The sequence below is a fragment of the Nocardia sp. NPDC058244 genome (genome assembly GCF_042882065.1).
Taxonomy (GTDB): Bacteria; Actinomycetota; Actinomycetes; order Mycobacteriales; family Mycobacteriaceae; genus Nocardia.
Map to the genome: position 1 here is coordinate 25,740 of NZ_JBHVWX010000008.1, position 456,643 is coordinate 482,382.

A 456,643-nucleotide genomic window follows, 5' to 3' on the forward strand; every position below is an offset into this window, starting at 1 on the left:
ACCCTCTCCCCCGACACCGGACCGCCCCTCCCCGCGGCCGAAGCGGGGGCCCCGCGGTCCTCCACCCCGCCACCCGGCTCCCGGCGCGCGCAGCCCCCCCCCCCCTTCCGGCTGTCGGATCGGTGCTCGACCAGGTCGTCAGCGCCGTCGGGCTGAATTGCCGACGACCGGGACGAACCGTTCGATCAGGCGACCTGGAGGGTGAGGGTCGGGTACCCGGTCGCCCCGTCCGGGACGACATCCTGCTCGACCGCGGTCTGCGGCACCCCGGTGTTGTCGATGGCGCGGGCGCGGATGGTGTGCGGCCCGGTGGTGGCGTCCCAGTCGTAGACCCACTGGCGCCACGTGTCGATCGAGACTTCGGTCGACAGGCGGGCTGGCCGCCAGTCGCCGTTGTCGATCTGCACCTCGACGCCGGTGATGCCGCGGTGCTGGGCCCAGGCGACGCCCGCGATCGTGGTGCGGCCCTGCGGAATCCGGCCGCGCCCGCGGGGGGTGTCGATCCGGGTGCCGGTCTTGATCGGGCCCTGCGCCGACCACCCGCGCCGCGTCCAGTAGGCGGTGGCCTTGTCGAATCGCGTCACCTCGAGCTCGGTGACCCACTTGGTGGCCGAGACGTATCCGTAGAGGCCGGGCACCACCAGTCGCGCCGGATAGCCGTGCTGGACCGGCAGCGGAGCGCCGTTCATCCCGATCGCCAGCAGCGCGTCACGGCCGTCGGTGAGCGCGGCCAGCGGACTGCCCGCCGTCCAGCCGTCCTTGCTGTGCGAGAGCACCATGTCGGCGTCGGGGTGCGGGCCCGCTTCAGCGAGCAGTTCGTCGAGGCGGTAGCCGAGCCAGCGGGCATTGCCGATCAGGTCGCCGTTGATCGGATTGGACACGCAGGCCAGCGTCACCAGGTGTTCCACCGGCGTGCGGCGCGCGAGATCGTCCCAGGTGAGCCGGATTTCGCGGTCGACCATGCCGTGGATGCGCAACGACCAATCCGCGGTGGACACCTGGGGAAGGATCAGCGCGGTATCGATCCGGTAGAAATCGTCGGCCGGGGTCAGATACGACGTGAGTCCGGGCACGCGCAGGTCCGCGTCGGCGGGAAGTTCGGGTAGCGGCGTTGCGGGACCGGGCAACTCGACGGTGGACCGCTCGGCCGTCACATCTGTCCGCGCACCGCCGAGCAACCTCCCGGCGAGCCCGGCGCCGATGGCCATCACCCCGGTCGCGGCGATCCCGCCCAGCACCCGCCGCCGCCCGGCGGTCACCGCCGACTGGTCCGGTGCACCGACCGGCGATTCGCCGCTGCCGAGCGCCGTATCTGCGGGTCCCACGCCACGCCCCGGTCCCGGGTGCACGCCCGTCGACGCGGGTGGTGATGGCATGGCATCGATGCGCCGGGTGAGCCCTCGCAACGCGAGAATCCCTGCCGCGGTGCCGATCAGCGCGGGCAGGGCACCGCTGACTCCGCCGATCCGCCCGGCTCCGATCACCGCCGCGACCACCCCGAAGACCGCGAACACGATCGATCCGGCCGGCCGGGTGACCCGCTCGAGCCACCCGGCCAGACCGGCGACCAGCACCGCCACCACGCCCATGCATACGAACAGCACGGTCTTGTCGTTGCGGCCGAAGCTCTGGATCGCCCACTCGCGCAGGCCGTCCGGCGTGTGGTCGACGACGGTCGCGCCGAGCGCGTACGCGGGCGCGCTGCCCGCACCGGTGAACACCGCGACCAGTTCGGCCACGCCGAGGACCAGCGCGGCCGCCGCGATTCCGGCCGCTACCCGCAACAACGCCATGTCAGCGAGCCTACGTCGCCGAGACCGATCTGTGACGACGGAACAGCTGTCCTCGGCCGACGGTGAAAACTACACTCCGTAGTAGAACTGAATCCGTCCTCGGCAGGAGGCTCCCATGCCCGAGACCACAGCACCCGAGACCACCCTGCGCGCGGCCACCGCCGTGTTCGCCGTCGCCCTCGTCGTCCACGGCGCCGACCATCTCCGCCGGGGGATGGACGCCACCTCGGCCCTGGTCAACGCGCTCGGCACACTGCAACTCCTGGCGGCCCTGCTCGTCGTCGTCCTGGTGTTCCGGCGGCACTCCGCGGCCCCGCTGGCCGCGGTGATCGTCGGCTTCGCCAGCGCGGCGGGCTTTTTCGTCGTGCACCTGCTGCCGGACTGGTTCGGCCCGCTCAGCGACAGCTTCGTCAACGCGCCGGCCGACGCGAACGTCACCGGGTTCTCCTGGTTCGCGGCCCTGTTCGAGATCGCCGCCGATCTCGCGGTGGGTCTGGCCGGACTGCGCGTCCTGCGCGAACGGTCCGCGGCCGTCGCCTGAAACGCCGGAAGGCCGGCTGCGCGAACGCAACCGGCCTTCCGGACGAGACGGGGACTACGAGTAGATCTTGTCGACCTCGCCCGCGTACTGCTTCATGACGACGGCGCGCTTGAGCGACATCTTCGGGGTGAGCTCGCCACCCTCCTGGGTCCAGTCGACCGGGAGGATGCGGATCTTCTTGATCGCCTCGGCCTTGGAGACCTTCTTGTTGGTCTCGTCGACCGCGGCCTGCACCTCGGCGACCAGCGTCGGGTTCTCGATCAGGCTCTCGATCGCGGTGTCGGCGGCGACGCCGTTGCGCTCCTTCCAGCCCGGCAGTGCCTCCGGGTCGAGGGTGATGAGCGCGCCGATGAAGGGCTGGCCGTCACCGACGACCATGACCTGGCTGATCAGCGGGTGCGCGCGCAGGGAGTCCTCGAGCACGGCGGGGGAGACGTTCTTGCCGCCCGCGGTGACCAGGATTTCCTTTTTGCGGCCGGTGATGGTGATGAAGCCGTCGGCGTCGATGGCGCCCAGGTCACCGGTCTTGAACCAGCCGTCCTCGAAGGACTCGGCGGTGGCCTCCGGGTTGCCCCAGTAGCCGTCGAACACGACCGAGCCCTTGAGCAGCAGCTCGCCGTCCTCGGCGATCTTGGCCGCGTGGCCCTGGATCGGGCGACCCACCGAACCGACCCGGATGAACTGCGGGGTGTTCACGCTGAACGCGGCGGTGGTCTCGGTCAGGCCGTAGCCTTCGTAGATGGTGACGCCGACGCCACGGAAGAAGTGGCCAAGGCGCGCGCCCAGCGGGCCGCCACCGGACACGGCGGCCAGGCACTGACCACCGAGCGCGGCGCGCAGCTTGCTGTAGACGAGCTTGTCGAAGACGAAGTGCTTCAGCTTCAGGATCAGGTCGGGGCCGCCCTTTTCGAGCGCCTCGCTGTAGGCGATGGCGGTGTCGGCGGCGGCGTCGAAGATCTTGCCCTTGCCGCCGTCGTGCGCCTTCTGCTTGGCCGAGTTGTAGACCTTCTCGAACACGCGCGGCACCGAGAGGATGAAGTCCGGCTTGAACTCGCCGAACTGCTCCACCAGGGTCGTCCAGTCCGAGCTGTGCCGGATGGTCACCTTGGAGTCGAAGGCGATCAGCGCGACCGCGCGGGCGAACACGTGCGCCAGCGGCAGGAACAGCAGGGTCTTCTGGCCCTCGGAGACGAAAGCGGCCAGCTCGATGCCGCCCGAGCGCGACTCCGCGTACAGGTTCGCGTGGGTCAGCTGGACGCCCTTGGGCTTGCCCGTGGTGCCCGAGGTGTAGATCAGGGTGGCGGGCGAGGCCGCGCCGACCTGCTTGCGGCGCTCGTGCACGACGGTGTCGTCGAGGTCGGCGCCACGCTCGGTGAGCTGCTCGATCGCGCCCTTGTCGATCTGCAGGGTCTCGGCCAGCGCGGGCAGCGACCCGGCTTCGATCTCGTCGATCGTGGCGCGGTGCTTGTCGTTCTCGACGACCAGCAGCTTGGTCTCGGAGTCCTGCAGGATCCACTTGGCCTGCTCGGCGGCCGAGCTGTCGTAGATCGCGACGGTGACGCCACCGGCGGCCCAGATCGCGAAGTCCAGCAGGGTCCACTCATAGCGAGTGGCTGCCATGATGGCGACGCGGTCGCCGAGTTCGATGCCGGAGGCGATCAGGCCCTTGGCGACGCCGGTGACGGCCTTCTCGAACTGCTTCGCCGTGACGTCGTTCCAGCCGCCGCTGCCGTTCGGGACGTTGAACAACACCGTGTTCGGCGTCTCCGCGGCGAAGCGGAAGACGTTGTCGGAATTGTTCGCATCGTCCGGGATGGTGTAGGAAGCCGGAACTTCGAACTCTCGCATCAGTGCCCTTCCAGTGGGTTCTACTCGCCAGTAATCTACGACACGTTCGGGCGGGCCGCGATATCGCCGTCCGAAAATCCTGTCACCAGGACTTATCGTAAATCGTCGATCGAAACTGGCTGGATTGCTTCTCGCAGGAATTCTGCGAGTTCGCTGAGTGCCAGCGCTGCCTCGGTGACCAGCGCGGCCTGCAGTTGCGCGACATGCCAGAGGCCGCGGGTTTCGGTGAAGCGGACGTGCACACCCGCGCCACGCAGGGCCGAGACGAGCTGACAGCACTGATCGTGTAACAGTTCGCTCACATCGGCCTGCACGTAGGTGGGAGGCAGTCCGATGAGGTTTCCGGTGAGCGGAGCGTAGCCCGCATCGGTTGCGGCGCCGTCGCCGAGGTAGTAGGCGGCGCACGCCTGCGACCACGCCCGGTTGATCACCAGGTCGCGGCTGCGACTCGGCACCTGGGTGGGGTCGACCCAGGGCGCGATGAGGCCAAGCGCGGCGGGTGTCATCTGGTGCCGCTCGCGCAGTCGCTGGGCCAGCGCGAGCGCCAGGCCGCCGCCCGCCGAGTCACCGGCGAGGCAGATCTGATCGGGCCGGTAGCCGACGTTCTCCACCAGATCGAGGAACGCCGCTTCGGCGTCGTCGAGGCCCGCGGGCAGCGGATGCTCCGGGGCGAGGCGGTAGTCCAGCGAGTACACCGCGCAGGAACTGTCCCTGGCCAGCCGCGCGACCAGCGAGCGGTGGGTGGCCAGCGACCCGACGACGTACCCGCCGCCGTGCAGGTACAGGATCGCGCCCGCGGCGCGCTCCGGCGGGACCGCCCTGGTCAGCGAACCGGGGATGGCGGTCTCGGCGATGACCCGCTCGGCCGGGCGGCCGCCGAGCTGCAGATGCTGCACGACGGAACCGTCGGGCATCGGCTGCAGCACGGAGGCCACGTCGAGCAGGGTGCGCTGCACCGCCACCGGCAGCCGCGCGTTGAGCGTGACCCGGAAGATCGGATCCAGCACCGCACGGGCGATCGGCAGCGGGATGGTGAACTCGCGCATGGCGTTTCCTAGTCGCGTCAGTGCGGCATGAAGCGGCCGTTGACGACGGCCGAGATCCGGTTGTACCCCGACGCCAGGAAGCGCACGCTCACGTCGAGCACCTTGGCCTCCCAGCCGATCAGCACGCGCGCGTGACCCTTGCGCACACCCTCGGTGATGGTCTGCGCGGCCATCTCCGGGCTGTGGATCGCCAGGTACTTGTCGAACAGCGAGGCGGTGTTGGCGCCGTCGATGCCCTCGGCGTAGGTGGCGTTGCGGGCCACGGCGGTCTTGATGCCGCCGGGGTGCACACAGGTGACCTTGACCGGCGCCTTGGAGATCTTCATCTCCTGGTACAGCGCCTCGGTGAAGCCGCGCACCGCGAACTTGGCCGAGTTGTAGGCCGCCTGGCCGGGCACGGTGACCAGGCCGAACAGGCTCGACACATTGACGACGTGGCCGTCACCGGACTCGATCAGCATCGGCAGGAACGCCTTGGTGCCGTTGACGACGCCCCAGAAATCGACGTCCATGATGCGTTCGATGTCTTTGAAGTCGGTCTTGACCACGTCACCGTGGTAGGCGATGCCCGCGTTGTTGTAGATCTGGTGCACGACACCGAAGTGCGCCTTCACCGAGTCGGCGTAGAGCAGGAACGCCTCGCGCTCGGCGACATTGAGCCGGTCGGCCTTGACCTGCGCGCCCAGTCCCTCGACGATGCGCACGGTCTCGGCCAGGCCCTCGGCGTCGATGTCGGACAGCGCCAGCTTGGCGCCGCGCCGGGCCAGGTTCTCGGCCAGCGCCCGGCCGATGCCGGAGCCCGCGCCCGTGATCACACAGACTTTGTTCGTGAAGTAAGCATCATTGCTCACTGTGCTGCCACCACTTTCAGTTCGGTGTCGGAGTCGGTCGAAGAAGTCGTGTCGTAGGCAGCGACATCGAAATTCTTGGTCAGCCTACGGAACTGGAAGGTGAAATCGGGCCACAGCGTGGTGTTGTTGCCGTGCTTGTCCAGGTACCAGCTGGCGCAGCCGCCGTTCATCCAGACGCTGTCGGCCATCTTCGCCTGCAGCTCGGCGTTGTACTCGCGGACCGCGTCCTTGCGGACCTCGACGGTGCGCAGGCCCTGCTTGTCGATGGTGGCCAGCGCGTCGGCGACGTAGTTGATCTGCGACTCGATCATGAACACCATCGAGGTGTGGCCGAGGCCGACGTTCGGGCCGAGCAGGAAGAACATGTTCGGGAAGTTCTCGATGGTCGAGCCCTTGTAGCCGCGCTGGCCGACCTCGTCGAACTGCTCGGACAGGGTCTGCCCGGTGCGCCCGGTGATGGTCTCGAAGGCGGGGGAGTCGGTGACGTGGAAGCCGGTGGCCACGATCAGTGCGTCGATCTCGCGCTCGGTGCCGTCCTTGGTGACGATCGAGCCGGCCTTGACCTCGGTGATGCCCTCGGTGATCACCTCGACGTTGTCGCGGTCGATCGCCGGGTAGTACTCGTTGGAGATCAGCATGCGCTTGCAGCCGATGCGGTAGTTCGGGGTGACCTTGGCCCGCTTGACCGGGTCGCGGACCTCGGCCAGCAGCTTGCCGCGCGAGATGGTCTCGAAGATCTTCATCAGCGCGGGGTACTTGGCCAGGCCGACGACCTGGGTCTCGCGGGCGGCGTAGATGGCCGCGCGGGACAGGCGCTGCACGCCGGGAATGTACTTGAACGCCAGGCGTTCCGGCAGGAAGTACGGGCGATCCATGCGCGGCAGCAGCCACGGCGCGGTGCGCTGGTAGAGGTCGAGGTGGGCGACCTTGCTCGCGATGGCGGGCACGATCTGGATGGCCGAGGCGCCGGTGCCGATCACCGCGACGCGCTTGCCCGCGAGCTCGACGTCGTGGTCCCAGCGGGCCGAGTGGAAGATCTCGCCCTTGAACTCGTTGATGCCCTTGATGTCGGGCAGCGACGGCTCACACAGGGCGCCGACCGCGGAGACCACGGTGTCGGCGGTGAAGTCGCCCCTACTGGTGGTGATCTCCCAGCGCGCGGTCTCGGCGTTCCAGCGCATACCGAGCACATCGCAGTCGAACAGGTGCTTGTCCAGCACATTGTTCTTCTCGGCGACGCCCCGGATGTAGGCCTGGATCTCGCCCTGCTTGGAGAACGAGCGCGACCAGTCGGGGTTCAGCGCGAACGAGTAGGAGTACAGGTGCGACGGCACGTCGCACGCGGCGCCGGGGTAGGTGTTGTCCCGCCAGGTACCGCCGACATCGCTGCCGCGCTCCAGGACGAGGAAATCCTCGGCGCCCTGCTGGCGCAGCCGGATGGCCATTCCGAGGCCCGCGAACCCACTGCCGACGATGATCGTCTTGATGTGGCGGGCGCCGCGGTCGGCGACAACTTTGTCTGTAACCTTGCGACTCATGTAATGCAGACTACGTTCTTATTGAGCGGGAGTCAACAGCTATTGAATCAGATTCAGTAGCGTTAGGATGATTGACGTGAGTATCACGAGTGCGGGAGCGGCCAAGCGGGTTCGTCTCAGCCCCGAGGAGCGGCGGCTGCAGCTGATCACCCTCGGTGCCGAGATGCTGGCCGAGCGATCGCTCGAGGACATCTCGGTCGACGACATCGCCAAGCAGGCGGGCATCTCACGCGGGCTGCTGTTCCACTACTTCGCCTCCAAGCAGGAGTTCCACGAGGCGATCGCCCGTCACGTGAGCGCCGAGTTCTTCGCCGCCGTCACGCCCAACCGCGAGCTCTCGCTGTTCGACATGCTGCGCGACTCGATCGAGCGCTTCGTCGACTACGCCACCGAGCACTCCGCGTCCTACCGCTCCGTGCTGCGCGGACCCGCGAGCATCGCCCCCGACCTGGTCGACTACGTCAACGAAACCCGCGGCGCCATCGCCGATCTCATCGTCGGCGAACTCCCACTCCCGCCCGACGACCCCGACCTCGCCCGCCTCACCCTGGCCATCCGCGGCTGGATCGCCTTCGTCGAGGAAACAATCCTCACCTGGATGACCGAAAAGCCCATCACCCGAGAACAATTGGTCGACCTACTCGTCGAATCCCTCCCCGCTCTTGCCTTGAGCCCCGCCCTCATCGCGGCACTGCAGGGCTGAGCCGCCGCCATTCGGTTCTGTCCGACCGCTATCACTGCGCCCTCCGTCGGACCGCGTTCAGCCGTCAGTTCCTCGCTTCATCTCCGAATGTCACTATCGTCTGGTCGTTTCGAACCTTCACCCACACGTGCATCGTGCTGCGGTCGAGCCCCCAGCCCTCTCGGCGGGTTCCGCTCCACCAGTCGAGATCCTCGACGAAGGCCAGTTGCCACTCATCCGCATTACGGAGATGTCGGACCATCATCTCTGCGACTTCACGAGCAGGTGCATCGTCTGTGCTCCCGATCTGGAACTCCCGATCGCACGACGTCGAGGAGCTACCGTACCGGCAGCCCATGTCGGTGTCCGCAACGATCGTTAGTCCCGGTGGGAGGGAAGGGAGTACGTCGCTGGGCGGCACCGCAGAACGTTCCCCGCCCAATACGACGACCATCATAAAGGTCACCGCCAGGGCGGCGAGGCAGTACGCGCATCCCAGGGCAAGGCCAACGATTCTCGATCTGGACCGCCGACCGCCGACGCTTGCGTCGGCAACAAATCCAGCAATCAATACCGCGACGTGAATCACAATCAGCAGGACCAGAGTCGTGGTCGCCAATTCTGTAAACAGCCAGTCCTTCGCAACGGCGAATTCTGTCACCGCGATGAGAACAAGAATCGCGCCGACGCCGAGCCCGAGTCGAAGCGTGCGTACCACCAGTAGCCAGCACAGCGGCGCGATCAGGAAAACAAGGGCAAGAATTATCGAATTCACCGGTAGGCCCCCGTTCCGCGCAGAATTGTATCCGCCAATGCGAAAGTTCCGCCAGGTTTTACCGTGCTGTAGCCGTGTTCGATCTCGGTACCGGAAAAGGTGTCGCCCTCTGCAACCGATCGCGAGCGGTCCACGACGCCCAGTGCGTTGTAGCTGGAGCTCAGGAATTGGTTCAAGGGCTGGCTCGCCCGGACATCGGCAGTTGCATGCGACGCTGCATCGTCAGTCAACAGCTTCAAGTTATAGGCCGTAGCCTTCAGTGCCAAGTCGTTGTTTCCAACAAGGTCCGACCATTCCTGGCCCTCGAACTGTGATGGATACTTCTCTTTCACTTGATTGAACTGAATTTCCTTCATGTTTGTCAAGCCGATCGAGTTTCCTACTCCATCGGGGCGGCCCTCCTGCCATTCCCTGAGATCGGTAGTATCCTTTCGGAACTCGTCATACATTGTTCCTGCGCCGATGCCGCCCTCTCTTGGATGATAGGTCGACGGACCGCCTGACAAGTCCTCGTAGAACGTACTGCCGAGTCCTGACCGCAGGGGTGCACCCTCCTGTAGCGCCATCGCAAGAACCAACCGGGGATCGACACCCGCCTCGTTGCCGTACTGCACCGCGAGCATCGCCCAGGTCTTCATCTGCGGGCCGTAGGCATCCAGCGCACTGAGGTCGACAGCAGTCAAAGTCGGCGGTGGAGTGTTCCAGGTGGCCATGTTGTCCAGATCGTCGATCAGACGCGTATTCGAATCCTGATCGCCGGTCTCGATGAGTAGCGGTAGTTCGCTCAGGGCTTTCAGCCTCGTGAGGCTGTTCAAGGCATTCGGGTCGACGAATCCTTGGTTCCCGACGCCGATCGATGCCAACGTGGCGAATAATGTTGTTCCGCGTGCCGAGGTATCGAGAAGTCCCTCAGCGTCGGTTACCTCAGTCGTGGTCAATTTCGCAGCAACATCTATGTTGACCGTGGTGTTGTCCGACGTTGTGGTTATTTGGGCATCGGGATGATCGGGGAATGCGCTGGCAGCGGCGGAGGCGAGGCGAGCCCTCGCGTCGATGAGATTGTCGCAATGGGCTTGAATCGCGGTTCCGATAGTTAGTGCGACCACTCGGATCTGCTCGACACCCACACGAAGCACTGCTAGTGCCTCCTGGATATCGGGCGCCTCTGGTGCCTGCACACCAGTGAACGAATCGTGGACTGCCTGCAGGGCCGCACCCGCGCCCACCAACTCGACACTGTTGGCAAATCTATGCCACGTGGTGCCGGCTGCAGCGAGTGCATCGGAGCGACCGTTCGGTGTGCCCCGCCGTGAGTGCACGCCCTCGCCCGCAGATGTAATCACCATGCCCGGACCGTTGTCGGCGATTGCGACGGGGATCTCCGGGAAAACTGCGGACCCACCTGTGTCAACGCCGCGACGGACCGGATGCGACGGGGCGGCGCCTTTGTCCGGATTCAGGTTCGCGTTGTATTCGGCTACATCCCAGTTGTATCCGGCCGAATTTAGGATCACGCCGAAATGACTGACCGCGACGGAATAGGTCTGCGTGACCGTGCGCAGTTCGGTGGCATGCATGTAGTACGCGGTACACCAGGCAACCACCGCCGGGTAGTTGCCACCCATTCCGGCAGTGGACGCCAGTCCTGGAGCCAGGTCTCGCGTGACAGCGGTGCCGATCTCATCGGCCAGGATCGAGAGCTTCTTTGCCGCCTCGTAGTACACGTTGGCGTCCACCGCCAAGGCCGAGCCCGGTGGAGCCATCAGATACCCCCTCGGAGCATGCGGACATTGACGTCTACCGCCGCGGTGTAGTGGCCGTGTGCGGCATTGGCCCCGGCGCTCATGTCGCGGATACCCTCAGCGAATTCGCGAGCACCGGTTACCCACTCCTCGTGTGCTACCCGGTAGGCTTCGGCGGCCACGCCCTCCCACCCTGTGCCCACCAACCCGGCTACCTTGTCGTCGATGACGTCCAGGTGGTCCGCGACAAAGCCTGCGAGACCGGCTAGCTTGCTGACGATCTGGTCGAGATGGTCGAGGTCGACCTTGAATTCCGCTGCCACGGAGACTCCTAGAGATCCAAGCTGAAGTTTCGGAGCAGCTCCGAGTTGGACTCGTCGCGCTGGGTGTAGGTCTCGGCCGTGACGCCGAGCTTCTCGGCCATCGTGGTGAGAGCGGCGATGATCATCAGGCCGCCTTCGCGAGTCTCGGACCAGCCGGTGGCGAAAGTGCTTGCCGCGGTGCCTGCCCAACTCCCGCCCGCGCAGGAGTCGACTTCACCGCTGGCCATGTCGAGGGCTTGACGCAGGGTGTCGGCGATGCCATAGACATAGTTGCCGACGTCGCGGACGCTGGCGGGAACCACTGTCATGGCCCCGTTCTCTCCCCCCGGGGTGCTCATGATCTCGATGCTATCGCGGGCGGAACGAATCTGCCGAATCGACCTCCGCCGCAACTTTCATCCCAACGAGTGACTGAATTATGCAGCGGTGCAACAGTTTTAGGATGTGAGGCCCTGCGGTGGCGGTTTGCGGGCGGTTTCTGCCGGTTGGCAGGTCGAGGCCTTTCTGTTGTTTCATCCCCCGGCGGCTGTTTGGGGTGAACGCGAGGTCGACTCATTCGGTGGATCAGTCGGAGGTCTTGGGGCGGGCTCGGAAGTGGGCTCGTTCGCCCTGTTTGCCGAAGAGGCTGAGGAATTCGACGGGGTGGTTGTCGGCGGCGCCGAACCAGTGGGGGATGTGGGTGTCGAATTCGGCGGCTTCGCCGGGGGTGAGGACGATGTCGTTGTCGCCGAGGATCAGGCGCAGGCGGCCGTTGAGGACGTAGAGCCATTCGTAGCCCTCGTGGACCTGGGGTTCCTCGGGGCGGTTGCGGGCGTTGGGGGCGATGATCATCTTGAAGGCCTGGATGCCGCCCGCGCGTTTGGTGAGCGGGAGCATGGTCATGCCGTGGCGGGTGACCGGGCGCAGGTGGATGCGCGGGTCGCCGGTGGGTGGGGCGTCGACGAGTTCGTCGAGGGTGACGCCGTGGGCTTTGGCCAGGGGGAGCAGCAGCTCCAGGGTGGGTTTGCGGTCGCCCGATTCCAGGCGCGACAGGGTGCTCACCGAGATGCCGGTTTCGGCCGACAGGTCGGCGAGGGTGGTCCGGCGCCGTTTGCGCAGGTCGCGCAGGCGGGGGCCGACCGAATCGAGGGTCTGTTCGAGGTCGTCCATGCTCTCCAGTTTGCCACGGCGGCAAATTTCGTTGCCAGTTTCCGGGCCTGGCGGCACTGTGGTCGGCGAAGGAGGTCGAGATGACAGAGTTGAACGACACCTACGACGTGGTGGTGATCGGTGGTGGCGCCGCCGGACTGAACGGGGCGCTGATGCTGGCCCGCTCCCGGCGATCCGTCGTCGTGATCGACGCGGGGTCGCCCCGCAACGCCCCGGCCGAGGGGGTGCACGGTTTGCTGGCGCGGGACGGGATGCCGCCCGCCGAACTGCTCGAGATCGGGCGGGCCGAGGTGCGGGGATACGGCGGACAGGTGGTGCCCGGCGCGGTCGTCGCGGTCGAGCGAGTCGACGCGGATGCGGTTCCTCCGGGGCCTCGCGACGGCGGGTCGGACGGCGCCGGACCGGCGGCGGTGCCGGAGTCGTTCCGGGTCACGCTGGATGGCGGGCGCACGGTGCTCGCGCGCCGTGTCCTCGTCGCGACCGGCCTCTCCGACGAACTCCCCGATATCCCCGGTCTGCGCGAACAGTGGGGCCACGGTGTCCTGCACTGCCCGTACTGCCACGGCTGGGAGGTGCGTGACCAGCGCATCGCCATCCTGGCGGGCGGACCGATGTCGGTGCACCAGGCGCTGCTGTTCAGTCAGCTCAGCGACGACATCGTCTTCCTGACCCACACGGCTGCCCCGCTGAGTGACGAGGACGCGGAAAAGCTTGCCGCGCGCGACATCCGGATCGTCGACGGCGTGGTCGCCGAGGTGCTGTCGGCCGCGGGCACGCTCACCGGCGTCCGCCTGGTTGACGGCACCGTGCTCGACCGCGACGCGCTGGTCGTCGGCCCGCGCATGAACACCCGCGCCACCTTCCTCACCGGCCTCGGCCTGGCTCCGCAACCGCATCCGTCCGGCGCGGGCGACCACATTCCCGCCGACCCCGTCGGCCGCACCACCGTCCCGGGCGTCTGGATCGCGGGCAATGCCACCGATCCGTCCGCCCAGGTCGGCGCGGCCGCGGCGGCGGGCGCCATGGCGGGCGCGCAGATCAACGCCGAACTGGTGATGGCGGAGACCGCTACCGCCGTCGCCGAACTCCGCGCCCGGAAAGCAGGGGCGGCCGTTTGAGGCAACGCCCTCGGCGCGCCCGCGCTGAGGGCGGACCGGCGCTGTCCATGCAGGTGGCGCGAACCCGGCGTGCTGATCATCGATCGTCGCGTGCCGATGGCCGACGTACCGTCCCGAAGATGTCGACCGCCGGAATCCACCATGACCGCAGGCGCGTCTCGGTGCCGTTCGCGATCGAGCGGGTATCACCCGCGTCGCCGATCCGATCGGTCTGAGCGTTCGCCGCGCGAGACCGTGGCGGATCAGCGGGCGGTGACGGCCGCGTCGATCGCCGAGTGCAGGACTGTGCGGGCGTGCTCGGGGGTGATCTGGCCGAGAGTGGCGTGCAGGGCCAGGCCGTCGAGCAGGGCCAGCAGCGTATCGGCGGCGGTGCTCGGATCGGGGTGGTCGGGGAGCAGGGTGGCGATGTGGTCGCGGAAGGCGCGCCCGTTGGTGGCCAGGGTGTCGGCGACCTGGGGGCGGACTGAGGCGAAGGCCAGGTAGCCGATCAGGGTGCGGGCGTCGGCGGTGGTGTCGGGGTCGGTGGGGAGCAGGGCGGTCAGGAGATGGCGCAGGTCGGGGTCGGGGCCCGCGGTGTCGATCCGGGCGGCGATTCGCTGGGCGATGGTGCCCGCCGCGAACTCCATCATCGCGTCTTTGCTGGGGAAATAGTGCTGCACCTGGCCCGGTGAGACGCCGGCCTCGGCGGCGACGTGGCGCAGGCTGATCGCCTCCAGCCCGTCGCGCGCGAGCAGGCGCATGACGGCGTCGCTGATCGTCGCCCGGCGCGAGCTGTGGTCCACCCGTTTCGGCATGTGCCCATCTTTTCACAATGCAGTCGTATTGCTATCGAGGCCCCACGCTCTTTACAATGCAGTTGTATTGCGAAAGGGGGCATCATGAACCTCGTCATCCGGCTGGGACGCCGATTCGTCCAGCTCGAAATCGACATCTGGGTGAGCCTCGCGCGGGCCGTCGCGCGCAGGCCCGACCTCGCGGGTGGAACGCCGATTCGCTACGCGGGGGCGATGTCGGCCGTGCTGTGGGCGTTCATCGTGGTCAGCGCGGTGGAGGTGCCGGCGGTGCACCTGATCATCCCGTGGGCGCCGGTGCGGATCGTGGCGCTGGCGCTCGGTGTCTGGGGACTGTTGTGGATGCTCGGCATGCTGGCCGCGCACCACATGTACCCGCACGTGCTCGACGCGGATCGGCTCCGCGTGCGCTACCTGCGCCGCACCGGCTTCGACATTCCGCTGCACCTCGTCGCCGCGGTCCGCCGCGATCTCCGCGCCCACGACGACTCGAAGACGGTGCAGCTCGTCGGTTCCGACCTGCTCGTTCTCCCGGTCGGCAGCTCGACGAATGTGCGCGTGGAACTCACCGCGCCGCAGCGCTTCTCGACACCGCAGGGCGAGGTGACGGTGCGCGCCGTCGGCTTCTGGGCCGACGACCCGGCCGCCGCGGTCGCGGCGATCCGGGCGGCGGTCCCGAGTGAGCGCACCGGAGCCGCCTGAGCACCGTCAGCCGGGGATCGGCGCGTCGTCGGGGAACCGCCGGACCACCTCGATGGTGCCGACGATCTGGCGGTTGAACTCCGCGAGATCCTCGGCCGGAATCCAGTATTCGAGGATGTCGCGCCCACCCGCCTGCCGCACCTCGTAGTTGTCGAGGTAGTCGGTGCGGACGTCGAAGCGCGTCACATAGCCCGCGCCGGAGGCGGGGACGTTCCAGTCACGGGCGATCAGGATCGCGTAATCCTCGCTGAGGACCGGGTAGAAGATCGGCTGATCGGGCAACCGGGGCGGCCAGGCCAGCCACCCGGAGGCGGCGACCAGGGCCAGCTCCTCGGGACCGGTCGGCCGCCACAGGGTCGTCGTGCGCATCGTTCCTCCTTGTCGAGGAACGCACGGTAGCCGGGCGGGCGGATCGCGGGCCAGTGGTTATTCGACTGTCGGTGCGAAGGATTCGAGGCCGGTGACGCGGAGCAGTTCCAGGGCGGACGCGGTGGGGGTGCCGGGGGCGGCGGAGTAGATGAGAACCGTCTGGCCGGAGTCGGGGACGAGCATGGTGTCGCAGTCCAGGGTGAGGGTGCCCAGGTCCGGGTGGATGATGGTCTTGGTGAGGGCGTTGAGCGAGCCGGATCGCCCGGTGCGCCAGAGCTGATCGAAATATTCGCTGCCGGTGCGTAGTTCGGTGATCAGCCGGGTGAGGTCCGGGTCGTCGGGGTAGTCGGCCTTGGTGGCGCGCAGCGAGCCGACGCAGGCGGCGGCCGTGTCCTCGGCGCGGTCGGGCGACAGGACGATCCGCGTCGGCGCCGTCCCGAGGAAGCGCTGCCACAAGATATTGCGCTGCGCGGGCGGATACGCGGAGAAGTCACCGAACAGGGCGGCCGACGGCGGGTTCCAGGCCAGCACATCGGATTTGGCGGACAGCACCATCACCGGCAGATCGGTGAGCCGGTCGAGCAGGCGTTGCACGCTGGGGCGGATGAGCATCGGGATGCGGCCCGCCTGCGGCGGTTCGGAACCGGCGAGCCGGAAGACGAGATCGCGGTCGGCGTCGGGCAGTCGCAGGGCTCTGGTCAGCGCGCCGAGCACCTGGCTGGACGGTTTGGGGCCGCGCCCCTGTTCGAGCCGGACGATGTAGTCGACGCTGACGCCGGCCAGACTCGCGACCTCCTCGCGCCGCAACCCGGGCACCTGCCTGCGCGATCCGGCGGGCAGGCCCGCATCGGCCGGGGTGAGCCGGGATCGCGCGCTGCGCAGGACCGCCGCCAATTCCGCTCTGTCCACGTTCTCCATGGTGCCGCAGGTCTTCGGGCTCGGGGTGGTACCGCGAATCCCACCCGGGTCGCCGGTCCTGGCGTCGTAGGCCCTGGTATCGCCCGTCCTATGGCTCGCCGGCACTGGAGCGCGGCCGGTCACCGCGCGAATCTGGGTGCATGACGAAGACGATCGCCCTGGTCACCGGGGCCAACAAGGGGCTGGGCCTGGAGGCGGTCCGCAGGCTGGCCGGGGCGGGCTGGCAGGTATATCTGGGCGCGCGCGACACCGCCCGGGGCGAAGCGGCGGCCGCCGAACTCGGCGCGGCCGGGCTCGACGTCCGGTTCGTCGCGCTGGATGTGACCTCCGACGACTCGGTCTCCGCCGCCGCGGACACGGTGGAAACCGAGGCGGGCCGGCTGGACGTGCTGATCAACAACGCGGGCATCGGCGGCCCGGCCACCGCGCCCGGCGAGACCCGTCCCGACGAACTGCGGGAAGTGTTCGAGACCAATGTGTTCGGACCGATCCGGGTGACCCATGCCTTCCTCCCGCTGCTGCGCCGCGCGGAGAACCCGCGGATCGTGATGGTCTCCAGCGGGGTCGGCTCGATCGCCACCGTCACCGACCCGCAGTGGGCGGGTCTGCTGCCGCCCGCGCTCGGGTACCCGACCACCAAGGCCGCGCTGAACATGATCACCACCATGTACGCCGCCGACCTGACCGGCATGCGCGTCAATGCCGTGAACCCCGGCTACACCGCGACCGACCTCAACGGGCACAGTGGGTTCCAGACCCTCACCGAGGGCACCGACGCTGTCGTCGAGCTGGCCTCAGTGCCCCGCGATGGCGTCACCGGCGGTTTCTTCGACCGGACGGGCACCACGCCGTGGTGAGAACCGGTGCCCTGCTGGCGGCTGTGCTCGCCGCGTTGGGCATCATCGGATATCTACTGAGAACGGAGAACGCGGTGGCGCAACACCATTCCGAAACTGTCCTGTCGATCGGCCTGCATCCCGGCGCCGTCGACTACACCCGCTACCCGGGGCTCGATCAAGCGACGCTCACCGCGCGGATCGCGGCGGGCGAGGCGGCCCTGCGGGACGCCGGATTCGACCTCGTGAGCTGCCAGGTGCCCGCCGACCCGGATGCCGCTGAGTCGGTGTTACGCGCATGCGTGGCGGGCGGGGACTTCGGCGTGGCGATGATCGGCGCCGGGGTGCGGATGGCTCCCGAGCACACCCTGCTGTTCGAGCGGCTGATCAATGTCGCCGCCGAGCTCGCCCCGGGAATCCGGTTCTGCTTCAACACGTCTCCGGAGACGACGATCGACGCGTTGCGTCGGTGGGTGCGGCCGAGCTGAGCGCCGACGCGTTCTACTTGTGGCCGCCGCCGTGGTCGTGGCCGCCGCAGGTGTCGGTCCGGCGGCCGTCGGTGGCGCTCGCCTGGCCCGCGCCGTGGCCCTCGAGCGCGGCGAACGGACCGCACTGGTGCGGGGCGATCCACACGTGCACCATCGGATTGCCCGCACCGGGATTGATCGAGTTGGGCGGGCAGTTGCCCGCCGCGTCGGTGACACCGGCGACGACGGGGCCGTTGTCGCCCGCCTTCCAGCACAGGTTGTCGTGGACGTGCCACTGCATCAGCGAACCGCCGAACTCGGTCAGCGCGGGGTCGTCGATCTTCTTGCCGTTGGCGATGTACATGGCCGAGACCAGGGTGCGGTTCTGACCGTCGACCCGGTAGACCAGCGACTCCGGGTGGGCCGCGTCGAGGAAGTTGCCGTCGCGGATGTAGCCGGTGTTGATGTAGTGCTCGTAGCCGGTGGCGGAGTCGCCGATCGAGCGGTAGCCCAGCGCGCCGACGGTCGTGACGTCGGCGAAGGCGGGCAGGCCGTCGAGGGTGCTGCGGATCAGGTTGGTGGCGCGCAGCTGCTGGTCGGCGGTCACCCCGGGCACGCCGGACAGGTCGATCGGCTGGGTGGGGTCGAACGGGCGCGGCCAGGCGGTGCCGGTGTCGTGATCGCCGTGCTCCTCGCCCGCGGCGTGGGTGTGCTCGCCGCCGGTGTCGCCGTGACTGTGTACGTGGCCGACACCGTTGAGCATCGCCGCGAGCGCGAGGACACCCACCGCGCTCGCGGCGATCCCCGACCTCAGTGGGGGCAGGGTGGCGGTAGGACGGAGCAGGCCGATGGCACCGGCGAGCACGGCCAGCGCGCCCAGCGCCGCGCACACGGTGTCGGCCACCTGTGGCGCCTCCGCGGTCAGCCCGGTGATCCACGGAATATCGGCGAACCGCGTGAACGCCCAGACCGCCGCCGCGAAGCCGTTCACCGCCAGCATCGCCGCCACGACGGGCTTGCGCGCGCTGAGCAGCACCGCCACGCCGGTCGCGCACTGGAGCGCGGCCAGCACCACCATCAACCGCGCCAGCGTGGCGTGCTCGGTGTGCATCCCCGCGGCCAGGAAGTGCACCGCTCCCGCCCCGACCGACGCGATCCCGCCGACCAGCAGGTATCCGTTCCGTCCGCTCGTCATGCCCGCTCCTGTCCCAGTCCTTCGCGGCGGACACTACCCCGACGACGTGATGCGGCACTGGCGTACCACTGAGAGAACTCTGTGGGCCGCCGCCGGTTGGCATACCGCCGGATTGGCCACTGGCGGGGTTGTGTGCTTAGCTGCACGGTTCCGAATTTCGGAATCCATTCCACGAGGGGATCTTTCGAATGAGTTTCATGGGTAAGGCCGGCGTCGCCGTCGCGGCGTTGGGTCTTGCGGCCGGGTCGGTACTGGGTGCCGGTTCGGCGAACGCGGCGGGCGATCTGTTCGGCGCGATCGGGTTCAGCTCGCAGAAGTGGGAGAGCTGGTCCGCGGCGAACTGGGACAGCGCGGAGGGCGCCCGGGCCGCCGTGATCGACAGTTGCGTCGCCGCGGGCGGCGAGGACTGCGGTGTGATGACCACCTGGGCCAACGGGTGCGGCGCGCTGGTGTGGAACGAAGAGGGCTGGGTCGCGGCCGCCTCGGGCCCCAACCGCAGTGAGGCCATCCGCAAGGCCATCGACCGCCTGTCCGACGGTGTCCCGATCGCCCGGCTGGCCAACTTCGGCTCCTCGGACCTCAGCGGCACCCAGGTCATCGACGTGGTCTGCACCCGCAACGCGGGCTGACCACCGGCAGCGGCGCCGTTGCCATATCGAGACCATTACGATGGGTAACGAACTATGGGCGAGTCGCGAAATCCGTTGCATGAGTCTGAAAAGCACACAAGGTCAACGGGTTTCGGTTCGGGTCGGGGTGGCCGCCGCAGCGGCCGTTGCCGCGCTCGTCGGGTTCAGTGGTCCGGCGGCGGCCCTGCCGTCGGACCAGATCGTCCAGTTCAACCCGACCCTCGCCAGGCTTCCGGGGAACGGCTGCGCGGCCATCATCAACGCCGAGACGGTCCCGCAGCCGCAGGCCGGGCAGCTCGGCGTCCGCGTGAAAATCGTCCAGACCGGGCAGAACTGCGAGGTGTATCGCGTCTCGGTGCGGTGGAAGAACCTCGACACCGGCGTCGCGAACGCCCAGTCCCACAAGGTCGACAGCAACGGCGATCTCGAACACGCCCCCGACAATGTGATCGTCGGCATGGGCATGGCCCCCGGTGTCGGCCGCGTCGAAGCGACCATCGTGGCGACCACCGACACCTATCCCAATCATCATGATCTGGAACAGCTCTCGGGCAAGGCCTGGATCACTCTCAACGGCTAGCCGAAACACCGACAGGGGCGGATCCACCCGGATCCGCCCCTGTCGGCATCGATTACGGGATCGATCCCGGCCGACTGCTCAGCATCCGACCCTGATGAAGAGCTGCCTCGTCTGGCCGGAATCGTGGACCACGACCCATCTGGTCGGGCTCTGGTTCAGCTCCACCAGGTGTTCGTTCCCGGCGTCATTCGCCAGCAGCTGCGCCTCGCCGATGTTGTCGCTCCAGGTTTGGCGCCAATACTTGGGGACTCCCGGTTCGAACTTGTTCAGCTGCGACCGCTGCTTGAATTCCGGGACCTCGCTCCCGGATATCTCGACAACCGCATCCAGGAGCGTGTCACCAAAGGTCGCGTTCTCGTGGAACCAGATCACTTTCGCGTCCTCCGGGAACACGAACTCTCCGCAGGACGCCAGGCTTGTCAAGTCATCGGAGTCACCGCTGGAACAGCCGACGACCAGCCCGACCAGCAGACACGCCAAGCCGCTCGAGTAGCTGCGCTGACGCGCGACCCGGCTCACAGCGTTCCGCTCCAGTGCTGCAGGGCGGATTCACCCCTGGATTTGAATGCGCGCGCCCACCCCGCCTCTTCCAGCTGCCGCGCTTCGTTGTTGATGGTCTTGGCGGGATTGATGTTGATCAGGTGATCGCCTTTGAGATCGAAGTTGTAGTAGTCGTAGACATAGATCCGGTAGTCCATCTCCGCCCGGAGGCTGCCGTCGTCGGCCTGGTGGACCGTGGTGTCGGTGCCCACGGCGACGTCGAAGTGCCCAAGGGCATTCGCCAGGTCGTCGTCATCGCCGATCTCGACGTTGCCGATCCAGCCGGCGGGCGTGATTTCCCTCGTCACTCCGATGCGGGGATCCGCCCGCGCCAGATCTTTCACCTCATCCAGGCTGGCGGCCGCCGCCCGCTGCACGGCGCTCGTTTTGACGATCTTGCGGATCTCGGCGCTGTCGAATCGGTAGTTGTGGTCGGGACCCTCGTCACGCATGTAGGTCCGCAGCAGCTTCGGTGCGAGGTCGTAGCCGAACGAATCCCAGGCCACCAGAACGGCCGTGAGATCGGTTCGTGCCAATGTCGCTGCCACCTTGCTCATGACTCCGGTGTCCGAACCGTAGATTGCCCGGTTGCTCGGCAGTTCCCGGTCTTCAGGCGGATGCAATGCTGTTCTCCCACCACACGTTGTTGTCGAGTCCGTATCGCCGCACACCCACGTCGGCGGCCACTTTGTCCGGGATCTCGAACTCGGCCGCATCGTAGGTCGGCTTCGCCCGACCCGGCGAGTAGTCGATCGCCTGGGAGATTCGCTCCACCGCCGTGGCTATCGCATCTCGTCTCGCGTTCGCCGATGTCTTCATCGCGTCGACGGCGGCAACGATGTCCGTTCGGAACGATTCGCGCATCGGTCCGTTGATCATCAGGGCCCAATGCGACAGCGGGAGGGTGATATCCAGAAAGGTCATCGGCTGTGTGAGGTCGTTGCTGAGCCCTATCGCCTGGTTGGAGACCAGGCGCTCCAGGTAGGCACCGCCGTTGCGGACGATCTTCGACGTCGCGTCCAGGTCGTCACTGCGCGTCGAGATCGCCTGCCCGAGGGCGGTCGCACTCGACGCGAAAGCCTCGGCCGCCGTTCCGATCCAGGTGGACTGCAGCCAGCCGAGTCCTCCGGAGAGGTTCTGTGACGACACGAAGTCGTTGATACCGAGTTGGCAGATCCGATCGCCGAGTGGCTGCAATACCTCCCAGTCCGCGGCCAGCGGGTTCAGGTAGTCCGCAGCGGGTTTGATACCGATCGCCTCGCTCAGCTTGTCGTCATAGGGCGAGAGAACCTCTATGCCGCTGTTCACCAGCTGCCGAACCGTGAACTGGGCATCATCGGTCGCCGTGAGCGTCGGCAGTTGCAGTCCGGCGAATCTGTTCACCGCCCCGGGGTCGCCCGAGACGCTCACCGCCTCATCGGCACTCACCGCGGAAATCGCCTGTGCCGAGGTGGTGTCCGTTGTCAGGTACTGGGTTCCGGCCGTGGCGAGAGCGGAGCCGAAGGTGCTCAGGCTCGACAGATCCTGTCCGTGGGATGACGACAGGGTGGTCTGCAATTTCTCGAACGACGGCGCCAGGGTGGACAGCAGTCCGGCGGTACCGGCGGGGATCGAGAAAGTCGACAGCAGGCGCGAGGCATTCGACGAGAAGTTGGTGCCGAGGTCTTCCAGGTCCAGCCGGAATCCGGCGAGGCTACCCAATTGGACCGAGAAGTCGTTCACCGCAGCTCCCACTGGCGGAAGGCGGGATTCGCATCGAGCATCACGAAATAACTCTCCCCCCAAGATGATTCGTCGATGGCATACTACCGGGCCGCGTGCAGAGCTGGGATCTACCCGGACCGGTATGGAAACGGCCGACGCCGGGCGGATCGTGTGGATCCACCCGGCGTCGGCCGTTGTGTGCGAGGAACTACGCGGTCGGCTCGAAGGCCTCGGCGATGATCTCGGCCTGTTCCACGGCGTGCACCTTCGACGAGCCCGAGGACGGGGCCGACATGGCGCGGCGCGAGATGCGGCGGAGCTTGCCGAGGCGCTCGGGGAGGACCTCGGGGAGGTTGAGGCCGAAGAACGGCCAGGCGCCCTGGTTGGCCGGCTCCTCCTGGACCCAGACGATGTCGGTCGCGTTGGGGTACTTGGCCAGTGCCTCGTTGAGGCGGTACGTCGGGATCGGGTACAGCTGTTCGATCCGGACGATGGCCACGTCCTCGCGCTTCTGCTTCGCCTTCTCGGCGGCCAGCTCGTAGTAGAGCTTGCCCGAGGTCAGCAGGATGCGCTTGACCTTGGTGGTGTCGCCGACGCCCTGCTCGTAGGTGGGCTCGTCGAACACCGAGCGGAACTTCGACTCGGTGAAGTCCTTGATGTCGGAGACCACGGCCTTGTTGCGCAGCATCGACTTCGGGGTGAAGACGATCAGCGGACGACGGATGCCGTCGAGCGCGTGGCGGCGCAGCAGATGGAAGTAGTTCGCCGGGGTGGACGGCACCGCGACGGTCATCGAACCCTCCGCGCACAGCTGCAGGAAGCGCTCGATGCGGCCCGAGGTGTGGTCGGGGCCCTGGCCCTCGTGGCCGTGCGGCAGCAGCAGCACCACGTCGGAGAGCTGGCCCCACTTGGCCTCACCGGAGGAGATGAACTCGTCGATGATCGACTGCGCGCCGTTGACGAAGTCACCGAACTGGGCTTCCCACAGCACCAGGGCGTTCGGGTTGCCCAGCGAGTAGCCGTATTCGAAGCCGACGGCGGCGTATTCGCTCAGCGCCGAGTCGTGCACCGCGAACCAGCCCGGCTTGTCCGAACCGATGTTGTGCAGCGGGGTGTACTCGTCGGCGTTGAGCCGGTCGATGATGACCGCGTGCCGCTGGGTGAAGGTGCCGCGGCGCGAGTCCTGACCGGTCAGGCGCACGTCGTGGCCCTGGTCGATCAGCGTGCCGAAGGCCAGCAGCTCGGCGAAGGCCCAGTCGACCTTGCCCTCGTAGGCCATCTCGCGGCGCTTCTCCAGCACCGGCTTGACGCGCGGGTGCACGTTGAAGCCGTCCGGCGGGGTGTTGAACGCGTCGCCGATGCGCTGCAGGACCGACTTGTCGACCGCGGTCTGCACGGTCGCGGGCACCTTCTGGTCGTCCTCGACGGACTCCGACGGCTCCGGAACGTACTTCTCCAGCTCGCGGACCTCGTTGAACACGCGCTCCAGCTGACCCTGGTAGTCACGCAGCGCGTCCTCGGCCTCCTTCATGGAGATGTCGCCACGGCCGATCAGCGATTCGGTGTAGGCCTTGCGGACCGAACGCTTGGTGTCGATGACGTCGTACATCTCCGGCTGGGTCATCGAGGGGTCGTCGCCCTCGTTGTGCCCGCGGCGGCGGTAGCAGACGAGGTCGATGACGACGTCCTTGCGGAACTTCTGCCGGAAGTCGACCGCCAGGCGCGCGACCCAGTCGCAGGCCTCCGGGTCGTCACCGTTGACATGGAAGATCGGCGCGCCGATGAACTTCGCGATGTCGGTGGAGTACTCGGTGGAGCGGCTGTTCTCCGGCGCGGTGGTGAAGCCGATCTGGTTGTTCACCACGATGTGGATGGTGCCGCCGACGCGGTAGCCGCGCAGGCCACCCAGGTTCAGCGTCTCGGCGACCACGCCCTGACCGGCGAACGCGGCGTCACCGTGCAGCATCAGCGGCATGACCGAGAAGCCCTCGGGGCCGTCGCCCTTGTTCAGCAGGTCCTGCTTGGCGCGCACGAGGCCCTCGAGGACGGGGTCGACCGCCTCCAGGTGCGAGGGGTTCGCGGTGAGCGACACCTCGATCTCGTTGTCGCCGAACATCTGCAGGTACTGGCCCTGCGCGCCGAGGTGGTACTTCACGTCGCCGGAGCCGTGGGTGGCCGCCGGGTTCATGTTGCCCTCGAACTCGGTGAAGATCTTCGAGTACGGCTTGCCGACGATGTTGGCCAGCACGTTGAGGCGGCCGCGGTGCGGCATGCCGATGACGACCTCGTCGAGCGCGTGCTCGGCGCACTGGTCGATGGTGGCGTCCATCATCGGGATGACGGCCTCGGCGCCCTCGAGCGAGAAGCGCTTCTGACCGACGTACTTGGTCTGCAGGAACGTCTCGAACGCCTCGGCGGCGTTGAGGCGGTTCAGGATGTACTTCTGCTGGGCGACCGTCGGCTTGACGTGCTTCTGCTCGACCCGCTCCTGGATCCACTTGAGCTGATCGGTCTCGAGGATGTGGGTGTATTCCACACCGACGTGGCGGCAGTAGGCGTCGCGCAGGATCGACAGCACGTCGCGCAGCTTCATCCGCTCCTGACCGTGGAAGCCTGCGACGTTGAAGGTGCGGTCGAGGTCCCACAGCGTGAGCCCGTGCTCGGTGACGTCGAGGTCGGGGTGGCTGCGGAACTTGTCCTTGACCAGGCGCAGCGGGTCGGTGTCGGCCATCAGGTGACCGCGGTTGCGGTAGGCCGCGATCATCTCGAGCACGCGGGCGCTCTTGTCGACGCCGCGCTCGCTGATGTCCTTGCGCCAGCGGACCGGCTCGTACGGCACGCCGAGGCCGTGGAAGATCTCGTCGTAGAACTCGTCGGAGATCAGCAGGTTGTGGATGGTGCGCAGGAAGTCGCCGGACTCGGCGCCCTGGATGATGCGGTGGTCGTAGGTCGAGGTCAGCGTCATCAGCTTGCCGACGCCGATATCGGCGATCCGCTCGTCGCTCATGCCCTGGAACTCGGCCGGGTACTCCATCGCGCCGGCACCGATGATCGCGCCCTGGCCCGGCATCAGGCGCGGCACCGAGTGCACGGTGCCGATGGTGCCCGGGTTGGTCAGCGAGATGGTGACGCCGGCGAAGTCGTCGGTGGTGAGCTTGCCCTCGCGGGCGCGGCGGACGACGTCCTCGTAGGCGGTGTGGAACTGGCCGAAGCTCATGTCCTCGGTGCCCTTGATGGCCGCGACGGCCAGCGAGCGGTTGCCGTCCTTGCCGACGAGGTCGATCGCCAGGCCCAGGTTGGTGTGCGCCGGGGTGACCGAGTTCGGCTTCCCGTCGATCTCGGCGAAGTGCCGGTTCAGGTTCGGGAACGCCTTGACCGCCTGCACGATCGCGTAGCCGAGCAGGTGGGTGAAGGAGATCTTGCCGCCGCGGGTGCGGGCCAGGTGGTTGTTGATCACCAGGCGGTTGTCGATCATCAGCTTGGCCGGGATCGCGCGCACCGAGGTCGCGGTGGGGATCGTCAGCGAGGCCGACATGTTCTTCGCGATGGCGGCGGCCGGGCCGCGCAGCACCTTGGTCTCGTCGGCGACGGCGGCGGCCTTGGGCGCGGCGGTGGCCGGTGCGTTCGACACCGGGGCAGGTGTGGTCTGCGGTGCGCGCACGGTCGCGGGAGCGGGCTTGGGGGCCGGCGCCGGAGCCGGCGGCGGGGGCGCCACGGCGGGCTTGGCGGCGGCGGGCGCGGGAGCCGCGGCCGGCGGGGGTGTCGCAGCGGCGGCGGGAGCCGGAGCCTGGCTGTTACCTGATTCGGTGCCGACCTCCGGAGTGTAATCCGCGAGGAACTCGTGCCAACTGGCGTCGACCGAGGATGGGTCCTGTTTGAACTTCTGATACATCTCGTCGACTAGCCACTGGTTCTGTCCGAACTGGGAAGTTGAGCTGCTCACAGCTGGTGTTCGCCTCATTTCGTTCTTCGCGCTGCGACGTTTGTGACGTGCCCGGCAGGGGTATCAGCGGATGGCTGCCGATGCGCCCTCACCGAGCATATGCCCAGCGGCATACCCGTGTTGCGACTGACCCGATCTCCCCGGGTGCTACCGGTCACGCGCCGACAGTATTCCCTCGGCTTCGGCACCCGCCGCCCAGAGTCGCGCGTAACGTCCGCCCCGGGCCAGCAGTTCCTGCGGCGTGCCGAATTCGACGACCCGGCCGTGCTCGACCACGCCGACGAGGTCGGCCCGCGCCGCGGTGGCCAGCCGGTGCGCGACCACGACGGTGGTCCGGCCGCGCGCCAGCGATCGGCTCGCTACCAGCACCGATGCATCGGTCGCCGGATCCAGGGTGGAGGTCGCCTCGTCGAGCAGGAGCAGGTCGGGATCGACCAGTTCGGCCCGCGCGAGGGCGATCAGCTGACGCTGTCCGGCGGACAGTCCGCGCCCTCTTTCACCGACCGGTTGGTTCATTTTCTGCGGCAATCCGTCGATCATCCGCGCCGCGCCGACGGTGGCGGCCGCGGTGCCGATGTCCACTGCCGTGGCGAAAGGTTGCCCGAATGCAATGTTGCTCGCGACGTCGCCGGTGAACAGGTGAGCTTCCTGGGGCACAATTCCCAGCCGGCCGCGGAAGTCGGTGAGCACAAATTTACGTAAATCGACCCCGTCGACGCGGATCGAGCCCGCCGCGGGGTCGGCCGGGAGGTCGTAGAGCCGGGCCAGCAGCTTCACGATCGTCGATTTGCCCGCGCCGGTCGCGCCGACGAGCGCGAGCGTCGCGCCCGCCGGGACGGTGAAGGAGACGCCGTCGAGCGCGGGGGCGGCGGCGCCGGGGTAGCGGAAGCGCACGTCGTCGAAGACGATCGCGCCGTCGAGCCGGTCGACGGGTACCGCGTCCGGCGGATCGGGCGCGATCGAGGACTCGGTGCGCAACAGGTCGCCGATCCGGCGCAGGCCGACTCTTGCCTGCTGATAGCCGTCGAACACCTGCGACAGCTCCTGGATCGGGCCGAACAGCAGGCCCAGATACAGCACGAAGGCGACCAGCGTGCCGGTCGTGGTCCGGCCCTCGGCGACGGCGTTCGCGCCGAGGTACACCACGACGGCCAGGGCGAGGTCGGCCCAGGCCAGCCCGAAGGAGAAGTAGGCGGCGATGGCGCGCTGGGCGCGGACGCGGGCGTCGCGGTAGCGGTGCGAGTACTCGGCGAAGCGGCGCGCGGCGCCGGGCTCGCTGCGCGCGGCCTGCACCGCGCGCAGGCCCGCGATGTTCTCCTGGAAATCGGCGTTGACCACCGACACCCGCTCGCGGGAGACGGTGTAGGCCGAGGAGGACACCCGGCGGAACGCGAGCGTGGCCAGCAGCATGGGCGGCACCGTGGCCAGCACGATCAGCGCCAGACCCGCGTCGATGAAGACCAGGCCGACGGCGACGCCGACCAGGGTGATCAGCCCGACCAGGCCGGTGGCGACGCCGGTCTGCAGGAACGTCGAGAGAGCGTCGACGTCGGTGGTCATCCTGGTCATGATCCGGCCGGACAGTTCGCGCTCGTAGTAATCGAGGCCGAGGCGCTGTAGGTGCGCGTAGCTGCGCACCCGCAGGCCGAACAGCACGCGTTCGCCGGTGCGCGCGGTGAGCACGGTGACGGCGGCGCCGACGATCAGCCCGGTCAGCACCAGCCCGATCCCGACGACGCCCGCGATCGCGAGCGCGGTGCCGTCGCCCGCGGTGACGCCGGTGTCGATGGCATAGCGGACCAGCGGCGGGAAGGCGACGCCGATCAGCGCGTCGACGGTGAGCAGGAGCATCACCGCGCAGACCAGGCCGCGCACCGGACGCAGCAGCGCGCGCAGCCCGAAGTCGGGTTGTGGTGCGCGCAGGTCGCCGGGCAGACCGGGGTGCTCGGTGGCCGGGGGCAGCGCGTCGACGGCGGCGCGCAGCTCGGGCGTCTCGCTGAGGTCGGTGGCCGCCGCGGCCATCGACCGTGGGCGGCCGCCGTCGGGGCGGTTCGTGGTGGGGGAGGGCGCGGTGGGCAGGGCAGCGCCCAGCGGCGCGGGCAGCCGGATGACCCGGTCGGCCTGGGCCAGCGTGGACTCGCGGTGGGCCAGGATCAGCGTCGTCCGGCCGCCGGGATCGGGCAGCCTGCGGAAGATCTCCGCCTCGGTGACGGCGTCGACCGCGGAGGTGGCGTCGTCGAGCACCAGCACGCGGGGCCGGGTGAGCAGGGCCCTGGCCAGGGCGATGCGCTGGCGCTGCCCGCCGGACAGGGTGAGGCCGCGCTCGCCGATGACGGTGTCGTAGCCGTCGGGGAGTTCGGCGATGAACTCGTCCGCGGCGGCGGCCGTCGCGGCGGCCCTGATCTCGGCGTCGGTGGCCTCGGGGCGGCCGAGGGCGATATTGGCGGCGATGGTGTCGGAGAACAGGAACGGATCGTCGAAGACCACGCCGAGCGCGCCGCGCAGTTCGTCGGCGCGCAGGTCGGCCAGGTCGACCCGGGTGCCATCGGTGCCGACCAGGCTGATCCGGCCCGCGTCGGGCGCGTAGAAGCGGGGCAGCAGCAGCGACAGCGTCGACTTGCCCGATCCGGCCGGACCGATGACGGCTACCGTCTCGCCCGGCCGCACGGTGAGGTCCAATGCGTGGAGCACCGGTTGGTCGGCTGCGAAGCCGAAGCTCACCGCGTCGAATTCGATGCCGAGCGGGCCGGTCGGCAGGGTGACCGGCTTGTCGGGGTCGACCAGCACCGGCGCGGCGTCGATGACCTGGAAGACCCGGTCGACGGCGGCCTCGGTGAGCTGGCCCATGATCACCACCGAGGTGATCGTGCGCGCCGAGGAGGTCATGGTGGCCAGGTAGGCGGTGAACGCCAGGAAGGTGCCGACGCCGATCGCGCCGTGCCTGGCCAGCACGCCGCCGACGATGATCACCGCGACCAGCCCCGCCTGCGGCAGCGCCGAGACCACCGGGGCGAACCCGGCATTGATCCGGGCGGCGCGCAGGCGTTCGGCGAACAGGCGGCGGCCGTGCTCCTCGAGCACGTCGACCATCCGGGCCTCCTGCCCGAACCCCTTCACCACCCGCACCCCGGTGACGGTCTGCTCGACGTGTTCGGCGAGGTCGGCGGCGCGCTGCTGGGCCGACCAGGTCGCCGCGTACAGCCGGGGCCGCACCCGCAGCACGATCACCGCCATCGCGGGCGCGACCAGCAGCGCGGCCAGGGCCAGCGGGGGGCTCAGCCACACCATCACCACGGCCGAGAGCACGAACTGCAAGACCGCGAGGCCCGACCACGGGACCATCGCCAGCAGGCCCTGCACCAGCTGGAGATCGGTGATCGAGCGCGACACCACCTGGCCGGTGCGGATCGCGTCCTGCCCCGCGCCGTCGAGCCGTTGCAGCGCGGCCAGCAGCGACACCCGCAGGCTGTGCTGCACCTCGAGCGACAGCTTGCCCGCCCAGAGTCTGCGCGCGAAGGTGGCGACGAACCGGCCGACCGCGAGCAGGGCGAGCAGCGCCGCGGCACTGCCGATGACCGAGGTATCGCCAGCGACCGCCGCGTCGACGGCGCGTTTGGTCGCCAGCGGCGCGGCGATCGAGACGACCGCACCGGCGAGCACCGCGGCGGTGATACCCGCGAGCAGCCGGGGATGATCCAGGCTCAGGCGCCAGAGTCTGCGGATCCAGCCCGGTTCGGTGGCTGCCACCGGGCCTACAGGTCGCGGGTGCGCAGGTCCCACCAGCCCGCGGCGCCGATCGCGGCGGTCCACAGCAACAGGACCACCAGGGCGGCGGGCGTCGGCGCGAAGACCTCGGCCTCGGCGAACGAGCCAGCGCTGACGCCGGCGACCGTGGCGGAGACCGGCAGCAGGGTGGCGAAGCCGCCCGCGCCGAAGCCCTTGACCACCACCCAGATCAGCGGTTCCAGAATGAAGGCCCACCCCAGCACCAGCCAGACCGCGCCGCTGAACGTCCGCAGCAGCAGGCCGAGGCCGGCGCCGATCACCGCCCAGCACAGGGCGACCAGCAGACCGGCGCCGAGCACCTCCGTCAGCTGCCAGCCGAACTCGAATTTGCCGCGTCCGGCCACCAGCAGGGCCAGCAGGCTCGCCACCTCGGCGGCCAGCGCCACGGCGAAGGCGAACGCCGCGGTGGCGGCGAACTTGGCGACGACCAGGCGGGTCCGGTCGGGCGCGAACAGCACGGTCAGCGCCATGGTCTTGCGCCGGTACTCCCCGCCGGTGGCGGCGATGCCGAGCAGGGCCGCCACCACGAACACCGCGGCCAGCCCGAGATACAGCCCGATGGTCGCGGCGCCGGTGGCGGGCTGACCCTTCGGATCGGCAGGCCCGGACATCAGCGCGGTGATCAGCGTGCCGACGAGCGCGAGCGCCACGGGCGCGGCGAGCAACAGCCGGGCCGGGCGCACGGCGACGACCTTGCGCGCCTCGGACTCGATGCCGGGCAGGAGATCGGCGGGCAGCACTGCGGTCATCGTGGCATCCCATACGAGGTCGGCGCCGGGGCGAACGCGGCGGGATTCGCGTGCGGCGCCGGCACGGTGTGCCGGTGGCCGCGGGGTTTGGTCAGCGAGGCGAGGACCCGGTCGGGATGGATCGGATCGGCGACGATGCTGCCGATCCGCACCTGCGCGGCCTCGGCGACCTCGCGGAGGGTGGCCTCGCTCGCCTCGGCGACGGCCAGCCTGCCGTCGGGCCGCATCACCGCGTCGGTGTAGCCCCGCGCGGCCAGCGCGGTGGCCAGCGCGATCGAGGGCGAGGCGGCGACGACGAGCCGGTCCGGATGGCCGCGGCGCAGCTTGGCCGGGGTGCCCTGCCAGACGACCGCGCCCTCGCTCAGCACGACCAGCTGATCGGCCGTCGCCACCACATCGGCCAGCTTGTCGGCGCTGACCAGCGCCGTGCCGCCGCGGGCGGTGTGCCCGCGCAGCAGTTCGTGCAGCCAGCCGCGTTCCCTGCCGTCGGCGCCGGTGAACGGGTCGTCGAGCACCAGCAGCGGGGGATCGGCCAGCAGCGCGGTGCCCAGTGCCAGCCGGGTCTGCTGACCGGGCTGCAATCGCGCGATCGGGGTATCGGCGACCGTGGCCAGCCCGGTTTCGGCGAGCACCGCCGCGATCCGCCGCCGGGATGCCCCCGCGACCGGCGCGTAGCAGCGCAGATGATCGTGCACCGTGCGCGCCGGATGCAGGCCGCGTGGGCTCAGCACCGCGCCGACGGCGCCCGGCACGTCGATCTCGACGGTGCCGGTGGTCGGCTTCTGCACGCCGAGCACCATCCGCAGCACCGTCGACTTGCCTGCCCCGGTGGGACCGACGAGCGCGGTGACCGACCCGGCGGGCACCGCGAAGCCGACCTCGTGCACGGCGCTGACCAGCTCGAACTGCTTGCCGACACCGCGCAGTCGCACAGCGTCGCCGCGGCGCGCGCTCACTGGTTCTTCGCTATGGGGGCGTCGATCGCGGGCAGCGGATCGGCCTCGACGACCGGGTGCAGCGGGGACGGCCAGAACGCGGGCGCCGGCCCGAAAGCCTTGCGCGCGTTGTCGATCGTCACCTTGCCCAGCGCCCGGTTACCCGCGCCACCGATGGCGGCGCCGATGCCGGCGGGCAGGATCTTGCCCGCCATGAGCGCGGCGCGCTTGGTGATGAAGCGCTTGATGAACTGCTGCAGCAGCCGGTTGTTGATCGAGGCGATCCCCGGCACCTTGTTCGCCAGCGTGCCCGCCCAGTTCTTGGACGACGTGCCGAGCCCCTTCTGCACGATCGCCATGCCCGCGTCGCCGAGGACGACGGCGAGCACCAGCGCCCGGCGGGCCTCCTTGTCCTCCGGCTCGATGCCGTGGACATAGGCCCTGGCCAAGGTGAACAGGGCGGAGGCCTCCATGAAGAACGCGGTCTCCGCGCTGATCGCGCCGAGGGCGGCCAGCGTGCCGACGCCGGGCACCGCCGCGGTCGCGCCGACCGCCGCGCCGCTGCCGGTGACGGCTAGCAGATACTGCTTCTCCAGCCGCTCCACGAGCTGGGCCGGACTCTCACCGGGATGACGCTCGCGGAGAAAGGCGACGTATTTGCGCACCGCGGGTGCCTGCAGCTTGGACCCCGTGTCGAGCACATCGACCACGGCCTTCTCGATCGCTTTGTTGAACACGGCGTTGTCCTCCTCATCGCCTGACGAAACGAACTGTAGGGCACCGCGGTCCCCGACAGCTCATCATGCCAACGAGCGCCGACACCCCGTCGGTTCCATGATGTGGGCGCGATCTCCGTGCTGGTCCTCGCGCGGGAGCTGGTTCTAGTCTGACCGGATGAGCGCAACGCAGCCGACCCGTTTGATCCGCGACTTCACCGCAGACGGTGCCGAGATCGCGACGATCACCATCGCCCACCCGCCGTTGAACCTGTTCGACCGCCGGCTCATCGACTCGCTGATCGCCGATATCGCCGCCGTGGGCAAGCAGCCGCCGCGCGCGGTGCTGATCCGCGCCGAGGGCAAGGTCGTCTCGGGCGGCGTGGACGTGAACATCTTCGACGGGCTCACCGTCGAGGAGGGCGCCCGCCTCTGGAACGACCTGTTCGCCCAGATCATCCACCCGATCGAGGCCCTGCCGTGCCCGGTGGTCTTCGCCGCCCACGGCCTCACCCTCACCGCGGCCTTCGAGATCGCGCTGGCCTGCGACTTCATCCTGGCCGCGCCCAAGGCCAAGTTCGGGCTGGTCGAGACGGTCGTCGGGCTGACGCCGTCGATGGGCGGCCCGCAGCGGCTGGCCGAACGCGCGGGCTCGGGCCGCGCCCGCGAGTTCGTGATGACCGGTGACCTCTACGACGCCGCCACGATGGCCGAGTGGGGCGTGGTCAACGCGGTGCACGACGATGTCGAGGCCGCCGCCGCGGCGCTGGTCGCGCGCCTGGCCGCCGGCCCGACCCGCGCGCACGCGGCGACCAAGCAGATCATCGAGGCGTGGCGTTCCGGCGGTGTGGCGCACGCGGATTCGGTGACGCCGGATATCTCGGGCGAGCTGTTCGCGACCGCCGACCTGCGCGGCGCGGTGCGCAGTTTCCTGGAGATCGGCCCGGGTAAGGCGACCTATCGCGGCGAATGAGCGCGCCGAGTGCCTGACAGCTGTGTGATCCACGTCATATAGTCACAGGTGCGGTGCTGCATCGACGTACGTGGAGGTCCGGATGGGTCAGAGCGAGCACGAGGGCGCGACCATCATCGAGTTCCCTGCCAACGGTGCGGCCGGGCGGCTGACCAGGGGGTCCGACGGGATCCTGCGCTACGGCGACCTCAGCCCGGCCCTCACCGAACTGCTCGATCTGCGGGTGCACGCGTTCACCGGCCGGGAGGCGGTCGTCGAAGTGGGCGGGCCGCGGCTGACCTATCGCGAACTGTGGCACAGCGCCTCCCGGATCGCCGGTGGGCTGCAGGACCGGGGCATCGGCTACGGCGACCGCGTCGCGGTACACATGCCGACGAGCGCCCGCTGGGTGCAGGCGTTCCTCGGCGCGCTGCTCTCCGGCGCGGTCCCGGTGCTCGTCCCCGATTCGCTGCCGGTCGCGGTGGCGCAGCGGGTGATCGCCGACAGCAGCGCCGACTTCGTGCTCGGTCCCGACGGCCCGCTGCCCGACAGCGCCGCCTATATCGATGACGGTGCGGCACTGGATGATCCGGCGCTGCTCTGTTACACCGGCACGGCCGCCCGGCGGCCGGTGCCGACCGGCGTCGAGCTGACCAACGAGAACCTGCTCTCGGCGGTGTCCTCGGTGATCGGCGCGCTCGACCTGCCCGCCGAGGGCCTGCGCAACCTGGTGCTGCTGCCGCTGGCGCACGCCAGCGGGTGTGTCGACCAGTTGCTGCCCACCTTCGCGGTCGGCGGCACGGTGGTGCTCGCGCCCGGTGCGCCCAGCCTCGCCGATGTGCTCGACACCGAGCGCATCGACACCGTCTCGGGCACTCCGCGCATCTTCGCCGGCCTGCTCCCCGAACTCGCCGCGCGCAGGGTGGGCGCGGGGGTGCGGCGGATCAGCAAGGCCTGTCACCGGTCCGAACGCGCCGCCGCGGCCGCCCCGGCCACGCTGACGGCGGCGCTGCGCGACCTGTTCCCGGCGGCCAGGCAGTGGTCGGTCTGGGGCGCGACGGAGACCAGCGGCATCGGCCTGATGGTCGACGACACCGACCTCGCCGAATCCGCGTCCACCCTCGGATTCGCTTTCGGCGGGACGGAATTGGCCCTGTCCGGGCCGCAGGCGAGCGCGGGCCGCGGCGAATTGCTGTGCCGCGGCCCGAATGTCAGCAGGCGCTACTGGAACGATCCCGATGCCTCGGTCGCCCGGTTCAGCGGAAGCTGGTTCCACACCGGCAATCTGGTGAGCATCGAGGACAACGGTCTGGTCCGCGCGGTGCTGCCGGTGCGGCAGCGCCGCGTCAGCGGGCTGTAGCTCAGCGCAGCCGGGTGCGCAGCGCCGCGCGCAGCTCGCCGGTGAGGCCGATCGCGCTCAGGTAGCCCTCGGTGTCGCCGTAGGTCTCGCGCACGGTGCGGTCGGCGGTGCGCAGGTAGTCCTCCTGCACGCCGAGCAGGTCGGCCGACAGGGCAGCGCCGTCGGCGATCTTCGGCTCCAGCAGCCGCCGCAGCGGTTCGACGGCGGCGTTGCTGGCCAGGTAGTCGGTGTAGACGTCGTCCTCGGTGACGTCCACCGCGCGCAGCAGCGTGGCCACCGCCCAGCCGGTGCGGTCCTTGCCCGCCGCGCAGTGCACCAGCGCCGCGCCGTCGCCCTCGGCGACGGAGGTGGCCAGCCGGGTGATCGCGGCGTGCGCCTCCGGCATCACCGGGAACTGCCGGTAGACCTCGAGCATGTGGGTGCGCGCCGAGACGGTCTCGGCCTCGTGCGGCGGTGCCTCGCCCATCCGCGAGTCGAACGGGGTGACGTGCAGCCGGACGCCCGCGGGCAGGATGTCGTGGCCGATGTGGTCGATCTCGGCCAGGCCGCGCAGATCGTGCACATCGGTGACGCGCAGTCCGCGCAGGGTGTCGTGCCCTTTCGCGTCGAGACCGCTCAACTGGGCCGAGCGCAGCAGCACACCGGGCCGGATCGTCGAACCGTCGGTGGTGCGCAGCCCGCCCACATCGCGGAAATTGAAGGTGCCGCTGAGGGCGAACTGATCGGCAGGAGGCGAAAGAGTCACCCGTCCAGGTTATCGACGGTTCCGCCGGACCCGCGATGGAGTTCGCGGATCCGACACGCACTGTGTTGTGTCCGTTTCGCCGGGTGCCACTGTGCCGTCGCCCACACGCACCGGGGCCTACCTGCGATGACTTGTACACTCGACCAGTGCGCGGATGATGGCATGGGGGTGGCGTCTGCGGTGAATGTGAACTATTCAAGCCGTATGGTCGGTTTTACAAAAGGTCGCATTCGGATAACAAAACAATCTTTCAGTCTGAAAAGGACGGCTGAATCAGTTCGTGAATCCAGAAAACCTTCTAAGATCGAGCTCGCTGGATAGGTTGATCCGTACCCGGTCGGTCTCTCCACTCGCTCGCATCGCCGCGGGCAGCGAAATTTGTTGCCGAGGAGTTGTCGTTGAGCGCCAGTCGTGAACTAACCGAGACATTGCTCCGGCCCGCCGTCTGCGAGGCCGTGGAGCACGCCGCCGCGAATTCGGACGCCACCGGCGTGCGGGCGCTGCGCATGTTGCTGCACGCGGGCATGAGTGCCTACTGGCCGCTGGTGAAGGCCGAGCCCGATCGCCAGATCGCCGCCTACGACGCCGCGTTGCAGACCCTGCGGCACCGGTGGTCGGACACCGGTGACGCCATCGGTGACCCGACCGCGACCGCGCTGTTCCGGCAGATGGACGACGAGGCCATCGCCTTCCTCGGGCTGTGCGCCCGGCTCTCGGGTACCCAGTGGCTGGAGCCGCTCGACTCGGTCGCCACCTACATCGTCTCGGTGCTCTACGGCGCGGTGCTGCGCTGGCTCGCCGACGGCAACGACGAGACCACCCTGGTGGTCATCGACGACCTGGTCGGCTGCCTGACGCTCAAGGCCGTCGAAGTCTGACCCCGCCGATACTGGACGACTGACCAAATAGGTGGTTCAGTAGTCGAGTGACCCAGACGACATCGCTGCACCATCTGCACGCGGCGACCGCCGAGCTCGATCCGCCGCTGGCCGCGGTCGACCTCGCCGCGCTCGACGCCAACGCCGCCGATCTGGTCCGCCGCGCGAACGGCGTCGCGGTCCGGGTCGCCAGCAAATCCGTGCGCTGCCGCGCCGTGCTCGAACGCGTGCTCGGCGACGGCCTCACCGCACAGGGCGGCTTCGCCGGCATCATGGCCTATTCGCTGCGGGAGGCCATCTGGCTGGTCCGCCTCGGCGCCCGCGACGTCCTGCTCGGCTATCCGGTGGCCGACCGCGCCGCGCTGGCCGAGCTCGCCGCGTCCCCCGAACTGCTGGCCGCGATCACCCTGATGATCGACGACGTCGCCCAGCTCGAACTCACCCGCGCCGCCCTCGGCACCGATCTGGTCCATCCCCGGATCTGCCTCGACGTCGACGCCGCCCTGCGGATCGGCCCGCTGCACCTGGGCACCCGGCGTTCCCCGGTGCGCAGCCCCGAGCAGGCCGCCGAGCTGGCCGCCGAGGCGCGCAGGCGTGGCTTCGACGTGGTCGGCGTGATGACCTACGAGGCCCAGATCGCCGGCCTGCCCGACACCAACCCCGCGGTGCGGGTGGTCAAGCGGTTGTCCGCCGCCGAGATCGGCCGCAGGCGCTCCCGGGTGCTCGACGCGGTGCGCATGGTCACCGGTCCGCTGGAGATCGTGAACAGCGGTGGCACCGGCTCGATCGAGGTCTCGATCACCGACCCGGAGGTCACCGAGGTGACCGCGGGGTCCGGGCTGTACGTGCCGACGCTGTTCGACCACTACCGCTCGTTCACCCCGCGCCCCGCGCTGTTCTTCGCGACCCCGGTGCTGCGCAAGCCCACCCCGAGCATCGCCACCGTCTTCGCCGGCGGCTACATCGCCTCCGGTCCAGCCGGCCCGAGCCGGGTGCCGCTGCCGGTGTGGCCCGCGGGCCTGAAGCTGCTCGGCGCCGAGGGCGCGGGCGAGGTGCAGACCCCGCTGGCCGGTGGCGCCGAGCTCGAGATCGGCGATCGCGTCTGGTTCCGGCACGCCAAGGCGGGCGAGCTGTGCGAGCGCTTCGACCGGATCCACCTGGTCGACGAGGCGGGTGCGCGCACCACCGTGCCGACCTACCGCGGCGAAGGTCAGTGCTTCGGCTGATCGGTGAGCAGCGCGCGGACCTCGTCGTCGGCGAGCTGGTGGAAGTCGCGATAGGCCATCCCGACCCCGCCCAGGTCGGCGGGCGTCCACAGGCAGACCAGCTCGTCGCACTCGCGGCGCACCCGCCGCGCGGCCTCGGGCGAGGACACCGGCATCGCGACGATGACCCGGTCCGGATGCCGGGCCCTGGCCACCCGGCACGCGGCCACCACGGTCGCCCCGGTCGCCATGCCGTCGTCGACGATCATCACCACCCGCCCGGCCAAGGGGACCGGGTCGCCGGTGCGCAGCTCGCGCTGCCTGCGCGCCAGTTCGATCCGCTCGGCCCGCTCGACCTCGTCGAAGGCCTCCTGCGTCACCCCGCTGCGGTCGATGACATCGCGATTGACCACCAGCACGCCACCCTCGCCGAGCGCGCCCATCGCCAGCTCCGGCTGCCAGGGCAGGCCCAGCTTGCGGACCAGCAGGATGTCGAGTTCACCGCCGACGACAGCGCAGACCCCGGCCGCCACCGGAACACCACCGCGCGGCAGCCCGAGCACCAGTGGGCGCGGGGCCCGCAGGTGCTCCAGGGCCTTGCCGAGGACGCGGCCCGCCGCTGCCCGATCGGGGTAGACCACGTCTGTAAACGCTACTCCGCGGCGGGCTCCGGCGATACGCGCTCGGTGATGGCGAACCGGCGCAGCGACAGGCTCGGATTGGCCGTGCGCACCCGGGCCAGATGCGCCGGGTCGATCGCGGCGGTGAGCACGCCGGGTTCGTCGCCCAGTTCGGCCAGCACCACGCCCGCCGGGTCGACGATCATCGACGCGCCAGCCCCGCGCGGCAGGCACTGGTCGGCGGCCGCCACGTAGATGGTGTTCTCGATCGCGCGGGCGCGCAGCAGCGTGGTCCACTGGTCGACCTTCGCCGGGCCGGGGATCCACTGCGCGGGCAGCAGCAACACCTGGGCGCCCGCCGCCGCGACACGCCGACATCCCTCCGGGAAACGCAGATCGAAACAGGTCTGCATGCCGAACATCACACCGTCGACGGTGAAGGTGGCCGGCGCGACGAGCGGACCGGCCTCGACCACGTCGGATTCCAGGTGCCCGAACGCGTCGTAGAGATGCACCTTCCGGTACACCGCGACGCGCGCGCCGTCGGGCCCGTGGGCGACGAGGGTATTGCTGATCCGGGTCGCTTCCGGCGCCGTCCGCTCGACCACGCCGGCGACCAGATACACCCCGAATTCGGCTGCGAGCGCGCTCAGTCCGGTGGTGAACGGGCCGTCGAGCGGCTCGGCGATCGCCACCACCCGCTCGTCCAGCCGGGTCACCGCAAACATCGAGTATTCGGGGGCGAGGACCACCTTCGCGCCCGCCGCGGCGGCCGTGCGCAGGTGCTCGCGCAGGGCCGCGAGGTTGGCGGCCGGGTCGGTCCGGGGAGCGAATTGGACGACCGCGATCGGCACCGCGTCCGGTGCCGGTTCCTGATGCGCTGACCCGTTCTGCAGTTGCATAGGTCTCACCGTATTCACCCGGTGGCCAGGACAGCTACCGTCAGGCAGTAAACTCCTGGTCAATGAGTACCAATGAGGTCGACAGCGTTCCTGCCGACGACGACAGGCACGAAGACGGCCCGACCTTCGCCGATCTCGGGATCGATGACCGCGTCCTCGCGGCCATCGCCGATGTGGGCTACGAGTCGCCGTCCCCGATCCAGGCGGCGACCATCCCTCCGCTGCTCCAGGGCGCGGACGTGGTCGGCCTCGCGCAGACCGGTACCGGCAAGACCGCGGCCTTCGCGATCCCGATCCTGATGGGTCTGGACACCGCGCAGAAGAAGCCGAGCGCGCTGGTGCTCGCGCCGACGCGTGAGCTCGCCATCCAGGTCGCCGAGGCCTTCGGCAAGTACTCCGCGCACATCCCCGGGCTGCACGTGCTGCCCATCTACGGCGGCCAGAGCTACGGCGTGCAGCTGTCGGGTCTGCGCCGCGGCGCGCACGTGGTCGTCGGCACGCCCGGCCGCGTGATCGATCACCTGGAGAAGGGCACGCTCGACCTGTCGCAGCTGCGCTACCTGGTGCTCGACGAGGCCGACGAGATGCTCAAGATGGGCTTCCAGGAAGACGTGGAGCGCATCCTGCGCGATACGCCCAACGACAAGCAGGTCGCGCTGTTCTCGGCGACCATGCCGGGCGCGATCCGCAAGATCTCCAAGCAGTACCTGAACGATCCGGTCGAGATCACGGTCAAGTCCAAGACCCAGACCAACACCAACATCACCCAGCGCTACGTGCAGGTCTCGCACCAGCGCAAGCTCGACGCCCTCACCCGCGTGCTCGAGGTCGAGGACTTCGAGGCGATGATCATCTTCGTCCGCACCAAGCAGGCCACCGAGGAGCTGGCCGAGAAGCTGCGCTCGCGTGGTTTCTCCGCCGCGGCGATCAACGGCGACATCGCGCAGAACCAGCGTGAGCGCACCATCGGCCAGCTGAAGTCGGGCGCGCTCGACATCCTGGTCGCCACCGACGTGGCCGCCCGCGGTCTCGACGTGGAGCGCATCTCGCACGTGGTGAACTACGACATCCCGCACGACACCGAGTCCTACGTGCACCGCATCGGCCGCACCGGCCGCGCGGGCCGTTCGGGTCAGGCGCTGCTGTTCGTCGCGCCGCGCGAGCGGCATCTGCTCAAGTCGATCGAGCGCGCCACCCGGCACCCGCTGATCGAGATGCAGCTGCCCAGCGTCGACGACGTCAACGCGACCCGCGTGTCCAAGTTCGGCGACATGATCACCGAGAACCTGTCCTCGGACAATGTGGCGCTGTTCCGCAAGCTGATCGAGGACTACGAGGCCGAGCACAACACGCCGCTGGTCGACATCGCGGCGGCGCTGGCGGTCGGCGGCTTCGACGGTGACAACTTCTTCATGGAGGCCGAGCCGGAGCCCGCGCCGCGTCGTGAGCGCGATCGGGATCGGGACCGGGAGCGTGCCCCGCGTCGCTTCGACGACGAGGACCGCGCTCCCCGTGGTCCGTCGTTCTCTCGCGAGAGCGGCCAGGAACTGGCGACCTACCGGATCAGCGTCGGCAAGCGGCACCGCGTGGTGCCGGGCGCGATCGTCGGCGCCATCGCCAACGAGGGCGGCCTGCGCCGCAGCGACTTCGGGCACATCAGCATCCGGCCCGATTACAGCCTCGTCGAGCTGCCTGCCAACCTGCCGCACGAGACGCTGGAAGCCTTGCGCCGCACCAGGATCAGCGGCGTGCTGATCCAGCTGCAGCCCGATCAGGGTCCGCCCGCGCAGCGGCTGGCCTCGCGGGGCCCGCGCCGCGATCGCGACGCGCGGCCGCGGACCGAACGGCGCAAGCCGCGGTTCTGACGCCGGGGGCGCTCGCCGGACCCGGCGAGGCCACACCCGTCGCAACTGCTCGACATGTCCGCGGGTAGCGCCCTGGTCGCCCGCGGCGCTGGTTAAGGTGTTTGCCGTCGGGTGTGCGTGAACACAGGAGGGCCGCGGTTGTTCGTGTCCGGTGATCGGGTGATCGGTGCCGTCGGCGATCTCGTGCGCGCGGCGGACTGTGAGTTCGCGCTGCTTCGCGCCCTCGACGCGGCCATCGGCAACCTCCCCGGCACGCCGGACGCCGCGGTCCCCGTCGTCCGTGCCGCCGAGGTGGCGCCGGAGTTGCTGCGGCACTTCGGCGACGCCCTGATCCGCGTCCCGTCGCCCGAACTCCCCGGCGCCACTCCCGCCGCCCGGATCGCCGCACTCACCGCCGCCGCCGAGCGGACCACGGCGGCCCTGCGCGACGGGGCCGCCGCCATCCTCGGCGCGGTCTTCTTCGACGGCCGCTTCGCCTGCGGCGCCGACCTGCTGGTCCGCGATCCGGGCACCGGGCACTACACGCAGCACATCGCCGTCGGGTCCGCGACGGTGGGCCTGTCCGCGTCGTCGGGGGCCGGAGCGGTGGGCCTGTCCGCATCGTCGGGGTCCGGAGCGGTCGGCCTGCCCGTGTCGCCGCAGGCCGCAGCGGTCGATCTGCCCGCATCGTTGGGGGCCGGTCGGGGGCCGGGCGTTGTCGTCGAGTCCGGTGATCGCGCCACGAGTGGGTTCGTGGGGCCGGAGCCGGGCGAGTTCGCGGCATGTCGTGGGGGCCCGGTGACGCCGGGTGTCCCTGTCGGCCTTGCGGAGTCGGCTGAGTACGGCGAGGCGGCACCGGAGTCCGGTCCGGTCGTTGTCGATCACGAGGCGTCGGCCGAGCTCGATGGCGCGTCGGTGGATTCCGGGGCGACGGTGGGCGCTGCCGCGCCGGTCTCTGTGCCCACGGAGGACTTCCGTGCGTTGCGGCGCGAGTTGGCCGCGGGGCGTACGCCCTTCGAACGGGCGACGGCGTCGGTCGGGACGGCCGAGGTCGACGGTGCGCGGGCGGTGTTGCGGGCGCGGCTCGCGTTCGCGGCGTGCGGTGCCGCGCTCGCCGGGGCGGGCGTCGGCGTCGACCCGTCGGCGTACCTGTGGACCGAGGCGGGTGCCCGGCGGATGCGAACCGACGAGCTGGCGCGGGTGTATCCGGCTCGGCGGGCGCGGGTGGAGCGGATCGTCGAGGAGAAGCTGACCGAACTGCTGCCGGTGCAGTGGGGCGACCCCCGCTACCTCGCGTGCGGACGCTGCGCGACCTGCCGGGTCGCCGCGTCCACCGCCCGGGACCTGTTGCTGGTGGCGGGAATCCGCCCCACCCAGCGGGCCCGGCTCCGCGAGGCGGGTGTGCTCACGATCGACCGCCTCGCCACCACGACCACGCCGATCACCGGCCTCGCCCCCCGCACCGTGACCGCCCTGCGCCGCCAGGCCGAGATCCAGCTGGAGCGTGAGCGCACCGGCGAACCCACCTTCGCCCTCCGCGACGTCGCCGCCCTGGGCGCCCTCCCCGCCCCCGGCCACGGCGATCTCGCACTGATCGTCGACCTGGACCAGCACGGCACCGTCACCGCCGTAGAACTGTCCGACGCGCGCTCCGTCGTCTACCGCAGCGTGGTCACCGACCCGCCCGCGGCGGCGTTCGGCCGATGTGTGCCCGCCGCACCGTTCATCGCACGCGGAATCTCCGACACGGCATCCGGTGATTACCCGACCGCCACGCCGACCGCTGGGCCCGGGTTCTCCGGCGACCCGTCCGCGACGAGCGGCGGTCCCGGCCACACCCCTACCGACCTGTCCGCACCGCATCGGCCGACGGTGGAGCGCGCCGAGGTGACAAGCGCAGGGCACGCCACCGGCGCCGTGCCGACCGCGCGGCCCGGGACCGCGGCCGACGTGGCCGACCCGAGCTACGGTGCCCGCCAAGCGGTTACCGGTCTGCACGCAGCGCACCGACCGATCGGTGACCGTGCCGAGGTGGCATCCGCCGCCACCGGCCCCTCGGCCGCCGACGTCCTCGACGAACTGCTCGACATCATCGGCGAGCACCGCGCGGTCGACCCGGATGTGCGCGTGTACCACTACGGTTCGGCAGTCCGGACCGCGCTGCTGGACTGGGCCGGTCGGCTCGGCGTCGGCGCCGACCTGCTCGACGAACTGCTGGCCGACGGCGCGCTGTTCGACCTCGCGCCCATCGTGCGCACCGCCCTGCTGATCGGCGAACAGTCCTATGACATCGCGGGTCTGGCCGGATTGTTCCCGGCCGTGGAGAGCCGGGCCACGACCGTGCTCGCCCTGCGGGATTGGCTGCTGGCCCGCGCCGACGACGCCGGGGTGGCGGTGCCGGGGACCCGTTTCGCGGTCGCGGAGGCCGACGTCCCGCCGTCCTTGCGGCCGGGTTCGCTCGAGGCGGCGCTCACCGAATTCGCGGCGGCCGCCGACGGCGACGCCGCCCGCGCGGCGGCGCTGACCGCCGCGATCCTCGGCTACCACCGTCGGGAACGTCAGCCGCGCTGGTGGGCTCACATCGACCGGCTCGGCCACCCCGTCGGCGAATGGGCCGACGCGCCGGGCGTGCTCGTCGCGGAGTGGGGCACCGTCGACACCAAATGGCATCGCACCCCGCTGCTTCCGACGATGCGGCGCTACTTGACCCTCACCGGCAGGCTCGGCACCGGCGCGACGCTCACCCCCGGCACCCAGATGGTCACCATCTACGACGGCGCCGCCGCGGCGGGCATGACCCAGACCCTCGGCCGCCGCGCCACCGCCACGGCCACCGTCCTCGGCTGCGCCGTCGACGCGAACTTCGACGACACCGTCCGGCTCGAGGAACTGCTGCCCGCGGGCTGCCCGCCCTACGACGACCTGCCCGCGGCCATCGCCCCCGGCCCGCCCGACGGCGAGGCCGAAATCGAAGCGGCCCTGGAATTCACGGCGCAGGACCTGCTCGTGACCCTGCCCGAGGTGCCCGAGAACGCCGTCTACGACCTGCTGCTGCGCCGCGCGCCCCGCCTGCGCGACGGGCTGGACCTGCCGCAGGTGCACGGCGATATCGCCGCCGCCCTGGCGAGCGCGGTCGGCGCGCTGGACGCCTCCTATCTGGCCGTGCACGGCCCGCCCGGCACCGGCAAGACCGGCATCACCGGTCGCGCGATCGAACGGCTGGTCACCCGGCACCGGTGGCGGATCGGGGTGGTCGCGCAGTCGCACGCGGTGATCGAGCGGATCTTCGACGCCGTCGTCGAGGCCGGGCTGCTGCCCGAGCTGGTGGCCAAGAAGGATGTCGCCTCGGTCGGCCCGGAATGGTCGGCGATCGATGCCGAGCGGTACCCGCGCTTCCTCGACAACGCGGTCAATGGGTGCGTGATCGGCGGCACCACCGCCGATTTCGTCGACGAGACGCTGATCGCGCCCGGCGCCCTCGACCTGCTGGTGATCGCCGACGCGGGCGCGAGCTCGCTGGCCGACACCGTCGCCGTGGCGGTGAGCGCGCGCAATCTGCTGCTGATCGGTGATCCGGTGCCCGCGCGGGCGCTGGCCGCGCATCCGGAACCGGTGCAGGTCTCGGCGCTGGAGTGGCTGTGCGAGGGCGCGGCCACCCTGCCCGCCGAGCGCGGCTACTTCCTCGACCGCACCTGGCGGATGCATCCCGCGGTGTGCGAGCCGGTGTCGGCGAGCTGCTACGCGGGCAGGCTGCGGGCCAGCGAGACCATCACCCTGGCCCGGGATCTGGCAGGCATCGCGCCGGGCGTGAGCACCGTGCTCGTCGACCATCGCGGCAGCGCCACCGAATCCGACGCCGAGGCGCGCGAGGTGGTGCGCCGGGTGCGCGCCCTGCTCGGCGAGACCTGGACCTCGGGCGGGCGCGCCCGCAAGCTGCATCCGCACGACGTGTTCGTCGTCGCGCCCTACGCGGCGCAGGTGGCGCGCATCCGAACCCTGCTGGCGCGCGCCAAGATCGAGGACGTCCTCGTCGGCACCCCCGACCGGTTCCGTGGCCGGGAAGCCGCCGTCGTCCTGCTCTCGATGACCACCTCCACCCCCGCCGACGCACCCTTCGGCATGCGAGCGCTGCTGTCGCGCACCGTGATCCACGCGACGCTGTGCCGCGCGATGTGGAAGGCCATCGTCATCCGCTCCCCGCTGCTCACCGAGTACCTCCCCGACAGCCAGGAAGAGCTGACGGCGCTCGCCGAATTCCTCCGTCTGGACTGAGCGCGGCGTGACCGGCCGATCCGCGCGCGGCCGCTCGCGGCGACCGACCTACGCGTTGCGCAGCAGCCTGCGCAGCCAGTCGGCGGCGAGTTCCGGAGTGACGGGGGCGATGTCGACCCGGTGGGCGGTGTGCACCAGGTAGCGGCCGTCGCCGGTGACATCGATCCAGGACAGCACGCCCGACGGGGTGCGATCGTCACCCGCGGCCACCAGGATCTGCCCGATGCCCTCGCGGGGGCGTTGCAGCAACCTGCGGACGCGGGCCGCGTCGGAGGGACCGGCGACGGGGGCGGTGACCAGGTCGCGGCTGTCCTCGACCACGCGGGCGGTGAGGGCAGACAGCGGCGGGCCGGTGCCGGTCTTGCCGACGGGCATCCGCGCGAACACCTGGGCGGCGAACCGCCGCGTGCTGCCGACCTGGACATGGACCGAGCCGCCCCGGTCCTCGGTGCGGCCCGGTTCCTGCACGGCCAGCACCGCCACGTCGTGGGTGACGGCTCCGAGCATCCGGACCGGCGCGACGGCCCGGCCGCACACCTCGACGCGGATCTCCGGCTCGGCCAGCACCCGCAGCGCCGCCGACAGATCGGCGTCGAGGGTGCGCGCGCACCAGGCGTCGAGGGCGGGCTGGGCGGCGTCGCGTTCGGCGGTGTCGCGGGCCGAGGCGCGCACGGCGAGCGGATAGGGGATCCGGTCGCCGTCGGTGCGCGCCCAGGCCAGCGCGAACTGATCCGGCGTGAGGTGCCAGTTCACCCCCGCTCGGTCCACTCACCGAGCACGGCGGGACTGGTCGGCTCCATCTTGCCGATCAGCGCGTTCACTTCGTCGGCGGGCTCGAGGTAGGTCGGTTCCTCGTCGAGGAACCGCAGGAACTCGTCGTCGTCCTCCTCGTCGTCGGCCTGCGGCACCGGCGGCCGCTGACCGTTCGGCGGCCGGGTCGTGTCGGAGGCGACCATGGCGCCGCCGAGCAGGCCACCCATGGCGCCCGCGGTCATGCCCGCCGTCGCGTCGCCACTCGCCGCGACGGCGTCCTGGCGGCTCTCGGTGGACGCCGAGGCGGTGTCGGTGCTCGCGGCGAGGGTGGCGTCCTCGTCCGGTGTCGGGCCGTCGTGCGTTGCCGCGGTGGACGTCTCGTCGTCCGGCCGGCCGGCGGGCCTGCGCCGGACGCGCGGGTCGGCCGAGGGCAGGTATCCGGCCGGTGTCACCGGCGCGGCGGACGACGGGCCGCCCGGCACGGCGTTCGCGGCGCCGACGGTCGCCGGTGCCACGGGCGCGCCCTGGGCGCCCGCCGCGGTGGTTGTCGTCGTGGCCGTTCCGGCCGCGACGGTCTGCGCGCCGCTGCCGCCACCCGTGTGCACGAAGGCCGTGGTGGTCCCGTTCCCGCCGCCCGCACCGGCGGTCGTCGCGTCGGACACGGCCGGGTCGGTCGTGGCCGCGCCTGCCGAGACGACGGGCACGGCGGCGGACGGCACACCGGCGACGCCGTTCGACGCGACAGCGGGATCGGCGGCCCCCGGCTCCGTGGTGATCTCGGGGAAGGACGGCACGCCCGACCCGGTCGGCACGAAGGCGCCCCCGTAGATCGTCTCCATCGCCCGCACCGCGTCGAGCCGGGCGTTCTCGGCCCGTCGCACGATCGCGGCATTGTCGGTGGCCTGCTGCGAATCCAGCAGCGCGGCCGCCGGATCCGGCTGGGCGCCATCGGGTTCGGTGACGGCGGCGCGCACCGATTCGGCGGCGTCGCCCGCCTGACCGAGCCGGACGCCCACCGCGGTCAGCACATCGGCGATCCGCCTGCCCGCCTGCTCGAAGTCGCGCACCGCGTCGATCGCCCGCTGCGCGGCGCTGCCGCGCCAGCCGTCGGCGATGGCGGCGCCGATCTCGCCGTGCGCGTTCTCGACCTCGTCACCGAGCGCGGTCGAGGTGGTCAGGAACAGCTCGCCCGCGGCGGACAGCGCCGCCGGATCGAGTTGCCGGACGGCCTGATGGATCTCGGCGTGCGAGAGGTTGTCGAACACCTCGACGACGGCGGCGTAGTCGGGATCGGTGCCGGGCACGCGGCCGGAGATGCTACGCATGCTCGGTCTCCTGCTTCGCGATGGACGCGGCCAGCGCCTGATCGCTGTCCTGATAGGCCGTGCCCGCGGCCCGGAAGACCGCCGCCAGCGCCCGTGCGGTGCTCGCGTAGGCCCGCAGCTGGGTGAGCGCGTCGGCGGCCTTGCCCTCGAATCCGGTGCGCAGCGCGGCGCCCGAGGGCAGCCCGCCGAAACCGGGGATCACCTCGGCCCCGCCGAGGACGAGCAGCTGGGCGTCCACCGCGTCGGCCAGGCGCTCGTAGCGCTGGGCGCAGCGTTCCGGCGCGCCGTCGGCGACCAGCAGGCCGTCGATCCACAGTCCGCCCTCGTCCACGGCCTGGCCGAGTGCCGCCGTATCCGGCAGCCCTGTTCGATTCGGTTGCACTGTTCCCCCTTCGTCGTTCATCGCGCCGTGGCGAGTACCCACTGCGCGATATCGGCCGCCACGCGCTGCTGCACCGGTTCGTGCAACAGGTCGTGTCCCGCGTCGGCGTACTCGCGCAAATCTACCGATCCGTGCCGTGCTGTCCATAGCCGGATCGCATCGATCGGCGCCCGCCGGTCGTCGGCGCCGTGCACCGCCAGCACCCGCAGACGCGGGTCCGGCGCGATCTCGGTGGCCCGGCGCGGCGTCCCGCAGACGACCAGCCCGGCCAGCTCTCCGGGACGCTCGGCGGCGACGGTGAGCGCGGTGATCGCGCCCAGCGAATGGCCCATCAGCACCGGCGCCGCGCCGCCCGCCGCGGCGACCTCGGCGAGCAGCCCACCGGCGTCGGCGGCCAGCTCGGCGACGGTGCCCGGCGCGGCCGGATCGCCTTCGCTCAGGCCCTGACCGGCGGTGTCCAGCGTCCACAGCTCGATCCCGGTGGGGCGCAGCAGATCGGCGAAGCGGTGGTAGTGCCCGCTGTGCTGGCCGGTGCCCGGCAGCAGCACCAGCGTCGCGGCGACACCCGGCACCGGCCACCGCCGGTAGTGCAGGCGGCCACGGGCGCTGTCGAAGTAGGGCATCGACCGATTATGACCGCCGAGCGAATTGTCGTGCGCGACAGGATCAGTGCGTTCCGGCCCGCGTTGTGCACGATGCGTGGTATCGGTGCGGTGTGGACACCCCACTACCCGTTGGTAGCCGTTAGACTTTCGCGCGTCGAACTGCGTCCACAGAGTCGAGGTCTGCCATGTCGTTCCGTCGTTGCGTCGCCCACGTCGTCGTCGGCGCCGCCGTCGTGACCACCGCCTCGCTCGGCACGGGCACCGCGGGCGCGGCGCCGATCGCCGAGTGCGGCCGGGCCAGCCAGGACGTCGCGATCCGCTCGAGCGTGCCGCTGCTGGACTGGTCGGAGAACTTCGGGCTCGACAGCGACGGGAACCTGTGGGTCGCCCGGGTCATGCGCGGCGAGGTGCAGCGCTACGACCGCGAGGGCAGACTGACCGCCACCGTCGCGGTGCCTGCGCCCGGCGCGGTTCGGCTCGGCCCCGACGGGCTGCTCTACGTCGTCACCGGGAACTCGCCGCTGTCCGGCACCGGCGGGATCGTCCGCTTCGATCCCGCGGCCACCGCGCCGGTGCCCGCCACCTTCGCCACCGGCTTCACCCAGCCCAACGGCGCCGCCTTCGACACCGACGGCAATCTCTACGTCACCGCGGGCAACGGCGTGCACCGCCTGCGCCGCGACGGCAGCGAGGACATGGACTGGTGGTCCGCGGTCAAGGTCGACGGGCCCAACGGCATTGTCGTCGCCGGTGATTCGGTCTACGTCACCGCCAACTTCGTCGCCACCGGCGGCACGCCGGTCGGCCGGGTGCTGCGGCTGTCGCGCTCGAATCCCGCCGACAGCGTCACCGTCGCCGACCTGACCTCCTTCGGCACCCTGCCCGATTTCGTCGACGACCTGGTCGTGCGCGACGGCGCCCTCTACGTCACCACCCTGGCCGGACACCTCGTCCGCGTCGATCCCAAGACCGGCGCCTCCTGCACCGTCGTCGCGACGCAACCACTCACCGCGGTCGTCGCCGACCCCGCCGATTCGACCGCGTTGCTGGCCGGCTCCGAGGAAGGCACCGTGCTGCGCATCCGCCCGGTCGGCTAGGCGACACCGACAGCCTCCGGGGCCCGAGGCGTTGCTGCGGGTTCGTCGCGCGGATCAGCCGCCGACAGTGAGCGCCGACGGCGGGTTCTGCGGCGCGGGGGCCGGTGTGGTGCGCGGTGCCTCGGCGGGCGCGGGAGCCGGTGCGGGAGCGGGGGTCTCCGGGGCGGGCGCCTGCGAGCGCGGCGCGCCCGAGGACTCACCCGAGCCGGGGCTGGTGGCCTGCGGTTCGGGAGCGGGCGGCGCGGCGGGCGCCTCGGTGGCCTGGACCGGCAGATCCGGGACGACGAACGTGCCGACGGTCGGCGTCATCACGCAGCGCGCGCCCGGGTAGTCGATGGTGCCCCACATCGACGCGATCACGGTGCCCGCGCCGCTGTGCACCGTCTTCGACAGCGACGGCAGCTGGAACTCGGTGAGATCGTCGAGCGGGACGATGCCGCTCTGGCCGGTGTTCACGTTCACCCAGGCCACGCTCAGGCCCGAGGCCAGCGCGAAGCCGGTGTGCCGCGGGCTGGCGCTGAACCGGATGTCGCCGGGGGCCATGCTGGTCTCGGTGCGCGGGCCGGGGCCCTCGAAGGTGGCGGCGGCGATGATCGTGGTGATCGGGCCGTTGCTGCCGCAGCCGAAGGTCGGCGCCGCGTAGGTGAAGGGGATGAACTGGGCCGAGATGTCGCGCAGCCGGTCGGCGCCGACGATCTTGGTGAAGCTGTCCAGCGCGCCGACGCCCGCCTTGGCGGAGTCGTCCGTCCCGGCGATCTCGGACAGGTGGCCGATGCCTTCGTCGAGCGGGGTGGGGTTCGCACTCGCGGGTGTGGCCAGCAGTGCCAGCGCGCCGATGCTCGCCGCGGTGACCGCCGCTGCCCTGCCTGCGATGGTTCTGCCGTTCACCCGTGACTCCTTGGGATGCTCGAGTCCGGTTCCCCGGCTCGTCTGGCAACGTACCAGGTCGGCGGTGGGGTCGCCGAGCCACCGGCGGGGCGCGGCGCCACGGGGGCTGAGCACGGGTGGGTGTGATGTAGTCGACACTGGCGTTTACTCGGGGGTAAGTTTTTCTCGACGGCTACCAACCACGCTGGGAGACCCGGATGAAGTTAGCCCTTTCCTCTGACGAGGTCGCCTTCCGCGACGAGCTCCGGCATTTCTACAAGACCGAGATTCCGGTCGAGATCCGTGACCGCGTCAAATACGGCCACGAGCTGTCCCGCGACGACATCGTCACCGCCAACAAGATCCTCAATGACCATGGTCTGGCCGTGCCGAACTGGCCGGTGGCCTGGGGCGGCAAGGACTGGACGCCGATGCAGCGCCACCTGTGGCTCGACGAGATGCAGCTGGCCTCGGTGCCAGAGCCGCTCACCTTCAACGCCTCGATGGTCGGCCCGGTGATCGCCCAGTTCGGCTCCGAGGAACTCAAGCAGCGCTTCCTGCCGCCGACCGCCGCGCTCGACATCTGGTGGTGCCAGGGCTTCTCCGAGCCCGACGCCGGATCCGACCTGGCCTCGCTGCGCACCACCGCGGTCCGTGACGGCGATTCCTACATCGTCAACGGCCAGAAGATCTGGACCACGCTCGGTCAGTACGCCGACTGGATCTTCTGCCTGGTACGCACCGACCCGAACGCGCCCAAGAAGCAGGCGGGCATCTCCTTCCTGCTCTTCGACGTGAAGTCGCCAGGTGTCACCATGCGCCCGATCAAGCTGATCGACGGCAGCTACGAGGTGAACGAGGTCTTCTTCGAGAACGTCCGGGTGCCCGCCGATCAGCTGGTCGGCGAGGAGAACCAGGGCTGGACCTATGCCAAGTTCCTGCTCGGCAACGAGCGCACCAGCATCACCGGCGTCGGCAAGACCAAGGTCAAGATCGGGCTCGCGAAAGACTATGCGCGCCAGACCAGGACCGGCCACGGCACGCTGCTGGAGGACCCGGTGTTCGCGGCTCGCGTCGCCGAGCTGGAGAACGAGCTGCTCGCCCTGGAACTCACCCAGCTGCGGGTGGTGTCCAATTCCGCCGACGGCAAGCCGAACCCGGCCTCCTCGGTGCTGAAGCTGCGCGGTTCCGAGCTCCAGCAGGCGGCCACCGAACTGTTGCTCGACATCGCCGGCGCCGACGCGCTGCCGGTCGACGCCGACGGCATCGCCTCGCCCGCCTGGGCCCAGCACACCGGGCCCGGCTATCTGAACTACCGCAAGGTCACCATCTATGGAGGCTCGAGCGAGGTCCAGCGCTCGATCGTGTCCTCCACGATCCTCGGATTGTGAGGCGCTGACATGGATCTCGAACTCACCGAAGAACAGACGATGCTGCGCGACACCGTGCGTGAGCTGCTGCACCGGTTCTACGACGGGGAAGCGCTGGCCAAGGCGGGCGAGACCGACCCCGGCTGGAACCGCACGGTGTGGAAGCAGCTCGCCGATCTGGGCGTGCTCGGCCTGACCATCGACGAGGACGACGGCGGCGTCGGCGCCACCCCCGTCGAGGCGATGCTGGTGCAGGAGGAGCTCGGTCGCGCGCTCGCCCCTGAGCCGGTGCTCGACGCGGTGGTGATCCCGGCCGAGCTGCTGAAGCTGACCGGCAGCGCCGAGCAGCGCGCCCGGCTGCTGCCTGCGCTGGCCGCGGGCGAGCGACTGCTGGCCTTCGCACACGCCGAGCCCGGACAGCGCTGGCCGTCGACCGAGATCACCACGGCCGCCACCGCACAGGGCGACGGGTACACGCTGACCGGCGTCAAGAACCCGGTGCTGCGCGGCGATGTCGCCGACGAGCTGATCGTCAGCGCGGTGCTGCCCGGCGGCGGCACCGGCCTGCTCCTGGTCGACCCGGCCGGGACCGGGGTGACCAAGCGCGCCTACCGGACCTTCGACGGCAGGCGCGGCGCCCAGTTCGACTTCGACGGCGCCGCCGGGGAACTGCTGGGCGACACCGTCGACGCGGCCGAGCAGATCGCGCTGGTGCAGGGCTACGCGCAGGCGGCGCTGTGCGCGGAGTCGGTCGGGGCGATGGAGATCGCGCTGGCCCTGACCACCGATTACCTCAAGACCCGCAAGCAGTTCGGCGTCACGCTGTCGAAGTTCCAGACGCTGACCCAGCGGGCCGCGGACTGCTACGTCTCCCTCGAGCTGGCCCGCAGCATGAGCTTGTTCGCGACGGCGGCGCTGGCCGACGGCGGCAACGATCCGGTGGTGGCGTCGCGGGCGCGGTTGCAGGTCGGCAAGTCGGCCGAGCACATCGGGCAGGAGGCGATCCAGATGCACGGCGGCATCGGCGTCACTGCGGAATATCCGGTGAGCCACTACGTCGCCCGGCTCACCGCGATCGGGCAGACGCTCGGCGGGGCGCTGGAGCACCGGCGGATTCTGGCCGACCGGGTCGGCAGCTACGACCTGCCGGAGCTGTAGCGCGACGATGCCGACGGTGCGTGCCCCGCTGGGGTGCGCACCGTCGCCGTGTCAGCGCTCGTCGTCGGTCGTGGTCGGGGCGACGGTGGTGGTCTCCGCCTCGGCGGTGGCCGCCGGTGTGGGGGTGGCCGGGGTGATCGGCGCGGTGGTGGTGTTGTCGTGGGAATGCGTCGTCGGGTAGTCCGTCTCGGCGGCTTCCTCGTCGTCGACCGTCGGCCGGATCCGCGGCGGGGTGGTGAGGGTCGGGATCGGCCGGGTGGTGGTGCTGCGCGGCGTGGTCGTGTGATCCTCGGCGGTGGTCGCGGGCGGGCGGGATTCGGTCGTCGGATCCGCCGGCCTGGACTCGCTGGTCGGCTCGCCCTCGGCGGGCGTCTCCGACGGCGAGGTCTCGGTGGAACTGAGGCTGAACGGTTTCCGCGGCGACATGTAGGGGGCGATGCGCCAGCTGGGGGAGGGCGGGATCGAGATCCGGGTCGTCGTGGACGTGGTCTCCTCGGCGATCCTGGCCGGCGCGGCGGCCAGATCGGCGTTCAGCGGCGGCGGCGGAACGTAGACATCCTGCTGTCCGACACCGCAGGCACCGATGATGATCAGTCCGAGCGATACCGCGCCGACAGCGATTGCCGGACCTACGAGCTTGGTCCTGCTGTCATCCATCGCGTGCACTCCTCGTCGGCTTCGAGTCGCCTCACAGTAGTGCAGGTCGGGGCAAACAGCCTATCTTAAACACTATTGATTCAGATATCGGATTGATTTCTTCAGCGTGTCGCGGGGACGTGTCGCGCGCGATCGGCGTCGCCGAGTCGTAGCGTGTGTGAGCAAAGTTACGCATGAGACGCCCGGAACGAACCCCGACGCGCGAGGTCTGCGCGAAGCAAGAATCTGATCGGCGTCATCGAGGAGAATCTGATGGGAGCTTACTCGACACCCCGGCTGGAAACCGCGGCGGCGAACGGTGATTCGGCCGCCGTGGCAAATGTTCAGCACGCACTGTCGAACCCACCGGGCAATCGCGCTTTCGCGGTCGTCGCCCGGGTCTTGGGCTGGTTGTTCTTCGTCGGCGGCCTCGTCGGCGCCGGGCTCGGCATCGCCGGCCTGCACGTGGAGATCACCGTCGCGGGCCTGATCCTGGCCTGCACCGCGGGGCTCATCCTGCTGAAGCTGCGCACCGATCGGGACGCGCGCGAAAAGGACTGAGTAGCGGAAGAATTCAGCTGCGATCGACCCCGCCACGGCCTACCGTCGGCAGGGTGCGTATCGACATCACCGGCGACGCCGCCCACTTCCTGGCCGACGCGGAGAGTTTTCTTCGTCAAGACCCCTTGCGGCATACGGTGATCGCCACCGCCGTCGCCAACGCTCTCGGCGGCCGGGCCGGAACCGCGGCCACTCGATTCCTGATGGTGCGAGAGGACGCGGGTCTGGTCGCCGGTGTCGCCACGACCGCGTTCGGCGGCCGGATCTACCTGGGCGAGTTGCCCGCGCACAGCATTCCAGCCGTGGCCGACGCCTTTCTCGCGGCAGGACCGCCGCCGACCAGCGTCGAAGGTGTGCGCGCCGACGCGGAGGCGTTCGGGGCGCGTGTGGTCGGCAAGAACCGGTGGCGTCAGCGCGGAGTCGTACTCCGCCCGCCTGTTCCGTCTCGGGACGTTGACCGTGCCCGAGGCGGCGGGCAAGCCGCGCCTGGCCACCGTGGACGATCTCCCGGTCTGCCGAGACTTCATCGATGCCTTCTGCGTCGAGATCGGTGAGCCGCGGCCCTTCGACGAGGAGGCCGCGCGACGCCGGATCGACGCCGGATTCTGGTGGCTGTGGGAGCACGAGGGGGTGCCCGCCGCGTTCGTCGCCCGGCAGAGCGAAACCCTCGGCTGGGCCAGGATCGGGCCGGTCTACACGCCTCCGCAACTGCGCGGCAACGGCTTCGCCAGCGCTCTGACCGCCACTGTCTCCCAGGTGGTTCGCGCCGAGGGCACGGACGTCTGCCTGTTCACCGATCTGGCCAACCCGACGTCGAACAAGATCTACCAGGCGATCGGCTACGAACCGGTGCGCGACTTCGTGCACTACACGCTGACTGCGGCGGGCTAGGGCCTGACACTCACCCCGGCGGGCGAGCGCCTGACTCACCCCAGTGGGCGAGGGCCTGCACCGGCCGCGCTCCCGGCGAAACCTGTGCCCACGCCCCAACGCCCGCGAACGTATCGGTGACGGCTCAGGTCAGTGGCGCGGTGTGCCACCACTCCAGCATCTGCGCCTCGTCGGCGATGAACCCCCGGCTGTACATGAGCATCGCGGCGCGCGCCGGGTCGGCGTCGAACCGGGTGACCATGCGCGGGGACCGCGCCTGGCTGCCCTGGAGGACGAAGTTCGTGTAGCTGTGCCCGGTGTGCGTCGCGGCGCGGGCGTCGTTGGCGGGCAGCGACGCGATCGCCTGCTTCGCCTGGTCGGCGGAGGGGTAGAGGAAGAACTCGTAGGTCGCCTTGTTGCCGCCGCCGAAGCAGTGCCACATGACCACCCAGTCGCCCATGTCGGCATCGTCGCTGTCGCGGCTGGCGGTGGTGCGGTCGTAGGCGAAGCAGCCCGCGTTGCCCAGCCCGGAACCGGCGTGCACCAGGTTGTTCGCGCTGGTCTGCGGGAGCATGCGCGGGAACTGGTCGCTGAGCTGCGCGGCGTTCGCGCCGATCACCCTGCGATCGCTGGTCGTCGGTGTCGTGCTCGACGGGCGCTGGGTGACGACGGTGGTGGGCGCGACCGTGGTCGGCGCGATCGACTCGGTCGACTCGACGGGCGGCGCGCCCGACGTCTTGTCCTCGGGACTCCGCAGGACGCCCACGATCATCCAGATCACCAGCCCGAGCAGAACGATCAGCGCGACCCACCCCACCGGTGACGCCTGCCAGCGAGAATCCCGCTTCCGGCCGAGATAGTCGTCGGCCACCTTCGACCGAGCCCCCGCGCCCCGCGACGACCCGCCGTCCCGCGGCCGCTCGGCTGTCCTGCTCGGCGCGCCACCCTGCCACGAACCCTGCGGCATCCCCGCAGCAGGCGATGGTTGCCCACTCGCCCATACCGGCTGCTGGTTACCGGGTGACGAGGAGTGCTGCGCCCCTGGCCATGACTGCTGCGCACCAGGCCACGACGGCTGCTGGAGGCCGGGCGACGACTGCTGCCCGCTCACCCACGCCGGTTGCTGGACGCCGGGCGACGAGGAGTGCTGCGCTCCAGGCCAGGACTGCTGGGGGAGCCCGGGCGAGGAAGCCTGCTGCGCGCCCGGCCAAGCCTGATGGGCTCCGGGCCCTCCCGGGTTCGGGATGCCCGGAGCGGACGGCTGCTGCGCGTCGGTCCATGCGGTCTGGGGGATACCCGGCGAGGACGACTGCTCCACGCCGGGCCAGGACGGCTGCTGGATGCCGGGCGAGGACGGCTGCTGCGCGCCGGGCCATCCCGCCTGCGGAATCCCCGGGGAGGAGGACTGTTGTGCCTCAGGCCAGGTCGGCTGCGGAATCCCCGGCGAGGACGGCTGCCCGCCGCCCGGCCACGACGGATTGCCCAGTCCAGCAGTCGAGTTCGATCCGCCCGTCCCACTCGCGGCGATCGGCAACCCCGGCGCCGGGGTGAACGGCGAGTTCGGCGGATACGTCCTGGTCTGGGCCGAGGCCGGGAACCGCTGTCCCGTACCGGGACCGGCCAGCGCCTGTCCGGCGGCCGCGGCGAATTCGGCGCAGGTGGCGAAACGCTCGTCCGGCCGCTTGGCCATGCCGCGGGCGATCACCGCGTCCAGTGCCGCGGGCAGCTCGGCGCGCAGCGCGCTGGCGCGGGGCGGCGGCTGTTGCAGGTGGCCCTGGATCACCGTGACCGGGTTGCTCGCGTCGAACGGCGTTGTCCCGGTGAGCAGCCGGTACAGGGTGCAGGCCAGCGAGTACTGGTCGGCGCGGCCGTCCAGGGCGATGCCGGAGAGCTGTTCGGGCGAGGCGAACGCCAGGGTGGCGGTGAAGGTGCCGGTCTGGGTGAGCTTGGCGGCGTTGTCGTCGTGCAGGCGCGCGATGCCGAAGTCGGTGAGGTAGACGCGTTCGGTGTCGTCGACCGGTTCGATCAGGATGTTCGCCGGTTTCACGTCGCGGTGCAGCACGCTGCGGCTGTGCGCGAAGTCCAGCGCCGCCGCGGTCTCGGCGACGATGCGCACCGCCCGCGCCGGATCGACCGGGGCGGGCAGCGAGGCCGCGTCGGCGCCGTCGATGTAGCGCATCGAGATCCACAGCTGGTTGTTCTCGACGCCACGGTCGTAGACGGTGACGATGTTCGGATGTTCCAGCTGCGCGACCAGGTCGGCCTCGCGTTCGAACCTGGCCCGGATCTCGGTGTCGTCGAACAGCTCCCGGTTCAGCAGCTTCATCGCGGTGCGCCGGGGCAGGCGCGGATGCCGCGCCAGATACACCGAGCCCATGCCGCCGCGGCCGAGCAACCGCTCGATGGTGTATCCGGCAAAGACGTCGTCCCGGTCGAGCATCGACATCAGTTGAGCGGGGCCGAACGCCACCAGCGCAGCACCTCGTCGGCCTTGCCGTAGCCGTCGGTGAACATCAGGAACTGCGCGCGATCGGGGTCACCGGTGAACTGGGTGATGATCTTGTTCCCGTTGTCGGTGTACTTGTAGTTGGTGTACTGCTTGCCGCCGTTGGTATCCACCGACTTGGTGTTGGTCGGCAGGCCGCTGATCACCGCCTGCACATCGGCGGCCGAGTTGTAGACATAGATCCGGTAGAACGGATCGTTGCCGCCGCTGCCGCCGCCGTCGTAGCAGCGCCACTGCCAGGCCCAGGAGCCGAAATCGGGGTCACCGTCGTTGGGCGATGGCGTGTAGCTGGAATCGGTCTCCCAGCAGGAGGCCCCGTTGTAGCCGATGTCGCCGTCGACGTTCGCCGGCACCATCCGGCCGAACTCGGCGCTGATCGCGTCGGCGTTCGGGGTGACGTGCTTGCCCGCCGACGCGCTGGTCGTCGTGGTGGAGCCGCCGCCCGAATCGTCGCCGCTGACCGCGATACCGATGCCGACCAGCAGCGCGAGCACCACGACCACGGCGACGACGATGCCGACGATCAGGCCGGTGTTCGACTTCGACGGCGGTCGCGGACCCTGCGGGTACTGGGCGAAGTTGTTCGTCGGCGGACGCGGCGGTCCGGGCGGCGTGGGGTACTGCGGCCGGGACTGCTGGGTGTACGGGTGCTGTGTCGCGGCGCCACCGGTCAGCGGCGCGGGCGACTGGTTGGCCATCGGACCGGCCGTCATCGGACCCGCGGTCATCGGACCGGCCGTCATCGGGCCGCCGGTCATCGGGCCCGGCGCCGCGGTGCCCATCGGACCGCCGGTCATCGGGCCCTGTCCGGCAAGCGGATACGGCGATCCGGTCTGCGGGATCGCGCCGCCGGTGGTCGGGCGCGGACCGCCGGTCACCGGGATCGCGCCGCCCGTGGTCGGGCGCGGGCCGACGATCGGCAGCGCGGGCGCGCTCGGGTTGTTGAGCGCGGTGATCGCGGCGTTCGCGAAGTCCGAACAGGAGTCGAAACGGTCGTCGGGCCGCTTGGCCATGGCCTTGGCCAGCACGCTGTCGAGGGCGTAGGACAGGCCGGGCCGCACGCTGCTCAGCGGCGGCGGCGGTTGCTGCAGGTGGCCCTGGATGACCGCGGCCGGATTGGTGGCGGTGAACGGGCCCGACCCGGTGAACAGCCAGAACAGCGTGCAGGCCAGCGAGTACTGGTCGGAGCGGTGGTCCAGCGCGGCGCCGGTCAACTGCTCGGGCGAGGCGTAGGCCAGGGTCGCGGTGAAGGTACCGGTCTGGGTGAGATGACCGGTGTCGTCGCGCAGCCGGGCGATGCCGAAGTCGGTGAGGTAGACCCGTTCGCCGCGGCCCGCGCCCGAGCGGGCGAGCAGGATGTTGGCCGGTTTCACGTCGCGGTGCAGCACGCCCATGCCGTGCGCGTAGTCCAGGGCGTCGGCGGTCTCCTTGACGATCTGCAGCGCGCGGGCGGGCGGCAGGGTCTGCGGGTCCACCGAGGCGGCGTCGATGCCGTCGATGAACTGCATCGAGATCCACAACTGCTCGTCGTCGAGACCGCGGTCGTAGACGGTGACGATGTTCGGGTGATCCAGGCGCGAGACCAGGTCCGCCTCCCGTTCGAACCGCGCCCGCACCTCCTGATCGAAGAACATCTCGCGATTGAGCAACTTCAGTGCCGTCATCCGCGGCAGGCGCGGGTGCTTGGCCAGATAGACCGAACCCATGCCACCCCGGCCGAGCTGCCGTTCGATGACGTAGCCGGCGAAGACATCTCCGTTGGCCAGCATGTCTGCTCCACTTCCCGCCGTGCGCCGGGACCCACCAGCGCACGCGCGTACAGCAAGAAAGCCGCGGCCGGGTGGCCCGCCACGGGAAAATTCAACGAAACCTTAGCAGTCGGTGACCGCGCGGACGGTGGCCAGCGAAGCGACCGACCAGGACGCCCCGATCACGGTGGTCGCCGTGGTTGTGGCGGCACGATGTAGCCGGGATGGTTACGGCCACCGGGGAAATCGATGGTGCCCGGCCGCTGGGTGCCGCGCCGCGGCGGGATGGCGGTGTTGCCGGTCGTCGGGCGCGGTGCGTGCGGATACGGCTGCGCGGGTGTCGCCGGTCGCGGCACCTGCGTGTGCGGCTGAGCCGGCGTGGTCGGCGGCGCCTGACGATAGGGCTGCGGCGGCGTGGCCGGGCGCGAATACGGCTGTTGCGGATACGGTTCGCGGGCACGCAGCACCACCCCGGTCGCCGTCTGTTGGTGCCGCTGGTGCTGCCACGGGCCGGGCACCGCGAACAGCGCGGCCCTGGCGGCACCGGCGAACTCCGCGCAGCTGTCGTAGCGCGCTCCCGGCTGCTTGGCGGTGGCCCTGGCCAGCACGGTGTCCAGGGTCGACGGCAGATCGGGGCGCAGGCTGCGCAGCGGCGGCACCGGCTTGCTCATGTGCGCCTGGATCACCGCGGCCGGATTCGGGCCGGGGAACGGCACCGAGCCGGTCAGCATCCAGAACAGGGTGCAGGCCAGCGAGTACTGGTCGGCGCGGTGATCCAGCGGCGCGCCCGCGAGATGCTCGGGCGCCGCGTAGGCCAGGGTGGCGGTGATACTGCCCGCCGAGGACAGCGTCGTCTCGCTGTCGCGCACGGCCGCGATGCCGAAATCGGTGAGCACCACCCGCTCCGGGCGTCCGATCGGCGGCTTGGCGAGCAGGATGTTGGCCGGTTTCACATCCCGGTGCAGTACCCCGCTCGCGTGCGCGAAATCCAGCGCGGTCGCCGTCTCGGCGGCGATCTGCACCGCGCGGCCGGGCGTCAGCACGTTGACGTCGGCGGTCGCCACGTCGGTGCCCGCCACGAACTGCATGGAGATCCACAGCTGGTCGTCGTCGTTGCCGCGGTCGTAGACGTTGACGATGTTCGGGTGCTCGAGCTGGGCGACCAGGTCGGCCTCGCGTTCGAAACGGTGGCGGATCTCGTCGTCGGCGGACAGGTCGCGGCTGAGCAGCTTGAGCGCGGTGAGCCGAGGCAGGCGGGGGTGCCGGGCCAGGTAGACCACGCCCATCCCGCCGTAGCCGAGCACGCGCCGGATCGTGTACCCGGCGAACACGTCGCCTTTGCGCAACACCGCGAAGTCACCCCCTCCAGGGCAGAGCACCCGTCGAAATTCTACCGATGTATCTCCCGACGCCCCCGCTTCGCAACATCCGCCGATGCTGTCGGTGCCGCGGTTTAGGGTGACGTCATGCGCATTGGAGCACACGTTCGCGACGAGAGCGATCCGATCGGCTTCGGCGAGAAGCTCGGCGCCGAGGTCATCCAGCTGTTCGTGGTCGATCCGCAGAGCTGGGACAAACCGCAGCCGCACCCGAAGGCCGCCGAGATCCTGGCCAGCCCGATCGATGTGGTCGTGCACTCGTCCTATCAGATCAACGTGGCCAGCCTGAACAACCGGCTGCGGATGCCCTCGCGCAACGCGGTGGCCCAGCAGGCGAAGGCCGCCGCCGAGCTCGGTGCGTTCGGCCTGGTCGTGCACGGCGGACACGTGCGCTCCGACGCCGAGCTCGATACCGGAATCGACAACTGGCGCAAGCTGTTCGAACGTCAGCAGGACAAGGGCGGCTTCGCGGTGCCGATCCTGATCGAGAACACCGCGGGCGGCAATCACGCGATGGCCAGGCACTTCGACTCGATCGCCCGGCTCTGGGACGCGGTCGGCGACTACGGCGCCGGCTTCTGCCTCGACACCTGCCACGCCTGGGCGGGCGGTGAGGAACTGGTCGGCGTCGTCGAGCGGATCAAGGCCATCACCGGCCGCATCGACCTGGTCCACCTGAACTCCTCGCGCGACGAGTTCGACTCCGGCGCCGACCGGCACGCCAATTTCGCCGACGGCACCATCGACCCGCAGCTGCTGGCCGAGGTCTGCCGCACGGCGGGCGCCCCGGTCATCCTGGAGACCCCGGCCGAGGGAGTCGCCGAGGACCTCGCCTACCTGCGGGAGAACCTGGGCTGACGGTTCCGATCACCCGGAGGGAAAACCTGTCTGCCGAACGGAATTCGCGGTGTGCTGGAGGCATACCAACCGTTCCACGACGACAGAGGTGATCTCCCATGACGGTCGACCACGCCACCCCCACCACCCTGACGGTGACCAAGCTCGGCGCCCACATCGGCGCCCAGGTGGACGGCGTCCGTCTGGGGGGTGACCTGGACGCGGCGACCGTCGCGACGATCCGGTGCGCGCTCAACGAGCACAAGGTCATCTTCTTCCGCGGCCAGCAGCACCTCACCGAGGACGGCCAGCACGAGTTCGCGCAGCTGCTCGGCAGCCCGACGACGCCGCACCCCACGGTGACGTCGCACGGCGTCAAGAGCCTGGCCATCGATTCCGAGACCGGCCGCGCCAACTCCTGGCACACCGATGTCACCTTCGTCGACCGCATCCCGAAGGCGTCCATCCTGCGCGCGGAGTACCTACCGAGCTACGGCGGCTCGACCACCTGGGCCTCCACCGTCGCGGCCTACGAGTCGCTGCCCGAACCGCTGAAGGCGCTCGCCGAGAACCTGCGCGCCGTGCACACCAACGTCTACGACTACGCCGCCCGCAATGTCGAGCCGCTGCGCCCGAAGACCGCGGAGTACCGCGCGGAGTTCCAGTCCACCTACTACGAGACCGAGCACCCGGTGGTGCGCGTGCACCCGGAGACCGGCGAGCGCGCGCTGCTGCTCGGCCACTTCGTGAAGAACTTCGTCGGCCTGTCCACCAGCGAATCGCAGGCGCTGTTCCGCCTGTTCCAGGACCGCGTCACCCGCCTGGAGAACACCACCCGCTGGACCTGGTCCGACGGCGACGTCGCCATCTGGGACAACCGCGCCACCCAGCACTACGCCATCGACGACTACGACAACCAGCCCCGCCGCCTGACCCGCATCACCCTCGCCGGCGACATCCCGGTCGGCGTCGACGGCAAGCCCAGCACCGTCCTCGAAGGCAACGCCGAGCACTACTCCATCGTCGAGGAACCGGAACTCCTCGCCAGCTGACCACGGGGAGGGGGGTGACCGGAGTGATCTCGCGAGGACATGGGTAACTCCCCGACCACCTCCCCGCCGTGGTGCACACGACGCGAGCCCGACCACCAACTGCCGAGCTCCCGGACGACACGCTAAGGTCGCGGGGTGGCGGAACAGAATATTCGGCCGTTGGACGGTGTGCGCGTCCTGGAACTCGGCAACTATGTCGCCGCTCCCACCGCCGGTCGCATTCTGGGCGACTTCGGCGCCGAGGTGATCAAGGTGGAGCGCCCGGGAACGGGCGACGAGTTACGCAACTGGCGGCTCTACGGCGGCGACACCTCCATGCTGTATCGCACGGTCAACCGCAACAAGAAGTCGATCGTGCTCGACCTGCGCACCGAGGCGGGCCGGGCGATCGTGCTCGACCTGCTGCGGCACTGCGACGTGCTGCTGGAGAACTTCCGGCCCGGCATGCTGGAGAAATGGGGCCTGGGGCCCGAGGTGCTCGAGGAGGTGAACCCGAAGCTGGTCATCACCCGGATCTCCGCCTACGGCCAGACCGGCCCGATGGCCGCGCGCCCCGGGTTCGCCGCCGTCGCCGAGGCCGTGGGCGGCCTGCGCGAACTCGTCGGCGACCCCGACCGCCCGCCGGTGCGGGTGGGGGTGTCGATCGGCGACTCGATCGCGGGCATCTACGCCGCCTTCGGCACCGTGATGGCGCTGTTCCAGCGTGAGCGGGTCAGCGGCCCGGTGCCGCAGCCCGAGCGGATCATCGACGTCGCGCTCAACGAGTCGATCCTGTCGGTGATGGAATCGCTGGTCCCCGACCACCTCGCCTACGGCATCAACCGGGAGCGGGTCGGCGGCCGGATGGAGGGCATCGCGCCCAGCAACGCCTACCCGACCAGCGACGGCTACAGCATCATCATCGGCGGTAACGGCGACGCCATCTTCCAGCGCTACATGCAGGTCATCGGGCGTCCCGACCTGGCGGCCGATCCCGAGCTCGCCGACAACGCGGGTCGCTGGCGCAATCGGGAACGCCTGGACGCCTCGATCGCGGAGTGGACGGTCGAGCACACCCGCGACGAGGCGCTGAAGATCCTCGACGAGGCGGCCATCCCGTGCGGCCCGATCTACACCGCCGCCGACATCGTGGCCGACGAGCAGTACCGCGCACGCAATATGATCCAGTCGTTCCCCGTCGACGTGGGCGAGCCCGAACCCAAGCAGGTGGGGTTCCCCGGCATCGTCCCGGTGATCGGGGGACAGTCGCTGCCGATTCGCAATGTCGGCCCCGACCTCGGCGAACACACCGCCCAGGTGCTCGGCGAGCTGCTCGGGATGACGCAAGACGAGATCGACGCGCTGGAGGCATCGTGAGCAGGCGAGTACACGGCAGACGCCGCCCACCGGTGCGCAGCAAGTGGGAACAGCGTGGCCCCGGCCATGTGCGCCCGACCGTGCATCCGACGCCGGCCAGCGTCGGTGACAAGCCGTGCGGCGGGGTCATGTGTGTGCCCGCTCAGGAACCGGACCAGCGGCGATGACCGCGCCGCTGCTGCGTGATGTCACCCTGCGCGACGGATTGCAGCTGACCGGCAAGGTGCTGCCGACCGAGCAGAAGATCGACGTCGTCCGGCGGCTGCTGGCCGCGGGCGTGCCCGCGCTGGAGATCGGCTCGATGGCCCGGCCGGATCTGGTGCCGCCGATGGCCAACTCGCTCGAGCTGATCGCCGCGCTCACCCCCGACGAGCTGGCGAAATGCTGGGTCTGGGTGGCCACGCCGCGGCACATCGAGAAGGCGGCCGCGGCGGGCGCCCGCAATTTCCAGTACTGCTTCTCGGCGTCGGACGCGCACAACAGGGCCAATATCGGCCGCGACACCGAGGCGTCGGTGGCCGCGATGCCCGACGCGATCCGGCTGACGCGCGAGGCGGGTGGCGAGATCCAGCTGTGCCTGGCCACCAGCTTCACCTGTCCGTTCGACGGTCCGGTCGATCCCGAACGGGTGCTCGGCATCGCCCGCGACCCGCGCACCGAGGGCGCCGCCGACATCGTCCTGGCCGACACCCTCGGCCAGGCGCACCCCGGCCAGGTGAGCGCGCTGGTGACGGCCGTCCGCGACACCACCCCGGCGCGCCGCATCGTCTTCCACGGCCACGACACCTGGGGCATGGGCGTGGCCAACACCCTCGCCGCCGTCGCGGCGGGCGCCACCATGGTCGACGGCGCGCTCGGTGGTCTCGGCGGCTGTCCGTTCGCGCCCGGCGCGAGCGGCAACACCGCGTCCGAGGACATCCTGTTCGCCACCAGGCCGGACTGGTTCACCCCGGCGTCGCTGGCGAGCCTGGTCGGCCTCACCGAGGAGCTGCTCGCCGACCTCGGCGAACCGAATCGCTCCCGCGCCGCCGAGGGCGCGCGGTCGGAGGCGGCGGCGTTCGAGTGGGTCATCCGGTAGGTATCGGGGGGATCCCGGATGGCGCGGTTTCCGGCGGACAGACAGACTGGACACCATGACTTCGCACGCCATGGGCACCGAGGCCGTCGACGCGGCGGCCGACACCGAGATCGCGGCCGCCGCACAAGACCTGGTCAAGCTGTACGGATCGGGAGACACCCAGGTCACAGCCCTGGATGGAGTGTCGGCGAACTTCGCCAAGGGTGAGTTCACCGCGATCATGGGCCCCTCCGGTTCGGGCAAGTCCACGCTCATGCACTGCCTGGCCGGGCTCGACAGCGCCAGCGCGGGCCAGGTCCGCATCGGTGACACCGCGTTGACCGGGCTGTCGGACAAGCAGATGACCGCGCTGCGCCGCGATCGCATCGGTTTCGTGTTCCAGGCGTTCAACCTGGTGCCCACGCTGACGGCGCTGGAGAACATCACGCTGCCGCTCGACATCGCCGGCCGCAAGGCCGACCAGGAGTGGCTCGACACCGTCGTCAAGCGCCTCGGCCTCGGCGACCGGCTCGACCACCGGCCCTCCGAGCTGTCCGGCGGTCAGCAGCAGCGCGTCGCGTGCGCGCGCGCCCTGGTCGGGAAGCCGGAGATCATCTTCGGCGACGAGCCGACCGGCAACCTGGACTCGCACTCCTCCGGTGAGGTGCTCTCGATCCTGCGCGCCTCGGTCGACGAGTTCGGCCAGACCGTCGTGATCGTCACCCACGATCCGCGCGCGGCCGCCTACGCCGATCGCGTCGTGTTCCTCGCCGACGGCCGGATCGTCGACGAACTGCGCGATCCGACCCAGGATTCCATCCTCGACCGGATGAAGGCGCTGGAGACCAAGTGAGCACGAATCCCATGCGCAAGGTCGCCTTGCGCAATCTCGCCGCGCACAAGGTGCGCCTGGCCCTGACCCTGCTGTCGGTGGTGCTCGGCACCGCCTTCATCTCCGGGTCGTTCGTCTTCACCGACACCCTGCAGCGCACCTTCGACGGCATCTTCGAGGGCCAGGCCCAGGGCGTCGACGTGCGCGTCGGCCCCAAGGACCCGCAGTCGCTGGGCCTGCCGACCAATATCGTCGACGCGCTGGCCAAGACCGAGGGCGTCGACCGGGTCGCCCCGGCCGTCAACGGCCCGGTGGTGCTGCTCGAACCCGACGGCAAGAAGGCCGTGCAGACCGGTGGCGCGCCGAGTTTCGGCCTGTCCTACCTGCCGCCGGAGCAGTCGGTCGAGGAACCCAACACTTTCGTCGCCGGTGGGCCGCCCGCTCAGTCGGGCGAGATCGCGCTCAACACCAGCGGTGCCGAGAAGGCCGGGCTGAAGGTCGGCGACAAGACCAAGGTGCTGGTCCCGTCCAAGGGCGACCCGTTCGAGGTGACGCTGACCGGTATCTACGAGATGCCCGGCACCGAGGGCGGCGGCGTGGTCGCGGTGATGTTCACCGAGCCGCAGGGCCGCAAGCTGTTCACCGACGGCTCGCACGTCGCCTACGCCGATATCGCGGCGTCGCCGGGCGTCTCGGCCGACGACCTGCGCGACAAGCTCGCCGCCGGCCTGCCCAACTACAAGGTGCAGAACGCCGACGAGGTCCGCGAGGACATGAAGAAGCAGGTCTCCGAGGCCCTCACCTTCATCAACTACTTCCTGCTCGCCTTCGGCGCGATCGCGCTGATCGTCGGCACGTTCATCATCTACAACACCTTCTCGATGATCGTCGCCCAGCGCCTGCGTGAGCTGGCGCTGCTGCGGGCGATCGGCGCGAGCCGTCAGCAGGTGGGCCGCTCGGTGGTCGTCGAGGCCGTGGTGATCGGTGTGATCGGCAGCGTGCTCGGCCTGATCGCGGGCATCGGGCTCGCGTTCGGTCTGTCCGCCCTGCTCAACGCCTTCGACCTGGGCCTGCCCACCGGATCGCTGACGGTGCTGCCGCGCACCGCGATCGTGGCGCTGCTGGTGGGCCTCATCGTCACCGTCGCCAGTGCCTACGCGCCCGCCCGGCGGGCCGCGAAGGTGCCGCCGGTGGAGGCCATGCGGTCCGAATTCGCCAGTGCCGGTGACTCGCTGCGCATTCGCACGGTGATCGGCGCGGTCATGGCCGTCGCCGGTGGCGTACTCGTGTACCTCGGCGCCCAGGGCACCGGCAAGAGCGCCGCGGTGACCGTCGGTATCGGAGCGCTCGGCCTGATCCTGGCCGTCCTGCTCGCCGCGCCCGCGCTGTCGCGGCCGATGGTGCTCGTGCTCGGCGTGCTCACCCGCCCGTTCGGCGCGATCGGCCAGATGGCCCGCAACAACGCCGTGCGCAACCCGCGCCGCACCGCCGCCACCGCGTTCGCGCTGACGCTGGGCCTGATGCTGGTCTCGGCGATCGGCATCCTCGGCGCCTCCGCGAAGACCAGCGTCAGCGTGCTGATCGACAAGGGCGTCGAGGCCGAATACGTGCTCGCCGGTCCGCAGATGATCGGTGTGCCGATCGGCGCGGTCGACGCCGTGCGCACCGAGGTGCCCGGTGTCAGCGATGTCACCGGTATCCGGGTGGTCGCCTTCAAGGTCGGCAAGGAACAGATCGGCGCCACCTCCCCGGACGGCCCGATCGACCCGGTGATGAACATCGACCTGCTCAGCGGCTCCACCACCATCGCCCCGAACGGGCTGCTCGTCGATGAGAAGGAAGCCACCGATCGCGGCTGGAAGGTCGGCGACAAGGTCGGCATCACCAGCCTGGACAACAAGCAGCTCGAGCTGACCGTCGGCGGCATCTTCGCCAACTCGCCGCTGCTCGGCCCGATGGTCGTCGACCCCGGCGTCTACGAACAGCTGATGCCGCAGAGCCTGCGCACCAACATCTACGTGCTGGTGAAGGCGGCGCCCGGCACCGATCTCACCGCCATGCGGGCGAATCTGGAGAAGGCCACCGAACCGTTCGTCGTCGTGCAGGTGCAGGACGCCGAGCAGTTCAAGGGCGCCCAGGGCAAGCAGATCAACACCCTGCTCGCCATCCTCTACGGCCTGCTCGCCCTGGCCGTGGTGATCGCGGTGCTCGGCATCATCAACACGCTGGCCCTGTCGGTGGTCGAACGCCGTCGCGAGATCGGCATGCTGCGCGCCGTCGGCACCCAGCGTTCCCAGGTCCGTCGCACGATCTACCTGGAATCCATGCTGATCGCCATCTTCGGCGCCATCGTCGGCCTGGTCCTCGGCATCGCCCTCGGCGTCGGCTTCCTGCGCACCCTGCGCGACCTTGGCATCGACCAGATCACCATCCCGTGGTCGCAACTGGTCACCGTCCTGATCGCCTCCGGCGTCGTCGGCGTCCTTGCCGCCGTCTGGCCCGGCGTCCGCGCCGCCCGCACACCCCCACTGGCCGCCATCGCGGACCTGTAGGAGTCGTAGTCGCTTCGGCCCCCGGTGGATTCGTTCCATCGGGGGCCGTTGGTGTTCCCGGGGACCGGCTCGGGCCGCGAGTGGGCGGGCCGAAGCGGCGTTGTCGTGGTGGCGGTGGACGGGCTAGGCCGGGTAGCGGTCGAACCAGTCCGGGGTGGGCTGGCCGTGGTCGTCCTGTGGTGGGGTGAGGCCGAATTCGGTGCAGTAGTCGGTGGCGAGGCGGTCCAGGGCGGCGCGGGCGTCGACGGTGTCGGACCAGCGGTGGGGGAGGGCGGTGCGGCCGTAGCGGGCGCCGAGGAGGCTGCCCGCGATCGAGCCGGTGGCGTCGCTGTCGCCGGAGTGGTTGACCGACATCAGGAGTCCGGCGCGGACGATGTCGTGGGCGGCGCCGCCCCGGAATTCCGCGGCGAGCACGGCGAATACGGCGATGGCCAGTGCCTCGGGGCCGACCCAGCCCTGGCCGAGGGATTCGACCTCCTCGGGGGTCGGTCCGCGGCCGGTGCGCGCGGTCGCCTCGGCCAGTGCGACCGCCGCGTCCAGGGCGGCCGAGGTTTCCTCGTGCTCGGGATAGGTCGCCAGTTCGGCCCGGGCGCGGGCGAGCGCCGTCGTGGTGTCGTTTCCGCGGGCGAGCTGATAGATCAGCGCCGACAGGGTGCCCGCAGGCAGCCAGCCGCTGGGATGGCCGTGTGTCAGTGCGGCCGCGTCACAACCCAATTCGAAGATCGCCCCGGTGGCCGCGCCGGAACGATCTGCGGCGTACCCGAATCCACACGGTGCCGCGCGCATCACCGCACCGCTGCCCTTGGACTGGTTGATCGGCTGACGGCGGGTGCCCAGCGGGGCGGTCGGCGCGCGGCGCGCCGCGGCCTGCCGCAATGCCGTGTACACCGAATTCGCCACGCCCCGTTGCTCGATCAGTTCGGGATGGCCGCTGAGTGAACTGTGCAGCGCGAACGGCTGGTCGGGCAGGTCGACCACCTGGCCGCGCAGCCAGACGAGCATGCCCTGCTGGAGCAGGCCCATGGTGGCCCCGCCGATGCCTTTGGCCCTGGCCCGCACCGAGCCGCGGATCAACGCCTCCACGGTGAACGCGGTCAGCTGCGTCTCCTCGGAGATCCGCAGTGGATCGGCGTCGGTGAGGCCGTCCGGACCGTACTGGTCCCGGATCTGGCGCAGGGTCCTGGTCTCGATCGGGGCCCCGAGCGCGTCACCGACCGCACCGCCGATCAGGCAACCGTGCACCGCGTTCAGCCACACCGATCCCGCGCTCGCCACGGCGTCGCTGCTGCGGTGCGTGTGTTCGCGTCGGGGGGCCTGCTGTTCGGGGTCGTGCCGACCGGGAACCGGTGTGCGCGAGGTGGCGCCGGGGTGTCGCGCCGGGTGCCGGATGTCGATCCGCGGTCGGCCGTCCGCGGAGGTCGCGCCGCGTGCGGTCGGCTCGGACCGGCGGGCCGCCTCCGCTGCGGCGTTCCGCCGGGCCTGCGGCGCATCGGTGTGGGCCACCGGTCCGGCGCCACGGCCACGGACGTCGGTGCCGGATCGGTGGTCCGGCGCGTGACCCGTGGACGGGGCGGTCCGGGGCGTGGCCGAGGATCCGCCCGGCACGGCAGCTCCTCGGCGCGTGAGGGATTCGGTGAGGGCGGCCGCGAAATCGGCGCAGGTGGGGAAGCGCCGCGCCGGGTCCTTGGCCATCGCCTTGGCCAGGACCGCGTCGACCGCGGGCGACAAGGTGGACCGCCGGGTGCTGGCCCGCGGGGGCACGGCGTTGAGATGGCCGAGCATGACGGTCGCCGGGTTGGGGGCGTCGTAGGGGCCGCTGCCGGTGAGCAGCCGGAAGACGGTGCACGCCAGGGAGTACTGGTCGCCGCGGCCGTCCAGGGGCGCGCTGCTGAGTTGTTCGGGGGAGGCGTAGGCGATGGTGGCGGTGAACTGGCCGGTGCGGGTGAGGCCGCCGGTGTCGTCGAGGAGTTTCGCGATGCCGAAATCGGTGAGCAGGACGCGTTCGTCGAAGCCCGCGCCGACCCCGGCGGTGCGCGAGAGCAGGATGTTGGCCGGCTTCACGTCGCGGTGCAGCACGCCCTGGCGGTGCGCGTAGTCCAGCGCGCTCGCGGTCTGGGTGACGACCTGGGCGATCCGCTCGCTCCCGAACTGCGGCACCGGAACCGCCGCCGCGTCGACGCCGTCGACGAACTGCATGGCGATCCACAGCCGGTCCTCGTCCACGCCGCGGTCGTAGACGGTGATGATGTTCGGATGGTCCAGCTGCGCGACCAGATCCGCTTCCCGCTCGAACCTGGTCCGGATCTCGAAGTCGGTGAACAGGTCGCGGTGCATGAGCTTGAGCGCGGTCAGCCGGGGCAGCCGCCGGTCGCGGGCCGCGTACACCGCGCCCATCCCCCCGCGCCCCAGCTCCCGCTCGATGACGAACCCCGCGAACACCTCCCCGCGCCGCAACATCGCCTCACCCCGTTCACCGAACCCGATCGCTTCGCAGCCTAGCGAAACTCGCGGTGCTACACGGCGGGAGTGTTGGTGTCGGCCCAGTGCGTGAGGTCGCCGCGGTCCAGGGCGACCGCCAGCAGATCGGGGAATTTGTCCGGCGTGCAGGCGAAGGCGGGGATGCCGAGCGCGGCCAGCGCGGCGGCGTTGTCGTGGTCGTAGGCGGGCGCGCCCTCGTCCGACAGTGCCAGCAGGACCACCACCTGGACGCCGGCCTCCTTCATCGCGTTGCAGCGGCGCAGCATCTCCTCGCGCACGCCGCCCTCGTAGAGATCGGAGATGAGCACGAACAGGCTGTCGGTGGGCCGGGTGATCAGCGTCTGCGCGTAGGCGATGGCGCGGTTGATGTCGGTGCCGCCGCCGAGCTGGGTGCCGAACAGGACGTCGACCGGGTCGCTGAGCTGGTCGGTGAGGTCGACGACCTCGGTGTCGAACACCACCAGCGAGGTCTTCAGCGAGCGCATCGAGGCCAGCACCGCCCCGAACACCGAGGCGTAGACGACGCTGGCCGCCATCGAGCCGGATTGGTCGATGGCCAGCACCACATCGCGCTGGATCGACTGCGCCTTGCGCCCGTAACCGACCAGCCGCTCCGGCACCACCGTGCGGTGCTCGGGCAGATAGTTGGCGAGGTTCTTGCGGATGGTCCGGTCGAAGTCGATATCGCGCAGTTTCGGGCGGTGGGTGCGGGCCGAGCGATTGATCGCGCCGGTGACCGCGGCGACGGTCTTGGCGGCGATGCGCTGCTCGATCTCGCGCACCACCTTCTCGACCACCATCCGGGCGGTGGCCTTCGTGGTCTCCGGCATCACCCGGTTCAACCCCAGCAGCGTGCCCACCAGGTGTACGTCGGGCTCCACCGATTCCAGCAGTTCGGGTTCGAGCAGCAGCTGGGTGAGGTTCAGCCGCTGCACGGCGTCGCGCTGCATCACCTCGACCACGGTCGCGGGGAAGTAGGTGCGGATGTCGCCGAGCCAGCGCGCCACGCGCGGTGCCGAACCGCCGAGTCCGCCGGACCTCTTCGTCGATCCACCTGCCTCACCGGTGTTGTAGAGGGCGCCGAGGGCCTGGTCCATGGCCTGGTCGGGGCCGGAGGACAAGCCGCCGAGCTGTTCCTCCGCGGCCTGGCCGAGGACGAGTCGCCAACGGCGAGAAGGACTGTCGTCGATGTCGGTCATGGCTGGTGCTCCTGGTGATCGAGCGGCTCGGGTCGGCGAAGTGGGCGGGTGATCATCCGGCGGCGCTCAGGATCGCGGTGGCGGCGCGGAGGGCGGACTGTCCACGGACCGGGTCGACAGCCGTGGGGCCCGCGTGAGTGGTGGCGGTCGAGCCCTTGTCGCGCAGGGCCTGGCCGATGGCGCGGCGCTCCCCGGATTCGAAGGAACCGAAGGTGCGGCGCAGCAGCGGCAGGGTGGCGACGAACTGGTCCTCGGTGAGTTCGCGGAGCCACTCGTCGATGCGGCGCAACAACTCCCGATCGTGGACGAGGAGCAGGCCGCGCCCGCCGAGGAAGCCGTCGATCCAGGCGGCCTTGGCGGCGGGGGTGTTGCCGACGGACAGGGCGGCGGCCAGGCGGCGGGCCGAGTCGGCGTCGTCGATGCGTTCGGCGTCGCACAGCAGGCGGACCGCGCGGCCGCTGATCGCGCCGTGCACGTCGTCGCGGTCGGCGATGCGCTGGAGGGTGGCCAGCCATTCGGTGGTGGTGTGGTCGTCGTCGCGGGTGCTGATCGCGGTGTGCGCGGCATCGATTTGAGCGCGCAACGCCTCGGCCGCGTCGGTGTCGAGGCCGGTGACCGCGCCGGGCAGCCCGGCGCAGATCCGCACCAGCAGGCCGTCGGCGACATGGGCCAGCGCCTTGGTGTCGGTGCCGCGGACGTCGCCGTAGCGCAGGGTCCTGGTCAGGCCGGGCAGCGCGCCCAGCAGGTGGGTGACGTCGTGGTCGAGGGCGGCGGTCGCTTCCAGCCGGGTGATCAGGCCGTCGGTGGCGCCGCCCAGATCGGCCAGCAGCGCGGTCTCCAGCGCGCCGGCGAGTTCGGCGACGGTGACCCCGTCGCGGCTCGCGGTGTCGAGGATCTTCGCCTCGGCGGCGGTGCGCAGCGTGGTGCCCCAGACCGCGGCCTCGACGATGCGGACCTCGAATTCCGGTTCCCAGCGCAGGGTCCAGGTCTCCCGGAAGGTGCCGGTGTTGCGGACCTCGCCGACGGTCGGCGTGCCCCAGTCGACGCCGAGCAGCCGCAGCCGGTGCAGCAGGTGCGAGCGTTCGACATCGCGCTCCTTGCGCAGGTCCAGATCGACCGTGCGGGCGAGGGCTTCCTGCTTGAGCCGCAGGGTCTTGCTCCGCGCCCGCAGATCCGCCGCCAGCGGCACGGTCGGGGTGTCCTCGGGGACGCCGCCGAGGGTCTCGCCGACGACGAGTTCGTCGATCACCAGCCGCAGCATGGTCTCGTCGCCACCGCACATCACCGAGCGCACGGCCTCGGTCACCTCGGACAATCCGGCCAGCGGGCGCCCGCGCAGCGCGGCCAGCGTGTCGGCCAGGCGCACCGACTCGATGATGTGCGCGCTCGACACCGGCAGATCGTGCGCCCGCAGCACGCCGGCGACCTTCGTCAGCCACCGCGCCACCGGTCGCTCGGTCTCGGTGAACAGATGGTGATACCAGCCCGGCGAGGTGACACCGGCCCCGTACCCCGAGCCCGCCGCCAGCCGCGAATGCGTCCACGGCACCCAGGTCAGCGCGGTCTTGATCTTCGGCAAGCCCTTGAGCAGCCGTGCGTCCGGTGCGGCCGGTCCGAGCGCCCCGTCCAGCGCGGGCGCGTGCCAGGCGCCGCACACCACGGCCAGCCGCTTCGCCCCGTCCTTGAGGGTCTGCCGCATCACCTGTCGCATGTACGCCTCGCGCCGCAGGGTGTGCTGATCGACGACCAGCGGTGCGAACGCGGGATCCTCGGGACCTGCGGGAAGGGGAGCGCCCGATCCGGGCGAAAGGACGTCCGGTGATTCCACTGTGGCCGGGGCAGGCGGCGGCGAATCATCGCGCAGGGCGGACATCGCCTCGGTGATCGCGTCGAAAGCCGCGCTGTCCGGCACGGATTCGACGACGGAGTCCCACCAGCGTTCCGCGTCGTCGTAGCCCGCCGCCGACGCGAGGGCGGCCAGCGGGTCGGTGCGATCGCCGCGCGAGTCGTCGTCGGCGGCCAGCACAGTCGCGGCGGGGAGATCGCAGAAACGCACTGGCACGGTGTGTTCGGCGCCGTAGCGCATGGCCTGCCACTCCGGGGAGAACACCGCGAACGGCCAGAAGGCCGCGCGGGCGGGGGAATCCGGGACGTAGGCCAGCAGGGCGACCGGCGGACGCATGGTGTCGGCGGCGACGAAGCCGACGAGGGGGTCGGCGTCGGCGGGGCCTTCGATGAGGATGGCGTCGGGGCGGAAATCCTCGAGCGCCTGGCGCAGCGATCGGGCCGAACCCGGCCCGTGGTGGCGGATGCCGAAGACCCGCGTCACCGCGGCGTCCTCCGCGCCGGTGGGTGGCCGTCGGCCCGGGTCCGGGTCGGGCGTCGTGTCGGCCGAGACGCTCGTGTCGTCGGTCTGTCGATTCATCGAAAACCCCATGTGTGCGGTCTGTTCCGTCCTCCCCGTCGGCCCGGCGTCAGTGCGAGATCTCGCGGCAGGCGCGGTAGAAGTCGGCCCAGTCCGGACGTTCGCGCACCACGGCCTCGAGGTATTCGGTCCAGATCACCGAGTCGGCGACCGGGTCCTTGATCACCGAACCGAGGACGGCACCCGCGATATCGGAGGCCCGCAGCACGCCGTCACCGAAGTGCGCGGACAGGGCGAGCCCGTTGGTGATCACCGAGATGGCCTCGGCGGTGGACAGGGTGCCCGAGGGCGACTTGAGCTTGGTGCGGCCGTCGGCGGTGATCCCGGAGCGCAGTTCGCGGAAGACCCGCACCACCCGGCGGACCTCCTCGGCCGCGGCGGGCACGGTCGGCAGTTCCAGTGCGGCGCCGAGCTGTTCGACCCGCCTGCTGACGATGGCGACCTCGGAATCCTCGTCGGCGGGCAGCGGCAGCACCACGGTGTTGAAGCGGCGGCGCAGCGCCGAGGACAGGTCGTTCACGCCGCGGTCGCGATCGTTGGCCGTGGCGATCACGTTGAAACCCTTGGCCGCCTGCACTTCCGCGCCCAGCTCTGGCACCGGCAGGGTCTTCTCGGACAGGATGGTGATCAGCGCGTCCTGCACGTCGGACGGGATGCGGGTCAGCTCTTCGATGCGGGCGATGGCCCCGGTCCGCATGGCCGTCATCACCGGCGAGGCGACCAGCGCGGCGTCACTTGGCCCCTCGGCCAGCAGCCTGGCGTAGTTCCAGCCGTACCGGATCGCCTCCTCGGCGGTCCCCGAGGTGCCCTGCACCAGCAGCGTCGACTCCCCGCTGATGGCGGCCGAGAGATGTTCCGACACCCAGGTTTTCGCGGTGCCGGGCACCCCGAGCAGCAGCAGGGCGCGATCGGTGGCCAGCGTCGCCACGGCCACCTCCATCAACCGTCGCGGCCCGACGTACTTGGGCGTGATGACGGTGCCGTCGTCGAGCGTGCCACCCAGGACATAGGTGACGACCGCCCACGGCGAGAGCCGCCAGGACGGCGGCCGCGGCCGATCGTCGACGCGCGCCAGGGCGGCCAGCTCGTCGGCGAAGGCCTGTTCGGCATGCGGACGCAGCAGGGTGGTTGCCGGTTCGGTGGTGGTCATCGCAGCTCCTCGAGCATGGTCGCGCGGTCGGTGAGGTGGTGGGCGAGTCGGTGGAAGGCCTGTTGCCAGGCGGGGTCGTCGGTGCTGTCGGCGAGCGCGGTGACGCGCTCGGCCAGGTCGACGGGCAGGTGGACGCCCGCCGCGGTGATCAGGGCCCGGTCGGCGTAGACGCCGGCGTTCGCATGGGCCTGGCGGGAGGTCGTGCGGGCGCGTTCGCCGAGCAGGCGCACGACGTGGTCGGCGACCGGGCGCGGCCAGGGATGGTCGAGGCCGGGCAGGATCGCGTGCAGTTCGGTGAGCTGGTGGGCGTCGAGGTCGAGGACGTGCTCGATCCGGTCGGTGGCGTCGAGCAGGGTGAACAGTTCGCGGCGGCGCAGCACGGCCTGTTCGGTCGGGGTGGCGTTGGCGAACAGCGCACGGGCCCAGGTGGTGTCGCGCTGGGCGAGGGCGGCGTCGACCCAGCCGTCGACGATCGCCTTGGCGTAGCGCGGCGGCAGGGTCAGGGTCAGCGCGGCGGTCGCGGTGGCCGCTCCGGTGGCGCCGACGAGCGGTTCCCACGCGGTCAGCGGGGTCGCCGCGATCGCCTGGTGCAGGGTCTTCAGCGTGGAGTCGGGGGTGTCCCAGCGCAGGGTGGCCTGGTCGGTGCCGTCGGTGATGCCGTCGCGCCTGGCCTGCGCGTCGACCGCAGCGGGCACCGTGACCTCGACGGTGCCGTCGGCGTCGACGCGCAGCCACGCCGACACCAGCGCCGCCATCCGCTGCCCGAGCGCCGACCCGGGCAGCCGGGCCAGCAGACCTGCCGCGGTGCGCCGGACGTCGCCGCGGCGGTCGTCGAGTGCGCGCTCGAGCAGCGGCTCGTCGGCGAGACTCGACCCGTCGGCGAGGAGCGCGAGCAACTCGGCCTTGATCGGGCCCGATTCCTTGGCCCACGCGGCACCGAGCACCTCGAGCGCGGCGGCGGGATCGGTGTGGCGCAGGCGCGCCAGCCAATCCTTGCGCTCGCCGGGCGCGCCGAACAGCCAGACATCCTGTGCCCCGGGTGTTCCGGTGACCTCCTCGGGCGCGGTCCGCTCGACCCGATCCACCGGGAACGAGTCGAGCAGCGTCGACCACGCCGGGTTCCGCGCCGCCAGCCACCGGCCACGCCGACCGGCCAGCCGCAGCAGCGGCCCGCGCAGCTGGACATCGGCGGCCGCGGTGAGCGCCTGCACGCACAGCACATCCGGCAGCCGGTAGTCGAACGGCGCGGCGGCGGTGAACCATTCGGGCAGGAACGCGGACTTCTCGGCGAGCAGGCGGCTGAGGCGCTCGGCGGCCTGCCGGGGCAGCAGCGGGCGCGCGTCGTCGGGCGCGGGGTCCGGCTTCGGCGCGGTGCCCGGCATCCGGCCGCCGCGCAGGTAGAGGTCCTGGAGGGCGGCCGCGTCGAGCAGCCGGACCGCTGGTTCGCCGGAGCGCTGCGGCACCACCGCCGTCACGGCGTCGGCCAGCTGGACGCCGTCGGCGCTGCGTCGGGCCGTGCCGAGCAGCGCGACCGAAACCAGTTCGGCCAGTTCTGGAGTCGGCGCCGACTGGGTGGGGAACTCGGTCTCCAGATCGGTGACCTCGCCCGCGCTGAACACCGAGACCGGATCGAACCCGTCGGCGCGCCACTCACCGGTGACCGTCACCGGATGACCGCCCGCCACCGCGAACAACCGCCACGGCCGCACTCCGGCGGGCAGCGGCAGCGCGGCGCCCTCGGCGTCGACGAGCTGCCAGCCGTGCTCGTCGAGCACCGGCACCACGTCGGCCAGCAGGGCGGGCCAGGCCCGCAGCCACGGGTCCTCGCCCAGGGCCGAGGCGTAGGCGTCGAGCGCGTCGCCGATGGTGACGCCGCCGATCGCGGGCACGGTGGTGAACGGTGCGGGGACGCCGTGCCGGGCGCCCCACTGCACGCGCAACGGCGCGGCGCCGGGGTAGTAGTGGAGATCGGCGTCGACCTCGTGGCCGGGCGCGGGGACCTCGCCGGTGAAATTCGGTGTGCCGAAGGAATGTTCGATCAGGACGGCCCAGCGCCCGCTGCCGCGGCCGCGCAGCCAGGTGCGCCGGGTGTGCAGGCGCTCCTCCTCGCTGACCCGCATGCCGAGGACCAGCCAGCGGTCCCGCACCGCGGGCTCGGCCAGCACGGTCTCGGCCTGGGTCGGATAGCCGACATGGGTGCGGATGCCCGCCCGCAGCGGCTCCGGGACGGCATCGATGGTGCGATGGGCCAGCACCAGCAGATGCAGCCGGGCGTACTCGCGCAGCAGCAGCTCGGGCCAGTGCTCGGTGGTCACCACGGCGGCGGGCAGGCGGCGCAGCGTCGCCGCGACGCCGGGCGCCTGGGCATCGACCATGCGGGCGGCGATCGCCTCGTACGCGGCGAACGAGCGGTCGGTCTGGGCCAGCCCGGTCCGGATCTGGTCGGTGAGCCACACCTCCAGCTCGGTCAGGCCCGCCGAGACCCTGGCCCGCCGTTGCTCGACGGTCGCCGGCGACGGTGTGGCGGCGGCCTTGGCCCTGGGTGGTGCCGCCGCCTTGGCCGCCCGGCCCGCCAGCCACTCCGCGGCGAACTCCGCGGGCGCGTCCTGCGCAAGCACCGCGCCGCCGGACCAGCTCAGCAGCAGCGACAGCGCGTGCTTGCACGGAAACTTGCGGCTCGGGCACGAGCACTTGTACGCGGGGCCGGCCAGGTCGACGATCGTCTGATAGGGCTTGGACCCGCTGCCCTGGCACAGACCCCACACCGCACTGCCCGCGCTGCCGGTCGCGCGCCAGCGACCGGCCAGCTTGCGCGCGGCAGCCAGTGAGCTCGCGTCCGGCGCGAGTGCGCGGACCTGGTCCTCGGTCCACGGCGCCTGTTGGTCGGTCATCGCCTTCCCCCGTTCTCTCCTCGCCGAAATATCTACCGCAGGGGACCGACAACTGCCGTTCACGTCGGCGAATCTCGGCGGAAGACGCTGCCGCTCCGGCAGATTCGTGCGGTTGGACTTGCTGCCTGCGGAAAAGTCTGGCATTCTGACCTGTTCGGCTCGCCCGGACCGCCCACGTCGCTCATCGCAGCGTAGCGCGGGTGTGAACACCTCATCGAGCTGCCCGCCGGGGTGGGCGAGGGGTGGACATCGAGGGGCCCGCCGTGGCACCACGATGGCCATTCCACTCCCGCGGGCAGATTCGCTGGGGCACTGCGCATCCCCTGGGCGAACGCTCCGCGATCAGGTAGCGTTTGCCGAGGAGGATCACGTGGGCCGGGCAGATCGGCCGCCGCGGTGCGTGCGGCCGCGAAGGGGGATGTCGCAGAAGTGTGCTCGGATCGCATCGCCGAGGTGGTCGCGCGCGAGCTCGCCGCCGACCCCGCCGTGGAGGGGCGGGTCGCCGAGTGCGTGCTGGCAGCCCTCGCCGAGGCCGACGGTGATCGAGCCGCACCCGATTCCGGTGATACCGGGGTCTTCCTGCGCTCGATCACCGTGCACGGCTTCCGCGGCATCGGGCCGACGGCCACGCTGCGCCTGAACCCAGGACCGGGGCTGACCTTGGTCGTCGGGCGCAACGGCAGCGGCAAGTCCAGCTTCGCCGAGGCCGCCGAATTCGCGCTCACCGGCGGCAACCGGCGCTGGGACGGCCGCTCGACCGCGTGGCGCGAAGGCTGGCGCAACCTGCACGAACCCGACCTCGCCCGGATCGAGGTCGACCTGCTCACGGCGGGCGAGGAGGCCGAGCTCACGGTCGCCACGCACTGGGCGCCCGGCAGCGAACTGGGCGAGGCGCAGTGGACCGAGCGCCGCGGCACGGACCGGACCGTGACCATCGACCCGCGCAGCAGGCGCGGTCGGCTGGACCTGTACCGGCCCTTCCTGTCCTACAGCGAGCTCGGCGCCCTGGTCGACGGCAAGCCCAGCGACCTGTTCGACGCGCTGCACCGCCTGCTCGGCCTCGACGAACTGGCCGCCGCCGCCGAACACATCCGCCTGCGCAAGCTGGAACTCGAGCGCGCCGTCAAGGATTCGCGGCAGTCCCGCACCGATCTGCTCGCCGAGCTCGCCGACGTCGACGACGCGCGCGCCCGCCACGTCGCCGACCTGCTCCGCGTCCCGGACCCCGATCTCGACGCGGTGGCCGCCGCGGTCGCCGGTTCGGTGCTCGGGCCCGACGGACCCGACGGGCTGCGGGCCATCCTGCGCCTCACGCTGCCCGACCCGGCACAGGTGGCCGCGGCGGTCGATCGCCTCGCCGAGGCCGCCGCCGCGTTGTCGCGCCACGCCACCACCGACGCCGAGTCCGACCTGCGCGTCCTCGAACTGCTCACCCGCGCCCGCGAACACGTCACCGCGAGCGGCGCCTGCCCCTGCCCGCTCTGCGGCCGCGGCGACCTCGACACCGCCTGGCTGGCCGCCGCCGACGCCGAAATCGACCAGCGCGAAACGCAACTCGCCGCACTCCGCTCGGCCCGCGCGGAGTGCGATGCCGCGTTGGCCGCCGCTCGCGCGCTCACGTCGCGGGTACCCCTCGAGCTCGGCGCCGCGCAGCCGACACCGGTCGCTTCCGCGTCGATCGTCGGCGGCGAAACCACCTCGGGCAGCGGCGCTGTGCCGGTAGACACCGCCGCCTTCGGCGAAAGTGCCGCACCGGACGGCGGGGCCGAGTCTGGCGGCCGGGCTGTGTCGGAAAGTGTGGCCACGCCTGGAGGTGGGGCCGCGCTGGGCGGTGCCGCCGTGGTCGGTGGTGGGACTGCGTCGAGCGTCGGGCAGACGAGCGGTGGGGCGGGTCTGATCAGGCGGCACCTGTCGGCGGTGCATGCACTCTGGACGGTGTGGGCCGGGCTCGGCGAGGCGGAACACGATGACGAGTTTTCGCAGCGTCTGGGTGACACCTACGCCGAGTTGAGCGCCGAACTCGCTGCTCTGCAACGTGATACGAGCACCGAGCTCGATCGCCTCGACTCCGTGTGGTCACCGCTCGTGCCGCGCATTCTCGCCTGGCTCGATCCCGCCCGCGCGGTGTCCGCCGACGCGGGCGAGCTGCGGGTGGTGAAGCGGGCGGCCGACTGGCTCAAGTCGGCGACCGCGACGATTCGCGGCGAGCGGATGCGCCCGCTGGAGAGCACCGCGCGGTGGGTGTGGAGCACGCTGCGACAGCAGAGCAATGTGGAACTCGGCGCGATCCGGTTGCAGGGCAGCGCGGGCACCGCGCGGCGGGTGCTGCTGGATGTGACCGTCGACGAGGTGGACGGCGCCGCGCTCGGCGTGATGAGCCAGGGTGAGCTGCACGCGCTCGGGCTGTCGCTGTTCCTGCCACGAGCGACGATGTCGCACAGTCCGTTCCGCTTCGTGATGATCGACGATCCGGTGCAGGCGATGGACCCGGCGAAGGTCGACGGCCTGGCCAGGGTGCTCGCCGAGGTGGCGACCACCCGGCAGGTGGTGGTGTTCACCCACGACGAGCGCCTGGCCGAGGCGGTGCGAAGGATGCAGCTCGACGCCACCGTGCTCGAGGTGCAGCGCCGGGAACGTTCCGTGGTCGAGGTGCGGGTGACCGGCGACCCGGTGCGCCGCTACCTCGACGACGCCCGCTCGCTGCTGCGCACCCCGCAGCTGCCGCCCGCCATCGCCGACGAACTCGTCGCCACCTGCTGCCGCTCCGCGATCGAGGCGGCGGGGCTGGCGAAGGCCCGCCAGGAACTGCTCGCCACCGGCCTCGATCACGCCGAAGTGGAACGGAGGGTGCGCAACGCCCACACCACCCGCGCCATGATCACCCTGGCGATCATGGGCCCCGGCGCCCGCGTCGACGACCTGAACAAGCACCTGAGCGCGGTCGGCGGCCGCTGGCTGGTCGGCGTGCTGCGCGACGCCACCGCGGGCGCGCATGTGCCGATCGATCGGCCGATGCGGGAATTGATCAGCGACACCGAACGATTCATCGCCTGGCTGCGCGCCCACGAGCCCGCCGCGGTCCGCTCATGAGCCGCGATACAGGTGGTCGGCGCTCGCGGTCCCGCCGGGGCGGCGGCGCGACGGTGGTGCGCCCGTGAACCGGCGGAGCAGGCCGCGACGGCCCAGGTACACCCCGCGTCCCTCGGTGGCCGAGCGCCTGGAGGCGGCCGAGAACCTGCTGTCCGGCGACGTCTCCGACGCGGGCGGGGTGTGGTCGCGGGCGGTCGCGTGGATTCTGCGGCTCGCGCTCGAGCAGGCCGTCGACGAACTGTGGGCACAGATCGCCCCCGAACTCATGCGCTGCCCGATGCGGGCCCAGCTCCTCGCCCTGCGCGTGTACGCGGGGCCGGAGACCGCGGGCCAGGTCGGCGCGCTGTGGGCCGCGCTGTCCCGCGCGGCCCATCATCTCGACTACGAGATGGCGCCCAGCGTGACCGACCTGCGGCGCTGGCGCGATCAGACCGGTGACCTCGCGCGGACGCTGGAACTGGTCCCGCTCGCGCACCAGCCGTTCGGCTGATCCCGCGTGGGCGCCGCCGGTCCCGACCCGGCAGGATGACCGGCATGGGTGAAGCGAAACCGTGTCCGTGCCGCCGCGGCGAACCGTTCGACGACTGCTGCGGACCGATCCTGGCAGGCACCCGGCCCGCGCCCACCGCCGAGACCCTCATGCGCTCGCGCTACACCGCCTATGTCGTCGGCGACGTCGACTACCTGCTGCGTTCCTGGCATCCGAACACCCGGCCCGCCGAGCTCGAGCTCGACCCGACACAGCGGTGGCTGTTCCTGGAGATCGTCGGCACCCAGCGCGGCGGGCCGTTCGACGACAACGGCACCGTCGAGTTCATCGCCCACTACAAGGTGGACGGCGTCCGCGACGCGATGCACGAGAACAGCACTTTCGTCCGGGTCGACGGCGCGTGGGTCTACCTCGACGGCACGTTCAGCGCCTGAGTCGCCCCTGGTGGATACTGGCCCCGTGCCCAGGATCGCGATCGAATACTGCACCCAATGCCGCTGGCTGCTGCGCGCGAGCTGGATGGCCCAGGAACTGCTGACCACCTTCGCCACCGACCTCGGTGAGGTCGCCCTGGTGCCCGGTCAGGGCGGCATCTTCCGGATCACCCTCGACGGTGAACAGCTGTGGGAGCGCAAGGCCGACGGCGGCTTCCCCGACATCGCCGTCCTCAAGCAGCGCGTGCGCGACCGCATCGATCCCGACCGCGACCTCGGCCACGTCGACCGCCGCGACTGAATCAGGCGAACAGCACCGCGGCCGCGATCGCGAGCCCGAAGATCACCGCGGGCGGTCCGGCATGGTTCAGATCGTGGTGGGTGGCGTGCGCGAGGAGCGCCAGCGCGAAGTACGCCACCAGCCCGAGCGCCGTCGCCAGGCCCAGCGGCGTCCACCAGAGGCCGACGATCAGCCCGAGCGCGGCGGCCAGCAGCACGGCCGCGAGGATCGGCAGCCGTCGGCGTTCGACGCCGACCCTGGCGTAGGCCTCGACGACCTCGGGCCTGCCGGACAGTTTCGCGCGGGCGGAGTAGACGAGCAGGGCGGCCAGCACCAGGGCGACCGCGATACGCGCGACGGTCATGACGCGCCTTCTTCCGCGAGGGGATCGGTCCCCCTCGATTCTACGAACCCGCGGCGATCAGCGGACGGCTCCGCGGGTCAGCAGCAACCGCCGCCACCACAGCACCCGCCACCGGCGGGGCGCGGCGCGGCCACCGGCGCGGGGGCCGACCCGCGGCCGACGGTGCCGAAGGTGGTGAGCAGTTTGACCGTGTCGTCGTGGCCCGCCGGGCAGGCGGCCGGGTCCGCGGCCTGCGCCATCGGCCGGTTCACCTCGAACGTGTCGCCGCAGGAGCGGCACCGGAAGCTGTAGTTCGGCATCGGCACAGTGTAGGCGGGCGCTTGCGATCACCGTGCGCCGAAGCCTTCGCCCGGCACGGGTGGCTCCGTAGCCTCATCGGTCAGCGGTGACGGCGAGGTGGCACATGACGAACAGCAGCGCGGGGGCAGTGTTGCGGGCGGTGCTCGAACTGGGGCCCGCGCCGCGCAGCGTCGTGGCGCGGCGGGCCGGGGTGTCGCCCGCGACGGTGACCTGGCAGAGCAAGGCCCTGCTCGCGGCGGGGCTCCTGGTCGAGCTGCCGGAGACGGCGGGACCGGCCGGGGTCGGTCGGCCGCACAGCCCGATCGCGCTCGACGCCGCCGGGAACGTGGTGCTGGCACTGCACATCGCGGCCGCGCAGATCACCGTCGCCGTGGTCGACATCGCCGGGACCGTGCTGTCGAGCGAGCAGGTGCCGCACCGGACGCACGCGCCCTACGACATCCTCGACACCGCGATCGACCGGGTGCGCGCCGTCGCGGCGGGCCTGCCCGACGGGCTGCGGGTGCGTGGCCTCGGGGTGGCGATCGGCGGCCGGGTCGACACCACCACCGGTTCGGTCGTCGACCACTCCTACCTGCGCTGGCGGGATGTGCCGGTGCGCGAATACCTGGCCGCGCGAACGGGTTTGCCGACCAGCGTGGACAGCCACACCAGGGCGCTGGCGCACGTCGAGCAGCTCTACGGGCACCTGCGCGGCACGACGAGTTCGATCGTGCTGTTCGTCGGCAATGTCATCGACGCGGCGATCGCGGTGCACGGCCGGGTGCACTACGGCCCGCACTCCGGGGCCGGTTCGATCGCCCGATTACTCGGCGCGACCGCCGGATCCGCGTTCGCCCTCGATGATTTCGGCGACCACGCCCTGCTGGCCAGGGCGGTGCGCGCCGGGCGGGTCGACAGCATGGCCGAGCTGGTGGCGGCCGCCGCGGCGGGCGGACCGGAACGGGCGTACTTCCTCGAACGGGCGACGGCGATGGGCGAAGTGGCGGCCGCGCTCATCGATCTGCTCGATCCCGAGGCCCTGGTGCTGGTCGACCGGGGCCTCGGCACGGTGCCCGGGGTCCGCGAAGCCTACGACGACGCGGTGCGCGCCCACTCGCTCATCGGTGCCGACCCGGCGGAGGTGGTGTGCGAATCCGCCTTCACCGGACAGGTTCTGGCGATGTCGGCGGCCGGCGTCGTGCTCCACGAATTGTTCCGTGAACCGCTGACCTCGGTGGTCGCCGACGCGGTTTGATTCGTGGTTATTTTAAGGCAGTCGAATATTGACCGGAACGGACGGCTGCGGCGACAGTTGTCGTATGAACAAAATGCAGTGTTGTCGCGCATCGAATTCGCTCGCCGACATTACTTCGATTCGATCCGGGAAATCATCTTGCGTAAGAATATTCGACGAATAGCACTGCTCGCCGCCGCCGCGTCGCTGCTGGCGGTGTCGTGCGCCACCGACGACGGCGACGGGGCCGCGCTGACCGCCGCGCTGCCGACCACGGTGCCGCCCGGTGTGGCGCTGACCGTCTCCGCCAATACCGCCAAGGTGGCGCTGACCGCCTCCGGTGAACTCGGCAAGCTGCCGTTCACGGTGTCGTCTTGGCCCGCGGTCTCGGCGGGACCCGATGTCATCCAGGCCTTCCGCGGCGGTTCGCTGGATCTGGCCACCAATGCCGGGATTCCGCCGATCCACGCGCACGCCACCGGGCTCGACGCCAAGATCGTCGGCGTCAAGGTCAGGGAGACGCCGCTGTACAAGCTGGCCACCGCGCCCGGCACCGCGATCACGGGCCTGAACGACCTGCGCGGCAAGAAGATCGCCTTCTCCCCCGGGCAGGCGCAGGGCGTTGTCGTGCTGCGTACCCTCGCGGCGGCGGGTATCCGTACCGACGAGGTGCAGCTGGTGGAGATCAACGGACCCCAGTTCCTCACGGCGTTGCAGGGCAAGCAGATCGACGTCGCCCCGCTGGGCGAGCCGACGCTGACCAAGTACCTCGACAAGTACGCGTCGGAAGGCGCCCGGGCGGTGGCCACGCCCGCCGTCGACGCGCTGAGCGTGCTGTGGGCGCCGACCAGCATTCTCCGCGACGACAGCAAGGCCGCCGCGATCGCCGAATTCGTGAAATTCTGGGCGCGCGGGGAAGTGTGGGCCTGGGAGCATCCCGAAGAATGGATCGACGCCTACTACGTGAAGGACCAGTCGGTCACCGAGGCCGACGGCCGCCGCATTCTCTCGACCGTCGAAAAGCCGTATTTCCCGGATAATTGGGACGCGGCGATCGCCTGGGAGCAGCAGACCATCGACCTGGTCACCGGGGCCGGCTACTTCGGCACGCCGTTCGCGGCCGCCGACCTGTTCGACCGGCGCTTCGAGAAGCTGGCCGCCGGCGCCGTCCCCGGTCCGTATCGCACCAAGGGGGCGCAATGACCATCGCACTGACCCGCGCGGCCGTCCCCGTCGCCGCGCCGCGCGAGGACGGCTTCGTCGACCGCAGGGCGCTGCGCAGGCTGGGTCTGCGCAAGGCGATTCCGGCCGCGCGCCTGCTCGGCGTGGTCCTGCTGCTCGCCGCCTGGACGGCGGGCGCCTGGTCGGGGCTGCTCGACCAGCGCAAACTGGCGGCGCCGTGGACGGTGCTGCAGACCGGCTGGGAACTGCTCGTCGACGGTCCGCTGCTGTCGCACCTGGGTGTCTCGTTGCAGCGCGCGGTGCTCGGCCTGGTCATCGGTGTCGCCGTCGGGACCGTGCTGGCGCTGGTCTCCGGGCTCTCGCGGCTCGGCGAGTCGCTGGTCGACGGACCGGTGCAGCTCAAGCGGGCGATCCCGACGCTGGGCCTGATCCCGCTGATGATCCTGTGGCTGGGCATCGGCGAGGAGTTCAAGGTCGTGCTGATCACCCTCGGCGTGATCGTCACCATGTACATCCAGACCCACGCCTCGCTCACCACGATCGATCAGAAACTGGTGGAACTGTCGGAGGTGCAGGGGGTGTCGCGGGCGACGTTCATCCGTCGCGTGGTGATTCCCGGCTCGCTGCCCGGCTTCTTCCTCGGCCTGCGGCTGTCGGTGACCGGTGCCTGGCTGGCGCTGATCGTCGTCGAATCCGTCAATGCCACCGACGGTCTCGGCAAGATGATGTCCAACGCGCAGAACTACGGGCAGGCCGACGTGATCCTGGTCGGCCTCGCGGTGTACGGCGCCTTCGGCCTGCTCTCGGATTCGGCGATCCGGGCGCTCGAGCGAAAGGTGCTGTCATGGCGGCGCACGATCGCGGGGTGAGCGCGGCCGCCGGGGTCACCGTGCGCGCGCTGACCCGCCGCTTCGGCGAGCGCACCGTGCTCGACGAGATCGACCTGACCATTCCGGCGGGTCAGTTCGTCGCCCTGCTCGGGCGCAGCGGTTCGGGCAAGAGCACGCTGCTGCGCGCGCTGGCCGGACTCGACTACGACGTGGCGGGCGAGGGCTCGCTGCGGGTGCCCGCGAAAACCTCGGTGGTGTTCCAGGATTCGCGTCTGCTGCCCTGGCAGCGGGTCCTGCCCAACGTCCTGTACGGACAGCCCAGGTCACGCAAGGAGGCCGGGGTCAAGGTGCTCGACGAGGTCGGCCTGGCCGGGCGGGAGAACGCCTGGCCCGGCGAGCTCTCCGGCGGTGAGCAGCAACGGGTCTCGCTGGCGCGCTCCCTGGTCGGCGAGCCCGACCTGCTGCTCGCCGACGAACCCTTCGGCGCGCTCGACGCGCTCACCCGGATCAAGATGCACGCCCTGCTGCGCGATCTCATCCGCAGGCACCGGCCCACCGTCCTGCTGGTCACCCACGACGTCGACGAAGCCGTCGCGCTGGCCGACCGGGTGATCGTGCTCGACGACGGCCGCCTCACCGTGGACATCCCGGTCGAGCTGCCCGCCGAGCGCGATCCCAGCCTGCCCGCATTCCAGCACATCCGCCGCACCCTGCTCGCCGCACTCGGCGTCGCGCCCGTCGCGGTCTGAAAGGTCTTCCCATGTCGAAACAACTGCACCTCAATGCCTTCCTGATGTCGGTCGGCCATCACGAGGCGGCCTGGCGGCTGCCCGAGAGCGATCCGCACGCGCACACCGACATCGACTACTACGTCCGGCTGGCCAAGACCGCCGAGCGCGGCAAGCTCGACTCGATCTTCTTCGCCGACAGCCCGGTCCTGATGGGCGATCCGGGGCGCAGGCCCAGCGGCAAGCTGGAGCCGACCGTCATCCTCACCGCCGTGGCCGTGCAGACCAGCCGGATCGGGCTCATCGCCACGGCCTCGACCAGCTACAACGACCCCTACAACCTGGCCCGCCGGTTCGCCTCGGTGGACTGGGCGAGCAAGGGCAGGGCGGGCTGGAACATCGTCACCACCGCGGGCGCCGACGCGGCCCGCAACTTCGGTCTCGACGACACCCCCGACCACAAGCTGCGCTACGACAAGGCCGCCGAATTCGTCGACGTCGCGACGAAGCTGTGGGACAGCTGGGACGACGACGCCGTCCTGGCCGACAAGGAACTCGGCATCCACACCGACGCGTCCAAGGTGCGCAAGATCCTGCACCACGGCGAGTTCTTCCGGGTCGACGGCCCGCTCAACGTGCCGCGCTCGCCGCAGGCGTATCCGCTGCTGGTGCAGGCGGGTTCGTCGGAGGACGGCAAGGAGTTCGCCGCCCGTTACGCCGAGGCCGTGTTCACCGCGCAGCAGACCCTCGACGACGCCAAGGCCTTCTACGCCGATCTCAAGGCGCGCACCGTCGCCGCCGGCCGCGACCCGGAGACCATCAAGATCCTGCCCGGCATCGTCCCGATCATCGGCGACACCGAGGAACAGGCGCGCGCACTCGACGACGAACTGGCTCGGCTGATCTCGCCCGAGTACGCGCGCAAGCAACTCGCCGCGCACTTCAAGCTGCCCATCGACCAGCTCGACCTGGACAGCGAACTGCCCGAGGACCTGCCCACCGAGGACGACATCCAGGGCTCCAAGAGCCGCTTCACCCTGATCGTGAATCTGGCTCGGCGCGAACGGCTCACGCTGCGCGAGCTGATCGCCCGCCTCGGCGGCGGCCGCGGGCACCACACCTTCGCGGGCACCGCGGTGCAGGTGGCCGACGCCATCGAAGACTGGTTCCGGCAGGGCGCGGCCGACGGGTTCAACATCATGCCCGCCGTGCTCCCGTCGGGGCTGGAGCGCTTCGTCGACGAGGTGGTCCCGATCCTGCAGGAGCGCGGCCTGTTCCGCACCGAGTACACCGAGACCACCCTGCGTGGTCACTACGGCCTGGCCAGGCCCGCCAACCGATTCGACCAGCAGGCGGACGCGCTCGTGGCCGCCCGATGAGAACGGACTGGATCCGCTACCTGGTCGGCCGCTGTCTCGAGCACCGGCGGCTGGTGATCGTCAGCTACACCGGCGCGCTGGCGGCGGCGCTGCTCACCGCGGCGCTGCCGCTGGTCGTGCGCCATGTGGTCGACACGCTCAGCGCCACGGCGGCCTCGGTGGCGCCGTGGGTCGCGGTGCTGCTGGTGCTCGGGGCGGCCCGGTTCGGTTCGTCCTACGCGCGCCGGGTCGCCTCCTCGGAACTGTCGCTCGGGGTGCAGCACGACCTGCGCCGCGACCTGTTCGCCGCGCTGCTGCGGCTGAACGGGCGCGAGCAGGCGCAGCTGCGCACCGGGCAGGTGGTGAGCCGGGCGATCACCGATGTGACGCTGATCCAGATGTTCCTCCAGCTCATCCCGATGATCGCGGGCAATGTCGCGCTGCTGGTCGCGGTGCTGGTCCTGATGACGGTGATGTCGCCCGCGCTCACCGTGATCGCGCTGCTCGTGCTGCCGGGGCTGTGGATCGTCACCCGGCGCAGCCAGCGCCAGCTCTTCCCGGCCAACTGGGACGCCCAGGCCCGCGCCGCCGAGGTGGCGATGCGGGTGGAGGCCGCGGTGGCCGGGGTGCGGGTGGTCAAGGGCTTCGGTCAGGAGCGGCACGAGCTCGACCAGCTCGGTGACAGCGCGCGCGATCTGTACCGGTCGCGGTTGCGGGTCGCCCGGATCACCAGCCGGTTCACCCCGGTCGTGCAGGCGGTGCCCGCCGCCGGTCAGGCGCTGATCCTGGTCGTCGGCGGGTTGCTCGCGCTGCGCCAGGCCATCACGCTCGGCACGTTCCTCGCGTTCATGACGTATCTGAGCGCGTTCGTCGGCCCGGTGCGCCAGTTCTCGATGCTGCTCACGGTGAGTCAGCAGGGCAAGGCCTCGCTGGACCGGGTGCGCGAGGTGATCGAGGCGCCGGGTTCCGACGTGCCCGTCCCCGGCACCGTGACGGCGGACGCCGGGCCGCCACCGGGCGTCGAGTTCCGCTCGGTCCGTTTCGGTTTCGGGGACACCCCGATCCTGGACGGTCTCGACCTGACGATCGGCTCCGGCGAGACCGTCGCCATCGCGGGCGGGGCGGGCAGCGGCAAATCGATCCTGGTGTCGCTGCTGCCCGCGCTGCTCGAACCCGACGCGGGCGCCGTCCTGTTCGACGGTGTCGATCTGCGCGCGCTGCCCGATCCGCGGGCGCGGGTGGCGATGGTCTTCGAGGACACGCACCTGATGGCCGACACCATCCGGGCCAACGTCGCCTACGGCAGGCCGGCGGCGAGCGACGACCAGGTCCGGCACGCCCTGTACCTCGCCGCCGCCGACGAGTTCGTCGCCGCGCTGCCGCAGGGCATCGAGACCACCATCGGCGAACGCGGTCAACGACTCTCGGGCGGCCAGCGCCAGCGCATCGCGCTCGCCCGCGCCCTGCTCACCGACGCTCCCGTCCTCGTGCTCGACGACGCCACCTCCGCTATCGACGCCCAGGTGGAGGAGCTGATCTACCAGCGCATCGGCGCGGAGCTGCGCCAGCGCACGACGATCGTCGTCGCCCACCGGCTCTCGACGCTCGCGCTGGCGGACCGGGTGGCCGTGCTCGACGGCGGCCGCGTCGCCGAGCTCGGGACGCTGCGCGAACTCCAGCACTCCGGCGAACTGTTCCGCGCCCTGTTCACCCCGCCCGAGGTCGTCGGCATCGGCGCCGACCCGCACCGCGACACCCCGCGCGAGGCCACCGCGGAACTGTGGGTGGCCCCCGAGGTCGACGAGGACGACGACCGCACCATGGAACACCTGGCCAAGGCGTTCGCGCGCCGGTCGGCGGGCGCGCCCGCGGGTCCGGGCGGGCCGGGCGGCGGGATGATGGCGAGCGCGCCGCCGACCGGTGACGTCGTCGCCCTGCTGGACCAGCTGCCGCCGGTCTCGGGCGAACCGGAGGTCGACCGGTCCTTCTCGCACACCCCCGACACCGCGTTCTCGCTGCCCCGGCTGCTGCGGCCGTTCACCTGGCCGCTGCTGGCCGGGCTCGGCCTGGTCGGGCTCGACGCGCTCGCGCAGGTGCTGATCCCGTTCCTGGTGCGCTACGGCATCGACCACGGCGTGCTGGCCGGGGCCCGCGACGTGGTGCTCGGCGCCGCCGCGCTGGCGATCGTCGTCGTGGTGGTGGACTGGGGGATCAGTGTCGCCCAGGTGCGGGTCACCGGGCGGGTGGGCGAGCGGCTGCTCTACGGGCTGCGCCTGAAGACCTTCGCCCACCTGCAACGCCTCGGCCTGCAGTACTACGAGCGCGAGCTCGGCGGCCGGATCATGACCAGGATGACCACCGACGTGGACGGCCTGTCGGCGTTCCTGCAGACCGGCCTGGCCACCGCGCTCACCAGCACCGTCACCATCGCGGGTGTGGTCGCGGCGCTGCTGGTGATCGACGCCGGGCTGGCCCTGGTGGTGCTGGCGCTGCTGCCGATCCTGGCGGTCGCCACGGTGGCCTTCCGGCGCGCCTCGGTGCCCGCCTACAACCTGGCCAGGGAGCGGGTCAGCGCGGTCAACGCCTACCTGCAGGAGAACGTCGACAACATCACCGTCACCCAGGCGTTCCGCCGGGAAGCGGTGAACCAGGCCGAGTTCGAGCGGCGTTCGTGGGCCTACCGCGACGCCCGGTTGCGCTCGCAGGTGCTGATGGCGGTGTTCTTCCCGTGCATCGAGCTCATGTCGGTGATCGCCACCGCCGCGGTGCTCGCGGTCGGGGTGCACCAGGTGCGCGACGACCTGCTCACCGCGGGCACGCTGATCGCGTTCCTGCTCTACATCGAGCTGCTGTTCGCCCCGATCCAGCAGCTGTCACAGGTGTTCGACAGCTACCAGCAGGCGGTGGTCGGCGTCGACCGCATCGGCGAGCTGCTGCGCACCCCGGTCGACACCCCCGAGGCCGAGGACCCGCTCCCGGTCACCCGGCTCGACGGCGCGATCGAGCTGCGCGCGGTGAGCTTCGGCTACGCCGCGCGCGAGCGCACCGTGCTCGACGGGCTCGACCTGCGGATCGCGCCGGGCCAGAAGGTCGCGCTGGTCGGGGAGACCGGCGCGGGGAAGTCGACGCTGGTGAAGCTGCTCGCCCGGTTCTACGACCCGACCGGCGGCGCGGTCCTCGTCGACGGCGTGGACATCCGCCGGTTCCGGCTGCGCGACTACCGCAAGCGGCTCGGCGTCGTGCCGCAGGAGCCATTCCTGTTCGGTGACACCGTGCGCGAGGCCATCGCCTACGGCAATCCGGGGGCGGCACCGGCCGAGATCGAGTGGGCCGCACGGGCGGTCGGCGCGCACGAGATGATCGCGGCGCTCGACCACGGCTACCACCAGTCCATCGGCGCGCACGGCCGCAGCCTGTCGGCGGGCCAGCGTCAGCTGCTCGCGCTGGCCAGGGCCCAGCTGATCGACCCGGACATCCTGATCCTGGACGAGGCGACCGCCTCGCTGGATCTGGCCACCGAGGCGCGGGTGCGCGCCGCGGTGGACGTGCTGACGGCGGGCCGCACCACGATCGTCGTCGCGCATCGGCTCGCGACCGCCGCCGACGCCGATCTGATCGCGGTGGTCGGCGGGGGGAAGCTGGTGGAGGTCGGCACCCATGCCGAGTTGCTCGCCGCCGACGGTCCCTACCGGCGGCTGTGGGCCGCCTATGTCGGCGACGAAGCGCAGCGTATTTCCAGCTAACCGGACGCGGTGTCGGCGGCTGCCCGGACGGGGATCTCCGGGCAGCGGCCGATATCGCTCTCGCCGGGGCCGGAGCGGGCGGCGGACGTGGCCGAATCCACATCGTGACCGCCGGGTGGCCCGCTGAGAAGCGGATTCGGTGTGTTCCGCGGGGTAACTGTTACCTGTCGGAATGGTGCGTTGGGAGGCTGACCGGGGCAGACGCACGTACTCTCGTAAGGAGTCACCAGGTGCTGCGGCCTGCGGGAGCAAATACACAGGCACCCGTCGGGTCGCGCCGGCTAGGAGGTGTGCGATGAGCATTCAGTCCGATCTCGGCCCCGACGTGCGGACGCACGAGGCCGAACCGCTGGCTCGCACGGAGTACGGAACGGTCAGCGGCGCCTGGGACGGGCCGATCGCGGTCTGGCGCAGCGTTCCCTACGCCGCCGCGCCGGCCGGACCCGACCGCTTCTCGCCGCCGCGGCCGCCGCGCGCCTGGGACGGCGTGCGCGATTGCGTCGTCTTCGGTGACATCGCCCCGCAGGCGATGGGCGCGATGGTGCCCGTCGACTCCGATCTGGCGATGGGCGAGGACTGTCTCTGGGTCAACGTCTGGTCGCCGCGCCCCGAGCCGAGCGACGACGCGCCGCGCCCGGTGATGGTGTGGCTGCACGGCGGCGCCTACTGCCTCGGCACCGCGGCGCAGACCATCTACGACGGGCGCAAACTGGCCGAGGCCGGTGACGTGGTCGTCGTCTCGGTCAACTACCGGATCGGTGTGCTCGGCTTCCTCGACCTGTCCTCGTTCGGCACGCCGTTCACCCCGAACCTCGGCCTGCGCGATCAGCTGGCGGCGCTGGCCTGGGTGCGCGACAACATCGCCGCGTTCGGCGGCGACCCGGACAATGTCACGGTCTTCGGTGAGTCCTCGGGCGCGGGCTGCGTCACGGCGCTGCTCACCTCGCCGGCGGCGGCCGGGCTGTTCCACAAGGCGATCGCCCAGAGTCCGCCCGCCACCACGGTCTTCGGGCAGGAACGCGCGGCCGTCGTCGCGCAGCGCTACCTGGAACTGCTCGAACTCGGCCCCGGCGAGACGGATCGGCTGCTGGACCTGCCGATCGAGCGGCTCGTCGAGGTGGGCGCGGTGCTGCTCGACGAGGTGCCGATCAACGAACCGGGCAGGCTCGCGGCGGCGCCCGTCGTCGACGGTGATCTGTTGCCCGGCTACCCGATCGACCTTTTCCAGCAGGGGCGTTCGCATCGGGTGCCGCTGCTGATCGGGACCAACCGGGACGAGGCCTCGCTGTTCCGGGTGCTGCGCTCGCCGATCATGCCGGTGACACCCGACGCGGTGAACGCGATGCTGCGCGATGTCGCGGCCTCGCATCCGGAGATGTCGCCCGAGCGGATCGCCGAGATCACCTCCGCCTACCCGGATTTGACGAAAACCCGTGGGGCGCTGGCCATGTCGACCGACGCGGCCTTCCGGATGCCCGCCGCCTGGGTCGCCGAGGGCCACGCCCAGCACTCGCCGACCTGGATGTATCGCTTCGACTACGCGACGCCGATGCTGAAGGCCGCCCGGGTCGGCGCCGGGCACGCCACCGAATTGCCGTATGTCTTCGGCAATTTCGGCACGCTGAACCACGATCCGACCTTCTGGCTCGGCGGCCGCAAGGCCTCGGTCGCGGTCTCGGGTCGGATGCAGCGCCGCTGGCTGGCCTTCGCCGAACACGGTGTCCCCGCGGCCATCGACGGTTCCAAGCACTGGCCCCACTATCGCCCGTCCGCCCGCACCACCCTGCTCATCGACACCATCGACCGCGTCGTCGACAACCCCGACGCCGACCTGCACACCGCCTGGGGCGACCAGGCGGTCGGCTTCAGCTAGGCGAGCAGCCCCAGGATCGGCGCGCCGAGCGCGCCCAGCCAGTGGGCGAGGGCGGTGAGCGGTCCGGCCACGGCGGTCGCCGCGCCCGCGACCACCGTGGCGGCCTGGGCGATCCGGGTCAGCCGCGCGGAGATCTGTTCGCGGTCGGGCTGCGGCCGGGCGAGTTCACGCTGGACCGCGGCCGCGTCGTCGGCGGCGCGGTCCATGCCGAGCCGCCGCAGGGTGGCCTCGAGTTCGACGGCGAAGTCGACGGTCTGGGTGGCGGTGAAGCTGCCGTGCTGACCGCCGTGGATGGTTTGGTCGCCGGCGACGTTGTTGATGTTGCCCTGCTGCGAGCCGATATTGAAGACCACGAGATTTTCCCCTTATCTGACGAACGGTGAGTTCCACGCGTGCCGTGGGTCCCGGTCGACCTTGCGGACGCGGGCGGCCGCGACGATCCACATGATCAGGCCGATGATCAGCAGGAACTGACCGACGAAGGCCACCGCGAAGCAGATCAACCCGGCGGGCATGCCGAGGCTCGTGTCGGGGCCGAAGAACAGCATCCCGTCGGGCGGCCCCGCGCTCGCGTCGCCGAACGTGTCGTTCAGCTCGCTGATTCCGTCGATCAGGAAGTACGCGTAGCCGATGCCGCCGCCGACCAGCATGAACAGGCCGATCCAGAACACCCAGCGCGCCTTGGTCCTGGATGCCGCGACCGCGCGCAGGAAACTCTCGCGCTGCTCGATATAGCTGTTGATCTGATCGCGCCCGACATTGTTGATCTGGTGCCCGGTCTGCCGCCCCACCGTGAAGGTGACCGGGTCCGGCGGTGGCCTGCGCACGGCCGAACTCGGCATCGTCACGGTGGGCGGCCCCTGCTCGAAGCGCGCGTCGACATTGCCGAAGGTGAGGATGTCGCCGTCGCGCAGCGGGCGCAGACCCGCGATCAGCTCACCGTCGACCCTGGTGCCGTTGGCGGAACCGAGGTCTTCCACGGTGGCGCGACCGGCGGTGAGATCGATGGCCGCGTGCGCGGCGCTGAGATAGCGGTCGTCGAGGCGCAGGTCCGCCCGCGCGCCGCGGCCGATCAACTGCCGTCCAGCGGTGAGCGGCAGAACAGTACCCGCCAGTTCCTGCGGGTGGAGGATGACGAGCCTCTCCATACCGCGAATGTTCGCAGGGTCGAGAACCGCCACGCCCGCGTACTTCACTACCTGTTTTCGGACGACGAAGGGCCGCTACCGGATGTTCGGTAGCGGCCCTTCGCGCGATCGTTCAGACGTCGGTGGAGAAGCGGATGCCGCCGTCGGGGATCTCCACGCCCGGCCACACCCTGGCCCCGCGCAGCAGTTCACAGCGGGCGCCGATATTGGCGCCGTCGCCGATCACGCCGTCGCGGACCAGCGCGCGCGGACCGATCCGGGCGCCGAAGCCGACGATGGAGCGTTCGACGGTCGCGCCCGCTTCGACGATCGCGCCGTCGAAGATGACCGCGCCGTCCAGGCGGGCACCGGCACCGATCTCGGCACCGCGGCCGACCACGGTGCCGCCGATGAGCAGCGCGCCAGGGGCGACGCCCGCACCGGGATGCACCAGCGACTCACCCCGCTGGCCCGGCAGCGCGGGCGAGGGGGCGATGCCGCGGACTAGGTCGGCCGAGCCGCGCACGAAGTCCTCGGGGGTGCCCATATCGCGCCAGTAGGAGGCGTCGACGTGGCCCTGCACCCGCGCGCCCTCGGCCAGCAGCGCGGGGAAGACCTCGCGCTCGACCGAGACCGGGCGACCGGTCGGGATCTTCTCGATGTACTCGCGGCGGAACACGTAGCAGCCCGCGTTGATCTGGTCGGTCGGCGGATCCTGGGTCTTCTCCAGGAACGCGGTGACCCGGCCGTCGGCGTCGGTCGGCACGCAGCCGAAGGCGCGCGGGTCGCTGACCCGGACCAGGTGCAGGGTGACGTCGGCGTTGGTCGACTCGTGGGTGTCGAGGATCGCGCCCAGATCGGTGCCGCCCAGGACGTCGCCGTTGAACACCATGACGTTGTCCGCGCGCAGCTTGGGCAGCACGTTGCGGATACCGCCGCCGGTGCCGAGCGGCTCGGTCTCGGTGACGTACTCGAGCTCGAGCCCCAGTTCGGAGCCGTCACCGAAGTGCTCTTCGAACACCTCGGCCTTGAACGAGGTACCCAGCACCACGTGGGTGATCCCGGCCTCGGCGATGCGGGCCAGCAGGTGGGTCAGGAACGGCAGCCCGGCCGTCGGCAGCATCGGCTTGGGCGCCGAGAGGGTGAGCGGACGCAGCCGCGTGCCCTGTCCGCCGACGAGGATGACCGCGTCGGTGCCTGAGTTGCCTGCCATCGAGTTTCCCCTGTTCACAGTGACGGCGCCCACGTCAGGCGCCGGTGCGCGCTTTCTCGCGCAGCGCCGATCGAACCGCAATCCGGGAGCGAACCGCAAGTCCGGCGCGCAGTGCGCCCCGCAACGGCGCCTGCCACCAGTGCGGATGCCGGTCGGCCTGGAAGCGGTAGGCGCTGGCGTGGTGGGCGGGCAGCATCAGTTCGGGATGCTTGCCCGCGGCGTGGCCCTTGGCGTGGGTCACCTCGGCGTCGGGGACGAACACATTGTGCCAGCCCGCCTTGCCCATGCGGTCACCGAAGTCGACGTCCTCCATGTACATGAAGTAGCGCGAGTCGAAGCCGTCGATGGTGTCGAAGGCGGCCCGGCGCACCAGCAGGCAGGAGCCGGACAGCCAGCCGACCACCCGCTCGGAGATCTCCTCGTTCTCCTGCCGGTAGCGCACCGACCAGGGGTTCTTCGGCCAGATCGTGCCCAGGATGGCGTGGCCTGCGCCGTCGGCGAGGCCGGGGACCCGGCGCGCGGACGGGTAGACGCTGCCGTCGGGCTCACGGACCATCGGCCCGAACGCGCCTGCCCGTGGCCAGCGCTGGGCGGCCGCGAGCATCTTGTCGATGGAATCGACGCCCCACCGGATGTCCGGGTTGGCCAGGATCACGAACTCGATCGCCGGGTCGATCTCGGCGACGGCCCGGTTGATGGCGCCGCCGTAGCCGATGTTGCCGCCGGTCCGCAGCAGCCGCACGTGCGAGTTGGCCTCGGCGACGAGCTCGGGCACGCCGTCGGTCGAGCCGTTGTCGGCCAGGATCACCTGCGGCTTCTCGCTGGTGGCGTCGGCCAGGGTGGTGATGAAGTGCTCGAGGTGCTCGCCCGGTGAATAAGTCACCGTGACGACGGCAAGGCCCGCAGGGGCCGCGGAATCGGCTGCGTTCACGACTGGGCAGCCTAGTCGGACAGACGCCGGAGTGCGTCGGCTAGTGCGGAACGCCAAGGCCGCAACGGGGTGAGACCGGCCGCGTCCCACGCCGCGGGGGACAGCACCGAATAGGACGGTCGCGGTGCGGGTCTGGGAAAGGCGCTCGAATCGCACGGCAGTACCCGCGCCGGATCCGCCCCGACCTCGGTGAAGACGGCGACGGCCAGATCGAACCAGGTGGCGGTGCCGGAATTGGTGGCGTGCAGCACCCGCGGCGCATCGGGCCGGGTGCTCAGTTCGAGCAGCGCGGCCGCGAGATCGGCGGCGCTGGTGGGGGAGCCGAGCTGGTCGTCGACCACGGTGACGGTCTCGCGTTCGCGTTCCAGCCTGCGCATGGTCGCGACGAAATCCCCCTCGACACCGGAGTACACCCAGGCGGTGCGCACGACCTGCGCGTCGGGGCTCAGCTCCAGCACCGCCCGCTCGCCGGCCAGCTTCGACTGGCCGTAGACCGTCGCCGGTCCGGTGCGGTCGTCCGGTTCGTAGGGCGTGCTCGCGGTGCCGGGGAAGACGTAGTCGGTGGACACGTGGATCAGCCGGGCGCCCGCCGCGGCGCAGGCGGCGGCCAGCACGGCGGGGCCGGTGGCATTGGCGGCGAAGGCGGCGTCGCGATCGGATTCGGCGGCGTCGACCGCGGTGTAGGCGGCGCAGTTGAGCACCACCGCGCCCGGGCGCAGGACGGCGTCGACGGCCGCGCGATCGGTGATATCGAGCTCGGCCCTGCCGTAGCCCGACGACGCGGGCGCGAGCCGCAGGATCTCTCGCCCCAGCAGGCCACGCGCTCCGGTTACGATCAGCCGGGAGGGGACGGGGAAATCGGGGTTCACGCGGCCAGTCTGGCACGCCGGAACACCTGCGGTTCGGCGTGACTGTGGTAACTGTTGGTTAGCCTGTGATGGCCGGTTTCGGTGGACGAGCCCAGGCACACGAGATGGTGGGGTTTGCCGGGGATTCGGAGCCGAGCGCGGAGTTCGTCGAGAGGATCACGAGTGCGAGAGTCGACACGACCACCCACGGTCGCCACCCAGACCGGTGCCGGTCCGGTGCAGGTGATGGTGGCGATCGCGGCGGTGCTGGTGCTCGCCCTCACCGGATTCGCGTGGCGCAGTGTCGACAATCTGATCGCCAATATCGATCGCATCGGTGGCCTCGGGCTCGGCGGCGGCCGCGACGGCGCGGTCGACATCCTGCTCGTCGGCGTCGACAGCCGCACCGACGCGCACGGCAACCCGCTGACCTCGGCCGAGCGCGCGATGCTGCACGCGGGCGACGAGGTGGGCACCAATACCGACACCATCGTGCTGATCCGGGTGCCCAACGACGGCCGCTCGGCCACCGCGATCTCGATCCCGCGCGACTCCTACGTCGACGTGCCCGGCCAGGGCAAGGCCAAGATCAACTCCGCCTACGGCTCCACCAAGGAGGCCGAACGCGCCAAGCTGCTGGCCAAGGGCAGCTCCGAGGCCGACGCCGAACGCGAGTCGACCAAGTCGGGCAGGCAGGCGCTGATCAAGTCGGTGGCCTCGCTCACCGGCATCACCGTCGACCACTACGCCGAGGTCAGTCTGCTCGGCTTCGTGCTGCTCACCGATGCCGTCGGCGGGGTCGAGGTGTGCCTGAACAACGCGGTCGACGAATGGATGTCGGGCGCGGACTTCCCGGCCGGACAGCAGCGTCTGGACGGGCAGCAGGCGCTGAGTTTCGTGCGCCAGCGGCACGGGCTGCCGCGCGGTGACATCGATCGCATCGTGCGTCAGCAGGTGTTCATGGCCCAGCTGGTCGGCCAGCTGCTCAATGCCAAGATCCTGGCGAATCCGGGCAAGCTCGGCGAGATCAGCGAGGCGGTCGGGCGCACGGTGGTGCTCGACGAGGACTGGGACGTGCTGGCCTTCCTGCAGCAGCTCAAGGATCTGTCCGGCGGCAAGGTGGAATTCGAGACCATCCCGGTCGCCGACCTCAACAGCATGACCTCGGCGGGCGAATCGGTGGTCCGGGTCGAGCCGAAGGCGGTGCAGGACTACGTCGCCGGGCTCGTCGGTGAGGAGAAGAAGGGCGGCGGCGACGCGCCGAAGCTCGACCCGTCGACGGTGACGGTGAGCGTGTTCAACGCGGGCGGCAAGGCCGGGCTGGCGGCCAAGGTGTCGAGCGCGTTGACCGGCAAGGGTTTCCGCGAGGGCCTGGTGGGCAATTACTCCGGAGGCAGCGTGAGTTCGAGCCGGGTGCTCGCCGCGGACACCGGGGATCCGAAGGCCGCGGCGGTGGCCGAGGCACTGGGCGGTCTCACCGTGGTCGCGGATCCGTCACTGTCGGCGGATACCGTGAGCGTGGTGCTGGCGAGCGACTATTCTGGTCCGGGCTCGGCCGCGGCAGGCATGTTCGATTTCGACGGAACATCCTCGGCGACCGCGACGCCAGTACCGCCAGCCCCGCCGATCGACGCAGGCCAGAACGGACCGAAATGCGTGAACTGACCCATGCGTGAGCCGAACTCGACCCTCACCGACGTCCTCCTCGACCCGATTCTCGAACGCGACCCGGCCGGTCCGCGCGTCACCTGGTACGACGACGCCACCGGCGCCCGCATCGAGCTGTCGGGTCTGACGCTGGCCAACTGGGCCGCCAAGACCGCCAATCTGCTGCGCGACGAGTTCGCGCTCAGTCCCGGCGCCAGGGTCGCGGTGCTGCTGCCCGCGCACTGGCAGACCGCGGCCGTGCTGCTCGGCTGCTGGTGGGCGGGCACCGAGGTGGTGCTCACCCCCGATCCCGACGCCGACCTCGCCCTGGTCACCCCCGACCGGCTCGACGACGCCGACGGCGTCGACGAGGTGGCGGTGCTGTCGCTGGACGCGATGGGCACCCCGGTGCGCGATGTCCCGGTCGGCGTCACCGATTTCGCGACCGCGGTACGCGTGCACGGCGACCAGTTCCTGCCTGGTGGCTTCCGGGCCGCGCTCGACGGACGCTCGGTGGGCGAGGTACTCGCCGAGGCCAGGAAGTCGGCGGCGCTCCAGGGAATCTCCGCCGGCGATCGGGTGCTGTCGAGCGCGCCGTGGGAGACCGTGACCGAGCTGATCGACGGCTACATCGCCGTGCTGTACGCCGGTGCCTCGCTGGTCCAGGTCGTCAATCCCGACCCGGCCGCCGTGGAGCATCGGGCCACCACCGAGCGGGTCACCGTCCGGCGCTGACCCGGGTCGCGTCTCCTACCCAGGTATAGGTCGATCTCCGACTGGAACACGTTCCGCCGGCGTGCCGGTAGCCGTACGGTGGAGGCATCCATTCGGCAGAGCGGCAGGGGTGGCGATGAACGCGCAGTACTGGTTGCGATGGTCGGCCGAGCACGGAGCGCCACGGGCGGTCCTGCGCTGGCAGGTGCGTAAGGGTGACCCGTTCGCCATCCTGCTCAGTGGACAGCGCGGCCTGCACGACCCCTACCCGCTGATCGACGAACTGCGCGCGCCCGGCGGACTGCTGCGAACCCCGCTGTCCTACGCGGCCTTCGACCACGGCCAGGTGCGGGCCATCCTGCGCGACACCCGATTCGGCGTGCGGCAGGCACTCGGCGGCGATCTGCCGGGACCGTGGCGCAAGCTGGCCGCGCTGGTCACGCTGCCGCCCAACCCGGTCGAGCCGCCGTCGATGCTGGTCCTCGATCCGCCCGAGCACACCAGGATGCGCAAGCCGGTGGCCTCGGCGTTCACCCCGCGCGCCATCGCCCGGCTGCGGGATCGGGTGGAGGTGGTCACCGCCGAACTGCTCGACGCGATGCCCGCGCACGGATCGGTCGACCTGATCACCGATTTCGCCGCCAGGGTGCCGATCGCGATCATCGCCGACATGCTCGGCTTCCCCGCCGCCGACCGCGACCTGTTCCTGCGCTGGGGCGACCGGGTGACGCCGCTGCTCGACATCGGCACCTCGTGGCGCACCTACCGGGGCGCGATGGTCGCGATCGAATCGATGGACGACTACCTGGCCGCCCACATCGCCCAGCTGCGCCGCGACCCCGGCGAGGACATCCTCTCGACCCTGGTCCGCTCCGGCGACCTGGACCTGCGCGAACTCCAGGCGGGCGCGAGCCTGCTGATGGGCGCCGGTTTCGAGACCACCGTCAACCTGATCGGCAACGCCATCGCGGCGCTGTCGGCCAACCCCGATCAGCTCGCGCTCGCCCAAGCCGATCCCGACCGCTGGTCCGACGTGGTGGAGGAGACCCTGCGCTTCGATCCGCCGGTGCAGACCACCGCGCGCCAGGCGCTCGAGGACGTCGAGATCGACGGCGTCACGGTGCGGGAGGGCCACACGGTCATCCTGTCGCTGGCGGGTGCCAACCGCGATCCCGCCGTCTTCGCCGACCCGCATCGCTTCGACATCGATCGCCCCAACCTGCGCGAACACGTCGCCTTCAGCAGCGGCATCCACGCCTGCCTCGGCGCCAGCCTGGCCAGGATGGAAGCCGTGCACGCGTTGCGCGCGCTCTACACCCGCTACCCGAACCTGCGGCTGCGCGAGGCGCCGGTGCGGCGAAACCTGTTCACCCTGCACGGTTTCGAGCACATGCCGGTCGACCTCGGTCCGGTCGCGCGTACCCCGGCACCCGACGATCTGGCGGGCGCCGCACACCTGTCGTGATCCCGGTGCGGGCCGGGTGACCGCGACGGGCAGGTGCTCGAGCTCCGTCGGCCGTCGACGCCCGACCGCGTGAACGTGCCCGGCCTACGCGCCCGCGCGCCAGCGGTAGCGGGTCTTGGGGCGGCCCGCGCGGCCGTAATCGGCTCGGCGCTCTGCCAATCCGTCGTCGGCGAGCTTCTCCAGGTAGCGCCACGCGGTGATGCGGGAGACGCCGACGGCCGCGGCGGCATCGGTCGCGGTGATGCCGGACTCGGCCGAGCGCACGGCCCGCGAGACCTCCTCGAGCGTGTGCTGCACCACGCCCTTCGGCGCGCCGGCCCGCTGGTCCGCGGTGCGCAGGGCGCCGAGAGCGCGGTCGATGTCGTACTGCGACAGGGCGGCCTCGCCCGCGGGGAGCGCGGTGTCGAAATCGCGGTAGCGCTCCAGCTTCTCGCGGAACGCGGCGAAGGTGAACGGCTTGAGCAGATACAGCACCACGCCGTGCGCCACGGCATTGCGCACCATGGTCAGTTCGCGGGCGGAGGTGATCGCGATGACGTCCGGCCGCGGTTCCAGACCGTTGAGCGCGGCGGCCACCTCGAGTCCGCTGATGTCGGGCAGGCCGATGTCCATCAGCACCAGGTGGAACGGATTGCCGTCCGCGATCGCCTCGGCGGCCAGGGTGAGCGCGTCGCGACCGGTGTGCGCGACGCCGCCGGTGACGAACCCGTCGAGCCGCTCGAGATAGGCCCGGTGGGCCTGGGCGATCAACGGCTCGTCCTCGACGATCAGGACCCGGATCATGTCTTCTCCCTCAGCGGAATGCGAACGTTGACCGCGCTGTGTGGTGCGGCCGTGGTGGTGATGGCGCCGCCGTGCCGATCGACGAGGCGGTGCACGAGTGCCAGGCCGAGTCCGGCGTGGTCGGTCTTGGTGGTGTAGCCGCGTTCGGCGGCCCGCGAGAACATCTGCGCCGACATGCCGGGTCCGCTGTCGGCGACCCGGACCACCAGCTCGCCGTCGCAGTGGAACACCGACACCTCGACCCGCTTGTCGACGGTGCCCGCCGCGGCGTCGATCGCGTTGTCGACCAGGTTGCCGACCAGCGTCACCGTCTCCTGCGCCGAGAGCGGATCGGTGGAGTCCAGCGCGGTGTCCTCGCTGATCGCCAGGCTCACCCCGCGCTCGGCGGCCTGGTCGACCTTGCCCAGCAGCAGCGCGGCCAGTGCCGCGTCCCCGACGGCGGACAGCAGCCGGTCGATCAGGACCTGCGAGAGCTGCAACTCCGCGGTGGCGAAGGCGACGGCCTCCTCCGGGCGGCCCAGCTCGACCATGGTCACCACGGTGTGCAGCTTGTTGGCCGCCTCGTGCGCCTGCGCCCGCAGCGACTCGGCGAACCCGCGCACCGAGTCGAGCTCGCCGAGCACCGCGCGCAGTTCGGTCTGATCGCGGATGGTCAGCACGGTGCCGATCGGGCGGCCCTCCCAGCTGACCACGTCCTGGTTGACCAGCAGCACCCGGTCGGTGGTCACGTGCGTCTCGTCGCGCACCACGCCCCAGCGCATCTGCTGCAGCGAGGTCGGCAGGTCGGTGCGGTGCACCGGGCCGTCGGGCAGGTCGAGCAGGGTGCGCGCCTGATCGTTGACCACCTCGGCGGGCCCCGGCGCGGTGCCGAACACCACCAGGCCCTCGTGTACCGAGTGCAGGACAGCGTCGTGGTGCTCGTAGAGCGCGCGCAGCTCGTCGGGGGCAAGGCCGTGGGTCTGGCGGCGCAGTCTGCGGCTGATCAGGAACGACGAGCACGCGGCCAGCGCGAGCCCGGCCGCGGAGACGCCGAGGATCACCGGCACCTGCGAGGCCACCTGGGTGCCGATCCTGGCCCTGGTGACCCCGGCCGAGACCAGTGCGACCACCCGGCCGCTGTCGTAGACCGGGGTGACCGCGCGGATCGACGGTCCGAGCGACCCGGTGAAGGTCTCGGTGAGCGTCTGCCCGGCCAGGGCCGCGTCGATGCTGCCGGTGAACGGTTTGCCGATCATGTCGGGATTGGTGTGGGTGTAGCGGGTGCGATCCGGCGCCATCACCACGATGAAGTCCATGCCGGTGTCGACGCGGATGCGCTCGGTGGTGGGTTGCAGCAGTCCGCTGGGGTAGGGCGAGTTGACCGCGGCCAGCGTCGACGGTGCGCGCGCCACGGTCACGGCCACGTCGCGGACCTGCAGTTCGGTGGCCACGTCGTGGTCGTGGCGGGCGTCGAGGACCGCCAGGATGGTCCCGGTCCCGATCATGAGGGCCAGCACCACCAGTTGCCAGACGAAGGCCTGCCCGGCGAGCGACAGCCGCACTCGTCGCATCTTGCCCTCCGACCTCGTCTTGAACGTTATGCACCAAATGTGATGGGAGTCACAGTGGTTCCGGATGATTGTGCGCCATGAGCACAACCGCCGCACCATCGCGGAAACGCGACCATACCCATTGGCTGTACATCGCGGTGATCTTCGCGGTCCTTGCGGGCATCCTGGTCGGCCGGCTGGCGCCGGAATTCGGTCAGTCGCTGGCGCCGCTGGGCACCCTGTTCGTGAACCTGATCAAGATGATGATCGCACCCGTCATCTTCTGCACGATCGTCCTGGGCATCGGATCGGTGCGCGCGGCCGCCACCGTCGGCAAGGTCGGTGGCCTGGCCATCGCCTATTTCCTGGCGATGTCGACGGTCGCGCTCGGCATCGGGCTCGTCGTCGGGAACCTGATCGAGCCGGGCACCGGACTGGGCGCGAGCACCGCGGGCGCGGGCGCGAAGTACGCCGAGCAGGCGCACGGCGCGGGTGGCACCTGGGACTTCATCCAGGCCATCGTGCCGACGACGCTGGTGTCGTCGCTGACCGCGGGCAGCGTGCTGCAGGCGCTGTTCGTCGCGCTGCTGGTCGGGTTCGCGGTGCAGGCGATGGGGGAGGCGGGCGCGCCGATCCTGCGGGTGGTCGCGCTCGGGCAGAAGCTGGTGTTCCGGATCCTGTCGATGATCCTGTGGCTGGCCCCGATCGGCGCGTTCGGCGCGATCGCCAACGTGGTGGGCCGCACCGGCTGGTCGGCGGTGGTGCAGCTGGCGACGCTGATGATCGCGTTCTACCTGACCTGCCTGGTGTTCGTCTTCGGCGTGCTCGGGGTGGTGCTGCGACTGGTCTCGGGGGTGTCGATCCTGAAGCTGTGCCGGTACCTGGCGCGCGAGTACCTGCTGATCGTGGCGACCTCGTCCTCGGAGTCGGCGCTGCCGCGGCTGGTGGCGAAGATGGAGCACGCGGGCGTGGAGCGCACGACGGTGGGTGTGGTTGTGCCGACCGGTTATTCGTTCAATCTCGACGGCACCGCGATCTACCTGACCATGGCCTCGATCTTCATCGCCGACGCGATGGGCAAGCCGCTGAGCCTGGGGGAGCAGATCGGCCTGCTGCTGTTCATGATCATCGCGTCCAAGGGCGCCGCGGGGGTCACCGGCGCCGGCCTGGCCACGCTCGCCGGTGGCCTGCAGAGTCACCGTCCGGAACTGCTCGACGGTGTCGGCCTGATCGTCGGAATCGACCGCTTCATGTCCGAAGCCCGTGCGCTGACGAACTTCTCGGGCAACGCGGTCGCCACCCTGCTCATCGGCACCTGGACCAAGACCGTCGACGCCGACCGCGCCCGCCGCGTCCTCGATCGCGAACTGCCCTTCGACGAGGAGACGATGGTCGACGATCATCCGGTCGACCTCGCGAAACCGGCGCCGAAACCCGTTCCGGTGTCGTGACCGACGCGAAAGGCCCCGCGGTGCTCGCGGGGCCTTCCGGTGGGCGTTCGATCAGGCGCGCGCCCACTTGTCCGGGTTCAGGTGGTACTGCACCAGGGCGGTGGCGTGCCCGTGGCCGAGACCGTGCTCGGTCTTGAGCCAGGTCACCAGCGCCGCGTGCTTGGTCTCCGTGGCCGCGCCGAGGAGGGTCAGCCACTCGTCGACGGTGCGGCCGTACTTGGCCTCGATGGTGGGGAAGTAGGACGCGGGGCCGTGCGGTGCGTTCGCCATGGTGGTTCCTCCTCGGTGGTTGCTCGTTGTCGGTGAAGACGGTGGGGCGGCGCGGAATTCATCGCGGAGTGACCGGCGTCACGCCGCGACGGCGACCCGCTGGTCGACGGTGGTGGTGCCGGTGCGGTGCTCGCGGAGCAGCAGTCCGCCGGCCAGGGCGACGAGCACGGCCGTGAAGCCGTGGATGCCGAAGGCGGCGGCGGGGGAGCCGTCCCAGCTCAGCACCGTGAGCATGTCGCCGGCCGGGATCAGGGCCAGCACCAGCATCGTGATGCCGAGCGCGAAGCGCTGGCGGGTGGCCAGTAGCGCGATGATCAGGAGGCCGCTGACGGTATCGCGCACGCCCTTGAGATTCAGGAAGGCCACCGCGTCGCCCTGGGGCCAGGTGGGCAGGCCGAAGCCGGTGGCGATGGTCTCCGGGGTGATCAGGTAGCTCAGGCCGATGTAGAGGATGAACGCCGCGCCGAGTGCGGAGAGGGCGGTGGCGGTGCGCGAGACGGTCATGGTGTGCTCCTGGGTCTGTTCCACGTTGCTCTGAAATCTAGCGTTGCTAGGTGATGGGAGAACGATAGCGTGCGCCCCGCTCTTTTGTCTAGCGTTGCTAGAATTTCGAGCATGAGCACGCAAACCCGTAGGGAACGTGAACGCGCCCAGCGACATCAGCAGATCATCGACACGGCCAGGGAGCTGGCCGAGGCGGAGGGCTGGGACGCGGTCACCATCCGCAAACTGGCCGACCGCATCGAGTACAGCCAGCCGGTGCTCTACAGCCACTTCGCCAACAAGGCCGCCATCGTCGGCGCCGTCGCTCTGCAGGGCTGCGTGGAACTGGCCGAGCAGGTGCGCCTGGCCAGGGAGAGCGCGACCGACCGCACCGAGATGTTCGACAAGGTCGCCCGCGCCTACCTCGACTTCGCCGCCGCCAACCCGGCCCGCTACGACGCGATCTTCGTGCTCACCACCGATCTCACCTTCGGCCTGGACGCCCCGCAGCCGCTGCGCGACGCCTTCGCCGGCCTCGAGGCGATGTTCAGCTCGGGCGCCGAGGGTGACGAACTCGGCGCGCGCACCGAGGTGGCCTGGGCTTCCATGCACGGCATCGCCACGCTGGAACGCAGCGGCAGGCTGCGCCCGGAACTGCGCGAGCGGCGGATCGCCCTGCTGGTCGAGAGCTGGGCCGCGTTCGCCTGAGGTGACCGACGACTCGTCGGCGGCGGTCCGCGCGCCGCGTAGGTTGGAGTCGACGGCGCAGGTCGCCCGCGGCGACCGAGGGCGAAGGGACAGCGGATGGCTGAGGTCGTGGTAGTCGGGTCGGGGCCCAACGGCTTGGCCGCGGCGGTGATCGCGGCGCGCGCCGGGCTCTCGGTGCGGGTGCTCGAGGCTCAGGAACAGCCGGGCGGCGGGTCACGGACCGCCGAGCTCACCCTGCCGGGCTTCCACCACGACATCTGCGCGGGCGCCCATCCGATGGCGTTGGCCTCGCCCTTCTTTCGCGCCTTCGACCTCCCGGCGCACGGCGTCGACCTGCTGACCCCCACCATCTCCTACGCGCACCCGCTCGACGGCGGCAGCGCCGGGTTGGCGTGGCGCAACCTCGAATCCACGATCGCCGATCTGGGTCGCGACGGCCCGGCCTGGCGCGCGCTGTTCGGTCCGCTGGTCGAGCACTGGCCCGACGTGGTCGACCTGGCCATGTCGGATCTGCGGCATCCGCCGACCCGGATTCCCACCGCCGTCCGCTTCGGCCTGCGCCTGCTCGAACAGGGATCGCCCCTGTGGAACAACCGCTTCCACGACGAGGTCGCGCCCGCGCTACTGACCGGCGTGGCCGCCCACGCGATCACCCCGCCGCGCGCGCTGCCCGCGGTCGGCGCCGCCCTGCTGCTCGGCACCCTGGCCCACGCGGGCGGCTGGGTGATTCCGCGCGGTGGCAGCCAGGCGATCCCGAACGCGCTGATCGCTGAGCTGGAACGGCTCGGCGGCGAGATCGTCACCGGACACCGGGTCGACGACTTCGCCGAACTGGCGCGGGCGCGTGCCGTGCTGTTCGACACCTCGCCCGCCGAACTCCTGCGCATCGCCGGGGATCGCCTGCCCTCGCGGTATCGCGAGCGCCTGGGCCGGTTCCGCTACGGCGGGGCCGCCTGCAAGGTCGACTTCGCGCTGTCGGGTCCGGTGCCGTGGACCGCGCCGGGCTGCGAGCTGGCGGGCACCCTGCACCTGGTCGGTACCCGCGCCGAGGCGATGCGCGCCGAACGCCGCGTCGCCGCGGGCGAATTCGCGGAGCGACCGTATGTGCTGGCGATCCAGCCCGGCGTCGTCGACCCCACCCGGGCCCCCGAGGGCAAGCACACCTTCTACACCTACGCCCACGTCCCCAACGGCTCCGACCGCGACATCAGCGAGACCGTGATCGCCCAGGTCGAGCGGTTCGCCCCCGGCTTCCGCGAGCTGATCCTGGCGAAACACGTGACCCCGGCGGCCTTCATGCCCGCGCACAACGCCAACTACGTCGGCGGCGACATCTCCGCGGGCGCGATGACCCTGCGCCAGACCGCCTTCCGCCCGCTGGCCCGCTGGAACCCGTACGCGACCCCGATCCCCGGCACCTACCTGTGCTCGTCGTCGACCCCACCCGGCCCCGGCGTGCACGGCATGCCCGGCCTGCACGCCGCCCGCCACCTGCTACGCACCCGCTTCGGCATCGTCACCGACCCCCTCGACCTCCTGCGCGGCGCGGCCCCCGCCTACCACTGAATCAGGGTGTCGCGCGGACCGATTCGGGCCGGAAGACGTCGGGTTCCAGGTAGACGGTGCAGACGTGCGGCGCTGCCACCCGGATGCGGTGGTCGGCGTCGTCGATGGCCGCACCCACCTCGCTGATGTCGAGCCCGGGGCGCATCGCGATCTTGGCGTTCACCAGCAGATCCTCCGGACCCAGGTACTGGGTCTGGATCCGGACGACCCGCACGATGCGGGGATCGGCGAGCAGGGCGCCGCGCATCGCGGTGTCCTCCTTGGCCGTGGCGCCCTCGCCGATGAGCAGGCTCTTGGTCTCGACGATCAGCACGATCGCGTTCACGCCGAGCAGCAGGCCGATCAACAGGGTGCCGATGCCGTCCCACACCCCGTTGCCGGTGAGCATCGTCAGGCTCACCCCGGCCAGCGCGAATACCAGGCCGATCAGCGCGCCCAGGTCCTCGAGCAGCACCACCGGCAGCTCGGGATTGCGGGTGGTGCGGATGAAATGCCACCAGCCGCGCTCGCCCTTCAACGGCGCGGACTGCTTGCGCGCGGTGCGGAAACTGAAGCCCTCGAGCACCATCGACACCAGCAGGATCACGATCGCGACCGACGGCGACTCGATCCCGTGCGGGGACATGATCTTGTGGATCGCCTCGTTCACCGCGAACAGCGAGCCCATGGTGAACAGCACCAGCGCGACGACGAACGAATAGAAGTACCGGTTGCGCGAATACCCGAACGGGTGCAGCGTGTCCGGATCCCGGCCCGCCCGATGCTGCCCGACCAGCAGCAGCGCCTCGTTGGCGGTGTCGGCCACCGAGTGCACGGCCTCGGCGAGCATCGACGACGAGCCGGTGATGAACGCGCCGATGAACTTCGCGGTCATGATGCCCGCGTTCGCCGCCAGCGCGGCGACGATCGCGATCTTGCTCTCTCCACCGGCCATGGCACCGAACCGTACCCGCTCGACCGCGCCGGACCACTCCGGCGCGAGGACGTGTCGACCGACGCGAATCGCCGCCGTCCCGGGCGGGACGACGGCGATTCGGTACGCCGGACGGATCAGACGGACTGGGTCCGGTACAGATCGGGCTCCAGGTAGATCAGCCGCGCGGTGGGCACCGCGGCGCGCACCCGCACCTCGGCGGAGTCGATGGCCTCGGCGATGTCGGCGATATCGAGATCCGGCGCGATCGCGACCTTGGCGGCGACCAGCATCTCCTCCGGGCCCAGGTACTCGGTCTTGAGGTGGATCACCGAGGTGATCTTCGCGCCGTCGACCAGGTTGGCGCGGATGGCGTCGTCCTGCTCCGGGGTCGCGCCCTCGCCGATCAGCAGGCTCTTCATCTCCACGATCAGCACGACCGCGATGACGCCGAGCAGCACACCGATGGCCAGGGTGCCGATGCCGTCGAAGATCGGATCATCGGTGACCATGGTCAGGCCGACCGCGCCGAACGCGATCACCAGACCGATGAGCGCGCCGGTGTCCTCGAGCAGCACCACCGGCAGCTCGGGGCTGCGCGAGTTGCGGATGAACCGCCACCAGCTGGCGTCGCCCTTGAGCGGCCTGGACTCGCGGACCGCGGTGATGAAACTGAAGGTCTCCAAGCCGATCGCGATGCCGAGGATGACGATCGCGACGATCGGCTGACTCAGCTCCTCGGGATGCTGGATCTTGTGGATGCCCTCGTAGATCGCGTACACCGAGCCGAGGGTGAACAGCACCAGGGCGACGACGAAGGAGTAGAAGTAGCGATTGCGCCCGTACCCGAACTGATGCAGCTCGTCGGCGTCCTTGGCCGCCGCGCGCTGACCGAACAGCAGCAGACCCTGGTTGGCCGTGTCGGCGACCGAGTGCACCGCCTCCGCCATCATCGACGCCGATCCGGTGATCGCCGCGCCGACGAACTTCGACACCGCGATTCCCGCGTTGGCCGTCAACGCGGCGATGATCGCCTTCTTGCCACCACCAGCCGACATACCCGGCCCGCCCTTCTCTCCGCTGTACACGCTTGTGCCCGCAACAGCCTAAGGGGAGGGGCGTGAAAAGTGCGCTTCGGTGTCAGTTCCCGGCGCCGACGCAGGCGCTGAACAGCTGCGCGGCCCCGCCGATCGCGCGGGCCTTGATCTCGGTGTCGGCCGCGGAGATCCACGCCGCGCTGCCGCACGCGATGGTGAGCGCGCGCCCGTTCTGGGACAGCTCGACGGTGCCCTCGGTGCACAGCACGATGCCGGGCCCGGCGTCGGCCAGCGCCACCGGCTCGGCGTCGGCGGACAGATCGAACCGGCACAGCGCGAACTCCGGTGCGGGCGTGCGATACCGGACGCCACCGTCGGCACCGAGCTCCGGTTCGATCACCGGCAGGTCGATCGGCTCGAAGTCGAGCACCCGCAGCAGTTCCGGCACGTCGACGTGCTTGGGGGTGAGGCCGCCGCGCAACACGTTGTCGGAGTTGGCCATGATCTCCACGCCGACGCCACGCAGGTAGGCGTGCAGGTTGCCCGCGTCGAGGTAGAGGGCCTGGCCCGGCTCGAGCGTCAGCCGGTTCAGCAGCAGCGCGGCCAGCACGCCCGCGTCGCCGGGGTAGGCCTCGGCCAGCTCCAGCGCGGTGCGCACCTCGGCGGTGAAGGCGCGATCGCCCTTGCCGGACAGGTAGCGCACGCAGCCCTCGAGCACCGCGGGCAGCAGCGCCGACAGCGCCGCCGCCGGCAGCGTGATCCAGGTGGTGAACAGGGTACGCAGCCCGGCCGAATCGGGCTGGGCGGCAAGCAGTTCGCCGTAGATGTTGAGGCCGGGCACGTCCAGGGCGCGCAGCAGGTCGACGGTGCGGTGCGGGTCGCGGAATCCGGCCAGCGCCTCGAACCGGCCCAGCGCCACCACGAGTTCGGGCTTGTGGCTGTCGTCGCGGTAGTTGCGCATGGGCGAGTCCAGCGGGACCCCGGTGCGGTTCTCCCGTTCGAAGCCGGCCCGCGCCTGCGCCGAGCTGGGGTGGGCCTGCAGCGACAGCGGTTCCTCGGCGGCGAGGATCTTCAGCAGGAACGGCAGCCGGGTGCCGAAGGTGTCGGCGACGGCGCCCAGTTCCCGCGCCGGATCGGCGGCGACGACCTCGAGCAACGAGCGGGTGCCGTCGGCGACCTTCACGTGGGCCGGGTCGGCGGGATGGGCGCCGAACCACAGTTCGGCTTCCGGATGCGCCGACGGCACCGGCCGACCGCACAGCTGAGCGAGCGCGGTGCGCGATCCCCAGGCGTAGGAACGCAGCGCACCAACGAGTTCCTGCACTAGTAGCGTCCCCCGTCGTGGTATGGGTCCGGGCCGGGCGCGGCCGGGCCGCGCGCCCCCGTCAGCCGGAGGTAGGCAGCGGCCATGTCAAGGCGCAAGGCCAGCACCGCCAGCTGCTCGATCTCGCTGCCGTGTCCGCCCCCTGCGGCGGAGGTGGCGGCGGCGCTGTCCGTGGTCGGGGCCGACCCCGGCTCGGCCAGCTGGGTCTGCAGCACGTCGACGTCGGCGTGCACCAGATCGGCGTCGACGAGCCCGCCGCCGACACCGTCGAACACCGCCAGCTTGCGCCGCGCGGCGGCCTGATCGGGATGCACGCTCAGCGCGAGCACCCGCACCCGGTCGACCGGGGCCGGACCGTCGAGTTCCTCGTCGTGGAAGAGCGGATCGAAACCCGGTGCGGCGCCACCGGCCGCCTCGGCCAGCCGCCCGACGGCGGCGACCGTGTCGGCCAGATCGGCGGCCGCGGCGAGCCTGCCCGCCGACTGCAGCAGCACCTCGGCGCCGTGCCCGGCCAGCTCGACCGCCGCGGGGGAATCCCCGGCGAGGACGACGCCGACCCCGTGCATCCGCGCGGCCAGCGTCTTGGCCGGATTGTGGAAGACCTCGTTGTGCGGGCCGTCGCGCAGCGCCTCGGCGTCGAGCATGTCGGCGAGTTCGGTCAGGTCGGGGGTGGCGGGCACGCTGCGCTGGGCGTCGACCCCGCGCAGCACCGCGATGCCGACGGCGAGGAACCGCAGCAGCCGGTTGTGGTCGAGGACGGGCACGCGCGGTTCGAGCACGGTCGCGCGACCGGCGGCCACCGCGCGCAGCGGACCCTCGTTGGGCGCGGCGACGATGACCTCGGCACTGCGGCGCAGCGCGCGGTCGACGGCATCGATCAGGCGCGGGTCGCCCGCGTCGTCGCCGGCCACCAGCACCACGTCGAGCGGACCGACCCACGGCGGCAGCGCGGTGACGGGCACGATCGGCAGCCCGGCCCGGTCACCGAGGGTGGCGACCAGCAGGCCGGCGGCGCGGGCCGCCCGGCCCGAACCGGAGACGAGGACCAGGCTGCGCGGACGCAGCTCGGCGAGGCGTTCGGTGAGCGAGGTCTCGGCCACCGCCGCGGCCGTGGCGCGGACCTGCGCGCCGCCCGAAGCCGCCGAACGCAAGGCGCCGCCGGTATCGGCCGCCTCCAGCGACGCGGCATCGTCGAGGTCGAATACGGGTGTGCCAGCGATCATCGCCGATCCCACCTCCCCTCATCGCGCTGTGTCGTCTGCCGGCGAGCCGTCGGCGAATACCAGGTCTGTGATTCCACTATTCCAGTCGGCACCGGTACTGGTTTCATTTTCCCAGTCAGGCGCGGACGATGCTCAGAATCTCGGTCACGAGTGCGTTTACTTCGGCCTGCGATCCGGCTTCGACGTTGAGTCGAAGCAGCGGTTCGGTATTCGAGGCGCGCAGATTGAACCAGGCGTGGTCGCCGAGGTCGACGGTGACGCCGTCGAGGCGGTCCACCGAGACGGTCCGGTCGGCGAACGCGGCGAGCACCGCGGCGGTGCGCTCGGCGGCGTCGGCCACGGTCGAGTTGATCTCGCCGGAGGCCGCGTAGACGTCGTAGGCGGCCATCAGCTCCGAGACCGGACGCTGACCCTCACCGAGGGCGGCCAGCACGTGCAGCGCGGCCAGCATGCCCGAATCGGCACCCCAGAAATCGCGGAAGTAGTAGTGCGCGGAGTGCTCGCCACCGAAGACCGCGCCCTCCGACGCCATCTCCTGCTTGATGAACGAGTGACCCACCCGGGTGCGCACCGGCTTGCCGCCCAGCTCCTCCACCAGCTCGGGCACCGCGCGCGAGGTGATCAGGTTGTGGATGATCGTCGCGCCCGGCTCCTTGGCGAGCTCACGCTGGGCCACCAGCGCGGTGATCGCGGACGGGGAGACCGGCTCGCCGCGCTCGTCGACGACGAAGCAGCGGTCGGCGTCGCCGTCGAAGGCCAAACCGATGTCGGCGCCGCTGCGGCGCACCAGCTCCTGCAGGTCGACCAGGTTCTTCGGGTCGAGCGGGTTGGCCTCGTGGTTGGGGAACGAGCCGTCGAGTTCGAAGTACAGCGGCACGACGGTGACCGGGCCGAGCGTGCCGAGGACGGCGGGCACGGTGTGGCCGCCCATGCCGTTGCCCGCGTCGACCGCGATGGTCAGCGGGCGGATGTCGTCGAGGTCGACCAGCTCGCGCAGGAAGCTCGCGTAGTCGGCCAGCAGGTCGGTGCTCGTCTCGGTGCCGGGCGTGCCGTCGAAGGCGGGCACGCCGGCGACGATCTCGGCCGCGATGGTGGCCAACCCGGTGTCCTGGCCGACCGGCAGCGCGTTCGCGCGGCACAGCTTGATGCCGTTGTAGCGGGCCGGATTGTGGCTGGCGGTGAACATGGCGCCGGGGCAGCCGAGCTTGCCCGAGGCGAAGTAGAGCTGGTCGGTCGAGGCCAGGCCGATGTGCACCACGTCAAGGCCCTGGGCCCGCACGCCCGCGGCGAAGGCCGCCGACAGTTCGGGGGAGGACTCGCGCATGTCGTGGCCGATCACGACCCGGGTCGCGCCTTCGGCGCGCATCAGCCGGGCGAAGGAGGCGCCGACATCCCCGACGAATCCTGCATCGATCTGTTCGCCCACTACCCCGCGGACGTCATAAGCCTTGATCACGGCGTTCACGAGTTCGCCAGAGCGCGCGACAGTCGTCATGGTTCTCACCCTAGTGGTGCGCGCCCGGCGGTTCCGCATGTACCTGGGCGCGGGGACGGTGACCAGCGGATTTCCGGTCCGGTTTCGCGAGGAGCGGACGGCCTACGGGTCGGGGAGGACGCGCAGATGGCCGCGGCGGCCGGTCCGCGTGGTGCGCGGCGGCGGGGTCGAGCTGTCGCGGTAGCCGGGCTGATCGGCGTCGGCGGGGCGGCGGCGCAGGCCCGCTTCGCGCACGGCCTCGGCCAGTGCGGTCAGATCGTCGTCGTCGGGTGTGCTCGAGGAGAATCCGCCTTCGTGGCGCACCAGTTCCCAGCCCTTGGGGGCGGTGATGCGGCAGGCGTGGGTCTCGCACAGATCCCAGGAGTGCGGTTCGGCGACGGTGGCCAGTGGTCCGACGACGGCGGTCGAGTCGGAGTACACATACGTCAGCGTCGCTACAGCCGGGTTCTTGCAGCCGGGTCGGCAGCAACGACGCATGGGGATCACGACGTCGAGATTAGCCCTCCGGCCCGCAAAAGTGGATACGGACACGCGGTGATACGTCCCGTTATCGGCGGGTCGTTATTCGGGCTCGGGATCGATCAGGTCCGGGTCGACGCCGAGATAGGTGGCGATCTGCTGGACGAGGACCTCGCGCAGCAGCTCCACGAGATCGTCCGGATCGGCGGCGCGCAGTTCCAGCGGCTTGCGGAACAGCACCACCCTGGCGCGGGTGGCCGCGCCGTGCCGGTCGACGCCCGCGGGGATCAACCGCGACAGCGGCACCGGCCCGTCGGCCACCACCTCGTCCGGCCAGGTGACCGAATCAGGGTGCAGCGGACGGATTTTCGGTACATCGTCGACGGCGATGTCGAGCTTGGTGAGGCGATCGTGCCAGCGGGTGTCCAGCGGGGCGAAGGCCTCGAGCACCAGCCGGTCGAATTTCTGCCCCCTCGTGCGCCACGCGGGAACGGTGGGCGGGAGCATGGGTCCACGGACACCACGGCCGCGGCGGGTCACCGAGCGGGCGGTGGGCGCCGGGGTATGACGCCGGGAACGTGCCATGGGAGTCGTCCACCTTTCTCGCGTGCACTTGGTCGTGCCCGTCGAGCCTGGGGACGGCGCGACTACTGGGCGTGCGCCCGAAGCACCGACGTACTGCGCCTGCGTGCTCCGGGCTGGAGCCTCAGAGTCTACTTTCGAACATTCTCTCAGCCGATTCCGCGCTTCAGCCTGCGACGCTCTCGTTCCGAGAGACCGCCCCAGATACCGAAACGTTCGTCGTGCGCCAGTGCGTATTCCAGGCACTGATCGCGCACCTCGCAGCCCAGGCAGATGCGCTTGGCCTCGCGGGTCGAGCCGCCCTTCTCGGGGAAGAACGCCTCGGGGTCTGTCTGAGCGCACAGAGCGCGCTCCTGCCACTGCTCTTCGATGGACTCGAACATCTCGTCGAAGCCCGTCACGACCAGACTCAGCCGGGGGGCCGCGACTTCGCTTACCACGTCCGGTTCCGGCCAGCTCGTGTCGGCGCAGACAGCGTGAGCTGCGCCTGCTGTGGAATCGGTCGGCGAGACCATGTCTTCGGTCATCGTTCCGCCTCCTCACTATGTGTTAGCGCAGAAAGATTCTTTCCGCCGGGCCAACGCGGACCCCGACGGCCGAACACCGCGATGTAGTCTCGCGGGCTTCCCCGAACCTGTCTTCCGGCGAGCCAACACCCTCTCGCAAACGCCCCCGCGCTATGCCCTATCGCGGTGACCGGAATGACATGTCTGTGATTAGACACGCCGCACTCGCCGGTGGTCAACCCGCCGTCACCCTTCCGTTACACTCCGCACCCGCCTTTCGTTTTGATCTTGTTATGTGCTGTGGCAAATGACCAGCAACTTTGCCGTAATTCGCCGCGAAATCAATCGGCAACCCCCACCGCTTAGGCTGTGACCCTGTGACTGCACAACACGCGGTGCGCGAGCCCAAGATCGCCGTTCTGGTCGGCGGCGTCGGCGGTGCACGGTTCCTGCAAGGCGTCAGGCAGCTGCTGCCCGACGCCGACATCTCCGCCATCGTCAACGTCGGCGACGACGTCTGGATGCACGGGCTTCGCATCTGTCCCGACCTCGACACCTGCATGTACACCCTCGGTGGCGGCATCGACCCCGAGCGGGGGTGGGGCCACGCGAACGAGACCTGGCACGCGAAAGAGGAGCTGGCGAAGTACAACGCCCAGCCCGATTGGTTCGGCCTCGGCGATCGCGATATCGCCACCCATCTCATCCGCACCGAGATGCTGCGCGCCGGATATCCGCTGTCCGCGGTCACCGAGGCGCTGTGCAATCGGTGGCAGCCGGGCGTGCGCCTGATTCCGGCTACCGACGATCGCTGTGAAACCCACGTGGTCGTCAGCGATCCCGACAACGCCGGCGAACGTCGCGCGATCCACTTCCAGGAATGGTGGGTGCGCTACCGCGCGGCGCTCCCGACGCACGGATTCGCCTCGATCGGTGCCGAACAGGCCGCCCCGGCCCCGGATGTGACCGAAATCATAGCGTCCGCCGACGCCGTGTTGCTGGCCCCGTCGAACCCCGTCGTGAGCATCGGCGCGATCCTCGCCGTGCCCGGGATCAGGGGCGCGTTGCGCACCACCGAGGCCAAGGTCATCGGCCTGTCGCCGGTGATCGACGGAAAGCCGTTGCGCGGCATGGCCGATGAGTGCCTGTCGGTGATCGGCGTGGAATCCACCGCCGAGGCGATCGGGCGGCACTACGGCGCCCGCTCGGCCACCGGCATCCTCGACGGCTGGCTGGTGCACTCCACCGACACCGCCGACGTGCCCGGCGTCGAGGTGCGCAGCGTGCCGCTCCTGATGACCGACCCCGAGGCCACGGCCGAGATGGCCCGCGCCGCACTGGAATTGGCGGGAGTGAAGCCGTGAGCGTACTGCCCGACCACGCGGCCGACGAGCTGCGCATCCTGCCGGTGACCGGCCTGCCGGAGTTCCGGCCCGGCGACGACGTCGCCGAACACCTTGCCGCACAGGCGCCGTGGCTGGCCGACGGCGACGTCGTCGTGGTCACCAGCAAGATCGTCTCCAAGGCCGAGGGTCGCATCGTCGCCGCGCCGACCGATCCGGAGGAGCGCGACACCGCCCGCCGCAAGCTGGTCGACGACGAGGCGGTGCGGGTGCTCGCCCGCAAGGGCCGCACCCTCATCACCGAGAACCGGCTCGGCATCGTGCAGGCCGCGTCCGGCGTCGACGGTTCGAACGTGGCCGAGGGCGAACTGGTGCTGCTGCCGACCGATCCCGACGCCAGTGCCAAGTCGCTGCGGGCCGCGCTGGCCCAGCGGCTCGGGGTGAACGTGGCCGTGGTCATCACCGACACCATGGGCCGGGCCTGGCGCAACGGCCAGATCGACGCCGCGATCGGCGCGGCCGGGCTGCGCGTACTGCACGACTACGCGGGCGCGGTCGACGGCCAGGGCAACGAACTGCATGTCACCCAGGTGGCCGTCGCCGACGAACTCGCCGCCGCCGCCGATCTGGTCAAGGGCAAGCTCGGCGGCGTCCCGGTCGCGGTGGTGCGCGGCCTGGTGACCGACGACGACGGATCGAGCGCGGCGGCGCTGCTGCGCGGCGGCATCGACGACCTGTTCTGGCTCGGCACCGCCGAGGCGATCGAGATGGGCCGCAAAGAGGCTGTGCCGCTGCGGCGTTCGGTCCGTGCCTTCGCCGACGAGCCGGTCGACCCGGAACGGATCAGGGCCGCCGTCGCGGTCGGGCTGACGGCGCCCGCACCGCATCACACCCGTCCGGTGCGCTTCGTCTGGCTGCGCAAGCCGAAGCTGCGCGCCCAGCTGCTCGAGGCGATGGCCGAGCAGTGGCGGGCCGATCTGGCCGCCGACGGGCTCGACCCCGAGCGGGTGGAGCGCCGGGTCGCGCGCGGGCGCATCCTGTTCGACGCCCCCGAGGTGATCATCCCGTTCTGCGTGCCCGACGGCGCGCACGACTATCCCGACGCCCGCCGCCAGGCCGCCGAACAGACCATGTTCACGGTCGCGGTCGGCGCCGCGGTGCAGGGCCTGCTGGTGGCACTCGCCGCCGACGGCCTCGGCAGCTGCTGGATCGGGTCGACGATCTTCGCCCCCGAGCTGGTCCGCGAGACCCTGGGCCTGGACGAGGACTGGATGCCGTTGGGCGCCATCGCGATCGGTGTGCCGCTCGACGAACCCGCGCCGAGGACGGTCGGCTCGCCGGGCGCGGGCCTGGTCGAACTGTGAGCGCGGAGTCGCTGCACGCCTCGGCCACCGAGCTGCTCACCGACTGGCAGCCGGAGTCCGGCCAGGACCGGTCGCTGCGTGAGGCGATGCTGGCGTTTCTCGGTTCGGCGCCGCGTGGGTGCCTGCGCGAGCACGCGCCGGGGCACATCACCGCCTCGGCGATCGTGCTCTCGCACGACCGCAGCGAGATCCTGCTGACCCTGCATCCGCGGGTGGGCCGCTGGATCCAGCTCGGCGGGCACTGCGAGCCGGGGGACGAGACGGTCGCCGACGCCGCGCTGCGCGAGGCGGTGGAGGAGTCGGGCATCACGGACCTGCGGCTGACGCCGGGTCTGTACGGCGCGCAGGCGCACCCGATCACCTGCTCGCTCGGGGTGCCGACGCGGCACCTGGACCTGCTGTTCGAGATCGTCGCGCCGCCGGGCGCGGTGCCCGTTCGCAGCGCCGAGTCGACGGATCTGCGGTGGTGGCCGGTGGCCGGGCTACCGGCCGGCGCCGATGTCCTGCTGGTGGGCGTATAGGACCCTGAATAGGTCTCCGACCTGCGATGACAGCGATCGTGCCCAGGTGGGCACGGTCGCTGTTCCGTTATCCGACTGTTGCAGCTTTACAAATCTGCGAATTTGTCTAGACGCCGGACAAATCGGGACCTATCGTCTGTGACAGAGAGTTACGCACATCACAGGTGTGAGGTGTGTCGCAGGATGGAGACGACGATGTCGACAGATGCCAACGCGTCCGAACAGCGGGTGGCGCCCCCGCAGTGGCGCGATTCCAAGCGCTATCTCTGGTTGTGGGGCCTGTTCGCCCCGACCGGGTTGTTCACGATCGCGATCCCCCTGATCTGGGGACTCAACCAGCTCGGCTGGCACCGCCTGGCCGAAGTGCCGTTCTGGCTCGGACCGGTGCTGGTGTACATCGTGATCCCGATCGCGGACCTGTTCTTCGGGCCCGACGGCGACAATCCGCCGGACGAGGTGATGGAGTACCTGGAGAACGACAAGTACTACCGCTACCTGACCTACCTGTACCTGCCGTTCCAGTACGCCTCGCTGATCTTCGCCTGCTACATCATCACCGCGCCGAACCTGCACTGGCTCGGCTTCCCCGGCGGGGCCAACGTGGTGGACAAGATCGGCATCGCGATCAGCGTCGGCATGATCGGTGGCATCGGCATCAACACCGCGCACGAACTCGGCCACAAGAAGGTCGAGCTGGAGCGCTGGCTCGCGCGCATCGCGCTGGCGCAGTCGTTCTACGGGCACTTCTACATCGAGCACAACCGCGGGCACCACGTCCGCGTCGCCACCCCCGAGGATCCGGCCAGCGCCCGCATCGGCGAGACGTTCTGGTCGTTCTGGCCGCGCACGGTGTGGGGCAGCTTCCGCTCGGCCTGGCATCTGGAGAAGGAGCGCCTGCACCGGCTGGGCAAGAGCCCGTGGACACTGCGCAACGACGTGCTCAACGCCTGGGCGATGTCGGTGGTGTTGTGGCTCGGTCTGATCGCGGTGTTCGGCATCGAGGTGCTGCCGTATCTGATCCTGCAGGCCGTCGTCGGGTTCAGCCTGCTCGAGTCGGTGAACTACCTCGAGCACTACGGCCTGGTCCGGCAGAAGACGGCGACCGGGCGCTACGAGCGGCCCGCGCCCGAGCACAGCTGGAACAGCGACCACATCGTCACCAACATCTTCCTGTACCACCTGCAGCGGCACAGCGACCACCACGCGTACCCCACCCGCCGCTATCAGACGCTGCGCAGCTGGGACGGTGCGCCCAACCTGCCCAGCGGCTACGCGAGCATGATCCTGATCGCCTATTTCCCGCCCATCTGGCGCAGGGTGATGGACAAGCGCGTGCTCGCGCACTACGCGGGCGACGTCACCCGCGCCAATATCGAACCGAAGCATCGCGGGCGGGTGCTCGCCCGGTACGGACAGGAGAATCCGGCATGAGTGCGTACCGCTGCCCGGTCTGTGATTATGTCTACGACGAAACGAAAGGAGCCCCGCGAGAGGGATTTCCGGCCGGCACGCCCTGGGCGTCGGTTCCCGACGACTGGTGCTGTCCGGACTGCGGGGTGCGGGAGAAGATCGACTTCGAGGCGGTAGGAGTATCGCGGTGACCGAGTACAAGCTCTACCAGTGTGTGCAGTGCGGGTTCGAATACGACGAGGCGCAGGGCTGGCCCGATGACAACATCGCCCCCGGCACCAAGTGGGAGGACATCCCGGACAACTGGACCTGCCCCGACTGCGGCGCGGCCAAGTCCGACTTCTTCATGGTCGAGATCGAACGTTCGTGAGCGTCGCGGGCACGCCGCGTACCGGATCGCGCATCCCGTACCAGGAGGCCGCGCGGGAATTGCTGCGCAGCTCCGTCCTGGACGGGATGCGCGAACTGCTCACCGAGCGTGATTGGTCCAAGATCACGCTCGGTGACGTCGCGGCGCGCGCCGGCGTCAGCAGGCAGACGCTCTACAACGAGTTCGGATCGCGCGCCGGTCTGTCGCAGGCCTACGCGCTGCGGCTGGCCGACGAACTCGTCGACCATGTGCGCGAGGCGCTCGACGACAATGTCGGCGACGCCCGCGCCGCCATCCGGGTCGGCATGACCGGGTTCTTCCTGTCGGCCGCGGCCGACCCGCTGGTGCGCTCGCTGCTGGCCGGGGAGATGAAGCCGGACCTGCTGCGGCTGATCACCCTCGACGCGGGCCCCCTGCTCGAACACGCCACCGCGCGGTTGGGCGTGGTGTTCCAGCGCAGCTGGGTCGACGCCACCGACGCGGAGGCCGATGTGCTCGCGCACGCCCTGGTGCGGATCGCGCTGAGCTACATCCCGAACCCGCCGGTGCCGGAGCGGGACGCGCCCGCCGAGATGAGCGCGCTGCTGAGTCCGTACGTCGAAGCGATCGTGCAGGTACGCGGCATCCGGGCACCGCTCGGTGACGGCGATCACTCCGGTGTCTGATCGGCTCTGATTCGCCACCGTGTAACCGTCACCACGTTTGGCGGCGTGACTCTGTGTAACGCGCCTACGGTCTGTCAGTATTCACATCGGTCGGCGATTAGTTTTTTTACAGCGGAGCGTGCGTGCAAACGGTTGGCAAACCGGGGGGATTTCGTGATCCCAAACGGTATCTATGGGCCTTGGGCTTGATCGCTCCCGCGTCGGCACTGTTGCCCTCCCAGCTCGTGTACCACACGAAGGCCGAAGTGCTCTGGTGGATCGGGCCGGTGATCGTGCTCATCGCCATTCCGGTGCTGGACTGGATCGTCGGCGAGGACGGCAACAATCCGCGCGACGAGGACTACGAAGCGCTCTCTTCCGACCGGTACTACCGGTGGTGCACCTACCTGTTCCTGCCCGTGCAGCTGATCGGTCTGGTGATCGCCTGCGCGATGTGGGCTGGCGACGATCTGGACGTCGTCGACAAGCTCGGGCTGGCCGCCACCGTCGGCTTCGTCAGCGGGATCGGCATCAACGCCGCCCACGAATTGGGGCACCGGGTCGAGAGTGCTGAAAGATTGCTGTCGAAGATCGCGCTCGCCCAGTCCGGGTACGGGCACTTCTTCGTCGAGCACAATCGCGGCCATCACGCCCGGGTCGCGACCCCTGAGGATCCGGCCAGCGCCCGGCTGGGGGAGTCGCTGTGGGAGTTCTTGCCGCGCAGTGTGATCGGCGGCTTCCGCTCCGCCATCCAGCTCGAGCGAGCCCGGCTGGCCAGGCAGGGCCGGGGCTGGTGGAGCACCAAGAACAACATCCTGCAGGCGTGGTCGATGAGCGCGGTGCTGTTCGGTTCGCTGCTGCTGGCGTTCGGGCCCGCGATCGCGCCCTGGCTGGTCCTGCAGGCCGTCATCGGCTTCGGACTGCTGGAGGCCGTGAACTACGTCGAGCACTACGGACTGCTGCGCGCCCGCAAGCCCAACGGCCGCTGGGAACGCTGCTCCCCGCGTGACAGCTGGAACAGCGACCGCCTGGTCACCAACATCTTCCTGTTCCATCTGCAGCGCCACAGCGACCATCACGCCAACCCCGGCCGCCGCTATCAGACCCTGCGTTCCACCGAGGAATCGCCGCAGCTGCCCGCCGGCTACGCCACGATGCTGCTGCTGGCGGCGGTGCCGCCGCTGTGGCGCGCGGTGATGGACCCCAAGGTGGCCGCCCATTACGGCGGCGATCTGTCGCTGGCCAATGTCGCGCCGCCCAAGGAGCGGCGTTTGCTGGCCCGATACCGCGCCGCGGCCTGACCGCCGCCCGCCGAGGACCGGGAAACGGGCGGGCGCGCACGCGGTAGCCTTGCCTCGGTACTGACTACCAGGAGAGGCTGATGACGACCTCAGAACTTCCCGCGCGCACCGAGCTGACCGCTGACGTTCGCAACGGCATCGATTACAAGGTGGCAGATCTCTCGCTGGCCGAATTCGGCCGCAAGGAGATCCGCCTCGCCGAGCACGAGATGCCCGGCCTGATGGCTCTGCGCCGCGAATACCACGATGTGCAGCCGCTGAAGGGCGCGCGCATCTCCGGATCGCTGCACATGACGGTGCAGACCGCCGTCCTGATCGAAACGCTCGTCGCTCTGGGCGCGCAGGTGCGCTGGGCTTCGTGCAACATCTTCTCCACCCAGGATCACGCGGCCGCGGCCATCGTCGTCGGGCCCAACGGCACCGTCGACGAGCCCAAGGGCACCCCCGTCTTCGCCTGGAAGGGCGAGACGCTGGAGGAGTACTGGTGGGCCGCCGAGCAGATGCTCACCTGGCCGGGCGAGCCCGCCAACATGATTCTCGACGACGGTGGCGACGCGACCATGCTCGTGCTGCGCGGCGCGCAGTTCGAGAAGGCCGGCGTGGTGCCGCCCGAGGACGCCGACCACTCGGCCGAGTACAAGGTGTTCCTCAACCTGCTGCGCGAGAGCCTCGAGGCCGACAAGACCAAGTGGAGTGTCATCGCCGACGCGGTCAAGGGCGTCACCGAGGAGACCACCACCGGCGTGTTGCGGCTGTACCAGTTCGCCGCCGCGGGTGAGCTGGTGTTCCCGGCGATCAACGTCAACGACTCGGTCACCAAGTCGAAGTTCGACAACAAGTACGGCACCCGCCACTCGCTGATCGACGGCATCAACCGCGGCACCGACGTGCTCATCGGTGGCAAGAAGGTGCTGATCTGCGGCTACGGCGACGTCGGCAAGGGCTGCGCGGAGTCGCTGGCTGGCCAGGGCGCGCGCGTGCAGGTCACCGAGATCGACCCGATCAACGCCCTGCAGGCGCTGATGGACGGCTACGACGTGGTCACCGTGGAGCAGGCGATCGGCCAGGCCGACATCGTCATCACCTCGACGGGCAACAAGGACATCATCACCCTCGAGCACATGAAGGCGATGAAGGACCAGGCCATCCTCGGCAACATCGGTCACTTCGACAACGAGATCGATATGGCCGCGCTGGAGCGCTCGGGCGCCCACCGCCTCGAGATCAAGCCGCAGGTCGACCTGTGGACCTTCGACTCGGGCAAGGCGATCATCGTGCTGTCGGAGGGTCGCCTGCTGAACCTGGGCAACGCCACCGGCCACCCCTCGTTCGTCATGTCGAACAGCTTCTCCAACCAGGTCATCGCGCAGATCGAGCTGTGGACCAAGCCGGAGGAGTACGACAACGAGGTCTACCGGCTGCCCAAGCACCTGGACGAGAAGGTCGCGCGCATCCACGTCGAGGCACTCGGCGGCACGCTGACCAAGCTCACCAAGGACCAGGCCGAGTACATCGGCGTGGACGTGGAGGGCCCGTACAAGCCGGAGCACTACCGCTACTGAGCCGCTGAACGAACGATGGCCCGTCGACCTGATGGTCGGCGGGCCACCGTCGTGTTCGGGGGGATCAGACCAGCAGCAGGCAGACCGGCAGCGGGATGACGGCTTCCAGGAGGGCGCAGGCGGCGAGTTCGGCCGCGGAGCCCGCCGCGGCGGAGCCCGCCTCGGCCGAGCCGCTGAGCAGGGCGGCCGAGCCGCTGCGCGCGTGGTCGCCGCGGCCGATGGGGTCGGCCGTCGGCGCGGCGGTCGCGACGCCGGAGCCCGCGAGGGCGATGCCGAGCGCGGCGGCGGCCACGGCGGCGCGGAGAACGGTTCGGTTGAGCATGATGACTCCTGGATCGAGCGGCCCGGCGCGGGCGCTGGGTTGGCGTGCGCCCCGGTAGCCCGGACGGAGCCGATCCGCCGAGGACTCTGGAATGAGACCACTTCAGACCGTTGCCGGGAGGTGAAACGGGTAATCCGGTCGCCATCGGCCCGGCGCGTCGGACGACACAGCGCTCGGGCGCCCGGCTCGTCGTCGCGCCGCGGCGGTCGCCGGTGATTCCGGGGTGGGGCCTGCGCGGTTCGCCGCCCCCGGCCGGGTAATCTCACCGCTCATGGGCGTGCTGATTGCGGTGGAAGGCCTCGACGGCGCCGGTAAACGGACGCTGATCGACGGGCTGATCGACGAATTGTCGGGAAAGGGGCTGCGGGCGGGCCGCCTGGCCTTTCCGCAATACGGCCGATCGATCCACGCCGATCTGGCCGCCGAGGCCCTGCGCGGCGGGCACGGCGACCTCGCCGAGTCGATCAACGCGATGGCGATCATGTTCGCCCTCGACCGCGCCGACGCGAGCGCGGAGCTGTCGAACCTGTTGGACGCCAACGACATCGTCGTCCTGGACCGCTGGGTGGCCTCCAACGCCGCCTACTCCGCGGCCAGGGCCGGGCAGGACGCCGACGGTGAAATCGTGGCCTGGGTGGGCGATCTGGAGTTCGGCAGGCTGGCCCTGCCGGTCCCGGACCTCACCGTCCTGATCGACCTTCCCACCGAGGTCGCGGCCGAACGTGCCCGCCGCCGTGGTGAACTCGACACCGCCCGCGCCCTGGACGCCTACGAGCGCGACGGCGGCCTGCAGCACCGCACCGGGGAGGTCTATCGTGAGCTGGCCGACCGCGACTGGTTCGGTCGCTGGTGGACATACCGATCCGATGACGATAGGCCCGCCCTACTCACCCTCTGCTCGGAAATCTTTGCCGGATAAGGTTGGATACGCGACGGGTTCACATCATTAATGGCGTGGCAGCCCGATCCTGGCCTGGGAGATGACAACATAGGACTATGAAGCCCAAGATTCTGGTCGTCGACGACGATATGGCACTCGCTGAGATGCTGACCATCGTCTTGCGCGGGGAAGGGTTCGACCCGCACGTGGTCGGCGACGGCACGCAGGCCCTGTCGGCGGTGCGGGAGATCCGCCCCGACCTGGTGTTGCTGGACCTGATGCTGCCCGGGATGAACGGCATCGACGTATGCCGTGTGCTCCGGGCCGATTCCGGCGTTCCGATCGTGATGCTCACCGCCAAGACCGACACGGTCGACGTGGTGCTCGGTCTGGAGTCCGGTGCCGACGATTACATCGTCAAGCCGTTCAAGCCGAAGGAACTCGTCGCCCGGGTGCGCGCGCGGCTGCGCCGTACCGAGGACGAGCCCGCCGAGCTGCTCTCGATCGCCGACATCGTCATCGATGTGCCCGCGCACAAGGTGACCCGCGGCGGCGCGCAGATCTCGCTCACCCCGCTGGAGTTCGACCTGCTGGTCGCGCTCGCGCGCAAGCCGCGCCAGGTGTTCACCCGTGAGGTGCTGCTCGAACAGGTCTGGGGCTACCGGCACGCCGCCGATACCCGCCTGGTCAACGTGCACGTGCAGCGACTACGCGCCAAGGTCGAGAAGGATCCGGAGAACCCGGAGATCGTGCTGACCGTCCGCGGAGTCGGCTACAAGGCCGGACCGCCGTGATCGGTACCTGTGAGGCGCCGCTGTGACCGACGGTCGACCTGCCGGTACAGCGTCAGCGCCTCCAGCGCACGACGGACGTGCGCACACCTTCGTCACGCAGTTGCGGCGATGGGCGGCCCCGGTCATGGCCTGGTTCCAGGCTGTCGGGACCGCGCTGGGCCATCTCTGGCGCCGGTCGCTGCAGCTGCGTGTCATCGTGTCCACGCTGACCCTCTCGCTCATCGTGATCACGATCCTCGGTGTCGTGCTCACCGGTCAGATCACCGACCGGCTGCTCGAGGCCAAGATCAACGCCGCCGTCGAGGAGATGGATCGTGCCCGCAGCACGATCGAGGGCAAGCTCTCCGGCGTGCACGACGCGAACAGTCAGCAGCAACAGCTCGCCGACGCCCGCGCCGCGCTGTCCAGCCGTGGCGGCACCGGCCAGTCCAGCGGCGCCGCCGGTAGTTTCGACTCGGCGCTGGCGATGGTCGGCGGCACGCCACCGCAGGAACTCACCACCGGCCCCATCTCGGAGGTGCCGCAGGAGCTGCGCCGCTTCGTCCAGCGCAACCAGGTCTCCTACCAGTTCACCACCGTCGCCGACCCGGACGGCTATCGCGGGCGCGCGCTGATCATCGGCAGCCCGAGCGCCGAGGTCGCGACCCTGGAGATCTACCTCATCTTCCCGCTGGCCAGCGAGGAAGCGAGCTTGTCGCTGATGCGCGGCACGATGCTCATCGGCGGCGTGGTGCTGCTGGTGCTGCTCGCCGCGATCACCGCGCTGGTGACCAGGCAGGTGGTGCTGCCGATCCGGTCGGCGGCGCGGATCGCCGGTCGCTTCGCCGACGGCAGGCTCAAGGAACGCATGCTGGTGCGCGGCGAGGACGACATGGCCCGCCTCGCGCAGGCGTTCAACGAGATGGCCGAGAGCCTGTCCAACCAGATCACCCAGCTGGAGGAATTCGGCAATCTGCAACGCCGGTTCACCTCCGACGTCAGCCACGAGCTGCGCACCCCGCTGACCACGGTGCGCATGGCCGCCGACCTCATCCACGGCTCCAGCGACGATCTCGATCCGGCGCTGGCCCGCAGCTCCGAGCTGCTGGTCAACGAGCTGGATCGGTTCGAGGGCCTGCTCAACGACCTGCTCGAGATCTCCCGGCACGACGCCGGTGTGGCCGAGCTGCAGGTGGAATCGCTCGACATGCGGATGTGCGCGCGGGCGGCGATCTCCACGGTGCGGCACCTGGCCAAAGAGGCCGGGGTCGAGGTCGTCATCGATCTGCCCGAGGAGCCGGTCGTCGCCGAGGTCGACCCCCGTCGCGTCGAGCGCGTGCTGCGCAACCTGCTCGCCAACGCGATCGACCACAGCGAGGGCAAGCCGGTGCTGATCCGGATGCGCGGCGACGGCGAGGCCAACGCGGTCGCGACCGTCGTGCGCGATCAGGGTGTCGGTCTGCGGCCGGGTGAGGAGAAGCTCGTCTTCAACCGGTTCTGGCGCTCGGACCCGTCGCGGGTGCGGCGCTCCGGCGGCACCGGACTCGGCCTGTCGATCAGCGTCGAGGACGCCAATCTGCACGAAGGCAGGCTGGAGGCGTGGGGCGATCCCGGCGTCGGCGCCAGCTTCCGGCTGCTGCTGCCGATGGTGCGCGGCCGCAAACTGGGCGCGAGCCCGCTGGCCCTGGAACCGATGCTGCGCAAGGTCCCCGCGCTCCCCGAGGCCGAGCCCGAACCGGTCGAGCCCGAACCCGGCGACGGCGAGTCGACCGAGCCGGGCGACCTCCGGACCGAGCCGACGGGTCCGAGCGCGATCCAGACCGAACCCGCGGGGTCGCCCGCGATCCACCAGGATCCGGCGGACTCCGGCGCGATCCGGACCGAGCCAAGCGGCTCGGCAGTGAGTCCGGCCGACCCGGGCGAGACCGGTGCCACCGAGGGAATGCACACCGAGCCCGGCGGAGGGGCAGACTCGAAGGCAGCACCCGTGGACACCGACGCGCCGCCCGCGTCGAATGGGCTAGCCGGCGCCGACGACCAGCCGATGTCCACCGAGACCGGAGACCGACAGTCATGACGAACGTGCGGGGTGAGCGCTGGGGGCGGCGGGCCGCCGCGCTGGTCGCGGCCGTGCTGGCCGGCGTGCTGGTGCTGAGCGGGTGCGCCAGCCTGCCGGAGTCCTCGGCGCCGCAGGCCCTCGGCACGATCAACCGCGCGCCGACCTCGGAGGGCCCGCCGCCGCCGACCTCCGGCCGCGACCCCGACCTGCTGGTCGGCGACTTCCTGGCGGCCAGCGCCGACCCGGCCAACCGGCACGCCGCGGCCCGCCAGTACATGGCCGCCGACACCGCGGGCGAATGGAACGACGAGGCGGGCATCACCATCGTCGATCGCCCCGACACCCTGCGCGAATCGCGGTCCGGCGACAAGGCCAGCTACGTGATCCGCGCCCGCAAGGTCGGCGAGCTGGCCGGGGACGGCAGCTACCGGGCGGTCGAGGGCACGCTCGAGAACAAGATCGAGATGAGCAAGATCGACGGCGAGTGGCGGATCACCGAGCTGCCCGACGGCGTCGTCATGGACTCCACCGCGTTCGACAAGTCCTATCGCCGCTACGTCCTGCAGTACGTCGATCCGGGCAGTTCCGTGCTGGTCCCGGACCCGCGCTGGATCTCGGTGCCGCGCGCCCAGCTGACCGAGCGGCTGGTCGGCATGCTCGGCGCGGGCGCGCAGTCGGCGATCGCGCCGGTGGTGCGCAATCAGCTCGCGCAGCCGGTGACCGTGCGCGGCCCGATCACCAAGGCCAGCAACGAGCCGGGCGAGGTCGGCATCGGCATCGGCGGCGTCCGCATCGATTTCGCCGGGATCGGCCAGCTCGGGCCGAAGGAGCGCGAACTGCTCGCCGCGCAGGTGGTGATGACCCTGTCCGGCGCCGACATCCTCGGCCCGTACGTGCTGCTCGCCGACGGTAAACCGCTCGACGACCGGTACGCCAACGGCTGGTCCGTCGCCGACCTCGACCAGTACAGCGCGTCGGCCCCCGGCCAGAACCGGATCGGCCTGCACGCCCTGCGCGACGGCACGCTGGTGCAGGTGACCCCGGATGGCATCGTCACCCCGAGTGGTTCCTTCGGCGAGGCGACCAATCTGCAGTCGGTCGGCATCTCCGCCGACGGCCAGTTCGTCGCCGCCGTCGCCGACACCGGCAGGCCCGCGCCCGAACCCGGCCGCACCCTGCTGATCGGCAACTACGGCGCCAAGGCCTTCGCCGTCGCCGAGGGCGCCACCATCGCGCGCCCGTCGTGGACCTCCGACGGCGGCGCCGCCTGGACGGTGCTCGACGGCGACCACGTCATCCGGGCGGTCACCGATCGCGCCACCGGCAACGTCTCGGTCCAGGACGTCGACACCACGGCCCTGTTCGAGGGCTCGGGATCGCCGCGTCCGCCGATCAGCGAGGTCGTGGTCTCGCGCACCGGTGTGCGGGCGGCGCTGATCGCCGACGGCCGGGTCTACGTCGCGGTCGTCGAACGCAGGCCAGACGGCAAGTACGCGCTCACCTCGCCGGTGCCGCTCGCGCTCGGGCTGAGCAGTCGCGCGGTCTCGTTGAGCTGGGTCACCGGCGACACGATCATGGTGGCGCGCGAGGGCAACGTCGACCCGGTCTTCACCGTCTCCATCGACGGGTCCCAGTTCTCCGCGGTGACCTCGCAGAACCTGACCCCGCCCGTGCGGGTGGTGACGGCCGCGCCCGCCACCCAGTACGTCGCCGACTCCCGTGCCGTTCTGCAACTGCAGACTGCCGACCCGGCCCGCAACGACCGCTTCTGGCGCGAGGTGCCCGGCCTGACCGGCGAACGCGTCGTCCCGGTGCTGCCCGGCTGAGTTGTCGGTGGGTGCTGTGATACTCACCCGCTATGAGAGCCCTGCTCGATCTGGTGCTGCCCGTCCACTGCGGTGGCTGCGCGACGGCCGGTGCCGCCTGGTGCCCCGGCTGCGCGGCCGAGCTGAGCCGGGCCCCGGTGCGGGTCCGTCCGCGCACCGATCCCGGCGTCCCGTGCTGGGCGCTTGGCCCCTATCGCGGTGCGGGACGCCGCGCCGTACTGGCGGCCAAGGAGCACGGCAGGCGCGACCTGGCCGCGCCACTCGGCCTGGCCCTGGCGCTCGCCCTCGACCGCCTGCGGGCCCCTGATCGCCCGCTGGTACTCGTCCCGGCGCCGACCCGCGCCGCGGCCGCGCGGCGCCGCGGCGGCGACCCGGTGGCGCGCGCGACGGACGCCGCCACGCGGTGGCTGATCGATAGCCGGAGCGTGCCGCTGCTGCGGATGCGGCGCGGCGTGCGCGACTCGGTGGGGTTGACGACACGCGAGCGTGCCCACAATCTGCGCGACAAGATCATGACGGTGACCCAGCTCGCCGACCCGGCCGTCATCGCGGCGAATGCCGAGGTAGTCGTGGTCGACGACGTTCTCACCACCGGGGCGACTGTCACCGAATCGGTACGCGTTCTTAGTCGAATCGGCGTACTTCCGTGCGCGGTTTTGGTGACCTGCGCGGCTTGACTCCGCGAAATTTGCGTGAACAGTGGCGCACTTGCCCGTGGCGGACTAGCGTCGCGGACACACACCGAACGACAAGTTTGGGAGGTGGCGCCGCGGACATCTGGTGCCGAGCGATTCCCGATCGGCACAGCTCAATCCCGCCGCACTCGCTTCTCGTGTGCGGCCATATCCGGGAGGTACGCGTGACGACTTCTTCACGGGCATCAGTGCGAGACGCTGACCCCACGGCACTGGCCGACAGTGCTGCCGACTCGACCGAGAGCCCGCACGCCGAAGTGGTGGTCTCCGGTCGGAATGTCGAAGTCCCCGACCACTATCGAATCTACGTGGCGGAGAAGCTCGCTCGGCTCGAGCGCTTCGATCCGTCGATATTCCTCTTCGATGTGGAACTTTTCCACGAACGCAACCGTCGTCAACGCAAGGCCTGTCAGCGCGTGGAGATCACCGCGCGCGGCCGTGGTCCGATCGTGCGCGCGGAAGCCTGTGCAGACAGCTTCTACGCCGCGCTGGAATCGGCCACCCAGAAGATCGAGAGCCGACTGCGCCGCACCAAAGACAAGCGGCGCGTGGTGCACTACGGCGACAAGACGCCGGTCTCGGTCGCGCAGGCCACCGCCACGCTGGTGGACGAATCCCTGTTCGCCGCGCCGAACGGCGCCGCCGCGCACGCCCATGCCGAGGAACCCGAGCATGAGGAAGGCCCCGGCCACATCGTGCGCACCAAGGTGCACACCGCCACGCCGATGTCGGTGGACGACGCGCTCTACCAGATGGAACTGGTCGGGCACGACTTCTTCCTGTTCCACGATCGCGAGACCGACCGACCTTCGGTCGTCTACCGCAGACACGCCTTCGATTACGGCCTGATCCGACTGGCCTGACACCAACGCCGATCCGGGCACCCGCCGCAGCGGGTGCCCGGATCGTGTTCAGTCACCGAAGGTTTCGTGGTGCACGGCCTCGGCGAGCGCGCGACCCGATCGCCACCCGAACCGTTCCAGGTCGGGGACCCGCTGGAACTCGCGCACCGGCCCGACACACAGCCAGGCCACCGGCTTGATCCCCGCGGGCAGCTCGACCAGCTCGCGCAGGAACTCCGGATCGTAGAACGACACCCAGCCCACGCCGACCCGCTCCGCGGTCGCCGCCAGCCACAGGTTCTGGATCGCCAGCACCGTCGAGTACACGCCGGTCTCCGGCACCGTCGCCCGGCCCAGGATCTGCGGTCCACCGCGCCGGTCGTCGTGGGTGACCACGACGCCGGTGCCGCTCTCGACGATCCCGTCGATCTTGATCGGCTCGAAGGTCTCGGCGCGCTCGGCGGGCAGCGCGTCACGGAACTCGACCCGCTTGTCCGCGACGTGGTCGGCGAAGCGGCGCAACGTGTCGGGCTTGCGGACCACGACGAAGTCCCACGGCTGGGAGTTGCCGACGCTGGGCGCGCGATGGGCGGCGTCCAGGATCCGCCACAGGGTGTCGTCGTCGACGAGCTCGCCGGTGAACTCGGCGCGCACATCACGGCGCAGGCGGATCGCGTCGTAGACGCTCAACTGGTCGGCACACACGCCGACCAGTCAACCGCAGCCGGTCAGGCCACCGAGCGGCGGGCCAGCTTGCGCCCGGCGGCCAGCGCGGTGCGCAGGCCACGGCGACGGCCCGTCACCGGGTCGACGGTGGTGACGGCGTTGCCGCCGAACAGCTTCTCCGACTTGGTTTCCGGCGCGTCGTCGGTGGTGTGGCGCAGGTACTTGTTGGGCAGCGACAGCTTGAGGATCGTGCGCCACGACTTGAAGTACTGCACCGGCAGCGACCCGGTGGTGTAGGGCAGGTCGTACTTCTCGGCCAGCTCGCGCACCCGCACGGCGATGGCGGCGTAGTGGTTGCTCGGCAGGTCGGGGAACAGGTGGTGCTCGATCTGGTGGCTGAGGTTGCCGGTCATGAAGTGCATGACCTTGCCGCCGGAGATGTTGGCGCTGCCCAGCATCTGGCGCAGGTACCACTCGCCCTGCGTCTCGTTCTCGATGTCGGCCTTGGTGAACTTCTCCGCGCCGTCGGGGAAGTGACCGCAGAAGATCACCGCGTTGGTCCACACATTGCGCACCACGTTGGCCGCCATGTTGGCGGTCAGCGTGCTGAAGAACGACGGGCCGGTGAGCAGCGGGAAGATCAGGTAGTCCTTGGCGGCCTGCTTGCCGATCTTCTTGAGCACCAGCTTGCGGTCGGCGTCGAACTGCTGCCACTCGGGCGAGTCCTTGGCCCACTTCTTCTTGGCGACCTTGCCCAGTTCCAGGTGCTGGATCGCGACGCCGTACTCGAACAGCATCTGCAGCAGCAGGTTGTAGATCGGGTTGCCCAGGTAGAACGGCATCCAGCGCTGATCGCGGGTGACGCGCAGCAGGCCGTAGCCGATGTCGTCGTCCATGCCCAGGACGTTGGTGTACTTGTGGTGCAGGAAGTTGTGGGTGATCTTCCAGTGCGCCGACGGGCCCGCGTTGTCCCATTCCCACGAGGTGGAGTGGACTTCCGGATCGTTCATCCAGTCCCACTGCCCGTGCATGACGTTGTGCCCGATCTCCATGTTCTCGATGATCTTGGCGGTGCCGAGCAGGGCGACGCCGGCCAGCCAGGCCGGGGGCAGGAAGCTGGCGAACAGCACGGTACGACCGCTGATCTCCAGTGCCCGCTGTAGGCGGATGACGTTGCGGATGTAGCGCGCGTCGGCAGCCCCCCGCGAAGATTCGATTTCGCGGCGGATCGCGTCGAACTCAGCACCGAGAGCTTCGACATCCGCGGCGGTGAGGTGCGCGTATTCCTTGACATCCGAGATCGCCATGCCGGTTACACTACCGTAGGTTACGAGAGCGTAGGTTGGCGATTTCGGGCCCTGATTGTGTGAAACGTCCTATTGCTAAATCGAAACTGAGATGTTATCTCAGCCGCGGCGCGCCTTACGCTTGGCCGCGCGGTCGCGCAGCGCGCCCCGCTCGTGCTTGGCCCGCTCACCGAGCGCGCGCTTGGCCTCGCGCAACGCCAGCTTCTCCTGCCGCGCCCGCGCCTTCAGCGTCGCCTTGGCCTCGCGCAGGACTTCCTTCTCGTGCCGCGCCTTGATCTCCAGCGAGACCTTCGCGTCGTGCAGCGCCGAGCGCAGGCCGAAGCGCTTGCCGGTCTCCGGATCGACCCGCAGCGCGTCGGGCAGCGAGATGCCGGTGAACTTGCGCTCCGAGGACGTCTCGGGGGCGTCGTCGGCCGTGCGCTTCAGGAAGCGGTCCGGCAGGGCCAGCTTGTGGATGGTCCGGAAGGCCAGCAGGTACTGCTTGCCCAGCGAGCCGGTGGTGTAGGGCAGGTCGTACTTGTCGCACAGCTCGCGCACCCGCACCGCGACCTCGGGGTACCGGTTGCTCGGCAGATCGGGGAACAGGTGGTGCTCGATCTGGTAGCAGAGGTTGCCGCTCATGAAGGCCATCACCGGACCGGCCTTGAAGTTGGCGCTGCCCAGCATCTGCCGCAGGTACCACTCGCCCTGGGTCTCACCGTCGAGCTGCTCGATGGTGAACTTCTCCGCGCCGTCGGGGAAGTGCCCGCAGAAGATCACCGCGTAGGCCCACAGGTTGCGGACCAGGTTGGCGGTGGTGTTGGCCTTCAGCGTCGACTTCCAGGCCGGGCCGGTCAGCGCCGGGTACAGCACGAAGTCCTTGACGACCTGACGGCCGGCCTTGCGGGCGAAGTCCTTGTTCGGCTCGGAGAGCACCTGCTTGGCCGGAATGCCCGCCAGCTCCTTCTCGATGCCGAGGTCGTGCAGCGCGATGCCCCACTCGAAGGTGGCGGCCAGCAGCAGATTCGCCGCGGGCTGCACCAGATGCTTGGGGTGCCAGGCCTCGTCGCGGGTCATCCGCAGGATGCCGAAGCCGAGGTCCTCGTCCTTGCCCAGGACGTTGGTGTAGGTGTGGTGGGAGTAGTTGTGCGCCCGGCGCCACTGCGCCGAGGTCCCGGTCATGTCCCACTCCCAGCTGGTGGAGTGGATCTCCGGATCGTTCATCCAGTCCCACTGCCCGTGGCTGACGTTGTGCCCGAGCTCCATGTTCTCGATGATCTTGGCCACCGACAGCAGCGCCGTGCCGCCGAGCCAGGCCCAGCGGTTGCGGCTGCCGAACAGCACCGCGCGGCCCGCCACCTCGAGCGCGCGCTGGGCGGCGATGGTGCGACGGATGTACTTCGCGTCGCGCTCGCCGCGGGAGGTCTCCACCGAACGGCGGATCGAATCGAGTTCTTTCCCCAGGGTTTCGATGTCGGCCGCCGTGAGATGGGCGAAGGCCTGGATATCGGTGATGGCCACCGGGGTCCTCTCTGTCGGTTGGCGGCTGGTCGCTCAGATATGGAGGCGGGCCGAGAACGGCGGCTGTGCCGCGTTCCCGGCCCCGGGGTTGCGCCGGTCGGCGCGAGGTAGGCCGAGACCAGCCGCTGCCGGCCATTCATATGGCCGACGCATGACTCCGAGGGTACCTGCTGTCCGAAGTGCGCGGGACGCTCAGATGTCGAGCGTGCAGTCACCCGCCGCGGCGGAGATGCAGGTCTGCACCTTGTCGCCGGGCTGACGTTCGTCACCGTTGCGCAGGTCGCGGGCGTGTCCGGCGGACAGCGTGACCACGCAGGTCTGGCAGATGCCCATGCGGCAGCCGAACGGCAGCTGCACGCCGACCGACTCGCCCGCCTCGAGCAGGCTGGTCGCGCCGTCGGCGGTGATGGTCCGGCCGGTGGTGCCGAAGGTCACGGTGCCGCCCTCGCCGATCGCCGACCGCTCCACCTCGAAGCGCTCGACGTGCAGCTTCTCCGGGATTCCCGCTGCCTTCCAATGGTGTTCGATCGCGTCGAGCATCGGGGCCGGGCCGCACGCCCAGGTCTCGCGCTCCCGCCAATCCGGGTAGAGCTCGTCCAGGCTCGCCAGCGAGAACAGGCCCTGCGCGTCGGTCAGCTGCAGGTGCGAGACGAAGCTCGGGTGCTTGTCGTGCAGCGCCCGCAGCTCGGCCCCGAACATCACGTCGGCGTCGGTCGGCGCCGAGTGCACGTGCACCACATCGGTCACACCGTCGCGCCGGTCCATCGTCCGCAGCATCGACATCACCGGGGTGATGCCGCTGCCCGCGGTGAGGAAGAGCACCTTCGCCGGCGGCGGCTCCGGCAGCACGAACCCGCCCTGCGGCGCGGCCAGGCGCACGATCGTGCCCTCGGCCACCCCGTTGACCAGGTGGCTGGACAGCTTGCCCTCCGGCATCGCCTTCACCGCGATGGAGATGAGCCGCTTGCCGCCCTCGCCGGTCCAGTCCGGCGGACAGGTCAGCGAGTAGGACCGCCAGTTCCAGCGGCCGTCGATCAGGATGCCGATGCCGATGTACTGACCCGGCTGGTACTTGAAGTCGAAGCCCCAGCCCGGCTTGATCACCAGGGTCGCCGAGTCGGCGGTCTCCTTCTGCACCTCGACGATCCGCCCGCGCAGCTCCCTGGCCGACCACAGCGGGTTGGCCAGGTGCAGGTAGTCGTCGGGGAGCAGGGGAGTGGTCACCCGGGCCACCGCGCCTCGCAGCACGTTGAGCTTGCCGCCGCGGTCGCCGACCTGCGCGGCCGGTGCTTCGAGCCATTCCCGGAACTTGTTCATGACCATGCTTGCCGTTGTCTCCCTGTCCTGCCGTCGAGCCGCGGTGGGGCAGCTCGCTCGCAGCCAGGTTACGGCATCGTAGGTTCGGCGGCAGTGGCAGCGGCGCTCGAGGCGCTGATCAGGGAGATGTCACAGCAGATCGAGCAGGAACGGCAGTTCCTGGGTGGCGTACCAGGCGAGCTGATGGTCCTCGGCGTCACCCAGGACGAACTCGGCGTCGGTATCGCCCAGATCGGCGGCGTCGATGACGTCGACGGCCTTGGCGACCTGCGGCTCGGCCTCGGCCAGGTCGACGTGCACCGATGCCACCTGGTCGTAGGTGATCGGCCCGGCCAGCTTCACCACCGCGTCGTCCAGGTCCGGCCGCAGCTTCGCGCCGGTGACGTCGGCCGCGATCACCGCGCGCCGGTAGACCGGGCTGCCAGGGGCGGCCGCCTCGCCCGCGGCGTCCTCGTCCGCGTCGTCGAGGCCGTCGCGTTCGCCGGCGAGCAGCCGCAGCGACGCCCTGGCCGCCTCCTGCATCGCGACCTCGGCCAGCTCGTCGTCGTCGCCCGCGGCGTAGGCCTCGCGCAGCGCGGGGGTCACCGCGAACGCCGTCGCGCCGAGCGGGAACACCTCGCGCTCGGCGACGAGCCTGCGCAGCATCGGGATCGTCGCCGGGATGTAGACGCGCAGCTTGCCGTTCTCAGATACAGGCACCGAGCAACTCCTCCATCGATTCGTGCACCGACGCGGCCAGGACGTCGATGTCGGCCATGGCGTCGCGGTCGGCGTTGAGTCCGTAGAAGACCTGACCGTCGTACGAGGTGAGCCCGAAACTCAACGTCTGATTGCGCAGCAGCGGCGATACCGGATACATCTCCAGCATGCGCGCCCCGCCGATGTACATCGCGGTCTGTGGTCCCGGCGCGTTGGTGATCACCAGGTTGAACGTGTTGTCGGCGAAGGTACTCGCCGCGCGCACGCTCATCGCGTGCAGGCTGGCCGGAGCGAACCCGGCCAGGTGGACCAGCGTGCGGGCGCGCACACCGCGCCGCTGCCTGCCGGTGGCTTCGGTGGCGTGCGAGATGTGCGACAGGCGCATCACCGGATTCGGCTCGCCCACCGGCAGATCGATCAGGAACGAGGAGACCTCGCTGGCCGGGGTCGGCTGGTCGCCGCCGTCGACGTAGACCGACATCGGCACCACGGCCCGCAGGTTGTCCGACTCGACCAGGGCCTCGTTGCGTGAGAGCAGCCAGTTGCGCAGCGCTCCGGTGACCACGGCGAGCACCGTGTCGTTGATCGAGCAGTCGAAATGGCGGCGGATGGTTCGGTAGTCCTCCAGATCGGTGCGCACCACGTCGAACCGCCTGCTGCGCGAGGTCCTGGCGTTGAGCGGGCTGTCGGCGACCCCCGAGGTCGCCGCGCGCACCGCGTTGGCCGCCGCCTTCACCGCCATCCTGGTGCCGCGGACCAGCCCGAACGCGTTCGATCCGGCGTCGCGGGCGACCTCGTAGGCCTCGCGTGGCTGCGCGGCCAGCTGGGACAGCGCGCCCGCCAGCAGCTCCACGTCGGTGGGTTCGCGCGGGGCCCGCCACGCGTCGTCGGCCAGGTCGCGCGGCAGCGGGCTGTTGTCGAGGATCACGTGCCCGATCTCGAGCGCGGTGTCACCGTCGACGAGCGCCGAATGCGATTTGGTGAACACCGCGCTGCGCCCGTCGGCCAGGCCCTCGATGAGATACATCTCCCACAGCGGCCGTCCCTGATCCAGCGGCCGCGAGGCGAGCCGGGCGACCAGGTCGTAGAGCTGTTCGTCGCTGCCCGGACCGGGCAGCGCGGAGCGGCGGATGTGATAGCTGATGTCGAAGCGGCTGTCCTCCACCCACACCGGCCTGCCGAGGGCGAGCGGGATCTCGCGGACCTTGCGGCGGTAGCGCGGCACCAGGGGCAGCCGGGATTCGACCAGGTCGATGAGGCCGTCGTAGTCGAGGACCTGGCCGGTGGCGCCGGGTTCGGTGTTCTGGAGGATCGCGAGGGAGCCGATGTGGATCGGGTTGCTGCTCGACTCGAGCCGGTAGAACGACGCGTCCTGCGGCGTCAGTCTCGTGATCACGCGCTCCGATACTCCTTCCGGTGCCGTATCGCGCAGATCTGGCACGTGCCTCATCCTACGTCACCGTAGGTGAATCGCGGTGCCGGGCAACGAGCCTCATCGGCAGGTGTGACCTGGGCCGATGGCATCGCCCGGTACACCGGGCACGGGTACTCCCGGCCGGGTACGGTGGTCTGCGGACTACGATGGCCCATAACACCGTGGCTCACTAGCCGAACACACTCCGACCAGAGGACTGACGAGACCCGTGCCTGCGCTGACACTGACGAGGTTGCTACGGATTGGTGAAGGTCGCATGGTCAAGCGCCTGTCGAACCTCGCCGACGAGGTCATCGCGTACGGCGAGGAGATCGAGCAGCTGACCGACGACGAGCTGCGCGCCAAGACCGCCGAGTTCAAGCAGCGCTTCGCCGAGGGCGAGACCCTCGACGACCTGCTGCTCGAGGCGTTCGCGGTGGCTCGGGAGGCCTCCTGGCGAGTGCTGAACCAGAAGCACTACAAGGTGCAGATCATGGGCGGCGCCTCGCTGCACCTGGGCAACATCTCGGAGATGAAGACCGGTGAGGGCAAGACCCTGACCTGTGTGCTCCCCGCGTACCTGAACGCGATCTCCGGCGAGGGCGTGCACGTCGTCACCGTCAACGACTACCTCGCCAAGCGTGACGCCGAGTGGATGGGCCGCGTGCACCGCTTCCTCGGGCTCGAGGTGGGCGTGATCCTCGGCGGCATGACCCCGGCCGAGCGCCGCGTCGCCTACCACGCCGACGTCACCTACGGCACCAACAACGAGTTCGGCTTCGACTACCTGCGCGACAACATGACCCACTCGCTGGACGATCTCGTCCAGCGCGGCCACAACTTCGCCGTGGTCGACGAGGTCGACTCCATCCTCATCGACGAGGCCCGTACCCCGCTGATCATCTCGGGCCCGGCCGACGCGTCGTCCAAGTGGTACGCCGAGTTCGCGCGCATCGCGCCGCTGCTGAAGAAGGACGTCCACTACGAGGTGGACATCAAGAAGCGCACCATCGGTGTGCACGAGGCGGGCGTGGAGTTCGTCGAGGACCAGCTCGGCATCGACAACCTCTACGAGGCCGCGAACTCCCCGCTGGTGAGCTACCTGAACAACGCCATCAAGGCCAAGGAGCTCTACACCCGCGACAAGGACTACATCGTCCGCGACGGCGAAGTGATCATCGTCGACGAGTTCACCGGCCGCATCCTGGTCGGCCGCCGCTACAACGAGGGCATGCATCAGGCGATCGAGGCCAAGGAGAAGGTCGAGATCCAGCCGGAGAACCAGACGCTGGCCACGATCACCCTGCAGAACTACTTCCGCCTCTACAACAAGCTGTCCGGCATGACCGGTACCGCCGAGACCGAGGCCGCCGAGCTGCACTCGATCTACAGCCTCGGCGTGGTCCCGATCCCCACGAACAAGCCGATGGTCCGCAAGGACCAGGCCGACCTGATCTACAAGTCGGAGGAGGCCAAGTTCGCCGCCGTCGTCGACGACGTGGTGGAGCGGCACGAGAAGGGCCAGCCGGTCCTGATCGGTACCACCAGCGTCGAGCGCTCGGAGTACCTGTCCAAGCAGTTCACCAAGCGCGGTGTGGCGCACTCGGTGCTGAACGCGAAGTTCCACGAGCAGGAAGCGCAGATCATCGCCGAGGCCGGCCGGCCCGGCGCGGTCACCGTCGCCACCAACATGGCCGGTCGTGGTACCGACATCGTGCTCGGCGGCAACGCCGACATCATCGCCGACATCCTGCTGCGCAAGCAGGGCCTGGACCCGGTGCACACCCCCGACGAGTACGAGGCCGCCTGGCACTCCGCCCTCGATCAGGTCAAGGAGCAGACCGCGGCCGACGCCGAGGCCGTCCGCGACGCCGGTGGTCTGTACGTGCTCGGCACCGAGCGCCACGAGTCGCGGCGCATCGACAACCAGCTGCGCGGCCGCTCCGGCCGTCAGGGCGACCCGGGCGAGTCCCGGTTCTACCTGTCGCTGGGTGACGAGCTGATGCGCCGCTTCAACGGCGCCGCGCTCGAGGCCATCATGACCAGGCTGAACCTGCCCGACGACGTGCCGATCGAGGCGAAGATGGTCTCCAAGGCCATCAAGAGCGCCCAGACCCAGGTCGAGCAGCAGAACTTCGAGATCCGCAAGAACGTCTTGAAGTACGACGAGGTGATGAACCAGCAGCGCACCGTCATCTACGGCGAGCGCAACCGGATCCTGCGTGGCGAGGACATGGAGGGTCAGGTACAGAACATGATCACCGATGTCGTCGCGGCCTATGTCGACGGCGCCACCGCCGAGGGCTACATCGAGGACTGGGACCTGGACAAGCTGTGGGGCGCCCTCAAGACGCTCTACCCGGTCACCCTCGACCACAAGGAACTGGCGGGCGAGACCAGCACCGGCGACGCGGGCGAACTCACTCGCGACGAGCTGCGCGAGGCCCTGCTCGACGACGCGCACACCGCCTACGAGAAGCGCGAGCAGGAGATCGACGGCCTCGCCGGCGAGGGCGCGATGCGCAACCTGGAGCGCCAGGTCCTGCTCTCGGTCCTGGACCGCAAGTGGCGCGAGCACCTCTACGAGATGGACTACCTCAAGGAGGGCATCGGCCTGCGCGCGATGGCCCAGCGCGACCCGCTGGTCGAGTACCAGCGCGAGGGCTTCGACATGTTCGCCGCGATGCTGGACGGTCTGAAGGAGGAGTCGGTCGGCTTCCTGTTCAACCTCCAGGTCGAGGTCCAGCAGCCCCAGCCCGAAGGCGTCTCGGTCGGCGCCGGTCTGCGTTCCCCGGTCGGCGCCCGCCCCCAGGACGCCCCCACCGAAACCCAGGCCCCGCCCGCCCTGCGCGCCAAGGGCATCACCGATCAGGCCCCCCGCGGCCTGAACTACTCGGGCCCCGCCGAAGACGGCCGCGCCGAATCCCATTCCGACGCCCAGGAATACGGCGGCCAGCAGCCCGGAACCCGCCGCGAGCGCCGCGAAGCCGCCCGCGCCGAAACCAAGGGCAAGCGCCGCCGCTGACGCACCACTGATCAAGACGACCGAGGCCCCCGCACACCGCGGGGGCCTCGATTGTTTCCGGTTCGACGATGACGACCGTCGGTGCCCGGTGGGGCTCAGCCGGTTGGGGCGGACGATCCGGCGGTGCCGGGGGTGCTCGGTTTGGTGACCGAGGGGACGGCCGAGCCGGTTCCGCTCTTCGGGGCGGTCGGGACGGGTGTCTTCGTGCCGGTGCCGGTGGGGGAGCCGGTGCCGGTGACGGTGGGGGAGTCGGTGCCGGAGGCGATCCCGGTGGGGATCGGGCCGACGGTGAGGGAGCGGGCCCTGGCTCGCCAGTCGGCGGGGAGGTCGCCCTTGGCGGAGGTGGCGACGGTGTAGGTGTCGCCCTTGTTGTCGCGGGCGGCGAAGAGGGTGGCGGACTTGCCGGCGCGGTTGTAGACCGAGAGGGCGGCGCTGTCGATGTGCTGGCCGGCCAGGTCGGGGGAGCCGATCTTGAACAGCGACATCTTGCCGGTGCCCTCGCTGCCGGTGAACAGGCACAGGTAGCCGGTGGGGCAGCGGTCGTAGCCGGTGCAGCCGCCGGTCTTGTCACACCAGTTCTGGGTGACGCTGGTGAAGGTGTTGGCGCTGACTTTCGTTGTCTCGGTGCCCTTTCCGTTGTCCAGGATCACCGGGAGCTCCTCGTCGGGATTCTCGCCGAACCGGTCGAGCAGATAGGTGCACGCCTGGGAGAGCGCGATGCCGGTGGCCGCGACGACGAGCGCCGCGGTCACCGTCACGCCGGCCCTGAGCTTCAGCGCGACCACTTCGACGACCGGAACCACCATCTCGCACACGACTTCTTTGGCCGTCTCGGTCGCCTCGTCGCCCTTGCATCCGACGATGCCGAACCCGACCACGACCGCGAGCACTACCGCCACCAGCTTCTGCACGGCGTCAGAATGCGCGTGGATTACCCACTCGTGCAAGGAAATTCACGGTCACGTGTCCCGCGCCCGGGCGTGGCCACCCTTGCTCAGCCGAACGAAAGATCAGCGGCACACGGCCACACCGATCGCCGCACCCTGCCGGTCGAACCACTCGGCGAGTTCCGCGCCGTGCACCAGCCGGGGCTCGTCGGCGCCGATATCGATCGCGCCGTCGATCGCGCCGCTCGCGCCGGTGAGATCGGCGCCGGCCAGCCGGGCCCGATCGAAGTTCGCGCGGTCGAGCCGGCAGCCCCGCAGACTCGCGCCACGGAAATCGCTGTCGCCGAAGCTCGCCCGGCGCAGATCGGCGCCGCCGAGGTCGGCGTCGCGGAAATCGGAGGCGGCGAAATCGGCCTTCATCAGGCGCGCGCCGGTGAGCCGAGCCGCGCGCAGCACGCAGTCGCGGGCTTGCGCGGTGCCGAGGTCGGCGCCGGTCAGGTCGGCCCCGGATAGGTCGGTGGCGAGCATCCAGGCGCCGTAGAGGTCGGTGTCGACCAGCCGGGCGCCGGTCAGCCTCGCCTCGCCGAGCTCGGCGCCACCGAGGTCGAGCCCCGACAGATCACTGCCTGCGAGGTCGAGGCCCCACCCGTTGAACAGCATCTCGGTGGTGCGCGGCGCGGCCGGGTCGGCGGGGAGCTGGTCGAGATAGTGCGCGAGAACCGTCCGCGCGTCCGGGTCGGTGGGCCACCTGGGCACCGCGTGCAAATCGCCTTTCGGCCGGCGCCGCCAGAACATCATGAGAAGTATTTACACCCTGCGGTTCTCGCGCGGGAACCGTCCGGTCACGAACGTGGATCAGCTGGCCCGATGGATGGGGTGGACCCGCGACAGCGCCCGTTTGGCCTCGGCGAGCGAGATCAGCTGATCCTCGTCGTCGATCTCGGCGACGGCGGCCTCGGCCCATTCCCGCAGCAATGTCGACACGCCGACGCGACGCTCGTCGGCCAGGGTTTTCAGCCGGGAGTGCAGGCCCAGCGGCAACCGGATGGAGGTGGTCACCATGATGTCCTCGTTGGCGGGCAGGCGGGGTGGCGCTTCGGCGGCCGCGTCGGAGAAGCTCAGCCGATCCATGAAGTCGGCGAGCTCTTCCTTGCTCGATGGATAGTCCTGATCGCTCATGACTCGGTCCCACTTTCCCACTGCTCGAACTGCGCCAGCTCCTCGGCGCGCATCGCTCGTGCGCCGATGATCACCCACGTCCAGTCGTCGCGCTGTCGTGTGACCACGATCAGCGGGCGTCCGGCCGTGGTGCGCCCCCACACCGTCAGGACGGACACCTGGCCGTCGAAGGCCGGGCGTGGCCACCGTCGTGACGCTGCGAGGACCTGCCGAACCTCGCTGGGTTCGACGCCGATCAGGTGAGCGATCGCCCAATCAGGCCACTCGAAACCCATAGGTCCATAATACGCACGTAGTAACAGCCTGTGAAAGCACTGAGCATCCCGGCCGGATCGGTGGGTAGATTCGCTGGGTGTTGACCATCAGCCGACTGGTCGCCGATCCCGCGCTCGGCCTGCGGATCGTGACGCCGGAACTCACCGATCGCCTGGCCGCCGAGATCCGCTGGCTGCACACCACCGAGCTGCCCGACCCGTCGCCCTACGTGCGCCCCGGCGAGCTGGTGCTGACCAACGGGTTGTGGCAGCCGCACGTGCCCGCGGCGCGCTTCGTCGACGCGCTGGCCGGGGCGGGTGCGGCCGGTCTGGTCTTCGGGCTGACCGCGCAGACTCCGGTGCTGCCCGCGGAGCTCGTCGACCTGTGCCGCGAGCGCGACCTGCCCCTGATCGAGCTGTGTATCGGGGTGCCGTTCGCCGCGCTCACCCGCGCCGCCGCCGGCATCCAGAACGAAGTCCTGCAGGCCGAGCTGACCGCCACGGTGCGCCGGGGCGACGCGCTGGCCACCGCCCTGTCGCGGGGCAGCGGTGCGGCGGGCGTCCTCGAAATCCTGCGTGGCGAGACGGAATTGCCGCTGCTGGTGGTCGATCGGCGGGGCCGCTGCCTGGCCGCCATCGGCTGTGAGCCGACCGCCGAGCAGATCCGCGCGGCCGCCGCCGCGCTCACCCGCACGCCGCCGCCGCTCGAGGTGAACCTGCTCGGATCGGGACCGTCGGCGCTCTACCTCGTCGAGGGCGCGATGGGGGAGATCGACGCCGGGCTCTACTGCCTGGAACCGGCGGCGACGCTGACCGCCGCCGACCGGGAGGCCCTCGACCAGGCGGCCCGCTTCCTGAGCCTCGAGGTCGCCAAACAGCAAGCGGTGCAAGCGATCGAGGCCCGCTTCGCCGCCGAGCTGCTCGAGATGATCCTGTCCGGCCCCGGTCGCGACGACGAGGTGCGCAGGCGATTGCGGGCCTACGGCGTGCCGTCGGACGGACCGCTCGCGGTCTTCGCGCTCGCCGGCGAGGACGTCTCGCTCGACGACATCGCCGACGCGGCGGGCACCGTGTTCGCCACGCACGGCATCCCGGTGTTCACCGCCGCGGGCAGCCGCGATGTGGTGGCGGTGTGCCCGTGGCCGGGCGCCGCCGACGAACCGGCCCGCTTCGCCGCCGAGCTCTCCGGCGAGGTCGCCCGCCGCGCGGCGGCCGCCCGCGTCGTCATCGGCGTGGGCGACATCGCCGCCACCGCGGCGGGGCTGCGTGAGCCGCTGGTCCGGGCGCGGGAGGTCTGCCAGGTACTGCGCGCGCAGACCGGTCCGGACACCGCGACCTTCGCCGACATCGCCACCCACCGGATGCTGCTCGGCCTGCTCGATGCCCGGGTGCTGGAGCGTTTCGCCGGACAGGTGCTCGGCGCTTTGCGCGCGCACGACGCCCGCGCGCGCACCGAACTGGAGCACACCCTGCGCGTCTTCCTCGTCAACGACGGACAGTGGGGCGTCACGGCGGCGGCGCTGCACGTGCACGTCAACACCCTGCGCAACCGGATGGCCAGGATCACGGAGCTGACCGGCCGCGATGTGCACCGGCTCGCCGACACCGTCGACCTGTTCCTGGCGTTCGCGGCCGACCCTCAGCCGGGATAGACCGCCGGATCCACGTCGTAGGTGGGCAGCGGCCGCACCGGCGTCGCGGCGTCGGCGCCGGCCCAGGCCGCCACGTCCCGGCAGCGCGCGAACGTCACGTCCCCACAGTCCTGCGCGTAGCGGATCAGGGTGCGCAGGGCCAGCATCCGGCCCGGCCGCCCGGTGAGGAAGGGGTGCATGCACACGTTGAACAGGCACCGGTAGTGCCGCATCCCGTCCAGTTCGGCCCGCCACATCCGCTCGACCTTGTCCGGCGACTCGATGACCGACCCGATCCGCGGCTCCGGCAGATACGCGTACTGCTCCCAGTCGTCGAGCGACCAGTGCACCGGCAGTTCCACCACCGGCGCGGGCGCGCCCGGCACCAGGTACGGCCGGTCGTCACCCATCAGCGAGGAGTCGTAGGTCAGTCCGTATTCGGCCACCAGCGCGAGGGTTTCGCGGCTGGCGCTCCACATCGCCGCCCGGTGTCCGGCGATCTCGATGCCCTGGGCCGCGAAGACCTCCAGTGCCCGAACGAAATCCGCGCGCTCGGCGCCCGGCGGCAGCGAGGTGGGCGCCCGATGGCTGTAGGAGTGGTGGGCGACCTCGTGGCCGCGATCGACGATCGCGGCGGCCAGTCCAGGACGCCGCTCCGCCACCCAGCCGGGCACGAAGAACGTCGCGGGCACGGCCAGCTCGTCGAGCAGGTCGAGGATCCGTGGCACGCCGACATCGGGTCCGTAGGACTGGTGCGACATCACCATCGGGTGCTCGGCGTAGCGCCCGCCCTCGGCGAGGATCGGCGTTTCCGCGTCGACGTCGAAGGTCAGGGTCGCGACGGCGGCCGCGCCACGGGTCCACGACGTCATCGGCGTGCGCGCCAGGCCGCCGCGGTGTCCAGGTTCGCCATGGGGTGCAGCATCTCACGGTCGAAGGGGTCGAGCGGTCGTCCGGTCTCGACCCGGCGCGGCAGGTCGGGGTTGGCGAGCGCGCCCGTGCCGAGCGAGAGCAGATCGGCGTGCCCGCCGGTGAGGACATCGGCGGCCTGGGGCAGCGCGTGCATGCCGCCGTTGGCGATCACCGGTTTACCGGTCACCTCGCGGGCGAGCTGGGTGATCGTCGTGCCGTCGGCCAGGCGCGCGGTCTCCAGGAAGTTCCGGCCCTCGCTGGCGATGTGCAGGTAGGTCGCCTCGGCCAGCGCGCCGAAGATCACCCGCGCGTCGTCCGCGCCGCCGGGCCAGCGGTAGGTGAAGTCGTTGACCTTGGTCTGCGACAGCCGCACGCCGACCGGCAGTTCGCCCACCGCCGCGCGGACCGCGTCCAGTACGTGGACGTGCAGCCGGACCCGGTCGCGCACCGGGCCGCCGTACTCGTCGGTGCGCAGATTGGTGTAGCCGGTGAGGAATTGGTCGAGCAGGTAGCCGTTGGCCCCGTGGATCTCGACGCCGTCGAACCCGGCGGCCTTCGCGTTCGCGGCCGCGGCGGCGAAACCGGCGATCACCTCGTCGATATCGCGGGCGGTCATCTCCCTCGGCGCGCTCCACGGACCGCCGACACCGCCGTAGTCGGCCATCATCCGTCCCGGCGGCGCGACCGCCGACGGTCCGATCGTCCCGTTGCCGTAGGAGTTGCCCTGGGAGATGGCGCCGGCGTGCATCAGCTGGGCGACGATCGGCACGCCTTCGGCGTGCACCGCGTCCACCACCGTCCGCCACCCGGCGACGTGCGCGTCGGTGACCAAGCCGGGCTGACCGTGGTAGCCCTGGCTGTGCGCGGCGTCGGGGTAGATGCCCTCGGTGGTGATCAGGCCGAAGCCGCCCGCGGCGAATTCGCGGTAGTACCCGGCCATCTGCGCGGTTGGGGTGCCGTCGGCGGTGGCCGAGATCCGGGTCATCGGAGCGACGGTGAAGCGGTTGCGCAGGCGCAGGGTGCCGAGATCGAACGGGGCGAGGGCGGGATGGGCGAGGTCGGTGGTGGTCATCGGTTCTTCTCCTCGGTGGTCAGGACGGTCAGGGACAGCGGGCTCGGGCCCGCCCCGTTGATGACGTTGTGGTCCTGCGGACAGGACGAGACGACGACGAGACACGGCATCTCGGCGCGCAGGGTGATCGCGTCGCCGGGCCGGGTCGGGGCGGCCAGCCAGGACAGCGCGCCGTCGGCGGCGACGGGGATCCGCATGAACACGTTGATCGGCTGCGGGATGTGCGCCGGCGCCGGATGTCCCCGCTCGGCCAGCGCCCGGATCAGGTTCTCCGCACAGCTGGCGTGGCCCGGATCGCCGTATGCCGCATAGCGTTCCGGGTCGCAGGCGGCGATCAGCATGTCGTGGTCACCGGGGGAGGTGTCGGCGAGGTAGGTGAGGATCGGGCGGCGCCGGTTGGTCACGAACGCCTCGCCCAGCGCCGGGAACAGGCGGCTGGTGTGGGTGCGGGTGTGCGCGGCGCTGTGCTGCTCGGTGAGGTCGTCGGCGTGGTAGGCGAAGACGTCACCGACCTGGCCACCGGCGATATCGGTGATCCGCAGGCGGTCGCCGGTCCGCAGCAGCACCGACCTGGCCTGCCTGGCCGGCACCAGCACCGGCTCGGGGTAGCTCGTCGTTGTCATGCCGTTCAGTCAACCGGTGGGCGGACCTCGGGTGCTATGGAGATATCACCACTGTCTTGCGGCTCGAATAGATGTTTCGCCATGCCCTGGGTGATCGCGGTCGCGATAGCGTGCGGTGGTCCGTTCCATCGATGCCGAGGAGTGCCGCGCATGGCCACCGCTCTCGTCACGGCCCGTGCCGTCGCCACCGGCGAAACCACCGCGACAGCCGTGACCGAAGCCGCGATCGATCGTGTGCGACAGCCTGATTCGGCCGCGGTCCTGATGACGGTCACCGGTGAGCGCGCCCGCCTCCAGGCCGCGGCGAGTGATCGCCGCGCCGCGCGTGGACTCCGGCGCGGTGCCCTCGACGGTGTGCCGATCGTGTGGAAGGACCTGTTCGACGTCCAGGGCACCGTCACGACCTGCGGTTCGGCCAGCCACCAGCACGACGAGCCCGCCGCCGTCGACAGCCTGATCGTGCGCCGGGCGCACGACCGCGGCCTGATCACCGTCGGCAAGACCACCCTGAGCGAGTTCGCCTTCTCCGGCCTCGGCATCAACACCCGGTTCGGTACCCCCGCCAACCCCCTGGCCCCCGACATGATCCCCGGCGGATCGTCCGCCGGATCAGCCGTCGCCGTCGCCCGCGGCCTGGTTCCCCTCGCGGTCGGCACCGACACCTCCGGCTCGGTCCGCATTCCCGCCGCCCTCTGCGGCATCGTCGGATTCCGTGCCAGCCCAGGACGATACGGCCCGCACGACTTCGCCCCGCTGTCGCCGACCCTCGACAGCATCGGCCTCTTCGCCACCACCGTCACCGACATCGCGGCCCTCGACGAACTACTGCTGCCGCCGGGCTCCCGGCCGTCGATCCGACCCGTGCCGTCCGGCGGGCCACGATTCGTCGTGCCGACCGGCGAATGGACCGAGGACCTCGCGCCACCGATCGCCGACGACTTCGCCCGCACCGTCGCCCGGTTGCGCGCGGCGGGCGCGACCGTCGTGGTGCGCGGATTCCCTTCCCTCCGCGCGGCCCAGCGACTGCTGGACGACCACGGCACGATCGTCGGCGCCGAGGCCTATCGCCTGCACAGCCACCGGCTGCGCTCGACGATGCCGATCGAGCCCGCGACCCGCCGCCGTCTCGAAGGCAATGCCGACACGGCGACCACCATCGCCCCGGTGTACGCCGCGCTGCCCGGCCTGCGCGCCGAGTTCGCCGCCGAGCTGGGCGATGCGACGCTGCTCTGCCCGCCGATCCGCCACCTGCCGCCACGCATCCCCGACCTGCTCGCCGACCAGCACACCTACGACACCGCCAACGCGGCGCTCCTGCGCACCACGATGCTGCTCAGCTACCTCGGCACCTGCGGGATCGGCCTGCCCACCGCACTCGGGCGCCCCGGCCATGCCGCTCTGTTGTCCAAGCCCGCCGGTGAGGACAGCGCACTGCTCACCGACGCCACCTGGACCGAGCGAGTCCTGCACCCGCATCGGGCCGAACGCCGAGATCTGGATAGCTGTTAGCGACCGCGTCTGCCCATCGAACGGAGCTGCGGCCGTACTCTCGAACGAGTGCGTGTGGAACGTGGCGCACGCGGGTCCGGGTGAAGTGTGGAGGAGGACGGCGTGAGGGTGCGCGACGGCGAGATCGATCGTCCGCTGTCGCCGTCGGAGCGCTGGTTCTGGCTGGTCGATCAACTGTCCCCGGCCAATTGCGTGGTCCGGCTGCGGGTGCGTGGGCCGATCGGCGCGTATCGCCTGGAGGAGGCCGCGACCGCGGTGGTCGCCGAATTCCCGCTGCTGCGGGTGGTCGTCGCGCCGGGACCTCGGTTCGTGCCCGCCGCCGACCCGCATCTGCCGGTCCTGCACCGCATCGTCGACGATCCGGACGAGTGGCACGCCGTCTTCGACGAGCAGCTCGTCACCCCGGTCGACCTCGCGACCGCGCCGGGCAGACTCATCGATCTGGCGTGGCGCCCAGGCACTTCCGACGAGCTGCACGACCTGATCCTGGTCTTCTCGCACGTGCTGATCGACGGCCGCTCGATGGCCGCCCTCGGCTCGCGCCTGCTCGCCGTCGCCTTCGGCGCCGCCGCGCCCGACACCGTCCGGACCCCGATCCCGGCCGCCGACGACCTGATCCCGTCCGCGCACACCGGCCTGCTCCGGTGCCTGCGCACCAACCTCGCCGGCCAGCTCACCGCGACCTTCCGGCGCGCCGTCGGCATCCCCGGCACCCCGCCGCCGTTGCCCGCCCGCCGCACCCGCACCGTGCTCCGCACCGTCGAGGGCGACGAGCTCGCCGCGCTCCGCACCCGCTGTCAGCGCGCGGGCGTCACCGTCAACGCCGCGCTGGCCGCCGCCCTCGCCCAGGCGCTGGGCGCACTGAACCGTCCCCGCGGCTCCGGCATCGCCGCGATCGGCATCCCGGTCGACCTGCGCTCCCGCCTGGCGCCACCACCCGCCGACGACGAGCCGGGCATGTTCACCGCCGTGGTTCCCACGTTCGTGCCCTTCGGCCCGGCCGACTCCCTCTGGGACGCCGCGCGAACCGCCGGATCCCAACTGGCCCACCGCCTCGACCGGCACGCCGACCTCAGCGCCCTGGCCGCCATCCGCTACGGCTGCCCGCGCTCCCTCGAATCCGGCAGGCGCGCGGTCGAGCTCGTCGACCGCCGCGCCCCCTGGAACGTCACCCTGAGCAACCTCGGCCGCCTCACCGCCCCCGAAACCCCCGAGCCCCTCCCGATCACGGCCCTCACCGTCGCGGGCACCAACTCCTGCGCCAGCGCCCTCACCGTCGCCGTCGCCACCCTGGACACGACGATGTCGATCACTTTCTGCTACGTCGACACCCTGCTCCCACGCCCCACCATCGAATCCCTCGCCGACCACACCCACACCGCCCTGACCCGCTGAGCTAGCCCAGGTGGGCGCGTAGCTGGTCGCGGAGGGTGGCGCGGTCGGGTTTGTTGGTGCGGCCGCTGACCGGGATCTTGTCGACGATGACGATGTCGTCGGGGACGGCGGTGGTGTCGATGAGGTGGGGGAGGCGGGTGCGGAGCAGGGTCGCGATATCGCCGGCGCCGGGGTCGGGGACGACGGCGAGGACGATGCGTTCGTCGCCGATCTCGTCGGGCAGGCCGACCATGATCGCCTCGCGCACCCCGGCGATCGCGGTGATCACCGGTTCGTACAGGCCGGGGTAGATATTGGTCTTGCCGCGGATCATCATGTCCTTCTTGCGGCCGGTGAGCACGAGCTGCTCGCCGTCCCAGCGGGCCAGATCACCGGTGGGGACCTCGGTCAGCGGCTCGGCGCCGAGGTAGCCGCGGCACAGGTTCGGGCCGGCCAGGACGAGTTCGCCGTCCGCGGCGATGCGCGCCCGCACCCCGGGGACGGGCGCGCCGAGCAGGTCGCCCTCGTGCGCGAGCTTGGCCACATCGTTGGTGACGGCGACCGGCAGGATCTCGGTCATGCCGTAGATCGCCAGGAACTCGGTGCTGGGCAACGACTTCCGTGCCCGCCGCAGCAGCGCCGAGGTGACGGGCGCCCCACCGAGGGCGACCTGGCGCAGGTAGGTGGGCGCGGTGATCGCACCGGCCTCGAGCGCGTCGAGCGCGGCGGCCAGATCGGCGGGGGTGTAGAAGGCGTGGGTGGCGCTGCGCAAGCCGTGGGTGAAGCGCACCGGATCGATGTGGGTGCCGAACCGCGGATACGGCGGCATCGCCCAGCGCGCGCCCGCCATCAGCGCGGGCAGCCCCATCATCAGCTGCTCGGTGTGCAGGAACGCGCCGGGGGCCAGGCTGGTCCGGCCGCCCATCGCGGCCAGCCCCGCACCGAGCGAAGCACGGGTGTGCACCACGGCTTTCGGGTCGTCGGTGGTGCCGGAGGTGAACACGATCAAGGCCGCCGCGTCGGGATCGGCGGGTACCGTCGACGACCCGGCCGCCCGACCGGTGAAGCGGCGCAGGGGAATCGAGCCGGCGGGCACGCCGGGCAGCCACGCGCCGCTGTGGATGTGCCGCACCTCCAGCGCGCCGAAGCGCGGCAGGCTGAGCCCGCGCTTGCGCCCGAATCCCGCGAGCGGCCCGCTCACCGCGTACAGCAGCGATTCGGTGGCCGCCCAGGAGGGTTCGACCAGCGCCACCCGCTGGGCGAACAGGTCGGGACCGATGCCGGGGTCGACGAACACGATCGTGCCGCCCGCCGCGATCACCCCGAAGATCAAGGTCACCGAGGCCACGCTCGGACGGATCGAGAACAGCATCCGATCGCCGGGCGCGAACCCGGCCGCGCCCAGATTGGCCGCGACCCGGTCGACGGTGTCGACGAGCTCACGATAGGTCAGCGCGCGCTGCCCGACCGTGCCCAGCGCCGAGGCGTCGGGAATGCGATCGGCCTGCATCGCCAGGTGGGCGAGGAAATCGGCGGTCATCGGATATCGACGATGTCGGGCCGGTAGCGGTGATCGGCGTACCAGGCCAGCGTCTTGCGGATGCCCCACGCCCGCACCCGCCGGTTCGAGCCGTACACCCGGACATCACGGCGCAGGCCGTAGTCGGTGGTGATCGTGCGCACCGCGTTGACCAGGGCCCGGTCCTCGTGCAGGTCCTCGATGGCGGTGCGCGGGAATCCTCCTGCGGCCGTGTACAACTCGGCGGTGATCGCCATATTGCAGCCCGGCGTCATCACGTACGGTCCGAGATATTTCGGATCGCGATTGCCCGAGCGCACCTTGCCGAAGGCCGAGGCCACCTCCAACGCGACCCGGATGATCGTGCGGTCCCGCCAGGAGACTCCTTCGTCGGTCCGGGGGATCAGCTGCCCGCTGATCAGCCGCAACCCCGCGTCGAACCCGGCGTTGATCCGCTCGATCCAGTCCGGCGCCGGCAGGCAGTCGGCGTCGGTGCGGGCCAGCCGCGTCGCGCCCTGGGCGATCGCGTACCGCATGCCGGTGTCGGCGGCGGCCCCGGTGCCCTTCTGGGCTTCGCTGATCACCTCGATGACGGGCACCGGATGCGCGGCGGCGAAGGCCCGCACGATGCCGGCGGTCCCGTCGCTGGAATCGTTGTCGACCACGACCACCCGGAAATCGGTATCGCGTTGCGCGGCAATGGCGTTCAGGGTCGCGCCGATCCCGCGCGCCTCGTCGAAGGCGGGGATCACCACCCACAGGCCGCCGCTCACAGGTCGGCCACCAGCCGGTCGAGCCCACCGGTCTCGGTGACCCACGCGTGGAAGCGATCCAGCCCCTCCGCGAACGGCACGGTCGGCTGGTAACCGAGGTCGCGTTCGGCGCGGGTGAGGTCGTAGGTCGCCGACCGGGTGACCAGCGCGACAGCGTAGCGCGACAGCGGCGGCGTCCAGCGCTGCGCGACCGCCGGAATCCGCCACACCGTCTCGATCGTCGCGAGCGCCCCGCCGAGCACCGGCGCGGGCACGACGACACTCGGCGGGGCCAGCCCGAATCGCCGCGCCACCGCGGCCATCGTCGGCCACACCGCCACCGGCTCGGCATCGGCGACGAAATAGGCACGCCCGCCGATCTTCTCGGCTTCCAGCGCCAGTTCCACGGCCCGCACCAGATGGTCGATGTAGCACAGCGACGCGCGCACCTCGCGGCCGCCGGACAGGTCGGGCAGGCGGCCCGCCCGCAACTTCGCCAGGATCTGCGCGATCGGACCGCGGCGGTCCCCCGGGCCCCAGACGGCCCGTGGCCGCAGCGAGCACGTCGTGAACGTCGGGGTATCGGCCGCCAGCACCAGCTGTTCGGCCACCGCCTTGGTCTCGCAGTAGCTGTTGAGGAAGCGGGCCGGATACGGGGTCGTCTCGTCGATCTCCAGCTGATCGCCGCCGTCGGGCGCCATCAGCGCGCTGGGACTGCCGATGAAGACGAACCGTTCGGCACCCGCCGCGGCGGCCTCCTGCATCAGCCGGTCCGTCCCGGCGACATTCACCGCGAAGAACTCCGCCGGGCGTCCGAACTCGCCGAGCAGGGCCGCGGCGTGCACGACGGCCCGCACCCCGGTGACCGCGCGGGCCAGCGCCGCCGTGTCCGCGAGATCGGCCACCGCCACCTCGGCGCCCGCCGGGGCGCTCGACGGCTCGCGCACCATCGCCCTGACCGGCACGCCACGCGCCAGCAGCGCGCGCACGATCGCCCCGCCGACGAACCCGCTCGCCCCCGTCACCAGCACAGTCATCGCGTCACCCTACGGCGCGGACGCGGCGGGCCCGCCGGGACGCACCGGTCCCGGTGGTCGTTCGCCGCGGCCGACGCCGGGCTCACCGAGTGGCCTCGCCCAGTGTCTTCCACCAGGTCGCGCCGAGCAGCATCGTCATCGCGGCGGCCCGGCCGGGCCCGATTCCGTGCTCGGCGGCCACCTTGCGCGCGGCCGGGATCTGGGCGAGGTGCGCGCCGACGCTGAGCGCCAGGTCGATCCAGAACGCGAGCTTCGCCAGCCGGGACCGGAACGGCCGCACGATCCCGAGGACCACGTAGGCCCAGCCGAGCACCGGGACCGTCCGCAGGGCGAACACGGTCGCCTTGCTCGGGGCCTGCGCCGTCGTCGCGCGATGGCGCGCCTGAGTCTGCTGCGGTGCCGTCACCGTCCACCTCTCCCTGTTTCCGTTCGCTGTCGACACGGCGTGCGTGGTCATCACCGCACCCCCGGCCCACGGTAGGTCACGGCCGCGGCGGTCGGCCCGCCGTCGGCGGCGACGAACAGCAGCGGCCGGTCGACGAGCCCGGCGTCCCGCGCCGCCACGTAGGCGGCGGTGAGCGCGGAGGTGTGCGCGTCACCGGCGAAATCATCGGTGATCACGGTGCCGATGCCGAGTTCGGCGGCCAGCTCGGCGGCGAACTCGGGGGTCGGCCTGCCGCACACCAGGACCACCCGCGCCGCGTCGAGATCGTCGGCCGCCAGGGCTTCGCGCGCCGCGACCGCCGCGTGCTCGACGAGTTCGGCGGTGCCGGTGCCGAGTTCGACGGTCAGGGCCGAGCGCCCGGTCGCGCCCATCGCCGACAGCGTCACGTAGCCCTGCGGATCGGGCAGCGCGTCACCGGCGCTCACGTGCACGCCGCCGAAACCGGATGCGGCGGAGGAGTTCTCGAGCACGAGCGCCGCGCCGACCGGCTCGAACGGGAAGTCCGCGTCCGCCCGCATCGACGGATGCGCGTCACCGGAGACGACGACCACGTGTCCGGTGGGCAGATCGGCCAGCAGCGAGGTGGCCACGCCGACGGCGTTGACCAGGCCGCACGCGCCGTTCATCAGGTCGAACGACAGGCAGGGCACGTCACCGGGCCGGTACTCCAGGCCGATGCCTGCCGCCTGCTGGATGAGCGCGGCCACCGCCGGTTCGACGAGGTTCGCGTCGCGATAGACCCCGACATTGATCAGCGCGTCGACCTGTTCCGGCGGACACCCGGCCGCGGTCAGCGCCGCGCCGGCGGCGGCGGCCGCCTGACCCACCGAGCTGACGCCACCGGTCTGTGTGACGGCCGAAGAAATGATGATTCCCATACTGTCCTATACCCGCAGATCGCCGATTGTCACCGACAAGAACCCGGCGACCACCCCGGACGCGGCGGGCACCAGCAGCACCTTGGACCCCGGGGCGATCAGGCCCTGCCGCAGCGCGTCGTGCAGCACCACGAAGTGCGAGGTCGACGCGGTGTTGCCGTAGCGATCCAGCACGGCCAGCTTCGGCGGCATCGGGGAGTCGAACTCGCGCTCGGCGATCTTGTCGATCAATTCCACGGCGGGACCGCTGAATTGGTGATGGATCAGGTAGTCGTAGCCCTCGGCGGCGAAGTCGGAGCCACGGGCGGCGAGGAATTCGCGCTGCCGCGAGGTCCACAGCAGGTACCTGGACTCGTTGTGCATCGCGCGATTGTCGGTGTAGAGCGCGACGCCGGGACCCTGGTCGCTCGGCATGCCGAGGCACAGTTTCGCGAAGGCGGCGCTGGTGTTGAGCTCCACGTAGTCCAGGCCGGGGCCGTCGGTGGCGTCGAGGATCACGGCCGCGCCCGCGTCACCGACGGTGAGCGAGGCGAACTGCGGGTCGTACTTCTGCGCGATCTCGCGCACCGCGGTGTCGGAGATCGGGGTGATGCACTCGCCGGAGACCACCAGGCCCCTGCGGACCGCGCCGGAGCGAATCATCCGGTCCAGCAACAGGACTCCGGTCATCATCCCCGCGCACGCGTTGGACACGTCGAAGTGGATCGCCCGGTGCGCGCCGAGCGCGGAGCGCAGCATCAGCGCGAAGGACGGCTCGAGGCAGAAGTCCTCGCCGCGGGTGCGGGTGATCGAGCAGGAGATGATCACATCCAGCTCGGCGGCCGCGTACCGGGAATTCGCCAGTGCCTCGCGCGCGGCGGCGAGGGCGATGCTGAACGAATCCTCCGGCCTGCCCTCGGCGTCGACGCCGCGCACCCGCCGCGCCGCCACCCCGCTGACCTTCTCCAGATCCAGCGGCGCGTCGATGGCCAGTTGGCTCATCAGCTCGGCCGTGGTCACCTCGCGGGCGGGTAGATACGCGCCGACGGCCTCGATTGTGGATTTCACCATGTGCTTGTTCACTTCCGAATATCGCGCGATGCACCGTCCTCCATCAACGCATCTCGCCGATCCTAGTCACAGACCTTCACTATTCGGTCACGCTCAACTAGATTGTGCCGGGGTGTGGAGTGCTGCCCGACGCCATGAACTCACCCTACTCGCCGCAGGTCAGCCCTGGTTGCCCGGCGTGCTGCTGCTGGGCCGGATCGCGCGCCCGATCCGCAAGGTCCCCAAACTCGGCTGGTTCGTTGCCGATCCGCTGGTCGCGCGCCAGATCTACAACGACAGCACGCACTTCAGCATCGTCTCCGAGGGCGCCGCCGGGCACTGGTGGGCGCAGGTCATCGGCGACTGGGTCGAGGACCTGTTCGAAGGACCCGGCCACACCGAGCTGCGGACCAAGGTGCGCGACCTGTTCACCCTCACCCACACCGATGCGCTCGTGCAGCGTGTCATCGGTCCTGACCTGCGGGATCTGCGCGATCGGCTGGCCGAGGGCGAGACCGTCGACATCGCCGCGCGCGCCCAGATCCTGGTCGGGCGCAGTGTGTCCGACCTGGTCGGGATGCGTCCGGAGGACATCGCCGCGGCGATCGGCGGCGACCCCACCGATGACCTGGACGCGCTGTTCCTGCGGCTGTTCCATCACGTCGAGGAGCTGGTCAACCTCGGTTTCGGCACCATGGCCTCGACCACGCTCGACCCCGTGGCGGTGGCCCGCGCCAAGGAGCTGGCCGGGCAGCTGGCTGTCAATGTCCCTTCCGCCTACGCGCGCGCGGACCCGGACACCACGCTGGGGCGCTGCCGCGAACTCGGTCTCGACGTCGAGCACGCGGCCGGGCTGGCCATCCTGATGGCCGTGGCGGGCACCGACACCCTGGCCAGCGCCATGACCAGGATGGTCGCGATCATGCACGACACCGGCGAGCACCGGGCCCTGCTCGCCGCGCCCGAGCGGCTGCCCGACGCGGTGCGCGAGACGCTGCGGGTGACCAGTCCGGCCTACCTGGTCGGGCGCTCGGTCACCGCCGACGTGCGCGTCGCCGACCGTGAGCTGCGGGCCGGCGAGCACGTCAAGATCCTGACCTGGACGATCAACAACGCGGTCGGCGAGTTCAGCGTGCACCGCGACTACGTTCCCGAAACCCGCCAGCTCTGGTTCGGCGGCGGGCGCCATCTGTGTCTGGGCGCCCAGCTCGTCCACTCCGAGCTGACCGCGTTGCTCGCGGCGCTCACCGCGGCGGGCAGGCCGTGGGAGATCGTCGAGCGCCGCTACCGGCGCAAGGTCTTCATCCCCACCTACGAGACGCTGCGCATCCGGCTCGCGGACTGACGACAGCACGAAGACCCCGTCCGGTGGACGGGGTCTTCGCGGTGGGTACTACTGGTTTTCCGGGGCGTTGATCCGGTTGCTGAAGCCGATGCCGATCGCGATCGCGGCGGGCACACCGGTGATCACCAGGCCGGCGGCGGCGCCCAGCGGGATGCCGACCGCGCCACCGGCGAGGCAGCCGGCGATACCGGTCGCGCCACCGAGGGCGAGCACCGGGATGCCCAGGAGCAGGCCGCCCGCGGCGCCGATCGCGCAGCCCGCGACGCCACCGACGAGGGTGCCGACCAGGGTGCCGATGGCGGTGACGATGCCGAACTGGGTGGCGGCGGCGCTCACGGCGTCGTCGAAGGCGTCCTGCCGGACGACGTCCTTGAGCAGGGTCGACGGCCGGGCCGAGGCCGCCTCGGTGCGCGGGGTGAGCACGGCGCGGGTGCCGTCGATGGCGGCGTCGATCGGGTACTCGAGGTCGTTGAGCGTGTACGCGAGCGGGAACCCGACCACGACATTGCCCTGCTCGTCGCGGACCTGGAACTGGCCGTTCTCGCTGGCCAGCGAGCCCGCGTCGGTCTCGACGACGACCGAGTCGCCCTCGATGCCGGTCTTCCAGTTGATGCCGGGCAGCACCTGGTTCACGCCCTGGCTCACCCCGTCGAGGAAGGCGGGAACGGGCGCCGGGGCGGGCGCGGCGTGCGAGGTACCGGTGGCGATACCGAGCGCGGCGATGACAAGTGCGGAGGTTGCGGCAACCTTGCGGATCTTCATGAATGCAGTCTTTCCCTCAATGGCAATGCTCCCGGAGGAGCGCAGGCCCTCGATCGAGCACCCATGAACAAGTGTCCAACTCAATGTTGCTGAGATGTAACTTAAAATGTCATAAGAACCCAAAACGGACAGTGATCTGCGTCATCGTCCGTGAATGCCGTTTGCCGAGTGGAACTTTCATTCGGAATTTGTCATCGTGATCTGGAACACGTCATTGTCGGACGTGCTGCACCGCCGCCGGAACGAGCTGGAGCCGCCGCGAGAGATCGGAGGCGAAGACCTGCTCGGGATCGGCCAGGTCGCGCACCCGCCGCCATTCGGCCAGGCGGGGGTACATCGCCGCGATCGTCTCCGGCGCGGTCCGCGAGTCCTTGGCGAAGTACAGCCGCCCGCCCGCGCCCAGCACCCGCTCGTCGAGCTCCCGGCAGAACCGGTCGAGACCGGCGGCGATGGGGAAGTCCAAGCTCAGCATGTATCCGGGGTGCGGCCAGGACAGCGGCGCCGGGTTGCTCGGGCCCATCCGCTTGAACACGTTGAGGAACGAGTGGTGCCCCGACTCGGCGATGGCCTGCACCGCGCGGGCGAGCTGCTGCTCGGCGCCGAACGGCATCGAGAACTGGTACTGCAGGAAGCCGCGCCTGCCGTAGGCGCGATTCCATTCGCCGAGCAGATCCAGCGGGTGATAGAACTGCGTCAGATTCTGGATCCGGCCGCGCGCTCGCCGCGGGAACATGCGATGCGCCGCCTCGGCCGCGATGCGCGTCGTGACGCTGTTGACCATCCCGTTCGGAAAGATATCGGGCACGGTGAACAATTGTGGTGCATCGAAATTCAACGGTTTGCTGCGGAGTTTCACCGGCAGTTGGTCCAGCGTCGCGAGCGAACCACGGCTGAACCCGGCGCGGCCGAGTTTCGCGCCGGTGGAGATGGTGTCCGGCACCGACATCGAATAGTCGTAGCCGTCGTCGGACCCGCCGGTCAGCAGCGCCATCGTCTCGTCGAGATCGCGGGTGCGGTCGTTGTCGACGAAGAAGTACGCGGTCTCGGTGTGCTTCAACCGGATTCGCGCCCCGGTGACGATGCCGGTCAGCCCCATGCCGCCGACGGTCGCCCAGAACAGCTCGGACTCGAGACCCGTCGGCGTCAGCGTCCGCACCGAACCGTCGGCGGTGAGCAGGTCCAGCGACACCACGTGATTGCCGAAGCTGCCCTGCGAATGATGGTTCTTGCCATGGATATCCGACCCGATGGCCCCGCCGACCGTCACCTGCCGGGTGCCGGGCAGCACCGGAACCCAGAGTCCGTGCGGCAGCGCGCGCCGCATCAGGGTGTCGAGGCTGACCCCGGCGTCGACGTCGACGATCCCACTGTCGGGATCGATGCTGTGGATACGGTCCAGAGCGGTCATATCGACAACCAGCCCGCCGCCGTTCTGCGCCGGATCGCCGTAACTGCGGCCCAGCCCGCGCGCGATCACCCCGCGCGGGCACGCCGTGCGCACCCGCTCGGCGATCACGCCGAGATCAGCTGTGCGCAATACCTCGGCGACGGTAGGCGCGGTGCGTCCCCACCCACTCAGACTGCGCTGCTCGGTCTCGGAGTTCCCCTGCGTGAAAGTCACGGGAGCACACGCTAAGCCGCGTTGCTGAGGACAGCCTGAGGCTTCAGTGTCGACTATCCGTGATGCGTGCCCACGCATCCCGGACTGACGACAGCGCGGTCTCCGCGCTTGTCTGTAGTCGAGTCTGTCCGGCCGGCTGCGAGTTCCAGTCACGCTCGTCCGGCGCTCGATCGAACAGTCGTCGGGCTGGGAGGCGGTTGATCGGACCATGCCTTTGGTACAACCGCCCCGCGACACTGTCGATCGCGCCGATTTTGTTCAACGCCCAGAGCGTGGTGCGCGCCGGTCATGCCGGAGTTCGGTGGGTCATGCTGGTCTGCCACGTGCGGACAGCAACTCCAGTCGAGGACTAAACTGAACGCCGTCATGGGAGAGCCACGCACACTGGACGGATCGCCGGTCGAGCTCGGTCGGCGGGCGATCGGCGACGTCGAAATCGCCGCCTGGGCCCAGCGATTCGACCTGCTCTCCGACCCGAACCGCCTGGAGATCCTGCTGTGCCTGCACCGCACCCCCGGCATCAGCGTCGGTGAACTGGCCGCCGCCATCGGCCGCACCGAGAACGCGATCTCCCAGGCCCTGCGCGTCCTGCGCCAGGAAGGCTGCGTCGCCTCCAGTCGCGAAGGCCGCACGGTCACCAATCGCCTGACCGACCCGATCATCCACGAAATCCTGCACACCATCGGCGCCAAACACGCCTGACGCCGACGGTGAGAAGTGCGGTAGCTCAGGGGAATTCGGCGACAACCTGGTAGAGGGCGGGGTTGGCGCTCGCGACTTGGCGGGCCTGGTCGACCGACGCGACGACGGTGGGGTTCAGACCGGCGGCCTCGCAGGCCTCGGCGCTGTCCCAGTGCGCGACATTCACCAGCTGGAAGCGGGAGTCGGGCAGCAGCGCGCGGTGCAGGCGGACGTCACGGAAGCCGGGGGCGGTGCGCATCAGGGCGACGCGCTCGCGCCACTGGGCGACGAAGGCGTCGACGTCGGCGGCGGGGACTTCGATGACATTGATGAAGGTGACACCCTGGTCGGTCATGTCGATTCTCTCTTTCAGCTCGCGGATCCGGGGCGGACGATCATGAGGACGACGACCGCCGTCCAGAGCAGGTTGTAGATGCCGGCCAGCATCGACAGCGTCTTCAGGCGGCTGCCCGCGTCGGGGGTGTCGAGGGCCTGGCGCTGGAGTGGGTGGATCTGCACCGCGAGTAGGCCGCCCGCGATGGCGGTGGTGATCATGGCGACGGTGATCCAGATTTCGTTCATCCGGCCCTGGAGGGTGGCCAGGACGATGCCGATCACCGGGACGATGATCGCGAGTTTGGCGTAGTTGCCGGTGATCCGGTGCAGGGCGACCGCCACCGAGCGGCTGCGCACCGAATCGGGATCGGGGCCGCCCGCCGCGACCGGGGCGTAGCGGGGGAACAGGCTGGTCGCGACCGCCGAGCCCCCGACGAAGACGATGCCCGCGACCACGTGCACGGACAGCAAGAGATGTTCCACCTGTCGACTCCCTCCGACCTTCAATGTGGCTGAAGCTTAGCTCGAGTTTCAACAACATTGAAGGTCGGCTGGGTCACGTCCGGTGGGAACGCTGGTCAGGCGGGCGACGCGCCGGTGAACGCGGCGACGATGGCCGCGCCGACGCGCCGTTGAATCGGGTCGGCGTCGGGTCCGAAGAGCTGAGTGTCGACCTGGGTCACCACTTTTCGCGCCTCACCGAGCAGCCGGGTGCCCGCCTCGGTGAGCTCGATCGCCGAGGCCGATCCGGCGCGCGCGGTGCGGTCCTGCACCAGCCCGGCCGCGACCAGCGACTTCACCGCGGTGTGCACGCTCTGCACGCTCGTCCCCGACATCCGCGCCAGCTCGCTGAACGACGCCCCCGGCACGCCGTTGATGTGCCCGAGGAGCCCGAGCCTGGCGACCGTGAGGTCCAGCGGCGCCAGCCCGGCGCTCAGTTCGGCCTCGACCCGGCGCGACAGCGTGATCACCAGGATGGTCGGGCTCATCGCCGGTGGCCGGGGGCGCGGGTTCTCGGTGGTCACCCGGTCATTTTCGCGTACGCGCCCGCGCCCGGCGGGGACAGGCCGGGCGCGGGCGCGCCGGATCAGATGCCGGAGCGGATCATGCCCTTGCAGCGCATGAGGAATTCGGCCAGGTAGCCGTCGTGCGGGACACCGGGCCGCAGCCAGGTGGTGGGATTGTCGCCGATGTACAGATTGGTGATGGTCGGCTCGGTCAGCAGGGCGTCGACCAGATCCGCGCGGGTGGTCATCGCCGTCAGCACCAGCGTGTCCCGCAGGGGCGCGATGCCGTCCGCGGGCTGCCACGGCCCCACCCAGACGCACGGGAAGGCCAGTTCGACCCCGAGCTGCGGCGCGGTCGCGGTGTCGACCAGGTGCACGGCCGGGCGCAGCACCGCACCGCCGGAGGGGAGTTCGTCGACGATGGTGTCGCCGCCGAGCAGCGGTGTCGCCGTGCCCGCGACCTCGTGCAGGTACTCGTCGATCGCGGTCACCGTCGGCAGCGGCTGCACGGTGAGGATGGCGTCGGGATGGTCGGCGGGCAGGCTCGGGATGCGCTCCAGGCGCTCGGCCAGCGCGCGGGCCACCGGTTCCGGGTCGCCTTCGACCAGCACCCCGGTGGTGCAGGTGCAGGCGGTACCGCCCAGATGACTTACCGAGTCGGCGATCACGTCGATCCGCTCCCGCCAGTCCACGTCGGCCGTGATCAGGATCTTGGACCGGCCGGGGCCCTGGGTGAGCACCCGCGAGCTCGTGCCGTACTTGTCGACCACGTCCTGACCGCCGTAGACGATCGCGTAGTCGGCCTCGGCGATGATCACGTCGGCGGCGGCGTAGTCGGTGGGCAGCAGGGTGATCGTCGCGGGCGGGAACCCCGCCATCCGCAGCGCGCTCACCAGGCGGAACGCAGTGAACGGCTCGCGTGCCGAGGGCCGGACGACGACCTTGTAGCCCAGCGCCAGCGCCTCCGGCCAGAGCCCGTGCACCGCCGGGGTGTTGCCCGCCGCGTGCACCGCGAACACGTCGCCCTTGCGGACCCACACCCCCGCGCCCTCGCGGGTGCGCTCGTCGGACCATTCCGCGACGGCGCCCTGCGGCATCGCCGAAGCCAGTGTGTCGGTTTGCGAGCGCAGGACCTCGGCGACCCACTCGGCCGACTGGCGCACCACCTGCTGGGGCACCCCGGACACGGTCGAGACGATCCGGATGTACTCCTCGGGATCGAGCCCGCCGATGGTGGCGGTGGTGAACAGCTCGGCGGCCTTCGCCATGAGCGCGAAGCGTTCGGCGGCCGGGACGGTGGGCGCCGCCCGCATGGCGGTGATCGCGCGCCGCACGAACAGGGCCGGAACCTGGCCCAGCTCACCGACTTCGGTGCCGTCCAGCGCGGTGATCGGAATGCGCTGCCTGGCGTGGTAGGCGCCGGCGGGGCCGAGGGCGTCGATCTCGATCATCAGTACACCCCCTCGATGACGGACTTGTCGGCGAAGGTCTGCACCGGCCGCACATCGGCGACCGCGCAGCCGAGCGTGCCCGGCGCGGGTTCGGCGCGCAGCGCGGTGTCGCGCTCCAGATTGTTCGGCAGCAGCGCGTATTTGGTGAGGTGGTTCATCACGACCTGGCCGCGCTCGCCGTCGGCGACGTCGTCACCGGTGGCCGGATCGACCACCCGGAACGCGATGTAGGGGCTCGGCGTGTCGAACACGGCCAGCCCGTCCGCGCGCTCGACATCGCGCTCGCGCGACATGCCGAGGATGGTGGTGCTGCCGTAGAGGCCCTTGAGCGGGATGCCGGGAAAGACCTCCTGCCGCAGGATGTCCCTGGTATCGGCGTCCATGTGCGCGCCGCTCCAGCACAGGAACTTCACCTGCTTGCGGACCGCGTCGACCAGCTCCTCGCGCCGGGCCAGCCGCTCGAGCAGCGGCGGGGTCGCGATCAGGATGCCCACCGACTGGGTGGTCAGGATGGCGGCGGCCTGGTCGATCAGGTGCTCGGCGTAGCGGTCGGCGCCGTCGGTGTCACCGGAGCCGATCAGGTGCTTGATCCAGCGCGGATCCAGGTCGACGGTGAACTTCACGCCGTGGTGCCTGCGGGCGCGCCGGGACGCGAACTCCCCGAACATGTGTGGGCCGCTGGGCGCGATGGCCAGGGTGTTCGTGGTCCCGAGGTCGGCGTAGTGGTGCTCGTCCCAGGACAGCGCGAACTCCATCCAGCGCTCGAACATCACGAACCGCTTCGGCGCGCCGGTGGTCCCGCCGCTCTCGAAGATCCCGGCGATCTCCCGATCCGCGCCGCGCAGCCCGCGCGGGATCAGATCCTCCACCGCGACGTCGCGGAACTCGTCGATCACGTTGGGGAACAGGCGCAGATCGTCGAAGGTCCGCACGTCGGTCCGTGGATCGAAGTCGAGCCCGGCGGCCCGCCGTAACCAGTACGGACTCCCGGTGTCGGCACCGAAATGCCAGCTCATCAAGGCCTGGACGTAGTCGTCGGGATCGATGTCGACAGCGTCCAGGTCGAGGATGTCGGAACACATGGCACGGCCTCCGAGGCTCGCAAAAAATGGGCGTTTTGCGAGGTTCATCGTTCCGCGCCGGAGGCCGTGCGAGCCCACGGCGGCGCCCACGTCGATCAGACGATAGGAACGTCCATGGTCCGCCGGTGGATCAGGCGGGGAGGGCGGGGATCGTGCGGGCGTGGGTGATCTCGGGGGAGACCGTGACGATGTCGCAGGCGGCGAGTAACCGGTGGGGGAGGTCGGCGCCCAGGTGGGTGAGGTCGGGGGTGACCACGGCGGCGGCCTCGGTGGTGGTCACCACGTCGAGCAGGCGGCCGAGCGGATCCATGGTGCGGTCGCTGAAGACGACGGTCTTGGTGAAGCGGTAGCCGAGTCGTTCGGCTAGGGAACGGATCTGCGTTTCGTCCCAGGATTGGGCGACACCCGAGATGTCGCGGCGCAGATAACCGATCGCCGGTGGCTTCATGGGGGAGACGCTACCGGCGCCGGGTGTCCGTTGCCGGGAACGCGAACCAACGTGAGTCGAATTCGCAATCTGAATGAGACTCATTTCGGATTTCGATCCGCCGGGGTGTCACTGCGTGATCTACTGCTCGCCAACTCGGGCGATGGAACGCCTCGACGAAGATGTCGAGGGCGCCCGGTGTACGTGGGAGACAACGATGGTGGACAGAAGAGTGCAGCGGGTAGCCGGTTCGATGGCCGCGTTCGCGGTGGCGGCCGGATTCGCGGTGGCGGCGATGCCCGCGACGGCCTCGGCCGCGCCGGGAACGATCACCTGGAACGACGGGAACAGCAAGTTCACCCGGACGGTGTCCAACACCAACCCGGTCGTCGGCGACACCGTGACCGTGACGACGAAGTTCGAGCGCACCGGCATCCCGGTCGAATACATCTACAACATCAAGGACCTGCACCCGGCGTGCCTGACCCCGGTCGCGGGCTCGGCCAAGATGGGCGGTGACCAGGTCCAGCTCGACACCTCGTCCTCGGACTGGGTGCGCGCCGAATTCGGCATCACCAAGTACCCGGTGTACCCGAACATCGAGCCGAAGTCGCAGACCTTCGAGGTGCAGTACAAGGTGGGCGTGAACTGCGCCCGCGACACCCCGCTGCCGACCTCCATGCACTACGGCGGCTCGCTCGGCGACGGCACCTACCAGGGCAAGGGCCCGAACATCACGGTGTCCAGCGACGCCGTGTCGAGCACCGTGCTCACCGACGTGACCGGCGCGCAGGTCGGCAAGGCCGTCACGCTGGAGGCCAGCGTCTCGCCCGCGGCGGCGGGCGGCACCGTCCAGTTCAAGGCGGGCGACAACGTCCTCGGCGACATCCCGGTCGCCGCGAACGGCAAGGCCACGATCGTGTGGACGCCGGGCGCCGCGGGCGCCTACACCATCGGCGCGACGTTCTCCGGCCGCAGCGGCGTGGCCAGCTCGTCGACCACCAAGGTGGTCACCGTGGCCGATGTGCCGACCGATCCCGGCCCGGGTGACGGCGGCGGTACCGGCACCGGATCCTTCGGGTTCTGAGCACCCCTCCCCGGCACGGAATCGGTTGCTACCAGGTCTCGTTCGAGATCAGCGCGGTCAGCAGCTGACGAATCGCGGCGACCCGCCGCTCCGTGCCGGGGAGCTGGTCCAGCGCGCACTCCGGATCGGCGGGCGGACCCAGGTGGGTGCAGCCGCGCGGACAGTCCTCGATGGCGTCGGCCAGGTCGGTGAACGAGGCGATGACGTCGTCGGGCGTGATGTGGGCCAGCCCGAACGACCGCACGCCGGGGGTGTCGATCACCCAGCCACCCGCGGGCAGCGGGAGGGCCACCGACTGGGTGGACGTGTGCTTGCCCTTGCCCACCCCGGACACCTCGCCAACGGCCCGATAGGCATCGGGCACAAGACGATTCACCATCGTCGACTTGCCGACCCCGGAATGCCCGATCAGGGCGGTGAGCCGGTCGTCGAGCAGCTCCAGCACCGGCTCGATCGGATCGTCGATCCCGGCGTAGAGGATCTTCAGGTCCAGGCCATCGAAGGCGGTCGCGAATTCGGATTCGGCGACCAGATCGCGTTTGGTGAGCACCAGGATCGGTTCCAGCCCACCGGCGTACGCGGCCACCATGGCCCGCTCGACGAAACCGGTGCGCGGCGGCGGATCAGCCAGCGCGACCACGATGAACAACTGCTCGGCGTTGGCGACGACGATCCGCTCGAACGGATCGGTGTCGTCGGCGGTGCGCCGCAGCACGGTGCCCCGCTCGGCGACCCGCACGATCCGGGCGAGCGTGTCGGGCTTGCCGGTGAGATCGCCGACGACGTCGACCTGGTCGCCGACCACGATCGGGGTGCGGCCGAGTTCCCTGGCCCGCATGGCGACGATGCGCCGGTCGGCGTCACCGTCGAGCACACAGCCCCAGCGACCGCGGTCCACCGAGACCACCATGGCGGCCTCGGCGTCGTTGTGCTGCGGACGGGTCTTGGTGCGCGGACGCGAGGCCTTGCCCGGGCGGACCCGGACATCGGATTCGTCGTAGCTGGCTGCGGTACGGCCGCGGCGGCTCAGCGCGCCGCTCCCTCACCCGATAGGGCGGGGTCGAGCATCTGCTCCCACAGGGTGACGAAGGTCGGCAGCGTCTTGGCCGTCGTCCCGATGTCCTCGATCTCCACGCCGGGCACCCGCAGGCCCAGAATCGCGCCCGCGGTGGCCATCCGGTGGTCGGCGTAGGAGTGCCACTGTCCGCCGTGCAGCGGGGCGGGCACGATCTCGAGGCCGTCCTCGGTCTCGGTGACATCGCCACCGAGGCGGTTGATCTCGGTGGACAGCGCCGCGAGCCGGTCGGTCTCGTGGCCGCGCAGGTGCGCGATGCCGCGCAGGTGCGAGGGCGAGTCGGCCAGGGCGGCCAGCGCCGCCACGGTCGGGGTGAGCTCGCCGACGTCGTGCAGGTCGATGTCGATGCCGGCCAGGCGGCCGGGGCCGCGCACGGTGAGCACGCCGTCGAAGATGCGCGCCTCGGCGCCCATCCGGACCAGGATCTCGCGGATCACGTCACCGGGCTGGGTGGTGCCGCGCGGCCACATCGGGATGCTCACCTCGCCGCCGGTGACCGCCGCCGCGGCCAGGAACGGGGTGGCGTTGGACAGATCGGGCTCGATCTCCCAGTCGACCGCGCGGATCGGGCCCGGCTCCACGGTCCAGGTCTGCGCGCTGCGCGAGTCGGCGGGGGTGTGCACGGTCACGTCGGCGCGGCGCAGCATCTCCACCGTCATCTCGATGTGCGGCATGGACGGCAGCTGCTTGCCGTCGTGGTGGACGGTGATGCCCTCGTCGAAGCGGGCCGCCGAGAGCAGCAGACCGGAGACGAACTGCGAGGAGCCCGAGGCGTCGATGGTGACCGCGCCGCCGCGCAGGCTGCCGGTGCCGTGGACGACGAACGGCAGCGCGTCGCCGTCGACGTCGAGACCGAGCTTGCGCAGGGCGTCGAGGATGGTGGTCAGCGGGCGGGTCTTGGCCTGCTCGTCACCGAAGAAGGCGACGTCGCCGGTCGCCAGCGCGGCGGCGGGCGGCAGGAACCGCATGATGGTGCCCGCCAGGCCGCAGTCGACGGCGGCACTGCGCAGCGGCGCCGGGGTGACCTCGAGCGTCTCGGCGTCGCCGAGGATCTCGGTGCCCAGGCTCTGCAGCGCCTTGATCATCAGGTCGGTGTCGCGGCTGCGCAGCGCACCGGTGAGGGTGGACGGGCCATCGGCCAGTGCGGCCAGGATGAGCGCGCGATTGGTGATGGATTTCGAACCGGGCAGGGTCACGGTCGCGTGGACGGGGACCTCGATATGGGGCGCTGGCCAGAAACTCACCCGCCCATCTTCGCGCATGTGCGGTCCGGACACACGGGTGGTGTGGAATTCGGTGTGGTCGCGTCGCCGCCGGGTGTCGGTCCCCGGTGAGACGATGGCCGTATGTGCGGACGATATGCGACGACCACGAATCCGGGTCGGCTGGCGGCCGAACTCGACGCGATCGACGAGACCGATCTCGACGCGGACCAGCAGGAATCGGCGGTCAGCTACAACGTGGCCCCGACCAGTCAGGTGCTGACCGTGGTGGAGCGCCACGAGCACGGCGCCCCCGACGACGACCCGGCGCTGCGGGTCCGGCGCATGCGCTGGGGCCTGATCCCGGCCTGGACGAAGGCGGGCGAGCCCGGCAAGCCCGCCAAGGGCAAGCCGCTGTTCAACGCCCGCGCCGACCGGGCGGTCACCGCGCCGTCGTTCCGCGACGCCGCCAAGCACAAGCGCTGCCTGGTGCCGATGGACGGCTGGTACGAATGGCTGGTCGAATCCGCCCCGACGGAGAAGGGCAAGGCCGTCAAGCAGCCGTACTACATGGCGCACGCGGACGGGTCGCGGCTCTACATGGCCGGGCTGTGGTCGGTGTGGCGCGATCGGGACGTGCCCGACGCCGCGCCGCTGCTGTCGTGCACGATCCTCACCACCGACGCCATCGGTGACCTGGCGAAGATCCACGACCGGATGCCGCTGCCGATGCCGCGCGAGCACTGGGACGCCTGGCTCGATCCCGACCACCCGGCGCCGGCCGAGCTGCTCGCCGGTGCCTCGCCCGCCGAGGTGGCGGCGATCGTGGCGCGGCCGGTGTCGACCCTGGTCAACAGCGTGCGCAACAACGGGCCCGAGCTGCTCGACCCCGCCGCGGACGTGCCGAGCCTGTTCTAGTCCGGAGACGGAAAACGGCGGGGCCGGGCCGGCGCGCGCCGATCCGGCCCCGCCGTGTGCATCGTCAGAACTTGCACTTCACCGCGTCGGTGGCGATGTTCAAGCCGCACTTGACGATTCCGGTGGCCAGATCGATCAGCACGGTGGCGACCCCGCCGCCGAGCTTCTCCGCTTTCTCGGCCTTCTCGTCCTTCTCGGGCGCGGCCTGGGGGGAGTTCTTGGTGGTGCCGGGACCGTTGAGCGGGAAGTCGCTCGGGTCGGTCGGCGCGGACGGGGCCACCGGCGGGATCGCGGTGACGGGCGGGGCGAAGGCGACAGCGCCGAAGGTTAGGACAAGAGCACCGGACAGGGTGGCGATCGTCGAACGAGCGGACATTTCTCGCATCACATCCTCGGGTCGAATCGGTCGTACCGGGCGCGGACTGCGTCGCAGTGAATTCGGAACGAAACGCCGATCGGATGGCCGCGCGCCGCGCTAGGCGGTGATCGGGGCCGTGACGGCGGCCGCCGCGCGCACCAGGTCGGCCGGTGCCAGCTCGATCTCGAGGCCCCGCTTGCCCGCGCTGCACAGCACCCGGTCCCAGTCCAGCGCCGAGGCGTCGACGACGGTCGGCAGCTTCTTGCGCTGGCCCAGCGGGGAGACGCCACCGAGGACGTAGCCCGTGGTGCGCTCGGCCTTGGTCTTGTCGGCCATGCCCGCCTTCGGCGCGCCCAGCGCCGCGGCGGCCGCCTTCAGCGAGAGTTTGGCCGGTACCGGCAGCACCGCGACGGCCAGCGCGCCGGTCGACAGTTCGATCACCAGCGTCTTGAAGATCTGCGCGGCCGCGACGCCCAGTTCGCCGCCGAGCGCGTCGACGGCCTCGTCGCCGAAGGACTCCGCCCGCGGATCGTGGGCGTAGGCGTGGACCCGGTGGGCGATGCCCGCACCGGTGAGGACCTTGATCGCGGGAGTCGACGCGGCTGCCATGAGCGTCACCCTAACCACGCGGGTGCCCCGCTGGGCAAACACATTTCCGCCGGCCCGGGAACACGGATGCGGGGGTGCCTGTTGCACACAAGTGACAAGCCCACCCGCCGCCGAACTCGCGAAGGAGAGATAGTGACACTGCTGCTCGAGGAGCGTCCTGTCTCGCCGCAGGGTGCGCGATTGCCTTTCGAATCCGTGGTGCCGGTAGATTCGGCTACTACGGCGATCGAAGGGATTGGTGTGACGAGCGACGATGACGTGGTGCCTGCCGAGGCGTCCGGCTCGGAAGTCGACGAAGCCGAGCTGGCTGCGCGGTTCGAGCGCGATGCGCTCCCGATGCTGGATCAGCTCTACGGCGCCGCTCTGCGCATGACCAGGAACCCGGCCGATGCCGAGGACCTGGTGCAGGAGACGTACGTGAAGGCGTTCCAGGGGTTCAAGTCCTTCAAGGAGGGCACCAACCTGCGGGCCTGGCTCTACCGGATCCTGACCAATACCTACATCAACTCCTACCGCAAGAAACAGCGCCAGCCCGCGCAGTACCCGACCGACGAGATCACCGACTGGCAGCTCGCGGCCACCGCCGAGCACTCCTCGACGGGCCTGCGCTCGGCCGAGGTGGAGGCGCTCGACGCCCTGCCCGACGACGAGATCAAGGCCGCGCTGCAGCAGTTGCCGGAGGAGTTCCGGATGGCGGTGTATTACGCCGATGTCGAGGGTTTCCCGTATAAGGAAATCGCCGACATCATGGGCACCCCGATCGGTACCGTGATGTCCCGGCTGCACCGCGGCCGCAAGCAGCTCAAGGGTTTGCTCGCCGACGTGGCGCGCGAACGTGGATTCGACCGTGGGGAACGCCAGGAGGTTACGAAGTGAGCGACCCCGACATGGAGATGGACTGCACGGCGGTACTGGCCGACGTGTGGCTCATGCTCGACGGCGAATGCGATCAGGCCACCCGGGACCGGCTCCAGGAGCACATGGACCACTGCAGTCCGTGCATCGAGGCCTACGGCATCGAGGAGAAGATCAAGGGCCTGCTCAGCCGCAAATGTGGTGGTGAGCACGCTCCGGAGGGGCTGCGCGACCGGCTCAAGCTGGAGATCCACCGGTCGATCACGGTCACCAGGATCGAGACCACCGAGGGCTGAACGCCCGGGTCAGGACACAGAAAAGGGGCACCCGACGGGTGCCCCTTTTCTGTACTCCGAGCGCAGCTCAGGAGTTGGGCCGCTTGCCGTGGTTGGCTGCGTTGCCCTTGCGGCTGCGCTTCTTACGTCCACGCTTACCCATAGGTAGCTCCCTTCTCTGGGTCCTCCCCGCCGGAGCGCGGAGCACGATCTGATCGACAGCCATTGTTTCATGTGTGATTGGCTGTAGCTTCGGCGGATACGGCCATCGCGAATCGCGGTGGCCGAACGACTAGTGAACGGGGTGCCATGCCTGAAGAAGTGCGCGCGGAGATGGTCTCGACCGTGCTCGCTGTCGAGGTCGCGGTGGGCGAGCATGTGCGGGTCGATCAGACCCTGGTGCTGCTCGAGTCCATGAAGATGGAGATCCCGGTGCTCACCGAGGTCGAAGGTGACGTCACCTCGATCGATGTGGCGCCCGGACAGGTCCTCCAGGCGGGCGACCTGATCGCCACCATCGCCTGACCCGCACCCGGAAGCGAAGCGTAGATCCACCGTGGCAACTCTGAGCGAGTTACTGGCCGAACACACCGACCTACCCGGCATCGCCGTCGACCATCTGCAGCGGGTGGTGGGTGACTGGCAGTTGCTCGCCGACCTCTCGTTCTCGGACCTGCTGCTGTGGGTCGGCGCCGGACCGGTCGCCGAGGGCGCCGACGTCGTGTGCGTCGCCCAGATCCGCCCGACGACGGCACCGACGGTGCACCTGGACGACAAGGTCAGCACCACGGCCTCCCGGACCGACTTCCCACAGGTCTTCGACGCCCTGCTGACCGGCGAGACGGCGCGGACCGACAGCGAGGTCGAGGTCAGCGCGGTCTATCACCCCAGCCCGGTGCACGCGATCCGGGAGGCGATCCCGGTGCGCTGCGGCGAGGACGTGATCGCGGTGCTGAGCCGCGACTCCGATCTGCAGCGGTCCCGGGTCCGCAGCACGCTGGAGACGGCGTACGTCTCCTGCGCCGACGACCTGTGCCAGATGATCGCCGACGGCAGTTTCCCCACCCCGGAGGACCGTGCGGCGACGCACTCCAGCCCGCGCGCCGGCGACGGCTTCATCCGGCTCGACACCGAGGGCATCGTCGTCTACGCGAGCCCGAACGCGCTCTCGGCGTATCACCGGATGGGCATGCAGGCCGACCTGGTCGGCCAGGATCTCGCCGTCACCACCCGCTCGCTGATCACCGACCCGTTCGACGCGCAGGAAGTGGTGGCCGACATCCAGGCCGCGCTGGCCGGGCGCACCGGCCGCCGGATGGAGGTCGAGGCGCGCGGCGCGACCGTGCTGCTGCGCACGCTGGTGCTGCGGCCGGGCGGCGAACTGGCCGGGCCCGCGGTGCTCGTGCGCGACGTCACCGAGGTGAAGCGGCGCGACCGCGCGCTGCTGAGCAAGGACGCGACGATCCGCGAGATCCACCATCGGGTGAAGAACAATCTGCAGACCGTGGCGGCGCTGCTGCGCTTGCAGGCGCGCCGCACCGAGAACCCGGAAGCCCAAGTGGCGCTGACGGAATCGGTGCGCCGGGTGACCAGTATCGCCTCGGTGCACGAGATGCTGTCGATGTCGGTGGACGAAGAGGTCGACCTCGACGAGGTCGTGGACCGGCTGCTGCCGATCATGGCCGATGTGGCCACGGTGCACACCGCGCGGATCAAGGTCCGCCGGGCGGGCTCGCTCGGGGTGTTCTCCGCCGAGCGGGCGACCCCGCTGGTGATGGTGCTGACCGAACTGGTGCAGAACGCGATCGAGCACGCCTTCGACGCGGGGCAGAACGGTACCGTGACGATTCGGTCGGAACGGTCGGCCCGCTGGCTCGACGTGATCATCAGCGACGACGGCCGTGGCCTGCCCGCGGGGTTCAGTCTGGAGGGTTCCGACCGCCTGGGCCTGCAGATCGTGCGGACCCTGGTGACCTCGGAACTCGGTGGTTCGATCGGTCTGCATCCCGGTGCCGACGTGGGCACCGACGCGGTGCTGCGGGTCCCGCTGGGCCGCCGCTCCGGACGATAGGAAGTCCGAAAACCGCTGTAGGGCAACAATAAACCCGGCACCGCGAGGTGCCGGGTTCTCACATGCGTTACCGGGCCGGGCTGAATGGCCCGGCAACGCCTCCTTCGTCGACTAGACGGAGGTACGCGTACGGGTGCGCGCGTTGCGCCGCTTGAGCGCGCGACGCTCGTCTTCGCTCATTCCACCCCACACGCCGGCATCCTGTCCGGACTTCAGGGCCCACGACAGGCAATCGGCAGTGACGGGGCAGCGGGCGCAGACCAGCTTGGCATCGGCAATCTGCGCGAGCGCAGGACCACTGTTACCCACCGGGAAGAACAGCTCGGGGTCCTCGTCGCGACAGATGGCCTTGTGGCGCCAGTCCATTCCTCTGCTCCTTTGCGCGGGCGCCACAAAGGGCACCTCTGGTTAGTGGATCGTTCACTTGTGCGACTCGAATGTTTCCGCACGGTTGCTTGTGAATGCTTTCACGAACACCGTAGATGTCAATAGGTGTCCGGCGCACCGTGGGGGAGATCACGCTCTAAGGTGCCCGCAGGGGGAACCCGCCCGGTCCTTTGTACTCGCGTCTCCTGGTTTTCGCAGCGCAACCGGGAGATTTTTCCGCGTGTCCGGAGCTCAGGAGGGCTTGGGCGCCACCACATCGAGGATGCCGGGCACCGATGTGAAATGCACCATCTTGCGTTTTCCGATGAAGTCGCCATCGATTTGCAGGCCGATCTCCTCGGGCGTCTCGATGTGCACGGACGGCACGTCGTCGACCCGGAAAAGCGTGTCCGACTTGGGGTTTCCATTCTCGGCCAGCAACTGTCTGGCAAGCAGCAGGGTGCGGGTCACACTCATCGAACGGACCGCGAACACCCCGAGGCCGGATTCGAAGGTCGTGCCGGGATTGGTGCGAATCGGGCGGTCCTCGAGATAGGTCCACGGACTCGAATTCGTGACGAAGGCGTAATACACCTCATCGACCGGATCGTGTCCCGGGACCTCGACGGTGACGCGCGGATCCTCGCGCCGGGCGCGGAAGAACTGGCGCACCGTGGTCCGCAGATAGCGGGCGGGCGTGGCCTTGCGGCCCTTCGCCCTGGCGACATCGATCGCCTCGCACACATCGGCGTCCAGACCGACGCCCGCGCTGAAAGTGAACCACCGATCGTCGGCCAGCCCGAGCCCGATCCGGCGGTCCGCGTCGCGGCCGAGCAGATCGATGAGCTGGTTGGTAGCGGTGACCGGATCGGGGGAGATGCCGAGGGCGCGGGCGAAGACGTTGGCCGAGCCGCCGGGGATGATGCCGAGGCGCGGTCGCCAGACCTGATCGTCGCCCACCTGGGGCACCGGCAGGAAGCCGTTGATGGTCTCGTTGACCGTCCCATCGCCACCGTGCACGACGATCAGGTCCATCTCCTGCGTGGATGCCCACTGGGCCAGTTCGGCCGCGTGGCCGCGATGCTGGGTGTGCGCAACGGTCAGCTGGGTCCGGCTCTCCAGGGCATGGGCGAGCAGATCCCGGGTCGCCGGGGTGGTCGAGGTGGCATTCGGGTTGACGATGAGCAGCGTCCGCACGATGTCGAGGGTAATGGGAGGGCGTGAACACCCGGCGCGCGCCGGGCCACCACGACAGCTCGTCGTAGGCTGGGGGCCGTGGCGGAGCAGGACGTGACAGACAGCGGCGAACAGCGTGACGGCGAACCGGTGCCGACCGGCATTCCGGCGTCGATCCGGGTGGCGGGCGCCCTGGTGACCCTCGAGGGTCTGGCCGGCGTCGGCACCGCGGTCGTGCTGGTGGTGCGCGCGCTGACCGGCCACGACCAGTCGGTGGCCAGCGGCGTCGGCACCGCGATGTGGTTCGGCGTGCTGTTCGGTGGCGTGCTCGCCGCGGGCATCGGCCTGCTGCGCGGCAAGCGCTGGGGGCGCGCGATCGCCGTCATCGCCCAGGTGCTGCTGCTGCCGGTCGCGTGGTCGCTGCTGACCGACTCGCACCAGCCGCTGTGGGGCACCCTGCTGGCGATCATCTCGCTCGGCGGCCTGGCCGCGCTGTTCGCCCCCGCGTCGAGCCGGTTCATGGCACAGGACTACGGCGAGCTCCCCGACCCCGAGCACAGGGACGCGTAGCACTCAGGCTGACCCTGAGCAGCGGGACGCGTAGCGCTCAGCCCGTCGCCGCGCGCAGTGCCGCCCGGCACAGGTGGTCGGCCCTGCGGGTGGTCTCCGGTTGCCGGAAGCCCCGGGTGAGGGCGAGCACCTGCGCGCAGGCGGTGTCGAGGTCGATCAGATGGCCGACCGAGACGAACAGCGGCTTCACCTCGTCGCGGGTCCGCAACGCGCGCCCGACCACCTCGCCGTCGATGGTGACGTCGGTGGCGTCGCCGCGGCGCGGGCCGGGTTCGGTGTACTCGCCCCACACCGATTTGGCGACACCGATGGTGGGAATTCCGGCCAGCAATCCGACGTGACAGGCCAGCCCGAAACGGCGCGGATGCGCGCGGCCCTGGGCGTCGCAGACGAGCAGATCCGGGGTGCCGGTGAGTTTCTCCAGGGCCGCGACGGTGGCCGGGAGTTCCCGGAACGCGAGCAATCCCGGCACATAGGGAAATGTCGAGATTCCGTGCGCCACCGCGGATTCCACCGGTTCCAGGGTGGCGATATCGAGAATTACCGCCGCGGTCGCGACGGTGCCGTCCTCGGCGTAGGCCGAATCAATTCCCGCGGCGGTCGAGAAACGCGCCGGCTCGGGGTTTTCCGCGCGCACCAGCGGGCGCAGTTCGTCCTGGAGCGCGGTCGCCTCCTCGGGCGTGCGCGGCCAGGCGCGGGGCGCGTCGATCCGCACGGCTCAGCGCACGGTCGCGGCCAGCGCCGACAGTTCGTCGCCGGCGAGCCGGTAGCCGATCCACTCGTCCTGCGGTGCGGCGCCGAGAGCTTCGTAGAACGCGATCGACGGTGTGTTCCAGGTGAGCACCGACCACGACACCCGGCTGTACCCGTGCGCGACCGCCTCGGCCGCCAGCGCGGCGACCAGCGCGCGCCCGAGCCCGGTGCCGCGCGTCTCCGGCCGCACGTACAGATCCTCCAGATAGATCCCGTGCACCCCGTCCCAGGTGGAGTAGTTCAGGAACCAGATCGCGCACCCGACCACCACCCCGTCGAGCTCGGCGACATGGGCGAACAGCGCTGGCGCGGGCCCGAACAGCGCGGTATCGAGCTGTTCGACGGTCAGCGTGCACTCCGCGGGCGCCTTCTCGTACTCGGCCAGCTCGTGCACGAGCTCGACCATCGTGGCGACATCGGCGGGGGTGGCGCGGCGCACGCTCATCGGGCGGCTCCTTCGATGGGTTCGGTGCGGGTGGTGAGGTTGTGGCCCCAGACGGTGTGGGCGTCGTGGTCGTAGCCGAGTTCGGTGATCGCGCCGGTCGACAGGGCGAAGCGGCGGCCCTCGGTGACGGCGAATTCGGCCCAGCGGGCGATCAGGACGCGGGAGAAGTGGCCGTGGCCGACCAGGACGACATCGCGGTCGGCCAGTACCGGTTCGACCCGGGCCAGGACCCGGTCGGCCCGTGCGCCCACCTGCTCGGCGTTCTCGCCGCCGGGGACGGGGGCGGTCCACACCGTCCAGCCGGGCACGGTGTCGCGGATCTGGACGGTCGTCAGGCCCTCGTAGTCGCCGTAGTCCCATTCGGCGAGGTCGTCGTCGATCGCGGCGTGCGTGAGCCCGGCCAGTTCGGCGGTCTGCCTGGCGCGCAGGCGGGGGCTGGTGAAGACCAGCGGATCGCGCAGGTCGAGCGATTTCAGTACCAGTCCGGCCGAGCGCGCCTGGGCCTCGCCGAGCGGGGTCAGCGGCAGATCGGTGTGGCTGGTGTGCCGTCGCTGACTGGACCAGGTGGTTTCGCCGTGGCGCAGCAGGACCAGCCGGACGTCGGAAGTGGACATGGGTCCATCATGGCAGGCGCCGCCACGGCGGCAGCGTCAGCCGAGGGCGTAGAGCTGTCCGCCGCGCCGTTCGAAGACCGTCGGGCCGAGGACCGCGGTGGAGATGGTGTCGCCCTGGTAGTCGGTGCGCTGCAGCGGGATGCGGGCGACCGTCTCGCCGTTGGCGGTGTCCACCGCGATCAGCCCGTCGGCGACCGGGACGAGCAGCCTGCCCGCCATCAGCGCGGGCGTGCCGAGCGCGTCGCGGACCGTCCAGACCGGCTGTAAAGTGTTCGCGCTCAGGGCGATCAGGCTGTCGCCGGTGAAGACGTAGATCGCCGAACCGAGCCGGGTCACGGTGGTCGTGCGCGGGTTCCACGGCGCGGCCAGCTGGTGCACCGCGATCTCGTTGCCGGTGCCGTCGTGCACGGCGATCCGGGCGGGCAGGCCGAGGCCGGTCGCCGTCGCCGGGGTGGGCGGGTAGTAGACGGCGGTCTTGTTGTCCGACACCGCGATCACGCGGACCTCGGGGGAGTCCGCGCCGGGCGCGGTGAGCACCCGCGAGCCGTACTCCTCCGGGTCGGTCGATTCCTTCGGCGCCGGATTGAGCACGGTCAGCCGGGCGGTCATGTCGGCGGGGCAGCGCTCGAGCACCGACAGGCGCGAGGAACTCGACGCGGCCGAGGTCAGCGCGCAGCCGGTGCGCGGCTGGGTGTTCGGGTTCACCGGGGCGTCGACGTAGCCGAACTCGAGGGTGCGCACCAGGTCCGAGCGCCACATCTCCAGCCGGTCGGGACCGAGGGCCAGCAGGTAGGTGCCGTCGCCGGTGACCCGGATCTCGTCGTCCATGTAGCTGCTGCGCGCCACCTTGCGCGCGCCGGTGTCGGACTCGAGCATGGTGGTCTGGCTGCAACCGCGCTGATCGCGATAGGTGGCGATGACGGTGCCGAACTGGGACTCCACCGCACACAGCGGCATGTCGCGGCGATACCACCACAGCTGCTCGCCGCTCACCGGGTCCCGGCCGCTGACGGTGCCCGCGTCGCCGGTCACCACGACATTGCCGGAGGTCAGGGCCCGGCTGCTCGCCGTGTCGGCCGCGTGCCAGCGTTCGCTGAGGGTGGCGGGGAGTTGCGTCGCCGCGGTCACCGTCGGCGCGGGCGAGGCCGCGGTGACCGAATCGGTCCCGGTGGCGTCGGCCCGCGCCCACACCACGATCGCCGCCAGCACGAGGGTGACGGCGATCGCTGCTGCGGCAAAGATATCGGCGCGCGTCCGCCGCTCGGGTGCGAGCACACAGGCGAGTGTATTCGGCGTGCCATGGCACCCGAGTCCACCACCCCTGGTGGCCTGCTCGCGTATGCGGCGCCGTCGTCCGCGCGCAGGTGCCTGACCAGGAGCCCGGCGGGCACGTCGACCGCTCCGGTCCCGAAGGGGGAGAGGGGCGCTCGGCGTGGCGTGCGCGCCGGGCATCCAGGTCGGCGGGCTGCCGGGGGTGAGTCCGGCCGGGGTGACAGGCGAAGACGCGACCGCCCCCGGCCCGTGCGGGCAGGGGGCGGTCGAGGTGTTTCCGCGTCAGGCGTCGACGGTCACCGGGCTGTCGGCCGTCGCCGGGCTGTCGGCGGCGGATTCGGCCGGCTTGCGCCGACGACGGCGCCTGGCGGGCTTGGCGTCGGCGGGCGCGTCACCGGAGGTGGCGGACTCGGCGGCGGTGTCGCCGGACGTGGCCGACTCGGTGGGTGTGTCGCCCGTGGTGGCCGGAGCCGCCTCGGTGGCGGTCGCCTCGCCCGACTCGGCGGGCTTGCGGCGACGGCGGCGACGGCGGGCGGGCTTGTCGCCCTCGGCGTCGTCGGCCGGGGCCGACTCGTCGGCGGCGGTGTCGGACGTGGCCGACTCGGTGGCCGGGGCATCGGCCTTGCCGCCCCTGGTGCGGCGACGGCTCCTGGTCGACTTGGGCCGCTCGGTGCGCTCCTCGACGACGTCGCCCTCCTCGCGGACCGGCTTCGGCTTGCGGATGACGCCGGTGACGCCCTCCGGGATGCCGAGATCGGTGTAGAGGTGCGGCGAGCGCGAGTAGGTCTCGGCCGGGTCGGGGATGCCGAGGCCCAGCGCCTTGTCGATCGACTCCCAGCGATGCAGCTCGTCCCAGTCGATCAGGGTGATCGCGACACCGGTGCGGCCGGCGCGGCCGGTGCGGCCGATCCGGTGCACGTAGGTCTTCTCGTCCTCGGGGCACTGGTAGTTGATGACGTGGGTGACGTCGTCGATGTCGATACCGCGCGCGGCGACATCGGTGGCGACGAGCACGTCGATGCTGCCCTTGCGGAACTTGGTCAGCGCCTTCTCGCGGGCGATCTGGCCCAGGTCGCCGTGCACGGCGCCGACCGCGAAACCGCGCTCGGCCAGGTCGTCGGCCACCTTCTGCGCGGTCCGCTTGGTGCGGGTGAAGATCATCGTGGCGCCGCGGCTCTCGGCCTGCAGCACGCGCGCGACCAGCTCGCTCTTGTCCAGCGCGTGCGCGCGGTAGACGAACTGCGCGGTGCGATCGTGCACCGCCGAGTCGCTGGCCTCCTCGGCCCTGATGTGGGTCGGGCGGGTGAGGAAGGTGCGGGCCAGGGTGATGATCGGGCCCGGCATGGTCGCCGAGAACAGCATGGTCTGGCGGGCGTCGGGGACCATCGACAGGATGCGCTCGATGTCGGGCAGGAAGCCCAGGTCGAGCATCTCGTCGGCCTCGTCCAGGACCAGCACGCCGATCTTGCCGAGGATCAGGTGGTTCTGGTTGGCCAGATCGAGCAGGCGGCCGGGGGTGCCGACGACCACGTCGACGCCGTCGCGCAGCGCGGCGATCTGGGTGTCGTACGGGCGGCCACCGTAGATGGCGGCGACCTTCAGCGGGCCCTGGTGGTTGGTCAGGTACTTGCTCGCGTTCTCCAGGTCCTTGGTGACCTGGATGCACAGCTCGCGCGTCGGCACGATGACCAGGGCGCGCGGGGTGCCGTCGAGCGGGGTGGTGCCGGTGTCGGCGGTGGCGATGCGGTGCAGCAGCGGCACACCGAAACCGAAGGTCTTGCCCATGCCGGTGCGGGCCTGACCGATGAGATCCTCGCCGGCCAGCGCCAGCGGCAGGGTCAGTTCCTGAATCGCGAAGGTGCGTTCGATCCCGATCTCGCCGAGCGCGCGCACGATTTCTTCGCGCACGCCCAATTCGGCGAAACTCGGCGGGATGTGGGTGTTGTCCAGTTCGGCCGTCAGGAGAGTGTCGGTCAAACCGGGTTCCTGTTCGACAGTGATCTTGCTCAGGGTTCGTGCCTTCCTCGTCATTGCATCTCGCACGCACGAGGTGGGGCGGGCCGGTCGGCCCGCGACGACCACATATCCGCCTGTGATATTCACCGGGCCTGCACCGAGCGCTATCGCGTCATCGGCGCGGCACATCGGTGATGCGGATTCGGTGCGCGCACATTTTCCGTGGACATCGCCGCCGTCCGCCCGCGCTGAACGCCGGTGGAGCGCAGCGCCCGCGAGAGCGGGAGAGTCGCGCCCGCAGGGTCTGCCGGGGCGAGGAAACTAGCGTTGTCCACGGAGATTGTAGCGTGATATTCTTCGCAGCCCGAATTTCGGCTCGGCGCACAGTGCCGCGAATACCGGTGCGACGTCACATTCTCGTGGTCCCACCCTGTGTCACAGCACAATTCGACGGCCGCGATTTCGCGCGTGTCTGTCACGTGTAACAGAACTCACTTGGTACCGCCGGTACCGTGTGTGAGACATTCTTGACGTGAGCATCACCGAGACCGTCACCATCGCCGCGCGCAACGCGTGGGCGCTGAGCTTCGGCGGAGGCATCGAAGCGCCGGCCCCGGCCCCCTCGACCGTGCTGTGGGACGAACCGCATCGTCTGCTGCGCCGCTACGAATCCGAATCGCCCTCGGCCACATCGGATTCCGCGGTGCTGCTGGTGCCGCCGCTGGCCGCGCCCGCGACCTGCTTCGACCTGCGCCCGGACCAGAGCCTGGCCCGCCACCTGGTCTCGACCGGCCGGTCCACCTACCTCGTCGACTACGGCGACATCTCCTTCGCCGATCGCCGGATGGGCTTCGAGGACTGGGTCACCGACATCCTGCCCGAGGCGATCCTGCGCACCAGCGCCGATCGCGGCGGTGCTCCCGTCGACCTGGTCGGCTGGTCCATCGGCGGCGTGTTCGCCCTGCTCACCGCGGCCGCGAACCCGGAACTGCCGATCCGCTCGGTGACCGGCGTCGGCTCGCCGCTGGACTACAACAAGATGCTCGGCATGCCGCAGTTGCGCGCGGTCGCGAGCATCACCGGCGGCCAGGCCACCACCGCGCTGGTGCGCGCCGCGGGCGGCATCCCCGCGCCGCTGGTCAAGATCGGCTACCGGCTCGCCGCCTTCGAGCGGGAGCTGGCGCGGCCGATGTTCCTGGCGAACAACATCACCCGCACCGAGACGCTGGCCAAGATGGAATCCATCGACCGGTTCCAGGCCGCCATGCCCGGCTACCCCGGCCGCTTCTACGGTCAGATCTGGGGCCGGTTCATCCTGGCCAACGACATCGGCCGGGGCAGGCTCCAGCTGCGGGACCGGGTCATCGAACTCGCCGATGTGCGGGTGCCGGTGCTGCTGGTCGGCGGCACGTCCGATGTCATCACGCCCAAGGCCGCCGTCGAGGCGGGCCTGCGCACTCTCACCGGATCGCCGTCGGTCACCTACGAGGTCGCGCCGGGCAGTCATCTCGGCATCCTGGCCGGGCCGGACGCCCGCCACACCACCTGGACCTACCTCGACAAGTTCCTGGCGGAGCGCGACTGATCATCGATCGGGACTAAGGTTGATACCCATGGGAGCACAGACCTCTGCCGCGCCGGATGTTGTCTCGACCGAACCGCTCGCCGCGGATCACCCGGGGGTGACCGAGCTGTACGCGGTCGTCGCCTACGGCGAGATCTCCGCGTTCTACCGGCTGGCCGAAGAGGCCAAGCTGGCGCCGTCGCTGCGCGGCCGGGTGGCCGTCGCCAAGATGGCCGCCGCCGAGCTGGCGCACTTCGAAACCCTCGAGTCGGCGCTGGCCGCGCGGGGCGCCGATCCCGAGGCCTCGATGGCGCAGTACCAGGGCGCGCTGGACTCCTACCACGCCTCCACCGACCCCTCGACCTGGCTCGAGTCGATGGTGAAGTTCTACGTCGGTGACGGTCTGGCCGCCGACTTCTACTCCGAGATCGTCGGCGTGCTCCCCGCCGAGGTCGCCGACGTGGTGCGCGACGTGCTCGCCGAGACCGGCCACTCCCAGTTCGTGGTCGACGAGGTGCGCAGCGCGGTGGCGGCCAGCCGCTCCGAGCGCGACCGCCTCACCCTGTGGGGCCGCAGGCTCCTCGGCGAGGCGATCACCCAGGCGCAGTACGTGATGGCCCAGCGCGACGAGCTGGCCGAGCTGGTGCTGGCCGCGACCGGTGACCTCAACGGCATCGCCACCCTGTTCGACCGGATGCAGGAGCGTCACGCCGCCCGCATGGCCGAACTCGGCTTGTAGGTACTACTCGCCGACGGCGTGGCCCGGCACGAGGCGCAGTTCCGGTGCGCGGGCCGCTGCCTCGCGCGGCAGCCAGATGACGACCTGTTGATCGCGCTCGGCCGCCAGGGTCTGCACCGTGAACGTGAGGGTGCCGCGCACCGGGTGTTCGAAGCCGAGCAGGGTGGGCACGTCCTCGGCGAGGCGGTGCGGCTGCCAGCGGCGGGCGAATTCCGGCTCGGTGCACAGGTGGGCGATGATCCCGGCCACCCGCTCGTCCTCGGGCCTGCGCAGCCGGGTCCTGGCGAGCTGGTCGGCCAGGTGATCGGCGAGCTGGGCCCAGTCGGTCACCGTGACGCGGGCCTGCGCGTGCCGGAAGGTCCACACGGCCAGATTCACCTGGTCGGGATCGTCGAGCAGGCCGATCGGGCCGACCAGATCCGCCCACGCGCTGTTCCAGGCCAGCACATTGGCGCGCGGGCCGAGCACGAACGCGGGCGTCGGCGTCATCGCGTCGACGACCCCGCGCAGCGCGGCGGGTACCTGATCGAGCTCCGGGTCGAACGCGGTGCTCGGGCAGCGGGCTTCGGCGCTGCTGGTCAGGGCCAGCCAGCCGAAGTGCGCGCGCTCGGTGTCGTTGAAGCGCAGCGCCGTGGCCAGCGCGTCGACGACCGCCATCGACGGATTGCTGTCGCGCCCCTGCTCGAGCCGGGCCAGATAGTCGGCGCTGACGCCGGCCAGCACCGCCACCTCCTCGCGCCGCAGGCCGGGGGTGCGCCGCCGGCCGCCGCCGGGCAGGCCGACGTCCTCGGGTCGCAGCTCGGCCCGGCGCGCGACCAGAAGTTCCGCGAACGCCGACCGGGCATGCTGCCGATCTGTCATGTCTTCGCCTGCCATGTCTCGATGGTGCCCGGTCCCCGCTCTCGCAGCCACGCCCTGCGGGGTCCAGGATAAGCGCGGTCTGGTTAGCGGACCATGGTCCGGTCAGGGTGGAGGCATGACTTCCTCGACACAGACCCAGCAGCTCAGGACCGGATCGTGGGCGCTGGACACCCACCACTCCTCGGTCTCGTTCACCGTGCGCCACCTCGGGATCGCCAAGGTGCGCGGCGGCTTCACCAGCTTCGAGACCGAGTTCGTGGTCGACGAAGCGGGCGCGGCCACCATCGGTGCCACCATCGCCCTCGACTCGTTCGACACCGGCAACGCCGACCGTGACGCCCACATCCGCGCCGCCGACTTCCTCGACGTCGCCAACCGCCCGACCCTCACCTTCCGCGCCACCGCGCCGGTGCGCGTCGCCGAGTCCTTCACCGTCGCGGGCGAGGCCACCCTCGGCACCGTCACCCAGCCGGTCACCCTCGACGTCGAGTGGGGCGGCGTCGCCGACTTCCCCGACGGCACCCGGCACGCCGGCTTCTCCGCCACCGGCGCGATCAAGCGCACCGACTTCGGCGTCGGCGTCCCGATGCCGGGCATGCTGTCGGACACCGTGAAGATCGAGCTGGAGATCGAACTGATCGAGCCGGCCTGATCCCGTTCGCTCAGAGCGCAGGCGGGCATGGCACCCGCATCGGCCGCCTGCATTAGCCTGGAGTCGACAACACAGGACTCTTACGTTCGGAGGTTTGGCCGTGGAGGTCAAGATCGGTATTTCGGATAGCCCGCGCGAGCTCGTCATCAACAGCGCGCAGAGCCCTGACGAGATCGAGGCGCTGGTCTCCGAGGCGCTGAGCGGCGCGAGCGGTGTGGTCTCGCTGACCGACGAGAAGGGCCGTAAGTTCCTGATCCAGTCGGCGAAGGTCGCCTACGTGGAGATCGGCTCGCCCGCGACCGGCCGCGTCGGCTTCGCCACGGTCTGAAAGTTCTTGACACCGAAAAGCCCCGCACCGGATTCCGGTGCGGGGCTTTTCTGGTCTGGATGTCACCCGATCGGGTGCAGCGGGACGTGCTTGAGGCCGCCCCAGGCCAGGGCCACGGTGGTGTCGACCGCTTCGTCCTTGGGGATCGGGCGGTCGGCCTCGAGCCAGTAGCGAGCGGTGAACTGGCTGGCGCCGACCAAGCCGACGGCCAGGATGCGGGCCCGGTAGGGATCGAGACCGGAGTCGTGGGCGACGAGGTCGAAGACGGCGTCCACACACGCCTCGGTGGCCTGCTCGACCCGGCGCTGCACCTGCGGCTCGCTGGTCAGGTCGGATTCGAAGACGAGGCGGAAGCCCTGCATCTCGTTGTCGACGAAGTCGAAGTACGCGGCGACCGCGGCCCGCACGCGCTGCTTGTTGTCGGTGGTGGAGCGCAGCGCCTGGCGCACGCTCGACACCAGGATGTCGACATAGTTCTGCAGCACCGCCAGATAGAGCTCCAGCTTGCTCGCGAAGTGCTGGTAGAGCACCGGCTTGCTGACGCCTGCCACCTGCGAGATCTCGTCCATGCCCGCGGCGTGGTAGCCACGCTGGACGAACACTTCGCTGGCCGCGAGCAGCAGTTGCTGGCGTCGCTCGTCACGGGGCAGCCGGGTGCCGCGCTTGGCCGGGACCGTTTCCGGCACCGATCGGCGCGAGGTCATGCGGTCCACGAGGTCTGTCATCTCGGCTCTCTTTGTCGTTTACCCCGGCCCAGGGGTGCGGTCCGGTATCCCACGAACGATACCCGCACGGTGTTCCCATCAAGTTTCGCCCTGGAAATGTAGTACCAGTCCGCGGGGTTCGCCGGGCCGTAACCGCGTGATCTCCTGCGGCCGCCGCGAAGCCGGGGTTGCGCACTGTGAGAATCTGGTGGGGTGACCGACCGACCGGAACGACCATCCGGCGGCGGGCGCGATGTCGCTCGCCCCACGCAACCCACCGAGTCCGGTTCTGTGACGTCGGCGCCAGAAGGGCGAGAACTCCAGGTCTACGACCCGCTCGGGCTGTATCAGCCCGCCGACAAGTCGCGGCAGCCACTGCGCGCCCGCTGGAACCCCACCGACACCGACAGCGGCCGTCCGCGCAGCCCGCAGCGGGAGGCGAAGAAGCAGAGCGCGATCGGCCGGTTCGTGCGCCGCTACGGCTGGCGGGCCTACGCGCTGCCGGTGTTGCTGGCCGTCACCGTGCTCGTCGTCGTCGACGCCGTGCGCGCGGGCCCGATGCCCGCCGCGGTCGAACCCGGGTTCGGCGCGCTGAGCCCGAAGGTCGCCCAGTCCGGCATCATCGGCGCCCCGCCCGGTGACGGGAAGTTCCCCGCCGATCTGCCGCTGGGCGCGCTGCCCGAGGGCGGCGAGTACGTCGATCGCGCGGCGGGCACCTGGCATGTGGTGCCCGGCACCAGCCCCCAGGTCGGCACCGGCACCGAGCGGGTGTTCCGCTACACCGTCGAGGTCGAGGACGGTATAGACACCGGCCCGTTCGGTGGTGACGCCGCGGTGGCCAAGATGGTGGAGACCACCCTGGCCAACCCGAAGAGCTGGACCCACGACCCGCGCTTCGGTTTCCAGCGCGTCGACACCGGGGAACCCGACTTCCGGCTCTCGCTCACCTCCCGCGAGAGCACTCGCGCCGCGTGCGGATTCGAGATCCCGATCGACTCCTCCTGTTACAACGCCGATATCGACCGCGTGGTGCTCTCGGAGGTGCGCTGGGTGCGCGGTGCGCTGGCCTTCGACGGCGACATCGGCTCCTACCGGCAGTACCAGATCAACCACGAGGTCGGCCACGCCATCGGCTACCACGGCCACCAGCCCTGCGAGACCGACGGCGGCCTCGCGCCGATCATGATGCAGCAGACCTTCGGCACCAAGAACAACGACATCGCCCTGCTCGACCCGCACGGTGTGGTGCCCGCCGACGGCAAGACCTGCCGCTTCAACCCCTGGCCGTACCCGAGGGGGTGAGGGCCCCGGCGATGCGCGACCATAGACGGGAAGAACCCCGCGGCCGGCGATGTTGTCACCATTGCCAACCCGCACGGTTTTCGCCATAGATACAGGAGCTCTGACGTGTCATTCAACGGGTCCCTGCCGCCGCTCGTCGAGCCGGCCGCGGAACTGACCAAGGACGAGGTCGCTCGCTACAGCAGGCACCTGATCATCCCCGATCTGGGCGTCGACGGTCAGAAGCGCCTGAAGAACGCCAAGGTGCTCGTGATCGGCGCGGGTGGTCTCGGTTCGCCCGCGCTGCTGTACCTGGCCGCGGCCGGGGTCGGCACCCTCGGCATCGTCGAGTTCGACGAGGTCGACATGTCGAACCTGCAGCGCCAGATCATTCACGGCGAGTCCGATATCGGCCGGTCGAAGGCCGACAGCGCCCGCGATTCGATCCGCGAGATCAACTCCGGGATCGACGTGCGGCTGCACAAGATCCGGCTGGAGCCGGACAACGCGGTCGAGCTGTTCCGCGAGTACGACCTGATCGTCGACGGCACCGACAACTTCGCCACCCGCTACCTGGTCAACGACGCCGCCGTGCTCGCGGGCAAGCCCTATGTGTGGGGCTCGATCTACCGCTTCGAGGGCCAGGTCTCGGTGTTCTGGGAGGACGCCCCCGACGGCCGCGGCATCAACTACCGCGACCTGTACCCGGAGGCCCCGCCGCCGGGCATGGTCCCCTCCTGCGCCGAGGGCGGCGTGCTCGGCGTGCTGTGCGCGTCGATCGGTTCGGTGATGGTGACCGAGGCGATCAAGCTGATCACCGGCATCGGTGAGACGCTGCTCGGCCGCCTGATGGTCTACGACGCACTGGACATGAACTACCGCACCATCAAGCTGCGCCGCGATCCGGAGCGTCAGCCGATCACCGAGCTGATCGACTACGAGGCGTTCTGCGGTGTGGTCTCGGAAGAGGGTGTGGCCGCCGCGGCCGGGTCGACGATCACCGCCGCCGAGCTGAAGGATCTGCTCGACGCGGACAAGGTCGAGCTGATCGACGTGCGCGAGCCGGTCGAGTGGGACATCGTCCACATCGACGGCGCGACGCTGATCCCCAAGGACCGCATCCTGTCCGGTGAGGCGCTGGCCGAACTGCCTCAGAACAAGCCGATCGTGTTGCACTGCAAGACCGGTATCCGCTCGGCCGAGGCGCTGGCGGCGCTCAAGCGCGCCGGTTTCGCCGACGCCACGCACCTGCAGGGCGGCGTCGTGGCCTGGGCCAAGCAGGTCGATCCGTCGCTGCCGGTCTACTGATCCGGTAACTGCGCTGTTGCCGACCTCGCCGAAGATTGCGGCGAGGTCGCAAAGTGGAGTGTGCCAGCGTGCCTTAGGGCTCGGGCGGTAGCCGCGGGGTTACGGTACGGCCGTGACCTCAGTCGAACCTCCCGAGCATGTGCGGGCCACATTCGGGCTTCGCGAAGTGACACCGGTCTCCCTCGGTGACTGGGACGGTGGCTGGCGGCTGGGTGACGTGGTGCTGAGTCCGGTGGCCGATCACGCGCGGGCCGCGTGGTCGGCGAAGGTCCGCGAGACGCTGGCGGTCGACGGTCTGCGGGTGGCGCGCCCGGTGCGCGCCACCGACGGCCGGTACGTGGTGTCCGGCTGGCGCGCCGACACCTTCGTCGACGGCGCGCCGGAGCCGCGGCACGACGAGGTGGTGTCGGTGTCGCTGCGATTACACAAGGCGACAGCGCCCTTGGAGCGTCCGCGTTTCCTGGTGCAGCCGCCGGTCGCGCCGTGGGTCGACGTCGACGTGTTCGTCGCCGCCGACCGGGCCGCCTGGGAGTCGGTGCCGCTGCGCAGCTTGCGCGCGGGCGGCGTCCCGATCGCCGCGACTCCCGACGGGCAGCGCAGCCTGGAACTGATCGGTCAGCTGGCCACCCTGCGCAAGCCGGTGCGCGGACCCGATCAGCTCGTGCACGGCGATCTCTTCGGCACCGTCCTGTTCGCCGGGGCGCACACGCCCGGCCTGACCGACATCACCCCGTACTGGCGTCCGGCCGCCTGGGCCGCCGGGGTGGTCGTCGTCGACGCGCTGGCCTGGGGCGGTGGCGACGACGGCCTGCTCGACCGCTGGGCCAGCCTGCCGGAATGGCCGCAGATGTTGTTGCGCGCCTTGATCTTCCGGCTGGCCGTGCACGCCTTGCACCCGCGTTCCACCCCGGAGGCGTTTCCCGGCCTGGCCCGCACGGCCGACATGGTCCGTTTGGCGTTGTAAGGGCGAATTGCGCCGATAGTGACCGATGGGTCTGATGTGGTTTCAAATCCGTTGAGACCCAACGTTTCCTGGGATATCCCGTGCTATCTTCATCGAGCATCGCCGCCATGTGTCCTGCGCCGGACCGGGGGACCCGTGCGGCCCGTCACGAGCGGTGAGGATTGCTGCGGGTGAGAATCCAGCCCAGACAACAGATTCTGGATATTTGGAGCGCCATGCTCTCGGCCTGCTACCGGGACGAGAAATGGCATTGGGACGGAGTCCTCGGCGCCAATTCGATCAGTGATTCCGAACAGCTGCTGTGCCTGCTGTATCCGGCCACCGAGATCGAGAGTTTCGCGCTGGACCGCCCCGAGGCGATGTCCGACGACGTCAGGGTCGTCCTCGAGGCGTTCGGCGGCCAGGCCAGGATCGGCATCACGGTGCTCGGCCTGGTCGAGGAGTACCTGGCCCGCAACACCGATCCCGACGGCCTGCCCCGCTTCGACGCGGGCAGCTACCTGCGCGCCACCGGCGACACCGAGCCGACACCCGCCCAGCACGCGCTGGAGGTGGTGGACGGCTACTCCATGTCGGTGACGCTGTGCATCGCCGCGCTCGGCTTCGCCCGGGTCTTCGACCGCTGGGCGCGCACCGAGCGGCGCAAGGACATCAGCGCCAGGATCGCCGAGCTCAGTGGCGGATTGAGTACCCGGCTGACCGCCGCGATGACGGGCCTGGTGCGCAGTTTCGTGGTCAACACGGCCTCGCCGCGCTCACCCTCGGGCAAGGCGATGCTCGGGATGCTCAACCAGTCGGGGCAGCCGGAGAAGGTAGTCGTCGACGCCGTCGCCCGCAGCCTCGATCGCGTGCGCGCCCGGCTGCGCAACGACGTCACGCTGGGCCGGGCGCCGGAATCCGAACTCGACGACGAGGATCTGCTCTTCGAGTGCGGCTGGAGCTGGGGCGTGGTGCAGGGCGCCGACCCGGTCGACTTCGTCCCCGACGCCATCGGTTCCAGCATCGGCTACGCCGACCCGAGGCCCTACCTCTACTTCACCATCACCGCGCTCGACGGCATCAACGACGTGCTCTCCCAGCGCACCAGAGAGCTCGACCTGCTCGACGACACCCAGTACCGCCTGGCCGAGGCGCTGCGCATCCGCTGGGACATCACCCAGCGCTACTGGGCGACGGTCGCCCGCTTCGGCAGCGGCACCTGGCCGCTGGAGGACATCCCGTGGCGGACCTCCGACGGCGAGGAGTCGGACTACTTCTCCCTCATCGTGTCCGCGGTGCTGATCCAGGAACTGGTGGCCCGCACCGCCTCCGACGACGACCTCACCCGCGCGATCGGCATCTTCGACGAACTGGCCCGCCGCGGCCGGATCATCCGCCGACCCACCCAGGACGACCCGTCCCTGGCCCTGCACCACCCCGGCGTGCGGATGACACTGCGCGGCAGCGAACTCGTCGACGGCGGCGGTTCCCGGCTGGAGTGGATCGCCTCGGACTTCGCGCCGGTGCTGCTCAAGCGCAGCCTGCAGGCGGCCCGCCTGTCCGGCAACATCACCGCCCGCGACCGGCTGATGGAACTGGCCAAGAAGGTGATGGACCACCTGGACCTGCGGATGATCACCGACGGTGACGCCGCGGGCCTGTGGGACGATCCCGGCGCGGCCTTCGGCGCCGCCGCCAGGGCGGGTCAGACGCTCCCGTCCTGGTACATGACCGAGCGCGTGATCGAATGCCTGGTCACCGCGGACCGCACCTACCGGGAGGCGCCGCTGCGCTCCCCGGCGATGGTGGTGCGCGCCGTCGAACTGCTCAACGAGGCCGAGCACCTGCTCAATCAGGAGATGCTCAATGTCAGCGTCGAGGACACCTCGGCCAACCGGATCGCGCTCGACGGCGTCGAGCAGCAGCTGGCCAGGGCCCGCGACGTGGTGAATCTGCAACCGGGAACGGCGTTCACGCTCGCCTCGGCGGCCCTGATCGAACTGGACCGGCTCGCCTACGCTCGTCTCGACGCGATGAGGAGCACGTGACCCCATGATCGTTTTCGCCACCTCGGACAAGGGCGGCACCGGACGGTCGGTGACCAGTTGCAACCTGGCCTACCGGCTGGGCCTGCGCGGGATCAGCACGGCCTATCTCGACTTCGACTTCGGCTCACCGACCGCGGGCGCGCTGTTCGAGATCAGCGCGGTCGAGCGGGGCACCGCCTCCGGCAGCGGTCTGCACTCGTATCTGCGCGGCCACAACAGCCTGCCGCAGCGCATCGACGTGCGGGCCAACACCAATCGGGATGCCCTGCGCAGCCAGCGATCCCGGGGCGGCAAGCTGGTCCTGCTGCCCGGCGACGAGGGCGGCGGCGAGGCCATGTCGGCCAACGACGCGCATGTCGTGCGCCGCTGCCGCGAACTGCTGCTCGATCTGGACAGCACCTACAAGGTGGTGATCGTCGACCTGAGCGCGGGCCGGTCGGTGGCCATGCAGATCGCGCTGGAAGCGACTCGCCCCCAGGACATGCCGGACAAGGAGGTGTGCTGGCTGGTCTACCACCGCTGGACCCGGCAGCACCTGATGGCCGCGCAGGGGCTGGTGCACGGGCCCAAGGGCCTGCTGAAGACCGGGGTCGAACTCGGCTACGCCCCCGACGACCTGCTGGCCCGGATCCGCTTCGTCCGCACCGCCGTTCCGCGCGTCACCGACGAGCACGCGGCCAGCGGCGGCCCCCAGGCGGCGTGGCTGCTCAAGCAGAACGACGCGTTGCGTTCGCTGGCGGCCGAGTACCGGCTCGGCGCGGGCGCGTTGCTGGGGGAGACGCCGGTCGAGCCCGTGTTGCAGTGGCGGGAGCAGATCGTGCTCGACGCGGATGTGAACGCGGGCATCGCCAATCGCGCCACCGTCGACGCCTTCGAGGAACTGGCGCGGCGGCTGTGGGATCGCGCGACCTGGGTGCGGGTGTAACCGCGGGAAAACGCCCGCTCGGGCACAATGCGCGCAATCGCGACATAACTTGCGAAAGGGACTGGGGGAGGGGAAAATTCGATGGGCGTGTCCGATCGATGGGCGCGCCGTCGTGATGGCTAGAATCGCCACGATTCTATCCGGACGGGTTGACGAGGGGCTGTGGTTGTGGGTGGCGCCGTCTACGCCGAGTCGACGGCGTCAGTGCGTGTCGAGGATGTACCGCTGTCGCATGTGTCCATCGAGGTCGGGCACTTCTACATGTCGGACCTGCTCAACGGCGAAGCGACGATCGCGGCCCAGTTCGGGCGGGTGGCACCGCTGCTCGAGGCCTTCACCGAGATCGCCAGGCAGGACTTCGCCGAGGCCGCCGGTGGCGCCTCGCGGGTGCGGGTGAGTACCTGCTTCCTGCTCGACGACTACTTCCAGACCGACGCCGATCCCCGCCGGATCGTGCCGAAACTGCTGCGCATCGCCGAGGAATGCGGCGTCCGGATCGACTACCTGGCCAGCGAGGCCGGGTGCAGCCGGTATCTGCGCCGTCAGCACGACGAGCCGCGGATTCCGCTGGCGCAGATGGTCGCCGACGCGATCGTGGCCGAACCGGCGCCGGGCAGCACCGGGCGCAGGCCACCGACCGCGGAGTCGGGCTGGCTGTGCAACGGCGAGCGGTCCAGCGATCACGAGCCGGGTCACGCCATGGAGGTGAACTACCGGCCGCCGGTGGAGTTCGCCGCGCGCAACCACAACATCTTCCTCGACGTCGAGATGTGGCGCGATCGTGGCGCGGGCCAGGAGGTGCTCTGGTCGTGCCCGTTCCTGGCCTCGGTCTGGCAGCTGCTGCGCCTGGGCATGCTCCGCTACGAGGGCAAGGCCATCGTCGATGCCGAGTACTGGCCGCCGGGGCACGAATGGCCTGCGCGCTGGGCGGATTTCCCGAGCGTGATCCGGTTGCAGGAGCGGGCGGCGCCGTTCGCCGCGTTCCGCTCGCTGTCGCTGCTGCCGCAGCGGTACGTGGGCATCGAGCACGCGGTGCGGATGATCCTCGACCACGTCCAGCCCGACCCCGCCGTCGTCGGGCTGCTCACCCGCCGCGCGAGCGAACAGGGGATCGCGATGACCGACGACGTCACCGACCGGCTCTCGCATTTCTTCCTCAGCAGCCTGTAGATCCGATGCCGTCACCAGCGCATACGGGCTACGCTGCAGCAATGCATCTCAGCGGTGGACCGCTGGCGCTCCTTGGCGAAGTGCGCACCGGGCTGCTGCCGGAGTCGGCGGCGTTGAGCCGAGGGTCGGCGGCGGAATTGCTGACTCTCGTGCGGGGCCGACGCGTGCAGTCGCGGGAACGTCCGGTGAGCTGGGCGCAGTCGCCGGTGATCTCCGAGGGCGTCGACTGCCGGCTCGCCACCCCGGCGCGGGGCCGGGTGCGGGCGGTCGGGACGGTCGCGGCCCACGCCGTGGTGCTGGGCGGGCGGATCCTGCAGAGCTCGGCGACGGCCACCGTGACCGCCGGGGAGGGCACCCATCGGCGCAGCTGGGGTCACTACCTGGGCCGGATCGGCATCGTCGAGATCCTCACCCGGATACCGCCGGACATCAGCACCCAGCTGGTCGACGGTTTCCTCGGTGCCGGGGACGCGACGACGGCCACCCTGGACCCCGGCGCGATCGCGGCCCGGCTGCACATGCGGGTCCGCACCGATCCGATGCTGAACCAGAAGCCGCCGATCCAGACCAGCGCGTCGCGGCTGCGGTGGGCCGCGCGGGTGGAGCGCGGGCAGGCGCCGAGCATGTCGTTCGTCCTGCTCGACGACGAGACCAGGCTGGCCTCGGTGGTGGTCGGCGACGAGGCGGAACTGGCGATGGTGCAGGCCTTCTGCGAGGACCTGGCCATGCACGACTGGCTGCTGACGGTGCTCACCGAGGTCATCGACGAGGCCGAGATGGCCGAGCTCTCGCGCAGTTCGCCCGCCCAGGTACTCACCCCGCTGCTGGAGCACCTGGTGCACCTGTGGTTGCCCGGCGCCTTCACCCCGGCGCCGTTGCGCGGCCTGTGGACGGGTCTGGAGGCCGAACCCGGCTTCACCGTGCAGTGGAATTCCCGGATCGGGCAGCTGCGCGACCGGGTCGCGGTGGCGACGCTGGGCGCGCTCACCCGCAGCCAGTCACGCTGGTGATCACAGCCGGAACAGCTGCCGCACCAGCAGCGCGAAGAACACCGAGGTCGACACGATGCCCGCGTACGACTCCACGATCAGGGTGGCCTGCGCGAACGAGCCCAGCTTCGGCAGATCGTCGGTGCCCACCGGATTCAGGAAGTTCAGCAGCCCCACCCGCACGGCGGTGTTGACGCCGATCCCGGTGCTCGACAGGTAGAAGACCCCGACGAACAGCGCGATCTCCACCGCGATCCAGGCCAGCAGCAGGAACGGCCGATAGCCGTAGCCGCACAGCAGGTCCGAGGTCATTCCGGGCAGCCGCCGCCAGCGCGGGCTGCGCGCTCTGGTCTTGGCGCGCGCCATGTTCAGCCCGCACCGGTCCTGCCCGCGCGGGTTCTCTGTGGTGGTGTGCAGGCGATAGGCCTGCCGGTAGGCGAGCGCGGCGTGCGCGGGCAGCTTGTGCGCCGAGAGCTGTTCGCCGAGTTCCTCGTACACCTCGGCGAGCAGGATCGACTGGGTGCGGCTCAGCCGCAGCGGGCCGCGGAATTCGACCTCGGCGGCGAACAGCGCGGTGAGCACGGTCTCGCAGGACAGCTCGCGTCCGGCGTTGTCGAGCACGTCGGGATCGGCGTCGCGATACAGGTGGGCGAAGACCAGGCTGTCGCCGACGCGGCGGGTCGAGGGCGGAACGTAGTCGGCGAGGAACTGCTCGACCCGGTGATTGAGTTCGTCGAGCAGGGCGTATTCGTCGGCCGGTCCTGGTGCGCGCAGGAAATCGGCGACGACGTCGGCGAAAGCGCTGGCGTGCCTGCGGATCAGGGTGGTCTTGGAGGCGACGAAGTCGCCGAGCCGATCGTGTTCGGCGTAGTCGGTCATCCCTCGTCGACCGGCCCACGGTCCTTGTACCACCGGCGATCGGTGGGATCGGCGCTCGGCCAATCGGGAACGATGCGGTGCACCAGCAGATCTCGTGGTTCCCCCGCGCCGAAGTACTGGTCCTCGTAACCCGCCCAGACGAAACCGGAGTTCTTGTACAGCGTCGCCGCGGGCACATTCGACGGGCGCACCGTGATGAAGACGGCGTCGACCTGCGACGAACGGCACTGCGCGACAGCCAGATCCAGGAGTGAGCGGCCGAGACCCCGGCCCTGATAGCCCGCCGAGACGGCCAGGCCGATCAGCCAGGCCGTGCTGCGGCCGACCGCCACCATTGCGTACCCGCAAATCGAACCTGCCAGATCGGCGACCAGCCAATGCGATCCGTGGATATCGAACAATTGCCGAATGGCGAAATACGGATAGGCCAGTGGCATGAATTCGTGCGATTCGAGCTCGGCGATGGCGGCCAGATCGTCGACGGTGGCGGATCGGAATCGTAGCTCTGCCTGCTCGTTCGAGATGTTCAATACCGCTCACCTCTGCCGCCCCGGTGCAAGTCTGAACTCCAGGGTAAGCGCAGATCGGTGATCGCGGCCACAACCACGGCCGAAAAGTGTTGGCACACAGCCGAAAGCCACGTTCGGTGAGGGGAGCCGAACGTGGCTTTCGGGGTCTCGCTGGGTGGATCAGACGCTGGCGTAGGCCAGCGAGGGCGCCCGGTCGGTGGCGAAGTTGGTGCGCAGGTAGCACCACCAGGTGACCGCCGCCATCACCAGGAACACCGCGGCGTAGGCCCAGAAGGCGGGGGCCATGGTCTTGAGGTGGACGTTGGACAGGCGCAGCGCCTGCTGGACGACGAAGCCACCCGCGGCGCCGACCGCGCCGATGACACCGATGGCGGCGCCGGCCTGGCGCTTGGCCGAGATGGCGGCCTCGGCGATGTCGATGCCGTGCTCGGAGGCGTACTTCTTGGCGGTCGCGTTGAAGATCGACGGGATCATCCGGTAGGTGGAACCGTTGCCGATGCCGGCCAGCACGAACAGCGCCAGGAAGGACGCCAGGTAGAGCGGGAAGCTCTTCAGGTCCACCGCGAGGACGATGAACGCGGCCGCGATCGACATGCCGCCGAAGACGTAGACGGTGATCTTGGCGCCGCCGCCGATCTTGTCGGAGACCCAGCCGCCGAACGGACGGCTGAACGAACCGACCAGCGCGCCGAGGAAGGCGAGGTTACCGAGGGTGGTGATCCAGCCGATCTTGGCCAGGTCGGGGAAGGTGGCCTTGATCAGGGTCGGGAAGGCGAAGGAGAAGCCGATGAACGAACCGAAGGTGCCGATGTAGAGGAAGGCCATGATCCAGGTGTGCCGGTTGGTCAGGGCCAGCTTGTAGGACTTGCCGTCGGACTTCGCCTCGGCGATGGAGTCCATGAAGTACAGCGCGCCGACGGTGGCGACCGCGATGAACGGCAGCCAGAACAGCACCGCCAGGGTGATGCCGAAGCGGAAACCGCCCGCGTCCTTGGCCATGATGTGGGTGCCGAAGGTGATCAGCAGCGGCACGATCAGCTGGGTCTGCGCGACGCCGAGGTTGCCGCCCGCGGCGTTGAGGCCCAGCGCGGCGCCCTTCTTGCCCTCGGGGAAGAAGAACGAGATGTTGGCCATCGACGACGAGAAGTTACCGCCACCGACACCGGCCAGCGAGGCCAGCACGAGGAAGACCCACATCGGGGTGCCGGGCTGGTTGACGAAGTAGAGGATGCCCAGGGTCGGGATGAACAGCATCGCCGCGCTGAACGCGGTGAAGGCGCGGCCACCGAACTTCGGGACGGCGAAGGTGTACGGGATGCGCAGCGCGGCGCCGACCAGGGTCGGGATGGAGGTCAGCAGCAGGGCGTTGCTGACCGCGGTCGGGTTGCCCTTGCCCAGTCCGGCCAGGAACTCGAAGCCGGCCGAGCCCATGGCGGTGACGATGGAGCCCCAGATCACCCAGATGCTGAAGCCCAGGTTCTCCGCGAAGACCGAGAACCAGAGGTTCTTGCGGGCGGTCTGCTTGCCGCCGGCTTCCCAGAACTCCGGATTATCCGGGTTCCACTGGGTCAGCCAGCGGCCCTTCTTCTGATATTCGAAGGACGGGGATTCCGTCTCCTGGCCGGTGGCGGCGATTGCGGTCATCGGCTTCCTCTCGATCGGGCTCGATAGAAGCGCATCGACTTTCGTGGCGTTCGATGCGCTTCTTGCGGGGTCGAGATAAAGGTAGAAGCCGGTTGTTGCGTGACAATGGCCTCAGGTGACGTTCCAGCCAACTCACGCTCACCGCCGAAATCGCGGGTCGGTGACCGGCCGGAAACCTGGATGTAGAAGAGCCGCCGGTTCGCTTTTCTCAGCGATCCGGGTACTCGGCGATGAGCGAGCCGAGGAAGCAGCGCGTCGCCTGCATCGCCTTGTCGGCGTCGCCGTCGATCACGGCCTGCACGAGTTCGGCGTGCTCGGTGTCGTAGGCGTCGTCGGAGCGGGCGGTGCGCGCGTGGATCACGTGCTCGATGATCGGCAGCAGCGAATCGTAGAACTCCAGGTATACCGCGTTGTGGCTGGCGACGACGATCGCACGGTGTAGTTCCACGTCGGCGGCGATGGCGACCGGGTCGGGTTCGGTCCAGTTGCGGTTGCTGCGCTCGGCGAGCAGGCGGCGCAGCGTGGCGATGTCGGCGTCGTCGCGGCGGCGGGCGGCCAGGCCCGCGGCGGTGGTGTCGAGCGCCTGCCGCAGTTCGAGGATGTCGCGCTCCTCGGCGTCGGCGAAGTACTTGCCCAGGGTGCCGCCGACCTCGGAGGTGGCGATCACATAGGTGCCCGAGCCCTGGCGGCGTTCGAGCATGCCCGCGTGCACGAGGGCCTGGACGCCTTCGCGGACGGTGTTGCGCCCGGTCCCGGTGAGCTCGGTGAGTTCGGGTTCCGTGGGGATCCGTTGGCCCACTGGCCAACGGCCGGAACGGATCTCGGCCCGAAGCTGTTCGGTGACCTGAGCGATGAGGCTGGTTCGCCGGACGGGTTGCACGTCAGCCAGGGTACTTGCCCGCCTCTCCGCGTACTTTGGCCAGACTCAGCGGCGGGGAGATGGACATTGCTCACAGTCGCTTGGCATTGGTCATCGGGTCATCCTATGATTTTGCGGTGCCGCCACTCCATGAATCCGCTACCGCCCCCCATCTGCGCGACCGCGAGCCGGAGGTCGTGGTCGACGGGGGTCGGGTCAGTCGTCGATCGTTGGTCGAGGGGCGGCTGCTGGTTCTCGCGGCGATCATCATGTCGGCCCTCACCCTGCGAGCCGCGGTGACCGCGTTCAGTCCGCTGGCGGAGGAGATCGGCGCGGACATCGGGTACGGGACGGCGATCGTCGGGGTGTTCGGCATGCTGCCGACCGCGATGTTCGGCCTCGCCGGGCTGGTCGCGCCGCTGCTGGTGCGCCGGTACGGGCTCGAGCGCACGGTGCTGCTGGCGATGCTGCTGGCCGGGGCCGGGTCGCTGGTGCGCGCGTTCGCGGGTGGTACCGGGGAACTGCTCGGGTTCTCCGCGGTGGTGCTGCTCGGCATGGGCATCGGCAATGTGGTGATCCCGCCGCTGGTGAAGCGGTATTTCGCCGATCAGCTGGCTGCGATCAGCTCCCTCTACATCGTGATGGTGCAGCTGAGTACCGTCGTGCCCGCGTTCGTCGCCGTGCCGCTGGCGCAGGACCACGGCTGGCGGATCTCGATGGGGGTGTGGGCGCTGGTCGGCTTCGCCGCCGCGGTGCCGTGGGTGTTCGTGCTGCGCGACCGCAAGGGCCGCGACCGGCACGACGTCACCGCCCTGCCCGCCGAATCGTCAACGGCCACAGGCAAAGTGTGGCGTTCGCCGGTGGCCTGGGGGATGGCCGCGATGTTCGGCATGACCTCGCTGACCACCTACGCCATGTTCGCCTGGCTGCCCAAGATCCTGTCCGACGCGGGCGCGAGCGCCGGCTTCGGCGGCAGCATGGTCGGCCTGTTCGCGCTCATGGGCCTCATTCCCGCGCTGGGCGCGCCGACCGTGGTCTCGCGGATGCGTAATCCGTTCCCCGTCGTGGTGGGCTGCATGGTGCTGTTCGTCATCGCCTTCGCCGGTCTGCTGATCGCGCCCATGGGCGCCCCGGTGCTGTGGGTGGTGCTGCTGGGGCTGGGTCCGAGCACCTTCCCGATGGCGCTGACGCTGATCAACCTGCGTACCCGCACCCCGCGGGGGTCGGCGGCGCTGTCCGGGTTCACCCAGGGCGTCGGCTACGCGGTGGCCTGCGTCGGACCGTTGCTGTTCGGCATGCTGCACACCTGGACCGGCGGCTGGGCGGTCCCGTTCGGCATGCTCCTGGTCGCCCTGGGCGTGCTGCTGGCGGGTGCCTGGCAGGCGTGCAAGCCGCGCATGCTCGAAGACACCTGGAATTGAGCCGGGAAATCTCACCGCTCGAGTTGCGCGCGTGTGCGTCGAGGGTAATGCTGTGTACGTCACACCCTCACGGGTGATTCCGACGATTTCTGGCCGCTTCCTTACCTGCGGAAATCGTTGTGTCACACGCCGGAAACAAAAGGGCCGATCTCACGCGCTCTGAGCGGCGTAGGTGAGAAACCGTTGATTCGCGCGACATTTCCCGCAGCATTCCGGCAATACCCATTTCCTACCGTTGGGCCATCGCACTTTTGGGAGGCCCAACTTGAGCACGCTGAAGCGTAACCACGACATCGAGCACTGGGATGCCGAAGATGTCGCGGCCTGGGAGGCCGGCGGCAAGGACATTGCCAAGCGCAACCTGATCTGGTCGGTCTTCGCCGAGCACATCGGGTTCTCGGTGTGGTCGATCTGGTCGGTGATGGTGCTGTTCATGCCCGCCGACAAGTTCGGCATCGACCCGGCGGGCAAGTTCTTCCTGGTCGCGTTGCCCACCCTGGTCGGCGGGTTCCTGCGGATCCCCTACACCGTGGCCACCGCCCGCTTCGGCGGTCGCAACTGGACGATCTTCAGCGCGCTGCTGCTGGTGGTCCCGCTGCTGCTGACGCTGTACTTCGTCACCCAGCCGGGCACCTCGTACACGACCTTCCTGGTCGTGGCCGCGTTCGCCGGCATCGGTGGCGGCAACTTCGCCTCGTCGATGACCAACATCAACGCCTTCTACCCGCAGCGGCTCAAGGGCTGGGCGCTGGGCATGAACGCGGGCGGCGGCAATATCGGTGTCCCGGTGATCCAGCTGCTGGGCCTGCTGGTGCTGGTCACCCTCGGCGGCGACTACGCCTACCTCATCTGCGCGATCTACCTGGTCCTCGTCGGTGTCACCGCGGTCGGCGCGGCGCTGTACATGGACAACCTGACCAACCAGCAGGCCGACCTGTCCTCCATGGGCAAGGCCCTGAAGGTGCCGCAGTCCTGGGCGATCGCCTTCCTCTACATCGGCACCTTCGGTTCGTTCATCGGCTACAGCTTCGCCTTCGGCCAGATCCTGCAGATCAGCTTCAAGGCCGGTGGCGACACCGCCGCCCAGGCCGCCGTGCACGCCGCCTCGATCGCCTTCATCGGCCCGCTGCTCGGTTCGCTGGCCCGCCCCTACGGCGGCAAGATGGCCGACCGGATCGGCGGCAGCAGGGTCGCGCTCGGCACCTTCGGCGCCATGATGGCCGCCGCGCTGATCGTGATCGCCGCCTCGACGATGGCCGACCGCAACAACGGGGTCGCCTCCGGCGCCACCATGGCCCTGCTGGTCGTCGGCTTCATCGCCCTGTTCGTGCTCTCCGGTTTCGGCAACGGCGCCGTCACCAAGATCATCCCGTCGGTGTTCGAGGCCAAGTCCAAGAGCCTGCCGCTCCCGCGGGCCGAGCAGGCCGCCTGGTCGCAGAACGCCGGCGGCGCGCTGATCGGCTTCGTCGGCGCGATCGGCTCCCTCGGCGGCGTCGGCATCAACATGGTGCTGCGCAGCTCCTACGCCAGCACCTCCTCGGCCACCACCGCGTTCTGGGTGTTCCTCGCCTTCTACGTGGTCTGCGCGGCCGTCACCTGGACGGTGTTCCTGCGCCGTCCCCGCCTGTCCACCGTGCCTGCCGACTCCGATGTCGTGGTCGAGGCCGAGTCCCTGGTCCTCGAGGCCGAAAACAACGCTTCGTCGGCCACTACGTCGGCTCGCTGACTACCCGACCACAACCAAGGAGGTCACTCTCATGAACAGCACTCGCAAGACAGTGGTCGTGGTCGGCCACGGCATGGTCGGTCACCGCTTCGTCGAGGCCCTGCGCTCGCGCGACGAGGCAGGCGAATGGCAGGTCGTCATCCTCTCCGAGGAGAAGCTGCCCGCCTACGACCGCGTCGGCCTGTCCTACTACGTCGGCAGCTGGAAGGCCGAGGAGCTGGCGCTGCCCGGTAACACCTACGACGGCGACGCCCTGGTCGACCTGCGGCTGGGCCAGCGCGGCGAGTCGATCGACACCGCGGCCAAGACCGTCACCAGCTCCAACGGCGACGTCATCGCCTACGACGCGCTGGTCATGGCCACCGGTTCGTACCCGTTCGTCCCGCCGGTGCCCGGTCACGACCTGCCCGAGTGCTTCGTCTACCGCACCATCGACGACCTCGACGGCATCCGCGCCGCCGCCGACGCGGCCGGTCCCGGCGCGCACGGCGTCGTCGTCGGTGGCGGTCTGCTCGGCCTGGAGGCCGCCAACGCGCTGCGGCTGATGGGCATGACCCCGCACGTCATCGAGTACAACGACCGCCTGATGCCCGCCCAGGTCGACGCCGGTGGTGGCGCGATCCTGGAGAAGCTGGTCACCGACATCGGCCTCAACGTGCACACCGGCGTCGGCACCGCCAAGATCGTCTCGATCGAGGAGGAGGGGGCCAACAACGTCACCCTGCACCTGTCGGACGAGTCGGAGATCCACGCCTCGCTGGTGGTGTTCTCGGCCGGCATCCGCCCGCACGACGCGCTGGCCAAGGCCGCTGGCCTGGAGATCGGCGCCCGCGGCGGCATCCTCACCGATGTCACCCTGCAGACCTCGGACCCGAGCGTCTACGCGATCGGTGAGTGCGCCGCGATCGAGGGCATCTGCTACGGCCTGGTCGCCCCCGGATACACCACCGCCGAGATCGTCGCCGACCGGCTGCTCGGTGGCGCGGGCGAGTTCCCCGGCGCCGACATGTCCACCAAGCTGAAGCTGATGGGTGTCGACGTCGCCTCCTTCGGTGACGCGCACGGCACCACCGAGGGCGCGCTCGAGGTCGTGCTGCACGACGCGGCCAAGGGCACCTACGCCAAGCTGGTCGTCTCCGACGACGCGCAGACCCTGCTCGGCGGCATCCTGGTCGGTGACGCCAGCCAGTACGCGGCCCTGCGCCCGCTGGTCGGCCGCCCGCTGCCCGCCGACGCCGCCGCGCTGATCTCGCCCGCGGGCGCCGAGCTGGGCGCCGACGCGCTGCCCGACGACGCCCAGATCTGCTCCTGCAACAACGTCAGCAAGGGCGCGATCTGTGGCGCCATCGCCGACGGCGCCTGCGACATCCCCGGCATCAAGAGCTGCACCAACGCCGGCACCTCCTGCGGTGGCTGTGTGCCGATGATCAAGAAGCTGCTCGAGCAGTCCGGCGTGGAGATGTCCAAGGCGCTGTGCGAGCACTTCAGCCAGTCGCGCGCCGAGCTGTTCCAGGTCGTGCAGGTCACCGGCATCCGCACCTTCTCCGAGCTGATCGCCAAGCACGGCAAGGGCACCGGCTGCGACATCTGCAAGCCGACTGTCGCCTCGATCCTGGCCTCGACCTCGAGCGATCACATCCTCGACGGTGAGCAGGCGGCGCTGCAGGACACCAACGACCACTTCCTGGCCAACATGCAGAAGAACGGCACCTACTCGGTGGTGCCGCGGATGCCCGGTGGTGAGGTCACCGCCGAGCAGCTGATTGTCATCGGCGAGGTCGCCAAGGAGTTCGACCTCTACGTCAAGGTCACCGGTGGCCAGCGCATCGACCTGTTCGGCGCGACCGTGGAGCAGCTGCCGCTGATCTGGAAGCGCCTGGTCGACGCCGGGATGGAGTCGGGCCACGCGTACGGCAAGTCACTGCGCACCGTCAAGAGCTGCGTCGGTTCCACCTGGTGCCGCTACGGCCAGCAGGACTCGGTCGGCATGGCCGTGCTGCTGGAGAAGCGCTACCGCGGCCTGCGCTCGCCGCACAAGCTGAAGCTGGCCGTCTCGGGCTGCGCCCGCGAGTGCGCCGAGGCCCGCGGCAAGGACGTCGGCGTGATCGCCACCGAGCACGGCTGGAACCTCTACGTCGGCGGCAACGGTGGTCTGACCCCGAAGCACGCGGTGCTGCTGGCCGGCGACCTCGACGACGAGACGCTGATCCGCTACATCGACCGCTACCTGATGTTCTACATCCGCACCGCCGACCGCCTGCAGCGCACCGCGCCCTGGCAGGAGGCGCTCGAGGGCGGCATCGAGTACCTGAAGGCCGTCGTGTGCGACGACAGCCTCGGCATCGCCGACGACCTGGAGGCCGCGATGGCCAAGCACGTCGACGGCTACAAGGACGAGTGGGCCGCCGTGCTCGAGGACGAGAACAAGCTCTCGCGCTTCGTCTCCTTCGTCAACGCCCCTGACGAAGCCGACCCGACCATCTCGTTCGACGACAGCGGCGAGCGCAAGGTACCAGTGCTCCTCGGCCTGCCCGGCATGCCCGCCGGTGTTGGCTCCGACACAGCAGCAGCCGGGAAATAGGCGCTTAACCCTGCGGAAACAGGGCGCCTGTACCAATAGGTAAGGCGTTCGGAGGAGGAACCGACGATGACCGTTATCGACACACCCACCATCACCACGGAGACGGCGACCTGGACTCAGGCGTGCCGGCTCGACTTCCTGATCCCGGGCCGCGGCGTTGCTGTCCTGCTCCGGGGCGGCAGGCAGGCCGCCCTGTTCCTACTCACGGACGGCACGCTCGCCGCCGTCGGCAACATCGATCCGTTCGGCCGGGCCGCGGTGATGTCACGCGGCATCGTCGGTGATCGCGGTGGGGTCCCCGTCGTCGCGTCGCCGTTGCTCAAGCAGGCCTTCTCGCTGATCGACGGTCGCTGTCTCGACGACGCGACCAAGTCCCTGCCGGTCTACGCCGTCCAGCTCGACGGTGGCGTCGTCTCGGTATCCAACGAGCCGGTGCAGGTCTCGGCCCTCGAATCCTCGGACGGCTGATTCCATGACCTCTCCCACCGACACCGGCCCCGGTCTGGCCGGCTTCACCATCGGCGTCACCGCCGCGCGCCGCGCCGAGGAATTCGGCACCCTGCTCACCCGCAAGGGCGCGACCGTGGTGTCCGCCCCCGCGATCCGCATCATCCCGCTGGCCGACGACACCGAGCTCGAGCGCGTCACCGAGCTGTTGATCGCCGATCCGCCGCAGATCACCGTCGCGACCACCGGCATCGGCTTCCGCGGCTGGATGGAAGCGGCCGAGGGCTGGGGCCTGGCCGAGACGCTGCGCGACACGCTCGCCTCGACCCGGATGCTGGCCCGCGGCCCCAAGGCCAAGGGCGCCATCCGCGCCGCCGAGCTGCGCGAGGAATGGTCGCCTGCCTCGGAGTCCTCGGCCGAGGTGCTCGATCACCTGCTCGCCGAGGGCGTCGAAGGCGTCCGCATCGCGGTGCAGCTGCACGGCGCGACCACCGAGTGGGAGCCGGTTCCCGACTTCTGCGAGGTGCTGCGCTGCGCGGGCGCCGATGTGGTTCCGGTCCCGGTGTACCGGTGGGAGCCGCCCGCCGATCGTGGCCCGATGGACGCCATGATCGAGTCGATCATCTCCGGCAGCCTCGACTGCGTCACCTTCACCAGCGCTCCGGCGGTGGCGTCGATGCTGATGCGGGCCAAGGAGACCGGCCTGCTCGAGTCCGTGCTGCACGCGCTGCGCGGGCGGGTGCTCGCGGCCTGCGTCGGCCCGATCACCGCCGCGCCGCTGGAGGAACTCGGCGTGCCGACCACCATGCCGGGCCGCGCGCGGCTCGGTGCGCTGGCCCGCCACGTCGCCGAGGAACTGCCGCGCCGGGCGAGCCGGATCTACGCGGCCGGTCATCTGATCAGCGTGCGCGGTGGCTGCGTCGTCGTCGACGGTGAGGTGCGCCAGCTGGCGCCCGCGCCGATGGCGCTGATGCGGTCGCTGGCCCGGCAGCCCGGCCGGGTGGTGTCCCGCGAGGACCTGCTCTCGGCCCTGCCCGGCGGTGGCGACGACACCCACGCGGTGGAGACCGCGATCGCCCGGCTGCGCGCCGGCCTCGGCACGCCCAAGGCGATCCAGACCGTGGTCAAGCGCGGCTACCGGCTCGCGCTCGACGCCGCGGACTGCTCCGACACCCCCGTGAGCAGGCCGCCGGTGCAGCCGCCGCATCAGGCCGGCATCGGCACGCCCGCCCGGTCGCCGCGACCGGCGCAACCGATCGGCGTCTGGTGAGCACCGCGCGGCCGGGTGAGCCGGCCCTGGTGCTCGTCGCGCACGGCACCCGCAGCGCGCGCGGCGTGGAGATGATCGCCGCGCTCGCCGACGCGGTGGCCGCCGAACTCGGCGCCGCGGTTTCGGGGCGCGGCGCCGACGGCACCGAAGCCGAGGGCGCGGCGCCCAACGCCGCGCTGCGCACCGCCTTCGTCGACGTGCTCGGCCCGTCGCCGTCGGAGGTGCTGCGCGACCTCGACGGCCCGGCCGTCGTGGTGCCCGCGTTCCTGGCCTCGGGCTACCACGTCTACCAGGACGTGCCGCGCGAGGTCGACGAGAGCGGGCACACCGAGGTCGCGGTGACCGCGGCCATGGGCCCCGATCCGGCGCTGACCCGGATCATGGCGGTGCGCCTTCGCGCCGCGGGCTGGCGTCCCGGTGACGCGGTGGTCTTCGCCGCCGCGGGATCGTCGGACGCGCGGGCCCGCCAGGACGTCCGCCGGGCGGCGGGCATGCTCGCCGAGCAGCTCGGCGTTCCGGTGCGGATCGCCTACGTCGCGACCGGCGCGCCGCGCGTGCCCGAGGTCGTCGCCGAACTGCGGGAAGCGGGTGCGGGTCGGGTCTTCATCGCCTCCTACCTGCTGGCCCACGGCCTGTTCCACCAGCGCCTGCACGACGCGGGCGCCGACGGTGTCGCAGAGCCGATCGGTGTGCACCCCGCGGTGGTCCGGCTGATCGCCGACCGATACCGCACGGCCGCACGGGAACTCGTCCGCGCCCGGGTGCGCTGACCGGGTCCGTTCCAGCCCGCGCCGAGGTGCGTCGCCGCCGCGCGCGACGGCTCACACGGGCCGGACGTGCGTTGTCGCTGTCCGGTGAGGGCGGGTTCCGACGACTAGAGTTGGGCCCGACTTCACAGGAGGGGGCACCGTGCCAGATTCGTCGGCGGATCACGACGGTCCGCGACCAGAGCAGGACGAGCTGACGTCGTATCCCGACGCGGTTCCGCAGGCACCGGCCAACCCCGGCGCGGCGGTACCACCTCCGAGCGGCGCCGGGGGACCCGTGCCCTACCCGAATCCGGCCGTGCCGCCGCCGAGTACTGGGGCGTCGTACCCGCCGCCCTATCCGGGTGCGGCGGGGGCGCCCTACCCGAATCCGGCCACACCGTCGCCCTACCCGGGAGCGGGGGAAGTGCCCTACCCGAATTCGGCTACACCCCTGCCCTATCCGGGCGTGGCGGGGGAGCCCTATCCGAATCCAGCTGCGCCCCAGCCATTTTCGAACGCCTCAGGGCAACCCGAGGCGCCCTACGCGCAGGCCGGGTCGAACGGCCCGACGCCCTACGCGCAGGCCGCCCCCGGTGGGCAAGCGCCTCATCCACAGGATGCACCCGGTGGGCAGGCGCCGTATCCGCATGCGGTGCCCGGCGGACAGGCTGCGTACCCGCTGCCTGTGCCCGGCGGACCGGCTGCGTACCCGCCGCCTGTGCCCGGTGGGCAGGCTGCGTACCCGCTGCCTGTGCCCGGTGGGCAGGCGCCGTATCCCTCGGCGACGCCCTATCCGGCGGCCGCGCCGGTCGACGCGGGGCCGAAAGTGGTTCCGCAGAATGTGCAGATCGCGTTCTACGTGATGCTGGCGGGCGCGGTGGTGACCGTGCTCAGCGCCGCCTACATGCTGACCACCATCGACAAGATCCGCTCCGACGCGCTGGACGCGTCGGGCGGGGTGTTCCGCGGCGACGACCTGGACGTCCTCGTGTACGCGGGCCTCGCGGGCGGCATCCTGACCTCGCTGGTGACGACGGGGCTGTGGGTGTGGATGGCCTTCGCCTGCCGGGCGGGCAAGAACTGGGCCCGGATCACCGGCACGGTGTTCTTCGGCCTCAATGTGCTGTCCTCGGCGGTCAGCGTGATCAGCGCGCTGGCCACCGGAACCGGCGCCGACCCGCAATCGCTGGCCTTCACCGTGGTCCTCGTGCTCATCGGTCTGGCCGCGGTCGTCCTGCTCTGGAACCCCCGGTCCGCTGCCTTCTTCGCCAAGGCTCCGCCGCCGGGGTATCAGCCCTACCCGCCTACCGGGCCGTGGTGAAGTTCGCCCGGTAGGTGCTCGGGGGGACGCCGAGCTGGCGGATCATGTGCTGTCGCAACGACTCCGCCGACCCGATCCCGCTGTGCCTGGCCACCTGGTCGATCGGCAGCGACGTCGACTCGAGCAGCTCCCTGGCCCGGTGCAGACGCTGGTGCAGCAGCCATTTCTGCGGACTGAGCCCGGTCTCCTCGTGGAAGCGCCGGGTCAGCGTGCGCACGCTCGTGGTGGCGTGCGCGGCGAGGTCGCGCAGCGACAGGGGAGTGTCGAGCCGGGTCAGCGCCCAGGCGCGGGTGGCCGAGAGCGAGAGGTCGTCGTCCGGCGGGAGCGGGGTGTCGACGAACTGGGCCTGACCGCCGGGGCGCACCGGCGTCACCACGGCGGCGCGGGCCGCCTCGTTGGCGACGGTGGCGCCGTAGTCCCGGCGGATCAGGTGCAGGCACAGGTCGATTCCGGCGGCCGCGCCCGCCGAGGTGGTGACCGGGCCGTCCTCGACGAACAGCGCGTCGGTGCGCACCCGAACTCCCGGATGCGCACCGGCCAGTTCGTCGGCCAGCGCCCAGTGCGTGGTGGCGGTGCGCCCCTCGAGCAGCCCCGCCTGGGCCAGCACGAAGGCGCCGCTACAGATCGAGGTGACCAGGGTGCCCCGCTCGGCGGCGGCGCGCAGTGCGGCCAGGATGGCCGGATCGGCGCCGGTCCGCGCGCCGGTACTGGGCACGATCACCGTGTCGGCCGAGGCCAGCACCTCGAGTCCGTGCGGGATCACCACGTCGAACCCGCCCGAGTTCGCGAGCACCACACCGGGTTCGGCGGTGCACACCAGCACCCGGTAGCCCGGCGCCCCGTCGATGGTCACCGATTCCATCAGTGATCCCGGCATGGCCAGATCGAAGGACTTCACCGGGGGCACGGCGACGACGGCGACAGTCTTCATGGCCTGATCCTTGGGATAGCTGGCATTCCGGCCACTAGTCTAGCCCGCCCGCGCCCGGCATCGTTGACTTCGCGCCCGGCGAACCGTCGCCGGATCGCGCGAAAGCTCCTGCTGGGAAAGGGAATTCACATGACCGAGCATGTCGTGATCGGTCGCGGGGCCACCGCGTCCGCGACCGCGCTCTCGTTCGCCGAGTCCGGTGACCGGGTGACGATGATCAGCCGCGGCGGCCTCGGTCCCGAGCACCCCGGGATCGACCGCGTCGCCCTCGACGCCACCGACACCACCGCGCTGATCGAGCACGCCACCGGCGCCGCGACGGTGTTCAACCTCGCCATGCCCGCGTATCACACCTGGCCGGAAACCGTTCCGCCGCTGTTCGGTTCGATCCGGGCGGCCGCCGAAGCCACCGGCGCGAACCTGGTGATGATGGGCAATCTCTACGGCTACGGCCCCGTCGACGGCGTCGTCGACGAGACGACCCCGCTGGCTGCCACCGGCAGCAAGGGCGAGGTCAGGGCCAGGATGTGGACCGAGGCGCTGGCCGCGCACGAGGCGGGCAGGCTGCGCGTCACCGAGGTGCGCGCCGGTCAGTTCCTCGGCGCGGGCGCGGTCTCGGTCTTCTCCCTGCTGGTGCAACCCGCCGTGCTGGCGGGGGCGCGGGCCCGGGTGCCGCAGGCGCTGGACCTGGCGCATTCGTTCACCGCGATCGATGACGCCGCGGCCGCGCTGGTCGCCGTCGCCCGCGACGACCGCGCGTGGGGCCGGGCCTGGCACGCGCCGATGCTCACCACCACGGTGCGCACGGTCGCGAGCAGGCTGGCGGCGCTGGCCGGTGCGCCCGAGCCCGACCTCGCCGTGCTCACCGACGCCGAGATCACCGAGCTCGCGCAGGGCGATCCGTTCTGGGGCGAGCTGTTCGAGACCGCGCACATGTCGCACCGCGAGTTCGTTGCCGACGATTCCGCCCTGCTCGCCACCTTCGGCGTCACCGCTTCCGCGCTCGACGACGTACTGCGCGCGGTCCTGCCCTCGGGTGCTTCGAGCACCGCGAAAGCGGGGATGCCCTAGGTTTGCCAGCGCCGCACGCGGAGGCGGACACGGGCCGGTCAATGCCGCATATCGGCTGTTCGGTAGGGCATGCTCGGAATATGCGTCGGCTCCTGTGCTGTGTGCTCGTCCTGCTCGGCTGTGGATTCGTGATCGCGCCGCCCGCGTCGGCCGAACCGGGAATCATCGACGTCCGGCCGCTCGGTGGCAGGCAGTACGAAGTGGTCGTGTATTCGGCGGCGATGAACCGGCCGATCACGCTGTGGCTGTCGCATCCCGGCGCGGGCGCGCCCACGCTGTACCTGCTGAACGCGGTCGACGGTGGGGAGAGCGGCGGGCCGTGGATGCGGCGCACCGACGTGGTCGATTTCTTCGCCGACAAGCCGGTCAACGTGGTCGTCCCGATCGGCGGCCGGGCCAGCATGTACACCGACTGGCAGCGCGACGACGCGATCCTGGGCCGCAACAAGTGGACCACCTTCCTCACCGGCGAACTCCCGCCGCTGCTGGCTCAGCGGTTCGGCACGACCGGCGCCAACGCGGTCGCCGGTCTGTCGATGTCGGCCACCTCGGCGCTGAACCTGGCCATCGCCGCGCCCGGCCTGTACCGCGCGGTCGGCGCGTTCAGCGGCTGCACCCAGACCGCGAACCCCGTGGCGCAGGCGCTGGTGCGGGCCCAGCTGGCGACCTTCGCCGCGGACGCCACCAATATGTGGGGCGGCCCGATCGACCCGGCCTGGACCGTCAACGATCCGGTCGTGCAGGCCGAACGCCTGCGCGGCACCGCCATCTACCTGTCCGCGGGCAACGGCGTCCCCGGGCAGCACGAGGCGATCAACGATCCGAGCATCGCGGGCAATCTCGGCGTCCTGGTCGACCGGCTGCTGGTCGGCGGCACGATGGAGGCCGTGGCGGGCAGCTGCACCGGCCCGATGGCGGCCCGGCTCGCCCAGCTCGGCATCCCCGCCGACGTGCGCTTCCGCGCCGCGGGCACGCACGCCTGGCCGTACTGGCAGGACGACGTGCACGACTCGTGGCCGATGTTCGCCGCCGCCCTCGGCGTCTGAAAACTGTCGGTGCCCCGGCGCACACTGGGGCCATGGCCTATGACGAGGAACTCGCCGAGCGCATCCGGGAGATCGTCTACCCCGGGCAGGATCTCGTCGAGCAACGGATGTTCGGCGGACTCGCCTTCCTGGTGGGCGGCAATATGGCCGTCGCGGCCAGCGGCAAGGGCGGGTTGATGGTGCGGGTCGATCGTGCCGAGGGGGAATCGCTGATCGACGGACAGTCGGTGGCGCCGATGGTGATGGGCGGGCGCGAGATGGTGGGCTGGCTGCGCGTCGCCACCGCCGCCGTCGAGGACGACGCGGTGCTGCGCGAGTGGGTGGAGCGCGGGGTGAACTACGCCAAGACCCTGCCGCGAAAAAAGAAGTAGAAGAAACTTCGGCGGATGTGTCGAGGCGGCGCATTCGGCTCCGACCAGAGGGTGACAGCAAGCCAACGCACCCTCCCGAAGGAGCACGTCATGTCCGTCAACACCTTCCTCTGGTTCGACACCGACGCCGAAGCGGCCGGTGAGCTCTACGCCGCGACGGTGCCGAATTCGCGCGTCGTCGAGGTCACCCGGCAGGGCGACGGCTCGGCCTTCGTCGTCACCCTCGATCTCGACGGTCAGGCCGTCACGCTGATGAACGGCGGACCGGGCCATCCGCCCACCGACGCCGCCTCGCTGCAGGTCGTGGTGGACACCCAGGACGAGGTCGACCGGCTCTGGGACACCCTGTCCGACGGCGGCGCGCCCGGCCCGTGCGGCTGGCTGACCGACCGGTTCGGCCTGTCCTGGCAGATCGTGCCCTCGGTCCTGCCGAAGCTGATGAGCGGCGAACCGCACCGGGTCATCGCGGTCGGCACCGCGCTGCGGTCGATGTCCAAGCTCGACATCGCCGAGTTGCAGCGGGCCCACGACCAGGCCTGACCGGGAAACGTCGACGGCCGCCGCGGATCGGTAGTCCGCGGCGGCCGTTCGGTGCGTGCTCGGTCAGCCCGCCGAGCCGGTCAGCAGGCCGCCCAGGTCGGCCGAGCCGGTGCCGCCGCCGGGCGTCGTCGGCTTCGCCGAGACCTCGACGGTGACGGTCTTGGAGCTGATCAGTTCCTGCACGGCCTTGATCTCGTGCGAACCGGGGGTCGACGGGGTCCAGGTGATGGTGGCCTTGCCGTCGGAGACCGAGACCGGCTCACCGATCTGGGTGCCGTTGTCGGTGAAGGTCACCTTGAACAGGAACGACGTCGCGGTGACATCGGCGGTGACGGTGTAGGCGGTGCCGACGTAGTGGGTGCTGCCGCTGACCGTGACGCCCTGGACGAGCGCCGAGGCCTGCGGCGCCACCAGGACGCCGGCCGCGGCGACCGCGGTGAAAGCTGTGAGTCCGAAGCCGGCCCGCCGAGCCTGGTTGGTCTTCATGGTTGTTCTCCTGTTCGCGCTGGCCCACCGCTGTGGGTGTGGGCGACACTATCGACCCGGTGACCACGCTGTCCGGGAAACAGAAAAACGAGTGTTTAAAACTGCGTGGGCCGCGTCGTCGCTGGTGGCGCCGGAATCATCCCGTGCGGATGAGGCGATCGCCGCGCCGGTCGTCGAGACTGGACACATGCCGACGTCGGATGCGGTTCGCTACCAGTTCGTCATCGAGGGCGAACTCACGGAACGCGCTGTCGCCGCGTTCCCGGAACTCCGGCGCAGCGCCCATTCGCCCACCGGTACCACCACCCTCTACGGCGAGCTCGCCGACAACACCGCCATGCGCGGTGTGCTCGCCCGCATCGATGTCCTCGGGCTCACCCTGCTCGGCATGTCCCGCCTGCCCGACTGATCGTGAGGTTGCCGAACAATAGCCGGTCGCGGCAAACCCTCGCGATGACGTCGATCTCATAACGAGCGCGTCGACGCCGCAACTCCGGCGAACGCGCTGGTCGCCTTTGGCCTACCGTCGAACCTGCTGGTGGATCGACCCCGCAGGGAGTCGACGAGCTGAGGAGTGTGGTGGTGACAACCTCGTACCGCGCGTTAGCTGACAACGTCTCCGTGGCCGGTGCCCAGATTCCCGAGCTGTCCTTCGCCGCCGTGCGCTCCGGTGACCTCAGCGCCCGGCTGGACCGCGCGCAGACCGCGGGCGGGCACACCGTCCTGGTGTCCGGCCCGGCGGGCAGCGGCAAGACCGTCGCGCTGGTCGACTGGGTGACCAGGTCGCGCAAGGCCAGGGCGGCCACCGTCGGCTGGCTCACCGTCACCGCGCCGCTGGCCGAGAGCGGCGAGCTGATCCCGGCGATCGCGCGGATCACGCACCGGCCCGCCGACGCCGTCGACACCACGTTGCGCACCCCGGCCGATCAGGCCGCCGAACTGGTCGACGCGCTGGCGGCGCGCGGCGAGCACACCGTCCTGGTGCTCGACGACGCCCACCTGATCACCGACCCGCTGCAACTGGCCGGCCTGGAATACCTGCTCGCGCATCTGCCCGGCACGGTCACCGTGCTGCTCGCGGGCCGGTTCGATCCGCCGCTGCGCTGGCACGCGCTGGAATTGGCGGGCAGGCTCACCCGGATCGGGGTCGGCGAACTCGCGCTGTCGCCGGAGCGGATCGCCCAGCTGTTCGCCCAGCACGGCTGCCGGCTCGACGACGACGAACTCACCATGGTGCACGCGCTGACCCGCGGCTGGGCCGCGCTGGTGCGGATCGCCGCGATCTACGTGGCCGCCAACGGCGAGGACCGCGATACCGCGCTGACCACGCTGGCCCGGCCCTCACACGCGGTCGCCGATTTCCTCGTCGCCGAGCTGATGCAGTCGCTGCCCGCGTCGACCCTCGATTTCCTGCTGGTCACCGCGGTTCCGACCCGGTTCTGCCTGCCGCTGGCCGAGGAACTCACCGACGACAACGCGGCGCGGATCGTCGACGAGTTGCTGCGGGCCAACTTCCCCATGCACACCGTGGCCGACGCGGGTCAGCTCTGGCACAGCTACCACCCGCTGCTGCGGGCGTATCTGCTGGCTGAGGCCGCGCACTCGCGGGCCGACCGGCTGCCGACGGTGCACCGTCGCATCGCCGAGTGGCTCGGCGCGGCCGCGCTGCCGGGCGCCGCGCTCGATCACGTGCTGGCCGAACCGGGCACCCCCGGTCTGGTGGCGTTCCTGCGGGATTGGGGTCCGCGCATGGTCCTCGACGGCGCGGGTCAGCAGTTGCTGGCCGCCATGGAGTTCCTGCCCGAGGCGACCGAGGACACCTTCGTGCGGTTGCTGCGCGCCGCGGTCGCGGTGGAGGCGGGGGAGATCGCCGCCGCCGAGGTCTATCTCGAGGCCGCGCACGTCGGGTCCGAGCAGGTCTCGCGGCTGGTCCCCGACACCTGGACGGCCTCGCTCGACCGCGCGGTGAGCGCGGGACTGGCGGTGCTGGTGGGGGATTCGGCCTCGATGAGCTGGCCGCTGCCCGCGGTCACCGGACAGCCCGATCTCGACTGCTACGCCGCGCTGCACTGCGGCACCGCCGAGGTCACCGGCGGCGCGCTCGACAGCGGGACCGCCGCGTTGCGGCACGCCATCGTGCACGCGGAGGAGGTGGGGCTCGGCAGTGTCGCGGTGCGCGCGCGGACCGCGGTCGCGGTCGCCGCCGGGTACGCGGGCCGGGTCGGTGACCTGCGGGCCCTGGCCGAGGTGGCGATCGACTGCGCCGACCGCTACGACCTGGCGCAGGCCCCCGAGGGCGTGTTCGCCCGGCTGATCGCGGCCTACGGCGCCTACCAGCAGGGCGAGGCCGTGCAGCTGCCGCCGCCGGGCCAGCCCGGTGGACCGGCGGCCGAGGCGAGTGCCCCGGCGCCCGCCCGCCAGGCCGCGGTGATCACCGGCGTGCTGATGTTCGACGCGGCCCCCGACCGCGCGGCCGCCGCGACCATGCTCTGCACCGGGACCCACCGGCTGCTCGACGACTCCCCGGCCGCCTTCGGCATCGGCACCCTGGTCACCGACGTGCTGTGGGTGCTGCTGCGCTTGCAGGCCAAGACCGATGCCCAGCACCTGATCGACCACGCGACGCGGGTGTTCGGGCCGACCCCGGAGCTGGCCGTCGCCGAAGCGGGCCTGGCCGTCTACACCCATCGGCCCAGCGCGGCACTGACCCTGCTCGAGCCGGTCCTCGGCGGCACCCCGCAGCTGACGGCGGGTGCGCTGGTGACGGCCTGGCTGCTGGAGGGGGTCGCCGCCGACCGGCTGGACCGCCCGCGCAAGGCCGAGAGCGCGTTCGAGCAGGCGCTCGCGCTCGCCTGCGGTGAGCGGCTGATCCGCCCGTTCCTCGATGTGCCGGGCGCGGCCGAGACCCTCGACCGGCTGGGCGGGCGGTTCGGCCGCTTCGACGCGTTCGTCGACCTGGTCCGGTCCCATCGCGCGCCCGCCACCGACGCGCCGCAGCTCACCGAGACCGAACTCGCGGTGCTGCGCCAGCTCCCGTCCGGCATGACCGCGATCAATATCGCCGCGAACATGGGTGTCTCGGTGAACACCGTGAAGACCCACCTGCGTGGCATCTATCAGAAGCTGGGGGTCAACGCCAGAGCCGACGCGATCGGCAACGCCCGCCGTGTCGGCCTGATCTGACGACACCGGCCCGGCCGAAACTCACCCGCAACGGATGATTTCCGCGCCGCCCGGCGCGGCTACGGTCGCGGGACCGCCAGGATTCCGACGAGGCAAGGTGGACGATGCGCACGTATCCGGACTTCGGGAACACGACCGACTTCGACAACGCCAACCGCGGCCTGATCGACAAGCTCGACCCGCCGGTGATCACCGCCGCCGACGGCCGGGTGATCTGGGACATCGGCGCCTACGACTTCCTCGACGGCCCGTGCCCGCCGACGGCCGATCCGAGCCTGTGGCGGCAGGGCCAGCTCTGCAATATCCAGGGCCTGTTCGAGGTCACCGAGGGCATCTACCAGGTGCGCAACTTCGACCTGTCGAACATGACGATCGTCGAGGGCGAGACGGGCGTGATCGTCATCGACCCGCTCATCTCCGCCGAGACCGCCGCCGCGGGCCTGGCGATCTACCGCAAGCATCGCGGCGACCGGCCGGTGACCGGTCTGATCTACACCCATTCGCACGCCGACCATTTCGGCGGCGCGCGCGGTGTCGTGCCGGAGGGGCATCCGGAGGTCCCGGTCATCGCCCCGGAGGGTTTCCTCGAGCACGCGGTCAGCGAGAACGTCTACGCGGGCAACGCGATGACCCGGCGCGCGATCTTCATGTACGGCACCGGCCTGGACAAGGCTCCCGACGGCCAGCTCGGCTGCGGCCTCGGCATGACCACCTCCACCGGCACGGTCACGATGATCCCGCCGACCCTCGACATCACCCGCACCGGGCAGGAGGAGGTGGTCGACGGCGTCCGCATCGTCTTCCAGCTGACCCCGGGCACCGAGGCCCCCGCCGAGATGAACTTCCTGTTCCCCGACCGCCGGGCCCTGTGCATGGCCGAGAACGCCACCCACAACATGCACAATGTGCTCACCCTGCGCGGCGCGGTGGTGCGCGACTCGCGGATCTGGTCGAGCTATCTCGACGAGGCCATCGCGCTGTTCGCCGACAAGGCCGACGTCGCCTTCGCCTCGCACCACTGGCCCACCTGGGGCGCCGACAACTGGACCGCATGGCTGGCCGGTCAGCGCGACATGTACGCCTACCTGCACGACCAGACCCTGCGCCTGCTCAACCAGGGCCTCAACGGACCCGAGATCGCCGAGATCCTCACCTTCCCGCCCGGGCTCGACGGACTGTGGGCCAACCGCGGCTACTACGGCTCGCTCAGTCACAACGTCAAGGCCATCTACCAGCGCTATCTCGGCTGGTTCGACGGCAACCCGGCGCACCTGTGGGAGCACACCGAGGTGGAGCAGGCCAAGCGCTACGTCGCCGACTACGGCGGCGTCGACGCCGTCGTCGCCAAGGGGCGTGCCTACGCCGCCGAGGGCGACCACCGGTTCGCGGCCACGCTGCTCAATCACGCCGTCTTCGCCGACCCGGGCAACACCGCGGCCAAGGAGGCGCTGGCCGAGGTCTACCAGACCCTCGGCTACGGCAGCGAGAACGGCACCTGGCGCAACTTCTTCCTGGTCGGCGCGACCGAGCTGCGCAACGGCCCGACCCAGGTCAGCCTGGACACCACCGACCCGCAGATGATGGCGGCGCTGACGATCGACATGATCATCGACTCGATCGCCATCCGGATCAACGGCCTGCGCGCCGCCGAATCGGACTTCGCGCTGGACCTGAACCTGACCGACAGCGGCGCGGTCACCCGGCTGACCATGTCCAACGGCGCGCTCACCCACCGCACCGCGTCCGGGCACGCGCCGTTGCGCGGCCCGGCCGACCTCACCCTGACGCTCACCAAGGCGCAGCTGCTGGCCGGGCTCGGTGGCCAGGGCTTCGACGGCGTCACGATGGACGGTGATCAGGCGGTGCTGAAGACCCTGGTCGGCCTGATCGAGACGCCCGACCCGAGGTTCCCGATCGTCACACCCTGAGACCCAGCTCGGGGTTCATGAACAGCGCCCCCGGCCGCCCAGGGCCGGGGGCGCTGTTGCGCGTGGTCTCAGCCGAGCAGCTGTGCCTTCGCGGCGGCGAACTCGGCGTCGGAGAGCGCACCGGCGGCGTGCAGGTCGCTCAGTTGCTTGAGCTTCGCGACCAGGTCGACCGGCGCGGCGGGCGGCGGCGCCGGTGCCACGGGCTGCGGTGGCGGCGCGGCGTAGGCCTGCTGCTGGGCGTAGGCCTGCTGCTGGTCGTAGTTCTGCTGATCGGCGTAGGCCTGCTGTTCGGCCGAGCGTTTCCTGGCCCGGTTGTTCACGGCGTTGGAGGTGGCGGTCGCGGTACCCGCGACGACCGCGGTACGGGCGATCGTGCCCAGCAGTCCCGGCCGCCCGACGCGGCCCCTTCGTAGTGGCATGACGATTCCTCCCTAGCCGGTCGTCGCCGCGGACACCGCGGCCTGGACGACATCGCGCGGCACCTGAACGTGCAGCGTCACCTCACCCCTGGCACCGCGCACGGCGCCGGCCAGCCGCGCGGCCCAGGTCTGCTCGAAGACCAGGATCACCGACGTGCTGCCGGGCGCCATCGAGGTGCGCACGACCTCCACGTCGGCCGCGCTGACCAGGTCGATGTCGGCGGCGGTGAGCCCGGTGAGACCCACCTCGGCCAGGTCGTCGTCGATCTCCTTCTCGGTGATGGTGCCCGCGTCGTCCATCGTCAGCACGATCAGATCGAGCAGGGTCACCAGTCCGTTCTCGACGACCTCGGCGAGCGCGTCGGTGACCGACTCGTCGACCGCGGTGCCGGGGAAGGTGAGGACGAGGAAGTCGACCGGGCCCAGCGCAGGTGTTGTTCCCATGGCGTGATCGTGCGCCGATCCCGCGGCGCCCACCTCACCCGAATCGGGTGAACCGGGGCGGCGTCCGGAGTTCTAGCGTTGATCGTATGAATGGCATCGTCGTCGTCGTGGTCGGAGCGCTGCTGTGCTTCTACGGCATCCGATCGGTCCACCTGGGCATCATCGCGATCGGCTTCGGTCTCGGCTGGATGATCGCCGACCTGTTCAACGCCTCGCTGGCCTGGCTGGTGCTGATCGGCCTGATCGGCGCGGTGTCCTCGTGGGTGATCACCTCGCTGGTGTTCCGCTTCGCGTCCTACTTCATCGGCGGCCTCACCGGCGCGATGATCGGCACCAAGCTGGCGACGGTGTTGCAGCCCGGCGACAAGAACGTCGCGCTGAGCATGATCGTGGCGCTGGCCATGTGTGTGGCGGGCGCCTTCCTGGCCGAGAAGTTCCGCGCTCGCGCCCTGCTGTGGCTGACCTCGATCGGCGGCGCCAGCATGGTGGTCAGCGGCCTGGGCCGGATGAGCGACTCGCTGGCGTTCCTGCGCGATCCCGAGCCCGGCTGGCAGCAGGTGACCTCCGTGCTGGCCTGGTTGGGCCTGTCGTTGCTCGGCTGGATCACCCAGCGGCACCTGTTCGCCGAGAAGCTCGGGATCCAGCACCTCGCCGGCGGTGGCGACGACGAGATCGACCAGAGCAAACGCAACGGCGGCTGGCCCACCCGCTGAGGGCTACTCGGTCGGCGTCTGCAGCGCCGGGAACCAGACGTCGGTGAGCACGGTGGCGGCCTTCTCGGCCGTGACGTCGATGACGCCCTGCATGGCCCACCGGGTGAAGAACCGTTCGAGCTGGGCGACCAGCAGTTCGATCCGCAGCCGGGCCTCGTCGCGGCGGTGTTCGGGCCAGCGGGCGAGGTAGGCGGGCATGCTGTCGGCCAGCGTCATGATGCCCTCGCGCGCGACCGCGCGGAATTCCGGCTCCAGCGCGGTGGCCTCGTCCCAGGCCGGGAGCATGTCCTTGTTGGTGAGGAACCAGTAGATCGCGCGGGTCATCCACTCCTCGAACGCGGCCCTGGAGCCGGTGGTGAGCACCCGGTCGAGGTCGGCGTAGAACTCCCGGACGCTGGTCAGCGTGCCCTCGTTGGCGATCGCCCGCAGCACCTCGCCCTTGCTGGTGAAGTGCAGGTAGAACGTCGCCCGGCTGCACCCGACGGCGGCCACGATGTCGTCGACCCGGACCGCGGAGTAGCCCTCGGTCTCGAACAGCGACCGCGCGGTTTCCACGATCTTGTTCCTGGTGAGGCGCTTCTGTTCCTCGCGCAGGGAGCCGCGGCGCGCAGCGGGTTCGGTCGGCATGAGCCCATCTTAGACGATCCGCCCATTCACTAGACACCGTGTCTAGTGAGACGCTACGCTGTGGTTCACGTCACTCGGTGCGGTCATCGACGACCGCGCTGTTCAGGAGTTGTGCATGGATACACGCGAATTGCCCAGGGTCTGCGTCATCGGCGCCGGACCTTCGGGTATCACCGTCGCCAAGCGACTGGCCGAGAACGGAATTCCGTTCGACTGCTACGAGGCGTCCGACGAAGTCGGCGGCAATTGGTACTACAAGAACCCGAACGGGATGTCGGCCTGCTATCAGAGCCTGCACATCGACACCTCGAAGTACCGCCTGCAGTTCGAGGACTTCCCGGCGCCCGAGGAATGGCCGCACTTCCCGCACCATTCGCAGCTGCTGCAGTACTTCAAGGACTACGTCGACCATTTCGACCTGCGCGACCACATCCGGTTCAACACCCTGGTCACCGCCGCCGAACGCGACGACGCCGGGCTCTGGCGGGTGACCACCGCGGCGGGCGACACCGAGGTCTACGACGCGCTGATCGTCTGCAACGGCCACCACTGGAATCCCCGATTCCCGGACTACCCCGGCGAATTCGACGGCGTGCTGATGCACAGCCACGCCTACAACGACCCGTTCGATCCGGTCGATATGCGCGGCAAGCGGGTCGTGGTGGTCGGCATGGGCAATTCCGGCCTCGATATCGCCTCGGAACTGTCCCAGCGCTTCATCGCGTCGAAGCTGTTCGTCTCGGCCCGCCGCGGTGTCTGGGTGCTGCCCAAATACGTGAACGGGGAAGTGGGCGACCGGCGTTCGATGCCGTCCTGGATTCCGGCCAAGCTGGCGCTCAAACTCAAGCAGCGCTTCGTCCGCAAGAATCGCGGCGACATGCGCAACTACGGCCTGCCCGCGCCCGATCACGAGCCGTTCGAGGCGCATCCGTCGGCGAGCGAGGAATTCCTGCACCGGGCCGGCTGCGGTGACGTGGAATGCAAGCCCGCGATCACCCGCCTGGACGGTGACACCGTGCATTTCGCCGACGGCAGCAGCGAACAGGTCGACGTGATCGTCTGCGCCACCGGCTATCACATCAGTTTCCCGTTCCTCACCGACGCCGCGCTGGTCCCCGACGCGGCCAACCGGTTCCCGCTGTTCCAGATGATGCACAAGCCCGGGGTGGACAATCTGTTCTATCTCGGCCTGGCCCAGCCGATGCCGACGCTGGTGAACTTCGCCGAGCAGCAGAGCAAACTGGTGGCCGCCTATCTGACCGGCCGCTACCATCTGCCGCCGCGTGCGGAGATCGAGACGGTGCTGCGCGAGCAGGAATCCCGGCGCACCGGCCGCTACTACGATTCGCCACGGCACACCATCCAGATCGAATTCGAGCCGTATGTGCGCTCGATGACGAAGGAGATCGCGCGCGGTGCGAAACGCGCTGCCGCGGCGGGCAATACGCTGCCTGTTCCCGCTCGCGCGACCGCGGGGGTGCCGCGATGAGCGCCGCCGGTTTCTGTCTCGACGAATTCGCCGGTGTGCGTGCCGCTTTCGACGAGGAACTCGACGGGGGCGCCGAAGTCGGCGCGGCCCTGTGTGTCACGGTCGACGGTGAGCCGGTCCTCGACCTGTGGGGCGGCTGGGCCGACCCGGACAAGACGCGGCGCTGGGGTGCCGACACCCTGGTCAACGTCTTCTCGGTGACCAAGACGATGACCGCCCTGTGCGCGCTGCTGCTGGTCGACCGCGGCGAACTCGACCTCGACGCGCGGGTGGCCGCCTACTGGCCCGAGTTCGCGGCCAACGGCAAGGACGCCATCCTGGTCCGGCACCTGCTCTCGCACACCTCCGGTGTCTCCGGCTGGGAGAAGCCGATCGAACTGGCCGACATCTACGACACCGAGGCCGCCGCGGCCCGGCTGGCGACCCAGGCGCCCTGGTGGGAGCCGGGCACCGCGTCGGGCTATCACGCCATCAACTACGGGCATCTCATCGGTGAACTGGTGCGCCGCATCACCGGTCGCTCGCTCGGCCGCTTCTTCGCCGAGGAACTGGCGGGCCCGCTGGGCGCCGATTTCCACATCGGTACCGGTCCCGAGCACGCCGACCGGATCGCCACCCTGATCCCGCCGGAACTGCCCGAGTTCGATCTGTCGACCCTCGACCAGGACAGCGTGCTGATCAAGACGCTCACCAGTCCCTGGCTCGAGATCGGCGAGACCGCGACGCCGGCCTGGCGGGCGGCCGAGATCGGCGGCACCAACGGGCACGGCAACGCGCGCTCGGTCGCCCGGATCCAGTCGCTGATCGCCAACGGCGGCGAGCTCAGCGGGCGGCGATTCCTCTCGCCCGCCACCGTCGAGCTGATCTTCCGCGAGCAGGCCGACGGCGTCGACCTGGCCCTGCTGACCCCGTTGCGCTTCGGCATCGGCTACGGGCTGCCCCGGCCGCAGACCTTCCCGCACATCCCCGACGGCCGGGTCTGCTGGTGGGCCGGCTACGGCGGGTCGATGGTCGTCAACGACCTGGATCGCCGGATCACCTTCGCCTACACCATGAATCGGATGGCGACCGGCCTGATCGGCTCCGACCGCTGCGACCGGTATCTGAAGGCCACCTTCGACGCGATGGGGGAGCGGCGATGACGATGCGCGCGATGCAGCTGACCGCGCCGGGCACCCTCGAACTGCGGACCGTGCCGGTGCCCGACCTCGGCCCCGACGATCTGCTGCTGCGGGTCGGCGCGGCCGGGATCTGCCATTCGGATTCGTTCGTGCTGAGCCTGCCGTTCCCGATGAGCGAGCAGCCACTCACCCTCGGCCACGAGATCGCGGGCACCATCGAGGCCGTCGGGTCGCGGGTCGCGGGCCGCCGGGTCGGCGAGCGTGGACTCGTGTACCTGTGCTGGTCCTGTGGCGAATGCCGGGAGTGCCTGCACGGCAACGAGAACGTCTGCCTGGCGGCCGGTCGCACGGCCATGCCGCCGTGCCCCGGCCTCGGCCCCGACGGCGGGATGGCCGAGTACGTGCGCATCCCGGTGCGCTCGTTCGTCCCCATCGGCGACATGGATTTCGCGCAGGCGGCCCCGCTGGCCGACGCGGCGCTCACCCCCATGCACGCCATCCGCGGCGCGCTGGACCAGCTGTGGCCGGGCGCCACCGCGGTCGCGATCGGCATCGGCGGACTCGGCCACGTCGCGGTCCAGCTGTTGAAGGCGCTCACCGAGACCAGGGTGATCGCGGTCGACGTCGATCCCGACAAGCTCGCGCTGGCCACCGCCTGCGGCGCCGATGTCGCGCTGACCGCCGGTGCGGACACCGCCGCCACCATCCTCGAGCTGACCGGCGGACGCGGGGCCGAGGCGGTGTTCGACTTCGTCGGCGCCGACGCCACCGCGAAGCTGGCCGTGGAGACGGTCGCCCCCAACGGTGCCTACCGGATGGTGGGGCTGGCGGGCGGCATCCCCGGCATCGACTCCGGCCCGGCGGGCGGGCCCGGCCTGCCGTGGGGCGCCACGGTGCGCAAGTCCTACGGCGGCACCCGCGGCGACCTCGTCGACGTGATCACCCTGGCCGCCGCGGGCAAGGTGCGCGCCGAGGTCGAACGCTTCGACCTCGCCGACGCCCGGACCGCCTTCGACCGACTCGACGCGGGCGCGATCCGCGGACGCGCCGTCCTCATCCCCTGATGGAGAACAAGACTATGACCGATGTAGTGGACCCGCAGGAATTCGTGGCCAAGGTCGCCGCGGGCCTGACCGCGCCCGGCGCGCCCTTCGAGCTGACCGTCGAACCCGTTCTCGGCGTGCCGATCCCGGTGCTGGCCCACCGCCGCCGCAGCCTGCGCGCACTGCTCGAACACTCGCGGAGCTGGGGCGAGCGCGACTACCTGATCACCGAGGACCGCCGCCTGTCCTTCGCCGAGCACGCCGCGGCCGCGGGCGCGCTGGCCACCGCGCTGGCGACCCGCTACGGCGTCGGCAAGGGCGACCGGGTCGGCATCCTGGCCGCCAACGGCCCGGACTGGGTGATCACGTTCTGGGCCGCGCAGTGCCTGGGCGCCATCCCGGTCGGCTACAACGCCTGGTGGGCGCCGCCGGAGATCGCCTACGGGCTCGAGCACGCCGCGCCCACCGTGGCGATCGCCGACGCCAAACGGGCCGCGCTGCTCGCCGAGACCGGCACCGATATCCCGGTGCTCACCATGGACGGCGACCTGCCCGCCCTGATCGCCGAATTCGGCGGTGGCGAGATCCCGGACACGCCGGTCGACGAGGACGATCCGGCGGTGATCCTCTACACCAGCGGCACCAGCGGCAGGCCCAAGGGCGTGGTGCATTCGCAGCGGAACATGGTGGCCATCAGCGACTATCACCGCTTCACCGACGCGATGCTCGCCGCGTTCGCCGGTCAGCCGCCCAGCGACGCGCCGAGTGATCGCCGCTACCTGGTCACCGCCCCGCTGTTCCACATCGCCAGCCTGCACAATCTCGTCATCCCCCGGCTGGTGACGGGCGCGGCGGCGGTGTTCCCGCACGGCGCGTTCGAGGTCGGCCGGGTGCTGAGCCTGGTCGAGCGCGAGCGGGTCACCAACTGGGCCGCCGTGCCGACCATGGCCTCGCGGCTGCTGGATCACGATGTCGCCCAGCACGATCTGTCCTCGCTGGGCGCCCTCTCGCTCAACTCGGCGCCGTCCTCGCCCGCGCTGCTGGCCAGCCTGCGCGAGAAGATCCCGTCCCTGCAATTCGCGCTGACCACCAGCTACGGCCTCACCGAGAGCGGCACCGCCGCGACGGTGGCCACGCCGCTGGACCTGCTCGCCGACGACGCCTCGGTCGGCAAGCCGATCTTCGGGGTGGCGGTGGAGATCCGCGACGCCGACGGCGCGGTCGTCCCCGACGGCGAGGAGGGCGAGATCTGCATCCGCAGCCCGTACGTGATGCTCGGCTATTGGCGCGACGACGCCGCCACCGCCAAGGCCATCGACGGCGAGCGCTGGTTGCGCTCCGGCGATTTCGGCACCGTCACCGACGGCAGGCTGACCGTCTCGGGCAGGCGCACCGACCTGATCCTGCGCGGCGGCGAGAACGTCTATCCCACCGAGATCGAGAACGTGCTGACCGAGCATCCCGCGGTCACCGAGTGCGCCGTGTTCGGCGTCGCCCATCCCGATCTCGGCCAGGAGGTGGCGGCCGTGGTGGTCGCCGAGCCCGGCACGGTCGACGCGGAGGAACTGCGCGACTTCGTCGCCGCGCGGCTCGCCTATTTCAAGGTGCCCGCCCGCTGGCGGCTCACCACCGACGCCCTGCCGCGCAACGCGACCGGCAAGGTCACCCGACGCGATCTCGCGCTCTAAGAGGAAAAGCTATGTTCGACAGCATCATCAAGGGCGGCCGCTGGTTCGACGGCACCGGCGCCGCGTCCGCGATCCGCCACCTCGGAATCAAGGACGGCAAGGTCGCCGCGATCTCGGCGACACCACTCGACGAGACCGGCTGCGACCGGGTCGTCGACGCCACCGGCCGGTGGGTCGTGCCCGGCATGATCGATATCCACACCCACTACGACGTCGAGGTGCTGCTCGATCCGTCGCTGTCGGAATCGGTGCGCCACGGCGTGACCACCGTGCTGCTCGGGTCGTGCTCGCTGTCGACGGTGCACGTCGACGGCGAGATCGCCGGCGACCTGTTCGGCCGGGTCGAGGCGATTCCGCGCGCCCACGTCGTGCGGGCGGTGGAGCAGACCAAGAGCTGGCACTCCGCCGACGAGTACGCCGCCGCGCTGGACGCGCTGCCGCTCGGCCCGAACGTGGCCAGCTTCATCGGGCACTCCGACATCAGGTCCGCGGTGATGGGTCTGGACCGCGCGACCCGGAAGGACGTGCGGCCCAGTGACACCGAACTCGCCGCCATGGCCGCGAAGCTGACCGAGGCGCTCGACGCGGGTTTCGTCGGCATGTCCTCGCAGCGGCTGCTGTTCGACAAACTCGACGGCGAACTGTGCCGCTCGCGCACCCTGCCCTCGACGTATTCGACCAGGGCCGAACGCAAGACGCTCAACACCATCCTGCGCACCCGTGGTCGCGCGCTCCAGGGCGGACCGGATGTCAACCGCTCCGACACGATGATCGCGATGGCGGCGAGCAGTATCGGTCTGTGGCGCGCGCCGCTGAAGGTCAGCCTGCTCTCGGCCGCCGACATCAAGGCGATTCCGCTGGTGGCCAAGGTGTTCCCGCTGCTGGCGCGGGCGATCAACGCGCTGCGCGGCGACTTCCGCTGGCAGCACCTGCCGGTGCCGTTCGAGGTCTACTCCGACGGCATCGACCTGCCGATCTTCGAGGAGTTCGGTTCCGGCGCCGCCGCGCTGCACCTGGCCGACCACATCGACGAGCAGCGCCACCTCATGCAGGACGAGCAGTACCGGCGCAAGTTCCGCAAGGACTACGACCAGAAGTACGGGCCCCGCGTCTGGCATCGCGACTTCTTCGACGCCGACATCGTCGACTGCCCCGACCCCAGCGTGATCGGCAAGACCTTCGGCCAGGTCGGGGTCGACCGCGGCGGCGTGCACCCGGTCGACGCGTTCCTGGATCTGGTCGTCGAGCACGGCGCGAAGCTGCGCTGGCGCACCACCATCTCCAACCACCGGCCCGAGGTGCTCAATATCCTCGCCGCCGATCCCGGTATCCAGCTGGGCTTCTCCGACGCGGGCGCGCACCTGCGCAATATGGCCTTCTACAACTTCGGCCTGCGCCTGCTGCGGCGGGTCGCCGACGCCGAGCGGGCGGGCACCCCGTTCATGACGATCGAACACGCGGTGCACCGGATCACCGGCGAACTCGCCGACTGGTACGGCCTCGACGCGGGCCACCTGCGCGTCGGTGACCGCGCCGATGTCGTCGTCATCGATCCGGCGCACCTCGACGACACGCTCGACGCGTACGCGGAGAACCCGATCCCGGAGTTCGACAACCTGCCGCGCATGGTCAATCGCAACGACGAGACCGTCACCGCGGTCTTCGTCGGCGGGCGGTACGTGTTCGGCGCCGGCAGCAAGGATCCCGCGCTCGGCACCGAGCGCACCGGCCGGTTCCTGCGCGCCGGGTAGCGCGAGGCGGGGCCGGTGGGCGGTCGGCGGACCTCGATCTGGGACAGTCGAGGCAAGACCGGGCGCCCGCCGACCCCGGTACGCCGCACGTCAGCGAGAGGATCGCCCATGTCGGACGCGAAACGGATCACCTGGGGCAAGCCGCGTCGGCCCAGCGACGCCGACCGCGACGCCCTGCGCGCCGACCTGCTGACCAAGGCCCGCGCCGTGCGCGCCGACGGCTGGGCCGAGCACCGCGCGACCTGGCCCGCGGGCCAGGTCGCCGTCGTCGCCTACCTGCTCGGCGACACCGACCTGCTCACCGAACTCGACGAGACCGACACCACCGTCCTGAGCCGCTACGCCGCCGACCTCTTCGGTTTCATCGGCGGCCGCAAGGACAACGAGAAGGGCCTCGTCGATACCCAGGCCTGGTTCGACTCCGTCCGCGAGGCCCTGGACTGAGCCTCAGATCGGTTCGAATTCGTTGAGTTTCCAGGTCTGGTCGAACCACGGATCGAGCGGTCCGTAGAGCCGGAACAGCGGGAACCACGACTTGCCGGGCACGGTCTGCACCCAGTTGGACTCCTTGCCTGCCGGCGCCTGCGGGCCGAAATACAGGTCCCAGGAACCGTCGTCGTTGGCGACGAGGTCGCCGGAGTTCGAGGCAACGGCGGGCCACAGCGTGTCGGGGACCTGCAACAGCGACCGGGTCTGGGTGTCGTAGACGTCGACGGCCCAGAAGTTCTTCGCCGGTGGTTCGGCGTCGACGTGCAACCGGTAGCTGCGGGCGCCGTCGAGGATGTCGCCGTTGGCGTCGTGCACGGTGTAGGTGTACGCCGAGCCCGCACCGGCCACCGCGTGCGCCATCGCCGGCGTGATGACGGTGGCGATGTAGTGGAACCGGGTGCGCGCGTCGAGCAGACGGGCGCCGTCGCGCAGGAATTCGTAACTGCCGCCGACGAACAGAGTGCGCCAGCTGCCGTAGAGCACCGTCTCCTCGTCCCGCGGTGTGAACGCGATCGCGCGCGACAGCCCGGCACCGACCCGGGCGGCCTTGTCGAGAACGGCGCGCAGGCGGTCGTCGGGGGCGAAGGGCTTGCCGTGCACGATGCCGATCGCGGCCAGCTGTCCGGCGCGTTCGGGGTCGAGCGCGGTGACCGGTTCCTCCTGGACGAGTTCGTCGACCTCGTAGAAGAACGACACGTCGTTGGCGTGCACGGTGTTGAACGGCGTCTGCGCGAAGTCGATCCACTCGTTCACCGGCGGATCCGCGGCTTCGGACAGCGGGTAGATCCGGGTGCGCTGCAACTCCGGCACCCCGCCGAGCGCGCGCAGGACCACCCAGTCGGTATAGGTCGCGGAGTGGTAGGTGAAATAGCCGTCCGGGAGATCGCCGGTGTAGCCGGGCGGGACGAACAGGTACTTGCCGCCCGCGCCCTGGTCGGGACCCGGAATACCCATGTCGGCGACGTAGCGGAACCAGAAGTCGTCGATCACGCACATCGACCGGGGCGGTGCCTCGATCACCGTCGGCCCCCAGGCCTTCAGATCGAGAAAGGTGGTGCCGTAGGTGGTTTCGGTATTGGGAGTCAGCGCGATGCCCCGGGAGTCCGCGCGCGGATCGGAGAAACCGATGGCGTAGCCCCCGATCCCCAGCGACCGCAGACCCGCGCGGAAGGCGACCAGGGAGGCACCCGGAACACAGTTGAGGAACACATCGATACCGCGCAGCAGATCGAGGCCGTCATAGAGCGTGTCCAGCGACTCCGGCAACGGCACCCCGTCGAAGAACTTCAGCACGCCGAACGGACTGTCGATGACATCGGGCGTGGAGATGGACTCGATCGCCGCGCGCATCTGCTCAGGCGTTGAGCCCCGCGTCTCGGACATGACAGAACCTCCCTGCGGAACCGACTACGGTCCCGCCCGAGGCTAAGCGCGGCATCGAGCCGCCCACCTCACCCGGAACGGGTGATTTCACCCCGCCGCGATCACCCGCGCCTCGCCGTCGGCATCCGGCTCCGAGACCTAGGGTGCCGTGGCCTCGGCCAGGTCGAGGGTGATGGGGAACGGCAGGGTCAGCTCGAGGGTGTCGTGGTAGATCCCGGTCGGCGCGTACTGACCGGTGGCCGGGTCCAGTTCGAAGACGTAGACGACCGCGCGCCCGTCGACGTTCTCGACGCGCCAGAAGTGGGGGATGCCTGCGTCCGCGTAGAGCACGGGCTTGCGCTTGCGATCACGGATCACGGAGTCGGGGGAGACCACCTCGATCGCGAGAAGCACGTCCTGTGGTTCGTAGGTCGTTTGTTCGAGGCCGGTGCTCGCTGCCGCGTCGACGATCATGATGTCGGGCTCCGGTCGTTGCCGGGCGGAGAGGGTCACGGTCATCTCCCGACGCACGTGGAGATGGCCCGGGGCCTGAGCTTTGAGGCTGTCGCGAAGATAGTCGATGACCAGCATGTGAAACGCCATCTGCGGGCTCACGAAGACGAGGCTCCCGTCGATCAGCTCGGTGTGCGGGGGAAGGCCGGTCAGACGATCCAGATCGTCGGCGGTGAATCCTTCCGGCGGCGGCACCAGCCAATCAGGGAATGCCTCGGGGTCGGCGGGTTCTTGCAGCGGCATCGGATCTGCAGTCATCGGTCCCCTCGCTAGTCGGTGTTCCAGCTGACCGGACCAGTATGGCACTGGCCCGGGTCAGGGGGTACGAGCGCGCGGAAACCGGGTCCTACCAGCGGTCGGGGGTGACCGGGGCGTCCCAGGCCTTGGCGAAGCGGGTCTTGTCCTTGGTGTCGACTTCGCGGCGGCGGTAGACGATGTAGGGGCGGGTCAGGTAGCCGATGGGGGCGCTGAACATGTGGACCAGGCGGGTGTACGGCCAGGCGGCGACCAGGGCCAGCACGACCAGGCCGTGCAGCTGGAAGGTCCACGGGACACCGACCATCAGGCCCGGTTCGGGGTTGATGGTGAACAGGCTGCGGAACCAGGGGGAGACGGTCTCGCGGTAGTTGTAGGTGCCCCACAGCAGGTTGGAGCCCCAGGTGTTGAGCAGGCCGGTGACCAGGGCCAGCGTCAGCAGGGTGTACATCATCACGTCGTTGCGGCTGGTCGCCTTGCGCACGGCGGGCACGACGATGCGGCGGTAGCAGAGGATGGCGACGCCGACCACCACCATCAGCCCGGCGACCGAGCCGGCGCCCACCGCGACCAGGTGATAGGCGTGCTCGGAGATGCCGAGCGCGCTGGTCCACGACTCGGGGATCAGCAGACCCATCACGTGCCCGCCGAACACCCCGAGCATGCCGAAGTGGAACAGCGGGCTGCCCAGCTGCAACAGCTTGGACTCGTAGATCTGCGAGGACCGGGTGGTCCAGCCGAACTGGTCGAACCGGTAGCGCCAGACGTGGCCGAGCACGAACGACGTGGCGGCGATGTAGGGCAGGATCAGCCACAGGCCTTCGGGGAGCGGGATGGTGGCGTTCATCGGCGGCCTTCCGTGGCGTCGAACAACGAGGGGTCCATGGCGAAGGGTTCCAGCCCGACTTCCTCCTCGGGCGGGCCCTGCGCGGCGAGCTCGGCGATGCGGCGCCGATCGGCGGTGGTCACCGGCGGCAGCGTGGTCAGCACCGCGGCGAGGACGCCACTGTAGGGAGAGTTGTTGTCGCCCAGCGACAGTCGCAGCAACTCCAGCACCGGCACGTGCTCACCCAGCAGGCGCTCGCCGCCGATCGGGTCGACGGTGGCGGCGAACTCCAGCAGCACCGGCAGGTGGTCGGGCAGTTCCTCGTCGCCGAGTTCCACCCCCGCCTGCCGGTAGGCGTGCTTGAACCGCAGCAGCGCCATGCCGCGCTTGCGGGTGTCGCCGTAGGCGTAGAAGGTCAGGTGCAGGCTGGCGCGGCGGCGCATGTCGAAGGTCTCGACATAGCTCTGCGCGACCTCGATCGAGGGCGTCTCGCGCAGATAGGTCAGCACCGCGTCGAAGTGCGCCCGCACCTCGGCGGACAATTCCGCAGCCGCCGAAGACATCTGGTCCAGCAGCGCCAGCGTCGACTCACCGGGGTAGTCCAGCAGGAGCGCGGCCAGCCGCCAGACGACCCGCCGATCGTGCTCGGGCATGGCGGTGACCGGCTGCGGCCGCCTGCGGATCGAGAGCAGACTCATTGCGCCGCACCGCTGACCGTGGAGTCGGCGACGGCAGCGCCGTTGCTGCCGTTGCCGTTGCTCCCTGCGGCGGCGCCGTTGCCGTTCGCGGTGGGCGCAAGCTTGTCGCTGCTCGGCACGAGCCCGCTGGTGCTGCGGCCGTCCCAGTTGAGCAGGTTGATCCGGCCCGACTTCTCCTCGGGCGCGGCCTGATTGGTGTCGGCCAGCGAGAACTTCTCCACCACCTGGTCGAACGCGGTCATGCCCGGTCCGCCGTCGGTGTCGAGGCTGCAGCCGGTGGCCAGCGAATCCAGTTCGTGCGCACGAGAAGTCGCGCCGGACGGGATCACGTAGCGGTGCTCGTACTTGGCGATCGCGAGCAGCCGGTACATGGCCTCGATCTCCTCGGGCTCGAGCCCGATCGACGGCGCGATCCCGGGTTCGGGCTCCTCACCGAGGTTGACCGACCGCATGAACGCGCGCATGCCGGCCAGGCGTTGCAGCGAAGCGCGCACCGGCCCGATCTCGCCCGCGGTGAACAGCTCGGCCAGGTACTCGATCGGGATGCGCAGCGCGTCGATGGCGCCGAACAGGTTGCCCGCGTCCTCGCCGTCGTGACCGGTCTCGCTGAGCACGTCGACCACCGGCGACAGCGGCGGCACGTACCAGACCATCGGCATGGTGCGGTATTCCGGATGCAGCGGCAGTGCCAGCTGGTAGTCCACGATCAGCTTGTAGACCGGCGAATCCTGCGCGGCCTGAATCCATTCCGGCGAGATACCGGCCTTCTCGGCCTCGGCGATCACCCGTGGGTCGTGCGGGTTGAGGAACACGCCGAGCTGGGACGGGTAGAGGTCCTTGTCATCGGTGACCGACGCCGCCTCGAGGACCGCGTCGGCGTCGTAGAGCATCACGCCGATGTAGCGCAGCCGCCCGACGCAGGTCTCCGAGCACACGGTCGGGATGCCGACCTCCACGCGCGGGTAGCAGAAGGTGCACTTCTCCGCCTTGCCCGTCTTGTGGTTGAAGTAGATCTTCTTGTACGGGCAGCCGGTGATGCACTGCCGCCAGCCGCGGCACTTGTCCTGGTCGACCAGGACGATGCCGTCTTCCTCGCGCTTGTAGATCGCGCCGGACGGGCACGACGCAGCGCACGACGGGTTCAGGCAGTGCTCGCAGATGCGCGGCAGGTAGAACATGAAGGTCTCTTCGAACTCCAGTTTCACCTTGTCCTCGAGCTTGCCGAGCAAGGGGTCCTTGCCGACCGCTTCGGGGCCGGAACCCAGGTCGTCGTCCCAGTTCGCGCCCCAGGTGACCTTGGTGTCCTCGCCGGTGATCAGCGACTTCGGCCGCGCGACCGGGGTGGTGTCGGTGGGCGGGGAGGCCAGCAGATTGTCGTAGTCGTAGCTCCACGGCTCGTAGTAGTCCTCGACCGTGGGCAGATCCGGGTTGGCGAAGATGTTCATCAGGCGCTTGAACCGCGAGCCCGACTTCAGCGACAGCTTGCCACGCTTGTTCAGCGTCCAGCCGCCCTTCCACTTCTCCTGATCCTGGTACTGGCGTGGATAGCCCTGTCCCGGACGGGTTTCCACATTGTTGAACCAGACGTATTCGGTGCCGCCGCGGTTGGTCCACGCCTGCTTACAGGTGACGCTGCAGGTGTGGCAGCCGATGCACTTGTCCAGGTTCATGACCATGGCGAGCTGAGCCATTACGCGCATGTCAGTACTCCACGTTCTGGTTGCGGCGGCGGATGGTGGTGACCTCGTCACGCTGGTTGCCCGTTGGGCCGTGGTAGTTCAGGGCGAAGGACTGCTGGGCGTAGCCGCCGATCAGGTGCGACGGCTTGATCAGCACCCGGGTGAGCGCGTTGTGGATACCACCGCGCTTGCCCTTGGACTCCTTGGTCGTGGTCTCGGTGCCCTCGATGCGCGGCACGTCCACCGCGCGGTCCTGCGCGTGGTACATGAAGACCGTGCCCTCGGGCATGCGGTGCGAGACGATGGCGCGGGCGACGACGATGCCGTTGCGGTTGACCGCCTCGATCCAATCGTTGTCGGCGACACCGATCTTGGCCGCGTCGCGGTCCGACATCCAGATCGTCTGACCGCCGCGCGAGAGCGTCAGCATGTGCAGGTTGTCCTGGTAGGCGGAGTGGATGGACCACTTCGAGTGCGGGGTCAGGTAGCGCACGGTGACGCCGCTGCCGCTCACATTGCCGATGGACGGTTCGGCGAACAGCGCGGTCATGTCCAGCGGCGGCCGGAAGATCGGCAGCTGCTCGCCGAGTTCGATCATCCAGTCGTGGTCGAGGTAGAAGTGCTGGCGCCCGGTGAGGGTGTGCCACGGCTTCTTCCGCTCGACATTGATGGTGAACGGCGAGTACCGGCGGCCACCGCTCTCACTGCCCGACCACTCCGGCGAGGTGATCACCGGCACCGGCCTGGCCTGGGTGTCGGCGAAGGTGATCTGCTTGCCCTCGGCCTCGGCCGCGAGATCGGCCAGCTTGGTGCCGGTGCGGCGCTCGAGCTGATGGAAGCCCTCGACCGCGAGGCGGCCGTTGGTGGTCCCCGACAGCGCCAGGATGGTCTCGGCGGCGAAGGTGTCCTTGGCCAGCGACGGCCGCCCGGCCGCGACGCCGGAGACGACGGTGCCGTTCTTGCCCGCGAGGTACTCGACTTCCTTGTCCGGGTAGGTGGTGATGCCCTTGGTGGTCACGCCGAGGGTGTCGACCAGCGGGCCCAGCGCCGCGAGCTTCTCCGCGATCTTGGTGTAGTCGCGCTCGATCTCCACGATCTTGGGCATGGTCTTGCCCGGAATCGGCTCGCACTCACCGGCTTTCCAGTCCAGCACCTTGCCGCCCGCCTGCGCGAGCGCGTCGGGGGAATCGTGCTGCAACGGCACCGCGACGATGTCGCGGCGGGTGCCCAGGTGCTTCTCGGCCAGCCAGGAGAACCCGCGGGCGATGCGGTGGAACGCCTCGAAGTCGGTCTTGGCCTCCCACGGCGGGGAGATGGCGGGGGAGAACGCGTGCACGAACGGGTGCATGTCGGTGGAGGACAGGTCGTGCTTCTCGTACCAGGTGGCGGCGGGCAGCACGATGTCGGCGAACAGCGTGGTGCTGGTCATGCGGAAGTCCAGCGCCAGCAGCAGATCCAGCTTGCCCTCGGCGCCTTCCTCGCGCCATTCCAGCTCCTGCGGCCGCACGCCGGTGGCGTCGGTGGTCTGCAGGTTGGAGCCGCAGCCGAGCAGGTGCTTCTGGAAGTACTCGTTGCCCTTGCCGGAGGAGCCGAGCAGGTTGGCCCGCCACACGGTGAGCACGCGCGGGAAGTTCTCCGGGGCGTCGGGGTCTTCACAGGCGAACCGCAGGTCACCGGACTTCAGCTGGGAGACGACGTGTTCGGCGGCGGTATTGCCCGCGGCGGCGGCCTCGTCGCTGAGGTCGAGCGGGTTGCGGTTGAACGTGGGGTAGCTCGGCATCCAGCCGAGCCTGCTGGCCAGGGCGATGTTGTCGGCGGCGGTGCGCCCGGCGAAGCGGCCCTTACCCAGCGGGGAGGCGAACGCGTCGGAGGTGAACGGGTCGTAGCGCCACTGGTCGTTGGTGAGGTACCAGAACACGGTGCCCTGCATCTGGCGCGGCGGGCGCTGCCAGTCCGACGCCGAAGCCAGGGTGGCCCACCCGGTCACGGGGCGGCACTTCTCCTGACCGACGTAGTGGGCCCAGCCACCGCCGTTCTTGCCCTGGCAGCCGGTGAGCAGCGTCAGCGTGAAGAAGGCGCGGTAGATCTGATCGGAGTGGAACCAGTGGTTGGTGCCCGCGCCCATCAGGATCATCGAGCGGCCGCCGGAACGTTCGGCGTTGTCGGCGAATTCGCGGCCGATGCGCGCGGCTTGCACGGCGGGGACGCCGGTGATGGCCTCCTGCCAGGCCGGGGTGTACGGCGACTCGGCGTCTTCGTAGCCCTTGGCCCACTCGCCGGGCAGGCCATCGCGACCCAGGCCGTACTGCGCGAGCAGCAGGTCGAAGACGGTCGTGACCCGCTTGCCCGCAACGATTTTCGTCGGGACGCCACGCAGGATCGTCTCGGCGGTGTCGGTGTCGAAGCGCGGCAGGGCGATCGTGGCCGGTGCGTCGTCGGAATGGCCGAGCAGGGTGAGCAGCGGGTCGACGCCCTCGAGGTCGAGGTTCCACTTGCCCGCGTCGCCCTCGCCGAAACGGTGGCCCAGCGAACCGTTGGGCACCACCGGGTTTCCGGCCTGATCCAGCAGCACCGGCTTGTGCTCGACACCCTCACCGGTCTGACCCAGATCGGCGGCGGTGAGGAACTTCCCGGGCAGGGCGCCGTTCTGATCCGCCGCCTCGTCGAGACAGATCAGGTACGGCAGGTCGGTGTAGGACTTGATGTAGTCGAGGAACATCGGAGTCTGCTTCTCGAGGAAGAACTCCTTGAGCACCACGTGGCCCATGGCCATCGCCAGCGCCGCGTCGGTGCCGGGGCGGGCCGCCACCCACTCGTCGGCGAACTTGGTGTTGTCGGCGTAGTCGGGGGAGACGACGACGACCTTCTGGCCGCGGTAGCGCGCCTCGGTCATGTAGTGCGCGTCGGGCGTGCGGGTCACCGGGACGTTGGAGCCCCACATGATCAGGTAGCCCGCGTCGAACCAGTCGGCCGACTCCGGCACGTCGGTCTGATCGCCGAAGACCTGCGGCGATGCCACCGGCAGGTCGGCGTACCAGTCGTAGAAGGAGAGCATGTAGCCGCCGATCAGCGACACGAACCTGGCACCGGTCGCGTGGCTGACCATCGACATCGCGGGAATCGGCGAGAAGCCGGCCACGCGGTCGGGTCCGTACTGCTTGATCGTGTAGACGTGCGCGGCCGCGGCGATCTCGGCGGCCTCCCACCACTCGGCGCGGACGAAGCCGCCCTTGCCGCGCGCGGTCTTGTACGCCTTGGCCTTGGCCGGGTCCTCGACGATCGACTCCCAGGCCAGCACCGGGTCCTTGAGCTCGGCCTTGGCCTTGCGGTACAGGTCCAGCAGGGTGCCGCGCACGTACGGGTAGCGCACGCGGGCGGGGGAGTAGGTGTACCAGGAGAACGACGCGCCACGAGGGCAGCCGCGCGGTTCGTACTCCGGCTTGTCCGAGCCCACCGAGGGGTAGTCGGTCTGCTGCGACTCCCAGGTGATCACGCCGTCCTTGACGTAGATCTTCCAGGAGCACGAGCCGGTGCAGTTCACGCCGTGGGTGGAGCGCACCACCTTGTCGTGCGACCAGCGGTCGCGGTAGAACGCGTCGGCGTCGCGGCCACCGACCTTGTACACCGACCGGTTGTCCGGCGAGACCTCACCGCGCTGGAAGTATTTACCGAGGTTCAGCAACGTGTCGCCGATATCGGTGGGCGACGGACCATGAGTGCGCGAATTAACCACGACGCCCCCTTCGAGCTGTGCTTTCGGGCTGATAGGGGCAACTGTAAAGAGACCGGGTGCTCCGGCAAAACGAACTTTTCACATCCCCGTCGGCCCCTCGGTGAGCTGTGAGGTCGGCGAAATCTCGTGGTCACGGAGGCGGCCGCGGCGGCGGCGGGCGATCCGGGGCCGACCTGGGTGAACGACTCGCGAGCTGGCCGAACGGGCGGATGGCGGGGTCTGTCACCCGGCCCGCGGTGATGCTTCCGAAACGACTGGTTCTCCGGCGGTTTACATTTGTTTACACACCCGGCGGGTTCGCTGAACAGCGCTGATGTGACGGCCCGCACACTGCGGCGGGCTGGTCGGGGCTCATGGGTGCTGGTGCGCGGGGTGCCGGATCGGGGTCGTGATCGTGTCGTCACCACGCGGCGGCGAAGTCTATAGCACTGCTGGACGGAAAGAATTCGAATCCTTTTAATTCGCCCTGGCTCAGTGTGTTTCGTGACCGCGCCCACAGTTGCCAGTCGGTAACTACCCAATAGGCAACGCGTCAATATAAAGAAACGGCAACTTTTCCGTTCGGCGATTGGTTCGAGGTTGAAACGTCATCCAGGATGGGGCGGTGCAGACAGGGAGGGTTCCGGTGCTACCGAAGTCATCGTCCGACGGGCCGGCTGGTCCGCCGAAGCCGCCGACACTCGGCGGGTTGCTGCGGCGACTGCGCGACGATCGGCGGATTTCCCGGGAAAAACTGGCTTTCGCGGCCGGTGTCAGCTCGAGCTACATCACCCATCTGGAGAGCGGCGACCGGGACCGGCCGACGCAGGCCGTCGTCGAGGCGCTGGTGCGCTACCTCGACCGGATCGCCCCGGTGACCGATATCGAGCGCAGGCATCTGTTCGACCTGGCCGGGCTCGCTCCCGTGGACAATCCGTCGGTCGAGGACCTGCGCGCCGAGATCAACGCCGAAATGCGCCGGACGCTCGTGCTGCAGGAGCCGAACCTGGCGGCCTACGTCGACACGCGCTGGAATGTGCTGGCGGGCAACGATTCCTACCATCGCGCGTTTCCCGGCTTGGTCGAGGACGCCAATATCCTGCGCTGGTTCTTCGGCAACCCGCTCTCGCGCAAGGTGATGGTGGAGTGGGAACGGGAATCGACCCTGACCGTGCACTGGCTGCGCGGGCTGATCGGTCAGCAGGGTGGCGGTGACTGGGCGACCGAGCTGCTCGAGGAGCTGGCGCAGTACCAGGACTTCCGCCGGATCTGGGACGACGGCGACACCGTCTACGGCCGCGAGCACACCGCCATGCGGCTGTGCGACCTGCACACCGGCGAGTACTACACCGTCGACGTCCAGCTCTTCCGCCTCGACTCGGTGGCCTACCCCGGCCGCATCCAGTACTACCTGGGCGTGCGCGGTCCCGACGGCGGCTAGATGCCGGCGACGGCGACGGGCGCCGCGGAGTGCGGTGTGCATGTCGTGACCAGCTCGATCAGGGCGGCGGCGATCTCGTCGGGGTGGGTCACGGGGGCGCCGTGACCCGCGCCGGGCACCGTGCGCACACCCCGGGCGCCCGGGAGTCCCGCCGCCAGCCGCGCGCACTTGTCGGCGGTGCTGCTGTGGTCGTGTTCGCCCCGTAGGACCAGTGCGGGCGCGGTGATCTCGCCGAGCCGTTCCAGCACCGAATCGCGGTCGATCAGGCAGCGCGCCGCCGGAAACAGCGCGGTGCGGTCGTGGGTGAGCCAGCGGGTGATCCACCAGCGCCAGATATCCGGGCGGTCGCCGCCGATCAATTGGGGCGCCAGTTTTTCGGCCAGTGGCACCAATTCTCCGGTGCCGCACCATTCGTCGAAGAATTCCTCGTAGTAGGTTTCGTCGGCCCGGGTGCACGCGCCCGCCTCGGTATCGAGCAGCGCGAGTCCGCGGACGCGTTCCGGCGCGAGCAGAGCCATCCGCAGGGCGGCATATCCGCCCTGGCTCATTCCGCCGACAACCGCCGATTCCACGCCGACCGCGTCGAGCACCCGTAAGCCGTCTTCGGCGAGATCCCAATAGTCGAAGCGCGGGTCGGCCCCGTAGCCGGTCCGGCCGTGACCTCGGGCATCCCAGGCGATGACGTTGATGCCGTTGTGCGCCAATATCGTTCGGATCGGGTCGAACATGGATTCATCCATCAGGAAACCGTGCGCCAGCAGCACGGTCGGTCCGCGAACCGCGCCGGTACGGAAATGGATGTTCACCGAATCGGAGTGCACAAAGGGCATGTCCGAAACATACAAGTGTTAACGATGATTCCGCGCCGCCGCCGGGACACATCGATGCCGCCGGTCCTGTGAATTCACTGGCGAGTGTATGTACCTCAGGGGGGCGTGCCTATTCTCGCCGGGATATGGACACACGTGTTCGTGACCGATTGGATCAGACCAGAACAACGTACGGCTCGATCAGAGAATTTCGGGGAGTGAACTGATGAGGGTGACAGAGTACGGAAATCACGCACACATATGGCTCGCCGCCGCGGGCGACGGGCTTTCGGACACTTTCGCGGTGTGTGGCGCGGAAGGCAGGGCCATCTGGTACGGCCCCTATCTCGACGCCGATGTCGATCATCCACGCGGCGACCGGCAGGCCGCGGCCATGGGCGCCGCGGGCCGCGCGATCTGGCTGGCCGGCCGGGCCAAGGAAGACACGGGTGCCGACAAGGCGACCCTGCACCTGTCGGTCAGCGACGACGAGCTCGACGCCGTCACCCTGGCCTGCACGGCGTCGATGGCCGGTCTGGCCCTCGAACTCATTGTCACCGAAGACAATCCGGCCCAGGACTGGTGCCATGCCTTCGGCAGGCTCGACTGGAACTCGGGTCCGTTGACCAGCCTGGTCGACCCCGCCGAGCCGCCGTCCGCGCCGGCCCTGCGCTCGATCACCGGCGGCCTCGAACAGCAGCAGTCCGAACCACAGGAAGGGCCTGTCATGCAGGAGAACACCACGGATCACTGGTCGGAACTGCGCTCGGCATTGGAGGGACTGCTGCTGCACGACGCGATCGGCATGGACGCCAAGATGCGCCACGCCGTCTCCGCCGTCGTCCACCTCACCGTCGACACACCGAACGGCCCGCCCGAGGACGCCGAGGAATTCCTCGGCCGCTTCGACGCCTCCTGGCTGGTGGCGTCCTGGCTCGGCCACGACACCGAACTCTCCTTGATCGCGACGCTGGCCGCCGGGGAGATCCCGGCCCTGTCCTGGTGCGAACTCATGTTCACCACCACCCTGGCACCGTGGTCGACCAGCCCGGTCGCGGTGCACGCCCGCCGGGTGTTCACCACGGTGCAGCGCGGGAAGCTGGGCGCGGTCCGGGCGCACGTCAGCTGAGCCGCTGATCAGCGGACGGTGATCCGAACGCCCCGCTCACCCAGTCCGCCCCGGAGGTGCGGCGGGAACAGCCCGCTGGGCAGCATGATCGGCACGCCGCTGTAGCCGACCGTGGCCACCGGCCCACGGATCTCGATGGCGCCGAGGGCGGTGTACGGCAGGCGAACGAGATAGCTCGTGGTGGCCACCAGCACCGCGTCGGAGCCGAACCGGGCGGACAGCGTGGCCCCGGGGACGGCGGCGTGCCGGAACTTGCGCAGCACCGATTCGGTCGGATTCCGCGCGAAGTACCACACGAACAGCGCGTACAGGCCACCGGCGACCACCGGCACCGCCGCACCGAGCAGGCCGGCATTCCGGCCCGCCACCACGGCAGCGCCGACCACGAGCAGTGCCAGCAGCACGACATTGGCCCTGGCCTTCGCCCGGCGCCACGGTTCACTCAGATGGGCGACAGCCAGGAGCCGCGCGGTGTCGTGATCTGCCGTGACGACCACGTCCGGGCTCGGCACCGTGGGCAGCGGCGGCAGGGCGTCCAGGCTCGTCAGGTCCTGCGCGGCCCGCTGCCAGCGCTCGACGAGCGGCGCGGGGAACAGTGGCGCGGGCAGGGCCAGGCGCATCCCGTCGAATCGCAGCACGGCCACCTGCTCGGCGACCGACAGCGACCGGATCCGGTCCCGGCCGAACCGGCTGTAGCTGTCGTGATCGGTGAGGGTGATCCCGTCGGCGCCGAACCGCACCCGCCAGGTCGTCGCCGGCACGGCGTCACCGAGCGCGACTTCGAAATGCCGCAGGTAGAGGCGATAGATCGCGTAGGGAATGTACAGCGTGCCCGCGACGACCCCGCACACCAGCGGCAGGGCCGGAAGTCCGGCCGCCGTGAGACACACGGTGATCAGCGGCATCCACACCACCACCGACCACACCGACGGTTTCACGGCCGCCCGCCGCGCGTTGTACCGCGCCAGATGCCGCGCCGCCCCCGGCGAATTGGTGTACTCCGTGTCCGGCCGTACCAGCTCCGGCAGCGGCGGCGCGGGCATCGTGAACGGTCCTGCCGCCGCGGCGGTGTCGGACTGGTCACCGCCGGGCAAGGCCGGACGGTCGCTGTCCCCCTGGGTCCACATGTCCGGAAGACTAATCAGTCGGTGGGCGTCATGCCGCGCGAAGGTGTCGCGGCAGGCGACCGGGCGGATCCAGCGTGCCGCTGCGCCGGTCCGTCGCCGTCGTCAGGCGCTGGCGCCGACCGCGACTTCGGCGAACGACCCGACCCAGCGGTGCGGTGCGCGCGGCGGGTTCGGTTCGCCGTCGCGGTGCACGCCGACGACCTGCCATCCGGCGGCCACCGCGGCATCGAGTTCGTCCGGGTGGTCGGAGAGGAACAGGATCTGCGCGGCCGGGATGCCGATGCGCTCGGCGATCACGTCGTAGGACGTGGCCTCTCGCTTGGGCCCGGCGCTGACCAGGTCGAAGTGGTCGGTGATCAACCCGGACAGGTCGCCCGCCTCGGCGAAGGCGAACCAATCCCGTTGGTTGCGTTCGGAACCCGAGGAGTACACGTACAGCGGGAGACCGGCCGCGTGCCAGGCCGACAGGGCGGGCACGACATCGGCGAAGAACCGGCCGTGCAGCGCGCCCGCGCGGAACCCCTGGGCGCAGATCGCGCCCTGCGCGGCCTTGAGGGGTTCGGCCTTGACGTCGGAATGCAGCCAGCCGGTAAGGATCTCGGCGATCCGGTCGGTGCCCGCGGCGGGTTCGCCCGCCAGTTCGCGGGTCGCCGCGATCACCGATTCGGCCGCGCCCGAGGCGTTCTCGGCCAGCCAGCCGGGCAGGCGCTGCTCGGTGTAGCCGTAGAGATCGTTGCGCACCGAGTCGGTGGGGCTGGTGGTGCCCTCGATGTCGAGGACGACGGCGCGGGTCACGGGGCGGTGAGCAGTTCGTCCAGCGTCGGGAAGCCCGCGCTGATCTTGTCGCCGGTGAAGTCGCCGATCCAGCCGTCGGCCTCCTCGAAGAAGCGGATCGCGATGAAGTCGGGCCGGGTGCCCATGTCGAACCAGTGCCGGGTGCCCGCGGGAACGGAGAGCAGGTCACCCGCCTCGCAGACCGTCGCCAGCACGGCGTCGCCGAGGTGCAGGTAGAAGCAGCCGCGACCGGCGGCGAAGAAGCGCACCTCGTCCTCGGCGTGGCGGTGCTCGTCGAGGAATTTGGCGCGCGCGCCCGCCGCGGTGGCGGGCCACTCCGGGTTGTCGTCGTCGGGGTGGATACGGGCGACATCGATGTGCTCGTAGCGGCCCGCGGCGTTGAGTTCGCCGATCTGCGGGGCGTAGTGGGCGAGCAGGGCCTCGGAGTCGGTGCCCGCGGCCTCGGCCAGGACGTCCCAGCGCGAGAAGGCGATACCGTGCTTGTCCAGCTCGGCGGCGATCTCGGCGGTGTCGGTGGTGCGCACGCGCACGTCGGCGGCGTTGTCGGCGGCCATCACTTGCAGCAGAGTCATTGTCTATCCGATCTCGAGTGGCGTGGCGTCGGTGCGTCCGGTGCGGGTGATCAACTCGCACAGGGCTTCCAGACATTCGGCGCGATCCCGCGCCTGGGCAAGAGTGTCACCCCAGGTGGTGATGCCGTGCCCGGTGATGAACAGAATCGGTGGCGCGCCGGGGTGGTCGCGCAGGTAGGTCTCGATGTCGGCGCCGATGCGGGCGACCTCGGGCCAGTTCGGGAACACCGGGACCGCCACCGACGACGGGTCGGCCAGGCCGAAGCCCTTGAGCAGTTCGTATCCGGTGATCCGCAGCGTGTCCACACCGTCACCGGGCCGCGCGGCGGTGGTCGCCAGCGCGGTGGCGAACGGCGAGTGCACGTGCACCACCGCGCCGACCGGACGGGTGCGATACACCGCGGTGTGAATGCTGGTCTCCGCGGACGGTTTCCGGCTCTGCCCCGGTCGCGGCGTCGTGTCCGCCACGGCGACCAGCACCGTATCCCGTTCGGTCAGTTCGCCTTTGGACAGGCCACTGGCGGTGATCAGGGCGTCGTCGTCGATCCGCACCGAGATATTGCCCGCGGTGCCCGGCATCCAGCCGCGCTCGTAGAGCTGACGCGCGGTGGCCGCGATCGCCGCGCCCTGCTCGGCGGCGGTGTCAGGCGTGGTGGTCGCGCGACCCCGCTCGTCGAACCGATCCGAATTCCGGTAGACCACACCGTTTTCGGTGACAACGGCGGTCACCAGGTCGGCGGGTGTCACATCGAAGGCGGGATTGAACACCGCGGTGTCCGCGGGTGCCGTCGACACCCCGCCGAACCCGGTGACCTCGGCGGCCGCCCGCTGCTCGACCACGATCTGCGCGCCGGTCGCCATCGCGGTGTCGCGGGTGGATTCCGGCGCGACCACGAGGAACGGGATGCCGTGGTGGCGGGCGGCCAGCGCCAGGGTGAAGGTGCCGATCTTGTTGGCGACGTCGCCGTTGGCGGTGATCCGGTCGGCGCCGACGAGCACGGCGTCGACCTGGCCGGTGGCCATCGCCCAGGCCGCGGCGGAGTCGATGGTCAGCCGATGCGGGATACCCGCCTCGGCCAGCTCCCACGCGGTGAGCCGGGCGCCCTGGAGCAGCGGCCGGGTCTCGTCGACGATCACGTCCGCGACCGCGCCGCGCTCGTGCAGCACCCGCAGCGCGCCGATCGCGGTACCGACCGCGCTGGTGGCCAGCCTGCCGGTGTTGCAGTGCGTGAGCAGCCGCAGCTGCCCGTCACCGCAGAGCCGCTGCACCAGGTCGGCGGCGTGGGTGGCGGCGGCCAGGTTGACCCGGCCGTCCTCGGCGAGCAGGTCGAGGGTCTCGGCCAGTACGGCATCGGCCCCGTCGGCGATCCGGCCACGCACCCGCTCGACCGCCCAGGCCAGGTTGACCGCGGTCGGCCTGGCGGCCGCGATCCGGTCGGCCTCGGCCCGCACGGCGGCCTCGTCCACCACGCCGTCGGCGGTGTGCGCCCTGGTGGCGATGACCACGCCGAACGCCCCCGCGATCCCGATCGCCGGGGCACCACGAATGGCCAGGGTGGTGATCGCGTCGATGACCTGGTCGACGGTGCCGAGACGCAGTTCCCGCGCCTCGTGCGGCAGTCCGCGCTGGTCGATGGTGAGCAGCGCTCCGTCGTCCCAGGTGAGCGAACTGTCGTCCATCGGCGTCCTTACTTCGGGTCGGTCATCGTGCCTGATAAACGGTATCCGACCTGGTCCGGGCGGGAAGCCCGGGTTCCGGTCGAGCGGCGGCCGATCACTCGGCGACGAACTCCGCCTCGCGCTCCACGGCGTCGATCGTGGCCTGCGGTACCTGGATCGGGCCCGGGGTGTAGGTGATGGCCCGCAGCGCGCCGGTGTACCGGAACGGCCCGCGACGTTCGCGCAGCTCCCAGTCGACCGGGCCGCGTGCGTCGACGCCCACCGAGATACCGGTCCACGGGGCCATGCCGACCAGTTGCACCTGATCGGTGAGCTCGGCGACCGCGACCCCGTCGACCTCGACGACGAAGTCCCAGCGCAGCCGCGGCCGGATCGTCGCGCGCACCACGATCTCGCGTGCTCCGACAGGCACCGGCGCCGCCACCGACGCGAAGCGGCCGTAGCTGTTGACGCCGAGCACCACCTCGCCGTTCTCGACGTAGAGCAGATAGCCGCCGAGTGGGTCGCCGTGCGCGACGAGCACGCCTTCGTCACCCTGCCGGTAGCCCTCAGGGGCAGCGCCTGTCGTCACGGGCAGGTCCGCGGTGATGGTGAAGTCGCGGTAGGCGATGAGCCGCTGCGAGCGGTAGCGCTCCAGCGTCGGCGTGCCGGGCAACAGCCGGATCGGGGCGGCGAAGCGCGCTTCCTCGGGTCGGCGGCGGAACAGGTCGGCCCGCGTGAGCAGGGGGAAAACGGTATTGGCCCAGGCGGATTCGTCCCAGGCGGCGGCCAGCTCGGCGGCCTTCTCGGGGAATTGCTCCGAGAGATCGTGCAGCTCCGTCGGATCGGCGCGTACGTCGAACAACTGCCAGTGCGGCGCGTCGAGATCGGTCCCGGCCTCGTACAGCGACAGCAGCTTCCAGCCGTCGCGATAGAACCCGCGGTGCCCGGTCATCTCGGAGTACTGCTCGGTGTGCCGGGTCGGCGCGGCCGGATCGCGCAGCAGCTCGGCCGCCGAGACGCCGTCGAACTCCTTGGCGGGCAACCCGTTGCGCACCGTCGGCCGCGCCAACCCGGCCAGCTCGAGCAGCGTCGGCGCCAGATCGGTGACATGGGCGTACTCGTGCCGGATACCGGAATCGGCCTCGGTGCGCGGCAGGCCCTTGGGCCACGACACCACCAGCGGCACCCGCACACCACCGGCGAAGGTCTGGCCCTTGTAGAAGCGGAACGGCGTATTGGACGCCTGACCCCAGCCGCGCGGGTAGTGCACGCCCAGCCGGGCGGTGCCGATCAGGTCCTCGTCGTGCGGGACGTCGCCGATCCAGTCCGGATCGTCGATGTGGGCGAACTCGGCGAAGTACGAGCGGGTGCCCTCCGGTCCGCCCTCGGCGGTGCCGCCGTTGTCGGAGGTGAACACGATGATGGTGTTGTCGAGTTCGCCGAGGTCGTCGAGCAGGTCGACGATGCGGCCCAGGCTCTGGTCGATGCTGTCGACCATGCCCGCGTACACCTCCATGTACTTGGCGTAGCGGCGGCGCTCGTCCTCGGACAGCGAATCCCATTCCGCGGCTTCGTAACCGGGCTCGGTATTGCGCGGCTTCTGTTGCGTGCCGGGCGGGAACAGGCCCTGGGCCAGCTGCTCGGCGAAACGCTTGCGGCGCAGTTCGTCCCAGCCCTCGGCGTAGCGGCCGCGATACTTCGCCTGGTCCTCGGCCTTGGCCTGCAGCGGTCCGTGCATGGCCACGTGCGCGAAGTACAGGAAGAACGGTTTGGTGGCGTCGTGGGCGCGCAGGTCCTTGATGTAGGACAGCGCCTTGTCGGTGAGATCGTCGGTGAGGTAGTAACCCTCCGGATACTCCTCGACATCGACCACCGAACTGTCGGAGACCAGCTGATTCGGGTAGTAGAACGAATTCAGCCCCTCCAGCGAGCCGTAGTAGCGGTCGAATCCCCGTTGCGTCGGCCAGGAATCGCGATGCGCCGACGGATTCATCGTGGCGTCGCGCACCAGATGCCATTTGCCCACGGCGTAGGTCGCGTATCCGTTGCCGCGCAGGATCTCCGGCAGCGTGAGCACATCGTCGGCCAATTCCAGGCGCAGGCCGGGGTAACCGGGGTCGGCGCCAACCTGCTCGGTCCGAGCGGCGCGCACTGGCTCGGCACCGACCATCTCAATCGGGACGTGGCGGCGCGCGTGCTCGCCGGTATCCGGATCGACCTGCTGATCGTGCTGCTCGCGGTGCCGATCGGCGCGGTGATCGGCTCGCTGGCCGGGCTCGCCGCCACCGTGAACCCCTGGGCCGACATCACCGTGCAGCGGGTCTTCGACCTGATCCTGGCGTTCCCGGCGCTGATCCTCGCGATCGCCCTTGCCGCCGTCACCGGACCCGGCTGGCACGCGGTCGTCATCGTCATCATCGCCACCGAGATCCCGATCTTCGGCCGCCAGATCCGCACCGCCGTCCTGGCGGTGCGCGAACAGCCGTTCGTCGAGGCGTCCGAGGTGATCGGCGCCGACACCTGGTGGACCCTGCGTAAGCACGTGCTGCCCAATGTGATCGAGCCGCTGGGCGTGCAGTTCGCGCTGTCGCTGTCGCTGGCGGTGTTCCTCGAGGGCGCGATGAGCTTCATCGGCATCGGGGTGCGGCCGCCGGAGCCCTCGCTCGGTTCGCTCATCGGCGAGTCCATCGCCAACCTCGACGCGAACCCGTGGATGGCGATCGGCCCGCTGACCGTCGTGGCCGGGCTGACGCTCGGCTTCCTGTTGATCGCCCAGGCACTGGGCCGGGCAAGGAGACTGGCATGACCGACGATCTGGTGCTCGACATCGACGGCTTGACCGTCGCTTTCGGCGACCGAACCGTGGTCGACCGGGTGAGCCTGCGTGTCCGGCGTGGTGAAGTGGTCGCCCTCGTCGGCGAATCCGGTTCCGGGAAATCGCTCACCGCCCGGTCGGTGCTCGGCCTGCTGCCCGGCACCGCGCACGCCACCGGCTCCATCCGGCTCGCGGGCACCGAGGTCGTCGACGCGGCCGAGCCCGCGCTGCGCGCACTGCGCGGCACCGGGGCGGCCATGGTGTTCCAGGAGCCGCAGACCGCGCTCAACCCGGTGCAGAAGATCGGCACCCAGATCCGGCAGGCGCTGCGGGCCCACGGCACCACCGACAAGGCCGCCGCCAGGGCCCGCGCGATCGAACTGCTCGCCGCCGTCGACATCCCGGAGCCGGAGAAGCGGCTGGACTGGTATCCCCACCAGCTCTCCGGCGGGCAGAAACAGCGCGTCGTGATCGCGCTGGCCCTGTCCGGCGACCCGGATCTGCTCATCGCCGACGAGCCGACCACCGCGCTCGACGTCACCGTCCAGGCGGAGATCCTCGACCTGCTGCGGACCCTGCAGCGGGAGCGGGGCACAGCCATCCTGTTCATCACCCACAACCTCGGGGTGGTCGCCGAGATCGCCGACCGGGTGGTGGTGATGCGGGCCGGGCAGGTGGTCGAAGAGCAGCCGGTGTTCGGGCTGTTCGGCGCGCCGGAAGCGGAGTACACGCGGACCCTGCTGGCGGCGGTGCCCCGGTTGCCCGCGGTATCCGAGCGCGGGGCGGGGGAGGTCGTCGGTGCTGCTGCCTCGGTGCCCGGCACGGTCGCCTCCGGGGCGGGCGATGACGACGCTCGGGCGGACGATGGCGCCGGTGCGGTGGCCGAGCCGGATCTCGCCGGTGCCGCGGTGGCGGATGACGGCGCGGACGCGGAGCGTGCCGCTGACGGTGCTACGGCGGGAGCGGCCGTCGACGAGTCCGCCGAGGGTGTGGACCCCGCTGAGGGTGCGGCCGAGGAGGCAACGGACGAAGAGTCCGAGCAGCCGGAACGGGCTCGCCGGATCCTGCGGCGAGTCGTCGTCCGCGGTCCCGCCGTAGTCGCCGAGAAGGGCGGCGGCACAGCCGAACCCGACTATCGCGACGTGCTGCGTATCGACGAGCTGTCGGTGACCTACCCGGGACGCCATGGCGCGGCCGACTTCCCGGCGCTCCAGGACATCTCGCTGACGCTGGGCCCGCGCGAAGTGCTCGGGCTGGTCGGCGAATCCGGCTCGGGCAAGAGCACACTGGGCCGCACCGCACTCGGCCTGGTCCCGGCGACGTCAGGAACCGTGGAGCTGCAGGGTGTGTCGCTGGCCGGGCTGTCGCGGCGTGAACTGCGGGGTCTGCGTAGGAATGTCGCGCTGGTGCACCAGGACGTGAGCGCCTCGCTGGACCCACGCCGCAGTGTCGCCGACGCGATCGCGGAACCGCTCCAGGTGCATCGCGCCGCCTCGGGTGCGCTGCTGCGCGCCAAGATCGGCGATCTGCTCGAATCAGTCCGGCTGCCACGGGATTACGCGCAGCGGCGGCCGGGCGAGCTTTCAGGCGGACAGCGTCAGCGGGTCGCGCTGGCGCGTGCCCTGGCCTTGGCGCCTCGGCTGCTGGTGGCCGACGAGCCGACCAGCGCGCTGGATGTGTCCGTGCAGGCCCAGGTGCTCGACCTCTTCGCCGACCTGCGTGCCGAATACGGCTTCGCGAGCCTGTTCATCAGCCATGATCTGGCGGTAGTGCACCAGGTCGCCGACCGGGTGGTGGTGCTGCGGCAGGGCCGGATCGTCGAAACCGGCGAGGTCGGCGCCGTATTCGCCGCGCCGGCCCAGGAGTACACCCGCCGCCTGCTCGACGCGGTGCCCGCTCCCGATCCGTCGACGGCGCGCCGGGGCGGGGACGGATCCGCGGCGAGCGCGCTCCAGCGCATCGGGGCCTGACGTGGACGAGCCGCCGGAAGGGGAACCGGCGGCTCGTCGACACACGTGGATCAGCGATGGTCGGGGCGGCGCGGTTCACGCCGATCGTCCTGACCTGCTCGCGTCATGCCTTGCGAGTTCTCGCCCATCTGCTCCTGCCGCTGTTGCTGCTGCTGCCGCGGCATCTGCTTGGGCATTTTCTTAGGCGTTTTCTTGGACTTGTCAGCCATCTCCACACGGTCCTTTCCGAGGGATAGTGTTTCGCCTAACGCGCCAACGATAACCAGCGGAAATGCACTCCGGTAGAGGTGCGCGAAAAATAATGGTCCGACCTGCCGATTTCCGGCGTGTCGATGATTCGAGACGAATTCTCGAACATTATTTGACCAAGCATGAATTGTGGCATCCGCCGCCGAAATGTGGGATTTCAGCGCAGGAATTCGCGCAGGTGCCGCACGACATCGGCGGGTGCCTCCAGCTGCGGCCAATGGCCGATCCGGGCGAGTGACACGATCTGTGGGTCCGGGACGAGCTCGCGGTACCGGGCCGCCATGTGCGCACCGGAGTTCGGATCCAGCGCGCCGTTGATCATCAGCAGGGGGGTGTTGCCGGTGCGGAGCGGACGCACCAGCCTGTCCCTCAGCCCGGCGCGTTCCTGGACGAATCGGCCGACCCGGTGGGAGACCGACTTCCCTCGGTTGTGCCGGAGCAACCGCATCAGCGTGTCGAGCTCGTCGGCGGAGATCTTCGTGTCCGGCCCGAACAGGTCGAGCACCGCCGATCTGATCAGCGCGTCCGGCAGCATCGGCCCTACCACGTTCCCCACCGGCGACGACAGGACCCGCTGGATGAGCCGGGAACGATAGACCTCCGGAAAGAGCCCGCCGTTGAGGAATACGGCGGCGGCGATCGAGGGAGTGGCCGGGGCGTCGAGGCGGCGGGCGAGCATCTCCTGGACGACGGACACGCCCAGGTCCTGGGACAGGACGGCGACCCGCCGCACGCCGAGGTGACGCAGCAACGCCTCGTGCATGTCCGCGTGGTCGATCAGGCTGTAGCGATGCCGGAGTGGCTTGTCCGAGAAGCCCATTCCCAGCATGTCGGGTGCGATGACATCGAACTCCGCGGTGAGTTCCGGCCAGACCTTCGACCACTCGTAGGAACTGAACGGGTAGCCGTGGACCAGCAGCAGCGTCGGTCCGGTTCCCTCCCGCCGATAGAAGATTCGATGCCCGGAATGGTCGAAGAACCGGCCGCCGCGCTGCCATTCCCGAAGTTCCGTGGTGGTCGCTTCCTCGTTCACTGCCTGTCTCCGGTCTCGCGCAGCGGTGCGGGCGCTCGATCATCACACCCGCTGGACCACTCGGTCCAGTCGCTATCATGGGCTCATGAAGCAATCTTCGCAACCATCTGCGTCCGCTGGGACCAGTCGGTCCAGTCTCGCTGGGAAACCGACCCGGGACCGGCTGGTCCTGGTGGCGGCGGATCTGCTGCAGTTGCGCGGCTACGCGGGTGTCGGCCTGGCGGAGATCCTCGCGCTCAGCGAGGCGACGAAGAGTTCGCTCTACTTCCACTTTCCCGGCGGTAAGGAGGACCTCGCCGCCGCCGCGTTGCGGTTGCGCGGCGACGAGATCGCGCGGCTCATCGAGCAATTGATCGAGACCGCGCCCGATGCCGCGACGGCGGTGACGGCTTTCGCCGTCGCGCTGGCGTCCCGGCTGGAGGACTCCGAATTCCAGCGCGGATGCGCGCTGGCGACCGCCCTCCTCGACGCCGGACCCGACGCGGAGAAGGTCCAGGACGCAGCGCTTTCGGGATACGACCGGTGGGTGTCGTTGCTGGCCGACAAGATTCGCGCGGAGGGCGTCGTCGATGATCCCGACACCGAAGCGCTGCTGGTCGTCTCGGCGCTGGAAGGCGCCCTGATCCTCGGGCGTGCGCGCCGCAGCATCGGCCCCGTTCTCGCGGTCTCGCGTCGGATCACCGGTTCCTGGACGCGATCTCGGTGAGCCCGGTCAGTGGGGGAGCGGAAGGAACTCCACGATGGTGCCGTCGGTGGCGTCGGGCGGGACGATGACGAGGCCGTCGCGATCGATCAGGCCCGCCAGATGGGCGGTGCGGACGGAGGTGTCGGCGGTCCAGCCGCCCTCGGGGACGTAGCGGGCGGGGGTGATGCGCTGCACGGGGCCCGCGGTCTCGGTGGCGTTGTGCAGGGGGCCGTAGACGGGGCGGGGCGGAGGCGCGGCGGTGCGGGCGGCGACGATGGCGGGGGTCAGGGCCAGCAGGACGGCGATCGCGGCGAACGGGTTGCCGGGAAGGCCGAGAACGGTGGGGCCTGAGGGGAGTTCGGCGACGACGGTGGATCCGCCGGGGCGCATGGCCAGTCGCGGGACGACGACGCTGGCCTCGGTGCGGGCGATGGCGGAGCGCAGCTGGTCCGCGGCGCCGCCGCCGGTGGCGCCGACCACCACCAGCAGATCGAAACCCGCGGTGGCGGTGAGCATGTCGTCGAAGCCGCGGTCGGTATCGCGCAGATGCACCCGGTCGATCACGGTGACGCCGAGACCGGCGAGCAGATCGGGCAGGACGGGGCCGATCGAGTCGCGGGTCTGCCCAGCCTGCAGCGGGCCGGTGCTGCGGATCTCGTCACCGGTCATGACGATCCGGGCCCGGACGGGGCCGCGGACCAGTCCGGCGGTGACCTCCACCGAGGCAGCCGCCGAGCGCAGCGCCGCGGTGACGCGGGTGCCCGCGGGGGCGAGCAGGTCACCGACCATCTGGTCCTCGCCACGGGCGCGGACATCGCCGCGGATCGGGGTGTCGGGGCGGCGGGCGAGTGCGTCGCCGGTGACGTCGGCGAATTCGTCGCGCAGCACGGAGGTGGTGCCGTCGGGGACGTGTGCGCCGGTGGCGATGCGGACCGCTTCGCCGGGCAGCAGGCCGACCGGGCGGGCACCACCCGCGAAGCCGATGTCACGGCGCAGCTGCCAGGGGCCGTCGCCGCACACGGCGTAGCCGTCCATCGCGGAGACATCGAAGCGGGGCAGCGCGCCCGCGGCGACGATCGGGGCGGCGAGCGCGGCACCGCTCACCTCGCCCAGCTCGGCCTCGTAGGCGACCAGCGGGGTCAGCTCGGCGGCGATGCGGGCCCTGGCCGCGGTGAGGTCGAGGCGGGTCGTGGCGCGGTCGGCGATCGTCGCGCGGGCCCGGCGGACCTCCTCCTCGGTGTCGCAGTCGCCGGTGCCGGGCAGCTCGATCAGGGTGGTCTCGGTGGGGACGATCGCCTTCATCGGCTGATTCACCAGCGCGTCCAGCCCGGCCAGGGCCGCGGCGAGGGCGGTGCGCCGCCAGACGCCGACCAGGTACTGGGGGCGGCCCGACGCGTCGATCGCGAAGACCGCGTCGGTGGTCGATTCGGCTGCGTGGCGCAGCAATTCGTCGACGGTCGCGGGCGTGAGGAACGGCATGTCCGCGGCGAGGACGACGATCCACGGCGCCGGGTCCGGGCCGAGCGCGCTCAGTCCGGTGCCGATCGCCGCCACCGGACCCGAACCGGGCGGGACTTCCCTGACCTGCTGGATCCGCGGATCCAGCTCCGGTCGATGCGGACCGACCACCACGATCTCGCCGCGCGCGCCCACCGCGGCCAGCGCGGCGTCGAGCATCGATCGACCGCCGATCACGATCGCCGGTTTGTCGACCCCGCCCATCCGGCTCGCGCGCCCACCCGCGAGCACGATCGCATCGGCGGCGGTCATCGGCTGATCCGGCGTAGGGTAATCGGCACGAAAGTCATGCTAGCGGGGTGTGACGTCGATGCTCGAGCGCCCGGACGTGGCGTCGCGGTTCGGCAAGGGGGTGGGGATGTCCGGTGCAGGTGGGCCGGGTCAGCCGACGATGCTCGGTGATGTGCTCCGGGGATTCCTGTTCGTGGTCGCCACACTCGGCGGACTGTTCGGCGCGCTCGGCGTGGTGGTCGGGCTCGTCGAGCGCGATATGGAGATTCTCGTCGTCTACCTGGTGTGGTCGGTGGTGTTCGCGATCCTGGGCGCGCTGGTGTTCTGGTGGATCAAGTCCTCGCGGTCGCCCGGGAAGCGTGGTGTCGGTGCGGGGCGGCAGTTCTCGGCGTTCTCGCCGGGGCACGGGGGACCGGGTCAGGCGCAGACGCCGGGCGCGGGATACGAGCAGCCCAGCGGCGTGCAGGTGCTCGGGCTCCATCAGCCCGGCGGAGCGCAGGCGGGGATCCACCAGCCCGGAATGGCTCAGCTGCCAGGGCATCCGCAATCCGGCGGGGCGCATCCGCTCGCGCAGGACCTGCCCAACGCGGTGCGGCTACCGGGGCACCCGCAGCCCGGTGGGATGCGGCCACTCGGACATCGCCAGTCGGGTGGGGCGCAGCCGCCAGGGCATTCGCAGTCGGGTGGGGCGCAGCCGCTCGCGCAGGAACAGCCCGGCTGGGCTCAGCTGCCGGAGCAGCGGCGGTCAGGCGGTGAGCAGAGTCCGGGGAATCAGCGGCGTGGTGGGGCTCCGGTGGCGGGGAATCGCCAGACCCCGGGACAGCCGCCCGGTCAGCCGGGAGGGCCGCGACCTCAGGCAGCGTCGAATGGTCCTGCTGTACGTCCCGTCGACTCGGACACCCCGAAACTTCCTGTAGATGATCGGTATTCGGCTCCGACGCGGACATCGAGTCCGATGCGAAGCTCCGAACCTCCTGTTGATGAACGACACTCGGCTCCAATGCGGACGGCGGGTCCAGGGCGTGGCACCGAACCGCCGATTGATGAGCGGCATTCGGCATCGACGCGGGCGTCGGGTCCGGTGTGGGGCTCCGAACCTCCTGTCGATGAACGGCATTCGGCTCCGACCCGGACCTCGGGACCGGTGTGGAGTTCCGATGTCGGTGGGCCGTTGACACCACCGCCGGTGCGACCGGGTTCGCGTCCGCCGCTGCACTCGCCCTCGGCGGATACCCACGCGGAGGGGCCGAGGCGCCGATCGTCGCCCATCACGCCACCGTCGAGACCCGTGGCACCTTCGGATCCGACTGTCCAGCAGTCGTTTCCGGATGAGCACTGAGCTGCCCGAAGGCTGAGCGGAGCGCTAGTACTCCACGGCTCGCACCCCCGGTCCGGCCGTCGATATCCGCCGTCCATGAGCTCAACCGGGCGGACTGGTGTGCGCAGCGTCCTGGTAGACACCAGTTCGGCATAGCAGGCGAGTGAGGGTCACTCCGACCGCAGACGGTAGCAGTGCAGGCGCTCGCACATCGGCGAGCTCACCCTCGGTCTGGTGCCGATCGAGCACGCTGTCAGGTGCTCGAGGACCGGCGTGTACAGCGTCCTGGTCGATATGGGCGATGGGCTGCGCGACGGCTGGCGGTAGCGGGCCTGCGCTCAAACTCGGTGAGTTCGCGCCCTCGGTCTGGTGCCGATCGAGCTTGCTGTCGTAAGCCGGGACCGGTGGGTGCGTCGGCTCAGAGCCGGGCGGTGCGCAGGTCGACGCGGCCGTCGGTGATCGGCACCCCTTCTTCGGCGAGCAAGCGCAACTGGCGGGCGGCGAGGTGGGCGGCGGGGCGACCGGACGCGCCGATCACCCGGTGCCACGGGAGGTCGGCGGAATCGGTGCGCATGATCCAGCCGACGGTCCGCGCCGAGGACAGGCCGGCGCCCTGGGCGATGTCGCCGTAGGTCGACACCCGGCCGGGCGGGATCGCGGCGACCAGCGCGCGGACCCGTTCGACCTGCTCCTCCGTGGTGGCCGCCATCGCCGCTACAGCGCCGCGGCGATCAGGGCGGCCGCCTCGGCGGGGCGGGCCTGGGCGACCATGTGGTCGCAGTCCCACACCTCGACGGTGAGCCGGTCGCCGAGGTGGGCGGACAGCGCGGTCAGGAACTCGGCGGTGACGTACGGCGGCTGCACCTTGGCCGCCCGCACCAGCACGGTCGGCAGGTCGGCGGGCGGCAGCACGAACGGGCGCGCCAGCTGACCCCAGTACGAGGTGATCGCCGGCTGGAAGATCCGCCAGCCCACCCGGCCGCCCTCGGTGGGCACCAGGTGCTCGGCCAGTTCGCGTTCGAGCAGCGCCGGGTCGACCTCGTCGGGGCTCCACGCGCTGTGCTGCTTGTCGGACCTGGCCTCGGCGAGGTCGGTGTAGTCGGGGGAGGCCAGGTTGGCGAGGGCGACCTGTTCGATCAGCTTCGGGTCGATGCCGATCGCCGGGTCGAGCAGGATCAGCGACCGCACCAGCTCGGGGTGCCGCCGGGCCAGATGGATGCCGGACGCGCCACCGAAGGAGTGGCCGACGACGACCACCGGCCCGTCGGTCTCGGCGCGGACCAGCGCGGCCAGATCGTCGACGATCGTCTCGAAGTCCCACGGCGGGAGCGAGGTCGATCGGCCGTGTCCGCGCAGGTCGGGGGCGATGACCCGGGCCTGGGGCAGATGCTCGGTGGCCAGGGTTTCCCAGCGGTTGCCGTGACCGGTGAGGCCGTGCAGGGCGAGGACGACGGGGCCGTCGGCGGGACCGAAACGGTGCACATGAAGCGGGGACACGACTGTCATTCTGGCCGGTCGCGCACGGTCGCGCAGCGTGTCCCCCCGGTGGGGGAGTGCTGGCGTGTCGTACTGGTCTGTTGCAATAGCCGACGTGGTGCGATCGGATAGCTCGGTGCGACTCGTGCGCCGGACGACGCGGGCGCCCCGGCCGCGAGCCTGGGGCGCCGCTGTTCGCGCGCTGTTCGCCGAGCAGGCCCAGCCCGCGCCACCGCGGCCGGGCTGGCGGCCGTGGCAGGTTCTCGGCGGGCCGGGCACCGGCAAGACCGCACTGCTGGTCGACCTGGTGACGGCGCGGATCACCGACGGCGCCGACCCCTCGTCGGTGCTGGTCCTCACCCACACCAAGCAGGCCGCCGCCGCGCTGCGCGACGCGATCACCGTCCAGCTCGGGCCGCACGCGGGCGGCATCCCCGGCGCCAGCCGGGAACCGATGGTGCGCACCCTGCACTCCTACGCGTTCTCGGTGCTGCGCCGCCACGCCGACCTGCACGGCAACCCGCCGCCGCGGCTGCTCACCGGCGCCGAGCAGGACGCCGTGCTGCGCGAGATGCTGCGCGGCGACCTCGCCGACATCGAGGCGGGCGCGCGCGGCCTGTGGCCGCCCCGGCTGCACCCCGCCCTGGCGCTGGGTGGCTTCGCCGAGCAACTGCGCGACCTCATGCTGCGGGCCACCGAACGCGGGCTCGGTCCCGAGGACCTGATGGCCCTGGGCCGCGAGCACGACAACGACGCCTGGGTGGCGGCGGGCCGGTTCTTCCAGCGCTACGAAGAGGCGTCGATGCTGCGCTGGTCGGTCGGCGTCGCGGCGCCGGAGGCGACCGCGCCGGCGCTCGACGCCGCCGAGCTGGTCGGCGCTGCCCTCGACGCGCTGGCCGGTGACCGGAATCTGCTCGCCGCCGAACGCGATCGGATCCGCTACCTGCTCGTCGACGACGCCCAGCACCTCGACCCGCAGGCCGCGACCCTGGTGCGCGCCATCGGCAGCGGCAGCGCGAGCGCGGTCGTCACCGGCGACCCGGATCAGGCCGTCTTCACCTTCCGCGGCGCGGACTCCCGGTTCCTCGTCGACCTCGACACGGTGCCGCAGCGGCGAATCATCCTGCGGCACAACCATCGCAGCGGCGAACCCATCCGCCTGGCCACCGCGCGGATCGCGGCGCGACTACCCGGCAGTGCGCGTCATCGCGTGCTGCCCGGACAGCACGCCGATCCGCCGATGTCCGCCGATCACGCGTCCCGGCCATCGACGTCCGGCGACGCGGGGCCGGATCGGTCCGGCCACTCCGGCGGTGGGTCGACGGCGGCCTCGGCACCGGGTCGGGCCGACGAGATACCCGACCACGAGGTCGAGTCGAGCGTGCGGGTCCGGGTGCTGTCGACCGCGGCCAAGGAGGCGGCGCTCATCGCCGATCACCTGCGGCGGGCACACCTGACCGACGGGATCCCGTGGTCGTCGATGGCGGTGATCGTGCGCTCGGTCCCGCTGTCGCTGGCGCCGCTGCGGCGGGCACTGCTGGCGGCGGGTGTGCCGGTGCGCAGGCCCGCCGTGGCCGAACCGCTCGCCCGCAGGCGCGGTGCGGCGTGGATGGTGCTGGCCCTGCGAGTGCTACTGGCGGGCGACTCGTCGCGCCCGGGGTCGCGGCGCGCGATCGATGCCATGTTCTCGCCCGAGGACGCCATGGACCTGCTGTCCGGCCCGCTCGGCGGCGCCGACCAGATCGCCCTGCGACGACTGCGCCGTGGCGTCCGCCGCACGGTCCTCGACCTGGAACGCACCGGTGCGCTGGCCGCCGCCGACCCGTACGCCGACGCGGGCCAGTTCCTGCTGTGGGACGAGACACCGCCGCCCCCACCGGAACTGCCCGAGCCGGAGCCGGAGCCGATCGACGGCGAATGGCTGCCGCCGGAGCCCGATCCGGAGGACCCGCTGCGCCCGGAACCCGAACCGGACTGGGACATCGCCGAACGCCTGCCCGACGACATCGACCTGCTCGACGCCGAAACCCCGCTCGCCGCACCGCCGGTCGCCGTCGGTCCGCCCCGGCCGGAACCCGAACCACCGGCGGTGCCGCTGATCGACCAGTCCTCCGCGGAGGTCCTGCGCGACCTGATCGTCGGCATCGGCGAGGAGCGGCTGCTCGACGGACTCACCGAGGTGGAGGCGGCGCCGCTGCAGCGGGTGCTGCGCGCGATCCGCAAGGCGCGCGAGACCCAGGCCAGGGGCCAGGGTGTCGAGGACGTGCTGTGGACCCTGTGGACCAGTTCCCGGCTGGAACGCCGCTGGTTCCGGCAGTCCCGGCGCGGCGGCGCGGCGGGCATGCAGGCCGATCGCGACCTCGACGCCGCCGTCGAATTGTTCGACGCCGCGGCGGGATACGTCGACCGGCTGCCCAAGGCGAGCATCGACGGTTTCGTCGAATACCTGCTGCACCAGCAGATTCCGCAGCAGGGCAGGCCGCTGACCGCCGAGGGCGAGGCGGTGTCGCTGCTCAGCGCGCACGCGGCGGCGGGCCGGGAATGGGACGTGGTGGCGGTGGCCGCGGTGCAGGAGGGCATCTGGCCCAACCCGCGCGCCAGGGGCACCCTGCTGCACACCGAGGACCTCGTCGACCTGGTCGCCGGCGTCGACCTCGGCGCGACGACGAGCCGGGCCGCGCCGATCCTGGCCGAGGAACGCAGGCTGCTGCTCGTCGCGTGCAGCAGGGCCAGGCGGTCGCTGCTGGTCACCGCCGTCGAATCCGCGGCGGGCGACCAGGATCTGGTGCCGTCGCGCTTCCTCACCGAACTGCTCGGCGACGACGACACCGGCGAACCCGGCGCGCTGCCGGTCGCCGATCCCGGTCGCGCGCTGGTGATGCACGCCCTGGTCGCCGAATTGCGCGGCGTGGTCTGCGATCCCACCACCGCGCCCGACCGGCGCGACCGGGCCGCCCACCAGCTGGCCCGGCTCGCCGACGCGGGCGTCCCCGGCACCGACCCGGGCGACTGGTACGGCACCGCCGAGCTCAGCTCGGACCGGGAACTGTGGGACGACGACGATTCCCCCATCGGGCTGTCCCCGTCGACGGTCGAGCTGCTGCGCACCTGCCCGCTGCGCTGGGCGCTGGAGCGCCACGGCGGCACCGACGGCGACAATCCGCACGCGGTCAAGGGCAATCTCGTGCACACGCTGGTGCAGGCGCTGGCCGGTGACGTGCCGGAGGCGCAGGTCCGCGCGGCGCTGGACCAGGCGTGGCGGACGGTCGACCCGGCCACCGGCTGGCATTCCCGGCAGGAGCTGCGCCGCACCGAGGCGATGCTGGAGACCTTCCTGTCCTGGGTCAGGACCACCCGCGGCGAACTCACCCAGGCGGGTGTGGAGGTGCCGGTGGACTGCGTGCTGCCCGCGCGGGCGGACGACGAACGCGCCGTGCGGATTCGCGGCCGCATCGACCGCCTGGAGCGGGACGCGCAGGGGCGCTTCGTGATCGTCGACGTGAAGACCGGCAAGACGCCGGTCAGCGCGAAATCCGTGGCCGACCACGCCCAGCTGGCGACCTACCAGGTGGCCGCCGCGCACGGCGCGCTCGACGAGGCGGAAAGCGCCGCGCCCGCCGATCCCGGTGGCGCCCGGCTGGTCTATGTCGCGAAGCCGCACACCAAGACCGGCGCCACCGAACGCGCCCAGACCGCCCTGGACGCCGAGGGACTCGACACCTGGCGCGAGACGATCCACGACGCGGCGGCCGCCACGCGCGGGCCCGGCTATCTGGCCGTGCGCAACGACGGGTGCAGGCACTGTCCGGTCGCGGGCAGCTGCCCGGTGCAGGACACCGGACGGCAGGTGACCGACGAGTGAGCGGCGTGCGCGTCACCCCGCAGCGGTTGGCCGACGCGCTCGGGCTGCCGCCACCGACCGCCGAGCAGGCGGCGGTCATCGCCGCGCCGCCGGGGCCGACCCTGGTGGTGGCGGGTGCGGGCGCGGGCAAGACCGAGACGATGGCCGCGCGGGTGGTGTGGATGGTGGCCAACCAGCTGGTCGCCCCGGACGAGGTGCTCGGCCTCACCTTCACCCGTAAGGCCGCCCAGCAGCTGACCTCCCGCATCCGCACCCGGCTGGCCCGGCTGGCCGGTGCGCCGCTGGTCCGCGAGATCGACCCGACCGGGGCGCTGCGCACCCTGATCTCCGGCGCCGAACCGGAGATCAGCACCTACCACTCGTACGCGGGCAGGCTGCTCACCGCGCACGGCCTGCTGCTGCCGGTCGAGCCGTCGGCGGCGCTGCTCACCCAGACCCAGCTGTGGCAGCTCGCGCACGAGGTGGTGCGGTCCTGGGACGGCGACCTCGACACCGATCGCACGCCGGTCTCGGTGACCGAGGCCGTGCTGGCGCTGGCCGGGCAGCTCGCCGAGCACCTGGTGGAGCCGGAGCAGCTCGCCGAGGCACACGCCGAGCTGGAGAAACTGGTGTACACCTTGCCCGCCGGTCCGCGTCAGCGGGGCGGGCCGAGCAAGACGTTGACCGCCGTCGTCGACGCGCAACGGGAGCGCGTCGCCTTGCTGCCGCTGGTCCGGCAGCTCGCCGAGGCACTGAACCGCCGTGGCGCCCTCGATTTCGGCTCGCAGATGTCGCTGGCCGCGCAGCTGGCCGTCGACCATCCGGAGGTGGCCGCCGCCGAACGCGCCCGGTTCAAACTGGTCCTGCTCGACGAGTACCAGGACACCGGCCACGCGCAGCGGGTGCTGCTGTCGGCGCTGTTCGGTGATGCCGACGCGGTCCGCCAGGATCGGCCGCGGCCGGTGCGGGTTCGGGGTGGCGCGCCGACGGTGCCAGCACCGGATCCGGAGATGCTGTGGGATCCAGACCATCTCGGTCGCGCAGGCGACGACCCCGGCGACCCTGCGGGTCACCTGCTCGGAGCCGACAGCGATGTCGGCCGGGGTTCGGCAGATCGCGCGAATGCCGGTGCAGCGGGCCGTCGACAGGACAGCGATCCCGGCAAACGCGCCGATCGCGGTGCTGACAGCGGGTCGGCCGACGGTCGGGAGACCGGCGAAACCGGCTCGGGCGGAAGAGCTCTCGCCGTCACCGCCGTCGGTGACCCGATGCAGTCGATCTACGGCTGGCGCGGCGCCTCGGCCGCCAACCTCCCGCGCTTCGCGACCGACTTCCCCGCGGCGCCCGGCGTGCCCGCGCCGATCCTGCCGCTGCTGACCAGCTGGCGGAACCCGCCGGAAGCCCTCGCCCTGGCGAACCTGGTCGCCGATCCGCTGCGGCTGCGGGCCAAGGCCGCGGGCGGCGCGACCGTCGACGCGCTGCGGGCCAAGCCCGAGGCACAGCCGGGAACAGTGGAGCTGGCCCTCACCGAAACCGTGGCGCAGGAACGGGACTGGATCGCCGAGCGCATCGCCGGGGAATGGTCGGCGGCCAGGTCGGCCGACCAGCCGCCCCCCACCTCGGCGGTGCTGATCCGGCGCAACGCCGACGCGGCGCCGCTCGCCGAGGCCCTGCGTGAGCAGGGCCTGCCGGTCGAGATCGTCGGCCTCGGTGGGCTGCTCGCGACGCCGGAGGTCGCCGACATCGTCGCCACCCTGCGGCTGATCGCCGAGCCGGGCACCGGCAGCGCCGCCGTCCGCGTGCTCACCGGCGCGCGCTGGCGGCTCGGCGTCGCCGATCTCGCCGCCCTGGCCCGGCGCGCGCGAATGCTGTCGATCGGCAGCCTGTCGGGCGACGCGTCCGCCGCCATCACCGACGCTGCCGGGCTGGCGAGCGCGTTGCGCGAGGTCGCGCCGGAGCCCACCGAGCAGGCAGGCCTGGCCGACGCCATCGCCGATCCCGGTGCGCCCGACCAGTATTCGGAGGCCGGATTCACCCGCATCCGCGCGCTCGGCGAGGAGCTGACCGCGCTGCGCGAGCGCAGCGGACAGCCGCTGGTCGAGCTGGTCGCCGATGTCGAACGCACCATCGGTGTCGGTGTGGAGACCCAGGCCAGGCGGGCCATCGCCGGCGGCGGCGCAGGCCGCGAGCACCTCGACGCGTTCGCCGAGGTGGTGGCCGGGTACGCGGCCGACACGCGCGCCTCACTGAGCGGGCTGCTGGCGTTCTTCACCGCGGCCGAATCCGTCGAGAACGGTCTGGAACCGGGCGAAGTGGAGGTCGCGCGCGATCGCGTGCAGGTGCTCACCGTGCACGCGGCCAAGGGCCTGGAGTGGGAGGTCGTCGCGGTGCCGCACGTGAGCGCGTCGGTGTTCCCGTCGACGACCGCCCTGAGCACCTGGCTCGGCGCGCTCACCGAACTGCCCACCACCCTGCGCGGCGACCGCGCCCAGCCCGACGCGTCCGAGGGCGTGCCGGTCCTGGACCTGAGCCGGATCGGCGACCGCGCCGAACTCGAACGCGCCCTCGTCGACCACAAGGACGCGCTCAAGAGCCGCCGCCTCGACGAGGAACGCCGCCTGTTCTACGTGGCACTCACCAGAACCGAACGGGTGCTGCTGGTTTCGGCCTACTACTGGCCCGAGACCGGCACCGCGCCGAAGGGTCCGTCGGAGTTCCTGCTCGAACTGAAACGGGCGAACGAGGACCAGGACAGCGCGGCCTTCGGCGTCGCGACCATCGCCCGCTGGGACGAGCAGCCGCCGCCCGACGCCGTCAACCCGTTCGCCGACAACCCGCCCACCGCCCCGTGGCCGCGCGACCCGCTCGGCGGCCGCCGCGACCCGATCGAACAGGGCGCGGCCCTGGTGCGCACCGCGCTGGAGCGCTTGCGCTCCCGCCCGGCCGATCCCGCGCCGACCGACGACGAGGACGACCCGGAGGGCTGGGCCACCGACGTCGACGCCCTGCTCGCCGAATTCACCGCGGCCGAACTCGCCGACCAGCAGGTGGAACTGCCCGGCCAGCTGCCCGCCACCGCGCTGGTGGAACTGCGCGCCGATCCGGCCCGGCTGGCGGCCCGGCTGCGCCGCCCCCTGCCGTACCCGCCGAACCCGATGGCCCGGCGCGGCACCGCCTTCCACGCCTGGGTGCAGTCCTGGTTCGGCACCGAACAACTGCTCGGCCTCGACGAACTGCCCGGCGCCGCCGACAGCGGCACCGAGCAGGGCCGGGCCGATCGTGAACTCGCCGCCATGCAGGCCGCGTTCCGCCGCTCTCCGTGGGCGCATCGCAACCCGATCGACGTCGAGGTGCCGTTCGAGACCAGCATCGCGGGCACCGTCATCCGCGGCCGGATGGACGCCGTCTTCGCCGAACCCGGTGACCGCTGGGTGGTGGTCGACTGGAAGACCGGCGCCGAGCCCGGCCCCGCCGACGAAGCCGCCGTGGCGGTGCAGCTGGCCGTCTACCGGCTCGCCTGGGCGCGACTGATGGCCGCGCGGACCGGCGCCGACGAGGCCGCGATGCTCGAACGGGTCGGCGCGGCATTCCATTACGTCCGGTCGGGACGCACCATCGCGCCCACCGCCCTGGCCGGTCCGCGCGAACTGGAACAGCTCCTGCGCGACGCGGCTCCGGTCCCGGATGTCGAATGAGCCCGCGACGCGCGCACGCAGTAGGCTCCCGGTTTGTGCCGGAGCCGGTGGACTCGGTGCCGGGCCGAGCGAAAGGAGGGGGCGATGCTAGGGGACACACGTGGCCCGGTCGGGCTCAGCAGCAGCCCGGACTACGCGCTGGTCGGTCTCTTGCGGATCCCCGCGGTGCAGACCAGTCCGTGGGTTTCGCTCACCCGCCGCGTCCTGTTCGCGATCGCGCTGCTGTTCGCCGCGGCGACCGTGGTGTACATCGGCCGTGACGGCTACCGCGACAACTCCGGCGACGAGCTGTCGTTCCTGGACGCGATGTACTACGCGACCGTCTCGCTCTCGACCACCGGTTACGGCGACATCGCGCCGATCACTCCCTCGGCGCGGCTGATCAACACGATCGTCATCACGCCACTGCGTGTCCTGTTCCTGATCGTGCTGGTCGGCACCACCCTCAGCGTGCTCACCGAACGGTCGCGGCAGGCGTTCAAGATTCAGCGATGGAGGCACACCGTGCGCAATCACACCGTCGTCGTCGGCTACGGCACCAAAGGGCGCACCGCGATCGACGCCATGCTGGCCGACGGCGTGCAGCAGGCCGACATCGTCGTCGTCGACACCGACGCGGTCGCGCTGGAAGCGGCGGCGAGCGCGGGCCTGGTCACCGTGCACGGTTCGGCGACCAAGTCCGATGTGCTGCGGCTGACCGGCGTGCAGCGGGCCTCCTCGGTCATCGTCGCCACCAACCGGGACGACACCGCCACCCTGGTGACGCTCACCGCCCGCGAACTGAACAAGACCGCCAAGATCGTGGTCGCCATCCGCGAAGCGGAGAACACCCACCTGGTGCGCCAGTCCGGCGCCGACTCGGTCGTGGTGTCCTCGGAGACCGCGGGCCGGTTGCTCGGCATCGCCACCACCACGCCCACTGTCGTGGAGATGATGGAGGATCTGCTCACGCCTGAGCAGGGCTTCGCCGTCGCCGAACGCGAGGTCGAACCGGGTGAGATCGGTGGCTCGCCGCGGCATCTGAGCGACATCGTGCTCGGCGTGGTGCGCGACGGGAACCTGATCCGGGTGGGCGAGCCCGAGGTCGACGCGCTCGAGGCCGCCGACAAGCTGCTCTACATCCGGCACACCGGCAAGTGATCCGGGACTCGTCGACCGGCTAGGCTCGGTCGTGTGTCGTTCCGGTTGAAAGACGTTCCGCTGCTGTCGCGTTCCACGATCGATCGAGCCGAGCACGTCCGGCTCGATCCCGACGCCCTGCGCGAGGGCTGGGGCAAGGCCAAGGTCCTGCGCGTCGACGCGCGCGGCCGGGTGCGGGTGGAGAACGCGGGCGTCGTGCTGGACGCGGCCGTCACGATCGCCGCGGAGCCGGGGGCGGGCGCGGTGTTCCTCGGCGTCGCCGAGGACAGTCACCTGTGGGCCGTGCGCGAGCCCGAGCTCGACGGGACGCTGAAGGATCTGCGCGCGCTCGGCGCCGTCGACGACTTCACCGCCGACCTGCTCGCCACCGCCTACGCGCTGCTCAACTGGCACGACCGGGCCGGGTTCCACGGCAGCGACGGCACCTCGACCACCTCGTCGCGAGGGGGCTGGTCCCGGCTGACCGCCACCGGCGAGGAGGAGTTCCCCCGGATCGACCCCGCCATCATCTGCCTGGTGCACGACGGCGCCGACCGGGTGCTGCTGGCCCGGCAGCACAGCTGGCCCGAGACCATGTTCTCGCTGCTGGCCGGTTTCGTGGAGGCGGGTGAGTCGCTCGAGCACTGCGTCGAGCGGGAGATCCGCGAGGAAGTGGGCGTCGACGTGCGCGAGGTCACCTACCTCGGCAGTCAGCCGTGGCCGTTCCCGCGCTCGCTGATGGTCGGCTTCGCCGCCGTCGGCGATCCGGAGCAGGAGCTGGTGTTCTCCGACGGCGAGATCGCCGAGGCGCACTGGTTCACCCGCGACGAGGTCCGCGCGGCGTTGCGGGCGGGCGACTGGGCGGCGGCCCGCGAGCAGGGCGCGCGGCTACTGGTGCCCGGGTCCATCTCGATCGCTCGCACGATCATCGAATCCTGGGCCGAGTAGCCGGCGCGCTGAGCTCACGCCAGCGCGGCGAGAGCCTGCTTGACCTGCGACAGCGACGGGTTGGTCGCCGTCGAGCCGTCGCGGAACTTGATGGTCGGCACGACGTGGTTGCCGTTGTTCACGCTGCCGACGAATTCGGCCGAAGCGGGGTCGTCCTCGATGTCGATCACGGTGTAGGTGATGCCCGCCTCGTCGAGCTGGGTCTTGAGGCGACGGCAGTAGCCGCACCAGGTGGTCGAGTACATCGTCAGATCAGTGGTTGCTTCAGTCACGGGATGTGCAACGTCGGAGGTGGGCGTGGTGTTCCTGGCCCGGTTGCACGACAAATAGTAAGCGCGCATACTTTATTCATGATTCTCGCCGAGGCTTCCGCCGAGACCGTTGCCGCGCCCGCCACGCTGTTCGCCATCTGGGGCGAGATGGAGAGCTGGCCCGAATGGAACGCCGACACCGCCTGGGTCCGCCTCGACGGCCCGTTCGCGCAGGGTGCGACGGGCAAGCTCAAGCCCAAGGGCGGCCCGGCGGTGCGGTTCGAGGTCGCCAAGCTCACCGCGACCGAGTTCGACGACGTCTCGCGCCTGCTCGGGGCGAGGCTGACCTTCGCGCACACCGTCACCCCGGTCGCCGACGGCCGGGTGGTCGTCGGCGTGCGGGTGGAGCTGACCGGGCCGTTGCGGCCGCTGTGGAACCTGATCCTCGGCGCCGACATCGCGAAGTCGGTCCGGCCCGACCTGGCCGCGCTGATCGCGCGCGCCGAGGCCAGGGATGCCGCGACCGCGGGCCGCGCGTGAGCGAGGGCCTGCGCACCGAATTCGGCGACGCGCAGGACAGCCCCGGCCTGCTGCTGTGGCAGGTGACCAATCGCTGGCAGGCGGCGCAGCGGGCCGCCTTGGCGCCGTTCGACCTCACCCATGTGCAGTTCGTGCTGCTCGCCTCGCTGACCTACCTCGGGCACCGCGGCGCGGAACCGGTGATGCAGCGTGAGCTGGCCGAACACGCCGTCACCGACCCGATGATGACCTCGCAGGTGCTGCGCGCGCTGGAACAGAAGGGCCTGATCGAGCGGCGTGCGCACCCGCACGACCGCAGGGCAAGGGCCCTGGTGGCCACCGCCGACGGCGTCGCGCTGGCGAACCGGGCCGTCGTGGCCGTCGAGGCGTGCGACCGGACCTTCTTCGCGCCGCTGGGCGCCGGCGTCGACGGCTTCGCCCGCGCGCTGCGCTCGCTGCGCGACGGCGCGCCGTAAGCCCAGGTCGGTGGCCGTCGGGCCCGGTTGTCGGCGGGCGCTGTCATGATGGTGCCCGTGCCAGCACTCGATCTCACCGCCCTCGACCCGGAACAGGCCGCCGCGGTGCGGGCGCCACGGGGTCCGGTGTGCGTGCTAGCCGGTGCGGGCACCGGCAAGACCAGGACGATCACCCACCGCATCGCGCACCTGATCGCGGGCGGGCACGTCAAGGCCGACCAGGTGCTGGCGGTGACCTTCACCGCCAGGGCGGCGGGGGAGATGCGCAACCGGCTGCGCTCGATGGGGCTCGGTGGCGAGGCGGGGCAGGTCCAGGCCCGCACCTTCCACGCCGCGGCGCTGCGGCAGCTGCGGTACTTCTGGCCGCAGGTCGTCGGTGACGTGCCCTGGCGACTGCTCGACAGCAAGTTCCCGGTGGTGTCGCAGGCCGCGCACCGGGCGGGCCTCGGTACCTCGACCGAACTGATCCGCGACCTGCTCAGCGAGATCGAATGGGCCAAGGCGTCGCTGATCGCGCCGGAGGACTATCCCGCCGCCGCGGCCAGGCACCACCGGGACGCACCGGTCGAGGTGACCAGGGTGGCCCAGGTCTACGCGGGCTACGAATCGATGAAGACCTCCGCCGACGGCCTGCTGCTCGACTTCGACGACCTGCTGCTGCACACCGCCGCCGCGCTCGAGGACTATCCGGCCGTCGCCGACGAATTCCGTGGCCGCTACCGCAGTTTCGTGGTCGACGAATACCAGGACGTCACCCCGCTGCAGCAGCGGGTGCTCGACGCCTGGCTCGGCGAACGCGACGACCTCACCGTCGTCGGCGACGCCAACCAGACCATCTACTCCTTCACCGGCGCCACCCCGAACTACCTGCTCGACTTCTCCCGCCGCTTCCCCGACGCCACCGTCATCCGGCTCGAACGCGACTACCGCTCCACCCCGCAGGTGGTGTCGCTGGCCAACCGGGTGATCGGCGCCGCGCGCGGCCGGATCGCCGGGACCAGGCTCGCGCTGATCGGCCAGCGGCCCGACGGGCCCGAACCCGAGTTCGCCGAATACCCCGACGTGCCCGCCGAAGCGGCGGCCGTGGCGGGCCGGATCAAGAAGCTGATCGCCGCGGGCACCCCCGCCGCCGAGATCGCCGTGCTGTACCGGATCAACGCCCAGTCCGAACCGTTCGAACAGGCGCTCAACGCCCGCGACATCCCCTTCCAGGTGCGCGGCGGCGAGGGCTTCTTCCAGCGGCAGGAGGTGCGCCAGGCGGTGCAGGCGCTGCGCCAGGCCGACGCGCGCGACGACCTGCCCGACGAATCGCGCAGCGGCGCCGAGCTGATCACGCTGGTGCGGGCCGTGCTGGCCCCGGTCGGGCTCACCGCCGAGGAACCGGCGGGCGCCCAGGCCAAGGAACGCTGGTCCTCGCTGCTGGCGCTCGTGCAGCTCACCGAGGAACTGGTCGGCCACGACGAGGAGATCGACCTCACCGGACTGCTGCGCGAGCTCGCGACCAGGGCCGAGGCCAAGCACCCGCCGACCGTCGACGGCGTCACCCTGGCCTCGCTGCACGCGGCCAAGGGCCTGGAGTGGGACGCGGTGTTCCTGGTCGGCGTCGCCGACGGCACGCTGCCGATCCAGCACGTCCTCGGCGACGACGGCAGCCCGTCCGATCAGGCGGCGCTGGAAGAGGAGCGCAGGCTGCTCTACGTCGGTGTCACCCGGGCGCGCGAACATCTCGCCGTGTCCTGGGCGCTGGCGCGCACCGAGGGCGGCAGGCGGGTGCGCAGGCGCTCACGGTTCCTCAACGGCCTGGTCCCCGACGACTCGCCCGCCTCCCGGATCGCCGCCACCGCGACCGGTCCGAAGGACGCCGACGGCAAGCGCCCGCTGTGCCGGGTCTGCGCGAAACCGCTGATCGGCACCTACGCCACCATGCTCGGCCGGTGCCGTCGCTGCCCGGCCGAACTCGACCCGCAGCTGCTGGACGCGCTGAAGGAGTGGCGGGCGGAGAAGGCCGAGGTCCTGCGGGTGCGCGACTTCGTCGTCTTCACCGACACGACGCTCACCGCGATCGCCGAGCAGCTGCCCGCCGACGACGCGGCGCTGGGCGCGATCGCGGGCATCGGCCCGAAGAAGATCGAGCAGTACGGCGCGGACGTGCTCGCCATCGTCGCGTCCCGAATGCGGGCCACGACACAAAACCGCAGGTAGAAAATAGGTTGTTCGGTTCTCGATCATTGCCTATGGTGGAGAACACGCACCGAGAGTGATCTCGGCGCGGGTTTCTATCAGCACACGAGTTCAGGAGGGAGGCAGTCAGATGAACAGCAACACCACGTTCGACGCGATGGGCAATCGCGTCCTGGTGAACGCGTCCATGGTGTCCGCCTCCCGGGGGGTCCTCGCTCTGCAGGGGACCGGTCTGTCCGGCGTCGATACCAAAGCTGTGCCGATGGCTCTCGTCCATCTGCACACCCCGATTCGTCTCCAGGACAAGCCCAGCGTGGGTTGGCAGCCGACGGCCATCGAGGCCCCGGCAGCCCCGGCCGTCGATTTCGGTTACGCACCCGAATTCGCCGGCGCAATCCGCCTCCGTGTCCACCCAGCGACCGTGATCAGGTCTCGGCAGAGATGTCGAACTAGGTAGGGAAACTCCTCCCAGACCTCCTGGCCACGGATCGCGAGAAGCGAAATCCGTGGCCATTTTCTTTCGGCTCTTCAGCCGTTGGCACCGGGTTCGCACACCGAACGAACAACCGCTGCAAACGAGCTGAAGGAGAACGACGTGTTCACCGCCCAGGAATGGCCGACGGCCACTGCTGACGTGACATGCCGAACCGTGGCGTCCCTGCCCTGCCGGGCCGGAAACCCTGATCTGTGGTTCGCCGAGAGCCCGAACGACCTCGAGCAGGCCAAGCAACTGTGCGCGTCCTGCCCGATCCGCAAGGGCTGCCTGACCGCGGCCATCGACCGCGCCGAGCCGTGGGGTGTCTGGGGTGGCGAGATCTTCGACCAGGGTGTCGTGATCGCCCGCAAGCGCCCGCGTGGCCGTCCGCGCAAGGTCGCGATCCCGGCATGAACCCCGGAAAAGGCCTGTACCGCAAACGAACCGCTCACCGAGTCCTGGTGAGCGGTTCGTTTGTTCTCTGCGGTTGTTCGCGGGCGAGCCGGGGCTAGGACGCGCGTTCGGCGCGGAAACCGGGGACCCAGGTGCGGACCAGGTTCATGAAGCCGAGTTCCGCGTCGAGCTGGGCCAGGATGCCGACCGAACCGCCGAGTACCCGGAAGATCGTCAGGTACTCGGCCGGAAGCTGGAGGGCGCGTGCGGTTTTCATCTCGGGGCTGGTGAACTCCGAGGCCTTGCCCGCGACCCGCTGCATCCAGGAGCGGGTGAAGTGGAAGGTGTCGGTGCGGATCGGGTCGCTGAACGGGCGCAGGTACGCCTCGATCTCCTCGTGGGTGACCGTGCGGCCCGGGATCACCCAGCCGTGCTGGTAGAGCAGTTCGGTGAGCGCGGCGTGGTCCTCCGCGACGGCCAGGGCCAGCATCCGGCCCAGGACCTCGGGGAACCCGTCCGGCATCGGCGCGCAGGCGCCGAAATCGAGCACGGCCAGCCTGCCGTCGGTGAGCACGAGGAAATTGCCGGGGTGCGGGTCGCCGTGCAGCAGGCCGACCCGCTCGGGGGAGGAGAAGTGGAAGGTGCCCATCAGTTCGGCGATCCGGTTGCGCTGCGCCCGTGTGCCTTCCGGGTCGGCCGCGCCCGCGGCGATGAGCGCCGAGACCGGGGTGCCGTCGAGCCATTCGGTGACGATCACCTTCGGGGCGCCCGCGACCACCCGCGGCACCACGATCTGCGCGTGGCCGTCGAAGGCGGCGGCGAAGCGGCGCTGATTGGCGGCCTCGATGCGATAGTCGAGCTCCTCCTCGGTGCGCTCGGTGATCTCGGCGAGCAGCGGCTTCACATCGGCGCCGGGGATCACCGAGGACAGCAGACCGGTCATCCGCGACAGGGTCTTGAGATCGGCGCGCAGCGCCTCGTCGGCGCCGGGGTACTGCACCTTCACCGCGACCGCGCGTCCGTCCGACCACACCGCCCGGTGCACCTGGCCGATGCTGGCCGAGGCGGCCGGGGTGTCGTCGAAGGACTGGAAGCGCTCGCGCCATTTGGTGCCGAGTTGCTGGTCAAGCACCCGGTGCACCGTCTCGGCGGGCATCGGCGGCGCGGCGGCCTGCAGCTTGGTGAGCGCCTCGCGATAGTGCTCGCCGAACTCCTCCGGGACCGCGGCCTCCATCACGCTCAGCGCCTGGCCGAACTTCATCGCGCCGCCCTTGAGCTCGCCGAGCACGGTGAACAGCTGTTCGGCGGCCTTCTGGTTCAGCGTGGCGTTGATCTGCTGCTTGTCACCCCCGACCAGCTTCTTGCCGAAACCGACGGCGGCTCGTCCGGCAATACCGAGCGGAATCTTGGCCAACTTGGCATTGCGGCTGGAACTGCGGCGCACGATCTCGGACACGCTACCCATCATGGCCGAACTTGCCGCTGGTGTGCCATAAGAATGCTCACACCGTGCGGTGTGAGTCCTCACCGGCCCGCGTCCGATTCCGGTGTGGCCATGCTGCGGCAGCCGCAGTCGGGATGCGGTGGCCAGGGGCGTCGGTGCACCTCGTGGGTGTCGAGGTTCAGCTCCATCGTGGCGTCGAGGGTGCCCGGGTCCTGGCGGGGCGAACAGGCGACGATCGTCTCCAGTTCGCCCAGCGCGAGCGCGGTGGTGGCGGCGATCCCGGCCGGTGAGGCGTGCCCGGTGCGGCCGAGCAGCTGCGCGGCCAGGTGCGGCCAGTCGGCGTCGAACCCGGTGCGGGTGAGATCGGCGCAGCGCAGGCAACTGGTCCGGCCCGGCAGGACCAGCGGGCCGACCACGCCGATGCCGTCGCGGATCCGGACCTGCAGGTGCGGTACCCGGCGCAGCACCAGGTCCACCGACAGGCGGGGGTCGACCATCAGCGCGTCGGTGAGGACCACCAGGTTGCACCCCGCCCCGACCGCGGTGCCGGGCCGGTACTCCCGGGATCGGGACGGCCGGATGCCCATGCGCCGCAAACCGATCGTGACCGCGTCCGACAGCGGCCCGAGCCCGTGCACGGTGACACCGCGCACCGTGCCCTGTTTGCGCTCCGGTTGGAGCAGCAGCCCGGCCTCGTCGATCGCGCTGACCAGGGCGACGGTGCGCGCGGGCGCGATACCGAATTCGCCCGCCCGCCAGACGATCTGGGGCAGCGACTGCAAGCCGTCGAGCAGGCGCAGGAAGGCCAGGACGGTGCCGGTGTCGAGTTCGGTGGTCTCGAGCAGCAGCGCTCGTTCCGGGTCCCACCCCAGCTGCACGGTCCCGGAGGGCCGAACCAGGGTGATCACCCGCGGGTGCAACATCGGTCCGCGCAGTGGCGTCGTGGTCGTCATGGCGCAAGTATCGGCTCGCGCCGACGGCCGACCGGGCGTGGAAAGCCTGGTTATCCACAGGTTTTCGGCGTGTCGCGATCGTGGAATCAGCCTGTGGACAACTCGCGTACCGCAGGTCGTGACGGGGTTTCCCGGGGCGCGACACTCCGGAAACCGTGTCGCGCCACCACGATTCGCAGATTTTCCGCGGTCGTGGTGGCGCGGCGGCCCAGGTCAGGACTGATCGGCGTCGGGATCGGTCTTGCCGCGCTCGGCCTCGTCGCGTTCGCGGGCCTCGGTCTCGGCCAGCTGGGCCAGCGGATCGTCGAAAGCGCCGGTGCCGCCGCCGAGTACGGAGTCGATGAATCCGGCGGGGGAGTCGAGGTCGCTGGAGTCGGGGAGCAGGTCGGGGTGCGCCCACACGCCGTCGCGGCGTTCCATGCCCGCGTCGGTGGTGAGGCGCCGCCACAGCGCCGCGGCCTCGCGGACCTTGCGCGGGCGCAGTTCCAGGCCGACCAGGGTGGCGAAGGTCTGCTCGGCGGGCCCGCCGGTGGCGCGGCGGCGGCGCAGCGTCTCCGAGAGCGCGCCCGCGCCGGGCAGCCGCTCGCCGACGGCGTCGGTGACCACCACGTCGACCCAGCCCTCGATCAGCGCGAGCAGGGTTTCCAGGCGCTCGAGTGCCTGCTTCTGCTCGGGCGTGGTCTGCGGCTCGAAGGTGCCCTGCGACAGCAGTTCCTCGAGCTTGGACGGGTCGCTCAGCGACATCGGGTCGATGTTCTGCGCGGCTTCCTCCAGCGCGGAGAAGTCCATCTTGATGCCGCGCGCGTAGTCCTCGACCGCGCCGAGCACCTGCTGGCGCAGCCACGGCACGTGCGCGAACAGCCGCTGGTGGGCGGCCTCCCTGGCCGCCAGGAAGACCATGATCTCGCTCTCGGGCTGCTCGAGCCCCTCGCTGAACGCCGAGATCGCGGTCGGCAGCAGCGCGGCGGTACCGGCCGGGCCGAGCGGCAGGCCGATGTCGGTGGAGGTCAGCACCTCCTTGGCCAGCTGACCGAGCGCCTGACCGAGCTGGGAGCCGAACGCCAGCCCGCCCATCTGCCCGAGCATGCCGACCATCGGCCCGGCGAACTGCTTGGCTTCCTCGGGCAGCTGGGCGGTCCACATGCCCGAGATCTGCTCGGCCACCGGATCGCACAGGCGCTTCCAGGTGGGCAGGGTCTCTTCGATCCAGTCGTTGGCCGTCCAGGCGACGGTCCTGGTCGCGCCGGCGGGCAGCGTGGTGGCGCCGTCGAGCCACAGCTCGGCCAGGTGCGCCGCGTCGGTCACCGCGGAGGTCGTCTTCGCCGTGATCGGCGCGACGGTGGCGCCGAGCTGCTGGCGGGCCAGCCGCTTGGCCACGTCGTAGTTGACCGGTCCGGCCTGTGCACCGCCGGGGCCCGCCTGGCCCATGCCGCTGATCATCTGCCCGAGCTGGGTCAGCATCTGCCCCAGCTGCGACGGGTCGAAACCGCCCGCGCCCGCAGCTCCGAACCCGAACGGATCGTTTCCGCCGGGGCCGTTCGCCTCGTCGCGCCGCTTGCCGGACTCGTCGTCGTCGCGGTTCGAGAAGCCGAAGGGGAGATCGCTCATACCTCATACGTTACGCGGACACCAGGGGGCCACGGTGTTCGCGCATCGCGAAATCGATCCGGCCGCACACCCGGTAAAAGCGTGCCACTGCCGTCGGTGGCGGCCGGTGATCACTACTGTGGTCGGAGTGAATCGTCGGATCCTCACCCTGATCGTGGCCCTGGTACCCGTGCTCGTGCTCGGTGTGGTCGGCAGCGTGGTCACCGTGCCGTTCGTCGCGCTCGGGCCGGGGCCGACCTTCGACACCCTCGGCGAGGTCGACGGCAAGCAGGTGGTGGACGTCACGGGCGCACCCCTGGATCCGACGAGCGGGCACCTCAATATGACGACGGTCTCGGTCCGCGACGGGCTGAACCTGTTCGAGGCGTTCGGCTTCTGGGTCAGCGGCGAGCACGGCCTGGTCCCGCGCGCCGAGGTCTACCCGCCCGGTGTGTCGCGCGAGGAGGTCGACAAGTCCAACCAGCAGGACTTCAAGGACTCCGAGAGCAACGCCGAGGTCGCCGCGCTGCACTACCTGAAGCTGCCGACCGTCGTGCTGGTGCGCGGACTCGGCGAGAACGGCCCGGCCAAGGACGTGCTGCAGGTCGGCGACGAGCTGATCAGCATCGACGGCACGCCGATCACCACGCCCAAGGACGTCATCGACCTGGTCTCCACCAAGGGGCCGGGCACCACCATCACCGTCGTCTACCGCCGTGGCGACGCGCAGCAGAGCACGCCGATCACCCTCGCGCCCCGTCCCGACGACTCGACCAAGGGCTACCTCGGCATCACGCCCGGTGAGGGCGGTCGTCCGCCGCTGCAGGTCGAGTTCAACCTCGCCGATATCGGTGGGCCGTCGGCCGGGCTGATGTTCAGCCTGGCCCTGATCGACAAGCTCTCGCCCGGTGAACTCAACGGCGGCCGGTTCGTCGCCGGGACCGGCACCATCGACCAGGAGGGCAAGGTCGGTCCGATCGGCGGCATCCAGTACAAGATGATCGCCGCTCGCGAGGCGGGCGCCGAGACCTTCCTGGTCCCGGCCGACAACTGCAACGAGGCCAGGCAGCGGGCCCCGGAGGGGCTGCGCCTGGTGCGGGTCGACACGCTCGACAGCGCGGTGACCTCGCTGGCCGACATCGACGCCGGCCGCGAGGCCGTCAGCTGCGGCTGATCACTCCAGCGTGTGGTGCAGGGCCTCGACCAGGCCCGGCGCCAGATTCGGGTAGGTGCGCAGGTCGAGATCGCCGAAGCCGTCGTCGTCCTCGGGGCGGATCTGCAGCAGGCACAGCGACGTGCCCTGGCGCAGCACTCCGGCGATGAGCCGGGCGTCGCGGCGACCCGGGTGGGCGTGCGCCGCGGCGCGCCCGGCCGCGTCCGCGGCGTCGTCGTCGGCGAGCAGCGGGACGAGCGCCTCGTCGAGATCGCTCTCGGCGTCCGGCGGGAGCACCACGATCTCCTGGACGAGCACGCAGCCCTCGACGGCGGGCGGCCAGGTGGTGGTCGCGAGGAATTCGTCGAGCGCCATCGACCCGCCGGTGATGTCGTCGGGGAAGGCTTCCTGCGCGATGGGGGTGAGCTCGCTGCCGTCGTCGAGCTGATCCTCGAGATCGGGTTCGGCCGCGACCAGGTCGGCGGTCGGCACCAGGGCGAACATCTGCGGCGGGTTACCCCAGCCCTCGGCGTCGGCGAACTCGACGACCTCGCGCACACAGCGGGCGAGGACGACTTCGGCGTGCTGGTCATCGGTCACCCGCCCATCCAATCATTTTCGGCCCAGACGCTTGCACGGTGTCCGATTTCCGTAGAGTGGGCGCCAACGGTCCGGCAACGGACCATCCGCAACATCGGACTGCGGTGCTGCGCCGATCACCGGCGTGGTAGCCGCCGGACCCTTGGAGAGTGGCACCGTGGGCATGCGGCCCCCCACCGGTTTACCTTCGTTGTCCCGACGCAGCCGGGTGCTGCTGGTGACAGCAGTCGTCCTCGCGGCGTTGTTGCTGCTCGGGCCACGGCTCACCGACGCCTACACCAACTGGCTGTGGTTCGGTGAGGTCGGCTACCGCAGCGTGTACCTGGGTGTGCTGCGCACGCGGTTGCTCCTGTTCGTCGTGGTCGCGGTGTTCGTCGGCCTCGTGGTGTGGGCCGCGCTGCTGCTGGCCTACCGATCGCGGCCGGTGTTCGTGCCCGTCGCCGGGCCCAACGATCCGATCGCGCGCTACCGCACCACCGTGATGGGCAGGCTGCGGCTGTTCGGCGTCGGCATCCCGGTGCTGCTCGGTCTGCTGTCGGGCCTGGTCGCGCAGTCGAATTGGGCGACCGTGCAGCTGTTCCTGCACGGCGGTGAGTTCGGCCAGCAGGACCCGCAGTTCCACCTCGACATCGGCTTCTACACCTTCGATCTGCCGTTCTACCGGATGGTGCTGAACTGGCTGTTCGTCGCCGTGGTGATCGCCTTCTTCGCGAACCTGGTGACCCACTACGTGTTCGGCGGGCTGCGGCTGGCCGGGCGTGAGGGCACGCTGACCAGGGCCGCGCGCGTGCAGCTCGCCGTCATCGCCGGAATCTTCGTGCTGCTCAAGGCGGTCGCGTATTGGTTCGACCGCTACGACCTGCTGTCGAGCACCCGCAAGGAGCCGACCTTCGGCGGCCCGTCGTACACCGACATCAACGCGGTGCTGCCCGCCAAGCTGATCCTGCTCTCGATCGCGGTGATCTGCGCGATCGCGTTCTTCGCCGGCATCGTGCTGCGTGATCTGCGGGTGCCCGCGATGGCGGCCGCCCTGCTGGTGCTCTCCTCGATCCTGGTCGGCGCCGTGTGGCCGATGGTGGTCGAGCAGTTCTCGGTGCGCCCGAACGCCGCCGACAAGGAGAGCCCCTATATCGAGCGCAACATCCTGGCGACGCGCCAGGCGTACGGCATCACCGACGACAAGGTCGAGTATCAGGACTATCAGGGCGAGAGCAAGAAGAGCCCGCTCGAGGTGCCCGCGGACGCGGCGACCATCGGCAACGCCCGGCTGCTCGACCCGAACATCCTCTCGCCCACCTTCACCCAGCTGCAGCAGCGGAAGAACTTCTACGGCTTCCCCGAGTCGCTCGACATCGACCGCTACACCCTCGGCGGCGACACCCAGGACTACATCGTCGCCGCGCGTGAGCTGCATCCGGAAGCGCTCTCGGGCAACCAGAAGGACTGGATCAACCAGCACACCGTCTACACCCACGGCAACGGCTTCGTCGCCGCGCCGGCCAACCGGGTGAACAAGCCGCAGTCCGACGCGCCGAGCGTGGTCGGCGGCAGCGACTCCGGCTATCCGCTGTTCATGGTGAGCGACCTGTTCACCAAGGTGGACGACCAGCAGATCAAGGTCGACCAGCCGCGCATCTACTACGGCGAGCTGATCGCCCAGTCCGATCCCGACTACGCCATCGTCGGCGCCGCCGACGGCCAGGCGCCGCGTGAGTACGACTCCGACCAGGCCTCCTACACCTATGAGGGCAGCGGCGGCGTGCCGATCGGCAACTGGTTCAACCGCCTGGCCTTCGCGGCCAAGTACGCCGAGCGCAACATCCTGTTCTCCTCGGCGATCAGCGACGACTCCAAGATCCTGTTCAACCGCGGTCCGCGCGAGCGGGTGCAGAAGGTCGCGCCGTGGCTGACCACCGACGGCAACGCCTACCCGGCGGTCATCGACAAGCGCATCGTCTGGATCGTCGACGCGTACACCACGCTGGACAAGTACCCCTACGCCCAGCCGACCTCGCTCGACGGCGCGGTCGAGGACAGCATCGACAAGAAGACCGGGCGCGTCATCCCGCGCAAGGAGGTCAGCTACATCCGCAACTCGGTGAAGGCCACCGTCGACGCCTACGACGGCACCGTCACCCTGTACGAGACCGACACCACCGACCCGGTCCTCAAGGCCTGGCGCGGGGTGTTCCCGAACGCGGTGAAGCCGCAGAGCGACATCACGCCGGAGCTGCAGGCGCACTTCCGCTACCCGGAGGACCTGTTCAAGGTCCAGCGCGACATGCTCACCAAGTACCACGTGGACAACCCGCGCGAGTTCTTCACCAACAACGCGTTCTGGTCGGTCCCCAGCGATCCCACGATCGAGGGCGGCACCTTCAACCAGCCGCCGTACTACGTGCTGCTGGGTGATCCGAAGACGAACAAGCCGGTGTTCAACCTGACCTCGGCGATGGTCGGCTACAACCGGCAGTTCCTGTCGGCCTACATCTCGGTGCGCTCCGACCCCGACGGGTACGGCAAGTTCACCGTGTTGCAGCTGCCGGTGGAGACGCAGACCCAGGGTCCGCAGCAGACCCAGAACTCGATGACCACCGCCGACGCGGTGTCGCGGGAGAAGACCCTGCTGTCGAACTCCAACAAGATCCGCTACGGCAATCTGCTCACGCTGCCGGTGGCCGACGGCGGCATCCTCTACGTGGAGCCGTTCTACAACGAACGCAACACCGGGTCATCGACGTTCCCGCAGCTGCTGCGCGTGCTGGTGAGCTACCGCGACGCGGCGGGCAGCGTGAAGGTCGGCTACGCGGCGACGCTGGCCGAGGCGCTGAACCAGGTCATGCCGGGTGCCGGCGCGCTGGCGACGCCGTTCGGTGGCGATCCGGCGGTCAAGCCGAAGCCGGGCGTCACCCCGCCGGTCGACCAGGGCACCACCACCCCGCCGAACGGGAGCACGACCCCGCCCGCCGGGACGACCACCCCGCCGGGGTCGACCGCCCAGGAGGCCGCGGCCGCCGAGCTCAGCCGCAAGATCGAGGCGGTGCGCACGGCGATGCGGACGGGCAACTTCACCGATTTCGGTAGGGCGCTCGAGGAACTGGACGCCGCGGTGAAGGCGTACCAGGACGCCGGCGGCCGGTAGTCCACGGTCCGACAGCACAAGAAAGGCCCCGCCGGACGGCGGGGCCTTTCTCGTGCAGGGGGAACGGTGGATCAGCCGCCGATCGAGGCGATCAGCGGGGCACTGGCGTTGAGCAGGTCCTGGTACTGACCCGCGACGCCGTACTGGTCGGCCAGGGCCTGACCCGCGGCCTTGGCCTGGTCGACGGCGGACTGGACCTCGGTCTTGGTCTGCGCGGGCAGCTCGACGGCGGGCTCCTCGACCACGGCGGGCTCGGGCTCGGAGGTGCCGGCCTGCAGGTAGCGGCCGCAGTGCGGCCACGCGCCGACACCCTGGCTGGCGAGCACGTTCTCCGCGACGCGGATCTGCTCTTCCTTGCTGGCGTTGTGCGCCGACCCCTGGCCACCGTTGGCGGCCCAGGTGCTCTGCGAGAACTGCAGGCCACCGTAGTAGCCGTTACCGGTGTTGATACCCCAGTTGCCACCGCTCTCGCACTGCGCGACACCGTCCCAGTTGTGGTTCGCGGCGGAGGCGGTACCGGTGGCCAGGCTGAACGGAACGGCAACCAGGGCGCCGGTGATGGCGGCGACGCCAAGGGCACGGGTGCGGAATTTCCGGGTCTCAGTCATGGGGGAGACGCTAACGAAGAAATCCATGACGATCACATCTTGATAACGAGACAATTGTATGAATGAAATAGCCGTCTTACCAATGTTTACGCTGCATAGCGCGGGGGAATGCCTAGATTCCGGTCGGTCTGTTATTGGTCCGTTATGTGCGTGAGATCACGTCGAAATAGTGACCCCCGTCACGAGAATTCGGCCCGACGCGCCGGGTGGCGGGCGGGTATGGCGTCGGTCACATCTCCGGGTTCCGTGTCGCTCCGGCCGTTGTCGAAGATCGCGGGCAACTCCCTAAAAACAGGCGCTGACCTGACGATTTGGCATCCGAGCTAACCCGTGTGTAATGTTGTATTCACCGACGCGGGGTGGAGCAGCTCGGTAGCTCGCTGGGCTCATAACCCAGAGGTCGCAGGTTCAAATCCTGTCCCCGCTACAAAGAAAAGGCCCGGAACCACCAGGTTCCGGGCCTTTTGCGTTGCCTGCGGGGGCTGGTCGCGCATCGGTCGATCCCGGCGTTCTGGGCGTGCGGTCTCGGTACGGCTGGGGTGCTCTCGCGCGGCGGCGCCGGGCGGGGCGATGCGGCGATTCGCCGACTCGGCAGGACAATTTCGCCGATTCCCCCCATGCTGGACGGGTGACCAACTAGCTTGGGCGCCAACGTTCACTGGGCAGTATCGGGGTTCCGCCATGGCAGACAGATCGACATCCCTTCGCGCTCGCGTCGGCGAGCTGCTCCGCTCGCGCCGGGCTGCGGGACCGCTGCGCGTGCTGGTCGTGCTGTTCCTGGTGGTGCCGACGCTGATCTCGGCGGTCTACATGTGGATCATGTGGGACCCGGAGCTGTATCTGAAGCAGATCCCGGTGGCGGTCGCCAGCGACGACGTCGGCGGCGTCTCCGACGGCAAGGCCCAGAACATGGGTACCGAGATCCTCGATACCCTGGTGTCCGGCGGCGAGCTGAAGTTCCATCGGGTCAGCAGCGCCGAAGCCGTGCAGGGCCTGCGCGAGAGCCGTTACGCCTTCTCCGTCGTCATCCCCGCGGACTTCACCCGCAATGTGCTGAGCGTGACCGACCCCGTGCCGCAGGGCGCCCGAATCGCGGTCTGGTACAACGATTTCAACGGCACCCTCAGCCCCGCCGTCGCCAACAGCGTGATCGCCGACGCCCGGCACCAGATCGCCGCCACCATCGGCCGCGGCTACGCCTCGCAGGTCCTGGTCGGCGTCAACAGTCTGGGCGCGGGCATCGGCGAGGCGTCGCAGGGCGCGACGCAGCTGGCGCAGGGCACCGCCCAGCTCGCCGACGGCTCCGGCCAACTCTCGGCCGGTCTCGACGAGGCCGCCCTCGGCGCGTCCCAGCTGGTGGCGGGCGCCCGCGAACTCCACGCGGGCACCGTGCAACTCGCCGGCGGTGCCGACGAATTGGTGAGCGGCACCGATCAGCTCGGCACCGGCGCGACCCAGATCCGCGATGGCGTCGACCAGATCATCACGCCCCTGCTCGACGCTCTCGCGCCCGCCGGACAACTCGCGACCCAGCTGAACCCGCTGCTCGACGAGCTGAGCAGGAACGCCGACCCGGCCCTGGCCGACGCCGCTGTCCAGCTGAAGGACCTGCTCGGGCAGGTCGGCCCCACCGACCCTGATTCGCTGGTCGGCCAGCTCGCCCAATTGCGCGACGGCACCGCGGAACTGGCTCGCCAGCTGACCGACCCCACGGCTGAATACCGCGCCGGTGTGCTGGCCCTCGCCGACGGCTCCGGGCAACTCCGCGACGGCGCGGGCGAACTCGGTGCCGGCGCCGCCGAACTCTCCACAGGCCTCGGCCAGCTCGCCGCCGGTGGCCACGAACTCCGCGACGGCGCCACCCAGCTGGACGACGGTGCGGCACAGCTCGACAGCGGGCTCCGCGACGGCGCCACCGCCGCCCCGCACATCACCGACCCCACCGCCTCCGCGGACGTGATCGCCCAGCCCGTCACCATGGATGTCCGCAACCAGGAGCCGAGCCAGGTGGTACGCGGCGGTGACCGCAGCACCAAGGAGATCGCCGGCGGCGCGGGTCCCGTCCTGGTGGTCATGGGGGCGTTCCTGGCCGCCATCGTGCTCTGGATGCTGGTGCGCCCGTGGCGTGGCGCCGCGACCGGAACCACCCTGTGGCGGCGTACCGCAGTACCGCTGCTGCGCGGCTCCGCGGTCGGCGTGGCGGGCGTCATCGTGCTGACCGCGCTGGCCGCCGGCTACGGCAGTTCGGCGGGCTGGTCGCCCGAGCGGTGGCCGGTCATGGCGGCCGTGATCGTCCTGGTCGGCGCGGTGGCCGCGGTCACCACGCAGCTGTTCATCGTGGTGTTCGGCCGCGTCACCGGCTCGATCGCCGCCTTCGCCTTCTACATGTTCCAGATCTTCGCCTTCGGCGGGGTGTTCCCCGCGGGCACGACCCCGCCCGCGTTCCGTCCCTTCACCGACATCGCCCCGATGACCTTCGCCCGCCGTGCCGTCATCCGCGCCGACATCGCCCTCTACGACACCATGTTCTGGACCTCGATCGCCGTCCTGGTCGCCATGCTCGTGACGGCCTTCGCCGCCATGCTGGTCGCCCGCCACCTCGCCACTACCTCCGCGACCTCCGCCCCGCAGCCCGCCCCGGCGTGACGTCCGCCCGCGTTGCCCGCTCAGGAGCGCCGGAGCACGACCTGGAAGCCCTCGGTGGTGCTCAGCGTGAACTCGCCGGTGTTCGAGGTGGCGACGACATTCGCGGCGCGATCGTCGCCGGTGATGCGCTCGACGACGGCGCGCACCCCTGCGGGCATGGCGTTCCAGTCGGACTCGGGGGACTGCAGCAGGCCGTGATAGGTGCGGGGCGTCGCGGACAGGCCCTCGGGCTGCCAGCCGAAGCGCGGGGTGCTCGCGAGGAACAGGCTCAGGTCGGTGCAGGCGTTGTCGGCCGTGCAGACGCGGACCGGCATCACATCGTCGGCGTAGTCGTAGTCGCGCAGACTCATCGTCCAGCCGGCCGGGTCGCGGTAGTCGTAGTCGACGCCGGTCGCGCCGACCATCGTCAGGGCTGACGTGTCGCCGGGACGGTTGTCGAGCACCTCGGCGGTCAGCGGACGGTCGTTGACGGTGAAGGACCAATCACCGGCCTCGACGGGCTTGTGCCAGAAGCCGGTCCGGCCGTCGAGGCGCCCCTCCACGCGCAGCTCCCGCTGCTCGGACCGGCCGCCGGTGGTGTGGATGCTGATCGTCGAGGTGATCTCGCCCGGGATCTTGGGCTGGCGCACCCACGCGGGCGGCGGCAGGTGGATGCCGGTGTACTGCGGGAAGAACGGGCGCAGGAACTCGAACTGGCCGACCCAGGCGTCGAAGTTGGTCGGCGCCTCGGCGAGATCGGGCTTGTCGCCATAGGTATAGGAGAAGAACAGGGTGTCGGCGCCGGAGATGTCGAAGTCCCAGAGCCGGGTGTACATGTCGCCGTACTCGTTGATCAGGAAGGTCGTCGAGCCCGAGGCGCTGAGATTGATCGACTGGAAACGCCCGTCGAGTGGACCGGGCAGCTCGTAGCTGTAGTCGTCGGCGAACTCGGGATCGCTGATCCTCAGCGGATCGCTGCCGGGCAGCCAGGGATCGAGGATGACGATCCGGTTGCCCTCCGGCGAGAGGACGAACACCGTCGTCACTCCGGCACCGCCGACCGGCTGCTGCTTGCCCGTCGGATCGGTCCAGAAGCCCTGCTGCCGGAACGGGATCAGCTGCACGTACTCCGGGTCGAGCCAGGACAGGCTCCACGCCCTGGACGCGGGCCGGACCCTGGTCCCGGTCGGGTCCAGCCAGATCGGGGACCCGAATCGTGCCGTCCACCACCACAGTTCGGGCGTCTGATCGGCCGACTCCAGCGTGAACACCCGCCCGCCCGGCACCAGCGCGACCAACCTGCTGCGATCCACCGAGATCGCCGAGATCTGCCCGCGCAGGCAGTTGGGCAGTGGCGCTGTCCGCCAGCCGGATTCGCCCACCGCGGCCTTCAGGTACAGGTTGCCGTCGAGCAGCGCGAACTGCCAGGCCTCGTTGAAACCGGTCTGCGGCGTCCGCAACTCGATGCGGGCGGGGAGCCGATCGACGACACCGGCGGGCGCGAACGGCATCGTCAGCAAACCGATCCCGACGTTGGGGAAGTGCATCGGCAGCGGCCAGGCTCCCGCCCGGCCGGGCAGGTTGAGCGCCGCACAGCTGAGCCCCTCGGGCAGGACGCCGAACGGCCACCACTCGTCGGCCACGGCGGGACTGCTCGTGGCGACGGTCGCCGCGGTCAGTGCCGCCGCGACCAGTCCGGACCAGCCTCGACGCATCAGTGATCACACCTTCCATCCATCGGGCCCGAAGCCCGGAATACCCAGGGCAATGCGACAGCGAGGGGGCGGTGGGGCCCCGGCGGAGCACGAGCGCGATCGGCGAGGTCGATGCGGGAGTGACGCGCGACCGGCGCGGAACGGTCGAACGGTACCAGCATCGGGCAACATCCCAGCCACCGAACACTGCGAAGCGGCCGGGAACGTGGGAAGCTTTGTGAGTAATCAGCACGATGAATGGGAAGAAACCGGACGGTTGACAAGCTCGAGATACCCCAAATACTGTGCAGTTCAATGAGTCCTGTTCTGCCGTTCGAACCTTTCGAGAGGGATCGCCGCGCCGGTTCGCCCGGACGAGAAGCCCTCAGACCCGCGCCTCGGGCCGCCGGAATGGCGACGTAGCGCGTCAGCTTTCCGGCCGAACGGCTGACTCCCACCGCGCCCGGCCCGCACCGAGTGCGCGGCTACGGCTATCCGCGGACGTTGTTCCGCACCCCTCTGCTCGACCGCATCGAGATTCGTTCTGTCGACGCACGAATCGTCAGAGTCGTCGAACCAATTAGTTAGCACTACGAATCGATGGTGACATGACCCGCTCCGCACTCTGGTAACCCCGACATTCACTCGGTAGGGGGCTACGGGGGGAAATAACGTGCTTCGCGGAAGGATGTTCAGAGGTGACCGGTTCGACGTTCGATGTCGCGATTGTCGGTATGTCCTGCAGATTGCCGGGTGCCGTCGATCTCGAGGGTTTCTGGCGGCTGCTCAGTGCCGGGCGCGCCGCGATCGGGACCGCGCCCGCCGGGCGCGAGGGGATCACCGAGCGGGCCGGATTCCTCGACACCGTAGGTGATTTCGACGCGGAGTTCTTCGGGGTCTCGCCCGTCGAAGCGCGCGCTGTCGATCCGCAGCAGCTGCTGGCGCTGGAGCTGAGCTGGGAAGCGCTCGAGGACGCCGGACTCGCGGCCACGGCCGACGAGCCGCGGCGGTACGGCGTCTTCCTCGGCAGCACCGGTAGCGATTTCGCCGAGCTGATGGCCTCGCGCGGTGGTCCCGGCGTCAGCAGGCACTCGCTGTGGGGTGCCGGGCGCGGCATCATCGCCAACCGGATCTCCAACCACTTCGGTTTCGGCGGACCGAGTCTCGTCGTCGACAGCGCCCAGGCGTCCTCGCTCGTCGCGGTGCACCTGGCGTGCGAGAGCCTGCGCAGCGGCGAGAGCGAGGTCGCGCTGGCCGGCGGCCTGAACCTGATCCTGTCACCGTCCAGCGGCGCGCGGATCGAGCAGTTCGGCGCGCAGTCGGCGCTGGGCGCCTGCTACACCTTCGACGCCAGGGCCGACGGGTTCGTGCGCGGCGAGGGCGGCGGCATGGTGGTGCTGAAACCACTGGACCGGGCGGTGGCCGACGGTGACCGGATCCATGCCGTGATCCGGGGCAGCGCGGTCACCACCGGCAACGAACGCCGGGTGCTCAGCGCGCCGAGCCGGGCGGCGCAGGCGGCGGCGATCACCGCCGCGTTGCGTGCGGCCGGGGTCGAGGCGTCGTCGGTGCAGTACGTCGAGTTGCACGGCACCGGAACGCCCGCGGGTGATCCGGTGGAGGCGGCGGCGCTGGGCGACAGCTACGGCGTCGACCGGGCGCCGGGCGCGCCGCTGGCCGTCGGCTCGGTCAAGACGAACATCGGGCACCTGGAGGGCGCCGCGGGGATCGCTGGCCTGATCAAGACCGCGCTCTGCCTGCGTCGCGGTGACCTGGTGCCCAGCTTGAACTTCCAGGTTCCGAACCCTCGGATTCCGCTCGACGACTTGGGTTTACGTGTCGTCACCGACGTCGAGGAGTGGTCGGCGGAGACGGTGCGCCGGGCCGGGGTGTCCTCGTTCGGCATGGGTGGTTCGAACGCCCACGTCATCCTGGAGCAGGCGCCTGTCGGCACCGCTCCCGGTGGGGTGGCGGTCTCGGTGCCTGCCGCCGATGGTGGATCGGCCGACGCTGCTGCCCCCCGCACGGTGCATGACGGTGGCGGTGTGGTGCCGCTGGTGCTCTCGGCACGCAGTGCGTCCGGGGTGCGCGCGCAGGCGGCGCGGTTGCGGGAGTGGATGGTCGGGCGTCCGGAGTCGGGCGTCGTCGATGTCGCGCATTCGCTGCTGGCCACGCGAGTACCCATGGAATGGCGCGGCTACGCCGCCGGACGCGATCGGGTGGAGCTGCTGACCGCGTTGGCGGCCATGGCCGCGCCCGGGTCGACGGTCGGGCGGGCGGCGCCGCGCCGGGTCGCGTTCGTCTTCCCCGGGCGGGGGAGCCGGTGGGCCGGTCTGGCGCTGGGGCTGTTGGCGTCGGACGCGGCGTTCGCCGAGTCGATCGCGGAGTGCGCGCAGGCGCTGGCGCCGTACGTGGACTGGTCGCTGGACGCGGTGCTGCGTGGCGACGAGGACGCGCCGTCGGCGGATCGATCGGATGTGGCGCCACCGGTGCTGTTCGCGGTCATGGTGTCCATGGCCCGGCGGTGGCAGGCCGCTGGTGTCGCACCGGACCTGGTGATCGGTGACGGGCTGGGCGAGATCGCCGCCGCGTACATCGCCGGTGGATTGTCGCTGGCCGACGCGGCGCGGGTGGTGGTCGTCCGGTCGCGGAGTTCGGCCGAGGCTGCTGGTGGATCAGGCCGTGGCGGAGAGCCTTTCGGCTCCGAGCATGATCTGGCGGCGATCCGACCGCGATCGGGGTCGGTGCCGTTCTTCTCGACGGCCGCCGCCGACCGCGTCGACACCGTGCGACTCGACGCCGACTACTGGCACCGCCCGCAGCCGGAGGCCGCGCGGTTCGCCGACGTGGTGACCGCGCTGATCGACGACGGCCTCACCGGATTCGTCGAGATGAGCCCGCACCCGGTGCTCACCCCGGAACTCGCCGCGGCCGCCTCGGACGGTGTCGCGGTCATCGGGTCGCGACGCCTTGGTGAGGACGGCCCGGACTGGTTCGTCGCCTCGCTCGCCCAGGCCTACTGCGCCGGTCTGCCGGTCCGCCCGGACGCGCTCGTCACCGGCGGTGCGCGGGTCGACCTGCCGTCGTACGCATTCCAGCGCCGAAACTTCTGGACCGGCACCCCGACAGCCCTGGCCGAGGCCACCTTCCCCGCCACTGCCGACTCCGGCGCCACAGCACACGAAGTCGCGACGCTCAGCGGTGCGGAGGGCGGTGCATCGCGGCACGACAGCGACGGTCGCGATGCCATCGAGGCCGACGCCACGGGGCACGGCAGCGGTCGTCACGATGCCACCGGGGCCGACGCAGCGGGGCACGATGCCACACAGGCCAGCGCAGATGGTCGCGATGCCGAGGAGTTCGGTGCCGCAGGACGCGGAGTCACGCCGCTCAGGGGGCCGGGGCACGGCGCCACGCAGCGCAGCGGCGGTGGTCGTGACACGACGGTGTTCGACCCCGCAGCGCAGGTTGCCGCGCAGCACAGCCATGCAGACGGCGACTTCGCGGCCAGCGGTGCCGAGGAACACGGTGACCCGGGTCAGACCGGTCTCTGGGCCGACAGCGACCTGGCTCGCGTGCTCGCGGAAGTACCCGAATTCCAGCGCGACGCCATCGTTCTCGACCTCGTGCGGGAGCAGGCCGCCGCCGTCCTCGGTCATGACTCGGCGGCGGCGGTGCATGCCGACCAGCCGTTCACCGATGGCGGTTTCGACTCGATCAGCGGTGTGGAGCTGCGGAATCGGCTGACGAAGGCTACCGGGGTCACGCTGCCCGACACCCTCGTCTTCGACTATCCGACCGCGACGGCGGTGGCGGCGCTGCTGCGGGCGCGGGTGTCCGGCGGCGGTCGGGAGCAGCGCCGGGTGACGCGGCGGGCGTCCACCGACGAGCCGATCGCGATCGTCGGCATCGGCGCGCGGTTCCCCGGTGGCGTGGCGTCCGCCGAGGACCTGTGGGACCTGATGATCGCGGGGCGGGACGCGATCGGCGAGTTCCCCACCGATCGCGGCTGGGATCTCGCTGGGCTGTACGACCCGGACCCCGGCACCCCGGGCACGGTCTACACCCGGCACGGCGGATTCCTCGACGGTGCGGGCGATTTCGACCCCGGCTTCTTCGGCATCAGCCCGCGCGAAGCGTTGGCGATGGACCCCCAGCAGCGCGTGCTGCTCGAGACCGCGTGGGAAGCGCTGGAGGACGCGGGCATCGACCCGACCTCGTTGCGCGGCGGTGACGCCGGGGTCTTCGTCGGCGCCTGCGAGTCGGGCTACGCCCGTCGGGTGACCGGTGAGTTGGAGGGGTTCCGGCTCACCGGCACCTCGCACAGCGTCATCTCGGGCCGGATCGCCTACGTGTTCGGCCTGGAAGGGCCCGCGGTCACGGTGGATACGGCCTGCTCGTCCTCGCTGGTGGCGCTGCATCTGGCGTGCCAGGCGCTGCGCCAAGGGGACAGCTCGCTGGTGCTCGCCGGCGGCGTCACCGTCGCGGCCAGCCCCACCCTGCACGTCGACTTCGCCCGTCAGCGCGGCCTGGCACCGGACGGCCGGTGCAAGCCCTTCTCGGCCGCCGCCGACGGCGTGGCCTGGTCGGAAGGCTCGGGTGTGCTCGTGCTGGAACGTCTTTCGGACGCCCAGCGACTCGGGCACCGGGTGCTGGCGGTCGTGCGCGGCAGCGCCGTGAACCAGGACGGCGCGAGCAACGGGCTGACCGCGCCGAACGGACCCTCGCAGGAACGGGTGATCGCGCAGGCACTGGCCAACGCGGGCATCACCGCGGCCGACGTGGATGTCGTCGAAGCGCACGGAACCGGCACGGCCCTCGGTGATCCGATCGAGGCGCAGGCGCTGATCGCCGCCTACGGCCAGGGTGACCGGGAGCCGCTGCGGATCGGTGCGCTGAAGTCGAATATCGGTCATACCGTGGCCGCCGCCGGTGTGGCCGGGGTGATCAAGATGGTGCAGGCGATGCGGCACGAGCGGTTGCCGCGTACCCTGCATCTCGATTCGCCGTCACCGCATGTGGATTGGTCGGCGGGCGCGGTGCGTCTGCTGACCGAACCGGAACCGTGGACCGCCGGGGAGCGGGTCCGGCGGGCGGGGGTGTCCTCCTTCGGGATCAGCGGCACCAACGCGCACGTCGTTCTCGAGGAAGCGCCTGCCGTCCCAGACATCGACGATGCCTCCGCGCGGCCGACGATGACCCCGTTGCTGGTGTCCGGCAAGGGCGAATCTGGCCTGCGCGCGCAAGCCGCGCGACTGCACGGGTGGTTGTCGGAACACCCCGAGGTCGACCTCTCCGACATTGCCCATGCGCTCATCTCGACACGCGCGCAGCATGATTCGCGAGGCGTGGTGCTCGGACGCGACCGCGACGAGATCCTCACCCGGCTGGCCGACCTCGCCGGATCGGGAACCGGCGCCGGCGTGATCGAGGGCGTCGCCGGTGCGGGACGAACGGCGTTCCTGTTCACCGGGCAGGGCGCACAGCGGATCGGCATGGGCGCCGGTCTGTACGAGACGTTCCCGGTCTTCGCCACCGAGATCGACACGGTGTGCGCGCATTTCGACCCCGCGCTCCGCGACGTGATGTTCCATGGCGACCCCGCGGTGCTGGACCGGACCGAGGTCACCCAGCCCGCCCTGTTCGCGTTCGAGGTGGCGCTGTACCGGCTGCTCGAATCCTTCGGTGTGACACCGGATGTGGTGATCGGCCACTCGATCGGTGAGCTCGCCGCCGCCTACGTGGCCGGAGTGTGGACGCTGCCGGACGCCTGCGCGCTGGTGGCGGCCCGCGGGCGGTTGATGGGCGCCCTGCCCACGGGCGGGGCGATGCTGGCCGTGGCGATCGACGAAGCGCGAGCGCTCGAGATCGCCGCGGAGTTCGGCGATCAGGTCGCGGTCGCGGCGGTGAACGGCCCGTCGTCGACGGTGCTGTCCGGCGACGACGACGCGATCGAGGAGATCGAGCGGCGACTCGCGGCGGCCGAGGTCAAGACAAGCAGGCTGCGTGTCAGCCATGCCTTCCATTCGGCCCGCATGGAACCCATGCTGAACGAATTCCGCACTGTGGCAGCAGGTATCGGCTACGCGTCGCCGCGCACGCCGATCGTGTCGAACCTGACCGGTGCGATCGCCGGCGCCGAGATCACCGACCCGGAGTACTGGGTGCGTCAGGTCCGGGGCTGTGTGCGGTTCGCGCCGGGCGTGGACGCCCTCGCCCTGGGTGGCGTGCGCCGGTTCGTCGAGGTCGGTCCGGACGCGGTGCTGTCGGCGCTGACCCGCACCAGCCTGGCCGAGCACCCGGACGTCGAAGCGGAGTCGACGGCGGTCGCCACCTCCCGGCGAGCGGCCGACGAGGTGACGCAGTTCGTCGCCGGGCTGGCGCAGGCGCATGTCGCCGGTGTGCGCGTGGACTGGTCGCCGTTGTTCGCGGGTCGCGCCGCTCGCCGGATTTCGCTGCCCACCTATGCCTTCCAGCATCGCCGGTTCTGGTTGCGGCCGGTCGACGATGCCCCCCATGCCCCGTCGGATCATCCGGTCCGCACGGAGGTGGTCGGCCTGGCGGGGACCGACGAGTGGCTGGTCACCGGTCGTCTGTCCCTGCGCGCACAGCCGTGGATCGCCGATCACACCTCCTACGGCGTGGTGGTCGCGCCCAGCGCGGCCCTGGTCGAGTTCCTGCTCGCCGCCGGTGCCCGGATCGGTTGCGGGGTGGTGGAAGAACTCACCCTGCAGGCGCCGATCCTGCCGTCCGGTACGGACGAGGTCGAGCTGCAGGTGCTCGTGCGGGCACCCGACGTGTCGGGGTCGCGTCCGTTCGAGGTCTCCTTCCGGACCGCGCCGGACGCGGACTGGGCGCGCAACGCGACCGGCGCGCTGTCGGCGGGGTCCGGCGAGTCGGCGTTGCTGGCGCGTCTGCGTGACGAACCGTGGCCTCCGCAAGACGCGGAAGCCGTTGTGGCCGAAGATATTCCGATGCGGATGTCGAACGGATCGGGCCTCGAGTACGGCCCGGCGTTCACCGGCGTGCGCGCCGCGTGGCTGCGCGAGGACGCGGTCTTCGCCGAGATCGCCCTCGCGACCGATCCGGCGGCGGAATCGGGACGCTACGTCCTGCATCCCACGCTGCTGGACATGACCCTGCACGCCGGACTCGCCCAGCTGGTGTGGCGCGATGCCGCCGCCGACCCGGCCACCGGCAAGCTGCTGTTCCGCTGGGGCGGGGTCCGTCTCCATACCGTCGACAGCGCACCCGAGATCACGTCGCTGCGCGTCCTCGCCGTCGCGACCGGCCCGGACGCGGTGTCCGTCGCCGCCGTCGCGCCGGACGGCACCCCGATCCTGTCGGTCGACGCGGTGGTGATGCGTCCCTACGACGTCACGGCGTTCCGGAACTCCCTGGCCGACGACGCGCAGCTGTTCGAACTGCGCTGGGAACCCACCGTGGTCCCCGGCGGCGCGACCCCGTCCATGGCAGTGCTCGCCGACACCGTAGTGCCGGGAATCGCCGCCGCCACGGTGGCCGATCTTGCTGCCGCCGAGCAGGTTCCGGACGTGGCGGTGTGGCGGGCGCCCACCGGCACGACCCCCGAGGCCGTGCGCAGCGGTGTCCTGGACGCCTTGGCGGTGCTGAAGTCCTGGCTCGCCCACGAACGACTGCCCCGGCTGGTGGTGCTCACGACCGGCGGTGCCGCGCTCCCTGGCGCGGCGCCCGATCTCGTCGCCGCCGCCGTGTGGGGCCTGGTACGCAGCGCGCAGTCGGAGAACCCGGGGCGATTCGTCCTCGTCGACGAGGACCCCGCCGCGCCACTGGACGCGGACCGGATCGCCGCCGTCATCCGGACGACGGAGCCCCAGGTCGCGGTCCGCGGCCCGGAACTCCTGGTACCCCGGCTGACGCGCGCGTCCGCACCGGCGACCACCGCCACCCCGTCGTTCGGCGACGGCACGGTGCTGATCACCGGCGGCACCGGTGGCCTCGGCGCGCTGTTCGCCCGCCACCTGGTGACCGCGCACGCGGTGCGCAGCCTGGTGCTCACCTCCCGCCGCGGGCTCGCGGCGCCCGGCGCGGCCGCCCTGGCCGACGAGCTGACCCGCGCGGGCGCCGACGTCCGAGTCGTGGCCTGCGATGTCGCCGACCGCGACGAGGTCAGGTCCCTGCTCGACACCATCGCCGCCGACGGCCCGCTGACCGCCGTCGTGCACACCGCCGGCGTCCTCGACGACGGCGTCGTCGAGTCGATGACCGACGACCAGGTCGACCGGGTCCTGGCGCCCAAGGTCGACGGCGCGTGGCACCTGCACGAACTGGCCGGCGAGCTGTCGGCCTTCATCGTCTTCTCCTCGGTGTCCGGCGTGCTCGGCACGGCCGGGCAGGGCAACTACGCGGCCGCGAACGGTGTCGTGGACGCCCTGGCCGAACAGCGACGGGCGGCGGGCCTGCCCGCGACCGCGCTGGCCTGGGGTCCGTGGAACCAGGCGGGCGGGATGACCGGCGCGCTGGATCGCGTCGCCGTCGCGCGCTGGGACCGGCTGGGCCTGGGGCAGCTCGGCGACGACGAGGGCCTGCGCCTGTTCGACGCCGCGCTGGCCCGTCCGGACGCGCGACTCGTCCCGATCCGGTTCGACGCGACCGTCCTGCGTCGCGAAACCGACGTCGATACGGTCCCCGCGGTACTGCGCGGTTACCTCCGGCGCCCGGCGCCGGTCACCGTGTCGACCACGCAGCCCGCGGGTTCGCTGGGGGCACGACTGGCGGGCGTGCCCGAAGCGCAACGCGCCGCCGTGATCTTGGCGGCGGTCCGTGACCAGGTGGCCGCGGTCCTCGGCCACGATTCGGGCGAGTCGGTCGACGCGGGGAAGCCGTTCCGGGAGTTGGGTTTCGACTCGCTCGGCGCGGTGGAGTTCCGCAATCGACTGGGCAAGGCCACCGGCCTGACCCTGCCGTCGACGCTGGTCTTCGACCATCCGACCCCGGCGGCCGTGGCGACACTGGTGCAGGCTCGGGTCGCGCCGACGGCGGCGGGCGCTCCGTCCGCGCGGCCGGTCCGGCGCGTGCGGGCGGACGAGCCGATCGCCATCGTCGGTATGGCCTGCCGGTACCCCGGCGGTGTCGGCTCCGCCGACGAGCTGTGGGAACTGGTGTCGACGGGCACCGACGCCATCAGCGACTTCCCGTCCGATCGCGGGTGGGCGCTGGATCGGTTGATCGACCCCGACCCCGACCGCGTCGGCACGACCTACTCCGGCAAGGGCGGCTTCCTCACCCAGGCGGCCGACTTCGACGCGGGATTCTTCGGGATCGCGCCGCGCGAGGCGATCGCGATGGACCCGCAGCAGCGCCTGCTGCTCGAGGTGTCGTGGGAGGCGCTCGAGCACGCGGGCATCGATCCGATGTCGTTGCGCGGCACCGATACCGGCGTCTACTCGGGCGTGATGTATCAGGACTACGAGACGCTGACCCGGCAGACGCCCGAGGTCGAGGGCTATGTGGTGACCGGGGCCGTGGGCAGTGTGGCCTCGGGCCGGGTGTCCTACGCGCTGGGGCTGGAAGGTCCGGCGATGACGGTGGACACCGCGTGCTCGTCCTCGCTGGTGGCCCTGCACGTGGCGTGCCGGGCCCTGCGCCAGGGGGAGAGTTCGCTGGCGCTGGTCGGCGGCGCGACCGTGATGGCGACGCCGATGGTGTTCCTGGAGTTCTCCCGCAATCGCGGGCTGGCCTCGGACGGGCGGTGCAAGTCGTTCTCGGCGGCCGCCGACGGTGTGTCGTGGTCGGAGGGCGCGGCCGTGCTGGTCGTGGAGCGGCTCTCGGACGCCCAGCGGCTCGGGCACAATGTCCTCGCCGTCGTGCGGGGTACCGGCGTCAACCAGGACGGTGCCAGCAATGGCCTGACCGCGCCCAACGGTCCGTCGCAGGAGCGGGTGATCGCGGCGGCGCTCGCCGACGCGGGCCTGACCCCGGCCGAGGTGGATGTCGTCGAAGCGCACGGCACCGGCACCACCCTCGGCGATCCGATCGAGGCGCAAGCCCTGATCGCGGCCTACGGTCAGGAGCGGGACGAGCCGCTGCGCATCGGCTCGCTCAAGTCGAATATCGGACACTCGCAGGCCGCGTCCGGCGTGGGCGGCGTGATCAAGATGGTGCAGGCCATGCGGCACGCCACCCTGCCGAAGACCTTGCACGTGGACGCCCTGTCGCCGCATGTGGACTGGTCGGCGGGGGCGGTGCGGGTGCTGTCGGAGGCCGAACGGTGGCCCGCCGGTGCGCGGCCACGGCGCGCGGGCGTGTCCTCGTTCGGGATCAGCGGCACGAACGCGCACGTGATCCTCGAGGAGCCACCCGTGCCGGCCGCCGCCGCGCCCGCGGTGACCGCTCCTGCCGGGACCGTCCCGCTGCTGGTGTCCGCGAAGTCCGAGCAGGCGCTGCGGGCACAGGCGGATCGGCTGCGGCAGTGGCTGATCGACCATCCGGCGGTGGACCCGCGGGACGTGGCGGCGGCGCTGCTCGAGACCAGGGCGCTGCTCGAGTGGCGCGGCGGCGCGCTGGGCGGTGACCGGGCCGAGCTGCTGGCCGGACTGGCCGCCCTCGCCGCCGGGACCGGCTCGTCCTCGGTAGTCGAAGGCGTTGCCGGACAGGGGAAGACCGCCTTCCTGTTCACCGGGCAGGGCGCGCAGCGTCCCGGCATGGGTGCCGAGCTGTACCGGGACTTCCCGGTGTTCGCGGCGGCACTGGACGAGGTCTGCGCCGAGCTCGATCGCCACCTCGGCGGATCACTGCGCACGGTGCTGTTCGACGCCCCCGAAGCGGGGCTGAGCCGGACCGAGTTCACCCAGCCCGCGCTGTTCGCGTTCGAGGTGGCGATGTTCCGCCTGCTCGAATCGTGCGGTGTCGTCCCGGATGTCGTCGCCGGTCATTCGATCGGTGAGCTGGCGGCGGCCTACGTGTCGGGGGTCTGGTCCCTCGCGGACGCGTGTGCGCTGGTGGCGGCGCGCGGCCGGTTGATGGGCGCGCTGCCCGAGGGCGGCGCGATGCTGGCGGTCGCGGTGTCCGAGGACGAGGCGCGGGAACTGGTGGCAGGCTACGGCGATCGCCTCGCGGTGGCCGCCGTGAACGGCCCGGAGGCGGTGGTGTTCTCGGGCGACGAGGACGCCGTCGACGAGCTCGCGCGACGGATCGCCGAGCGCGGCGGCCGCACGCACCGGTTGCGGGTCAGCCACGCGTTCCATTCGGCCCGGATGGACCCGATGCTCGACGAGTTCCGCACTGTCGCAGAAGGGTTGACGTATCGAGCGCCGCTGCTGCCGATCGTGTCGAACGTGACCGGTGCCCCGGCGGGCGACGCGGTCCTCGACCCGGAGTACTGGGTCACGCAGGTGCGCGGGTGCGTGCGATTCGCGCCCGGGGTGACCGCGCTGATCGAAGCCGGGGTGCGCAGGTTCGTTGAGGTGGGCCCCGACGCGGTGCTCACCGCGATGACCCGGTCCTGCCTCGCCGAACGCCCTGAGCTCGAGGCGAAGTCGACCGTGCTGGCGTCGTCGCGGCGCTCCGTCGCGGAGACGGCCGGGTTCGTCACGGCGCTGGCCCAGGCCCACACGGCGGGTCTGCCGGTGGACTGGACGCCGGTGTTCGCCGGGCATACCCCTCGGCGAGTGACGTTGCCTACCTACGCGTTCCAGCATCAGCGGTACTGGGTGCGGCCCCTCGAGGCCGCCGATGTCCGGCAGTCGGGCCTCGACGACGCGGCCCACCCGCTGCTGAGTGCGATGGTGCGCCTGCCGGATTCCGCGGAGGTGGTGTTCACCGGCAGGCTGTCGCCGTCCGCGCACCCCTGGCTGGCCGATCACGCCGTCGCCGGGGTGACGCTGCTGCCCGGCGCCGCGCTGGTGGAGCTGGCCCTGCACGTGGGAACCGTGGTGGCGTGCCCGGTGCTGGCGGAGCTGGTGATCGAGGCGCCACTGCCCATCTCGACGGAGTCCGCCGCCGAACTGCGCGTGGTGGCGGGCGGACCGGATGACGCGGGCGCCCGCACGATCTCGGTGTACTCGCGGACGACCGGCGACGACGCGGACCGATGGGTCCGCCACGCGGTCGCGACGATGACCGCCGGGGACACCACCGCCGGAGCCGATCTGGTGGCCTGGCCGCCCCCGGACACCACCCCGATCGCGCTCGCGGACGCCTACCCGGGCCTGGCCGAGCGTGGCTACGGGTACGGCCCGGCCTTCCAGGGACTCACCGCCCTCTGGGCCGGTGAGGACGAGGTGTTCGCCGAGGTCACCCTGCCGGAGCCGGTTCGCCCGGACGCCGCGGCGTACGGCCTGCATCCCGCCCTGCTCGATGCCGCGCTGCACGCGATCCTGCTCGGCGGCCTGGTGCCCGACCAGTCCGTCGGGACCGTGGCCGTGCCGTTCGCCTGGGAGAACGTTGTCCTGCGCGCCGCCGGTGCGACCGCACTGCGCGTGCGGGCCACCTCGACCGGCACCGGTTCCGGCGGTGCGCGAATCGCGCTGACCCTCGCCGACCAGACCGGCGCGCCCGTGGCGGACGTGGGCGTTCTGACGCTGCGATCCCTGTCGACGGACGCGCTCGGCACGGCCCAGCGCCGGATCGGCCTCGGCTACGAGCTCGACTGGATCACCGCCGCCGAGCCCACCGGCGACATCACCGTCGACGACTGGCGCGCCGGCGCCGACGGTGACACCGTCACGATCGACGGCCGCACCACCACGGTGGTATGCCTCGACGACACCTCGACCGACACCGATCTGCCCGCCGCGGTGCGTACTTCGGTAACGGCGCTGGCCACCCGGGTGCGGCGGCTGCTGGCCGAGGACGGGCGCGTCGTCGTCGTCACCGGCCACGCCGTCGCCACCCATCCCGGCGAGCCGGTGGATCTGTCGGCGGCGGCCGCCTGGGGACTCCTGCGCACCGCGCAGAGCGAGCACCCGGACCGGATCGTGCTGGTCGACACCGATTCCTGGGCCGACTATCGGGCCGCCGTGGCCTCGGCCCTGGCGATCGCGGGCGAATCCCAGGTGGCCGTCCGGCGCGGAACCGCCTACCTGCCCCGGCTGAACCCCAGCGCGGGCGCGCTCGTGGCACCGTCGCACGCCGCCGAGTGGGCGCTGACCCCGCTCGACAAGGGCACGCTGTCCAGCGACAATTTCGCGCTGGTCGAGCGCCCGGGCACCGCGCTCGCTCCGGGCCAGGTGCGGGTGAGCCTGCGGGCGGCCGGACTCAACTTCCGGGACGTGCTCATGGCACTGGGCACCTACCCGGACCCGAACGGCCGCATCGGCGGTGAGGGCGCGGGCATCGTCGTCGAAGTCGCGCCCGACGTCACCGCCTTCGCGCCGGGCGACCGGGTGTTCGGCTTCACCCCCGGCGTCGCCTCGGTCGCGGTGACCGATCAGCGGCTGCTCGCGCCGATGCCGCGCGGCTGGTCGTTCACCCAGGCCGCGGCCGTGCCGATCGTCTACGCGACGGCCTACTACGGCCTCGTCGACCTGGCCGCCGCGCAGCCAGGGGAGACCCTGCTGCTGCACGCGGCCACCGGCGGCGTCGGCATGGCGGCGATCCAGCTCGCCCGGCACCTCGACCTGCGGCTGCTGGTCACCGCCAGCAGGCCCAAGTGGAATGTGCTGCGGGAGCTGGGTTTCGACGACGACCAGATCGGTGATTCGCGCACCCTGGACTTCGAACGGAAGTTCCACGCCGCCACCGGCGGTCGCGGCGCCGATATCGTGCTCGACTCGCTGGCGGGCGATTTCGTCGACGCGTCGCTGCGGCTGCTGCCGCGCGGCGGCCGGTTCGTCGAGATGGGCATGATCGATCGTCGCGACCCCGCCGCCGTGGCGGCCGCCCACCCGGGTGTGCGGTACGCGAGCTTCATGCTCATGGAGGCGGGACCGGACCGGCTCCAGGAGATCCTGGCCGCGCTCGTCGACCTGTTCGATCGCGGCGCGCTGACGCCGACCGCGACCACCGCGTGGGACCTGCGCCGGGCACCCGAGGCGTTCCGGTACCTCAGCCAGGCCCGGGGAATCGGCAAGAACGTCCTCACCGTGCCGACACCGCTGCGGTCCGAGGGCACCGTCCTGATCACCGGCGGCACCGGCGGACTCGGTGCGGTGACGGCCCGTCACCTCGTCACCGCGCATGGTGCGCGCAGGCTCGTCCTCGCGGGCAGGCGTGGACCGGACGCGCCCGGCGCGGCCGAACTCGTCGCCGAGCTCACCGAACTCGGCGCGCACGTCGACGTGGTCGCCTGTGACGCGGCCGACCGCGCCGCCCTGGACGCGGTGCTGGCGGCGATCCCGACGGACCATCCGCTGACCGCCGTCGTCCACTCCGCCGGCGTCCTGGCCGACGGCCTCCTCGCCACCATGACCGCCGACCAGTTCGCCCAGGTGCTGCGGCCGAAGGTGGACGCGGCGTGGAACCTGCACGAGGCGACCGCCCACCTGGACCTGTCCGCGTTCGTGCTCTACTCCTCCGTCTCCGGCGTGATCGGCAACCCGGGGCAGGCCAACTACGCCGCCGCCAATGTCTTCCTCGACGCGCTGGCCCAGCACCGGCAGGTGCGCGGCCTGCCCGCGACCTCGATCGCGTGGGGGCCGTGGCAGCAGGGCAGCGGCATGACCAGCGGCCTCGGTGCGGCCGACCTCGTCCGCCTGCGGCGCGAAGGTCTGCTCCCACTGGGCGCCGAGGACGGCATGGCGCTGTTCGACGCGGCCTCGGCGGGCGGCCGGTCCGCGTTCGTCGCGGTCCGGGTCGACCCGGCCGCGCTCGGCGAGATCGATCCCGCCGAGGTCCGGCCGGTCATGCGGGCCCTGGCCCGGCCTGCCCGGCGGCGGGCGGGCGAAGCCACCGGGGCCACGACGTCGTCCGACGCCGCGTCCCTGGCGGCGCGCCTGCTCGGCCGCACGGTCGCCGAGCAGGACCGGCTCGTCCTCGACGTGATCCGGGCCCAGGCCGCGGCCGTCCTCGGTCACGCGAGCGCGGACGCGACGGCGCCGGACAAGCCGTTCAGTGATCTCGGGTTCGATTCGCTCGGCGTCATGGAATTCCGCAACCGGCTGAAATCCGCTGTCGGCCTGCAGTTGCCCGCGACCGCCATGTTCGACCACCCCACCCCGGCGGCGCTGGCCGGGTTCGTCCGCCGGGAGATCGCCCCGGTCGACGACCCCGCGCGGCGGATCGCCGACGAGGTCGACGCGCTCGCCCGCAGCTTCGACGCGGCCGAGCTGTCCGCCGCGGACCGGTCCGGCATCGCCGACAAACTGGCCGCGCTGGTGCGCAGGCTCGCGGACCGAGACCCCGGCGAGATCGACCTCGACGGTCTCGACGACGCGGACGACCGCGAGCTATTCGACTTCATCGACAACCTCAGCTGAGCTGAACGAGCAGGAGTTCCACCGATGGCCGACAACGACGAGCTACGCCGGTATCTGAAGAAGACCGCGAAAGAGCTGTACGAGACCAAGCAGCAGCTCCGTGAGCTCACCGATCGGTCGCAGGAGCCGATCGCCATCGTCGGCATGGCCTGCCGGTACCCCGGCGGCGTGCGGTCACCCGAGGACCTGTGGCGGGTGACCGCGGACGGGGTGGACGCGGTCGGGGCCTATCCGGGCGATCGCGGCTGGGACCTGGAGCGCCTCTTCGACACCGACCCGGACGCGCCCGGCACCGTCTACACCCGCGACGGCGGATTCCTCGACGCCATCGGTGATTTCGACGCGGCGTTCTTCGGGATCGGCCCGCGCGAGGCGGCCGCGATGGACCCGCAGCAGCGGCTGATGCTCGAGGCGTCCTGGGAGGCGCTCGAGGACGCGGGGATCGACCCGGTGTCGTTGCGCGGCAGCGATACCGGGGTGTTCGCGGGTGTCATCCACCAGCACTACGGTCCGCGCATCGGGTCGGCGGCCATCAGCGCCGAGACGGAAGGTCATGCCTACCTCGGCGTCTCGAACAGCGTGCTGTCCGGGCGGATCGCGTACTCGTTCGGGTTCAAGGGCCCGGCCATCTCGGTCGACACCGCCTGCTCGTCCTCGCTGGTGGCCTTGCATCTGGCCTGCCAGGCCCTGCGTCAGGGTGACGCCACCCTCGCGCTGGCCGGTGGCGTCACCGTGATGTCGGATCCCTCCCTGCTGATCGCGTTCGCGCGGCAGCGCGCCCTGTCCCCGGACGCGCGCTGCAAGGCGTTCGCGGCCGCCGCGGACGGGACGGGCTTCTCCGAGGGTCTCGGCGTGCTGGTGCTGGAGCGGCTGTCGGACGCGCGGCGGCTCGGGCATCCGGTGCTGGCCGTGGTACGTGGCAGCGCGGTCAACCAGGACGGCGCGAGCAACGGCCTGACCGCGCCCAACGGTCCGTCGCAGGAGCGGGTCATCGCGCAGGCGCTGGCGAACGCGGGTCTCGAGCCCGCCGACATCGACGCCGTGGAGGCGCACGGGACCGGCACGATGCTCGGCGATCCGATCGAGGCGCGGGCGCTGATCAGCGTCTACGGCGCGCGGCGCGCGGGCGCGCCGCTGCGGCTGGGCTCGCTCAAATCGAATGTCGGGCACACCTCGGCGGCGGCCGGCGTCGGCGGCGTGATCAAGATGGTGCAGGCCCTGCGCCACGGTGTCCTGCCGAAGACCCTGCACGTGGACGCGCCGACACCGCACGTGGATTGGTCGGCGGGCACCGTCGAGCTGCTGCGGGACAACGCGCCGTGGCCCGCGGGGGAGCGGACCCGGCGGGCCGGTGTGTCGTCGTTCGGGGCCAGCGGCACCAACGCGCACCTCATCCTCGAGGAAGCACCCGCCGAGCCGGTCGACGACGAGGCCGCGCCGGTCGCGACCCCGGTCGGGCCGGAGGTCGTGCCGCTGATCCTGTCCGGCAAGTCCGGCGACGCCCTGCGCGCCCAGGCGGATCGCCTGCGGCAGTGGCTGATCGGCGAACCCGACCGCGATGTCCGGGAGGTGGCGCACGCGTTGACGACCTCGCGAGCGCTGCTGGAGTGGCGGGGCGCGGTCGTCGGCCGGGACCGGGACGAACTGCTCGCCGGTCTGGCCGAGCTGGCGACGGGCGCGCCCGGCGCGTTGACGGCAACGGCGACCGCGGAGCGCACGGCGTTCCTGTGCACCGGTCAGGGCGCGCAGCGCGTCGGCATGGGCGCGGACCTGTACCGCGCGTTCCCGGTGTTCGCGGCGGCGCTGGACGGGCTGTGCGCCGCCTTCGATCCGCTGCTCGGGCGGTCGCTGCGCGAGGTGATGTTCACCGACACCGACGGCCTGCTCGACCGCACCGAGTTCACCCAGCCCGCCCTGTTCGCCTTCGAGGTGGCGATGTGCCGGCTGGTCGAATCCTTCGGTGTGACACCGGATTTCCTGATCGGCCATTCGATCGGTGAGCTGGCGGCCGCGTACGTGGCCGGGGTGTGGTCGCTGCCGGACGCGTGCGCGCTGGTGGCGGCGCGGGGCAGGCTGATGGGCGCGCTGCCGGTGGGCGGCGCGATGCTCGCGGTGGCGGTCACCGCCGAGCGCGCGGGCGAGATCGTCGCGGGTCTCGGTCCGCGGGTGTCGATCGCGGCGGTGAACGGTCCGTCGTCCTCGGTGCTGTCCGGGGAGGCCGACGCGATCGAGGAGATCGAGCGACAGCTCACCGCCGAGGGGGTGCGGACGAGCCGGTTGCGGGTCAGCCATGCCTTCCATTCGGCGCGGATGGAGCCGATGCTGGCCGAATTCCGCACGGTGGCAACCGGTATCACCTACGCGGCGCCGCGGGTGCCGATCGTGTCGAACGAGTCCGGTGAGCTCGCGGACGCGACGGTGACCGATCCCGAGTACTGGGTGCGGCAGGTGCGTGGCTGCGTGCGGTTCGCGCCGGGCGTTGCCGCCCTGGTCGCGGCGGGCGCGCGGCGTTTCGTCGAGCTGGGCCCGGACGCGGTGCTCACGGCCATGACCGGGGAGTGCCTGGCCGAGACGCCGGAGATCGAGTCGGTGTCGACGGTGGCGGCGCTGTCGCGGCGGTCCGTCGACGCGGTGACGCAGTTCGTCACCGCGCTGGCCCGGTTCCAGGTCGCGGGTGTGCCGGTGACGTGGGCACCGCTGTTCGCGGATCGGCCCACACCTCGGATCCCCCTGCCCACCTATGCCTTCCAGCGTCGGCGTCACTGGTTGCAGCCCGACCACAGCGGCTCGGCCGGTGCCTCGGATCATCCGATCCTGACGGGCGTGGTCGGCGTGGCGGGCACCGACGAGTGGCTGCTCACCGGCAGGCTCTCGCTGCGGACCCAGCCGTGGATCGCCGATCACATGACCTACGGCGTGGTGGTCGTGCCGAGCGCGACCCTGATCGAGTTCCTGCTCGCCGCGGGCACGCGGATCGGCTGCGAGGTCGTCGACGAACTCACCTTGCAGGCGCCGATCCTGCCGGCCGACGACACCGAGATCGAACTCCAGGTCCTGGTCCAGGCCGCCGACGCGACGGGACGTCGCCAGTTCGAGTTCTACTTCCGGACCTCGCCCGAGTCGGAGTGGGTGCACAACGCCACCGGCGCGCTCGCCGCCCGCTGGGACGGCGACGCGGCCCTGTTGGAGCGGCTGCGCGACGAGGACTGGCCGCCCGCCGACGCCGAAACAGTCGACAGCGACGGACTTCCGGCGCGGATCTCCCGGGATGCCGGGCTCGAGTACGGTCCGGCGTTCCTCGGCGTGCGCGCCGTGTGGCAGCGTGACGACGCCGTCTTCTCCGAGATCGCCCTGAACCTCGACGCGGCACCCGAAGCGGGCCGCCACGAGCTGCACCCGGCCCTGCTGGACATGGTCATGCACGCGGGTTTCGCCCAGTTGCTGTGGGGCGAGGGCAATCCCGATCCGGACACGGGCCGGCTGCTGTTCCGGTGGGGCGGTGCGCGCTTCCACACACCGGGGAAGGTGCCCCCGGAGGTGACCTCGCTGCGGGTCGTCGCGGTCGCGTCCGGCCCGGAGACCCTCTCGGTCGCGGCGATCGATTCCGAAGGCGCGCCGATCATCTCGGTCGACGCGGTCGTGATGCGCCCCTACGACGTCAAGGAGTTCCGGAGCACGGTCGCCGGTGCCGAGGCGAGCCTCTACGAGGTGCGCTGGGAGCCGGCCACGGACACCGCCGGGCCCGCCACCGTGGCGACGACGGCCACCCTCACGGCCACGACCGTGCCCGGGATCGACCTCGCGTTCGCATCGGTCGCGGACCTCGCTGCGGCGGACGCTGTTCCGGCTGTCGTGGTGTGGCGAGCCGGTGCGCGGGGCGCGCAGGGCCCGGAAGCGGTGCGCACGGCTGTCCACGACACCTCGGCCACGCTGAAGCACTGGCTCGCCGAGGAACGGCTGGCCGCCACCCGGCTGCTCGTCGTGACGACCGACGGCGCGGGAATGCCCGGTGAGACACCCGATCTCGCCGCCGCCGCGATCTGGGGTCTGGTGCGGAGCGCGCAGTCGGAGCACCCCGATCGCTTCGTCCTGATCGATGAGGACCCGGCCACACCACTGGACCTCGAGCGGATCGCGGCCGCGGTGCGCTCCGGCGAACCGCAGGTGGCGATCCGCGGTGACCGGCTGCTGACACCGCGACTGGTGCGCGCGGCCACCGCCGACCCGGCACCGGTGTCCGTCGGCGACGGAACCGTGCTGATCACCGGCGGCACCGGTGGGCTCGGTGCCCTGTTCGCCCGCCACCTCGTCACCGTGCACGGCGTCCGCGAGCTGGTGCTGACCTCCCGTCGTGGCCCCGAGGCACCGGGCGCCGCCGAACTGGTGGCCGAGCTCGCGCGGCTGGGCGCCGCGGCGCGCGTCGTGGCCTGCGATGTGGCCGACCGGGACGCGGTGCGCGCGCTGCTCGACGGCATCGGCACCGGGCTCACCGCCGTCGTGCACACCGCCGGGGTGCTCGCGGACGCCACCGTCGCCACGCTGACCGACGACCAGGTGGACCGGGTACTGGCCCCGAAGGTCGACGGCGCCTGGCATCTGCACGAGCTGACCCTGGACCGGACGCTGTCGGCGTTCGTGCTGTTCTCCTCGATCGCGACCGTGCTCGGCACGGCCGGGCAGGGCAACTACGCCGCCGCCAACGGTGTCCTCGACGCGCTCGCCCGGCGCCGCCGGACCGCCGGGCTGGCCGCCACCTCCCTGGCCTGGGGGCCGTGGAATCAGGGCAGCGGCATGACCGGCGACCTGGATCGCGCCGCGCTCGCCCGCTGGGACCGGCTGGGCACGAGCCCACTCGCGAACGCCGACGGCCTGCGCCTGTTCGACGAGGCGCTCGCCCACCCCGCGGCGTGCCTGGCGCCGACCGTGTTCGACGCGGGCGCATTGCGCCGGGAGACCGATCCCGCCGCTGTTCCCGCCGTCCTGCGCGGCTATGTGCGCCGCTCGACCCGCCCGGCGCAGACGGCGACGGCGGCGCCGGTGGGCTCCCTCGGTGCCCAGCTGGCCGAGATCCCCGAGGCACGTCGCGCCGAACTGATCCTGGACGTGGTGCTGGCCCAGGCCGCCGCGGTGCTCGGCCACGAGTCGGGCAGCGATATCCGGCCCGACCAGCGCTTCGACGAGATCGGCTTCGACTCCCTCGGCGGTGTGGAGTTCCGCAACCGGCTCGGCAAGGCCACCGGCCTGCAACTGCCATCGACCCTGGTGTTCGACCATCCGACCCCGGCGGCGGTGGCCGCGCTGGTGCAGTCCCGCGTCACCCCGGCGACCGGTGCGCCCGTCACCAAGACCGTGCGCCGGGTCAGGGCCGACGAGCCGATCGCGATCGTCGGCATGGCCTGCCGGTTCCCCGGCGGCGTCGAATCACCGCAGCAGCTCTGGGATCTCGTCGCCGCCGGGGTCGACGCGACCGGCGAGTTCCCCGCCGACCGCAGCTGGGATCTGCCCCGCCTGTTCGACGCGGACCCGGACACGCCGGGGACCGTGTACACCAATCGCGGCGGATTCCTCTACGACGCGGGCGATTTCGATCCCGGCTTCTTCGGGATCAGCCCCCGCGAGGCGTCGGCGATGGACCCGCAGCAGCGGTTGCTGCTCGAGGTGTCCTGGGAGGCGCTGGAGGACGCGGGCATCGACCCGATCTCGTTGCGCGGCAGCGATACCGGTGTGTTCGCCGGCGCGGGGGCCTCGGGCTACGTCGACCGCGTGGTCGGCGACCTGGAGGGCTATCGGCTCACCGGCACGACCAGCAGCGTGATCTCCGGGCGCGTGGCCTACGTCCTCGGGCTGGAAGGCCCCGCGGTCACCGTGGACACCGCGTGCTCGTCGTCGCTGGTGTCCCTGCACCTGGCCTGCCAGGCGCTGCGGCAGGGGGAGAGCTCGCTGGCGCTGGCCAGCGGTGTCACCGTCGCGGCGAGTCCCTACCTCTATGTCGACTTCGCCCGGCAGCGCGGCCTCTCGCCGGACGGGCGCTGCAAGGCGTTCTCCGACGCGGCCGACGGCGTCGCCTTCGCCGAGGGCGTGGGCGTGCTGGTGCTGGAACGGCTCTCCGACGCCCGCCGCCTCGGCCACGACGTGCTGGCCCTGGTGCGCGGCACCGCCGTCAACCAGGACGGCGCGAGCAACGGGCTGACCGCGCCGAACGGCCCGTCCCAGGAACGGGTGATCGCCCAGGCGCTGGCCAGCGCCGGACTCACTCCCGCCGACGTGGACGCGGTGGAAGCGCACGGCACCGGCACCCCGCTGGGTGACCCCATCGAGGCCAACGCGCTGATCGCCGCCTACGGCCAGGACCGGGGCGAGCGCGAACCGCTGCGCATCGGCTCGATCAAATCGAATATCGGGCACACGGTCGCGGCGGCCGGGGTCGGTGGCGTGATCAAGATGGTGCAGGCACTGCGCCACGAGACCCTGCCCGCGACCCTGCACGCGGAAGTGCCGTCCCCGCACGTGGATTGGTCGGCGGGGGCGGTGCGCCTGCTGACCGAGCCGGAACCGTGGCGCGCGGGCGGGCCGGTGCGCCGGGCGGGTGTGTCGTCGTTCGGTGTCAGCGGCACCAACGCGCACGCCATCCTCGAGGAAGCGCCCGCCGTCCGATCGGTCGTCGCGGAGCGGGCCGCCGACGGTCCGCGCACGGTGCCGCTGCTGGTGTCGGCCAAGAGCCGGACCGCGCTCGCGGCCCAGGCGGCGCGCCTGCGGACCTGGCTGCTCGACCACCCCGACGCCGACCCGGCCGACGTGGCGTACTCACTCGCGACGAGCCGCGCGCAGCACGAATACCGCGCGGCGGTCCTCGGCGGCGACCGCGACGACCTGCTGGACCGGTTGGGCAAGCTGGCCGCCGGGACCCCGTCGACCGGCGTGGTGTCCGGGACGGTGGGCTCCGGCAAGACCGCGTTCCTGTTCACCGGTCAGGGCGCGCAGCGCGTCGGGATGGGTGCCGAGCTGGCGCGAGCCTTCCCGGTCTTCGCGACGGCGCTCGACGAGGTGTGCGCCCGGTTCGACCCGCTGCTGGGATGTTCGCTGAAGCAGGCGATGTTCACCGGACACCTGCTCGACGATCAGGGCGTCGCGGCGGCGGATGGGACCCTGGACCGCACCCGGCTCACCCAGCCCGCGCTGTTCGCCTTCGAGGTGGCGCTGTACCGGTTGGTGGAATCGTTCGGGCTCGTCCCGGATCTGGTGATCGGCCACTCCATCGGCGAACTGGCCGCCGCGCACATCGCGGGCGTGTGGTCCCTCGACGACGCCTGCCGGCTGGTCGCGGCGCGCGGCGCGCTGATGGACGCGCTGCCCGAGGGCGGCGCAATGCTGGCCGTCGCCGCCACCGAGGCCGAAGTTGCCACGGCCGTAACGGAATTCGCGGATCGGGTGTCGATGGCCGCGGTGAACGCGCCCACCGCCGTGGTGATCTCCGGCGACGAGGACGCCGTCGACGCGCTCGATCGGCAGTTCGCCGAGCAGGGCCGCAAGACCAGCAGGCTGCGGGTCTCGCACGCGTTCCACTCGCATCGGATGGAACCGATGCTGGCCGAGTTCGATGCGGTGGCGGCAGGCATCACCTATCACGCTCCTCGAATTCCGCTGGTGTCCAACGTCTCCGGCGAGCTCGCCGGAGACGAGATCCTCGCCCCGGCGTACTGGGTCGCGCAGGTGCGCGGCGCGGTCCGGTTCGCGCCGGGTATCGACACCCTGGTGGCCTCGGGCGTGCGCCGATTCCTGGAGATCGGTCCCGACGCGGTCCTCGCGGCGATGACGCGCCAGACCCTGCCCGCCGAGATCGAGGAGCGATCCACGGTCGCCGCGGCCGCCCGCCGCGACCACGACGAGGTCGAGCAGTTCCTGACCATGCTCGCCACCGCGCACACCGCCGGAGCGACGCTGGATTGGACCGGGCTGTTCACCGCGGGCCGGGTGGCGCGAGTCGGCCTGCCCACCTACGCCTTCGAGCACCGGCGGTTCTGGCTCGACGCCGCGCCGGTCGGCACCGGCGCGGCACCGGCGCAACATCCGCTGCTCACCGACGTGGTGCGGGTGGCAGACCGGGACGAATGGCTGTTCACCGGTCGCCTGTCGCTGCGCACCCATCCGTGGATCGCCGACCACATGACCTACGGCGTCGTGCTCGTCCCGAGCGCCGCGCTCATGGAGATGCTGCTGGTCGCCGGCGCGCGCATCGGGTGCGGCGCGGTCGAGGAGCTCACCCTCGAGTCGCCGATCCTCCCGCCCCCGGAGGGCGCCGTGGAACTCCAGGTCCTGGTCCGGGAACCGGATGCCGCGGGGCGCCGGTCGTTCACCTTCCACTACCGGCTCGCCGACGCGGCCGATTCCGAGTGGACGCGCAATGCCAGCGGCGTGCTGAGCGGTCATCAGCTCACCGACATCGGGCTGATGGAGATGCTGCGCGCCGAGCCGTGGCCGCCGGTCGGCGCGGCACCGGTCGATCCCGCCTGGATTCCCGCGCAGGTGGGCCGGGTGGCCGGACTGGAGTACGGTCCGTCCTTCTACGGCATCGACGGCGCGTGGCGCACCGGCGACACCATCTTCTCCGAGGTCACGCTGAGCCCGGAGGTGCCCGCCGACCGGTTCCAGCTGCATCCGGCGCTGTTCGACATGGTGATGCACGCCGGGCTCGTCTGCCTGATCTGGTCCGACGAAGCGAACAACCCGGCCGAGGGCAAGCTGCTGTTCCGCTGGGGCGCGACCCGCTTCCACACCACCGCGAAGGTGACGTCGCTGCGGGTGATGGCCATCCAGCGCGACAGCGAGACCATCACGGTCGTGGCCGTCGACCAGGACGGCAACCCGGTCGTCTCCATCGACGAAGTGGTCATGCGCTCCTACGACGTCCAGCAGTTCCGCGCCAATCTGGCCGGTGGCCGCGCGGGCCGCTACGGGGTGCGCTGGACGGCGGTCGGCACGCCGGACGGACTCGCGTCGGCGGGCAGTGCCGCCGTCCTCGGTGCCGCCCCGGTCCTCGGGATCGACGAGCACCACCCGGATCTGGCGGCGCTGGCGGCGGGCTCGGTGCCCGACCTCGTCGTCTGGTCCGAAGCCGCGGCAGCGCACCAGGAGTCGGCGCCAGGGGATCGGGTGCAGGCCGCGCTGGCGACGGTGCGCGGCTGGCTGGCCGACGACCGGTTCGCCCGATCGCGACTGGTCGTGGTCACCCGGCGGGCGGCCGGACTGCCCGAGGAGACACCGGATGTCGCGGCGGCGGCGGTCACCGGTCTGATCCGCAGCGCGCAGACCGAGTACCCCGGACGGATCGTGCTGGTCGACGCCGACGCGACGCCCGTGTCGGCGGAGGCGATCCGGGCCGCCATCGCGACCGGTGAGCCGCAGGTGGCGGTGCGCGGCGACCGCGTCCTGTCCCCGCGTCTCGAGCCGGTGACCACCGTGGTCACCGACCCCGTCGCCTTCGGCCGGGGCACGGTGCTGATCACCGGCGGCACCGGCGGATTGGGTGCCCTGCTGGCCCGGCATCTGGTGACCACCCACGGCGTGCGGCAGCTCCTGCTGGTGTCGCGGCGCGGCGCGAGCGCCGACGGCGCTGCGGAACTCGCCGAGGCGCTGACCGGGCTCGGGGCCGAGGTGCGGATCGCCGCGTGCGATGTCACCGACCGGGCCGCACTCCGTGACCTGCTGCTCGACATCCCGGCGGAGCATCCGCTGACCGGTGTCGTGCACACCGCGGGTCTGTTGGCGGACAGTACTTTCCACGCCCTCACCGCCGAGCAGGTCGATCGGGTGTTCGCGCCGAAGGCCGAGGCGGCCTGGCACCTGCACGAGCTCACCCGCGATCTCGACCTGTCCGCGTTCGTCCTGTTCTCCTCGATCGCCGGCGTGCTCGGCTCGGCCGGACAGGCGAACTACGCCGCCGCGAACAGCTTCCTGGACGCGCTGGCGATCCGGCGCCGGGCCGAAGGACTGCCCGCGCTGTCGCTGGCCTGGGGGCCGTGGCAGCAAGACATCGGCATGACCGGCACCCTGGACCGGCTCGCCCTGAGCCGGATGGAGCGACTCGGCCTCGCCCCGCTGGACCGCGCCGACGGCCTGCGCCTGTTCGACGACGCGCTGACCACCGCCGACCCGGTGCAGGCCCTGGTCCACCTGGACACCGACAAGCTCCGCCTCGAAGCGCACACCGGCCCGGTGCCCGGCGCTCTGCGCGGCTTCGTCCGCACCAGGGACCGGGCTGCCGCGGCCCCGAGCAACGAGCCCTCGCTCGGCGAGCGCCTGCACGGCGTGGCCGAGCCGAAGCGGCGCGGTCTGGTCCTGGACCTGGTGCGCGACACCGTCGCCGCGGTGCTCGGCTACGGCTCGGCCGACGACATCGCCCCCGATCGCGGCTTCGACGAACTCGGCTTCGACTCGCTCGGCGCCGTCGAGTTCCGCAACCGGCTCTCGACCCTGACGGGCCTGTCGCTGCCGTCGACCCTGGCGTTCGACTACCCGACCGCCGGTGACCTCGCCGACTACCTCCTGGCGCGGACCACCGTCGTCGCACCGGCCACCCCGGCGGTGACGCCCGACGACATCGCCCGGCTGGAGTCGCTGCTCGACCGGATCATCGCCACCGCGGGCGATGACGACGACACCGTCGCCGGCCTGCGCGGCGTCAACAACCGCCTGCGCACCTACCTGTCCGGCCGCTGGCCCGACAGCGAGTACGACGATCTCGACCTGCCCTCCGGCAGTGAGCTCTTGGATTTGATCGACGAGGAGTTTGGCCCAGCATGAGCAACCCCGGCACCAGCAACGAGGAACGACTCAGCCGGTATCTGCGCAAGCTCACCGGAGACCTCCGCGCCGCCAAGAAGCACATCGACCAGCTCGAGGAGCGGGCCGCCGAACCGATCGCGATCGTCGGCATGAGCTGCCGGTATCCCGGTGGCGTCGAGACCCCGGCCCAGCTGTGGGATCTGGTCGCGACCGGCACCGACGCGGTCGGCCCGTTCCCGGCCGACCGCGGCTGGGACCTCGAGCGCCTGTTCGATCCGGACCCCGACGCGGCGGGCGCGATCTACACCCGCGAGGGCGGGTTCCTGGACGCGGCGGGCGATTTCGACGCCGGGTTCTTCGGGATCGGGCCGCGCGCCGCCGAGGCGATGGACCCGCAGCAGCGGTTGTTCCTGGAAGCCGCCTGGGAGGCGCTCGAGGACGCGGGCATCGACCCGGTGTCGTTGCGCGGCAGCGACACCGGGGTGTTCGCCGGCGTGATCCATCAGGACTACGGGCCGCGCGTCGGCTCGCCCGGACTGACGGCCGAGGCGGAAGGCCATGCCTACCCGGGTGTTTCGGCCAGTGTGCTGTCGGGGCGGGTGTCGTTCACCTTCGGCCTCAAGGGTCCGGCGCTGTCGGTGGACACCGCCTGCTCGTCCTCGCTGGTCGCCCTGCACCTCGCCTGCCAGGCGCTGCGCCAGGGTGACACCTCGCTCGCCCTGGTCGGCGGCGTGACCGTGATGTCGGATCCCACCCTGCTGATCGCCTTCGGCCGCCAGCGCGCGCTGTCGCCGGATGCCCGGTGCAAGGCCTTCGCGGCCGGGGCGAACGGCACCGGCTTCTCCGAGGGTCTCGGCATGCTGGTGGTCGAGCGGCTCTCGGACGCGCGCCGCAACGGCCACCCGATCCTCGCGGTGGTGCGCGGTACGGCCGTCAACCAGGACGGCGCCAGCAGCAGGCTGACCGCGCCCAACGGTCCCTCGCAGGAGATGGTGATCGCGCAGGCGCTGGCCAATGCCGGTCTGACGCCCGCCGATATCGACGCCGTCGAGGCGCACGGCACCGGCACCACCCTCGGCGACCCGATCGAGGCCCAGGCCCTGATCGCAGCGTACGGCCGGGACCGCACCGGTGCTCCGCTGCGCATCGGCTCGCTCAAGTCGAACATCGGTCACACCTCCGCCGCGGCGGGCGTCGGCGGTGTGATCAAGATGGTGCAGGCGATGCGCCACGAAACACTGCCCGCGACATTGCATGTCGACGCTCCGACCCCGCATGTGGACTGGTCGGCGGGCACGGTGCGGGTGCTCACCGAGGCGGAGCCGTGGCCCGCGGGCGAGCGGGTGCGCCGGGCCGGCGTGTCCTCGTTCGGCGCCAGCGGCACCAACACCCACGTCATTCTCGAGGAAGCCCCGGCCGCGGTCGAGGCCGCCGCACCGGAGGAAGACGACGCGCCACCGGCCGTGGCGCTCGGCGTCACCCCGGTGCTGGTCTCCGCGAAAACCGAAGCGGGCCTGCGGGATCAGGCCGCCAAGGTGCTGCGGTGGGTGACCGACCACCCCGAACTCGGCGTCGACGACATCGGCTATTCGTTGTCGACCACGCGTGCCCGGCTGGAGTGGCGCGGTGCGTTCGTGGCCGCCGACCGGGACGGACTGCTCGCCGGGCTGACCGCCCTGGCGGAGTCGTCGCCGGCCGGTGGGGTGACCACGGGCCAGGCGGTGCTGCGCAAGACCGCGTTCCTGTGCACCGGCCAGGGCGCGCAGCAGCACGGCATGGGACGCGCGCTGTCCGCGGCGTTCCCGGTGTTCGCGGCCGCGCTGGACGAAGTCTGCGCGCAGTTCGACCCGCTGCTGGGAATCTCGCTGCGGCAGCTGATGTTCGACGGCTGCGACGCCGCGCTGCACCGCACGGAGTACACCCAGCCCGCCCTGTTCGCCTATGAGGTCGCGCAGTACCGGCTGTGGGAATCGTTCGGTGTGACAGCGGATGTCCTGCTCGGTCATTCGATCGGTGAGCTGGCCGCCGCCTATCTGGCCGGTGTGTGGTCGCTGCCGGACGCGTGCCGGCTGGTGGCGGCGCGTGGCCGCCTCATGGGGCGGCTGCCCGAAGGCGGCGCGATGCTGGCGGTCGCGGCGAGCGAGGCCGAGGTCACCGAGGCGCTCGTGGCGCACCCGGGCACGGTGTCGATCGCCGCGGTGAATTCGCCGACCTCCGTGGTGGTTTCCGGTGACGAGGACGCGGTCACGGCGCTGGAGCGGCTGTTCGCCGAGCGCGGCCGCAAGACGTCCCGGTTGACGGTGTCGCACGCGTTCCACTCGCACCGGATGGACGCGATGCTGGCCGAGTTCGAGTCCGTCGCCAGGGAGGTGACCTACCAGCGTCCGCAGCTCCCGCTGGTCTCGAACCTGTCCGGTGAGCTCGCCGGTGACGAGCTGCTGGACCCCGCCTACTGGGTGCGGCAGGTCCGGGAGGCCGTGCGGTTCGCCCGTGGCGTGGACACGCTGGTGGCCTCGGGTGTGCGCCGGTTCGTCGAGATCGGCCCGGACGCGGTGCTGTCCGCGATGACGCGGCAGTGCCTGCCGGACGAGATCGAGGCGCAGTCGCTGGTGGTCGCGGGCGCGCGGCGCGGGCAGGCCGAGGTCGAGCAGTTCGTGCGTTGTGTCGTCGCCGCCGAGGTGGTCGGTGTGGAGGTCGACTGGGCGGCGTTCTTCGCGTCGCGACCGGTCGCCCGGGTGTCCTTGCCCACCTATGCCTTCCAGCGCCGTCGCTACTGGCTCGAGACCTCCGTCGGCGCCGCCGATGTCGAGTGGGCCGGGCTGGGCGCGGCGCGTCATCCGCTGCTGGGTGCGGTGGTGTCGGAACCGGAGTCCGGCGGTGTCCTGCTGACGGGACGGCTGTCGGTCGCGACCCAGCCCTGGCTGGCCGACCACGTGGTCGCGGGTGCGGACCTGCTGCCCGGCACCGGGTTCGTCGAGCTGGCGTTGCGCGCGGGTGCCGAGGCCGGGTATCCGGTGGTCGAGGAATTGACCCTGCAGGCACCGCTGCTCCTGCCCGCCACGGGTGGGACGCAGATCCAGGTGGTGGTCGGCGGGACCGACGACGACGCGCTGCGCCGGTCGGTCGCGATCTACTCGCGCGGCGAACACGACCGCGACGGACAGTGGCTGTTGCACGCGCGCGGGCTGCTCGCCGGGGAGTCCGCGGCGCTCGACGCCGCCCCGCAGACCTGGCCGCCCGCCGCGACCGGCATCGATGTCGCGGCCGCCTACACGGCACTGCTGGCCCGCGGCTACGACTACGGACCCGCCTTCCAGGGTGTCCGAGCGCTGTGGCGACGCGGCGCCGAGGTGTTCGCCGAGGTCGCGCTCGACACCGAAACCGGTGTCCGGGCCGAAGGATTCGGTATCCACCCGGCCCTGCTGGACGCGGCCATGCAGGCCGGTCTGCTCGCCGGTGTGCTGGACGGCGCGCCGGAGTCACCGTTCACCATCCCGGCCGGACAGGTGGTGCTGCCCTTCTCCTGGGAGTCGGTCTCGCTGCACGCCGCCGGAGCATCCGTCCTGCGCGTGCGGCTGGTGTCGACGGGGTCGTCGGTCGCCTGCACCGCGACCGACGACCAGGGCCGGCCGGTGCTGTCGGGCACGCTGACGACCCGGCGGACGCCACTCGACCAGCTCACCGCCGGTGTGGCGAAGCCCGCCGCGCCCCTGCTCGCGCTGACCTGGTCACCGGTCACGACCGAACCCGCCACGGCGCCCCCGGCCCTCGGCCGGTGGGACGACCTGGACGCGGAGTCCTCGGTACCGCCGGTGGTCGTCGTCGAGGCCGGGTCCGGCTGGTCCGCGACCACCGACCCGGACGTGGTGGCCTCCACCCACGCCGAGGTCACCCGCATTCTCTCCGTGATCCAGCAGTGGCTGGCGCAGGAGCGCTTCGCCACCAGCACCTTGCTCATCGCCACCCGGGGCGCGGTCGCGCTCCCCGGCGACGACCTCCCCGGTGCCGCCGTCTGGGGCCTGGTGCGTTCCGCCCAGTCCGAGGACCCGGGCCCCATCGTCCTGGTCGACACCGACACCGCCGTCGACCCGAGCCTGGCGGCCATCGTTCTGGCCGTGGGCGAACCGCAGGTCCTCGTCCGCGACGGTGTAGTCCACACCGCCCGCCTGACTCGCCCGGACAGCCGCACGGGGGCTACCGCCGGCCTCGCGGGGGCTGCCACTACGGGTGCGGGCGCTGCGGGTACTGGTGCGGATGCTGCCGCCGTCAGCACAGGTGCTGCGGCTCCCGGAGCAGGACTCGGCGCTCCCGGAGCGAACGCCGCGGTCACCGACTCGACCGACGTCGCGGGCTTCGGGGACGGGACTGTCCTGATCACGGGTGGTACCGGTGGTCTGGGTGGGGTGATCGCTCGGCACCTCGTGGCCGGGTACGGGGTGCGGTCGCTGCTGCTGGTGAGTCGCCGGGGTCCGCGGGCCGAAGGCGTGGACACGCTGGTCGCCGAGCTGGCCGAGTCCGGTGCACGGGTGCGGGTGGTAGCGGCTGATGTCACCGATGCCGCCGCGGTGACCGCGCTGCTGGCCGAGGTGCCCGAGCAATCGCCGTTGACCGGGGTGATCCATGCCGCCGGTGTGCTCGACGACGGGGTCATCGGCTCGTTGACCCCCGAGCGGATCGACAACGTCCTGGCGCCGAAGGCCGATGCCGCCTGGTATCTGCACGAGGCGACCGCCCACCTGGATCTGTCGGCGTTCGTGGTGTTCTCCTCGGCGTCGGGCACCGTCGGCGGCCCCGGGCAGGGCAACTACGCCGCCGCCAACACCTTCCTCGACGCGCTCGTGGCGCAGCGTCGAGCCACCGGGCTGGCGGGTCAGTCGCTCGCGTGGGGTCTGTGGGCTCGCTCCAGCGGCATGTCCGGACAACTCGGTGACACCGACGTGGCCAGGATGAGCCGCACCGGATTCACCGCCATGCCGGACGACCAGGCGCTCGCCGGCTGGGACGCGGCCCTCGCGAACGGCACACCGCACGCGGTGATCGCCGTCCTCGACACCGCCGCGATCCGGGCCCAGGCCGAGGCCGGACTACTGCCGCCACTGCTGCGTGACCTGGCGCCCGCGACCCGCCGGACCGCCGCCTCGACGGTGGTGTCGGACTTGCGGATTCGGCTCGCGGGCGCGGACGCCGACCGCAGGCGGCAGCTGGTGCTCGACACCGTGCGCACCCACATCGCGGCTGTGCTCGGACACGACAGCGCGTCTGCGATCGATCCCGCTCGCGCCTTCCAGGATCTCGGCTTCGATTCGCTGAGCGCGGTCGAGCTGCGCAACCGGCTCAAGACCGTCACCGGTCTCGCCCTGCCCGCCACGGTCGTCTTCGACTATCCGACACCGCAGGCACTGGCCGAGCACCTGGCCGACGAGTTCCTCGGCACGACAACCGATATCGATGTCACGGCGGGCCGGGCGGTCGACGGCGATCCGATCGCGATCGTCGGCATGGCCTGCCGGTACCCGGGCGGGGTCGGCACGCCCGAGGACCTGTGGCGACTGGTCGCCGACGGTGTCGACGCGGCCTCGGAGTTCCCGGTGAACCGCGGCTGGGATACCGCGCGGATCTACGACCCCACCGGCGAGAAACCGAACACCACCTACACGTGCGAGGGCGGATTCCTGCACGACGCGGGCGCTTTCGACCCCGCGTTCTTCGGCATCAGCCCCAACGAGGCGGCCGCGATGGACCCGCAGCAGTTCCTGCTGCTGGAGAGCTCGTGGGAGGCCTTCGAGCGGGCCGGTGTCGATCCGGCGACCCTGCGCGGCACCGCGACCGGCGTCTTCACCGGCATGATGTATCACGACTACCCGGTCAACGCGAACTCCGGTTCCATCGCCTCCGGCCGGGTGTCCTATGTCTTCGGGCTGGAGGGACCGTCGGTCACCGTCGACACCGCGTGCTCGTCGTCGCTGGTCGCCCTGCACCTGGCCGCGCAGTCGCTGCGGTCGGGGGAGAGCGATCTGGCGCTGGCCGGTGGTGTGGCCGTGATGGCGACCCCGGAGACCTTCGTGGAGTTCAGCCGCCAGCGTGGGCTGGCGCCGGACGGGCGCAGCAAGTCCTTCGCCGATGCCGCCGACGGTGTCGCCTGGTCCGAGGGCGTCGGCGTGCTCGTGCTGGAACGGTTGTCCGACGCGCAGCGCAACGGTCATCGGGTGCTGGCGGTCGTCGCCGGCTCGGCGGTCAACCAGGACGGCGCGTCGAACGGCCTGACCGCGCCGAACGGTCCGTCGCAGCGCCGGGTGATCCGGCAGGCGCTGGCCAACGCCGGGGTCTCGCCGGTCGAGGTCGATGTGGTCGAAGCGCACGGCACCGGAACGACTTTGGGTGATCCGATCGAGGCGCAGGCCCTGCTGGCGACCTATGGTCAGGATCGCGCCGAGGACCGCCCGCTGTGGCTGGGTTCGCTGAAATCCAATATCGGGCACGCGCAGGCGGCGGCCGGTGTGGGTGGCGTGATCAAGATGGTCATGGCGATGCACCACGGTGTGCTGCCGCGGACCCTGCACGTGGATCAGCCCAGTACCAAGGTGGATTGGTCCGCGGGACACCTCCGCTTGCTGACCGAGGCCGTCGCGTGGCCGGAGGTCGATCGACCGCGTCGCGCCGGGGTGTCCTCGTTCGGCATCAGTGGCACGAACGCGCACGTCATCGTGGAACAGGCGCCCCCGGTGGCGGATTCGACGCCGACGGACGACGTCACGGGATCGCTGCCGTGGGTGTTGTCGGCGCGCAGCGAAGAATCCCTCGCCGCCCAAGCGGCACGGCTGGGCACGCACCTCGGTGAATTCGCCGTCGAGTCGAAGGATGTCGGGTTCTCCCTGGTCTCCACGCGCGGTGTCTTCGAGCACCGCGCCGTGGTCCTGTCCGACGACCCGGATCGCCTGCGGGCGGGAATCGCGGCGCTGGCCGCCGGTTCGGCGGCACCCGGGGTGGTGACCGGCCGGGCGGTGGCGGGCACGACCGGCTTGGTGTTCTCTGGTCAGGGCGCGCAGTGGGCGGGTATGGCGTCCGAGCTGCGCGCCACCTATCCGCTGTTCGCCGCGGCCTTCGACGAGATCGTGGCCGGGCTGGATCCGCTGCTGGGGCAGCCGGTGTCGCTGAGCGAGGCGCTCTCGGCCGCGGACTCGGTCGACCGGACGGTGTTCGCGCAGGCGGGCCTGTTCGCCTTCGAGGTGGCGCTGTTCCGGCTGCTCGAATCCTGGGGTCTGCGTCCGGACGTGGTGGCCGGTCATTCGATCGGTGAAGTGGCCGCCGCTCATGTCGCGGGGGTGCTGTCGCTGGGTGACGCGTGTGCCCTGGTGGCGGCACGCGGCCGGTTGATGCAGGCGCTGCCCGCGGGTGGCGCGATGGTCGCGGTGGGTGCGCCGGAAGCCGAGGTGCTGCCGCTGCTGGGCGACGCGGTGTCGATCGCCGCGGTCAACGCCCCTGCGGCGGTGGTGCTGTCCGGACCCGAGGACGCCGTCACAGCCGTCGCCGAGGCGTGTGCCGAGAACGGCTGGCGGACACATCGTTTGCGGGTTTCGCACGCTTTCCATTCGGCTCTGATGGAACCGATGCTGGCCGAATTCGCCACGGTGGTAGGCGAATTGACTTTCGCGCGGCCGAGTATCGACCTCGTGTCGACCGTCACCGGCCGCCGGGTCGAAGACGAGCTGTCGGACCCGGCCTACTGGGTCGAGCAGGTCAGGGCGACGGTGCGGTTCGCCGACGCGGTCGCCACCATGGCCGAGCTGGGTGTGACCAGGTTCGCCGAGGTGGGACCCGACGCCGTCCTCACCCCGATGATCACCCAGATCATCGACGCCGCGACCGTGGTGGCGCTGGCCCGTCGCGACCGGGCCGACGCGTCGTCGGTGCTGACCGGTGTCGCGGGCCTGTTCGTCGCGGGCGCGGCCGTGGCCTGGACCGGGCTGTTCCCCGGCGCGCGGCGCGTCGACCTGCCCACCTACGCCTTCCAGCACGAGCGGTTCTGGCTCGACGCCAAGCAGGCGCTGGCGAAGTCGTGGCTCGGTGCCGAGCTGGGCGGCGTCACCGCGGTCGGCCTCGACGCGGTCGACCATCCGCTGCTCGGCGCCGTCGTCGCGCACCCGGAGTCGGGTGGGGTCAGCTTCACCGGCCGCTGGTCCGTGGACACCGTGCCGTGGCTGGCCGATCACAGCGTGCTCGGTGTGGTGCTGCTGCCGGGCACCGGATTCGTGGAACTGGCCGGGTATGTCGGCGGGCTGCTCGGCTGCCCGATGGTGGACGAGCTCGTCCTGCACACGCCGCTGACGGTGCCGTCCGAAGGCAGCGTCGCGGTGCAGGTCGTGGTGGCCGCGCCCGATGACGCCGGTCGCCGGCGGCTCGGCGTGCACTCCCAGCAGACCGCCGACGGCCCCTGGGCCCTGCACGCCGAAGGCGTGCTGGCGCCGGCCGAGACGACCGCCGACTTCGAGCTGACCGCCTGGCCACCGGCCGGTGCGGAGCCGATCGACGTCGACAGCGCCTACGACGAATTGCTCGATGTCGGGTACGGATACGGCCCGTTCTTCCAGGGCTTGCAGGCGGCCTGGCAGCGTGGCGACGAACTGTTCGCCGAAGTGGCGCTGCCCGATCCGCGCGATGCCGAGGGCTTCGGCATCCATCCCGCGCTGTTCGACTCGGCCCTGCACGCCGGGATCGTCCACGGGCTGCGTGGTGGTGTCGACGGCTTCCCGGCGCTGCCGTTCACCTGGAACCAGGTCGTCGTGCACGCGGCGGGCGCCGCCGCAGTGCGCGTCCGGATCGTGCTGGACGGCACCAGGTATGCCCTCCAGCTCGCCGATGGCCAGGGGCAGCCGGTCATGTCGGTGGGCGCTCTCGTCTCGCGGCCCGTCTCGGCCGAACGGCTGGGCGCGGACCGGATCTCGGAGTCGCTGTTCGCGGTCGACTGGGTGCCCGTGGCAGCGGTGGGCGAGCCGGTCCGCCTCGCGCTGGTGGGTGCCGTGGGTGCGGGCGAGGTGCCCGGGTACGCGGATCTCGCGGCCCTGGTCGCCGACCTCGACGCGACCCCGGAACCGGTGATCCCCGAGGTCGTCGTGCTCGTCGCGCCGGATCACCCGGGCACGGCGCCCGAGGCGGCCCGCGACGTGCTCGCCGAGGTCCTCGGCTCGGTGCAGCGATGGCTGGCCGATCCGCGGTGGGACGGCGCGCGTTTGGTCGTGCTCACCTCGCACGCGGTGCACGCCGACGAGGTGAACCTGGCACAGGCGCCGGTCTGGGGGCTGCTGCGCGCCGCGCAGGCCGAGCACCCGGGCCGCCTCCAGCTCCTCGATCTGGACACCGAGCCCGATCCGGTTCGGATCGCGTCGGCTGTGGCCGCCGGGGAACCCGAGGCGGCGCTGCGCGGCGACACCCTGCTCGTCCCGCGCCTGACCAGGGCCACTCCCGGCACGGTCGCGCGGTCGCTCGACAGCGGCACGGTCCTGATCACCGGTGGCACCGGCGGTTTGGGCGCGGTGTTCGCGCGGCACCTGGTGACCGCGCACGGCGTGCGTCGGCTGCTGCTGACCTCCCGGCGCGGCGCGGCCGCGACCGGTGCGGCCGAATTGCGTTCCGAGCTGGCCGCACTCGGCGCCGAGGTGACCATCGCCGCGTGCGATGTGTCCGATCGCGCCGCGCTGGCCGCCCTGCTCGCCACCGTGCCTACCGAGCATCCGCTGGTCGGTGTGGTGCACGCGGCGGGCACCGCCGACAACGGGCTGATCGAGGCGCTCACCCCGGAGCGGATCGAGCGGGTCCTGCGGCCCAAGGCCGACGCCGCCTGGCATCTGCACGAACTCACCGCGGCGTCCGCGCTGTCGCTGTTCGTCCTGGTGTCCTCGGCGGGTGGCCTGGTCCTGCCCGCCGGGCAGGCGAACTACGCGGCGGCCAATGTCTTCCTCGACGCCCTCGCCGCGCACCGGCACCGGCTCGGACTGCCGGCGACCGCGCTCGACTACGGCATGTGGGCGCGGGCCACCGGCCTGGGCACCGAGCTGTCCGAAGCCGACTTCGACCGGATGCGCAGGCAGGGCTTCCCGCCGCTGACCGAGGCGGAGGGGTTGGCGCTGTTCGACGCGGCCATCGCCACCGACGCGGCCCAGCTGGTGCCGCTGCGGGTCGACCCGGCCGTGCTGCGGACCCGCGGCGAGCAGATCCCCGCGCTGCTACGCGCGATCGCCCCCGCACCGGCGCGTCGTCCCACCCGGACGGCCGCGGGCCAGGCGTTCCTGCGCACACTGGCCGGGCTGTCCGACACCGATCGCGGCGGCGCGCTGCTCGAACTGGTCCGGACGGTGGCCGCCGACATCCTCGGCCACGCCTCGGCCGACGCAGTCGTCGCCGATCGGCCGTTCCAGCAGCTCGGCTTCGACTCGCTCGGCGCCGTGGGGTTCCGCAACAAGCTCAACACCGCGACCGGTCTGCACCTGCCCGCCACCCTCATCTTCGACTACCCGACCCCGGGGATCGTCGCGGAGTTCCTCGATTCCCAGCTCACCGGCACGGTGACGGCCGAGCAGCGGGTGGTCGGCCGGGTCCGCGCCGACGACGATCCGATCGCGGTGGTGGCCATGAGCTGCCGCTACCCGGGCGGCGTCGCCTCGCCGGAGGACCTGTGGCAGCTGGTGAGCTCGGGTGGGGACACCACGGGGGACATGCCGCGCGATCGCGGCTGGGACCTGGACGGCATCTACGATCCCGAACCCGGCAGGGCGGGCAAGACCTACACCCGGCGCGGCGGATTCCTCTACGAGGCCGCCGAATTCGACGCGGACTTCTTCGGGATCAGCCCGAACGAGGCGACCGTCATGGACCCGCAGCAGCGCGTGCTGCTCGAGGTCTCCTGGGAGGCGCTCGAGCGGGCCGGGCTGGATCCGGCGGTGCTGCGCGGGAGTTCGACCGGTGTGTTCACCGGCGTGATGTACCACGACTACGCGCAGGGCTCCGGGACCGGCAGCAGCGCCGCGGGCAGCCTGGTCTCCGGCCGGGTGTCGTACGTGTTCGGGCTCGAGGGTCCGTCGGTCACCGTGGACACGGCGTGCTCGTCGTCGCTGGTGGCGCTGCATCTGGCCGCGCAGTCGCTGCGCTCGGGGGAGTGCGAACTCGCCCTGGCCGGTGGTGTGGCCGTGATGGCGACGCCGGACATGTTCCTCGAATTCGGTCGTCAGCGCGGGCTCTCGCCGGACGGACGGTGTAAATCGTTCTCCGACACCGCCGATGGTGTCGGCTGGTCCGAGGGTGCGGGTGTGCTGGTGCTGGAACGGCTCTCCGATGCTCGCCGCAACGGTCATCAGGTGCTGGCGGTGCTCGCGGGTTCGGCGGTCAACCAGGACGGTGCGTCCAACGGGTTCACGGCACCCAACGGTCCGTCGCAGCAACGGGTGATTCGCCAGGCGCTCGCCAATGCGGGGGTGGCGGCGGTGGAGGTCGACGCGGTCGAAGCGCACGGCACCGGAACGACTTTGGGTGATCCGATCGAGGCGCAGGCCCTGCTGGCCACCTACGGCCAGGAACGGGCCGACGATCGCCCGCTGTGGCTGGGTTCGCTGAAGTCCAATATCGGCCATGCGCAGGCGGCGGCCGGTGTGGGTGGCGTGATCAAGATGATCATGGCGATGCGCCACGGTGTGCTGCCGCGCACCCTGCACGCGGATCGACCCAGTACGAAGGTGGATTGGTCCGAGGGACATGTCCGTCTGCTGACGGAATCGGTCGCGTGGCCGGAGGTGGATCGGCCGCGGCGTGCGGGCGTGTCCTCGTTCGGCATCAGTGGGACGAACGCCCACGTCATCGTGGAACAGGCACCGCCGGTGGCGGATTCGCCCACCCCGATCGCACCGCTCGGCGAGTCGACCCCGTGGGTGCTGTCCGCCCGCAGCGGCGAGGCGCTGGCCGATCAGGCCGCACTGCTGGCGGCCCGGGTCGGCGACCTCGACCCGATCGATCTCGGCTTCTCGCTGGCCTCGACGCGGAGCGTCTTCGAGCACCGGGCTGTCGTCCTGACCGGCGACCGGTCGGCGGAGCTACGGGCACTGGCCGACGGCGCCGAGACGCCGAACGTGGTGCACGGCAAGGTGTTCTCTGGTTCGACGGGCTTCGTCTTCTCCGGCCAAGGCGCGCAGTGGGCGGACATGGCCACCGGGCTGCGCGCGGCCTACCCGGTCTTCGCGGAGCACTTCGACGGCATCGTCGATCGGCTGGAACCGCTGCTGGGACAGCCTGATTCGCTGGCGACCGCCCTCGGCGACGGAGATCTGCTCGCCAGGACGGTGTTCACCCAGGCGGGCGTGTTCGCCTTCGAGGTGGCGCTGTTCCGGCTGCTCGAATCGTGGGGTGTGCGAGCCGAGGTGGTGGCTGGTCACTCGATCGGCGAGATCGCCGCCGCGCACGTGGCAGGCGTGCTGTCGCTCGACGACGCGTGTGCGCTGGTGGCGGCGCGTGGCCGGTTGATGCAGGCGCTGCCCGCCGGTGGCGCCATGGTGGCAGTCGGCGCGGCGGAGGCCGAGGTGCTGGACGTGGCCGCGCGGCTCGATGCGAAGGTGTCGATCGCGGCGGTCAACGGACCGGCCTCGGTGGTGCTGTCCGGCGGCGACGCCGAGGTCGCCGCCGTGGTCGAACGCTGCGTCGAGCAGGGGTGGCGCACCCACCGGCTCACGGTGTCGCACGCCTTCCACTCGGCGCTGATGGAACCGATGCTCGACGAATTCAGCGCTGTTGTAGCGGGTTTGAGCTTCGACAAGCCCGCGCTGACGCTGGTCTCCACGGTGACCGGCGCCAGGGTCACCGACGAGATGACCGATCCCGCCTACTGGGTGCGTCAGGTGCGCGACACCGTGCGCTTCGCCGACGCGGTGACCACCATGGCCACGCTCGGGGTGAGCCGCTTCGCCGAAGTCGGGCCCGACGCCGCCCTCACGCCGATGGTCGCCCAGACCCTCGACACCGCGACGGCGGTCGCGCTGACCGTGCGCGGCGACGGGACGCCCGCGACCCTGCTGACCGGCCTCGCCCGGCTGTTCGTCACGGGCACGACGGTGGACTGGGCCCGCCTGTACGCCGGGACCGGCGCGCGCCGAGTCGACCTGCCCACCTACGCCTTCCAGCGCCGTCGGTACTGGCTGACCGAAGGGTCGACCGGCGGTGGTGACGCACGATCGATGGGCCTGGTGTCCACCGGGCATCCGCTGATCTCGGCGGTGATCGCCCAGCCGGACTCCGACACGGTGCTGCTCACCGGCCGCCTGTCGACCGCCACCCAGCCGTGGCTGGCCGATCACCGGGTGCACGACGCCGTGCTGTTCCCCGGGACCGGCCTGGTCGAACTCGCCCTGCACGCCGCCGACCGGGTCGGTGGCACGACCCTGGACGAGCTGGTGCTGCGGGCGCCGCTGGTGCTGCCGGAATCCGGTGGCGCGGCGCTGCGCGTCGTCGTCGGCGACCGGGACGACACCGGCCGTCGCCCGATCCGGATCTACTCCAGCCCGGACGACGGCGATACGGTGTGGACCCTGAACGCCGAAGGCGCCGTCGGCACGGACCCGAGCACGCCCGGTGCCGACCTCGCCGCGTGGCCGCCCGCGGGCGCGCGGCCGCTGCCGATCGACGACGGCTACGACGGACTGCGCGCGGCAGGCTACGGCTACGGCCCGGTCCTCCAGGGCCTGCGGGCGGCGTGGCTCCGCGGCGACGAGGTGTTCGCCGAGGTCGCCCTGCCCGAACCCAGGCTCGCTGACGGGTTCGGCCTCCACCCAGCCCTGTTCGACTCGGCGCTGCACGCGCTGCTGCTCGCCGGGGAATTGCCCACGGCGGGAGCGGCTCTCGCGTTGCCGTTCGAGTGGTCCGGTGTCACCGTGCACGCCGCGGGCGCCACCGCGCTGCGGGTGCGGATGACCCGGGTCGGCGACCACGGTGTGGTGCTCGACCTCGCCGACCCGTCGGGTGCGCCCGTCGCCACGGTGCGCAGGCTCGCGTCCCGGCCGATGGACCCGGCGCAACTCGTCGCCGGTGCCTCCGTCGTCGGGTCCGCGCTGTTCGATGTCGGCTGGACGCCGATCACGGTGGCGGAGAACACGATCGAGACCGTGTCGTGGGAACGGCTCGGCGCGACCGTCCCGCCCGCGGTGCTCCTGGACTGCCCGGCGGGCGACGATCCCGCCACGGTGCGGGCCGCGACCCATCGGGTGCTGCGTGCGGTGCAATCCTGGCTGGCCGACGCGCGATTCGCCGACTCGGTCCTCGTCGTGCGCACCACCGGTGCCGCCGCCGTCGCCGACACGGACCGCGTCGACCTGGCGGGCGCCGCCGTCGGCGGCCTGGTGCGGGCCGCGCAGTCCGAGAGTCAGGGCCGAATCGTCCTGGTCGACAGTGACACCGACCCCGGCCCGTTGCTCGGTGGCATCCTCGCCACGGGCGAACCGCAGGTCGCCGTGCGCGGCGCGACGGTGCATGCCGCGCGACTGCGCCGGATCGCCACCACCGCCCTCGGTTCCGCGCAGGCCCCGGCCTACGACCCGGCGGAGACCGTGCTGATCACCGGCGCCGGTGGTCTGCTCGGCGGAATGTTCGCCCGGCACCTGGTCGCCACGCACGGCGTCCGGCGGCTGCTGTTGCTGAGCAGGCGGGGCGAAACCGCGCCCGGCGCGGCCGAATTGCGGGCGGAGCTGGCCGAATGCGGTGCCGAGGTGCACTTCGCCGCCTGCGATGTCGCCGATCGGGACGCGCTGGCCCGTGTGCTCGCCGACATCCCGGCCGGGCATCCGCTGGCCGGGGTGTACCACCTGGCCGGTGTGCTCGACGACGGCGCCATCGCCTCGCTGACCCCAGACCGGCTCGACACGGTCCTCGGCCCCAAGGTCGACGCTGCCCTGCACCTGGACGAGTTGACCACGGGCCTGCCGCTGCGGGCGTTCGTGCTGTTCAGTTCGGCAGCGGGCGCTTTCGGCAATACCGGCCAGGGCAACTACGCGGCCGCCAACGCCTGCCTGGACGCGCTCGCCGCCCGGCGCAGGGCGGCGGGCCGGCCGGGGCAGTCGCTGGCCTGGGGTCTGTGGGACGGCGGCATGGCCGGGGAACTCGGCGACGTCGACCGGCTCCGGATGACCCGCACCGGCATGCTGCCGCTGTCGCGGGCCCACGGTCTCGCGCTGTTCGACGCCGCGGCCCAGCTCGACATCGCGGCGCCGATCCTGGCCAGGATGAACCTCGACGTCATGCGCGACGCGGGCTTCGCGCCCGCGCTGCTGGCCGGGCTCACCACCCCGCGCCGCAAGGCGGCCGACGGCACCGCCGCCGCGCTGCGCGCCCGCCTGGCGGGCACTCCGGCCGGGGAACGGCTCGGGGTGCTGGTCGAGCTCGTGCGCGACCGGGGCGCGGCGACCCTCGGACACCGGAACGGGACCGTGATCGATCCCGACAAGGCGTTCAGCGATCTGGGTTTCGACTCCATCACCGCGCTCGAATTCCGCAACAGCGTGCAAGCCGCGACCGGACTGGCCCTGCCGGCCACGCTGGTCTTCGACTATCCGACACCCGCCGCCCTGGCCGAGTACCTGCACGCGGAACTCACCGACCACCCGGCCGCTGACCCCGGGGCCGACCAGCCGGACGACGAGATCCGCCGCGCTCTGCAGACCATCCCGCTCGCGCGGCTGCGCGAGGCGGGCTTGCTCGACGCCCTGCTCCAGCTGACGCAGGGACCGGACGACCCCGGCGGCGACGACCCGGCCGACCCGGCCGACGCGATCGACGATCTCGACCTCGACGATCTGATCGAGCTGGCCTTCCACTCGGAGGACTGACCGAGATGTAACCCGCATCGAAAGACAGCCTCCCGATAGACATTTCGCCGGAGTGTTCCGGCGACCGCAGGAAGCGATAGACGCATGACCCAGCCCGACGCCAAAATCCAGAAGCTCACCGAGGCGCTCCGCAGCTCGCTCAAGGAGACCGAGCGGCTGCGCACCCGCAACCGGCAGCTCGACGCCGCCCAGCGGGAGCCGATCGCGATCGTCGGGATGGCGTGCCGGTATCCGGGAGGGGTCGGCTCGCCCGAGGATCTGTGGCGGCTGGTCGCCGAGGGCGTCGACGCGGTGTCGGAGCTGCCGGTCAACCGCGGCTGGGACGCCGATCGCCTCTACGACCCGACCGGGGAGGCGCCCAACAGCATCTACACCCGCGAGGGCGGATTCCTGCACTCGGCGGGCGAATTCGATCCCGGCTTCTTCGGGATCAGCCCCAACGAGGCCTCGACGATGGACCCGCAGCAGTTCCTGCTGCTCGAAACCTCGTGGGAGGCACTGGAACGCGCCGGGGTGGCACCCGCCTCGCTGCGCGGCAGCCGGACCGGCGTCTACGTCGGCATGATGTATCACGACTATCCGGCCAATGCGAACTCCGGCGCGGTCGCCTCCGGGCGCATCTCCTATGTGCTGGGGCTGGAGGGGCCGTCGGTCACCGTCGACACCGCCTGCTCCTCGTCGCTGGTCGCGCTGCACGCCGCCGCGCAGTCGCTGCGGGCGGGCGAATCGGACCTGGCGCTGGCCGGTGGTGTCGCGGTGATGGGGTCGCCGGAGACCCTGGTGGAATTCAGCAAGCAGCGCGGCATGGCGCGCGACGGGCGCAGCAAGGCGTTCGCCGATGCCGCCGACGGTCTCGGCTGGGCCGAGGGCGCCGGTGTGCTGGTGCTGGAGCGGCTCTCCGACGCCCGCCGCAACGGGCACCCGGTGCTGGCGGTGATCACCGGCTCCGCGGTGAACCAGGACGGCGCGTCCAACGGGCTGACCGCGCCCAACGGGCCCTCGCAGCGGCGGGTCATCCAGCAGGCGCTGACCAACGCGGGCATCACCGCGGCCGACGTGGACGCCGTCGAGGCGCACGGCACCGGCACCACCCTGGGCGACCCCATCGAAGCCCAGGCCCTGCTGGCCACCTACGGCCGGGAACACGACGCCGACCGGCCCCTCTGGCTCGGCTCGCTGAAGTCCAATATCGGGCACTCGCAGGCCGCCGCCGGTGTGGGCGGCGTGATCAAGATGGTGCTGGCGATCCGCCACGGCCTGCTGCCGAAGACGCTGCACGTGGACGCCCCGACCACCAAGGTCGACTGGTCGGCGGGCCATGTGCGGCTGCTCACCGAACCGACGCCGTGGCCCGCGGTGGATCGGCCGCGTCGCGCCGGGGTGTCCTCGTTCGGTGTCGCCGGCACCAATGTGCACCTCATCGTGGAACAGGCGCCCGCCGACCCCGAACCGGAACCGGACGCGGCCCCGGTGGGCGGCGTGCTGCCGTGGGTGGTGTCGGCGCGCGGCGCCGAGGCACTCGCCGAGCAGGCCGACCGGCTCGCCGCCCACGTCACCGAGAACGGCACGGACGCACGGGATGTCGGGTTCTCCCTGGCGACGACCCGCACCCTGTTCGATCAGCGCGCCGTGCTCCTCGGCACCGACGATGCCGCCCTGCTGGCAGGCGCGCGCGCCCTCGCCGCCGACACCGCAGCGCCCGGGGTGGTGACCGGCCGGGTGGTGCCCGGGTCGACCGGCTTCGTCTTCACCGGCCAGGGCTCGCAGTGGGCGGGCATGGCCGACGAACTGCGCGCGTACCCGGTCTTCGCCGAACACTTCGACGCCATCGTCGCCGAGCTGGAACCGCTGCTGGGACAGTCGGTCTCGTTCACCGAGGCGCTGACCGACGACGAGGTGCTGGCCCGGACCGTGTTCACCCAGGCCGGGGTGTTCGCCTTCGAGGTGGCGCTGTACCGCCTGCTCGAATCCTGGGGTGTGCGAGCCGATGTGGTGACCGGCCACTCCATCGGCGAGGTCGGCGCCGCGCACGTCGCGGGCGTGCTGAACCTGGCCGACGCCTGCGCGCTGGTGGCCGCCCGCGGCCGCCTGATGGAGGCGCTGCCGCCGGGCGGGGCGATGGTCGCGGTCGGCACGACCGAGGCCGACGCGCGCACCGTGATCGACGCGCTCGACAGCGCGGGGCAGGTCGCGATCGCGGCGGTCAACGGCCCGGCGTCGGTGGTGCTGTCCGGGGTCGAGGACGCGGTGCTCGCCGTGGTCGAGGCGTGCCGCGAGCGCGGACTGCGCACCCACCGGCTGCGGATCTCCATCGCGTCGCACTCGGCGCTGATGGACCCGATGCTCGCGGAATTCGCCACGGTGGTGCGGGGTTTGATGCTGCACCGGCCGAGCCTGCCGCTGGTGTCGTCGGTGACCGGCGCCCGCGTCACCGACGAGATGACCGATCCGGCGTACTGGCCGGGCCAGGTGCGCGGCACCGTCCGCTTCGCCGACACCATCGCCACCATGGCCGAGCTGGGCGTCACCCGCTTCGCCGAGATCGGCCCCGACGCCGTCCTCACCCCGATGATCGCCCAGATCGTCGACGCGACCGCCGACCCGCAGGGCCCCGCGCCGGTGATCGTGCCGATGGCGCGCAAGGACCAGGCGAGCCCGGCCGCGCTGCTGGCCGCGGTGGCCGGGTTGTTCGTGGCGGGCACGCCCGTGGACTGGGCGGCCGTCGCCGGCGGCGGCCGCCGCGTCGACCTGCCCACCTACGCCTTCCAGCACGTCCGCTACTGGCTAGACGCCAAGGAGGTGCTGGCCCGGTCCTGGCTGGGTGCCGAACTCGGTGGCGTGACCTCGGTCGGGCTCGACAGTGTCGACCATCCGCTGCTGGGCGCCGTGGTGCCGCACCCGGAATCGGACGCGGTGAGTTTCACCGGCCGCTGGTCGGTGGACACCGTGCCGTGGATGGCCGACCACAGCGTCTTCGGCGTCATGCTGCTGCCCGGCACCGGGTACGTGGAACTGGCCTGCCGGGTCGGTGCCCTGGTCGGCTGCCCGATGGTCGACGAGCTGATCCTGCACACCCCGCTGACCCTGCCCGCCGAGGGCAGCGTCTCGGTCCAGGTGATGGTCGGCGCGGTCGACCAGACCGGCCGCCGCAGGCTCAGCGTGCACTCCCGCCAGATCGCGGGCGGCCCGTGGGCCATCCACGCCGAGGGCCTGCTCGCGCCCGCCGAACCGGCCGCCCCGATGGAGCTCGCCGCGTGGCCGCCGCGCGGCGCCGTCGCCCTGCCCATCGACAGCGCCTACGACGAATTGCTCGACGCCGGTTACGAATACGGTCCCTTCTTCCAGGGCATGCAGGCGGCCTGGCAGCGCGGTGACGAGCTGTTCGCCGAGGTGGCCCTGCCGGAGCGGCGCGACGCGCAGGGCTTCGGCATCCACCCCGCCCTGTTCGACTCGGCCCTGCACGTCGGCATCCTCCAGGCCCGCAGGCAGGGCGAAATCGACGCGCCGGAACTGCCGTTCAGCTGGAACCAGGTGCAGATCCACGCGCCCGGCGCCGCCGAGGTACGGGTCAGGATCGCCAGGCAGCAGGGTCGGCACGTGGTGCAGGTCGCCGATACCGACGGCAACCCGGTGCTGTCGGTGGGCGCCCTGGTGTCCCGGCCCGTCTCGGCGGACCGGCTCGGTGCGGACGGCATCGCCGACGCGCTGTTCGGCATCGAGTGGACCGCCACCGCGCCGGTCACGACCGACCCGGGCTCCATCGTCGTACTCGGAACTTCCGAAAACGTCGGTGACACACCTGTCTTCGCCGATATCGACGCGCTGCTCGCCGACCTGGGCGACGGCCCGGCCCCGGACCTGGTCCTGTTCGACTGCGTCGCCCCCGAGGCCGCGCCGCCCGTCGCCGCCCGCCACGTGCTCGCCGAGGTGCTGGCCACCGTCCAGCGCTGGTCGGCCGAACCGCGCCTCACCGCCGCCCGGCTGGTGGTCCTCACCCACTCGGCCGTGCGGACCGGCGACACCGACCAGGTCGACACCGCGCAGGCGCCCGTCTGGGGTCTGCTGCGTGCCGCCCAGGCCGAGCATCCCGGCCGGTTCCAGCTGCTCGACGTCGACACCGCGCGCGAGCCGCGTGCCCTGGCCGCCTTCGCCACCGCGGCGGAACCCGAGGCGGCGCTGCGGGGGGAGACCCTGCTCGTGCCGCGGCTGACCAGGCACGCGCCCGGCGCGCTGGTGCGCTCGATCGCGGCGGGTACGGTCCTGGTGACCGGTGGCACCGCGGGCATCGGCGCGGTCGTCGCGCGGCATCTGGTCACCGCGCACGGCGCGCGGCACCTGCTGCTGACCTCCCGGCGCGGCGCGGCCGCCCCCGGCGCCACCGAGCTGGCCGAGCACCTGCGTGACCTCGGCGCCGAGATCACCGTCGCCGCCTGTGACGTGTCCGACCGGGCCGCGCTCGCGGCCCTGCTGGACGGCATCCCGGCCGACCGGCCGCTCGTCGGGGTGGTGCACTCGGCGGCCGTCGCCGATCACGGTGTGCTCGAGTCGATGACCCCGGAGCGGTTCGACCGGGTGTTCCTGCCGAAGGTCGACGCGGGCTGGCACCTGCACGAACTCACCAGGGACCGGCCGCTGTCGCTGTTCGTCCTGCTCGGCTCGGTCGGTGGTCTGGTGCTCACCGCGGGCCAGGCGAACTACGCCGCCGCCAATGTCTTCCTCGACGGTCTGGCCGCCTACCGGCACAGCGTCGGCCTGCCCGCGACCTCGCTCGACTACGGCCTGTGGGAGCGGGCCAGCGGACTCGGCGCCGACCTGTCCGCCGAGGACTTCGAGCGGATGGCCAAGCAGGGCTTCCCGCCGCTGTCCGAGTCCGACGCGCTGGCCCTGTTCGACGCGGCGATCGCCACCGACACCCCGCAGCTGGTCCTGGCGCGAGTCGATCCGGCGGTGCTGCGCGCGCGGGGTGACCAGGTGCCCGCCCTGCTGCGCGGCATCGCCCCGATCCCGGTGCGCCGCACCGGCAGGACGCCCGCGGGCCGGGCGTTCGCGCAGAAGCTGGCCGGGCTGTCCGAGGCCGACCGCCGCGCGGCCCTGCTCACGCTGGCGCAGACCGTCGCCGCCGAGGTGCTCGGGCACGCGACGATCGCGACGATCCCGCCGCAGCAGGCCTTCCAGCAGCTCGGTTTCGATTCGCTCGGCGCGGTCGAGTTCCGCAACAAACTCACCGCGGCGACCGGTCTGCGGCTGCCCGCCACCCTCGTCTTCGATCACCCCAACCCGCAGGCGGTCGCCGAGTTCGTCGACTCCCAGCTCACCGGTGACGTGCAGGAGGTCGCGGTCACCGCGACCAGGACGGTCGACGCCGAGCCGATCGCGGTGGTGGCCATGGGTTGCCGCTACCCGGGCGACGTCACCTCGCCGGAAGACCTGTGGCGACTGGTCGTCTCGGGCGGCCACGCCACCGGCGGACTGCCCGCCGATCGCGGCTGGGACCTGGACGACATCTACGATCCCGAGCCGGGCAAGGCGGGCAAGACCTACACCCGGCAGGGCGGATTCCTCTATTCCGCGGGCGAATTCGACGCCGAGTTCTTCGGGATCAGCCCGAACGAGGCATTGACGATGGACCCGCAGCAGCGCGTGCTGCTCGAGGTCTCCTGGGAGGCGCTCGAGCGCGCCGGGCTTGACCCGGCCGCCTTGCGCGGCAGCGCCACCGGGGTGTTCACCGGCGTGATGTACCACGACTACGCGCAGGGCGCCGGGACCGGCAACAGCGCGGGCGGCAGCCTGGTCTCCGGCCGGGTGTCGTATGTGTTCGGGCTGGAAGGGCCCGCGGTCACGGTGGATACGGCGTGCTCGTCGTCGCTGGTGGCACTGCATCTGGCCGCGCAGTCGCTGCGCTCGGGGGAGTGCGATCTGGCGCTGGCCGGTGGTGTGGCCGTGATGTCCACCCCGGACATGTTCCTCGAGTTCAGCCGTCAGCGTGGTCTGTCGCCGGACGGCCGGTGCCGGTCCTTCGCCGACGGGGCCGACGGCGTCGCCTGGGCCGAGGGCGCCGGTGTGCTGGTGCTGGAGCGGTTGTCCGACGCGCAGCGCAACGGTCACCAGGTGCTCGGCGTGATCACCGGGTCGGCGGTCAACCAGGACGGCGCGTCGAACGGCTGGACGGCACCCAACGGTCCGTCGCAGCGCCGGGTGATCCGGCAGGCACTGGCCAATGCCGGGGTCTCACCGGTCGAGGTCGACGCGGTCGAAGCGCACGGTACCGGAACGACTTTGGGTGATCCGATCGAGGCGCAGGCCCTGCTGGCGACCTACGGTCAGGGCCGGGCCGAGGACCGGCCGCTGTGGCTGGGTTCGCTGAAGTCCAATATCGGGCACGCGCAGGCGGCGGCCGGTGTGGCCGGCGTGATCAAGATGATCATGGCGATGCGGCACGGGGTGCTGCCGCAGACGCTGCACATCGACCGGCCGAGTACGAAGGTCGACTGGTCCGAGGGCCATCTCCGGCTGCTGACCGAAGCCACGCCGTGGCCCGCGGTGGATCGGCCGCGGCGCGCGGGTGTGTCCTCGTTCGGGCTCAGCGGCACCAACGCGCACCTCATCGTCGAGCAGGCGCCCGTGGTGGACTCGGCGCCGGTGCGGCCCACTGTCCCGGCCGGTGGCGTGCTGCCGTGGGTGCTGTCCGCGCGGACGGCGGCGGCACTCGCCGACCAAGCCACGAACCTCGTCTCGCATGTGGCAGAACATGATTCGGACGCGGTCGACGTCGGCTCGTCGCTGGTGACGGCCCGGGTCGCGTTCGACCATCGGGCCGTGCTGCTCGCGGCCGATCGGGCCGATCTGCTCGCCGGTGCGCGGGCGCTGGGCCGGGCCGAGTCCGCGCCGGGTGTGGTGACCGGTCGGGTGGTGGCGGGCCGGACGGGCATGGTGTTCTCCGGTCAGGGCGCGCAATGGGTGGGCATGGCCAGCGGACTGCGCGCCTTCCCGGTGTTCGCCGAACACTTCGACGGCATCGTCGCCCAGCTGGAACCGCTGCTCGGACAGCCGGTATCGCTGAGCGAGGCGTTGGCCGACGAGACCCGAATCGACGACACCGTGTTCGCGCAGGCGGGGCTGTTCGCCTTCGAGGTGGCGCTGTTCCGGCTGCTGGAATCCTGGGGTGTGCGGGCCGAGATGGTGGCCGGGCACTCGATCGGTGAGATCGGGGCCGCGCATGTGGCAGGTGTGTTGTCGCTCGCCGACGCGTGTGTGCTGGTCGCCGCCCGTGGCCGGTTGATGCAGGCGCTGCCTGCGGGCGGGGCGATGGTCGCCGTGGGTGCGCCGGAAGCCGAGGTGCTGCCGTTGCTGATCGACGGGGTGTCGATCGCGGCGGTGAACGGTCCGACCGCGGTGGTGCTCTCCGGCCTCGGCGCGGCCGTGGCGACCGTGGCCGAGGTGTGTGCCGAGCGTGGTTGGCGCACACACCGTTTGCGGGTCTCGCACGCCTTCCACTCGGCACTGATGGAGCCGATGCTGGCCGAATTCGCCACGGTGGTCGAGGGTTTGACCTTCGCGGCACCGAGCATCGCGCTGGTGTCGACGGTCACCGGTGCCCGGGTCGGCGACGAGATGTCCGATCCGGCCTACTGGGTCGGCCAGGTGCGCGACACCGTGCGCTTCGCGGACGCCATCGCCACGATGGCCGCCGCGGGGGTCACCCGGTTCGCCGAGGTGGGACCCGACGCGGTGCTCGTGCCGATGATCACCCAGAGCGTCGAGGACGGCGCCGTCGTGGCGACCGCCCGCCGTGACGCCGCCGATGCCGCCGCCGTGCTGCGCGCGGTCGCCGGGCTGTATGTCGTTGGCGCCGAGGTCGACTGGGCCGCGCTGTACGCCGGAACCGGTGCCCGTCGCGTCGACCTGCCCACCTACGCGTTCCAGCGCCGCCGCTACTGGCTGACCGAAGGCACCACCGGGACCGGCGCCAGGGCCCTCGGCCTCGTCGCCACCGGACACCCCCTGGCGTCGGTGGTCGTCGCGCAGCCGGACTCCGACGCGGTGACCCTCACCGGCCGCCTCTCGACCGAGTCGCAGCCGTGGATCGCCGATCACCGGGTGATGGACACCGTGCTGTTCCCCGGCACCGGATTCGTCGAACTCGCCCTGCACGCGGGCGATCAGGTCGGCTGCGCGACCCTGGACGAGCTGGCACTGCGGGCGCCCCTGGCGCTGACGGAGTCCGGTGGACTCGCGGTCCGCGTCGTCGTCGACGCGCAGGACGCGGCGGGCAGGCGGGCGGTGCGGATCTTCTCGCGCCCCGAGGACGACGATGCCGTCGCCTGGACCCTCAATGCCGACGGCGTGCTGGCGCCGGACGGCGACAGCGCCCCGGCGGAGGTCACCCAGTGGCCACCCGCCGACGCGACCGCTCTCCCGATCGAGGGCGTCTACGACGACCTCGACGAGCAGGGCTATCACTACGGCCCGATGTTCCAGGCGCTGCGCTCGGCCTGGCGCGGCGCCGACGGTCTGCTCTACGCCGAGGTCGAACTGCCCGAGGAGGCCAGGACCGAGGCCCAGCGGTTCGGCCTGCACCCGGCCCTGCTCGACGCGGCCCTGCATGCCCTGCGCCTGGCCGGTGACGCCACGGTGGCGGGCGGCCTGGCCCTGCCGTTCGAGTGGTCCGGGGTGACCGTGCACGCGAGCGGGGCCGACGCGCTGCGCGTGCGGCTCACCCGGGTCGGTGATCACGGTGTCGCGCTGGAGCTGACGGACCCGACCGGCGCCCCCGTCGCCACGGTGCGGCACCTGGCCTCACGGCCGATCGATCCCGCGCAGCTCACGGCCGGTTCGGCCACCGTTCCGCAGGCGCTGTTCGAGGTCACCTGGTCGCCGATCGCGGTGTCCGACACCGAGATCGGTGTGGTGACGTGGGCCGACCTCGGCGAGCAGATACCTCCTGCGGTGATTCTGGACTGCCCGAGCGGTGACGATGCCGCCGCCGTGCACGCCGCCACCCACGATGTGCTCGAGGTGCTGCAAGCCTGGGCCGCCGAGGCGCGTTTCGCCGACTCCGTGCTGATCGTGCGGACCGGCGGCGCGGTGTCGGTCGCGGGCGAGGACATCACGAACCTGGCCGGTGCCGCCGTCGGCGGCCTGGTGCGCGCCGCCCAGGCCGAGAGCCTGGGCCGGATCGTCCTGCTCGACACCGATTCCGCGGACGTCCCCGTCGGTGGAATCCTGGCGGCGGCCGAACCGCAGGTGGCGGTTCGTGCCGGGGTCGTGCACGCCGCACGGCTCACCCGAATCCCCGCTCCGGCGTCCACCGTGGACGAGCTGTTCGGGCCGGAGGAGACGGTCCTGCTCACCGGTGCGAGTGGTGCGCTGGGCGGACTGTTCGCCCGGCACCTGGTCGACAGGCACGGTGTCCGTCGCCTGCTGTTGCTGAGCAGGCGTGGCGAATCCGGTCCCGGTGCCGCCGAATTGCGGTCGGCACTAGAGGATTCGGGTGCTGAGGTCTCCTTCGTCGCGTGTGATGTCGCCGACCGTGCGGCGCTGGCTGCCGTCCTCGCCGATATCCCTGCGGCACAACCACTGTCGGGTGTGTTCCACCTCGCCGGTGTTCTCGACGACGGCGCCGTCGCCGCACTGACCCTCGACCGCATGGACGCCGTGCTGCGGCCCAAGGTCGACGCCGCCCTGCACCTGCACGAGCTGACCGCCGATCTCCCGTTGACGGCGTTCGTGCTGTTCAGCTCGGTGGCCGGGGCCTTCGGCAATGCCGGTCAGGGCAACTACGGCGCGGCCAACGCCGTCCTCGACGCGCTCGCCACCCACCGCCGGTCCGCCGGTCTGGTCGGCACCTCGGTGGCGTGGGGCATGTGGGAAGGCGGCATGGCGGGCGAGCTCGGCGAGGCCGAGCGGCAGCGGATGCTCCGCTCGGGCATGCTGCCGATGACGGATGCCCAGGGCCTCGCGCTGTTCGACGCGGTGACCGGCCTCGATGTCGCCGCACCGCTGGTCGCCCGGCTCGACCTGGAGGTGCTGCGCGGCCACGGCATCGCCCTGCCCGCCCTGTTCTCCGGTCTGATCGCCCAGCGCCGCAGGGCCGTCACCGGGACGGCGACCGCGCTGCGTACCCGACTGGCGAATACGCCCGACAGCGAACGGCTGGGCGTGCTGGAGGAGATCGTGCGCGGACAGGTCGCCGCGATCCTCGGGCACCAGGACCTGACCGCGATCGCGGCCGACAAGGCGTTCAGCGAACTCGGTTTCGACTCGATCACCGCCATCGAGTTCCGCAACGGACTCAAAGCCGCGACGGGGCTGCCGCTGCCCGCCACCCTCGTCTTCGACTACCCGACACCGCAGGCCCTCGCCCGCTACCTGGCCGAGGAGTTCACCGGGACCGGCCGCGACATCGTGGTCACCGCCAGCCGGTCCGCCGGCGACGATCCGATCGCCGTGGTCGCGATGAGCTGCCGCTACCCCGGTGGTGTCGCCTCGCCCGAGGACCTCTGGGACCTGGTCACCGCGGGCACCGACACCAGCGGCGAGCTGCCGGACGATCGCGGCTGGGACATCGACGGCATCTACGATCCGGTCCCCGGCACGCCGGGCAAGACCTACACCCGCCGCGGCGGATTCCTCTACGAGGCCGCCGAGTTCGACGCCGAGTTCTTCGGGATCAGCCCGAACGAGGCCACCGCCATGGATCCGCAGCAGCGTCTGCTGCTGGAAGTGTCGTGGGAGGCCCTCGAGCGCGCCGGGGTGAATCCGCCGGTGCTGCGCGGGAGTTCGACCGGTGTGTTCACCGGCGTGATGTACCACGACTACGCGCAGGGCAACGGCGGCAATGTCACCGGCAGTCTGGTCTCCGGCCGGATCGCCTACACCCTGGGACTGGAAGGTCCCGCGGTGTCGGTGGATACGGCGTGCTCGTCGTCGCTGGTGGCGATGCATCTCGCGGCGCAGTCGCTGCGGTCCGGCGAGTGCGATCTCGCGCTGGCCGGTGGTGTCGCGGTGATGGCGACGCCGGAGACGCTGATCGAGTTCAGCCGTCAGCGTGGACTGTCGCCGGACGGGCGGTGCAAGTCGTTCGCGGAGGCGGCCGACGGGGTGGCCTGGTCCGAGGGCGCGGGTGTGCTCGTGCTGGAACGGCTCTCCGACGCCCGCCGCAACGGGCACCAGGTGCTGGCGGTGCTCGCCGGTTCGGCGGTCAACCAGGACGGCGCGTCCAACGGTTTGATGGCGCCGAACGGTCCGTCGCAGCGCCGGGTGATCCGGCAGGCCCTGGCCAATGCCGGAGTGTCCCCGGCCGAGGTCGATGCCGTCGAAGCGCACGGCACCGGAACGACTTTGGGGGATCCGATCGAGGCCCAAGCCCTACTGGCCACCTACGGCCAGGATCGCGCCGAGGATCGTCCGCTGTGGTTGGGCTCGCTGAAATCCAATATCGGGCATGCGCAGGCGGCCGCTGGTGTGGGTGGCGTGATCAAGATGATCATGGCGATGCGGCACGGGGTGCTGCCCCGGACGTTGCACGTGGATGAGCCCTCCACGAAGGTGGATTGGGCCGAGGGCGATGTGCGCCTGCTGACCGAGGCGGTCGCGTGGCCGGAGGTCGATCGGCCGCGGCGCGCTGGTGTGTCCTCGTTCGGTATCAGTGGGACCAATGCCCACGTCATCGTGGAGGCCGCGCCGGTGCCGCCCGCGTCGACGGAGCCGGTGGCTCCCGTCGGTGGTGTGCTGCCCTGGGTGCTGTCGGCGCGGAGCGAAACGGCGCTCGCGGATCAGGCGAGCCGCCTGGCGTCGCAGGTGACAGCGCGTGATTCGGCGGCGGTCGACGTCGGCTACTCGCTGGTGACCTCGCGCACCGGATTCGACCATCGGGCCGTGCTGCTGGCCGCCGATCGGGACGGTCTGCTGGCCGATGCCGCGGCGCTGGGCCGTGGCGAGGCCCGCGCGGGCGTCGTCACCGGTCGCGTGGTGGCCGGGTCGACGGGTGCGGTGTTCTCCGGTCAGGGGGCGCAGTGGGCCGGGATGGCCGCCGGGCTGCGCGTGTATCCGCTGTTCGCCGAGCACTTCGATGCGATTGTCGCGCAGCTGGATCCGCTGCTGGAGCAGCCGGTGTCGCTGACCGACGCGCTCGCCGATCCCGCTCAGGTCGACGACACCGTCTTCGCGCAGGCCGGGTTGTTCGCCTTCGAGGTGGCGTTGTTCCGGCTGCTGGAATCCTGGGGTGTGCGGGTCGAGGTGGTGGCCGGTCATTCGATCGGTGAGGTCGCGGCCGCGCATGTCGCGGGTGTGCTGTCGCTCGATGACGCGTGTGTGCTGGTCGCCGCCCGTGGCCGGTTGATGCAGGCGCTGCCCGCCGGTGGCGCGATGGTCGCCGTGGGTGGGCCGGAAGCCGAGGTGCTGCCGTTGCTCGTCGACGGGGTGTCGATCGCGGCGGTGAACGGTCCGTCGTCGGTGGTGCTCTCCGGTGTCGAGGCAGCGGTCCAGGCAACGGCCGAGGGGTGTGCCGAGAAGGGCTGGCGGACACATCGTTTGCGGGTCTCGCACGCGTTCCATTCCGCGCTCATGGAGCCGATGCTGGACGAATTCGCCGCGGTGGTCGCGGGTCTGACGTTCGAGCGTCCGACCCTCGCACTGGTGTCGACGGTGACTGGTGCCCGGGTCGGCGACGAGATGTCCGATCCGGCCTACTGGGTCGGCCAGGTGCGCGGCACCGTGCGCTTCGCCGACGCGGTCGCCACCATGACCGAGGCGGGCGTGAGCCGGTTCGCCGAGGTCGGGCCGGATGCGGTGCTCGTCCCGATGATCAGCCAGATCACCGAGGCGGCCGGAGACACGACCACCGCGATGGTGGCGCTGGCCCGCCGGGACAACGCCGACGCGTCCACCCTGACGGCCGGACTGGCCGGGCTGTCCGTCTCCGGCGCCGACCTGGACTGGGCGGCACTGTTCGCCGGCACCGGCGCGCGCCGCGTCGACCTGCCCACCTACGCCTTCCAGCGGCAGCGCTACTGGCTGACGGACAGCACGGCCGGTGGTGACGCCCGCGCCCTCGGCTTCGTCGCCAGTGACCATCCGCTGGTCTCGGCGGTGGTCGCCCAGCCCGAGTCCGATGCCGTCGCGCTGAGCGGCAGGCTCTCGGTGCGGACGCACCCCTGGCTGACCGACCACGCCGTGCTGGACACGGTGTTGTTCCCCGGCACCGGGTTCGTCGAACTCGCCCTGCAGGCGGGCGCCGAGGTCGGCTGCCCGACCCTGGCCGAGCTGATCCTGCGCGCCCCGCTGACGCTGCCGGACCCGGCGGGCGTCGCGGTGCGGGTCGTCGTCGGCGCCGAGGACGAGCCGGGCCGCCGCGACGTGCGGATCTTCTCGCGCCCCGACAGCGCCGCGGCGTCGTGGACCCTGAACGCCGAGGGTGTGCTCGCGGCCGACAGCGACACCGTGCCGGTGGACCTCACCCGGTGGCCCCCGACCGGTGCCACCGTGGTCGACCTCGACGGCGTCTACGACACCCTCGACGAGCAGGGCTACCACTACGGACCGGTGTTCCGCGGGCTCACCGCCGCCTGGCGGGACGACGCGGGCATCTACGCCGAACTCGCCCTGCCCGACCAGGCCCGCGCGGAGGCACCGCGCTTCGGGCTGCACCCGGCACTGCTCGACGCCGCCCTGCACGCCCTGCGCGTCGCGGGCGAACCGGCTACGCCGGGCACCGGCCTCGCGTTGCCGTTCGAGTGGTCGGGGGTCACCGTCCACGCGCACGGGGCCGACACCCTGCGCGTCCGGCTCGTCCGGGTCGGGGCGAGCGGGGTCTCGATCGACCTCGCGGACGCGACCGGCGCGCCCGTCGCGACCGTGCGGCACCTGGCTTCCCGGCCGATCGACCCCGCCCAGCTCACCACCGGCACCGACATCGCCCGGTCGGCGCTGTTCCGGGTCGAATGGACGCCGATCACGCTGCCGGACAACGGGATCGCCACGGTCACCTGGCCGGAACTGGGGGAGCAGGTGCCCCCGGCGGTGATCCTGGACTGCCCGGTGGGCATCGACCCCGCCGTCATCCACGCCGCCACCCGGGACGTCCTCGGGGTACTCCAGTCCTGGATCGCCGAGCCCGCCTACGCGGAATCGGTGCTGATCGTGCGGACCATCGGCGCGATCTCGGTGGCGGGCGAGGACATCACGAACCTGGCCGGCGCCGCGATCGGTGGTCTGGTGCGGTCCGCGCAGTCGGAGAACCCGGGCCGGATCATCCTGGTCGACACCGCCGCCCTCGATGCGCTGCCGGACAGTCTGATCGGCGGACTCCTGGTCGCGGGTGAACCGCAGGTCGCGGTGCGCGACGGTGCCGTGTACGCCGCGCGTCTCGCCCGATCTGCCCCTCCGGCAGGAACTTCCACCGTCGACGAGCTGTTCGGGCCGGACGAGACGGTCCTGCTCACCGGTGCGAGCGGTGCGCTGGGTGGCTTGTTCGCCCGGCACCTGGTCGACAAGCACGGTGTCCGCCGCCTGCTGTTGCTGAGCAGGCGTGGCGAATCCGGTCCGGGTGCCGCCGAATTGCGGGCGGCACTGGAAGATTCGGGCGCCGAGGTCTCCTTCGTCGCGTGTGATGTCGCCGACCGCGCGGCGCTGACCGCCGCTATCGCCGATATCCCTGCGGCACAACCCTTGTCCGGCGTGTTCCACCTGGCGGGCGTTCTCGACGACGGTGCCATCGGCTCGTTGACCCCCGACCGCATGGCCACTGTCCTGCGGCCCAAGGTCGATGCCGCCCTGCACCTGCACGAGCTGACCGCTGATCTCCCGTTGACGGCGTTCGTGCTGTTCAGCTCGGTGGCCGGCGTCTTCGGCAACCCCGGCCAGGGCAACTACGCCGCCGCTAATGCCGTCCTCGACGCGCTGGCCGCGCGTCGCCGGGGCACCGGACTGGCGGGGACGTCGCTGGCCTGGGGCATGTGGGACGGCGGGATGGCGGGGGAACTCAGCCAGGTCGACCGGCAGCGCATCGCCCGCTCGGGCCTGCTGCCGCTCGCGGCGGAGCAGGGGCTGGCCCTCTTCGACGCCGCCCTCCGGATCGATACGGCCGCACCGGTTCTCGCGCGGGTGGATCTGGATGCCCTGCGCGGCGCCGGATTCGCCACACCCGCCCTGTTCACCGGCCTGGTCCCGCACCGCCGCAAGGCGGCCTCCGGCGCCGCGACCGCCCTGCGTACCCGGTTGGCGGGCACACCCGAAGGCGAACGTGCGGGTGTGCTCGTGGAGCTCGTGCGCGGCCAGGTCGCCACGGTGCTGGGACACCAGGACCTGACCGCGGTCGCGGCCGACAAGGCGTTCGGCGACCTGGGTTTCGACTCGATCACCGCGATCGAGTTCCGCAACGCCCTGAAGGCGGTGACGGGTCTGCCGTTGCCCGCCACCCTGGTGTTCGACTACCCGACGCCGCAGGCGCTGGCCGACTACCTGGCCGCGGAGTTCGCCGGGACCGGTCAGGACGTGGCGGTCACCGCGAGCCGGTCCGCCGACGGTGACCCGATCGCCGTTGTCGGCATGGCGTGCCGCTACCCCGGCGGCGTCGGCTCGCCCGAGGATCTCTGGGAGCTGGTCCGGCTCGGCGGGGACGCCATCACGCCGCTGCCCACCGACCGTGGCTGGGACCTCGCCGGGCTCTACGATCCCGAACCCGGCCGGGCGGGCAAGTCCTACACCCGTGAGGGCGGCTTCCTGCACACCGCCGCCGACTTCGACGCCGACTTCTTCGGCATCGGGCCCAACGAGGCGACGATGATGGACCCGCAACAGCGGCAGCTCCTGGAGACGACCTGGGAGGCGCTCGAACGCGCCGGGGTCGATCCCGCTGTGCTGCGCGGAAGTTCGACCGGGGTGTTCACCGGCGTGATGTACCACGACTACGCGCAGGGCAACGGCGGCAATGCCACCGGCAGCCTCGTCTCGGGCCGGATCTCCTACACGCTCGGCTTGGAAGGTCCCGCCGTGTCGGTGGATACGGCGTGCTCGTCGTCGCTGGTGGCGATGCACCTGGCCGCGCAGTCGCTGCGGTCGGGCGAATGTGACCTGGCGCTGGCCGGAGGTGTCGCCGTCATGGCGACCCCGGAGACGTTCGTGGAGTTCAGCAGGCAGCGCGGCTTGTCGCCGGACGGGCGATGCAAGTCGTTCTCCGACAGCGCCGATGGTGTCGGCTGGTCCGAGGGCGCGGGTGTGCTGGTGCTGGAACGGCTCTCCGATGCCCGCCGCAACGGTCATCAGGTGCTGGCGGTGCTCGCGGGTTCGGCGGTCAACCAGGACGGCGCGTCCAACGGGTTCACCGCGCCCAATGGTCCGTCGCAGCGCCGGGTGATTCGCCAGGCCCTCGCCAATGCCGGGATCGCGCCGGCGGAGGTGGATGTCGTCGAAGCGCACGGCACCGGAACGACTTTGGGTGATCCGATCGAGGCGCAGGCTCTGCTGGCGACCTATGGCCAGGATCGTGCCGAGGATCGTCCGCTCTGGCTGGGCTCGTTGAAGTCCAATATCGGGCACGCGCAGGCGGCGGCCGGTGTGGGTGGCGTGATCAAGATGATCATGGCGATGCGGCACGGGGTGCTGCCCCGCACCCTGCACGCGGATCAGCCCAGCACCAAGGTGGATTGGACGCAGGGGAATGTGCGGCTGCTCTCCGAGGCCGTGGCGTGGCCGGAGGTGGATCGGCCGCGGCGTGCGGGTGTGTCCTCGTTCGGTATCAGTGGGACGAACGCGCACGTCATCGTGGAACAGGCACCGCCGGTGCCGGATTCGGCGCCCGCGGTGAAGACCGCGCCGGTCGGCGGTGTCGTGCCGTGGGTGGTGTCGGCGCGCAGTGGTGCGGCGCTCACCGGTCAGGCCGCCCGGCTGGCCGACCATGTGGCCGCCTACGGCCAGGACCCGCTCGATGTCGCCTTCTCCCTCGTCGCCACCCGCGGTGTGTTCGATCATCGCGCGGTGGTCCTCGCCGACGACCGCGACGGGCTCCTCGCGGGCACGCGGGCGGTGGCCGACGGTGCTCCCGGTGTGGTGAGCGGCCGGGTGGTCGCTGGCTCGACCGGTCTCGTGTTCTCCGGTCAGGGCGCGCAATGGGCGGACATGGCCGCCGGGCTCCGGGTGTACCCGGTGTTCGCCGACCGGTTCGACGACATCATCACGCGACTGGAACCGCTGCTCGGACAGCCTGTTCCGCTCACGGCGGCCTTGGCCGACGACGCGCTGGTCGATCGGACGGTCTACGCGCAGGCCGGGCTGTTCGCCTACGAGGTGGCGCTGTTCCGGCTGCTCGAGTCGTGGGGCGTGACGGCCGACGTGGTGGCCGGTCATTCGATCGGTGAGATCGCGGCCGCGCATGTCGCGGGTGTGCTGTCGCTCGACGACGCGTGTGTGCTGGTGGCGGCGCGGGGCAGGTTGATGCAGGCGCTGCCTTCGGGCGGGGCGATGATCGCGGTGGGTGCGCCGGAGGCGGAGGTGCTGCCGTTGCTGGGCGAGGGGGTGTCGATCGCGGCGGTGAACGGTCCGTCGTCGGTGGTGCTCTCCGGTGTCGAGGCGGCGGTCCAGGCCGCGGCCGAGGTGTGTGCCGAGAACGGTTGGCGCACACACCGACTGCGGGTCTCGCACGCGTTCCATTCCGCGCTGATGGACCCGATGCTGGCCGAATTCGGCTCGGTGGTCGAAGGTTTGGCCTTCGAACGGCCGCGCCTGCCGTTGGTGTCGACGGTGACCGGTGCGCGGGTCGTCGACGAGATGTCCGATCCGGCGTACTGGGTGCGACAGGTCGCGGCGACGGTGCGGTTCGCCGATGCCGTCACCACGATGGCGGAGCTGGGCGTGGCCCGGTTCGCCGAGGTCGGCCCCGACGCCGTCCTGACACCGATGGTCGCGCAAACCCTGGACACCACGACCGCCCTCGCGCTGACCCGGCGCGACAAGGTCGACCCCACGACCCTGGTGACCGGCCTGGCCCGGCTCCACGTCGCGGGCGGAACCGTCGACTGGATGCGCTACCTCGCCGGAACCGGGGCCACCCGGACGGAGCTGCCGACCTACGACTTCCAGCACCGCCGGTTCTGGGCCACCAGTCCGCTGGGAACCGGCGAGGCCAACACCCTCGGCCTGCGCGGCACCGAACACGCCATGGTGGGCGCGCTGGTGGCGCAGCCCGAGAGCGGCGGTCTCCGGCTCACGGGCAGGCTGTCCACGGCCACGCATCCGTGGCTGGCCGACCACGATGTGCTCGGTGTGGTGCTGCTGCCCGGCACCGGATTCGTCGAATTGGCCACCTACGCGGCCGATCTCGTCGACTGCCCGGAACTGGCGGAACTCACGCTGCTGTCGCCGTTGGTCTTCGACGGGCACGCGGGCGCGCACATCCAGGTCATCGTGGGTGACGGCGACGAGAACGGGCACCGCCGAGTCGACGTCTACTCGCGCGGCGACGACGACGATCCGACGGTCCCGTGGACCCACCACGCGGAGGGCACCGTGCGCCCCGCTGTCGAGACCGGCGAACAGCCGGACTGGACCGACTTCGCCCAGTGGCCACCCGCCGACGTCACCGAGGTTCGGCTGGACGGCGCCTATGCCGAACTCGCCGACCACGGCTACCACTACGGCCCCGCCTTCCAAGGGCTGGAGTCGCTGTGGCGGCGCGGTGCGGATCTGTTCGCCGAGGTCGCCCTGCCCGAGCAGACCTCGGCGCGGGGCTACGGCGTGCACCCGGCGCTGCTCGACGCGGCCATGCACGCGCTGTCCTTCGGGCTGCCCGAAGGCGTGGACGAGACCGCCGAACGCCCGACACTGGTGCCGTTCGCGTGGTCGTCGGTGCGGGTACACGCCGACGGCGCACGGCGGGTCCGGGTTCGGCTGAGCTGGCTGAACCAGGGGACCGTCACCCTGACCATGGCCGATGCCGGCGGCGCGCCGCTGCTGTCGGTGGGGTCGCTGGCCCTGCGCCCGATGTCGGCCGAACTGCTCTCCGCGCCTTCGCGTTCCGCACGCGACGCGCGGTACGAGCTGAGCTGGCGACCCGGTCCGGCGCTGAGCGCCGCGGACACGTCCTGGGCCGAATGGGAGGCGCAGCAGCCGGCTGCCGTGGTCGTCCACCGGGTCGCGGTCGACCGGGCCGAGGTGCCGGAGCGGCTGCGGTTCGCGCTGCACGGCACGCTCGGTGTCGTCCAGGAGTTCCTGAGCGACGAGCGGTACGCCGCGAGCACGCTGGCGCTGGTCACCGACAGCGCCGACGATCCGGCCGCGGCCGCGGTCTGGGGTCTGGCGCGCGCGGCACAGGCCGAGCACCCGGGTCGGATCGTGCTCGTCGAGGCCGCCGCCGATCAGCCGGCCGAACAGCTGGTCGCCGCCGTCGCGACCGGCGAACCCGAACTCGCCGTGCGCGCGGACGGGACGTGGGTACCGCGGCTCGTCCGCGCGGTCGCCCCGACCGGCGACCGGACGGCACCGTGGGATCCCGACCGCACCGTCCTGATCACCGGCGGGACCGGCGGGATCGGCCGTCTCCTGGCCGAACACCTGGTGGTGGTACACGGTGTGCGGCACCTGCTGCTGGTCGGCAGGCGCGGACCGGACGCCGCGCCGGGACTCGTCGACGAACTCGCGGCCCTGGGCGCCGAGGCCCGGGTCGTCGCCTGCGATGTCACCGATCGGTCGGCCCTGCGCGAGCTGCTCGCCGCGATCCCGGCCGAGCGTCCGCTCGGGGCGATCGTGCACGCGGCGGGCGCGGCCTACAACGGCCTCGTCGACGCCATGACCCCCGCGCAGATCGACGTCTCCCTCGGCGCCAAGGCCGACGCCGCCTGGCATCTGCACGAGCTGACCCGCGACACCGACCTGTCGGCCTTCGTGCTGATCTCCTCGGTGGCCGGGTCGATCCTGCCCGCGGGCCAGGGCGGCTACGCGGCGGCCAATGTGTTCCTCGACGCGCTCGCCGCGCACCGCCACAGCGTCGGCCTGCCCGCCACCTCCCTCGCCTACGGGCTGTGGGGCATCGACACCGGCATGGCGCAGTGGCTCGGCGAGGCCGACCGGCAGCGGATGCGTCGCCAGGGCCTGCCTCCGCTGGCGGCGGACAAGGCGCTGGCCCTGTTCGATGCCGCGGTGGCGGCCGATCGTCCGGCGCAGGTGCTCGTCGAGATCGACACGGCCGTCCTGCGGACCAGGGAGTCGGTACCGCCGGTGCTCGGTGACCTGGTCCGGCGCGCCGGACGCAGGCAGAGCAGCGGCGCGCCCGACGCGGGCGCGGTGCGCAGGCAGCTGGCACACCTGTCCGAGGCCGAGCAGGAGCAGTGGCTCCAGACGCACATCCTCGAGACCGCGGCGCGGCTGCTCGGGCACGAGAGCGTCGACGCGCTCGACGCCGAGCGGGACTTCCTCGAATCCGGCTTCGATTCGCTGGCCGCGATGGAGTTGCGCACCACGCTCAACGCCTCCACCGGGCTGACCCTGCCGACCGCCGCGATCTTCGACCAGAAGACACCGGCCGGGCTGGCCCGCTACCTGCGCGCGGAACTCGCCGCGGTCGCGCAGCCGGGGCAGCGATCGGGCACCGACGAGTCGCTGTACGGGATGTTCCGCGGTGCGGTGCAGGGCGGCCGCGCCCGCACCGGCTTCGACCTGTTGCGGGTCGCGGCGCAGCTGCGGGAGCAGTTCGCCTCGGCGGCGGACCTGGACGAGCTGCCGGTGCCCACCCGGCTCGCGTCGGGGTCCGACCTCCCGCGGATCATCTGCGTCAACCCGCCATTGGCCACCGGCGGCGCGCACCAGTACGCCAGGGTCACCGCGCACCTGCGGACCGGCCGTGAGGTCGTGGTGCTGCCGCCGATCGGGTTCGCGGCCGACGAGCCACTGCCCGCCACGCCCGAGGCGGCACTGGAAACGCTGGCGTGCGGCGTGCTCGAAGCCGCGCAGGGCGAACCGTTCGTCCTGCTGGGGTACTCCTCGGGTGGCCTGCTGGCCTACCTCGTCACCGAGTACCTCGAAGCGGCCCAGGGCCCGGTGCCCGAGGGTGTCGCCATGATCGACACCTACCGGGTGCACGACGGCGGCGAATGGCTGCTGCGGGAGATGGCCGAGCACATGGTGTCGCGGGAGGCCGAGTTCGGCCGCTTCGACGCCGCCCGGCTGTCCGGCATGGGCTGGTACGTCCAGCTGATGCAGGAGATGGTGCCCGGTTCCGTCAGCACCCCGGCGCTGCTCGTCCAGTGCGCGCAGTCGTTCCTGGCGGATCCGGCGCAGCGGCCGGACTGGCAGGCCAGGGGCTGGGACCAGGCGCACACGGTGGTGCCGGTCGAGGCCGACCACTTCACCGTCCTGGAGAGCGGTTCGGCCGACGCGGCCGCCGCCATCGAGGACTGGCTGGAGTCCTGAACCGGGTGGCCGGGTGAGCGCGGTGCTCACCCGGCCACGCGGCTAGCGGGCCAGGGCCCGTGCGCTGTGCTCGCGGATCAGGCGGCCGATGCCGTCGAGGTTCGCGTCGAGGTAGAAGTGGCCGCCGGGGAACGTCGTCGCGGTGAAGTCGCCGGTGGTGTGCGTGCGCCAGGCCTGGATGTCGGCGAGCTGCGCGTCGGCGTCGTCCGCGCCCGCCAGCGCGACGATCGGGCTGGCCACGGTGGTCTCCGTGGCGCACGTGTAGGTCTCGATGGCGCGGTAGTCGTTGCGCGTGATCGAGAGGATGAGCTGACGGAACTCGGGATCGGCGAGCAGCGCCGGCGGGGTGCCGCCGAACTCGAGCAGCTGCGCGGCCAGCTCCCGATCGTCCAGCAGATGCACGGTTCCCGGCTGCGGGGCCGACGGGGCGCGACGGCCGGAGGCGAACAGCACGCGCGCGGTCGAGCCCGCCTGCTCCAGCCGCCGGCAGGTCTCGAAGGCGACCACGGAGCCCATGCTGTGGCCGAAGGCGAAGAAGTTCTCGTCGCCGTCGAGCGCCTCGATCAGCTCGGGCAGCAACCCGTCGACGAGGCCGGAGATGCTGTCCACCAGCGGTTCCTGCCGCCGGTCCTGCCGCCCGGGGTACTGCACGGCGAGCACGTCGAAGTCGGCGCCGATCGACTTGGCCAGTGGCCCGTACGCGAGGGCCGAACCGCCGGCGTGCGGGAAGCAGACCAGCTTCCGGGATTCCGCGCCGGGGGCGGGGGAAAGGCGACGTAGCCAGCGAGTACCCATAGGGCAGAGGGCCTTTCGAGAGAACTGAAGTACGAGCTCCTCGAATGTACCCGGGGGTTCCGCGATCACGCCTGTCGGCGAAGGCGGGCGCACGCCGCGGCCACCCGACACACGGGTGGCCGCGAGGTCTCAGGCGTCGAGGTCGCTGGCGACCAGTTCGGTGATCTTGTCCAGGGTCGGCTGGTCGTCGCTGGTGATCACCACTTCGGCACCCTGACCGGCGCCGAGGGTCATGATCATCAGCGCCGAACCCGCGTCGACCGGGTCGCCGCCGACCAGCGCGATGGTGACCGGAACCCCGGCCGCGCCGACCGCCTCGGCGATCAGGGCGGCGGGACGGGCGTGCAGGCCGACCGAGGAGCCGACGGTGACGGTGGTGCTGGCCATGAGATATCTCCTTGTGTGTGAACGGGTTACGCGGTGGTGTGGACGGGGGACGCGGACTGCGTGCGGGTGAACTCCTTGGCGAGGGTGACGCTCAGCGCGGCGACCACGGTGCCCGCCAGCAGCGCCAGCACGAACCAGCCGAGGTGGCCGATCGCGAAGAACACGAAGATTCCGCCGTGTGGTGCGCTCAGCGTCACCCCGGTGGCCATCACCAGGCCGCCGGTGACGGCGCCGCCGAGCATCATCGAGGGCAGCACGCGCAGCGGGTCGGCCGCGGCGAACGGGATCGCGCCCTCGGAGATGAACGAGGCGCCCAGCAGCCAGGCGGCCTTGCCGTTCTCCCGCTCGGCCTCGGTGTAGAGGCGCGGGCGCACGGTGGTCGACAGCGCCATCGCCAGCGGCGGCACCATGCCCGCGGCCATCACCGCGGCCATGATCCGCAGCGTCGCGGGATCGGTCACCGACAGGCCGGCCGCGGCGAAGGAGTACGCGGCCTTGTTGACGGGCCCGCCCAAGTCGAAGCACATCATCACGCCCAGGATGACACCGAGCGCGACCGCGGAGGTGCCGGACAGGCCGTTGAGCCAGTCGGTGAGTCCGCTGGTCACGGCCGCGAGCGGCTTGCCGAGCAGCACGAACATGGCCACGCCGACGAGCAGCGAGGCGAGCAGCGGAATCACGACCACCGGCATCAGGCCGCGCGCCCACGTCGGCACCGGCAGCCTGCCGACCCACAGCGCCGCGAACCCGGCGACCAGCCCGCCGACCAGACCGCCCAGGAACCCCGCCCCGACGAACACCGCGATGGCGCCCGCCGTGAAACCCGGTGCGAGACCGGGCCGGTCGGCGATCGCGAAGGCGATGTACCCGGCCAGCGCGGGCACCAGGAAGCCGAACGCGAGCGCGCCGATCTGGAACAGGACCGCGCCGAAGTAGGTGCCGAGGCCGCCGTCGGGCAGATCGGTGATCGAGTTGTTCAGCACGATGTCCTTCGCGCTGTCGGAGATCTCGTACCCGCCGAGCAGGAAGCTCAGCGCGATCAGCAGACCACCCGCCGCGACGAACGGGATCATGTAGCTGACCCCGGTGAGCAGGATCTGCCGCAGCCGGGTGCCCCAGCCGATGCCCTTGGCCGCCGAGGCCGCCGGGGCCGGTGCCGCGCCGCCCACCGTCGCCGCACCCGGTGCCGTGCTCGCCGCGACGGCCTCCGCGATCATCGTGTCCGGCTCGTTGATGGCCCGCTTGACGCCCGACTCGACGACCGGCTTGCCCGCGAACCTGCCCCGATCCTTCACCCCCACGTCGGTGGCGAAGATGACCGCGTCGGCCGCTGCGATCGTGGCGGGGTCCAGCTTGTCGCCGCCACTGGACCCCTGGGTCTCGACGGCCACATCGACCCCGGCGCGCTCACCGGCGGCGACAAGAGAGTCGGCGGCCATATAGGTGTGCGCGATGCCGGTCGGACAGGCGGTCACCGCGACGATCCGCAGCCGCCGTCCTCCGGTCACGCTTCCGGCGGAAGTCTCTGCGGCACTGCCTATTCCGGCAGTCGTAGCTGGTCCAGCCTGCGTCACACCACCGGCTGCGGAGCTCGGAGCGCTCGACCCACCGCGCGCATCGGCGTCTGCTCCCGATTCACCAGCGGCTGCGGCCCTGGTGGTCGCTGCGCCGCTGCCCATTGCAACAGTGGCGGCCGCCGCCGCACCGATGGCAGTGGCATCGCCTGCTGCCGCGGCCCCGGCTCCTGCCGAGCTCTCCGCCTGTGCGGTGTCGGTTGCCGCTGTGCCCTCGGTAGCTGCGGCGCTGTCGGTTGGTGCGGCACTGGCGCCAGCGGCATTGCCGGTTGGTGCGGCACCGGGGCTAGCGGCATTGCCGGTTGGTGCGGCACTAGCGCCGGCGGCGCCGCCGGTTGGTGCGGCACTTGTGGCAGTGGCGGTGTCCGCGTGTGCGGTGTCGGTCGTTGCTGTGCCGTCGGTGGCTCCGGCGTAACCGCTTCCCGCGTCGGCGCCCTTCGCTGCGGAATCAGCGGCTGTTGCGTTGCCACCGGGCGCGACACCGGCTGTGGCCGCTGGGCGTTGCTGTCCTGTGGCGGGCGGTGGGTTGATGACGCCGTCGACCAGGGCGACGACGTCGGCGGGTGTCGCGGCCGATCGTAAGTCGGCGACGAAGGCCGGGCGGACGAGCGCGCGGGCCAGGGATGACAGCAGTTTCATGTGTTCGGCGCCCGCTCCTTCGGGGGCGGCGATCAGGAACACCAGATCGGCGGGGCCGTCGGGGGCACCGAAGTCGACGCCGGGGGAGAGGCGGGCGAAGGCGAGGGACGCGCTGGTGACGGCCGCCGATCGGCAGTGCGGGATGGCGATGCCGCCGGGGAGTCCGGTCGCCGACTGCGCTTCCCGGTCCAGCGCCGCCCGGCTCACGGCGGCGGCGTCGCTCGCGCGGCCCGCCGTGGCGAGCTTGCCCGCGAGCGCGGTGATCACCGCGTCCTTGTCAGCACCGAGCTCGGCGTCGAGCGTGATCAGGTCGGTGGTGATGATCGAATCGGCCATCGTGGTGTCTTTCGCGAGTGGGGGTGGAACGGTCAGCTGGTCGGCAGGGGGTGGGCGGTGACGGCGTCGAGCGCGATGTCGGCCGGGCCCGACAGTTCGGTGCCCGGCAGTGCGGTGGCCGCGCTGCCGTAGGCGACGGCGGCGCGCAGCCGGTCGGCCGGGTCCGCGCCTGCCAGGTCGGCGAGCAGATAGCCCGCCAGGGCGGAGTCACCCGCGCCGACGGTGCTGCGCGGCACGATCGGCGGGGCCGCGGCGAACCAGGCGTCCTCGGCGGTGACCAGCACCGCCCCGGCCGCGCCGAGGGTCGCCAGCACCGCGCCGGCCCCGCGATCGATCAGGCGGGCAGCGGCAGCGGCGGCGGCCGCCGGGGCGTCGAGATCGACGGGATCGAGCCCGGTCAGCTGGGCCAGCTCGTCGGAGTTCGGCTTGAGGAGATCTGGTGCGGCGCCGGCTGATTCGTCGAACAGGGCCAGCAGCGGCGCGTCGGAGGTGTCGACCGCGATCCGGGTGCGGGCCGCCCCGTTCGCCGATGCGCCCAGCGTGGTGACGAGTTCCGCGTACCAGTCGACCGGCACCCCGGGCGGCAATGAACCGGACAGCACGATCCACGCCGCCTCGGCGCTCAGCTCGACCAGCACCGTCGTCAGCTCGGCCAGCTCGCGGCCGGTCAGTGGGCGGCCGGGTGCGTTGATCTTGGTGGTGGTGCCGTCGGTTTCGGCGATCGTCAGATTCACCCTCGGCTCGCCCGGCACCGGCACCGCGCGGAAACCGATTCCCGCCGTGCGCAATCCGTGCACCACCGGATCGTCCTCGGCCCCGGGCAGCACCGCCACGACCGGCGCGCCACCCGCCGCGACCACCCGCGCGACATTGACGCCCTTGCCACCGGGCTGCGCGGTGACCCCGACGGCCCGATGCACCTGTCCGCGCCGCAACGGCTCGCTGAGCGTGACCGTCCGGTCCACACTCGGGTTCGCGGTCAGGGTGACGATCATGCGAGCACCACCTCGATACCCGCCGCGACCAGGTCCGCGTGCGCGGTGGCCGGGATCTCGGTATCGGTGACCAGTACGTCGATGTCGTCGGTGCTGCCGAAGCGCACGAAGTCCTCCCGGCCGACCTTGCCCGCGTCGGCGACCACCACGACCCGGTCGGCGGCGGCGATCATCGCACGCTTCACCGCGGCCTCCTCGGGATCGGGCGTGGACAGCCCGTGCCGGACGGTGAGCGCGTTGGTGCCGACGAACGCGACATCAACGCGCAGCTCACCGAGCAGTCGCAGTGTCTCGGCGCCGACGGCCGCCTGGGTGACCCCGCGCACCCGCCCGCCCAGCAGATGCACCCGCACCCCGGCGAAGCCGGTGAGCCGGGTGGCGATCGGCAGCGAGTTGGTGACCGCGACGAGGTCGAGATCGGTGGGCAGCTCGGCGGCCACCCTGGCCGTCGTCGTGCCCGCGTCGAACAGCACGCTGCCACCGGACGCGGGCAGGAAGCGCTGGGCCAGCACGGCGATGCGGTCCTTCTCGACGGCGCGGGTGCTGTCGCGTTCGGCGGTGCCCAGCTCGATGGTGGTCAGCGCGCCCGCGCCGACCGCGCCGCCGTGCACGCGCCGGATCAGGCCGAGCCGGTCCAGCACGGCGAGGTCGCGCCGCACGGTCTCGGTGGTGACCCCGTACTGGTCGGCCAGTTCGGCGACGGAGACCCGCCCGCGATGCCCGATCAGGGCCGCGATCGCCTGCTGCCGTTCCTCGGCGTACATGGGTTCCTCCGCTTCGATGAATGTGTACTCATGTTGTTTTATGCCCGATTGTGTGGCTTTGTCAATCACTTTTAGTGAGGCGAGTCACAATCGTTGTCACCGCCTATCGCTGGTCGCGGCCGGACCGAAGGTGCCCGCGGTCACATCCGCGCGCTGCGCGTGGCGGGTATCACCGTGGAAGACGTTGCAGGTCAAGCGGTTTCGGAGCGGCTGTCACGCCCCGTTTACGTGTCACGTCGAAGATCGACATGTGCGCGGGTGACGCTGACCCGCATGTGGCGAATCGCAGTGCGACCCCGTGTCACGGCCCTGGCCTGCGAGGTGTGCGGGCGGCTGCCGCACCCGCGCCGCACCCGGCTGGCGCTGGCCAAACTGGCGGCGGTGTTCCCGGTGGAGCTGGCGCTGCACGCGCTGGTGATCCACCTGCACCCGCCCTACCTGCTCACCGTCACCCTGCTGACGATCACCACCACGATCCTGGTCATCTGGGTGGTCGAACCGGGCGCGATGCGCATGCTGGGCGGGTGGCTGCACGGCCCGGAACTCCGGCACCGGGACCGGATCGACGAGGCACAGGCACTGTGGCGGATCCGGGTCAGGCTGGCGGATCGGCCGGGCGCGCTGGAGACACTGGCCAAACACCTGGCCCATCGCGAGGCCAACATCCTGACCGTGCACGTGCATCAGCTCGAGGACGCGGTGCTCGACGAACTCGTCGTCGCCGCGCCCGAGGGGGTCACCGTGCACAGCCTCACCTCGGCGGTGGTGCAGGCGGGCGGTTCGGGCGTGCGGGTCTGGCCCGCCACGGTGCTGTCGCTGATCGACGGCCAGACCAAGGCGCTGGCCATCGCGGCCCGCATCGTGGGCGATCCGGACGAATTACCCTTGGCTGTCGCCGAATTGCTCGGTGCGCGCTATCTCGCGCCGGGCACGCCCGACGCGGGCGATGTGGGTGCGGGCACCGTGCTCGAACTCGAACGCGACGACGATCGCTGGGGCTTCGTCCGCCCCGACGAACCATTCACGCCCGCCGAGATCGCGCGTGCGCACCGGCTGGCGGACCTGGCCGCGCTCACCGCGCGCCTGCGGTGATCAGTCGAAGCCGAGATCGGCGGTGAGGGGATCGCGTAAAGCACCCTCGGCGGCCCGTAGTCGGTCGGTCACCGAGGTGAGCAGGTCCATCGAGTCCTGGGAGAGCCCACAGGCGAGGAGGGTCAGGTAGCGGATGGCACCGTTGGTGATGCGCTGAGCGAGGAGAACGTCCGGGTCGGCGGGTGCGGCCGAGTGTTCGACGAGGGTCACGACAGGGGCACTCACAATCTCGGAACGTGCTGCTGGGTACGCTGCTGTCTACTTACGAGTATGACGCACCTTACATCCCCCCTGGGGTCTGTGAACCACGGCTCGCATGCGAAAGTTCAGCGATGAGTCAGTTCGCCGACTATCAGAACGAGATCTACCTGGCCGCGCTCGGTGGGAACCTGCCCGAATTTCCCATGGACTACGCGACGCTCGAGCGCAAGGCGACCGCCGCGTTGCCGGATACCCTGCTGAACTACATCGCCGGTGGCGCGGGCGACGAGCTCACCCAGCGCCGCAACGCCGAGGCCTTCGCGGACTGGGGCCTGGTGCCCCGGATGCTGGTCGGCGCGACCGAGCGCGACCTCACCGTCACCGCCTTCGGGCACACCTTCGCCAGCCCGCTGTTCCTGGCGCCGGTCGGCGTGATCGGGCTGGTCGGCGAGAACGGCCACGGTGACATCGCGGTGGCGCAGGCGTCGGCGAAAACCGGTGTGCCCGCGATGTTCTCGACCCTGATGGAGGACCCGCTCGAGGACGTGCGGCCGCACGCGGGCGACACACCGTCGTTCTTCCAGCTGTACACGCCGAAGAACCGGGAGCTGGCCGAGAGCCTGGTGCGTCGCGCCGAGGCCGCCGGGTACGCGGGCATCACCGTCACCCTCGACACCTGGGTGCCCGGCTGGCGGCCGCGCGACCTGTCCAGCGGCAACTTCCCGCAGCTGCGCGGGCACGTGCTGAAGAACTACACCAGCGACCCGGTGTTCCAGGCGATGGTCGGCTCCGACGACCCGAAGCTGATTGTCCTGCACTGGATCGCGACCTTCGGCAATTCCCTGACCTGGGACGACCTGACCTGGCTGCGCTCGCTCACCGATCTGCCGATCATCCTCAAGGGCATCTCGCACCCCGAGGACGCGCGCAAGGCGATCGACTTCGGCGCCGACGGCATCTACTGCTCCAATCACGGTGGGCGCCAGGCCAACGGCGGGCTCAGCGCGCTGGAGACGCTGCCCGGCGTCGTCGCGGCGTGCGAGGACCGGGTGCCGGTGCTGTTCGACTCCGGCGTGCGTTCCGGCGCCGACGTGGTCAAGGCGCTCGGCCTCGGCGCGACCATGGTCGGTCTCGGCAGGCCGTACGTGTACGGGCTGGCGCTGGGCGGGGTCCGCGGGCTGGTGCACCTGCTGCGCAGCTACGCGGCCGAGGCGGACCTGCTGATGGCGGTCAACGGGTATCCCGATGTCGCCGCGGTGCGCGCGAACATCCGCCCGACGACCGCGGGCAACGCCACCCGCGGCTGATCGCGCGACGGTCCGGAAGCCCGTCATCGGACGGGTTTTCGGGCCGGGACGGTGGGCTCGCCCGGAACATGTCGGTGGCGTGCGGCATCATCTCCAGCACACCACGCTGTAGAACGCACCAACCTTCCGGAGTCCACGATGTCCTCGCCGAGCACCAAGTCCGCATCCCGCCGATCCGCCCCGCAGGTACTGTCCGAGGCCGAGCTCGCGCGCATCGCGGGTGAGCTGGCCGACGGGAAACCGCCGATGGTGTGGTTCACCGCCGCCGCCGTCGGTGTCGCGGAGGGCAAGTCGGGCAAGGTCGTCGCCCTCGGCGACCCGGCCGACGGCGACTTCCTGCAGGTGAAGCCCACCGGTTCCAAAGATGTGCTGTCGTTCGGACCGAGCGAGGTGACGCTGACCAAGCCGGCCCGCGCGACTACCGTAGCGCCGGGCGGATCCTCGCGGACCCGCCCGGAGAGTGTCCCCGAGCCGAGCAATCGAAAGGACCACACTGTGACCCAGCCGTCGACCCTGCCGAGCGCCGCACCGACGCCGCCCGCTCCTCGGTCGCTCGCGCCCGTCCCCGACGAGTCCGCCGCGCCCAAGCCGGCGACACCGCGTCCGGCGGCGGCGAAGACCCCGGCCGCGCGCAAGCCCAAGGCGCCCGAGGTGACCGTCACCCTCACCGGCTCCGCCGACGGCGAGTGGACCGTCGACGTGGTCAACGGCAAGAAGCGCAGTGTGAAGGGGCTGGCGGTGAGCAGTGGCGCCGTCGCCCAGGCCGCCAAGATCCTGCACCCGGAGGTCGAGGAAGTCGTGGCGGGCATCCTGGAGGCCGCGCGTGGCGCGCAGCAGGCCAAGGTCGCCCAGCTGCAGGCCGAACTGGAGGCGGCCAAAAGGCTCCTCGCCGAACTAGGAGACTGAGCATCGCCCCGCCCGCACAGCTCTATACCGCTGTGCTGGTGGGGTTTCCGGTACTGCGCAGGACCCGGGGCCCGGTGTTCTGGCGCAGGCCGTCGTGGAAGGCGAGGCCGAGGCGGTACTCCTTGGCGTGGTACATGGCGGCGTCCGCGGCGCGGATGAGGTCGTAGACCGTGGAGTCGGTCGGCCGGGTGCTCACGCAGGCGACGCCGATACTGGCGGTGATGGGGATCTCGCCGCAGCTCAGGTCGAACGGGCGGACGAACGCGCCGAGCAACTGCTGGGCGAGCACGGCCGCCTCGGCCCGCCCGCGGGCGGCGAGCACGACGAACTCGTCGCCGCCGTAGCGGGCCGCCACATCGCTGCGCCGGGCCGTGCGGCGGATGCGGGCGGCGGCCTCGGCGATCAGCTCGTCGCCGACCGCGTGCCCGTAGCTGTCGTTGACCATCTTGAAGCCGTCGAGGTCGATGAACAACAGGCACAACGGTTTTCCGGCCCACTCCCGGCGGTGCCGGTGCGGCGCCCGCAGCAGCGCGGCCCGGTTGAACAGCCCGGTGAGCAGATCGTGGTCGGCCTGGTACTGGGCGCGGCGCTCGCTGCGCAGGCTGCGGGCGATCGCGCGTTCACTGCGCACCAGCACCCCGACCAGCAGGGAGGTGAGCAACAGGCAGATCACCACCCGGTCACCCGGACCGAGATCGGCGCCGACCACGCTCACCAGCGACGCGGCGACCAGGGCCACCGCGATCACCCCGGCGCGCCTGCGGGACCGGTGCGGGTGCGCGTCGTCGGCCACGTGGGTCACGCCCATGGTCGGGTGCAGCGCGGCCAGCCCGGCCAGCAGGTACGCCCACTGCTGGGGCACCAGCGCGAACCCGCTGTCGACCAGGACCGTGCCTGCGGCGGTGAGACTTTCCAGCAGACCACCGACGAGGACCGCGATCAGCGCCGCCTGTAGCAGCCGCAGCGCGGTCTCGCTGCGGACCACGGTGGCCAGCGAATGCGCGAGCACGGTGAGCAGCAGCGCGTCGATCACCGGAAAGCTCGCGGCCAGCACGGTGTCGAAACCGTTGGGGTCGGCCAGGATCGGGGAGATCAGGAACGTCCACGAGGCCAGCAGCGCGCTGAGCCCGATCAGCATCGAGTCCAGCCACAGATCCCGGGCGCCCGCGACCCGGCGCGGTTGCAGCCAGCCCACCGCCGCCAGGCCGAGGCACAGGTAGGCCGCCGCGGTACACAGATCGTCGATCGGATGCCACGTATCGTGCAGACCGAGTTCGCGTATCGCGGTGCCCGAGGCGAACAGCGGGACGGACGCGGCCAGCAGATACCAGGGCACCCGGTGCGCGGGCCGGTGGCTGTACAGGCCGACGCCGATCATGGCCAGACTGCCCGCGACGATCACGACCAGCAGCAGGAACGACAGCGACCGCGGGCCGAGCAGCGGTGCGAGCAGCGCGGCCCCCGCCGCGCCGAGCACGAGCGCGTACCAGCGTGGGCTCCGCTGGCGTGTCTCGCTGATGGTCATCGGCCCCCCTCGGTCCTGCTGCGCACGCGACGAGCGCCGATCGAACGTGAGAGACGCTCAAAACCTTTACAACTCAGTCGATCATGACACGTCCGGTCCCCGGTTGTCGTGCCCTTGACGGCATTGCCGGATACCGATTCGGTACCCGATGTCCGGCGCCGCGCCTGCGCGGTGTGTGGTGGGATCGCCGCAGCGTCGACGAGTACGGAGGAGCCGAAGGATGGACAGGTGGATCGCCCCGGGCCGGGTCAACCTCATCGGTGAGCACACCGACTACAACGACGGGTTCGTGCTGCCGATCGCCCTGTCGCTCGGGGTCGTCTGCGCGGCCGGGCCCACCGCCGACGGCCGGGTCCGGCTCACCTCGGCGCAGCGCCCCGGCGAGGTCGTCGCGGTCGCCGTGGACGAGCTTGCCGCGCAGCGTGATCGGGTGCCCGGCTGGGCGCGGTATCCGCTCGGCGTCGTGGTCGAGTTCGCGCGCCGTGGGCATCCGATCGCGGGGGTGCGCCTCGACGTCGACGGCGCGGTGCCGATCGGGGCAGGCCTGTCGTCCTCGGCGGCGCTGTGCTGCGCGGTGACGGTGGCGCTGCGGGATCTGTTCGCGCCGGGTCTCACCGATCGCACCGTCGTCGAGATCGCCCGCGCGGCGGAGAACGAGTTCGCCGGGGTGCCGACCGGGGTGCTCGACCAGTCCGCCGCCATCCTGTGCACGGCGGGGCACGCGCTGTTCCTCGACGTCCGTGCCTACACCGCGCCAGACGGCCCGGAACCGGATGCGGTGGAACAGATTCCGTTCGATCTCGCGGCCGCGGACCTGGCCCTGCTCGTCGCCGACACCGGCCACCCGCACGACCTCGCCGACGGCGCGTACGCCGAACGCCGGGCGCAATGCGAGGCGGCCGCCGTCGCGCTGGGGGTGCCCGCCCTGCGCGACGCCACCACCGCCGCGCTGTCCCGGCTCACCGATCCGGTGCTGCGGCGCCGGGCGACCCACGTGGTCACCGAGAACGCGCGCGTGCTCGCCGTCGTCGACCGGCTGCGCTCGGGTGCCGACCCCAGGGCCGTCGGCGCGCTGCTCACCGCCTCGCACCGGTCGCTGCGCGACGATTTCGCGGTGTCCGCGCCCGCCCTCGATCTCGCGGTCGACGCCGCGCTGGCGGCGGGCGCGCACGGCGCGCGCCTGGTCGGCGGTGGTTTCGGCGGCAGCGTACTGGCGTTGGTCGACCGCGCGGCGACCGACCGGGTCACCGCGCGGATCGAATCGGATTTCGCCGCGGCGGATCTCGCCGCACCGCGCATCTTCACCGTCGAACCGGCCGCCGGGGCACGCAGACTGGACTGAACAAAAGTTCACTCATCGACGAATCGGCGGGTGACGCGGCGGGCGAGCGCGCACAGTGGATCCATCCGAGAATGTTCGGCGGGCGACGCAGCCCGCGCCGTCGTCACCGACGCCCGTGCGCCGCCCGGCTCCAGGCCAGGAGGGACACGCTGTGCCACTTGCCGTTTCCACCACCACGCTCGACGCGTCGTCGACCTTGCGGCTCGACGCCGCGCCCGTCGACTACGCGCTCGTCGCCCTGTATTTCGTCTTCGTGCTCGGCATCGGGTTGATCGCCCGGCGCCGGGTGTCCTCCAGCGTCGACTTCTTCCTCTCCGGCCGCTCCCTGCCCGCCTGGGTCACCGGGCTGGCGTTCATCTCCGCCAACCTCGGCGCGGTGGAGATCATGGGGATGTCGGCCAACGGCGCCCAATACGGCTTCCCGACGTTCAACTACTTCTGGATCGGCGCCGTGCCCGCCATGCTGTTCCTCGGCGTGGTGATGATGCCGTTCTACTACGGCTCCAAGGTCCGGTCGGTGCCGGAGTTCATGCGCAGGCGCTTCGGCACCGGCGCGCACCTGGTCAACGCGCTGAGCTTCGCGCTGGCCCAGGTGCTGATCGCCGGGGTGAACCTGTATCTGCTCGGCACCATCGTCAACGTGCTGCTCGGCTGGCCGCTGTGGATCTCGGTGATCGTGGCGGCGGCGATCGTGCTGTCCTATGTCACCCTGGGCGGGCTCTCGGCCGCGATCTACAACGAGGTGCTGCAGTTCTTCGTGATCGTGGCGGCCCTGCTGCCGCTGACCCTGGTCGGCCTGCACCGGGTCGGCGGCTGGGAAGGCTTGCAGGACAGGGTGACCGCCTCGCCGGGCGGGGCCGATCAGCTGAGTACCTGGCCGGGCACCGCGATGAGCGGGTTCACCGACAACTTCGCCTCGATCATGGGCATCGTCTTCGGCCTCGGCTTCGTGCTCTCCTTCGGCTATTGGACGACGAACTTCGTCGAGGTGCAGCGAGCGCTGGCCACCCACTCGATCTCGGCCGCGCAGCGCACGCCCATCATCGGCGCCTACCCGAAGATGTTCATCCCGTTGATCGTGGTCATCCCCGGCATGATCAGCGCGGTGCTGGTGCCGCAGATGATCGAGTACAAGCAGCAGGTCACCGCGAATCCCGACTACGAGAGCGATGTCACCTACAACCAGGCGCTGCTGTTCCTGATGAAGGAGGTCCTGCCGAACGGGCTGCTCGGGGTGGGCCTGGCCGGTCTGCTCGCGGCGTTCATGGCGGGCATGGCGGCCAATGTCTCCGCGTTCAACACCGTGTTCAGCTTCGATCTGTGGCAGCAGTACGTCCGCAAGGGCAGGCCCGACGGCTACTACCTGCGGATCGGCAGGCTGGCGACGGTCGGCGCGACGATCGCGGCGATCTTCACCGCGTTCATCGCGGGCGGGTTCAGCAACATGATGGACTACCTGCAGACGCTGTTCAGCTTCTTCAACGCGCCGCTGTTCGCGACCTTCATCCTCGGCATGCTGTGGAAACGGATGACACCGACCGCGGGCTGGGTCGGCCTGGTCAGCGGCACGCTGGCCGCGGTGTTCGTGTTCGTGCTCAACGAGACCGGGGTGACGAACCTGTCCGGGCAGGGCACGAGCTTCGTCGCGGCGGGCGTCGCCTTCGTCGTCGACATCGCCGTCAGCGTGGCGGTCACCCTGGTCACCCGGCCCAAGCCGGCCGCGGAACTGGTCGGCCTGGTCTACTCCGAGACGCCGAAGGCGCTGCGCACCGATCCCGACGCGGACTCGCTGCCCTGGTACCAGCGCCCGGTGCTGCTCGCGGGGATCGCGCTCGTGCTGGTGATCGCGCTCAACATCATCGTCGGATAAGGAGACAGGGCCATGCTTTTCGATATCCGCACCATCATCGGCGCGCTGCTCGGCTGCTACGGCGTCGTCCTGGTGATCACCTCGCTGGTGCAGGACCCCGCCGTGCAGGAGGCCAAGACCGGGGGTATCGACGTGAATCTGTGGGCGGGCCTCGGCATGCTCGGGGTCGCGGTCGTGTTCGTCGGCTGGGCGTTCCTGCGTCCGGTCCAGGTGCCCGAGACGCCCGAACTGACCCTGGAGGATTTCACCCCCGACCGCTAGCTCGCCGAATCCGCCGCATATTGGACAATCGACCAGTAAAGTCCGGGCTGCTGACTTCACAGCCGCTCGAGCACCCGGGGAGATTCTGCCGATATGAGACGCACGCGCATCCTGTGCACGATTTTGTCGACGATCGCCCTCGTGTTCGGCGGGGGCGGCCTGGTGGCCGCGGCGCCCAGCGGCTCCGGCACCGGCAGCGCGGCGGCCGCCCCGGCGCGGGTGCCCGCGCTCGGCGCCGACTTCCAGTGGGGCGTCTCCATGTCCGGGTTCCAGTCCGAAGGCCATGCGCCGGACAGCAACTGGAGCCGGTACGCCGCCTCCGGGGAGGCGCGCGACCGGTACGGGAACTCGGTCGACTTCTACACCCGCTACGCCGAGGACATCGACCTGGCGGCCGGGCTGGGAGTAGGGGTCTTCCGGCTCAGCATCGAGTGGGCGCGGGTGCAGCCGCGCGCGGGGACCTGGGACGACAACGACTTCCGGTTCTACGACGCGGTCCTGGCGAAGATCCAGGCCGCCGGGATGCGGCCCATGCTCACCCTCGATCACTGGGTGATCCCGGGCTGGGCGGCGGACAAGGGCGGCTGGAAGAACCAGGGGATGGTCGCCGACTGGCTGGCCAATATGCGCCGCGTGGTCGATCGATACGCGGGGTTCGATCCGCTGTGGGTGACGATCAACGAACCGATGGGATACGTGGCGCAGTCGATCAAGATCGGCGACATCGGGCCGCTCGACGCCCTGCCGATGTTCGACCGGCTGGTGCGGGCGCACCGGGAGATCTACGACCACATCCACCAGCGCCAGCCGGGCGCGCGGGTGACCAGCAATGTGGCGCAGTATCCGATCGTGCAGAATCTGACCGATCTGCTGTTCGTCGACCGGGTCCGGGACAAGCTCGACTACCTCGGAATCGACTTCTATTACGGTGTTTCGCTCCAGCATCCGCCGACCACCGCGCTGCTCGGCGACGAGCTGTGGAAGAACGCGATCGAACCCGAGGGCATCTACTACGACCTGCGCACCTACGCCGAGAAGTTCCCCGGCCTGCCGATCTACGTGGTGGAGAACGGGTTGCCGACCGAGAACGGCGCGCCGCGCCACGACGGCTACACCCGCGCCGACCATCTGCGCGACACCGTGTACTGGATCCAGCGCGCCGAGCTCGACGGTATCGACGTCATCGGCTACAACTACTGGAGCCTCACCGACAACTACGAGTGGGGCAGCTACGCACCGCGTTTCGGCCTGTACACGGTGGACGCGACCACCGATCCGAGCCTGACCCGACGGCCCACCGACGCGGTGGCGGCCCTGCGGGCTGTCACGGCGGCGGACGGAGTCCCGGCGGACTACCGTCCGACGCGCAAGCCCGCGCTGTGCTCGATCGTCACTCCGCTCCAGAGCTGCCTGCGCCCGGTCACCGTGCCGTGAGTCTCACGCCTGCTCGGCTCCCGGAACACCGTCCTGGACAACGAAACTCGCCCGGGTGGTGATCGGCGCACCCGGGCGGGTGACATACGGGAGCACCCGGAAGTCGGTGCGCCACACCCGATGATCGAGATCGACCCGGGTGTAGCCGCGCTGCCGGTTGTAGAACTTCATGTCCGGATTGGCGGCGAGCAGCGCCCGGCCCCCGTCGGTGAGGTCGGCGCCGTCACCGCCGGTGGTGATCGAGGTGCCGGTGAATTCGGTGGCCACCACCGGTGATTCGGGATCGGCGTAGTCCCCGCGCAGATCGGCGACGTAGTTCTCGTGGCGGTCGCCGGTGATCACGACGAGATTGCCCGCCGCGCGCGCGGACGCCGCGCCGAGCACCGTATTGCGATCGGCGATATAGCCGTCCCAGGCGTCGGTGCCGAGCAGCAGCTCCGGTCCCGGGTCGTAGTCGGATTGCGCCATCGCGACCTGATTGCCCAGCACCTGCCAGCGCGTCGGCGAGCTGGACAGGCCGTCGACGAGCCAATCCCGTTGCGCCGCGCCGAGGATCGTGCGGTCGGTGGCGAAGCGCTCGGCGCAGCCGGTGACCGCGGTGCCGTCGCCGCAGGCCTGCGGGTCGCGGTACTGCCTGGTGTCGATCATGGTGAACTCGGCCAGATCGCCGAAGCGGTACCGCCGGTGCAGGTGCACGTTCGGTCCGGCGGGCAGCTGGGCCAAGCGCATCGGCTGGTGCTCGTACATCGCCTGGAACGCGGCGGCCTTGCGCCGCCGGTACAGCGGGGCCAGCCGGTACACGTCGAGGCCGAGGCCAGGCTGCGCGCCCGCCCAGTTGTTGTCGAGTTCGTGGTCGTCGAAGGTGACCAGCCAGGGGAACGCCGCGTGCGCGCCCTGCAGCGGCAGCTCGGCCTTGGCCTGCGCGTACTTGAGCCGGTACCCCGTCAGGTTCACCGCCTCACCCTCGAGCTGGGGCAGCAGGGTCGCGCCGCGCCGGGCGACCACCCAGGACGACTCGTAGATGTAGTCGCCCAGGTGCACGACCAGGTCCAGGTCCTCCTCGCGCAGATGCTCGTAGGCGGTGTAGTACCCGGAGCTCCAGGACTGGCACGAGGCGAAGGCGAAGCGCATCCGGCTGGTCGGAGCGCCCACCGCCGGTGCGGTCCGGGTACGGCCGACGGGCGAGATCGCCGAACCGGCCCGGAAGCGGTAGTAGTACCACCGATCCGGTGCCAGCCCGGCGATCTCGGGATGCACGCTGTGGCCGAGCTCGCGGGTCGCCACGGCGGCACCCCTGGTCACCACCCTGGTGAACCGCTCGTCCTCGGCGACCTCGTAGTCGACGGTCACCGGGTCGACCGGCATCCCGCCGTAGCCGTCGGGCGCCAGTGGATCGGGCGCGAGCTGGGTCCACAGCACCACGCCGTCGGCGGTGGGCTCCCCGGAGGCGACGCCGAGCGAGAACGGTTCGCCGAGCGTGCGCGGCGCGGCGAAGCGGGCGCTGCTCACCGCCGACACGCCCACCGCGGCCGCGACCGAGCCGGCCACGCCGAAGCGCAGGAGTTGCCGACGGGACAGCGTCATCGCCTGTCGTCCTTTCACCGTCACCGAATGCGGAGTTCACCTCCGATTCTGTCCGGCCCGGCCGCGGCGCGCGAACGAACGGTGACGCGACGACCGCGCCACCGTTCGGGTCCGCTACTTGGCGGGTGGGGTGAAGGGCTGGTTGATCGTGGTGAAGTACTGGATCGCGGCGCCGAGGGCGACCGGTGCGGTGACGAAGATCTGTCCGGCGACGGTGCCCAGGGCGCCGATGGCGAGGATGCCGCCGATGCAGCCGACGGCGGCGGCGGGCAGGAACGGGCCGAAGAGTCCGACGATGGTGGCCGAGGCGACGGTGGCGCCGATGATGCCGCCGAGGACGCAGCCGACGGCCGCGCCGCCGAGTCCGCCGACCAGGGTGCCGATCGAAGCACCCAGGGAGATGGTGCTGGTCATGCGCGACCAGGCGGCTTGTTCTCGGTCGTATTCGGACTTCCAGGGCGCCTTGTCCTCGAAGGGCAGGGCGACGGGCTTGTAGACGGCTTTGTCCATGCTCAGCTGCGGGGTGAGGGTGGCGGTGCGGCCGGTGATCTCGGCGGCGATCGGGAACTCGAAATCGTCGATCTGGAAGCGCAGGGGAGTGGCGGCGACGGTGGTGCCGTCGGCGGCCCGCACCTGGAAGGCGCCGTCCTCGACGACCAGCGAACCCGCGTCGGTGGTGATCCGCGAGGTGCTGTCGACGGTTTCGGCGGTGAAGGTGATCGGCGCCGGCGCGGCCGGTGCCGCGTGCACGGTGCCCGCGGTGACGGTGCCCGCGGTCAGCAGGGCGGCAGCGGCGAGCGCGATCTTGGTGGTCTTCATGGGGTAGCTGAGTCCTTCATCGAATGGAGCGGCTGCGGGCGCGCGTCATCGCGACGGCACCCGAGCACGGGAAATGAGGTGTGGGCGAGGCGGTTTCGCCTCGTGTGGGGGCTGTGCGGTCAGGCCGTGGGCTGGGCGCGGGCGGCGAGCCCGAGCGCGACGTCCACGAGCAGGAAGCCGAGCAGGCTCAGCCCGATCAGCGGCACGAACCAGCCGATCAGGACCGCCGCGGTGACCAGCGGGACGGTGATCCACAGCGAGGTCTTGCGCAGCACACCCCGGCGCGGGGGCGCGCCGACCGCGAACCGGCTCGTCGCCCTGGTCGGGCGCCGCCGCCACCACATCAGGTAGCCGAGCACGATCATCGCGCACAGGCCCAGGGCCACCGCGAGCAGCAGCAGCTGATTGGCGGTGCCGAACAGCAGGCCCATGTGGAAGGCGATGCCCCAGTTGGTGAGCTTGGCCATCAGCGGCCAGTCGGCGAAGGCCAGCTGATCGGTGACCGTGCCGGTCGCACCGTCGATCGCGACGGAGTCGATGGTGTAGGTGCCCGGCTTGCGCAGCTCCTTGACGCCGAACGCCTTCTCCGGTGTCGCGGGGATCGTGATCTCGGCGGCCTGGGTGATGCCATTGGCCTCGGCGATCTCCCACACGCTGTCGAGCTGGGCGATCCGGGCGGCCGGGTCGACCGGGGCGGGCGCGGTGTGACCGGCGCTGTGGTGGTCACCGCCGGTGGACTGTGCGGGACCGGCCGTGCCGGGCAGCTTCACGTTCACCGCGGGGGTGGTCCAGCTCAGTTCCTCGCGCAGCTTGGTGACATTGTCACCGGCGTAGGTCGACCAGGTCATACCGGTCGCCGAGAGCAGTAGCACCACCGGCAGGATCCAGAAACCGATCGCGCCGTGCCAGTTGAGCTTGCGCCGCTTCGGCTCGGACAGATCCGGCGCCAGCAGCCACCGCGCCGAGCGCTTGGACCGGCGCTTGCGCACCCGATGCACCCACAGCACGAGGCCGAACAGGGCGATCACCCACAGCCACGACGCCGCCAGCTCGCTGTAGAGCCTGCCGGGCTCGCCCAGGTGCAGGCTGCGGTGGAACTCGCTGAGCCAGGTCCGCAAGGGCAGCGCGCCCGCGCTGCCGTAGACCACGGCCTCGCCGACCGGCTGGGCGGTGTGCGGGTCGACGAACACCGAGAGCCGCTCGGAATCACCGAGCGTCGGGTCGTTGAACAGCACCCGGGTGGTCTCGCCGTCGCCCGCCGCGGGCGCCACGGCGACGAGAGTCAGGTCGGGCCGGGCCGCGACGGCCGCGCCGACCTGCGCCGAGAGCGCCTGATCGGGGCCGGTGGTGTCGACCTGGAGCAGGTCGCGGGAGACGATCCCCTCGATGGTCGGGGCGATCGCGTACAGCGCGCCGGTGAGGGCGGCGATCAGGATGAACGGGGCGACGAAGATCCCCGCGTAGAAGTGCAGGCGCATGGCCAGGGGATAGAGACGGAAGCCCCGGCGGGTGCCGGCGCGTGGACGGTCCGCCGCAGTGGCGGTCGCCGAGGTGGGTTCCTCGGCCGGACGGGTGTCCGTGATGCTCATGGTGATTCGTTTCTGAAGTGCGGAAACCCGGTGCGCGGCCATGACGAAGCGTCGACCGGCAGCACTGTGGTGCGTACCGCTCCGGTCGGAGCGTTCCTGGCGTCGACGCGCGAACAGCGCACGGCGAAAATCGCTCGTGCACCGGGTGAAGGAAGAGTCAGAAAGGAATCGCGAGCGGCGGACCGCGGGTGCGCAGCGACTGCGCGGCGAAGATCCGCAGGATGACGCGGTCACGGTGGACCAGGCGCAGCGGCGCCGGGTCGGGAATGCGGGGGGCGCGATAGCGCTGCGGCAGGATGCGCGCCAGCACGGCGCTGCCGATCCGGTAGGCGGCCTCGGCACCGAGGATGATCACGGCGGCGACGACCGCGGCGACGGCGTGCGCGGTGAGCATGCCGAGGCCGAGCGAATCGTCACCGTGATGGGCGTGCCCCGACCAGCTCATGGTCGTGTGGCCGAGCAGCTGACCGCCCAGCAGGACGGCGGCCAGCCCGACCGCACCGTCGCGCAGCGGGCCGATGCCGGCGACCAGCGCGCCGACCACGGCCGAGACCGCGGCCAGCAGCACGACCGTGGTGCTACCCGGCAGCGCGCCGCCGGAGGCCAGCCCGTGGGCGGCCAGCGACAGCGCGCCCGACATCGAGCCCGCGCAGGCGCCGCGCAGCCGCGCGCCGGCGGCACGCGACGGCGCGGACGTCCGCGCGAACTCGATGATCACGCGCTGATGATAGTCGACCGGTATGGGCCGCCCGACCGGGAACGAACGGCCGGGCTCACGCCTGCTCGGCGTCCATCTCGATCAGCGGCTTGCGCAGCAGCTTGCCGGTGGCGTTGCGAGGCAGCTCGTCGACGAAGATGACCTCGCGCGGGACCTTGTAGCGGGCCAGGTTTTCGCGGACGTAGTCCTTGATCTCCTGCGCGTCGCGCGCCGACTCCGGCCCGGGGACGACGATCGCGCGCAGCCGCTTGCCGTAGTCGCGGTCGTCGACGCCGACCACGGCCGCCTCGAACACGTCCGCCCGGCCCGCGATGAGGTTCTCCACCTCGAGCGGGAAGACGTTCTCGCCGCCGGAGACGATCATGTCGTCGTCGCGGCCGTCGATGTAGAGCAGCCCGTCGGCGTCGAAATGGCCGACGTCACCGCTGGACATCATCCCGTCGACGATCTCCTTGGTCCGGCCGTCGGTGTAGCCGGTGAACGCGAAACCGTTGTCCACGAAGATGGTTCCGGTGACGTTCGGCGCCGTGACCGGCTTGCGGTTCTCGTCGAGCAGCACGATCCGGATGCCGACCGGGGCCTTGCCCGCGGTGGTCGGCGCCTTGCGCAGGTCGGCGGGGGTGGCCACGGTCATCACGGCGCACTCGGTGGAGCCGTACAGGTTGTAGAGGCTGTCGTTGAAGTAGTCCAGCGTGCGGGTCACCACGTCGGGCGCGATGGCCGAGCCGGCCGCGAAGATGACCTTGATCGTCTTCGGGTCGTACTTCGCGAGGATCTGCTCGTCCAGATCGAGGATGCGCTGCAGCATGGTCGGCACCACGATCAGCGAATCCGCCTGGTACTGCACGATATTGGCCAGCGTCTTCTCCGGGTCGAACCGGCGCTGCTGGAAGATCACCCGGTTGCCCAGCGCCAGGCCGAGGGTGAACTGCGACAGGCCGGTGCCGTGGAAGATCGGCGCCGCCATGATCATGGTGCCGTTGTTGGGCAGCGGCACCCGGTCGATGAACTGCGCGGAGGCGAACGGGCTCACCTTGTCGCGCGGGGCGCCCTTCGGCGTTCCGGTGGTGCCGCTGGTCAGGATGACCATGCCGCCCGGCTTGCTCGGCGGGGTCAGCGGCGTCACCGACCGACCGGCCGAGACCGACTCGACGGTCGGGATCGCCGGGTCGACCCCGTGCGCCTCGTCGACCCAGGTGAGCACGCGCGGGATGTCGGCGGGGATGGCGCTCATCAGGTCGACGAACTCGCTGTCGTGCAGCACCGCCTTGACCTTCTCGCGCGCGGCCACGTCGGCGAACTGCGGCTTGGCGAAGCCGGTGTTCATCAGGACCGCGCGGACGCCGAGCTTGCCCGCGGCGAGCAGGCTCAGCACCATGCCGCGGTGATCGCGGGCCAGCACCGCGATCACGTCGCCCTCGGCGATCCCGCTCGCCCGCAGGCCGCGGGCCAGCGCGTTGGACTGCTCGTCGAGCATCCCGAAGGTGAGTTCACCGCGCTCGTCGACGATGGCGCCCGCGTCCGGCCTGGTCTGCGCGGCGTGCATGACCACACCGGCGAACGGGCCGAACTTGGAGACGTTGAAGAACGAGCGAGCGGCGTGATCCAGACGCAGCGGATTGAACAGCTTGCGATCCATCATCACTTTGACGCCGAGCGCGAAATCACCGGCGCGCCGGGCGGTACCGCCGAGCGCGGGCAGAGACAGAGACATCGAACAGCCTTCCGGCAGACCGATCCCACGACGAACCCCCGTGGGGCCGGACCGCGTCATCGAGATCCAGTGCTGGTGCTAACAATAGCAAGCATCTCGGGCCGGTTGTGCTCTGTCTCTCAGCCCGCCGACCTCACTGTGACACCTCATAATCGATGAGGACGCGGCGCAGGATCTTGCCGGTCGCGTTACGGGGGAGTTCCTCGACGAAGACCACTTCGCGGGGCACCTTGTAGCGCGCCAGGTTCTCCTTGACGTGCGCCTGGATCTCGGCGGCGCCGGTGCTGTGGCCCTCCTCGAGCACCACGAAGGCGCGCAGTCGCTTGCCGAATTCCACGTCGTCGACGCCGACCACCGCGACGTCGTTCACGTCGGGGCGCTCCACCAGGAGGTTCTCCACCTCCTGCGGGAAGACGTTCTCGCCGCCGGAGACGATCATGTCGTCGTCGCGGCCGTCGACCATGAGCAGGCCGCTGGCGGTGAAGTGCCCGAGGTCGCCACTGGACATGAAGCCGTCGATGATCTGCTTGTTGCGGCCGTCGGTGTAGCCCTCGAACGGCGCGCCGCTGCGCACGAAGATCCGGCCCGAGGTCTCCGGCGTCTCGACCCGCTGGTCGTTCTCGTCGTAGAGGCGGACCTCGCAGGTGATCGGCGATCGGCCGCAGGTGCCCGGCGCCTCGGCGAGCTCGGCCGGGTTGGCGATGGTCGCGATGGCCACCTCGGTCGACCCGTAGAGGTTGTAGAGCACCGGTCCGAACGCCTCGGTGGCCTTGATGCACAGCTCGGGCGAGAGCGCGGACCCGGCGAACAGGATCACCTTCAGCGAGGACAGGTCGTACTTCGCCCTGACCTCGGCGGGCAGTTCGGTCAGCCGGTGCAGCATGGTCGGCACGGCGACCAGCATCTCCACCTTGTGCTCGGCGATCGCGGCCAGGGTGGCCTCGGCGTCGAAGCGGCGGCGTACCACGATCTTGTTCGACAGGATCGTGCCGACCAGCCAGGTGCCCAGACCCGTGCTGTGGAAGATCGGCGAGACGATCATCATGGTGCCGCGCTTGGGGAAGGGCACCCGGTCGACGAACTGCGCGGTCGCCATCGGGGTCACCTTGGTGCGCGGCGCGCCCTTGGGCAGCCCGGTCGTGCCGCTGGTGAGGATGATGAAGCCGCCCGGCTTGCTCGGCGGGGGCAGCGGCTCGGTGGAGTTGCCCGTGATGAGGTCGTCGAATGTGGTTGCGCCCTCGGGTAGTTCGGCGCCCTCGTCGACCCAGGTGAGGAAGCGTGGCAGCTCGGCGGGCAGCGCGTCGAGCAGGCCGATGAACTCGCTGTCGTGCAGCACGGCGCGGACCTGCTCGCGCTCGCACACCTCGGCGAACTGCGGCTTGGCGAAGCCGGTGTTCATCAGCGCGATCCGCGCGCCCAGCTTGCCCGCGGCGATCATCGACATGAGCAGCCCGCGGTGATCGCGCGCCAGCACCGCGATGACCATGCCCTGGGTGATGCCCGCGTCGTGCAGCCCGCGGGCGATCGCCGTGGACTGGTCGTCGAGCTCGCGGTAGGTGAGCTCACCGCGCTCGTCGGCCAGCGCGACCTGCTCGGGCGCGACGCGGGCGGAGTGCCGGACCAAGGTGGCCTGGGGGCCGTAGATCTTGGATTCCTTCATGGTCCGCAAGGTCTCGAGCGGCTTGGTCGGGTCGGAGACGCCGCGCGAGCGCAGCACTCCGAGCGCCTTGACGCTTTCGAGCAGATGGGTCACGTTCACTCGGCTACCTCCACAGCATCGATCCCTGGATGCTCACGGTAGCAGTCGATGTGCCCTGGATCACAGGATTCTAAACGGACAATTGGGACAATTCTCAATCAGCGTTGCGCGCTGGCCAACGCCGCGAGCAAGGGGACGAGCCTGCCCTCCGGTACTTCGAACCGGCCGCGCCCCGCGGTCTGCAGCCAGCCGACCGCGGCCAGCTGGCGCAGATGCTGGTAGATCTCGGCCGAGGTGCCCAGTTCCTCGATGGCGGCCAGGTCGGCGGCGGTGCGGCGACCATAGACGATCTCGCGCAGTAGGCGCAGCCGTACCGGATTAGCCAGGACCGCAAGACAATTGGCGGTCTCGATGGTCCACACGTCGTCCACGATGGCGTCGGTGGCGAACTGCGCCTGCCAGTCCAGCCGCTCGCCGGTGGGCAGTTGCAGCGCCCCGGCCAGCAGGACGCCGCCGTTGCGCACGCCCGCGGCGTCGAACTCCTGTCGCAGGCGCGCGACGGCCCACGGCAGTTGCGCGTCACCACTTCCGGATTGCTCCAGGGCGGCAACCCGCCGTTCCAGTTCTTCGAGTCGGTCGACCAGATCCACGCGGCAAACCTACGCCACCCCGGACCCGTCGCGCGCCGATGCCGCCACCGAACGTGGACGCACCCCGGAATCGTGGCGATTCCGGGGTGCGGGACCGGGACGGATTACCGGGTGACGGCGCCGAAGGTCGGCTGCTGGATGGTGCCCAGCTGGTAGGCGTACCCGTCCGGGTGCGCCTCGTCGACCGGCACCGACCAGCGGTGCCACAGGTTGCCGTACACCGCGGCGACGACCAGGCCGGCGCCGGTGTTCAGCGCGGCGGTGCGGATCGTGGTGTCGACCGGCACGTCCTGGTGCTCGGACAGCACCGCCGTGCCACTCTGGCCGCTGGTCAGGTTCAGCCACATGACCTCGAGCTTGGCGCCGCCCTGGTTGGGCGAGATGGTGCCGGGGCCGCCGAAGAAGCCGAGCCGGAAGCCGTCGATGTCGAGCGCGATGCCCGAGCCGTAGACGCCGGCGCCCGCGCCGTTCTGGCCGATATCGGAGGTCGCGGGGATCTGGAAGGGCTGCGCGGGCAGCGCGACGTCGACGGTGCCCTTGTCCACCAGCTGGTCCAGGGCGGCGAGCGCGCCCGGGTTGTCCGCGACCGTGGTGCGCAGCTTCGCGACGGCCGCGGCCACGTCGACGGTGGCCTGTGGCGCGGGGTCGGCGGCCGCGGGGGCCGCGAAGACGACGGCGACGGCGGCCGAGGTGGCGGCGACCGCGGTGGTGAAGCGACGCATGAAACTCAGTTGATGCATAACCAGCTCTCCTCGAGTGTTCCTGGTACTGCTTTCCCTGGTGAATCGTTCGCTCGTGCACCGTAACGGACCCGGACTGTGGCCGCCGTCACTGGCCCGGCCTCACGGCATCGGCGCGACCTGCACCTTGTAGCCGCGATACAGCTCCGGCTTGGCGGTCAGCACCGGCATGTCGAGGTGCTGCGCGGTGAAGACGACGGGCGCGACGAGCGGCCACTCGGTGTGGTCGTCGGCCATCGGGACGGTGGTGCCGGTGCGGATCGCGGTGGCCGCGTCCAGTTCGGCCCAGCGCACGGCGACGCGATTGTCGAGCAGGCGGCCGAGTTCGTCGATGTTGTCCACGGCCCGCATCGCGGCCATCAGGCTCACCGTCGGCACCACCATGATCCGGCGCTGCTGGGTGAACTGCCGCATGATCACCTGCCCGAACAGCGGGGACAGGGCGAGTGAGGTCAGCGCGGTGTGGTCGGCGACGCTCACCGGCGGCCCGCGTCGGTGCCGTCCAGGGCGCTCATGAGCTTGTCGAGTTTCGCCTCCGCGTCGGCGATCTCGGCGGGGGAGTGCTGCTGGATGCGGTCGTCGAGGCCGCCCAGGATCTGCTCGCGCAGGTCGTCGTTGAAGTACGCGGGGGGCAGGGCCCCGTGGCGCAGGATTTCGGCGGGAACCACCGCGACCAACTCCTTCCCCTCCCGGGTGACGATCACCGGTCGTCCGCTGGCGGACACCCCGTCGAAGACGCTCCCGAGCTGCCCCCGCAACTCGGTCAACGGCACAGTTTCGTAATCGGCCATAGTCCACTGTACATCGGTGTGTACAGTCGTGGCGCGCGTTGCGGAGTCCGCTGTCGGCCCGCCCGATTCCGGCGGGCCGACGCGTGCTCAGGCGACCTTGCGGGCGGGCTCGCTGCGGTACCGGGTGGCAGGTCCGTCGATGCCGAGCAGCCGCCAGGTGAGCTTGGCGACCGGGTTCATCAGGCCGCTGTTGGTGGCCAGGGCGCGCACGTCACCGAAGATGTTGCGCATCGTGACCTGCGATTCCTCGCCGCCCCAGTACGCCTCGCGCATGACCTCGGCGGGGATGCCGAACTTGTCGACGAACTCCTTCGGCGGCGTCATGATCATGTCGAGCATGATCCGCATCGCGATCGGGAACAGCACCGACAGCGCGGTCTTGGTGATCGGGTGCATGCCCGGCACATTGCGGCGCAGGTACTCGTGCGCGAACGAGATGTGCCGCGCCTCTTCCGCCACATGGATCTGCATGACCCGCTGCACCATCGGATGCAGGTCGACCCCGGCGCGCAGCAGCGACTTCTGCAGGTGGTCGATCGGTTCCTCGCCGCCGAGGATCATCGTGAAGAACAGTTCCGGGAAGTACTTCACCGCGGGCCAGATGAGCATGGTCAGCTTGCGGTCGATGGTGCCCATGCCGACCACATCGCGGTAGCCGATGCGATTGATCATCTCCTGGAACATCATCGTGTGGTTGCACTCTTCGGCCGCCTCGTGGGTGACGTAGCGGAACTCCGGGTCACCGTTGGGCACCGAGATCAGGTACTGCATCAGCCCGCGGATCAGCAGCTGTTCGAAATCCAGGCCGACCTTGGCGATTCCGGCCTGGCGCCACATCCCCATCGCGATCTGCTTGTCGACGGGCTGGGCCTTGTACCAGGGATGGCGGCCCAGCGGGTCCTCGTCGGGCATGATCCAGCGCGGATCGTCGGAGTGCACGGCGAACTCCGGTGACTCCCAGTCGATATCGACATAGGGGTCGAAGTGCCGGTTCACCGAACCGTCGGACAGGTTGCGCAGGATCTCGTGGTACTCGGGATCGGTCGCGGTGTTCTTGAGTGTGGTGGACAGCATCGGCGGTGTCTCCTTCGGGGGTGGCGCAGCTCTCACTTTATATGGGACTCGGAGTCTCAGGCAACTGTGCGGGTCCGTGATTCGTGCTTTTCGCGGCTGTTACCTGCGTCGACGTACCATGGGGCATCGCAGAAAGTGTCGGACGGTTGACCAGTCAGCCAGCTCCCTGGCTGCCAGTGAACGGTGCGCCCGCGCCGGTCGTGCACCGAGAGAGCGAGGACCGACGATGACCCTGACTCCCGCGAAAGCCGTGTGGCCGACCCTGCGGGTCGACTCCTGGAGCGACACCCGCGACACCCTGCACATGTGGACCCAGATCATCGGCAAGCTGAAGATGGCGGGCACGCCGCTGGTGAATCACTGGTGGAACGTCACCTTCGCGGTCTCCGCGCGCGGGCTGGCAACCGGGGCGATCCCCGTCGACGGCCGCCTGCTCGACATCGAATTCGACTTCGTCGACCACGAACTCGTGCTGCGCACCAGCGACGGCCGCCGCGCCATGGTCGCCCTGCGCCCGCGCACGGTCGCCGACTTCTACGCCGAGCTGGGCCACGTCCTGGGCCGCCTCGACATCGTCGTCGACATCGAGGCCTCACCCAACGAGGTCGACCCGGCGATCCCGTTCGCCGAGGACACCACGCACCACTCCTACGACGGTGACGCCGTCACCCTGTTCTGGCAGCAGCTGGTCCAGGCCGAACGGGTCTTCCAGTTCTGGCGCGCCGGATTCGCCGGGAAGACCAGCCCGGTGCACGTCTTCTGGGGCTCCCTCGACCTGGCCTGCACCCGTTTCTCCGGCCGCACCGCACCCCTGCACCCCGGCGGCGCGCCCAACTGCGCCGACTGGGTCATGGAGGAGGCCTACTCCCGCGAGTGTGCCAGCGCCGGCTTCTGGCCGGGCGGCGCCGAGGGCACCTTCTACGCCTACGCCTACCCGGCTCCCGAGGGCTACAGCGGCCGTCCCGCGGGCCCCGACGGCGCCGAATGGGATTCCACCCTGGGCGAATTCGTCCTCCCGTACGACGTCGTCCGCAAGTCCCCCGACCCCGACGCCACCCTCCTGCACTTCCTCGACGCCACCTACGCGGCCGCCGCCGACCTCGCCCACTGGGACCGCAAACTCCTCGACGTCGACCCGCACCGCCTCGACCGCCGCCTGCACCTCGACGACACCGCGAGCCTCTGAATCAGGCGGCCAGTTCCCGTTCGATGGCGTGGGTGAGGATGGCGCGGGCGCGGTCGAGGGTGATCGAGCCGGTGTGCCAGCGTTCGCTGAGCCCTTCCACCAGGGCGGTGAGGTGCTCGGCGGCCAGGGCGGGCGCCGCGGCGCCCGCCTCGGCGAGCAGGGTTTCGACGTCGGCGTTCCAGGCGCGGGTCGTCGCGGTGAGCGGGGCCCGAAGATCGGGGTCGAAGACCGCGCTGGCGCGCAGCTCACCCCAGGCGATGCTGTTCATCCTGACCTCGTCCACGTCCTGGAGCTCGAGCAGCAGCAGGTGCTCGAGCTGGGCGCGGGGATCCTCGGCCGCCGCCAGCGCCTGGTCGGTGTAGTCCTGCGCGCGATGGTTGATGTGCTCGAGCGCCGCGCGCAGGACGCCGCCGCGGTCCTTGAAGTGGTAGTAGATCAGGGCCGTGGACACACCGGCCTCGGCGGCGAGTTGTTCGACCCGCAGTCCGCGCACCCCGTGCGCTGCGATGACGCGGACTGCGGCTTCCAGGATCTGAGTTCGACGCGGTGACACAGGTCCTCACACTAGGGGTCGGGCGGATCAGCGCGCGGGCTGCTGCTGGGTGGTGCAGTGGATTCCGCCGCCACCCGCGGCGATGCCGTCGATGGCGATCTGCACGATCTCGCGGTCCGGGAACAGGCGCCCCAGGGTGGCCGCGGTCGCCGGATCGGTGACGGGGTCGCCGAATTCGGGGGCGATGACCGCGCCGTTGCAGACGTAGAAATTGATGTAGCCCGCCGCGAAGTCGTCGTCGGCGTAGGTCTCGCGCACCGTCGACGGGCCTTCGAGGACCTCGACCCGCAGCGGCCTGCCCTGCACGTCGGTGGCCGAGTGCAGGATGTCGAGGTGCCTGCGGGTGACGTCGTAGTCGAAGGAATCCGGGTCGTTGTCCAGCCCGGCGACGACCACGCCCGGCGTGGCGAACCGGGCGTAGAAATCGGTGTGCCCGTCGGTGATGTCCTCGCCGGCGATGCCGGGCAGCCAGATCACCTTCTCGATGCCGAGCAGGTAGGCGAGTTCCTCCTCGACGTCGCCCTTGCTCCAGCCGCGATTGCGGTTGTTGTTGAGCACGCAGCTCTCGGTGATGATCGCGGTGCCCTCGCCGTCGACCTCGATGCCGCCGCCCTCGAGCACGAGATCGGTGTGCAGGGTCTCCACGCCGGCGCGGCCGGTGACGAACTCGGCGACCTCGGCGTCGCGGCGATGCTCCTGCTTGTTGCCCCAGCCGTTGAAGTTGAAGTCCACGCCGGCCAGCGTGCCGCCGCTGCGCACGAACACCGGGCCGGTGTCGCGCATCCACAGGTCGTCGATCTCGGTGGCGATGAGCTCGACGTTCGCGCCACCGACCAGGCTCCTGGCCAGCTCCATCTCACCGGGCCGGACCAGCATCGACACCGGTTCGAAGCGGGCGATGGTGGTCGCGATCGTGGCCAGGTTGCGCTGCACCTCGGGCAGTAGCTCCCGGCCCCAGATCCGGGCACTGGCGCCGAACGCCATCCAGGTGCGCTCGTGCGGGTGCCCCTCGTCGGGCATCATCCACTCTCTCCCATCGTGCTGATTGCTCCCGGTGGGCGTGGTCGGGGCGGGGTCATCACACGCCGCCACCAGCAGGCCGCCGATGGCGGCCAGGCTCGACTGTACGAAAGTGCGACGTCGCATCGCGGGGACCAGCTTCCTCGTTCGGGTCCGGGACGACGGCCGCCGTCCCGCTACCGGCAGCCCTGCGGCCGCCCGATGCCCCGAGTGTAGATCCTGACTGAAATTTCAGTCAAAGATTTTCCGCCGGGTGTGTCGCGCGCCGCACCCGGCGGATCACCCGAAACAGATGAGGTGGCGCCGGGTCGGCATCGACATCATCGGAGATGCCGACGACCAGCCGAAGGAGCGCCGCGATGCCGGAGAACGCGAACACCTGGAAGCCGATCGACGACGAGATCCGGCAGGCCTACATCTATCTGCTCGCCCGGTTCCTGGTGATCCGCCAGGAACACACCGACCGCGCCGAAGACGGATTCGACTACAACCGGATCAAGTACAACCCGCTCGGCGACGCCGACTTCGTGAACCCCAATTTCGACGTGGCCTACCTGGAGGCCTGGTTCGCCGTCGACGACGACACCGCGGTCCTGTTGGAGGTCCCAGAGGTGACCGGGCGCTATTACACGGCACAGGTGCTCGACGAGTGGGGTGAGGTCACGTTCAATATCAACGACCGGACCACGCCGTCGCAGCCCTACGGCACCTTCGCGCTGGTGAAACCCGGGACGTACCCACCGATTCCGGACGGGGCGACGCGCGTCGACCTGCATTCGGCGAAGGCGAAGATGCTGGCCAGGGTGGAACTGGGCGATGATCCCGACGGTGCGCTCGCCTTGCAGCGCAAGTTCACCGCCACGCCGCTGGGTGACATCACGGTGGCAGCACCGCCGCGGATCCCCGACTTCGACAACGCGACCCTGCTCGGCGCCGAGATCTTCGACGATCTCGACACGGTGCTGGCCAGCGCGCTCGACGTCTCGCCCGCGGCGTTCCGGATGCAGGTCCTGGCCCGCTCGATCGCGACCTACCTGGCCTCGGACCCGAGCGTGCGCGACCAAGTCGACACGTTTCTGCGTGAGACAGTCGTCCCGGAATTCAAGGAGTACGCGCTCACCGAGAGCGCCCCGTACGTGAACCGCTGGGTCGGTGGCATGCCCTCGGGCAACTACGGCGCCGACTACACCCTGCGCACCGTCGTCGACCTGCTCGGCATCTGGGCCAACACCTCCGAGGAGGTCGTCTACTTCAACACCAGCCGTGGCGCGGACGGCAAGCCGCTCGACGGTGCGAAGAGCTACGTCCTGCACTTCCCGGCCGACGGCCTGCCGAGTTCGGTTGTCGACGGCTACTGGTCGGTCATCCTGGTCTCGGTCCCCGACTTCCGGGTGATCGCGAACCCACTGCACCGCTACAACTTCAACAACCACTCCCCGCTGACCCCGGAACCTGACGGCTCGCTGAAGATCGGCATCGGCCCGAAAGCTGCTCCCGGCGTACCGGAATCGAACTGGCTCCCCTCGGCCCCGGACAAGCCGTTCTCCCTGACTTTCCGCTGCTATGTCCCGAAAAGCTCCGTCGGCAACGGCGGCTGGGCACCCCCACCCCTGACCGAAGTCCCCTGACCCCGGAATCGAAAGAACCGGTGCGCGTCGTGACGACCCGCACCGGTTCTGCCGTTGTCTACCAGCTCACTTGAGCTCGGCGCTGGTCTTGCCGAGGACGCGGCGAGCCACGATCAGCTGCTGGATCTGCTGGGTGCCTTCGAAGATGTCGAGGATCTTCCGGCCAGTTTTGCCCATGCTGTCGAAAGCGGCCAGAAACCGCCTCTGAGCTGTAGATATACCTCTCGGGTGTTCTCGGCAATTCTGGGTACTTTTCGGCGCCCAACGGCCTGCGGACGGCCTGAGCGGACGGCTGACGGTTCAACTCGCCCACCTGACCCCCAGTTCAGCCGGTGGGCGAAATCGCCTGGTCAGAAGTATCTTTCAGTGATGCACCGATCGGCGGTGACAGGGGGGGGTTGTTCGGCATCGTTCGTAGCGTGTGGTCCCGTTCTGGTCCCGTCGCAAGCCCGAGGTTGAGCGTCCGCGGACTTGTAATTGACGACGGGCCGTACCTTTCGGTCTCACTGAGCACTACCACGCTGCTACGGATGCACGGTGGTCCGACGGAGATAGCGACTCTGCGGACCAGCAGCGGACGTCGACTCGGAGCGGCGGCGGTGTAGATCCCACGGTTCGTCGTGTTCGGATCCGGACGGCGCTGTGCCGGGTGTTCTGTAGACGACGGCACCGCTAACCGCCTGGCCGTCAAGACCTCTCGGTGCATAGGTTCTCCGGATCGCGACAGCGTACTTATCTCGAGGCATGCCTGCATCGCTGGGAGCTGGTGGCGGGAGGATAGCGTGTTGAATTCGATGGTTTCGGCATCAACGCCATGGCATCATTGCGCAGTGAGCGAAGCATCGAGCAACGAGAGTGACATTCCCCCATACGCACGATTGGCAGCGGGCCTCACCGGCGAGGATCTCCACAACGCCATTACACGATCCGGTTATCCGTTTCAAGCAGTTATCGCGGACCGCCTACGCTCGGCTCTAGAGCAGATGTCTCGATCCTCCGCAATTCAGGAGGAGTGGCCGTATATCGATGACGAGTCAGGGCATGCGAGGACGGTTGATATCTATGCCCGAATTTTCCTCGGCCCCAAAGGTGGCGCTGATGCGGATTACCCTGCGCTAAATCTCGTTGTAGAATGCAAACAGAGCGAACTCCCCTATGTCTTCTTCTTGCGCGAGTCCGCACCTAATGGTGTGCAGCTATTGCGTGTAGCGGGATCGAAAAACGGAATGATTAGACTGGTTGACCTTACTGGAGAGGCGGATGAGGATCCGAAGCCTCGAGTCGCATTCCACATGCCTATCCACGACGTGTTTTCTGCGTACGATTTACCTTTCTTCGACACCCCGGCGCCCTGGGCTATATCTCTTTCAAAAGCCGTCCGAAAGCCGAAGGTCGAATTAACCGGAGAAGAGGCCTACCGCTCTCTTACTCTGCCGCTCTTGAAGGCGGTGAAGCACCTTGAAGCGGTCTCGATCGGTCCGGATGGAAAAGATAAACCATTTCTGATAACGTTCTGTGTCGTCGTGGCGCGCGCGCCACTGATCGGTGTAACGATCCACGAGGAACAGCCACATCTGGTGGCAATGCCGTGGTATCGAGTAACCCATGTAGAACCTGACCAGGGTGGTCCTCGAATATTTTCAAACACGGCCAGATACTACGACGTGGTCCATGAATGCTTTTTTGATGAATATGTAACGAAGCTGATGGAATCCATGGACGAGCTTGCTGAACGAATGAAAGGACATCGAGAAGAAGTGGCAACTGGCCTTGGGGCATTCACCATGAGCTCCGAGGAAGAGAACGAGGACGAGGGCATCTGGAAAACGCTAGTCCCGATGTCTGAAGATGAAACAAACAACTTGGAGAGCAAACACCAATTCATCATTAGTCGACAAATTGGCGGATTGTCAATCCGACCACAGTCCAATGAGCAGCGCTTTGGTCAGATCGCGGTACTTGGACCTCTCCCGGACGAATTCGAAATGGAGGGCGGAGATGAATCCTCCCGTGAGGCGATCTAAAATATGTGCGGGTTCTTGAAAATGTGGCATTAACTGTGCGGATTTTAGGTTACGATGCTGCATCGTTGCAGGTCACGGCATCGTTTGTCGGTGTGAGGATTCCGGCCTGACCTGCAAGAACGCGGGTTTGCATCGTTTGGGTGTTTGTGGAGTTCGAAGCTACCGCGGACGAATGCGGACTTTCGACCTTGGAACAGCGGTGGTTGACCCCCGCTGTTTCGTCGTGTCTTGGCTGCGGGGCTGGATCGCGACCATGACGAGCTACAAGGACTCATGCGTGGCCTAGATCCACCGATCAGATGACCTCTATGTTCTGACGCAGATTGTGTACGAGACGTTGTCCATCGGCAGTGAGTGCATAGCCACGCGTGAGGTAGAATTCTCGTCCACCCTCGGTGATTCCGTGAAATGCACCCGCGACGTCGGTGCCATTAAGCCCTTCGACCAGGCCATCTTTCAGGAGGTATCCGAACAGTACGGGCGTTTCGGGTAAGAGGACATACGGTGAGTCCTCGTTCTCAACGAAGTGCTCTAGGATGCGGCGCTCAACATCGTTGTATCGGCGGTTCACGACTGCTAGGTTCCGCTTGATGATCCGGAGTGCTTTCTGGTCAAGCCGCCGCGGACCCGTGCCTTTCCGTCGATGGCAGTTGGCACACAGCACGATCATGTTCGAGAACTCGTGTGTCTTGACATTGGCGTACTCCTCGATGTGCTCGATTTCGAGGGGTTCAACGGTCCGACAGGTCGGTACGGCACACCTGTAACCCGCCTCAATCATCAGGTCACGAACGAGGTCGGCGGGAATGGCTTCTCGGTCAGACACTTTCACTCCACTAGTACTGAGGGACCTGCCGAACGCAGGGAGTCTGTCATCCACCTTTCCACGTCGCGAGTATGTTGTGGCCGTGTACTGGGTTGAGGTGCGCACACCGGGGCTGGCTCACCGCCTGCCCGATAAGGCCTGCCGTTCACGCGCAGAGGCTCACAGGTCAAGGGGTGCGAAGCAATCAGCGCAGCTGACGCCATGGCGCCCTTGAGGTGTGAGGGGCGCGGGATCACAATGCATGCCAACCCAGTCCAGGGCCACGCGGCCACCGGTCGCGATACCACCGACCTCACCGCGGATTCCGTTCAGCAATTCGCCGGGCATGGTTCCTAGCCCGGGGTCGACATCGTTGGCGACCCGCTACCGGCTTCGTTGACGGCGGCCAGGAAGTGAGGGGGCCGATGCCCCCGGGTGGTCAGTGGTACTCGGTCATGAGGTGCTCGCCGATGCGGTAGTCGTCGAGGCAGGGCTGGCACGCGAAAAGCGGCTTCCAGGGGCCGAAGTCGTACCCAGGGAAGACGGTGGTCGAGGGTGCGGTGGTGCAGGCCCAGCAGGTGATGACGGTGGTGTTGGACATGATCGGGGCTCCTCTCCGGTTGGGGTGGTCTGGCTCTGTGTCGGTGGAATCTGAGCTCGCCCGGACCAGGCCGCACCCACCCCGGCAAAGGCTCACCACCCGAGGTGGTCACCCGGCTGAGAGCTCGAGGTGAGATGAACCGCCCGAAATGACGTCGCCGCCGGTGACCACCTCGGGTGGTGACACGTTTTGGCCTTTGCCGGGGTGGGTGTGGTCTGGTACGCCATCGGCAGATTCCGTCGACGCAGAGTCAGGCCGCACCGGACGGAGAGGAACCCTGATGACCATCGCTGCTATCTGCGTGGGTATGGCGCAACCACAGCCGGTCGACTGGCACGATGCCGACCGATCCGTCAGAAGCTGCGGGAGAGACAGCCGGGGACGGCTCACGTCGCGCCCAGCACTGCTCGGGTAAAAGCAGAAAGCAGCCAGATAGGGGCAGCCGCCTGGTGTAGCGCGTGCTCGTCGCCGACGTGCCGACCCGCCGCGGCGACCGCCGTTCAGGGAGCCGCGCTGCGGGTCGCAGCGCGGCGGCGGCGCGCACGCGCCGCCGCAGGCGCCTTGAATACGTGAACCGGGCGGATGGGATGCACTCGGGCCTGCGCCACCTCTACGCCTCGAAGCTGCTCTCACGTGGTGTCTCGGTCAAGGAGCTCGCCGACTACCTCGGCCACGAAGATCCGGGCTTCACGCTTCGGGTGTACACACACCTGCTTTCGTCCAGTCACGAGCGCGCCCGCCAGGCCGTCGACGAGTCGGCCCACATTTGGGAGCTTCCTCCCACCAACGGCCTGGAAGCGGCCTGAGTGACCATGATCCCGAAACGGCCGGTCTCCGAAAACAGAAATCCGGTGCGAGTCAGCAAGTCGACTCGCACCGGATTTCCGTTGTCTACCAGCTCACTTGAGCTCGGCGCTGGTCTTGCCGAGGACGCGGCGAGCCACGATCAGCTGCTGGATCTGCTGGGTGCCTTCGAAGATATCGAGGATCTTCGAGTCGCGGCCCCACTTCTCCAGGAGCAGGCGCTGGGAGTAGCCCAGGGTGCCTGCCAGCTCGACGGCCTTGAGGGTGACGTCGGTGCCGGTGCGGCCCGCCTTGGCCTTGGACATGGAAGCCTCGAGCGAGTTCGGCTTCTTGTTGTCGGCCATCCACGCCGCGCGCAGCGAGAGCAGGTAGGCCGACTCGTAATCGGCTTCCAGGCGCAGGAATTCGGCGGCGGCGGCGTGCTGGTTGATCGCGGGGGTGTCGTAGGAGATCTCGACACCGGCCTCGGTGAGGATGGTGCGCAGTTCCTCCAGCGCGGCACGGGCGACACCGACGGCCATCGCGGCCACCAGCGGGCGGGTGTTGTCGAAGGTCTGCATGACCCCCGCGAAACCCTTCTCCACGTTGACTTCCGGCGAGCCGAGGATGTTGTCGGCCGGGATGCGGCAGTCCTGCAGCAGCAGCACCGCGGTGTCGGAGGCCTTGATGCCGAGCTTGTGCTCGAGCCGCGCCACCGACAGGCCGGGAGCGTCGCGCGGGACGACGAAGGACTTGATCGCCGCGCGGCCGAGGCTCTTGTCGACCGAGGCCCACACCACGATGTGGGTGGCGCGCTGACCGCAGGTGACGAAGATCTTCTCGCCGTTGAGCACCCACTCGTCGCCGTCGAGCACGGCGGTGGTGGTGACGGCGGCGGAGTCGGAACCGAAGGACGGCTCGGTGATGGCCATCGCGGCCCACACCTTGCCGAAGCGCTCCAGCTGTTCGTCGGTGGCGACCGCGGCGATCGCGGCGTTGCCCAGACCCTGATAGGGGATGGTCAGCATCAGGCCGACGTCGCCCCACGAGGTCTCCAGCGCGTTGAGCAGCGCGGACATGTTGCCGCCGTTGGCATTGGCGACCAGGTCGCCGTCCGCCTCGTCACCGCGACCGCCCGCGGCGCCACCGATCTTCTGGGTGCCGGAGTCCGACAGGCCCTCGATCATGGCGGCCATGGTGTCGAGCTCGACCGGGTACTCGTGCTCGCCGAGGTCGTACTTGCGGGAGATGGGACGGAAGATCTGGGAGGCGACCTGGTGGGCCTGGTTGGCGCTCGCCTTCAGCTTCTTGGGGAGTTCGAGATTGATCATGGAATTCTCCTGGGTATCGAAGACGGACCGACTAGACCAGCACCACGCCCTCGGCAACGCCGACGGCTCGCAGGTCGCGGTACCACCGCTCGACCGGGTGTTCCTTGGTGAAGCCGTGGCCGCCGAGCAGCTGCACGCCGTCCAGGCCGATCTGCATGCCCTTGTCGGTGGCCAGCTTGCGCGCCAGCGCCGCCTCGCGGGCGAACGACAGACCCTGCTCCGCGCGTGACGCACCCCGCAGGGTCACGAGCCGGAGACCGTCGAGCTCGATCGCCATGTTGGCGACCATGAACGCGACCGCCTGGCGGTGCGAGATCGGCTCGCCGAACGCTTCACGCTCGTTCACGTAGGGGATCACGTAGTCCAGCACGGCCTGGCCTGTGCCGATCGCCAGCGACGACCAGCCCAGGCGCGCCAGCTGCACCGCGTCGGCGTACTCCTCGGCGCGCGCCTTGGCGTCGCCGTCACCGAGCACGGCGTCGGCGCCGACGGCCACGTTGTCCAGGACCAGCCGGCCCAGGCCCGCGGCGCGCAGACCCATGCTCGGGTCGGCCTCGACGGACAGGCCCGCGGTGTCGGACTCGACGATGAACAGCGCCGGGCGCCCGTCGAGTTCGGCGGCCACGATGAACAGCTCGGCATCGGCGGCGGCCGGGACCAGGCTCTTCACGCCGCTGAGGCGGAAGCCGCTGGGGGAGCGGGTGGCCTTGGTCTGCAGGGCGAACGGGTCGAACAGCGCGCGCGGCTCGTTGATCACCACGGACGCCTGCGGCACGTTCTCGCCAGTGAAGGCGGGCAGGTAGGTCTGCTGCTGGGCGTCGGTGCCCCACTGGGACAGCGCGACGGCCACGCCGCTGGGCGCCAGGATCGGCAGCGCCAGGCCCATGTCACCGTGCGCGAGCGCCTCGGCGACCAGGGCGTTGGTGACGGCGCCGCGCTCGCTGGCCGCGCCTTCCAGCTCCTCGGGCACGTTGATCAGGGTGATACCGAGTTCGGCGGCGCGCTCGAGCAGATCGCGCGGCGCCTTGGCCGCGTTGTCGGCGTCGTAGGCGGCCGGGCGCAGGATCTCGCCGGCGAAGTCCTTCACCGTCTCGACGATCATCTGCTGCTCGTCGGAGGGGGTGAGGTCGAAGTAGTCCTTCGTCTTGGCCTCGTTGTCGGGCAGCCGCTTGGGCTGGCCGCCGCCGGTGACCTTGGCGAAGGTCCGGGTCGCCGCGCCCAGGGTGCGGAAGCCGGTCTTGGTGCCCTCGTAGGTGACGCGTTCGATGGGCTTGCGCAGGTTGTACTTCTCGGCGAGCTCCGACCCGGTAATGGTCGTCAAAGCGCGCATGGCGGCGCCCATCCAGTCCCGCTTGGGCTGGCTGAGGCCGACCGCGGACGTGTCGTTCGGACGTCGCTTCGTCGCGCTGTCTCGAGTGCTCATCATCACCTGATTTCCTCGGCTGTCGGGGCGCTGTGGACCCCAGCTATCTTACTCCTCGGTAAGACTATCTTACTCTGGAGTAAGAAGCTCGTCGATGTCCGCGAAATCGGGGATTTCGTGTCAGTCTGGACGAGTGACCGTGATCGCGTCGGTTTTCGCGCTGGTTCTGTTGATCACCACGACGCGCTACGGCTACCACCGTGACGAGATGTACTTCCTGGCGGCGGGTCGCCGCCTGGACTGGGGATACCCCGACCAGCCCCCGCTGACCCCCGCGCTGGCCCGGCTGCTGAGCACGATCGACCCCGATGCCCTGTGGGTATTGCGGCTGCCCGCGATCGCGGCCGCGACCTTCGTCGTGGTGTGCGCCGGACTGCTGGCGAAAGAGCTGGGCGGCGGGCGCGGCGCGCGGGCGCTGGCCGCCGCCGCGGTGGCGAGCGCGGCCATGGCACAGGCGGCCGGACACCTGTTCGGGACCACGGTCTTCGACCTGGCGGCCTGGTCGCTGATCTGCCTGCTGGTGCTGAAGCTGCTGCGCGGGGCCGATCCGCGATGGTGGCTCGCGGTCGGCGCGGCGGTGGGGTTCGGGGTGCAGAACAAGGTGCTGGTCGTCGTGCCGGTCGGCGCGCTCGCCCTCGCTGTGCTGCTGACCGACCAGCGAAAAGTGTTCGCCACCAAGTATTTCGCGGCAGCGCTCGGAATCTCGGCGGTGCTCGCGGCGCCGTATCTGTGGTGGCAGGTGGACAACGGCTGGCCGCAGTGGGCATTGAGCCGGGCGATCGCCGGTGGGTCGTCGGGGACCTCGGATTCGCCGATCATGTTCGTGCTCTTGCAATTCGGGCTGTTCGGCCCGCTGCTGGTGCCGCTGTGGGGCTACGGGATGTGGCGATTGTGGCGCTCGCGGTATCGGGCCTTCCCCCTCGCCTATGGACTGCTGTTCGCGCTGTTCCTGGTGGGTGGCGGCAAGGCGTACTACCTCGGCGGGATGTATCCGGTGCTGCTCGCCGCCGGTTCGGTCGGGCTGGCCTCGGCACTCGGTGATCACCGGAAGCGCTGGGCGGCAGTGGGTTCGGTGGTCGCGCTGAACGCGGCGATGTCGGCGGTGCTGTTCCTGCCGGTGCTCCCGGTCGCGCAGCTGCCGGACTCGCCGGTGCTCGCGGTGAACTACGACGCGGGCGAGACCATCGGCTGGCCCCGCTATGTCGCGCAGATCGCGGCCGCCCGGCCACCGGAGGCCGCCGTGCTCACCGCGAACTACGGCGAAGCGGGCGCCATCGAACGTTACGGCCCCGAATACGGCCTGCCGACACCGTATTCGGGCCACAACGCCTACTGGTGGTGGGGCCCGCCACCCGACACCGCGACCACCGTCCTCACCGTCGGCATCGAGCGCGACCGGCTCGCCGAGCTGTGCGCGGTCGTCGAACCGGTGGGTGTGCTCGACAACGGGCTCGGGATCGACAACGACGAGCAGGGGGAGCCGCTGTTCGTCTGCCGGGCGCCGCTGCGGCCGTGGTCGCAGGTGTGGCCGCAGCTGCGCGCCCTCGGCTGAGCGCGCTACAGACCGCGCCGGGCGAGGAATTCGAGCAGGACCGCGCGCCATTGGTCGGGCCGCTCGGCCATGACCACATGGCCCGCGTCGATCTCGGTGTACTCGGCGCCGGGGATCGCCGCCGCCAGTGCCCGGGAATTGGCCGGGTCGACGAGCAGATCGGCGGTGGTGTTCACGATCAGCGTCGGCACCGTGATGCCGGCCAGGTCGGCGGTGGTGTCGACCGTCTCGATGAGCGCGGCCTGCTGCCCGGTGCCGCCGGGGATACCGGCGGCGGTCTGGGCGACCAGTTCGTCGATCGCGGCGGCGGGCAGCGCGTTGACGAACTCCGGTGCGAACCCGGTCAGCAGGACCAGCCGCGCGAAACTCTCGGTTGCGCCCCGCGCGAGCAGATCCTGCCAGGCCTGCACGGCCAGCCGGGCGCGATTGTCCGGTGCCGCGAGTCCGGCGGTGAGCACCAGGCCCGTGACCCGCTCCGGGTGCCGGGCGGCGGCGCGCACGGCGACGGCGGTGCCGAGTGAGAAGCCGACGATGGTGAAGGTCGGCACCCCCGCGTCCACCGCGGCCGCCACCAGGGCGTCGGCGAGGGCGTCGAGGTCGAGCGGGGTGTCGTCGCCGGGGTAGTCGGAGGCGACCACCGTGTGCGCGGCGGCCAGGTCGGCGAGCACGACGCCGAAATTGCTCTCGATCGCACCGCCGGCGCCGTGGGCGAGGACGAGGCCGGGGCCGGAGCCGTGGACGGTCGTGCGCAGGGGAATCGTTGTCATACGGCGGAGGTTAGGGATTCACATGGGTGTGAAGGTCAAGGCGAACGTGCGGGCGATCACATGCTGATCGGCGAACTCGCGCACCGGACCGGCGTCAGCACGCGCTTGCTGCGTTACTACGAGGAACAGGGCCTGCTGCGGCCACACCGTGACCCGAACGGCTATCGCAGCTATCCCGAGGCGGCGGTCGGCGAGGTGACCAAGATCCGCGAGCTGCTCGCGGCGGGCCTGACCACCGACGACATCGCCCAGCTGATGCCCTGCACCGACCCGGACGGGCCGGTGCAGGCGTGTGAGATGTCGGTGCGGATCATGTCCGAGCGCAGCGCCGAGCTGACCCGGCGGATCACCGACCTGGACCGGCAGCGCGTCGAGCTCACCGCGCAACTCGGCGCGGCGCTGGACGCGCGGACGGCGGGGACCGGGGAGCGGGTCCCCGCCCACGGCTCCGCGACTACTCCCTGACGTAGAACCGCAGGGTGAGATAGGCCGTCACGGCGGCGAACACGATGCCGATCGGGGCGATGGTCAGCGCGACCACCGCGATGTCGTCCCCGGTGATGCGCGGGAAGACATTGCTGTCGAACAGCGGGCCCAGCGCCCGGTCGATGACCAGCGGCCGCGCGATCACCAGCCCGAGGATCGCCAGCACCGAGCCGACGAACGCCGCCGCGACCGCCTCCAGCAGGAACGGCAGCTGGGTATACCAGCGGGTCGCGCCGACCAGGCGCATGATGCCGACTTCCGTGCGCCGCGTGTACGCGGCGATCTGCACCATGTTCAGGACCAGCAGCATCGCCGCCAGCGCCATCACCAGCGCCAGCCCGAACGCGGCATTGCGCAACCCGTCGAACAGGCTCACCAGCCGGTCGACGAACTCCTTGTCGTTGGCGACGATCCGCACGCCGGGCCTGGTCGCGAAGCTGTCGTAGATGTGCTGGTACTGGTCGGCGTCGGTCATCTTCACCCGCAGCGAGGCGGGCAGCGGCGAGTCGGCGATGTACTGCACCATCTCCGGCTGATCGGCGAACAGCTTCTTGGCCTCCTCGAGCGCGTCGGCGCGATTGAGGAACTGCACGCTCTCCACCCCGGAGGTGCCCTTCAGATCCGCCAGCAACGACTTGCAGGGGTCGGCGGCGCAGTCGGGATCGGTGTCGGAGACGGCGTCGTCGAGGTAGAACCGCACCTCGAGCCTGCCGATGAAGAAGTTCTCGGTCTTGTCGGCCATCCGCACCGACAGCATGCCGCCGCCGAGCATCATCAGCGAGACCGCGGTGGTCAGGATCATCGCGATGGTCATCGTCAGGTTGCGGCGCAGACCGTCGACGACCTCGGTGAACAGGAAACTCAGTCGCATTATCGCCCCACCCCGTAGACACCGGTCGCTTCGTCACGCACGAGTCTGCCGTGGTCGAGCTCCACCACCCGCCTGCGCATCGCGTCGACGATGTGGTTGTCGTGGGTGGCCATCAGCACGGTGGTGCCGGTGCGGTTGATCCGTTCCAGCAGCGCCATGATGTCGGCGCTGGTGTCGGGGTCGAGGTTGCCGGTGGGCTCGTCGGCGAGCAGCACCAGCGGCCGGTTGACGAACGCGCGCGCGATCGCCACGCGCTGCTGCTCACCACCGGACAGTTCCGAGGGCAGGCGGTTGCCCTTGCCGCCGAGCCCGACCATGTCGAGTACCTCGGGCACGGTGCGTTCGATGAACTGCCGCCGCTTGCCGATCACCTCGAGCGCGAAGGCCACGTTCTGCTCCACGGTCTTCTGCTGGAGCAGCCGGAAGTCCTGGAAGACGCACCCGATCCGTTGCCGCAACTTCGGCACTTTCCGGCCCGGCAGCCGGTCGACCCGGAAATCGGCCACCCGTATCTCGCCCGCCGTCGGCGACTCCTCCTTGAGCAGCAGCCGCATGAAGGTCGACTTCCCCGAACCGGACGGGCCGATGATGAAGACGAATTCGCCCTTGTCCACCTCGACGGAGACGTTGTCCAGCGCCGGCCGCGTCGAGGTCTTGTACGACTTGGTGACGTTGCGCATGGTGATCACGGGGAGCCAGTGTAGCCAGCGACCGCCCCGGCGACCGGGCCCCGACCGGCGTCGGCGAGGCGGCGAGCAACCCTACGGCGTCGGATCGACCCAGGCGGGCACGGCGTTGAGCAGCGACACCGGGCCGGTGTTGGTGGTTTCGGCGGGCTTGACGAACAGGTAGACGACGAACGTGGACACCCAGGTGGCCATGAGGATCGCCGTCGACTTACGTGGTTTCACTGATTCCTTCCTTACGCAGGGCGGCCGCGACGCGTACGCGCAGCTCACGCCCCACCTCGAATTGTTTGCCCGGCAATGTGCGGGCAACCATCCGGATGTTCATCTCGTCGAGCGAGAGATCTTCCACACCCATCACGGACGGCTCGTCGAGCAGCAGTGGCTTGAGGCGGCGGTCCTGGTAGGCCTTGGTGCACACCTCGTGCAGGATTTCGTTGATCTTGGTGATGTCGGCCTGGGCCGACACCGGCACGTCGATCGCGGCACGCGCCCAGTCCTTGGACAGGTTGGTCACCTTCACGATCTGCCCGTTCGGGACGGTGATGACCTCGCCGTCGGAGTTGCGCAGCGTGGTGATGCGCAACGTCACGTCCTCCACGGTGCCCTCGGCCGCGTCAGCCGATCCGGTGACCGCGATCCGCACCACGTCACCGAAGCCGTACTGGCGCTCGGTGATCAGGAAGAACCCGGCCAGGATGTCCTGCACGATCCGCTGCGCGCCGAAACCGAGCGCCGCGCCGAGCACGGCCGCCGGGGCGACCAGACCGGTCACCGCGAAGCCGAGCCTGCGCAGCACCTCCATGCCGACCAGCACGTAGACGATGGTCAGCACCACCCAGGTGATGACCTGGGCCAGGGCGTGCCGGTGCTTGGCGGCCTCGGTGCGAACCAGGGCGTCGCTCGAGTGGAAGCCCGCGTCGATCTTGGTGGTCACCCGGTCGCGCACGAAGGCGGCGAACCGGCCGAACAGCATCGCGCCGACCACCAGCAGGACGATCTCGAGCCCGCTGGACCGCAGCCAGGCCGTGATCTCCGGTGCCGTGTTGATCGCGAGGACGCCGCTCATCGCCTCGCCCCGGCCGAGAGTCGACGGGGCTTGCGCTGGCACAGTTCCGGTTCGCTCGAACACACACCCGAAAGGTTACAGCGGGGTCACGGTGCGCGGTCAAACGCGAACAGCGTCACACCGGCCGAGCGAACAGGTGGCTACGCGTCGGCCTGTTCCCGCATGCGCCAACGGATTCCGGACTCGATGAAGCCGTCGATATCGCCGTCGAGCACCGCCGAGGGGTTGTTCACCTCATAGTTGGTGCGCAGGTCCTTGACCATCTGGTACGGGTGCAGCACGTAGGAGCGCATCTGATTGCCCCACGAGGCGCCCTCGTTGGTCTTGAGCGCGTCCATCTGCGCGCGCTCCTCCTGGCGCTTGCGCTCGAGCAGCTTGGCCTGCAGCACGCGCATGGCCGAGATCTTGTTCTGCAGCTGCGACTTCTCGTTCTGACAGGTCACCACGATGCCGGTGGGAATGTGGGTCAGGCGCACCGCGGAGTCGGTGGTGTTGACGCTCTGACCACCGGGGCCCGAGGAGCGGTACACGTCCACCCGGACCTCGCCCTCGGGGATCTCGATGTGGTCGGTGGTCTCGACCACCGGCAGCACCTCGACCTCGGCGAAGGAGGTCTGGCGGCGGCCCTGGTTGTCGAACGGGCTGATCCGGACGAGCCGGTGCGTGCCCATCTCCACCGAGAGCGTGCCGTAGGCGTAGGGCGACTTCACCGCGAAGGTGGCGCTCTTGATGCCCGCCTCTTCGGCGTAGGAGGTGTCGTAGACCTCGACGACGTACTTGTGCCGCTCGGCCCAGCGGATGTACATGCGCATCAGCATCTGCGCCCAGTCGGCGGCGTCGACGCCACCGGCGCCGGAACGGATGTTGACCAGCGCGTCACGCTTGTCGTACTCGCCGGAGAGCAGGGTGCGCACCTCCATCGCCTCGATGTCGACCCGCAGCGCGGCGCGCTCGGTGTCGGCGTCGGCGGTGGCTTCCGCGGCGGCCGCGCCCTCCTCGGACTCGGCCAATTCGTAGAGCACCGGCAGGTCTTCGAGGCGCTGGCGCAGGTCCTCCACGCGGCGCAGCTCGCTCTGCGCGTGCGACAGCTCGCTGGTCACCTGCTGGGCGTGGTCCTGGTTGTTCCACAGCTCGGGATCGGCCGCCTGGTGCTCGAGCTCATCGATGCGACGGCGTAGCTCCTCGACATCGAGGACCGACTCGACCGTCTTGAGCGTGGTGTCGAGTTCGGCGAGATCGGCGATAACGTCAGGATGCACGATTCCCAAGGTTACCGGTCGGCTCCGACACGGTGAAACACGCGCACCCGCGACGGCGCGCTGCGGTCAGCTCGCGATGGCGCGCAGGCCGCCGGGGCGCCGTCCGAGCAGCCGGTCCAGGGCCGTCGCGCTGGCCTCGTCGGCGGGCAGCAGGACATACAGCGACTGGTCGTCGTCGAGGGACAGATCCAGTGATTCGTAGGCCAGCCGCAGCGTGCCCGCCTCGGGATGGCTGATCCGGTTGATCCCGCCCGAGGGCGGCAGTCCCGGCAGCGTGGCCAGCCGATCGGTGAACGGCGCGCCCGCGGTGACCGTCAGCTCGTCGACCAGCGCGGCCACCATCGGGTCGGCGCGGTACGGGCCCTGCTTGAGCGAGGCCACCAGCTTGTCGGCGGCGGCGTCCCAGTCCGGGTACAGCTCGCGCGCGCCCGGATGGGTGAAGACGAACCGCGCCACATTGGCCGGTTCGCCCTGCTCGAACAGGCCGCTGGGCGCCATCAGCGTGCGGTAGCCCGCGGTGCAGGCCAGCACCTCGGTGAACCGGTTGGTGATCGCGGCGGGCGCGGGTTCGAGCTGGTCGAGGATGGCGCGGATGGTCGGCCGGACGGTGCGGTTCGGGCCGTTCTCGGCGGCACCGCAGCTGAAACCGGACATGCCCTTGGTGAGCTGGTGTAGATGCACCCGTTCGCGCGGGCTCAGCCGCAGCGTGTCGGCCAGCGCCGACAGCACCGGCGGCGACGGATGCCGGTCGCGGCCCTGTTCGAGCCGGATCAGGTACTCCACGCTGACCCCGGCCAGCATCGCGACCTCGGCCCGGCGCAGCCCCGGTGTGCGCCTGCGCGTGCCAGCGGGCAGGCCGACCTCGGCGGGCGTCACCGCCTCGCGGCGGGTACGCAGGAACAGCCCGAGTTCGTTGTCGCTCACCCGATCGACGGTACCCACTCGCGCGGGCCGGAGAGTGGCCGTGCCACTACCACTCTCAGCGTGGTCTCCCTGACAGCTCCGCGACCGGCGACGGTAGTGACACCGGCCGATCGGGCCGGGCTCACGACAGAGGAGAACACGGTGTCCGCACAGCCACTGAAGCTCGCGATCATCATCGGCAGCGTCCGCGAGGGCCGGTTCGGTCCGGTGGTCGCGAACTGGTTCGCACAGCAGGTCGACGACCGTTTCGACGTCGACATCATCGATCTGGCCGAGGCCGACGTGTCCGCCGCGCTGCCCGCGGTGCCGCCCGCCCTCGACCCCGCGCCCGCCCGTCCGGCCGCGATGGGCGATCTGACCGAGCGCCTGGCCGCCGCCGACGCCTTTGTCATCGTCACGCCCGACTACAACCGCAGCTACCCGGCCGCGCTCAAGGCCGCCATCGACTGGCACTTCACCCAGTGGGATGCCAAGTCGATCGGCTTCGTCGGCTACAGCGGCGGCTCCGGCGGACTGCTGGCCATCGAGCACCTGCGGCAGGTGTTCAACGAGCTCAATGCCCACACCGTGCGCAACTATGTGTCCTTCCCGCGCTACTACCTGCTCTTCGACGAGAACGGGCAGCTGCGGGAGCCCGCGGAGCCGGCGGCGGCGGCGCAGGCCCTGCTCGATCAGTTGCACTGGTGGGCAAGCGCTCTCGTCGCCGCCCGGTCGGCACAGGTCGCGGTCTGACGACCGAGGCAGGCGGGCCGACCGCGTGCTCGGCCCGGGGCGAAGGCCGCCGTGCGCGGCCGCGGGCGCACCTGCCGCCGCGCCGAGCCGCACGCCCGTCGGCCGCGACGTCGGCCGCGTCCGCGCAGCCAAATACACTGGCCCGCGTGGCTGCCTACTCCGCTGACCTGGACCTTGCCCTCCGACTGGCCGACGAGGCCGACGCGATCTCGCGGGTGCGTTTCGGCGCCGTCGATCTGAAAGTCGACGCGAAGCCGGACCTGACGCCGGTCTCGGATGCCGATCTGGCGGTCGAGCAGGTCATCCGGCGTGTGCTCGCCGCCGAACGCCCCGGCGACGCCGTGCTCGGCGAGGAATTCGGCGGCGACGCCGAGTTCACCGGCAGGCAGTGGGTGGTCGACCCGATCGACGGCACCAAGAACTTCGTCCGTGGCGTGCCGGTGTGGGCGAGCCTGATCGCGCTGCTGGTCGACGGGGTGCCGGTGGTCGGTGTGGTCAGCGCGCCCGCGCTGGGCAGGCGCTGGTGGGCGGCCGCGGGCTCGGGCGCGTGGGCCCAGGTGCACCCCGGCGCGCCGAAGCCGATCACGGTGTCGGCGGTGGGCGCTCTCGACTCGGCCAGCCTGGCCTTCTCCAGCCTGTCCGGCTGGCACGAGCGCGGGCTGCGGGAGAAGTTCATCGACCTCACCGACGAGGTCTGGCGGGTCCGCGGCTACGGCGACTTCTTCAACTACTGCCTGGTCGCGGAGGGTGCGGTCGACATCGCCGCCGAGCCCGAGGTCTCGCTGTGGGACCTGGCCGCGCTCGACATCCTGGTCCGCGAGGCCGGTGGCGCGTTCACCTCCCTGGACGGTCGATCCGGCCCGCACGGCGGCGACGCGGTGGCGAGCAACGGCCTGCTCCAGGACGAGGTCCTCGCCCGTTTGCGCGGCTGATCCGAGTTATCCACATGTGTGCGGAGGCCGGTGAACGCCGTCGTCGGGTCCGGTGGACGGACTGCGCGCCCGGCCCACGCTCGTAGGATGGCCCGGTGAGCAATTCCGGCGCCACAGCCCCCGATGTCGACGACTTCCCGCCCGAAGACTTCCCGCCCGACGACGCGTACCCGTCCGATGGTGGCTATATCTCCGAGCACGATCTCGACGACACCGGCGGCTTCCACTTCGACGACCTCGCCCCGGCCACCCCGGGCCGCGCGGCGGCGCCCGCCCGCGCGGAGACCGCCGAGGAGGTGCTGCGCCGGGTCTTCGGTTACGACGCCTTCCGTGGCGACCAGGCCGACATCGTCGCGCAGGTCGTCGGCGGCGGTGACGCGCTGGTCCTGATGCCGACCGGCGGCGGCAAATCGCTGTGCTACCAGGTGCCCTCGCTGGTCCGGCCCGGTGTCGGCGTCGTCGTCTCGCCGCTGATCGCGCTCATGCAGGACCAGGTCGACGCGCTCAGCGCGCTCGGTGTGCGGGCCGGGTTCCTCAACTCCACCCAGTCGCCGGATCAGCGGCGCACGGTGGAAGCGCAGTTCGTCGCCGGTGAACTCGACCTGCTCTATCTCGCGCCGGAACGCCTGCGCCTGGAGTCCACGCTGCGGCTGCTCGACCGCGGCACCGTGGCGCTGTTCGCGATCGACGAGGCGCATTGCGTGTCGCAGTGGGGCCACGACTTCCGGCCCGACTATCTCGCGCTGTCGCTGCTGCACGAGCGCTGGCCCGATGTCCCGCGCATCGCGCTCACCGCGACCGCCACCGAGAAGACCCGTGCCGAGATCGTCGAGCGGCTCGACCTGGGGTCGGCGAAGCAGTTCGTCTCCAGCTTCGACCGGCCCAATATCCAGTACCGGATCGAGTCGAAGAACCGGGCCGACCGTCAGCTGCTCGATTTCATCCGCGCCGAACACCCCGGCGACGCGGGCATCGTCTACTGCCTCTCGCGCAATTCGGTGGAGAAGACCGCCGCGATGCTCAACGAGAACGGCGTGCGCGCGGTGCCGTACCACGCGGGCCTGGACAACCGGACCCGCGCCGAGAACCAGGCCAGGTTCCTGCGGGAGGACGGCCTGATCGTGGTGGCCACCATCGCTTTCGGCATGGGCATCGACAAGCCCGACGTGCGGTTCGTCGCCCATCTCGATCTGCCCAAATCGGTGGAGGGCTACTACCAGGAGACCGGTCGCGCAGGCCGCGACGGGCAGCCGTCGACGGCGTGGATGGTCTACGGCCTCGCCGATGTCGTCCAGCAGCGCAAGATGATCGACTCCAGCGAGGGCGACGCCGCGCACCGCAGGCAGTTGCAGCTGCACCTGGACGCCATGCTCGCGCTGTGCGAGACGGTGGGCTGCCGCCGCGTCCAGCTGCTGAACTACTTCGGTCAGCCCGGCCAGGCCTGTGGCAACTGCGATGTGTGCCTGAATCCGCCGGAGACCTGGGACGGCACCGTCCCGGCGCAGAAGCTGCTCTCGACCGTGCTGCGGCTCAAACGCGAACGGGGACAAGCGTTCGGCGCGGGCCATCTGGTCGACATCCTGCTGGGCAAGTCGAACCCGAAGATCACCCAGCACCGGCACAACGAGCTGTCGGTGTTCGGCATCGGCACCGATCTGCGCGATACCGAGTGGCGCGGCGTGACGCGTCAGCTGCTCGCCGGCGGACTGCTCGCGGTGCAGGGGGAGTACGGCGTGCTCGCGCTCACCGAGGCCAGCAACGAGGTGCTGTTCGAGGGCAAGAAGGTGCTGATGCGCCGCGAGCCCGAACGCGCCGCCCGGCCCGCGCGCAGCGCGAAATCGGCCAAGGCCACGGTGGATCTGCCCGCGACCGACCTGCCGCTGTTCGAACGCCTGCGCGCGTGGCGGGCGGCGACCGCCAAGGAGCAGGGCGTGCCCGCCTACGTGGTGTTCCACGACGCGACCCTGCGCGAAATCGTTGCGCGCAAACCGGGTTCGCTCGCCGAGCTCGGGACCGTCGGCGGCGTCGGCGAGAACAAACTGGCCCGCTACGGCGAGGGCGTACTGGCCGCGCTGACCGAGGAGTAACCGGCGAAGGAACCCGCGACGAACCGGGGCGGGGCGCGATACTGTCGAGGCATGGCGAACGGTGAAGGCTCCGAGAGCGAGTCGTCGGGCGGCACGAGCCAGGGCGGCGGCGATACTCCGCTGCCGCCGATCCCGCACCGGCACATCGACCCGGTCGTCGCGCCCAGCCTGCTCGGCGGCCACCACCCGGTGGTCCACCGGGGCAGGCCGCGCTGGTCGACCGTCGCCCTGATCCTCGTCTTCGCCTCGGCGCTCGCCCTCTATCTGGCCCTGCGTCCGGGCGGCTGACGGCCGGGCCCTTCGCGATCCGGTACCCGCCCGGTTCCGGAATCTTTGCGATGCTGCGGACCAGGAGACGGCGCCGAGCACTGTGACCTGTGGTAGCCGCAGGTCATAGCCCCGCCGACCGACCCGCCCCCGGCGCACTGTAGGCCTCCTCGACCGATCGAGCCGATCGGTCCCGGCCCGAGGAGGCGACGGGAATGCTGTGGGTGACCTGGGTGACGCGAGGGGTGTGCGCCGCCCTGATCGCGACCGGATTCGTCTGTGCGACAGCACCGGTGGGCACCGCCGAGTCCGCGACACCGATCGGCGTCGCGGACCTGCACCGGATGCTGACGCCGACGCTGCCCGGCACCTACGGTGACGACACCGCCGTGGTGATCCTCGGCTACGGCCTGACACCCGAGGGCGACCTGCGCCCGGAACTGGTCCGGCGGCTACGGGCGGGCCTGGTGCAGGCGGTGTTCGCGCCGTGGTCGCCGATCATCGTCACCGGCGGGAACCCGCAGGCCGGGCTGAGCGAGGCCGACGCGATGGCCGACTGGCTCCTCGCGGCCGGTGTCGACCCGGCGCGGATCCTGCGGGAGCCGCAGGCCGATTCCACGGTGGCCAACGCCCGCTTCACCGCCGCGCTGATGGCCGAACATCACCTGCGCGCGGCCGTGCTGGTGACCTCCGGCGACCACGTCGACCGGGCCAGAGCGGCCTTCGACGACGCGGGCGTGCTCGTCGTCGGCGAGCTCACCCCCGACCGCACGCTGTGGCCGGTGCTGCCCCTGCGGATCGACCGCTTCGGTCCCGCGCTACCGCCCGGTTAGCCGTTCGCTGTGACCGGACACAGTGTTTCGTCATGTGACCCGCCGCCGGACCGTCGGCCCGCCATCGTTGGGCCCAGGGGGTCCGCCGTTTCCCGCCCGTCAACTCCGAGGTGACATCCAATGACGCTCCAGCTGTCCGACCGCGACATCCTGGCCGAACTCGAACCGACCGCCGAAGCGAACCTGAACGACCACCTGGCCAAGGCCAAGGACTGGCACCCGCACGACTACGTGCCGTGGGACGAGGGCCGCAACTTCGCCGCGATGGGCGGCATCGACTGGGACCCGGAGCAGTCCCGGCTCAGCGAGGTGGCCAAGGCGGCGATGATCACCAACCTGCTCACCGAGGACAACCTGCCCTCCTACCATCGCGAGCTGGCCGACACCTTCGGCTTCGACAACGCCTGGGGCACCTGGGTCGGGCGCTGGACCGCCGAGGAGAACCGGCACGGCATCGTCATGCGCGACTACCTGGTGGTGACGCGCGCGGTCGACCCGGTGGCGCTCGAGGAAGCCAGGATGGCGCACATGACCGCGGGCATCGCCAAGCCGGAGAAGGGCTCGCAGTTCCTCAAGGGCGTCGCCTACGTCACCTTCCAGGAGCTGGCGACCAGGATCAGCCACCGCAACACCGGCAGGCTGTGCGACGACCCGATCGCCGACCGCATGCTGGCGCGCATCGCGACCGACGAGAACCTGCACATGGTCTTCTACCGCAAGCTCTGCGCGGCCGCCCTCGACCTCACCCCCGACGCGACCATGCGCGCCATCGCCGACGTCGTCCTGCGCTTTCAGATGCCCGGCCTGAACCAGCCCAACTTCCGCCGCAACGCGGTCCTGCTCGCCAAGCACGGCGTCTACGACCTGCGCCAGCACCTCGATGTCGTGCTCGAGCCCGTGCTGCGCACCTGGAAGGTCTTCGACCGCACCGACCTCGGCGACGAGGGCGAACGCGCCCGCGACGAACTGCACGCCTACCTGCTCGACCTCGAGGCCAAGGCGAACCGCTTCGAGGAACAGCGCGACCGGGCACTGGCCCGCGCCCTCGAGCGCGCGGCGAGCTGAGGGCGGGGCGGACCTTGGAATAAACGGCTGGCGCGGTCACTTAGAGTTGACCGTTATGAAGGAAAAGGGCAGGAAGGTCATCGCGACCAACCGCCGGGCGCGGCACAACTACACGATCCTCGACACCTATGAGGCGGGGATCGCGCTGGTCGGCACCGAAGTGAAGAGCCTGCGCGAAGGCAAGGCGTCCCTCGTCGACGCCTTCGCGACCGTCGACAACGGCGAGGTCTGGCTGCGCGGCCTGCACATTCCGGAGTTCAGCCACGGCACCTGGACCAACCATTCGCCGCGGCGCACCCGCAAGCTGCTGCTGCACAAGCGCGAGATCGAGCACCTGGTCGGCAAGTCCAGGGAGGGCAACCAGACGCTGGTGCCGCTGTCGATGTACTTCTCCGACGGCAAGGTGAAGGTCGAGCTCGCGCTCGCCAAGGGTAAGCAGGACTACGACAAGCGCCAGGACCTCGCCCGCAGGCAGGCCGAGCGGGAGGTCACGCGCGAGATCGGTCGACGGGTCAAAGGCATGCGTTGATCTCCGTCCTGCTCGCCCTCGTGGCGGCGGCGGGCTACGGAGTCAGCGATTTCTTCGGCGGGATCGCCGCCCGGCGGGTCACCGCCCTGCGGGTGGTCGTCGTGTCCTACCCGTTCTCGGTGCTGCTGGTCCTGCTGATCGCGCCGCTGGTCGGCGGGCACGCGGACGCGGCATCGATGCTGTGGGGCCTGGCCGCCGGCGTGGCCAGCGGGCTGGCGGTGTGGTGGTTCTACGCCGCGCTCGCCGACGGGCCGATGTCGGTGGTGTCGCCGGTGACCGCGGTGCTGGTCGCCGGGATCCCGGTGGTCGCCGGGTTCTTCCTCGGCGAGCGGCCGGGTCCGGCGGCCATCGCGGGGATCGCGCTCGCGTTGGTCGCGGTCGTGCTGGTCAGCCGGGAAGCGCCCGACGAGACGACCGAGGAGATCATCGGCGGGCGGGAACTGCGCTTCACCCGCCGGGTCGCGCTGTTGACCGTGGGTTCCGGCGCCGCGTTCGGGTTCGCCTTCTTCTTCCTGCACGAGACCAGCGCGAGCGCCGGGCTGTGGCCGCTGCTCGGCCAGCGCGCCGCCGCGACGGCCGTCGTCTGGACCTCCGCGCTGGCCGCCGGCCAGTTCCGCGGCCTGCACGGGGAACCGCTGCGGCTCGCGCTGGCGGTCGGTGTCCTCGACGTGATCGCCAACGCGGCGCTGCTGTACGCCTTCCACGGATCGTTGCTGTCGGTGGTCAGCGTGATCGGCTCGCTGTATCCGGCCGCGACCGTGCTGCTGGCGATGGTGCTGCTCGGCGAACGGATCAGCACGACGCAGAAGGTGGGCATGGTGCTCGCGCTCGCGGCGGTCGCCATGATCGCCGCGAGCTGAGCTGCTACAGCCGGGTGCAGGGCTCGTGCAGGTTAAGCTTTTCCAGCGTGCTGCCCTGGTAGCCGACCTCGATCGCCCGCGCGCCCATCGGCGCCGCCTTGTCCGGCTCGAACACCGAGGTCCACTCGCCGCTCAGATCGGGTTCGTTCGCGCCCGCCGGATGGATGACGACCATGCCCTCACCGTCGGGGCGCAGATCCGTGATCGTGCGGCGCAACCCGGCCCGGGTGAGCTCCCGCTCCTCGGCGGCCGCGATGAGCAGGGCCTTGAGCGGATAGGAGATCGCCCAGCCGAGCGAATAGCCGAAGTTGGCCGGTTCGCGATCGATGGCGGCGCGGGCGTGCCGGGCGCCGACGCTGTCGCCGTTCCAGCTGTCGACCGGGGTCGTGTAGTTGTAGAGCGCCGTCAGCGCGGGGGCCGCGGCGGTCTGCAGCAGCGCCGCGTTCCAGGTCGGTAGCGAGCCGAGGAAGCGGCCGGTGTAGCCCGACTTCACCAGCTTGCCCACGATCTCGGCGGTCTCGGCCGGACCGGTGGCCAGCATGACCAGGTCGGGGTCGGCGGCCAGGATCTCCTCGACCGGCCCGTCCTGATTGCCGACCTCACCGTTGGGACCGGTGTCGATCCGGTCGGCGATGGTGGCGCCGTTGGCGATCGCCCACTTCAGCGCGCCGCTGGCGTAGTCGCCGCCGTAGTTGCCGCGGTAGGCGACGACGGCGATATTGTGCGGCGCGTAGTGGGTGCGGGTGAACCAGTCCAGGCCGGTCACCGCCTCGGTGCAATAGGAATAGCCCGCGCTGAGCACCAGATTGCGGTCGGCGCTGCGGTAGTTCCAGCCCGACCACTGGGTGGCCGCCACGCTGACCATGTCGTCGGCGTCCATCTGATTGAGCATCGCGATGGTCTGGGCGGTGCCGAAGCTCATCGCCAGCGCGAGCACATTCGGCTCGATCTCGGCGTAGGCGGTGCGGTGCGTGCGCGGGTCGAGGGAGGTGTTGCGGGTGTTGGTGGTGATGTCGATGTCGTAGCCGCCGATGCCGCCCGCCTGGTTCACCTGGTTCCAGAACGCCAGCTGGCCCTCGTTCATCGACGCGCCGAGCGCGGTGAACGGGCCGTTCGCCAGGTCGGACAGCACGCCGAGGTAGATGCACCCCCGGTCCCTGTGCGGTGATCCGGGACACGGTGCGCTGGTCACACCCGGCCCGGCGGTCGATTCGCCGGCGGAGCAAGCGGCAGCGAGGACGAGACCGGCCACGACGGGCACAGCCGCCGACCGACGCAGCCGACTGGTGAATGCCATGAGGTAACTCCTTGTTCCAGCCGCACACGGGATCTCGCGCGTCCCGGTCCGGCCGATCGAGAACAGTACCCCGGTCGACCGGCGCGTCTACCCGGATCGGCGGTGCGAATCAGTGTGGTTCGCTGACGAGTCACATCGGCGACACCCCGCGCTGGCAGAAATATCGGGAAGATTCGCGGCGACGGCAGTGTTAACATGACTAGCCCGCACGGTGCGGGCACGTACGGGGCTGAACGGTTTCGACTGCGTACGTTGATTCAGGGGAAGCGTGTCGGTGCAGGCAAGAGACCACCGTAAGCGTCGTTGCAACCAATTAAGCGCCGATTCCAATCAGCGCGAGTACGCCCTCGCTGCCTAAGTAGCAGGTCGTCTCTGTCAGACCGGGTTCGTCCCTCGATCCGGACCCTGGCATCAGCTAGAGGGAATTACCGTTCGGCTCGGTCGCGGAGTCGGACGGGACATCTAACAGCGACTGGGATCGTCATCCGGGCTTGTTCGCGAGACCTGGAGGTCCGAGTAGAGGCAGAGCGAACTGCACACGGAGAAGCCCTGATGGCACGACGGAGGACCCGGGTTCGATTCCCGGCAGCTCCACTCGAAGCCCCTCACCTGGAACCCAGGTGAGGGGCTTTTCGCTTCGGTCTACCCGCCGGCCCTGCGGCGGAAGGTGCGCTTGCCCCCTGCCCCGGACTGGGTGCCGCGCACCTTGGCGGCGTTCTGCCCGGCGCCGCCGACCCCGGCCTTCCCGTTCTTGCGCTCGAGTGCTTCGCGGAACTTCCGCTTGGTCGCTTCTTCCTGCGTTTCGGTTGCGTCGCCACCGGAGAGTTCGGTGGCGGGTTCTAGTTCGTCGGCCATCACCACAGCCTGCCACCTTTCGGCCGATCGTCGAATCCGCAGGCGGGCAACCGCTGTCAGGTCAGGCTGGCCACCCAGGAACCGTTGCACCCCAGTTCCGTGTTGAGCCCGGCGTCGAACACCCAGACGACCTCGGCGGGCGGATTCATGGTGAAGTTCCAGGCACCACTCGGCGAGGTGATCACGACGTCGTCCGCGTCGGCCACGACACTCACCTGGTCGTGCACGAACGTCCAGTACCCACCCCACGTCGGGTAGTTGAGCCGGATCTCGACATCGTGCCCGACATGGTTCTGCACCACCAGACACGACCCGGGAAAGTCCTCCGCCACGATCGTGCTCATCCCGGCCTCGGCCCCGGCGACCCCATTGCCGACCACAGTCAGCGCGACGCCTAGGGTAGCCACCGCGATTGCAGACGTCTTCATATCTCTCCCCTCCGCTCCGGCGGGAACTCACACCACCGGACGTTGTTGTTTTGCAGCGCAATACTTCCGTAGACGCTAGGGGAGATCGATGACGAAATTCTTGCGCAACTCGTAAAACCGCAGGTCAGTATCGCAGGGGTCGTGTCCGGACCGGACAGAGCTCATGTGGATCCACCTGCCCGCATGTCGGGCGGGCACGGTTCGACACCATAGCGGCGAACCGGTCGCGGTCAGGTGGCCGGGATAAGCCGGATCAGATTCGTGCGCCCTTCTCGAGATTGCATCTACGGCAGAGTATTTGGAGGTTTCCGGCACTCGTCGCACCCCCTCGGCTCAGCGGGATGATGTGATCGAACTCGAGGTAGTGAGCATCTCCGCATTGGCAACATCTGCCGCCGTCTCGTTGCCACACTTCGGATTTCACATCCGGTGGGATCGATCGGGTGTCACGCTGTCCGGGAGCCAAGACCAGGCGCTTCGCGATACGGAGCGCTCCTTCCAACACAGCTGCGACGTACTCGGGGTCAGGAACGCTGTAGGTGCCGCCGCCGCGGGCGGTGGTCGCGGAGATGATGATGTTTCCGTATTCGCTCGAGATCGAGACGATTTTCGCCCAAGGCAACTCGCTGCCGGCTCCCGCGCCGATGAACCGGAGCTTCTTACTGCTCCCGATCAACCTGCCGCCGTTGCGGCGTGGCCCGCTGGCCAGGTACTTGATCTGCGCAGCATTGACGTCGATGTACAGCGTCTCATCTGCTTCCAGATGCAAGTCCGATCGTTGGATGCGGGGCAGATCGCCGGCACGGACCTGCGTGAGCGATCGCCCGCGTAGCATACGTTGACGAAGTTCGTCAACGCGTCGCTGCGCAACGCCGAGATCAACGACCGCTTGGAGATCCGCAACTGCGCGCTCGAACTCGCTCAGCTCACCTGCTTCGATTTCGTTGTCAGCGAAGGCGAAAGCGACCACGCGTTCCAGGTAGGCGACAGCGAGCGGTCGTAGCGCTTCCTTGCCGCTGGCTTCATGAATCCGTTGGAAGCGGAGGGCAGTCCACAACTCGTCCCAACCGCTGCCGTGCGGGCCGGATGTGGTCAACACGTGCCAGGCCTGTGATCGCCATGTCTCCATGAACCCGTTGACGTCGGACTCACACCAGCGACATGGTGGCGCGCTGCCGAACCGAGGGACCCGCTTCTCTCGCCCACATCGCTCGCACAGCGCTGGACTCGGCGGGAACTGCCGCCTGGTGTCATCGGTCCAGGCTCTGCCATTCCACCAACGCAACTGATCTGACGGCGTCGAATCCGGGTACCACCCGGGCTCCCGTTCCGGCTGGGATGGCGGGGTCGCTGTGACGGAAGGTGGCGGAACAGGAGATGCTGTCGGCGGTGCGGCGGCGGGCGGGTCGTCGACTTCGACACCGAACTCTTCGGCAAGTCCGCGAAGACCGCTTGCCCAGCCTTGGCCGACCGACCTGAACTTCCACAGACCGTTTCGCCGGTAGAACTCGCCGAGCATCATCGCCGTGACGGCGTCCGGCTGATCGATGTCGAATGAGATCAGTGCACTAGCCCCGTCATGCACCGTCAGTGTGAGGTCGGGGATGTCTCGAAACGAACCCGCGTCAACGGATCCCGAGATAACGATGCGGGAAACCGCCGCCTCGACGGTGGTGAGGGAGACCTTCAGTACCGCGCGACCAACGATCGACTCGGACAGTGAGACCGCACCCGACGGATGGTGTGCGGCATTGTAGAATACGAAGTCATCATTTGTCCTGATCCTGCCGGATTCGGATAAGAGAAGCGCTTGTGGATCGACCTCCTGCCGGGATCCCCATGTGAGTGTCACCGTCACTGTTGGCGCTGTGACAGCAGCGTTTTCGCCTCTCGAGAGCTTCACGTGCTGCACACCGTTTCCGTGGCAGGTTCTGTTACGCGCCCGATGCGTCTTTCGGGACTTGTCAGGGCACAGCCGGTGGGCGGTCGGGGACGAGGTGGGTGGCCAGGGCGGTGCCGATGGGGATGGCGTTGTTGGTGGCGGGGGAGGTGGGGCCGTGGGTGGTGTAGACGATGATGGTGGTCTGGGTTTTGGTGTCGTAGAGGGCGACGCCGTTGTAGCCGCCGTAGGCGGGGTTCATGTAGAGCCAGTCGGCCAGGTGGACGACGCCGAAGGCGAAGTACTTCTCGGTGGTGAACGGGCCGAGGCCCGCGGTGGAGGGGCTCATCATCTGCTGGAGCTGGTCGGGGGTGAGGCGTTCGCCGGTGGCGAGGGCGCGGACCCAGCGGCCGAGGTCGGCGACGGGGGCGTTCATGTTGCCGCTGTGCAGGAAGGCGGTGGGGTTCCAGAAGGTGGAGTCCTCGAAGCCGTTGCGCTCGTTGGTGTAGCCGTGCAGGTACGGCTCGTCGATCGCCGGGTTCAGGACGACCTTGCTGTCGTGCATGCCGAGCGGGATCAGGATGTGCTGGGTGATCAACTCGCCCAGTGGCTTCCCGGTGGCGTTCTGCAGCACCTCGCCCAGGACGACGAGATCGCTGTGCGCGTAGCCGAAGTCGGTGCCGGGTTCGAACAGCGGTGGGCGGGCGTTGGCGCGCTCGAACAGCTGGGACGCGGTCCACTCGCGGATCGGGTTCTCGGCGAAGATCTTCAGGAACTCCGGGTCGGTCACGTAGTCGGCGATGCCGGAGGTGCTGTCGGCGAGCATGCGCGGGGTGATCTTGTCCGCGCGCGGGAAGTCGGGTAGCCAGCGGGCGATGGGTTCGTCCATCTTCAGCACGCCGTCGCCGTCGAGCCGCCACAGCACGGTCGACAGCATCGGTTCCATCGGCTGGCCGACGCGCACTTTCATCTCGGGGGTCGCGGGGACGCCCAGCGGGGATCCGCCGAACGCGCCGAGCGCGATCTGCTCCTCGCCCCGCCAGACACCGTAGACGGCCGAGCTGACGCCGAGCTCGGTCACCTTGCCGCGCACGATGTCGGTGATCGCGGTGGCCTCGGGACTGTCCGGCGGCGCGGTCGACGACCCGGTGTCGCTGCCGGACCCGCAGGCCGCGGTGCCGAGGACGAGCAGGAACGCGAGCACCGCGGACGCGCTACGGTGCCCCCGGTACCGGGGCGACACGCTCATGACGGCGATCCCTTCGTGGAAGAAAACTCACCCGAGCAGCGCAGTCGAATCTACGCCGCCCCCTTCCGCCGGAACAGCCCATCGGTAGGATCCTGCGAGGCGGGGCGGGCCAGGAGGGATGTGGCTGTGATCGAGGTGTGGGGTGCGCGCGTCGCCGTGCGGTACGCGGACGGCAGGCTGGTGACGACGCCGCTGCGGGCCGACAACGAGACCGCGCTCGATATCGCCGTGGCCGAGCTGGCCCGGATCGCGCTCGCGACCACCGACGACGACCAGCTGGCGATGCTGCTGTTCTTCCGGTCGTCGGAGTTCCGCGTCAACGGCTCGGCGACCGACCGGCATCCGGTCCCGGTGTTCCTCGAGCTCGGGGTGCGTGAGCAGGCGCAGGTGCTGGTCCGGGCGGTCGAACGCGATCTGGTCAGCCTGCGCCGGGTGTTCCCGCCGCGGCCCAATCTCGTGCCGCCGCGCCCGGTGCCCGGCCCGAACGGTCCGCGCAGGCCCGATGTCGCGGCCGCGGCGGACCGAATGCGCTTCGCGGGCAACTCGGTCCGCGAGATCGACATCCTGCACGGCTGCGCACGGCCGGACGAATACGTACTCGAGCTGGCCCAGGCGGGACACGAGGGCGCGCCGGGACTGGTCGCGATCACCACGCTGCGGCTGCTGTTCGTCTCGGCGTGGGCGATCTACGAGTTCCCGGTCGCCGTGCTCACCGGCGCCGAGGTGCGCAGCCCGCCGGGCCAGGTGGTGACGCTGCGCGTGTCGGGCGCGGGCAGCGACCTGGACTTCCTCGACTGGGAGCCCGAGGATTTCGGCCGGGTCGCCGAGGCGCTGCGGCTGGCCTGCGAGATCGAGCACGTCGACGGGTCGATCTCGCCGTCGCTGCCGTCCTCGGCCGACCTGTTCGGCGAATGGCAGCTGCTGGTGGAGCGACGCAAGCTGGGGATGGTCGCCGACGATCCGTTCCGGCGTCAGGCCGTCGGCATCATGCTGGCGATGCCGGGCTGAACACCGGCGCGCCCCGGTGCAGGGCCACTCGCCGCCACGGGCTCGACGGTCGCAAGTGCAGCCCGGCGATCATCCGCCTGCGTTCGGCGATCTGGGTCCTGGCGGCCGAGAGATCCTGCGCGGCGGCCCAGAAGATGGCGCCGGTGAGGAAGCCGTCGCCGAACTGGCGCCAGTTGCGGTAGTGCTGCCGAGCGCGGTCGAGGCCGGTCAGCATGTGCTCCCACGCCTCGTCCTCGGTGAGGTACCCGGCGGTGCAGGCGGCGCGGGCGATGAAGACCAGCCGGGCCAGGTCCCAGGCGGTCGCGTCGGTCTGCAATGGGGTCGGCAGGCTCTCGGTGATGCCGAGTTTGATCGCCTGCAGCCAGGCGTCGTAGTCGCGGTCGATGCCGGCGGGCCCACGGTAGCCACGGAAACCCGAGAGGGTGTGCAGGAATTCGCGATGCTCGTCGGCCAGACCGGTGCGGTCGACCCGCCCGGTCTCGGTGGCCGCGGCCACGGCCAGCGGGTGGACGAGCTCGAACAGCGGCGCGTGCATGCCGGCGAGCAGCCTGCGGATGGTGTCGCGCGCGTCCTCGGCGTTGTCGACGCCCCACGATTCGTGCAGGCCCTCGATGGCGGTCTCGCGCCGGGTCGCGGTGCTGTCGTCCTCCTCGGGCAGGAACGCGACCGCGTCGCAGTAGGCACCCCAGCTGCGCCCGTAGTAGGCGCCGACGGCGAGCGCCCTGATCCGGTCGTCGTCGACCGCCGCGCCCGACCAGACATCGGGTTCGTCATCGATGTCGGGGCCGGGAAATCCCGCGACCCGCGGTCGCCGCACTGATCCTGCCGGTTGCATGGAGCGCACCCCTCCGCCGAGCCGAAACGTTGTGCCGCCAGATCTTACGACCGATCCGGCACCGGGTCGCGGTCAGCCCCGATCCACGCCCCGGCCGTGCCGCGACGGGTCAGCGCCCGAAGGCGCGCAGCTGGTAGAGCCCGCGCGAGGTGGCGACCGTGGTGCCCGCGCTGTCGGTGACGACCGCCTCCAGGACGAAATCGGCCTTGCCGACGGCCGCGGCCTCGGCGGCGACCCGGGTGATCTCGTCCTCGCTCAGGGTGGCCTCGGCGCGCAGGTCGGTGCGGGCCATCGCCCGGAACGCGATGTCGAAGGACTTCACCAGCGGATAGAACGCCGAGGTGTCGAAGCTGCCCGCGGTGATCGCACCGCCGAGCACCTCGGCGACGGTGAACTGCACGCCGGCGTAGATGGCCCCGAAGTGATTGCCGTTGCCCTCGATCGGCACGGTGGTGACGGCGTGGCCGCGCCCCACCTCGAGCACCCGGACCCCCATCTTCGCGGCGACCGGCATGGCCACCTCGATGACGCTGTTGACGGTGTCGACCAAGTCGTCTGCGGGCATGGGCCGCGTCCTTTCGCGAAACGGGACCTCACTGTCCCGACGCCAGCCAGGGTATCGATTGCGGGCCGGTGGCGGAGCGATTCGTCGGTGGTCGGGGTTACCGTCGAAACCGTGGCGGAATACCGGGAACGCGCGGCGCGGCTGGATCGCGCCGTCGTGTGGACGCGCGCGGTGCCTGAACCGGCAGGCCCGGTCACGGTGTTCCCCGACGGCTGCATGGACCTGATCTGGACCGAGGGCACGCTGATGGTGGCCGGTCCGGACAGCCGCGCCGTCCAGGTACCCACCGCCAGGGCCGCGGAGTTCGTCGGCATCCGGTTCGCGCCGGGCACCGCGCCCGCGCTGCTGGGCATACCCGCCGTCGAACTGCTCGATCAGCGGGTCGACCTGGCCGACCTCTTCCCCGATCGCCGGGTCCGCGCGCTGATCGACCGGGTGGACAACGCGCCCGACCGCGTTGCGGCCTTGGAATCGATCGTGTTGCGATTCGCTTCCGACGCGGCACCACCCGACCCGGCGCTCGCCGGGATCGTCGACGCGATCGCCGCGGGCACCACGGTGGCGCGCACGGCGGCCGCGGCGGGGATGTCCGCGCGTTTGCTGCACCGGCGCTCCCTGGCCGCTTTCGGCTACGGACCCAAGATGTTGGCCCGGATTCTGCGCTTCCAGCGCGCGCTCGCGGCGGTGCGCGCGGGCCTTCCGGCGGCGGAAACCGCCGCGGTCACCGGCTTCGCGGACCAGGCGCATCTGTCCAGGGAAGTCCGTGACCTGGCCGGATGCTCGGTGCGCGCGTTACAAGCTGGCTGAGCCGCGCGCCCGTGCCCGGAAAGTCTCATTCGGCAAGGTCGTACCGGCGAGTTACGCTCACAAGGCACGCCCCGTCGTATGTGCCAGGCAAGTCCGAACCACCGACGAGAGGATGTGAACCCGATGATCGACGTATCCGTGTACTCCACGCTCCGTATCGAGGCCGAAAGAGACGAAGTCCGTCGACTTGTCGTCGGAGCGGTCGTCGTCCGCCACAACCGGGTGCTCATCCTCCGCCGCCGACGATCGGATTCGCTGAGTGGTCGCTGGGAGCTACCGAGCGGGGTCGTGCAGCCGGGGGAGTCGCTCGACGACGCGGTGGCGCGCGAGGTCTTCGAGGCGACCGGCCTGCGGGTCACCGAGGTCAGCGACTACCTGGGCGAATTCGACTACCTGTCCGGGCGCGGTGCCCGCACGCGGCAGTTCACCTTCGTCGTCGACGTCGCCGCCACCGGACCGGTGACGCTCACCGATCACGACACCCACCTGTGGACCAGGCTGACCGGCGAACCGCCGGTCAGCGACGAGGTCGGCGAGCTGCTCGGCCGCTATCAGCGGCGTCAGCGCGATCCCGGCGGCTGGTCGGCCTATTCGCTGGGCAGCGGGGCGTAGAGGTCGATGCCCTGGCCGTCGGGGTCGGCGAGCGTGGCGTAGCGCTGGCCCCAGACGGCGTCCCACGGCGCGAGTTCTCCGTGATAGCCGGCGTCGACGAGTTCGGCCCAGAGCTTGTCGACCTCGGCCGGGTCGGCGCAGCGGAACGCGATTCCGCTGCGTCCGTGCCCGGTCGGCGGGTGCCAGCCGGGGGTGAACGAGGCGATCACCTGTTCGGTGTCCAGGGCCAGGCGCAGGCCACCGCCGACCTGTGCTTCGGCGTGGCCCTCGGACTCGGCGCCCTCGGGGAACACGAGCCCCAGTTTGCGGTAGAAGGCCACCGAGGCGGCCATATCGGAGACGACGATCGAGACGACATCGAGCTGAGGAGTCATATCCGCAGCGTAGACACGGGCGTGTGGTGTCGTCTTGAACGAATCGGACGTCCGGGCCGCGGTCTCAGCGGGCCGGGACCGGCACCAGTTCGGCGATCAGATTGCCGATCAGGATCTGCAGGTGGTCGCGAATGCTGCGGACCACCTCGATCGGCTGCCCGGCCGGATCGGCGAGGACCCAGTCCCGGTAGCTGATCCCCGGGAAGTACGGACACACCTCGCCGCAGCCCATGGTGACCACCACATCCGACACCCCGACGGCGTCGTCGGTGAGCGGCTTGGGCCGTTCCCCGGCGATGTCGATGCCGATCTCGGCCATCACCGCGACGGCGGCGGGGTTCAGCTCGGCCGCCGGGGCGCTGCCCGCGGTCCGCACGTCGATCCGGTCGCCCGCCATCGCCCGTAGGAAACCCGCCGCCATCTGCGATCTACCCGCATTGTGGACGCAGACGAACAACACGCTGGGAGTGTGGGCCATGGTCGCCCTTTCGGCGCAGGGGCGAAGTGCTTGTGGCGCTTCGGGTATCACCGACCATCATTCCATCCGCACCGGTGGGTGTGGGGGCGACCGGCGACACTGTTGTCCGGCGGATGTCCGCCGTCAGCTCAGCGGCCCGAGCACCCGGTTCACATAGTCGTTGGCGAAGACGCCGGTGGGATCGAAGCGGCGGCGCACCTCGGTGAACCGGTCCCATTCGGGGTAGCGGGGGCGCAGCGTCTCGGCGGTCTGGAAGTGCCGCTTACCCCAGTGCGGCCTGCCCTGGTAGCGGTTGAACACCGCCTCGCAGGCGCGGAAGTACGGCTCCCACACCATGCCCTCGTACTGGTGCACGGCGATGTAGCAGGTCTCGCGCCCGCCCGCGGGGGACAGCAGCGCGTCGTCGGGGGCGACCCAGCGCACCTCGATCGGCATCGGGGTGCCGAATCGCTTGGTGACATCGAGGATCTCGCCGATCGCGGCGCGCGCGTGCTCGCGCGGGATGGCGTATTCCATCTCGTTGAACTTCACCAGGCGCGGGGTCGCGAAGACGCGGTAGGACCGGTCGATCTTGCGATTGTTGCTGCCCGCCTTGGTCGCGAGCCGGTGGATCGCCGGGACCGTGGCGGGCACCCGCCTGCCCAGCTTGCACATGGTGTCGTACAGGTGATTCGACAGCAGGACGTCGTTGAGCCAGGCGCCCGCCTTGCCGCGCGGCTGCTCGGGTTCGGTGCTGCGGTTGCTCGACTTGGTCATCGCCACATCGGCGTGCGCGAAGGCGAAGAACTCGAAATGGTCACTGCCGTCGGCGAGTTCGTCGAGATTCGCGAGCACGTCGGCGATCGGGACCGGCCGCTCGACGAGGTCGAGCACGAAGGAGGGCTCGAGCTGCAGGGTCACCGCGGTGACGATGCCCAGCGCGCCGATGCTGACCCGCGCCGCGCGCCAGCCGTCCGGATCGGTCTCCTCGTTGAGCTCGACCGTGGTGCCGTCGGCGCGCAGGATCTCCACCGAGTGCAGCGCGGCGGAGATATTGCACAGCTTGGCGCCGGTGCCGTGGGTGCCGGTGGCGGTCGCGCCCGCGATGGTCTGGGTGTCGATATCGCCCAGGTTGGGGAAGGCCAGGCCGTGCGAGTGCAGCAGCGGGCTCGCCGCGTGCAGGGTCAGTCCGGCTTCGACCCGGACGCGGCCGGTCGCGGTGTCGACGTCGAGCACCCGGTCCAGGCCGCCGAGATCGATCAGGGTGCCGTCGGTGAGGACGGCGTCGGTGAACGAATGGCCCGATCCCGCGACGCGCACGGTCCGGCCCGCGGCGGCGGACGCGGTGACGATCTCGGCCAGTTCTTCGGCGCCGCGCGGTGCGGCGACGACGGCGGGTGAGCAGCGCTGCTCGCCCGCCCAGTTCACCCAGGAGCTGTTGGTCATGTGTCCAACTGTAGAGGATGGACTGTGACGCGCGCTACTGGTGCTGGGAAGAAGTACTGCTCAGCGGCGTCGGCCGAGGCAGCCCGCCGCCTTGGCGCGCTCGACCTCGTCATCGGTCAGCGGGGCGACGAGCAGGGGCCTGCGCGGCACGGCGTCGGTGCGGACGCCGTTGAGGGTGATGGCCATATAGCGCTGCCACACTTCGGAATTCACCGGTCCGGCGAACTCGGCGAAGGAGTTCACCATGTGGATCAGGGCGAAGAAATCGGTGGTGGTGACATCGGGGTGCACGGCTCCCGCGTCGCGCGCGCGATCGATGATCGCGGTGACCGAGGGGCGGATCCGATCGCGCAGTTCGGCGAAGCGGGCCGGGTCTTCCTCGAGCTCGAGCATCACCTCGCCGAAACCGCGATTGGTCGCCAGGTGCCTGCACGCGTCTTCGAAGAACTCCACCAGGCCCAGCCAGGGATCGGGGTTGTTCATGGCGGCGTCGGCGGCGTCGGCGAAGTCGACCATGTGCTGGTCGAAGACCTCGGCGATCAATTCCTTCTTGTTCGCGAAGCGGCGATAGACGGTGCCGACACCGACGCCGGCGCGCTCGGCGACGTCGTCGAGGGTGATCTCCAGGCCGTGATCGGCGAACAGTTCACGCGCGGCGGCGACGATGCGGGCCTGATTGCGCGCGGCGTCGGCGCGCAGTCGGCGGGGTGGTGCGGCAGTCGTCGTGGCGTGATTCACAGGTACATCCTACCAATCGAGGGATTAAGTGGAGGTGGTTTCTCCGTTACTCTGGTAGCTTCGAATGAAGCGGAGGCGGTATCTCCGATTATGCCACCCGAAATCGACCCAGCCGACCTACAAGGGGAGTTATGACCACCACACTCGACACCGGGACGAAGCGTCCCGCGGCCGCGGATACCGGCCGCCGCGGGTCGCACGCCCTGCGCTGGTGGGTGCTTGCCGTCCTCGGCATCGCCCAGTTGATGGTCGTGCTGGACGCGACGATCGTGAACATCGCCCTGCCCGCGGCCCAGGCGGACCTCGGCTTCGGCGACGGTGACCGGCAGTGGGTCATCACCGGCTACGCCCTGGCCTTCGGCAGCCTCCTGCTGCTCGGCGGCAGGCTCAGCGACCTGTTCGGCAGGCGCAACACCTTCATCATCGGCCTGATCGGCTTCGCGGTGGCCTCGGCCATCGGTGGCGCGGCCACCAGCTTCGAGATGCTGGTCGCGGCCCGCGTCGGCCAGGGTGTCTTCGGCGCGCTGCTCGCGCCCGCCGCGCTCTCGCTGCTGACGGTCACCTTCACCGAACCCGGTGAGCGGGCCAAGGCCTTCGGCATCTTCGGCGCGGTCGCCGGTGCCGGTGGTGCCATCGGCCTGCTGCTCGGCGGCGCGCTCACCGAGTGGGCGTCGTGGCGCTGGGCGATGTACGTCAACCTGATCTTCGCCGCCGTCGCCCTGGTCGGCGCCGTGCTGCTGCTGGCCAAGCACACCGCGACCACCCGGCCCAAGCTGGACTGGCCGGGCACGATCGCCGTCACCGCCGCGCTGTTCGGCATCGTCTACGGCTTCTCGCAGGCCGAGTCCGAGGGCTGGACCGCGCCGTCCACGCTGGCCTTCCTGATCGGTGGCACGGTTTTGCTGGCCGCGTTCGCCTGGATCGAGACCCGGGTCGCGCATCCGCTGCTGCCGCTGCGCATCGTGGCCGACCGCACCCGTGGCGCGTCCTACCTGACCGTGTTCATCATGGGCATCGGGATGTTCGCGATCTTCCTGTTCCTGACCTACTACATGCAGCTGACCCTGGGCTACTCGCCGATCATGACCGGCGTCGCGTTCCTGCCGATGGTCGCGGGCATGGTGGCCTCCTCGACCACCGCGCCCTCGCTGCTGCTGCCGAAGGTCGGGCCGAAGGTCGTCATCAGCGGTGGCTTCCTGGTCGCCGCGGCGGGCATGCTGTGGCTGACCCGGATCGGTCTCGACACCGGCTACGCCACCCACATCCTGCCCGCGCTGATCCTGCTCGGCCTCGGCCTCGGTGGCGCGATGTCGGTGGCGTTCCAGGGCGCGACCGCCGGTGTGCACCACGACGACGCCGGTGTCGCCTCGGCGATGGTCAACACCAGCCAGCAGGTCGGCGGTTCCATCGGTACCGCGCTGCTGAGCACCATCGCAGCCTCGGCGATGACCGACTACGTGTCCTCGCACCAGCCCGGCCCGCTCACCATGGCGCAGGGCGCGATCGAGAGCTACACCACCAGCTTCTGGTGGGCGACAGCCACATTCGTGCTCGGTGCGATCGTGATCGGCCTGCTCATGCCGAACACGGTGCCCGCGCCGGCCGAAGGTGAGCCGGTGCTCGCGCACTGACCTGCCGGAAACGCCACGACGGCCCGGACCGAGATCGGTCCGGGCCGTCGTGTTTTCCGTGCCACGGCGGGCTCCGCCGCGTGGGTGCTGAGAGTTTGCCCGCGGCCGTGCTCCCACCGTCGTTGCGGGCCACCGCCCGTCCGGCTGTCGGTGCGTCTCGATACCATGAGCAACGACCACCATCGGATCGGCAGGGGAGGGCAGCGCATGGCATCGCGGCCCCCGGCGCTCGATCCGGCCGTCCTGGCGGCGATCTCGGTGGGTGGTGGCCTCGGGGCGACGGCGCGTTTCGGCGTCGCGCAGTGGTGGCCGGTGCGCCCGGGGGAGTTCCCGTGGTCGACGCTGACGGTCAACGTCGTCGGCTGCTTCGCGATCGGCGTGCTGATGGTGACGGTCACCGAACTGTGGGCGGCGCCGAAACTGGTGCGCCCGTTTCTGGGAATCGGTGTGCTGGGCGGGTTCACGACTTTCTCCACCTTCGGCCTCGAGCTTCGTAGACTGATCGACACCGGTGCGGTGGCCACGGCGGTGGCCTATCTCGGGCTGTCGATGCTCGCCGGGCTCGGTGCTGTCGTCGTGGCCATGGCCGCGACGAGGTGGGTGGCGGGGCGGACCACATGAATCCGACGACGGAAGGTGCCATCCGATGATCGAGATGTGGGCGCTGGCACGGGGAGGACGGGCATGACGACGGCACTCGTACTGGCGGGCGGGATGCTCGGCGCACCGGCGCGCTACCTGGTCGATCGCTCGGTCTCCGCGCGCTTTCCCACCGGGCTGCCGTGGGGCACGCTAGCCGTTAACATTGTCGGTTCGGCGCTGCTCGGTGGTCTGATCGGCGCGAGTGCGGGCAGTACGCTGCTGGCCTTCGCGGGGACCGGCTTCTGTGGTGCGCTGACCACGTTCAGCACGTTCGGTTACGAGACGATCCGTCTGGTGACCGAGGGCGCCTACGTGTACGCCGTGGGCAATGTCGTGATCAGCGTCGCGGCGAGCCTGGCCGCGGTGTACGCCGCCGCGTCCCTCACCCAGTGGTTGTGCGCATGATCCTCATGACCAGCCGCGCGCAGCCGACACGGAAGGGAACACCCACCATGGCCCACGATCGCGCCGGACGGCCAGCCCGCCCGACCGACCTGGTGGACATCGCCCACCTGGTCACCGCGTACTACAGCCGCGTGCCCGATCCGGCCGAACCGAGTCAGCAGGTCGTGTTCGGCACCTCGGGACACCGCGGCTCGAGCGAGGATTGCGCGTTCAACGAGGCGCACATCATGGCGATCACCCAGGCGATCGTCGAGTACCGTGCCACCCGCGGCATCACCGGCCCGGTCTACCTCGCGCGCGACACCCACGCGCTGAGCGAGCCCGCCTGGACCACCGCGCTCGAGGTGCTCGCCGGCAACGACGTCACCGCGGTGGTCGACGCGCGCGACCGCTACACCCCGACCCCGGCGCTGAGTCACGCTGTGCTGCGGCACAACCGGGGCGGCACCAAGCACCAGGCCGACGGCATCGTGGTCACCCCGTCGCACAACCCGCCGCGCGACGGCGGCTTCAAGTACAACCCGCCGCACGGCGGCCCGGCCGACACCAAGGCCACCGACGCCATCGCCGCGCGCGCCAACGAGTTGCTGCGCGGCGGCCTGGCCGGGGTCAAGCGGGTGTCGCTGACCCAGGCGCTGAGCACCCACGTCGAGCGCTACGACTACCTCGACCACTACGTCGCCGACCTGCCGAACGCGCTGAACCTGGACGCGATCCGGGGCGCGGGCATCCGGATGGGCGCCGACCCGATGGGCGGCGCGAGCGTCGACTACTGGGAGGAGATCGGGCAGCGGTTCGATCTCGAGCTCGAGGTCGTCAACCCGTTCGTCGACCCGACCTGGCGCTTCATGACCCTCGACAGCGACGGGCAGATCCGGATGGACCCGTCCTCCCGGCACGCCATGGCGGCGCTGGTCGGCATCAAGGACGACTACGACATCTCCACCGGCAACGACGCCGACGCCGACCGGCACGGCATCGTCACCCCCGACGGTGGCCTGATGAACCCCAACCACTTCCTGGCGGTGGCGATCGAGTACCTGGTCGCCAACCGGATGTGGTGGGACGCGCTGACCAAGATCGGCAAGACGGTGGTGAGCTCGTCGATGATCGACCGGGTCGTCAACGTGCTCGGCCGCGACGTCTACGAGGTCCCGGTCGGGTTCAAGTGGTTCGTGCCCGGATTGTTCAGCGGCAGCCTGGCATTCGGCGGCGAGGAGAGCGCGGGCGCGTCCTTCCTGCGGATGGACGGCACCGTGTGGACCACCGACAAGGACGGCATCCTGCTCGCGCTGCTGGCCGCCGAGATCGCCGCCGTCACCGGGCAGACCCCGTCGGCCCGCTACGGCGAGCTGGAACGCCAGTACGGCAGCCCCGCCTACGCGCGCATCGACGCCGCGGCCACCGGCCCGCAGAAGGCCAAGCTCGCCGCGCTGAGCCCGGACGCCATCACCGGCACCGAGATCGCGGGCGAGGAGATCACCGGCATCCTCACCACCGCGCGCGGCAACGGCGCGTCGCTGGGCGGGCTCAAGGTCACCACCGAGAACGCCTGGTTCGCGGCCCGCCCCTCCGGCACCGAGGACAAATACAAGATCTACGCCGAGTCGTTCCTCGGCGCCGAGCACCTGACCCAGGTGCAGGCCGCCGCCGAGGAGATGGTGACCCAGGCGCTGAGCGAGTGAGCGCACCCGCCAAGGTCCGGCTACCCGCCGAGATCTGGGTCCTGATCGCGGCGGCGTTCGTCATCGCGCTCGGTTTCGGGCTGGTCGCCCCGGTGCTGCCGCAGTACGCGCGCGAGTTCGGCGTCGGCATCGCGGCGGCGTCGGCGATCGTGAGCGCGTTCGCGTTGATGCGGTTGCTGTTCGCGCCGGCCAGCGGGCGGCTGGTGCAGAAGCTGGGCGAGCGGCGGGTGTATCTGGCAGGCATCGTGATCGTCGCGCTGTCGACCGGCGCGTGCGCGCTGGCGCAGACGTATTGGCAACTGCTGGTGCTGCGTTCGCTCGGCGGCGTCGGGTCGACGATGTTCACGGTGTCGTCGATGGCGCTGATCATCCGGGTCTCGCCGCCCGCCGCGCGCGGCCGGGTCTCGGGGGTGTACTCCACCAGCTTCCTGATCGGGTCGCTGCTCGGTCCGCTGGTCGGCGGCGGGCTGGCCGGGCTCGGGCTGCGCGCGCCGTTCCTGATCTACGCCGCCGCGCTGCTGATCGTCTGCCTCATCGTGTTCCTCGGCCTGCGCGAGTCGCCGGTGCTGGCGGCCGAGGAGGGCGCGGCCGGTCCGGCGTTCACCTTCCGGCACGCGTGGTCCGAGCCCGCCTACCGGGCGATCCTGCTGTCGAGTTTCGCCGGTGGCTGTGCTGTGTTCGGCGTGCGGATGGCGTTCGTGCCGCTGCTGGTCGTGGAGATCCTGCACCAGGAATCGGGCATGGCAGGCGTGGCGCTGACGGTCTTCGCGGCGGGCAACGCCGCCGTGCTGTTCGTCTCGGGCAGGCTGTCGGACCGATTCGGGCGCAAACCCTTCCTGATCGCCGGGTCGGCGATCTGCGCGCTCGGCACCGGCGTGCTCGGCTACGCCCCCTCACTGCCCTGGTTCCTGGCCGCGTCGTTCGTGGCCGGTGTCGGGTCCGGCATGTTCAGCCCGGCCCAGCAGGCGGCACTGGCCGATGTGATCGGCAACCGTGCCCGCGGCGGCCCGGTGCTGGCGGCGTTCCAGATGGCCGCGGACCTGGGCACGGTGCTCGGGCCGATCGGGATCGGCTGGATCGCCGAGCACACCTCGTTCGGAGTCGGCATGGCGGTCACCGGCGGTGTGCTCGCGGTCTCGGCCACGGTCTGGCTGCTGACGCCCGAACCGTCGCGCATCCGGCACCCCGAGGACCCGGAGCATCCCGATCACGCCGGCGACGGCATCGACCCGCAGTGCACCTGCGACGGCTGTCCCGACGGCGTTCCGGTCGTGCGCGCGGGCCTCGTCCCGTCGCGCAAGCCGCTCGACGCCGACACGCCGACTCGATAGATCCCCAGTTCAGCGGCACAATCGACCGCCCAGACGCCGCGTCGTCGGGCACTCGAGGCATTGTGGACGGGTGAGCAGCACCGGTTCCCAGCACAATCCACGTCCCGTTTCCAGCAACACCACCTACGCCCTGGCCGCGGTGGCGGTCGTGGTGATCGGGTTCCTCGTGTTCGCCGCGTTCAAGTGGACCAAGCAGGCGCCCACCGAGGTGCGCAACGACGGCTACGGCGCGGTGCGCGACGCCGCCGTACAGGTCACGACCACGCCGGAGGGCGTCATCCGGCTGGGCAAGCCCGACGCGGCGAAGACCGTCGACATCTTCGAAGACCCCATCTGCCCCGCCTGCAGCGCGATGGAGACGACCTTCGGCCAGGAACTCGCCCAGAAGGTCGACGAGGGCAAGCTGGCGGTGAACTACCACTTCGTGACGTTCCTGGACACCCAGTCCAAGAGCAAGGACTACTCCACCCGCGCGTTCGCCGCGAATCTCTGCGTCGCCCAGACCGGTTCGGGCCCCACCTACAGCAAGTTCCACGAGGCCCTGTTCACCACCAAGCAGCCCGAGGAGGGCGGCGACGACCTGAGCAACCCGGCCCTGGCCACCCTGGCCATCGAATCCGGCGCCCCCGAGTCGGTCGGCCCCTGCATCACCAACGGCACCCAGCTCGACGCCGCCCGCGCCGCCGCCAAGAAGAACCTCGACGACCTCGACGCCCGCACCGGCAACAAGGCCGCCACCCCCGCCATCTACGACGGCACCACCAAGATCGACTGGACCGACCCGAACTGGGTCGTGAACCTCGCCCCCTGACACCCCCGCGTGAGGTTCGGCACATTCTACTCCGCCCCCACCCTCCCCGCCCCCCACGCAAGCCACACCCGCCCCGCCCGAAACCCCACTTTTTCGCCCTCTACCAGCCGATTTGTTGTCGCCGAGATGCATGGTGTAACTTCATTCAGGCAGCAGCGAGAGCGGCTGAAACAAAAGAACAAGGGGCTATGGCGCAGCTGGTAGCGCACCACACTGGCAGTGTGGGGGTCAGGGGTTCGAGTCCCCTTAGCTCCACCCAAATATCAGGTCAGGCCCGGACTTAGTCCGGGCCTGACCTGTTTGTATCTGGCCCGCGTTACCCCGTTTGGTCCTGCTTCCCGTCGACACGGCTTGGGCCGTCGGCGGGTCGGGCTTGTTGGTTCAGATCAGGCCGAGCCCGAACGCCAAGTCGCCTCGAGGCTACGACCCGCAGGTCGACGCGAGGCCCGAACCTCGAGTTGGCCGAGTATCACTGCTTCGGCACGGATTAGGCGACGCGTTGTCAGGCATCCCGCATCGCGGCCAGAGCTGCACGTGCGGCTGTAACGACCATCGGCCACTCTGAATCGCCGAGGTATGTGGCATCCGGTGCGTTTCGCAGTCGGCCGATCATGGGGCCGAGCACCTGGTCCAGCTCGATCAGTCGGTCGACCTCTGGTCCATCGACGAGCACGGTGCCGATCCTGCTGCGAGGGTCGGGGACGACGACGCAGTCGTCGTACAAGATACTGACGTTCACGTCCAAGTCGTCGTAAAAATTCTCTTGCGGGAATTCGTGATCTATCCAGACTCGCCTTTGATAGTCCGGATCGGCGAATGCTTCGAGTGCGTCTAACGCGGACTTGCGCATCTCGGGATATTGAACATCGGTCATGGTTGATTCCAACTCCTCCACGCCAATCATTCGCTCAATGACGAGCTGGTCCAGCTCGTCGATGTCGAACGTGAAGTCGCGTGCGTCGTCGGCCATCACATGTTCAGTTCCGGTAGGTCGACCGAACTCCGTCCGTTGATCAGAGAATCCGCGACCTGCTGGATGTAGACACCGGCATCGGCTACCTCGCTTGGACCCATCGCGAGATCTGTTCCGGGCATACCTGATTCAGTCGACACGCGAGCCCCCTCCTCGATGTATCGAGACCAACGTAGCGACAATCCGGCGCGGAACGCAACAGCAAAAGTGGCGGTGCTCGTGGCCCTTAGGGCAGCGCCGCCCATCTCAGTCGTAGCGGGTGGGGACGCTGTGACGTTCTCTGTAATGCCCTGTTGCTGAACATGATTCGCTGAATCGTCCGCCAGTCGATCCGGTCATCCGGTGCGTCTCGGGGCCGAGTTGGCACGACAGCGGGATCGCGGCCAGGTTTCGGCGCGATCCCGCTGCTGTTCGCCAGACTGTCGTCGGCGGGGGTCTCCGGGTCAGGAGACGGAATGGCCGTCCCAGGAGACGAGCTTCCAGCCCTTCGCGGGGGTGCCCTTCACGACCACCCGGCCGGTGTTGTGCAGGGGGTCGGTCTGCAGCTTGCTCATGTCGGGGTTGTTGACGGACATGAGGGCCCAGATCATGATGGCGCCGCCGTGGGAGAAGACCACGGCCCGCTTGTCGCCGCGGTCCTGGATGCCCTGGAGGGAGTCGTCCATCCGCTTCTTGAACTCGTGGCCGTTCAGCGAGCCGGGGATGCGGGCGTCGAGGTTGCCCTGCAGCCACTGGATCGGGGCGGCGAGGTAGCCCTCGCGCGCTTCCGCCTCCGGGGTGCCCTCGTAGATGCCCGCTTCGATCTCGTGGAAGCCGTTGCCGACGACGGTCGGCAGGTCGCAGCGCTGTGCGGTCGGCTCGGCGGTCTGCTGGGTGCGCACCATCGTCGAGGCGTAGATGCCGTCGAACTTGCAGTCGCCGAGGAACTCGGCCACCGCGGCGGCCTGATCACGGCCCTTGCTGGTCAGGTCGGGTCCCGGCACCGACGTGTCGATCAGGCCGGAGGTGTTGCCCGCGGATTCGGCGTGCCGGACGAAGGTGATGAACATTTCACCGGTGCTCGGCGCGGCGGCGGCGCTACCGCCTGCGGTGGCGATGAGGGCCCCCGCCGCGATGATCGATCCGAGGATCGCGGACGGACGGGATTTCAGCAGACGCATGGAGACTCCTTCGTGGCTATGCGTGTGAGCCAGGACACTAGGGTCAGCTCGGCACCCCTCCTCGACGCTCTCCCGATCACCGGGACACCTCTCCCACGTCCCTTGCCTACTTCCGTCCGCTGTGTCTCGCGACGGCCAGCACCAGCGTCGACGATTCCGTTCGACATGCTCGAGCAGGCCTGACCGGGATCTCGGCGTGGCCGGGGGATACTCGGGGATCAGGCGGGTGACGACGACGAGAGCGACCGGTGATGACTGTGACGGGTGATCAGGGTTCGGCTGGGCGGCGGATCGATGAGCGGATCGCGGAGTTGGGGGATTGGCGGGGGGAGGTGCTGGCGCGGATTCGGGAGTTGGTGCACGAGGCGGATCCGGGGATCGTCGAGGAGTGGAAGTGGCGTGGGGTGCCGGTGTGGTACCACGACGGGATGGTGTGTACGGGGGAGACGTACAAGGAGATCGTGAAGGTCACCTTCGCCAAGGGGGCTCGGTTGCCTGATCCGCGTGGGGTTTTCAACTCCGGGCTGGAGGGGAACACGCGGCGGGTGATCGATCTGCGGGAGGGGGACGAGCTCGACGAGGCGGGGTTCAAGGAGCTCGTGCGGGCGGCGGTCGAGCTGAACGAGGGGTAGACGGGCAACGGCAGAATGGTGGGGTGACCACGGAATCCGCACCCCGCCTGCTCGATGACGCCGCGCTGGAACTGTCGTCGGTGGTGGCGAACAACGCGATGAATCGCGGGCGCGGGCTGTCCGGCGTCAACAGCTATGCCAGGGAACTCGGCTTCGATCCCTACCGGTGGTTGGCGCAGCGGCTGCGCGCCGACCCCGACGCCACGGTCACCTGGATCGATGTGTGCTGCGGGGAGGGGCGGGCGCTGCTGGCGGCGGAAGAGCGGTTCGCGCAGGAGTTTCCGTCGGCCGATGTCACGCTGATCGGGATCGATCTCGTCGGCTTCTTCCGTGCCCCGCCGCGCACCGATCGCCTGCGGCTGATCACCGGCTCCGCCACGACCTGGAGCCCAGACCGGCCCGCCGACCTGGTCACCTGTGTCCACGGCCTGCACTACATCGGCGACAAACTCGCCGTGCTCACCGCCATGGCGGGCTGGGTCGCACCCGGTGGCCGGTGTGCCGCCGACTTCGATCCCGGGGAGATCCGCCGCGCGGATGGATCCGAGGCCGGGGCCGCCGTCCTCGCGGCCCTGCGCGCGAGCGGGATGACCTTCGACAGGCGCACGCACCGGCTGCGCGGTGAGGGGCAGCGCTCGCCCCGCTTCCCGGCGGCCTACCTGGGCGCCGACGACACCGCGGGGCCGGGATATACCGGGTAGCCGTCGGTCCGGTCGTACTACGCCTGGTGACGGCGAGACGTCGGCTCGCCCAACGGGAACCGTCGAAGCCCGGTGTGTCCGCGCCGGCATCGAGGTTGGGTCGGCGTCCGGGGGAACTCGCCAGTAACCTGTGCCCGTGAGACCGATGGACACAGCGCCGGGGACACCGGCGCGGCCGGGAGTCGCTCTGGCAGCAGTCGTGGCAGTGGTGTTCGTGACCTTCTTGGACACCACCGTGGTCAGCGTTGCGCTCGGCGATATCCGACGTGAGTTGAGTACCGATGTGACCCTGCTGCAGTGGGTGGTCAACGCCTACACGGTGGTCTTCGCCGGACTGATGTTGGCGGGCGGATCGCTCGGTGACCGGTGGGGGCGCAAGAAGGTGATGATCGTCGGCCTGGTGATCTTCTGCGCCGGATCGGTGGTCTCCGCGCTCGCGAGCAGCGTCGCGCTGCTCATCGCGGGCCGCGCGATCATGGGCCTCGGCGCGGCGGCCTCGGAGCCGGGCACCCTGTCGGTGCTGCGCCACATCTTCCCCGGTGAACGCTCGCGGGCCAAGGCGGTCGGCGTGTGGGCGGCGGTGTCCGGCCTCGCGCTGGCGGCGGGACCGGTGCTCGGCGGTGTGCTGGTCGACCTGTACGGATGGCGGTCGATCTTCTGGTTCAACCTGGTGATCGGCGCGGTTGCGATGATCGTCGCGCTGTGGGCGGTCCCGGAGAGTTCCGATCCGCGGCAGGAGCCCGTCGATTGGGCGGGTGCCGTGCTCAGCGCGACGGCGTTCGGCGCGCTGGTCTACGCCGCGACCGTCGGCCAGGACCGGGGCTACACCTCGCCGTCGGTGCTCGGCCTGTTCGCGCTCGGCGGTGCCGCGCTGTTCGCGTTCGTGGTCGTCGAGAAACGGGTGCGCGCACCGCTGCTCGACTTCCAATACCTGAAGGTGCCCGCAGTGCGCAGCGCGCTGGTGGTCGCCTTCGCCGTCTACTTCGGCATCTTCTCGATCTTCTTCTTCACCGCGCTGTATCTGCAGGTGATGCAGTCGTATTCGGCCGCGCGCACGGCGGCGGTCTTCGTGCCGATGGCCGTGACGATCGTGATCGGCTCGCTGGTGGCGGGCTACTGGGTGTCGCGGCGCGGGGCCCGCGTCCCGATGATCCTCGGGTGCGTGCTGGGCGCGGGCGGCATCCTGCTGACCCGCCAGGCGCTGTCGGGGACGTTGCACGATCCGTGGATCGCCGCGGCGATGGGCGTGGCCGGGCTCGGCTTCGGCATCGCGGTGGTGCCGCTGACCTCGGCGGTGATGTCGGGTGTCCCGGCGGAGCATTCGGGCATGGCGGCCGCGGTGACCAATACGATGCGCCAGGTCGGCTCGGCGTTCGGCGTCGCCGTGCTCGGTGTGCTGGTGAGCTCGTTCCTCACCGCGGATCTGAAGAAGAAGATGGACGCGCTGGGCCTGCCCACCTCGTTGCAGCCCGACGCCATCCAGGCGGTGGAGCGCGGTCGCATTCCCGAAGGCGTCGACATCGGGCCGTACCTGAAGTACCTGTCGAAGGTGTCGGAGGTGCTCAACGAGGGCAAGGTGGCCTTCCATCACGGGCTGGACGTGGCCCTGGTGGTGTCGGCGGTGCTGATCCTGGCCGCGGCGGCGTTCACGGCGCTGGACACCGGCCGTTCCCGCTCCGACGTGACCTAGTCCATCTCGGCAGATGCGCCGAGTTCACCTGGCGGTGGCCTGGATCCGTCATGCTGGTGCGGTGGTAGCTGTTTCTGATGTCGCCCCGGTGCGCGGCAGCGAGTATTCGATCTTGTTGCGCCGGATCAGGGCGGCCGGCCTGTTGGACCGTGACCTGCGGTACTACGGGTGGAAGAGCGCGCTCACCGCGGCGGCGTTCGTCGGCGGGTGGGCGGCTCTCGTGGCCGTCGGAGATTCCTGGTGGGCGTTGGGAATCGGGGTGTTCCTGGCCGCGGTGTTCGCGCAGATCGCGTTCCTCGGGCACGACGCGGGACACAAGCAGATCTTCGCGGCCCGCCGCGCCAACTACCTGTACGGCCTGATCGCGGGCAACCTCGCGATCGGGCTGAGCATCGGCTGGTGGACCAGCAATCACAATCGCCACCACGCCCACCCCAACACCGAGGGCGCCGATCCCGACGCCATGGGTGTCCTGGCGTTCTCCGCGGAGCGGGCCAGGGCCGGAAAAGGCTGGCGGCGCTTCGTCTTCCGCTACCAGGCGTGGCTGTTCTTCCCGATGCTGCTGCTCGAGGGCGGCAGTCTGCACTTCGCCAGCGTGCGGGCCGTCTTCCGCTGGCCGATCCCGAACCGGGTCACCGAGGGCCTGCTGCTGGCCGCACACGCGGGCGCGTATCTCGGCACGGTATTCCTGATGCTCTCGCCGGGGAAGGCGTTGGCGTTCATCGCCGTTCAGCAGGGACTGTTCGGCCTCTACATGGGGTGCACCTTCGCCCCCAATCACAAGGGGATGGAGGTTCTGCCCGAGGGCGACAACACCGACTTCCTCCGGCGCCAGGTCCTCACCTCTCGCAATGTCCGCGGCGGCTTTCTCGTCGACACGGCCCTGGGCGGCCTGAACTACCAGATCGAACACCATCTGTTCCCGTCCATGCCGCGCTCCCACCTGCACCGAGCCCAGCCCGTCGTCGCGGACTTCTGCGCCGAGATCGGTGTCCCGTACTGCGAGACCTCCCTGCTCGAGTCCTACGCCCAGGCCCTGGGCCACCTCGACGAGGTCGGCCGCCAGGTCGACCTCGTCGGCTAGCCACCCGCGCCCGATCGGCGCGGGCGGCCGCGCCGATCAGAGCCGGGGATCGGTGGGCTCGGACTCCACCGCCAGGATCGCGAACACCAGTTCGTGCACGCGCCACAGCGGCTCGCCGGTGGCCACGGCGTCGAGCGCCGCGAGCCCGAGACCGTGTTCGCGCATCGCCAGACCACGCTTGCGGCTCAGCGTCCGGTCGCGCAGGCGCTCGAGGTGTTCGGGCACGGTGTAGTCGGGACCGTAGATGATCCGAAGGTATTCGCGGCCACGGCATTTGATCCCGGGCTGGACGAGCTTGCCCTTGGCTCGGTGCCCCAGCCCCGCGTACGGCTTGATGACCATGCCCTCGCCGCCCGCCTCGGTCAGCGCCAGCCACCAGGCCGTGGCCTCGGCCTCGGCGACCGGATCGGACAGGTCGACGACCCGGCGTTCGGTGTGCCGGAACGTCGCCGGGTCGTCGGCCACGAGTCGATCGCAGACATCGAGGTGCCAGCCGTGGTCGCGCCCGGCGAAACTCGCGCCCTCGGCCGCCAGCAGCGCGAACGGCGCGATCCGGAGACCGTCGAGATCGGTGGTCGGCCAGCAGTATCGCCGGTAGGCGGCGGTGAAGTCGGCCGCGGTGTCCGCGCGCGCGGCGGTGCGGGCCCGCAGCTCACCGAGGTCGAGTCCGCGGGCCAGACCGGCGTCCAGGACGTCGACCGCGGCGGGCAGGGCTGCCCGCGCGGCCGCACCCATCGCCGCGTACTGGGTGCGGATCAGCCCGCCCGCCTTGGCCGACCACGGCAGGAGCTCGCAATCCACGAGCAGCCAGCCGGTGTCCAGTTCGTCGAAAAGCGGTGCGGCGGCGGCACGGACGCGCTCGAGCAGTGCTTCGGTCAGCGCCGCGTCGGTGAAGAACGACCGGCCGGTGCGGGTGTAGATCGCGCCGGAGCAGCCGTCGGTGACACCGAAACGGTCGGCCGCCGTCGCCCGATCGCGGCAGACGAGCACGACCGCGCGCGAGCCCATGTGCTTCTCCTCGCACACCACCCGGTCGACGCCCGCCGCGCGATAGTCGGCGAACGCCTCGGTGGGGTATTCGAGGTAGCCCTCGACCGTCGAGGTCGACGGCGGCGACATGGTCGGCGGCAGCCACAGCAGCAGCCGCGGATCGATGGCGAAGCGGCTCATCACCTCCAGTGCGGCGGCGGCGTTCTCGGCCTCGACCAGCACGGTGCCGTAGTCGGTGCGCAGGTGCTTGCGGCCGGTGACATCGGCGAGATCGAGGGTGTCGCCCGCGCGGGCGGCACCGGCATCGCCCAGCGGCTTCACCGGTGCGTAGTGCACCCGCTCGGCGGGAACGGCCACGAACGTCTTCTCCGGGTAGCGCAGCGCGGTCAGCTCGCCGCCGAACACCACGCCGGTATCCAGGCAGACGGTGTTGTTGATCCACTCCACCTTCGGGGTCGGCACGTGGCCGTAGACGACCATGGCCGAGCCGCGATAGTCGCGCGCCCACGGATACCGCACCGGCAGCCCGTATTCGTCTGTCTCACCGGTGGATTCGCCGTAGAGGCAGAAGTCGCGGACGCGGCTCGAGGCCCGGCCGTGGTACTCCTGCTCGAGTCCGGCGTGCGCCACCACCAGCCGCCCGCCGTCGAGGCGCAGGTGACTGACCAGCTGGTCGATCCACCGCGCGGCGGACTCGACGAACTCCGGCGGCTCGGCCGCCAGCTGCTCCAGGGTCTCGGCCAGCCCGTGCGACACCGTGACATCGCGCCCGCGCAGCTTCCTGAGCAGCTTCTGCTCGTGATTGCCCGGAACGCACAGCGCGGCACCGCTCGCGGTCATCCCCATCACCAGCCGCAGCACACCGGGGGAGTCGGGACCGCGATCGACGAGATCACCGACGAACACCGCCCGGCGGCCCGCCGGGTGGGTGGCGTCGACGGCCCGGCCCGCCTCGTCCCGGATCAACCGCCAGCCGAGTTCGCCCAGCAGGCTTTCCAATTCGGACCGGCAGCCGTGCACGTCGCCGATGATGTCGAACGGCCCGGTGAGTTCGCGGCGGTCGTTCCAGGCCCGCTCGTAGGTGATGGTGACATCGGCCGGATCGGTGACGACGTGCACCTTACGGAAACCTTCGCGGCCGAGGTGCCGCAGCGATCGGCGCAGGTCCTGGCTCTGCCGCCGCAGCACCTGGCGGCCGAAGTCGCGGTCGTCTCGATCCTTGGTCCGCTCCCACGCGACGGCCTCGGGCGTATCGATCACGATCGCGACCGGCAGCACATCGAAAGACCGCGCGAGCGCGACCAAGGCGGCCCGCGCGTGCTTCTGCACATTCGTCGCGTCGACGACGACCCGTCGCCCGGCGCGCAACCGGATCCCGGCGATGTGGCCGAGCGCGTCGAAGGCGTCCGCGGTCGCGGACTGGTCGTTCTCGTCGTCGGCGACCATGCCGCGGAGGAAGTCCGACGACAGCACCTCGGTGGGCGCGAAGTGCTCGCGGGCGAAGGTGGACTTACCGGAACCGGAGATGCCGATCAGCGCCACCAGGGACAGTTCGGGAAGGTCGATGTTCACAGGTCAGGCCTTCCGGAAGAGCGCGAGCTGGGTGGGGGCGCCGAGGTCGGCGTCGAGGTCGCCGACGGGACGGAGCTCGGCCGTGTAGCCGAACGCGGCGGCGACGCGGGCGGTCCAGGCGGCGAATTCCGCACGGGTCCACTCGAATCGGTGATCGTCGTGGCGGTGCCCGTCGAGCGTCTCGTAGCGCGCGTTGTACTCGACGTTCGGCGTCGTCACGATGACGGCGCCGGGTGCGGCGTGCCCGAAGACGGCGCGTTCGAGCGCGGGCAGGCGCGCCTCGTCGACGTGCTCGATCACCTCCATGAGGACGGCGGCGTCGAAGCCGCGCAGCCGGTCGTCGTGGTAGGTCAGCGCCGACTGGAGCACCGAGATCCGGGCGCGCTGCCGATCCGACATCCGGTCGAAGCGCAGGCGGCGTTCGGCGATGCTCAGCGCCGCGCTGGAGACATCGGCGCCGACGATCTCGGTGTAGCGGTGGTCGGCCTCCAGCGCCAGCAGCAACGTGCCGGGGCCGCAGCCGAGATCGAGGACGCGAGTGGCGCCGGTCTCGGCGAGGGCGGCCAGGACCGCTTCCTTGCGCAGCTGGACCAGTGGTGCGCGGCGCTCGGTGGCGTCGGTGTCGGGCACCGCGTCGTCGACCTGGTCGTCCACCGAGCGCAGGCGTTCCAGTGCGGTCTGGGTGAGCGAGCGGCGCCCGGCCAGGTACCGGCGGGCGATCAGCTCCCGCTCCGGGTGCTCGCCGAGCCAGCCGTCGCCCGCGCGCAGCAGCTTGTCGACCTCGTCTTCGGACACCCAGTAGTGCTTGGCGTCGTCGAGGACGGGCAGCAGGACGTAGAGGTGGTTCAGCGCGGCGGACAGGCGCAGCGTGCCGGTCAGCCGGAGGTGCACATACGGTGACTCGCCCCAGTCCGGGAACTCCGGGTCCAGCGGTGCGGTCGTGATGGACACGGTCCAGCCCAGCGGCGCGAACAGGCGCTCGACGAGGTCGGCGCCGCCCCGGCACGGGACGGCGGGCACGTCGATCTCCAACGGGATGGCGGTCGCCGCCAGCTCGGCGCGGTCCCGGCTCGTCCCGTTGAGCGCCGACCGGAACACCTTGCCCAGCGCCACCGCCAGCAGGCTCGACGCCACGTAGGGCCGGTCGTTGACATAGCGGCCGAGGGCGAAGCCGTGGTGGCCCTTGGCCGGACGCGCCAGCTCCACCGGGTCCACCTCGAGCAGCAGCGCCACCGTGCAGCGGTCGGGGTCGGACTGCGGGTAGAAGACATGTGCCGTGCCACCGGTCGTCGCGAAGGACTGCACCCGGTCGGGGTGTTTGACCAGCAGGTACCCGAGATCGGTCGCCGGTGTGTGGGTGGTGGAGATCGTCAACAGCACACACCGATCCTGTCATGGCGGGCCAGTGGTTTTCCGGGGCGAGAACCGGCCCGGCGACCCGGTCGGCGGTGCGGTGGTGGGTGATAATCGCGGCGAGCTCGGTGTGGGCCGGGCCGGTCGGAAGGTGGCGCGATGACGGCGGTGGCGTTGGTGTTCGTCGGGGTCGCTGTGCTGTTGCACGGGTACATCTTCGTGATGGAGTCGCTGCAGTGGACCCGGCCGCGAACCAGGGCGACATTCGGGATCACGGCGGAGCAGGCCGAGGCGACCAGGGAGATGGCGTTCAATCAGGGGTTCTACAACCTGTTTCTCGCGATCGTCGCCGCGGTCGGCATGGGGTTCACCGCGTTCGGTGACACCGGGATCGGGCTGGCGCTGGTGCTGGCGGGCGCCGGGTCGATGGTGGCGGCGGGGGTGGTGCTGCTGGTGTCGTCGCCGGACAAGGCGCGGGCCGCGCTGATCCAGCTGGTGCCGCCGCTGATCGGTTGTGCCGCACTGGTGCTCGCCCGGCTCTGAGCCGAGTGCGCGCGGTCACCGGCCGGGACCGCGCAGGATGCCGAGCTGCTGTTCGAGCCGTTCCAGCGCGGCCCTGGCCGCCTCGAGTTCGGCTTCGATGCGGGCGATGGCTTCCTCGTCCAGCGGCGCTTCGGTGGCCGACGGTGGCGGCGGGGCCTGCGCCGGTGGACGACGGCCCGGGGGTGGCGGGGCGCCGGGGCCGCCGCCGGGCGCGGTGGCGAGATCGCCGGTGGCCGGGCCGTAGACCTGGTCGAGGGCCTCGGCCAGGGTCGGCGCGTAGCCGACCCGGACGCCGCCGGTGCCGGGTTCGCGGTAGCTCACCAGCACGCGGGCCAGCTGCGGGAACGTCGACCCGTTGGGCGCCGTCGAGATCCGTTCGGTGAACAGCGGTTCCACGTACAGCACGCCGCCGTCGGCGATCGGCAGGGTGAGCAGGTTGCCGTACTGGATGCGGTTGGAGCGTTCCAGCAGGGTGCGTTCGGAGGCCACCCTGGTATCGGAGATCATCGAGTTCTGGATCTGCTGCGGGCCCTGGGTGAGGGTGTCGGTGGGCAGCTGGAGAATGCTGAACTCGCCGTAGTTCTCCGGGTCGGAATGCACGGAGATGTAGGCGGAGAGGAACTCTCGCCGGAAGCCGACCATCGCACCGGCCAGCCGGAACGAGGCGTCGGCGGTGCCGGGGTCGCCGACCAGCACGTAGAACGGGGCCTGGTGCGGGTTGCTCTCGACCGTCGGGTCGCTGGGCACCGACCAGAAGGCGTTGTTGGTGAAGAACTCTCGTGGTTCGTCCACGTGGTAGCGGGCGAGCATGTCGCGCTGGATGACGAAAAGGTCCTCGGGGTAACGGAAGTGGGCGCGCAGCTCGTCGCCGATCGCCGACGGTGGCTGGACGGTGCCGGGGAAGACCCGCATCCAGGCCGCCAGAATCGGGTCCTGCTCGTCGACCTGGTACAGCGTCACCGTGCCGTCGTAGGCGTCGACGGTGGCCTTGACCGAGTTGCGGATGTAGGAGATCTCCCCGGGCTCGCGCAGTCCCTGGTCCTCGCCGACGGACAGGGCCTCGAGCGAACTGCGCGCGGCGTAGGGGTAGCCGTCGATCGTGGTGTAGGCGTCCACGATCCAGACGATGCGGCCGCCGACGACGGCGGGATAGGGATTGTTGTCGATGGTCAGCCAGGGCGCGACCCGCTCGACCCGCTCGCCCGGATCGCGATGGAAGATGATCTTGGAGTCGGCGCCGATCGCCGTCGAGAACACGATGTTGCGTTCGGTGTAGACGGTGGCGAAGGCGAGCCGGTTCAGCCAGTTCCCGATCGGGACACCGCCCTTGCCCGCGTAGGTGTATTTGGTGCTGTCGGTGTCGTATTCGCGCGGTTCGGTGCCACCGCCGACGATGGCGTAGTCCGGATCGCCCCTGGCGATCACCTCGCCGTAGTAGATCCGGGGCTGCTCGACCGGGATCACCTGGTGCCCGGCGTGCTGGGTGGCGATATCGCTGACCGCGTAGATCGGGTAGCCGCTGTTGCCCGCCGCGCTGTCGCTCGCCGCGTCGACGACCGCCGCGTTGACCCGGTTCGCCGGGGCGGCGACGAACCCGTCCCCGTGGGTGTAGACGGTGTGCCGGTTGACCCAGTGCCCCTGGTTGCCGCTGAGCGCGGCGGGGGTGAGTTCCCTGGCGGTGACCACGTAGTCGCGCAGCTGTCCGTCGATGCGGTAGCGGTCCAGGTCCAGGTTGTCGGGGAAGCTGTAGAAGTTCTTGAGCTGCTGCTGCTGGGTGAAGGTGCGCGAGAGCACGTGCGGGTCGAGCAGACGCAGGTTGGCGATCGTGGTGGCGTCGGCGGGGACCTCCGGCGGCGGCGCGGTGCCGACGCCGGGATAGGGCTGGTAGTGCACGCGATCCTCGCCGATGCCGTAGGCCTGCCTGGTCGCGGCGATATTGCGCTCGATGTAGGGGCTTTCCAGGTCGGCGGCGTTGGGGCGTACCGAGAACTGCTCGACGACCAGCGGCCACACCCCGCCCGCCACGATCGACGACAGCAGCAGCAGGGTGGCGGCCATCGCGGGCACCCGCAGATCGCGCACCACCACCGCGGAGAACACCGCGGCGGCGCAGATCAGCGCGATGGCGAACATGATGAAGCGGGCGGGCAGCACGGCGTTGATGTCGGTGTAGCCCGCGCCGGCGAAGGTCGGCTCCCGCCGCCCGCTCGACAGCAGGGCGTAACGGTCCAGCCAGTACGCGCCCGCCTTCAGCACGAAGAACAGCCCGGCCAGCACCGCGAGCTGGCAGCGGGCCGCCACCGTGATCCCGATCGACTTCCCGGACAGCCGCACCCCGCCGAACAGGGAGTGGGTCGCCAGGCAGGCCAGGAACGCGACGAACACGATGACGAACAGCCAGCTGAGCACGAGCCGGTAGAACGGCAGGTCGAAGACGTAGAACCCCACGTCGAGATCGAACTGGGGGTCTCGCTCGCCGAAGGACCCGCCGCGCAGGAACAGCTGCACCGTCTGCCATCGTGACTGCCCGGCCAGGCCGCAGATGAGGCCGAAGACCGCGGCGATGCCGAGCCCGAATCGCAGCGGATAGCGGCCCACCACGGTGCGGTAGGGCGTGATCGGGTCATCGTCGCGCCCGCCGGGGAAGAAGGCCGGACGGGACCGGTAGGCCAGCCACAGGGCCGTGAACAGGGCGCCGCCGAGGATCGTCGCGATCACCACGAACAGCGTGAGCCGGGTGAGCAGCACCGTCGACCACACGCTGCGATAGCCGACCTCGCCGAACCACAGCCAGTTGACGTAGACGCCGATCAGCCGGGGCACGAGCAGCAGGGACAGAAAGGCCACCGCGACTGCCGTCAGCAGCAGTCGCCACTTCCTCGGTATCCGCTCGGACCCGTCACCAGCGCTCATCCGCCACTCCCGTGGACCGCGGCGCCGGGCACGCCGGCGCCGCGTGCATTCCCCGAGTCTACTCGCGGGGCTGCGGCCTCAGACGAAGTCGAAGACGGGGGGAACGGTGACCACGACGAAGGCGGCCCAGGCTCCGTACACGGGCAGATAGCGGGTCTGCCAGCGTTCCAGGTCGGCGAATCCCGCTCGGCCGCGCAGGAATCCGAGGCCGAGCCGGACCGACCACGCCAGGTTCACCAGCAGCACGACATTCAGCCCGAGCGCGACGACCTTGTTCGGCGATGACCCGAACTCGGCGATGCGGGTGAGCATGGCGGTCAGCATGACCACGTCGACGGCGAGGGCGCACAGCACCAGCACCAGCTGCACCCGGTCGAAGAAGCCGGGCGGGGCCAGCGGGTCGCGCGCCGAGATCGAGTACAGCAGCAGGCCGAGGACCAGCACCAGGATCAGGTCCATCAGGATGAGCAGGGTGCGGTCGACGTCGATCACGCTGCGGGTCGTCGCGAACGCGGCGAGCAGGGCCACCAGCATGAGGATGGTCAGCGGGGTGAACACCCGGGTGAGCACGGGCGCGATGTTCTCCACGACGTTCTGCTTGGCCTCGACCAGCCAGGCCGCGACGATCACCGCGCCCGCGACGCCGAACGGCAGCACCCAGTCCTCGATGACCGGTTCGATATCCAGGTCCAGCGTGCCGAACGCGCCGACCGTCAACCCGATCAGCACGCCGCCGCCCAGGGCCAGCAGGGTCAGGTAGACGAACCATTCGCCGGTGAACCGGATGAAATCCATGCGGCGCCGGTCCGATCGCCAGTCACCGCCGACATACGCCAGGCCGATCACGAACCACAGCGCGATCGGCGCGTGGATCGCCGCGATCACCTCCGTCGCGCCCTCTGGCTCGAAGGGATACAGGTTCAGCACCAGCGCGACGAGCACGAACGGCACGGCCAGCGCGATCGCGACCCGCGCCGTCACCTGCCGCTTCCACGCGAAATACGCGGCGAGGAAGGGGAGTACGAGCAGCGCGGCGTTGACGCCGACCGCCGACCCGTGCAGCCAGGCGAAGCCGGCCTTCAGCGACAGGGCCGCGCCGACCGCGAGCGCCAGGACGACCACCAGCTCCCGATTGTGCTGCCGTCCGGTCGTGTCGGCCTCGGTGGGCACCAGGACCAGCTGCTTCCACAGTCTTTCGGAATGCTCGAGCGCGAACTCGCGGGACAGGGCATCGAGGCTGCCCATTCGCTTCACCGCGACCAGGAACGCCTCGTCGGCGTCCAGTCCGGCGTCCTGGAGGGACGAGACCTGTTCGCGCAGATGGTCTTCCATCTCGTCGACGTCGGCGATCGAGATCGCGCGGTGGCGCTGGACGTAGCCGCGCCACTGCTCGATATTGGCCTGGAGCTGGGTCTCGGCGTCCATCACGCCCATCCTTTCGCCACGCTGGGGCGGGTCGTGGCATCGCGCCAGACCTGGTCGAGCGCCTCGGCGACGACGGCCCACTGCGCGCGTCGCTCGGCGAGGGCGGCCCGGCCCGACTCGGTGATCAGGTAGTGCTTGCGCCGTCGCCCGCTGTCGGCGGTGCGCCAGGCCGAGGTCACGTGGCCCTGCCGTTCCAGGCGGTGCAGCAGGGGGTAGAGCATGCCGTCGGTCCACTGCATGCGGCCTCGGGACAGGTGGTTCACCTGCTCCAGAATCGCGTACCCGTACGACTCGCCCTCGGCGAGAATCCCGAGTACCAGTGGGGTCGCCGAGGCCGCCACCAGGTCTTTGTCGATCCGCATCGGACTCCTATACCTAGAACCGCTAGGTCATAACCTAGCAGACCTAGGTATGTCGCGTGTCGGACCTCGAAGGATGCTTTCGTTCAGTAACAATGTGGCGTCCCGGTCGGATACGGGGGTGATACGACACGAGTGGAAGGATCTGTATGACTATGCGAGTGAGGTCCACGATCGCCGGTCTCGCGGCGGGCGTCGCGGTGGTGGCGGGGACGATGGTCGCGGGCGCCGGGGCGGCGAACGCGCTGCCGAGCAGCCTGGTCGGCATCAACTGCCTCGGGCTGAGTCCCAATATCGTCGATGTGCCCTACAGCAACCAGGTGATCGTCTCCTACCTGTACGACCAGTCGGGGCTGCCGTCGTTCACCGTGCATTCCGGTGCCAGCATCTGGGGCTACCAGACCCATCCCACGCTGACCTGGACCAATCTGGCCACCGGGGCGTCGGGCTCGCTGACCGGGCACACGAACATCTCGTCGTTCTTCGGCACCGGCGGCACGGTGTACTTCACCGACGTGCCGACCGGGACCGGGCCGGTGCGCATCGACCTGTCGGTCGTCAACACCGGACCCGTGCCGGTGCCGGTCGTGACCTGTTCGGGGACCACCGACATCGTCTGAACCGGCATCTGATCGACCCGACTCCGGCCGGGGGTGCGCTGCGCCCCCGGCCGGAGTCGTGCGTGGCGGCGCCCTGGCTCGGTCACTGTCCGCCGCATGGCATTTCGGCTTCGGTCCGGGATTTCCTTAGCAAGGGTGATGATTTCGCACCCTAGGGTGATGATCGCAGTTTTTCGCCTAACAGGGCTGTTCAGGGTCCCGATGGAGTCAGCAGAACGCGCGACCGGCGCGGCGGACGAGGAGTCGAGAACCATGAAGAACGCAGTTCGGATGAGCGCGCTGATCGCCATCGCCGCGGCGGCGGTGGCAGGTTGTACCGCGGAGAACGGTTCGGCCGCTGCGCCGTCGACGAGCCGGGCGACGACCACGGTCGCCGCGAGCGCGCCGCAGACGCCGGGCGAGCAGCCGCGGGCGACCGAGGCGCCGGGTGGGAACGGGTCGTCCGGCGGGACCCAGGCACCGGTGGTGACCGAAGCGCCTCCCGTCACCGCGGCCCCCGGCACCACGAAACCGCAACCGGCCGACGACATCAGCGGACCGGGCCGCTGCATCGATCCCCAGTCGACCGGCGTGCGGAACGCGCTGGCGCGGCTCGACGGCACCTGGGTCGCCCAGCAGGCGTCGGCGGACCTACCGGGCCAGTGCGCCCAGCTGCTGTGGGTACGCGCGGTCGGCGGCAACTCCGCGGGAGCGCCGATCCACGTGCTGTTCTTCCACGACGGGAAGTGGCTGGGCACAGCCACGTCCGAGGCATACGCGTTCACCTCGGTGGTCGGCTACACCGACACCACCGTGACGGTCGAGTACAAGTGGCTCGCGGGCGACGAGCCCTTCGCCGCGCCGCAGGGCGGTCCGGTGGCGATCCACTACACCTGGAACGGCTCGAATGTCGTCATGAGTGGGCCGCTGCCGACGGAGGTGACCCAGCCCCACCGCTAAGCCGGTTCGGGGTGCAGCACCAGCACGGTGATCTCGCTGGGCGCGAACACCCGCAGCTGCGGACCCCAGAAACCGGTGCCGCGACTGGTGTAGAGCTGGGTGTTGTTCGCGTGCCTGCTCAGGCCGGCGACCACCGGCTGATCCAGCCGGACCAGGTAGTGGAACGGCCAGATCTGTCCGCCGTGGGTGTGCCCGGAGATCTGCAGCGCCACGCCCGCCGCGGCGCTGTCGGTGATCTGCTTGGGCTGATGGGCCAGCAGCACCACCGGCAGCGCGGGGTCGGCGCCTGCCAGCGCGGCGGGCAGGTCGGGACCGTGGCCGGGCAGACCGGCGCCGGTGGGATCGTCGATCCCGGCGACGACCAGGCGAGCACCGTCGCGCTCGACGGTCCGGTGGGCGTTGTGCAGCGGCTGCCAGCCGAGCGAGGCCATGTGGTCGATCCAGCCCTGCGCGTCACCGAAGTACTCGTGGTTGCCGGTGATGTAGAAGCGGCCGAGCGGGGCCTCGACGCGGGCCAGCGGGTCGACCTGGGCGCGCCGCTTCACCACCGAACCGTCCGCGAGATCACCGGCGTGGCAGGCGATATCGGGGCGCTGGGCATTGACCACGTCGACCACCCGCTCGGACCAGCGCTGCCGGTCGAGCGCCGCGTAGTGGGTGTCGGTGACGACCACGACGCGCAGTCCGTCCAGGCCGTCGGCCAGGCCGCGGATGGCGACGTCGACGGTGCGGACCCGCGGCACCCGGCGCGCCTCGTAGACACCCCAGGCGACCAGCGCGACCGAGACCGCCAGCACCCCGAGCGCCACGATCCGCGCGGCGAGCGGGCCCTCCACCCCGGCGACGGCCAGCCCGCCCCGCACGAAGACGCCAAGCACCGACCACGAGAACACCACCCACAGCACCCCGAGCAGGGTGTCGCCGACGATCACCGCCGGATCGGACTGGGCCGGTCCGTGGCCGAGGAACATCGCGGCGGGCAGACACAGGTATCCGAGGATGCACACCGCGGTCCCGGCCCAGAACAGCGGGCCGGTGCCGCCGGTGGGCGCCGCGACCAGCGTCCACCAGGGCAGCGCGAACAGCACGGCCGGAATCAGCAGCATCAACATCAGGCGTACAGCGAATCTCACTCCGGTCCCGTCCTGCGCAGGGCCGCCGGGTGCGGTCGCGGCCACGAATAGATCATCCACACTAGCGCCGCCCCGTTGCCCGGCGGCGCGTCGACCGGTTCACTGGTGCCATGCGGATCGCCACGCTCGCCGCAGCGGCTGTCACGGTGGTACTGCTCGTCGCGGGCATCGTGCTGCTCCGCGACGATCCGGGGGTCGCGACGACCGCGGGCACCTCGCTGCACGAACTCGGGCACGACGGCGGTACCCGCAGCTATCGCGTCTACCGGCCCGCCACACTGTCCCAGCCCGCACCGCTGGTGGTGATGCTGCACGGCGGACTCGGTACCGGCGAGCTGGCGCAGCGCGGCGTCGGCTGGGACGCGGTGGCCGAGGCCGCCGGCTTCGTCGTCGCCTATCCCGATGGTGTCGGCCGGGCCTGGAACGCCGGTGGCGGCTGCTGTGGGAACCCCGGCCGCACCGGCGTCGACGACGTGGGCTTCCTGACCGCGATGGTCGACGAGATCGCCCGCGCCCTGACGATCGACCGCGCGCGGATCTACTTCACCGGGATGAGCAACGGCGCCATGATGGCGTACGCGATGGCGTGCCGCACCACGCTCGCCGCCGCCGTCGGCGCGGTCGCGGGCACCCAGCTCGGCGACTGCGCGCAGCCCGACCCGGTCTCGGTGATCCATGTGCACGGCACCGACGACGAGAACATCCGCTACGACGGTGCGCCGGGCAGCGGCGTCGCGCGGATCGACGGGCCGTCGGTGCCGGAGCTGAACGGGTTCTGGCGGACGGTCGACGAGTGCGCGGCACCGGTGTCCATGTCGAGCGATCGGGTGACGACGCTGCGCGCCACCTGCCGCGACGGACGCGCGGTCGACCTCGTCACCGTGGCGGGAGCCGGGCACCGGTGGCCCGGGGCCGACGAGCACGCAGCGCTCGACGCGACCAGGGTGATCTGGGACTTCTTCGCCGCGCACCACCGATGAACCGGCGCAGCGTGATCCGACCGGCGGCGGCGCCGGGGCCCAGCCGATAGCCTGACCGGGTGATGGAGTTCGGGCCGGGGGCGAGCCTCGCGGGGTATCGCATCGAACGCAGGCTCGGCGGTGGGGGCATGGGCGCGGTCTATCTGGCGCGACATCCCCGGCTGCCGCGCCACGACGCGTTGAAGGTGCTCGACGCGCGGCTCGCGGTGGAACCGACCTTCCGGGCCCGCTTCGAGCGGGAAGCCGATCTGGCCGCGCGCCTGCGGCATCCGAACGTGGTGCAGATCTTCGATCGCGGCGTCGACGGTGACCGGTTGTGGATCGCGATGCAGTTCGTCGACGGCCTCGACGCGGCCCAGCTGCTGCGCCACGGCCTGGCGATCCTCACGCCCGCGCGCGCGGTGCGGATCGTCGTCGAGGCGGCCAAGGGCCTGGACTACGCGCACCGGCAGGGACTGCTGCACCGCGACATCAAACCGGCCAACCTGCTGATCGCCCGCACCGACGACGGCGCCGACGAAGTGCTGGTCACCGATTTCGGGATCGCCCGCAGCATGGGCGAGACGACCAGCCTCACCTCGGCGGGCTCGGTGCTGGGCACCCTCGCCTACGCGGCGCCCGAACAGCTCGAAGGTGATCCGCTCGACGTCCGCACCGATGTGTACGCGCTCGGCGGCACCCTCTACGAGCTGCTCACCGGCTTCGTCCCGTTCCAGCGCGACAGTCCGGCCGCGATGATCAGCGCGCACCTGATCGAGGCGCCGCCGCGCCCGTCGGCGGGCAACCCGGCGCTGCCGCCCGCCATGGACGCGGTGATCGCGCGCGCCATGGCGAAGAATCCGCGCGACCGGTTCGCCTCCTGCGGCGAGCTCGCCGACGCGGCGGTGGCGGCGCTGGCCGGGACGATGCCCGACACCCCGCTGTCGGCGGAGACGCTGGTGTCGCGGTCGGCCGAACTGCCCGCGCCGCCGGGCAAGCCGCGGTCGCGGGCGCGGGCGATCCTGGTCGGCGTCGGAGCGGCCGCCGCCGTCGCCGGGCTGACCGCGATCGCCGTGCTCACCGCCAAAGACCGTGTCTCGTCGGGTGATTCGAACGCGCCGGGCCCGACGCAGGCGGCACAGATCGGCGCGGTCCCCGACAGCCCGACCGCGGCGACGGTGCTGCGCCCCTGGCTCGACGACGTGCGGGCAGGCGATACCGACGCGCTGATCCGCAAGTGCTGGACCCAATCACCCGTCGAGATCCCGCGCATGTACGGCGACGTGGACCAGATCACCGACGCGGTGCGCCGCCCCGGCATCCTCGGCCAGTTCGGTCCGTACTGGCAGAACGACGTGCTGAAGGTGAGCCTGCGGCCCAGCGAGCTGCGCTCCGGCTACGGCTGCCCGATCGTCAGCGACCGGGCGGCGACCCGGCTCACCGACGAACAGGCCCGCTACACCGCCGAGCGCTACCTGAGCCGGGTGGTCGGCTATCCGGTGAACCCGGCCGACATCGAGCCCGACTATCCGCTGCTGTGCACCGGCGCTCAGCCGGGCACCGCGCTGTCGGGGGCGCGGCGCTTCGACGACAAGGCGCTCACCGTGCGTGGTTCGACCGGCTCGGTCGTCACCGTCAGCGCGCCGGTGACCAGCGCCGATGGCGCCTCGAAGCAGGTGTATCTGACGCTCGACCACGGCACCGACGGATTCTGTATCTCCCGCGTCGACGCCACCGGGTGAGCGCGCGAGCCGAAGAGAACTGCGTCACATCGGTTTTCGATGTGCCCCTCGGATCGGGGGCGCGCTATGCTGCCCGGCAGGATCCGTCCGCAGGCTGTCGCGCCGCGGCCGGGTGGAGTGGGGAGCGGCGTGGCCGCACAACGGAAAGGTCCGAACACGATCATGCGTGGCGTAACTGTGGGAGGGGCGCAGGGGCGCCGACACCGCACGAGCAGACTTCTGGCGGGTGCCGCGGTGGCCGCCATGCTGCCGTTCGGCGCGTCGGTGGCCGCGGTCGGGCCGGCGGCGGCCGACGCCGACCCGTCGGCGATCGATTTCCCGGTCGAGTCCTCGATGGGCACCATCAACACCCGCATCGTGCGGGCGGCCGACGGCAACACCGACCGGGTGGTCTACCTGCTCGACGGTGAACGCGCCGAGGACGACCTGAACGGCTGGGAGAAGCACACCGCCATCCCCGCCCAGATCGCCAAGTTCAACATCAATGTCGTGATGCCGGTCGGCGGCCAGTCCAGCTTCTACGCCGACTGGGACCAGCCGAGCAGCTTCAACGGCGTCAACCCCGACGGTTCCCTGCTGCCCAGCGCCGACTCCGGATCGGCCATCGGCGGCTGGGAGGACACCCAGGGCAAGACCAACACCTACCAGTGGGAAACCTTCATCACCGAGACCCTGCCGGACGCGCTGAAGTCCCGGCTGGGCTTCAGCGACAGCCGCAACGGCGTGGTCGGGCTGTCCAGCGGTGGCAGCGCGGCCCTGCTGATGGCGGCCTACCACCCCGAGCAGTTCGTCTACGCCGGATCGCTGTCGGGCTATCTGCACATGTCGATGCCGGGCATGCGCGAGGCGCTGGCCGGGGCGATGATCGCCAGCGGCGGCTACAACATCGAGGCGATGGCGCCCGCGGGCAGTGCGAAGTGGAAGCGGATGGACCCCTACGGGTTCGCCGAGAAGCTGATCGCCAACAACACCCGCCTCTACATCTCGGCGGGCAGTGCCAAGCCCGCCGATCAGGACCTGTCCTCGATCGACGCGATCACCCAGGGCATGCCGCTCGAGGCGATCGCGCTGGCCAACACCCGCTCGTTCGAAAAGCGGATCACCGCACTGGGTTACACGAACGTCAGCTACGACTTCCCCGATATCGGCATCCACAACTGGGGCACCTGGGAGCAGGTCGCCATCCGGTTGATGCCGGATATGGCGCGCAATATCGGCAAGCCGCTGCCCGCGGGCGCGCCGCCCGCCGGTGGGGAACCGCCGGCCGGTGCGCCGGGCGGTCAGCCGCCCGCCGGTGGTCAGGCGCCCGCGGGCGAGCCGCCGAAGTAGTCTCTTCCCTGCGCGAAACCGCCGTTGCCTCCATGGAGGCAACGGCGGTTTCATTTGTGCCGGGTCAGCCTGTCCTGATGGGGCTTTCGTTCGTCCAGCCCCAGGTGTCGCCGACGCGGACGGTGATCTCCGCCGGTGGTGCGGCGACCAGTCGGGTGAGGCGCTGGAGTTCGCCCCAGTCCCTGGTCCAGTCCTCGGCGAGGTAGGCGGGGATGGTGCGCGACCGCATGAGCAGACCGGTCCAGCCCAGCGGGCCGCCGCCGGTATCGCCCTGCCAGGTCTCGGAGACCTGCGCGTTGAGCTTGTCCGGCTGGATCCGCCAGATCGGCAGCTCCGCGACCCCGGCCCGGTGGTCGAACGGTCGCTGGCACGGGAAGGCCAGTCCCACATGGAAATCCCCGAGCACCGGATCCGTGGTGCCGACCACGGTGTTCAGCGACGAGAGTTTCGGCAGGCGCGGGGGCGTGACCGCCAGCCACTGCATCGGATCCGGTTCGCCCGCCGCGGCGACGAGCCGGACCGCCGTGGTTCCGGCGGGGATCTCGTCCAGGTCGATCGGCAGGTTCCGCCATCCGGGTGCGCCACCGACCGTGGGCGGGGTGAGTTCACCGGTGGGGGTGAAGGTTCCGTTCGCCGCGTGGGCGAACTCGACCCGCAGTCGCTGCCCGGGCAGCGGACTCCCGTCGGGAGCCACGGATTCGATCCGGCCCGCCACGGTGAGGATCAGCACCCGGTACGCCGAATCCTGCTGAGCGGCAGCGAGATCCAGGCGATACCACTGGGTGGTCAGCTGGGTGCGCTGCGGTGCGCCGGTGGAGTAGCTGCCCAGGACCGGGGTGCGTTCGGGGACGAGACCGAAGGGGAGGGCGGCGGTGCTGCCGTTCACGCCGGGGGTGGAGCCGGGTCCGCCGGAAGTGGGTCCGCCGGGACCGCCGGGGGTCGTGCCGCCGGGACCTGCGCCACCGCTGGGGCCTGCGCCGCCGCCCGGACCGGCGCTACCACCGGGGCCTGCGCCGCTGCTGGGACCCGAGCCGCCGCCCGGACCTGCACCGCCGCTGGGGCCTGCGCTATCGCTGGGGCCTGGGCCGCCGCCCGGACCTGCGCCACCAGGGCCGCCGGGAGCGGGGCCGGAGCCCGATGGGGGTGCCGAGGATTGGCCGGGGCCCGGGTCGGGGGCGAGGCTGCCGAGGCCGTTCGGGGTGAAGCCGGTGTTCTCGGCGGACAGGCCGTCGGCGACGGTGCCGGTGTAGGGAGTCAGCAGTGAGTCGGCCGTGTTGGTTTCGACCAGGACGGCATCGGCCATCGCGCAGGAGTTCCCGGTCATCGTCCGCAGGTTCGACAGCGCGACCGAATAGGCGGGGTACTGCGCGACGGCAGCGGTCGCCAGCGATCCCACGTCGAACAGCACCATCGCCGCCGCGGCGACCGTGAGGGGCGCGACCACCGGCAACCGGAACCGTCCGGAGCCCCTGGGCGTGTCTGCGGCCTCGGCATCGGTTCCTGGCGGCTGTGTGTCGGCGGCCCCGCTGTCGGTTCCGGGCCGTTTCGTGCCCACTGCACCGGTATCGGGCTCAGGCTGCTTCGTGGTCGCGGTCGCAGTTGGGGTCGCCGCCTCGTCCGTGGACTCGATGGCCGCGGTTTCGGTGGCTTTGCGCTGCGGGCTGCCAACGTTGGATGTTGTCCTGGGCGAGGTGGTTTCGGGGGCTGCGCGGTAGTACTGCCAGAGGGCGAGCAGCAGGGTCAGGCCGGTGGCGGCGAGGAAGAGGGTGGAGACCTCGATGCCGGCGAGGGTCGGGGCGCGGTCAGGCCACGGGACGCCGTAGCCGGAGACGTACCAGTAGCCGTTGGAGCCGGTGAAACAGATGGCGAGCAGGAACAGGACCGCCGCCGCGAACAGGGTGCGGAGGTAGGGCGCCCGAATGACGCTGCGGCTCAACGCGACAGCGGTGACCGCGGCCAGCGCACCCGCGAGACCGGCGTAGACGCCGAAGTGGTGGGTCCACTTGGTGGGGGTGAACATCATCAGCGGCAGCGCGAGGAAGGTCATCGCGAGAACGCGGGTGACCGGGCCGCGGGCGGTCGACGGGAGGCGACCGCTGCGGCGCAGGGTCACCAGGATGCCGACGGCCAGGGACAGCAGCATGGCCAGCACGCCGAAGCGCCGGGCCAGGGAGCCGTCGGGGTTCACCGACAGCAGGGAATCCCAGCGGGTGCGCTCCTCGAACCAGGACATGTCGGGGCCGACGAGCTGGCGGACGCGGGTGGCTTCCAGCACGGTCGCGAGGGTCTGGTCGGCGAAGACCACGACGAGCACGAGGATGCCCGCGGCGGCGATCGGCGCCAGCACGGCGGCGTAGCGCAGCAGCGCGGGGCCCGAATCCGTGGTGGTGCGCGCGATGACCGTGCGGAGCACCGGCCGCGAACCGGCCAGCAGGGCGGCCAGGCAGATGAGGCCGGTCGGGCCCGCGGCGAGGGAGAAGGCCGCGATCGCCACCGCGACGGCGGCGGGGAGCAGCCTGCGGGTGGCGATGGCTCGCTCCATCGAGCACCAGGTGAGCAGCGCGCCGACCGCGATCAGCGGTTCCGGGCGCAAGCCGTTGTTGTAGGGCAGCCACAGCGACAGGAACACCAGGGCCGCGGTCCAGCGGGCCGCGGTGCTCGCGGCGACACGGGAACCCAGGCGCGGCAGCACTTCCCGGCTGAGCACCAGCCAGCACACCAGTCCGGCCAGCAGCGCGGGCAGGCGCATCCACAGCCCGGCTTCGCTGATCCGGGTCAGCTGCGCGAGCACCTCGTAGGGCCAGCCGAACGGTGCCTCGGCGACCTGGAACCACCGGTAGTAGTTGGCGGTGTACCCGGCCTCCCTGGAGGCGCGCGCCATGGTCAGGATGTAGCCGTCGTCGGAGCTGTTCGCGCCGATCACATGCCAGACCACCAGCGTGCCCGCGACCGTCGCGTCCAGACCGGTGCAGCGCCACCAGCGCGCGGGCAGCACGCGCCGCGTCCGCCGCCCGTCGCGAATGTCACCGCGATGCAGGCAGATCAGCGCGATGAGCGTGCACAGCACCGCCCCGAGGATCGCCGCGAGCTTCCACCCGCTCGGACTCGACGAGAACCGCGCATCGATCTCGGCATGCAGGCGCGCGTCCCCCGCCCGCCCCCGATCCAGCTCGGTGTAGACGCCGACCAACTGCGGGCGCACATCGCCATCGATGGTGGTCCGCACCGGCGACCCGTCGGCCTTGGTCAACCCGGTGAGCTCGGCGGTCGTCCCCGACGCCGTCGAGACGACAGTCAGCGCACCGCATCCGGCCGCCTGCCCGTTCTGCGTTGCGCCCCCGGGGTTTCCACCACCCTGCTCCCTCGTGGACGGTGATGCGCCGGGTGATCCGGTCGGCTGGTTCGCCCCGCCGGGCCCGGCGGGCGCAGCTCCGGCGGGAGCGCCTGAGGGTGCGCCCGGACCTGGTGCTGATCCAGCGGGCGCGCCGGACGGCGGAGCGGCGGGCGCGGGTGTCGCCCCGGCAGAGGCACCGGAAGGCGCGCCCGGACCGGCGAGGCCGGATCCGGCCGGAGCGCCTGATGGCGGTGCGCCAGGACCTGGCGCTGATCCAGCGGGTGCGCCGGACGGCGGCGCCTCGGGTGCGGGGGCCGTCCCGGCGGATCCGCCTGGGACTGGGGGTGCTGATCCGGCTGGCGCGTTCGGGCCGGTGGGAGCCGATCCGGCCGGAGCGTTCGACGGAGGCGCGGCGGGACCTGGCGGCGTTGCGCCGGGTGGGGGCGTAGCACCGGCGGGTGGTGTTCCCGGAGGCTGCCGACCATCGCCAGGCGCGGCAGTGCCGGGCGCTGGTGCGCCGGAAGGTGGCGTGGCACCGGGCGCCGGTGTGCCGGAAGGTGGGGTGCTGCCTGCGGGGTCGCCACCGGGCGGTCGACTGCCGGATGATTCGGTTTCGGTGGCGGGCGCACCGCCGGGCGTCCCGGTGATCTCCGCCAGCGACGCGCTCAGCAGCAGGCGATCGCGGAGGACGACCGCCAGGGTCCGCCCGGTCTCCGGTCGGTCCTCGATCCGGGCGACCAGTCCCTTCGAGCCGGCGCGCGGCGCCTCTGGCGGCACCGTCGACAGCACCGTCGCGCCGGTCAGGTCCCGCAGTGCCGTGCACGGCACGCTGAGCTCCAGCGACAGCGGCACGTAGTCCACCAGCGGCGCGCTCAGCTGCATCGACTGCGGCTGCGGCCAGTCCAGGCTCGCGTGTTCCTGTCGCACCGGCAGCAGCGGCGCCGCCACCGCCAGCGCCACCCCGACGACCCCCGCCACGATCCCGACCATTCGCACCCGGCCGAAACCGGAAGAATCTCCACCCACAGCCGACGATGCTAGCCATATCCGGCCGCGCCGGGGTGGGTCAGTGCGGGCGGCGGAGTTCGGTGACGGCCAGGCGGGCGGCTTCGCCGATGGCGGCGTCGACGACGGGCAGGGTCGGGTCGGCGCGGGCGGCGCGGGTGAAAACCGCTACCGCGACCGGGGTTTCGCCGGGGAACTCCACGACCGCGACCTCGTTGCGGATGACGCCGATGGTGCCGGTCTTGCCTGCGACGACCACACCGCGGTGCGGGAAGGCGGCGGCGATCCGGTGCGGCCAGATCTGTCTGCTCAGCACGGCGCGCGCGAATTCGGTGCTCGCCGTGGACAACACGTCACCGCGCCAGAGCAGGGACAGGAACCGGGTCATCTCCTCGGGGGTGGTCGCGCTGGCGTAGGCGGGGTCGTAGGCCGAGACGGTCCAGGCCTCGTCGTTGTCGGCGAGCGCGGCGAAGGCCTCGGCGGTGGTGTGGGTGTCGGTGTCGCGCACCAGGCTGCGGTGCTGATCGGCGGTGCCGCCGACGACGCGGGTCTCGGTGAGGCCGAGCTCGTCGAGGAGATCGGTGACCGCGGCCAGGCCGAGTTCGCCGAGCAGCACGTCGGCGGCGGCGTTGTCGGACACCGTCATCATGGAGGTGGCCAGGTCGCGGCGGCTCAGGGTGACCGGATCGTGCAGCGCCGCGAGGCCGGTGGGTCCGGGCGTGCAGTCGGCGGGGTCGACGGTGATCCGCCCGGCCGGGTCGAGCAGCCCGTCGTCGACCCGGCGGCAGAACGCCACGAACAGCAGCAGCTTGTACACCGACGCGATGACCACCCGCTCGCCGCCGCCCACGGACAGCTCGGCGGGGGAGCCGTCGCAGCGCCGGGCGTGCAGCCACCCGGTGCACCCGGCGTCGGCGAACACGGCGCGGATCCGGTCGGTCACGCTCATCGCAGGCGCTCGCGGTAGAGCACGCGGTCCAGGGCGTCGGCGTGGTCGCCCGCGTCGGGACGACGGATGATCCGGACCCGCAGGGCGACCGACTGCGGCGCGAGCGTCAGCCAGACCACGCCCGGTGTCGGTGTCGGCGGGGTGGCCGTGAGGCCGAAACACGTGCCCGCGGCGACGGCGGCCAGTACCGCCCGGTCGTCGGCCGCGGTGAGGGTCGCGGTGTCGAGGCCGCGCTCGCGCAGCAGGTCGAGCACGGTGTCGAAGGCGGGCGGATTGGCGGCGCGGGCCGGATGCGCGAAGTGCAGGTCGGCGAGCATCGGGAAGGTCGGCCGTTCGGCGGTGGTGGTGCGGTGCTCGGCCGGAACCACCAGCCAGCGTGGCAGTTTCACGACCGGCCCGGCGTCGAGGCCGTCGACCAGGGCCGGATGCTCGATCACCGCGACATCGCAGATCCCGGCGCGCACCTCGGCGGCGAGGTCGGCGGTCGTGCCGAGCGCGGTCGAGACGGTGCCGCCCGCGACTCGCAGCGCGGTGACGCAGGCGGTGACCAGCCGGTCCGGCAACGCGGTCGTGGCCGCGAACCGCACGGTGCCGCTGCGCTGGGCGATCCGTTCGGATTCCGCGAGCAGCCGATCGGCGTCGTCGACGAGCAGCCGGGCTCGCGGGAGCAACTGCCTGCCCGCGGCGGTGAGCATCGCGCCCTGACTGGTGCGGTGGATCAGCTCGAGGTCGAGGTGCTGTTCGAGGCGGCGCAGACCCTGTGACAGCGGCGGCTGCGTCATCTCCAGCGCGGCGGCCGCCCGCCCGAAGTGGCCCTCGTCCGCGACCGCGACGAAGAACCGGAGGTGACGGAGCAGATCCATGTCGGCCATTGAACCAGCGCCCGGCGTGCGGCCACCCCGGATCGGCCACGGGCGCTCGACCGTTCACCCGATCCGGCCGGGAACGACCTGCGCCGATATCGATGGCGACTCGGCGGCGGCCGTGTCGGGTATTGGCTCGCGCGGTGGCGCCGGTGATGGGGTGCAGTGGTGACTTCCTTCGTGACCACCACCCTCCGCAGGCGCCTCGCCGCCGCCGCGCTGGCGCTCACCGCCGTCGCGGTCCCGGCCTGCTCGAACGCCTCCGAGGCGACCACCCCCGCCACCTCGTCGACCGCGTCGGTGGCGCTCTCGTTCGCCGCGCTGGAGACGGAATACGTTGCGCGCCTCGGCTTGTCGGTGGTCGACACCGGCACCGGCCGCACCGTCGCGTACCGGGCCGACGAGCGTTTCCCGATGGCCTCGACCTTCAAGGGCCTGGCCTGCGGCGCCCTGCTCCAGGCGCACCCGCTCGCGAGCGGCTACTTCGACCAGGTCATCCGGTACACCGCCGCCGATATCGTCGTGAACTCCCCGGAGACCGAGCGGCACATCGACACCGGCATGACCGTCGCCGCGCTCTGCGATGCCGCGATCACCCAGTCCGACAACACCGCGGGCAATCTGCTGCTCCGGTTGCTCGGTGGCCCGGAAGGTTTCACCGCCTTCCTGCGCACTCTCGGCGACACGGTGTCGCGCCTGGATCGCTGGGAACCCGAGCTGAACACCGCGATCCCGGGCGACGAACGCGACACCACCACGGCCGCCGCGCTGGCGGCCGACTACCGGGCCCTCGTCGTCGGGACCGCGCTGGCCGAGCCCGAGCGCGCCCAGCTCGCCGCCTGGCTGAAGGCCAGCACCACGGGCGCCAAGCGGATCAAGGCGGGGTTGCCCGCGGACTGGATCGTCGGCGACAAGACCGGCACCCCGGCTTACGGGTCCGCGCTCGATGTCGCCGTCGCGTGGCCGCCGGGACGCGCGCCGCTCGTGCTCGCCGTACTCACCACCAAGCCGGCGCAGGACGCCGAGCCCGCCAATGCCCTGGTCGCGGCGGCGGCGAAACAGGCGCTCACCGAACTGGAGTGACGTGCCGGCCCGCCGCCACCGATGCCGCGCAGCGCCGCGGATCGTCGCCCGCCGCGACGAACAGCGCGGTGAGGACCGGGATTCCGGAGTCCAGCGTGGCCGGTGGCAGCGGGCCGGTGGCGACCATCCCGGTCGGCCCGTGGCCGAAAGTCCAGCTCTGGGTGGCCAGGTACGCGCTGCCGAGGGCGGCCAGATCGCGCACCGGATTGTCGGTGACGGGCGTTATGTTATCGGCAGTCGACCCTCGGATAGTGGGAGAGAACATGGCAGTGGAACTGGTGAATCCCGACGGGCTGCCCAAGCCCGAGGTCTATCGGCAGCTCTCGATCGCGACCGGGTCGCGGCTGGTCTTCCTGGCTGGGCAGGTGGCGCGGGATGCCGACGGAAACCCGGTCGGCACGGGCGATTTCGCGGCGCAGGTCGAACAGGCCTACCTCAATATCGGCACCGCGCTGGCCGCGATCGGCGGCTCGTTCGACGATGTCGCCAAGCTGACCATCTATGTCGTGGACTGGGGCCCGGACAAGTACCCGCTGCTGGGCGAGGGTGTCGCCCGCGCCGCGGCGAAACTCGGTGTCGACCCGGTCAAGCCGATCACCCTGCTCGGCGTCGCCGCGCTGGGCGAGCCCGATCTGCTCGTCGAGGTCGAGGCCACCGCCGTCCTCGCCTGACCGATCAGCTCGCGCCCGCGACGAGCACCGGTATCCCGGCCGCGCGATAGCGGCCGGGGGCGGTGCCGAACGCGCGCTTGAACGCCTTGCCGAAGGCGTATTCGGAGCCGTAGCCGCTGCGCCGGGCCACCGTCGCCAGCGGATGATCGGTGTCGCGGAGCAGCCGGGCGGCGGTGAGCATCCGCCAGCGGGTGAGGTAGGTCAGCGGCGGTTCGCCGACGAGCTCGGCGAACCGGCGGGCGAAGGCGGCGCGGCTCAGACCCGCGGTGGCGCCGAGGGATTCGACGGTCCAGCCGTGCGCCGGGTCGTCGTGGATGGCGCGCAGGGATCGGGAGATGTCGGCGTCGGCGACCGCGGCGGCCCAGCCCGAGGACGTCGCGGCCTCGGCGAGATGGGCGCGCAGCAGATAGAGCAGCAGCAGATCCAGCAGTGGGGGAATCGCCGCGTCGGAGCCGGGTCCGGCGTCGGTGAGCTCGGCGGCGAGCAGTTCGACGGCGGCGCGCAGCGCCGGATGGGTGCCCAGCCGGGCCGGGGCGTGCACCACCTCGGGCAGTTCGGTCAGCAGGGGATGGGTGCGGTCGACGGCGAGGTGATACGACCCGCACAGCAGTGTCGCGGGCGCGCCCGGTCCCTCGATGAGCCGGATGTCGCCCGGTCCGGCGGTTTCGGTGATGGGACTGTCGAGCTGGTCGAGCAGATCGTGGGCGATGCCGCGCGGCAGGAACACCGCGTCGCCCGCGCCGAGCGCGAGCGGTTCCACCCCGGGCCGGGTCAGCCAGCACGACCCCTGGAGGACGACGTGGAAGCCGGCGCCGTCGATGTGCGGATACCGCCTGCCCCATGTGCCGTGCCGCACGAACATCCCGGAGGCGGGGGTGCCGGTCCGCGCGGTGGCGAGGACGTCGCTGAGCAGATCCATGTCGGAAAGCCTACGTCACGAGACGACGGGATATCTGCGGAAGATTCTGGATGATTTTCTGTCTCGATCGTGGCACATAACCTGAGTTCATCATCCCGATGAACAAGGAGAACGACATGAAGATCGCCGTCTACGGAGCCACCGGACACGTCGGCCGATTCGCGGTGGCCGAGCTGCGCGGGCGTGGCATCGACCCGGTGGTGGTCGGCCGCGACGCGGAGCGGCTCGCCGAGGTCGGCGGGGTGGTCCGGGTGGCCGCCGCCGACGATCACACCGCCCTGGTCGACGCCTTCACCGGGATCGACGTCGTGATCAGCACCCTGCCCGACTACACCGGCAACGGGACCGGGGTGCTGCGCGCCGCCATCGCGGCGGGTGCCCACTACGTCGACGTCGCGGGCGAGCAGCTCTTCGTCCAGCGGGTGTTCACCGAGTACGGTCCGCTCGCGGCCGCGGCGGGGGTCACCCTGGCCACCGCCACCACCGAGGCGGGCATCTTCGGCGATCTGCTCGCCCACCTCGGGGCACAGCGGCTCGGCGGTGCGGACGAGATCGTGCTGAGTCATGTCGCCTTGCCGGGCGGGGAGGGGTCGCGCGGCAGTATGCACACGGTCCTGAAGAACCTGGACGTCTTCACCAGTGGTGGGCTGTCCTGGTCGGACGGCGAGTTCCGCACCGGTCCCCAGCCGCGCCGCGACACCTTCCTGGTTCCCGGCACCACCGAACCCATTGCCGTGCGCAAGTTCCCGCAGCCGTCGGTGGTGACGATCCCGCGGCACACGCAGGCGGGCTCGGTCGAGGGTGTGCTGGCGACGTCGATCTTCGAGATCATCGGCACCGTCACCGAGGCCGATCTGGCGGCCGCGCCGGAGACGCCGTCGGCGCCCGCCGCGTACTCGGTGGTCGTCGACGTCCGCCACGAGGGACGCACCCTGCGCGGCATCGGCAGCGGACCCGACGCCTACCGCAACAGCGCCCAGCTCGCGGTCGAGGTCGCCACCCGGATCGCCGCGGGCGCGGGCACGCCGGGCGCGCAGGCTCCCGCCGAGCTGTTCGAGCCCGCCGAATTCCTCGACGCGCTGGCCGCCTTCGGCATGACGTGGACCCTCGACTGACCGGTGGTGCCCGGCCGGGCAACTGTCTCAGTGGGTTTCGGCCGGCACGCCCCGCGCGTGACGGTCGCCACGGTCGGCACCGCCCGGAACCGGTATCTCCGCAGGTCGGCGGATCGAGGACATCCCGATTCGGTAACGAATCGCAGACGAACTCGTGATGAACCCTCCTCGCTCGGGTGGCAGGCGGGGCGAGGGCTCGATATGCTCGCCTGCGTTATCGAAACGGGCTGTCGTGCTGCGCGTTCGGTGTGCCGATTGGTGGTTGGGGGCCTGTGAGTACTGCGGAAGTCGGGCCGATGGCACAGTCGACGACTGTGCCGCCGGGGGAGGGCACCGCCCGCGGGGCGACCGCGGGAGCTGCCGGTTACGTGGTGCTCGGCGCCGGGGTGGTGCTGGCCGCGATCGCCGCCGTGGTCGCGGTGTTCACGCCGACCGCCATCGGGATTCCGGTGCTCGCCGCGTCGCTCGCCGTCGCCCTGATCGCCTGCCCCGCGGTGTTCGTCGCCCTGCGTCAGCACGCGCGGGCGCGCGCCGCCACGGCCGCCGCCGAGCGGGCCGAACAGCAGCTGGCCGCGGCCGTCGCCGAGGCGACCCAGCGGATCACCACCGCCGAGGACCACGCCACCCACTACGCCTGGGAGGCACAGGAGAACGGCCGCCGTGGCGCGGCCGCGCTGGCCGCCTTCGCCGGCGCCGCGGGCCGCATCCAGGCCATGACCACCTCGATGCTGGCCGAACTGCGCGAGATGGAACACCGGCACGCCGACCCGCGCGTGCTCACCGACCTGCTCCACATCGACCACCGCACCGCGCAGACCGGTCGGCTCGCCGACAGCATCGCGGTGCTCAGCGGCGCTCGCACCGGCCGCCGCTGGGCGAAACCGATTGCGATGGAATCGATCCTGCGCGGCGCGATGGGCCGGGTCGCCGGGTACCAGCGCGTGCGGCTGCGCGCCGTCGCCGACGTCGGCATCGCCGGGCACGCCGCCGAGGGCGTGATGCACACCCTGGCCGAACTGCTCGACAACGCCTGCAACTTCTCCCCGCCCACCACCGAGGTGCACGTCTACGCCGCGGAAGTGCCCGCGGGCGTGGTGATCACGATCGAGGACAGCGGCCTGGTGATGAGCGATTCGGCGCTGCGCCGGGCCGAGGCCGCGGTGAGCGGACGCGATCACAAGGGCAAGGGCGCCGACCTGGCCTCGCTCTCGGGCACCCGGCTCGGTCTGGCCGTCGTCGGCCACCTGGCCCGCAAACACGAACTCACCGTGTCGTATCGGCCGTCGGCGATCGGCGGCACGGCGGTGGTGGTGGTCGTGCCGCGCGAGCTCACCGCCCGCGCCGAACGCCGCAGCCGCCCCGCCGCCCAGCTCGCCGCGCCCACCCCGCGGCGCACCGAACCCCAGCTCACCACCCTCGGCCAGTTCGACGCGCCCACCCCGCGGGCCCAGCACGCCAGGACCACCGACGAACTGGGCTGGGCCGAGACCGTCGGGCAGCCCGCCCACCGGATTCCGGCCGAGCCGCCGACTCCCACGGTGTCCACCTCGCCCGCGCTGCCCAAGCGGCGCCGCGGCGACACCCTGGCCAAAGTCCATCCCGACGGCCTGACCGGCTCGCCGGTCGCCGACACCGCACCGGCCAAGCCGGCCGCGCTCGGCGCGTTCCAGCGGTCCGCGCCCGGTCGGGCGGCGGATCGGTCCGGCCACCACCCAGGCAGCGCCGCCACTGCTCCCGACCCCATGGAGGACCGATGACCACCACCGCCCCGACGAATCTCGGCTGGCTGCTCGAGAAACTGCTCGCCCGCACCCCACGCACCCGGCACGCGCTGCTGCTGTCCGGGGACGGCCTGAAGATCTGCCACACACCGGAACTCGATGTCGACCGCGCCGATCAGCTGGCCGCGATCGCCGCCGGGTTCCAGAGCCTGTCGCACGGGGCTTCCGTCGAGTTCGGTGACGGGCGTGGCGGTGTCCGCCAGTCGATGACCGAGTTCTACGGCGGCATCCTGTTCGTGGTCGAGGCGGGACGCGGCGCGCATTTAGCGGTGGTGGCCGCCGAGGACGCCGACGCGGGGCTGGTCGGGCACACCATGCACGAGCTGGTCGAACAGCTCGGTGAGCATATGGCCGCCCAGCCCAGACGCGGAGTGCCGAATTGAGCAGGTCGGTCCGCGACGAGGATCCGGACCGGTTCTACACCCTCACCGGCGGACGGGCCCCGGCCACCGAGGATTTCGACCTGGTGACCCTGGTGGTCAGCGAATCGGCGCCGTCGGCGGGGATGACCTCCGAGCAGGTCGCGATCCTGGACATGTGCCGGGCGCCGACCGCGGTCGTGGAGATCGCGGCGGAACTGCGGCTGCCCGTCGGCGTCGCCACGGTCCTGCTGGGGGACCTGCTGCACGCGGGGAAGATCACCGTTCGGCCGCCGCTGTCGGCGGCGATGTCGCTGGATGCCTCCACCCTCGAGAAGGTGCTCGTTGGACTTCGCAAGCTCTGAATCCGCGCCCGAGCGGTCGCTGGCACCGCTGCACAGCACGGCCAAGCACGGACTGAAGATCGTCGTCATCGGCGGATTCGGCGTCGGCAAGACGACCCTGGTGCGCTCGGTGAGCGAGATCAGGCCGCTCGACACCGAGGCGACGATGACCGACATCGGCGTCGGGATCGACGACGCCACCGGCGTTCCCGGCAAGTCGACCACCACGGTGGCCTTCGACTTCGGCCGGATCACCCTCGACGCCGAGCACGTGCTGTACCTGTTCGGCGCGCCGGGCCAGCAACGGTTCTGGTTCCTGTGGGACCGGCTGTTCACCGGCGCGCTCGGCGCGATCGTGCTGGTCGATCAGCGCCGGATCGAGGACTCCTGGTACGCGATCGACCGGCTCGAACACCAGGGCACCCCGTTCGTGGTGGCCTGCAACGACTTCGGTGGCTCGCACCAGCCGCAGGCGGTGCGCGACGCGCTGGACCTCGATCCCGCGGTGCCGCTGGTGATGTGTGACGCGCGCTCGCGCGAATCGAGCAAACAGGTGCTGATCGCCCTGGTCGAGCACTTGTATTCCGCTGTCCCGCAGGGGGAGACCGTCTGATGAGCACACCCACCGGCACCGGTGCCTGCCCGATCACCGGCGCGGTGCCGCTGAGCGGTCCCGAATTCCACATCGAGCCGCACGAGGTCTACCGCAGGATGCGGCGCGAGCACGGTCCGGTGGTCGCGGTCGAGCTGCCCGGCGGGTTCCCCGCGTGGCTGGTCATCGGCTACCGCGAACTGCACCAGGTGACCAGCGATCCGCTGCTGTTCCCGCGCGATGTGTCGCTGTGGAACCAGTGGGGCCGGGTCCCCGAGGACTGGCCGCTGCTGCCGATGGTCGGCAGGCCGATGCCCTCGATCTACTTCACCGCCGGTGCCGAGCACCGCAGGCATCTGGCGATGGTGGAACCCGCGCTCGACGCCGTCGACCACTTCGAATTGCGTCGGGCCTGTGAGGAACTCGCCGATCGCCTGGTCGACGGATTCTGCGGCCGCGGCAGCGCGGACCTGGTGGCCGAGTTCGCCGAACCGCTGCCGGTGCTGGCGCTGGGCCGCATCCTCGGCCTGCCCGACAGCGACGCCGCCGACCTGGCCCTCACCATGAAGCTGCTCGCCGACGGCGGCGCCGACGCCCAGGCCGGGCACGCCCGCTTCGGCGAGCACATGGCCCGGCTGCTCGCGGCCAAGAAGGCACGGCCCGCAGGCGATCTGGTGTCGCTGATGCTGGCCGACCCGCAACCGTTCACCGACGAGGAATACATCAACGACCTGATGGCGATCACCGCCGCGGGTCACCTCACCACGGCCGACTGGCTGGGCAGCTCCATGCGGCTGATGCTCGTCGACGACCGGTTCGCGGCCGCGCTCGGTGGCGGCAGGCGCAGCGTCGGCCAGGCCATGAACGAGGTGCTCTGGGAAGAGGGCCCGACCTCGATCCTGGCCGGGCGCTGGGCCGCCCGCGACACCCGCCTGGCCGACCAGACCATCCGGGCGGGCGACATGCTGCTGCTCGGCTTGGCCGCGGCCAATCTCGACCCGCACATCCGCCAGTCGTTCACCGACGGTGACACGGTGCCGACCGGCAACAACGCGCACTTCGCGTTCAGCTACGGCGAATACCGCTGCCCCTTCCCGGCGCAGCAGATCGCCGAGATCATCGCCAGGACCGGGATCGAGGTGCTGCTCGACCGGCTCCCCGACGTCGACCTGGCCGTGCCCGCCGAGCAACTCACCCGGCGACCTTCGGCTTTCCTTCGGGGCATGACCGCACTGCCCGTTCGTTTCACACCAGTCAGACCCGTCGGAGGTTCGTCGTGAGTTCCCAGTGCCCTTTCGCCATCGATCCCATGGTCGGTGACCTCAACGGAGAGACCGCTCGACTGCGCGCCGAAGGTCCGCTCACCCGGATCGACCTGCTCGGTGTGCCCGCCTGGACCGTCACCGACCACGCCGTCGCCCGGCAGCTGACCACCGACTCCCGCCTGGTCAAGGACATCCACGCGTGGAAGCTGTGGACCGACGGCGTGGTGACCAACCAGTGGCCGCTGATCGGCATGGTGGATGTCGACCGGTCGATGTTCAATGTCGACGGTGCCGAGCACCGCAGGCTGCGGCTCAAGACCGCGCAGGCGCTGGCGCCGCGCCGGCTCGAGGAACTGCGGCCGGTGATCGAGCGGCTCACCCTCGAACTGCTCGACGACCTCGCCGCGGCGGGCGCCGACGGCACGCCGGTCGACCTCAAGGCCGTCTTCGCCTACCCGCTGCCGATGCGGGTGGTCGGCGACCTGATGGGCGTCGCGCGCGAGGACCACGCGCAGCTGCTCGACTGGTACAAGAAGTTCTTCTCGGTGATGACCCCGCAGGACGAGCGCCTGCGCGTGATCGGCGAGCTCGACGTGTACTTCACCGATCAGGTGCGGCAGAAGATCGCGAACCCCGGCGACGATCTGACCTCGGCGTTCGTCGTCGCCGACGAGGAGGGCGGCGAGCCGCTCACCGAGGAGGAGGCGATCGGCAACATCAAGGCTCTCGTCGCCGCCGGGCACGAGACCACCGTCAGCCTGATCGTCAACACGGTGCGCGCGCTGCTCAACGAGCCCGAGCAGCTGGCGAAGGTGCTGGCGGGCGATGTGGACTGGAAGCAGGTCATCGAGGAGTCGCTGCGCTGGGACGGGCCCGTCTCGCACCTGCTGATGCGCTTCGCCACCGAGGACATCACCGTCGGCGACACCGTGATCGCCAAGGGCGAGGGCGTGGTGATGTCCTACCGCGCCATCGGCCGCGACACCGCGGTGCACGGTGAGACCGCCGACGAGTTCGACGTGACCCGCCCGACCGCGAACCGCCACCTCGCCTTCGGCTACGGCCCGCACATCTGCCCCGGCGCCGCGCTGTCCCGGCTGGAGGCCGCGATCGCGCTGCCCGCGCTCTTCGCCCGCTTCCCGGAGCTGCGGCTGGCCGTGCCCGACAGTGAGCTCGGCAACCTGCCGGTGCTCACGCAGAACGATCTGGCCGCGCTGCCGATCATCCTGAACTGACCGGCGTCGCGTCGCGCCCGGTGCTCCGGCACCTGTCTCTTATAC

At 70.6% G+C, this 456,643-nt stretch carries 359 protein-coding genes, 2 tRNA genes, 1 other RNA gene and 7 pseudogenes; 178 read left to right on the top strand and 191 right to left on the bottom strand.

Translation table 11 applies throughout. The annotated features are described in order from the left end of the window. Positions 1-185: 185 nt before the first annotated feature. Positions 186-1,793: a molybdopterin-dependent oxidoreductase gene (locus ACFVW6_RS24725; protein ID WP_378823246.1), complete on the bottom strand. Its 1,608-nt coding sequence runs from the start codon at positions 1,791-1,793 to the stop codon at positions 186-188. 115 nt (positions 1,794-1,908) lie between these two features. Here ACFVW6_RS24725 and ACFVW6_RS24730 point away from each other — a divergent pair, with 115 nt between their 5' ends. Beyond that, positions 1,909-2,334 (top strand): hypothetical protein, encoded by a 426-nt coding sequence (locus ACFVW6_RS24730; protein ID WP_378823245.1) that lies wholly within the window; start codon positions 1,909-1,911, stop codon positions 2,332-2,334. 54 nt (positions 2,335-2,388) lie between these two features. Here the strand turns inward: ACFVW6_RS24730 and ACFVW6_RS24735 are convergent, their stop codons facing one another. The 4 genes from ACFVW6_RS24735 to ACFVW6_RS24750 form a co-directional block, all read right to left on the bottom strand. After that, entirely contained in the window at positions 2,389-4,182 is a 1,794-nt protein-coding gene (locus tag ACFVW6_RS24735; protein ID WP_378823244.1) for an AMP-dependent synthetase/ligase, read from the bottom strand. Positions 4,183-4,274: 92 nt separating this feature from the next. Continuing rightward, a complete protein-coding gene (locus ACFVW6_RS24740; protein ID WP_378823243.1) occupies positions 4,275-5,228 on the bottom strand; it encodes an alpha/beta hydrolase in 954 nt (317 codons plus the stop codon). 17 nt (positions 5,229-5,245) lie between these two features. Continuing rightward, complete coding sequence (locus tag ACFVW6_RS24745) at positions 5,246-6,079, bottom strand: SDR family oxidoreductase (RefSeq protein WP_355276294.1); 834 nt, start codon at positions 6,077-6,079, stop codon at positions 5,246-5,248. After that, positions 6,076-7,617, bottom strand: coding sequence for a flavin-containing monooxygenase (locus tag ACFVW6_RS24750; protein WP_378823242.1), 1,542 nt, complete (start codon positions 7,615-7,617; stop codon positions 6,076-6,078). The genes ACFVW6_RS24745 and ACFVW6_RS24750 overlap by 4 nt, the downstream gene beginning before the upstream one ends. Before the next feature lie 67 nt (positions 7,618-7,684). Here ACFVW6_RS24750 and ACFVW6_RS24755 point away from each other — a divergent pair, with 67 nt between their 5' ends. Then, a complete protein-coding gene (locus ACFVW6_RS24755; protein ID WP_355276291.1) occupies positions 7,685-8,320 on the top strand; it encodes a TetR/AcrR family transcriptional regulator in 636 nt (211 codons plus the stop codon). A 64-nt stretch (positions 8,321-8,384) separates the two neighbouring features. Here the strand turns inward: ACFVW6_RS24755 and ACFVW6_RS24760 are convergent, their stop codons facing one another. The 5 genes from ACFVW6_RS24760 to ACFVW6_RS24780 all read right to left on the bottom strand — a co-directional run bounded on the left by ACFVW6_RS24760 (position 8,385) and on the right by ACFVW6_RS24780 (position 12,288). Continuing rightward, positions 8,385-9,074, bottom strand: a complete 690-nt coding sequence (locus ACFVW6_RS24760) for a hypothetical protein (protein ID WP_378823241.1) — start codon at positions 9,072-9,074, stop codon at positions 8,385-8,387. Further along, complete coding sequence (locus ACFVW6_RS24765) at positions 9,071-10,837, bottom strand: hypothetical protein (RefSeq protein WP_378823240.1); 1,767 nt, start codon at positions 10,835-10,837, stop codon at positions 9,071-9,073. Before ACFVW6_RS24765 ends, ACFVW6_RS24760 begins: the two co-directional genes overlap by 4 nt. Continuing rightward, a complete protein-coding gene (locus ACFVW6_RS24770) occupies positions 10,837-11,139 on the bottom strand; it encodes a WXG100 family type VII secretion target (RefSeq protein WP_355276286.1) in 303 nt (100 codons plus the stop codon). Before ACFVW6_RS24770 ends, ACFVW6_RS24765 begins: the two co-directional genes overlap by 1 nt. Positions 11,140-11,147: 8 nt before the next feature. After that, positions 11,148-11,447 carry a WXG100 family type VII secretion target gene (locus ACFVW6_RS24775; protein WP_378823239.1) on the bottom strand — a complete coding sequence of 100 codons (300 nt, stop codon included), beginning with the start codon at positions 11,445-11,447 and terminating at the stop codon, positions 11,148-11,150. 256 nt (positions 11,448-11,703) lie between these two features. Next, positions 11,704-12,288, bottom strand: coding sequence for an XRE family transcriptional regulator (locus ACFVW6_RS24780; protein ID WP_357343259.1), 585 nt, complete (start codon positions 12,286-12,288; stop codon positions 11,704-11,706). Positions 12,289-12,368: 80 nt separating this feature from the next. Between ACFVW6_RS24780 and ACFVW6_RS24785 the strand changes: the two genes are divergently transcribed. Next, a complete protein-coding gene (locus ACFVW6_RS24785) occupies positions 12,369-13,406 on the top strand; it encodes an NAD(P)/FAD-dependent oxidoreductase (protein ID WP_378823238.1) in 1,038 nt (345 codons plus the stop codon). A gap of 242 nt (positions 13,407-13,648) precedes the next feature. On the opposite strand, the gene ACFVW6_RS24790 is transcribed toward ACFVW6_RS24785, so the two are convergent. Then, positions 13,649-14,200, bottom strand: a complete 552-nt coding sequence (locus ACFVW6_RS24790; protein ID WP_378823237.1) for a TetR/AcrR family transcriptional regulator — start codon at positions 14,198-14,200, stop codon at positions 13,649-13,651. Between the two features lie 84 nt (positions 14,201-14,284). On the opposite strand from ACFVW6_RS24790, the gene ACFVW6_RS24795 reads away from it, so the two are divergent. Then, a complete protein-coding gene (locus ACFVW6_RS24795; RefSeq protein ID WP_378823236.1) occupies positions 14,285-14,899 on the top strand; it encodes a hypothetical protein in 615 nt (204 codons plus the stop codon). A gap of 6 nt (positions 14,900-14,905) precedes the next feature. Here the strand turns inward: ACFVW6_RS24795 and ACFVW6_RS24800 are convergent, their stop codons facing one another. Then, a complete protein-coding gene (locus tag ACFVW6_RS24800) occupies positions 14,906-15,268 on the bottom strand; it encodes an ADP-ribosylation/crystallin J1 (RefSeq protein ID WP_378823235.1) in 363 nt (120 codons plus the stop codon). Between the two features lie 57 nt (positions 15,269-15,325). Next, positions 15,326-16,186, bottom strand: coding sequence for a helix-turn-helix transcriptional regulator (locus tag ACFVW6_RS24805; protein ID WP_378823232.1), 861 nt, complete (start codon positions 16,184-16,186; stop codon positions 15,326-15,328). Between the two features lie 140 nt (positions 16,187-16,326). On the opposite strand from ACFVW6_RS24805, the gene ACFVW6_RS24810 reads away from it, so the two are divergent. Together ACFVW6_RS24810 and ACFVW6_RS24815 are read left to right on the top strand one after the other, a co-directional pair. After that, a complete protein-coding gene (locus tag ACFVW6_RS24810) occupies positions 16,327-17,043 on the top strand; it encodes an SDR family NAD(P)-dependent oxidoreductase (protein ID WP_378823230.1) in 717 nt (238 codons plus the stop codon). After that, the gene (locus tag ACFVW6_RS24815; protein WP_378823229.1) at positions 17,040-17,510 is read left to right on the top strand and encodes a hypothetical protein; all 471 of its coding nucleotides are present in this window, start codon (positions 17,040-17,042) and stop codon (positions 17,508-17,510) included. Before ACFVW6_RS24810 ends, ACFVW6_RS24815 begins: the two co-directional genes overlap by 4 nt. A 13-nt stretch (positions 17,511-17,523) precedes the next feature. Here ACFVW6_RS24815 and ACFVW6_RS24820 read toward each other — a convergent pair whose 3' ends face one another. Further along, a complete protein-coding gene (locus ACFVW6_RS24820) occupies positions 17,524-18,684 on the bottom strand; it encodes a hypothetical protein (protein WP_378823227.1) in 1,161 nt (386 codons plus the stop codon). Between the two features lie 188 nt (positions 18,685-18,872). Here ACFVW6_RS24820 and ACFVW6_RS24825 point away from each other — a divergent pair, with 188 nt between their 5' ends. Further along, entirely contained in the window at positions 18,873-19,313 is a 441-nt protein-coding gene (locus tag ACFVW6_RS24825; RefSeq protein ID WP_365007572.1) for a DUF4189 domain-containing protein, read from the top strand. Positions 19,314-19,440: 127 nt separating this feature from the next. Continuing rightward, positions 19,441-19,893, top strand: a complete 453-nt coding sequence (locus ACFVW6_RS24830; RefSeq protein WP_378823224.1) for a hypothetical protein — start codon at positions 19,441-19,443, stop codon at positions 19,891-19,893. Between the two features lie 78 nt (positions 19,894-19,971). On the opposite strand, the gene ACFVW6_RS24835 is transcribed toward ACFVW6_RS24830, so the two are convergent. The 8 genes from ACFVW6_RS24835 to ACFVW6_RS24870 all read right to left on the bottom strand — a co-directional run bounded on the left by ACFVW6_RS24835 (position 19,972) and on the right by ACFVW6_RS24870 (position 32,287). Next, positions 19,972-20,412 carry a hypothetical protein gene (locus ACFVW6_RS24835; protein WP_378823223.1) on the bottom strand — a complete coding sequence of 147 codons (441 nt, stop codon included), beginning with the start codon at positions 20,410-20,412 and terminating at the stop codon, positions 19,972-19,974. After that, a complete protein-coding gene (locus tag ACFVW6_RS24840; protein WP_378823221.1) occupies positions 20,409-20,990 on the bottom strand; it encodes a hypothetical protein in 582 nt (193 codons plus the stop codon). The genes ACFVW6_RS24835 and ACFVW6_RS24840 overlap by 4 nt, the downstream gene beginning before the upstream one ends. 52 nt (positions 20,991-21,042) lie before the next feature. Next, entirely contained in the window at positions 21,043-22,155 is a 1,113-nt protein-coding gene (locus ACFVW6_RS24845; RefSeq protein WP_378823219.1) for a hypothetical protein, read from the bottom strand. A 190-nt stretch (positions 22,156-22,345) separates the two neighbouring features. Continuing rightward, positions 22,346-26,098 (bottom strand): multifunctional oxoglutarate decarboxylase/oxoglutarate dehydrogenase thiamine pyrophosphate-binding subunit/dihydrolipoyllysine-residue succinyltransferase subunit, encoded by a 3,753-nt coding sequence (locus ACFVW6_RS24850; RefSeq protein WP_378823218.1) that lies wholly within the window; start codon positions 26,096-26,098, stop codon positions 22,346-22,348. 129 nt (positions 26,099-26,227) lie between these two features. Next, positions 26,228-29,827 carry an ABC transporter ATP-binding protein gene (locus tag ACFVW6_RS24855; protein WP_378823217.1) on the bottom strand — a complete coding sequence of 1,200 codons (3,600 nt, stop codon included), beginning with the start codon at positions 29,825-29,827 and terminating at the stop codon, positions 26,228-26,230. 5 nt (positions 29,828-29,832) lie between these two features. Next, complete coding sequence (locus ACFVW6_RS24860) at positions 29,833-30,615, bottom strand: ABC transporter permease (RefSeq protein WP_378823216.1); 783 nt, start codon at positions 30,613-30,615, stop codon at positions 29,833-29,835. Beyond that, positions 30,612-31,571, bottom strand: a complete 960-nt coding sequence (locus tag ACFVW6_RS24865; RefSeq protein ID WP_378823214.1) for an ATP-binding cassette domain-containing protein — start codon at positions 31,569-31,571, stop codon at positions 30,612-30,614. The genes ACFVW6_RS24860 and ACFVW6_RS24865 overlap by 4 nt, the downstream gene beginning before the upstream one ends. Further along, positions 31,568-32,287: a hypothetical protein gene (locus ACFVW6_RS24870; RefSeq protein ID WP_378823212.1), complete on the bottom strand. Its 720-nt coding sequence runs from the start codon at positions 32,285-32,287 to the stop codon at positions 31,568-31,570. The genes ACFVW6_RS24865 and ACFVW6_RS24870 overlap by 4 nt, the downstream gene beginning before the upstream one ends. A 157-nt stretch (positions 32,288-32,444) precedes the next feature. Here ACFVW6_RS24870 and ACFVW6_RS24875 point away from each other — a divergent pair, with 157 nt between their 5' ends. After that, positions 32,445-33,239 (top strand): enoyl-CoA hydratase/isomerase family protein, encoded by a 795-nt coding sequence (locus tag ACFVW6_RS24875; RefSeq protein ID WP_355276249.1) that lies wholly within the window; start codon positions 32,445-32,447, stop codon positions 33,237-33,239. Positions 33,240-33,321: 82 nt separating this feature from the next. Then, positions 33,322-34,578, top strand: coding sequence for a class I adenylate-forming enzyme family protein (locus ACFVW6_RS24880; protein WP_378823211.1), 1,257 nt, complete (start codon positions 33,322-33,324; stop codon positions 34,576-34,578). 1 nt (position 34,579) lies between these two features. Here ACFVW6_RS24880 and ACFVW6_RS24885 read toward each other — a convergent pair whose 3' ends face one another. After that, the gene (locus ACFVW6_RS24885) at positions 34,580-35,323 is read right to left on the bottom strand and encodes a tyrosine-protein phosphatase (RefSeq protein ID WP_357343295.1); all 744 of its coding nucleotides are present in this window, start codon (positions 35,321-35,323) and stop codon (positions 34,580-34,582) included. 398 nt (positions 35,324-35,721) lie between these two features. On the opposite strand from ACFVW6_RS24885, the gene ACFVW6_RS24890 reads away from it, so the two are divergent. Further along, positions 35,722-36,201 carry a TetR family transcriptional regulator gene (locus ACFVW6_RS24890; protein ID WP_357343297.1) on the top strand — a complete coding sequence of 160 codons (480 nt, stop codon included), beginning with the start codon at positions 35,722-35,724 and terminating at the stop codon, positions 36,199-36,201. A 47-nt stretch (positions 36,202-36,248) separates the two neighbouring features. Continuing rightward, positions 36,249-37,427 carry an alanine racemase gene (locus ACFVW6_RS24895; RefSeq protein ID WP_378823208.1) on the top strand — a complete coding sequence of 393 codons (1,179 nt, stop codon included), beginning with the start codon at positions 36,249-36,251 and terminating at the stop codon, positions 37,425-37,427. Here ACFVW6_RS24895 and ACFVW6_RS24900 read toward each other — a convergent pair. Both ACFVW6_RS24900 and ACFVW6_RS24905 read right to left on the bottom strand, forming a co-directional pair. Further along, positions 37,412-38,047 (bottom strand): phosphoribosyltransferase, encoded by a 636-nt coding sequence (locus ACFVW6_RS24900; protein ID WP_378823206.1) that lies wholly within the window; start codon positions 38,045-38,047, stop codon positions 37,412-37,414. The genes ACFVW6_RS24895 and ACFVW6_RS24900 overlap by 16 nt on opposite strands. A gap of 11 nt (positions 38,048-38,058) precedes the next feature. Further along, positions 38,059-38,928 carry a carbon-nitrogen hydrolase family protein gene (locus tag ACFVW6_RS24905; protein ID WP_355276240.1) on the bottom strand — a complete coding sequence of 290 codons (870 nt, stop codon included), beginning with the start codon at positions 38,926-38,928 and terminating at the stop codon, positions 38,059-38,061. Positions 38,929-38,990: 62 nt separating this feature from the next. Here ACFVW6_RS24905 and ACFVW6_RS24910 point away from each other — a divergent pair, with 62 nt between their 5' ends. After that, positions 38,991-40,793 (top strand): DEAD/DEAH box helicase, encoded by a 1,803-nt coding sequence (locus ACFVW6_RS24910; RefSeq protein ID WP_378823203.1) that lies wholly within the window; start codon positions 38,991-38,993, stop codon positions 40,791-40,793. Between the two features lie 144 nt (positions 40,794-40,937). Next, positions 40,938-45,044: an AAA domain-containing protein gene (locus ACFVW6_RS24915; protein ID WP_378825545.1), complete on the top strand. Its 4,107-nt coding sequence runs from the start codon at positions 40,938-40,940 to the stop codon at positions 45,042-45,044. A gap of 48 nt (positions 45,045-45,092) precedes the next feature. On the opposite strand, the gene ACFVW6_RS24920 is transcribed toward ACFVW6_RS24915, so the two are convergent. Genes ACFVW6_RS24920 through ACFVW6_RS24935 form a run of 4 tightly spaced genes read right to left on the bottom strand, consistent with a single transcriptional unit; the run spans position 45,093 to position 48,127 of the window. After that, the gene (locus tag ACFVW6_RS24920) at positions 45,093-45,797 is read right to left on the bottom strand and encodes an ESX secretion-associated protein EspG (protein WP_378823201.1); all 705 of its coding nucleotides are present in this window, start codon (positions 45,795-45,797) and stop codon (positions 45,093-45,095) included. Then, a complete protein-coding gene (locus ACFVW6_RS24925) occupies positions 45,794-47,122 on the bottom strand; it encodes a WXG100 family type VII secretion target (RefSeq protein WP_378823199.1) in 1,329 nt (442 codons plus the stop codon). Before ACFVW6_RS24925 ends, ACFVW6_RS24920 begins: the two co-directional genes overlap by 4 nt. Further along, on the bottom strand, positions 47,115-47,504 hold the full coding sequence (locus ACFVW6_RS24930) for a hypothetical protein (protein WP_378823197.1): 390 nt from the start codon (positions 47,502-47,504) through the stop codon (positions 47,115-47,117). Before ACFVW6_RS24930 ends, ACFVW6_RS24925 begins: the two co-directional genes overlap by 8 nt. Before the next feature lie 17 nt (positions 47,505-47,521). Beyond that, on the bottom strand, positions 47,522-48,127 hold the full coding sequence (locus tag ACFVW6_RS24935) for an alpha/beta hydrolase (protein ID WP_378823195.1): 606 nt from the start codon (positions 48,125-48,127) through the stop codon (positions 47,522-47,524). Between the two features lie 167 nt (positions 48,128-48,294). Here ACFVW6_RS24935 and ACFVW6_RS24940 point away from each other — a divergent pair, with 167 nt between their 5' ends. Then, on the top strand, positions 48,295-49,206 hold the full coding sequence (locus ACFVW6_RS24940) for an SMP-30/gluconolactonase/LRE family protein (protein WP_378823193.1): 912 nt from the start codon (positions 48,295-48,297) through the stop codon (positions 49,204-49,206). A 54-nt stretch (positions 49,207-49,260) separates the two neighbouring features. Here ACFVW6_RS24940 and ACFVW6_RS24945 read toward each other — a convergent pair whose 3' ends face one another. Further along, the gene (locus ACFVW6_RS24945; protein ID WP_378823191.1) at positions 49,261-50,094 is read right to left on the bottom strand and encodes a hypothetical protein; all 834 of its coding nucleotides are present in this window, start codon (positions 50,092-50,094) and stop codon (positions 49,261-49,263) included. A gap of 197 nt (positions 50,095-50,291) precedes the next feature. Here ACFVW6_RS24945 and ACFVW6_RS24950 point away from each other — a divergent pair, with 197 nt between their 5' ends. Both ACFVW6_RS24950 and ACFVW6_RS24955 read left to right on the top strand, forming a co-directional pair. After that, a complete protein-coding gene (locus ACFVW6_RS24950; protein ID WP_378823189.1) occupies positions 50,292-51,464 on the top strand; it encodes an acyl-CoA dehydrogenase family protein in 1,173 nt (390 codons plus the stop codon). Positions 51,465-51,473: 9 nt separating this feature from the next. Beyond that, positions 51,474-52,601, top strand: coding sequence for an acyl-CoA dehydrogenase family protein (locus ACFVW6_RS24955; protein WP_378823187.1), 1,128 nt, complete (start codon positions 51,474-51,476; stop codon positions 52,599-52,601). A gap of 51 nt (positions 52,602-52,652) precedes the next feature. On the opposite strand, the gene ACFVW6_RS24960 is transcribed toward ACFVW6_RS24955, so the two are convergent. Then, positions 52,653-53,258, bottom strand: a complete 606-nt coding sequence (locus tag ACFVW6_RS24960; RefSeq protein WP_378823185.1) for a hypothetical protein — start codon at positions 53,256-53,258, stop codon at positions 52,653-52,655. A gap of 252 nt (positions 53,259-53,510) precedes the next feature. Between ACFVW6_RS24960 and ACFVW6_RS24965 the strand changes: the two genes are divergently transcribed. After that, positions 53,511-53,798: a hypothetical protein gene (locus ACFVW6_RS24965; RefSeq protein WP_365007532.1), complete on the top strand. Its 288-nt coding sequence runs from the start codon at positions 53,511-53,513 to the stop codon at positions 53,796-53,798. Positions 53,799-54,182: 384 nt separating this feature from the next. Then, positions 54,183-54,689, top strand: coding sequence for a GNAT family N-acetyltransferase (locus tag ACFVW6_RS24970; protein WP_378823183.1), 507 nt, complete (start codon positions 54,183-54,185; stop codon positions 54,687-54,689). Between the two features lie 124 nt (positions 54,690-54,813). Here ACFVW6_RS24970 and ACFVW6_RS24975 read toward each other — a convergent pair whose 3' ends face one another. From ACFVW6_RS24975 to ACFVW6_RS24985, 3 genes are all read right to left on the bottom strand, one after another. Continuing rightward, the gene (locus ACFVW6_RS24975) at positions 54,814-57,138 is read right to left on the bottom strand and encodes a protein kinase (RefSeq protein ID WP_378823181.1); all 2,325 of its coding nucleotides are present in this window, start codon (positions 57,136-57,138) and stop codon (positions 54,814-54,816) included. Then, a complete protein-coding gene (locus ACFVW6_RS24980; protein WP_378823179.1) occupies positions 57,114-58,943 on the bottom strand; it encodes a serine/threonine protein kinase in 1,830 nt (609 codons plus the stop codon). The genes ACFVW6_RS24975 and ACFVW6_RS24980 overlap by 25 nt, the downstream gene beginning before the upstream one ends. 161 nt (positions 58,944-59,104) lie before the next feature. Next, complete coding sequence (locus ACFVW6_RS24985) at positions 59,105-60,271, bottom strand: protein kinase (protein ID WP_378823176.1); 1,167 nt, start codon at positions 60,269-60,271, stop codon at positions 59,105-59,107. Positions 60,272-60,388: 117 nt separating this feature from the next. Here ACFVW6_RS24985 and ACFVW6_RS24990 point away from each other — a divergent pair, with 117 nt between their 5' ends. The 6 genes from ACFVW6_RS24990 to ACFVW6_RS25015 all read left to right on the top strand — a co-directional run bounded on the left by ACFVW6_RS24990 (position 60,389) and on the right by ACFVW6_RS25015 (position 67,987). Then, positions 60,389-61,159, top strand: coding sequence for a deoxyribonuclease IV (locus ACFVW6_RS24990; protein WP_357343333.1), 771 nt, complete (start codon positions 60,389-60,391; stop codon positions 61,157-61,159). 98 nt (positions 61,160-61,257) lie between these two features. Further along, complete coding sequence (locus ACFVW6_RS24995; RefSeq protein ID WP_378823174.1) at positions 61,258-62,190, top strand: TauD/TfdA dioxygenase family protein; 933 nt, start codon at positions 61,258-61,260, stop codon at positions 62,188-62,190. A gap of 135 nt (positions 62,191-62,325) precedes the next feature. Then, the gene (locus ACFVW6_RS25000) at positions 62,326-63,546 is read left to right on the top strand and encodes a CaiB/BaiF CoA-transferase family protein (protein WP_365007519.1); all 1,221 of its coding nucleotides are present in this window, start codon (positions 62,326-62,328) and stop codon (positions 63,544-63,546) included. Between the two features lie 163 nt (positions 63,547-63,709). Beyond that, entirely contained in the window at positions 63,710-64,624 is a 915-nt protein-coding gene (locus tag ACFVW6_RS25005) for a hydroxymethylglutaryl-CoA lyase (protein ID WP_355276228.1), read from the top strand. A gap of 55 nt (positions 64,625-64,679) precedes the next feature. After that, the gene (locus ACFVW6_RS25010; protein ID WP_355276227.1) at positions 64,680-65,456 is read left to right on the top strand and encodes an ABC transporter ATP-binding protein; all 777 of its coding nucleotides are present in this window, start codon (positions 64,680-64,682) and stop codon (positions 65,454-65,456) included. Positions 65,457-65,467: 11 nt separating this feature from the next. After that, positions 65,468-67,987 carry an ABC transporter permease gene (locus ACFVW6_RS25015; RefSeq protein WP_378825543.1) on the top strand — a complete coding sequence of 840 codons (2,520 nt, stop codon included), beginning with the start codon at positions 65,468-65,470 and terminating at the stop codon, positions 67,985-67,987. 123 nt (positions 67,988-68,110) lie between these two features. Here ACFVW6_RS25015 and ACFVW6_RS25020 read toward each other — a convergent pair whose 3' ends face one another. The 5 genes from ACFVW6_RS25020 to ACFVW6_RS25040 are packed head-to-tail and all read right to left on the bottom strand — an operon-like array spanning position 68,111 to position 78,130. Then, positions 68,111-70,444, bottom strand: coding sequence for an ADP-ribosylglycohydrolase family protein (locus ACFVW6_RS25020; RefSeq protein WP_378823170.1), 2,334 nt, complete (start codon positions 70,442-70,444; stop codon positions 68,111-68,113). A 56-nt stretch (positions 70,445-70,500) separates the two neighbouring features. Next, the gene (locus tag ACFVW6_RS25025) at positions 70,501-71,664 is read right to left on the bottom strand and encodes a VWA domain-containing protein (RefSeq protein WP_378823168.1); all 1,164 of its coding nucleotides are present in this window, start codon (positions 71,662-71,664) and stop codon (positions 70,501-70,503) included. 52 nt (positions 71,665-71,716) lie between these two features. Further along, positions 71,717-74,089, bottom strand: coding sequence for a DUF5682 family protein (locus ACFVW6_RS25030; RefSeq protein ID WP_378823166.1), 2,373 nt, complete (start codon positions 74,087-74,089; stop codon positions 71,717-71,719). Positions 74,090-74,138: 49 nt separating this feature from the next. Then, a complete protein-coding gene (locus ACFVW6_RS25035; RefSeq protein ID WP_355276214.1) occupies positions 74,139-75,239 on the bottom strand; it encodes an AAA family ATPase in 1,101 nt (366 codons plus the stop codon). Further along, on the bottom strand, positions 75,236-78,130 hold the full coding sequence (locus ACFVW6_RS25040) for a DUF5691 domain-containing protein (RefSeq protein ID WP_378823162.1): 2,895 nt from the start codon (positions 78,128-78,130) through the stop codon (positions 75,236-75,238). The genes ACFVW6_RS25035 and ACFVW6_RS25040 overlap by 4 nt, the downstream gene beginning before the upstream one ends. 429 nt (positions 78,131-78,559) lie before the next feature. Here ACFVW6_RS25040 and ACFVW6_RS25045 point away from each other — a divergent pair, with 429 nt between their 5' ends. The 4 genes from ACFVW6_RS25045 to ACFVW6_RS25060 all read left to right on the top strand — a co-directional run bounded on the left by ACFVW6_RS25045 (position 78,560) and on the right by ACFVW6_RS25060 (position 82,445). Continuing rightward, the gene (locus ACFVW6_RS25045; protein WP_378823160.1) at positions 78,560-81,220 is read left to right on the top strand and encodes an AAA family ATPase; all 2,661 of its coding nucleotides are present in this window, start codon (positions 78,560-78,562) and stop codon (positions 81,218-81,220) included. A 115-nt stretch (positions 81,221-81,335) separates the two neighbouring features. Continuing rightward, the gene (locus ACFVW6_RS25050) at positions 81,336-81,710 is read left to right on the top strand and encodes a hypothetical protein (protein ID WP_357343349.1); all 375 of its coding nucleotides are present in this window, start codon (positions 81,336-81,338) and stop codon (positions 81,708-81,710) included. Between the two features lie 35 nt (positions 81,711-81,745). Next, the gene (locus ACFVW6_RS25055; RefSeq protein ID WP_378823157.1) at positions 81,746-82,144 is read left to right on the top strand and encodes a YchJ family protein; all 399 of its coding nucleotides are present in this window, start codon (positions 81,746-81,748) and stop codon (positions 82,142-82,144) included. Positions 82,145-82,169: 25 nt separating this feature from the next. Then, positions 82,170-82,445 carry a SelT/SelW/SelH family protein gene (locus ACFVW6_RS25060; RefSeq protein WP_355276207.1) on the top strand — a complete coding sequence of 92 codons (276 nt, stop codon included), beginning with the start codon at positions 82,170-82,172 and terminating at the stop codon, positions 82,443-82,445. Position 82,446: 1 nt separating this feature from the next. Here ACFVW6_RS25060 and ACFVW6_RS25065 read toward each other — a convergent pair whose 3' ends face one another. Continuing rightward, the gene (locus tag ACFVW6_RS25065; protein WP_355276205.1) at positions 82,447-82,788 is read right to left on the bottom strand and encodes a DoxX family protein; all 342 of its coding nucleotides are present in this window, start codon (positions 82,786-82,788) and stop codon (positions 82,447-82,449) included. Between the two features lie 77 nt (positions 82,789-82,865). Next, on the bottom strand, positions 82,866-83,087 hold the full coding sequence (locus ACFVW6_RS25070) for a zinc ribbon domain-containing protein (RefSeq protein WP_355276204.1): 222 nt from the start codon (positions 83,085-83,087) through the stop codon (positions 82,866-82,868). A 104-nt stretch (positions 83,088-83,191) separates the two neighbouring features. Between ACFVW6_RS25070 and ACFVW6_RS25075 the strand changes: the two genes are divergently transcribed. The 7 genes from ACFVW6_RS25075 to ACFVW6_RS25105 all read left to right on the top strand — a co-directional run bounded on the left by ACFVW6_RS25075 (position 83,192) and on the right by ACFVW6_RS25105 (position 94,018). Then, entirely contained in the window at positions 83,192-84,325 is a 1,134-nt protein-coding gene (locus ACFVW6_RS25075; protein WP_378823154.1) for an ROK family protein, read from the top strand. A gap of 138 nt (positions 84,326-84,463) precedes the next feature. Continuing rightward, entirely contained in the window at positions 84,464-85,507 is a 1,044-nt protein-coding gene (locus tag ACFVW6_RS25080; protein WP_378823151.1) for an ABC transporter substrate-binding protein, read from the top strand. Next, the gene (locus ACFVW6_RS25085; protein ID WP_378823149.1) at positions 85,504-86,355 is read left to right on the top strand and encodes an ABC transporter permease; all 852 of its coding nucleotides are present in this window, start codon (positions 85,504-85,506) and stop codon (positions 86,353-86,355) included. The genes ACFVW6_RS25080 and ACFVW6_RS25085 overlap by 4 nt, the downstream gene beginning before the upstream one ends. Further along, complete coding sequence (locus tag ACFVW6_RS25090) at positions 86,331-87,065, top strand: ABC transporter ATP-binding protein (RefSeq protein WP_378823148.1); 735 nt, start codon at positions 86,331-86,333, stop codon at positions 87,063-87,065. The genes ACFVW6_RS25085 and ACFVW6_RS25090 overlap by 25 nt, the downstream gene beginning before the upstream one ends. Positions 87,066-87,076: 11 nt before the next feature. Beyond that, complete coding sequence (locus ACFVW6_RS25095) at positions 87,077-88,423, top strand: LLM class flavin-dependent oxidoreductase (RefSeq protein ID WP_378823147.1); 1,347 nt, start codon at positions 87,077-87,079, stop codon at positions 88,421-88,423. Then, the gene (locus tag ACFVW6_RS25100; RefSeq protein WP_378823145.1) at positions 88,420-92,145 is read left to right on the top strand and encodes an ABC transporter ATP-binding protein; all 3,726 of its coding nucleotides are present in this window, start codon (positions 88,420-88,422) and stop codon (positions 92,143-92,145) included. The genes ACFVW6_RS25095 and ACFVW6_RS25100 overlap by 4 nt, the downstream gene beginning before the upstream one ends. 295 nt (positions 92,146-92,440) lie before the next feature. Next, positions 92,441-94,018, top strand: coding sequence for a carboxylesterase/lipase family protein (locus ACFVW6_RS25105; RefSeq protein WP_378823143.1), 1,578 nt, complete (start codon positions 92,441-92,443; stop codon positions 94,016-94,018). Here ACFVW6_RS25105 and ACFVW6_RS25110 read toward each other — a convergent pair. From ACFVW6_RS25110 to rfbD, 5 genes are all read right to left on the bottom strand, one after another. Beyond that, entirely contained in the window at positions 94,015-94,371 is a 357-nt protein-coding gene (locus ACFVW6_RS25110) for a hypothetical protein (RefSeq protein WP_378823141.1), read from the bottom strand. The two genes, ACFVW6_RS25105 and ACFVW6_RS25110, sit on opposite strands and share 4 nt — an antisense overlap. A gap of 12 nt (positions 94,372-94,383) precedes the next feature. Next, positions 94,384-95,166: an FHA domain-containing protein gene (locus tag ACFVW6_RS25115; RefSeq protein ID WP_378823139.1), complete on the bottom strand. Its 783-nt coding sequence runs from the start codon at positions 95,164-95,166 to the stop codon at positions 94,384-94,386. A gap of 112 nt (positions 95,167-95,278) precedes the next feature. Then, on the bottom strand, positions 95,279-96,358 hold the full coding sequence (locus tag ACFVW6_RS25120; protein ID WP_355276186.1) for an NDP-sugar synthase: 1,080 nt from the start codon (positions 96,356-96,358) through the stop codon (positions 95,279-95,281). Between the two features lie 34 nt (positions 96,359-96,392). Beyond that, on the bottom strand, positions 96,393-97,289 hold the full coding sequence (locus tag ACFVW6_RS25125; RefSeq protein WP_378823136.1) for a glycosyltransferase family 2 protein: 897 nt from the start codon (positions 97,287-97,289) through the stop codon (positions 96,393-96,395). Positions 97,290-97,300: 11 nt separating this feature from the next. Next, the gene (gene rfbD, locus ACFVW6_RS25130) at positions 97,301-98,158 is read right to left on the bottom strand and encodes a dTDP-4-dehydrorhamnose reductase (RefSeq protein WP_378823135.1); all 858 of its coding nucleotides are present in this window, start codon (positions 98,156-98,158) and stop codon (positions 97,301-97,303) included. 225 nt (positions 98,159-98,383) lie between these two features. Here rfbD and ACFVW6_RS25135 point away from each other — a divergent pair, with 225 nt between their 5' ends. From ACFVW6_RS25135 to ACFVW6_RS25145, 3 genes are all read left to right on the top strand, one after another. Continuing rightward, on the top strand, positions 98,384-99,802 hold the full coding sequence (locus tag ACFVW6_RS25135; RefSeq protein ID WP_378825540.1) for an LCP family protein: 1,419 nt from the start codon (positions 98,384-98,386) through the stop codon (positions 99,800-99,802). A gap of 3 nt (positions 99,803-99,805) precedes the next feature. Further along, positions 99,806-100,519 (top strand): TIGR03089 family protein, encoded by a 714-nt coding sequence (locus ACFVW6_RS25140; protein ID WP_378823132.1) that lies wholly within the window; start codon positions 99,806-99,808, stop codon positions 100,517-100,519. 115 nt (positions 100,520-100,634) lie between these two features. After that, positions 100,635-101,963, top strand: coding sequence for a cytochrome P450 (locus tag ACFVW6_RS25145; RefSeq protein ID WP_378823130.1), 1,329 nt, complete (start codon positions 100,635-100,637; stop codon positions 101,961-101,963). Between the two features lie 84 nt (positions 101,964-102,047). Here ACFVW6_RS25145 and ACFVW6_RS25150 read toward each other — a convergent pair whose 3' ends face one another. Further along, complete coding sequence (locus tag ACFVW6_RS25150; protein WP_316575908.1) at positions 102,048-102,746, bottom strand: response regulator; 699 nt, start codon at positions 102,744-102,746, stop codon at positions 102,048-102,050. Continuing rightward, on the bottom strand, positions 102,743-104,296 hold the full coding sequence (locus ACFVW6_RS25155; RefSeq protein WP_378823127.1) for an ATP-binding protein: 1,554 nt from the start codon (positions 104,294-104,296) through the stop codon (positions 102,743-102,745). The genes ACFVW6_RS25150 and ACFVW6_RS25155 overlap by 4 nt, the downstream gene beginning before the upstream one ends. 77 nt (positions 104,297-104,373) lie before the next feature. On the opposite strand from ACFVW6_RS25155, the gene ACFVW6_RS25160 reads away from it, so the two are divergent. Then, positions 104,374-105,726, top strand: a complete 1,353-nt coding sequence (locus ACFVW6_RS25160) for a cation:dicarboxylate symporter family transporter (RefSeq protein ID WP_378823125.1) — start codon at positions 104,374-104,376, stop codon at positions 105,724-105,726. A 51-nt stretch (positions 105,727-105,777) separates the two neighbouring features. On the opposite strand, the gene ACFVW6_RS25165 is transcribed toward ACFVW6_RS25160, so the two are convergent. Continuing rightward, positions 105,778-105,996: a DUF4287 domain-containing protein gene (locus tag ACFVW6_RS25165; RefSeq protein WP_357343376.1), complete on the bottom strand. Its 219-nt coding sequence runs from the start codon at positions 105,994-105,996 to the stop codon at positions 105,778-105,780. 78 nt (positions 105,997-106,074) lie between these two features. Beyond that, positions 106,075-106,524 carry a DUF4267 domain-containing protein gene (locus tag ACFVW6_RS25170; RefSeq protein ID WP_378823122.1) on the bottom strand — a complete coding sequence of 150 codons (450 nt, stop codon included), beginning with the start codon at positions 106,522-106,524 and terminating at the stop codon, positions 106,075-106,077. An 87-nt stretch (positions 106,525-106,611) separates the two neighbouring features. On the opposite strand from ACFVW6_RS25170, the gene ACFVW6_RS25175 reads away from it, so the two are divergent. After that, positions 106,612-107,187 carry a TetR/AcrR family transcriptional regulator gene (locus tag ACFVW6_RS25175; RefSeq protein WP_355276171.1) on the top strand — a complete coding sequence of 192 codons (576 nt, stop codon included), beginning with the start codon at positions 106,612-106,614 and terminating at the stop codon, positions 107,185-107,187. 96 nt (positions 107,188-107,283) lie between these two features. Continuing rightward, the gene (locus ACFVW6_RS25180; protein ID WP_378823121.1) at positions 107,284-108,753 is read left to right on the top strand and encodes a phytoene desaturase family protein; all 1,470 of its coding nucleotides are present in this window, start codon (positions 107,284-107,286) and stop codon (positions 108,751-108,753) included. Position 108,754: 1 nt separating this feature from the next. On the opposite strand, the gene ACFVW6_RS25185 is transcribed toward ACFVW6_RS25180, so the two are convergent. From ACFVW6_RS25185 to ACFVW6_RS25220, 8 genes are all read right to left on the bottom strand, one after another. Then, on the bottom strand, positions 108,755-109,687 hold the full coding sequence (locus tag ACFVW6_RS25185; protein WP_378823119.1) for a cation diffusion facilitator family transporter: 933 nt from the start codon (positions 109,685-109,687) through the stop codon (positions 108,755-108,757). A gap of 116 nt (positions 109,688-109,803) precedes the next feature. Beyond that, positions 109,804-110,724 carry a cation diffusion facilitator family transporter gene (locus ACFVW6_RS25190; protein WP_355276167.1) on the bottom strand — a complete coding sequence of 307 codons (921 nt, stop codon included), beginning with the start codon at positions 110,722-110,724 and terminating at the stop codon, positions 109,804-109,806. 82 nt (positions 110,725-110,806) lie between these two features. Beyond that, on the bottom strand, positions 110,807-112,027 hold the full coding sequence (manA, locus tag ACFVW6_RS25195; protein ID WP_355276166.1) for a mannose-6-phosphate isomerase, class I: 1,221 nt from the start codon (positions 112,025-112,027) through the stop codon (positions 110,807-110,809). Next, on the bottom strand, positions 112,027-113,250 hold the full coding sequence (locus tag ACFVW6_RS25200) for a tobH protein (protein WP_355276164.1): 1,224 nt from the start codon (positions 113,248-113,250) through the stop codon (positions 112,027-112,029). Before ACFVW6_RS25200 ends, manA begins: the two co-directional genes overlap by 1 nt. A gap of 115 nt (positions 113,251-113,365) precedes the next feature. Further along, entirely contained in the window at positions 113,366-114,745 is a 1,380-nt protein-coding gene (locus tag ACFVW6_RS25205) for a phosphomannomutase/phosphoglucomutase (protein ID WP_378823116.1), read from the bottom strand. Positions 114,746-114,847: 102 nt separating this feature from the next. Further along, complete coding sequence (locus ACFVW6_RS25210; RefSeq protein WP_355276550.1) at positions 114,848-115,222, bottom strand: DUF3499 domain-containing protein; 375 nt, start codon at positions 115,220-115,222, stop codon at positions 114,848-114,850. Positions 115,223-115,306: 84 nt separating this feature from the next. Beyond that, positions 115,307-115,789 carry a metallopeptidase family protein gene (locus tag ACFVW6_RS25215; protein WP_218718623.1) on the bottom strand — a complete coding sequence of 161 codons (483 nt, stop codon included), beginning with the start codon at positions 115,787-115,789 and terminating at the stop codon, positions 115,307-115,309. A 146-nt stretch (positions 115,790-115,935) separates the two neighbouring features. Beyond that, the gene (locus ACFVW6_RS25220) at positions 115,936-116,169 is read right to left on the bottom strand and encodes a WhiB family transcriptional regulator (RefSeq protein WP_133733920.1); all 234 of its coding nucleotides are present in this window, start codon (positions 116,167-116,169) and stop codon (positions 115,936-115,938) included. 500 nt (positions 116,170-116,669) lie between these two features. Here ACFVW6_RS25220 and cofD point away from each other — a divergent pair, with 500 nt between their 5' ends. The 9 genes from cofD to ahcY all read left to right on the top strand — a co-directional run bounded on the left by cofD (position 116,670) and on the right by ahcY (position 124,807). Continuing rightward, on the top strand, positions 116,670-117,656 hold the full coding sequence (gene cofD, locus ACFVW6_RS25225) for a 2-phospho-L-lactate transferase (RefSeq protein ID WP_355276160.1): 987 nt from the start codon (positions 116,670-116,672) through the stop codon (positions 117,654-117,656). Continuing rightward, the gene (locus ACFVW6_RS25230) at positions 117,653-118,999 is read left to right on the top strand and encodes a coenzyme F420-0:L-glutamate ligase (RefSeq protein ID WP_378823114.1); all 1,347 of its coding nucleotides are present in this window, start codon (positions 117,653-117,655) and stop codon (positions 118,997-118,999) included. The genes cofD and ACFVW6_RS25230 overlap by 4 nt, the downstream gene beginning before the upstream one ends. After that, positions 118,996-119,520 carry an NUDIX hydrolase gene (locus ACFVW6_RS25235; protein WP_378823112.1) on the top strand — a complete coding sequence of 175 codons (525 nt, stop codon included), beginning with the start codon at positions 118,996-118,998 and terminating at the stop codon, positions 119,518-119,520. The genes ACFVW6_RS25230 and ACFVW6_RS25235 overlap by 4 nt, the downstream gene beginning before the upstream one ends. Positions 119,521-119,715: 195 nt before the next feature. Further along, the gene (locus ACFVW6_RS25240; protein WP_378823110.1) at positions 119,716-120,951 is read left to right on the top strand and encodes an alkane 1-monooxygenase; all 1,236 of its coding nucleotides are present in this window, start codon (positions 119,716-119,718) and stop codon (positions 120,949-120,951) included. Next, a complete protein-coding gene (locus tag ACFVW6_RS25245) occupies positions 120,948-121,121 on the top strand; it encodes a rubredoxin (protein ID WP_218718627.1) in 174 nt (57 codons plus the stop codon). The genes ACFVW6_RS25240 and ACFVW6_RS25245 overlap by 4 nt, the downstream gene beginning before the upstream one ends. Beyond that, on the top strand, positions 121,118-121,300 hold the full coding sequence (locus ACFVW6_RS25250; RefSeq protein ID WP_189026616.1) for a rubredoxin: 183 nt from the start codon (positions 121,118-121,120) through the stop codon (positions 121,298-121,300). Before ACFVW6_RS25245 ends, ACFVW6_RS25250 begins: the two co-directional genes overlap by 4 nt. After that, positions 121,297-121,965, top strand: coding sequence for a TetR family transcriptional regulator (locus ACFVW6_RS25255; RefSeq protein WP_355276152.1), 669 nt, complete (start codon positions 121,297-121,299; stop codon positions 121,963-121,965). Before ACFVW6_RS25250 ends, ACFVW6_RS25255 begins: the two co-directional genes overlap by 4 nt. 224 nt (positions 121,966-122,189) lie before the next feature. Continuing rightward, complete coding sequence (locus tag ACFVW6_RS25260; RefSeq protein WP_357343398.1) at positions 122,190-123,245, top strand: alkane 1-monooxygenase; 1,056 nt, start codon at positions 122,190-122,192, stop codon at positions 123,243-123,245. 80 nt (positions 123,246-123,325) lie between these two features. After that, positions 123,326-124,807, top strand: coding sequence for an adenosylhomocysteinase (gene ahcY / locus ACFVW6_RS25265; protein ID WP_357343400.1), 1,482 nt, complete (start codon positions 123,326-123,328; stop codon positions 124,805-124,807). 64 nt (positions 124,808-124,871) lie between these two features. Here the strand turns inward: ahcY and ACFVW6_RS25270 are convergent, their stop codons facing one another. Beyond that, positions 124,872-125,129, bottom strand: coding sequence for a hypothetical protein (locus ACFVW6_RS25270; RefSeq protein WP_355276149.1), 258 nt, complete (start codon positions 125,127-125,129; stop codon positions 124,872-124,874). A 271-nt stretch (positions 125,130-125,400) separates the two neighbouring features. On the opposite strand from ACFVW6_RS25270, the gene ACFVW6_RS25275 reads away from it, so the two are divergent. The 6 genes from ACFVW6_RS25275 to hpf all read left to right on the top strand — a co-directional run bounded on the left by ACFVW6_RS25275 (position 125,401) and on the right by hpf (position 132,225). Then, positions 125,401-126,048, top strand: coding sequence for a dTMP kinase (locus tag ACFVW6_RS25275; protein WP_378823106.1), 648 nt, complete (start codon positions 125,401-125,403; stop codon positions 126,046-126,048). 77 nt (positions 126,049-126,125) lie between these two features. Then, entirely contained in the window at positions 126,126-126,803 is a 678-nt protein-coding gene (gene mtrA / locus ACFVW6_RS25280) for an MtrAB system response regulator MtrA (protein WP_019048752.1), read from the top strand. A gap of 124 nt (positions 126,804-126,927) precedes the next feature. Next, positions 126,928-128,859 carry an MtrAB system histidine kinase MtrB gene (mtrB, locus tag ACFVW6_RS25285; protein ID WP_378823103.1) on the top strand — a complete coding sequence of 644 codons (1,932 nt, stop codon included), beginning with the start codon at positions 126,928-126,930 and terminating at the stop codon, positions 128,857-128,859. Beyond that, positions 128,856-130,667: an MtrAB system accessory lipoprotein LpqB gene (gene lpqB / locus ACFVW6_RS25290; protein ID WP_378823102.1), complete on the top strand. Its 1,812-nt coding sequence runs from the start codon at positions 128,856-128,858 to the stop codon at positions 130,665-130,667. Before mtrB ends, lpqB begins: the two co-directional genes overlap by 4 nt. Before the next feature lie 32 nt (positions 130,668-130,699). Further along, complete coding sequence (locus ACFVW6_RS25295) at positions 130,700-131,344, top strand: ComF family protein (protein ID WP_378823100.1); 645 nt, start codon at positions 130,700-130,702, stop codon at positions 131,342-131,344. Between the two features lie 182 nt (positions 131,345-131,526). Then, a complete protein-coding gene (hpf, locus tag ACFVW6_RS25300) occupies positions 131,527-132,225 on the top strand; it encodes a ribosome hibernation-promoting factor, HPF/YfiA family (protein WP_378825537.1) in 699 nt (232 codons plus the stop codon). A 48-nt stretch (positions 132,226-132,273) separates the two neighbouring features. Here hpf and bluB read toward each other — a convergent pair whose 3' ends face one another. The 6 genes from bluB to ACFVW6_RS25330 form a co-directional block, all read right to left on the bottom strand. Next, positions 132,274-132,909 (bottom strand): 5,6-dimethylbenzimidazole synthase, encoded by a 636-nt coding sequence (gene bluB, locus ACFVW6_RS25305; protein ID WP_355276140.1) that lies wholly within the window; start codon positions 132,907-132,909, stop codon positions 132,274-132,276. Positions 132,910-132,932: 23 nt separating this feature from the next. Then, the gene (locus ACFVW6_RS25310) at positions 132,933-134,177 is read right to left on the bottom strand and encodes a fatty acid desaturase (RefSeq protein ID WP_355276138.1); all 1,245 of its coding nucleotides are present in this window, start codon (positions 134,175-134,177) and stop codon (positions 132,933-132,935) included. Positions 134,178-134,276: 99 nt separating this feature from the next. Then, positions 134,277-135,677, bottom strand: coding sequence for a fatty acid desaturase (locus tag ACFVW6_RS25315; protein WP_357343414.1), 1,401 nt, complete (start codon positions 135,675-135,677; stop codon positions 134,277-134,279). A gap of 192 nt (positions 135,678-135,869) precedes the next feature. Then, positions 135,870-137,000 (bottom strand): ferredoxin reductase, encoded by a 1,131-nt coding sequence (locus ACFVW6_RS25320; RefSeq protein WP_378823097.1) that lies wholly within the window; start codon positions 136,998-137,000, stop codon positions 135,870-135,872. Positions 137,001-137,123: 123 nt separating this feature from the next. Next, positions 137,124-137,639 carry a DUF6912 family protein gene (locus ACFVW6_RS25325; protein ID WP_378825535.1) on the bottom strand — a complete coding sequence of 172 codons (516 nt, stop codon included), beginning with the start codon at positions 137,637-137,639 and terminating at the stop codon, positions 137,124-137,126. A gap of 40 nt (positions 137,640-137,679) precedes the next feature. After that, entirely contained in the window at positions 137,680-139,089 is a 1,410-nt protein-coding gene (locus ACFVW6_RS25330) for a wax ester/triacylglycerol synthase family O-acyltransferase (RefSeq protein WP_378823096.1), read from the bottom strand. Between the two features lie 247 nt (positions 139,090-139,336). Between ACFVW6_RS25330 and secA the strand changes: the two genes are divergently transcribed. Next, complete coding sequence (gene secA, locus ACFVW6_RS25335; protein WP_378823094.1) at positions 139,337-142,132, top strand: preprotein translocase subunit SecA; 2,796 nt, start codon at positions 139,337-139,339, stop codon at positions 142,130-142,132. Positions 142,133-142,227: 95 nt separating this feature from the next. Here secA and ACFVW6_RS25340 read toward each other — a convergent pair whose 3' ends face one another. The 4 genes from ACFVW6_RS25340 to ACFVW6_RS25355 form a co-directional block, all read right to left on the bottom strand. Continuing rightward, positions 142,228-143,043 (bottom strand): peptidase inhibitor family I36 protein, encoded by an 816-nt coding sequence (locus ACFVW6_RS25340; RefSeq protein WP_378823092.1) that lies wholly within the window; start codon positions 143,041-143,043, stop codon positions 142,228-142,230. 99 nt (positions 143,044-143,142) lie between these two features. Beyond that, on the bottom strand, positions 143,143-143,775 hold the full coding sequence (locus ACFVW6_RS25345; RefSeq protein WP_378823090.1) for a pentapeptide repeat-containing protein: 633 nt from the start codon (positions 143,773-143,775) through the stop codon (positions 143,143-143,145). Between the two features lie 99 nt (positions 143,776-143,874). Beyond that, positions 143,875-144,198 carry a hypothetical protein gene (locus tag ACFVW6_RS25350; protein ID WP_355276127.1) on the bottom strand — a complete coding sequence of 108 codons (324 nt, stop codon included), beginning with the start codon at positions 144,196-144,198 and terminating at the stop codon, positions 143,875-143,877. After that, positions 144,195-144,473 (bottom strand): hypothetical protein, encoded by a 279-nt coding sequence (locus ACFVW6_RS25355; RefSeq protein WP_355276126.1) that lies wholly within the window; start codon positions 144,471-144,473, stop codon positions 144,195-144,197. Before ACFVW6_RS25355 ends, ACFVW6_RS25350 begins: the two co-directional genes overlap by 4 nt. Positions 144,474-144,550: 77 nt before the next feature. Here ACFVW6_RS25355 and ACFVW6_RS25360 point away from each other — a divergent pair, with 77 nt between their 5' ends. After that, positions 144,551-146,104 (top strand): PucR family transcriptional regulator ligand-binding domain-containing protein, encoded by a 1,554-nt coding sequence (locus ACFVW6_RS25360; protein WP_378823087.1) that lies wholly within the window; start codon positions 144,551-144,553, stop codon positions 146,102-146,104. Here ACFVW6_RS25360 and ACFVW6_RS25365 read toward each other — a convergent pair. From ACFVW6_RS25365 to ACFVW6_RS25375, 3 genes are read right to left on the bottom strand one after another with little or no spacing between them, the layout of a single operon-like run. Continuing rightward, entirely contained in the window at positions 146,092-146,955 is an 864-nt protein-coding gene (locus ACFVW6_RS25365) for a polysaccharide deacetylase (RefSeq protein WP_378823085.1), read from the bottom strand. The two genes, ACFVW6_RS25360 and ACFVW6_RS25365, sit on opposite strands and share 13 nt — an antisense overlap. Further along, a complete protein-coding gene (locus ACFVW6_RS25370; protein ID WP_378823083.1) occupies positions 146,952-148,067 on the bottom strand; it encodes an NADH:flavin oxidoreductase in 1,116 nt (371 codons plus the stop codon). Before ACFVW6_RS25370 ends, ACFVW6_RS25365 begins: the two co-directional genes overlap by 4 nt. Further along, on the bottom strand, positions 148,064-148,690 hold the full coding sequence (locus ACFVW6_RS25375; RefSeq protein ID WP_378823081.1) for a DUF1989 domain-containing protein: 627 nt from the start codon (positions 148,688-148,690) through the stop codon (positions 148,064-148,066). Before ACFVW6_RS25375 ends, ACFVW6_RS25370 begins: the two co-directional genes overlap by 4 nt. A 150-nt stretch (positions 148,691-148,840) precedes the next feature. Between ACFVW6_RS25375 and ACFVW6_RS25380 the strand changes: the two genes are divergently transcribed. Both ACFVW6_RS25380 and ACFVW6_RS25385 read left to right on the top strand, forming a co-directional pair. Further along, on the top strand, positions 148,841-150,199 hold the full coding sequence (locus ACFVW6_RS25380) for an amidase family protein (protein WP_378823079.1): 1,359 nt from the start codon (positions 148,841-148,843) through the stop codon (positions 150,197-150,199). Positions 150,200-150,301: 102 nt separating this feature from the next. Beyond that, complete coding sequence (locus ACFVW6_RS25385; protein WP_378823077.1) at positions 150,302-151,594, top strand: hypothetical protein; 1,293 nt, start codon at positions 150,302-150,304, stop codon at positions 151,592-151,594. 1 nt (position 151,595) lies between these two features. On the opposite strand, the gene ACFVW6_RS25390 is transcribed toward ACFVW6_RS25385, so the two are convergent. The 6 genes from ACFVW6_RS25390 to ACFVW6_RS25415 form a co-directional block, all read right to left on the bottom strand. Next, complete coding sequence (locus tag ACFVW6_RS25390; RefSeq protein ID WP_378823075.1) at positions 151,596-153,113, bottom strand: class I adenylate-forming enzyme family protein; 1,518 nt, start codon at positions 153,111-153,113, stop codon at positions 151,596-151,598. Continuing rightward, complete coding sequence (locus ACFVW6_RS25395; RefSeq protein WP_378823073.1) at positions 153,110-153,865, bottom strand: glycosyltransferase; 756 nt, start codon at positions 153,863-153,865, stop codon at positions 153,110-153,112. The genes ACFVW6_RS25390 and ACFVW6_RS25395 overlap by 4 nt, the downstream gene beginning before the upstream one ends. Next, positions 153,862-154,881 carry an NAD-dependent epimerase/dehydratase family protein gene (locus tag ACFVW6_RS25400; protein ID WP_378823071.1) on the bottom strand — a complete coding sequence of 340 codons (1,020 nt, stop codon included), beginning with the start codon at positions 154,879-154,881 and terminating at the stop codon, positions 153,862-153,864. Before ACFVW6_RS25400 ends, ACFVW6_RS25395 begins: the two co-directional genes overlap by 4 nt. 82 nt (positions 154,882-154,963) lie before the next feature. After that, entirely contained in the window at positions 154,964-155,287 is a 324-nt protein-coding gene (locus ACFVW6_RS25405; protein WP_357343449.1) for a hypothetical protein, read from the bottom strand. A gap of 50 nt (positions 155,288-155,337) precedes the next feature. Next, entirely contained in the window at positions 155,338-156,204 is an 867-nt protein-coding gene (locus ACFVW6_RS25410; RefSeq protein ID WP_378823068.1) for a hypothetical protein, read from the bottom strand. Between the two features lie 6 nt (positions 156,205-156,210). Beyond that, positions 156,211-157,254, bottom strand: a complete 1,044-nt coding sequence (locus ACFVW6_RS25415; protein WP_378823066.1) for a 3-oxoacyl-ACP synthase III family protein — start codon at positions 157,252-157,254, stop codon at positions 156,211-156,213. 112 nt (positions 157,255-157,366) lie between these two features. Here ACFVW6_RS25415 and ACFVW6_RS25420 point away from each other — a divergent pair, with 112 nt between their 5' ends. Beyond that, positions 157,367-158,578, top strand: a complete 1,212-nt coding sequence (locus ACFVW6_RS25420) for a cytochrome P450 (RefSeq protein WP_378823064.1) — start codon at positions 157,367-157,369, stop codon at positions 158,576-158,578. A 48-nt stretch (positions 158,579-158,626) separates the two neighbouring features. Here the strand turns inward: ACFVW6_RS25420 and ACFVW6_RS25425 are convergent, their stop codons facing one another. Then, a complete protein-coding gene (locus ACFVW6_RS25425; protein WP_378823062.1) occupies positions 158,627-159,340 on the bottom strand; it encodes a hypothetical protein in 714 nt (237 codons plus the stop codon). Positions 159,341-159,551: 211 nt separating this feature from the next. Beyond that, positions 159,552-160,961 (bottom strand): FAD-binding protein, encoded by a 1,410-nt coding sequence (locus ACFVW6_RS25430; RefSeq protein ID WP_378823059.1) that lies wholly within the window; start codon positions 160,959-160,961, stop codon positions 159,552-159,554. 366 nt (positions 160,962-161,327) lie between these two features. Here ACFVW6_RS25430 and ACFVW6_RS25435 point away from each other — a divergent pair, with 366 nt between their 5' ends. Next, entirely contained in the window at positions 161,328-161,663 is a 336-nt protein-coding gene (locus tag ACFVW6_RS25435; RefSeq protein ID WP_355276098.1) for a metalloregulator ArsR/SmtB family transcription factor, read from the top strand. A gap of 25 nt (positions 161,664-161,688) precedes the next feature. Here ACFVW6_RS25435 and ACFVW6_RS25440 read toward each other — a convergent pair whose 3' ends face one another. The 6 genes from ACFVW6_RS25440 to ACFVW6_RS25465 all read right to left on the bottom strand — a co-directional run bounded on the left by ACFVW6_RS25440 (position 161,689) and on the right by ACFVW6_RS25465 (position 165,966). Further along, positions 161,689-161,997, bottom strand: coding sequence for an antibiotic biosynthesis monooxygenase family protein (locus tag ACFVW6_RS25440; RefSeq protein ID WP_378823056.1), 309 nt, complete (start codon positions 161,995-161,997; stop codon positions 161,689-161,691). A 14-nt stretch (positions 161,998-162,011) separates the two neighbouring features. Next, positions 162,012-162,461 (bottom strand): hypothetical protein, encoded by a 450-nt coding sequence (locus ACFVW6_RS25445; RefSeq protein WP_357343475.1) that lies wholly within the window; start codon positions 162,459-162,461, stop codon positions 162,012-162,014. A 95-nt stretch (positions 162,462-162,556) separates the two neighbouring features. Next, entirely contained in the window at positions 162,557-163,003 is a 447-nt protein-coding gene (locus tag ACFVW6_RS25450) for a MarR family winged helix-turn-helix transcriptional regulator (protein WP_355276094.1), read from the bottom strand. A gap of 62 nt (positions 163,004-163,065) precedes the next feature. Then, positions 163,066-164,436: an aldehyde dehydrogenase family protein gene (locus ACFVW6_RS25455; RefSeq protein ID WP_378823053.1), complete on the bottom strand. Its 1,371-nt coding sequence runs from the start codon at positions 164,434-164,436 to the stop codon at positions 163,066-163,068. Next, positions 164,436-165,518 carry an AMP-binding protein gene (locus ACFVW6_RS25460; RefSeq protein ID WP_378823051.1) on the bottom strand — a complete coding sequence of 361 codons (1,083 nt, stop codon included), beginning with the start codon at positions 165,516-165,518 and terminating at the stop codon, positions 164,436-164,438. Before ACFVW6_RS25460 ends, ACFVW6_RS25455 begins: the two co-directional genes overlap by 1 nt. A 130-nt stretch (positions 165,519-165,648) precedes the next feature. Then, a complete protein-coding gene (locus tag ACFVW6_RS25465) occupies positions 165,649-165,966 on the bottom strand; it encodes a hypothetical protein (RefSeq protein ID WP_378823049.1) in 318 nt (105 codons plus the stop codon). A 196-nt stretch (positions 165,967-166,162) separates the two neighbouring features. On the opposite strand from ACFVW6_RS25465, the gene ACFVW6_RS25470 reads away from it, so the two are divergent. Next, positions 166,163-167,032, top strand: coding sequence for an Ig-like domain-containing protein (locus ACFVW6_RS25470; RefSeq protein ID WP_355276088.1), 870 nt, complete (start codon positions 166,163-166,165; stop codon positions 167,030-167,032). A 28-nt stretch (positions 167,033-167,060) separates the two neighbouring features. Here ACFVW6_RS25470 and rsgA read toward each other — a convergent pair whose 3' ends face one another. Continuing rightward, entirely contained in the window at positions 167,061-168,062 is a 1,002-nt protein-coding gene (gene rsgA, locus ACFVW6_RS25475; RefSeq protein ID WP_378825533.1) for a ribosome small subunit-dependent GTPase A, read from the bottom strand. Then, positions 168,059-169,369, bottom strand: a complete 1,311-nt coding sequence (gene aroA / locus ACFVW6_RS25480) for a 3-phosphoshikimate 1-carboxyvinyltransferase (protein WP_357343483.1) — start codon at positions 169,367-169,369, stop codon at positions 168,059-168,061. The genes rsgA and aroA overlap by 4 nt, the downstream gene beginning before the upstream one ends. Positions 169,370-169,453: 84 nt before the next feature. On the opposite strand from aroA, the gene ACFVW6_RS25485 reads away from it, so the two are divergent. Then, on the top strand, positions 169,454-170,227 hold the full coding sequence (locus tag ACFVW6_RS25485) for an SOS response-associated peptidase (RefSeq protein ID WP_378823046.1): 774 nt from the start codon (positions 169,454-169,456) through the stop codon (positions 170,225-170,227). Positions 170,228-170,291: 64 nt separating this feature from the next. Here ACFVW6_RS25485 and ACFVW6_RS25490 read toward each other — a convergent pair whose 3' ends face one another. Continuing rightward, complete coding sequence (locus ACFVW6_RS25490) at positions 170,292-170,603, bottom strand: hypothetical protein (protein WP_357343486.1); 312 nt, start codon at positions 170,601-170,603, stop codon at positions 170,292-170,294. A 99-nt stretch (positions 170,604-170,702) separates the two neighbouring features. Continuing rightward, on the bottom strand, positions 170,703-171,194 hold the full coding sequence (ybaK, locus tag ACFVW6_RS25495; protein WP_357343488.1) for a Cys-tRNA(Pro) deacylase: 492 nt from the start codon (positions 171,192-171,194) through the stop codon (positions 170,703-170,705). A gap of 132 nt (positions 171,195-171,326) precedes the next feature. On the opposite strand from ybaK, the gene ACFVW6_RS25500 reads away from it, so the two are divergent. Then, positions 171,327-172,070, top strand: coding sequence for a sigma-70 family RNA polymerase sigma factor (locus ACFVW6_RS25500; protein ID WP_355276080.1), 744 nt, complete (start codon positions 171,327-171,329; stop codon positions 172,068-172,070). A gap of 11 nt (positions 172,071-172,081) precedes the next feature. After that, entirely contained in the window at positions 172,082-172,345 is a 264-nt protein-coding gene (rsrA, locus tag ACFVW6_RS25505; protein ID WP_218718691.1) for a mycothiol system anti-sigma-R factor, read from the top strand. Positions 172,346-172,412: 67 nt separating this feature from the next. Here rsrA and ACFVW6_RS25510 read toward each other — a convergent pair whose 3' ends face one another. Then, positions 172,413-172,487, bottom strand: coding sequence for a 50S ribosomal protein bL37 (locus ACFVW6_RS25510; protein WP_110293457.1), 75 nt, complete (start codon positions 172,485-172,487; stop codon positions 172,413-172,415). Positions 172,488-172,633: 146 nt separating this feature from the next. Here ACFVW6_RS25510 and ACFVW6_RS25515 point away from each other — a divergent pair, with 146 nt between their 5' ends. Both ACFVW6_RS25515 and ACFVW6_RS25520 read left to right on the top strand, forming a co-directional pair. Beyond that, positions 172,634-172,849 (top strand): biotin/lipoyl-binding carrier protein, encoded by a 216-nt coding sequence (locus tag ACFVW6_RS25515; protein ID WP_189026708.1) that lies wholly within the window; start codon positions 172,634-172,636, stop codon positions 172,847-172,849. Between the two features lie 31 nt (positions 172,850-172,880). Then, positions 172,881-174,395 (top strand): histidine kinase N-terminal domain-containing protein, encoded by a 1,515-nt coding sequence (locus ACFVW6_RS25520; protein ID WP_355276077.1) that lies wholly within the window; start codon positions 172,881-172,883, stop codon positions 174,393-174,395. Between the two features lie 111 nt (positions 174,396-174,506). Here the strand turns inward: ACFVW6_RS25520 and ACFVW6_RS25525 are convergent, their stop codons facing one another. Both ACFVW6_RS25525 and ACFVW6_RS25530 read right to left on the bottom strand, forming a co-directional pair. Then, positions 174,507-174,761 carry a WhiB family transcriptional regulator gene (locus ACFVW6_RS25525; RefSeq protein ID WP_022567051.1) on the bottom strand — a complete coding sequence of 85 codons (255 nt, stop codon included), beginning with the start codon at positions 174,759-174,761 and terminating at the stop codon, positions 174,507-174,509. Between the two features lie 252 nt (positions 174,762-175,013). Beyond that, positions 175,014-175,958 (bottom strand): diacylglycerol/lipid kinase family protein, encoded by a 945-nt coding sequence (locus tag ACFVW6_RS25530; RefSeq protein ID WP_378823042.1) that lies wholly within the window; start codon positions 175,956-175,958, stop codon positions 175,014-175,016. A gap of 93 nt (positions 175,959-176,051) precedes the next feature. Here ACFVW6_RS25530 and ACFVW6_RS25535 point away from each other — a divergent pair, with 93 nt between their 5' ends. After that, a complete protein-coding gene (locus ACFVW6_RS25535; RefSeq protein WP_378825531.1) occupies positions 176,052-176,507 on the top strand; it encodes a hypothetical protein in 456 nt (151 codons plus the stop codon). A 37-nt stretch (positions 176,508-176,544) separates the two neighbouring features. On the opposite strand, the gene ACFVW6_RS25540 is transcribed toward ACFVW6_RS25535, so the two are convergent. The 5 genes from ACFVW6_RS25540 to ACFVW6_RS25560 form a co-directional block, all read right to left on the bottom strand. Further along, positions 176,545-177,222 (bottom strand): endonuclease V, encoded by a 678-nt coding sequence (locus ACFVW6_RS25540; protein WP_378823040.1) that lies wholly within the window; start codon positions 177,220-177,222, stop codon positions 176,545-176,547. A gap of 3 nt (positions 177,223-177,225) precedes the next feature. Beyond that, positions 177,226-177,705: a GNAT family N-acetyltransferase gene (locus tag ACFVW6_RS25545; protein ID WP_378823038.1), complete on the bottom strand. Its 480-nt coding sequence runs from the start codon at positions 177,703-177,705 to the stop codon at positions 177,226-177,228. Further along, positions 177,702-178,319: an acid phosphatase gene (locus tag ACFVW6_RS25550; RefSeq protein ID WP_378823036.1), complete on the bottom strand. Its 618-nt coding sequence runs from the start codon at positions 178,317-178,319 to the stop codon at positions 177,702-177,704. Before ACFVW6_RS25550 ends, ACFVW6_RS25545 begins: the two co-directional genes overlap by 4 nt. A 36-nt stretch (positions 178,320-178,355) precedes the next feature. After that, complete coding sequence (locus ACFVW6_RS25555) at positions 178,356-179,594, bottom strand: hypothetical protein (protein ID WP_378823034.1); 1,239 nt, start codon at positions 179,592-179,594, stop codon at positions 178,356-178,358. A 279-nt stretch (positions 179,595-179,873) separates the two neighbouring features. After that, positions 179,874-181,622 (bottom strand): DEAD/DEAH box helicase, encoded by a 1,749-nt coding sequence (locus ACFVW6_RS25560; protein WP_378823033.1) that lies wholly within the window; start codon positions 181,620-181,622, stop codon positions 179,874-179,876. A gap of 457 nt (positions 181,623-182,079) precedes the next feature. Between ACFVW6_RS25560 and ACFVW6_RS25565 the strand changes: the two genes are divergently transcribed. Together ACFVW6_RS25565 and ACFVW6_RS25570 are read left to right on the top strand one after the other, a co-directional pair. Beyond that, entirely contained in the window at positions 182,080-183,132 is a 1,053-nt protein-coding gene (locus tag ACFVW6_RS25565) for an alpha/beta fold hydrolase (RefSeq protein WP_378823032.1), read from the top strand. 28 nt (positions 183,133-183,160) lie between these two features. Further along, the gene (locus ACFVW6_RS25570) at positions 183,161-183,850 is read left to right on the top strand and encodes a ferritin-like fold-containing protein (protein WP_355276063.1); all 690 of its coding nucleotides are present in this window, start codon (positions 183,161-183,163) and stop codon (positions 183,848-183,850) included. A gap of 3 nt (positions 183,851-183,853) precedes the next feature. On the opposite strand, the gene ACFVW6_RS25575 is transcribed toward ACFVW6_RS25570, so the two are convergent. Continuing rightward, a complete protein-coding gene (locus ACFVW6_RS25575; RefSeq protein WP_378823030.1) occupies positions 183,854-184,726 on the bottom strand; it encodes a helix-turn-helix transcriptional regulator in 873 nt (290 codons plus the stop codon). Positions 184,727-184,826: 100 nt separating this feature from the next. On the opposite strand from ACFVW6_RS25575, the gene ACFVW6_RS25580 reads away from it, so the two are divergent. Both ACFVW6_RS25580 and ACFVW6_RS25585 read left to right on the top strand, forming a co-directional pair. Next, positions 184,827-185,363 (top strand): YceI family protein, encoded by a 537-nt coding sequence (locus tag ACFVW6_RS25580; RefSeq protein WP_365007363.1) that lies wholly within the window; start codon positions 184,827-184,829, stop codon positions 185,361-185,363. A gap of 100 nt (positions 185,364-185,463) precedes the next feature. Continuing rightward, positions 185,464-185,691, top strand: a complete 228-nt coding sequence (locus ACFVW6_RS25585; RefSeq protein ID WP_355276057.1) for a DUF3107 domain-containing protein — start codon at positions 185,464-185,466, stop codon at positions 185,689-185,691. Positions 185,692-185,753: 62 nt separating this feature from the next. Here ACFVW6_RS25585 and ACFVW6_RS25590 read toward each other — a convergent pair whose 3' ends face one another. After that, entirely contained in the window at positions 185,754-186,416 is a 663-nt protein-coding gene (locus tag ACFVW6_RS25590) for a TetR/AcrR family transcriptional regulator (RefSeq protein ID WP_019048689.1), read from the bottom strand. A gap of 321 nt (positions 186,417-186,737) precedes the next feature. On the opposite strand from ACFVW6_RS25590, the gene ACFVW6_RS25595 reads away from it, so the two are divergent. The 7 genes from ACFVW6_RS25595 to ACFVW6_RS25625 all read left to right on the top strand — a co-directional run bounded on the left by ACFVW6_RS25595 (position 186,738) and on the right by ACFVW6_RS25625 (position 195,080). Further along, positions 186,738-187,697: a DUF3152 domain-containing protein gene (locus ACFVW6_RS25595; RefSeq protein WP_355276540.1), complete on the top strand. Its 960-nt coding sequence runs from the start codon at positions 186,738-186,740 to the stop codon at positions 187,695-187,697. Positions 187,698-187,802: 105 nt separating this feature from the next. Continuing rightward, positions 187,803-188,984: an adenylyltransferase/sulfurtransferase MoeZ gene (gene moeZ / locus ACFVW6_RS25600; protein ID WP_355276055.1), complete on the top strand. Its 1,182-nt coding sequence runs from the start codon at positions 187,803-187,805 to the stop codon at positions 188,982-188,984. Between the two features lie 112 nt (positions 188,985-189,096). Continuing rightward, positions 189,097-189,948 (top strand): TIGR02569 family protein, encoded by an 852-nt coding sequence (locus tag ACFVW6_RS25605; protein ID WP_355276053.1) that lies wholly within the window; start codon positions 189,097-189,099, stop codon positions 189,946-189,948. A 170-nt stretch (positions 189,949-190,118) separates the two neighbouring features. Continuing rightward, positions 190,119-191,975: an SCO2524 family protein gene (locus ACFVW6_RS25610; protein ID WP_355276051.1), complete on the top strand. Its 1,857-nt coding sequence runs from the start codon at positions 190,119-190,121 to the stop codon at positions 191,973-191,975. 4 nt (positions 191,976-191,979) lie between these two features. Beyond that, positions 191,980-192,900 (top strand): SCO2523 family variant P-loop protein, encoded by a 921-nt coding sequence (locus tag ACFVW6_RS25615; RefSeq protein WP_355276050.1) that lies wholly within the window; start codon positions 191,980-191,982, stop codon positions 192,898-192,900. Between the two features lie 168 nt (positions 192,901-193,068). Then, positions 193,069-194,070 (top strand): SCO2522 family protein, encoded by a 1,002-nt coding sequence (locus ACFVW6_RS25620; protein WP_387793013.1) that lies wholly within the window; start codon positions 193,069-193,071, stop codon positions 194,068-194,070. Between the two features lie 41 nt (positions 194,071-194,111). Next, the gene (locus ACFVW6_RS25625; RefSeq protein ID WP_357343511.1) at positions 194,112-195,080 is read left to right on the top strand and encodes an SCO2521 family protein; all 969 of its coding nucleotides are present in this window, start codon (positions 194,112-194,114) and stop codon (positions 195,078-195,080) included. Here the strand turns inward: ACFVW6_RS25625 and ACFVW6_RS25630 are convergent, their stop codons facing one another. The 4 genes from ACFVW6_RS25630 to ACFVW6_RS25645 form a co-directional block, all read right to left on the bottom strand. After that, on the bottom strand, positions 195,081-195,938 hold the full coding sequence (locus ACFVW6_RS25630) for a hypothetical protein (protein WP_378823022.1): 858 nt from the start codon (positions 195,936-195,938) through the stop codon (positions 195,081-195,083). Continuing rightward, positions 195,935-196,468 (bottom strand): GNAT family N-acetyltransferase, encoded by a 534-nt coding sequence (locus ACFVW6_RS25635; protein WP_365007354.1) that lies wholly within the window; start codon positions 196,466-196,468, stop codon positions 195,935-195,937. Before ACFVW6_RS25635 ends, ACFVW6_RS25630 begins: the two co-directional genes overlap by 4 nt. 159 nt (positions 196,469-196,627) lie before the next feature. Then, positions 196,628-198,112, bottom strand: coding sequence for an MFS transporter (locus ACFVW6_RS25640; protein WP_378823018.1), 1,485 nt, complete (start codon positions 198,110-198,112; stop codon positions 196,628-196,630). 208 nt (positions 198,113-198,320) lie between these two features. After that, positions 198,321-198,992 carry a FadR/GntR family transcriptional regulator gene (locus tag ACFVW6_RS25645; protein ID WP_355276039.1) on the bottom strand — a complete coding sequence of 224 codons (672 nt, stop codon included), beginning with the start codon at positions 198,990-198,992 and terminating at the stop codon, positions 198,321-198,323. 248 nt (positions 198,993-199,240) lie between these two features. Here ACFVW6_RS25645 and ACFVW6_RS25650 point away from each other — a divergent pair, with 248 nt between their 5' ends. The 7 genes from ACFVW6_RS25650 (at position 199,241) to ACFVW6_RS25680 (ending at position 208,486) form a co-directional block, all read left to right on the top strand. Next, the gene (locus ACFVW6_RS25650) at positions 199,241-200,392 is read left to right on the top strand and encodes an MFS transporter (protein ID WP_365011185.1); all 1,152 of its coding nucleotides are present in this window, start codon (positions 199,241-199,243) and stop codon (positions 200,390-200,392) included. A 265-nt stretch (positions 200,393-200,657) separates the two neighbouring features. After that, positions 200,658-202,118 (top strand): nitrate/nitrite transporter, encoded by a 1,461-nt coding sequence (locus ACFVW6_RS25655; protein WP_378823015.1) that lies wholly within the window; start codon positions 200,658-200,660, stop codon positions 202,116-202,118. A gap of 31 nt (positions 202,119-202,149) precedes the next feature. Further along, positions 202,150-204,699 carry a nitrite reductase large subunit NirB gene (nirB, locus tag ACFVW6_RS25660; protein WP_378823013.1) on the top strand — a complete coding sequence of 850 codons (2,550 nt, stop codon included), beginning with the start codon at positions 202,150-202,152 and terminating at the stop codon, positions 204,697-204,699. 66 nt (positions 204,700-204,765) lie between these two features. After that, positions 204,766-205,167, top strand: a complete 402-nt coding sequence (gene nirD / locus ACFVW6_RS25665) for a nitrite reductase small subunit NirD (RefSeq protein WP_357343525.1) — start codon at positions 204,766-204,768, stop codon at positions 205,165-205,167. 4 nt (positions 205,168-205,171) lie between these two features. Further along, the gene (locus tag ACFVW6_RS25670) at positions 205,172-206,416 is read left to right on the top strand and encodes a uroporphyrinogen-III synthase (protein ID WP_357343527.1); all 1,245 of its coding nucleotides are present in this window, start codon (positions 205,172-205,174) and stop codon (positions 206,414-206,416) included. A gap of 71 nt (positions 206,417-206,487) precedes the next feature. Continuing rightward, complete coding sequence (locus ACFVW6_RS25675; protein WP_378825528.1) at positions 206,488-207,186, top strand: sirohydrochlorin chelatase; 699 nt, start codon at positions 206,488-206,490, stop codon at positions 207,184-207,186. Between the two features lie 730 nt (positions 207,187-207,916). Further along, entirely contained in the window at positions 207,917-208,486 is a 570-nt protein-coding gene (locus ACFVW6_RS25680; protein ID WP_378823011.1) for a hypothetical protein, read from the top strand. Here ACFVW6_RS25680 and ACFVW6_RS25685 read toward each other — a convergent pair. Then, on the bottom strand, positions 208,470-209,417 hold the full coding sequence (locus ACFVW6_RS25685; RefSeq protein ID WP_378823008.1) for a GlxA family transcriptional regulator: 948 nt from the start codon (positions 209,415-209,417) through the stop codon (positions 208,470-208,472). The genes ACFVW6_RS25680 and ACFVW6_RS25685 overlap by 17 nt on opposite strands. 129 nt (positions 209,418-209,546) lie before the next feature. Here ACFVW6_RS25685 and ACFVW6_RS25690 point away from each other — a divergent pair, with 129 nt between their 5' ends. The 4 genes from ACFVW6_RS25690 to ACFVW6_RS25705 all read left to right on the top strand — a co-directional run bounded on the left by ACFVW6_RS25690 (position 209,547) and on the right by ACFVW6_RS25705 (position 212,445). Then, complete coding sequence (locus ACFVW6_RS25690; RefSeq protein ID WP_378823006.1) at positions 209,547-210,488, top strand: NAD-dependent epimerase; 942 nt, start codon at positions 209,547-209,549, stop codon at positions 210,486-210,488. 80 nt (positions 210,489-210,568) lie between these two features. Then, a complete protein-coding gene (locus ACFVW6_RS25695) occupies positions 210,569-211,534 on the top strand; it encodes an alpha/beta hydrolase (protein WP_378823004.1) in 966 nt (321 codons plus the stop codon). A gap of 32 nt (positions 211,535-211,566) precedes the next feature. Continuing rightward, entirely contained in the window at positions 211,567-211,905 is a 339-nt protein-coding gene (locus ACFVW6_RS25700) for a TfoX/Sxy family protein (protein ID WP_355276023.1), read from the top strand. A gap of 90 nt (positions 211,906-211,995) precedes the next feature. Beyond that, complete coding sequence (locus ACFVW6_RS25705; RefSeq protein WP_378823001.1) at positions 211,996-212,445, top strand: VOC family protein; 450 nt, start codon at positions 211,996-211,998, stop codon at positions 212,443-212,445. Between the two features lie 63 nt (positions 212,446-212,508). On the opposite strand, the gene ACFVW6_RS25710 is transcribed toward ACFVW6_RS25705, so the two are convergent. Next, positions 212,509-212,931 (bottom strand): Ig-like domain repeat protein, encoded by a 423-nt coding sequence (locus tag ACFVW6_RS25710; protein ID WP_357343540.1) that lies wholly within the window; start codon positions 212,929-212,931, stop codon positions 212,509-212,511. Between the two features lie 187 nt (positions 212,932-213,118). Between ACFVW6_RS25710 and ACFVW6_RS25715 the strand changes: the two genes are divergently transcribed. From ACFVW6_RS25715 to ACFVW6_RS25725, 3 genes are all read left to right on the top strand, one after another. Further along, a complete protein-coding gene (locus ACFVW6_RS25715) occupies positions 213,119-213,340 on the top strand; it encodes a hypothetical protein (RefSeq protein WP_218718015.1) in 222 nt (73 codons plus the stop codon). Between the two features lie 173 nt (positions 213,341-213,513). Further along, complete coding sequence (locus ACFVW6_RS25720; protein WP_378822999.1) at positions 213,514-216,114, top strand: LuxR C-terminal-related transcriptional regulator; 2,601 nt, start codon at positions 213,514-213,516, stop codon at positions 216,112-216,114. Positions 216,115-216,218: 104 nt separating this feature from the next. Further along, complete coding sequence (locus ACFVW6_RS25725) at positions 216,219-218,042, top strand: alkyl/aryl-sulfatase (protein WP_378822997.1); 1,824 nt, start codon at positions 216,219-216,221, stop codon at positions 218,040-218,042. A 68-nt stretch (positions 218,043-218,110) separates the two neighbouring features. Here ACFVW6_RS25725 and ACFVW6_RS25730 read toward each other — a convergent pair whose 3' ends face one another. Both ACFVW6_RS25730 and ACFVW6_RS25735 read right to left on the bottom strand, forming a co-directional pair. Next, complete coding sequence (locus tag ACFVW6_RS25730) at positions 218,111-218,461, bottom strand: SHOCT domain-containing protein (RefSeq protein WP_378822995.1); 351 nt, start codon at positions 218,459-218,461, stop codon at positions 218,111-218,113. 12 nt (positions 218,462-218,473) lie between these two features. After that, entirely contained in the window at positions 218,474-218,905 is a 432-nt protein-coding gene (locus tag ACFVW6_RS25735; protein ID WP_355280698.1) for a DUF6325 family protein, read from the bottom strand. Between the two features lie 86 nt (positions 218,906-218,991). Between ACFVW6_RS25735 and ACFVW6_RS25740 the strand changes: the two genes are divergently transcribed. Next, positions 218,992-219,618, top strand: coding sequence for a DUF4203 domain-containing protein (locus ACFVW6_RS25740; RefSeq protein ID WP_355280700.1), 627 nt, complete (start codon positions 218,992-218,994; stop codon positions 219,616-219,618). Positions 219,619-219,621: 3 nt separating this feature from the next. Here the strand turns inward: ACFVW6_RS25740 and ACFVW6_RS25745 are convergent, their stop codons facing one another. Further along, positions 219,622-220,245: a TetR/AcrR family transcriptional regulator gene (locus tag ACFVW6_RS25745; protein ID WP_355280701.1), complete on the bottom strand. Its 624-nt coding sequence runs from the start codon at positions 220,243-220,245 to the stop codon at positions 219,622-219,624. 115 nt (positions 220,246-220,360) lie between these two features. On the opposite strand from ACFVW6_RS25745, the gene ACFVW6_RS25750 reads away from it, so the two are divergent. The 6 genes from ACFVW6_RS25750 (at position 220,361) to ACFVW6_RS25775 (ending at position 227,781) form a co-directional block, all read left to right on the top strand. Continuing rightward, the gene (locus ACFVW6_RS25750; RefSeq protein WP_378822992.1) at positions 220,361-221,734 is read left to right on the top strand and encodes a flavin-containing monooxygenase; all 1,374 of its coding nucleotides are present in this window, start codon (positions 220,361-220,363) and stop codon (positions 221,732-221,734) included. Then, positions 221,731-222,876 (top strand): serine hydrolase domain-containing protein, encoded by a 1,146-nt coding sequence (locus ACFVW6_RS25755; RefSeq protein ID WP_378822991.1) that lies wholly within the window; start codon positions 221,731-221,733, stop codon positions 222,874-222,876. The genes ACFVW6_RS25750 and ACFVW6_RS25755 overlap by 4 nt, the downstream gene beginning before the upstream one ends. A 2-nt stretch (positions 222,877-222,878) precedes the next feature. Continuing rightward, positions 222,879-223,919: an NAD(P)-dependent alcohol dehydrogenase gene (locus ACFVW6_RS25760; protein WP_378825526.1), complete on the top strand. Its 1,041-nt coding sequence runs from the start codon at positions 222,879-222,881 to the stop codon at positions 223,917-223,919. A 14-nt stretch (positions 223,920-223,933) separates the two neighbouring features. Then, the gene (locus ACFVW6_RS25765; RefSeq protein WP_378822989.1) at positions 223,934-225,586 is read left to right on the top strand and encodes a class I adenylate-forming enzyme family protein; all 1,653 of its coding nucleotides are present in this window, start codon (positions 223,934-223,936) and stop codon (positions 225,584-225,586) included. Positions 225,587-225,597: 11 nt separating this feature from the next. Further along, a complete protein-coding gene (locus ACFVW6_RS25770) occupies positions 225,598-227,337 on the top strand; it encodes an amidohydrolase family protein (protein WP_378822987.1) in 1,740 nt (579 codons plus the stop codon). A 108-nt stretch (positions 227,338-227,445) separates the two neighbouring features. Beyond that, positions 227,446-227,781 carry a hypothetical protein gene (locus ACFVW6_RS25775; RefSeq protein ID WP_378822986.1) on the top strand — a complete coding sequence of 112 codons (336 nt, stop codon included), beginning with the start codon at positions 227,446-227,448 and terminating at the stop codon, positions 227,779-227,781. Between the two features lie 3 nt (positions 227,782-227,784). On the opposite strand, the gene ACFVW6_RS25780 is transcribed toward ACFVW6_RS25775, so the two are convergent. The 6 genes from ACFVW6_RS25780 to ACFVW6_RS25805 form a co-directional block, all read right to left on the bottom strand. Next, on the bottom strand, positions 227,785-229,209 hold the full coding sequence (locus ACFVW6_RS25780; protein ID WP_378822983.1) for a DUF1254 domain-containing protein: 1,425 nt from the start codon (positions 229,207-229,209) through the stop codon (positions 227,785-227,787). A 138-nt stretch (positions 229,210-229,347) separates the two neighbouring features. Then, on the bottom strand, positions 229,348-229,959 hold the full coding sequence (locus ACFVW6_RS25785; protein WP_355280714.1) for a Uma2 family endonuclease: 612 nt from the start codon (positions 229,957-229,959) through the stop codon (positions 229,348-229,350). Between the two features lie 88 nt (positions 229,960-230,047). After that, positions 230,048-230,803: a respiratory nitrate reductase subunit gamma gene (narI, locus tag ACFVW6_RS25790; RefSeq protein ID WP_355280716.1), complete on the bottom strand. Its 756-nt coding sequence runs from the start codon at positions 230,801-230,803 to the stop codon at positions 230,048-230,050. Further along, positions 230,800-231,480 carry a nitrate reductase molybdenum cofactor assembly chaperone gene (narJ, locus tag ACFVW6_RS25795; RefSeq protein WP_378822981.1) on the bottom strand — a complete coding sequence of 227 codons (681 nt, stop codon included), beginning with the start codon at positions 231,478-231,480 and terminating at the stop codon, positions 230,800-230,802. The genes narI and narJ overlap by 4 nt, the downstream gene beginning before the upstream one ends. After that, the gene (gene narH / locus ACFVW6_RS25800; RefSeq protein WP_355280824.1) at positions 231,477-233,171 is read right to left on the bottom strand and encodes a nitrate reductase subunit beta; all 1,695 of its coding nucleotides are present in this window, start codon (positions 233,169-233,171) and stop codon (positions 231,477-231,479) included. The genes narJ and narH overlap by 4 nt, the downstream gene beginning before the upstream one ends. A gap of 10 nt (positions 233,172-233,181) precedes the next feature. Then, positions 233,182-236,892 (bottom strand): nitrate reductase subunit alpha, encoded by a 3,711-nt coding sequence (locus ACFVW6_RS25805; protein WP_378822980.1) that lies wholly within the window; start codon positions 236,890-236,892, stop codon positions 233,182-233,184. 688 nt (positions 236,893-237,580) lie between these two features. Here ACFVW6_RS25805 and ACFVW6_RS25810 point away from each other — a divergent pair. After that, positions 237,581-238,312, top strand: coding sequence for a helix-turn-helix transcriptional regulator (locus tag ACFVW6_RS25810; protein ID WP_378822977.1), 732 nt, complete (start codon positions 237,581-237,583; stop codon positions 238,310-238,312). Here ACFVW6_RS25810 and ACFVW6_RS25815 read toward each other — a convergent pair. Next, positions 238,309-239,142: an alpha/beta fold hydrolase gene (locus ACFVW6_RS25815; protein ID WP_378822975.1), complete on the bottom strand. Its 834-nt coding sequence runs from the start codon at positions 239,140-239,142 to the stop codon at positions 238,309-238,311. The two genes, ACFVW6_RS25810 and ACFVW6_RS25815, sit on opposite strands and share 4 nt — an antisense overlap. Before the next feature lie 283 nt (positions 239,143-239,425). On the opposite strand from ACFVW6_RS25815, the gene ACFVW6_RS25820 reads away from it, so the two are divergent. Then, entirely contained in the window at positions 239,426-240,250 is an 825-nt protein-coding gene (locus ACFVW6_RS25820) for a hypothetical protein (RefSeq protein ID WP_378822974.1), read from the top strand. An 8-nt stretch (positions 240,251-240,258) separates the two neighbouring features. Here the strand turns inward: ACFVW6_RS25820 and ACFVW6_RS25825 are convergent, their stop codons facing one another. The 5 genes from ACFVW6_RS25825 to ACFVW6_RS25845 all read right to left on the bottom strand — a co-directional run bounded on the left by ACFVW6_RS25825 (position 240,259) and on the right by ACFVW6_RS25845 (position 246,576). Beyond that, entirely contained in the window at positions 240,259-241,377 is a 1,119-nt protein-coding gene (locus ACFVW6_RS25825) for a hypothetical protein (RefSeq protein WP_378822972.1), read from the bottom strand. A 102-nt stretch (positions 241,378-241,479) separates the two neighbouring features. Further along, the gene (mtnC, locus tag ACFVW6_RS25830) at positions 241,480-242,172 is read right to left on the bottom strand and encodes an acireductone synthase (protein ID WP_378822970.1); all 693 of its coding nucleotides are present in this window, start codon (positions 242,170-242,172) and stop codon (positions 241,480-241,482) included. Further along, entirely contained in the window at positions 242,169-242,744 is a 576-nt protein-coding gene (locus ACFVW6_RS25835; RefSeq protein ID WP_378822969.1) for an acireductone dioxygenase, read from the bottom strand. Before ACFVW6_RS25835 ends, mtnC begins: the two co-directional genes overlap by 4 nt. Positions 242,745-242,747: 3 nt before the next feature. Then, positions 242,748-244,424, bottom strand: a complete 1,677-nt coding sequence (mtnA, locus tag ACFVW6_RS25840) for an S-methyl-5-thioribose-1-phosphate isomerase (RefSeq protein ID WP_378822967.1) — start codon at positions 244,422-244,424, stop codon at positions 242,748-242,750. A 94-nt stretch (positions 244,425-244,518) separates the two neighbouring features. Further along, positions 244,519-246,576: a sulfatase-like hydrolase/transferase gene (locus ACFVW6_RS25845; RefSeq protein WP_378822965.1), complete on the bottom strand. Its 2,058-nt coding sequence runs from the start codon at positions 246,574-246,576 to the stop codon at positions 244,519-244,521. On the opposite strand from ACFVW6_RS25845, the pseudogene ACFVW6_RS25850 reads away from it, so the two are divergent. Continuing rightward, positions 246,529-247,212 (top strand): annotated as a pseudogene (locus ACFVW6_RS25850) (ABC transporter permease); the annotation flags it as partial. The gene ACFVW6_RS25845 and the pseudogene ACFVW6_RS25850 overlap by 48 nt on opposite strands. After that, complete coding sequence (locus ACFVW6_RS25855; RefSeq protein WP_378822963.1) at positions 247,209-249,191, top strand: dipeptide ABC transporter ATP-binding protein; 1,983 nt, start codon at positions 247,209-247,211, stop codon at positions 249,189-249,191. The pseudogene ACFVW6_RS25850 and the gene ACFVW6_RS25855, both read left to right, overlap by 4 nt. A gap of 50 nt (positions 249,192-249,241) precedes the next feature. On the opposite strand, the gene ACFVW6_RS25860 is transcribed toward ACFVW6_RS25855, so the two are convergent. Both ACFVW6_RS25860 and ACFVW6_RS25865 read right to left on the bottom strand, forming a co-directional pair. After that, positions 249,242-249,400: a hypothetical protein gene (locus ACFVW6_RS25860; protein ID WP_218717989.1), complete on the bottom strand. Its 159-nt coding sequence runs from the start codon at positions 249,398-249,400 to the stop codon at positions 249,242-249,244. A 197-nt stretch (positions 249,401-249,597) separates the two neighbouring features. Further along, positions 249,598-250,473 carry an alpha/beta fold hydrolase gene (locus ACFVW6_RS25865; RefSeq protein WP_378822961.1) on the bottom strand — a complete coding sequence of 292 codons (876 nt, stop codon included), beginning with the start codon at positions 250,471-250,473 and terminating at the stop codon, positions 249,598-249,600. Between the two features lie 172 nt (positions 250,474-250,645). Here ACFVW6_RS25865 and ACFVW6_RS25870 point away from each other — a divergent pair, with 172 nt between their 5' ends. Next, positions 250,646-251,179 carry a TetR/AcrR family transcriptional regulator gene (locus tag ACFVW6_RS25870; protein WP_378822960.1) on the top strand — a complete coding sequence of 178 codons (534 nt, stop codon included), beginning with the start codon at positions 250,646-250,648 and terminating at the stop codon, positions 251,177-251,179. 6 nt (positions 251,180-251,185) lie between these two features. Here the strand turns inward: ACFVW6_RS25870 and ACFVW6_RS25875 are convergent, their stop codons facing one another. The 4 genes from ACFVW6_RS25875 to ACFVW6_RS25890 form a co-directional block, all read right to left on the bottom strand. Continuing rightward, on the bottom strand, positions 251,186-252,928 hold the full coding sequence (locus tag ACFVW6_RS25875) for an NTP transferase domain-containing protein (RefSeq protein ID WP_378822959.1): 1,743 nt from the start codon (positions 252,926-252,928) through the stop codon (positions 251,186-251,188). Between the two features lie 34 nt (positions 252,929-252,962). Further along, positions 252,963-253,448 carry a hypothetical protein gene (locus ACFVW6_RS25880; RefSeq protein ID WP_378822957.1) on the bottom strand — a complete coding sequence of 162 codons (486 nt, stop codon included), beginning with the start codon at positions 253,446-253,448 and terminating at the stop codon, positions 252,963-252,965. A gap of 1,195 nt (positions 253,449-254,643) precedes the next feature. Further along, a complete protein-coding gene (locus ACFVW6_RS25885; RefSeq protein ID WP_355280747.1) occupies positions 254,644-254,934 on the bottom strand; it encodes an MGMT family protein in 291 nt (96 codons plus the stop codon). A gap of 5 nt (positions 254,935-254,939) precedes the next feature. Then, entirely contained in the window at positions 254,940-255,731 is a 792-nt protein-coding gene (locus ACFVW6_RS25890; RefSeq protein WP_357343603.1) for an alpha/beta fold hydrolase, read from the bottom strand. 88 nt (positions 255,732-255,819) lie between these two features. Between ACFVW6_RS25890 and ACFVW6_RS25895 the strand changes: the two genes are divergently transcribed. From ACFVW6_RS25895 to nudC, 4 genes are all read left to right on the top strand, one after another. After that, positions 255,820-259,563 (top strand): ATP-dependent helicase, encoded by a 3,744-nt coding sequence (locus tag ACFVW6_RS25895; protein ID WP_378825524.1) that lies wholly within the window; start codon positions 255,820-255,822, stop codon positions 259,561-259,563. Continuing rightward, on the top strand, positions 259,560-263,237 hold the full coding sequence (locus ACFVW6_RS25900; protein WP_378822954.1) for an ATP-dependent helicase: 3,678 nt from the start codon (positions 259,560-259,562) through the stop codon (positions 263,235-263,237). The genes ACFVW6_RS25895 and ACFVW6_RS25900 overlap by 4 nt, the downstream gene beginning before the upstream one ends. A gap of 84 nt (positions 263,238-263,321) precedes the next feature. Beyond that, entirely contained in the window at positions 263,322-264,377 is a 1,056-nt protein-coding gene (locus tag ACFVW6_RS25905; protein ID WP_355280752.1) for a potassium channel family protein, read from the top strand. Between the two features lie 33 nt (positions 264,378-264,410). Continuing rightward, positions 264,411-265,304, top strand: a complete 894-nt coding sequence (gene nudC, locus ACFVW6_RS25910; protein ID WP_378822952.1) for an NAD(+) diphosphatase — start codon at positions 264,411-264,413, stop codon at positions 265,302-265,304. A gap of 14 nt (positions 265,305-265,318) precedes the next feature. Here nudC and ACFVW6_RS25915 read toward each other — a convergent pair whose 3' ends face one another. Then, entirely contained in the window at positions 265,319-265,549 is a 231-nt protein-coding gene (locus tag ACFVW6_RS25915; protein ID WP_189027531.1) for a mycoredoxin, read from the bottom strand. A gap of 105 nt (positions 265,550-265,654) precedes the next feature. On the opposite strand from ACFVW6_RS25915, the gene ACFVW6_RS25920 reads away from it, so the two are divergent. From ACFVW6_RS25920 to ACFVW6_RS25940, 5 genes are all read left to right on the top strand, one after another. After that, positions 265,655-266,095: an SRPBCC family protein gene (locus ACFVW6_RS25920; protein WP_378822951.1), complete on the top strand. Its 441-nt coding sequence runs from the start codon at positions 265,655-265,657 to the stop codon at positions 266,093-266,095. Further along, positions 266,092-266,550: a MarR family winged helix-turn-helix transcriptional regulator gene (locus ACFVW6_RS25925; protein WP_378822949.1), complete on the top strand. Its 459-nt coding sequence runs from the start codon at positions 266,092-266,094 to the stop codon at positions 266,548-266,550. The genes ACFVW6_RS25920 and ACFVW6_RS25925 overlap by 4 nt, the downstream gene beginning before the upstream one ends. 45 nt (positions 266,551-266,595) lie before the next feature. Further along, a complete protein-coding gene (locus ACFVW6_RS25930) occupies positions 266,596-268,752 on the top strand; it encodes an ATP-dependent DNA helicase UvrD2 (protein ID WP_357343615.1) in 2,157 nt (718 codons plus the stop codon). A gap of 109 nt (positions 268,753-268,861) precedes the next feature. Beyond that, entirely contained in the window at positions 268,862-269,188 is a 327-nt protein-coding gene (locus ACFVW6_RS25935; RefSeq protein WP_355280761.1) for a hypothetical protein, read from the top strand. 138 nt (positions 269,189-269,326) lie between these two features. Continuing rightward, a complete protein-coding gene (locus tag ACFVW6_RS25940; RefSeq protein WP_378822946.1) occupies positions 269,327-269,620 on the top strand; it encodes a WhiB family transcriptional regulator in 294 nt (97 codons plus the stop codon). A gap of 94 nt (positions 269,621-269,714) precedes the next feature. On the opposite strand, the gene ACFVW6_RS25945 is transcribed toward ACFVW6_RS25940, so the two are convergent. The 3 genes from ACFVW6_RS25945 to ACFVW6_RS25955 all read right to left on the bottom strand — a co-directional run bounded on the left by ACFVW6_RS25945 (position 269,715) and on the right by ACFVW6_RS25955 (position 273,604). Beyond that, positions 269,715-271,064, bottom strand: coding sequence for an ABC1 kinase family protein (locus ACFVW6_RS25945; RefSeq protein WP_378822944.1), 1,350 nt, complete (start codon positions 271,062-271,064; stop codon positions 269,715-269,717). 59 nt (positions 271,065-271,123) lie between these two features. Then, a complete protein-coding gene (locus ACFVW6_RS25950; protein ID WP_378822942.1) occupies positions 271,124-271,996 on the bottom strand; it encodes a TOMM precursor leader peptide-binding protein in 873 nt (290 codons plus the stop codon). A gap of 213 nt (positions 271,997-272,209) precedes the next feature. Then, the gene (locus ACFVW6_RS25955; RefSeq protein WP_378822940.1) at positions 272,210-273,604 is read right to left on the bottom strand and encodes a zinc-dependent metalloprotease; all 1,395 of its coding nucleotides are present in this window, start codon (positions 273,602-273,604) and stop codon (positions 272,210-272,212) included. 127 nt (positions 273,605-273,731) lie between these two features. On the opposite strand from ACFVW6_RS25955, the gene ACFVW6_RS25960 reads away from it, so the two are divergent. Then, the gene (locus ACFVW6_RS25960) at positions 273,732-274,757 is read left to right on the top strand and encodes a PDZ domain-containing protein (protein ID WP_355280768.1); all 1,026 of its coding nucleotides are present in this window, start codon (positions 273,732-273,734) and stop codon (positions 274,755-274,757) included. Here ACFVW6_RS25960 and ACFVW6_RS25965 read toward each other — a convergent pair whose 3' ends face one another. Further along, the gene (locus ACFVW6_RS25965) at positions 274,758-275,336 is read right to left on the bottom strand and encodes a PPA1309 family protein (RefSeq protein WP_355280770.1); all 579 of its coding nucleotides are present in this window, start codon (positions 275,334-275,336) and stop codon (positions 274,758-274,760) included. 157 nt (positions 275,337-275,493) lie between these two features. Here ACFVW6_RS25965 and ACFVW6_RS25970 point away from each other — a divergent pair, with 157 nt between their 5' ends. Further along, the gene (locus tag ACFVW6_RS25970) at positions 275,494-278,478 is read left to right on the top strand and encodes a UPF0182 family protein (protein ID WP_378822937.1); all 2,985 of its coding nucleotides are present in this window, start codon (positions 275,494-275,496) and stop codon (positions 278,476-278,478) included. 71 nt (positions 278,479-278,549) lie between these two features. Here the strand turns inward: ACFVW6_RS25970 and ACFVW6_RS25975 are convergent, their stop codons facing one another. Beyond that, positions 278,550-279,086, bottom strand: coding sequence for a transglycosylase family protein (locus ACFVW6_RS25975; RefSeq protein WP_355280773.1), 537 nt, complete (start codon positions 279,084-279,086; stop codon positions 278,550-278,552). A gap of 353 nt (positions 279,087-279,439) precedes the next feature. On the opposite strand from ACFVW6_RS25975, the gene ACFVW6_RS25980 reads away from it, so the two are divergent. Together ACFVW6_RS25980 and ACFVW6_RS25985 are read left to right on the top strand one after the other, a co-directional pair. Further along, positions 279,440-279,513: transfer RNA gene (locus tag ACFVW6_RS25980), tRNA-Met, on the top strand. A 254-nt stretch (positions 279,514-279,767) separates the two neighbouring features. Further along, positions 279,768-281,732 carry a YhgE/Pip family protein gene (locus tag ACFVW6_RS25985; protein ID WP_378822935.1) on the top strand — a complete coding sequence of 655 codons (1,965 nt, stop codon included), beginning with the start codon at positions 279,768-279,770 and terminating at the stop codon, positions 281,730-281,732. Between the two features lie 20 nt (positions 281,733-281,752). On the opposite strand, the gene ACFVW6_RS25990 is transcribed toward ACFVW6_RS25985, so the two are convergent. After that, positions 281,753-283,426, bottom strand: coding sequence for a hypothetical protein (locus ACFVW6_RS25990; protein ID WP_378822932.1), 1,674 nt, complete (start codon positions 283,424-283,426; stop codon positions 281,753-281,755). Between the two features lie 677 nt (positions 283,427-284,103). On the opposite strand from ACFVW6_RS25990, the gene ACFVW6_RS25995 reads away from it, so the two are divergent. From ACFVW6_RS25995 to ACFVW6_RS26020, 6 genes and pseudogenes are all read left to right on the top strand, one after another. Further along, positions 284,104-298,800 (top strand): SDR family NAD(P)-dependent oxidoreductase, encoded by a 14,697-nt coding sequence (locus tag ACFVW6_RS25995; protein WP_378822931.1) that lies wholly within the window; start codon positions 284,104-284,106, stop codon positions 298,798-298,800. Between the two features lie 24 nt (positions 298,801-298,824). Continuing rightward, a pseudogene (locus ACFVW6_RS26000) lies at positions 298,825-309,600 on the top strand (type I polyketide synthase); the annotation flags it as partial. After that, positions 309,597-325,433 carry a type I polyketide synthase gene (locus ACFVW6_RS26005; protein WP_378822929.1) on the top strand — a complete coding sequence of 5,279 codons (15,837 nt, stop codon included), beginning with the start codon at positions 309,597-309,599 and terminating at the stop codon, positions 325,431-325,433. The pseudogene ACFVW6_RS26000 and the gene ACFVW6_RS26005, both read left to right, overlap by 4 nt. 84 nt (positions 325,434-325,517) lie before the next feature. Further along, positions 325,518-339,785, top strand: a pseudogene (locus ACFVW6_RS26010) (SDR family NAD(P)-dependent oxidoreductase); the annotation flags it as partial. Positions 339,786-339,860: 75 nt separating this feature from the next. Next, positions 339,861-345,986, top strand: a pseudogene (locus ACFVW6_RS26015) (type I polyketide synthase); the annotation flags it as partial. A gap of 228 nt (positions 345,987-346,214) precedes the next feature. Then, positions 346,215-346,832, top strand: a pseudogene (locus ACFVW6_RS26020) (thioesterase domain-containing protein); the annotation flags it as partial. Positions 346,833-346,874: 42 nt separating this feature from the next. Here ACFVW6_RS26020 and ACFVW6_RS26025 read toward each other — a convergent pair. The 5 genes from ACFVW6_RS26025 to ACFVW6_RS26045 form a co-directional block, all read right to left on the bottom strand. Next, positions 346,875-347,627 (bottom strand): thioesterase II family protein, encoded by a 753-nt coding sequence (locus ACFVW6_RS26025; RefSeq protein WP_378822925.1) that lies wholly within the window; start codon positions 347,625-347,627, stop codon positions 346,875-346,877. A gap of 129 nt (positions 347,628-347,756) precedes the next feature. After that, positions 347,757-348,014 (bottom strand): HPr family phosphocarrier protein, encoded by a 258-nt coding sequence (locus ACFVW6_RS26030; protein ID WP_355280786.1) that lies wholly within the window; start codon positions 348,012-348,014, stop codon positions 347,757-347,759. A 26-nt stretch (positions 348,015-348,040) separates the two neighbouring features. Continuing rightward, on the bottom strand, positions 348,041-350,563 hold the full coding sequence (locus ACFVW6_RS26035; RefSeq protein WP_378822922.1) for a fructose-specific PTS transporter subunit EIIC: 2,523 nt from the start codon (positions 350,561-350,563) through the stop codon (positions 348,041-348,043). A gap of 32 nt (positions 350,564-350,595) precedes the next feature. Then, positions 350,596-351,558 carry a 1-phosphofructokinase family hexose kinase gene (locus tag ACFVW6_RS26040; protein WP_378822920.1) on the bottom strand — a complete coding sequence of 321 codons (963 nt, stop codon included), beginning with the start codon at positions 351,556-351,558 and terminating at the stop codon, positions 350,596-350,598. Then, the gene (locus ACFVW6_RS26045) at positions 351,555-352,322 is read right to left on the bottom strand and encodes a DeoR/GlpR family DNA-binding transcription regulator (RefSeq protein WP_378822919.1); all 768 of its coding nucleotides are present in this window, start codon (positions 352,320-352,322) and stop codon (positions 351,555-351,557) included. Before ACFVW6_RS26045 ends, ACFVW6_RS26040 begins: the two co-directional genes overlap by 4 nt. 273 nt (positions 352,323-352,595) lie before the next feature. On the opposite strand from ACFVW6_RS26045, the gene ACFVW6_RS26050 reads away from it, so the two are divergent. After that, positions 352,596-353,414 carry an amino acid-binding protein gene (locus ACFVW6_RS26050; protein WP_378822917.1) on the top strand — a complete coding sequence of 273 codons (819 nt, stop codon included), beginning with the start codon at positions 352,596-352,598 and terminating at the stop codon, positions 353,412-353,414. Here the strand turns inward: ACFVW6_RS26050 and ACFVW6_RS26055 are convergent, their stop codons facing one another. Then, positions 353,415-353,624 (bottom strand): hypothetical protein, encoded by a 210-nt coding sequence (locus ACFVW6_RS26055; RefSeq protein ID WP_378822915.1) that lies wholly within the window; start codon positions 353,622-353,624, stop codon positions 353,415-353,417. A 122-nt stretch (positions 353,625-353,746) separates the two neighbouring features. On the opposite strand from ACFVW6_RS26055, the gene ACFVW6_RS26060 reads away from it, so the two are divergent. Beyond that, the gene (locus ACFVW6_RS26060; protein ID WP_378822912.1) at positions 353,747-354,922 is read left to right on the top strand and encodes an alpha-hydroxy-acid oxidizing protein; all 1,176 of its coding nucleotides are present in this window, start codon (positions 353,747-353,749) and stop codon (positions 354,920-354,922) included. 138 nt (positions 354,923-355,060) lie between these two features. Beyond that, positions 355,061-355,828, top strand: coding sequence for a DUF6319 family protein (locus ACFVW6_RS26065; RefSeq protein WP_355280796.1), 768 nt, complete (start codon positions 355,061-355,063; stop codon positions 355,826-355,828). A 22-nt stretch (positions 355,829-355,850) separates the two neighbouring features. Here the strand turns inward: ACFVW6_RS26065 and ACFVW6_RS26070 are convergent, their stop codons facing one another. Then, positions 355,851-357,353, bottom strand: coding sequence for a GGDEF domain-containing protein (locus ACFVW6_RS26070; RefSeq protein WP_365007280.1), 1,503 nt, complete (start codon positions 357,351-357,353; stop codon positions 355,851-355,853). A gap of 220 nt (positions 357,354-357,573) precedes the next feature. Between ACFVW6_RS26070 and galK the strand changes: the two genes are divergently transcribed. From galK to ACFVW6_RS26090, 4 genes are all read left to right on the top strand, one after another. Beyond that, positions 357,574-358,695, top strand: a complete 1,122-nt coding sequence (galK, locus tag ACFVW6_RS26075) for a galactokinase (RefSeq protein ID WP_378822910.1) — start codon at positions 357,574-357,576, stop codon at positions 358,693-358,695. Positions 358,696-358,846: 151 nt separating this feature from the next. Beyond that, complete coding sequence (locus ACFVW6_RS26080) at positions 358,847-360,565, top strand: sodium:solute symporter family protein (protein ID WP_378822908.1); 1,719 nt, start codon at positions 358,847-358,849, stop codon at positions 360,563-360,565. A gap of 12 nt (positions 360,566-360,577) precedes the next feature. Further along, complete coding sequence (locus ACFVW6_RS26085) at positions 360,578-360,826, top strand: hypothetical protein (protein ID WP_378822906.1); 249 nt, start codon at positions 360,578-360,580, stop codon at positions 360,824-360,826. Between the two features lie 93 nt (positions 360,827-360,919). Further along, positions 360,920-362,260 carry a family 1 glycosylhydrolase gene (locus tag ACFVW6_RS26090; RefSeq protein ID WP_378822904.1) on the top strand — a complete coding sequence of 447 codons (1,341 nt, stop codon included), beginning with the start codon at positions 360,920-360,922 and terminating at the stop codon, positions 362,258-362,260. Positions 362,261-362,263: 3 nt separating this feature from the next. Here ACFVW6_RS26090 and ACFVW6_RS26095 read toward each other — a convergent pair whose 3' ends face one another. From ACFVW6_RS26095 to ACFVW6_RS26145, 11 genes are all read right to left on the bottom strand, one after another. After that, positions 362,264-363,844: an alkaline phosphatase D family protein gene (locus tag ACFVW6_RS26095; protein WP_378822902.1), complete on the bottom strand. Its 1,581-nt coding sequence runs from the start codon at positions 363,842-363,844 to the stop codon at positions 362,264-362,266. 114 nt (positions 363,845-363,958) lie between these two features. Further along, positions 363,959-364,663 (bottom strand): hypothetical protein, encoded by a 705-nt coding sequence (locus ACFVW6_RS26100; protein WP_378822900.1) that lies wholly within the window; start codon positions 364,661-364,663, stop codon positions 363,959-363,961. A gap of 119 nt (positions 364,664-364,782) precedes the next feature. After that, positions 364,783-366,252, bottom strand: a complete 1,470-nt coding sequence (locus ACFVW6_RS26105; RefSeq protein ID WP_378822898.1) for a PepSY-associated TM helix domain-containing protein — start codon at positions 366,250-366,252, stop codon at positions 364,783-364,785. 157 nt (positions 366,253-366,409) lie between these two features. Then, positions 366,410-366,970 (bottom strand): hypothetical protein, encoded by a 561-nt coding sequence (locus tag ACFVW6_RS26110; protein ID WP_378822896.1) that lies wholly within the window; start codon positions 366,968-366,970, stop codon positions 366,410-366,412. A gap of 55 nt (positions 366,971-367,025) precedes the next feature. Then, entirely contained in the window at positions 367,026-368,684 is a 1,659-nt protein-coding gene (locus ACFVW6_RS26115; protein WP_355280811.1) for an acyl-CoA synthetase, read from the bottom strand. A 133-nt stretch (positions 368,685-368,817) separates the two neighbouring features. After that, positions 368,818-370,443 carry an acyl-CoA synthetase gene (locus ACFVW6_RS26120; RefSeq protein WP_378822894.1) on the bottom strand — a complete coding sequence of 542 codons (1,626 nt, stop codon included), beginning with the start codon at positions 370,441-370,443 and terminating at the stop codon, positions 368,818-368,820. Between the two features lie 98 nt (positions 370,444-370,541). Beyond that, complete coding sequence (locus ACFVW6_RS26125) at positions 370,542-371,033, bottom strand: ArsR/SmtB family transcription factor (protein WP_378822892.1); 492 nt, start codon at positions 371,031-371,033, stop codon at positions 370,542-370,544. A gap of 104 nt (positions 371,034-371,137) precedes the next feature. Then, complete coding sequence (locus tag ACFVW6_RS26130; RefSeq protein WP_378822889.1) at positions 371,138-371,773, bottom strand: hypothetical protein; 636 nt, start codon at positions 371,771-371,773, stop codon at positions 371,138-371,140. 102 nt (positions 371,774-371,875) lie between these two features. Then, positions 371,876-372,253, bottom strand: coding sequence for a hypothetical protein (locus ACFVW6_RS26135; RefSeq protein WP_355280818.1), 378 nt, complete (start codon positions 372,251-372,253; stop codon positions 371,876-371,878). Next, a complete protein-coding gene (locus ACFVW6_RS26140) occupies positions 372,250-372,540 on the bottom strand; it encodes a type II toxin-antitoxin system prevent-host-death family antitoxin (protein ID WP_387792965.1) in 291 nt (96 codons plus the stop codon). Before ACFVW6_RS26140 ends, ACFVW6_RS26135 begins: the two co-directional genes overlap by 4 nt. Before the next feature lie 111 nt (positions 372,541-372,651). Further along, entirely contained in the window at positions 372,652-373,638 is a 987-nt protein-coding gene (locus ACFVW6_RS26145; RefSeq protein ID WP_378822887.1) for a diiron oxygenase, read from the bottom strand. A 226-nt stretch (positions 373,639-373,864) separates the two neighbouring features. Here ACFVW6_RS26145 and ACFVW6_RS26150 point away from each other — a divergent pair, with 226 nt between their 5' ends. After that, on the top strand, positions 373,865-374,824 hold the full coding sequence (locus ACFVW6_RS26150; RefSeq protein WP_355283101.1) for a DUF5996 family protein: 960 nt from the start codon (positions 373,865-373,867) through the stop codon (positions 374,822-374,824). Position 374,825: 1 nt separating this feature from the next. Here ACFVW6_RS26150 and ACFVW6_RS26155 read toward each other — a convergent pair whose 3' ends face one another. From ACFVW6_RS26155 to ACFVW6_RS26165, 3 genes are all read right to left on the bottom strand, one after another. Beyond that, positions 374,826-375,377, bottom strand: a complete 552-nt coding sequence (locus ACFVW6_RS26155) for a TetR/AcrR family transcriptional regulator (RefSeq protein WP_378822884.1) — start codon at positions 375,375-375,377, stop codon at positions 374,826-374,828. 27 nt (positions 375,378-375,404) lie between these two features. After that, positions 375,405-376,523 (bottom strand): agmatine deiminase family protein, encoded by a 1,119-nt coding sequence (locus tag ACFVW6_RS26160; protein ID WP_355283096.1) that lies wholly within the window; start codon positions 376,521-376,523, stop codon positions 375,405-375,407. Positions 376,524-376,632: 109 nt separating this feature from the next. Beyond that, a complete protein-coding gene (locus tag ACFVW6_RS26165) occupies positions 376,633-376,776 on the bottom strand; it encodes a hypothetical protein (RefSeq protein ID WP_387792969.1) in 144 nt (47 codons plus the stop codon). Here ACFVW6_RS26165 and ACFVW6_RS26170 point away from each other — a divergent pair. Continuing rightward, complete coding sequence (locus tag ACFVW6_RS26170; RefSeq protein ID WP_378822881.1) at positions 376,757-378,025, top strand: DUF1214 domain-containing protein; 1,269 nt, start codon at positions 376,757-376,759, stop codon at positions 378,023-378,025. The genes ACFVW6_RS26165 and ACFVW6_RS26170 overlap by 20 nt on opposite strands. Positions 378,026-378,855: 830 nt before the next feature. Beyond that, complete coding sequence (locus ACFVW6_RS26175) at positions 378,856-380,049, top strand: hypothetical protein (protein ID WP_378822880.1); 1,194 nt, start codon at positions 378,856-378,858, stop codon at positions 380,047-380,049. Positions 380,050-380,344: 295 nt separating this feature from the next. On the opposite strand, the gene ACFVW6_RS26180 is transcribed toward ACFVW6_RS26175, so the two are convergent. Both ACFVW6_RS26180 and ACFVW6_RS26185 read right to left on the bottom strand, forming a co-directional pair. Beyond that, positions 380,345-380,875 carry an HNH endonuclease gene (locus ACFVW6_RS26180; RefSeq protein ID WP_378822879.1) on the bottom strand — a complete coding sequence of 177 codons (531 nt, stop codon included), beginning with the start codon at positions 380,873-380,875 and terminating at the stop codon, positions 380,345-380,347. A 418-nt stretch (positions 380,876-381,293) separates the two neighbouring features. Further along, a complete protein-coding gene (locus ACFVW6_RS26185) occupies positions 381,294-381,455 on the bottom strand; it encodes a hypothetical protein (protein ID WP_378822876.1) in 162 nt (53 codons plus the stop codon). A gap of 458 nt (positions 381,456-381,913) precedes the next feature. Here ACFVW6_RS26185 and ACFVW6_RS26190 point away from each other — a divergent pair, with 458 nt between their 5' ends. Then, complete coding sequence (locus ACFVW6_RS26190; protein WP_378822875.1) at positions 381,914-382,261, top strand: tyrosine-type recombinase/integrase; 348 nt, start codon at positions 381,914-381,916, stop codon at positions 382,259-382,261. Between the two features lie 93 nt (positions 382,262-382,354). On the opposite strand, the gene ACFVW6_RS26195 is transcribed toward ACFVW6_RS26190, so the two are convergent. Continuing rightward, complete coding sequence (locus ACFVW6_RS26195) at positions 382,355-383,569, bottom strand: acyl-CoA dehydrogenase family protein (RefSeq protein WP_378822873.1); 1,215 nt, start codon at positions 383,567-383,569, stop codon at positions 382,355-382,357. Positions 383,570-383,600: 31 nt separating this feature from the next. After that, entirely contained in the window at positions 383,601-384,995 is a 1,395-nt protein-coding gene (locus ACFVW6_RS26200; RefSeq protein ID WP_355283088.1) for an acyl-CoA dehydrogenase family protein, read from the bottom strand. 136 nt (positions 384,996-385,131) lie between these two features. Here ACFVW6_RS26200 and ACFVW6_RS26205 point away from each other — a divergent pair, with 136 nt between their 5' ends. Next, the gene (locus tag ACFVW6_RS26205) at positions 385,132-386,544 is read left to right on the top strand and encodes a glycosyltransferase family 39 protein (RefSeq protein WP_378822870.1); all 1,413 of its coding nucleotides are present in this window, start codon (positions 385,132-385,134) and stop codon (positions 386,542-386,544) included. A 5-nt stretch (positions 386,545-386,549) separates the two neighbouring features. Here ACFVW6_RS26205 and ACFVW6_RS26210 read toward each other — a convergent pair whose 3' ends face one another. After that, entirely contained in the window at positions 386,550-387,311 is a 762-nt protein-coding gene (locus ACFVW6_RS26210) for an alpha/beta fold hydrolase (protein ID WP_378822868.1), read from the bottom strand. Positions 387,312-387,371: 60 nt separating this feature from the next. Between ACFVW6_RS26210 and ACFVW6_RS26215 the strand changes: the two genes are divergently transcribed. Then, positions 387,372-387,776, top strand: a complete 405-nt coding sequence (locus tag ACFVW6_RS26215) for a MerR family transcriptional regulator (protein WP_378822866.1) — start codon at positions 387,372-387,374, stop codon at positions 387,774-387,776. Here ACFVW6_RS26215 and ftsX read toward each other — a convergent pair. From ftsX to ACFVW6_RS26245, 6 genes are all read right to left on the bottom strand, one after another. Beyond that, complete coding sequence (gene ftsX / locus ACFVW6_RS26220) at positions 387,766-388,668, bottom strand: permease-like cell division protein FtsX (protein ID WP_355283076.1); 903 nt, start codon at positions 388,666-388,668, stop codon at positions 387,766-387,768. The two genes, ACFVW6_RS26215 and ftsX, sit on opposite strands and share 11 nt — an antisense overlap. Beyond that, positions 388,668-389,357: a cell division ATP-binding protein FtsE gene (gene ftsE, locus ACFVW6_RS26225; RefSeq protein ID WP_218717630.1), complete on the bottom strand. Its 690-nt coding sequence runs from the start codon at positions 389,355-389,357 to the stop codon at positions 388,668-388,670. The genes ftsX and ftsE overlap by 1 nt, the downstream gene beginning before the upstream one ends. Positions 389,358-389,429: 72 nt before the next feature. Continuing rightward, positions 389,430-389,579 carry a hypothetical protein gene (locus ACFVW6_RS26230; protein ID WP_357343690.1) on the bottom strand — a complete coding sequence of 50 codons (150 nt, stop codon included), beginning with the start codon at positions 389,577-389,579 and terminating at the stop codon, positions 389,430-389,432. Then, positions 389,566-390,423 carry a mechanosensitive ion channel family protein gene (locus ACFVW6_RS26235; protein WP_218717628.1) on the bottom strand — a complete coding sequence of 286 codons (858 nt, stop codon included), beginning with the start codon at positions 390,421-390,423 and terminating at the stop codon, positions 389,566-389,568. The genes ACFVW6_RS26230 and ACFVW6_RS26235 overlap by 14 nt, the downstream gene beginning before the upstream one ends. Positions 390,424-390,563: 140 nt before the next feature. Next, entirely contained in the window at positions 390,564-391,682 is a 1,119-nt protein-coding gene (gene prfB, locus ACFVW6_RS26240; protein ID WP_365007261.1) for a peptide chain release factor 2, read from the bottom strand. Between the two features lie 66 nt (positions 391,683-391,748). After that, entirely contained in the window at positions 391,749-392,606 is an 858-nt protein-coding gene (locus ACFVW6_RS26245) for a helix-turn-helix transcriptional regulator (protein ID WP_378822862.1), read from the bottom strand. A 141-nt stretch (positions 392,607-392,747) separates the two neighbouring features. Between ACFVW6_RS26245 and ACFVW6_RS26250 the strand changes: the two genes are divergently transcribed. From ACFVW6_RS26250 to ACFVW6_RS26285, 8 genes are all read left to right on the top strand, one after another. Next, on the top strand, positions 392,748-393,338 hold the full coding sequence (locus ACFVW6_RS26250) for an NADPH-dependent FMN reductase (RefSeq protein ID WP_378822860.1): 591 nt from the start codon (positions 392,748-392,750) through the stop codon (positions 393,336-393,338). 146 nt (positions 393,339-393,484) lie between these two features. Further along, positions 393,485-394,270 (top strand): histidinol-phosphatase, encoded by a 786-nt coding sequence (gene hisN / locus ACFVW6_RS26255; protein WP_378822857.1) that lies wholly within the window; start codon positions 393,485-393,487, stop codon positions 394,268-394,270. Between the two features lie 95 nt (positions 394,271-394,365). Next, on the top strand, positions 394,366-396,357 hold the full coding sequence (gene recQ / locus ACFVW6_RS26260) for a DNA helicase RecQ (protein ID WP_378822855.1): 1,992 nt from the start codon (positions 394,366-394,368) through the stop codon (positions 396,355-396,357). Between the two features lie 51 nt (positions 396,358-396,408). Beyond that, complete coding sequence (locus ACFVW6_RS26265) at positions 396,409-396,645, top strand: hypothetical protein (protein ID WP_365007257.1); 237 nt, start codon at positions 396,409-396,411, stop codon at positions 396,643-396,645. Positions 396,646-396,839: 194 nt separating this feature from the next. Then, entirely contained in the window at positions 396,840-397,457 is a 618-nt protein-coding gene (locus ACFVW6_RS26270) for a YdcF family protein (RefSeq protein WP_378822853.1), read from the top strand. A gap of 120 nt (positions 397,458-397,577) precedes the next feature. After that, positions 397,578-398,522, top strand: coding sequence for an acyl-ACP desaturase (locus ACFVW6_RS26275; protein WP_378822850.1), 945 nt, complete (start codon positions 397,578-397,580; stop codon positions 398,520-398,522). 55 nt (positions 398,523-398,577) lie between these two features. Continuing rightward, positions 398,578-399,051 carry an SsrA-binding protein SmpB gene (gene smpB / locus ACFVW6_RS26280; RefSeq protein ID WP_110036321.1) on the top strand — a complete coding sequence of 158 codons (474 nt, stop codon included), beginning with the start codon at positions 398,578-398,580 and terminating at the stop codon, positions 399,049-399,051. Continuing rightward, positions 399,048-399,911 carry an EamA family transporter gene (locus tag ACFVW6_RS26285; RefSeq protein ID WP_357343706.1) on the top strand — a complete coding sequence of 288 codons (864 nt, stop codon included), beginning with the start codon at positions 399,048-399,050 and terminating at the stop codon, positions 399,909-399,911. Before smpB ends, ACFVW6_RS26285 begins: the two co-directional genes overlap by 4 nt. 4 nt (positions 399,912-399,915) lie before the next feature. Here ACFVW6_RS26285 and ACFVW6_RS26290 read toward each other — a convergent pair whose 3' ends face one another. Further along, positions 399,916-401,208 carry an ABC transporter substrate-binding protein gene (locus ACFVW6_RS26290; protein WP_355283044.1) on the bottom strand — a complete coding sequence of 431 codons (1,293 nt, stop codon included), beginning with the start codon at positions 401,206-401,208 and terminating at the stop codon, positions 399,916-399,918. Positions 401,209-401,433: 225 nt separating this feature from the next. Here ACFVW6_RS26290 and ssrA point away from each other — a divergent pair. Then, positions 401,434-401,805: a transfer-messenger RNA gene (gene ssrA / locus ACFVW6_RS26295) on the top strand. A gap of 45 nt (positions 401,806-401,850) precedes the next feature. On the opposite strand, the gene ACFVW6_RS26300 is transcribed toward ssrA, so the two are convergent. From ACFVW6_RS26300 to ACFVW6_RS26315, 4 genes are all read right to left on the bottom strand, one after another. Continuing rightward, positions 401,851-402,063, bottom strand: coding sequence for a DUF5302 domain-containing protein (locus ACFVW6_RS26300; protein ID WP_365007255.1), 213 nt, complete (start codon positions 402,061-402,063; stop codon positions 401,851-401,853). Between the two features lie 56 nt (positions 402,064-402,119). Then, on the bottom strand, positions 402,120-402,491 hold the full coding sequence (locus tag ACFVW6_RS26305) for a hypothetical protein (protein WP_378822848.1): 372 nt from the start codon (positions 402,489-402,491) through the stop codon (positions 402,120-402,122). 253 nt (positions 402,492-402,744) lie between these two features. Beyond that, positions 402,745-404,403, bottom strand: a complete 1,659-nt coding sequence (locus ACFVW6_RS26310) for a TerD family protein (RefSeq protein ID WP_378822846.1) — start codon at positions 404,401-404,403, stop codon at positions 402,745-402,747. A gap of 52 nt (positions 404,404-404,455) precedes the next feature. Next, positions 404,456-405,619, bottom strand: a complete 1,164-nt coding sequence (locus tag ACFVW6_RS26315; RefSeq protein ID WP_378822845.1) for a serine hydrolase domain-containing protein — start codon at positions 405,617-405,619, stop codon at positions 404,456-404,458. 120 nt (positions 405,620-405,739) lie between these two features. Between ACFVW6_RS26315 and ACFVW6_RS26320 the strand changes: the two genes are divergently transcribed. Next, the gene (locus tag ACFVW6_RS26320) at positions 405,740-406,627 is read left to right on the top strand and encodes a hypothetical protein (RefSeq protein WP_378822844.1); all 888 of its coding nucleotides are present in this window, start codon (positions 405,740-405,742) and stop codon (positions 406,625-406,627) included. On the opposite strand, the gene ACFVW6_RS26325 is transcribed toward ACFVW6_RS26320, so the two are convergent. Together ACFVW6_RS26325 and ACFVW6_RS26330 are read right to left on the bottom strand one after the other, a co-directional pair. Next, positions 406,605-407,444 carry a DUF1266 domain-containing protein gene (locus tag ACFVW6_RS26325; protein ID WP_357343716.1) on the bottom strand — a complete coding sequence of 280 codons (840 nt, stop codon included), beginning with the start codon at positions 407,442-407,444 and terminating at the stop codon, positions 406,605-406,607. The two genes, ACFVW6_RS26320 and ACFVW6_RS26325, sit on opposite strands and share 23 nt — an antisense overlap. Before the next feature lie 127 nt (positions 407,445-407,571). After that, a complete protein-coding gene (locus ACFVW6_RS26330) occupies positions 407,572-408,027 on the bottom strand; it encodes a YiiD C-terminal domain-containing protein (RefSeq protein WP_378822842.1) in 456 nt (151 codons plus the stop codon). A gap of 111 nt (positions 408,028-408,138) precedes the next feature. Here ACFVW6_RS26330 and ACFVW6_RS26335 point away from each other — a divergent pair, with 111 nt between their 5' ends. Then, on the top strand, positions 408,139-408,834 hold the full coding sequence (locus tag ACFVW6_RS26335) for a DUF6597 domain-containing transcriptional factor (protein ID WP_378822840.1): 696 nt from the start codon (positions 408,139-408,141) through the stop codon (positions 408,832-408,834). A gap of 123 nt (positions 408,835-408,957) precedes the next feature. Then, complete coding sequence (locus ACFVW6_RS26340) at positions 408,958-409,446, top strand: NUDIX domain-containing protein (protein ID WP_365007249.1); 489 nt, start codon at positions 408,958-408,960, stop codon at positions 409,444-409,446. On the opposite strand, the gene ACFVW6_RS26345 is transcribed toward ACFVW6_RS26340, so the two are convergent. The 4 genes from ACFVW6_RS26345 to ACFVW6_RS26360 form a co-directional block, all read right to left on the bottom strand. Then, on the bottom strand, positions 409,422-409,820 hold the full coding sequence (locus ACFVW6_RS26345) for a VOC family protein (RefSeq protein ID WP_378822838.1): 399 nt from the start codon (positions 409,818-409,820) through the stop codon (positions 409,422-409,424). The genes ACFVW6_RS26340 and ACFVW6_RS26345 overlap by 25 nt on opposite strands. A 64-nt stretch (positions 409,821-409,884) precedes the next feature. Next, positions 409,885-410,298, bottom strand: a complete 414-nt coding sequence (locus tag ACFVW6_RS26350) for an arsenate reductase ArsC (protein ID WP_378822836.1) — start codon at positions 410,296-410,298, stop codon at positions 409,885-409,887. Between the two features lie 123 nt (positions 410,299-410,421). Next, on the bottom strand, positions 410,422-411,723 hold the full coding sequence (locus ACFVW6_RS26355) for a D-arabinono-1,4-lactone oxidase (protein WP_378822834.1): 1,302 nt from the start codon (positions 411,721-411,723) through the stop codon (positions 410,422-410,424). A gap of 60 nt (positions 411,724-411,783) precedes the next feature. Next, positions 411,784-412,461 (bottom strand): helix-turn-helix domain-containing protein, encoded by a 678-nt coding sequence (locus ACFVW6_RS26360; protein ID WP_365007245.1) that lies wholly within the window; start codon positions 412,459-412,461, stop codon positions 411,784-411,786. Positions 412,462-412,592: 131 nt separating this feature from the next. Here ACFVW6_RS26360 and ACFVW6_RS26365 point away from each other — a divergent pair, with 131 nt between their 5' ends. From ACFVW6_RS26365 to ACFVW6_RS26395, 7 genes are all read left to right on the top strand, one after another. Continuing rightward, positions 412,593-414,092 carry an MFS transporter gene (locus ACFVW6_RS26365; protein ID WP_355283002.1) on the top strand — a complete coding sequence of 500 codons (1,500 nt, stop codon included), beginning with the start codon at positions 412,593-412,595 and terminating at the stop codon, positions 414,090-414,092. A 207-nt stretch (positions 414,093-414,299) separates the two neighbouring features. Beyond that, the gene (gene crcB / locus ACFVW6_RS26370; protein ID WP_378822831.1) at positions 414,300-414,713 is read left to right on the top strand and encodes a fluoride efflux transporter CrcB; all 414 of its coding nucleotides are present in this window, start codon (positions 414,300-414,302) and stop codon (positions 414,711-414,713) included. A gap of 63 nt (positions 414,714-414,776) precedes the next feature. Further along, a complete protein-coding gene (crcB, locus tag ACFVW6_RS26375; RefSeq protein WP_355282995.1) occupies positions 414,777-415,139 on the top strand; it encodes a fluoride efflux transporter CrcB in 363 nt (120 codons plus the stop codon). Positions 415,140-415,186: 47 nt separating this feature from the next. After that, a complete protein-coding gene (gene pgm / locus ACFVW6_RS26380; RefSeq protein WP_378822828.1) occupies positions 415,187-416,824 on the top strand; it encodes a phosphoglucomutase (alpha-D-glucose-1,6-bisphosphate-dependent) in 1,638 nt (545 codons plus the stop codon). Then, the gene (locus ACFVW6_RS26385) at positions 416,821-418,155 is read left to right on the top strand and encodes an MFS transporter (RefSeq protein WP_378822825.1); all 1,335 of its coding nucleotides are present in this window, start codon (positions 416,821-416,823) and stop codon (positions 418,153-418,155) included. Before pgm ends, ACFVW6_RS26385 begins: the two co-directional genes overlap by 4 nt. Before the next feature lie 70 nt (positions 418,156-418,225). Further along, the gene (locus ACFVW6_RS26390; protein ID WP_378822824.1) at positions 418,226-418,966 is read left to right on the top strand and encodes a DsbA family protein; all 741 of its coding nucleotides are present in this window, start codon (positions 418,226-418,228) and stop codon (positions 418,964-418,966) included. A 182-nt stretch (positions 418,967-419,148) separates the two neighbouring features. Next, a tRNA-Ala gene (locus ACFVW6_RS26395) sits at positions 419,149-419,221 on the top strand. Between the two features lie 247 nt (positions 419,222-419,468). Here ACFVW6_RS26395 and ACFVW6_RS26400 read toward each other — a convergent pair. Next, positions 419,469-419,936: a hypothetical protein gene (locus ACFVW6_RS26400; protein WP_378822822.1), complete on the bottom strand. Its 468-nt coding sequence runs from the start codon at positions 419,934-419,936 to the stop codon at positions 419,469-419,471. A gap of 446 nt (positions 419,937-420,382) precedes the next feature. Continuing rightward, positions 420,383-421,099 carry a histidine phosphatase family protein gene (locus tag ACFVW6_RS26405; protein ID WP_378822820.1) on the bottom strand — a complete coding sequence of 239 codons (717 nt, stop codon included), beginning with the start codon at positions 421,097-421,099 and terminating at the stop codon, positions 420,383-420,385. A gap of 251 nt (positions 421,100-421,350) precedes the next feature. On the opposite strand from ACFVW6_RS26405, the gene ACFVW6_RS26410 reads away from it, so the two are divergent. The 4 genes from ACFVW6_RS26410 (at position 421,351) to ACFVW6_RS26425 (ending at position 425,206) form a co-directional block, all read left to right on the top strand. Then, positions 421,351-421,731, top strand: a complete 381-nt coding sequence (locus ACFVW6_RS26410; protein WP_355283115.1) for a DUF1801 domain-containing protein — start codon at positions 421,351-421,353, stop codon at positions 421,729-421,731. Between the two features lie 23 nt (positions 421,732-421,754). Further along, positions 421,755-422,432, top strand: coding sequence for a class I SAM-dependent methyltransferase (locus ACFVW6_RS26415; RefSeq protein WP_378822817.1), 678 nt, complete (start codon positions 421,755-421,757; stop codon positions 422,430-422,432). A 214-nt stretch (positions 422,433-422,646) separates the two neighbouring features. Beyond that, positions 422,647-424,122, top strand: coding sequence for an MFS transporter (locus tag ACFVW6_RS26420; protein WP_378822815.1), 1,476 nt, complete (start codon positions 422,647-422,649; stop codon positions 424,120-424,122). 61 nt (positions 424,123-424,183) lie between these two features. After that, positions 424,184-425,206 carry a fatty acid desaturase family protein gene (locus ACFVW6_RS26425; protein ID WP_378822814.1) on the top strand — a complete coding sequence of 341 codons (1,023 nt, stop codon included), beginning with the start codon at positions 424,184-424,186 and terminating at the stop codon, positions 425,204-425,206. A gap of 36 nt (positions 425,207-425,242) precedes the next feature. Here ACFVW6_RS26425 and ACFVW6_RS26430 read toward each other — a convergent pair whose 3' ends face one another. Both ACFVW6_RS26430 and ACFVW6_RS26435 read right to left on the bottom strand, forming a co-directional pair. Further along, entirely contained in the window at positions 425,243-427,768 is a 2,526-nt protein-coding gene (locus ACFVW6_RS26430) for a polynucleotide kinase-phosphatase (protein ID WP_378822812.1), read from the bottom strand. A 3-nt stretch (positions 427,769-427,771) separates the two neighbouring features. Then, positions 427,772-429,148: a 3' terminal RNA ribose 2'-O-methyltransferase Hen1 gene (locus ACFVW6_RS26435; RefSeq protein ID WP_378822810.1), complete on the bottom strand. Its 1,377-nt coding sequence runs from the start codon at positions 429,146-429,148 to the stop codon at positions 427,772-427,774. Between the two features lie 132 nt (positions 429,149-429,280). Here ACFVW6_RS26435 and ACFVW6_RS26440 point away from each other — a divergent pair, with 132 nt between their 5' ends. After that, the gene (locus ACFVW6_RS26440) at positions 429,281-429,664 is read left to right on the top strand and encodes a DUF1304 domain-containing protein (protein ID WP_378822809.1); all 384 of its coding nucleotides are present in this window, start codon (positions 429,281-429,283) and stop codon (positions 429,662-429,664) included. A 15-nt stretch (positions 429,665-429,679) separates the two neighbouring features. On the opposite strand, the gene ACFVW6_RS26445 is transcribed toward ACFVW6_RS26440, so the two are convergent. From ACFVW6_RS26445 to ACFVW6_RS26455, 3 genes are all read right to left on the bottom strand, one after another. Continuing rightward, positions 429,680-432,577 (bottom strand): UPF0182 family protein, encoded by a 2,898-nt coding sequence (locus ACFVW6_RS26445; protein WP_378822808.1) that lies wholly within the window; start codon positions 432,575-432,577, stop codon positions 429,680-429,682. A 78-nt stretch (positions 432,578-432,655) separates the two neighbouring features. Continuing rightward, entirely contained in the window at positions 432,656-434,011 is a 1,356-nt protein-coding gene (locus ACFVW6_RS26450) for a permease prefix domain 1-containing protein (protein WP_378822807.1), read from the bottom strand. Next, positions 434,002-434,364 (bottom strand): PadR family transcriptional regulator, encoded by a 363-nt coding sequence (locus tag ACFVW6_RS26455; protein WP_355282930.1) that lies wholly within the window; start codon positions 434,362-434,364, stop codon positions 434,002-434,004. The genes ACFVW6_RS26450 and ACFVW6_RS26455 overlap by 10 nt, the downstream gene beginning before the upstream one ends. A gap of 146 nt (positions 434,365-434,510) precedes the next feature. Here ACFVW6_RS26455 and ACFVW6_RS26460 point away from each other — a divergent pair, with 146 nt between their 5' ends. Further along, on the top strand, positions 434,511-434,981 hold the full coding sequence (locus tag ACFVW6_RS26460; RefSeq protein ID WP_355282927.1) for a hypothetical protein: 471 nt from the start codon (positions 434,511-434,513) through the stop codon (positions 434,979-434,981). 252 nt (positions 434,982-435,233) lie between these two features. Then, a complete protein-coding gene (locus ACFVW6_RS26465) occupies positions 435,234-435,920 on the top strand; it encodes an LppP/LprE family lipoprotein (protein ID WP_378822805.1) in 687 nt (228 codons plus the stop codon). Here ACFVW6_RS26465 and ACFVW6_RS26470 read toward each other — a convergent pair. Further along, a complete protein-coding gene (locus tag ACFVW6_RS26470; RefSeq protein ID WP_378822803.1) occupies positions 435,917-437,053 on the bottom strand; it encodes a metallophosphoesterase in 1,137 nt (378 codons plus the stop codon). The genes ACFVW6_RS26465 and ACFVW6_RS26470 overlap by 4 nt on opposite strands. Positions 437,054-437,163: 110 nt before the next feature. Between ACFVW6_RS26470 and ACFVW6_RS26475 the strand changes: the two genes are divergently transcribed. The 3 genes from ACFVW6_RS26475 (at position 437,164) to ACFVW6_RS26485 (ending at position 441,083) form a co-directional block, all read left to right on the top strand. Next, on the top strand, positions 437,164-438,033 hold the full coding sequence (locus tag ACFVW6_RS26475) for an alpha/beta hydrolase family esterase (protein ID WP_378822802.1): 870 nt from the start codon (positions 437,164-437,166) through the stop codon (positions 438,031-438,033). 62 nt (positions 438,034-438,095) lie between these two features. Beyond that, on the top strand, positions 438,096-439,754 hold the full coding sequence (locus ACFVW6_RS26480) for a serine/threonine-protein kinase (RefSeq protein WP_378825520.1): 1,659 nt from the start codon (positions 438,096-438,098) through the stop codon (positions 439,752-439,754). A 243-nt stretch (positions 439,755-439,997) separates the two neighbouring features. After that, positions 439,998-441,083, top strand: coding sequence for an alpha/beta hydrolase (locus ACFVW6_RS26485; RefSeq protein ID WP_378825518.1), 1,086 nt, complete (start codon positions 439,998-440,000; stop codon positions 441,081-441,083). A 64-nt stretch (positions 441,084-441,147) separates the two neighbouring features. Here the strand turns inward: ACFVW6_RS26485 and ACFVW6_RS26490 are convergent. Next, a pseudogene (locus tag ACFVW6_RS26490) lies at positions 441,148-444,402 on the bottom strand (arabinosyltransferase domain-containing protein); the annotation flags it as partial. 260 nt (positions 444,403-444,662) lie between these two features. Here ACFVW6_RS26490 and ACFVW6_RS26495 point away from each other — a divergent pair. Continuing rightward, positions 444,663-444,866: a hypothetical protein gene (locus ACFVW6_RS26495; RefSeq protein WP_378825731.1), complete on the top strand. Its 204-nt coding sequence runs from the start codon at positions 444,663-444,665 to the stop codon at positions 444,864-444,866. Positions 444,867-445,065: 199 nt separating this feature from the next. On the opposite strand, the pseudogene ACFVW6_RS26500 reads toward ACFVW6_RS26495, so the two are convergent. The 3 genes and pseudogenes from ACFVW6_RS26500 to ACFVW6_RS26510 form a co-directional block, all read right to left on the bottom strand. Next, positions 445,066-445,407: pseudogene (locus ACFVW6_RS26500) on the bottom strand (arabinosyltransferase); the annotation flags it as partial. Positions 445,408-445,483: 76 nt separating this feature from the next. Further along, on the bottom strand, positions 445,484-446,371 hold the full coding sequence (locus ACFVW6_RS26505) for a serine hydrolase (protein WP_378822800.1): 888 nt from the start codon (positions 446,369-446,371) through the stop codon (positions 445,484-445,486). Then, a complete protein-coding gene (locus ACFVW6_RS26510; protein WP_355282912.1) occupies positions 446,368-447,243 on the bottom strand; it encodes a LysR family transcriptional regulator in 876 nt (291 codons plus the stop codon). The genes ACFVW6_RS26505 and ACFVW6_RS26510 overlap by 4 nt, the downstream gene beginning before the upstream one ends. Positions 447,244-447,453: 210 nt before the next feature. Here ACFVW6_RS26510 and bla point away from each other — a divergent pair, with 210 nt between their 5' ends. Continuing rightward, positions 447,454-448,317 (top strand): class A beta-lactamase, encoded by an 864-nt coding sequence (gene bla, locus ACFVW6_RS26515; RefSeq protein WP_378825517.1) that lies wholly within the window; start codon positions 447,454-447,456, stop codon positions 448,315-448,317. Here bla and ACFVW6_RS26520 read toward each other — a convergent pair. Then, positions 448,301-448,519, bottom strand: a complete 219-nt coding sequence (locus ACFVW6_RS26520; RefSeq protein ID WP_378822799.1) for a hypothetical protein — start codon at positions 448,517-448,519, stop codon at positions 448,301-448,303. The two genes, bla and ACFVW6_RS26520, sit on opposite strands and share 17 nt — an antisense overlap. A 61-nt stretch (positions 448,520-448,580) precedes the next feature. On the opposite strand from ACFVW6_RS26520, the gene ACFVW6_RS26525 reads away from it, so the two are divergent. Continuing rightward, entirely contained in the window at positions 448,581-448,988 is a 408-nt protein-coding gene (locus tag ACFVW6_RS26525; RefSeq protein WP_355282903.1) for a RidA family protein, read from the top strand. Positions 448,989-448,992: 4 nt separating this feature from the next. Here ACFVW6_RS26525 and ACFVW6_RS26530 read toward each other — a convergent pair whose 3' ends face one another. Then, positions 448,993-449,907 carry an AraC family transcriptional regulator gene (locus tag ACFVW6_RS26530; RefSeq protein ID WP_378822796.1) on the bottom strand — a complete coding sequence of 305 codons (915 nt, stop codon included), beginning with the start codon at positions 449,905-449,907 and terminating at the stop codon, positions 448,993-448,995. 116 nt (positions 449,908-450,023) lie between these two features. On the opposite strand from ACFVW6_RS26530, the gene ACFVW6_RS26535 reads away from it, so the two are divergent. The 7 genes from ACFVW6_RS26535 to ACFVW6_RS26565 all read left to right on the top strand — a co-directional run bounded on the left by ACFVW6_RS26535 (position 450,024) and on the right by ACFVW6_RS26565 (position 456,598). Then, positions 450,024-451,022 carry a saccharopine dehydrogenase NADP-binding domain-containing protein gene (locus ACFVW6_RS26535; RefSeq protein WP_378822794.1) on the top strand — a complete coding sequence of 333 codons (999 nt, stop codon included), beginning with the start codon at positions 450,024-450,026 and terminating at the stop codon, positions 451,020-451,022. 272 nt (positions 451,023-451,294) lie between these two features. After that, positions 451,295-452,779 (top strand): ATP-binding protein, encoded by a 1,485-nt coding sequence (locus ACFVW6_RS26540; RefSeq protein ID WP_378822792.1) that lies wholly within the window; start codon positions 451,295-451,297, stop codon positions 452,777-452,779. Next, a complete protein-coding gene (locus ACFVW6_RS26545) occupies positions 452,776-453,186 on the top strand; it encodes a roadblock/LC7 domain-containing protein (protein ID WP_378822790.1) in 411 nt (136 codons plus the stop codon). The genes ACFVW6_RS26540 and ACFVW6_RS26545 overlap by 4 nt, the downstream gene beginning before the upstream one ends. Next, positions 453,183-453,527 (top strand): DUF742 domain-containing protein, encoded by a 345-nt coding sequence (locus ACFVW6_RS26550; protein ID WP_355282891.1) that lies wholly within the window; start codon positions 453,183-453,185, stop codon positions 453,525-453,527. Before ACFVW6_RS26545 ends, ACFVW6_RS26550 begins: the two co-directional genes overlap by 4 nt. After that, positions 453,508-454,119: an ATP/GTP-binding protein gene (locus ACFVW6_RS26555; protein WP_387793003.1), complete on the top strand. Its 612-nt coding sequence runs from the start codon at positions 453,508-453,510 to the stop codon at positions 454,117-454,119. The genes ACFVW6_RS26550 and ACFVW6_RS26555 overlap by 20 nt, the downstream gene beginning before the upstream one ends. Then, the gene (locus ACFVW6_RS26560) at positions 454,119-455,378 is read left to right on the top strand and encodes a cytochrome P450 (RefSeq protein ID WP_357343798.1); all 1,260 of its coding nucleotides are present in this window, start codon (positions 454,119-454,121) and stop codon (positions 455,376-455,378) included. The genes ACFVW6_RS26555 and ACFVW6_RS26560 overlap by 1 nt, the downstream gene beginning before the upstream one ends. After that, a complete protein-coding gene (locus ACFVW6_RS26565; protein ID WP_355282886.1) occupies positions 455,375-456,598 on the top strand; it encodes a cytochrome P450 in 1,224 nt (407 codons plus the stop codon). The genes ACFVW6_RS26560 and ACFVW6_RS26565 overlap by 4 nt, the downstream gene beginning before the upstream one ends. The last annotated feature ends 45 nt before the right edge of the window (positions 456,599-456,643 follow it).

Bases quoted from the DNA above. Each gene is read 5' to 3' on its own strand.
- ACFVW6_RS24725 (WP_378823246.1), bottom strand. From the start codon at position 1,793: ATGGCGTTGTTGCGGGTAGCGGCCGGAATCGCGGCGGCCGCGCTGGTC.
- ACFVW6_RS24730 (WP_378823245.1), top strand. From the start codon at position 1,909: ATGCCCGAGACCACAGCACCCGAGACCACCCTGCGCGCGGCCACCGCC.
- ACFVW6_RS24735 (WP_378823244.1), bottom strand. From the start codon at position 4,182: ATGCGAGAGTTCGAAGTTCCGGCTTCCTACACCATCCCGGACGATGCG.
- ACFVW6_RS24740 (WP_378823243.1), bottom strand. From the start codon at position 5,228: ATGCGCGAGTTCACCATCCCGCTGCCGATCGCCCGTGCGGTGCTGGAT.
- ACFVW6_RS24750 (WP_378823242.1), bottom strand. From the start codon at position 7,617: ATGAGTCGCAAGGTTACAGACAAAGTTGTCGCCGACCGCGGCGCCCGC.
- ACFVW6_RS24755 (WP_355276291.1), top strand. From the start codon at position 7,685: ATGATTGACGTGAGTATCACGAGTGCGGGAGCGGCCAAGCGGGTTCGT.
- ACFVW6_RS24765 (WP_378823240.1), bottom strand. From the start codon at position 10,837: ATGGCTCCACCGGGCTCGGCCTTGGCGGTGGACGCCAACGTGTACTAC.
- ACFVW6_RS24775 (WP_378823239.1), bottom strand. From the start codon at position 11,447: ATGACAGTGGTTCCCGCCAGCGTCCGCGACGTCGGCAACTATGTCTAT.
- ACFVW6_RS24780 (WP_357343259.1), bottom strand. From the start codon at position 12,288: ATGGACGACCTCGAACAGACCCTCGATTCGGTCGGCCCCCGCCTGCGC.
- ACFVW6_RS24785 (WP_378823238.1), top strand. From the start codon at position 12,369: ATGACAGAGTTGAACGACACCTACGACGTGGTGGTGATCGGTGGTGGC.
- ACFVW6_RS24790 (WP_378823237.1), bottom strand. From the start codon at position 14,200: ATGCCGAAACGGGTGGACCACAGCTCGCGCCGGGCGACGATCAGCGAC.
- ACFVW6_RS24795 (WP_378823236.1), top strand. From the start codon at position 14,285: ATGAACCTCGTCATCCGGCTGGGACGCCGATTCGTCCAGCTCGAAATC.
- ACFVW6_RS24800 (WP_378823235.1), bottom strand. From the start codon at position 15,268: ATGCGCACGACGACCCTGTGGCGGCCGACCGGTCCCGAGGAGCTGGCC.
- ACFVW6_RS24805 (WP_378823232.1), bottom strand. From the start codon at position 16,186: ATGGAGAACGTGGACAGAGCGGAATTGGCGGCGGTCCTGCGCAGCGCG.
- ACFVW6_RS24810 (WP_378823230.1), top strand. From the start codon at position 16,327: ATGACGAAGACGATCGCCCTGGTCACCGGGGCCAACAAGGGGCTGGGC.
- ACFVW6_RS24820 (WP_378823227.1), bottom strand. From the start codon at position 18,684: ATGACGAGCGGACGGAACGGATACCTGCTGGTCGGCGGGATCGCGTCG.
- ACFVW6_RS24825 (WP_365007572.1), top strand. From the start codon at position 18,873: ATGAGTTTCATGGGTAAGGCCGGCGTCGCCGTCGCGGCGTTGGGTCTT.
- ACFVW6_RS24840 (WP_378823221.1), bottom strand. From the start codon at position 20,990: ATGAGCAAGGTGGCAGCGACATTGGCACGAACCGATCTCACGGCCGTT.
- ACFVW6_RS24850 (WP_378823218.1), bottom strand. From the start codon at position 26,098: ATGAGGCGAACACCAGCTGTGAGCAGCTCAACTTCCCAGTTCGGACAG.
- ACFVW6_RS24860 (WP_378823216.1), bottom strand. From the start codon at position 30,615: ATGACCGCAGTGCTGCCCGCCGATCTCCTGCCCGGCATCGAGTCCGAG.
- ACFVW6_RS24875 (WP_355276249.1), top strand. From the start codon at position 32,445: ATGAGCGCAACGCAGCCGACCCGTTTGATCCGCGACTTCACCGCAGAC.
- ACFVW6_RS24880 (WP_378823211.1), top strand. From the start codon at position 33,322: ATGGGTCAGAGCGAGCACGAGGGCGCGACCATCATCGAGTTCCCTGCC.
- ACFVW6_RS24905 (WP_355276240.1), bottom strand. From the start codon at position 38,928: ATGCAACTGCAGAACGGGTCAGCGCATCAGGAACCGGCACCGGACGCG.
- ACFVW6_RS24910 (WP_378823203.1), top strand. From the start codon at position 38,991: ATGAGTACCAATGAGGTCGACAGCGTTCCTGCCGACGACGACAGGCAC.
- ACFVW6_RS24925 (WP_378823199.1), bottom strand. From the start codon at position 47,122: ATGCGTAGCATCTCCGGCCGCGTGCCCGGCACCGATCCCGACTACGCC.
- ACFVW6_RS24935 (WP_378823195.1), bottom strand. From the start codon at position 48,127: ATGCCCTACTTCGACAGCGCCCGTGGCCGCCTGCACTACCGGCGGTGG.
- ACFVW6_RS24940 (WP_378823193.1), top strand. From the start codon at position 48,295: ATGTCGTTCCGTCGTTGCGTCGCCCACGTCGTCGTCGGCGCCGCCGTC.
- ACFVW6_RS24950 (WP_378823189.1), top strand. From the start codon at position 50,292: ATGAAGTTAGCCCTTTCCTCTGACGAGGTCGCCTTCCGCGACGAGCTC.
- ACFVW6_RS24955 (WP_378823187.1), top strand. From the start codon at position 51,474: ATGGATCTCGAACTCACCGAAGAACAGACGATGCTGCGCGACACCGTG.
- ACFVW6_RS24960 (WP_378823185.1), bottom strand. From the start codon at position 53,258: ATGGATGACAGCAGGACCAAGCTCGTAGGTCCGGCAATCGCTGTCGGC.
- ACFVW6_RS24965 (WP_365007532.1), top strand. From the start codon at position 53,511: ATGGGAGCTTACTCGACACCCCGGCTGGAAACCGCGGCGGCGAACGGT.
- ACFVW6_RS24980 (WP_378823179.1), bottom strand. From the start codon at position 58,943: ATGCTGGCCAACGGAGATGTCTTCGCCGGCTACGTCATCGAACGGCAG.
- ACFVW6_RS24990 (WP_357343333.1), top strand. From the start codon at position 60,389: ATGCGCATTGGAGCACACGTTCGCGACGAGAGCGATCCGATCGGCTTC.
- ACFVW6_RS24995 (WP_378823174.1), top strand. From the start codon at position 61,258: ATGACGGTCGACCACGCCACCCCCACCACCCTGACGGTGACCAAGCTC.
- ACFVW6_RS25005 (WP_355276228.1), top strand. From the start codon at position 63,710: ATGACCGCGCCGCTGCTGCGTGATGTCACCCTGCGCGACGGATTGCAG.
- ACFVW6_RS25010 (WP_355276227.1), top strand. From the start codon at position 64,680: ATGACTTCGCACGCCATGGGCACCGAGGCCGTCGACGCGGCGGCCGAC.
- ACFVW6_RS25015 (WP_378825543.1), top strand. From the start codon at position 65,468: ATGCGCAAGGTCGCCTTGCGCAATCTCGCCGCGCACAAGGTGCGCCTG.
- ACFVW6_RS25020 (WP_378823170.1), bottom strand. From the start codon at position 70,444: ATGTTGCGGCGCGGGGAGGTGTTCGCGGGGTTCGTCATCGAGCGGGAG.
- ACFVW6_RS25025 (WP_378823168.1), bottom strand. From the start codon at position 71,664: ATGACCGACATCGACGACAGTCCTTCTCGCCGTTGGCGACTCGTCCTC.
- ACFVW6_RS25030 (WP_378823166.1), bottom strand. From the start codon at position 74,089: ATGAATCGACAGACCGACGACACGAGCGTCTCGGCCGACACGACGCCC.
- ACFVW6_RS25035 (WP_355276214.1), bottom strand. From the start codon at position 75,239: ATGACCACCACCGAACCGGCAACCACCCTGCTGCGTCCGCATGCCGAA.
- ACFVW6_RS25040 (WP_378823162.1), bottom strand. From the start codon at position 78,130: ATGACCGACCAACAGGCGCCGTGGACCGAGGACCAGGTCCGCGCACTC.
- ACFVW6_RS25055 (WP_378823157.1), top strand. From the start codon at position 81,746: ATGACCGGCATGGGTGAAGCGAAACCGTGTCCGTGCCGCCGCGGCGAA.
- ACFVW6_RS25065 (WP_355276205.1), bottom strand. From the start codon at position 82,788: ATGACCGTCGCGCGTATCGCGGTCGCCCTGGTGCTGGCCGCCCTGCTC.
- ACFVW6_RS25070 (WP_355276204.1), bottom strand. From the start codon at position 83,087: ATGCCGAACTACAGCTTCCGGTGCCGCTCCTGCGGCGACACGTTCGAG.
- ACFVW6_RS25075 (WP_378823154.1), top strand. From the start codon at position 83,192: ATGACGAACAGCAGCGCGGGGGCAGTGTTGCGGGCGGTGCTCGAACTG.
- ACFVW6_RS25085 (WP_378823149.1), top strand. From the start codon at position 85,504: ATGACCATCGCACTGACCCGCGCGGCCGTCCCCGTCGCCGCGCCGCGC.
- ACFVW6_RS25090 (WP_378823148.1), top strand. From the start codon at position 86,331: ATGGCGGCGCACGATCGCGGGGTGAGCGCGGCCGCCGGGGTCACCGTG.
- ACFVW6_RS25095 (WP_378823147.1), top strand. From the start codon at position 87,077: ATGTCGAAACAACTGCACCTCAATGCCTTCCTGATGTCGGTCGGCCAT.
- ACFVW6_RS25100 (WP_378823145.1), top strand. From the start codon at position 88,420: ATGAGAACGGACTGGATCCGCTACCTGGTCGGCCGCTGTCTCGAGCAC.
- ACFVW6_RS25105 (WP_378823143.1), top strand. From the start codon at position 92,441: ATGAGCATTCAGTCCGATCTCGGCCCCGACGTGCGGACGCACGAGGCC.
- ACFVW6_RS25115 (WP_378823139.1), bottom strand. From the start codon at position 95,166: ATGGAGAGGCTCGTCATCCTCCACCCGCAGGAACTGGCGGGTACTGTT.
- ACFVW6_RS25120 (WP_355276186.1), bottom strand. From the start codon at position 96,358: ATGGCAGGCAACTCAGGCACCGACGCGGTCATCCTCGTCGGCGGACAG.
- ACFVW6_RS25135 (WP_378825540.1), top strand. From the start codon at position 98,384: ATGGTGGCGATCGCGGCGGTGCTGGTGCTCGCCCTCACCGGATTCGCG.
- ACFVW6_RS25140 (WP_378823132.1), top strand. From the start codon at position 99,806: ATGCGTGAGCCGAACTCGACCCTCACCGACGTCCTCCTCGACCCGATT.
- ACFVW6_RS25145 (WP_378823130.1), top strand. From the start codon at position 100,635: ATGAACGCGCAGTACTGGTTGCGATGGTCGGCCGAGCACGGAGCGCCA.
- ACFVW6_RS25150 (WP_316575908.1), bottom strand. From the start codon at position 102,746: ATGATCCGGGTCCTGATCGTCGAGGACGAGCCGTTGATCGCCCAGGCC.
- ACFVW6_RS25155 (WP_378823127.1), bottom strand. From the start codon at position 104,296: ATGCGACGAGTGCGGCTGTCGCTCGCCGGGCAGGCCTTCGTCTGGCAA.
- ACFVW6_RS25160 (WP_378823125.1), top strand. From the start codon at position 104,374: ATGAGCACAACCGCCGCACCATCGCGGAAACGCGACCATACCCATTGG.
- ACFVW6_RS25165 (WP_357343376.1), bottom strand. From the start codon at position 105,996: ATGGCGAACGCACCGCACGGCCCCGCGTCCTACTTCCCCACCATCGAG.
- ACFVW6_RS25175 (WP_355276171.1), top strand. From the start codon at position 106,612: ATGAGCACGCAAACCCGTAGGGAACGTGAACGCGCCCAGCGACATCAG.
- ACFVW6_RS25180 (WP_378823121.1), top strand. From the start codon at position 107,284: ATGGCTGAGGTCGTGGTAGTCGGGTCGGGGCCCAACGGCTTGGCCGCG.
- ACFVW6_RS25185 (WP_378823119.1), bottom strand. From the start codon at position 109,687: ATGGCCGGTGGAGAGAGCAAGATCGCGATCGTCGCCGCGCTGGCGGCG.
- ACFVW6_RS25190 (WP_355276167.1), bottom strand. From the start codon at position 110,724: ATGTCGGCTGGTGGTGGCAAGAAGGCGATCATCGCCGCGTTGACGGCC.
- ACFVW6_RS25200 (WP_355276164.1), bottom strand. From the start codon at position 113,250: ATGATCGCTGGCACACCCGTATTCGACCTCGACGATGCCGCGTCGCTG.
- ACFVW6_RS25205 (WP_378823116.1), bottom strand. From the start codon at position 114,745: ATGACGACTGTCGCGCGCTCTGGCGAACTCGTGAACGCCGTGATCAAG.
- ACFVW6_RS25210 (WP_355276550.1), bottom strand. From the start codon at position 115,222: ATGCGTCGTTGCTGCCGACCCGGCTGCAAGAACCCGGCTGTAGCGACG.
- ACFVW6_RS25215 (WP_218718623.1), bottom strand. From the start codon at position 115,789: ATGGCACGTTCCCGGCGTCATACCCCGGCGCCCACCGCCCGCTCGGTG.
- ACFVW6_RS25220 (WP_133733920.1), bottom strand. From the start codon at position 116,169: ATGTTCGAGTCCATCGAAGAGCAGTGGCAGGAGCGCGCTCTGTGCGCT.
- ACFVW6_RS25240 (WP_378823110.1), top strand. From the start codon at position 119,716: ATGTCGACAGATGCCAACGCGTCCGAACAGCGGGTGGCGCCCCCGCAG.
- ACFVW6_RS25245 (WP_218718627.1), top strand. From the start codon at position 120,948: ATGAGTGCGTACCGCTGCCCGGTCTGTGATTATGTCTACGACGAAACG.
- ahcY (WP_357343400.1), top strand. From the start codon at position 123,326: ATGACGACCTCAGAACTTCCCGCGCGCACCGAGCTGACCGCTGACGTT.
- ACFVW6_RS25270 (WP_355276149.1), bottom strand. From the start codon at position 125,129: ATGCTCAACCGAACCGTTCTCCGCGCCGCCGTGGCCGCCGCCGCGCTC.
- ACFVW6_RS25275 (WP_378823106.1), top strand. From the start codon at position 125,401: ATGGGCGTGCTGATTGCGGTGGAAGGCCTCGACGGCGCCGGTAAACGG.
- mtrA (WP_019048752.1), top strand. From the start codon at position 126,126: ATGAAGCCCAAGATTCTGGTCGTCGACGACGATATGGCACTCGCTGAG.
- mtrB (WP_378823103.1), top strand. From the start codon at position 126,928: ATGGCCTGGTTCCAGGCTGTCGGGACCGCGCTGGGCCATCTCTGGCGC.
- lpqB (WP_378823102.1), top strand. From the start codon at position 128,856: ATGACGAACGTGCGGGGTGAGCGCTGGGGGCGGCGGGCCGCCGCGCTG.
- ACFVW6_RS25295 (WP_378823100.1), top strand. From the start codon at position 130,700: ATGAGAGCCCTGCTCGATCTGGTGCTGCCCGTCCACTGCGGTGGCTGC.
- ACFVW6_RS25310 (WP_355276138.1), bottom strand. From the start codon at position 134,177: ATGGCGATCTCGGATGTCAAGGAATACGCGCACCTCACCGCCGCGGAT.
- ACFVW6_RS25320 (WP_378823097.1), bottom strand. From the start codon at position 137,000: ATGGTCATGAACAAGTTCCGGGAATGGCTCGAAGCACCGGCCGCGCAG.
- ACFVW6_RS25325 (WP_378825535.1), bottom strand. From the start codon at position 137,639: ATGCTGCGCAGGCTCGTCGCCGAGCGCGAGGTGTTCCCGCTCGGCGCG.
- ACFVW6_RS25350 (WP_355276127.1), bottom strand. From the start codon at position 144,198: ATGAGCGATCAGGACTATCCATCGAGCAAGGAAGAGCTCGCCGACTTC.
- ACFVW6_RS25355 (WP_355276126.1), bottom strand. From the start codon at position 144,473: ATGGGTTTCGAGTGGCCTGATTGGGCGATCGCTCACCTGATCGGCGTC.
- ACFVW6_RS25365 (WP_378823085.1), bottom strand. From the start codon at position 146,955: ATGACGTCGTGGACCCGTGGCGCGGCCGCCGTCGCGACCCTGACCTTC.
- ACFVW6_RS25370 (WP_378823083.1), bottom strand. From the start codon at position 148,067: ATGACCACCACCGACCTCGCCCATCCCGCCCTCGCCCCGTTCGATCTC.
- ACFVW6_RS25375 (WP_378823081.1), bottom strand. From the start codon at position 148,690: ATGACAACGACGAGCTACCCCGAGCCGGTGCTGGTGCCGGCCAGGCAG.
- ACFVW6_RS25380 (WP_378823079.1), top strand. From the start codon at position 148,841: ATGGCCACCGCTCTCGTCACGGCCCGTGCCGTCGCCACCGGCGAAACC.
- ACFVW6_RS25390 (WP_378823075.1), bottom strand. From the start codon at position 153,113: ATGACCGCCGATTTCCTCGCCCACCTGGCGATGCAGGCCGATCGCATT.
- ACFVW6_RS25400 (WP_378823071.1), bottom strand. From the start codon at position 154,881: ATGACTGTGCTGGTGACGGGGGCGAGCGGGTTCGTCGGCGGGGCGATC.
- ACFVW6_RS25410 (WP_378823068.1), bottom strand. From the start codon at position 156,204: ATGGGAATCATCATTTCTTCGGCCGTCACACAGACCGGTGGCGTCAGC.
- ACFVW6_RS25415 (WP_378823066.1), bottom strand. From the start codon at position 157,254: ATGGTGAAATCCACAATCGAGGCCGTCGGCGCGTATCTACCCGCCCGC.
- ACFVW6_RS25425 (WP_378823062.1), bottom strand. From the start codon at position 159,340: ATGAAGATCCGCAAGGTTGCCGCAACCTCCGCACTTGTCATCGCCGCG.
- ACFVW6_RS25435 (WP_355276098.1), top strand. From the start codon at position 161,328: ATGGGAGAGCCACGCACACTGGACGGATCGCCGGTCGAGCTCGGTCGG.
- ACFVW6_RS25440 (WP_378823056.1), bottom strand. From the start codon at position 161,997: ATGACCGACCAGGGTGTCACCTTCATCAATGTCATCGAAGTCCCCGCC.
- ACFVW6_RS25455 (WP_378823053.1), bottom strand. From the start codon at position 164,436: ATGATCGAGATCGACGCCCTCGGCCCCGCCGGCGCCTACCACGCCAGG.
- ACFVW6_RS25460 (WP_378823051.1), bottom strand. From the start codon at position 165,518: ATGTGTTCCGACATCCTCGACCTGGACGCTGTCGACATCGATCCCGAC.
- ACFVW6_RS25465 (WP_378823049.1), bottom strand. From the start codon at position 165,966: ATGAAGCCACCGGCGATCGGTTATCTGCGCCGCGACATCTCGGGTGTC.
- ACFVW6_RS25470 (WP_355276088.1), top strand. From the start codon at position 166,163: ATGGTGGACAGAAGAGTGCAGCGGGTAGCCGGTTCGATGGCCGCGTTC.
- aroA (WP_357343483.1), bottom strand. From the start codon at position 169,369: ATGCGCGAAGATGGGCGGGTGAGTTTCTGGCCAGCGCCCCATATCGAG.
- ACFVW6_RS25485 (WP_378823046.1), top strand. From the start codon at position 169,454: ATGTGCGGACGATATGCGACGACCACGAATCCGGGTCGGCTGGCGGCC.
- ACFVW6_RS25490 (WP_357343486.1), bottom strand. From the start codon at position 170,603: ATGTCCGCTCGTTCGACGATCGCCACCCTGTCCGGTGCTCTTGTCCTA.
- ybaK (WP_357343488.1), bottom strand. From the start codon at position 171,194: ATGGCAGCCGCGTCGACTCCCGCGATCAAGGTCCTCACCGGTGCGGGC.
- rsrA (WP_218718691.1), top strand. From the start codon at position 172,082: ATGGAGATGGACTGCACGGCGGTACTGGCCGACGTGTGGCTCATGCTC.
- ACFVW6_RS25515 (WP_189026708.1), top strand. From the start codon at position 172,634: ATGCCTGAAGAAGTGCGCGCGGAGATGGTCTCGACCGTGCTCGCTGTC.
- ACFVW6_RS25525 (WP_022567051.1), bottom strand. From the start codon at position 174,761: ATGGACTGGCGCCACAAGGCCATCTGTCGCGACGAGGACCCCGAGCTG.
- ACFVW6_RS25545 (WP_378823038.1), bottom strand. From the start codon at position 177,705: ATGAGCGTGCGCCGCGCCACCCCCGCCGATGTCGCCACGATGGTCGAG.
- ACFVW6_RS25550 (WP_378823036.1), bottom strand. From the start codon at position 178,319: ATGTCCACTTCCGACGTCCGGCTGGTCCTGCTGCGCCACGGCGAAACC.
- ACFVW6_RS25560 (WP_378823033.1), bottom strand. From the start codon at position 181,622: ATGACGAGGAAGGCACGAACCCTGAGCAAGATCACTGTCGAACAGGAA.
- ACFVW6_RS25570 (WP_355276063.1), top strand. From the start codon at position 183,161: ATGGGAGCACAGACCTCTGCCGCGCCGGATGTTGTCTCGACCGAACCG.
- ACFVW6_RS25575 (WP_378823030.1), bottom strand. From the start codon at position 184,726: ATGGCAGGCGAAGACATGACAGATCGGCAGCATGCCCGGTCGGCGTTC.
- ACFVW6_RS25580 (WP_365007363.1), top strand. From the start codon at position 184,827: ATGACTTCCTCGACACAGACCCAGCAGCTCAGGACCGGATCGTGGGCG.
- ACFVW6_RS25590 (WP_019048689.1), bottom strand. From the start codon at position 186,416: ATGACAGACCTCGTGGACCGCATGACCTCGCGCCGATCGGTGCCGGAA.
- ACFVW6_RS25615 (WP_355276050.1), top strand. From the start codon at position 191,980: ATGATCGTTTTCGCCACCTCGGACAAGGGCGGCACCGGACGGTCGGTG.
- ACFVW6_RS25625 (WP_357343511.1), top strand. From the start codon at position 194,112: ATGCATCTCAGCGGTGGACCGCTGGCGCTCCTTGGCGAAGTGCGCACC.
- ACFVW6_RS25630 (WP_378823022.1), bottom strand. From the start codon at position 195,938: ATGACCGACTACGCCGAACACGATCGGCTCGGCGACTTCGTCGCCTCC.
- ACFVW6_RS25640 (WP_378823018.1), bottom strand. From the start codon at position 198,112: ATGACCGCAATCGCCGCCACCGGCCAGGAGACGGAATCCCCGTCCTTC.
- ACFVW6_RS25650 (WP_365011185.1), top strand. From the start codon at position 199,241: ATGTCGGCCCTCACCCTGCGAGCCGCGGTGACCGCGTTCAGTCCGCTG.
- nirB (WP_378823013.1), top strand. From the start codon at position 202,150: ATGAACAGCACTCGCAAGACAGTGGTCGTGGTCGGCCACGGCATGGTC.
- nirD (WP_357343525.1), top strand. From the start codon at position 204,766: ATGACCGTTATCGACACACCCACCATCACCACGGAGACGGCGACCTGG.
- ACFVW6_RS25670 (WP_357343527.1), top strand. From the start codon at position 205,172: ATGACCTCTCCCACCGACACCGGCCCCGGTCTGGCCGGCTTCACCATC.
- ACFVW6_RS25675 (WP_378825528.1), top strand. From the start codon at position 206,488: ATGATCGCCGCGCTCGCCGACGCGGTGGCCGCCGAACTCGGCGCCGCG.
- ACFVW6_RS25685 (WP_378823008.1), bottom strand. From the start codon at position 209,417: ATGAAGACTGTCGCCGTCGTCGCCGTGCCCCCGGTGAAGTCCTTCGAT.
- ACFVW6_RS25690 (WP_378823006.1), top strand. From the start codon at position 209,547: ATGACCGAGCATGTCGTGATCGGTCGCGGGGCCACCGCGTCCGCGACC.
- ACFVW6_RS25695 (WP_378823004.1), top strand. From the start codon at position 210,569: ATGCGTCGGCTCCTGTGCTGTGTGCTCGTCCTGCTCGGCTGTGGATTC.
- ACFVW6_RS25700 (WP_355276023.1), top strand. From the start codon at position 211,567: ATGGCCTATGACGAGGAACTCGCCGAGCGCATCCGGGAGATCGTCTAC.
- ACFVW6_RS25705 (WP_378823001.1), top strand. From the start codon at position 211,996: ATGTCCGTCAACACCTTCCTCTGGTTCGACACCGACGCCGAAGCGGCC.
- ACFVW6_RS25710 (WP_357343540.1), bottom strand. From the start codon at position 212,931: ATGAAGACCAACCAGGCTCGGCGGGCCGGCTTCGGACTCACAGCTTTC.
- ACFVW6_RS25715 (WP_218718015.1), top strand. From the start codon at position 213,119: ATGCCGACGTCGGATGCGGTTCGCTACCAGTTCGTCATCGAGGGCGAA.
- ACFVW6_RS25725 (WP_378822997.1), top strand. From the start codon at position 216,219: ATGCGCACGTATCCGGACTTCGGGAACACGACCGACTTCGACAACGCC.
- ACFVW6_RS25730 (WP_378822995.1), bottom strand. From the start codon at position 218,461: ATGCCACTACGAAGGGGCCGCGTCGGGCGGCCGGGACTGCTGGGCACG.
- ACFVW6_RS25735 (WP_355280698.1), bottom strand. From the start codon at position 218,905: ATGGGAACAACACCTGCGCTGGGCCCGGTCGACTTCCTCGTCCTCACC.
- ACFVW6_RS25740 (WP_355280700.1), top strand. From the start codon at position 218,992: ATGAATGGCATCGTCGTCGTCGTGGTCGGAGCGCTGCTGTGCTTCTAC.
- ACFVW6_RS25745 (WP_355280701.1), bottom strand. From the start codon at position 220,245: ATGCCGACCGAACCCGCTGCGCGCCGCGGCTCCCTGCGCGAGGAACAG.
- ACFVW6_RS25750 (WP_378822992.1), top strand. From the start codon at position 220,361: ATGGATACACGCGAATTGCCCAGGGTCTGCGTCATCGGCGCCGGACCT.
- ACFVW6_RS25755 (WP_378822991.1), top strand. From the start codon at position 221,731: ATGAGCGCCGCCGGTTTCTGTCTCGACGAATTCGCCGGTGTGCGTGCC.
- ACFVW6_RS25760 (WP_378825526.1), top strand. From the start codon at position 222,879: ATGCGCGCGATGCAGCTGACCGCGCCGGGCACCCTCGAACTGCGGACC.
- ACFVW6_RS25765 (WP_378822989.1), top strand. From the start codon at position 223,934: ATGACCGATGTAGTGGACCCGCAGGAATTCGTGGCCAAGGTCGCCGCG.
- ACFVW6_RS25770 (WP_378822987.1), top strand. From the start codon at position 225,598: ATGTTCGACAGCATCATCAAGGGCGGCCGCTGGTTCGACGGCACCGGC.
- ACFVW6_RS25775 (WP_378822986.1), top strand. From the start codon at position 227,446: ATGTCGGACGCGAAACGGATCACCTGGGGCAAGCCGCGTCGGCCCAGC.
- ACFVW6_RS25780 (WP_378822983.1), bottom strand. From the start codon at position 229,209: ATGTCCGAGACGCGGGGCTCAACGCCTGAGCAGATGCGCGCGGCGATC.
- ACFVW6_RS25785 (WP_355280714.1), bottom strand. From the start codon at position 229,959: ATGACTGCAGATCCGATGCCGCTGCAAGAACCCGCCGACCCCGAGGCA.
- narI (WP_355280716.1), bottom strand. From the start codon at position 230,803: ATGAACGCCACCATCCCGCTCCCCGAAGGCCTGTGGCTGATCCTGCCC.
- narJ (WP_378822981.1), bottom strand. From the start codon at position 231,480: ATGAGTCTGCTCTCGATCCGCAGGCGGCCGCAGCCGGTCACCGCCATG.
- narH (WP_355280824.1), bottom strand. From the start codon at position 233,171: ATGGCTCAGCTCGCCATGGTCATGAACCTGGACAAGTGCATCGGCTGC.
- ACFVW6_RS25815 (WP_378822975.1), bottom strand. From the start codon at position 239,142: ATGCCCTTTGTGCACTCCGATTCGGTGAACATCCATTTCCGTACCGGC.
- ACFVW6_RS25825 (WP_378822972.1), bottom strand. From the start codon at position 241,377: ATGTGGACCCAGGGGGACAGCGACCGTCCGGCCTTGCCCGGCGGTGAC.
- ACFVW6_RS25835 (WP_378822969.1), bottom strand. From the start codon at position 242,744: ATGACTCTGCTGCAAGTGATGGCCGCCGACAACGCCGCCGACGTGCGC.
- mtnA (WP_378822967.1), bottom strand. From the start codon at position 244,424: ATGGACGACAGTTCGCTCACCTGGGACGACGGAGCGCTGCTCACCATC.
- ACFVW6_RS25845 (WP_378822965.1), bottom strand. From the start codon at position 246,576: ATGGTCGGTGCCGAGCCAGTGCGCGCCGCTCGGACCGAGCAGGTTGGC.
- ACFVW6_RS25855 (WP_378822963.1), top strand. From the start codon at position 247,209: ATGACCGACGATCTGGTGCTCGACATCGACGGCTTGACCGTCGCTTTC.
- ACFVW6_RS25860 (WP_218717989.1), bottom strand. From the start codon at position 249,400: ATGGCTGACAAGTCCAAGAAAACGCCTAAGAAAATGCCCAAGCAGATG.
- ACFVW6_RS25875 (WP_378822959.1), bottom strand. From the start codon at position 252,928: ATGACCGCCGCCGATGCGATCGTGCTCGCGGGTGGGCGCGCGAGCCGG.
- ACFVW6_RS25880 (WP_378822957.1), bottom strand. From the start codon at position 253,448: ATGCCCTGGCAGCTGAGCCATTCCGGGCTGGTGGATCCCCGCCTGCGC.
- ACFVW6_RS25885 (WP_355280747.1), bottom strand. From the start codon at position 254,934: ATGGCGGCCACCACGGAGGAGCAGGTCGAACGGGTCCGCGCGCTGGTC.
- ACFVW6_RS25890 (WP_357343603.1), bottom strand. From the start codon at position 255,731: ATGACAGTCGTGTCCCCGCTTCATGTGCACCGTTTCGGTCCCGCCGAC.
- ACFVW6_RS25905 (WP_355280752.1), top strand. From the start codon at position 263,322: ATGCTAGGGGACACACGTGGCCCGGTCGGGCTCAGCAGCAGCCCGGAC.
- ACFVW6_RS25915 (WP_189027531.1), bottom strand. From the start codon at position 265,549: ATGTACTCGACCACCTGGTGCGGCTACTGCCGTCGCCTCAAGACCCAG.
- ACFVW6_RS25920 (WP_378822951.1), top strand. From the start codon at position 265,655: ATGATTCTCGCCGAGGCTTCCGCCGAGACCGTTGCCGCGCCCGCCACG.
- ACFVW6_RS25930 (WP_357343615.1), top strand. From the start codon at position 266,596: ATGATGGTGCCCGTGCCAGCACTCGATCTCACCGCCCTCGACCCGGAA.
- ACFVW6_RS25935 (WP_355280761.1), top strand. From the start codon at position 268,862: ATGAACAGCAACACCACGTTCGACGCGATGGGCAATCGCGTCCTGGTG.
- ACFVW6_RS25945 (WP_378822944.1), bottom strand. From the start codon at position 271,064: ATGGGTAGCGTGTCCGAGATCGTGCGCCGCAGTTCCAGCCGCAATGCC.
- ACFVW6_RS25950 (WP_378822942.1), bottom strand. From the start codon at position 271,996: ATGACGACCACGACGCCACTGCGCGGACCGATGTTGCACCCGCGGGTG.
- ACFVW6_RS25955 (WP_378822940.1), bottom strand. From the start codon at position 273,604: ATGAGCGATCTCCCCTTCGGCTTCTCGAACCGCGACGACGACGAGTCC.
- ACFVW6_RS25975 (WP_355280773.1), bottom strand. From the start codon at position 279,086: ATGACTGAGACCCGGAAATTCCGCACCCGTGCCCTTGGCGTCGCCGCC.
- ACFVW6_RS25985 (WP_378822935.1), top strand. From the start codon at position 279,768: ATGGCAGACAGATCGACATCCCTTCGCGCTCGCGTCGGCGAGCTGCTC.
- ACFVW6_RS25990 (WP_378822932.1), bottom strand. From the start codon at position 283,426: ATGCGTCGAGGCTGGTCCGGACTGGTCGCGGCGGCACTGACCGCGGCG.
- ACFVW6_RS26005 (WP_378822929.1), top strand. From the start codon at position 309,597: ATGAGCAACCCCGGCACCAGCAACGAGGAACGACTCAGCCGGTATCTG.
- ACFVW6_RS26025 (WP_378822925.1), bottom strand. From the start codon at position 347,627: ATGGGTACTCGCTGGCTACGTCGCCTTTCCCCCGCCCCCGGCGCGGAA.
- ACFVW6_RS26030 (WP_355280786.1), bottom strand. From the start codon at position 348,014: ATGGCCAGCACCACCGTCACCGTCGGCTCCTCGGTCGGCCTGCACGCC.
- ACFVW6_RS26035 (WP_378822922.1), bottom strand. From the start codon at position 350,563: ATGGCCGATTCGATCATCACCACCGACCTGATCACGCTCGACGCCGAG.
- ACFVW6_RS26040 (WP_378822920.1), bottom strand. From the start codon at position 351,558: ATGATCGTCACCCTGACCGCGAACCCGAGTGTGGACCGGACGGTCACG.
- ACFVW6_RS26045 (WP_378822919.1), bottom strand. From the start codon at position 352,322: ATGTACGCCGAGGAACGGCAGCAGGCGATCGCGGCCCTGATCGGGCAT.
- ACFVW6_RS26050 (WP_378822917.1), top strand. From the start codon at position 352,596: ATGTGGCGAATCGCAGTGCGACCCCGTGTCACGGCCCTGGCCTGCGAG.
- ACFVW6_RS26060 (WP_378822912.1), top strand. From the start codon at position 353,747: ATGAGTCAGTTCGCCGACTATCAGAACGAGATCTACCTGGCCGCGCTC.
- ACFVW6_RS26065 (WP_355280796.1), top strand. From the start codon at position 355,061: ATGTCCTCGCCGAGCACCAAGTCCGCATCCCGCCGATCCGCCCCGCAG.
- ACFVW6_RS26070 (WP_365007280.1), bottom strand. From the start codon at position 357,353: ATGACCATCAGCGAGACACGCCAGCGGAGCCCACGCTGGTACGCGCTC.
- galK (WP_378822910.1), top strand. From the start codon at position 357,574: ATGGACAGGTGGATCGCCCCGGGCCGGGTCAACCTCATCGGTGAGCAC.
- ACFVW6_RS26085 (WP_378822906.1), top strand. From the start codon at position 360,578: ATGCTTTTCGATATCCGCACCATCATCGGCGCGCTGCTCGGCTGCTAC.
- ACFVW6_RS26090 (WP_378822904.1), top strand. From the start codon at position 360,920: ATGAGACGCACGCGCATCCTGTGCACGATTTTGTCGACGATCGCCCTC.
- ACFVW6_RS26095 (WP_378822902.1), bottom strand. From the start codon at position 363,844: ATGACGCTGTCCCGTCGGCAACTCCTGCGCTTCGGCGTGGCCGGCTCG.
- ACFVW6_RS26100 (WP_378822900.1), bottom strand. From the start codon at position 364,663: ATGAAGACCACCAAGATCGCGCTCGCCGCTGCCGCCCTGCTGACCGCG.
- ACFVW6_RS26105 (WP_378822898.1), bottom strand. From the start codon at position 366,252: ATGAGCATCACGGACACCCGTCCGGCCGAGGAACCCACCTCGGCGACC.
- ACFVW6_RS26115 (WP_355280811.1), bottom strand. From the start codon at position 368,684: ATGTCTCTGTCTCTGCCCGCGCTCGGCGGTACCGCCCGGCGCGCCGGT.
- ACFVW6_RS26130 (WP_378822889.1), bottom strand. From the start codon at position 371,773: ATGCATCAACTGAGTTTCATGCGTCGCTTCACCACCGCGGTCGCCGCC.
- ACFVW6_RS26145 (WP_378822887.1), bottom strand. From the start codon at position 373,638: ATGCTGTCCACCACACTCAAGAACACCGCGACCGATCCCGAGTACCAC.
- ACFVW6_RS26150 (WP_355283101.1), top strand. From the start codon at position 373,865: ATGACCCTGACTCCCGCGAAAGCCGTGTGGCCGACCCTGCGGGTCGAC.
- ACFVW6_RS26160 (WP_355283096.1), bottom strand. From the start codon at position 376,523: ATGCGACGTCGCACTTTCGTACAGTCGAGCCTGGCCGCCATCGGCGGC.
- ACFVW6_RS26170 (WP_378822881.1), top strand. From the start codon at position 376,757: ATGCCGGAGAACGCGAACACCTGGAAGCCGATCGACGACGAGATCCGG.
- ACFVW6_RS26185 (WP_378822876.1), bottom strand. From the start codon at position 381,455: ATGTCCAACACCACCGTCATCACCTGCTGGGCCTGCACCACCGCACCC.
- ACFVW6_RS26195 (WP_378822873.1), bottom strand. From the start codon at position 383,569: ATGATCAATCTCGAACTCCCCAAGAAGCTGAAGGCGAGCGCCAACCAG.
- ACFVW6_RS26200 (WP_355283088.1), bottom strand. From the start codon at position 384,995: ATGATGAGCACTCGAGACAGCGCGACGAAGCGACGTCCGAACGACACG.
- ACFVW6_RS26210 (WP_378822868.1), bottom strand. From the start codon at position 387,311: ATGACAACGATTCCCCTGCGCACGACCGTCCACGGCTCCGGCCCCGGC.
- ACFVW6_RS26215 (WP_378822866.1), top strand. From the start codon at position 387,372: ATGCTGATCGGCGAACTCGCGCACCGGACCGGCGTCAGCACGCGCTTG.
- ftsX (WP_355283076.1), bottom strand. From the start codon at position 388,668: ATGCGACTGAGTTTCCTGTTCACCGAGGTCGTCGACGGTCTGCGCCGC.
- ACFVW6_RS26235 (WP_218717628.1), bottom strand. From the start codon at position 390,423: ATGAGCGGCGTCCTCGCGATCAACACGGCACCGGAGATCACGGCCTGG.
- ACFVW6_RS26265 (WP_365007257.1), top strand. From the start codon at position 396,409: ATGGCGAACGGTGAAGGCTCCGAGAGCGAGTCGTCGGGCGGCACGAGC.
- ACFVW6_RS26270 (WP_378822853.1), top strand. From the start codon at position 396,840: ATGCTGTGGGTGACCTGGGTGACGCGAGGGGTGTGCGCCGCCCTGATC.
- ACFVW6_RS26275 (WP_378822850.1), top strand. From the start codon at position 397,578: ATGACGCTCCAGCTGTCCGACCGCGACATCCTGGCCGAACTCGAACCG.
- smpB (WP_110036321.1), top strand. From the start codon at position 398,578: ATGAAGGAAAAGGGCAGGAAGGTCATCGCGACCAACCGCCGGGCGCGG.
- ACFVW6_RS26290 (WP_355283044.1), bottom strand. From the start codon at position 401,208: ATGGCATTCACCAGTCGGCTGCGTCGGTCGGCGGCTGTGCCCGTCGTG.
- ACFVW6_RS26300 (WP_365007255.1), bottom strand. From the start codon at position 402,063: ATGGCCGACGAACTAGAACCCGCCACCGAACTCTCCGGTGGCGACGCA.
- ACFVW6_RS26305 (WP_378822848.1), bottom strand. From the start codon at position 402,491: ATGAAGACGTCTGCAATCGCGGTGGCTACCCTAGGCGTCGCGCTGACT.
- ACFVW6_RS26315 (WP_378822845.1), bottom strand. From the start codon at position 405,619: ATGAGCGTGTCGCCCCGGTACCGGGGGCACCGTAGCGCGTCCGCGGTG.
- ACFVW6_RS26330 (WP_378822842.1), bottom strand. From the start codon at position 408,027: ATGCCCGCAGACGACTTGGTCGACACCGTCAACAGCGTCATCGAGGTG.
- ACFVW6_RS26340 (WP_365007249.1), top strand. From the start codon at position 408,958: ATGATCGACGTATCCGTGTACTCCACGCTCCGTATCGAGGCCGAAAGA.
- ACFVW6_RS26345 (WP_378822838.1), bottom strand. From the start codon at position 409,820: ATGACTCCTCAGCTCGATGTCGTCTCGATCGTCGTCTCCGATATGGCC.
- ACFVW6_RS26350 (WP_378822836.1), bottom strand. From the start codon at position 410,298: ATGGCCCACACTCCCAGCGTGTTGTTCGTCTGCGTCCACAATGCGGGT.
- ACFVW6_RS26355 (WP_378822834.1), bottom strand. From the start codon at position 411,723: ATGACCAACAGCTCCTGGGTGAACTGGGCGGGCGAGCAGCGCTGCTCA.
- ACFVW6_RS26365 (WP_355283002.1), top strand. From the start codon at position 412,593: ATGACCACCACACTCGACACCGGGACGAAGCGTCCCGCGGCCGCGGAT.
- crcB (WP_378822831.1), top strand. From the start codon at position 414,300: ATGGCATCGCGGCCCCCGGCGCTCGATCCGGCCGTCCTGGCGGCGATC.
- crcB (WP_355282995.1), top strand. From the start codon at position 414,777: ATGACGACGGCACTCGTACTGGCGGGCGGGATGCTCGGCGCACCGGCG.
- pgm (WP_378822828.1), top strand. From the start codon at position 415,187: ATGGCCCACGATCGCGCCGGACGGCCAGCCCGCCCGACCGACCTGGTG.
- ACFVW6_RS26400 (WP_378822822.1), bottom strand. From the start codon at position 419,936: ATGGCCGACGACGCACGCGACTTCACGTTCGACATCGACGAGCTGGAC.
- ACFVW6_RS26405 (WP_378822820.1), bottom strand. From the start codon at position 421,099: ATGCGTCTGCTGAAATCCCGTCCGTCCGCGATCCTCGGATCGATCATC.
- ACFVW6_RS26410 (WP_355283115.1), top strand. From the start codon at position 421,351: ATGACTGTGACGGGTGATCAGGGTTCGGCTGGGCGGCGGATCGATGAG.
- ACFVW6_RS26440 (WP_378822809.1), top strand. From the start codon at position 429,281: ATGACGGCGGTGGCGTTGGTGTTCGTCGGGGTCGCTGTGCTGTTGCAC.
- ACFVW6_RS26445 (WP_378822808.1), bottom strand. From the start codon at position 432,577: ATGAGCGCTGGTGACGGGTCCGAGCGGATACCGAGGAAGTGGCGACTG.
- ACFVW6_RS26450 (WP_378822807.1), bottom strand. From the start codon at position 434,011: ATGGGCGTGATGGACGCCGAGACCCAGCTCCAGGCCAATATCGAGCAG.
- ACFVW6_RS26455 (WP_355282930.1), bottom strand. From the start codon at position 434,364: ATGCGGATCGACAAAGACCTGGTGGCGGCCTCGGCGACCCCACTGGTA.
- ACFVW6_RS26460 (WP_355282927.1), top strand. From the start codon at position 434,511: ATGACTATGCGAGTGAGGTCCACGATCGCCGGTCTCGCGGCGGGCGTC.
- ACFVW6_RS26465 (WP_378822805.1), top strand. From the start codon at position 435,234: ATGAAGAACGCAGTTCGGATGAGCGCGCTGATCGCCATCGCCGCGGCG.
- ACFVW6_RS26475 (WP_378822802.1), top strand. From the start codon at position 437,164: ATGCGGATCGCCACGCTCGCCGCAGCGGCTGTCACGGTGGTACTGCTC.
- ACFVW6_RS26480 (WP_378825520.1), top strand. From the start codon at position 438,096: ATGGAGTTCGGGCCGGGGGCGAGCCTCGCGGGGTATCGCATCGAACGC.
- ACFVW6_RS26485 (WP_378825518.1), top strand. From the start codon at position 439,998: ATGCTGCCGTTCGGCGCGTCGGTGGCCGCGGTCGGGCCGGCGGCGGCC.
- ACFVW6_RS26495 (WP_378825731.1), top strand. From the start codon at position 444,663: ATGGCGGTGCGCCAGGACCTGGCGCTGATCCAGCGGGTGCGCCGGACG.
- ACFVW6_RS26505 (WP_378822800.1), bottom strand. From the start codon at position 446,371: ATGAGCGTGACCGACCGGATCCGCGCCGTGTTCGCCGACGCCGGGTGC.
- ACFVW6_RS26510 (WP_355282912.1), bottom strand. From the start codon at position 447,243: ATGGCCGACATGGATCTGCTCCGTCACCTCCGGTTCTTCGTCGCGGTC.
- ACFVW6_RS26525 (WP_355282903.1), top strand. From the start codon at position 448,581: ATGGCAGTGGAACTGGTGAATCCCGACGGGCTGCCCAAGCCCGAGGTC.
- ACFVW6_RS26530 (WP_378822796.1), bottom strand. From the start codon at position 449,907: ATGGATCTGCTCAGCGACGTCCTCGCCACCGCGCGGACCGGCACCCCC.
- ACFVW6_RS26535 (WP_378822794.1), top strand. From the start codon at position 450,024: ATGAAGATCGCCGTCTACGGAGCCACCGGACACGTCGGCCGATTCGCG.
- ACFVW6_RS26545 (WP_378822790.1), top strand. From the start codon at position 452,776: ATGACCACCACCGCCCCGACGAATCTCGGCTGGCTGCTCGAGAAACTG.
- ACFVW6_RS26560 (WP_357343798.1), top strand. From the start codon at position 454,119: ATGAGCACACCCACCGGCACCGGTGCCTGCCCGATCACCGGCGCGGTG.